Annotated in this window: 317 protein-coding genes, 2 pseudogenes and 1 riboswitch (1 of these 320 running past the window's edge); of the genes and pseudogenes, 166 read left to right on the top strand and 153 right to left on the bottom strand. The window is 39.2% G+C overall.

The features are described 5' to 3' along the window. Positions 1-123: 123 nt before the first annotated feature. From RCC89_02690 to RCC89_02680, 3 genes are all read right to left on the bottom strand, one after another. Entirely contained in the window at positions 124-330 is a 207-nt protein-coding gene (locus RCC89_02690; GenBank protein ID WMJ72084.1) for a hypothetical protein, read from the bottom strand. Positions 331-779: 449 nt separating this feature from the next. Beyond that, on the bottom strand, positions 780-1970 hold the full coding sequence (locus RCC89_02685; GenBank protein ID WMJ72083.1) for a class I SAM-dependent rRNA methyltransferase: 1191 nt from the start codon (positions 1968-1970) through the stop codon (positions 780-782). Between the two features lie 26 nt (positions 1971-1996). Beyond that, entirely contained in the window at positions 1997-2299 is a 303-nt protein-coding gene (locus tag RCC89_02680) for a DUF4286 family protein (GenBank protein ID WMJ72082.1), read from the bottom strand. 92 nt (positions 2300-2391) lie between these two features. Between RCC89_02680 and RCC89_02675 the strand changes: the two genes are divergently transcribed. The 7 genes from RCC89_02675 (at position 2392) to RCC89_02645 (ending at position 10276) form a co-directional block, all read left to right on the top strand. Next, on the top strand, positions 2392-3489 hold the full coding sequence (locus RCC89_02675; GenBank protein WMJ72081.1) for a glycosyltransferase family 2 protein: 1098 nt from the start codon (positions 2392-2394) through the stop codon (positions 3487-3489). Continuing rightward, positions 3456-4088 (top strand): carotenoid biosynthesis protein, encoded by a 633-nt coding sequence (locus RCC89_02670; protein ID WMJ72080.1) that lies wholly within the window; start codon positions 3456-3458, stop codon positions 4086-4088. The genes RCC89_02675 and RCC89_02670 overlap by 34 nt, the downstream gene beginning before the upstream one ends. Positions 4089-4140: 52 nt before the next feature. Further along, positions 4141-5013, top strand: coding sequence for a MerR family transcriptional regulator (locus RCC89_02665; GenBank protein WMJ72079.1), 873 nt, complete (start codon positions 4141-4143; stop codon positions 5011-5013). Between the two features lie 203 nt (positions 5014-5216). Continuing rightward, entirely contained in the window at positions 5217-6809 is a 1593-nt protein-coding gene (locus RCC89_02660) for a sensor histidine kinase (protein ID WMJ72078.1), read from the top strand. Positions 6810-7146: 337 nt separating this feature from the next. After that, complete coding sequence (locus tag RCC89_02655; protein ID WMJ72077.1) at positions 7147-7674, top strand: 3-hydroxyanthranilate 3,4-dioxygenase; 528 nt, start codon at positions 7147-7149, stop codon at positions 7672-7674. 3 nt (positions 7675-7677) lie between these two features. Continuing rightward, entirely contained in the window at positions 7678-8946 is a 1269-nt protein-coding gene (gene kynU / locus RCC89_02650; protein ID WMJ72076.1) for a kynureninase, read from the top strand. Beyond that, entirely contained in the window at positions 8936-10276 is a 1341-nt protein-coding gene (locus RCC89_02645; protein WMJ72075.1) for an FAD-dependent monooxygenase, read from the top strand. Before kynU ends, RCC89_02645 begins: the two co-directional genes overlap by 11 nt. A 427-nt stretch (positions 10277-10703) precedes the next feature. Here the strand turns inward: RCC89_02645 and RCC89_02640 are convergent, their stop codons facing one another. Continuing rightward, positions 10704-11291 (bottom strand): hypothetical protein, encoded by a 588-nt coding sequence (locus RCC89_02640; GenBank protein ID WMJ72074.1) that lies wholly within the window; start codon positions 11289-11291, stop codon positions 10704-10706. A gap of 106 nt (positions 11292-11397) precedes the next feature. Here RCC89_02640 and RCC89_02635 point away from each other — a divergent pair, with 106 nt between their 5' ends. Next, positions 11398-11622, top strand: coding sequence for an HVA1 family protein (locus RCC89_02635; protein ID WMJ72073.1), 225 nt, complete (start codon positions 11398-11400; stop codon positions 11620-11622). Between the two features lie 102 nt (positions 11623-11724). On the opposite strand, the gene RCC89_02630 is transcribed toward RCC89_02635, so the two are convergent. The 3 genes from RCC89_02630 to RCC89_02620 form a co-directional block, all read right to left on the bottom strand. Further along, a complete protein-coding gene (locus RCC89_02630) occupies positions 11725-12432 on the bottom strand; it encodes a hypothetical protein (GenBank protein ID WMJ72072.1) in 708 nt (235 codons plus the stop codon). Positions 12433-12537: 105 nt separating this feature from the next. After that, positions 12538-13809 carry an arginine deiminase family protein gene (locus RCC89_02625; protein ID WMJ72071.1) on the bottom strand — a complete coding sequence of 424 codons (1272 nt, stop codon included), beginning with the start codon at positions 13807-13809 and terminating at the stop codon, positions 12538-12540. A 7-nt stretch (positions 13810-13816) separates the two neighbouring features. Next, a complete protein-coding gene (locus RCC89_02620) occupies positions 13817-14728 on the bottom strand; it encodes an arginine deiminase family protein (GenBank protein WMJ72070.1) in 912 nt (303 codons plus the stop codon). Positions 14729-15001: 273 nt separating this feature from the next. On the opposite strand from RCC89_02620, the gene RCC89_02615 reads away from it, so the two are divergent. From RCC89_02615 to mutS, 3 genes are all read left to right on the top strand, one after another. Continuing rightward, a complete protein-coding gene (locus RCC89_02615) occupies positions 15002-15823 on the top strand; it encodes an ion transporter (GenBank protein ID WMJ72069.1) in 822 nt (273 codons plus the stop codon). Positions 15824-15946: 123 nt separating this feature from the next. Next, positions 15947-16783 (top strand): formyltetrahydrofolate deformylase, encoded by an 837-nt coding sequence (gene purU / locus RCC89_02610; protein WMJ72068.1) that lies wholly within the window; start codon positions 15947-15949, stop codon positions 16781-16783. A gap of 195 nt (positions 16784-16978) precedes the next feature. After that, positions 16979-19570, top strand: coding sequence for a DNA mismatch repair protein MutS (mutS, locus tag RCC89_02605; GenBank protein WMJ72067.1), 2592 nt, complete (start codon positions 16979-16981; stop codon positions 19568-19570). A 6-nt stretch (positions 19571-19576) separates the two neighbouring features. On the opposite strand, the gene RCC89_02600 is transcribed toward mutS, so the two are convergent. Then, entirely contained in the window at positions 19577-20185 is a 609-nt protein-coding gene (locus RCC89_02600; protein WMJ72066.1) for a lysophospholipid acyltransferase family protein, read from the bottom strand. Next, positions 20178-21644, bottom strand: a complete 1467-nt coding sequence (gene crtD, locus RCC89_02595; GenBank protein WMJ72065.1) for a 1-hydroxycarotenoid 3,4-desaturase CrtD — start codon at positions 21642-21644, stop codon at positions 20178-20180. The genes RCC89_02600 and crtD overlap by 8 nt, the downstream gene beginning before the upstream one ends. A gap of 104 nt (positions 21645-21748) precedes the next feature. Between crtD and RCC89_02590 the strand changes: the two genes are divergently transcribed. Together RCC89_02590 and RCC89_02585 are read left to right on the top strand one after the other, a co-directional pair. After that, complete coding sequence (locus tag RCC89_02590) at positions 21749-22135, top strand: lipocalin family protein (protein WMJ72064.1); 387 nt, start codon at positions 21749-21751, stop codon at positions 22133-22135. Between the two features lie 90 nt (positions 22136-22225). Next, positions 22226-23626: an MBL fold metallo-hydrolase gene (locus RCC89_02585; protein WMJ72063.1), complete on the top strand. Its 1401-nt coding sequence runs from the start codon at positions 22226-22228 to the stop codon at positions 23624-23626. Between the two features lie 24 nt (positions 23627-23650). On the opposite strand, the gene RCC89_02580 is transcribed toward RCC89_02585, so the two are convergent. Both RCC89_02580 and RCC89_02575 read right to left on the bottom strand, forming a co-directional pair. After that, entirely contained in the window at positions 23651-24721 is a 1071-nt protein-coding gene (locus RCC89_02580; protein ID WMJ72062.1) for a hypothetical protein, read from the bottom strand. Positions 24722-25102: 381 nt separating this feature from the next. Beyond that, positions 25103-25315: a hypothetical protein gene (locus RCC89_02575; GenBank protein ID WMJ72061.1), complete on the bottom strand. Its 213-nt coding sequence runs from the start codon at positions 25313-25315 to the stop codon at positions 25103-25105. A gap of 142 nt (positions 25316-25457) precedes the next feature. Here RCC89_02575 and RCC89_02570 point away from each other — a divergent pair, with 142 nt between their 5' ends. Continuing rightward, a complete protein-coding gene (locus tag RCC89_02570) occupies positions 25458-25844 on the top strand; it encodes a hypothetical protein (protein ID WMJ72060.1) in 387 nt (128 codons plus the stop codon). Between the two features lie 31 nt (positions 25845-25875). Further along, entirely contained in the window at positions 25876-26796 is a 921-nt protein-coding gene (locus tag RCC89_02565; GenBank protein WMJ72059.1) for a transposase, read from the top strand. Between the two features lie 44 nt (positions 26797-26840). On the opposite strand, the gene RCC89_02560 is transcribed toward RCC89_02565, so the two are convergent. Genes RCC89_02560 through RCC89_02550 form a run of 3 tightly spaced genes read right to left on the bottom strand, consistent with a single transcriptional unit; the run spans position 26841 to position 32417 of the window. Then, positions 26841-28166, bottom strand: coding sequence for a TolC family protein (locus tag RCC89_02560; protein WMJ72058.1), 1326 nt, complete (start codon positions 28164-28166; stop codon positions 26841-26843). Further along, complete coding sequence (locus RCC89_02555) at positions 28153-31302, bottom strand: efflux RND transporter permease subunit (protein ID WMJ72057.1); 3150 nt, start codon at positions 31300-31302, stop codon at positions 28153-28155. The genes RCC89_02560 and RCC89_02555 overlap by 14 nt, the downstream gene beginning before the upstream one ends. Beyond that, entirely contained in the window at positions 31299-32417 is a 1119-nt protein-coding gene (locus tag RCC89_02550) for an efflux RND transporter periplasmic adaptor subunit (protein ID WMJ72056.1), read from the bottom strand. Before RCC89_02550 ends, RCC89_02555 begins: the two co-directional genes overlap by 4 nt. A 368-nt stretch (positions 32418-32785) precedes the next feature. Here RCC89_02550 and RCC89_02545 point away from each other — a divergent pair, with 368 nt between their 5' ends. Then, positions 32786-34171, top strand: coding sequence for an MBL fold metallo-hydrolase (locus tag RCC89_02545; GenBank protein WMJ72055.1), 1386 nt, complete (start codon positions 32786-32788; stop codon positions 34169-34171). A 51-nt stretch (positions 34172-34222) separates the two neighbouring features. On the opposite strand, the gene RCC89_02540 is transcribed toward RCC89_02545, so the two are convergent. Continuing rightward, positions 34223-34990: a DUF3050 domain-containing protein gene (locus RCC89_02540; GenBank protein WMJ72054.1), complete on the bottom strand. Its 768-nt coding sequence runs from the start codon at positions 34988-34990 to the stop codon at positions 34223-34225. A 293-nt stretch (positions 34991-35283) separates the two neighbouring features. On the opposite strand from RCC89_02540, the gene RCC89_02535 reads away from it, so the two are divergent. Beyond that, entirely contained in the window at positions 35284-35688 is a 405-nt protein-coding gene (locus RCC89_02535) for a hypothetical protein (GenBank protein WMJ72053.1), read from the top strand. A gap of 366 nt (positions 35689-36054) precedes the next feature. On the opposite strand, the gene RCC89_02530 is transcribed toward RCC89_02535, so the two are convergent. From RCC89_02530 to RCC89_02515, 4 genes are all read right to left on the bottom strand, one after another. Continuing rightward, positions 36055-38106 carry an OmpA family protein gene (locus RCC89_02530; protein WMJ72052.1) on the bottom strand — a complete coding sequence of 684 codons (2052 nt, stop codon included), beginning with the start codon at positions 38104-38106 and terminating at the stop codon, positions 36055-36057. 415 nt (positions 38107-38521) lie between these two features. Next, positions 38522-38914, bottom strand: a complete 393-nt coding sequence (locus tag RCC89_02525) for a hypothetical protein (protein ID WMJ72051.1) — start codon at positions 38912-38914, stop codon at positions 38522-38524. Between the two features lie 20 nt (positions 38915-38934). Then, complete coding sequence (locus RCC89_02520; protein ID WMJ72050.1) at positions 38935-39858, bottom strand: hypothetical protein; 924 nt, start codon at positions 39856-39858, stop codon at positions 38935-38937. A 47-nt stretch (positions 39859-39905) separates the two neighbouring features. Next, on the bottom strand, positions 39906-40277 hold the full coding sequence (locus RCC89_02515; protein WMJ72049.1) for a hypothetical protein: 372 nt from the start codon (positions 40275-40277) through the stop codon (positions 39906-39908). 127 nt (positions 40278-40404) lie between these two features. Here RCC89_02515 and RCC89_02510 point away from each other — a divergent pair, with 127 nt between their 5' ends. Both RCC89_02510 and RCC89_02505 read left to right on the top strand, forming a co-directional pair. Then, positions 40405-40938 (top strand): archaeosortase/exosortase family protein, encoded by a 534-nt coding sequence (locus RCC89_02510; GenBank protein WMJ72048.1) that lies wholly within the window; start codon positions 40405-40407, stop codon positions 40936-40938. Then, complete coding sequence (locus RCC89_02505) at positions 40928-41410, top strand: hypothetical protein (GenBank protein WMJ72047.1); 483 nt, start codon at positions 40928-40930, stop codon at positions 41408-41410. Before RCC89_02510 ends, RCC89_02505 begins: the two co-directional genes overlap by 11 nt. Before the next feature lie 64 nt (positions 41411-41474). Here RCC89_02505 and RCC89_02500 read toward each other — a convergent pair whose 3' ends face one another. Next, the gene (locus RCC89_02500) at positions 41475-41978 is read right to left on the bottom strand and encodes a DUF1802 family protein (GenBank protein ID WMJ72046.1); all 504 of its coding nucleotides are present in this window, start codon (positions 41976-41978) and stop codon (positions 41475-41477) included. Between the two features lie 422 nt (positions 41979-42400). Continuing rightward, positions 42401-42598: riboswitch (cobalamin riboswitch) on the top strand. A gap of 176 nt (positions 42599-42774) precedes the next feature. On the opposite strand from RCC89_02500, the gene metE reads away from it, so the two are divergent. Further along, complete coding sequence (gene metE, locus RCC89_02495) at positions 42775-45111, top strand: 5-methyltetrahydropteroyltriglutamate--homocysteine S-methyltransferase (GenBank protein ID WMJ72045.1); 2337 nt, start codon at positions 42775-42777, stop codon at positions 45109-45111. A gap of 360 nt (positions 45112-45471) precedes the next feature. After that, a complete protein-coding gene (locus RCC89_02490; GenBank protein WMJ72044.1) occupies positions 45472-45909 on the top strand; it encodes a hypothetical protein in 438 nt (145 codons plus the stop codon). A gap of 313 nt (positions 45910-46222) precedes the next feature. Here the strand turns inward: RCC89_02490 and RCC89_02485 are convergent, their stop codons facing one another. Further along, positions 46223-47002, bottom strand: a complete 780-nt coding sequence (locus tag RCC89_02485; GenBank protein ID WMJ72043.1) for a cytochrome c oxidase assembly factor Coa1 family protein — start codon at positions 47000-47002, stop codon at positions 46223-46225. A gap of 277 nt (positions 47003-47279) precedes the next feature. Here RCC89_02485 and RCC89_02480 point away from each other — a divergent pair, with 277 nt between their 5' ends. The 3 genes from RCC89_02480 (at position 47280) to radA (ending at position 51274) form a co-directional block, all read left to right on the top strand. Further along, complete coding sequence (locus tag RCC89_02480; GenBank protein WMJ72042.1) at positions 47280-48089, top strand: hypothetical protein; 810 nt, start codon at positions 47280-47282, stop codon at positions 48087-48089. A gap of 262 nt (positions 48090-48351) precedes the next feature. Continuing rightward, the gene (locus tag RCC89_02475; protein ID WMJ72041.1) at positions 48352-49842 is read left to right on the top strand and encodes a hypothetical protein; all 1491 of its coding nucleotides are present in this window, start codon (positions 48352-48354) and stop codon (positions 49840-49842) included. Between the two features lie 61 nt (positions 49843-49903). Then, positions 49904-51274: a DNA repair protein RadA gene (radA, locus tag RCC89_02470; protein WMJ72040.1), complete on the top strand. Its 1371-nt coding sequence runs from the start codon at positions 49904-49906 to the stop codon at positions 51272-51274. A 167-nt stretch (positions 51275-51441) separates the two neighbouring features. Here the strand turns inward: radA and RCC89_02465 are convergent, their stop codons facing one another. Beyond that, positions 51442-51774, bottom strand: a complete 333-nt coding sequence (locus RCC89_02465) for a hypothetical protein (GenBank protein ID WMJ72039.1) — start codon at positions 51772-51774, stop codon at positions 51442-51444. A 93-nt stretch (positions 51775-51867) separates the two neighbouring features. Between RCC89_02465 and RCC89_02460 the strand changes: the two genes are divergently transcribed. After that, the gene (locus RCC89_02460) at positions 51868-53406 is read left to right on the top strand and encodes an IS5 family transposase (GenBank protein ID WMJ72038.1); all 1539 of its coding nucleotides are present in this window, start codon (positions 51868-51870) and stop codon (positions 53404-53406) included. Here RCC89_02460 and RCC89_02455 read toward each other — a convergent pair. After that, complete coding sequence (locus tag RCC89_02455; protein ID WMJ72037.1) at positions 53312-54130, bottom strand: family 16 glycosylhydrolase; 819 nt, start codon at positions 54128-54130, stop codon at positions 53312-53314. The two genes, RCC89_02460 and RCC89_02455, sit on opposite strands and share 95 nt — an antisense overlap. 168 nt (positions 54131-54298) lie before the next feature. Between RCC89_02455 and RCC89_02450 the strand changes: the two genes are divergently transcribed. Further along, positions 54299-54904, top strand: a complete 606-nt coding sequence (locus tag RCC89_02450) for an ACP phosphodiesterase (GenBank protein WMJ72036.1) — start codon at positions 54299-54301, stop codon at positions 54902-54904. A 139-nt stretch (positions 54905-55043) separates the two neighbouring features. Here the strand turns inward: RCC89_02450 and RCC89_02445 are convergent, their stop codons facing one another. Beyond that, a complete protein-coding gene (locus tag RCC89_02445) occupies positions 55044-55880 on the bottom strand; it encodes a type IX secretion system membrane protein PorP/SprF (protein ID WMJ72035.1) in 837 nt (278 codons plus the stop codon). Positions 55881-55997: 117 nt separating this feature from the next. Between RCC89_02445 and RCC89_02440 the strand changes: the two genes are divergently transcribed. Genes RCC89_02440 through RCC89_02430 form a run of 3 tightly spaced genes read left to right on the top strand, consistent with a single transcriptional unit; the run spans position 55998 to position 59355 of the window. Then, complete coding sequence (locus RCC89_02440; GenBank protein ID WMJ72034.1) at positions 55998-56576, top strand: sigma-70 family RNA polymerase sigma factor; 579 nt, start codon at positions 55998-56000, stop codon at positions 56574-56576. After that, the gene (locus tag RCC89_02435) at positions 56573-57748 is read left to right on the top strand and encodes a gliding motility-associated C-terminal domain-containing protein (protein ID WMJ72033.1); all 1176 of its coding nucleotides are present in this window, start codon (positions 56573-56575) and stop codon (positions 57746-57748) included. The genes RCC89_02440 and RCC89_02435 overlap by 4 nt, the downstream gene beginning before the upstream one ends. Beyond that, positions 57745-59355: a hypothetical protein gene (locus RCC89_02430; GenBank protein WMJ72032.1), complete on the top strand. Its 1611-nt coding sequence runs from the start codon at positions 57745-57747 to the stop codon at positions 59353-59355. The genes RCC89_02435 and RCC89_02430 overlap by 4 nt, the downstream gene beginning before the upstream one ends. Positions 59356-60365: 1010 nt before the next feature. Here RCC89_02430 and RCC89_02425 read toward each other — a convergent pair. Next, positions 60366-61025 carry a porin family protein gene (locus RCC89_02425; GenBank protein ID WMJ72031.1) on the bottom strand — a complete coding sequence of 220 codons (660 nt, stop codon included), beginning with the start codon at positions 61023-61025 and terminating at the stop codon, positions 60366-60368. Between the two features lie 273 nt (positions 61026-61298). Here RCC89_02425 and RCC89_02420 point away from each other — a divergent pair, with 273 nt between their 5' ends. Further along, a complete protein-coding gene (locus RCC89_02420) occupies positions 61299-62843 on the top strand; it encodes a bifunctional GNAT family N-acetyltransferase/carbon-nitrogen hydrolase family protein (protein ID WMJ72030.1) in 1545 nt (514 codons plus the stop codon). Positions 62844-62985: 142 nt separating this feature from the next. On the opposite strand, the gene RCC89_02415 is transcribed toward RCC89_02420, so the two are convergent. Next, the gene (locus RCC89_02415) at positions 62986-63420 is read right to left on the bottom strand and encodes a hypothetical protein (protein WMJ72029.1); all 435 of its coding nucleotides are present in this window, start codon (positions 63418-63420) and stop codon (positions 62986-62988) included. 408 nt (positions 63421-63828) lie between these two features. Between RCC89_02415 and RCC89_02410 the strand changes: the two genes are divergently transcribed. Beyond that, complete coding sequence (locus RCC89_02410; GenBank protein WMJ72028.1) at positions 63829-64527, top strand: VC0807 family protein; 699 nt, start codon at positions 63829-63831, stop codon at positions 64525-64527. A gap of 27 nt (positions 64528-64554) precedes the next feature. Here the strand turns inward: RCC89_02410 and RCC89_02405 are convergent, their stop codons facing one another. Then, on the bottom strand, positions 64555-64683 hold the full coding sequence (locus RCC89_02405; GenBank protein ID WMJ72027.1) for a hypothetical protein: 129 nt from the start codon (positions 64681-64683) through the stop codon (positions 64555-64557). A 206-nt stretch (positions 64684-64889) separates the two neighbouring features. Between RCC89_02405 and RCC89_02400 the strand changes: the two genes are divergently transcribed. The 3 genes from RCC89_02400 to RCC89_02390 all read left to right on the top strand — a co-directional run bounded on the left by RCC89_02400 (position 64890) and on the right by RCC89_02390 (position 67680). Then, positions 64890-65351 carry a PepSY-like domain-containing protein gene (locus RCC89_02400; protein ID WMJ72026.1) on the top strand — a complete coding sequence of 154 codons (462 nt, stop codon included), beginning with the start codon at positions 64890-64892 and terminating at the stop codon, positions 65349-65351. 284 nt (positions 65352-65635) lie between these two features. Continuing rightward, positions 65636-66007, top strand: a complete 372-nt coding sequence (locus RCC89_02395) for an Hsp20/alpha crystallin family protein (GenBank protein WMJ72025.1) — start codon at positions 65636-65638, stop codon at positions 66005-66007. 173 nt (positions 66008-66180) lie between these two features. Next, positions 66181-67680, top strand: a complete 1500-nt coding sequence (locus RCC89_02390) for a Do family serine endopeptidase (protein ID WMJ72024.1) — start codon at positions 66181-66183, stop codon at positions 67678-67680. A 67-nt stretch (positions 67681-67747) separates the two neighbouring features. Here RCC89_02390 and RCC89_02385 read toward each other — a convergent pair whose 3' ends face one another. The 3 genes from RCC89_02385 to RCC89_02375 are packed head-to-tail and all read right to left on the bottom strand — an operon-like array spanning position 67748 to position 70991. Continuing rightward, the gene (locus RCC89_02385) at positions 67748-68719 is read right to left on the bottom strand and encodes a hypothetical protein (GenBank protein WMJ72023.1); all 972 of its coding nucleotides are present in this window, start codon (positions 68717-68719) and stop codon (positions 67748-67750) included. After that, positions 68720-69844 carry a DUF3696 domain-containing protein gene (locus tag RCC89_02380; protein WMJ72022.1) on the bottom strand — a complete coding sequence of 375 codons (1125 nt, stop codon included), beginning with the start codon at positions 69842-69844 and terminating at the stop codon, positions 68720-68722. Beyond that, positions 69834-70991, bottom strand: a complete 1158-nt coding sequence (locus tag RCC89_02375) for a DUF262 domain-containing protein (protein WMJ72021.1) — start codon at positions 70989-70991, stop codon at positions 69834-69836. Before RCC89_02375 ends, RCC89_02380 begins: the two co-directional genes overlap by 11 nt. A 289-nt stretch (positions 70992-71280) precedes the next feature. Here RCC89_02375 and RCC89_02370 point away from each other — a divergent pair, with 289 nt between their 5' ends. After that, complete coding sequence (locus RCC89_02370) at positions 71281-71451, top strand: hypothetical protein (GenBank protein ID WMJ72020.1); 171 nt, start codon at positions 71281-71283, stop codon at positions 71449-71451. Positions 71452-71601: 150 nt separating this feature from the next. Here RCC89_02370 and RCC89_02365 read toward each other — a convergent pair whose 3' ends face one another. Further along, positions 71602-72408, bottom strand: coding sequence for an IS3 family transposase (locus RCC89_02365; protein WMJ72019.1), 807 nt, complete (start codon positions 72406-72408; stop codon positions 71602-71604). 14 nt (positions 72409-72422) lie between these two features. Next, the gene (locus tag RCC89_02360) at positions 72423-72716 is read right to left on the bottom strand and encodes a transposase (GenBank protein WMJ72018.1); all 294 of its coding nucleotides are present in this window, start codon (positions 72714-72716) and stop codon (positions 72423-72425) included. Between the two features lie 42 nt (positions 72717-72758). Here RCC89_02360 and RCC89_02355 point away from each other — a divergent pair, with 42 nt between their 5' ends. The 3 genes from RCC89_02355 to RCC89_02345 all read left to right on the top strand — a co-directional run bounded on the left by RCC89_02355 (position 72759) and on the right by RCC89_02345 (position 76508). Further along, entirely contained in the window at positions 72759-73082 is a 324-nt protein-coding gene (locus tag RCC89_02355; GenBank protein WMJ75627.1) for an Hsp20/alpha crystallin family protein, read from the top strand. Positions 73083-73201: 119 nt separating this feature from the next. After that, on the top strand, positions 73202-74296 hold the full coding sequence (locus RCC89_02350) for a glycosyltransferase family 4 protein (GenBank protein ID WMJ72017.1): 1095 nt from the start codon (positions 73202-73204) through the stop codon (positions 74294-74296). A gap of 19 nt (positions 74297-74315) precedes the next feature. Then, positions 74316-76508 (top strand): amylo-alpha-1,6-glucosidase, encoded by a 2193-nt coding sequence (locus RCC89_02345; GenBank protein WMJ72016.1) that lies wholly within the window; start codon positions 74316-74318, stop codon positions 76506-76508. Between the two features lie 404 nt (positions 76509-76912). Here the strand turns inward: RCC89_02345 and RCC89_02340 are convergent, their stop codons facing one another. From RCC89_02340 to RCC89_02330, 3 genes are read right to left on the bottom strand one after another with little or no spacing between them, the layout of a single operon-like run. Continuing rightward, entirely contained in the window at positions 76913-77941 is a 1029-nt protein-coding gene (locus tag RCC89_02340; GenBank protein WMJ72015.1) for a type IX secretion system membrane protein PorP/SprF, read from the bottom strand. Beyond that, positions 77938-81264 carry a gliding motility-associated C-terminal domain-containing protein gene (locus tag RCC89_02335; GenBank protein ID WMJ72014.1) on the bottom strand — a complete coding sequence of 1109 codons (3327 nt, stop codon included), beginning with the start codon at positions 81262-81264 and terminating at the stop codon, positions 77938-77940. The genes RCC89_02340 and RCC89_02335 overlap by 4 nt, the downstream gene beginning before the upstream one ends. Before the next feature lie 12 nt (positions 81265-81276). After that, positions 81277-84702: a right-handed parallel beta-helix repeat-containing protein gene (locus RCC89_02330; protein WMJ72013.1), complete on the bottom strand. Its 3426-nt coding sequence runs from the start codon at positions 84700-84702 to the stop codon at positions 81277-81279. Positions 84703-84997: 295 nt separating this feature from the next. Here RCC89_02330 and RCC89_02325 point away from each other — a divergent pair, with 295 nt between their 5' ends. Further along, a complete protein-coding gene (locus RCC89_02325; protein ID WMJ72012.1) occupies positions 84998-85612 on the top strand; it encodes a TlpA disulfide reductase family protein in 615 nt (204 codons plus the stop codon). Positions 85613-85692: 80 nt separating this feature from the next. Here the strand turns inward: RCC89_02325 and RCC89_02320 are convergent, their stop codons facing one another. Then, the gene (locus RCC89_02320) at positions 85693-90063 is read right to left on the bottom strand and encodes an immunoglobulin domain-containing protein (protein WMJ72011.1); all 4371 of its coding nucleotides are present in this window, start codon (positions 90061-90063) and stop codon (positions 85693-85695) included. Positions 90064-90327: 264 nt separating this feature from the next. Here RCC89_02320 and RCC89_02315 point away from each other — a divergent pair, with 264 nt between their 5' ends. After that, positions 90328-91587: a hypothetical protein gene (locus RCC89_02315; GenBank protein ID WMJ72010.1), complete on the top strand. Its 1260-nt coding sequence runs from the start codon at positions 90328-90330 to the stop codon at positions 91585-91587. A 619-nt stretch (positions 91588-92206) separates the two neighbouring features. On the opposite strand, the gene RCC89_02310 is transcribed toward RCC89_02315, so the two are convergent. Next, positions 92207-93001 (bottom strand): hypothetical protein, encoded by a 795-nt coding sequence (locus RCC89_02310; GenBank protein ID WMJ72009.1) that lies wholly within the window; start codon positions 92999-93001, stop codon positions 92207-92209. A gap of 274 nt (positions 93002-93275) precedes the next feature. Beyond that, on the bottom strand, positions 93276-93707 hold the full coding sequence (locus RCC89_02305; protein ID WMJ72008.1) for a hypothetical protein: 432 nt from the start codon (positions 93705-93707) through the stop codon (positions 93276-93278). Positions 93708-94238: 531 nt separating this feature from the next. Here RCC89_02305 and RCC89_02300 point away from each other — a divergent pair. Then, positions 94239-94937 carry a cupin domain-containing protein gene (locus tag RCC89_02300; GenBank protein WMJ72007.1) on the top strand — a complete coding sequence of 233 codons (699 nt, stop codon included), beginning with the start codon at positions 94239-94241 and terminating at the stop codon, positions 94935-94937. A gap of 402 nt (positions 94938-95339) precedes the next feature. Here the strand turns inward: RCC89_02300 and RCC89_02295 are convergent. Both RCC89_02295 and RCC89_02290 read right to left on the bottom strand, forming a co-directional pair. After that, positions 95340-95612 (bottom strand): annotated as a pseudogene (locus RCC89_02295) (type II toxin-antitoxin system RelE/ParE family toxin). A gap of 117 nt (positions 95613-95729) precedes the next feature. Beyond that, positions 95730-95867: a hypothetical protein gene (locus RCC89_02290; protein WMJ72006.1), complete on the bottom strand. Its 138-nt coding sequence runs from the start codon at positions 95865-95867 to the stop codon at positions 95730-95732. A 699-nt stretch (positions 95868-96566) separates the two neighbouring features. Here RCC89_02290 and RCC89_02285 point away from each other — a divergent pair. Further along, the gene (locus RCC89_02285) at positions 96567-97550 is read left to right on the top strand and encodes a WG repeat-containing protein (GenBank protein ID WMJ72005.1); all 984 of its coding nucleotides are present in this window, start codon (positions 96567-96569) and stop codon (positions 97548-97550) included. A gap of 297 nt (positions 97551-97847) precedes the next feature. On the opposite strand, the gene RCC89_02280 is transcribed toward RCC89_02285, so the two are convergent. Genes RCC89_02280 through RCC89_02270 form a run of 3 tightly spaced genes read right to left on the bottom strand, consistent with a single transcriptional unit; the run spans position 97848 to position 101472 of the window. Continuing rightward, a complete protein-coding gene (locus RCC89_02280) occupies positions 97848-99719 on the bottom strand; it encodes a gliding motility-associated C-terminal domain-containing protein (GenBank protein WMJ72004.1) in 1872 nt (623 codons plus the stop codon). A 2-nt stretch (positions 99720-99721) separates the two neighbouring features. After that, positions 99722-100903: a gliding motility-associated C-terminal domain-containing protein gene (locus RCC89_02275; GenBank protein ID WMJ72003.1), complete on the bottom strand. Its 1182-nt coding sequence runs from the start codon at positions 100901-100903 to the stop codon at positions 99722-99724. Further along, positions 100900-101472 carry a sigma-70 family RNA polymerase sigma factor gene (locus RCC89_02270; GenBank protein ID WMJ72002.1) on the bottom strand — a complete coding sequence of 191 codons (573 nt, stop codon included), beginning with the start codon at positions 101470-101472 and terminating at the stop codon, positions 100900-100902. The genes RCC89_02275 and RCC89_02270 overlap by 4 nt, the downstream gene beginning before the upstream one ends. Before the next feature lie 127 nt (positions 101473-101599). On the opposite strand from RCC89_02270, the gene RCC89_02265 reads away from it, so the two are divergent. Then, a complete protein-coding gene (locus tag RCC89_02265; GenBank protein ID WMJ72001.1) occupies positions 101600-102487 on the top strand; it encodes a PorP/SprF family type IX secretion system membrane protein in 888 nt (295 codons plus the stop codon). 27 nt (positions 102488-102514) lie between these two features. Here RCC89_02265 and RCC89_02260 read toward each other — a convergent pair whose 3' ends face one another. Next, the gene (locus RCC89_02260) at positions 102515-103375 is read right to left on the bottom strand and encodes an SDR family NAD(P)-dependent oxidoreductase (GenBank protein ID WMJ72000.1); all 861 of its coding nucleotides are present in this window, start codon (positions 103373-103375) and stop codon (positions 102515-102517) included. A gap of 230 nt (positions 103376-103605) precedes the next feature. Between RCC89_02260 and RCC89_02255 the strand changes: the two genes are divergently transcribed. Further along, complete coding sequence (locus tag RCC89_02255; GenBank protein WMJ71999.1) at positions 103606-104211, top strand: hypothetical protein; 606 nt, start codon at positions 103606-103608, stop codon at positions 104209-104211. A 357-nt stretch (positions 104212-104568) separates the two neighbouring features. Here the strand turns inward: RCC89_02255 and rho are convergent, their stop codons facing one another. Further along, on the bottom strand, positions 104569-106158 hold the full coding sequence (rho, locus tag RCC89_02250) for a transcription termination factor Rho (GenBank protein WMJ71998.1): 1590 nt from the start codon (positions 106156-106158) through the stop codon (positions 104569-104571). A gap of 383 nt (positions 106159-106541) precedes the next feature. On the opposite strand from rho, the gene serS reads away from it, so the two are divergent. Further along, positions 106542-107810 carry a serine--tRNA ligase gene (gene serS, locus RCC89_02245; GenBank protein ID WMJ71997.1) on the top strand — a complete coding sequence of 423 codons (1269 nt, stop codon included), beginning with the start codon at positions 106542-106544 and terminating at the stop codon, positions 107808-107810. A 100-nt stretch (positions 107811-107910) separates the two neighbouring features. On the opposite strand, the gene polA is transcribed toward serS, so the two are convergent. Further along, complete coding sequence (gene polA / locus RCC89_02240; protein WMJ71996.1) at positions 107911-110718, bottom strand: DNA polymerase I; 2808 nt, start codon at positions 110716-110718, stop codon at positions 107911-107913. A 215-nt stretch (positions 110719-110933) separates the two neighbouring features. Beyond that, positions 110934-111467 (bottom strand): gamma carbonic anhydrase family protein, encoded by a 534-nt coding sequence (locus tag RCC89_02235; protein WMJ71995.1) that lies wholly within the window; start codon positions 111465-111467, stop codon positions 110934-110936. Positions 111468-111520: 53 nt separating this feature from the next. Between RCC89_02235 and RCC89_02230 the strand changes: the two genes are divergently transcribed. Then, positions 111521-112099, top strand: a complete 579-nt coding sequence (locus RCC89_02230; GenBank protein WMJ71994.1) for a hypothetical protein — start codon at positions 111521-111523, stop codon at positions 112097-112099. A gap of 222 nt (positions 112100-112321) precedes the next feature. Here the strand turns inward: RCC89_02230 and RCC89_02225 are convergent, their stop codons facing one another. The 11 genes from RCC89_02225 to RCC89_02175 all read right to left on the bottom strand — a co-directional run bounded on the left by RCC89_02225 (position 112322) and on the right by RCC89_02175 (position 127943). Beyond that, positions 112322-113254, bottom strand: a complete 933-nt coding sequence (locus tag RCC89_02225; GenBank protein WMJ71993.1) for a DUF4380 domain-containing protein — start codon at positions 113252-113254, stop codon at positions 112322-112324. Between the two features lie 136 nt (positions 113255-113390). Further along, positions 113391-115226 carry a tetratricopeptide repeat protein gene (locus RCC89_02220; protein WMJ71992.1) on the bottom strand — a complete coding sequence of 612 codons (1836 nt, stop codon included), beginning with the start codon at positions 115224-115226 and terminating at the stop codon, positions 113391-113393. Between the two features lie 376 nt (positions 115227-115602). Next, complete coding sequence (locus RCC89_02215; GenBank protein ID WMJ71991.1) at positions 115603-117219, bottom strand: Ig-like domain-containing protein; 1617 nt, start codon at positions 117217-117219, stop codon at positions 115603-115605. Beyond that, positions 117212-118096: a class I SAM-dependent methyltransferase gene (locus tag RCC89_02210; protein ID WMJ71990.1), complete on the bottom strand. Its 885-nt coding sequence runs from the start codon at positions 118094-118096 to the stop codon at positions 117212-117214. The genes RCC89_02215 and RCC89_02210 overlap by 8 nt, the downstream gene beginning before the upstream one ends. A 1-nt stretch (position 118097) precedes the next feature. After that, positions 118098-119960 carry a tRNA uridine-5-carboxymethylaminomethyl(34) synthesis enzyme MnmG gene (gene mnmG, locus RCC89_02205; protein ID WMJ71989.1) on the bottom strand — a complete coding sequence of 621 codons (1863 nt, stop codon included), beginning with the start codon at positions 119958-119960 and terminating at the stop codon, positions 118098-118100. Positions 119961-120703: 743 nt separating this feature from the next. Then, positions 120704-121138, bottom strand: a complete 435-nt coding sequence (ybeY, locus tag RCC89_02200; protein WMJ71988.1) for an rRNA maturation RNase YbeY — start codon at positions 121136-121138, stop codon at positions 120704-120706. Then, positions 121138-121539, bottom strand: coding sequence for an ATP-binding protein (locus RCC89_02195; GenBank protein WMJ71987.1), 402 nt, complete (start codon positions 121537-121539; stop codon positions 121138-121140). The genes ybeY and RCC89_02195 overlap by 1 nt, the downstream gene beginning before the upstream one ends. A 33-nt stretch (positions 121540-121572) precedes the next feature. After that, entirely contained in the window at positions 121573-124881 is a 3309-nt protein-coding gene (locus tag RCC89_02190; GenBank protein WMJ71986.1) for a DUF4175 family protein, read from the bottom strand. Positions 124882-124975: 94 nt separating this feature from the next. Beyond that, entirely contained in the window at positions 124976-126730 is a 1755-nt protein-coding gene (locus tag RCC89_02185; protein ID WMJ71985.1) for an ABC transporter substrate-binding protein, read from the bottom strand. A gap of 88 nt (positions 126731-126818) precedes the next feature. Beyond that, positions 126819-127580, bottom strand: a complete 762-nt coding sequence (locus RCC89_02180; protein ID WMJ71984.1) for an exodeoxyribonuclease III — start codon at positions 127578-127580, stop codon at positions 126819-126821. A gap of 27 nt (positions 127581-127607) precedes the next feature. Beyond that, positions 127608-127943 (bottom strand): hypothetical protein, encoded by a 336-nt coding sequence (locus tag RCC89_02175; protein ID WMJ71983.1) that lies wholly within the window; start codon positions 127941-127943, stop codon positions 127608-127610. 211 nt (positions 127944-128154) lie between these two features. Here RCC89_02175 and RCC89_02170 point away from each other — a divergent pair, with 211 nt between their 5' ends. Together RCC89_02170 and RCC89_02165 are read left to right on the top strand one after the other, a co-directional pair. Further along, positions 128155-129807: a T9SS type A sorting domain-containing protein gene (locus tag RCC89_02170; GenBank protein WMJ71982.1), complete on the top strand. Its 1653-nt coding sequence runs from the start codon at positions 128155-128157 to the stop codon at positions 129805-129807. Positions 129808-129837: 30 nt separating this feature from the next. Further along, positions 129838-130527 (top strand): phosphoribosyltransferase family protein, encoded by a 690-nt coding sequence (locus RCC89_02165; GenBank protein WMJ71981.1) that lies wholly within the window; start codon positions 129838-129840, stop codon positions 130525-130527. A 176-nt stretch (positions 130528-130703) separates the two neighbouring features. On the opposite strand, the gene gldJ is transcribed toward RCC89_02165, so the two are convergent. Together gldJ and mfd are read right to left on the bottom strand one after the other, a co-directional pair. Beyond that, on the bottom strand, positions 130704-131894 hold the full coding sequence (gene gldJ / locus RCC89_02160; protein WMJ71980.1) for a gliding motility lipoprotein GldJ: 1191 nt from the start codon (positions 131892-131894) through the stop codon (positions 130704-130706). Between the two features lie 229 nt (positions 131895-132123). Next, positions 132124-135489 (bottom strand): transcription-repair coupling factor, encoded by a 3366-nt coding sequence (gene mfd, locus RCC89_02155; GenBank protein WMJ71979.1) that lies wholly within the window; start codon positions 135487-135489, stop codon positions 132124-132126. Positions 135490-135911: 422 nt separating this feature from the next. Here mfd and RCC89_02150 point away from each other — a divergent pair, with 422 nt between their 5' ends. From RCC89_02150 to RCC89_02140, 3 genes are all read left to right on the top strand, one after another. Continuing rightward, positions 135912-137381, top strand: a complete 1470-nt coding sequence (locus RCC89_02150; protein ID WMJ71978.1) for an OmpA family protein — start codon at positions 135912-135914, stop codon at positions 137379-137381. A 257-nt stretch (positions 137382-137638) separates the two neighbouring features. Continuing rightward, the gene (locus RCC89_02145; protein ID WMJ71977.1) at positions 137639-138166 is read left to right on the top strand and encodes a hypothetical protein; all 528 of its coding nucleotides are present in this window, start codon (positions 137639-137641) and stop codon (positions 138164-138166) included. Between the two features lie 17 nt (positions 138167-138183). Further along, entirely contained in the window at positions 138184-139062 is an 879-nt protein-coding gene (locus RCC89_02140; protein ID WMJ71976.1) for an aldose 1-epimerase family protein, read from the top strand. Positions 139063-139064: 2 nt separating this feature from the next. On the opposite strand, the gene RCC89_02135 is transcribed toward RCC89_02140, so the two are convergent. The 3 genes from RCC89_02135 to RCC89_02125 are packed head-to-tail and all read right to left on the bottom strand — an operon-like array spanning position 139065 to position 142675. Beyond that, positions 139065-140570: a sigma 54-interacting transcriptional regulator gene (locus RCC89_02135; protein WMJ71975.1), complete on the bottom strand. Its 1506-nt coding sequence runs from the start codon at positions 140568-140570 to the stop codon at positions 139065-139067. Between the two features lie 39 nt (positions 140571-140609). Further along, positions 140610-141719 carry a VWA domain-containing protein gene (locus RCC89_02130; protein ID WMJ71974.1) on the bottom strand — a complete coding sequence of 370 codons (1110 nt, stop codon included), beginning with the start codon at positions 141717-141719 and terminating at the stop codon, positions 140610-140612. 41 nt (positions 141720-141760) lie between these two features. Then, positions 141761-142675, bottom strand: coding sequence for a YihY/virulence factor BrkB family protein (locus tag RCC89_02125; GenBank protein ID WMJ71973.1), 915 nt, complete (start codon positions 142673-142675; stop codon positions 141761-141763). A 469-nt stretch (positions 142676-143144) separates the two neighbouring features. Between RCC89_02125 and RCC89_02120 the strand changes: the two genes are divergently transcribed. Genes RCC89_02120 through ilvB form a run of 6 tightly spaced genes read left to right on the top strand, consistent with a single transcriptional unit; the run spans position 143145 to position 150985 of the window. Next, complete coding sequence (locus RCC89_02120; GenBank protein WMJ71972.1) at positions 143145-144305, top strand: 2-isopropylmalate synthase; 1161 nt, start codon at positions 143145-143147, stop codon at positions 144303-144305. Positions 144306-144343: 38 nt separating this feature from the next. Continuing rightward, entirely contained in the window at positions 144344-145750 is a 1407-nt protein-coding gene (gene leuC, locus RCC89_02115) for a 3-isopropylmalate dehydratase large subunit (GenBank protein WMJ71971.1), read from the top strand. A 9-nt stretch (positions 145751-145759) separates the two neighbouring features. Continuing rightward, positions 145760-146365: a 3-isopropylmalate dehydratase small subunit gene (gene leuD, locus RCC89_02110; GenBank protein ID WMJ71970.1), complete on the top strand. Its 606-nt coding sequence runs from the start codon at positions 145760-145762 to the stop codon at positions 146363-146365. Between the two features lie 29 nt (positions 146366-146394). Beyond that, positions 146395-147477, top strand: a complete 1083-nt coding sequence (leuB, locus tag RCC89_02105; GenBank protein WMJ71969.1) for a 3-isopropylmalate dehydrogenase — start codon at positions 146395-146397, stop codon at positions 147475-147477. 58 nt (positions 147478-147535) lie between these two features. Next, a complete protein-coding gene (gene ilvD / locus RCC89_02100) occupies positions 147536-149215 on the top strand; it encodes a dihydroxy-acid dehydratase (GenBank protein ID WMJ71968.1) in 1680 nt (559 codons plus the stop codon). A gap of 45 nt (positions 149216-149260) precedes the next feature. Next, entirely contained in the window at positions 149261-150985 is a 1725-nt protein-coding gene (gene ilvB / locus RCC89_02095) for a biosynthetic-type acetolactate synthase large subunit (GenBank protein WMJ71967.1), read from the top strand. 60 nt (positions 150986-151045) lie between these two features. On the opposite strand, the gene RCC89_02090 is transcribed toward ilvB, so the two are convergent. The 4 genes from RCC89_02090 to RCC89_02075 all read right to left on the bottom strand — a co-directional run bounded on the left by RCC89_02090 (position 151046) and on the right by RCC89_02075 (position 156610). Beyond that, the gene (locus RCC89_02090) at positions 151046-152977 is read right to left on the bottom strand and encodes a hypothetical protein (protein ID WMJ71966.1); all 1932 of its coding nucleotides are present in this window, start codon (positions 152975-152977) and stop codon (positions 151046-151048) included. 1943 nt (positions 152978-154920) lie between these two features. Continuing rightward, on the bottom strand, positions 154921-155454 hold the full coding sequence (locus tag RCC89_02085) for an integrase core domain-containing protein (GenBank protein WMJ71965.1): 534 nt from the start codon (positions 155452-155454) through the stop codon (positions 154921-154923). Further along, positions 155451-156293, bottom strand: a complete 843-nt coding sequence (locus RCC89_02080; GenBank protein ID WMJ71964.1) for an IS3 family transposase — start codon at positions 156291-156293, stop codon at positions 155451-155453. Before RCC89_02080 ends, RCC89_02085 begins: the two co-directional genes overlap by 4 nt. Further along, positions 156293-156610 (bottom strand): transposase, encoded by a 318-nt coding sequence (locus tag RCC89_02075; GenBank protein ID WMJ71963.1) that lies wholly within the window; start codon positions 156608-156610, stop codon positions 156293-156295. The genes RCC89_02080 and RCC89_02075 overlap by 1 nt, the downstream gene beginning before the upstream one ends. Before the next feature lie 1630 nt (positions 156611-158240). Between RCC89_02075 and RCC89_02070 the strand changes: the two genes are divergently transcribed. The 7 genes from RCC89_02070 to RCC89_02040 all read left to right on the top strand — a co-directional run bounded on the left by RCC89_02070 (position 158241) and on the right by RCC89_02040 (position 193107). Further along, positions 158241-162692, top strand: coding sequence for a hypothetical protein (locus RCC89_02070; GenBank protein ID WMJ71962.1), 4452 nt, complete (start codon positions 158241-158243; stop codon positions 162690-162692). Continuing rightward, a complete protein-coding gene (locus tag RCC89_02065) occupies positions 162689-164752 on the top strand; it encodes a hypothetical protein (GenBank protein ID WMJ71961.1) in 2064 nt (687 codons plus the stop codon). Before RCC89_02070 ends, RCC89_02065 begins: the two co-directional genes overlap by 4 nt. A gap of 88 nt (positions 164753-164840) precedes the next feature. Continuing rightward, complete coding sequence (locus RCC89_02060; GenBank protein WMJ71960.1) at positions 164841-182591, top strand: right-handed parallel beta-helix repeat-containing protein; 17751 nt, start codon at positions 164841-164843, stop codon at positions 182589-182591. A 145-nt stretch (positions 182592-182736) separates the two neighbouring features. Next, a complete protein-coding gene (locus RCC89_02055; GenBank protein ID WMJ71959.1) occupies positions 182737-184371 on the top strand; it encodes a hypothetical protein in 1635 nt (544 codons plus the stop codon). Positions 184372-184382: 11 nt separating this feature from the next. Continuing rightward, positions 184383-190529 carry a hypothetical protein gene (locus RCC89_02050; protein WMJ71958.1) on the top strand — a complete coding sequence of 2049 codons (6147 nt, stop codon included), beginning with the start codon at positions 184383-184385 and terminating at the stop codon, positions 190527-190529. 20 nt (positions 190530-190549) lie between these two features. Beyond that, positions 190550-191650, top strand: coding sequence for a hypothetical protein (locus RCC89_02045; GenBank protein WMJ71957.1), 1101 nt, complete (start codon positions 190550-190552; stop codon positions 191648-191650). A gap of 1145 nt (positions 191651-192795) precedes the next feature. After that, the gene (locus RCC89_02040) at positions 192796-193107 is read left to right on the top strand and encodes a hypothetical protein (protein ID WMJ71956.1); all 312 of its coding nucleotides are present in this window, start codon (positions 192796-192798) and stop codon (positions 193105-193107) included. On the opposite strand, the gene RCC89_02035 is transcribed toward RCC89_02040, so the two are convergent. The 4 genes and pseudogenes from RCC89_02035 to RCC89_02020 form a co-directional block, all read right to left on the bottom strand. Next, entirely contained in the window at positions 193088-193648 is a 561-nt protein-coding gene (locus RCC89_02035) for a DUF4291 domain-containing protein (GenBank protein ID WMJ71955.1), read from the bottom strand. The two genes, RCC89_02040 and RCC89_02035, sit on opposite strands and share 20 nt — an antisense overlap. Further along, positions 193648-194025: a helix-turn-helix transcriptional regulator gene (locus tag RCC89_02030; GenBank protein WMJ75626.1), complete on the bottom strand. Its 378-nt coding sequence runs from the start codon at positions 194023-194025 to the stop codon at positions 193648-193650. Before RCC89_02030 ends, RCC89_02035 begins: the two co-directional genes overlap by 1 nt. Beyond that, positions 194011-194211 (bottom strand): annotated as a pseudogene (locus RCC89_02025) (IS3 family transposase). The gene RCC89_02030 and the pseudogene RCC89_02025 overlap by 15 nt, the downstream one beginning before the upstream one ends. 119 nt (positions 194212-194330) lie before the next feature. Then, positions 194331-194648, bottom strand: a complete 318-nt coding sequence (locus RCC89_02020) for a transposase (protein WMJ71954.1) — start codon at positions 194646-194648, stop codon at positions 194331-194333. A gap of 26 nt (positions 194649-194674) precedes the next feature. Here RCC89_02020 and RCC89_02015 point away from each other — a divergent pair, with 26 nt between their 5' ends. The 4 genes from RCC89_02015 to RCC89_02000 all read left to right on the top strand — a co-directional run bounded on the left by RCC89_02015 (position 194675) and on the right by RCC89_02000 (position 196679). Then, on the top strand, positions 194675-195055 hold the full coding sequence (locus RCC89_02015; protein ID WMJ71953.1) for a hypothetical protein: 381 nt from the start codon (positions 194675-194677) through the stop codon (positions 195053-195055). A 134-nt stretch (positions 195056-195189) separates the two neighbouring features. After that, positions 195190-195834, top strand: coding sequence for a hypothetical protein (locus RCC89_02010; protein WMJ71952.1), 645 nt, complete (start codon positions 195190-195192; stop codon positions 195832-195834). An 80-nt stretch (positions 195835-195914) separates the two neighbouring features. Further along, positions 195915-196070 (top strand): hypothetical protein, encoded by a 156-nt coding sequence (locus tag RCC89_02005; protein ID WMJ71951.1) that lies wholly within the window; start codon positions 195915-195917, stop codon positions 196068-196070. A gap of 147 nt (positions 196071-196217) precedes the next feature. Beyond that, positions 196218-196679, top strand: coding sequence for a T9SS type A sorting domain-containing protein (locus RCC89_02000; protein WMJ71950.1), 462 nt, complete (start codon positions 196218-196220; stop codon positions 196677-196679). A 339-nt stretch (positions 196680-197018) separates the two neighbouring features. Here RCC89_02000 and RCC89_01995 read toward each other — a convergent pair whose 3' ends face one another. The 3 genes from RCC89_01995 to RCC89_01985 form a co-directional block, all read right to left on the bottom strand. After that, the gene (locus RCC89_01995; GenBank protein ID WMJ71949.1) at positions 197019-197267 is read right to left on the bottom strand and encodes a hypothetical protein; all 249 of its coding nucleotides are present in this window, start codon (positions 197265-197267) and stop codon (positions 197019-197021) included. Between the two features lie 415 nt (positions 197268-197682). Further along, complete coding sequence (locus tag RCC89_01990; protein ID WMJ71948.1) at positions 197683-199020, bottom strand: transposase; 1338 nt, start codon at positions 199018-199020, stop codon at positions 197683-197685. A gap of 220 nt (positions 199021-199240) precedes the next feature. After that, positions 199241-200170 carry a DKNYY domain-containing protein gene (locus RCC89_01985; protein ID WMJ71947.1) on the bottom strand — a complete coding sequence of 310 codons (930 nt, stop codon included), beginning with the start codon at positions 200168-200170 and terminating at the stop codon, positions 199241-199243. A gap of 7 nt (positions 200171-200177) precedes the next feature. Here RCC89_01985 and RCC89_01980 point away from each other — a divergent pair, with 7 nt between their 5' ends. Both RCC89_01980 and RCC89_01975 read left to right on the top strand, forming a co-directional pair. Continuing rightward, complete coding sequence (locus RCC89_01980; protein WMJ71946.1) at positions 200178-200402, top strand: hypothetical protein; 225 nt, start codon at positions 200178-200180, stop codon at positions 200400-200402. Positions 200403-201060: 658 nt separating this feature from the next. Further along, positions 201061-201855: an SDR family oxidoreductase gene (locus tag RCC89_01975; GenBank protein ID WMJ71945.1), complete on the top strand. Its 795-nt coding sequence runs from the start codon at positions 201061-201063 to the stop codon at positions 201853-201855. A 213-nt stretch (positions 201856-202068) separates the two neighbouring features. Here RCC89_01975 and RCC89_01970 read toward each other — a convergent pair whose 3' ends face one another. After that, positions 202069-204459, bottom strand: a complete 2391-nt coding sequence (locus RCC89_01970) for a T9SS type A sorting domain-containing protein (GenBank protein ID WMJ71944.1) — start codon at positions 204457-204459, stop codon at positions 202069-202071. Between the two features lie 308 nt (positions 204460-204767). Between RCC89_01970 and RCC89_01965 the strand changes: the two genes are divergently transcribed. The 3 genes from RCC89_01965 (at position 204768) to RCC89_01955 (ending at position 208922) form a co-directional block, all read left to right on the top strand. Further along, entirely contained in the window at positions 204768-206864 is a 2097-nt protein-coding gene (locus RCC89_01965) for a M48 family metallopeptidase (GenBank protein ID WMJ71943.1), read from the top strand. A 10-nt stretch (positions 206865-206874) separates the two neighbouring features. Further along, positions 206875-208527 carry a hypothetical protein gene (locus RCC89_01960; protein WMJ71942.1) on the top strand — a complete coding sequence of 551 codons (1653 nt, stop codon included), beginning with the start codon at positions 206875-206877 and terminating at the stop codon, positions 208525-208527. 179 nt (positions 208528-208706) lie between these two features. Further along, complete coding sequence (locus tag RCC89_01955) at positions 208707-208922, top strand: T9SS type A sorting domain-containing protein (GenBank protein ID WMJ71941.1); 216 nt, start codon at positions 208707-208709, stop codon at positions 208920-208922. Positions 208923-208995: 73 nt separating this feature from the next. Here RCC89_01955 and RCC89_01950 read toward each other — a convergent pair whose 3' ends face one another. Continuing rightward, the gene (locus RCC89_01950) at positions 208996-212265 is read right to left on the bottom strand and encodes a glycoside hydrolase family 9 protein (protein ID WMJ71940.1); all 3270 of its coding nucleotides are present in this window, start codon (positions 212263-212265) and stop codon (positions 208996-208998) included. A gap of 642 nt (positions 212266-212907) precedes the next feature. Here RCC89_01950 and RCC89_01945 point away from each other — a divergent pair. Continuing rightward, positions 212908-213207 carry a hypothetical protein gene (locus tag RCC89_01945; GenBank protein ID WMJ71939.1) on the top strand — a complete coding sequence of 100 codons (300 nt, stop codon included), beginning with the start codon at positions 212908-212910 and terminating at the stop codon, positions 213205-213207. A 331-nt stretch (positions 213208-213538) separates the two neighbouring features. On the opposite strand, the gene RCC89_01940 is transcribed toward RCC89_01945, so the two are convergent. From RCC89_01940 to nrfH, 3 genes are all read right to left on the bottom strand, one after another. After that, positions 213539-215002, bottom strand: coding sequence for a M20 family peptidase (locus RCC89_01940; protein WMJ71938.1), 1464 nt, complete (start codon positions 215000-215002; stop codon positions 213539-213541). Between the two features lie 224 nt (positions 215003-215226). After that, a complete protein-coding gene (nrfA, locus tag RCC89_01935) occupies positions 215227-216777 on the bottom strand; it encodes an ammonia-forming cytochrome c nitrite reductase (protein WMJ71937.1) in 1551 nt (516 codons plus the stop codon). Positions 216778-216784: 7 nt separating this feature from the next. Beyond that, complete coding sequence (gene nrfH, locus RCC89_01930) at positions 216785-217393, bottom strand: cytochrome c nitrite reductase small subunit (protein WMJ71936.1); 609 nt, start codon at positions 217391-217393, stop codon at positions 216785-216787. Positions 217394-217549: 156 nt separating this feature from the next. Here nrfH and RCC89_01925 point away from each other — a divergent pair, with 156 nt between their 5' ends. The 3 genes from RCC89_01925 to RCC89_01915 all read left to right on the top strand — a co-directional run bounded on the left by RCC89_01925 (position 217550) and on the right by RCC89_01915 (position 221930). Continuing rightward, entirely contained in the window at positions 217550-217969 is a 420-nt protein-coding gene (locus tag RCC89_01925) for a cytochrome c maturation protein CcmE (GenBank protein WMJ71935.1), read from the top strand. 161 nt (positions 217970-218130) lie between these two features. After that, complete coding sequence (gene ccsA / locus RCC89_01920) at positions 218131-220782, top strand: cytochrome c biogenesis protein CcsA (GenBank protein ID WMJ71934.1); 2652 nt, start codon at positions 218131-218133, stop codon at positions 220780-220782. 173 nt (positions 220783-220955) lie between these two features. Beyond that, on the top strand, positions 220956-221930 hold the full coding sequence (locus RCC89_01915; protein WMJ71933.1) for a hypothetical protein: 975 nt from the start codon (positions 220956-220958) through the stop codon (positions 221928-221930). A gap of 31 nt (positions 221931-221961) precedes the next feature. Here the strand turns inward: RCC89_01915 and RCC89_01910 are convergent, their stop codons facing one another. Genes RCC89_01910 through RCC89_01900 form a run of 3 tightly spaced genes read right to left on the bottom strand, consistent with a single transcriptional unit; the run spans position 221962 to position 224850 of the window. After that, positions 221962-223200, bottom strand: coding sequence for an STN domain-containing protein (locus tag RCC89_01910; protein WMJ71932.1), 1239 nt, complete (start codon positions 223198-223200; stop codon positions 221962-221964). Positions 223201-223216: 16 nt separating this feature from the next. Next, positions 223217-224275 carry a FecR family protein gene (locus tag RCC89_01905; protein ID WMJ71931.1) on the bottom strand — a complete coding sequence of 353 codons (1059 nt, stop codon included), beginning with the start codon at positions 224273-224275 and terminating at the stop codon, positions 223217-223219. Beyond that, positions 224272-224850, bottom strand: a complete 579-nt coding sequence (locus RCC89_01900) for an RNA polymerase sigma factor (GenBank protein ID WMJ71930.1) — start codon at positions 224848-224850, stop codon at positions 224272-224274. The genes RCC89_01905 and RCC89_01900 overlap by 4 nt, the downstream gene beginning before the upstream one ends. A 301-nt stretch (positions 224851-225151) precedes the next feature. Between RCC89_01900 and RCC89_01895 the strand changes: the two genes are divergently transcribed. Together RCC89_01895 and RCC89_01890 are read left to right on the top strand one after the other, a co-directional pair. Further along, positions 225152-229894, top strand: a complete 4743-nt coding sequence (locus RCC89_01895) for a PKD domain-containing protein (protein ID WMJ71929.1) — start codon at positions 225152-225154, stop codon at positions 229892-229894. 9 nt (positions 229895-229903) lie between these two features. Beyond that, entirely contained in the window at positions 229904-230944 is a 1041-nt protein-coding gene (locus RCC89_01890; protein ID WMJ71928.1) for a type IX secretion system membrane protein PorP/SprF, read from the top strand. Positions 230945-230970: 26 nt separating this feature from the next. Here the strand turns inward: RCC89_01890 and RCC89_01885 are convergent, their stop codons facing one another. Both RCC89_01885 and RCC89_01880 read right to left on the bottom strand, forming a co-directional pair. Further along, a complete protein-coding gene (locus tag RCC89_01885) occupies positions 230971-231261 on the bottom strand; it encodes a hypothetical protein (GenBank protein WMJ71927.1) in 291 nt (96 codons plus the stop codon). 335 nt (positions 231262-231596) lie between these two features. Then, positions 231597-232061, bottom strand: coding sequence for a response regulator (locus RCC89_01880; protein ID WMJ71926.1), 465 nt, complete (start codon positions 232059-232061; stop codon positions 231597-231599). 146 nt (positions 232062-232207) lie between these two features. Between RCC89_01880 and RCC89_01875 the strand changes: the two genes are divergently transcribed. From RCC89_01875 to RCC89_01835, 9 genes are all read left to right on the top strand, one after another. Next, the gene (locus RCC89_01875; protein ID WMJ71925.1) at positions 232208-233296 is read left to right on the top strand and encodes a ThiF family adenylyltransferase; all 1089 of its coding nucleotides are present in this window, start codon (positions 232208-232210) and stop codon (positions 233294-233296) included. A 45-nt stretch (positions 233297-233341) separates the two neighbouring features. Further along, positions 233342-234079: a hypothetical protein gene (locus RCC89_01870; protein WMJ71924.1), complete on the top strand. Its 738-nt coding sequence runs from the start codon at positions 233342-233344 to the stop codon at positions 234077-234079. After that, entirely contained in the window at positions 234009-236246 is a 2238-nt protein-coding gene (locus RCC89_01865; protein ID WMJ71923.1) for a 7TM diverse intracellular signaling domain-containing protein, read from the top strand. The genes RCC89_01870 and RCC89_01865 overlap by 71 nt, the downstream gene beginning before the upstream one ends. A 7-nt stretch (positions 236247-236253) precedes the next feature. After that, on the top strand, positions 236254-237357 hold the full coding sequence (locus RCC89_01860; GenBank protein ID WMJ71922.1) for a hybrid sensor histidine kinase/response regulator: 1104 nt from the start codon (positions 236254-236256) through the stop codon (positions 237355-237357). A 497-nt stretch (positions 237358-237854) separates the two neighbouring features. Continuing rightward, a complete protein-coding gene (locus RCC89_01855) occupies positions 237855-238244 on the top strand; it encodes a response regulator (GenBank protein WMJ71921.1) in 390 nt (129 codons plus the stop codon). Positions 238245-238255: 11 nt separating this feature from the next. Continuing rightward, positions 238256-238690, top strand: a complete 435-nt coding sequence (locus RCC89_01850; protein WMJ71920.1) for an oligosaccharide flippase family protein — start codon at positions 238256-238258, stop codon at positions 238688-238690. 22 nt (positions 238691-238712) lie between these two features. After that, on the top strand, positions 238713-239105 hold the full coding sequence (locus RCC89_01845; protein ID WMJ71919.1) for an HAD-IB family hydrolase: 393 nt from the start codon (positions 238713-238715) through the stop codon (positions 239103-239105). A 268-nt stretch (positions 239106-239373) separates the two neighbouring features. After that, complete coding sequence (locus RCC89_01840; protein ID WMJ71918.1) at positions 239374-239691, top strand: transposase; 318 nt, start codon at positions 239374-239376, stop codon at positions 239689-239691. Continuing rightward, positions 239691-240545: an IS3 family transposase gene (locus tag RCC89_01835; protein WMJ71917.1), complete on the top strand. Its 855-nt coding sequence runs from the start codon at positions 239691-239693 to the stop codon at positions 240543-240545. The genes RCC89_01840 and RCC89_01835 overlap by 1 nt, the downstream gene beginning before the upstream one ends. A gap of 221 nt (positions 240546-240766) precedes the next feature. On the opposite strand, the gene RCC89_01830 is transcribed toward RCC89_01835, so the two are convergent. The 3 genes from RCC89_01830 to RCC89_01820 form a co-directional block, all read right to left on the bottom strand. Next, complete coding sequence (locus tag RCC89_01830; protein WMJ71916.1) at positions 240767-241162, bottom strand: acyl-CoA thioesterase; 396 nt, start codon at positions 241160-241162, stop codon at positions 240767-240769. A gap of 10 nt (positions 241163-241172) precedes the next feature. Next, positions 241173-241700 carry a methyltransferase domain-containing protein gene (locus RCC89_01825; protein WMJ71915.1) on the bottom strand — a complete coding sequence of 176 codons (528 nt, stop codon included), beginning with the start codon at positions 241698-241700 and terminating at the stop codon, positions 241173-241175. 353 nt (positions 241701-242053) lie between these two features. After that, positions 242054-242425, bottom strand: coding sequence for a hypothetical protein (locus RCC89_01820; protein WMJ71914.1), 372 nt, complete (start codon positions 242423-242425; stop codon positions 242054-242056). Positions 242426-242504: 79 nt separating this feature from the next. Here RCC89_01820 and RCC89_01815 point away from each other — a divergent pair, with 79 nt between their 5' ends. Both RCC89_01815 and RCC89_01810 read left to right on the top strand, forming a co-directional pair. After that, positions 242505-243677, top strand: a complete 1173-nt coding sequence (locus RCC89_01815; protein WMJ71913.1) for a class I SAM-dependent RNA methyltransferase — start codon at positions 242505-242507, stop codon at positions 243675-243677. 30 nt (positions 243678-243707) lie between these two features. Further along, positions 243708-244598 (top strand): diacylglycerol kinase family lipid kinase, encoded by an 891-nt coding sequence (locus tag RCC89_01810; protein ID WMJ71912.1) that lies wholly within the window; start codon positions 243708-243710, stop codon positions 244596-244598. On the opposite strand, the gene RCC89_01805 is transcribed toward RCC89_01810, so the two are convergent. Further along, positions 244579-245787, bottom strand: coding sequence for a metallophosphoesterase (locus tag RCC89_01805; GenBank protein WMJ71911.1), 1209 nt, complete (start codon positions 245785-245787; stop codon positions 244579-244581). The genes RCC89_01810 and RCC89_01805 overlap by 20 nt on opposite strands. Before the next feature lie 296 nt (positions 245788-246083). Here RCC89_01805 and RCC89_01800 point away from each other — a divergent pair, with 296 nt between their 5' ends. The 3 genes from RCC89_01800 (at position 246084) to RCC89_01790 (ending at position 247930) form a co-directional block, all read left to right on the top strand. Next, positions 246084-246872: a J domain-containing protein gene (locus RCC89_01800; protein ID WMJ71910.1), complete on the top strand. Its 789-nt coding sequence runs from the start codon at positions 246084-246086 to the stop codon at positions 246870-246872. A gap of 132 nt (positions 246873-247004) precedes the next feature. After that, the gene (locus tag RCC89_01795) at positions 247005-247193 is read left to right on the top strand and encodes a hypothetical protein (GenBank protein WMJ71909.1); all 189 of its coding nucleotides are present in this window, start codon (positions 247005-247007) and stop codon (positions 247191-247193) included. 128 nt (positions 247194-247321) lie between these two features. Further along, a complete protein-coding gene (locus tag RCC89_01790; protein ID WMJ71908.1) occupies positions 247322-247930 on the top strand; it encodes a transcription elongation protein SprT in 609 nt (202 codons plus the stop codon). A gap of 238 nt (positions 247931-248168) precedes the next feature. On the opposite strand, the gene RCC89_01785 is transcribed toward RCC89_01790, so the two are convergent. The 5 genes from RCC89_01785 to RCC89_01765 form a co-directional block, all read right to left on the bottom strand. Beyond that, the gene (locus tag RCC89_01785) at positions 248169-248735 is read right to left on the bottom strand and encodes a hypothetical protein (protein ID WMJ71907.1); all 567 of its coding nucleotides are present in this window, start codon (positions 248733-248735) and stop codon (positions 248169-248171) included. After that, on the bottom strand, positions 248722-249537 hold the full coding sequence (murQ, locus tag RCC89_01780) for an N-acetylmuramic acid 6-phosphate etherase (protein WMJ71906.1): 816 nt from the start codon (positions 249535-249537) through the stop codon (positions 248722-248724). Before murQ ends, RCC89_01785 begins: the two co-directional genes overlap by 14 nt. Then, entirely contained in the window at positions 249534-250379 is an 846-nt protein-coding gene (locus RCC89_01775) for a hypothetical protein (GenBank protein WMJ71905.1), read from the bottom strand. Before RCC89_01775 ends, murQ begins: the two co-directional genes overlap by 4 nt. Before the next feature lie 495 nt (positions 250380-250874). After that, complete coding sequence (locus tag RCC89_01770; GenBank protein ID WMJ71904.1) at positions 250875-251111, bottom strand: cytochrome b5 domain-containing protein; 237 nt, start codon at positions 251109-251111, stop codon at positions 250875-250877. A 19-nt stretch (positions 251112-251130) separates the two neighbouring features. Next, complete coding sequence (locus RCC89_01765; protein WMJ71903.1) at positions 251131-251844, bottom strand: RDD family protein; 714 nt, start codon at positions 251842-251844, stop codon at positions 251131-251133. Between the two features lie 46 nt (positions 251845-251890). Here RCC89_01765 and RCC89_01760 point away from each other — a divergent pair, with 46 nt between their 5' ends. From RCC89_01760 to RCC89_01730, 7 genes are all read left to right on the top strand, one after another. After that, on the top strand, positions 251891-252856 hold the full coding sequence (locus RCC89_01760; GenBank protein ID WMJ71902.1) for a stage II sporulation protein M: 966 nt from the start codon (positions 251891-251893) through the stop codon (positions 252854-252856). After that, positions 252846-253784 (top strand): hypothetical protein, encoded by a 939-nt coding sequence (locus tag RCC89_01755; protein WMJ71901.1) that lies wholly within the window; start codon positions 252846-252848, stop codon positions 253782-253784. The genes RCC89_01760 and RCC89_01755 overlap by 11 nt, the downstream gene beginning before the upstream one ends. After that, entirely contained in the window at positions 253781-254473 is a 693-nt protein-coding gene (locus RCC89_01750; protein ID WMJ71900.1) for a DUF4129 domain-containing protein, read from the top strand. Before RCC89_01755 ends, RCC89_01750 begins: the two co-directional genes overlap by 4 nt. Continuing rightward, positions 254470-255663 carry a DUF4350 domain-containing protein gene (locus tag RCC89_01745; protein ID WMJ71899.1) on the top strand — a complete coding sequence of 398 codons (1194 nt, stop codon included), beginning with the start codon at positions 254470-254472 and terminating at the stop codon, positions 255661-255663. The genes RCC89_01750 and RCC89_01745 overlap by 4 nt, the downstream gene beginning before the upstream one ends. Before the next feature lie 6 nt (positions 255664-255669). Further along, positions 255670-256647 (top strand): MoxR family ATPase, encoded by a 978-nt coding sequence (locus tag RCC89_01740; protein ID WMJ71898.1) that lies wholly within the window; start codon positions 255670-255672, stop codon positions 256645-256647. Continuing rightward, positions 256647-257978 (top strand): DUF58 domain-containing protein, encoded by a 1332-nt coding sequence (locus tag RCC89_01735; protein ID WMJ71897.1) that lies wholly within the window; start codon positions 256647-256649, stop codon positions 257976-257978. Before RCC89_01740 ends, RCC89_01735 begins: the two co-directional genes overlap by 1 nt. A 222-nt stretch (positions 257979-258200) precedes the next feature. After that, the gene (locus RCC89_01730; protein ID WMJ71896.1) at positions 258201-261074 is read left to right on the top strand and encodes an FAD-dependent oxidoreductase; all 2874 of its coding nucleotides are present in this window, start codon (positions 258201-258203) and stop codon (positions 261072-261074) included. Between the two features lie 147 nt (positions 261075-261221). On the opposite strand, the gene RCC89_01725 is transcribed toward RCC89_01730, so the two are convergent. Further along, entirely contained in the window at positions 261222-262538 is a 1317-nt protein-coding gene (locus RCC89_01725) for an erythromycin esterase family protein (protein WMJ71895.1), read from the bottom strand. A 268-nt stretch (positions 262539-262806) separates the two neighbouring features. Here RCC89_01725 and RCC89_01720 point away from each other — a divergent pair, with 268 nt between their 5' ends. Beyond that, positions 262807-263244, top strand: a complete 438-nt coding sequence (locus RCC89_01720) for a GPW/gp25 family protein (GenBank protein WMJ71894.1) — start codon at positions 262807-262809, stop codon at positions 263242-263244. Positions 263245-263249: 5 nt separating this feature from the next. Next, positions 263250-265091, top strand: a complete 1842-nt coding sequence (locus RCC89_01715) for a type VI secretion system baseplate subunit TssF (protein WMJ71893.1) — start codon at positions 263250-263252, stop codon at positions 265089-265091. Between the two features lie 242 nt (positions 265092-265333). Here RCC89_01715 and RCC89_01710 read toward each other — a convergent pair whose 3' ends face one another. The 7 genes from RCC89_01710 to RCC89_01680 are packed head-to-tail and all read right to left on the bottom strand — an operon-like array spanning position 265334 to position 272674. Then, positions 265334-266290 (bottom strand): hypothetical protein, encoded by a 957-nt coding sequence (locus RCC89_01710; protein WMJ71892.1) that lies wholly within the window; start codon positions 266288-266290, stop codon positions 265334-265336. A 4-nt stretch (positions 266291-266294) separates the two neighbouring features. Continuing rightward, entirely contained in the window at positions 266295-268679 is a 2385-nt protein-coding gene (gene tssR / locus RCC89_01705) for a type VI secretion system protein TssR (protein ID WMJ71891.1), read from the bottom strand. Positions 268680-268714: 35 nt separating this feature from the next. Further along, positions 268715-269617 carry a PKD domain-containing protein gene (locus RCC89_01700; protein ID WMJ71890.1) on the bottom strand — a complete coding sequence of 301 codons (903 nt, stop codon included), beginning with the start codon at positions 269615-269617 and terminating at the stop codon, positions 268715-268717. A gap of 2 nt (positions 269618-269619) precedes the next feature. Further along, positions 269620-270135, bottom strand: a complete 516-nt coding sequence (gene tssO, locus RCC89_01695) for a type VI secretion system TssO (GenBank protein ID WMJ71889.1) — start codon at positions 270133-270135, stop codon at positions 269620-269622. 24 nt (positions 270136-270159) lie between these two features. Continuing rightward, entirely contained in the window at positions 270160-270639 is a 480-nt protein-coding gene (gene tssO, locus RCC89_01690; GenBank protein ID WMJ71888.1) for a type VI secretion system TssO, read from the bottom strand. A 10-nt stretch (positions 270640-270649) separates the two neighbouring features. Then, positions 270650-271807, bottom strand: a complete 1158-nt coding sequence (locus RCC89_01685; GenBank protein WMJ71887.1) for a hypothetical protein — start codon at positions 271805-271807, stop codon at positions 270650-270652. A gap of 3 nt (positions 271808-271810) precedes the next feature. After that, entirely contained in the window at positions 271811-272674 is an 864-nt protein-coding gene (locus RCC89_01680; protein ID WMJ71886.1) for a TssN family type VI secretion system protein, read from the bottom strand. Positions 272675-273033: 359 nt separating this feature from the next. On the opposite strand from RCC89_01680, the gene RCC89_01675 reads away from it, so the two are divergent. The 8 genes from RCC89_01675 to RCC89_01640 all read left to right on the top strand — a co-directional run bounded on the left by RCC89_01675 (position 273034) and on the right by RCC89_01640 (position 287116). Continuing rightward, complete coding sequence (locus tag RCC89_01675) at positions 273034-275577, top strand: ATP-dependent Clp protease ATP-binding subunit (protein ID WMJ71885.1); 2544 nt, start codon at positions 273034-273036, stop codon at positions 275575-275577. A gap of 11 nt (positions 275578-275588) precedes the next feature. Further along, positions 275589-276035 (top strand): hypothetical protein, encoded by a 447-nt coding sequence (locus RCC89_01670; GenBank protein ID WMJ71884.1) that lies wholly within the window; start codon positions 275589-275591, stop codon positions 276033-276035. Between the two features lie 15 nt (positions 276036-276050). Continuing rightward, positions 276051-277418, top strand: coding sequence for a DUF5458 family protein (locus tag RCC89_01665; GenBank protein WMJ71883.1), 1368 nt, complete (start codon positions 276051-276053; stop codon positions 277416-277418). Positions 277419-277457: 39 nt separating this feature from the next. Beyond that, on the top strand, positions 277458-277853 hold the full coding sequence (tssD, locus tag RCC89_01660; protein WMJ71882.1) for a type VI secretion system tube protein TssD: 396 nt from the start codon (positions 277458-277460) through the stop codon (positions 277851-277853). Between the two features lie 1324 nt (positions 277854-279177). Beyond that, positions 279178-280947 carry a phage baseplate assembly protein V gene (locus RCC89_01655; protein ID WMJ71881.1) on the top strand — a complete coding sequence of 590 codons (1770 nt, stop codon included), beginning with the start codon at positions 279178-279180 and terminating at the stop codon, positions 280945-280947. Positions 280948-280957: 10 nt separating this feature from the next. After that, a complete protein-coding gene (locus RCC89_01650) occupies positions 280958-282316 on the top strand; it encodes a hypothetical protein (GenBank protein WMJ71880.1) in 1359 nt (452 codons plus the stop codon). 32 nt (positions 282317-282348) lie between these two features. Next, positions 282349-286440 (top strand): DUF6531 domain-containing protein, encoded by a 4092-nt coding sequence (locus RCC89_01645; GenBank protein ID WMJ71879.1) that lies wholly within the window; start codon positions 282349-282351, stop codon positions 286438-286440. 13 nt (positions 286441-286453) lie between these two features. Next, positions 286454-287116 carry a hypothetical protein gene (locus RCC89_01640; protein ID WMJ71878.1) on the top strand — a complete coding sequence of 221 codons (663 nt, stop codon included), beginning with the start codon at positions 286454-286456 and terminating at the stop codon, positions 287114-287116. Between the two features lie 142 nt (positions 287117-287258). Here RCC89_01640 and RCC89_01635 read toward each other — a convergent pair whose 3' ends face one another. Continuing rightward, on the bottom strand, positions 287259-287519 hold the full coding sequence (locus RCC89_01635) for a hypothetical protein (protein WMJ71877.1): 261 nt from the start codon (positions 287517-287519) through the stop codon (positions 287259-287261). A gap of 134 nt (positions 287520-287653) precedes the next feature. After that, positions 287654-288139, bottom strand: coding sequence for an integrase core domain-containing protein (locus RCC89_01630; GenBank protein ID WMJ71876.1), 486 nt, complete (start codon positions 288137-288139; stop codon positions 287654-287656). 56 nt (positions 288140-288195) lie between these two features. Between RCC89_01630 and RCC89_01625 the strand changes: the two genes are divergently transcribed. Genes RCC89_01625 through RCC89_01610 form a run of 4 tightly spaced genes read left to right on the top strand, consistent with a single transcriptional unit; the run spans position 288196 to position 290060 of the window. Continuing rightward, entirely contained in the window at positions 288196-288780 is a 585-nt protein-coding gene (locus RCC89_01625; GenBank protein WMJ75625.1) for an RHS repeat-associated core domain-containing protein, read from the top strand. A 4-nt stretch (positions 288781-288784) separates the two neighbouring features. Next, positions 288785-289021: a hypothetical protein gene (locus RCC89_01620; GenBank protein ID WMJ71875.1), complete on the top strand. Its 237-nt coding sequence runs from the start codon at positions 288785-288787 to the stop codon at positions 289019-289021. Between the two features lie 7 nt (positions 289022-289028). Then, positions 289029-289619 carry an RHS repeat-associated core domain-containing protein gene (locus tag RCC89_01615; GenBank protein ID WMJ71874.1) on the top strand — a complete coding sequence of 197 codons (591 nt, stop codon included), beginning with the start codon at positions 289029-289031 and terminating at the stop codon, positions 289617-289619. Then, complete coding sequence (locus RCC89_01610) at positions 289620-290060, top strand: hypothetical protein (GenBank protein ID WMJ71873.1); 441 nt, start codon at positions 289620-289622, stop codon at positions 290058-290060. A 164-nt stretch (positions 290061-290224) separates the two neighbouring features. Here the strand turns inward: RCC89_01610 and RCC89_01605 are convergent, their stop codons facing one another. Beyond that, the gene (locus RCC89_01605; protein WMJ71872.1) at positions 290225-290605 is read right to left on the bottom strand and encodes a hypothetical protein; all 381 of its coding nucleotides are present in this window, start codon (positions 290603-290605) and stop codon (positions 290225-290227) included. On the opposite strand from RCC89_01605, the gene RCC89_01600 reads away from it, so the two are divergent. From RCC89_01600 to RCC89_01585, 4 genes are all read left to right on the top strand, one after another. Next, the gene (locus tag RCC89_01600) at positions 290580-291305 is read left to right on the top strand and encodes an RHS repeat-associated core domain-containing protein (GenBank protein WMJ71871.1); all 726 of its coding nucleotides are present in this window, start codon (positions 290580-290582) and stop codon (positions 291303-291305) included. The genes RCC89_01605 and RCC89_01600 overlap by 26 nt on opposite strands. 2 nt (positions 291306-291307) lie before the next feature. Further along, positions 291308-291703, top strand: coding sequence for a hypothetical protein (locus RCC89_01595; GenBank protein WMJ71870.1), 396 nt, complete (start codon positions 291308-291310; stop codon positions 291701-291703). A 277-nt stretch (positions 291704-291980) separates the two neighbouring features. After that, on the top strand, positions 291981-292592 hold the full coding sequence (locus RCC89_01590; GenBank protein ID WMJ75683.1) for a hypothetical protein: 612 nt from the start codon (positions 291981-291983) through the stop codon (positions 292590-292592). After that, entirely contained in the window at positions 292475-292834 is a 360-nt protein-coding gene (locus RCC89_01585; GenBank protein WMJ71869.1) for an RHS repeat domain-containing protein, read from the top strand. The genes RCC89_01590 and RCC89_01585 overlap by 118 nt, the downstream gene beginning before the upstream one ends. Before the next feature lie 590 nt (positions 292835-293424). Here RCC89_01585 and RCC89_01580 read toward each other — a convergent pair. Further along, a complete protein-coding gene (locus RCC89_01580; protein ID WMJ71868.1) occupies positions 293425-293751 on the bottom strand; it encodes a thiol-activated cytolysin C-terminal domain-containing protein in 327 nt (108 codons plus the stop codon). A 499-nt stretch (positions 293752-294250) separates the two neighbouring features. On the opposite strand from RCC89_01580, the gene RCC89_01575 reads away from it, so the two are divergent. From RCC89_01575 to RCC89_01560, 4 genes are all read left to right on the top strand, one after another. Continuing rightward, complete coding sequence (locus tag RCC89_01575) at positions 294251-294655, top strand: hypothetical protein (protein ID WMJ71867.1); 405 nt, start codon at positions 294251-294253, stop codon at positions 294653-294655. Between the two features lie 215 nt (positions 294656-294870). Further along, a complete protein-coding gene (locus RCC89_01570; GenBank protein WMJ71866.1) occupies positions 294871-296778 on the top strand; it encodes a PAS domain S-box protein in 1908 nt (635 codons plus the stop codon). A 67-nt stretch (positions 296779-296845) separates the two neighbouring features. After that, positions 296846-297625 carry a hypothetical protein gene (locus RCC89_01565; protein WMJ71865.1) on the top strand — a complete coding sequence of 260 codons (780 nt, stop codon included), beginning with the start codon at positions 296846-296848 and terminating at the stop codon, positions 297623-297625. 231 nt (positions 297626-297856) lie between these two features. Beyond that, positions 297857-300511 (top strand): DUF5916 domain-containing protein, encoded by a 2655-nt coding sequence (locus RCC89_01560; protein ID WMJ71864.1) that lies wholly within the window; start codon positions 297857-297859, stop codon positions 300509-300511. Between the two features lie 30 nt (positions 300512-300541). Here RCC89_01560 and RCC89_01555 read toward each other — a convergent pair whose 3' ends face one another. The 3 genes from RCC89_01555 to RCC89_01545 all read right to left on the bottom strand — a co-directional run bounded on the left by RCC89_01555 (position 300542) and on the right by RCC89_01545 (position 303168). Then, positions 300542-300991, bottom strand: coding sequence for an RDD family protein (locus RCC89_01555; protein ID WMJ71863.1), 450 nt, complete (start codon positions 300989-300991; stop codon positions 300542-300544). A 3-nt stretch (positions 300992-300994) separates the two neighbouring features. Next, the gene (locus RCC89_01550; protein ID WMJ71862.1) at positions 300995-302122 is read right to left on the bottom strand and encodes a formimidoylglutamase; all 1128 of its coding nucleotides are present in this window, start codon (positions 302120-302122) and stop codon (positions 300995-300997) included. A gap of 62 nt (positions 302123-302184) precedes the next feature. Beyond that, positions 302185-303168, bottom strand: coding sequence for a radical SAM protein (locus RCC89_01545; GenBank protein ID WMJ71861.1), 984 nt, complete (start codon positions 303166-303168; stop codon positions 302185-302187). A gap of 376 nt (positions 303169-303544) precedes the next feature. Here RCC89_01545 and fbaA point away from each other — a divergent pair, with 376 nt between their 5' ends. Next, the gene (gene fbaA / locus RCC89_01540) at positions 303545-304630 is read left to right on the top strand and encodes a class II fructose-bisphosphate aldolase (GenBank protein WMJ71860.1); all 1086 of its coding nucleotides are present in this window, start codon (positions 303545-303547) and stop codon (positions 304628-304630) included. Positions 304631-304834: 204 nt separating this feature from the next. Here the strand turns inward: fbaA and accD are convergent, their stop codons facing one another. From accD to RCC89_01520, 4 genes are all read right to left on the bottom strand, one after another. Continuing rightward, a complete protein-coding gene (gene accD, locus RCC89_01535; protein ID WMJ71859.1) occupies positions 304835-305731 on the bottom strand; it encodes an acetyl-CoA carboxylase, carboxyltransferase subunit beta in 897 nt (298 codons plus the stop codon). Between the two features lie 144 nt (positions 305732-305875). After that, positions 305876-306163 carry a DUF4834 family protein gene (locus tag RCC89_01530; GenBank protein WMJ71858.1) on the bottom strand — a complete coding sequence of 96 codons (288 nt, stop codon included), beginning with the start codon at positions 306161-306163 and terminating at the stop codon, positions 305876-305878. Between the two features lie 11 nt (positions 306164-306174). Beyond that, positions 306175-308988, bottom strand: a complete 2814-nt coding sequence (gene carB / locus RCC89_01525) for a carbamoyl-phosphate synthase large subunit (protein ID WMJ71857.1) — start codon at positions 308986-308988, stop codon at positions 306175-306177. Between the two features lie 136 nt (positions 308989-309124). Beyond that, a complete protein-coding gene (locus tag RCC89_01520; GenBank protein WMJ71856.1) occupies positions 309125-310549 on the bottom strand; it encodes a DASS family sodium-coupled anion symporter in 1425 nt (474 codons plus the stop codon). 377 nt (positions 310550-310926) lie between these two features. Here RCC89_01520 and RCC89_01515 point away from each other — a divergent pair, with 377 nt between their 5' ends. Further along, positions 310927-311670: a class I SAM-dependent methyltransferase gene (locus tag RCC89_01515; GenBank protein ID WMJ71855.1), complete on the top strand. Its 744-nt coding sequence runs from the start codon at positions 310927-310929 to the stop codon at positions 311668-311670. 1 nt (position 311671) lies between these two features. Here RCC89_01515 and der read toward each other — a convergent pair whose 3' ends face one another. After that, complete coding sequence (der, locus tag RCC89_01510; GenBank protein WMJ71854.1) at positions 311672-312979, bottom strand: ribosome biogenesis GTPase Der; 1308 nt, start codon at positions 312977-312979, stop codon at positions 311672-311674. Between the two features lie 272 nt (positions 312980-313251). On the opposite strand from der, the gene RCC89_01505 reads away from it, so the two are divergent. Continuing rightward, positions 313252-313947: an OmpH family outer membrane protein gene (locus RCC89_01505; GenBank protein ID WMJ71853.1), complete on the top strand. Its 696-nt coding sequence runs from the start codon at positions 313252-313254 to the stop codon at positions 313945-313947. 106 nt (positions 313948-314053) lie between these two features. Continuing rightward, positions 314054-314419 (top strand): hypothetical protein, encoded by a 366-nt coding sequence (locus RCC89_01500; GenBank protein WMJ71852.1) that lies wholly within the window; start codon positions 314054-314056, stop codon positions 314417-314419. Between the two features lie 31 nt (positions 314420-314450). On the opposite strand, the gene rsmI is transcribed toward RCC89_01500, so the two are convergent. Then, positions 314451-315140, bottom strand: coding sequence for a 16S rRNA (cytidine(1402)-2'-O)-methyltransferase (gene rsmI / locus RCC89_01495; protein ID WMJ71851.1), 690 nt, complete (start codon positions 315138-315140; stop codon positions 314451-314453). A 119-nt stretch (positions 315141-315259) separates the two neighbouring features. Here rsmI and egtB point away from each other — a divergent pair, with 119 nt between their 5' ends. From egtB to RCC89_01475, 4 genes are all read left to right on the top strand, one after another. Further along, positions 315260-316522, top strand: a complete 1263-nt coding sequence (gene egtB, locus RCC89_01490; GenBank protein WMJ71850.1) for an ergothioneine biosynthesis protein EgtB — start codon at positions 315260-315262, stop codon at positions 316520-316522. A gap of 10 nt (positions 316523-316532) precedes the next feature. After that, entirely contained in the window at positions 316533-317510 is a 978-nt protein-coding gene (gene egtD, locus RCC89_01485; GenBank protein ID WMJ71849.1) for an L-histidine N(alpha)-methyltransferase, read from the top strand. A 177-nt stretch (positions 317511-317687) separates the two neighbouring features. Further along, entirely contained in the window at positions 317688-320615 is a 2928-nt protein-coding gene (locus RCC89_01480; GenBank protein WMJ71848.1) for an FAD-linked oxidase C-terminal domain-containing protein, read from the top strand. Between the two features lie 3 nt (positions 320616-320618). Then, on the top strand, positions 320619-320975 hold the full coding sequence (locus RCC89_01475; GenBank protein WMJ71847.1) for a DUF4907 domain-containing protein: 357 nt from the start codon (positions 320619-320621) through the stop codon (positions 320973-320975). Between the two features lie 53 nt (positions 320976-321028). Here RCC89_01475 and RCC89_01470 read toward each other — a convergent pair whose 3' ends face one another. Further along, a complete protein-coding gene (locus RCC89_01470) occupies positions 321029-322519 on the bottom strand; it encodes an NAD(P)/FAD-dependent oxidoreductase (protein WMJ71846.1) in 1491 nt (496 codons plus the stop codon). Between the two features lie 405 nt (positions 322520-322924). Between RCC89_01470 and RCC89_01465 the strand changes: the two genes are divergently transcribed. From RCC89_01465 to RCC89_01435, 7 genes are all read left to right on the top strand, one after another. Next, positions 322925-327001 (top strand): response regulator, encoded by a 4077-nt coding sequence (locus RCC89_01465; protein WMJ71845.1) that lies wholly within the window; start codon positions 322925-322927, stop codon positions 326999-327001. Continuing rightward, complete coding sequence (locus RCC89_01460) at positions 326998-327816, top strand: protein-glutamate O-methyltransferase CheR (protein ID WMJ71844.1); 819 nt, start codon at positions 326998-327000, stop codon at positions 327814-327816. Before RCC89_01465 ends, RCC89_01460 begins: the two co-directional genes overlap by 4 nt. 3 nt (positions 327817-327819) lie before the next feature. Next, on the top strand, positions 327820-328410 hold the full coding sequence (locus RCC89_01455; protein ID WMJ71843.1) for a chemotaxis protein CheB: 591 nt from the start codon (positions 327820-327822) through the stop codon (positions 328408-328410). Then, entirely contained in the window at positions 328388-329986 is a 1599-nt protein-coding gene (locus RCC89_01450) for a response regulator (GenBank protein ID WMJ71842.1), read from the top strand. The genes RCC89_01455 and RCC89_01450 overlap by 23 nt, the downstream gene beginning before the upstream one ends. Before the next feature lie 136 nt (positions 329987-330122). Continuing rightward, positions 330123-330638: a hypothetical protein gene (locus RCC89_01445; GenBank protein ID WMJ71841.1), complete on the top strand. Its 516-nt coding sequence runs from the start codon at positions 330123-330125 to the stop codon at positions 330636-330638. Positions 330639-330875: 237 nt separating this feature from the next. Continuing rightward, positions 330876-331799, top strand: coding sequence for an ABC transporter ATP-binding protein (locus RCC89_01440; GenBank protein ID WMJ71840.1), 924 nt, complete (start codon positions 330876-330878; stop codon positions 331797-331799). Beyond that, positions 331792-332859: an ABC transporter permease gene (locus RCC89_01435; GenBank protein ID WMJ71839.1), complete on the top strand. Its 1068-nt coding sequence runs from the start codon at positions 331792-331794 to the stop codon at positions 332857-332859. Before RCC89_01440 ends, RCC89_01435 begins: the two co-directional genes overlap by 8 nt. 64 nt (positions 332860-332923) lie before the next feature. On the opposite strand, the gene RCC89_01430 is transcribed toward RCC89_01435, so the two are convergent. Further along, positions 332924-334009, bottom strand: coding sequence for a BamA/TamA family outer membrane protein (locus tag RCC89_01430; GenBank protein ID WMJ71838.1), 1086 nt, complete (start codon positions 334007-334009; stop codon positions 332924-332926). A 340-nt stretch (positions 334010-334349) separates the two neighbouring features. Here RCC89_01430 and RCC89_01425 point away from each other — a divergent pair, with 340 nt between their 5' ends. Beyond that, positions 334350-334889, top strand: coding sequence for an RNA methyltransferase (locus RCC89_01425; GenBank protein ID WMJ71837.1), 540 nt, complete (start codon positions 334350-334352; stop codon positions 334887-334889). An 85-nt stretch (positions 334890-334974) separates the two neighbouring features. On the opposite strand, the gene RCC89_01420 is transcribed toward RCC89_01425, so the two are convergent. From RCC89_01420 to RCC89_01410, 3 genes are all read right to left on the bottom strand, one after another. Further along, positions 334975-335451, bottom strand: coding sequence for a YcxB family protein (locus RCC89_01420; GenBank protein WMJ71836.1), 477 nt, complete (start codon positions 335449-335451; stop codon positions 334975-334977). Positions 335452-335464: 13 nt separating this feature from the next. Then, entirely contained in the window at positions 335465-336325 is an 861-nt protein-coding gene (nadC, locus tag RCC89_01415; GenBank protein ID WMJ71835.1) for a carboxylating nicotinate-nucleotide diphosphorylase, read from the bottom strand. Positions 336326-336389: 64 nt separating this feature from the next. Then, positions 336390-336797, bottom strand: a complete 408-nt coding sequence (locus tag RCC89_01410; GenBank protein WMJ71834.1) for a DUF4783 domain-containing protein — start codon at positions 336795-336797, stop codon at positions 336390-336392. A gap of 108 nt (positions 336798-336905) precedes the next feature. Between RCC89_01410 and gpmI the strand changes: the two genes are divergently transcribed. The 7 genes from gpmI to RCC89_01375 all read left to right on the top strand — a co-directional run bounded on the left by gpmI (position 336906) and on the right by RCC89_01375 (position 345201). Further along, the gene (gpmI, locus tag RCC89_01405; protein ID WMJ71833.1) at positions 336906-338426 is read left to right on the top strand and encodes a 2,3-bisphosphoglycerate-independent phosphoglycerate mutase; all 1521 of its coding nucleotides are present in this window, start codon (positions 336906-336908) and stop codon (positions 338424-338426) included. Between the two features lie 1107 nt (positions 338427-339533). Then, positions 339534-340295, top strand: a complete 762-nt coding sequence (locus tag RCC89_01400) for a hypothetical protein (protein ID WMJ71832.1) — start codon at positions 339534-339536, stop codon at positions 340293-340295. A 165-nt stretch (positions 340296-340460) separates the two neighbouring features. Further along, positions 340461-342260, top strand: coding sequence for a hypothetical protein (locus tag RCC89_01395; protein ID WMJ71831.1), 1800 nt, complete (start codon positions 340461-340463; stop codon positions 342258-342260). 38 nt (positions 342261-342298) lie between these two features. Then, on the top strand, positions 342299-343432 hold the full coding sequence (locus tag RCC89_01390; protein WMJ71830.1) for a 5-(carboxyamino)imidazole ribonucleotide synthase: 1134 nt from the start codon (positions 342299-342301) through the stop codon (positions 343430-343432). Next, on the top strand, positions 343429-343941 hold the full coding sequence (purE, locus tag RCC89_01385) for a 5-(carboxyamino)imidazole ribonucleotide mutase (protein ID WMJ71829.1): 513 nt from the start codon (positions 343429-343431) through the stop codon (positions 343939-343941). Before RCC89_01390 ends, purE begins: the two co-directional genes overlap by 4 nt. Positions 343942-344003: 62 nt before the next feature. After that, positions 344004-344642 (top strand): carbonic anhydrase, encoded by a 639-nt coding sequence (locus RCC89_01380; protein ID WMJ71828.1) that lies wholly within the window; start codon positions 344004-344006, stop codon positions 344640-344642. A 133-nt stretch (positions 344643-344775) separates the two neighbouring features. Further along, a complete protein-coding gene (locus RCC89_01375; GenBank protein ID WMJ71827.1) occupies positions 344776-345201 on the top strand; it encodes a DUF2383 domain-containing protein in 426 nt (141 codons plus the stop codon). Here RCC89_01375 and RCC89_01370 read toward each other — a convergent pair. Then, the gene (locus tag RCC89_01370) at positions 345195-346325 is read right to left on the bottom strand and encodes a cysteine desulfurase family protein (GenBank protein ID WMJ71826.1); all 1131 of its coding nucleotides are present in this window, start codon (positions 346323-346325) and stop codon (positions 345195-345197) included. The genes RCC89_01375 and RCC89_01370 overlap by 7 nt on opposite strands. Before the next feature lie 2 nt (positions 346326-346327). Then, complete coding sequence (glmM, locus tag RCC89_01365; GenBank protein ID WMJ71825.1) at positions 346328-347719, bottom strand: phosphoglucosamine mutase; 1392 nt, start codon at positions 347717-347719, stop codon at positions 346328-346330. Positions 347720-347909: 190 nt separating this feature from the next. Here glmM and mazG point away from each other — a divergent pair, with 190 nt between their 5' ends. Continuing rightward, positions 347910-348725, top strand: coding sequence for a nucleoside triphosphate pyrophosphohydrolase (mazG, locus tag RCC89_01360; protein WMJ71824.1), 816 nt, complete (start codon positions 347910-347912; stop codon positions 348723-348725). Between the two features lie 90 nt (positions 348726-348815). Then, on the top strand, positions 348816-349007 hold the full coding sequence (locus tag RCC89_01355; GenBank protein WMJ71823.1) for a hypothetical protein: 192 nt from the start codon (positions 348816-348818) through the stop codon (positions 349005-349007). Here RCC89_01355 and RCC89_01350 read toward each other — a convergent pair whose 3' ends face one another. Further along, positions 349008-349502, bottom strand: a complete 495-nt coding sequence (locus tag RCC89_01350) for a hypothetical protein (GenBank protein WMJ71822.1) — start codon at positions 349500-349502, stop codon at positions 349008-349010. Positions 349503-349550: 48 nt separating this feature from the next. Then, positions 349551-350582, bottom strand: coding sequence for an RluA family pseudouridine synthase (locus RCC89_01345; protein ID WMJ71821.1), 1032 nt, complete (start codon positions 350580-350582; stop codon positions 349551-349553). A gap of 60 nt (positions 350583-350642) precedes the next feature. Here RCC89_01345 and RCC89_01340 point away from each other — a divergent pair, with 60 nt between their 5' ends. The 4 genes from RCC89_01340 to RCC89_01325 all read left to right on the top strand — a co-directional run bounded on the left by RCC89_01340 (position 350643) and on the right by RCC89_01325 (position 355363). Then, a complete protein-coding gene (locus RCC89_01340) occupies positions 350643-351584 on the top strand; it encodes a pyridoxal-phosphate dependent enzyme (protein WMJ71820.1) in 942 nt (313 codons plus the stop codon). A gap of 245 nt (positions 351585-351829) precedes the next feature. Next, positions 351830-352240, top strand: a complete 411-nt coding sequence (locus RCC89_01335; GenBank protein WMJ71819.1) for a DUF2061 domain-containing protein — start codon at positions 351830-351832, stop codon at positions 352238-352240. 109 nt (positions 352241-352349) lie between these two features. Next, on the top strand, positions 352350-354170 hold the full coding sequence (gene asnB, locus RCC89_01330; protein ID WMJ71818.1) for an asparagine synthase (glutamine-hydrolyzing): 1821 nt from the start codon (positions 352350-352352) through the stop codon (positions 354168-354170). Continuing rightward, positions 354167-355363: a glycosyltransferase family 4 protein gene (locus RCC89_01325; GenBank protein ID WMJ71817.1), complete on the top strand. Its 1197-nt coding sequence runs from the start codon at positions 354167-354169 to the stop codon at positions 355361-355363. The genes asnB and RCC89_01325 overlap by 4 nt, the downstream gene beginning before the upstream one ends. A gap of 4 nt (positions 355364-355367) precedes the next feature. Here RCC89_01325 and gldB read toward each other — a convergent pair whose 3' ends face one another. After that, positions 355368-356372: a gliding motility lipoprotein GldB gene (gene gldB, locus RCC89_01320; GenBank protein WMJ71816.1), complete on the bottom strand. Its 1005-nt coding sequence runs from the start codon at positions 356370-356372 to the stop codon at positions 355368-355370. A 51-nt stretch (positions 356373-356423) separates the two neighbouring features. Between gldB and RCC89_01315 the strand changes: the two genes are divergently transcribed. Beyond that, a complete protein-coding gene (locus RCC89_01315; protein WMJ71815.1) occupies positions 356424-357101 on the top strand; it encodes a porin family protein in 678 nt (225 codons plus the stop codon). A 267-nt stretch (positions 357102-357368) separates the two neighbouring features. Here the strand turns inward: RCC89_01315 and RCC89_01310 are convergent, their stop codons facing one another. From RCC89_01310 to RCC89_01300, 3 genes are all read right to left on the bottom strand, one after another. Then, complete coding sequence (locus RCC89_01310) at positions 357369-358922, bottom strand: Rne/Rng family ribonuclease (GenBank protein ID WMJ71814.1); 1554 nt, start codon at positions 358920-358922, stop codon at positions 357369-357371. A 231-nt stretch (positions 358923-359153) separates the two neighbouring features. After that, entirely contained in the window at positions 359154-359978 is an 825-nt protein-coding gene (locus RCC89_01305) for a tetratricopeptide repeat protein (protein ID WMJ71813.1), read from the bottom strand. A 30-nt stretch (positions 359979-360008) separates the two neighbouring features. Further along, positions 360009-360302, bottom strand: coding sequence for an HU family DNA-binding protein (locus RCC89_01300; GenBank protein WMJ71812.1), 294 nt, complete (start codon positions 360300-360302; stop codon positions 360009-360011). Between the two features lie 187 nt (positions 360303-360489). On the opposite strand from RCC89_01300, the gene mutY reads away from it, so the two are divergent. The 5 genes from mutY (at position 360490) to recG (ending at position 366166) form a co-directional block, all read left to right on the top strand. Beyond that, positions 360490-361539, top strand: coding sequence for an A/G-specific adenine glycosylase (gene mutY, locus RCC89_01295; protein ID WMJ71811.1), 1050 nt, complete (start codon positions 360490-360492; stop codon positions 361537-361539). 48 nt (positions 361540-361587) lie between these two features. Continuing rightward, the gene (locus RCC89_01290) at positions 361588-362031 is read left to right on the top strand and encodes a single-stranded DNA-binding protein (GenBank protein WMJ71810.1); all 444 of its coding nucleotides are present in this window, start codon (positions 361588-361590) and stop codon (positions 362029-362031) included. Between the two features lie 23 nt (positions 362032-362054). Next, complete coding sequence (gene gldE / locus RCC89_01285; GenBank protein ID WMJ71809.1) at positions 362055-363410, top strand: gliding motility-associated protein GldE; 1356 nt, start codon at positions 362055-362057, stop codon at positions 363408-363410. Beyond that, a complete protein-coding gene (gene gldD / locus RCC89_01280; GenBank protein ID WMJ71808.1) occupies positions 363397-363987 on the top strand; it encodes a gliding motility lipoprotein GldD in 591 nt (196 codons plus the stop codon). Before gldE ends, gldD begins: the two co-directional genes overlap by 14 nt. A gap of 88 nt (positions 363988-364075) precedes the next feature. Further along, positions 364076-366166 (top strand): ATP-dependent DNA helicase RecG, encoded by a 2091-nt coding sequence (gene recG, locus RCC89_01275; GenBank protein ID WMJ71807.1) that lies wholly within the window; start codon positions 364076-364078, stop codon positions 366164-366166. 178 nt (positions 366167-366344) lie between these two features. Here recG and trpA read toward each other — a convergent pair whose 3' ends face one another. The 7 genes from trpA to RCC89_01240 form a co-directional block, all read right to left on the bottom strand. Next, entirely contained in the window at positions 366345-367133 is a 789-nt protein-coding gene (gene trpA / locus RCC89_01270) for a tryptophan synthase subunit alpha (protein ID WMJ71806.1), read from the bottom strand. A gap of 17 nt (positions 367134-367150) precedes the next feature. After that, the gene (gene trpB, locus RCC89_01265; protein ID WMJ71805.1) at positions 367151-368353 is read right to left on the bottom strand and encodes a tryptophan synthase subunit beta; all 1203 of its coding nucleotides are present in this window, start codon (positions 368351-368353) and stop codon (positions 367151-367153) included. Next, entirely contained in the window at positions 368337-368972 is a 636-nt protein-coding gene (locus RCC89_01260; protein ID WMJ71804.1) for a phosphoribosylanthranilate isomerase, read from the bottom strand. Before RCC89_01260 ends, trpB begins: the two co-directional genes overlap by 17 nt. Before the next feature lie 76 nt (positions 368973-369048). Next, positions 369049-369831, bottom strand: coding sequence for an indole-3-glycerol phosphate synthase TrpC (trpC, locus tag RCC89_01255; protein WMJ71803.1), 783 nt, complete (start codon positions 369829-369831; stop codon positions 369049-369051). 6 nt (positions 369832-369837) lie between these two features. Further along, the gene (gene trpD / locus RCC89_01250; GenBank protein WMJ71802.1) at positions 369838-370833 is read right to left on the bottom strand and encodes an anthranilate phosphoribosyltransferase; all 996 of its coding nucleotides are present in this window, start codon (positions 370831-370833) and stop codon (positions 369838-369840) included. 163 nt (positions 370834-370996) lie between these two features. Continuing rightward, a complete protein-coding gene (locus RCC89_01245) occupies positions 370997-371566 on the bottom strand; it encodes an aminodeoxychorismate/anthranilate synthase component II (GenBank protein ID WMJ71801.1) in 570 nt (189 codons plus the stop codon). Between the two features lie 20 nt (positions 371567-371586). After that, positions 371587-372996: an anthranilate synthase component I family protein gene (locus RCC89_01240; GenBank protein WMJ71800.1), complete on the bottom strand. Its 1410-nt coding sequence runs from the start codon at positions 372994-372996 to the stop codon at positions 371587-371589. A 345-nt stretch (positions 372997-373341) separates the two neighbouring features. On the opposite strand from RCC89_01240, the gene RCC89_01235 reads away from it, so the two are divergent. Together RCC89_01235 and lysA are read left to right on the top strand one after the other, a co-directional pair. Continuing rightward, the gene (locus RCC89_01235; GenBank protein WMJ71799.1) at positions 373342-374148 is read left to right on the top strand and encodes an MBL fold metallo-hydrolase; all 807 of its coding nucleotides are present in this window, start codon (positions 373342-373344) and stop codon (positions 374146-374148) included. Positions 374149-374235: 87 nt separating this feature from the next. After that, entirely contained in the window at positions 374236-375471 is a 1236-nt protein-coding gene (gene lysA, locus RCC89_01230; protein ID WMJ71798.1) for a diaminopimelate decarboxylase, read from the top strand. A gap of 331 nt (positions 375472-375802) precedes the next feature. Here the strand turns inward: lysA and RCC89_01225 are convergent, their stop codons facing one another. The 8 genes from RCC89_01225 to RCC89_01190 form a co-directional block, all read right to left on the bottom strand. Beyond that, entirely contained in the window at positions 375803-377026 is a 1224-nt protein-coding gene (locus RCC89_01225) for a sugar MFS transporter (protein WMJ71797.1), read from the bottom strand. A gap of 149 nt (positions 377027-377175) precedes the next feature. Continuing rightward, the gene (locus RCC89_01220) at positions 377176-377913 is read right to left on the bottom strand and encodes a fatty acid desaturase (protein ID WMJ71796.1); all 738 of its coding nucleotides are present in this window, start codon (positions 377911-377913) and stop codon (positions 377176-377178) included. Further along, positions 377847-378689, bottom strand: a complete 843-nt coding sequence (locus RCC89_01215; protein ID WMJ71795.1) for a 4-hydroxy-3-methylbut-2-enyl diphosphate reductase — start codon at positions 378687-378689, stop codon at positions 377847-377849. The genes RCC89_01220 and RCC89_01215 overlap by 67 nt, the downstream gene beginning before the upstream one ends. After that, a complete protein-coding gene (locus tag RCC89_01210) occupies positions 378686-379390 on the bottom strand; it encodes a lycopene cyclase domain-containing protein (protein WMJ71794.1) in 705 nt (234 codons plus the stop codon). Before RCC89_01210 ends, RCC89_01215 begins: the two co-directional genes overlap by 4 nt. Further along, positions 379390-379872: a hypothetical protein gene (locus RCC89_01205; protein WMJ71793.1), complete on the bottom strand. Its 483-nt coding sequence runs from the start codon at positions 379870-379872 to the stop codon at positions 379390-379392. The genes RCC89_01210 and RCC89_01205 overlap by 1 nt, the downstream gene beginning before the upstream one ends. Positions 379873-379901: 29 nt before the next feature. Next, complete coding sequence (locus RCC89_01200; protein WMJ71792.1) at positions 379902-380726, bottom strand: phytoene/squalene synthase family protein; 825 nt, start codon at positions 380724-380726, stop codon at positions 379902-379904. After that, positions 380713-382191, bottom strand: a complete 1479-nt coding sequence (gene crtI, locus RCC89_01195; GenBank protein WMJ71791.1) for a phytoene desaturase family protein — start codon at positions 382189-382191, stop codon at positions 380713-380715. Before crtI ends, RCC89_01200 begins: the two co-directional genes overlap by 14 nt. A gap of 8 nt (positions 382192-382199) precedes the next feature. After that, positions 382200-382715 carry an RNA polymerase sigma factor gene (locus tag RCC89_01190; GenBank protein ID WMJ71790.1) on the bottom strand — a complete coding sequence of 172 codons (516 nt, stop codon included), beginning with the start codon at positions 382713-382715 and terminating at the stop codon, positions 382200-382202. A 437-nt stretch (positions 382716-383152) separates the two neighbouring features. Between RCC89_01190 and RCC89_01185 the strand changes: the two genes are divergently transcribed. Next, a complete protein-coding gene (locus RCC89_01185) occupies positions 383153-383701 on the top strand; it encodes a hypothetical protein (protein WMJ71789.1) in 549 nt (182 codons plus the stop codon). Positions 383702-383920: 219 nt separating this feature from the next. Here the strand turns inward: RCC89_01185 and RCC89_01180 are convergent, their stop codons facing one another. Next, on the bottom strand, positions 383921-386287 hold the full coding sequence (locus tag RCC89_01180; GenBank protein ID WMJ71788.1) for a ribonucleoside-diphosphate reductase subunit alpha: 2367 nt from the start codon (positions 386285-386287) through the stop codon (positions 383921-383923). Positions 386288-386372: 85 nt separating this feature from the next. Beyond that, positions 386373-387344: a ribonucleoside-diphosphate reductase small subunit gene (locus RCC89_01175; protein WMJ71787.1), complete on the bottom strand. Its 972-nt coding sequence runs from the start codon at positions 387342-387344 to the stop codon at positions 386373-386375. A 385-nt stretch (positions 387345-387729) separates the two neighbouring features. Here RCC89_01175 and rplU point away from each other — a divergent pair, with 385 nt between their 5' ends. Together rplU and rpmA are read left to right on the top strand one after the other, a co-directional pair. Beyond that, entirely contained in the window at positions 387730-388038 is a 309-nt protein-coding gene (rplU, locus tag RCC89_01170) for a 50S ribosomal protein L21 (protein ID WMJ71786.1), read from the top strand. 21 nt (positions 388039-388059) lie between these two features. Further along, complete coding sequence (gene rpmA, locus RCC89_01165; GenBank protein WMJ71785.1) at positions 388060-388323, top strand: 50S ribosomal protein L27; 264 nt, start codon at positions 388060-388062, stop codon at positions 388321-388323. Between the two features lie 395 nt (positions 388324-388718). Here the strand turns inward: rpmA and RCC89_01160 are convergent, their stop codons facing one another. After that, on the bottom strand, positions 388719-389363 hold the full coding sequence (locus RCC89_01160) for a rhomboid family intramembrane serine protease (protein ID WMJ71784.1): 645 nt from the start codon (positions 389361-389363) through the stop codon (positions 388719-388721). Positions 389364-389547: 184 nt separating this feature from the next. On the opposite strand from RCC89_01160, the gene RCC89_01155 reads away from it, so the two are divergent. Then, positions 389548-390654 carry a DegT/DnrJ/EryC1/StrS family aminotransferase gene (locus RCC89_01155; protein ID WMJ71783.1) on the top strand — a complete coding sequence of 369 codons (1107 nt, stop codon included), beginning with the start codon at positions 389548-389550 and terminating at the stop codon, positions 390652-390654. Here the strand turns inward: RCC89_01155 and RCC89_01150 are convergent. The 7 genes from RCC89_01150 to lipB are packed head-to-tail and all read right to left on the bottom strand — an operon-like array spanning position 390626 to position 398735. Next, positions 390626-391903, bottom strand: coding sequence for a hypothetical protein (locus RCC89_01150; GenBank protein WMJ71782.1), 1278 nt, complete (start codon positions 391901-391903; stop codon positions 390626-390628). The genes RCC89_01155 and RCC89_01150 overlap by 29 nt on opposite strands. Before the next feature lie 17 nt (positions 391904-391920). Continuing rightward, entirely contained in the window at positions 391921-392892 is a 972-nt protein-coding gene (locus RCC89_01145) for a polyprenyl synthetase family protein (protein ID WMJ71781.1), read from the bottom strand. A gap of 1 nt (position 392893) precedes the next feature. Next, positions 392894-395038: a ribonuclease R gene (gene rnr, locus RCC89_01140; GenBank protein WMJ71780.1), complete on the bottom strand. Its 2145-nt coding sequence runs from the start codon at positions 395036-395038 to the stop codon at positions 392894-392896. Between the two features lie 11 nt (positions 395039-395049). Further along, on the bottom strand, positions 395050-396864 hold the full coding sequence (locus RCC89_01135) for an ABC transporter ATP-binding protein (protein ID WMJ71779.1): 1815 nt from the start codon (positions 396862-396864) through the stop codon (positions 395050-395052). A 10-nt stretch (positions 396865-396874) separates the two neighbouring features. Beyond that, positions 396875-397597 (bottom strand): 3'-5' exonuclease, encoded by a 723-nt coding sequence (locus RCC89_01130; protein ID WMJ71778.1) that lies wholly within the window; start codon positions 397595-397597, stop codon positions 396875-396877. Positions 397598-397608: 11 nt separating this feature from the next. Next, positions 397609-398013: a hypothetical protein gene (locus tag RCC89_01125; protein ID WMJ71777.1), complete on the bottom strand. Its 405-nt coding sequence runs from the start codon at positions 398011-398013 to the stop codon at positions 397609-397611. Then, positions 398010-398735 carry a lipoyl(octanoyl) transferase LipB gene (gene lipB, locus RCC89_01120; GenBank protein WMJ71776.1) on the bottom strand — a complete coding sequence of 242 codons (726 nt, stop codon included), beginning with the start codon at positions 398733-398735 and terminating at the stop codon, positions 398010-398012. The genes RCC89_01125 and lipB overlap by 4 nt, the downstream gene beginning before the upstream one ends. Positions 398736-398789: 54 nt before the next feature. Between lipB and RCC89_01115 the strand changes: the two genes are divergently transcribed. Together RCC89_01115 and RCC89_01110 are read left to right on the top strand one after the other, a co-directional pair. Further along, positions 398790-399137 carry a YraN family protein gene (locus tag RCC89_01115; protein WMJ71775.1) on the top strand — a complete coding sequence of 116 codons (348 nt, stop codon included), beginning with the start codon at positions 398790-398792 and terminating at the stop codon, positions 399135-399137. A 12-nt stretch (positions 399138-399149) separates the two neighbouring features. After that, complete coding sequence (locus RCC89_01110) at positions 399150-400130, top strand: mannose-6-phosphate isomerase (GenBank protein ID WMJ71774.1); 981 nt, start codon at positions 399150-399152, stop codon at positions 400128-400130. On the opposite strand, the gene RCC89_01105 is transcribed toward RCC89_01110, so the two are convergent. Continuing rightward, positions 400127-400825, bottom strand: a complete 699-nt coding sequence (locus tag RCC89_01105) for a metallophosphoesterase (protein WMJ71773.1) — start codon at positions 400823-400825, stop codon at positions 400127-400129. The two genes, RCC89_01110 and RCC89_01105, sit on opposite strands and share 4 nt — an antisense overlap. 175 nt (positions 400826-401000) lie before the next feature. Here RCC89_01105 and RCC89_01100 point away from each other — a divergent pair, with 175 nt between their 5' ends. Continuing rightward, on the top strand, positions 401001-401814 hold the 5' portion of the coding sequence (locus RCC89_01100; GenBank protein ID WMJ71772.1) for a hypothetical protein. The gene runs 1112 nt beyond the window's last position; the window shows 814 of its 1926 coding nt (coding positions 1-814); its start codon is at positions 401001-401003; the stop codon falls past the right edge of the window.

The following is a 401814-nucleotide window of genomic DNA, read 5'->3' as shown; positions in this document are numbered from 1 at the left end:
CCTACCAGAATAAACAGATAGCCGTATAACATATATAGTATATGGGAACCCCGCATAGACTTTATTATAAAAGCAAAAGAACAGTCACCGGACTGTTCTTTTAGCTATATTTATCTGCCAATTTTACTTCTTTCTGCTTTTATCTTTATTGGCATTAATTCCGTGCGCTTTATCGTAATCTGCATTTTTACTAATATCGTTATTCTCTTTCTGGTGCAGGTCTAAGTGTTCCGCCCCTTCATTCTTGAAATGTTCTGGGTGCTGAGAACTCTGATAAAGCCCTTCTCTTTTCTTTTTATCTTTTTCTACTTTTTCATCAGGGTTAATCATAAACATCCTCCTCTTTTACATTATTATCCGGCATACACCCTTAAAACAAAAAATAGATACATAAAATTCAAACAAATAAGCACGGCTATAAAACAGATATTAATTAAGATTAATGAATATGCTTTATGAGCTCTTTCCTTATTTAGTATTTATCAACATCAAAAACTTCAATAAATACATGTTTAAACATACATTTTACTTTTAAATATTTTTTTCATAAAAAACAGGCATTTTCTTTAAAAGAAGGCGATTTTAGGTAGTAGTAAAATCTAAACGTCGATAAAAATACAGAGCAAGCCATTGTTTTTTTATTTTTTCTTTGTTTCTTACATACAATTTCGATCATTGTCTTTCTGAAGACTATTATGGTCGGGAGGTCACTCTGCTTTGTCTGCCTGTTCTCCTGTCATTTTTTGACAGGAGCAGCAGCAGACATTTTTCAACGTACTTTATTCCACATACAAAACTAGCCCTTTAAGGTATTCCCCTTCTGGGTGAAAGATACTCACAGGGTGGTCTGCTGGTTGATGAAGCTGCTCTATTATTCTAACATTTCTATGAGCTTCGGCGGCTGCCCCAAACACGATCTTTCGAAACAAGTTGGGATCTATATTTTGAGAACATGAGAAAGTAAACACAACCCCACCTGGTTTGATTTTTTTAAAAGCCTTCATATTGATCTGCTTGTACCCCCTAGATGCATTAGCAACAGCTCTGGCGCTTTTGGCAAACGCAGGCGGATCCAGCACAATGAGGTCGTAATAATCGGAAGGCATATTTGATAAATATTGAAAACAATCTTCTGTGATGGCCTTATGGTTATTAAGTGTAAGCTGGTTAATCTCAACATTATCATTGGCCAATCCAGTTGCCGCGGCGGATATATCAAGTGAATAAACCCGCTTGGCCCCTCCCGCTAACGCATACACACTAAAACCGCCACTATAGCTAAAAGCATTTAACACAGTTTTGTCTTTAGAATAGCGTCTCAACATTTCTCGGTTATCCCGCTGATCTATAAAAAATCCTGTCTTTTGACCTGTTTCAAAATCTACATTAAAAAGCAAACCATTTTCTTTAACTTGCACTGTAGTTTCAGAGGCTCCACAAAGCCAGCCGGCACTGCTTTCAATTCCTTCTATTGCTCTGGAGCTGGATTTCGTTTTTAAATAAATATTCTCAAAACCACATTTGATAAATGCTTCTTGAATTAAATGCATACGACTCTCTACCGCCTTAATCAGAACCTGAAGCACAACTACATTTCCATATACATCTGCAATTATTCCTGGGAAAAAGTCGCCTTCGGCATGCAAAAGCCTATATGTTGTAGTTAAGTCAGGGTCTAATAATGCTTTTCGTAAGGCCAGCGCCTTGCTTATTTTGTTAAACCAATATTCAGGCGTTTCAAAATCAACACTTTCGCTTTCCCTATACAGTTCAAACACTCGGCAGCTAATTTGGCTTTTAGCTGAATAAAATCCATACGCTAAATTTTTGCCTTGCCAATCAGTTACCCTTACAATATCTCCCTCTTCGGCAGTGCTCTTGCCATCCAATGCTCCGGAAAAAATCCAAGGATGCCGATTAAGTACCGACTTCTCTCTCCCTTTTTTTAATCTGATGCTTTTGTATTCCATAATAAATCAATCTGGGGGCCTATTACTTAAAGAACTTCCATAACCGTTCTAAACTCGAAAAATTTATTTCGGAACTTTTCAGGAAATGTTTTATAAACATCGCTCTCGTAGTAGTCAAGTTTTTCATAGTCGGACATATTCTTTACAAAATATTGCACTGAATAGGTAACCCCTTGATCCGCATTGGGAGCAGAAAGAAGCCGTAAGACTTTGTTCTCTATCACAAGTCCTGATGCCATAACCTGAGGCACATGTTTTTTTTGCACATATTCAATTAGTTCAGCATGCACTTCATGATCTACACTTATAGTTACATTGTAAAGAATCATTTTTATATATTATTTATAGGTTTGTAAAAACAATATTAGGTTAAAAATTGTCTAACATACAACGGCATCCTTAAAAAGCAGGGTGTTTTTTTATGCTGATTCTTTTCTTAACAACAATTTCCTTTTTATTCATTCGGCTACTAGTAGTTTTTGTAAACTATTTAGATGACCCTACTATACCTCATAACGAGAACAGTCAGTCTGTACTGGTATCAGTACTAGTTCCTGCCAGAAATGAAGCTGAACGATTACCGTCACTTTTGAAAAGCCTTTCACGTCAAAATTATAAAAATATTGAAATAATAGTTTTAGACGATAACTCTGATGATGCAACAGCAGCAGTAGTAAAAGATTTTCAGCGATCTGACCATAGAATAAAATTAATTAATGGCCAACCCCTTCCCAGTGACTGGCTTGGGAAAAACTATGCCTGCCACCAATTGGCAAAAGAGGCAAAAGGCACCTATTTAATGTTCCTAGATGCAGATGTTATTGTACAGCCAGACTTTATACTATCTTCTTTAAATTATTTAATAGAGCACAAACTGTCGTTACTTTCTGTTTTTAACGATCAAAAAATGAAAACTTTGGGCGAGAATTTACTGGTACCAAATATGCATTACGTCCTGATCACTCTACTTCCAATGCGGTTTGTCAAGAAGTTTGAAAACCCGGCACTAGCAGCAGCCAGCGGCCAATGCATGTTTTTCAATGCTTCAGATTACAACCAGCACCAATGGCATAGCAAAGTAAAGGACTGTGTGGCCGAAGACATTATGATAATGCGCAAAGTAAAAGAAGCAGGATTACTGGCAGATACCAAATTAGCTGGGGAAAAAATTATTTGCAGAATGTACAGCTCCTATGCTGAAGCATTAGAGGGCTTTAGCAAAAACATTATAGCAGGTTTCGGAAATCAGTTTTCGCTGATTCTGTATATTTTCGTCACTATTTTATTCTGGGTTCCTATAATGATATTTTTGCCTCCTCTGTACACAATAGTAGGCTTTTTACTAATTGCCATAATGAAAACAATGATTAGTGCCTTATCAAACCAGCCAATATTTAAAAGCCTTATACTGCACCCATTCCAAATGCTAGCCTTTACACATCTGTCAATAAAGGCACTTATTGATGCATATAGACAAACCAATATATGGAAAGGAAGAAAAATCAACCCTGGCTGCTAGTTCTCCTGGCATCCATGTATTTCACTGGCGTTATTGGCTTGTATTTTCCCGCTAGCCGACCTTTATTTGCCATCTTAACCCCGTTTAATTTACTCTTTTCTTGGGGTGCTATTTTTTATTTCTACCCAAAAAACAGGCTTTTTGCCAGTATTTCACTATTTGTAGCACTTGCTGGGTACATTATAGAAGTTGCCGGGGTACACACTGGAGTGATATTTGGAAATTATGCATACGGAGAAACTTTGGGATGGAAATTATTTGATGTCCCTGTCATACTAAGCGTTAATTGGCTCATGCTAATTTGGGCGACAGGGTCTGTGGCAGAAAGCTTTGCAAAAAACAAAACCTTAGTTGTTATTATAGGGTCGCTATTTATGATATTACTAGATGTATTTATTGAGCCTGTGGCTATGAATTATGACTTTTGGGAGTGGGCCGGCGACACAGTTCCAAAAAGAAATTATTTAGCATGGTTTGTAATATCCCTTATATTTTTAGCTGCGTTTAAAATTTCTGGACTACAATTAAAAAATAAAATAGCTACTGCTATTTATATATATCAATTGATATTTTTCATATTTCTCTACATATTATCATAAAGAAAAACTTTCCGTAATAAGGATTTGTTTAAAGTACAAAATATAGTTAACCGTGGGAAGATATTCCATTAAGGATCTTGAGCAGCTATCTGGGATTAAAGCACACACAATTAGAATTTGGGAACAAAGGTATAACCTTCTAAGCCCGCAGCGCACTGACACTAATATCAGATACTATAATGATGCAGATTTACGGCTTGTATTGAATGTAGCCCTCCTTAAAGAAAAGGGATACAAAATTTCCCGGATCATAAAAATGGGAACTAAACGAATTGGTGAAGAGGTTTACCTGCTTTCACAAAAAAACTCCCATTACCCTAACCAGATCCACGCATTGACCATGGCTATGTTGGAAATAAATGAGGAGCAGTTTGAAAAAACCTTGTCAACAAGCATCATCCACTTCGGTTTTGAACAAACCATGTTAAACATAATCTATCCCTTTTTGGAGAAAATCGGATTTTTGTGGCAGGCCGGAACCATAAATACTTCTCATGAACACTTTATTTCAAATTTAATCAGGCAAAAAATCATTGTTGCCATTGACGGTTTGCTATTAGACTCCCAAGGGGAAAAATATATGCTATTCTTACCCGAAGGAGAACTACATGAAATAAGTTTGCTATTTTCTTATTACATATTAAAAAGCAGAAAGAAAAAAGTCATCTACCTAGGCCAAAGTTTACCGCTTCAAGATTTGGAAACAGCCTGGGCCATGCACCAGCCATCTTACCTTTTCACAGTCATTACAAGCCACCCAACAATGGAAGAACTCCAAAGCTATATTAATAACTTATCTGCTAAGTTTTCTAGCAGCACCATTATTCTGGCAGGACAACAACTTCTACAACAACAAATACAACTACCGCCCAATACCCTATCCATGACCACTCCTAATGATTTAATTAACCACCTAAAAAAATAATTTATTCACGTAGTTCACCATTTAAGCCAGCTGCGCACTAAAGTGCAAGAAAATATTTGTTTTATAATATATTTATTTGATATTTTGTTAATTGAATATACCGCCAGACTAGTTTAGTTTTTTTTGGGATTTACCGTTTTACTTACAAAAGGTGCATACTTTATTGTTATGTCTTTGTAATGTAAGAGAAGTATAGAGCAATTTTGAAGATTTTTTTAATTTATATTATTAGTCTTCTGGCGGGCAGTTTTTCACTACAATCCTTTGCATCAACCAGTGCTATTGGACAAAATGCTAACGTTTTCAATTCCACCAACAGCAACAATGGTGAAATTGAAAATATAGGGTGTAAAACTCAGCCTACCAGTCAATCTGCCTCCGCCCAAGCAGGAAGCAGAGGTGTTTTCTATGCCCTATTTTATGGAGTCATCATAGCCTTTTCCGTTTACAACATACTAATCTTCCTATCAATAAGAAACAGCGTATACCTGCTCTATATTTGTCACATTATGTTCATAGGATCGTTTGCGCTGACCCAAGACAGGTTAGGTTCTCAGCTTCTATGGCCAGAACCCTACAATAAAACTATTGTAGCCTCAAGCCTGTTTCTGATGACTGTTTCAGGGTTTTTGCTTGCCAGAAAATTCCTTGGGACTGTTCGATTTCCTGTAATAGAAAAATTACTACTAGGCCTAATTGCCGCAAGAACAATCGCTTTTCTTCTAGGACTAACCCTGTTTCCCTCGTTAAACCAACAAACCACAGACCTGGCATTCTACTTGGCTTTGTATGGCATCGGGTTTCTCGCATGGGTCAAAGGGTACATTCCTGCAAGATTTTATGTGTTAGCCTTTAGCATTTTTTTCCTCGGGTTTACAGTTAATACCCTTTATGCATTGGAACTGCCCCCTATTAAACTTCTTCCAGAATACAGTTTCCATATAGCTGTACTTCTAAATCTAATACTCGTTTCCTATGCATTTGCTGATAAAATAAAATACATAATAGCAGAAAGAGAGGCCGCCAGAAAAGAAACAATAAAACAGCTAAAAGAAAACGAAACCCTCAAAGATCAAACGAATACGCAGCTAGAAAAAATGGTGCAAGAGCGCACCAAAGAGCTGGAAGACAAAAATAAGCAATTGGATGTTTTTGTCTATAAAGCATCTCACGACATGAAAGGTCCTTTACGCTCAATAATAGGCCTTACCGATATAGGGTTAAAAGATATTCAAGACCCACAAGCCCGCCTTTACCTAGAGCATATAAAGAAAAGCACCCGGCGCTTAGATAATACCCTAAAGGACCTAATTCAACTAGCAAGAGTTAAAGAAACCTCTATTGAAAGAAAGAAAGTAAAGGTATATGATATATTTACTGAAATACTGGAAAGCCTTGAACACTTGCCTGAGTATACAAACATTACCATTACCCTAAATTTTAATAGGTCTGTTGAAGTTAATACCGATAAAAAACTTTTATACTCAATACTTCAGAACCTGACGGAAAATGCTATAAAATATCAAGATCCTAAAAAGGAAGATGCATTCTTGTCTGTGACCATAAATGAATCTCAAAATGAAACAGAAATTGTTTTTGAAGACAACGGAAGGGGCATTGAGCAAGAAATGCAACAACAGGTTTTTGAGATGTTTTTTAAGGCCAATGAACAGTCTTCAGGTACAGGTCTTGGACTTTATATAGTCAAAACTTCAGTAGAAAAACTTAAAGGGTCAGTCTACTTGCAAAGTGTGCCGTCCCAAGGCTCAACGTTCACAGTAAAGCTCCCAAATTAAACCAGATCTAAATAGGAGGTATTTAAAACAAGCGAGCGTTGTTATATTAATCCAATCATGAATTTTTCCAAGATATAAACGATAGGTAATTTTCTCTTGTAAAGCAAGTCATGAAATTTTGACCCAATAGTTGCTTTTTCAGAAGGCCATACTTATCGCTTACCTGAAATTAAAACAAGTTGTTCACGCCATTGGTTATTCAAAGCAAATATTTTCTTTAATTTGCCACTAAAGAAAATATTCTTTTCATGCGAGTGCTTAGGATAGCTTTACTAAATTTTTAAAAAGCTGCTCGACTGTAACAAAAGTTAACTTCTACAAATAAGATAATACTACTATGGGCATTCAAAGACCTTTTAATTTTAAAAAATGGATAGACGATAACCGCCATCTCCTCAAGCCACCGGTCGGGAATCAACAGGTTTATAAAGGAAATGATGATTTCATTGTCATGGTGGTCGGTGGCCCCAACACGAGAAAAGATTTTCATTATAATGAAGGGGAGGAATTTTTTTACCAATTAGAAGGTGATATAAACTTAAGAATTATAGAAGATGACAAACCAGTAGACATTCCAATTAAAAAAGGGGAAATATTTTTACTTCCTGGAAAGGTTCCACACTGTCCACAAAGGCCTGCCAACACAGTAGGACTTGTAATAGAAAAATACAGAAACCCAGGAGAAAAAGATGGTTTCTTATGGTTTTGTGAAAACTGTGGAAATAAGCTTTATGAAGAATACTTTGAAATGACCGATATTGTCAAGCAGCTTCCGGTCGTAATGGAGAAGTTTTACACTTCTGAAGACTTAAGAACCTGTAAAAATTGTGGAACAGTAATGGAGCCTCCTGCAAAAGCAAAATAAACTATGCAAGACAACCTGGAATATGCAAGGTCACTTGATGATGCCGATGAGCTGAAGCATTTCAGAGAAAAATTTCACATCCCTTATCTTGATGACCGACCATGCATCTATTTCTGTGGAAACTCCCTTGGCCTGCAACCTATAATGGCTGAAGAGTTCTTGCAAACAGAAATGGACGATTGGAAAAACCTAGGAGTTGAAGGGCACTTACACGCATCTAACCCTTGGCTTACGTATCACAAGCTGCTTTCTCCGGCCCTTGCCAATTTATGTGGAGCAGACACCCAAGAAGTAGTGGCAATGAATGGACTGACAGTTAACCTGCATCTTCTTCTAAGTTCATTTTACAGGCCCAACAAGCAACGGTTCAAAATTATTACCGAAGCCAACGCTTTTTCATCGGACTTGTATGCCCTACAGTCGCAGTTAGAATTTCATGAAGTAGATATTGAGAATGGACTCGTAACAATACAACCGCAAGACGGCTTTCTCATTTCAGAAAAAGACATTCTCGATGCTATAGATCATCATAAAAACGAGCTGGCCCTGGTATTTTTTGGGGGAGTCAATTATCAAAGCGGTCAGGTGCTTGACATGCAAAAGATTACGAAAGCAGCCCATGAAGCGGGAGCTTTAGCTGGCTTCGATTTAGCACACGCTATAGGAAATATAAAGCTTGACCTACATACATGGCAGGTAGACTTTGCGGCATGGTGCAGTTATAAATACCTAAACTCCGGCCCTGGAGGAACAGCAGGTGTATTCATTCACAACCGCCACTTAAACGGTAAGCTTAAACCTGCTTTCCGTGGATGGTGGGGACATAGGGAGGAAGACCGTTTTCAAATGCATGACCAGTTCATACAAGCCCCTGGTGCCGATGCATGGCAATTATCTAATGCACCTATATTATCTATGGCTGTACAAAGAGCGTCCTTACAGCTTTTTCAAGAGGCAGGGATGGACAGAATTATTGAAAAAAGCCATTCTCTAACTGCTTATCTGGAGTTCCTTATCAAAAATTTACATAACCCTGATGCCCAGTTTGGCATAGAAATACTCACACCGCCAAAATCGAGAGGCTGTCAGCTTTCGCTAAAAATATCAGGGGGGGCAGAAGCTCTGTTTGAACACATGAACAGGGCTGGCATTATGTGTGATTTGCGCAGGCCAGATATCATTAGGTTAGCTCCTGTGCCGCTCTACAATAGTTATACAGAAGTCTATGCTGTTGCTCAGTTTTTAAAGAAACATTGTACCTATGAAAAATAAAGAAAAGGTGCTGATCGCTGGGGCAGGACTCACAGGCCCCTTGCTGGCAGTACTCCTTGCCCAAAAAGGGTATCCGGTCGAAGTAATAGATAAGCGTCCAGACCCGAGAAAAGGTGCTGCTTATGAGGGGCGGTCTATTAACTTAGCTTTAAGCAACAGGGGACTGAGGGCGCTCTCACTGATAGGTATTAAAGATACTGTTCTTCAAGAAGCAGTGCCCATGAATGGCCGCATGATTCACGACGAGAAAGGGTGCGCTTCTTTTGCACCTTATGGCAAGGAAGGTCAACAAATATATTCAGTTTCCAGAGGTGGACTAAATCGCACACTTACAGATATTGCGGAAAAAGAAGGGGTAAAATTCCGATTTGAGCAAGCCGTAGAAGGCATTGATGTTACAAAAAGGCAACTGGATTTAGTAAAAGGAATAAATACAGAGGTTATTGCCTATGACTTTTTATTTGCCGCAGATGGAGCGTTTTCAAAAATCAGACATGAGTTAGTAGCAGAGAATCGTTGCGAGCAAAAACTAAACACACTAAGCCATAGATATAAAGAACTTAGAATGCCCCCCTTGGACGGTAATTTTGCCATGGAACCAAATGCGCTCCATATCTGGCCCAGGGAGCAGTTTATGCTCATTGCCCTGCCAAACGCAGACAAAACATTTACATGCACACTTTTTTTACCATTTGAAGGCAAAAACTCTTTCTCAGGGCTTCAGTTCCCTGACTCTGTAGCAAATTTTTTCCGCACGCACTTCCCTGATGCGCAAAAACTAATTCCTGATCTCCCCCATGCCTTTTTTGAATACCCTGTTTCAGCGCTCACAGAAGTCCGAAGCTACCCATGGGCACATGAAAACATCTGTCTGATCGGAGACGCCGCACATGCTGTAGTCCCGTTTTACGGCCAGGGCATGAACGCATGTTTCGAAGACTGTTTTATTTTAAACGCTATGCTTGGTGATGGAGAAAATTTACAAAAGACTGTAGAAGCCTTTCAGGAAACTCGTAAAAAAGATGCAGACGCTATTGCCGACCTAGCTTTACACAATTTTATAGAAATGCGTGATTTAGTAAAAGATGAAGCCTTTATCTTAAGAAAAAAGATTGAAGCGTGGCTGCACGAAGCACTTGGAGAAAAATACCTGCCGCTATATACTATGGTTACATTTAGTGATATGCCTTATTCGGAAGCATTAAAAAATGGAAAGAAGCAGGACTGCATCATGGAAAAAGTCCTTGCTCTTGAAGGTATAAAAACCAACTGGCAGCAAGCAGATATGAAAGCAAAGATTCTGGAAATAGTCAAGAATGAGATAGGTTAATTTTTTTATAGGGTTACCCATTTAGATATCTTATGTGTTATTAGCTTACATAGGCTCGCTTAGTTACTTTTTGCCTCGCCGGCAGGGCCTTACTTTTTTTCTTAGACAAAAAAAGTAAGCAAAAAAGTCAAGGCCTGTGATGAAATTTGCTAAACTTTATAACCATTACGCTATCCCGATAGCTATCGGGATGAAACTCACCCTCCTTGCGTCGGGCTCAAACAGCAAATTTTTTGGCCGCTCCATGCTTATAAAGTTCTTAACGCAATTTCATCAATGGCCGCTTTATTTTCTAACAATCGCACATATCGCTATTTAATAAAAGCAGTTTAAAGCATTTTATCGTACAAAAAAAACCTATTACTTCCTAGAGACTTAAATGGGTAATCCTATCTTTTTATTCGTAACCTAACGTCTAAAACCTTTGTCAGCAGTCCCCGCAAATAACGCCGATTTCAATAATTTTGGAAGTAGAGTCAGGTTGGGCTATATTTTTATCAAGGCGGACTATAATACCTTCATCCAGTACAGAAAGCCATTGACTTCCATTGTATTTGATAATTTCAGTAGGTTTACCAACAAGCACACTGGCTTTAGCGCCAGCATAAATACCAGAGCGTGTTGCATAGGAAGGACTATTGGTGAAAATCCTAGTAAGGTGCCCGGTAGATTGAAAGCTCTCTGCCCGCAACCATTGTCCATTTCCTTTGTTAACAACAAGGCCGTCCCATTTTAGCCCGCTCCTTTGAATGGTTATTGGTTTAATGTTCATGCCAACAAACACAGTGCTGTCAGGATAATCATACAGCAAAAAATCTCCCATGCCTACAGAAGTAATCTCAAACTTATGTGAGGGAAGATCAGTAGGCCATGAACGTGTGGCAGGCACATATTCCGGTTCTACCATGACAGAATCTATATCATGATGCATTGCCTTGCCTTCACCGTTTCCAGAGCAAGATGTTAGAAATGAGGTAGATGCTAAACACAGTACCGTATATAAGAGAATTTTCATTTGTAATTATACATTAGCAGATAGACTAAAGTTTCTTTTTTGACAAAAATTGACAGTTATGTAACCAATTTTAACAAAAACTGTTAGGATAAAAAAATGTAACTGGATGGCCATCAGAAAAGGAACTACAGTCAGATGGAAAAAGGGATCGACCTACCAGAACGGGAAAGTCGAGAAATCTTTTACGGGAACAGTTACCCTACCTATAAAGGGGGTTATGGTTACCCGGCATGGTAGTAAGGAAAACCGAGTCTTGCTGGTCAAAGCAGAGAGTGGAGAAGAGGAGCTAAAGTTACTTTGTGAAGTAGAAAGAGTAAAGGCGGAATTTTAACATTCCGCCTCTTTTTACTTTGACCTAAAATGTGCAATAGAACTTTTATACTTAATTCAGGATTAACCGAACTTTTGCCTGCACCACCTTAAAATTAACTAGTCAATAGCCCCAAACATAATCATCATCAGCAAATTCGCCTCGTGGGTCTTTATGCTTTGCAGATAAATCTATTAAAAAGTCCGGCTTAATATCGCCACCAAGTTTTCGGCTTTTATAAACAGCTTTCCACGCTTCTCCATGTTTATTTCTCAAAAAGGCGTTAACCGCCAGACGGTAGTACCCTTCTGCATTCTTCGGGTCTTTTTTAACCACCTCCTTTAACAACCTTTCAGAAATGTGCAGCATCCTCTCTTTATGATTTTCGGAAACATGCTGCTGCATGGCATAGTCCATATAAGCGGTAGCCAGATACATTTGCAAAGGAATATGGCTGGTATCTTTCTTTAAGCCTTTACTAAACAGCTCTTTTGCCGTTTCAGGATCAGACCTTTTTCCCATCAAAGAACCAAAGCCCCAATATATATCTGGGTTATCAGGATCAAGTAACCAGGCTTGATTAAAACGAAACATGGCTGTATCTAAAATATCTCTATGGTAATAAAACCACCCTTTTTCAACAAAATACTTTGCTGCTTGCTTTCTGCCTCCTTCAAGACTGTCCATCTTCTGAATAAAAGCTTCGTCTGCTTTCCTCTGAGAAAGAGGTTTAGGTTTGCCTCCAAACATCGGTTCGTGGTTGATGCTTTGCGCTACCAAACCACTACTTGTCAATACCATTACAACTATAAATCCTATCCTCGTCGTCATATCCCACATTCCATTCTATATAGTTATAACGAACAGCTACTGAAAATGATTAGTGATTTTATCAGTTTCTTAAAAAATCACAATAAGGATTTAAACAACTAATATTTAAATCCTTAACAGCGGCATAGTAAGACAATGTGTCCCCCCTCTTGCACGGGAAAGTTCACTAGCAGGAATGGTTATAATGGTATTGGTGACATCTTCAGGCTTCAATTTATTTTTTTTGAAGTCCTTGATCAGCTTTTCGACAGGGACAATATCAAAACCATGCTTTTTCAAGCCTTCATTGGTCATATGGTTTCTTTCATAAGTAAAAGCCACTCCTTCTTTTACAGCAAAAAGGTTACAACCATCCGTCCACTGTTCCCGCTCGTCATAAGGTTTGATACCTTGTCCGCATGGCACTATGGTAGTATTAGGATACAAATCCTCTACAATATTTTTTAAAGAAGGATAGCTTTTCACTTGACTGCTACCTCTTTGATAATGGGAGATCTCCATTTTACCAACTTGCTCCACCAAAGGCATATAACCAACACACACTTCTTGGCTAATTCTGGAAAATATCGTATCAAGGTGCATACAAGCCCGTTGCTTGGGCATATCAATAATAGATATATAATCGACTACGCCTTGTTTAAATAAAGCATCTGCCATCTTCTCAAGTGCATCTCTGTTAGTTCTTTCGCTACAACCAGCCAAAAGATGGTTTTTACCAAACATCATTAAATCTCCACCCTCTATACAAAAGTTATTTTGTGTCCCTTTATCTGGATTAAGGAAACTGATAATACGGTTGTTATCTGACAGCTCCGTAAACTCAGGATGGTAGGAAAATACGAAATGAGAAAGCAAAGACTCTCTTAGCCGAGCATTTCTTGCAGCTTTAGTCAATACAAGATGGTTATTAACCACTGTTCCTATGTCCCTACAAAAAATAAGGTTAGGCAATGGATTTATAAGTTGAATCCTAGAACCAGGAATCGTTCCAGATATTAGAAAATGGCTAAGTTCGCTAGCGGAAAGGTCAAGAAGTTGTTTCAAGTTTTCTTTCTTAAGCGATTCAAAACTGACTACTGCTTCTAACAATTCCTGCCTAACAGAAGGAACGGCAACTACATCTGTCAAAAGATCTGAAAAATACAACAGATTCTCTTTGCCAATGAACCAAGAAATAGCTTCCGCAAAGAGATCATGCTCTTCCTTCATCCTTGCCAGGTATACAATATCGTCATACAATAACTCCTGCGCCCTAGAGGGAGTCACTTTTTCGATACCTGCGTCTGGCCGATGAATCAAAAGCTTTTTTAATGTACCTGTTTCAGAAGGTACGTTTATACTGCTATTAATAATATTTAATTGCCTGTCTGTTTCCATAAAAGTTTTAATAAACCATCATTTTCATACAAAATACACTTCCACCAGATTTGATAAACTCCGAAGTGTCTACTTCTTTGATTTCAAACCCTTTCTTTTGCAATGCATTTTTTGTAACCGTGCTTCCTTTGTGAAGAATGGCTGTTTTTGCTCCGTCCAAATTGATAATATGCGCATTGAGTGAAAAGAATTTCTCAGCCTCTTCTACAGGCACCTCAACAACTTCACTAAACAGTTTATTAATTACAGCTAGCCCTTCTTCGGTAAAGGCTTCTTTACACAATATTACGGTATTTTCATCCAAAGGGATAAAGCAAGTGTCCAGGTGATAAAACTTATCATTGACTAATTCAAGCAAAACTATAGGCACATCCAAAAGCTCAGAGATTTCTTCATAAGCAACAGGGTCTGTACGGTGGCCATAGCCGCCATAGATTAAGTTTTTTCCATAGTGCGGGATAGCGTCTCCCATCCCTTCAAACATGTTGGTTTTCTTCAGGTGTATAACCTTATAGTCGTGTCCCTGAAAGTATTTCTCAAAGTATTGAACCTCTTTTTGCCGTGAAGGGTGGCGCATTTTACTCATAATAACCACCTTCTCGCCAGTTTTGGTAATCCATGGAAAAGTTTGGTTAGCAGCAAATACCATGTCTTCGCAACCTTCTACCCCCTGAATTTCTAGGTATGCGTCTAAAACTTGCCTATGCACCAATTCTTTATACGCCATTTTAATTTGATGCCATTGCTTAATGGCCAGCTCTTTATCAAGTTTCCCACTTTGCCCCTCCATGTGCGGGTTTTTGACATCTACGATGTCAAAAAACTCAGGCGTGGTCATCAAAACCCTTGCCGGCTCAGGACGGTTTGAAACTTGATCTATACTAAAATCAAGATTATGAATGTTGTATACCTTGCTCATCTAATAAAACCTTTTTTACATCTTGTGGATCAACATGCTATTGATTCAACGTAAAAAAATTGAAATGAGTTTACCTGCTTACAAACAAGACAGCTTGCTCTAGGTTAATAATAAGGGTTTAACCTCATTAACCCGAAGTATGCACTGCGTCTTATTTTATATGCCAAAGATTGGCACTAATTCTGAACGCACCAAGTTCCATACTTCAGGTTTACAATAAGCCACTAGAACAGGTTTATACTCTTAGTTATACAACCATTTTAACCTAACGGAATGACACCTGAAGCAGGAGCACAAAAGCTTAAGGAAAAACTCTACATCATCATTTTTGAGTCTGACACCAAAGCGGGCAAGGCTTTTGACATAGCCCTCCTTTGGGTAATAATATTCAGTGTGCTTGCAGTAATGATGGAAAGTATTCAAGAATTCCGCAAAGATTATGGAGACGAATTTCTTCTTGTGGAGTACTCCCTTACAGGAATTTTCACCATCGAATACTTAATGCGGATCTTCTGCGTCAAAAATCGCTTACGCTATATATTTAGCTTTTACGGGATCATAGACTTATTAGCCATTATTCCTACTTATCTGAGTGTATTTATACCTGCCGCACAGCCATTGATCGTAATCAGAATATTAAGGCTTTTACGGGTTTTTAGGGTGCTTAAACTTATACAGTTTTTGGCAGAAGCAGAAGTGATTAGGCTTGCGTTGATTGCCAGTGTCAACAAAATTGCCGTATTCCTTTTTGCTGTTGTAACCGTCCTCGTTATAGTAGCGTCCACTATTTATGTTATAGAAGGCCCTGAAAATGGCTTTACAAGCATACCTGTTAGCCTATACTGGGCCATAGTAACTTTGACTACTGTCGGCTATGGAGACTTAGTACCGTTGACTTTCGCAGGAAGGTTCTTGGCGAACTTAATCATGATTCTAGGTTATGGTCTTATTGCAGTACCTACCGGAATTGTTTCGGTTGAACTCACCCAAGCATCTAGACCTAAATGGAAACAACCTAAGGCCTGTATCAAATGTACACATGTAGAGCATGACCCTGACGCCAATTTTTGCAAAAAATGTGGCGAGAAGCTTTAAAAGCACCCATAAGCGACCTATAGCTGCTAAATTCTCTCAGAAAAGAATATCTCTATTGCTATACGCTTATATAATGCAGTAATTACTATCTTGCATATAATTTATTAGTGCATTAAAACAGCAATGAATACACACGTACTTCTTATAGATTGCCCAGATGAAAAAGGGATCATATTTAAAGTAACCGGAGTTCTTTTTAACAACGGCTTGAATATTTTATCAAATGGTGAATTTGTAGAAAAGAAAGTAAACCACTTCTTCATGAGAAGTGAGGTGTCGGGAAGTATTGACTATGACAAAGTTACAAATGAACTTCATAAAGTATTGCCTGCAAATGCCAACATAAAGCTTACGCCAAAATCGAAAAAGAAAGTCCTACTATTGGCAACAAAAGAACATCATTGTTTGGGCGATCTGCTTATCAGGCATTATTATAATGAATTAAATGCAGAAGTGTTGGCTGTTATTAGCAACTATGAAAACCTGCGTGACCTAGCAGGCAAGTTCAACGTACCTTATCACCATGTTTCTCATGTTGGTTTAAGCAGAGAGGAGCATGAAGAAGAAGCCATGAAAGTCATAGATAGCTACAATCCAGATTTTCTGGTTCTGGCAAAATACATGCGTATATTGACACCCGCTTTTATGGGAAGCTATAAAAACAGGATTGTTAATATCCACCACTCTTTCCTTCCAGCTTTTGTAGGCGCCAGCCCCTATGCCCAAGCCTATGAGCGTGGTGTAAAAATCATTGGTGCTACTGCGCACTTTGTAACAGAAGACCTTGACGAGGGGCCAATTATCGCACAGAATGTTATGCCAGTTGCCCACTCCCAAAGCGCCGCCGAAATGGCACAAGCAGGCCGTGATATAGAAAAAATTGTACTTGCAAAATCCCTGAAACTGGTACTGGAAGAAAAAGTAATTGTGTATGGAAACAGAACCATTATTTTTGACTAGAAATGACCACGATAGCCTATTAACAGCCAAAGCCATCATATAATATTTATTACCTTTTACGAGCATTTGAAGGCTTCTTTCTTATCCACAGCTTACCGTGTGTACTTTCCTTTATTTCAAAAAAATTTTATCTTTATATTGATAATTCCTAACATTTAACTTCATACTACCTTGGCGCATTCAGAAACCCCTTTGATGAAGCAGTACAATGCAATTAAGAAAAAATACCCTGGTGCACTGTTGCTGTTTCGTGTTGGAGACTTTTATGAAACATTTGGGGAAGACGCTATCAATGCCAGCCGGATCCTCAATATTACCCTGACCAAAAGAGGCAACGGAACAGCTTCTGAAATTGCCTTGGCTGGATTTCCTCACCACTCCCTTGATTCATATCTTCCAAAACTGGTACGAGCAGGGCAGAGGGTTGCCATTTGCGACCAGCTAGAAGACCCGAAGTCTGTAAAAGGAATTGTTAAAAGGGGCGTAACAGAACTGGTAACACCGGGAGTATCATATAACGACAACGTACTGGAGGTAAAACAAAACAATTATTTAGCAGCAGTACATTTTTCAAAAGACAGTTTAGGGGTGTCATTTCTGGATATCTCTACAGGAGAGTTCCTGACTTCTCAAGGCGATAAGGATTATGTAGAAAAGCTTATCCAGAGTTTTAACCCTTCTGAAATCCTTTACTGCAAAACAAAGAAACAAGCTTATTTAGACACGTTTGATGATAAATATAATACCTACGCCTTAGATGACTGGGTGTTCAGTTATGATTTTGCGTTTGAGACATTGACATCCCATTTTGGCACTACAGGCTTAAAAGGCTTTGGCATAGAAAACCTTCCTGAAGGCATTGTGTCTGCAGGAGTAATATTTCACTACCTCAATGAAACGGAGCATAAAGAAATAAAGCACATACAAAGCATCTCAAGAATAGCAGAAGAAAAGTATGTGTGGCTGGACAAGTTTACGATAAGAAACCTGGAGCTTGTTTTTCCTCAACACCAAGGCGGAGTACCTCTATTAGATGTGGTTGACGCCACCCTTACCCCTATGGGCGGCAGAATGCTGCGCAAGTGGCTCCTTTTGCCGCTAAAGGAAGAAGCCCCAATCAAAGAACGGCACGATGTCGTTCAGGCATTAGTAGACGACAAAGGTTTACTCACAGACCTTGTACAAAACTTAAAGCAAATAGGAGACTTGGAAAGGCTAATTTCCAAAGTAGCGGTAAGACGCGTTAACCCTCGTGAACTAAACCAGCTCCGCAAAGCACTCGAATTTACAGTTCCTATTAAACAAAAACTTCAAGAAAGTGGACTAGCCCCCTTAAAAAAGCTGGCTGATCAAATCAACAACTGCGAGTTTTTAGTTGAAAAAATCACCAAAGAACTTAAGACTGAGGTTCCCCTGCTCACCAATCAGGGAAACCTCATCAATGAAGGTGTTGATAGTGAACTTGACGAATTGCGAAAAATAGCCTACTCTGGAAAGGATTTCTTATTGCAAATCCAGCAACGTGAAGTAGAGCGTACAGGTATCACATCACTAAAGATAGCTTACAATAAGGTTTTTGGCTATTATCTGGAAGTAACCAATGCGCATAAGGACAAAGTACCAGAAGAGTGGATCCGGAAACAGACTTTAGTAAATGCCGAACGCTATATTACGGAAGAACTCAAAACCTATGAGGAGAAAATCCTTAACGCTGAGGACAAGATCAACATAATTGAGCAGCGCCTTTTTCAGGAACTCGTTATGTGTGCAGAAGAGTATGTTGTTCCGGTACAGCAAAACGCACGGGTTCTTGCCACACTTGACTGCCTCATGTCATTTGCACAGTCTGCCATCAACAATAATTATATAAGGCCGGTAATAAATAATGGGAAGGCATTAGACATATCAGCAGGCCGCCATCCGGTTATAGAAAAACAACTACCACCAGGAGAGCCATATATACCCAATGATATTTACCTTGACGATGAATCTCAACAAATAATTATCATTACAGGTCCGAACATGGCTGGTAAATCAGCCTTGCTCCGCCAAACAGCCCTAATTGTGCTAATGGCACAGACAGGATCTTTTGTACCTGCAAAATCAGTAGAAATTGGCTTGGTAGACAAAATATTTACCCGTGTAGGTGCATCAGACAACCTTTCTAGAGGCGAATCTACTTTTATGGTAGAGATGAACGAAACAGCCAGCATCTTAAACAACCTTAGTGAGCGCAGCTTAGTCTTGATGGATGAAATCGGAAGAGGAACAAGCACTTATGACGGCATTTCTATAGCTTGGTCTATTGTCGAATACCTACACAACCACAAAAAGGCAAAAGCAAAAACACTTTTTGCTACACATTACCATGAGCTGAACCAATTGGCAGATGACTTCCCAAGGATAAAAAACTTTAATGTTTCTGTTAAAGAAGCTGGAAACAAAATCATTTTCATGCGTAAGCTCAAAGAGGGAGGCAGTGAGCATAGCTTTGGTATTCATGTAGCACAATTGGCAGGAATGCCAAACCCAGTTGTTTTCAGGGCTAGCGAAATCCTGCACCACCTTGAAAAAGACAAAGTTAAAGATAAAGAAAAACAGAAAATCAAAGAGTTGCCCAAAAACAATTTCCAGTTGAGCATTTTTGGGGCTGCTGACCCGAACTACGAAAAAATATGTAAACTCTTGGAGGGGATTGACATTAACACTATTTCACCTGTTGAGGCTCTGCTTAAGCTGAACCAAATAAAAATACTTTCAGCAGAAAAGGAAAAGGAGAACTTATAAAAGCTTTTAAAAAGGAGGCCGTTCAGCATTTTTACTTGCTAAATGGTGCTCCTGAAACGCTTTCTCCAAATCTTCAGGAGTGTATTCGCCCTGATGTTTCTTTAAGTAAATGTACGCCTGAGGCTTCTTGCGAGAATAATACTCTGTCAGTACAGTTGCAAAAATAATCTCTGTGTCAGCATTGACTACTTTAGTAAAACCCGTATGAAATTTTAAATTATCTTTATACTGACTTTCGAACTCCCCTTGTGGGTAAAGACAAAGTAAGTTTTTAGAATTTTTAAGTAAGCCTGCGGCATATTGCAATGACTCTACCACACCCCGGCTTTGACGCTTTATAGAAAAAGCACCGGCCTGTGAGAGTATTTTGTTCTTTGAAAGTGTTTCTTCAAGCATCATTACATAAAACCTCTTCTTAAACACCTTATTATTGAGGTAAAACATCAGAGGACCATCCCACCAAGAGTAATGATTGCCTAGAAGCAAAATAGGCTTATTGCTGTCTATATTGATGTTCCCTAAAATTTTAACACATGAAAAATGCTTTTTAATTTGCCAAGCAAAGTATTTCTTAAAAAAGGCAACAGCCAAAGGGTTTTGTTTTGCTTTAATCATAGGTTATCAATTCAGAAACTATTTTTGCAGACAATAAACAAAGAGGGATCCCTCCCCCAGGATGGACACTCCCACCACAAAAGTATAGGTTTTTAATATCGGAGGAATAGTTAGCATGACGTAAAAATGCGGCAAACTTATTATTAGAGCTATTGCCATACAAAGCACCACCATAAGAAGCAGTGCGTTCTTCAATCAAAACAGGGTCTAAGTAAGCTTCTCCATCTATATAGTCTTCAATATTATTTTCTAGCAAACGATTTAATTTTTGGATTATATTCGCTCTTGCTTGTTTTCTTAACTTTGCCCAATCTTGCCCTTGATTGTAAGGGACATTAATCATAACAAACCAGTTCTCACAGTTTTCAGGGGCATCCTCAGCACAATGCTTAGAGGATATGTTTACATAAATGGTAGGGTCAGAGGATATGGTGTTGTTGCTAAAGATCTCCTCAAATTCAGCTTTATAGTCTTTACTAAAAAAAATATTGTGCAACTTAAGCTCTGGGAAACAACCTTTCATATTCCAGTAAAATACCATAGCTGAGCTCGATTTAGGTTGTTTAAGAATACGGTGTGGCCATTTTTGGCCTTTCAACAGTACTTGATAGGTATGGTGGATATCCGCATTACTGATAACCTTGTCATATAAATAAACCTTCCCGCCCACTTGCAGACCCGTTGCTACTTTATTATGGACTACAATTTTCTGTACTGGCCTCCCATATTCAAACCTAACACCTAGCTCTTCTGCTAGCTTCACCAGACTTTTAACAATTGCATACATGCCACCGTCTGGTATATATGCACCCATATTATACTCAAGGTGTGGAATGATGCTCATGATACCAGGTGTAGCATAAGGGTTAGATCCATTATATGTGGCATAGCGGTCAAAGAGCTGCACCAACCTTGGGTCGTTAAACCGAGCTTGATTTAATTGGTGCAAGGTGCTAAAAATATCCAGTTTATGAATAGACTTTAATCCCTCAAAGGCTTTTGATGTGGCAAAACTTTTCAGCGACAGACTATTGAACAAAAAAAGATCTGCTGTAAGGCGGTATTTTTCATGACAGCTTTTTAAGTATTTTATAATAGATTCAGCGTTTTCATTAAATAATGCGTTCACTTCCTTAGCAAAAGCGGCTGGATCTGCATAAGCATTTAAAACAGTACCATCTTCATAAAAATACTTGCATAAAGTCTCAAGCCTTTCATACTTAAAATAGTCAGAAGCCTTCTTTGAGTGCAGCAAAAACAACTCTTCTACCAGCTCAGGCATGGTAAACAAAGAAGGCCCTGCATCAAAACGATAGTCTCCGTTCTTAATTTCAGCTAGCTTTCCGCCAGGTGCATGAGATGCTTCATACACAGTAACCTCATAATTTGACGCCAATCGTATAGCACAAGCAATTCCTCCTATACCAGCACCAACTACAGCAACTTTATTTCGTAACATATAAAAGCAAATGAAATTGACAGGAATATAATATATAAGTACCCCTGTTAGTTTTAGTTAATAATTATATTTATTTTTAAAATGAAAATAATCCTAATTTTGCCATGAAAAATACGCTGTTGATTTTAGCCGTTCTAGTTTTTTCGCTCAGTTTATCGTCATGCACCAAAAATAAAAGTGAAACGATTACAGGCAAATGGAAAGTTACCGAGTCTGAATTTGCTGGCAATAAGCTTATAGGAGATTTTAACTCTGCCTGGTATAGGTTCAATGAAGATGGAACATTTGAAAAGTCCGCTGAGGGCAAAACCCAAGCAGGGACTTGGTCTATTGATGAAGAAAAGTCTTTGCTTACCCTGGAGTTTGACGAAGAAGACGAAGAAAGCAAAGTACTAAAAGTAACGCTAAGTGAGTTTTCAGACAATAAAATTAAGATGGACTGGGAGGAGTTTACTATGGAGTATTCAGAAACCTTAGTTCCGGCAGAATAAAAAAACATTCTACATAGGTTTTTTATTTAAAGAACAGGAATATTTTTATCTAACTTCCTGTTCTTTTTTTATAGAGAAATTTTTACGCTTATGAAACTGACGTTCTATGGAGGGGCTATGCAAGTAACAGGGAGTATGTTCTTGCTAGAACTTTCCGATGGGTATAAAGTACTGATTGATTGTGGTACAGACATGGCAAAAAGCAGGTTTGGAGAAGAGCAGGAGTTGTTTCCGTTTGACCCATCTTCCATAGACCTTGTCGTATTGACCCATGCCCATATAGACCATTCAGGAAAAATTCCGCTTTTATACAAAGAAGGTTATAATGGCCAGGTGCTTTGCACAACCCCAACGGCAGCTCTTTCAGAGATTTTATTGCATGATGCCTCTGGGTTGAGAAAGCAACAGGTTCGAAAAAAATGGAACCCCAAAAAGAAAAAATTAAAAGAATTTGTCCCGCAAGACACCTATTTTGAAAGGGATGTCGAAACGGCTATGGACCGATTTGTCAGTATTGAGTTTAACAGAGAGTTCCCAATTAAAGAAGGCGCCAGTATAACTTTAATTCCGGCTGGGCATCTTCTAGGGGCAGCATTTGTGGTAGTAAAATCTATAGAAGATGGCAAAGAAACATCCATTGGCTTTTCTGGAGATATAGGGCGAAAAAACTATCCGCTGTTGCCAAATCCCGCCACATTGCCTCCCGTAGATTACCTAGTAAGCGAATCTACTTATGGAGGTCGCGTACATATTAATGAAGGTGTGCCAGAGGAAGTCTTAGAAAAAATTATAGTTGAAACATGTGTTGACAAAGCAGGTCGTTTAATTATTCCTGCTTTTAGTGTCGGTCGGACACAGTCTTTGTTGTATACGCTCCACCGTTTGGCTACTGAATGCAAATTTCCCTCTATAAAAGTATTTGCAGACAGCCCTATGGCAGAACAAAGCACAATGGTGTACCAACAACATGTTTCCTGGCTAAATGAAAGTGCCAGAGATTTTAATGCCAAAAACAGCACCTTGTTTGACTTTGACAATTTGGTATACACCTCTACCAACAAAGAAAGCCGAGCTATTTCTGACTACCGCCAACCCTGTATTATCATAGCATCTTCCGGCATGCTCACAGGGGGAAGAATGAACACACATGTTCAGAAAAACATAAACAACCCATACTGCAGCATCATGTTTGTTGGATACTGTGCAGAAGGAACTCCAGGACATCAATTGAGAAACAACAATAGCCTAAAAGTTAATGGGAGGGAAATACCTGTTGCAGCAAATGTCTTTCACACCGATATCTTTAGTGGACATGGCGACCGCAATGACTTAATGGATTTTGTCAAACAACAAGACGCATCAAAACTTAAGAAGGTTTTTCTTGTTCACGGAGAAGCTGAAGGCCTTTTTGCTTTTAAAAATGCACTTGTGAAAGAAGGGTATGAGCAAGTGGTAATTCCTGAAAAAGGCCAGTCTTTTACATTGGACTAAAAGTGGCTTCTATAACAGCCACTTTTAATCTCCTCCATATATTTCACGAAGTAAGTCTTTTATCTGCTGGAGTGTCTGATCCATAGAAGAGTCTGCTTTTTGCCCATTGTGGTAAGGTGTAAGGGTAAAAGTTCCTGAATTTTTGGAAGGTTTTATTAATGTACCCTCAAACGGCTCACCATCTTTAAAATGCAAAAAACCAGCCGCAATATTCTTAAAAGTAAAGAAATGCGTATGATCCATTTTCTCAATTCGTGAAATTGGCTGAATAATATCAGTTAATAAATTATCTATAACGGAAAACAGGAAGCTCTGATCGTTAAGACTGTTCTCATCAGGAACAACTTGAGTCTCAATATTTTGGTAAAAAATGCAATTGTCCTTAATAAAGTAGCACACTAACCCATCTTTTGCATGGATATTTCTGGTCAATGGGCCAGACACAAAATTCAAAAGAACTATGGGCGTTCCATTGCTTACTAAGGATAAGGTACCGCAGTTTGAATCTATAAATTTAACATGCAGGCTTGCTGAAGTTACATTATTTTCTTGAAAAGTAATAGGGGTTAATGAATAGCCGTCGTTTTCAAAAGAAACCTGAAGAACTTCTGCATAATCAACCCCACCATAAAGGAGTGTCACGCTATCCACCTTTCCTTCAGAATAATGCTCTGCAACCACTAAAATATTTCCATCTTTGAGTCGAAGCTCCTTATATGCAGGGCCTTCATAAATTCTCTCATTCTTAAAAATGGTTTTTTCCGTCAATAAGTTATTGTTTAAACCCAGCTCGGTAATAGGTATAGAGTATTGAGATACAAGTTTACCCTTTTCATAATAGTCTGTTATACCAAGCTCAACTTCACCGCCCTCTCTCACAAAATAACCTTCATAAGGCTGCCCATTTTTAAAGATACCCTTCAAGGGAGATTCATCCTCCAGCACCAGTTGATAATTAACAACTTCTGTCAATTTCCCATTCTCATAATGATGGACATACTCCAGCTTATTATACCGGCTTTTTGTATGGGCTCCATGAAGTTTTCCTTCTTGATCAAAAAAATTATTGTCATAGTCTTGTGATAATAAATGCATAGAGGTCAAAATTTAAAAAAATGGAAAAAATATTATTAGCCAATGCTTAGGGGATTAATGCTCTTTATTTGTGCTAAAAAATCATTTTTTTACCACGTAAAAGTCAACTTTTACAGATAAATCGTTTGGTCTTTACCACGATTCATCTTAGCGAACCATTGATAACCAGCAAATTGGCCCAAACATTTTGTAAGCTAATAAAATGGGCGGATTAAAGCAATTAAAACTTTAAAATATTTTAAGACTATTGAGTTGTTTTTGGAGTTCAAACGAGTCCATGGGGCGATAATATGAAAATGGCGATGCTCATAAAAGTATGGGGAAAATAGAAAAAGCCTATGCTTCCATTAGTATAAGGAAGGCCTAGGCCTTTTAAAAAAATTATTTTTTCTTAGTTAAAAGAACTGTTCCTGCGATCGCACCTGCAACAACAGTCCCTGCAAGTGCTAACGTTTGAGGTTTCTTTTTAATGTTTCTGAAAGCTGCACGAGACAATACGCCTGTGTTTGCCTTAAACAACTCCCATTTTGTCCTTGGGGATAGGCTTTTCCAAAAAGTTGCTCCTTTTTTCTTTTTTAATGCTTTGGTTTTCATACAACTACCTGTTTTTTTTGTTAAAAATAATTTGTGTAGGCTATTTTAATATAAAACAGGCCCACCCAGCTTTTGTTTATATAAAATGGCTCACACGTAAAAGTTGGGGAGTTTTGGTTTGATTTGTTAATTTTAAGGCAAGATGAAAGAAAATATTATTGCCCCTTTTTTGCCGGAAGGCATACTAGATTTTTTTGAAATAGAAGCTGTAATAGAGCTATGTGACCTGAACAGCAAAAGATCCTTTTATAAAATCAACCTCATTGAGCAGAACCGGCTATTAGGAAAACATAATCCTGAAGAGTACGAGTCTAAAGGTTTTTATGAACCTAAAATTGTGCAAGATTTCCCTATAAGGGGAAAAGCCGTTTATCTTGAATTTAAGCGACGAAGGTGGAGGCATAAAACATGCAAGAACAAAATAGTTTACAATGACTATTCATTTGTAGCTGAAGGCTCTAAAATCACTCAAGAGCTTTCAGATTTTTTAAAAGGTACAGGTCGAGACCCGCGAAGATACCATTGGTAACATTGGCAGCTATTATGAGGTCAAAGGGGATTTGTTGAGGAGGCACTATAAGAAGAAAAGCAGTGGGTTTAAGCAGTGGGAACAAAAAGAGCATGCAGAAGACTATTTGGTCTTTCCGGACAATATCGGAGAGCATCTCAGTATAGACGAAGTTGCACTGTCAAAAGGAGAGTTGTACACTTTTATTACCAATAAAAACGGGAGAGGCAAAAGAGGCTCTTTGGTAGCTTCTGTAAAAGGCACATTGTCGGCAAATATCATACAAGTTCTGGAGAAAATCCCTCTGGAACAAAGGAATAAAGTAAAGGAAGTAACCCTTGACATGGCAAAAAACATGGAGTCATCCGCAAGAACATGTTTCCCCATGGCAAATTTGGTTACAGACCGCTTTCATGTAGTAAGGCTGGCCCTGGAGGCTCTACAACATATAAGGGTCAATCAAAGATGGGTTGAACTGGATATGGAAAACAAGGCTATCGAAGCTGCCAAAAAGAATGGCGTTAGGTATAAAGCACCCTTATTGCCCAATGGGGACACCCCAAAGCAACTTTTGGCCCGCTGCAGGTATGTCTTTGCCAAAAAGAAAGCTGATTGGACTCAAAGCCAAGAGCAGAGAGCCAACATAGCTTTTGAAAATTATCCAGACCTCAAAAAAGCTTATGACCATGTTCTTGAGTTTAGGCTAATATATGAAAGCAACACAAAAATTTCCGCTGAAAAAAAGTTTAATGAATGGATCAATAAAACTCATGAGATGGAAATTAAAGAATTTTTAACGGTAGCAAATACAGTAAGCAACCATATGAGCAATATTCTAAACTTCTTTGACAATAGATCTACCAATGCAAATGCGGAATCTTTTAATTCAAAAATAAAGCTCTTCAGGGCAAACTTAAGAGGCGTTGTAGATACCAGGTTTTTCTTGTTCAGGCTCTCTAAGCTTTTTGCTTAAATCCCCAGAAAAATACGGTGACCCTATAAAATTTTAAAAAGCAGTTATTCCGTCTCTAGCAATCCTGCCAGCCGGAGCAACTCCGTTTCTGCCTGTTTTGCCTGGAACCTAGTTTCGGAGATTCTAGTTTCTGCACGTATTAAATTAAGCTGTGCTTCTCGAAACTGGGTACCCGTAACCTGACCCAGCCGAAACTGTTCCTCCGTTACTTCAAAGTTTATTCTTGCAATTTCCAAGTTACGTTCCTCCAAATCGAGCAACTGCAATCCATTTATATATTGATCCCATGCATTCGATAATTCTGCCGCTGTTTGCAAACGCACCAGTTCTCTATTTTTTCGTGCATTTTCCAAATTCACTTGAGCGTTCTGTTGCTGAATTGCCTGTTGTCTACCGTTAAACAAATTAAATGAGGCATTGATACCTCCATTAAAGCCTATGGTTTGCTGGAACAACAAGAAACCCGCTTCTGCCTCAGTTCTATTAATGCCATAAGAGGTGTTCAGTTCAATTCTTGGCCATCTTCCCGCTTGAGCGATTCTTGCATCTGCTTCAGTTACCATAAGGTTTTGGTCAGCCATACGCAAAGCACTGTTTCTCCGCATCGTGTGGTCCATAAGCTCTTCTTCATCCAAATTCTTTGCTATTGACACCTGTCCTCGGATATCTGTGTTACGGTTGGCTGGATAACCTAGAAGTACATTAAAGTTTCGTATAGCGGTTCTATAATTTATTCTTGAAACAGCAGTATTAACACTGTCTGTACTTAAATCGACCTCTGCGTTTAAAACATCCAGTCTATTGGCTCCTCCAAATTCATAAGAAGTACGGACCCGCTCATATCTTTCAGAGGAAATATCAAGCGCCATTTGATCGGCACGATAAACTGCCTGCAGTCGAGCAGCTTCAAGAAACTGAGAAACGACCTGTAAAATCGTGTTTTCTATTTCCATAACAGATTGAACCTTACCAGACTCGCCAAGAAGCCTAAGGCGTTGAAAATTCCTAAAGTTTCCCAGTCCGTCAAAAAGCAGATAGTTCAAGCCTATAGAGCCATTGTAAGTATCCGTTCTTACACCGCGTTGATCTACCGGTGGTATGTCGCCAAGAAACTCAATTTCCGTATCCTCCACCGCAAGGTTATATCCCCCACTTAATGAAATAGCAGGAAGCAAGCCAGCATTACCGGGATGTGCATTATTTCGGGAGATTTCTGCTTCATTTCTGGCAATCAAAATATTATAGTTATTATGCAGCGCAATGGCAACAGCTTGCTCTAGACTTAAAGAATCGTTTTCTTCGGCATGCGACACATATTGCGAAACGATACTTAGAAATAATATCACTAAAAAAATCTTATTTCTCATCATCAAATCTATTTTTGATTTCTTTAATAGCAGGCTCCAAGTTTTCTGGTTTTTCTTTTTGCCCAGTGACAATCCAGTGCCAGCCACTTCTAAGCTTGCAGATCAAGATAATCAGAACAGGGAGCATGGTAAGTGTGAGAAAAGAACCAACTAACAGTCCATAGGCTACAGAAACAGCCATGGGGTTAAGGAACTGCGCTTGTAAACTTGGGTTCATAATTAAAGGAGTCAATCCAGCTACAGTGGTAATGGTAGTGAGAAAAATGGGCCTGAACCTATCTTTGCCTGTTTGAATAAGGGCTTTAAGCAAATTACCTCCTTCTTTAAGTCTTGCATTATAATTATTTATAAATACCAGCCCATCATTAAGCATTATACCTATTAAGGCAATTACGCCCAAACCAGAGAATAAGCTAAAGGGGATTCCATGCACCCAGTGCCCCCATGCAGCACCTATAAAAGAGAAAGGGGTAATAAACACAAGAGCAAAAGTTTGTCCAAATGACCTAAAGGTAAACACCAAAATCGCTGCCATAAGAATAACCACCGCTGGCAGAACAACAACAATAGAGTCTAAGGTCCTCCCAAACTCTCTAGACTGTCCCTCCATACTATAGTCAATTCCGGGATACCTTGCTTTTATCTCAGGCAAAATTTGATTGGATACCCTATCATTAACTTCAGGTACAGATACTCCCCTATGCACAACATCTGCTTCCACTGTTATAGCCCTTCTCCCGTCGCGGTGATTTATGGATGTAAGCCCTTCACGCTCTTCAAGCATAGCAACCTCCCTGAGTGGGAATTCACCCCCATCTGCCGTTCTAATACGCATCCTTTCCAGTTCACCTATAGAGGTGCGGCCTGTTTCATCATATCTAACCCAAACAATAACCTCATCCTGCCCCCTTTGCAATCGCTGAACTTCCCTTCCAAAAAAACCGCTCCTAACTTGACTGGTAACATCTTGGAGCGCAAGACCTAACAAGTGCGCCTCATTTCGCAGGCGTATATGAATCTCTGGCTGCCCTCTCATCTCATCATCGACAACATCAGACAGTTGGGGCATTCCTTCTAAAGTCTCCCTCAGTGCGTCCCTTGCCAGACGAAGCTCATCAATATCTCTCGAAGACAAGGAAATGCCAACAGGTTTGCCAAATGGGATTCCTGTTTCAAAGCTCAATTGTTCGACGCCATGTATTTCACCCGCACGCTCTCGAACAGCACTAGAAATGGCCGTTACACTAATGTCCCTCTTCTCTGGATCCAATAGTGTGAGCGTCAATGTACCTTCGGCGGCTGAAGGCCCAATCTGCCTTTCGAAAGACTGAATTATGTCTTCACCATCTGGTCTTCCGGCAGACATTTCCTGGTTGGCTTCACGTGCAGCTTGTTCTATGTGTACCAGCACAGAGTCTGTAATTGTTTCCCGTGTACCTGCTGGCATTTCCAAGGTGGCCGTTATACGATCCATTTCAATATCTGGGAAAAAAGAAGTCCTAATTATACCCCCACTAACGGCACCAAAAGTTATGACAAAAGCTGAAAAAACGATAAGTGTGCCGAAAAATTGATGGGCCATAAAAAACTTCAAAATCGGCATATAAATTTTCTCCCTTAGCTTTACCATTAAGTTAGAGGTATAGGCAATAAACCGGTTAGGTTTACGCTGATTGGCGTGTAGTGCCTTACTGTGCGCCAAACGTGAAGGGAGCAGTAAAAAAACCTCTGCAAGCGACATAAACAAAGACGCTATAACCACAAAAGAAAGGTCAGAAATATACTCTCCAGTGATGCCTTCTACGAAGAAAAAAAAGCCAAAACCGACAGCGGTAGTGGCAATGCCTGAGGTAATAGAAGGCATAACCTCCATTGCCCCATCCAAGGCCGCTCTATAAGCAGGCTTACCATCTTCAAAATGTTGATAAATGTTTTCCCCAACTACTACGCCATCATCTACGAGAATACCTATTACCATAATCATTCCGAAGAGCGAAAGCAGGTTTATAGACATACCAAAAACGGCACCGAGTGCGAACATCCCCAGAAACGAAACAGGAATGCTCAATGCCACCCAAAAGGCCACCCTTAGGTTTAGGAAAAGCCCCAAAAAAATAAGCACCAAAATGGCACCTATAATACCATCTTGTTGTAGCATTTCTAAGCGGTCAAGCAAAGTGCTGGAGCCATCATCTATTAAAGTTGCTGTTATAATATCATTGTCTTCATTAAAAGATTCGATATAACTATTAACAAAATCAGCGGCTTCTAGTATGTTTTCGTCATTGGTAGTTTCTACCTCGATAATAACAGAAGGGGTTCCGTTCATAAAAGCCCTTTCAGGGTCATCGGCCCAAATGTCCCTAATCTGCGCAACATCTTTTAGGCGAACAATTCCTTGAGGGGTAGACCTGACAGGTATTTCTTCAAAACCAGCAGCATAGTAGCTCTTGTTATCTGCCCTTATCAGTATTTCACGGTCTCGGGTTTTAATCGTTCCACCGGTAATTTCGACATTAGCCGCAGCAACAGCATTCGCTACCTCTTCAAACGACAGCCCGTAGGCTTGCAAACCCTGCTCGCTGACACTTATTTCTATCTCTTCTTCAGGAAAGCCACTTAGGCTTACATGAGAAATTTCCGGAAAAATAAGCAGGTCGTCTTCTATTTCTCTGGCTGTTTCTTTCAGGGTAGTTAAACTGACCGGGCCACTCAAGGCAAAACGGGAAGTGAAGCTAAGCACCTCTTGCTTATAAACCACCAGCCTTTCCAGCTCAGGGGGCAATGTGGCAATTCTGTCTATTTCATTATTGATTTCTTGGAGCAAGACATTGGCATCTTCTCCGAACTCTAGTTCAACAGTAATTACTGCTGAATTTTCTGTAGAAACCGATGTGACCCTGTCTATACCCGTTACACCTCGCAAATTGTCCTCAATCTTGATAACGACACCTTCTTCCATTTCTTCCGGTGATGCGCCCAACCAAGAGGCTTCAATAAGAATAATGTTAGGAGAAACTTCTGGAAAAAGGCTATAGGTAAGGCTGCTAAACCCCAAAACACCGAAAATTGTTATGATCAGGATGAGCAGTTTTACCAGCACAACATGTTTTATGAAATAGGCAATAACACTTCTCATCCGGCAGATCGGTTTAAAGGTTCAACATCCGTACCTTCAAAAGCTTCTGTCCGCCGCTCACGAATGATCAGCTCACCATCTTCCAGTCCTTTTACAACAGCCGCAGTATCTGTTTGATGCACCACGTCCAAGGGTCTTAGCCTAGCACGTCCATCTTCTACAACAAAGACTTGGTTACCGTCTATCAAAATATTTCTGGGCAAAGATTCAACATTTTCAAATGTCTGCGCCCGCACCCTACCAGTCATGAACATCCCTTCCCTCAAAGATTCATCTACTACTCGTATGTAAATATTTACTGACTGAGTAGCAGGGTCTATTTGCTCACCTACCCTTACCACTTGACCAAAAACAGGCCCTTCAAGCGAGTTGTTTCGAAGCTCAACCGAATCTCCTTCACTCACATAACGTAAATCCATGGTAGATACAGTAGCTTCTAATTCATACACCCCAGACTTTATAAACTGCCCCAAGCGCTGACCTTGAATAACGAGCGTACCAGTTGTAATTTCTGCCTCTGTCACTATACCTGTAAATGGAGCACGTATCCGAAACTTTGTGAGGTGAACCTCCATTTGCCGAATTTCATGGTATTGGGTCATTACATTTCTACCCGTCAAAAAATATCTTTCTTGAGAAGAGGCTGGCTCTGGAAGAGGGGGCACGGGACGGTTAACATCAAAATTTTCTAAATAAGCAAGCCATGCTTCATAGTTTTCACTAAAATCGAGCCGCAAATCAGGCATAACCTGGGTAATACTTTGCAAAAGGGCACTTCTACTAGCTATTAGGCTTTGCCTAAACTCATCGTCATTGATTCGGATAAGCGTTTGCCCTTCTTTAAAACGATTGCCGGGTCGAAATGGAGGATCCGTGGGCAGTAATACACCGCCAACTTCTGAAAAGACATCTATTTTTTCTTCTGCAACCAGCCTTCCACTCAAATCAACAAATGCAGGAATGTTCCTGTTGTTTACCTCTTGTACCCTAACAGCCTCAGAAATATCTTCTGTTGTTACATCTGGTGTTGTTTCCCTTCTTGCCAACATGATACTAAACAATAAGGCAACTATAAAAAGAGCTAAACCTGCTATGATTAAAATTTTGCGTTTCATAAAAATGAGGGGCATTAACAAATTTGTTAACCAATGAAACCAAAATTTGTTGAAGAAAATGGAGAATTTGAGGTATTTTAAACCTATAGATATCCGTCAACCCAACATTAGCATCTTCAAAAAAATAAAAATATGCTCAATTAATTTTGCTAGCGAATCCATTTTAAACCAACACGGGATTTTTTGGTTATTATTTACACCAAACATTTTTGCATAAACCTGAACCATGCGAAACATTTAATCATGAGGAGCAAAAAGACGCATTTTAGAATCGCAGAGCATAGCAGCGTTATGATTAAGACACAAATGTGAGCGAAGCGACTGATTTGGAAGTTCTATTGCATATTTCAGGTTAAACCATAGAAAATATGAAGGTCGAACAGATATACACCAAATGCTTATCGCAAATGGCCTATTACCTAATTTCCGGGAAAGAGGCTGCTGTCATAGATCCCCTTCGGGATATAAAGCCGTATCTTGACCGAGCCGAGAAAGACGGTGTAAAAATCAAATATGTTTTTGAAACACATTTCCATGCTGATTTTGTATCTGGACACCTAGACTTGGCACGGGAAACAGGAGCCACAATAGTCTATGGCACTGATGCCAACCCAAAGTTCAATGCACACATAGCCGAAGACTGTGAAGAGTTCCAGGTGGGAGAAACAACTTTAAGGGTTCTCCATACACCAGGCCATACCTTAGAATCGGTTTGTTATTTACTCAAAGACAAGTTTGGAAAGGAACAGGCCGTTTTTACAGGAGATACCTTATTTGTAGGAGATGTTGGTAGGCCAGATCTAGCACAAGATGTGGCCAATATGACGAAAGAGCAACTTGCAAGCTTATTATATAATTCGCTACACGAAAAACTGATGCCCTTACCAGAACATGTTTTAGTTTATCCCGGGCATGGAGCTGGCTCTGCATGTGGTAAAAACATCAGCAAAGAAACAGTTTCTACCATCGGCGAACAACAAGTTGGAAACTATGCATTTCGGGCGGATTTAAACAAAGCTGACTTTGTAAAAGAAGTAACCAAAGGGCTTCTCCCTCCCCCATCGTATTTTCCTGAAAATGCAAAACTCAACAGAGAAGAGATTGAAAGCTTTGAAAAAGTAAAGTCCCGCTCGCTACAGCCTTTAAATCCTGATGAGTTTGAAAAAGAAATCGCCAAAGGAGCCACGGTTTTAGATACCAGAAGCCCTGAAACCTTTGCAAATGGATATATCCCTAGTGCTCTAAACATTGGCCTAGAGGGAGACTTTGCCCCTTGGGCAGGGACCTTGATTACAGATATTAGACAAACCATCCTTTTAGTTTGCGAAAATGGCCAAGAAGAAGACGCTATAACTAGGCTAGCACGTATTGGATATGACCAAGTGGCAGGGTTCTTAAAAGGAGGTATAGATGCTTGGAAACTGGCGGGGGAAAACATGGAAAATATAACCTCTGTTTCCCCCGAGGAGTTTGCAGGCAGGTATAAGCAACAGGATGTTGACGTTGCAGATGTCCGGAGGCCAGGAGAGTATGACTCAGGGCATGTAAAAGGTGCAGTAAATGTCCCGTTAGATTATATAAAAGAGGAGGCTAAGCAGAAAATTCCTCAAGAAAAGCCAGTATATATTCATTGTGCCGGAGGTTACAGATCCATGATAGCAGCTTCCGTTTTAAAAAGGAGCGGGTGGGAACATGTACTCAATATAAAAAAAGGCTTTAAGGCAATTTCAGAGGCGGGGGTGACTACTGAGTAAAAAAGCACAGCCACAAATAACTCTTAATATTGGTGGCTGTAGCCAATAAACTTATTTTCTTATTTCGTTAAGAATACCGTCCCATAGCTCCACCCTTTTCTGTAAAGCCATTTTACTGGTAGCAATGCAGTCCTTCCATTTTTGTTCGTCATTGCCACATAGCTCCTCAATCATTTTATTGGCCATTGGTCCATGCGTATCTTGATCAAGTTCAATATGCCTATCCAAATAAAACACAAGCTTATCCAACTGGTCAGGAAAGCTTTTGCTAAGGTCATTGACCAATGAGGTAAACATATCTGGAATAAGGTCTTCGCGACCATAGGTAAATGCGGCAGCTATTTTGTGAAGCTCCCCCGTTTCAATAACTTCAAAAGTATACAAAACAAAACGCTTCACCGAATCAGGTATATCTAAATTGTCAACAGCTACTTGTACCCTTCGCCCAGCTTTGATCTGCGTGATTAAACTTTCAACCTGAGCTGTGTCAGCTCCACATTTTGACATGGCTGCCAGATATAACTCATAGTGGCTCATAGGAACACCATGCTCATCTTCATCAGCCTCTTCTCCCATTACAATTTCATTGATCAACCTCCGGGCAACAGGATTTCCCTGTGGTACCCATGGAACAGAAACACATGTTAAATCCTTCTGCAAAGCTTTCAATAGCGACATAAAATCCCATACAGCAAAAATATGGTGTTGAAGAAAAACTTTTAAGTCATCAGGTGTTTTAATTGCCTTGTAAACTGGATGACTTAGTAGCTTATCTCTCAAGGGAGAAATTTCTAACCTAACATGTTCGATATTGTTCATGAGTTAATCAATAAGGTTCAGAATAGGACTATTTTAACAAATCTAATCAATTATAGTTTCAATCTTTAAAATTATCAGAAAACGCTGCAAAAAAAATCAAACCAATACAGGATGATCATAAGGTACTAGTTTTGTCGAGTCGCACCGGTAATGTGCCTTAGTTTTCCAAAATTTGTATACCAAAGTGCAATAATTCCGTAAAACATTTAAAGTGTTCTGTTATATGAAACATTTTTTGCCAAGGTCAATAGACCTGAAAAGGTAACCTATTAACAAACATTAAATTAAACAATATGAAGAAATATATACTACTGGCAACCTTACTTTTAATGGGCGCAGAGCAAGCTTCGGCACAATGCGAAGCAGAAGATTGTATTGCGGAATTATCAGACGGATATACCTTCCTCAAAACACATAAAATTGAAAGTACAGAAAGTGTTCTGGAGTATTCCTATGTGTTAAGCAAAAACACCAATTATATGATAAAGGTCTGTAATAATGAAGGTGCACAGCAAAGAATAACCATTACACTCCTTGATTCTAATAGAAAAGAAGTAGCCACAAACTATGATAAAAAGAACGATACATTCAACCCTGCAATATTTTACGATTGTAAAGCAACAGGTGTATATTATATTAAATATGCCTATGAAAATTTAGAAAATTGTTCCTTAAGCGTATTAGCCTTTAAAAAGTAAGAATAAACAGTTGTTCGACAACAAGCACCATTGGCCTGACCATGTAGGTCAGGCTTTTTTTCTTCACTTTGGTCAAAATCAACCTACTCCAAGCCCGAAGCCACCCTCAAAAGCAAACCCTTAAAGTTCTTGCTAATCTTTTAATTTTTACTCCCTAGAAAAGCTAAGTTAGTGGAGGTGTTCTTATGTAGCGCAAGGCATGGCAAACTATTACAGATATTACAGCTTAATCATTCTAATGCGGCAACTTACACATTCTCGCATTAGTCGTATTATAAAAAAGGCTCAAATAACAGGAGCAGCAATAGACTATATCGCTGCTCCTGTTTTATTAAAAAAACATATTGAAACATGCAGTTTCTAATGCTACTGTTCACTTACGGAAGAAAAGTCATCATCAAGAATTAAAAACTCGGTTCTCCTGTTAAGCTCACGACCTTCTTCCTCATCATCATTAGACACAAGAGGCCTAGACAAACCATAACCTTTGGCTATAAGCCTATCACTAGGCACACCTTTGTCAACCAGCCACTTTACAACACCTTCTGCCCTTCTTTGGGAAAGGTCGAGGTTATATTCTGCAGTTCCTTTGCTATCTGTATGTCCTTGTATCTCGATCTTAATTCTTGGGTTATTTTTTACAATCCTTAAAAGCTTATTGAGCTCACTTTCTGACTCTTTTTGTAAAGATGCCCTGTTAAAATCAAAGTAAATATTGTTCAAAACCATCCTCGCTCCTTTTTCAACTTTATCCAAGCTTATATTAGTACTAATCTTAAAGTCGTCAGGGGCGTTCTCAGGAACCTTCACTTTAAAAGATTTAAAAATGTAACCTTCTCGTTCTGCTGTGATATTAAGAGTAGTAGCGTTAACAGCTATGGTTTCCTGCAATTGCCCTTCCTTTGCAGTTCCATTATAAACGATTTCTCCTGTTTCAATATCCTCAATTTCTATATTTGCATCAAGGCTATCACCCCCACCATTCACGTAAAGTTCTAGCTTAACGCTTTTTTTATTTATATCTAAAGCCGTTTCAGCGGTATCAGGCGCATCCTTCTTAACCAAAACAGGTTCTTCCTCCGTACCTGATTCTGGTTCGACATATCCAGGAAGCTTTATTTTATAAATATCCATATCCCCATAGCCTTCTTTTTTTACTGAAGAGTAATAGCCATAAGTGCCATCTCCAGACAAAGTAAAGTGCAAATCATCATCAGGAGAATTTATAGGATAGCCAATATTTTCAGGCTTGGACCATTGCTCCGTAGTGCTGTCGTAAACAGTTTTAAATATGTCAAATCCTCCCATTCCTTCATGTCCCTTAGAACTAAAGTATAATGTTTTTCCATCGGAGTGCAAAAACGGGCTTTCTTCGTCAAAAGGTGTATTGACAACATGTCCTAGGTTTTCAGGCTCGCCCCATTGACCGTCCCTCATTTTTTTTGTCAAATATAAATCAAAACCTCCAACTCCACCACTTTTGTTACTGGAAAAGAAAAGTACTTTACCGTCTTGAGAAATAGTGACAGAATTTTCTATAGACTTTTGTGTATTAATTAAGTCCGACAAAGGTCTCGGGTGGCTCCATTTCCCTTTCCTGTTTTTTGTACTTACAAATAAATCACCCTTATACGTGTCATTGTCTACATAAAGAAAAATGGTCTTTCCATCTGCAGAAATACCTGCAGCAGACTCATGCAAGTCCGTATTAATAGGGAAACCCATATTTTGTGGCTCTGACCAACCTCCCTCTTCTCGTTTACTATAATAAATATCTTCAAAATACTCATTGTCCACATCTTTATTCTCACCGGTACTACCACGTCTTTTCGAGGTGAAAAAAAGGTGCTGCTCATCTGGTGTTATTACTGGCCCATACTCAGGGTATTCTGTGTTAATTACACTACCTAAGTTTTCAATATCAATTTCTACAGGACTCTTTACTAAATTTTTGGCATTTATACATTCTTTAATGCGCAATTCAACCTGCTCCAGCTCTTCTTGTTTTTGTTCCGGCCTATATACTTCTGTTAAACGCCCTTGGGTTATTTCTTCCTGATAAGCTGTATAAGCCTCAATGGCTTTATCAAATTTATAGCCCAAATGATAAGCCCTACCAATGAGGTACATAATATTATCCGCTATTTCAGCATCAAGCTCTTGGGCTTTTAAAAAGTAAGTAAGAGATTTTTCTTTATTAATAGACTCAAGATAACAAACACCGACCATAAAGTTTGCCCTAGGGTGGTGAGGCTCCGCATTAAGCGCTTCTTTATAGACCTCCAAAGCGTCTTTTACGTTACCAAACCTATACATTTCGTCGGCTACTTCGACGAGATCGTTTGCTTGTCCATAGCCAGCACTGGCTAAGAAGCAAAAAGGTAATACCAATAGGATGGTTCTCAAAAATTTAGGCATAGCTTTTTCAGAAGATTCTATAGTTGGGGCAATATTAACATTTACGCTAAACTGTTTTACGAAATTTGGAATGTATAGTTTCTATAATTTCTCTAATACCGGTTGAATTTTACAGATTTAGTATATTTAGAAAGGTGTGATGTATAAACCGTATAACGACGCAATGCCAAAGATAATTTTAACCTGAATATGCAATAGGTTTAAACATGAGGGCAAAACAAAAGTAACTGTGAACAAAGAGGCTGATTTGAAGAAGTTTTGCTATGTAATAAAAAGCTCTATTGGATATTTCAAACTTAAGGAAGCACCCTAATCCTCATAAGCTAAAAAAGGCATACATAGCAGATGCCATTATGCCTCTTTGGGAAAGTAGCAAAAGGTTAGCAAACAGAAAACCTAACCTTTATAGCGTCAATTACTCTATATGGGAAGAAAAATTAACAGTTTTAGTAGTGATATTATGTGAGTGGTCAGAACCAGAAACGGTCAATTTTAGATCCGTGTGGCCTTGGTTGGTATTGACCCAGAAAGTATCAATAATAACAGGCTGTGCATGGATATGCTTATTAATTTTAAGCACCACCTCGTCACTATCGACTTTTTTTAGTTCCACCGCATACTCATGAATATCATCAGATTTATGGGTAAGCTTTGCCTTAATATGCACTTTTTCACCATGGTACATTTTACCTTCTTCAGGTGAAGTAATACTGATTTCTGGCTTGTGTTCATTCTTGTCTTCCTTGTTACAAGATGCGAAAACGGATAACACAGAAACTAAAACTAAGGATTTAACTAAATTTTTCATTGTATTGAAAGTTAATAGGACTAAAACATAAATATTAAGTGTGTATTAATACTTGCATCGGCAGTAATTTTACCACCAGCAAGGTTCTGAGCCAGAGGTTTCGTATAAGAAATGCCCCCAGACCACCTTTGGAAATATAAATCTAGGCCAAGTGTAGCAGAAAGCAATTGACCGCCACTAATCGGATTAGTGTATACACCTGTATGGTCCATTGCTGCATAATCATAGGTCATACCAGCATGAGGCAACAAAGAAATGTCGCAGGTCTCAAACCACTTAAAAAACCTGGCACTTGTTGTAAGCCTATTGCCAAACTTATACCGGTCAGGGTTGGATGTGTTATACCTATAGACCATATCCATATTAACACCTGCTTGTTTGTACCTGATGGTATAGATCATGTTGGCCAAAAAATCTGTGCTTCCGCTTCCTGGACGAAGGTTAGGTGTTAACATAGCATCGTTAGACTGCGCTTCACGGTGCCAAGATCCTGTTGGAAGTTTAACCCCTCCACCAACAAGAACCGTTTGCTTCCAATCAGTCTTGGAACTATCTCCTGTGTCAAACAATACATAGTTAGCCAAGACCATTGCATCGCCAAGCCCCTGACGATGGGCTTGTCCAGCAGGTAGCCGTTGCGACATTACATGGTATGGCAGAAAGGCAAACACCTGAACCCTTGGGTGTGGGTAAAACCGCCCCCAAAGTTCTATAGAGTTAAATGTCTCCTGACTAAATGTAGGAGGTTCATTGCTCAGCAAGGGCGGTAAATGCTGGGTAGAAAATGAACTGTTTTGATACCTAAGGCCAACAAAATTCTTTCTGAACTGAGGTAATATTCCAAAATAGCTTCCCCCGCCTGCACCGCCGCACATATCGCATTGTGCTATCAATGATTCTGAGAATAGCAGAACCATTAATAACCCTAAGATTATTTTGCGCATACTAAAATGCTTTAGATTTCCTTAAATAGTTTAAAAGAGCAACTATTTTAGACTTGTGGCGGGTGAAAACACGAAGAGGCAAACAAGTACTTATAGTGGGAAAACCATGAGGAGTAGTTTTCTAGTGCATCTTTATTGCTCCTGGAGTCAAAAGGATAGGAAGTTTCGTCATAAGAAATTACTTCTTTAATTTCTTTAAGTACCTCAGGCAAGCTTTCACTAGAATGGCTTTCGGTTTTCTTCAATGACTTTGACAAATAGCAGCGACCGTTGCAATCAAAAACCTCTACAGAAATATTTTCACAGAAGTTTGATGCGATTGCTTCCTGCTTAATCTGATAGTTGACCAAGATGGTTAGCTTGCTGACCAAGTTCAGCAAAAGCGTTAATAGGAGCAATATGGAGACTGTTCTTCTCAAAGTATTACAAAGATAAACCACGGAAAAAATAAAAAAAATGACTTGCGTACATTTATTTTATGCTTTAGATCATTTTTCTAAAAAATAATATATAACTTTATAAACACTCCCTGAACCTTAATATGTTATGCTATCTGTTATAAGAAACCAATATCTAAGCTTTAAAGAGAACAGAGCTCTAGTTTTTCTTGGATCCGTTGTTGCTCTTTACCTAGTATGGGAGTTTTTGTATAGAACCTGGTTTATAAGTAGTGCAATATCAGCAGGTCTATGTGAAATCCTTGGCCTTACCAGCGGTTTTCTGTTTTCACTTTCTGGCCATGAGGTTGAATATGCCAATCGGTTCTTATCGTTAAACAGCCATAAGGTATTATATATTGGAAGCAGTTGTAATGGCATGGAGTTTTTCGGGCTATTTGCCTGCTTTGTTATTGCATTTCCCGGAGCTATCAAATCGAAGCTTTGGTTCTTACCTGCAGGAATATTATTTATTCATTTAATCAATGTCATAAGGGTACAGTTTTTAGTAATAAACTATTATTTCTTTGAGTCTTCCTTTGACTTTAACCATAAGTATACATTTAATTTTGTGGTATATGGATGTACACTTTTGATTTGGCTCTGGTGGGCAAGAAAACAAATCCAAAGCCATGCTGCGTAAAATATTCAATCAACGCATTTTAGCATGTGTTTTACTTTACATATGGCAGTCCATTTTAGACCTGAACAAAGATAGCCTCATAAGCCAATACGAACACCTAAGGGTACAATACCTATCAATTATAGATGAGCCGCTTATAGCCAAAATGCCTGCAATGTTCATATGTTTATATATACTGCACAGGGCTTTTGTTCATGGTCTGATTGTAAGGGTGTTCACGAGTAAAAAAGCGTTGCTAAGGCAATATATGGCCTTGGATCTCATTATTTTTGTTGCCGCCATTCCTTTTTATATCTCCAGAAAGCTAATCCCAGCTACAGCAGATTTCATTGAACCTTTATCATTTGCATTTATGAAGCTACTAGACTCACCGGTATTGCTTCTGTTTTTCCTGCCTTCTTATTACTTGTTCAAGAACATGGAAAACTACAAGACCGCAAGTGCCCCAGACAAGAATTCTCAAACTCCATAATGCCCAATAGAGGAAGCAACTAGGCAGCATAAAAGCGAAACAATTAATACAACATATCTATAAACTACCGAATATTAGGGTTAATAACAGGCTCGCTTTCTGGTTCACTTGCAACAGGTATATCAATCCAGCTTTTACAGCCACCATACTCAGCTAACATATCCACAGTAATCGGCTCTTTAAGCTTATGCACCTGTACAATTAATAGATGCACCATTTTCTCCCCTCTTTCATACCTTTCCTGTATTACCTCATCCTTCCAGGCATGGTAAGGGCTTAGCTTATTTAAAACCTCAATGTCCTCTACCACTTTACTGTCAGCGATTTCGGCCATATAGCAGATCTTAACTGTATTATCAGATTTGTTATAGGCGTACCCATCTAAAGCTGGAAGCCAATCTGGCTTGATCATTTCCGGAGCTTGATGAAATATCGTTGGGAACAAAAGAAACTTTTTTCCTTGAACAACAAATTCATCCTCGTGAATACCTCCTTTCCTAATAATAAGATTTTGTTTACCACTGCCTAAAGCATTTACGATAAAAGACCATTCTTTAAATGCTAACATGTTGATTGATTTATATTATTGAAAATTTGTTTATCCAAAACATGAATCCATTTCGAACCTTCGCAAGCCATTAAAAGGTGAACCTCACCCTCCGTTGGAAACACAAAAAAACGCAGTAGGACTTCAATAAGCAAAATATTGTCTCATATTGCTACACGAATAGTCTTTCTAAATAAAGAAAGTTCTAATGCATATTTCAGGTTAAATATTACAAAATTTCATCTAATTGAAAAAATGGAGCATATACACTACAAAGGTTTTTAATAAAATAAAGTTTAATAAACCAAGGATTCAATACATTTTAAGGCCTAAAAATCAATATTTTACAAAAAACAAAAAATTAAAAACACAAGTAGCACTTTGGTGTTTATTGTTTTTGAACAAGGCATTCTGTTACTTTGCAAATACGTTCTTTAAATTTTACTGTCAGTCTGAATAATGGTTCGCTCTCCAATGGAGGGTGATTAAAAAGGAACCATGTGAAAATCATGGGCAGACGTGCTACTGTAAGTAACCGATAGAAAGGCTTTGCTGGTTATATCCATTGTTCCATAAAGGAATGAGAAGGATAGCAAATGCTGTTACAAGCCAGGAGACTTGCCATTTATTCAAAATGACTTTGGCTTTCACGACACAAAGCCTGGTCACGCATTGGCACATATACACACTTTTAAGGCTCCTCCCTTGCCTTTAAAAGAACAGCTGTATTGTGTCTGGCATGATCTGGTTTTGGGGTTCTGAAGCTGTTCAATGTAAAGAGCAGAGTTCAAAATTTAAACCTTTAAACCCAAAACCGATGATTACACAAAATCTCGGCTATCCACGAATCGGTAGCCAACGCGAACTCAAAAAAGCCTGCGAACAATATTGGGCAGGCCGTGACTCTCAAAAAAACTTGCTTAGCACAGCAAGAAACATCCGTAAACAGAATTGGCAAACGCATAAGGATGCAGGCATCGACCTAATCCCATGCAATGACTTTTCATTTTACGACCAGGTGCTGGATACTTGCCTTATGACAGGCGCCATTCCATCTAGGTATTCACCAGTGCTTGCAGAAGAGAAAAATACCAATGAGCTGGACCTCTACTTTGCTATGGCACGGGGTTACCAGAAAAACAACCTGGATATCACGGCCATGGAAATGACCAAGTGGTTTGATACAAACTACCACTACATCGTCCCTGAGTTTGTGAAAGACCAAGAGTTCAGCTTCTTTTCAGAAAAAGTGGTCCATGACTTTTATGAAGCTAAAGAATTCTTAGGCTTTACGCCAAAGCCTGTCATCATTGGACCTGTTTCATTCCTACTGCTAGGGAAAGAGAAAGAAGATGGTTTCCATAGACTCGACCTTTTAGACAGGCTGCTTCCTGTATATGAACAAGCTCTAGAAAAATTAGCAGCTATGGGAGCTGAGTATGTTCAGTTTGACGAGCCGATATTGGTAATGAACCTATCTGACCGTGAAAGAGCGGCGATTAAAAAGGTGTATGAGAACTTTAGGAAAAAGTTTCCACAACTAAAAACCATACTTACTACTTACTTTGAGTGCACCGGAGACAATTTGAAGACCGCTGCAGAACTACCAGTTTGTGTCTTGCACCTAGACCTTGTTCGCTGCCCTTCACAACTTGATGATATTCTGAAAACAGGTTTTGCCAATAAAAATACCATACTTTCTGTAGGTGTAGTTGATGGAAGAAATATCTGGAAGAATGATTATGAAAAATCACTCACCTTTATAAAAAAGGCTGTTGATGCATTAGGAAAAGACAGGGTAATTATTGCGCCATCTTGCTCCTTATTGCATGTTCCTTATGACCTTGATCTTGAAAAAAATGAGGCCGTTCTTTCTGCCGAGGTAAAGAACTGGATGGCTTTTGCCAAACAAAAACTCCATGAAGTATCCGATCTTAGGAAACTGGCAGACCCAGAGTTTTCCGGCGATAAGGAAGCTTTACTAAATAAAAACAAAAAAGCCATAGAGAGCAGAAAGAACTCTGAACTTGTACATAATAAGATAGTCAAGCAAAGGGTCGAAAAGTTATCTGCTGCAGACGCACAAAGAAAAAGCCGGTTTGGCCAAAGGCAGCTTGTGCAACAGGAGCAGTTTAACCTGCCACTTATGCCTACTACAACTATTGGCTCTTTTCCTCAAACAACAGATATAAGAAAACTGCGCGCTTCTTATAAGAAAAAAGAGATTTCTTTAGAAGATTATGAAGCTCAGCTGAAGGAAGAGACTAAAAAAGCCATCAAATGGCAAGAAGATGTAGGCCTTGATGTGCTAGTTCATGGGGAGTTTGAGCGGAATGATATGGTAGAGTATTTTGGAGAACTGCTCAATGGCTATGTATTTACTGAAAACGGATGGGTTCAAAGCTATGGATCTAGGTGCGTGAAGCCTCCTATTATTTATGGAGATGTGGAAAGAAAAGCTCCAATGACCGTAAAATGGGCAACATATGCACAGTCACTGACCGACAAGCCCGTAAAAGGAATGTTAACTGGGCCTGTCACTATGCTACAATGGTCTTTTGTAAGAGATGACCAACCGCGCAAAGACACCGCCCTACAGCTAGCATTAGCCATACGCGACGAGGTGGTTGACCTAGAAAATGCAGGTATCAATATTATTCAAATTGACGAGCCGGCGTTCCGTGAAGGATTACCTCTAAGAAGAGAAAATTGGGAAAACTACTTAAATTGGGCAGTAAATGCCTTTAAAGTCGCTTCTTGTGGCGTGAAAGATGAAACTCAGATTCATACACACATGTGCTACTCTGAATTTAATGATATTATAACCAGCATTGCAGACATGGATGCGGATGTGATTACCATTGAAACATCTAGATCACAAATGGAGTTACTAGAAGCATTTACAAGCTTTAAGTACCCTAATGAAATTGGCCCAGGGGTTTATGATATCCATAGTCCAAGGGTGCCTGCTGTGGAAGAAATGACCTTTTTGTTAGAGAAGGCACTTGATGTTCTTCCGTCAAAAAACCTCTGGGTTAACCCAGATTGTGGACTAAAGACTAGAAAATGGCCGGAAACCGAAGCGGCATTAAAGAATATGGTTAAAGCGGCAGGAAAGCTTCGTGAAGAAATTAAAGCCCCTGCCAATATATAGTCTGGTGCAATTTAGAGTTTTAAGAGGCTGCCCTTGATAGGCAGCCTCTTTATTATAACACTTCATTTCTTATCACACACCAAACCCTACTAAGCCACCCCTCCACCCCTAGCCTCTTAAGCGGAAACATAGGCCTTCGAAACAATTATACCTAGAGGCCCTAATGCGCAACTTGTCTACAGTTTGCCTGTATTTATGGCACGCATTTTGAATGTTGTAGACATTTTATTGATACAACGATAATGAATGGCGATGGGGAAAATTATTTTAATAATTCTGTCAAGCATTTTTTTAAGCTTACCGCTTTACAGCCAACTGTTATTAGAAGGGGGCTATATCTATGGGACTGGCATTGGTTCAATGGCAAATAAAATACCAAATTCACATGGTTTAGGTGTTGGTGTGTTCAATGATTTTAATTACAGGCAAAACGGAAATAGCATACTGGGCGGAATTACCTTAGACTATAGCAACTATGGCAAAACAACACAAGAAAAGCTACCTTTCAATAACTATTACCATGGTACAGCTGATATAAACAATACCCATAACCTTTTTAATATAGGGCTTACCTTCCGATATCAATTTAACAGAGTTTCAAGATATTTTTCACCATTTTTCGAAGTAGGGCCCACCATTACTCAAACTGGAAAGCTAGAGACCCTTATAGAAGTAGATATGTTGATGAAACTGAAGCAGTGGCATTTTCAGGGAGAACAACTAGCAGTTCCACTTTTTATACAATGGGAGGTTTGGGGCTTATTGCTAAAGTTTCCCCAGCATTTTGGCTATCACTAAATGCAAATATTCAAACTGGCGATGTGGTTAGATACCGAAACTCTAAAGTAGACCCTGGCCATTTTTCCTACAGGTCAGGGATATACAGACAAAATCCAACTAATAGTGACCCAGGTGCCATAAAAGAACTGGGCAGGTCCACAGCTAGAGACTTTATTACAAGACATGTTATGGTTACGTTTAGTGTAAAGCTTATATTCTGCTTTGACCTCATTTCTGGCTTTGAACATGATTGACACAGCGCAAAGTCAATATGTCTTTAAGTACTTATGAAAAAATACACCCGTACTAGTATTTCATTTAAAGGCTGGTCTCATTCATCTATTATCTGAATATCCAAGAGCTTCCAATCTTCATTAGGTTCCTTTTCAAGTACTACTTGTATATTTAGCACTTTCTTGCTGCCGATCACTTTTATTTGAAGCTCGGCTTCCCCTAAACCATTCGTAATGCTTATATTTCCAGCTGGCAACATACCATAGCCTTCTATACTACCAACCACTTGAATTATATCTTCATTAGATTCTATCTCTTGAACAGCTAACTTATATGCATCAGACCCCTTCATTGTATGAGCTGTAAAAAATAAAGTAAATATAAAAAAGACACTGCCAACTCCCGCAACAGCGATAATTCGGGGAAGCTTCTGAGATTTATCAGGGTTATTCAATACAATTGTTCCTGCTAATTTGTCACCAATCCTTTTTTTCTCTTTACTAAAAGCAAGTACCAGCAGTTCCACAGGCCAAAGAACAATCATTAAATTCCTAACAAAAAGCTTTATTGTAGATGGAGCTAAGAGCGGGTCGTTTTCCCTCCTAACCATAATGCCTAAGACCCACTTACCAAAGCTTATGCCCTTTAGCGAATCTTTAGCAAAGTAAAACAGCAAGCCTATGCTGAATATAAAGGTCAATGTGCCATACGTTTTATTTATATTATCATTATCAAACTGACCTTGTTCAGTAAACATGAAACTAGCCGCCACTATAAAAAATGTAATGGTAAAATGATCTATAAGCAAAGCAAGGAAACGTCTTTTTCTGCTTGCCACTGTATAAACTATTTTATTATTACCGCTAGCTTTTGCCATTTTTCAAAATTTTAATTTTTTGATTACCCTAATATAGTACTTCAGAAACATTTCCCGGTTTATGCCCAGTAATTTTTGACAAAAAAACATTAAACCCACTGGGCAAAAATTAGTGTAGAGCCGTAAGGTTAGATCACAAAAAACGAAAAAACAAAGACCTCATTTTCTAAAACACCAAAGGAAATTATCAAGGAACCCATGTATATGTACTTTTAAATGGCATTTCATATTTGGCACAGAAATTGAAGTTTTAACGACGAACAAATTAATAGGTAGCATGAGGAGAATTTTTTATACTATCACTTTTGTTTTATTTTCATTGGCAGCAAAATCTCAGCATGTAGTAGGGGCAGGATATTCGTATGGGAGAGGCCTTAGAGAAATGGCTAGTGGAATTCAAAACTCACATGGTTTGTTTTTCAATTATTCACTCAATGTTTTATCACCATACAGTTACCGAGAGCTGCATATAGGTATAACCACAAGCTTTAACTCCTATGCCAGCGTTAGCAAGTCAAAATTGCCATTTGAGCGCGACAACTATGAGCATAATGTAGCAAATATCTCAAACACCTCATCCTTCGGAAACTTTGGGTTAAATGTTAAATACATCTTTAATAATGCAGAAAGACGCTTAAGCCCCTATATAGAAGGCGGCGGGGGTGTACTCACTCACTGGTCCAGTTGGTCAGCTTCCGATCCTTTTCACGAACCAATTGACGAATATGAAGATACTAGAACCAGATTTACAGGCACTTTAGGTAACAGTACAACTCTATATTATGCTTTGGGAGCGGGATTGAGTATAAAATTAACCCCCGAAGCGACACTATCGTTAGGCGTGTCATGGCAAAATGGAGGAACTGTAAATTACAGAAACCCAAATATAAGGCCTGAACAATTCTATTATATTCCATCAGAGGATTATTATGAAACAAATGTATTACCTCCAGACCATTGGTTCCTCAGAAACCCAAGGCGGCAAAACCAAGGTTCGCCATCAAGCCGTGAGGACTTGAGCAGTGATTTTAATTCAAGACACAACATGATCATGTTTAATGTGGGCATTACATATAATTTCTATTAAAAAGATACCCATTTAGAACTATACCTAAAACTAGCCAATAAGGGCATCCGCAAAATTGGGCATAATAGTTTGCAAGCTGTTAAAGCCCTTATTGCCTTTATCATGAAACTACTACACCGTTTTGTGGTATCAAGCGTACAGTAAGATCCACCAGAATAAACTCGTACTTGAATTCAACGAAAAGAATTAAGATATTACTGAATAAATATTATTACCAATGCAGCGTTTATAATTATAAGTCATTTAAGGTTCAAACAGCTTTATGAGCAGATTACTATATATCATCACAATATTTTTCATTCCATTAATTTCTTTTGGACAACAAGAGGCGGGGAAAGTACAAGTGCAAATAAAACGGCTTAAAGATGCCAGCATAGCTACTGACGGTGAGGACAATATTGCCTATGTCTTCAGAAACAAAAAACAATATCAGTTAACATTGATGGATAAAAACTTCAATACGCAAAAAAACTATGTGATCAATAGCCCAAAATTTAAGCGGAGCGAAGTTATTATATCCACCATTTTACAAGACAATTCTGTTATAGTCCATCTCTTTGATGAGAAATCGCATCAATTTTCAAGGCTGCACCTAAACTTTAGTACAGGTAGCCACACATTTAAGCCTACAGGAGAGCTTCACAGAAGCGAGCTTTTTTTAAGTTCTTTTGAGATGGGAGAAAAGTTTTATGTGCTTACATTACCTTATGGAGAAAACACTATCCGGCTATATAGCTCAGAAGGCGGCAAGCCTTTTAGCATAGAAGATTATCATGTCGAGTATGAACACTTGAACCAAGTATTGGTGAAAGCATACAAACAGTCCGACAGCAAACTCCCTTTACAGAAGGTGGGCTTTACCCTAGAAAACAACATTAGGTCGGTCCATTCCAAAAATAAAGTGTATGCTAAAGATAGTATTATTACCCTTACTATGGACCAGCCAGACATGACACACTTAATTACGATCAACACGCAAGCCAAAAGCCATAGTTATAAGAAACTTAAGTTTTCTATTGAAAAAGGGAGCCTAGCGCCTTCTAAACAAGGCAACTCTTTTATTCACAATGGCACATTCTTCCGCTTGACCGCAAGCCCTGAACAATTAAATATTTCCGTTATCAACTTAGACTCAATGGAGTTGATCAATAACTATAATGTGTTTCCAGACGAGGAGCTTGATATAAACAATGGCCCAATACTCGTTGAAAGCGTAGGTGGAGGATTCTCTGGGGATGAAAAGGTAATCAATAAAACACCAAGGTTTTTTAAACACTTGATGTCAGGAGAAGTGGCAATAGCGGTAAATCAGATCGATAGCATTCACCATGAAATTCAAGTAGGTGCTTATCAGGAAACAATCATTAGGACAAACCCTTACCATGGTGGTGGCATGGGCATGTCTTTTGGTTTTGGAGGTTTTGCCGGCCCAATGATGATGGGAGGAGGCCCTGCTTTTTACAGTCCCATGGGCGCCGGCTTTGGGTGGCCGGGTTATTATCCGGCCTATGGACATGCACAAAAACGTGTAAGGGTTGTATATTTTAGATCGCTCATGGGCAATACATATTTTGACCATCAGGAAGGGCTTGTGCCCAAAACCTTAGCTCAAAAAATTAAAGATTATGAATTAGGAGCATTTAGGAACAGAACTCCTAGTCATATGAATATATTCTCGTTAGAGGACAGAACCGTTTTAGGCTATTATGTCAAAGGAAAATCCATGTATAGACTAGTTGAGTTCATAAAATAATTATGCCATCAATTTTTTGTGTCAGAATTCAACAGCCAAAAAATATATGTATCTTTGACCTATGTCAAAGTCAAAAGTAAAGACTTCTTTTTTCTGTCAAAGCTGTGGTGCTCAATCTGCCAAATGGTTGGGCAAATGCCCATCTTGCAACCAGTGGAACACCTATGTAGAAGAGCTCATTACCAAAGATGAGCCTAAGGCTTGGCAAAGCACATCACAACAAACCGCAGCCAAGCCAAAAAAAATATCAGAAATAGCATACTCTCCCCAGTCCCGTCTAAAAACTCCGGATGAAGAGCTAAACCGTGTATTGGGGGGAGGAATTGTGCCAGGGTCTTTAGTTCTTTTAGGAGGAGAACCAGGTATTGGAAAATCCACCATTATGCTGCAAATAGCCTTACAGTTAAAAGGCAAGAAGATCCTTTACATTTCAGGAGAAGAAAGCGACCAACAAATCAGGATGCGGGCAGAAAGGTTAGGCGAAACATTGTCTGAATGCTACATTTTAGCAGAAACTTCTACCCAAAATGTGTTTAAACAAGCAGAAATCCTTGAGCCCGACTTGGTAGTAGTTGACTCTATTCAGACACTAAACTCTGCCTTCATAGAATCTGCACCCGGAAGCATTTCTCAGATCAGAGAATGTACGGCTGAAATAATGAAATTCGCCAAAGAGACATCCACGCCTGTATTTCTCATTGGGCATATTACCAAAGAAGGTATGTTGGCAGGCCCAAAAGTACTAGAACACATGGTAGATACGGTACTTCAGTTTGAAGGAGACCGCCACATGTCCTACCGGATACTTAGAACAACTAAAAATAGGTTTGGATCAACTTCAGAACTAGGGATTTATGAAATGTCAGGGGCTGGCTTAAGGCAGGTTTCCAATCCGTCAGAGATATTGATCTCACAGCGCAGCGAACAATTAAGCGGGGTAGCTATAGGGGCAACATTAGAAGGAAACCGCCCTCTTTTGATTGAAATACAGTCTCTGGTAAGCCCCGCGTCTTATGGGACTCCGCAAAGAAGCTCTACAGGGTTTGACGCAAGAAGGCTAAATATGCTTCTGGCCGTGCTTGAAAAGCGATGTGGGATAAGGGTTGGCACCCAAGATGTCTTTTTAAATATTACGGGAGGCATTAAAACAGAAGACCCCGCCATAGACCTGGCAGTATGCGCTTCTATTATGTCATCCTATTTTGACATAGTAATTCCTGGCCATGTATGCTTTGCAGCAGAAGTTGGCCTTGGAGGAGAAATCCGAGCGGTAAACAGAATTGAGAACCGGATATCAGAGGCCTCTAAACTTGGCTTCAAAGAAATATATCTTTCAAAATTTAATGTAAAGGAACTAGACAAAAGCAGACTTTCTATTAAAGTACACGAAGTCGGCAAGCTGGACGAAGTACTGAGAAAACTACAACGCTAAAGCTAGAGTCGGCGATTTAGGGCGTACTTAAAAACGCCCAAAATACTGATCTGTTGATATTTTTATAAAAATTAGAAAGTATAGGAGCAAGGGTTTTTCGGTTACTTCTTATTTTTCCGTGCACAGTAAATTGAGAAACTTTGAACCCAACACTTTTTCAGCAGGCCCTATTTAAATTTAAATCGCCGTTTTTGCTTTCCCTTAGCGTTCATCATGTGGTCATATTCGACGCTGTAACGTTTTTTAGGAACCAAAGGCTCTTGCAGCTTAAGCACAATTTTGTCATTTTTAAACTCCGCATGCTCCACTGTGTTACGAGAAACTTTGAAATAATCTGCATGAATATACTCCGGCTTATCAAAGTTACTAACCATAATCTCCAAATAGTGAGGGTTATCTAATCGGTAAGAGACTTTTTTTAAAGTCATTGAGGACTTGCTTCCATCGACAACAGGGCCACCGCTATATCCAGTTTCATCTTTTTTAGTCAGGCAAAGCATTAAGTAGGGTCTGCTTAGAAATAAAAAATAGCGGCATTAAGAGGATTTTAGAACTATTTTTATGAATTTGAGGGAGTCCAAGTGCAAAGAAATATGCAGAAGACCCCTAAAAGGCGTGCACCACGCTGCGAATATTCAAGTCCCAGCCAGTTGTCAATTATTGGTTTCGAGACACCGTTTCATAATCAGCTTGACCCCAACAACCGGTGGGTTTTGCTCAGCAACAAAATTCCATGGGATGAACTTGTCAATCTCTACAACAAACGCAATCCTCCAAAAAAGACAGGGAGACCGGCGCTTAACCCTCGTGTGCTGATTGGAGTGGTGATCATCAAGCATATCCTCAACCTGGATGATCGTGAGACAGTTGCCCAGATTACCGAAAACATGTATCTGCAATACTTTCTGGGGTACAGTTCTTATATCAAGGAGCCTCCATTTGATCCATCTTTGTTTGTAGATATCAGAAAACGGTTGGGGCAGGAACTTATCAATGCGATGAATGAAAGGATCCATGAGTTTTACATGGAAAAAGCCCCAAAAAAAGTTGACAAAACTACGAAAGGAAAAAATGACCCTCCTTCCTTTGCCAGTGGGCAAGAGTCTAACAAAGGAGAGGCAATCTTTGACGCAACTGCCTGTCCTCAAGATATCATTTACCCAACCGATTTGGGGCTGCTGAACAAAGCAAGGGAAATCACCCAACAGATCATAGATGAGCTTCATTGTAAAAATACCCAGGGGAAGAAACCAAGGACTTACAGAAAAATAGCTCGTAAAACCTATCTGAAGGTGGCCCAGAACAAGAATCCATCAAGAAAAGTAATTCGCAAAGGGATAAAAGCCCAGCTCCAATACCTTAGAAGAAACTTCAAGACCATTGAAAAGCAGCTGGACAGCTTTGAGGTTTTTCCTTTGTGTCATCGTACACAGCGGTCATACTGGGTCATTCAGACACTTTATGAACAACAGCTTGGCATGTTTAAGAACCGGGGCCACCATGTAGCAGATCGGATTGTTAGTATCCATCAGCCTCATGTGCGACCTATTGTACGGGGAAAGTCACGAGCCAAAACTGAATTTGGAGCCAAGATCCACCTTAGCATGGTGGATGGTTTTTCCTTTCTGGACACTGTGTCCTGGGAGGCTTTTAACGAGGGCAGTCATCTTGTTGATTACGTTGAAAAATATCGGAAACGGTTTGGTTTTTATCCTGCCAAAGTACTGGCAGACAAAATTTACTGCACCCGTGAAAACCGGAAGTGGTTGAAGGGAAAAGGAATAAAACTGGCAGCCAAACCTTTGGGCAGGCCATCCGCAAAGGCAGTGGAAAACCACGTAAGTCCAGGAGAGAGGAATCCGGTTGAAGGAAAGTTTGGACAAGCAAAAAACAGCTATGGGATGAACCGTATCCGTGCCAGACTTAAGAATACCAGCCAAACGTGGATCGCCTCAATAATCCTGGTGCTCAACCTGGTCAAATTGACCAGGCAGGCACTCTATTTTCTGAGTTTTTCAGCATGGCATAAGTCAATTTTTAACATAATTCGGGGTCTGAAAGACGTATTTGAAAGGATGACAATAAAAAACCGGCCTGGCGAGCGCTCAGGGCCGGTTTTTTACATATGTTAAATTTGAGTTTTTCAGCAGACCCTAAGTAACCATCCTGAATGACAGCATTGTCAGGAATAAACTCAGCATTGTTTTCCTTAAAAGTATGTGTCGCTTTTTGCCACTTCCCATAGTCAAGATCCTTAAATTGCTCCGTCCACCTATGCGTAAATATTTCATCTTTTTCAGGAGTATAAGCAGAATATTTAACATAGTCATAAGCAGCGCAAACAGGAAGTATTGATTCGTCCCAAACACCGCTCCAGGCCCAAATATTGGGAGGCCATACATTCATCATAATTTTCTGTGGCTGATTCATCTTTTTGATGCGGTCGCCACTTTGGGCATACACACGAACACCATCCACAAACCACACAATAGAGTCTGGATACCACTCAAAACCATATACATGAAAATCTTCATGGGGATTAAAGTCGAGGGTTTGCCTGTGCTCTTTCATATTGTGGCGGCCGATGATAGTATTAAACTGCACTTCATGATCATACCGGCCAAGCATCTCTACATCAATCTCATTCCAATTTTGGGGAAAGTCGGGTTCATCATAAAAGGTAAAAAAGGATGACACTACGCCGCTGCCTTTACATGACCTCATACGAACTTCAAACTTTCCATACTTAAAGGTTTCAAAAGTTCGGACCTCTGCTCCCAGGTATTTTTTTTCTCTTTGCGCAGAAGAAATATGACAAGATAAAATGGCTAAGAAAAAAACAAAGGCTGTTTTCATACGTGGTTTTTCTTGAACTGAAATTAAAAAACCTAAACGATCAAAATATAAAAATAACCATACAAAATCGACAAATATCATTTTATAGGGGTTAAAACAGAACCTTTTTGTTCTTTTTTTCGAATAAGAAAGAAGATCGTCAGTTTTTAAACAAAACCCATGTTTTTTATGAATTTTTTAATAAACCTCTATCTCTCTGAAAACAAAAAGGAAAAGATAATCGGCAACTTTTTATTGCAAGCCATTCGCAAACATGACACCACACGCTATACGCCGGAAATCATAGAAAGCATTTCCTTCTATAAAAAAATTAACGACTACACCGAATCGCACCCAGCTTTTGCAAAGAGCCTACAAAGGTTACACCCAAAAATGCAAAGAAAGGGAAATATGCTCATAAAAATATTCTACGACCATTTTTTAGCCTCGGCGTGGGACGAGTACTCTAGCTTACCTTTAGCCACATACATTTCAGATGCCTACAAAGCAATAGTAGAAAACCAAAAAGTACTGCCATACAAAATTAACCATACACTACCTGAGCTTTTAGCCTCTCCATATTTAAGGCAAATACACACATTCGGAGGCTTACACCCATACTTAAAAGACTTAACGCGTCTAGTAAAAGTAAATACGATCAACGAAAGTGCCCTAAATGACCTGATGCAGCATTACCCTGAGTTCAAAAATGACTTTAACGAATACTTTGCGGACCTTCTAAGCATTACCAAAACTGAAGAAAACAGTAGGGTTTACCAGAGAATAGTTGCTTGATGTAATAGACATTAGGGCTTATATGACAGTTAACTTGAGTCTTAGTCAATTTTTGCAGGATGTAGCAATTATAAAACATTGACTTTGCTATGATAGCCCTCCAAAATGTACCAACGGAAGCATAAAAAACAGGTTTTTATTATCTAAACAGGTACCCAAGAGTAATCTCCAATGAATTTTGCCAAAGTGGTCGAGAAGAAAACAAGGGACTGTTATAGGCAAAAGATAGTAAGATGTTGTTCTCTGCCTGTGGAATATTTACAGAAAAGAAAATGGCCGAGCCTCTTAAATATCTATAAGAAGAACCAAAAGAAATCAAATCTTTATAATTGAGAAAAAAACCAACATCTGAGGCCGGGTCCAGTTCTCGATAGTGACTGTATGTCAAAAACCCCTTCACAGCCCAATCTGGTGTAAACTCGTGCTGAGCAGAGAAAAACAGATTAAAATACCTTCTATAAGTTAATACTCCCGCCAAAGGAGAGGCTTCAGTATTAAAAATCTGCATAGCAGATACACCGCCACTAAACTTTGAACTGCTAAGCATTATACCCACATGCCCATCAGGGACAAAAGAAGAGCCAACACCAGAAACCGTTGGTGCCGAATAGGTATTTCCGGCAAAACCTAAAGCCAGTCCTGCCGAAAGAAACAAGTCTTCCGCCAAAGGCATACGGTTGGCATAGTTAAGATATGCCCGAGGCCTAGAAATATAAGGCCCCTCTGCCTCATTGAACATAAACACCCTTCCGGTATGCACCACCCCGTTATCTTGTCGACGGTAGCCCGTAGCCGTAAAAGCATAAGTAGCAATAGCGCTAAAGGGGCCAGTCCGCTGTTTATAATTACCAATTAAATCCAACACACCTTCATCAGATACGTATCCAGGATTAATTAACGAAGGGTTAAAAATAAACGAGGAAAAAAGATCAGGGTACAAATCGGAATCCTGCGCCTGAAGACTCAGTGAAAACACTATCAAACAATATGTGATTATCAGACGCATTCGAAATTTTATAGCCAATATTAAGAAATTTCCATTTTTTACCCAACTTCGTTACCTCATGTTTCCTATAATTGTATTTAAAACACTTTGCGCATAATAGAAGAAAATATTCCTGAATTGATAATAAAAGGAGCTGACGAAAAAGTCATTCCTTTGTTATACAAAAAGGTTCTTCCTGCTGTGGAAAAGCATATAGTTTCCAAGTCAGGCAGAAAAGAAGACGCCTTTGATGTCTTTCAGGATGCATTGCTTTTATTTTATAAGCAAGTGGTCAAAAAAACATATAATCCCAAATATAAAGTATACGGATATGTTTATCGAATAAGTATAAATCTTTGGCTAAACAAAATAAAAAGGGATAAAAAAATTCAATTAACAGACCAGTTGCCTGACTCTAAAGGAGAAGAACAAATAGAGATTAAAGAAGAACTATTTGCCCTTGAAGAAGATAATATTATAAAGGCTATTTTTGCGGAAATAGGTGAAAAATGTATTGAACTGCTTACGCATACTATTTATTATGGAATGCCTTACAAAGAAGTGATGGAAAAAATGGGGTTTCCTTCAATAGCAGCAGTAAAAATGCAGCAGAAAAGATGCAAGGAAAAGTTGGTGAAAGAAATTGAAAAAAAACCCCATCTTGAGGATTTATTAAAAGGCCTATGAAAAGCCGTAACCATACATATCAACGCATTGAAGATTACCTGAACGGCAACATGTCCGCAGCAGAAAAAGATGCCTTTGAAAAGCAGCTAGCAGAAAATGAAGCCCTCCAAAAACAGGTAAAGCTTCAAAAGCTAGCTTCTGAGCTCGTTATTGAAAACCGGCTTTTAAAGGTAAAGGAACTCGTAGCCAAAGAAAAAGCGAAAAACAGCCAATCTCAGTGGAAAAATATTTTTACTGGCGTATTATTAACAGCGGCTGTAACAGGCTCCGCTTATGTTTACTTTGGCCCTACAGAAAAACCTTCTGTTGAAAATAATAAAACAAAAAAAGAAACACAGATAAAAGAAAGCAAGAAAGAAAAGACGTTGGGATATTCCGACAGCCAAAATGCGGGGCCGGTAAAAGAAACTGAAAATACTGATATCCAAACAGCTGCTCCCAAGAAAGAAAAAACAACAGCACCTAAAAAGGTAAAAAAACAACGTCCTGCTCCTTCTGTTTTAGATACCCAAGAGCCTAAAAAAGAAACACAAAAAGAAAAAAAGGAAGCAAAACAAAAAATAGCAGCAGTAGACACATTGCATCTCAAAGAAGTGCAAGACGAAGAAAAAAATGACACCATTGAGCAAAACGCTTCCAAGCTGGATAATATAATTGTTGAGAAACTTGTAGAACCATGTGACACGGCAAACATACAAGCAAGCTTAAACACAAAAAATGCATGTGAAAACGAAGAAAATGGTCAAATTAGGGTTTCCGAAATAAAAGGAGGCCATGACCCTTATGAAATTAAAGTGTTTGATGACTCTGGCGAGGAAGTTGCTAGCTATTCTTCTTTGCCAAACGGGAACTATAAAGTAGTAATAAGCGACGGTGAAAATTGCAGTAAAACTTTTAATACAAAAGTAAAAGCTACGTTATGCTCTAAAGATTACGCATTTAACCCTTATTTTGGGGAAGAGTGGGAAATACCTACACGTGATCAATACGGCGTATTACAAATTTTTAATAATCAAGGCTTAACTGTTTACCAGAAAAATATCCCAGCCAATAATCAACTTAGCTGGGATGGAACTTCTGAAAGAGGCAATCTAAAAGAAGGCTATTACATATTTACAATCAAATACGACGATGGAAAAACTCTGAAAGGCTCAGTAACAATTTTGAGATGATAAAAAGAAAATTATACATATTAGCCTCCCTCCTAATTCTATCTGCAGCGAAAGTTATAGCTCAACCTATAGCTATCCCTGACACAGCTTTTCTTAATTTTTTAAAAATTTCGTATCCCTCCACTGTAGATGAAAACGGGTATCTAATACCAGAAAACGCAGCAAACACCTTTGGATACTTTAACTGTTCAGAAAAGGGTATAGAAAACCTTGAAGGAATTCAATATTTTACACGTATTACCAGAATATTTGCAACCGAAAACAAGCTCAAACACCTTCCTAACATATCCGGTTTAACGGAACTAAAAGAAATCAATGTTAGGGACAATCAGCTAGAGCAGCTACCAGACTTAAGCCACTTCCCCGAGTTGGAGAAGTTAATTATTTATAACAATGAGCTAACAGAAATTCCTGACGTATCGAACAACAAAGAGCTTCTGGAAATAGTAGCATATGGGAATAAGTTGGAAAGGGTTCCAGACTTTAGCAACCTCGAAAAATTGACTTTTTTAGAAATTGGCAACAATAAGCTGACCCATATTCCTGATATGAGCAACTTACCTGCCTTGGAACACTTTTACTGCTACTTAAATGACCTAGAGGCGCTACCAAAGTTTAGCAACCTCTCTAGTCTAAGGGTTCTCAATGCTGGAAGCAACGAAATAAAAGCTAGCCCTGACCTCAGCGGCATGCCAATAGTCAGAAAAGTAATTTTAGACAATAACCAGTTAACTGAGATGCCTGATATTTCTATGCTTCCAGAGCTGGACAGTATGGATGTCTATTTAAACCGTCTTAGTTTTACAGAGCTAATAAAAGTAAAAAACCACCCTTATTTTCATAAGTTCAATATTGATCCACAAAGGGTTTTCAATGTAGGCCGTAGAGTGTCGGCCGTTGAGGGCCAACCTACTGTGTTAAGAACCAACATAGACAGAGGCTTGGAGGGTACTACCTATGAATGGTATTCAGAAGAAGGGTTGTTTGAGACCACGGATAACCATTTATTAAGAATAGATAGTACAGAGGCAAATCACGATGGTGTATATTATTGCAAAATTTACCACGAATCTTTTGAAGAAGTAGAACTTCGTACAGATTCATTTAGGGTTTATGTAGCGCCTTGTTTACAAGCAGAAAATATGGAGTTTTCTATTAAAGGCCCTAAATGCAACAAAACTGGAGAAATAATAACAGACCTTTCCTCCGTAGAAGGCTATGACCTGAGATTTACCCTTACCAGTTTAACATCGGGCAAAGAATATACATCAGAGTCAGGCGCCTTTTATGGTTTAACAGAACCTTCATACAATTTACGGGTTTACTCCGAAAGCTGTCACAAAGAACACAAGGAACGGCTTGAGGTTCCAGTAGAAAAGTGTCGAGAAGTAATCCTTACCCCTTACGGTGGCGGAGAAAATGAAAGCTATTGGTTCGAGCAGACAGGAAGTGTCAAAATTTATAATAAAAATGGGGTGGTAGTCAAAGACTTGACAGTGCCTGGCACATGGGATGGCATGGGAGTCTCTGGCTTAGTAAGCCCCGGTTATTATGTAGCAGACATCAACAACGGGGAAGAGTTTGTAAACATTTCCGTTATTTATTAATACGACACCACTGCCCACTGGCCTTTTAAAGAACAAGTTGATAGAGATTTGGCAACTCATAAAAAAACCGGACTTGCTTAAGCCCGGTTTCTCATTCCTCCGTTTTTCTTATTGAAGTACCAGTTTTTGTCGGTGCAAAATACTGCCATTATCCATGATAGGGCCTGCTGAAAAAGCCACAAGCGTGTGTAGCCACAAGACATTGCGAGGAGGAATGACGAAGCAATCTCATCGTCTGGTCTAGTATTTAACACCCTATAAGCCAGCCATTACAGCTTACCGAAGACAGATTGCCGCAGCTTTTTTTCATAGGAACGAAAGGTTTATATTTTAAACCAAGAAACTTAACCTACTGCTATCTTGCGCCTCGCAATGACGGTTAAGTCCTTGTTTTTCTGTTAATTATAAAAAAATAGTATCCCCACTAACCAGATGATGTGATTCTTGTAGTGCCGATTTTTTATCGGCAAGATTTGTTATCACTTACGCTGTCAGGTCCAAGAGACGCTGACAGGTAACCAACATATTATCCCAACCACCGTCACATGCCTTGTGGCTACATTGTGTATGGCCCTACATGAAGACGTATTGGAATACATCGAATGTAAGGCCATAAAATAGAAGTGTGCTAGAAGCTAGCCCAAAAAAAGTATTGGATTAAAAGGTTCTCAAATTACTGTCCACGAAAATAAGAAATAACCGAAAAACTGCATCTATAGCTCATAACCTTTATACAAGCATTAACAGATCAATATTTTGGGCGTTTTTCAGTGCGCCCTACTTTAACGGCTTAAATACTTTTCAATTGTGTGAGGCCATAAAGTATATTTACGCTCGTGGATAGCCTAAAAAATTTAAGGTGATAATTCTCAAAAACCATCCTCGGAAAACCCCTTCACCAATAACTAAACCTATTGAACAATTTCTAATAAAAATGTGGCCTACAATAAAAAAAGGGACATGGAAACCCATACCCCTTGTAAAAAAATATTATAAATATTATAAATATCTTAGTGAACCCCAAAAGGAATCAAATATCCAACTGATAAATGGATAACCCTAGTTTGTCTAGGATCTACCCCTTCAGGAGTTTCGTTTGGACGCACACCATCACGTACCATAACATCAAATATACCATGGGTATACCTTGCTTCAAAAAGAATATTGCCTGGCCCCATTGGGTACATTACACCCGCTCCTACAGCAAAACCATAGTCTCTTCTGTACACAGGGGCATCATACGTGCTTACCACTTCACTGTAATCATCACCTAACAATCTACCCCTAGCGGCAAAACCAGCATAAGGGCCTGCATTAACAAAATACCTGAAATTTTCATCGCCAAAAGTGAACTTGGCAAGAAGAGGCACATTAATATATCCTAACGCCATCCTTTCATCTTCAATAGTTGGATAGCGCATCGTCTGGCCACCTTGCATAGAATAGTTAATCTCTCCCTGAATCGAGAAAACGTCGGTAAAGCCATAGTTAACAATGGCTCCGAACTTAGGGCCAACCACCCATCTCCGATCTATATCATCAGGCAATTCTCCTGAAAAGGTAGAAAAGTTCAAACCAGCTCTGGCTCCTAAAGAAAATTGAGCATCTGCTTTGTAGCCTGAGAAAAATGACAATACAGCTAGTGCCGTGGTAAAAATGATCTTTTTCATAAATTTAAATTTACTTGTTTTAGTTGTGCAAATTCCTTAATACCCTAATTACTTCAAATGACAAAAATCCGTTTTTATCAACCTTAATACTGACCTAACCCTTTAAATGGCTAAGTGTTAAAAAAAATTTAAAAAATTTAATAATATATTATTGCTCCCCTTACCAAACCTATTGTTATCTTCAAGAAATAAAGAAAAAGTGCCATTAGGAACCAAGTGAACAGCCCTACTTGTTATAAACCCATTGCCTTACAGTAAAAACAGAAACAAAATATGACAGAAATTATAAACCTGCGCAACCTTAACTTAGAAGATTATGAGGGCTTGAGAACTGCAATGGAAAAAGCTTACCCGAATACAGGGCACTACTGGGGCAAACAGCAAATTTCCCGTTTATTAGAACTGTTTCCCCAAGGGCAGTTTGTAATTACGGTAAATGAAAAAGTAGTAGGCTGCGCATTGGCCATTATCGTAAAATATGAAAAGTTTGGAGATAACCACACCTATAAGGAAATAACAGGGAACTATACCTTTGACACACATAGCCCTAAAGGAGACACCTTGTACGGTATAGAGGTTTTTATTTCACCCGAACATAGAGGGAAGCGCTTAGGGCAACGGCTTTATGAAGCTAGAAAAGAACTATGCGAGGGTCTCAACTTAAAAGCCATTGTTTTCGGTGGGCGTATACCCAACTATCACATCTACAAAGACAGCCTTTCCCCTAAGGAATATATACAAAAGGTGCGCAACAAAGAAATAAGCGACCCGATCTTAAACTTCCAACTATCTAACGACTTTCAGCCTAAGCGGGTTCTAAAAGGATATCTGCCCTATGACCTTGAGTCTTGCGAAGATGCGGTACTGCTCCATTGGCTAAATATCTATTACCAAGATAAGCCAAAGGCATTTGGTTCAGAAAAAACTACCGTAAGGTTAGGGCTTGTACAGTGGCAAATGCGGTTATATACCGGAATTGAAGACCTATTTCAACAAGTTGAGTACTTTGTGGATGCGCTTGCTGCCTATAAGACAGATTTCGCTCTATTCCCTGAGTACTTCAATGCGCCGCTCATGGCTGAACATAATGAGCTACCAGAATCCGATGCTATTAAAAAGTTGGCAAGTTTTTCCAGTGAAATGAAAGAAAGGTTTACCGAACTTGCTATTAAATACAACATCAACATTATTACTGGAAGTATGCCAGAATATAAAGATGATAAACTTACCAATGTTGGATATTTATGCAGAAGAAACGGAACAAGGGAAAAGTATGAAAAAATCCACGTTACTCCGGCTGAAGCCAAGTATTGGGCGCTCAAAGGTGGTGACAGCATAAAAGCGTTTGACACAGATTGTGGCAGGATCGGTGTTTTGATCTGCTATGACGTAGAGTTTCCCGAACTATCAAGAGTGCTCGCAGATGAAGGAATGAGAATTTTGTTTGTTCCATTCTTGGCAGATACACAAACAGCCTATTCACGTGTTCGACATTGTGCACAGGCAAGAGCCATTGAAAACGAATGTTTTGTTGCGATTGCGGGAAGTGTCGGCAACCTGCCAAGAGTGAAAAACATGGATATCCAATATGCGCAGTCTGCAGTACTTACACCTTGTGACTTTGCTTTTCCCAATACAGGTCTCAAAGGAGAAACCACTGCCAATAACGAAATGATTCTCATAGCAGATGTTGATTTAAACCTACTTGATGAACTCCATAATCATGGAAGTGTAACCAACCTAAAAGATCGCAGGCATGACATATATGAGGTCATTAGAAAAAACCATGACAACATGCCTGACGTAAAAGTTGTGTAAACACGACAATGAAGAGCCTATAAGCTAAAATTTTATTTTCGGCCAAGTTTAATTAGCCAGGCACATGGGTCTGCTGAAAAAGTCACTGATACGTAGTGTAGCCACAACACTAGGTATCAGTGCGCCCTACATAAATATCTGGCTAATCAAACTCTATCACATCAGCGACTATATAAACTTCCGGCCTCGTATAAAAAAACAAGTTTACCGCCTGTGTATCGTACCTGATATTGGCCAAAGCCAGTCTTCTTCCTTCTACGGCTCCATGTGTTTCTTCAAACTGCCGCCAAAGGTCTTCCATCGCTTGAACATAAAGTGCCCGATCGCTATCTAGGGGTATGGCAGCTAAAGTCTGAGAGTAAAGGCCCAGGTTGTAGCTAAACCCTAATAAATAGCGTGCAGATGCCTGTCCACGAACATTTTTGGCTACTATATTATAGTTTCCAGTATTGAGCTGCACTGAAGTATTGTTAACTGATGCATGAAAACCTGTACTAGCACAACCAGAGGACAAAAAAATTACAAAGGTTAAAAAAGATATGACCCCATTGAATTTAAAAAAACATGGTCTATACATAAATATAAATCTTTTAGTTCTAACGAATACTTACCAGAAAGTCAAAAAAATGTTATTGGCAATCTGTTTTAAAATGGACAGTGAAAAATATTATACCATTATGACCTTAAATGGTATAAGAGTTGTTAGATATTGAAGTATAAATACGGTAATTTTATAAAAAACTAAACTTTAGATACTTATTTTAGCGCTTTAAGCTCTATTTTGCAATAGATTTGTCATGAGGAAAAAATACAATAGGTCAGCACTTTTCGTTCGCAAAGCATAGCAGCATATGGTTAGGACACAAATGTGAGCGAGGCAAGTGTTGTTTTATTTTATTCGTAATAGAAAGTTCTATTGCAAAAGTTAAAGTTAAACGTTGAACTAAAGTGAATATTTGTCTTTTAGATAGTCATATTATAACAAATGGAAAAACCAATAGCAGCAAAGAAAAAAGAAAACCAGTTTGCCAACCTCCTAATAAACATTGTCATACCAGTAGTTTTATTAACGAAGTTTAGCAGCGAAGAACACCTAGGCCCTTTATATGGTTTAATCTTAGCGGTTTTGTTTCCGTTGGTTTACGGCCTTTACGATTTGGCAATTAATAAAAGGAAAAACTTCGTTTCCATTTTGGGACTTATTAGCATTGCCTTAACAGGAGGCATTAGTCTAATGAAGTTGCCGGTAGAGTATCTGGCCATCAAAGAGTCGCTGATCCCATTTGTCATTGGCGTGGCAATATTGATATCAGTAAAAACAAAATACCCTTTGTTCAATAAGCTGATATTTAGAAATGAACTGGTAAATCTTGATGAAATTAACCAAAGGGTCAGCAACAGCGGCAACGAAAAAGCATTTAGCAAGGTGTTGACAAATGCCAATATCTTTCTTTCCATTTCCTTTTTTATATCAGCAGCGTTAAACTATATATTGGCAAAAGTCATTGTAAAAGGAGAGCCTGGCACTGTAGAGTATAATAATGAACTTGGGGAAATGACCATGATGAGTTACCCGGTTATTGTACTGCCTTCATTAATCTTCTTGTTTTTAATACTTTATTATGTAGTAAAGTCTATAAAAAACCTGACTGGTCTAGAAACAAACCAGATCTTCAGAAGCTGATCTCTTTAAACTATTCAAGGTTAAACCTTAAGGCAGATAATTTTCTTTATGCACCTTAAGGTTTTTTTTATCTTCCTCACCTGAAGCGTCGGTATTGGCGAAACGGATACCGGCACATACCAAAATGATCATAATAAATACTTTTACATTGCTCATGCCTTTATTAGTTAAATAGTGAAAAAAGCCCATAACCAAAATTTCTCTCCCCTTCCGTAATATTGATACAAAAGTGCCAAAAGCAGCATTTCAAGCATATGACCTTTTGCACCATCACTAATGACATTGCTCCATTTCACCAAAAAAACATTATGCTTGCCCACCAGTTACATTTAAGTAAAGGAAATGAAAACGTAGGGAAGAATATGAAAAAGTTAATTTTAGTATTAACAGCAGGAGCGTTAGCTTTTACAGGGTGTAACCGTGGAGGTTTACAGCAAGCAGAAGTGCCAGCAGAGGTTGTAACTTCATTTAACCAACGTTATCCAGAAGCAACTGATGTTGAGTGGAGAGAGGATAACGGCAACTATGAGGTTGAGTTTGAATATAACGATACCGAAATGGAGGCTGTTTATCACCCAGATGGTACATTAAGAAGCGTTGAAGAAGAAGAGGGTATCTTTGGAGGCCTTGAACCTGAAGAAGAAGAAGAGGCAGAAATTCCGGAAGAAGTAATCCAAAACTTCAACCAGCGTTACCCAGAAGCTGAAAACGTTGAATGGGAAGAGGATAACGGCGACTACGTTGTGGAGTTTGAAGAAGACGGAATGGATCTGGAAGCTACCTACAGAGAAGACGGAACTCTCAAGAGAATAGACAGAAGATAATCAATAATTGAACATTTCATAGAAAGGCTTCAGTATTACCTGAAGCCTTTTTTCATATATAACCATGAAAATTTTTCACCTTTTATGACATTTTGTCCGACCTAAAAAACATAGTTGCATGACTTGCACCCTTTTATCATAAAAAACCACCTTAACTCTATCTGAGGTTCAGAATATTTTAAACAAATACTACCTTTTGACAGCTCAGAGTTGAAATTGGAATATTATTTGCAATTGATACAATGAAATCCTATTGATGATTATTTTTCAGAAAGGAGGTAATCATGAAACTAACAAGGTGGTTTGAAATGTTAAAAGCTAAGTTATGGGGCAGCAAAAAGCCAAATGATTTAGTTGACAAACAGCAAAGTGCCAGTGTTCTGGAACTAAATGTACCGCTTCCGGATTTTAATAAAAATGATATCAGAATAGAGGCGGGGAATGGAAAGATATCTGTTTCCACGCAAAAGAGGGTTCACAACATCAAACAAAGCCAAGGGCTCACGTTTTCGCAATATGCTTTTGCCTCTTTTAGCAAAACATGGCCGCTTCCGGCAAATGTAGACTCAGACAATATTGAGGCAACTTGGAACGATGGCATATTAAAAATCGTTTGTCCACAGCTTGACCCTGTAAAGCGAATTATGGTAAAATGAGAAAGGAGGTGCTATATGGACAGCTTGTTTTCCTTTTTGCTAGTTTCCGGCATTTTATCTGTACTAGTTTACCAGATTTTTAAACATTTATTTAAACCTTACATATGAAAACCCTTCGGCTGGCATTCCAGCCGAAAGCAAACTAAATAACCAGTTAAACTAAAATAATTTTTATGAAGAGCTATATCACATCCGGCCTGGTAGCACTAGGTGTGTCAATGGGTACGGTATGGTTTGTACCAGACCTATTGCCAAAAGACAAAACTGTAAAAGTAGAACATGTAAATACTACTCCTGTTCAAGGTGCGGTATATACGGTAAACGAAGACAATGAAGTGGTGCCTTTAGACTTTACCGCAGTAGCCCCACAGGTTATGGACGCTGTAGTACATATAAAATCTAGTCAAACGATAGCACAAAATCAGCGTAAGCATCGTCAATTACCAGACCCGTTCAGAGAGTTCTTTGGGGAGGATTTCTTTGGACCTCATTTCCGGTTTGAAGGCCCTGGTCAACGTGGCCCACAAGTAAAGACTGGCACTGGGTCAGGAGTAATTATTAACCAAGAAGGTTATATAGTGACCAATAACCACGTTATTGACAATGCTGACGAGATAGAGGTAACACTTCACGACAACCGTACCTACAAGGCATCTATTGTAGGAACAGACCCAAGTACCGATTTGGCCTTGATCAGAATTAAAGAAAGCGATCTGCCATATCTTTCTTTTGTAGACTCTGACGACGTCAAAGTTGGCGAATGGGTATTGGCCGTGGGCAATCCGTTTAACTTAAACTCTACCGTAACTGCGGGTATCGTAAGTGCTAAAGGTAGGAACATCAACATATTGCAAGACCAGTATGCTATTGAGTCTTTCATCCAAACTGATGCAGCCATTAACCCAGGCAACAGTGGGGGTGCACTTGTAAACCTACAGGGCGCTTTGATAGGTATAAACACTGCCATTGCAAGTCCAACAGGCGCTTATGCAGGTTATGGCTTTGCCGTACCGTCTAACATGGTCAACAAGGTAGTAGAGGACTTGCTTAAATACGGCATTGTCCAAAGAGGGTATTTAGGGATAATTATCCGTGGAGTAGATGGGGGCTTAGCAAAAGAAAAAGATCTTAAAGTCAGCAGAGGGGTATATGTAGACAGTTTAGCAGCCAATAGCGCAGCAGCAGATGCTGGTGTCAAAGCCGGCGACGTGATCTTAGAAATCAACGGAACCTCTGTAAACTCTGTCCCTAAACTTCAAGAAATGATCGCCAGACATAGGCCAGGCGATGAAGTTAACGTAACATTGAACCGTAATGGCAAAGAAAAAGATGTGAAGGTAAAGCTCAAAAACCACGAAGGCGAGACCACATTTATCAGTAAAGAAAGAAATGAAGTGGCCAGTATCCTTGGTGCAGAATTTAAAGACATAAAGCGTAACCTTGCTAAGAAACTTGATATTGATGGCGGGGTACAAGTAACAAAAATATTTGCTGGCAAATTGAAAAAGCACACTCAAATGAAAGAAGGTTTTATCATTACCAAAGTAGACGGGCAAGTGATCACTTCGGTAGACCAGTTAATGTCAAAACTGGAAAATAAAAGTGGAGGCGTTCTTTTAGAAGGTGTTTATGAAGATTTACCAGGCGTTCACTACTATGCGTTTGGAATGTAACATAGAAAAAGGGTGGCTCAGGAAGCTGCCCTTTTTTTCAAACCCTTATTATCCATACTTTTCATCATTAATAATTTGCTGTAGGCAAATGTTTGCCAAAATACCCTATATAGATTTTTTGCTCAGAACGATCTGGCAAAAAATAAAGTCTCAATGCTCCACTAAAGCTTTTTATATGAAAGCCAAAAAAAGTTTTTCTTCCATTAATCATAAACATTCTATGTCTACGTAGCTTAGGATTCTGTTTTACACTATTTGATTCATCTGAAATTCTAAGTTGCGTATATTCTACAGTCTCTTGTAATGAATAACTATCTGCATCTTCACAATAATTATTTAACTTTTCTAATGCAGATAGAAGCTGATTAAATACTGTATCAGCAACCTGCAAGTTTTGGAGTTGTCCTTCTGACGCCCCACAAAAAATAAGATTTGGGAAGATCTCTCTCCTATTATTCCATAAATCATTAGACTTTTTAAGGTTGACTTTACGTTGTTGGTTAATTACTTTTAAATAAGCTTCCCAACTATCTATTGTGGCACAATTATTAACAATTACCTCATTTCTTGTTTCTCCATGAGTTGTTAATTCATTATGCAATAATGGTATATGCCGGGGAAGCCAAAGTTGAGCAGAAGCAAAACTAACCGCAAGCTGCTTAAGCAGATAAGCTGCACCCAATGAAGGTACAGAGATTTCTTTTGAACTTTTTAGGAAAAAATTTGACAGCTGGTGCCTTTCATTTACCAAAATCTCGCTGGAAGGAATTTGTGGTGCTGAGGTTTTTGTTATTATAAACTTAACCTTTCTAACAAAATCTCTATTTTCCCTTTTTAAAGCCAACCACTCTCTTAAACTGTGCAAAGGGGTAATAGGGAGTTCAAACCATCCCCTATCTATTTCATTTGATAATAAGATTGCTTTTACTCTATTATCAAAAGCACCTGAAACAATGTTTAGAAAATTCGGCAATTGCTCATCAGCAACCTCTATGCTATCATAAGGAATTGATGCTTCATTTAGTATTAAAAACTCCATTTAACTTAAAAGTATGTCCAATTGATTATCCCACTCATCAAAAAAACCTTTAGGCCATTCGTCAGCCCTGCCATACCTATCTATGTTAATTTCAGTAATCCTAGTTTCATGTTCTTCTGAATTTGCTTCTCGATGAAAATAATAAACATGAACATTATCATGTTCCAGAGTATTCTGTTTAACAGCTACACGTAATCCATTTAATATATGGTCGCTATGACTTTCCAATATAACCTGCACTCCCGAGTTTGCTGCAATAGCACACAATTGAGCAATTTTGGACTGACCCCCTGGATGTAAATGTGATTCAGGGTTCTCAATTAAAATAAGTCCCTTAGGAGGTAATATTAAAATTCCTACAATGATTGGCAGAATGTAAGTTAGCCCAAAACCTACATTCGTAGGTTTAAAATTTTGAGTATACCCTGATGCAATTTCAAAGCTATATCCTAAACTGGCTGTTTCTAACTCCTCATGATAAGTTGCGTTGACTTTAACACCTGGAGAAATATCAGATATCCATGCGTTAACATTGTCTAATAATGTATCAGATTTAGCCTTTGAGTGAACCAGCTCTTTATTGCTAATAGGCCTATCTTTATTTTTTGCTAAGAAATGAACAGTATATTCTCCTTCTTTTCCAAGGCTTTTTAAATCGTCAACATGATAAGGGGATGTTACATATTGTATTTGAGGCTTAATTCTATTAGCGCTCAAGTACTGAAAATCCTTTGTAAATAATGCAACCTCATCAATATTGAAGTTAGAAGAAACACAAGATCCAAAGTTAAGTAGAGGAAGAATATCTCTATTTGGAGCTTGATTAAACTCAACATTTACTGTATTCTCGTAATTAAACTCAAGCTCAAAAAAAATTCTTTCTTCAGCACTTGCTCCTATTGAACAAACATCTTTTCCTAATCCTAAATTAACATAATCCTCATTTTTAAGAATCAATCCCTTAGGAAACCCACCTCCCTCAAAAGACTGCCTTAAAAGTAGTAAGGATTGAATAACTGATGACTTTCCTACAGCATTTAAACCTGAAAAAAGATTAATACTACCTAATTTTAAATCAGCTATTCTTAATGCTTTAAAATTATTAATTTTTAAATTAGTAAGCATGATCAGTATGTTTTTTAATAATTTCTTGAATTTCCTTATGCCTTATATTTACATTATGTTTCAAGCTAGTGTTTGCTGTTATTGAAGTATCAAAAGCCACATCCTTTAATAATTCCGTATAGTCATTTTTAAACCCGTTCTTGTTCATGACTAACATCTCAGATTCTTCTTGACTTAGCTGAGCAAGATTAACAGTAGTAGCTTCGAATAAAGACCTATTAATCACCACTTTTTTTTCCGATGAAATTAAAGCTTTACTAAACATTTTTTCCCCTAAAAGTTCAAATGAAAGCTCCAAACTTTTTTTAAAGGACTCTTGTAAGCGATTTCTTTCTTCATCATTAGATTTTTCATTTAGATACTCCATTTCATCATCAAGAAAAATCTGTAGAGATGGTTGATAGTTACCATAGCCTTGCCTGAAAAAAGCACAGAATCTAAGAATTAACTCTTGCCCTAACATTCTTTTGTCAGAAACTTTAATATATCGCTTGAACCAGTCCTGTTCAGATGTGGCAACTAGAAACTGTGAGCCAGGACCTTGGTTTAAAGCATGTCTAATTTCTTGAGAGGTTAGCTTCAACCCCCCAGTGTTAATTCTATGAAATAAGCTTGTTAAAACTTTTTTTGGTGTACCCTTCCTAATTTTAAACAAAGTAACTTGGGTTTCATCTATCCTCCTTTGCAAAACCCTCCCTATCTCATCAAACCCTTTATTATCAAGGCTTTTAAGAAACTCTAAATTTTTAAGTTTCAATTGTTTTTCAATTATAAACTTTTTCAAAGTTGAAAGTCTTTGAAGACCGTCTACAACAATCCATTTGTCATCATCAGCAACATCTACATAAAAAGCGGGAAGAGGCAATTGAATAAGTATTGATTCAATTAATTGGCTCATTCTAGTTCTATCCCATAAATTGCCCTTACGTTGAAATTCTGGAAATAAATTAATTTCATCATGTCTCATCCTATCTACTAATTTAGAAACTGTAGAGGGCTCAACTGTTATGTCTACCTGCTTAGGATCAAAAGGGGTAGTTATAACATAGTCATCATCTTCTCTTTCTTCTTCAAAACCGTCGCATAGATTTGAATCTATTCCTTGTTCCATTTCCTGAATGTTATTTAAATGAGCATTTTCAAGCACAGACTAAGAGTTTAATTGAAAAATATCTCTAATTTATTACTTAAAAGTAACTATAATAAGGAAAAAGTGATAGTTGTTTATTATTTTTTATTTAGCAGGTAAAAATATTCCAATTTATACCCTGACAAAATTACAGTACGATTTATGACAAAATTACAATTTTTAAATAGTTCAAAATATGGTATATAAATTGCAATAGGTAAGTTAAACAAAGCTTAGTCAGCTTTGGTGAAAAATGAAATAATTAAAATATTAACATTATTTGTAAAACCATAAAACAAGATTAGCTATGAGTATAATGAAAGTAAACCACTTTATACCATCTTTCCTTTTTGATGACTACAATACTAGGGAGCAGTTTCATAATGATGACAAACATGCGCCTAATTATATACCTGGTGCAAACATCATTGAAACTATAATACTACCCATCCATAGGACCACTACACTTCATTTCTAAGTTAATATTTTTTTTCTTTTTTTCCTTTCAATTGCATATTAGCAATGGAGGTTTAATCTGTCAAGGCTTCCGACCGGAGGGAGGAATTCACTTGGCCTTGACAGGTTAAATAACCATGCTACCTTTGCTATTGTAAGGAAAAACAGTATCTCATGCTGCTAAATAAACATCTGATGGCACCTGTCGCTCTATTCCCTGATGGTGTTTTTCATAATTGTAAAACTCAAAGAATATAGCAAGCCCTTGGTAAAGTTCCAAACCGTCTTTAGCAGGATGTAGGTATACATAGTCTTGCTTTACAGTTCGCCAGAGCCTTTCTATATAAATATTGTCAATGGCTCTTCCCTTGCCGTCCATGCTGATTTTAATTCTCATTTCTTGTAACAGGTTTACCCATTCTCCACAGGTAAACTGGCTGCCTTGGTCAGAGTTTATTATCTCTGGCTTCCCATACCTGCTTACTGCCTCTTTCAGCACCGATAGGCTCGACTGAGCGCTGAGTGTGTTTGATATTCCCCAGCCAACAACATATCTGCTATGGACATCGATAATGGCTGTCAAGTACATAAAACCTTTTTTCATCGGGATATATGTTATATCAATTTCCCAAACCTGATTTGTACGTTCAACATCCAGGTTTCTTAGTAAATAGGGATAAATATACTTAGCTTTGCCTAACTTGCTGAGGTTTTTTTTAGGGTAAATGGCCATAAGTCCCATAAGCCTCAATAGGCGGCGAACTCGCTTATGGTTTACTGTAAAACCAAGATCTCTCAGGTGGTCCTGCATTTGCAAAACACCATGTGTAGGCTTATGAAGGTACCGTTCATCTAAAACCCTCATTATTTTAAGGTTTTCTTCAGTTTCTCCAACAGGAGAGTAGTAAAACCTGCTACGGTTTATATTTAAAATCTCACATTGGGAGCGAATACTTAGCTTGTGATCAGTATCTACCATAGAACAAAGAGATTTTACTTCCCCAACTTTCCTAAGCTTTTTTTTAAAAAGTCATTCTCCAGTTCAAGCTTGCCAATTTTTGCATAAAGCTTTTCAGGATCAATAGAAGGCTCCTGATTTTGCTCTGAACTGTCTTTCTCAAAGACTGCTGAGGACCTTTCAAGAAACTCTTGCTTCCACTTACTGATCATATTAGGGTGAACCTCAAAACGACTTGCCAAATCTGCCAAGCTATCTCTTTCTTTTAAAGCTTCAACAGCAACTTGTGCTTTGAATGCGGCAGTAAACTTTCTTCTTTTTCCTTTCATATTTCACTAATTTAACGATTATAAATCAATTAAAGTAGTGGTCTGAAAATTGGGGAGTATTATAAAACCAATGAACATTTTATGATCGAAATTGCTGCTCCAGGATATCATAAGGAGGATTTTATAATTGAACTGGAAAATGAAACCTTGAATGTACAGGCAGATCAAAATGAGGTCGAAAACAGCGATCAAAGGTATACGCTGAGGGAGTATAATTTAACTTACTTTAAAAGGTCATTCCAACTACCTAAAACAGTAGATACTGATAAAATTGAAGCCCAATATACCGATGGCATTCTTCGCCTTACGATACCTAAGAAAGAGGACGCAAAGAAAAAACCGGTAAGGACAATACACATATCATAACCACAAATAGCAGCTAATTGGCTGCTATTTGTGGTTATAAATTAAACCCGTAACAATAAAATAAAGTTATAGCAAATAAAAGTGATTTTATATGAAATTGTTAACACTAATGATAGATTATGAAAATCGCACAAATTTCTCCTTTATATGAGTCCGTGCCACCAAAATTATACGGAGGTACAGAAAGAGTCGTGTCATATCTGACCGAAGAGCTTGTTAAACTGGGGCACAGTGTTACCCTTTTTGCATCCGGAGACTCTAAAACTTCGGCAAATTTAATCAGTCACAACAAAGAGGCCCTAAGGCTAGACAGTAAAGTGCAGGATCCCTTAGCACATCATATAATTCAAATGCAAGATGTGGCAGAAAGGGCGCATGAGTTTGATGTACTACACTTCCATACTGATTACCTACATTTTCCATTCACTAACTTCATAAATATACCCAATATAACCACTCTCCATGGTAGACTGGACATACCAGACTTAAAGCCGGTCTACAAAAAGTTTAATAAAAAAGCAGTGGTATCCATATCAAACGCCCAAAGAAACCCTTTGCCTAGAGCAAACTGGGTCGGGACCGTATACCACGGTCTACCACTCGACCTTTACAAAAAGGGCAAAGGCGATGGTGATTATGTTGCTTTTATTGGTAGAATCTCGCCTGAAAAAAGACCTGATAGAGCTATAGAAATAGCCAAAATGGCTGGCATTAAGCTAAAAATTGCTGCTAAAATAGACAAGGCCGACAATGAGTATTTTAAAAATCACATCCAGAAGCTCCTAGACCAATCTCATGTGGAGTTCATTGGTGAAATAGGTGAAAAAGAAAAGGGTGATTTCCTTGGAAAAGCCAAAGCATTGCTTTTTCCTATAGACTGGCCAGAGCCTTTCGGAATGGTAATGATCGAATCTATTGCATGTGGCACACCTGTCATTGCCTATAACAATGGTTCTGTTCCTGAAGTCATAGACAATGGTCAGTCAGGATATGTTGTAGAAAATATATCTCAAGCGGTTACAGCACTTGAAAATATCAACATGCTAAACCGAACAACTGTCCGTCAAATATTCGAGGAAAGGTTTAGTGCTACTATAATGGCAAAAAACTATTTAAACATTTATGAACTACTGCCAAGGACTAAGAGACCTAGGACTTTTATCCCAATGCACCAATCAATTATAAAAGAAAATGGCAAAAAATTAGTAGCATAATATTTAAAAAGGAGGTATTATGACCGCTAAAGAAAAGTTCATTCAGCTGGAAGATGACAAATATTATATTTCTGCAGACTCTACTTATGCAGATGATCGTGTCCAGGTACTGAACCACTGCGACACTTTTGGAATAATGGACAGGTGGGGTGATATTACCCCGCTTGGCAAAGAGGTACAAGGGTTGTACCATAAAGATACCAGGTTTATTAGCAAAATCGAACTAAGGGTCAATGACCATAGACCAACCTTGTTAAGCTCAAATATTAAAGAAGAGAATGAAATTCTTTCTATAGATTTAACTAACCCTGAACTGGAGGTAAGGCCAGGTGAAATAATACACCATGGAACTATGCACATAAGAAGAAGCCAGTTCATTAGAGAGCACCAGTTTTATGACGAAATTGTCTTAGAAAACTTTACCGATAAAACACACTTGTTAAACCTGTCCTTAAAGTTTGAAGGAGATTTTAAACACATATTTGAAGTAAGAGGAATTGAAAGAAAACATAGAGGTAAAGTATTAGGATATGAACATCCAGAAAACAATACTTTATATATTTCCTACAAAGGACTAGATAATATAATAAGAAAGTCAGAGATAAGATTCTCAATGCCTTATGACGATATCTGCGACAGTTCCGGAAAACTAACTTTCAGATTACAACTCCAGCCAAAGCAGCCAATAAAATTACAATATTCGATTCTTTTCAGAGAAGGCAGCCAAGAAGATAAAGCCACAAGTTACTCAACTGCCAAAAAACTAATAAACCCAGAGCTGGAAAGTATAAAAAATTTATTTCCAACAATTGAAACTTTTAATGAGCACTTCACTCATTGGATCAATCGCTCGAAGGCAGACCTAGTTTCTTTGCTTGCAGACACCCCACAAGGAAAATACCCTTATGCAGGGGTGCCTTGGTACAATACCGCATTCGGAAGGGATGGCATTATTACCGCACTCGAGACTTTGTGGGTAGCACCAGAAATCTCTAGAGATGTGCTAAAATTCCTTGCTACCAACCAGGCTACTGAAAATGACCCTGCCTCTGATGCAGAACCCGGAAAGATATTACACGAAACCAGGGGCGGAGAAATGGTAAACCTCAATGAGGTTCCTTTCAGGAAGTACTATGGCACTATAGATGCCACCCCTCTGTTCGTTTTACTGGCAGGTACCTACTACCAGCGGACACAGGATAAAGAGCTAATCAAAGAATTATGGCCCAACATTAAAGCTGCCGTAGAATGGATAAACAATTATGGAGATTTTGACAAAGACGGATTTGTAGAATACCAGCACAAAGCCGCCAACGGACTTACAAACCAAGGCTGGAAAGACAGTCATGATTCCGTTTCCTATAAAACAGGCAAACTTGCAGAGCCACCCATTGCACTGTGCGAAGTTCAGGGGTATGTATATGCGGCAAAAAAATATGCTGCAAACTTAGCAGAGCTGATGAATGAGCCACAATTGGCTGAAAAATGGGGGCGGGAAGCCACAAACCTAAAAACCTTGTTTAACGAAAAGTTCTGGGATGAGGAAAATGGTATATATTACCTGGCTCTGGATGGAAATAAAAAACCGTGTCGGGTAAAGTCCTCCAATGCAGGCCATTTGCTGTTTACAGGTATAACAGACTCAGAAAAAGCAGAAAAACTGGTAAAAAGTCTGATGGGGTCTGACATGTTCAGCGGGTGGGGCATAAGAACCCTCTCTTCCCAAGAGAAGCAGTATAACCCCATGTCATACCACAATGGGTCAGTATGGCCACATGATGTTGCCTTAATTGCCTGGGGTATGGCAAACAATGGGTTTCGCGAGGAAGCAGCAATGTTAATGACCGGTCTATTCGATGCTTCTTTATTTATACCACTACAGAGGCTGCCAGAGTTATTCTGCGGGTTTGAAAAAAGAAAAGGAGAGGCACCTACAGCTTACCCTGTCGCATGCTCGCCACAAGCATGGTCCGTAGCCGCTGTTTACTTGCTTTTGCAAGCTATATTACAAATAGACATATCTCCTGAGAAGAAGGAGGTTTCGTTTAATAAACCATTTTTACCTCCTTACTTAAAATTCATCAAAATCAAGAGGCTTCCTTTGGGCAACCAATATACTGACCTGGAAATTATAAGGCATGACAGCAATGATATGGTGGGGGTAAACTGGAAAAATGCGCCTGAAGGTTGGAGGTTGCTGGTTATTAAGTAAAGTTCAGATGTAAGGGGGTGAAGCATTACTTTTTTCACCCCCTGTACATCCCCAAATAAAACCATAATGAATAGCTGACCGTCAGATCATCCCAATGTGAGCTTGTATTTGGTGTATTGACAGCTTCATAAAGTAAATCCCGGGAACCACCAGGCTTATCATAGGGCGAGCTGAAAAACGCCCAAAATGTTGGCTTATTTATATTTGTGTAAAAATTATGAGGGATAGGAGCAAGGGTTTTTCGGTTATTTCTTAATTTACCGTGCACAGTAAATTGAGAGACTTTTAATTCAATACTTTTTTTGGGCTAGCCACAAGCGCACAATCTACTTTATGGCCTTACTAAAGCGCTTCCTGTACTAACCCCCTGACGCCATGAATGTGGCCCACTACATTTTTTACCCTCACCTCCCCCGCTGAAAATCTGGGCAAGGAAGTCTTTTCACCCTCCTGCTTGTCTTTTTGCGTGGAGGCCAGTCAAGACAGAATAAATATATAATGGAAACCTCATGGCTACCATGGGTATTGCGATGCTGTAGCTTTGAAATGGTAAAGTCATAACTATAGGTAAACGCAAAGTCTTTGTACCGGAAACCTGCTTGGGCAATAATCGCGTCGCTTTGGTAAATTTCCTCATGTTGTTCAACAAAAACTCCTCTGTACCAAAGCCCGAGCATGATAGGTGCCTTTATGGTATAAACCCCGAAGTCCACTTGCTGAAAACCAGCCTGTCTTTTGTACAAGAAAGTTGGTACCACCCGCAAGGCTTCTTCAGCCGGCTGGTGGTGATATTGTTTCACGTAAAAATTGTAACCGCCATGTACAGATAACCTTACAGGCAGGCGACTGTCTCTAAGAAAGAACTCTTGCTGTGGTCGACTTAGGTGATGAACTGCCATACCAAACCACCAAGTATCTTCGCCATACATAAAAATTCCCGAAGAAATGTCCATGTAATTTACCCGGTTATGCATGGCCACCTCATCGATGGTAAAACCCTGCACTGGAACCGTTCCATAAAACTGGTCTTCAAATAATAATGAACCGTAATTTATGTTTCTCGAAACATAAGAAGCCTGTAAGCCAAAACGTAAATTAAACTGATCGGTAACAGGAACAAGATAGCTGTAATAACCACTAATATCACTAGAAGAAAGGCCAGCAACGCCTATGTCATCATAAAGCACAGACAAACCAAATCCACTGCGCATATCAGGAACATTCAAATCTGCAAAAGCAGCATGCGTTCTAAAGCTTCCGACAAGTCCCGCCCATTGAACCCTGCTGTTTAGTCCTGCGCGGTAACAGTCAGTTGCTCCTGCCATAGCAGGGTTTAACAGCAAAGGGGCGTTGTAATACTGTGAAAACTGTGGATCCTGTGCCTTTGCTATTAAACATGTAAAGCACAATATTATCAGTAAAGTTTTCCTCATCTTACCAAAGTTATTTCTCCAATGATCCGCTTTTTGTCAGGTGCTCCATCGGTAGGGCACTCGTAATCGAGAATAAAAGGATACACGCCAATAGGGGATTGCTTTCCCTGATATGTCCCATCCCACCTATTACCTATGTCACGTGAGCGAAAAATGACTTCTCCCCACCGGTTAAAGATTTTAAGATCTATCGACTCTGCATTCCCCAAAACTCCTATATCGTCATTTACATAATCACCATTAGGGGAAAAAGCTGTCGGAATATTGACTTCACAAGGCACATGTAAGGGAATATCAAAAGTTTTGCGGGTTATCCCCTGGCATCCACGCCCATCGGTCACCAACAGAGAAACTTCAAACACCCCTTCATCTGTAAAAACCACTATAGGCGCTTGTTCTTCTGAAAAATCCCCATTGTCAAAATCCCATTCATATTTTTCGGCAACAGGGTAGCTTTGAGCTGTAAATTGAAGCTCCGCATCAGTTTCTATGATTCCTGAAAGAGGCTCTATTTCAAATTCGACATCAAGGGTATAGGTGCTGTCACTAAGAAAAACACTAGTATCTGTCCGGCAACTATTATCAAGTATAGATACGACCGAGATTTCATAGTTTCCTGCAGAAAGGTTTTCATTTACACGATCTCCGCGTGCACCATCAAGATAAACTTCAAAATCACCATTGGGGACCTCAAGAGAAATAGCCCCTGACCCATCACTGCAAACTTCACTTTCCAAAGAAACCCCTATTAAGAAGGGCTTTTCAGAAATAGTAAAGCTACTGTCCGTGTCACAACCAGTTTCTATGTCTGTTATATGCACGGCATGGTTTCCAGGAGCAAGATTGCTAACCTGATTCGTTCCTACATTGCCATTCCACTGATAACCATAATCCCGTGAAGGCTCTGCCATAGTCACCGCCGCGGACCCGTTATGCTCATAACATGGCGTATGCTCCAAATCCAGGTGTTCTATGGAAACCGTATAAATGCTGTCATTGATCAAAGCAAAAGTATCCACCCGGCAATCCTGGTCAATATCTGCTACGACTGATATATCATAATTTCCTGATGATAAATTGTCATAAAAGACATTTCCAGCTTCTCCATTGTAGCTTATACTAAAATCTCCATCAGGAAGCGTAAGCGAAACTGTCCCTTGGCTGCCAGCACAAATTTCATCTTGTGTAGCTATTTCTACAGTAAAGGGTAAACCTGTAACACTAAAGCTACTGTCCGTATCGCAACCAGTTTCTACGTCTGTTATATGCACGGTATGGTTTCCAGGAGCAAGTGTATCTATTACGTACTCCCCTACACTCCCACTCCATAAAAATGCATAGCTCCTGCTGGTATCTTCCATCGTTATCGCCGCTTTACCATCATGTGAATAACAAGGCGTGTGAGAAATATCTAACTGGTCGATAGCTATAATTATAGCCGGAACAATAGTAAAGCTTGTGTCCAGCATACACCCCTCCGAGTACAAAGTATCCCTTATTTGCAAATGATAATTTCCCGCATCTAGCCCGCTAATAGACCCTGATTCTACTTGCGGAAACTCCTGCCAAAAGAACTGAGGGTTGGGAGGGCCGTCTATAAGGTTAACCTCTATAGCACCGGTTCCAGGGTCACAGAGCTCATCCTCCACTTCGGCATCAATCTGAACAGGATTAACTATTTCTACATGCAAGGTGTCAAAAGTAATACACCCTTCGTTTTCATTATCAATAGCTTTAATAACAATCTCAGAATTTTCTTCAATAGTAAAAAGTTGCGAGGCTGCCTCCCCTTGTAGAAGATTTGAATCAAAATACCATTCATAGGTATACCTGTCATTGTCATAATGCCCTGTACCATAATCAACGATATGCACCCAAAGATCATCGCCTTTGCAGACAGTTGTATCACCAGCAATTAAAGTGTCAGCATTATAGCTTAATTGAACAGGAGCGAATTCTCTCATGTCCAGCGAAAGCGTATCGTATAACATTTTAGCATACCACCAAGTGTTAATTGTTTCTTGTGTCGCACGACCACCTTCAAGACCACCTCTATTTTGCCATCTGTGGCAGCCATCTGTTTCAGACAAACAGCCTTCCAGATTAACTAGTCCATCACCTCCGACCGTCTGTCCATATTCAATCTCTGAATCATCCCAGAAAAGCAAAGGGGAGTCAAGTCCTTCTGGTTTAAGTATGTTTACCCTATACCCTTCCATGTTATGCTCTACGTCATACAAAGGCATGTGCGTCAATCCGAAGCCAAACGTAGAATAAATAGCATACTCCTCCATATCCACCAAGTTGCCATCATTATCCCGCCCGTCCCAATCTACACAAATTGAATCGCCAGGCTCTATTTCTTTGGCAAAGTGTATATCAATGTTTTCATCATACACTCCATTTTGGTTTAAATCAATAAACCCTTCAAGGTGACCATAGGCGTCTGCCATATATAGAAAGCAGAAGTCATACCCAGAACAAGATATTGCAGTAACATGGCTTTGCAGTGAAACCACAATATCACTGGTTGGAAAAGTTTCTTCATCTGGCGGGTTTAGAAAAACTGGAAATTCAGGAACACTATAGTTGCCCACTCTGGACACCCTATCATCTAAAAACTCCCCTGTATCTTGAAGACCCGTGGAATTTAATTGAATGATAAAGGTATAAGGCTGCATACCGTTCATGTCCACTTCATATACCACTCCGTTTTCGACATAGGGATACACAACTCCCCTAAATGGGTTTACCTGAGCCTCTGTAGAGATCTGCCACCCTTGACTATGCAGCCTACCATTAATGGGTTGATTGTTTGCATCTGCAACGGTAACATCAAACAAATACAGATAGACTTCCTCCCCAGGAAAAGGGTCTAAATTAAACTCCAGAACATAATCCCCTGTTTCATCTACAGGAAGCTCAATGGCATTATAGCCACCCGCTACTCCAGTTTGGGCAGGTCCACTAACAGCTTCATCATAATTATTTATATGTCCAGCACCACCTTGCTGAGTTTCCCCTTCGTAAACTATATTACCTGAAGGGGAAACTACTCTATAAGGCATTCCGGAGAGAAAACCTCCGTTTTTGGTACGGTTATTAAAGCCAAAATATATGGTCTCGTCCAGATCATTGACCCTAATTTTAATTTGCTGTTCATCAGGAGCTCCATATTGCCCAAAGTCGGAATAGTCAGGGTGGTCCATAATGGTAGGAGCACCCCAATCATTTTCTGTCGGACGAAACTCTCTGGTTCCTTCAGCCATCAAATGAAAGATACAGGCATTGAGCATATATACCAATGCAATATATTTCTTCATACGTCTTTAAGTTTATTGCTTAATAAGCTTATAAATCCGTACATCTGTATCAGAACTAAGCCTTACGAAGTAAGGCCCTACTGGCCAGGACGCAGCACTGATCTTATTATTACCAGACACTTCGGCTGTGTAAACAACCTTTCCAGACATATCGCAGATTTCCACCCTTACAGATGTTATAAGACCATCTGTTTTTAAATGGATTTCACTATTGAAAGGATTTGGGTACATCTGAACAGAAGCGAAATCGGCCTCATTAACAGAAGTAGGAGTACAGTTCTCTTCACCAGTATTTCCTCCAACACATTCACCACACTCGTCAATATAGGCCTCACCCGCCCAGTCACCATTACAATCTTGCGCACAGCTGTAGTTAATTTCTTTACCCGTATCGCCTCCGGTACACTCTCCACAATTATCTATACTGGCAGTGCCGCCTAAGTCGCCGTTACAATCTTGTTCACAGCTACTGTTAGGTTCTTTTCCTGTATCGCCTCCCGTACACTCTCCACAATCATCTATACTGGCAGTGCCACCAAAATCTCCGTTACAATCTTGTTCACAACTGCTGTTCGGATCTTTACCTGTATCGCCTCCCGTACACTCTCCACAATCATCTATACTGGCAGTGCCACCAAAACCTCCGTTACAATCTTGCTCGCAACTGCTGTTCGGCTCTTTGCCTGTATCGCCTCCCGTACACTCTCCACAATCATCTATACTGGCGGTGCCGCCAAAATCTCCGTTACAATCTTGCTCACAACTGCTGTTCGGCTCTTTGCCTGTATCGCCTCCCGTACACTCTCCACAATCATCTATACTGGCAGTGCCACCAAAATCTCCGTTACAATCTTGCTCGCAACTGCTGTTCGGATCTTTACCTGTATCGCCTCCCGTACACTCTCCACAATCATCTATACTGGCAGCGCCACCAAAGTCGCCGTTACAATCTTGTTCACAACTGCTGTTTGGCTCTTTGCCTGTATCGCCACCCGTACATTCTCCACAATCATCTATACTGGCAGTACCGCCAAAGTCTCCATTACAATCTTGTTCACAACTGCTGTTCGGCTCTTTGCCTGTTTCACCTCCGGTACATTCTCCGCAGTCGTCTATGCTGGCCGTACCGCCAATATCTCCGTTACAATCTTGCTCCCAAGGCTCTCCAGGTACAGTAAGAGTACCATCACCAAATATAAAATCAGGAAAATCTTCCGCTGTATAAGTTCCAGGGCCTACTTCTGTACCATTAATGTAGATTTCTTCAATTGAAACACTATTCGAAAGATGCAAAGACCCTTCAAGTGAAAGTGAGGAAATTTCTACCCCATCATTTTCAATATACAGGCTCGAACCAGGTCTGACAGATACTTCACCGGAACCTAAAGCAGACACATCAACAACCCTGACAGTTCCTTCAGTAATATCCCAATCACCCGAAAACTGAGAGCCGTCATTAGACAATATAATTTCACCAGAGCCAAGCGTTGTAAGGCTGGCTTCTCCTGAGATACTCCCATAAAGTGTTAAAAAAGCCTGCTCTGTCCTTGATTGAATCCTGCTGCTGGATACAACTTCTATACTTGAAGTCAAAAAAGTTTCATTTCCACCAGTTATGAGCCGGAGTTCACCACCATCTAGAAGGATATTTTCAATTACCCTTTCATCCATTATACGAACACTTCCTTCTCCCACTATACTAACCACTGCTTCTATTGTAGCTTCAGACGTCAAAAGTTCCCCTTGCGGAACGATTGCAGTATCACCAGCTGCCGGCACCCGCCCTTGATCCCAGTTAGCAGGATTGTCCCACTCTCGGTCACCACTGTTATTTGTAAAGACAAAAATCCTGGAGCAGTTATTAGGCTCTATACCTGTATTCCCTCCCGCACACACCTGACAATCATCTATAAATGCTTCTCCACCTGGCTCACCGGCACAATCCGCTGGTCTTATAAAGGAAACAGTATAGGTATTTTCTATACCATCATTATCAGTAGCTAAAACACTTGCCTCACCAGGAACAGAAGAAGCTTGAGTTATGGTAAAACTAACCCCATCCTGTGCTACAGCATCCACTAAAGGAATCTCCTCCCCTTCTTCTATTTCAATTGTATAACTATTCAGGTTAGGGCTAAAGCCATCAATCAATGCTCCATATACCAACAGCTCTGACAACACCACCTCCGTTGTCTCCTCGCCAAGCTCAAAGGCTCCGATATCAGGCCCAGATCCGTTATAAGGTTCTCCTAAATCCACACCAGCATTTATCAAAAAACTACTAGGCTTAGGCCTTAAAAGATCTATTTCAGGAAGAGAACCATCAGGCTGTCTTGGCGATTTTGCCAGTGCAGTATTGACACTTAAAAATTCGTCTTCAGTTACTTCGCTGCTTACCTGCCAACTATTTCCTTCCTCTATAGCATTTGGGGACAGAGACGCAATAACATTAGAAACCGCACTAAGATTATTTCGGTAAATATGACGTTTACTGCCGTCCGACGGATCGTTAGGGAAATAATAGTTACGCCCGTTGTTATAAGCAGTGTTGTGCAAAAGGGTCAGCGCACCTGAATTATTATTATGATCAAACCCTTTATCCTTGTTATCAAAAGCCAAATTGCGAATTACGATATGATCGCCCGGGACACCGTCACCACCGAGTTTTATACCATTGCCATTGCCCCGAAAACCTTCAGGATTTCCAAATACAGAAGCATCACCATTACCAAAAACCCAACAATTTTCAATAGTTACTGTACTTTGTGCCCTCCAGAGGTCGAAACCATCATCAGAGTTCTCCCAAGAGCGGCAGCCATAAAATTTATTGCCTGGACCTACATCAAATTTTGCTGAAAAGCCATCAGCGTTGTTACCTATATTACCGGTAACATTGAAGTTTTGATAGCTGTCGCAGTTTTTAACTAGATTGTGAGAGGCTCCACCTGCCATATGTATCCCAGTATCATTACATCCGTGGGCCGTCATCCTATCAAGAATGTTATGGCTTCCATCCATACGTATACCATTGTGACCAGCATTTTTAATAGTAATACCCACAATCTGCCAGTAACTCGCATTAAGCCTAATGCCATTGTTATTGCTTCCAATGGATTGAGAACTGAAATCCAACACGGGAGTCTCCCCAGAATAAGCATATACAATTATCGGTTGCTCCGATGTACCGCTCCGGCTTGAAGGTATCTGTATGGTTCCGGAATGCTGATAAGTGCCACCCCGCATGATAAATACATCTCCGGGACGAGATATACTAATTGCATGGTTTAAAGTAGCAAAAGGTGCTTCTACGGAACCAGAGTTGTTATTATTACCATCCGGTGCAACGTAAAAAGTCCGCAACCCTGTGGGTTGTGCAGAAATACTTAAGGTCATAAATAGACCATAAAGAAATAAGAGTGGTAGTAGTATTTTCTTCATAAAAATATTTGTTATTGTATCTCCTTTACAACTTGACGATAAAAAAGTAAACAATGCAGATAAGTATTTTTAGAGTTTACCCCTCAAAAAGCCATTATCGCTGAACAATTAGAACTAAAGTTTACTTCATGGTTTACGCAAAAAGAGGCTTAAAAAAGCACTAGCACTTGAAGAATTCACATAAATGAAAAAAGAAAATGTTTATAAACAGAATCTTGGTCCTAAAAAAGAATGTTAACCTTTCGAGATATTTCAACTTTTCGGTAATATTATCAACCACCTACAGGTATAGCGCATGAACAAAAGAAAGTTTTCCCTAAAAGATATCCCCGGTTGGGTGATAACCTTGGCCATCATTGGGATTTTATATATTACTGGCTACCATACAGAGGTAATAGGTCAAGCTCAAAGGGTCGTGCTGGCCACTGGGCTTATAAAACCAAGCCTACCCCACCAAGCTGAAGGTGAAAAAGCGAGTTTAACAGAGAAAAACATGGCAGGTGCAGGATTTCAAATGACAGACCTTAACGGTACACCTGTAAATTTTGAAAACCTACACGGAAAAGTCATCTTTCTAAATATTTGGGCAACGTGGTGCCCGCCATGCATTGCAGAAATGCCCAACATACAGAGCCTATATAAAAAAGTAGATCCTGAAAAAATAGTTTTTGTCATGCTTTCCATAGATGAAAAAGGAAGCGAGAAGGTAAATAGGTTTATCGAGAGAAAAGGCTACACCTTTCCAGTTTATCTACCAGCCAATCCCCTGCCGGCAGCGTTTGCTTCGAATGTGGTACCTGCTACCTTTATCATATCTCCTAAAGGGCAAGTGGTTGCTAAACATGAAGGAATGGCCAATTATGATTCCAAAGAGATGAAAGATTTTTTGAATGGCCTTACAGAGAACTGATAATCATTTTTGAACCCTGCACTTCTTAAAAAACAAAAGGGGCTGTACATGCTTTGTAACAGCCCCGTAAAACACAGCTTTTATTCAACAATAAAAGGATGTTGTTTTGTCTCCTCTCCTACTTCCAGCCTTAAGAAATATATTCCAGCAGGAAGAGAAGAAATATCAAGCAATTTTGTTTGCTCAAATGTAGACTCAAAATAAACTTGGGTACCTAGTCCATTAAAAATTCTTATATCCCGGTTACCAGCCACTTTATATGCAACATGTATCCTGTCATGGGCAGGGTTAGGGTATACCTTTAGTTCAGTTTGGCTGTTTAAGCGGGACAGTCCCGTAATATCAGCTACTGACACATGTATATCATCACTCCTGGTTTCTCCATTATCATTATTAACCACCACGTAGTAAACACCCGCATCATCGGATGATGCATCAGAAATAGCAAATGAACTTTCAGTAGCCCCCTCAATTGGTTCTCCATTAAAATACCACTGATAGGTATTGTTTCCCGGTCCGGAAACATCAACCTCCAATACCAATTCATCTCCTACGTTTACTTCATATGCATCGGCCATATCTGAAATTTCAGGAAGTGCACAAGAAAAGCCAAAGGCCACTCCGGTGTTCCCACCGGCACAGACACCACATGAATCTATAGAAGCTGTGCCACCATATGCCCCGTTACAGTCTTCCTCACAAGGAACTTCACCTGTATTGCCACCCACGCACTCTCCACAAGCATCTTCATAAGCTGTACCATCTGGATCACCGTTACAATCAGTTACTGCATTAACAACAATTTCTATTACATCACTTGCCGTTTCTCCAAACTCGTTGCTCACCACTACATGGTAAGATCCGCTGTGCTGCCCGGAATATAAACTATCTACTTCGTAGGTACGCGAGGTTGCCCCAGATATAGGCGATCCATTATGGTACCATTGGTAAGATATGGTTCCAGGACCTTCATAGTTTACTGTCATTGCCAATGCATCTCCTGTATAGAGGCCTTCTTCTGGATACTCTACAGATATAATCACTGGGGGTTCGCAATTGGATCCAGGTTCTATGCCGGTATTCCCGCCTGCGCAAATTCCACATGCGTCTTCAAAGGCGCTACCATCAGGATCACCATTGCAGTCAGGTTTCGGTTGGACATTTACATCTATTATGTCACTTGACGTTTCGCCATATTCGTTGCTTACCACTACATGGTATGCTCCGCTGTGGACCGAAGATATTGAACTGTCAACTGTATAGCTGCTACCGGTGGCATCCGCTATGGGATCCCCATTGAAATACCACTGGAAAGTAAGTTCACCAGGGCCACTGGAATTTACACTTAAAATAAAAGGATCGCCGGTAAAAATTTCCCCTTCAGGAACAACCAGCTCACTAATGCTTGGTTCTTCGCACGATGAGCCTGGTTCTATGCCGGTATTCCCGCCTGCGCAAATGCCACATTCATCTTCGAAAGCGGCGCCGTCAGGATCTCCGTTACAATCTAGTATAGGTTGGACATCTATTTCAATTACCTCACTTGACGTTTCGCCATATTCGTTGCTTACCACTACATGGTATGCTCCGCTGTGGACCGAAGATATTGAACTGTCAACTGTATAGCTGCTACCGGTGGCATCCGCTATGGGATCCCCATTGAAATACCACTGGAAAGTAAGTTCTCCAGGGCCTGTGGAATTTACACTTAAACCAAACGGATCGCCAGTAAAAATACCCCCTTCAGGCAAAACCAGCTCACTGATGGTCGGTTCTTCGCACGATGAGCCTGGTTCTATACCGGTATTGCCGCCTGCGCATACGCCACACTCATCCTCAAAAGCGGTACCGTCAGGGTCACCGTTACAATCTAGTATAGGTTGGACATCTATTTCAATTACCTCACTTGACGTTTCGCCATATTCGTTGCTTACCACTACATGGTATGCTCCGCTGTGGACCGAAGATATTGAACTGTCAACTGTATAGCTGCTACCGGTGGCATCCGCTATGGGATCCCCATTGAAATACCACTGGAAAGTGAGTTCACCAGGGCCACTGGAATTTACACTTAAAATAAAAGGATCGCCCGTAAAAATTTCCCCTTCAGGTACAACAAAATCACTAATGCTTGGATCTTCGCACGACGCCCCAGGTTCTATGCCGGTATTCCCGCCTGCGCAAATTCCACACTCATCTTCGAAGGCCGTACCAGCAATATCTCCATGGCAATCTTCCTCACAACTGCCTAAAATAATATTTGGACTATCAAAGCCTATAAGATCAAAATTAGGCCCTCCCTCTTCGGTCAAGGATACAAGTTCAATTCTATTGTTACCCTGAGAAAGGTCAAGGGAAACAGATGCTATTTCCCAGTCACTCCAGGCTCCGGTAAAATTGAAGCCCAGCGCTTCCACTTGAGTTTCGCCATTAACTTTTACTTCCATAGCCCGGTTTAGACTACTACCATTGGCATAACGAAAAGATAATGTTGCCGATTGGGCATTTTCACTATTTATAACATACAAAATGGTATTTCCAAGTGCATTATCACCATTAAGATAACCATTGCCCATAAACCCATCATGTTCGGCTTCAACCGCCCCTTCATATACACAAGCATCGGGGCCATCAACAAAGCCAGCGCATGCGGTTTTACCGGTATTCCCTCCGACACAATCTCCACAATCATCTTCTGTGGCAGCTCCTTCTAAATCTCCATTGCAATCAAATGAAGGTTCCATTTCAGCAAAAGTAAACCTCTGATTATCCTGTCCATTTCTAACCCATAGCAAACCCTGACGACCGGGTTCTACAGAATTGCCATGCATATCAATGACTAAATCTGTATTATTTTCTACCGCCAAATGATAAGTTCCATCACCTAATGTTTCTATCCTAAAAGTTGAAGGGGTTTCCGAAAGCGTAAGTGTATTCTCTTGACTACCGTCGCCATAACTGAGGAAAAGGTCTTCTGTAACAGAAGAAATGTGATAGCCAGACCCACTTTGGGTGATTTGCCAAACCTCATTACTGGTTTCAGAACAGGCTTCTTGAGTTACTATGTCACCAGGGTGAAGGCACAGGTCAGAGTGATAAGGCCTTATCTGATAATATCCTTCTTCGAAAGCCATTGTACATGGTTGCTTGCCGGTATTTCCTCCAACACACTCTTCACAGTCGTCTAATACGGCAGTACCACCTGGTATATCATTACAATCGGGCTCTCCGCCTTCACCACCTTCACAACCACAGTCTTCATAAACAGGGCCACCTGTTACACAATTGCCTTCCGCAATACTTTGGGAGCCTTGGATGGAAATTTCATTAGCAGGATTAGAGGCACTACCTCTAAGATCATTATCAATAAACCGGTTGTTGTTAGTATTTCCAAAGCCACTCCCTGAAGAAGTTTCACGGATTCCATAAGAATGATCTCCTGAAATGCACAAATTTCGAATGGTTACATTCTGAGCGGGTTGATGTTCGTTGGTTCTTGAGGCAATTCTTACCCCTTCTCCCCTAGAACCGCTAATAATGCCACCGTTGATGGTATAATCCCAACTATCTTCAATAAAAATACCAGCAGAATTAGAGTTCTCAATATCCACCCAGTCTATAGTAACCCCACGACTTTGAGAAACACCAAATATACCACGGCCACATTCTCTGGCTATTACTTTTTTCACATGGATATCCGGCCCTGCATTATTGGCCGTTCTAAAAGCGGCATAACCGCCACCGTGATTGGCCCGATAGGCGTCTATCAGTTCAACAGTTGCATTTGTCGACCTATTAAGCAAAAGTCCACAACCGCCAGTATTCCGTGTTTCTATGGTTCCAATCGTAACATTATCGGTATCCCATATTTCCACTGCATGATGGGCACAGTGTTCGGCAAATACATAATCAATTTCCACATTTTGCGACCTGGTATCATTTCTACCTTCAATTCGTATACCTAAACCTATGTTGCGTGCCTCAGGTATAGATATATGAATTTGAGATAAAACAACATTAGCACACCCGTGCAACCAAATCCCATATCTCGGATTACCGGTAATAGTCATATTACGTATCTCAATATTGTCTGAGCGAATGCCTCGCACAGGAACTATCAAGTCATCTCCCGTATCATTGACATCCATAGTATTACCATGAAAATCTAGAATGGTAAAAGAAGGGATGTCAAATGTTTTTAAAGAATTAGTACTACCGGTAGAACCGGAGTTCCGAACATTAATTGTTTCTTTGCTAGTCCGCCCTGAGGTAAGATTATTCGCTGCAGATTGAATGGCTGCAATCATATCCGAACCTGTATAGACACTAGACCCATTAACAGTTGCTGTCCACGTACTGCCTGCACGGGTTACTTCCGCTTGGGCAAAAAGAAAAGCCTTGCTGGAAATTATTAACAAGAAAGCAAAAAATAAGGCGTAGATTTTTTTCATAAAAAAAATTTGTTAAAGTAGTTGATTCACAGAGTATGTTATAAGGTACATACAATTCAAAAACAGATAAGTAAACACTTATGCGCAAAAAATTTTCAGCACATGTGAATTGTATGAAACCGTTTTTATAGATCTTTTAGATAATTAAAAAATGTGTTATCTGAACCAGTACCTTATATGCTACTACATATTAATTAAATTGCATAGGTTAATTTACAGATAACCCTTAAAAATCCGTTCTATATATTCTATCCTTCAGGAACTATGAAAAATACTTACCTGATAACTGCTTTTCACTTATTCTTAGTGATACTTTTCATGGTAGTTTTCAATTACCAACAAACTTCAGACGCTATTAGATATATAGCCATTTCAAATGAGTTTCTTGCTCTAGAACTAACACCAGAGTTCAATTGCAACACAGCACCTGGATATCCCTTGTTTTTGGCCATTATTAAGGTTATTACTGGCCACAACAAGTATGTAGTAGCTATAATACAATCCATTATATTCGTTTTTTCTACCCTTTACTTTATAAATTCAGTAAAAAACAAGTATAATCTGTCTGATAATGCGGCCTTCTTTTTATTAGCTTTCTTCATGGTATTTCCAGAGTTTATCCACGCAAACGGAAGCACCTTTACAGAGTCTATATGTGCATCTCTTCTTCTGCTTATAGGCGGAGCCATTGTTAATTTTAAAAAGAAAACAGATCACCTGATACTTATCATCGCCCCTATTAGTTTGGCTCTAGTAAAATTTGAATATTTATATGTTGTAATCATTTTATTGTGCATCTTTTTATATGAAAAGAAGTTTAAAACTCTTTCACTAAGCGTCATCCTTTTAGGAATATGCCTTACAATGAATGGGTTAAAAAACAAACACGTTTTTGGAGTTTTTCAACCTACTTCTTTTGGTTCAGGAACAGTCATTTATGGAGGAAACAATACAAACTTAGATGGTTCTTGGCATATTTACGGAATAACTAAAAACTATATACCCAAAAAACATGAGGCTTCTATGGATTCAATCATCCAACTGAGCGCTCAACATAGCTGCATTGAGAAAGATAAGTTTTATAAAAAAATGGCTCTAGATGCTTGGAAAAACAGCTATATAGACCAAATTAAAACCATCCCTTTAAAAGCAGGAAAACTTTGGCTATTACCAGGAAGTATGGATTTCTACACCGGACAGGTTGAAATTAAAACCGGATTACAGATAAAAAGCTTGTTCAGCGATGAGCTGTGGCCTTGGTATGGCAAATATAAGCATGGTATTTACCTAATTATTTACTGGGTCTATTTAGCCATAAGCTTAACAGGGGTAATTATAAAACTAAGAACAATAGGGCTGGACAAAATTGATGTATTTTTTCTAAGCATCCTAATCATTAACACAGCTATATATTCTATCCCTTTTTATGGTCTTGGGAGGTTCCACCTACCAGTGTTACCTTTGCTGGTTTATTATTCTGTTTTTGTGTATTCCAAATTATTCAGTTCACAGAGACAGTTATAGGGTATACAAAACAGATAAGCAAACACTTATAAGTAAAAAATAGGATACAAAACGGTATACTGATACAACGCTCAAATAGACCCAAAATAATATCTGAGCCAGCACCTTATCCCAAGACCTGCCCCACCTGGTCTTAAGTTAAGCGCTAGCGATTCTATGACCAACAATTAATAGAGCATCCGCTCGCACACAAAATAGCTGTCTCTGACAAAACCCTCCGGCATTATTTGTCTGAATCAGAATTTTCAGGATTATAGAATTAACAGAATGGAGGCATGGCTTCTCACAGTCTATCCTAGAAGGCCATATTTTATAGAATTAACAGAATGAAGGCAGAGCTTTTCACAGTCTGTGGTAATTCGCTACCCTGTTCACTTGCCGTATCCGGAAATCCGATCCTCACCCCAACCTTGTTAATAAAGCCATATGCTAAAGGTAGCTTGCAGCTACCCAGATGATAACTTATTTATAGTGAATACAACTTTTAAATATTTAGTGAAATAACCGCCACTTGATTTCAGGTAAGCGCTACTACACCTTTAACTAATTAATTATAAAATTCTTAAAATCATCCCTGTAACCTAAACATTCAGAATAAAAGATTTCAGAGAGCAAGCCGCTAATTATCCTCATCATCCTTTGCTACCGAAATGTTATTAAAATTGACCTGAACCCTAAGGTTAAAAGTCATTAAAAAATGTCTGGCCCGGAAATCAGGAGCATGGGACTCCCCTACCTGTTCATGCCCTCTCCCGTTATCTTTATCTATATAAACCCCTGAACTATACGAAAACTGATCAGGCTCGATCTGGGAATTTCGATAACTGATATTTCCGCCACGCTGTACATTAGTACTCAAAGACAATAGCACTCCACGCTTTACCTTAAAAGCTACGCCTATGCCCGCCATTGCATAAAGAGTGGCGCTTGTGTTAATTGATTCTTGATGAGAATATCCTTCGCAATCATCACTAAATCCCCTATAAGGATCCCTAGCCCTCCATAACGAGTAATGTATACCCAAACCTGCGCCTGCTTCTAAAAAAGGTTTAACAATAGCGCATAACCTGTCTGCCTGATATCTGATTACAGGGCCCACAAAAAAGTAGTTGTGCATATTTTCAATATTAGCTAAATCATGCACATAATTATCCCGAACATAAGGCACCATACTTCTCTTTGTCCTTCCATACCGGTTAAACGATGCAATTCCTCCAATAAAAAAAACATGGTTATAGGCATCCTTATTTATATAGGTATAATAACCTCCCGAAAATCCATGACTTCCAGTTATACCATTAGCCATATCCGATAAACCAAAACTATGAGCATACCCTAACTCGAGAAAATTTTGAGCACTAACCGGACGAAGGAACAAAAAAAGCAAGAACAAAAAAATATAAGGTTTACCCATTGAAATCCTTCCTACCATCGCCAAAACATGAAAAAACAGACATAGTCTCTAAAATACCCGTTAAACATGACATAAACAAGAAAGGAACGCTGCTACTGGCATTAATTTATAATGAATTCTATGGAATTGTGTGTGATTTTAATAACCAGTTTCTGAATTCACAGCAGAAAGAGTCATGCAATGAAGGAGAGATGATCTTCTGTTGGATAAAAGGGAAAAAAGAATCAATTATGAAGTTATACAGAAATATGAAAGGTTGAGGGGGAAGGAGGAATTATTTTACGGATCTTAGCAATTTTATTATTCCGCCACTAACTAAACCAGCCATAAAGTAGTACCCAAAACTCATGGCGGCGGTTTTAAAAGTCCGGGTTGAGTATTTTTCATTAAGTCCGGTCAGTGCAGGGATAAGTATAACACCAGCGCCGGCACCTGCACCAAGCATCAGACCAGTCAGCACCGGACGCTTAGATGTGCCGGTCAGAGAATAGTACAATGTATTGGAAATGATATCTGAGGCCAGTGCTAACCTGTAAAGGTTTTCTTTTTTTTCCGGAGCTTTTTTTCCTGCAATTTTCTTTATCGCCTGCATTCCCAATTTATCCACTTCTGGAGCGTTTTTAATGTTTTTTCTCAGTATTTCATGAACAGCCGTTAATGCTGTTGCTCCCGTCAGACCACCTGCTATTGATTTTATTGCTTCCATAAAACATCCTGTTTATCTAATCAACAGTTTGATTTTTATGAATGTTTATTCAAAAGGAAACACTCCGCTTTTAATGACTTTCAGGTAATTATTTTTTAGGATTACCTGAAAGTCTCTAGAAAGTAATAAGTTTTTTTTGTACGATAAAATGCTTTAAACTGCTTTTCTTATTAAATAGCGATATGTGCCATTGTTAGAAAATAAAGCGGCCATTGATGAAATTGCGTTAAGAACTTTATAAACATGGAGCGGCCAAAAAATTTGCTGTTTGAGCCCGACGCAAGGAGGGTGAGTTTCAAATTTTTTAGCGTAATGGTTATAAAGTTTAGCAAATTTCATCACAGGCCTTGACTTTTTTGCTTACTTTTTTTGTCTAAGAAAAAAAGTAAGGCCCTGCCGGCGAGGCAAAAAGTAACTTAGCGAGCCTAAGTAAGCTAATAATACATAAGATATCTAAGTGGGTAACCTATTATTTTTTTGAACCTTCAGGTCGCTTCTCTGTTACAGCTTCAATATCAGAAACAAAAACCAATGAAACATATGCAACAAAAAGTAAAAGGTTTTGAGTATGTTAAAGAGGCGTTTTTACAATATTCTGAATTGAAGAAATGTTTGTTGGTGCCTGTTCAGGGAAACCGTCTGGTAAAAGGGTGTTCATTTATAAAGAAAATTAGAATACCATCCCCTGATCATTATATTTTATTGTTTGCAGGACTGTTGTCAATGCTTTTTGCCACCTCCTGCGACCCTGTGGTGCATGGCGAGGAGCCTGCGCAAATGCGTGATACTCCGCCAGAGCAGGCAATCATTGTCCGTCCGGATGATGTGGTATGGCAAGAAGGGCCGGAATCTTTCGAGCCTGGTTCGGAGTTTGCGGTTTTGGAAGGTGACCCGGGAGATACGGGTGTTTTTAACATGCGCATAAAAATGCCTGATGGGTTCGTTATTGCCCCGCATACCCACCCAAATGTGGAAAGGGTAACCGTGTTAGCAGGCACTTTTAACCTCGGCCACGGTGAGACGTTGGACGAAGATGCCGCAGAAGCACTTGAGGCGGGAAGCTATTTTTCACTTCCGCCGGAGATGCCTCATTTTGCCATTGCAGAAAGAGAGACCATAATCCAATTAAAAACCATTGGGCCTTGGGTCATTAATTATATTAACCCTGAAGACGATCCAAGACTAAGGGAAGCACCAGCATCTTTGGCAGAACCTGCCGGTAAAAAATAAGCCTCCTAAGGAACGGGATAAACATTTATGGCCGGCTCACCGATGTGCAAAAGCAGAGGGGCTGGCTTTTTTATGCTGGTGGATTTTACTATCAGAATAATTGCCTTTTAGATTTCTAAGGGAATAACCTGGTATGGATTAGGTGGCTTTAGGCTCAGCTGCTGGAATGCACTTGCTTGCTATTCGTACTTCAATATGTCTGAATCAGAATTTTCAGGATTACAGAATTAACAGGATGGGGGCGGAGCTACGCACAATCTGTGGCAATTGGCTATTAGCTTTTCCCTGTTTTTCAATAGCAGGGGCAAAAGATGGATATCTTTATATTTTTTTTGTTCAGCTGCTGGTATGAGCTTGTAACTCGTACCTTTAATATATAACAAATCCGGGAGGTATGGAGGTTTATTTGGGTATGCCTTTAAGCAGTTCTTTTAATTCTTTATCAGAGAGGTTATCTTTTTCTGATTTATCGTAAATAGAAAGTAGATATACGTTTTTCTCACTGATGACGAAATTAGTGATAACCCGTGCACCCCCAGACTTTCCTTTTCCTTTAGAGGCAATGGGAATACGTATTTTGTAACAATTATTTCCAAGAGCTGTACCCTTTACCGGATTTTCTTTAAGCTCCTGAACAAGAGCCAACAGGTCATTTTTAAGGGTGATGTGTTTTTTTGCAAGCCTTTTAGCCTACCTTTCAAAAACACCAATCGTCTTAATATTATAGCTCATTTAAAAAATCGTCTGCATTCCTAGCTTTCTTTTTACCTTCCCTGATTAGCTTCATTTCTTTTACCGCTTCGCTAACTCCTCCATCATCTGGGCCTTAGGCTCTGTAAGAGGTTTTGCCTTTACATAGTCGGAAAGGTTGTTAAACAGCTCCATTACAAACTCTGCTTTACTATCTTTTATATCAAGCAATACTTTCATATCAATTAGCCATTTATAATGTTACGACCTAATGCCTGCTTTGTTTTTATGAAAATCCCATTATGGTGCCACTAAAGACATAAATTGTTTTATGGCATATTTTTACCGCCTTTCTAAAAATTCATTAAAGCATCACATGTATGAGTTAAATATGAATATTGAACAAAAATAGATGATAAAAAGGTCAAAAGCAATTTATTAAAACACGTCCATTAAGTAGTAAATGTTTGAAGACAAGTCATTTAGAAAACGTACCAACTTAGCCGTAGGTTAAGCACTACCGATCCTACGACCAACAATTAATAGAACATCCGCTCGCACACAACATAGCTGTATCCGACAAAACCCACCGGCATTATTTGTCTGAATCAGAATTTTCAGGGATTAAAGAATTAACAGGATGGGGACAGAGCTTTTTTGCTGGTGGCGTCGTGCCTTTTCTTACGTACTGCAACTCAATGGGGGCAATGCTTTTTCGGTTTGTGAGGACACAAGCCGGTGTGGCAGATTTTTTCAAATAGACTCCGCAAACCTTAATGGATTTAAGGGTTTATTCTGGTTCATAGATTTATCTAGGACGAATTAAAAATCGCAGAATTGAGGATAAACATGAAGTAGTTTTCTACAATAAGGATTGATTTGTACATATTATTAATCTATGTTTGATAAAACTAAGCAATTATTGATATATATTTAAGTATGGCTTTGTTTGAAATAAAAGTAAAAGGGAAATCTGGTTTTATAAATAAACATGGGGATCTAGTTATACAACCACAGTTTGAAAAAGCATTGAAATTCAGTGATGGGCTTGCTTTTGCATCTGTTAAAGTTGACAATAAGGAGTTAGCCGGCTTTATCAATGAGTCGGGTGAGTGGGTAATAGAACCTGTTTACTCAGGTTTACCTCTATACAATATGTTTCCTTCTGTTTATTTTTCTCAAGGCTATGCTCCTGTAAAGTTGCCTGATAATAAAAAGAAGTTTTTTATTGATAAGAATGGGGATCCTATCACAGACCCAATCTATGAAAATGCTTTTCCATTTTCTGAAAGCAGAGCTTTAGTAAAACGCAATGGCTTATATGGATATATAGATTTATTAGGAAAGGAAATTACACCTTGTCAATTTGGTGAGCCTCCATTAGACCCTATGGATTGTCGGTTTTCAGAAGGTTTGGCACTTGCAAGGTTTGGTAATGAAGATGAAGGAAATTTGCATTACATCGATTCACAAGGAAAAGCGGTAATTGAGGGGCCATTTATTAAGGCTAATCCATTTTCGGAAGGGTTCGCAATGGTAACTGGGGAAGGGGATTTTGGTGAATATTACTTTATAAATAAAGAAGGAGAGATTCCGTTTGAACAGGTTTCTTTACAGTCAACTTCATTTTCAGAAGGCTTGGCAGGTGTATATGATCCGGAAATGGAATGTATTGGTTTTATAAGTTCTTCAGGTGATTGGGTCATCAAACCTCAATTTGAATATGCGCTCTGGTTTTCCGAGGGTCTTTCCCTTGTCCAACATTTTGGATCCAAAAAGAAAGGGTTTATTAATCCACAAGGTGAGCTTATCATTAAACATATTGATATTGCTTTACCATTTTGCAATGGCCTTGCTTATGTCCATAAAAATAAACAAAAAGGGTATATCAATACTAAAGGGGAATTTGTGTGGACAGAGTAACAGCGATCATTGAAATCTTATGGTGGTAAGTTATGCGTTAGCGATCCTACGACCAACAATTAATAGAGCGGCCACTCGCACACAAAATAGCTGTCTCCGGAAAAACCCTCCGGGAATTATTTGTCTGAATCAGAATTTTCAGGATTATAGAATTAACAGGAGGGGGGCGGAACTTCTGACAATCTGTGGCAATTTACAACCCGTACTACCAAACAAAGACGCAGCCTGTGGCTACCAAATTTGAATTTAACCCTTATACGCTACAGCCTCCAGCTACAGCACTACAAACCAAGCCCATTATTTAATTACCGAAACATGTGAAACGGTATTCCCATTGATGATAATGGCATACAAACCCGAACGCACAATACTGCCCATATTATCAGTACCATCCCATTCCGTAGGGGTTTGTAGCTCCTTTACCAAAACACCTTGTTTATTGTAAATTTTGGCTATTCCGGGAGTGCTGATGTAATAAGTATCACTAATACCATCACCATTAGGCGAAAAGGCTTGATCGCAATTTGATGGACGGGGCACTGATATGTAGTTTCTCAGGTTAACTTCACAACTTGCGTTATCTGTAATAATCAAGTCATACACACCTTCACTCACATCTACGATATTATCTGAGGAGGTAAATAAATCATTTGAATTTCTTCTTTTTAGTGTAAACTGAAAGGATCTTACCTCTTCATTGTCCGGTTGAATGATAACTGAAGATGCTTCATTGCAGCCATGTTCTTCAATATGATACGAAGGTGCTACATTTTTTTCCCAGCTTTGGTCAATTACTGCATATGCTTCACTAAAATCCAATGTCACAGTATCATAAAAAGTACCTGCATACCACCAAGTGTTAATGGTTTCTTGGTTTACCCTAGGCCCTTCTAAACCACCACGATTCTCCCATCTATGACAACCTAGTTCATTCGACTTACACCCGTCTGTATTGACCAAAGGGTCTCCGTCTACTGTTTGCCCATCTTCTATCAAAGAATCATCCCAGTACAAAAGAGGCTTTTTTACTCCTTCTGGACGTATCATTTGAACTTTTATGCCATGTTTATTATGCTCCACGTCATACAATAGGAAGTTAGTCAGGCCATGACGAAAATCAGAGAACACTTGAAACTCTTGATCTGCCAGAGGTCTTCCTGACAAATCCAGCCCATCCCATTCTATACAGCCCGCACCTCCGCCTTTTACTTCTTTGAAAAAATAAAAATCTGTATCACTGTCAAATACGCCATTCTGGTTTAAATCAATAAACCCTTCTACATGGCCACTAATGTCTGATTCATACTCAATACAAAAATCGCTCCCAGGACAAGACTGCTTATTGATTTTACTTTGATACTTAAAGTTAAATTGTTGCGTTGGAAAAAGTTTTTCATCAGGAGGATTTAAAAATACATCATATTCCGGCAAAAGATGCTTACCCATTCGGGACTTTCGGTCTTCAAAGAAATCGCCAGAATCTGTAGTACCTTTAGAGTTTACAAAAAAAGCAAAAGTAAATGGCTGAATCCGGTTAAGGTCAACTTCATAAACCACTCCATTTTCAGTATAAGGATAAACTTTACCAAAATATTCATTTTCTTGCGATTCTGTCGTCAACTGCCACTCTTTGCAATGTAACCTGCCTGGAACGATTTGTCCATCTGCATTGGCTACAGATATATCAAATAAATAAAGGTATGCTTCTTCTTCAGGTTTATCAGAAAGGTCAAACTCCAACACATAATTTCCGGTTTCTTCTGGCTCAAAATACAGGGCATCATATCCTTGCTCCGAAAATCGCTTTGGTCCGGCCACAGCTTCTTCCCAAGTGTTTATACAACCCTGACCTTCGTCTTGCATAATACCTTCCACTACCACAATGCCAGAAGGCGAAACCCACCTGTACGGAATTTCCAAAAAGCCACCTTCTTTCCGCCTGTTATTAAACCCAAAGTATACCACTTCATCAGTAGCGCCAACCTTAACCTTAATTTGCTGTTCATCTGGTGCTCCATACTGACCGAACGTTGTGTACTGATGGTGATTAATTAAAATAGGCGCACCATAGTGTTCCTTTTCAGGACGCATTTCTTTGGTACCCTCAGCAAAAACATTCATGCCAAAGAACAGCAAAAAGCTTGTCATTATGAGTTTATAATTTACCATTTCTATCTCATTATGGTAATAGAACCTTGCTCTGTTTTACCGTCCATATATTCTAAAATAAAAATATAATATCCTGAAGAAACAGCTCTTCCGCTCAGGTCATTGCCATCCCATTCATCAACTCCTCCATTGCCTACCCTAGATTGATAAACCAAAGCGCCAGTTTTAGAAAACACTTTAAAGGTGGCAGAAGCATTGTCTTTTACTGGCACCTTAATAGAGTATTCCCTTGATGGAGCAAATGTTAAATCTAAATTATTCCGGCAGTCTTTCTCTGATACCTCTATGTCTTCTGCCAAAAGACTAACGCATCCATTTGCGTCTTTTACATAAATGCTATAGTTACCAGCATGTAAATAAGCAAAATTCCCATAATCTTTGAAAGCAGACGTATCATTTAAACTAAAGTGGTAAGGCGATTTGCCACCGGTCAAACTTGTTGATACAATTTCAATTTCTCCAGAATTTTCTCCACTACAAGTTTCCTTAACCTCCACCCTGCCAGAAATGTCTATAGACGCACAAAGATCTACCTCTTCTTGGCTTACTGATTCTTTTGGCGAGCCTTCAGTACTTAAAGTATCCTCCATTTTTTGATGTCCCGTGGTATCGATATCAGAATTGTTTGAGGGTTCAGCTATATTCGTCACTTCTTCAATGGTGGCTTTTGCTATAGTATCAACAGGTTGATTTTTAGATTTACTGATAGATGTTATACTATCCACCGTATGCTTTTTAACCTCTACTAAAAGATGCGGACTTTCTTCTACAGGTCCATTTACTGAATTTATACTCCCTCTAGTCTCAAGATCTTCCAATATAGTTTTCAGATCGTGGTATTGCATTGTTTTTATAGGGGCACCCCCACTACTATCTGTGATTGTTTCACCGCTACCTAAATATACATAAGCCCCCAAACCCAATAAGGTAATGAGAAGAGGAAGAAAAAATCTGGTATACTTGAAGCCAGAAGGCTTATTACGTAAATCTTTACGCATTTGCTCTTTAAGTTCCATTAATTCACTGCCAATAATCATTTGATTGGCAATACGCTGCGCCTCAACTTCTAAGGAGAAATCCGGGTCGGAATCAAGCCTTTGTTCAAAAGTTTTCTTTTCCTCTTCGGACATTCTTCCATTTAAGTAATTGTCTATATCTTCAGTATGTTGATACCTAGGGTTCATGATCTAAATAATTCCATTACACTTTGGTTATTCTTTACCAGCTTTACCAGCTTCTGCTTGCACCTATAATTATAGGTTTTGGCAACATTTTCACTTGAAAAACCCATCTTTGCACAAATCTCTTTCATGCTCAATTTTTCATAAGTGGAATACCTCAGAAGTTTTCTACAATCTTTATCAATTTTTCCCAGCATTTCAGAAATGGCCGAAGATTTTTCTTTGGTTATCAGATCTTTTAAAACATTATTGTCATCAAACACATCTGTATCAGCTAACATCCTCGACATCCGACTCTTTCTTTTTGCCCGATTAATCCAAAGATTCTTGGCAACAGTAAAGATAAATCCACCTATTTCATATTTCTCATTGAACTTTCCCATTTTTACTTGATTATAAAACACCAAAACAGCGTCCTGAAAAATATCCTTAGCCTCCTCCTCGTCCCCACTGTTTTTGATTATATAATTAAGTACATTGGGAAGAACAGTTTTATATAACCTAGCCAATACAAACTGATTATTGCCCGACTTAATAGCGTCAATTATTTCTTTTCCATCAGTGTTTTGCATTTCCTCTAGCACTTTCCTTCAATACATTCAGAAAGCTTTGTTGTAAACAATAATTTATTATTTCTTTTCAAAATGAATTGCATTATTTATGTAAAATTTTAAATTTTACAGATACTGAGGTCGATAAATGCTAAAAAACACCCTATTCTTACTGTTTTTAAAGTTATGGCTCATAAACCATTATGGACATGCGCAGCATTTTTCAGATTATGCAGACAAGTTCAATTTATTTTATAAAAATTATCCTTTAATAAACCCAGCTAGTATTGGAGCAAACACCAATCTAGGCATTCATTCTGGTTACAGAACGCTAACGGGGGTCTTTTCTCAAGTCAATACTTATTACACCAGCGCGAATGCCAACGTAAATGTATCTGAGAACGGCCAAAAGCATGTTTTAGGTCTTACCCTTTTTGGAGATAAAGAAGGAGAATACTTTAGAAGGTCTCGCAGCTATTTGAATTACGCTTTTCATTTAGAACTATCAGAAAATACGTTTATATCCGCAGGCACATCTTTAGGTTTTGTAAGTTATAATTATAGAAGCTCTACCGCAGGCGTTAGTGGCAGTGATATTTCTTTTACCGGAAATACTGGTTTATGGCTTTACGGTGACAATTTTCACTTTGGCGCTTCTATTAATGACTTTCCCAATGCTACCCTAAGACCCATTGATGAGGAAACTACACTCTTCCGCCACTATCTCTTCACTGGTGATTACACCTTTACGCTCAACCATCAATTAAAAATTATGCCAATGGCAGCTATTACTTTAGCGAGTCAAAACTACTATTCCATAAATTCCGGCCTTGTATTTATAATGCAGGACAAGTTATCTGCTGGCACTATGTACAGACTTCATCAAGGTTATGTATTCTTAGTAGGTTTAGAAGATATAGATTTATTTTCAGGAAACTTTAACCTTACCTTTTCATATATGGTTTCTCAAGCCCAATCAGTAAATATTCCAGCAAACACCATTGAACTGGCATTAAATTTTTTAATAGCAAAATAAATAGGGGCCGAAGGCCCCGAAAATTTTTTAAACTGTGTACGTCTGCTCTGGCTCTACTTCATGCTTTAGCATGAGTTTACCTTTTGGGTTCTCTTTAACTTCGTCGGAAGCTTTTTCGCCTACCAAGCCAGTAGTTAGAGTCATGGCACCATCGACTTTGTACAAACTACCTGTAACAAAAGTAGCTTCTTCAGAAGCTAGAAAAGCATACACATTAGCCGCTTCTTCTGCCGTTCCCTTGCGTCCGAAAACAGTGCCGTTCTTCATTTGTTTATTTAACTCTTCATTCATAGCACCTTTTTCTGGGCTAGTCATTTCTGTAGTTATTGGTCCTGGGCAAACCACATTGGCACGTATGCCATTAGGGCCTTCTTCCACCGCTACAGATTTAACAAATGCATGTATAAAAGCTTTTGTTCCTGCATAAGAAGCTGACTGTGGCAAGCCATCTATACCAGCCACAGAGCCAGATGCTACTATGCTTCCTTTAGACTTTCTCAATTCCGGCAGAGCTGCCTTAATGGTATAATAAGTACTTCTGATATTAGCGTGGATCAAGTTTTCAAAATTCTCGTCCTCATACGCTGCCAACGGACTGTATTCTGGCAATATACTCGCATTAGAAATTAACACATCTAACTTGCCAAACCTGTCTATGGCTGCTTCTACAACTTCTTTAGCCTCTTTTTTATTTCCAAGGTCTTTGATCAACCCAATAGCTTCTGCCTTATAATCCTCTCTAATTTCATCAACAACTTCCTTAACAGGGTCATCAGACAGACCTACTATAATAATTTTACCACCTTCAGAAGCGATCTTTTTAGCAACCGCCTCACCAATACCTGTAGCACCTCCTGTAACAATAGCCACTTTTCCTTCAAATCTCATACTTTCCTATATTTTCTATCCTTTATAAAAATTACCCTGTGAGATAGATATATGTTTATATATGCAGTAAGGGCATTCCTTTTGATGGTTATAAAGGAAAAGCGAACATGAACTGCAGAACAGAAAAGTATAAGAGCAAAACATAAAGTGCTGCTTGATAAAGCTATATTATACTAAATGGATTAATATTAAAAATATGGTATATTGATTTTATAAAACCTAAACACTTTATGAAACCTTCCATTATTTTCATCGCATTACTCCTTATAAACACGAGCTGTATAAGTTTCTTATCAGAAGAAGAGATAAAAGAATTGGAAGAAAAACAGGAAAAAGCTGAAAATTCTGTTAAACAATGGATTCAAAAATATGCCTTATATCCTAAAAGTTATGAGGAAATAGCATTTGATCATTTTCAAGAAGGTTATACTTCACGAAAAGGTAAAAAAGTCCCTGACTCAGAAACTTATGTAATCTGGCATAAACATAAACTGCTCACTAGAGATAGCATACCTTCTACTTTTTCAGGGTACTTTTTAATGGAAAATGACTTTTACATTACTCTAATTGAAGAAAAAAGGAGCAATGCTATTGCAGGAGGTTTTCCTCCAAAAGTAAATGATTGGATGGAAAAATTGGGAAGAGAGCTAAATTACAATGATACTTTAGAACTTAACCAAAGACAACAAATAGTAACTGAAAAAAGCCGTATGGAAATAAAGCGAATTATTGAAAACATTGATACATATGAAATTATAAATAATAATGAAAATAAACCAGAAAAAGGTAGCGAATCAGAAGCTAAAGAAAGACTTAAAGAAGTTATACAAGATTAATGAAAGTTTCCAGATGTCTCATTTTAGAATATAAAACCGATACAATTCATTAATAATAAAAAAGGGCCGGAGGGCCCGAAAAAATTTTTTTGAACAGTGTACGTCTGCTCTGGCTTTACTTCATTCTTAAGTATGAGTTTATCTTTAGGGTATTCCTTAACTTCGTCGCAAGCTTTTTCACCTACCAAGCCTGTATGTCATTTCACCCTCAACTTTGTACAAACTCCCTGTAACAAAGGTTGCTTCTTCAGAAGCTATTATTAAACATATCACCTTTCTAGAACAAGAAAATTTGATACCAAAAAAAGGAGCAAATCTCTCTGCTCCTTTTGTATACTATTATAAGTTTATGCTCATTTAATTGTTCATGGAAACCAAAAACTCTGAATTGTCTTTGGTGTTTTTCATTCTGTCTATCAAAAATTCCATAGCTTCCATAGATGTCATATCTGACATAAACTTTCTGAGGATCCAAACTCTTGAAAGCTCGTCTTTGTCCATCAACAGGTCTTCTCTTCTAGTACCAGAAGCAGGAACGTCGATAGCAGGGTAAACCCTCTTGTTAGAAAGTTTTCTATCTAGTTGAAGCTCCATGTTACCAGTACCCTTAAATTCTTCAAAGATAACCTCGTCCATTTTAGAACCGGTTTCAATAAGGGCAGTGGCTATAATAGTCAATGAACCTCCATGCTCGACATTTCTAGCCGCTCCGAAAAACCTTTTAGGTTTATGCAAGGCATTGGCATCAACACCACCAGAAAGTATTTTTCCTGAAGAAGGTACAACTGTGTTATAAGCCCTGGCAAGCCTGGTAATAGAGTCTAGCAGGACAACAACATCATGTCCACACTCTACCATTCTTTTTGCTTTTTCCAAAACAATGCTGGCAATCTTCACATGTCTGTCTGCTGTTTCATCAAAAGTAGATGAGATAACTTCAGCCTTAACATTTCTGGCCATATCAGTTACTTCTTCCGGTCTCTCATCGATCAAAAGGATCATTAAATGAACTTCTGGATGATTTTCTGCAATTGCGTTGGCAATTTCTTTCAGAAGAACTGTTTTACCAGTCTTTGGCTGGGCTACAATCATACCTCTTTGACCTTTACCTATAGGGGCAAAAAGATCCAGTATACGGGTAGAAAGTTGATTGTTGCGTGTGCTTAAGTTTAATCTTTCATTAGGGAAAAGTGGGGTAAGGTATTCAAAAGGTATGCGGTCACGAATTTCTTCTGTAGTCTTTCCGTTAACACTTTCAACCCTTAACAAGGCGAAATATTTTTCTCCTTCTTTTGGAGGTCTTATCTGCCCTTTTACTGTATCTCCGGTTTTTAAGTTAAATAACTTGATTTGAGAAGGAGAAACATAAATATCATCAGGGCTGGCGAGGAAATTATAATCTGCAGAGCGAAGGAAACCGTATCCATCCTGCATAATTTCCAGAACACCTGAGTTAACTATAATACCATCAAATTCACGAATGCTTGCATTTTGCTGTGCGGATGAAGAATTGCGACGCCCCCTACTTGACCCCGATGATGCTTCCCTGATTTCTTTCTGCTCCTTCTCGCCAGTAGGTTCTTTACTGGTTGGGTTTTCCTTTTCTTTCTCTTTTGCCTTAGGTTTGATGTCTTCGTCTCCATTACCATTTTCAGCAGCCAAGATATCTGCATCAGAAGGATCCATTTGTTTTACATTCACCCTTTTCACCCGCGGTCTCCTAACTCTTTCTTCGCCTGCTTCTTGGGTAACCTCTTGGCGTGCTTTTGTAGCTGTTCTGGTTTTTTTCTCTGGGATTTGGCTCTCTGGCATCACAGCCTGCTGATCGAGTATCTTATAAATAAGATCTTTCTTCTGTAACTTTTTATAATTATCAATCCCCATTTCCTCAGCTATCTCCTTCAGCTCGGATAATAGCCGCACTTCTAATTCTTCAATGTTATACATAAATGAATATATAATAGTATTACTATAAATCTTCCGGATTTAAAAATAAAATACACGACGCAATGATCTTACGCCCCGATAAGATTAAAATTTGATTTCAGTAAGGTTATGTTTAAAACTAAAAAGAAATGAACTTGTTTAGATTAAGCTCAAAAATTGTTATTGGTAATGCAATATTAAATCAAGTATTTATAAGAAACAAATTTTAAATTTAATTTGTCAACATCTGTTTCTATTACGGATTAAAACCTTTGATGTTTTATATGTAGGCATAATCTTTTTTTAACTAAAAAAATTCATTTGTTTTAGTCCTATTTTTAAAAAATAACGGTATTTGTTTCGAAAAAATATAATTTTGCACCATTATCTGAAGATCATATATTATGTTATTAGTCTCTGAAATAAAAGAAAATACCGCAGCAGTTTTAGCAGGCCTACGGAAAAAAAATTTCCAGCAAGCCGAAGAAATCACTCAAAAAGTCATAGAAGTTGATAAACAGCGCAGAGAAACCCAACATGAGTTGGATGCTGTTCTTGCTAACTCTAAGTCAATTTCCAAAAAAATAGGCCTTCTGATGAAGGAAGGAAAAAAAGATGAAGCTGAAAAGATTAAGCAAGAAACAACAGAATTAAAAAATAAGGCCAAAACGCTAGGCGATAAGCTGAACACTTACGAAACAGAACTTCATGAACTATTGGTACTTTTGCCAAACCTACCCCATGAATCAGTTCCAGCAGGCAAAAGTGCAGAAGATAATGTCACTGAATTTCAAGTAGAAAATCTCCCAGAACTTTCTGAAGGTGCATTGCCTCATTGGGATCTTATCAAAAAATACGATATCATAGATTTTGAGCTAGGAAATAAAGTGAGTGGCGCCGGTTTCCCTTTTTATAAAGGTAAAGGTGCAAGATTACAAAGGGCCATTATCAGCTATTGCTTGGATAAGGCAGAAGAAGCTGGTTATGTAGAAATACAAGCGCCTGTTGTCATAAACCCAGATTCTGGTTTTGGAACTGGTCAACTACCTGACAAGGATGGCCAAATGTACCACATGGAGGCTGATAATCAATATTTAATACCTACGGCTGAAGTTCCTATTACCAACATGTACCGCGATGTGATTTTGAAAGAAAATGATCTTCCCGTTAAACATGCAGGGCATACACCATGCTTTCGCCGTGAAGCTGGTTCATGGGGCGCAGATGTTAGAGGGTTAAACCGTTTGCATCAATTTGACAAAGTGGAAATTGTACAGATCACCCTTCCGGAAAAGTCGTACGAAGTTCTTGAAGAAATGAAAAACCATGTACAAGGTTTACTGAAAAGCCTAAACCTGCCTTATAGGATATTAAGACTTTGTGGAGGAGATTTAAGTTTTACTTCTGCCCTTACATTTGATTTTGAAGTTTACTCCGCCGCACAAAAAAGGTGGCTGGAAGTAAGCTCTGTAAGTAATTTTGAGACTTATCAGTCAAATCGTTTGAAACTTAGATATAAATCTGAAGGTAAAACTAAGCTATTGCATACCTTAAATGGAAGTGCGCTCGCACTGCCAAGAATTGTAGCTGCTCTACTAGAAAACAACCAAACTCCGGACGGAATTAAAATTCCTGAGGTATTGGTTCCTTATACAGGATTTGATAAAATATAAAAAAAGGCGGTTATACCGCCTTTTTTTCTTAAATCTGTTGAGCCGATAAATTAAGAAAAAAGTTACTCTCAACTCATTTATTGTTCTCTTTTCCCTCTTCTTAATGTGCTTTTAACCAATTATCTCCTACACCCATACCCACTTCTAAGGGTACTTCCATGCTAATGGCATTTTGCATAAAATATTCCACCTTCTGCTTTACATAATCCACTTCATCTTTATATACGTCAAAGACAAGTTCATCATGCACTTGCATGACCATTTTAGATTGTAGCTTTTCTTTCTTCAGCCATTCATGGATATTGACCATGGCTACTTTGATCATATCTGCCGCACTTCCCTGAATAGGTGCATTGATCGCGTTCCTTTCTGCATAGCCCCTCATAGTCATGTTACGAGAGTTAATATCACGCAAATACCGTCTTCTGCCCAAGATCGTTTCAACATATTGATGTTCACGGGCAAAATTTACCACCTCATCCATATACGATTTTATGGCAGGAAATTCCGTAAAGTAAGCATCGATAATATCAGCAGCCTCTTTCCTTGGTATGTTCAAACGCTGTGAAAGACCAAAAGGAGAAATGCCGTATATAATACCAAAGTTGACCATTTTAGCTTTCCGACGCATTTCAGAAGTAACCTCTTCCTGAGAGACTTTGTACACTTTACTTGCTGTCGTCGTATGAATATCCCTTCCTTGCCTAAAAGCTTCCACCATATTGGCTTCTTTACTAAAGGAAGCCATAATTCGCAGTTCTATCTGAGAGTAGTCAGCCGCAAGTATCAAAAAATCATCATTTCTTGGCACAAAAGCTTTTCTTATTTCCCTACCCCTGTCTGTCCTAATAGGAATGTTCTGCAAGTTAGGGTTGGTAGAGCTCAAACGTCCGGTAGCGGCCACTGCCTGGTTGTAAGATGTATGAATCCTTCCATCGCGCGGACTGATCAACAGCGGAAGCGCATCTACATAAGTGCTCTTCAACTTTTGAAGCTCACGGTATTCTAAAATTTGACGTGCAATGGTATGCTCTTCTGCCAGTTTAGAAAGTACCTCCTCGCCTGTGGCATACTGACCTGACTTCTTGGTCTTTTTTGCTTTAGGATCAATTTTTAACTTGTCGAAAAGTATCTCTCCAAGTTGCTTTGGAGAAGCTATGTTAAACTCTGCCCCAGCCTCTTCATAGATCAACTTTTCAATGGCAGAAACTTCTTTTTCCAAGACTTCAGAAAATTCTTTTAATGCGTCTTTGTCAATTTTTACACCGGCACATTCCATTTCTGCCAATACAGAAAGCAAAGGAATTTCAACCTCATCAAAAAGCTTCCTAGTACCTTGCTCTTTCAACAAGGGTTCCAACTGTTGTTTGAGACAAAAGGTAATATCAGCATCCTCAGCAGCATAGGCAGCAACTTTGTCTACCGGTATATCCTTCATGTTCTTCTGCCTCACGCCTTTCTTTCCTATCAAAGATTCTATTGAAACAGGGACATAGTTAAGATAAGCTTCAGCCAACAAATCCATACTGTGCCTCATGTCAGGTTCGATCAGGTAATGGGCCAACATAGTATCAAACAAAGTCCCAGCCACGTGAACTCCATATTTTTCCAAGACAATAAGGTCATACTTTAGGTTCTGGCCAATTTTCACAATTTCTTTGTTTTCAAAAAATGGCTTAAACCTATCAATAACCTGCTTGGCCTGATCTCTCTCCAAAGGCACTGGTACATAGTAAGCTTCTTGTGCGCGGTATGAAAAGGCGATTCCGATCATCTCCGCCTCATAAGCCTCAAGTCCAGTAGTCTCTGTATCAAAACTGACTTCTTTCTGCAATAGCAAATACTCCAAAAGCTGCTCTTGAAGTTCAGGGGTATCCATTAAATGGTAATCATGGACAACCGTATCAATGGTATCTTTAGCTGTTACTACTTCCTCTTCCGTTTTAGTTTCTTCGGCAGTATCAGCAAACAAAGACATCTGATTACCTTCGGACTTAGTAGACCTAACCGGTTTTTTTTCCGTTTCTCCTCCATCACCTAGTATCCTTTTTCGAAGGGTACGAAATTCCAACTCATCGCAAAAAGCACCCACTTTTTCTTCGTCTGGCCCTTTATACCGAAAAACCTCTTCATCAAATGTAACAGGTACTTCTGTATAGATGGTGGCAAGTTCTTTGGACAAAACACCTTGAGCGCCATGCTCTATAATCCTTTCTTTCAACTTACCTTTTAAGGATTCTGCATTGTCAATCAAATTTTCCACATTTCCAAACTCCTTTATAAGCTTCTGTGCGGTTTTCTCCCCTACACCCGGTATTCCAGGTATGTTGTCACTAGCGTCGCCCTGAAGGCCTAAAATATCCCTTACCTGATCAACTTTTTCTACATTAAACCTTTCTAAAACCCGGTTTACATCATATACCTCTACCCCATTGCCCATATAAGATGGTTTATATAGAAATACGCAGTCATTCACAAGCTGACAATAATCTTTGTCCATGGTCATCATATATACCTGAAAACCCTCCTTACAAGCCATTTTAGATAAAGTCCCTATGACATCATCGGCTTCATATCCATCTATACCAAGCAAAGGAATGTTAAAGCAATCCAAGAGTTTTTTCACGTATGGAATGGCTATAGAGATATCTTCGGGTTGCTCCTGACGATTGGCTTTATACTCTTTAAAGTTTTCATGCCTGAAAGTGGGAGCCGCCGTATCTATTGCCACTCCAATATGACTAGGCTTTTCTTTAAATAAAACCTCAAGCAATGAATTGGTAAATCCAAAAATAGCACTTGTGTTGATGCCAGTAGAAGTTATACGGGGGTTCTTACTGAATGCAAAATGCGCACGGTATATCAACGCCATTGCATCAATTAAAAACAATTTTTTTTCCTGTTCCATCTAGTAAATTATATATTCTTGAAAAGGGGGAGAAAATTAACAAATAAAAATGGCAAAGCCATTCATTATGTAAGAAACAAGATGAATGGCCTTATGGTGCATTAAATCTGAAATATGCAATAGAACTTTCTATTACGTAGCAAAATAACTTCAAATCAGCCGCTTCGCTCACATATCGCATAATTCAGGTTAAAAAAGTCAATAATTACAAGCGGCTACTTTCCTTTGTTGTCTTCTTCTTTAAACCATCCGGAGTACATGACATAATTTCCAGCTATCCTTCCTATCAGTCCTTCCATATGCTCCTGCCCTACTTCCTTCACTTTTTTGGCAGGAACACCCGCATAAATGCTTCCTGGCTCCACTATGGTATTTTCTAAAACAACCGCACCGGCCGCAATCAGAGAGTTTTTTCCAATAACTGCATGATCCATGACAATAGCACCCATTCCGATCAAGACATTGTCTTCTATAGTGCATCCGTGAACAATAGCATTATGGCCTATAGAAACATTGTTTCCAATATTTGTAGGTGCTGTTTCATAAGTACAATGGATTACCGCCCCATCCTGGACATTTACCCGGTCACCCATTTTTATATAATGAACGTCACCACGCACAACTGAATTGAACCAAAAAGAACACTCATCTCCTGTTTCTACTTCTCCTACAATGGTGGCATTGTCAGCTATATAAACATTTTTACCTACTAAAGGCTTTTTACCACGTACTTCTCTAATAATGGCCATAAGTTTTGGATTTTATTATCCAATAAACTTAATAAAGATAAGTTATACAATCAATGAAGAAATTCTTTATCTTATTTATATTATCCACTATAAATGTAATCTCTTACGGGCAAAATTTTGAGATAGGTACTGGCATACAATTTATCAGCTTTAGAGGAGCAGATGTGACAAGCCCGGTTTATGAGCCTGTAGTTGAAGACCGTTTTATTTTTAACGCGATGGTCTCAGCCCATATACCCATACATTCACCCAACAATGAAATAGTCTTTGGCTTTAATCCCGGACTGTCTATGGGTTCTTTGTCCGCAACGGTCGCTACAGATATTCCCCTATTATTAACAGCCAGATATGGCGCAGGATCGTCGGACAAATCAAGTAGAACTTTTGGGTTCGGAATGGGAGCTGGTGCTTTTCTTAGCTTCATAAATAGTTGGATCAATAACATGCGACCTGTGCCTTATTCTTTTGCCTATGTTACACCTATTATTACTGGTGAACTCGCATATTTACCAAAGTCGGGTAGGTTATTTAGGCTAAGAGGCGAGTACACCCCATTGAGCCTCTTCAGGTCAGATGAAACTTTTCAAGGTCTTATCACTCAACTAAACATTAGGTTGATACGGGACTTTTAACCTGAAATATATAATGATGGCTATATAAAAATTAGGTTAATAAGCTTCTATATAAAAGCACAAAGATTTTACTTGAGTCAAAAGAAGTTTTCAGCGGAACTTATTAGGTGAGGTATATGCTGTCGTTAGAAAAAAAGAGCCATTAATGAAGCAATGCTCTCGCATTCTGCTTATGAATTTTCAGCAGGTACATAAAAAAACCGGTAAAAACCGGCTTTTTATTTATTCAACTATGTTTCTGACAAAATCTAACAATGCCTGATTACTTGATTCTCCTGAAATATGATCGGGCAGCTCTCTCAAGTACCATCGCACAGTCCATGTGGTTGAGGCATCTGGCGCCAAGGTTTCATAAGCTCCTTGTTGCTCAATTTCTATATATGTCCTGTCTGGATTGGCATAAATTTCAATTTCACCTTCTTCTGGTGCGGTTTCCTCTGGAGAGATATCTTTAAATTTTTTAACCAAAATGTAGTTTCCGTTTACTTGTGCCATCCACCCTTCTGAGCCATCAGCAAGCAATTTAGGAACGCCGGTAGGTATTTTCTCCACATCATACTCAAACCAGGTAACCCCTAGCGTATCTTTCATCAAAGGTACCAGATCCCCCCTTTTTTCCCCTTCTCCTGTAGGATAGAAAGTGAGGCCACCAGGTGCTACCCTACTGATTTCCCAAGGGGCAACAGAAAGATCCTCCCCTGATTCGTTGGTCATGGTGTAATTGATTATAAAACTTGTATCAGCCTCTGAAGCTTCAAACTCTTTGGTTAGGAGAATTCCTTGTTGCTCATCTTTTTTACTGGTAAGCCTAAGCACGTCTCCATCTTTTTCAAAAGTGTAAGGATCTTTATCAATTTGTTCAGATGGTGGCCATCCCCATGCGCTTTGAGGTGCAGGCCAAAAAGTAGACCCCCAGTTGTCTTCATTGATCTCAGGCCCTGTTAAAAAGTTCTTGCCATTTATGGTCAATGAAGCAATTCTACCTCCCACCTCTGGATCTAAGTCAAGAGATTGGTTGTGCATCCTTAATGAATAATTGATTTCCTCTGGTAAATCTTCTTCAACTGCTTTATTAGAGGCTTCTTCTTGTTGGCCATTGCAAGCAACAAAAAAACCTCCGATCAGCAACATTGAACACAAATTGTTAATTTTCATATTTATTTGTTTTGTACATGAACGTAAAGCTAACTTGCTTTAAATATTAAAAATAGAGAGTAAATTTTATAAATCATAAATAAAAAAACCGGCGAAGCCGGAAATTTTATTTTTTTCAATACACACTATCAGCACACTAAATTTTATCACCACGCATTTTCCTAATACGCTTTCTTGCTTCCACTGTATAAATACTTCCTGGGTATTTAATCAACAAATCCTGGTACAGTTCTGTCGCTTTGTCTTTATCAGAAAATTTCTCCTCCATCATTTCTGCCATCATAAATAAAGCATCATCTCCCAAAATATCAAATCCATGGTTTGTGTATATATATTCCAGCGCTTCATAAGCCTTTTCATGCTGACCGGTCTTTTTGTATATGCGGGCTTTCTGCATATAAATCTCATCCGTAAGAGAATGGTCAGGGAAATCCTTTAGCATCTGGTTTAACCTATCAATGGCTTTATCATTTTTATCTTGGAACAATAGCAAATCTACTGCTGCATACTCCCTCATCGCTTCATCTGTAGTATCGAGGGCCACATTGTCCTGTATCAAAATACTTAATTCCATGGCATCGTTGGCAATTTCCCTACTCGTTGCATTTTTCAAAATATCCAAATGGGCCTGCGCTAACTCAAATTCCCCTTTATAATAAGCTAGTTTAGCATTCTTAAATTTTGCCAAATGACCTAACTGATCATCTTTCTGCGCTTTTTCCACCTGTGAATACATTAAACTTGCTTCCCAAGGCTCTCCATCCAACAAGTAAATATCTGCTAAATCCATTTTTGCCTGGGCCAGGAACTTCCTGTCGTTTTTTCCTCTAGCTATAACATCTTCTAATAAAACTATAGCCGTATCCCTCCTGTCCATATAGAACGCATATAACAAGGCCATTCTACGTATAGCGTCAAAAGTATGCAGGTTCTTGCCCATTTCTTCCACCAGCGCATCATACTCCGTCAAAAGTATTTTGATTTGATCATGGTCTACAGGATAAGAGTTTTTGATCAACTCCTCTCTGGCATTTAATAAATACCTTCTGGCAAGCGAATACTGAACACCACTTTTATATTCATTGGTAACATATTCAAAATACTTAATAGCGCTTTTGTAATCTTTATTCTCAAATGCAATTTTACCAACATCTATCAGTTTACTTCCCCCTCCTTTCTGACGTTTATCAATAGCTTTGGCCTGCATAAAAGCTTTGTTGAAATTCTTATTCTGCATATGCAACCACAACAATAGCTCGTTGTATGCTATTTCGCCTGCTTCTTTTTGCACCCACTCATAAAGCTTTGTTTCGAGTACCTGCATTTTCTCCTCCTCATCCAGCAAATTTTGAAAGGTGTTCTTTACATCATTGACAGCAGAAGGCTTATACTTAACGAGCGACAATAACTCTTCTACAAGTTCACTGGTTTTATTTTGTAGATCATAAACAGAAGCCAATTCCATGGCATACCCCACATGATCAGAAAGAGCTTTTCTAGAGGCAAGATAAAGTTCAACAGTTTGGTTTAGCATGTCCTTCCGTGAAAGGTAATCGCCAACAAGTTTTACAGCCGATTCATCATCTTTAATATCATCCACTATACGCCCCCATTCTTTCTCTGATTTATCCACACCATCTTGTTCAACTTTAACAAGATAGTAGTCAATGCGATAAATATGATTGTCAGGATATGCTTTAACAGACTTCTTTAGAAACTTTTCTGCATCCGACAATTCCCCCAACTGGTGCAAACTTTGAAGGTACTTGCTGTAAATAAAAGGGATATTGTCTTTTTTTCTAGCTAATTTTTCATAAATGTCTTTAGCTTTTTCAAATTCCCCATCATGGAAATATGCGTCAGCCAGGTCCGCGTCCCCGGGCTGCGCAACCCCTTTAAATATTATTATAAAAAAAAATAAACAAAAAAGAAGATTCCGGGTTAGTAAAGTTTTAAACAGATATCTCCTCATTTAAATAATAGTTAAATTTTTAAAATTTTATTTTATTCTTCTTTATTATGGTGTGCATAAGTTGAAAAGTCAGTTTATATACATCTTGTTTTTTTAAGAAGTTTATAAAACAGAGGTTATTCAGCTATTATGCACATGCTAGGTTTTTGTACGTTGCTTGAATATTAGCAATTTAAAATAATTGTTAACATTCAAGCTCATTTTTAAACAATTTGTAAAGTTTTTGGTTAATGTGGGAATCTGCTTGATAAACTATTAATTATTCTTTTTTCTTCACATTAACCAGGCCCTGAAAATGTGTATAACCTGACCTGTATTTATATCCAGAACTAAAACTTATTTTGTTACCAGTCTAATTAACATTAATTGTGGATAATTATTGCCCTTTTTTGGCGCTTACATCGAACACTATATCCCTTATTTCCCAATTAGCACGCACATTGATGGTCTCTCGATAGAATATAACCGGTTCAGGCTGTCTTTGTTCTAATAAATTACCACTATCCCACCTTTGGTTGGCATTTAAGTCTTGAATGTATCTTAACTGATATTGACCAGGCTCTAGGAAAGGGAAATTAAAAGTAGTAGCGTTAATGACTCTAGTTATTACCTGATGTCTGGTATTGAGCAATTCTAAAATAAAATTCTCATCTTCCGTTTCGACCCTGCCACTGATAAGCCCAAGCTCATCTCCATTGTAGGGAGTGAACTTTGCTTGACGGCTTGCACTCGTGTCACCAGTCACGTTTATGAAGGATTGTGCGTGAAGTTCTAGAATAATGGAATCTCGGAAGCTTTCAATATTGTCGAATATTAAAATATTTCTATATTGGTTAAATGAATATTGTTGATTATCAATAGGTATATCTAATGTATCTATTGATAAATTTATACTATCATGCAATACAGAAACAACGGGCTTAGAAAACAAAATTTCTATAAAAGGTTCGTTTGGGTTCAATTTATTATTTGTTGGCTTAATATTTCGTATTACCTCTTCTTTAAGCTTTTTTGTTCTTGTGTCAAAGGCCACTCTTACCGTGTCCCTTAAAACATTCAAGCTAGAGTCAGTTGCTACCACACCTAAATCAAGACTGTCGTCATGTTGCACTGTATTGTACAAGGTAAATGTTTTTCCTTCTTCCCCTGGGTTATAATATAAGGTATGTGCAGTATCCTCCAGTAAGGTCAGCTCCAACGATTCTAAACCTCTATCAAAAACGATTCTTATATTATTATCGATAGATGTCGTGCTACTGATATTCGGAGGAGTAGTTATGAACTTTGCGACAGATAAATTTACCCCACTTTGGTTTACATTTAAATCTAAATTTTTTTTGAACGCAATTCTTTCGCTTTCTTTTTCATACAACATGTTGTTGGATTCATCTTCCAGCGCATATATATCGTAATGGCCATTTTTAATATTTGTGATCCTATACCTTCCATTGTTATCTGTTTTTGATAAATATACAGGTCTAGAGTTAGTGATATCGTTTGTATCCCCTGCATGGTATAGTGAAACATTGATATCAGGAAGTGGTTGGTTAGTCAAGAGATCTTTTACGGTACCTTCTACGATAATGGAATCCAAATATGGTCCCGTGCTAAAGGCAAACTGAAGATTTTCTGCTACATTGTTTTCTGTAACGTCCCTTATCGCTTCTCTAAAGTTGAAAGTGTATGTGGTGTTTTCCTCAAACGGTTCTTCAAAGTCCAGGGTAAGTACATTCCTTCTGACATGGGCTTCATATTCTATTTCTGTCAGGGGAGTAATCATTAAATTGTTTTGGATGTTTTGTAAATTAATGGCTTCATCAAAAACAATTTCCATATGTTGCTCTCTAAAGTTTATTTCATTTTGCTGGGGAGTCTGTTGCACAATCTTAGGAGGAGTTTCATCAACGGGTCCACCTGTTGGAGGTTGTACGTTAGCACATCCGTAAAGGATTAAGTAAACGATTGTACAAATGGCTACTTTTATATTACGCATTTTGACTCTTTTTAATGATATAAATCAGACTTGAATATTTACTTTTGCCTGCTTTTAGGTTAGACAGCATTCCATTGATAACGGCTTTGATTAGCCCTACTGATCCTGTTCGTTTATATTTTTCACTAATCATGGATACATAAAATGAATCGAAGTACATGGGTTTAATATCCGTTATTTCCAATCCTTCCGATTTCATTAGGTATTCCATGCTTTCAGGAACGAAATGGTATAGGTGTCTTGGTACATCATATGCTGCCCATTTTTCCTTATAAACTTTGGCATCGTACGATTGGCAGTTTGGTACTGCTACTATAAGCGTTCCTTGGTCTGCCAACAAACTTTTTACTTTGGCCATACTTTTCTTCAGCTCATGTATATGTTCAAGTACATGCCATAGGGTTATTATTTCATAGCTTCTATTAGGAACACTGAACAGGTTTGGATAAATGGAGCTATTGGTATTTTTTGCTGCAATTTCCGCTGCCTTGGCATCGGGTTCTGTTCCTGTTATCTCCCACCCTTCCTTTTTACAAGCTGCCAAGAAGTATCCAGTTCCGCAGCCTATGTCCAGTACGGCCCCTTTATCAGAAAGCCTATTGATCAAATTGGTTTTACCTTTTAGGGTAAACTTCCTTACTTGGTGATATAAAAAGTTGATCAGTCCTTTATTAGAATCAGAGTGAGATACATATTCCTCCGATTTGTAATATCTCCCTATTTCGCTTTCTGGGGGTCTAGGGTTTGTAAAGATCAGTCCACATTTCGTGCATTTTACTAATTGAAACCTTTCCTTGGTAATGCTATAATCCCGCAGTTTTAAGTAATCTGTAAACGTTGTGCCCGTACACGACGGGCATTGGTTCAGTGTTTCCATATTATTTTCCCATGTAGATCATTAAAACAGAAATATCGGCCGGCTTAACACCGCTTATCCTAGATGCCTGTCCTATGGTTGTAGGCTTTATCTTTTTGAACTTTTCTTTAGCTTCAGCTGACAACGCAGGGATATTGTCATAGTTCATGTTTTCACTAATGGTCATATTCTCCACCCCTGCCATCCGTTTTACATTGCTTTCTTCTTTTTCTATATAGTCTTTGTACTTTATTTCTATCGTAGCCTGTTCTACCACTTCGTTTCCATACGATTCAAAAAGCTGTTTCAGCTTATCGGATGCTTCTATAAAATGTTCAGGTTCTATTCCTGGCCTTTTGATAAGGTTATAAATACTGGCTTTTTCTCTTATAGGGGCGCTACCTTTTTGTTCCAGGAATGGGTTAGCTTTGTCAGGTGTTAATTTAATCTCGCTGAATAGTTTTATGGTAAGATCCCTGTTGGTTTCTTTTTGTTTAGCGTTTTTAAACCTTTCTTCTGAAGCCAGTCCTTTGTTGTAGCTCAGTTCCGTCAATCTTAAGTCTGCATTGTCTTGCCTCAACAAGATTCGATATTCTGCCCTAGAGGTAAACATACGGTAAGGTTCGTCTGTGCCTTTGCTAATCAAGTCATCTATCAATACACCGATATAAGCTTCAGACCTTTTCAGTATAATAGGATCTTGTTCATTGATTTTTAAATGTGCATTCATTCCAGCCATTAACCCCTGCGAAGCTGCTTCTTCATATCCCGTTGTACCATTTATCTGTCCTGCGAAATAAAGGTTATCTATGATTTTTGTTTCCAGCGTATGCTTCAATTGCGTTGGAGGGAAAAAATCATATTCTATGGCATAACCAGGCCTGAACATTTTAGCATTTTCAAATCCTTTTATGAGCCTTAAAGCCTTTAGTTGGATATCTTCGGGCAAGGATGTAGAAAACCCATTTACATAAACCTCCACCGTATTCCATCCTTCCGGTTCTACAAAAATCTGGTGTCTATCTTTGTCTGCAAAGCGGTTAATCTTGTCCTCCACCGAAGGGCAGTACCTAGGCCCCAACCCCTTTATCCTACCAGTGAACATTGGCGATTTCTCGAAACCGGTTTTCAGTACTTCGTGTACTTTTGTATTTGTATATGTTATATGGCAACTTCTTTGGTTGCTCAAAGGCAAGGTATCTGTATAGGAAAACTTAGTAGGAGCCTCATCTCCCTTTTGCTCCTCCATGATATCATAGTTTAACGACCTGCCATCGATTCTAGGTGGCGTACCTGTTTTCATTCTTCCAGACTCAAAACCGAGTTCCACCAATTGCTCCGTGATACCTTTTGCTGCCCTTTCTCCAGACCTTCCCCCTCCAAAACGCTTTTCACCTATATGGATAATCCCATTAAGAAAAGTACCATTAGTCAATATAACAGCCTTTCCAGGTATCTCCAACCCCATACCGGTACGTACGCCAATGGCTTTTCCTTTTTTGACAATAATCCCAGCAACCATTTCTTGCCAGAAGTCAATGTTTTCTATATTCTCTAATGCGATCCTCCATTCTTCCGCAAAGCGCATCCTGTCATTTTGAGTCCTAGGACTCCACATAGCAGGGCCTTTGGATTTATTGAGCATTCTGAATTGTATGGCAGATTTATCTGTAATAATACCTGAGATACCCCCCATGGCATCAATCTCGCGAACAATCTGCCCTTTGGCCACACCGCCCATAGCCGGGTTGCATGACATTTGAGCAATTGTTTGCATGTTCATGGTAGCAAGTAAAACCTTTGAACCCATATTTGCAGCAGCAGCGGCAGCCTCACATCCTGCATGTCCCGCACCTACTACTATTACATCATATTCTTTGAACATTATTTTAAAGTATTTTAAAGTATTTTAAAGGTATATTGTATTAACGTTCCACGTGGAACAGTATATGTTTTATTATAGTGTTTGTTTATAGTTTTTTATAATTTCATATAGAACGATGAATTGTGATTAATAAAACAAAGTGTTCCACGTGGAACATGTGTAGGGTTGTTTGATTTAGGTGTTCCACGTGGAACGTTGGTGTTTTTTAATTTGATTGTGTGTTGTTTATTTTTTAGTGTCTTGTTAATATAGTTTTTGTATAGTGTTCTTTTGTTTGATTGAAGGTCGTATGTGTTTTGTTGTTTATGTGTGTATTGTTTCTTTGTAAGTGTAGTTGTACTGTTTTGTTTTTTCTTAGGTATCGGATAGTGTTTTTGAGTTTTTTGTATGGTAATTCCCTTTAAGAAAGTGGTTGTGTAGTGTGAAGTACTGGGGTTGTTTTTATGGCGGTGTTTGGTGTTACCTGAAACAATACTTGTTGTTTTTGTATTTTGATTGAAGTTTGGTTTGTTTTGGAGTGTCCCCATTTCTGTAACTTCTAGTGTTTGTTTTGTAGCGCTTGGTTTAATGGTTTGCTCTTGTATAAAAATTAGTATAACCTTTCTTTTATATACCTTTTATTTGATCCCGGTAATTGGAATTGTAAAAAAGCAATGCATTTGAAAAATACAGGTTTGTTCAATCTAATCTTTACTTATTTAACTCACCCCTGTTCTTTATAGAGGGGGGATTGTGGTAAGCGCTTAGATTGTATTGAATATTTGTAAGGAAATGTCTTCCTTGGTTCTCATTTCCTGTTGTTCTTTCTCTGTTTTGTCCGCATAGCCGCACAGGTGCAATACTCCGTGAATGATTACCCTTTTAAGTTCTGTTTCAAAAGTGTTGTCTAAATTTTTGGCGTTTTCTGATATGCGGTCTATACTGATATAGATATCTCCTTCTATATAGGTATCGTCTTCTGAATATTCAAAGGTTATTATATCAGTGTATGTGTCGTGCTGTAAATATTCCTGATTGATAGAAAGAAGAAAGGAGTCTGAACAAAATATGATATTCAGACTCCGGAGTTTTTTGTTTTCCTGAGAAACAATGGTATTGATCCATTTTCTTGTCTTTTGTTTTTCCTTGTACCGGAAGTCGATGTCCTCCGAGAAAAACAGTATTTTTTCAGAAGGCATCAGTCAAAATAAAAAATTAATTCAACAGTTTTTCCTTCCTCTTTGAAGTTTACTTCGTCCGCCAAGTGTTTCATGAGGAATATGCCCCTACCGCCTGGTTTGTCCAAGTTTTCTGGTGCTGTTGGGTCTGGAAGGTTTGCATAGTCAAAACCTTCCCCTTGATCTATGACATGGAATATTAAACTGTCATCTTCGCAATCTACAGAAAGGGTCACATTTTTTGACTTGTCTTCTTTGTTCCCATGCTTGATGGCGTTGTTTACCGATTCGGTAACAGCTACCATAATGTTGCCATAAATATCATCTGTGATATTGAACTTTTCTTTTACATTGTCTATAAAGCTTTCTACAATGCGAATGTTTTCTGGCAGTGACGGTATTTGAATTTTTAAGGAGTCCATTTTCGGTGCTAAAAAATTTTTCTGCAATTTATTTTATTTTTCAATCTTTTGAAAATATTGGTCTGCTTCGTTCTTGTAATACGGGTTAAGTGTCGGAGAGACCGTTTTTAAAAAGTCTATTTGTTGTTCTTTAGTTTTTAAATATTTCTCAAACGAAGGAGGAAGTTCTCTCTGGAGTTCTTTTCCAGTGTTTGACTCTCTTTCGTCGTCAAGTTCTCTTTCTTTTTCTGCTTTCTCTGCTTCTAATAACCTGGTCATTATTTCTTCTTGACGCTTGAGCGTTTCTTGTGTAATACGTTTATGGATGAGGTCTGTTTCTGTTTCCTCCATTTTTTCCATCAGATCGTTCAATTCTTTTCCTGCCTCTTTCCCTCCTGACTTCTGCATTTCTTTCATTGCATTTCGTATCATTTCTTGTTGGGCAGCCATTTTTGCCAGCTCTTTGGACATTCCCTCCCCTCCTTTTCCTTCTTTTTGGAGTTGCTGAATCCTTTCGTTCAGCTGTTTTTGCAAGTCTCCAAGGTTAGGTTTTTTTCCTTCGCCATCTTTGCTTCCTTTGTTCTTCTGGCACATTTTGCCTGGCCCTGACATTTGGTTGGCCATTTGTTCTTGCATTTGTTGCATGACGTCAGAAAGCATCAATGCTAGGTTGTTTATAGACGTCATGGCAAACTGTTGCTTGCCTGAAGCGGCTCTTGGTTGCCTTTCGCGGAGTATTTCCATAGAGGCGTCCATATGGTCTTTCATCTGTGTTACCTCACGCGTCACAAATGACCTGATTTGGAATACTCGTTTGGCCAGCGACATCAAGCTGTCTTCAATGATCCTACTGTCGTCCCTCAGTTTAAGTTGACGTTGTGACAAGGTAATATAGCGAGGATCCGACTGGCTTATAGCTTTGAATTCCTTCATTAACTCTTCTTGTTCAAAAGAGAGTGTCAGTAGGTTTTCCAATATAGCCCTAAGGTCATCCAAGTTTTCTTGTGCCTGCTCTTCCTGCATGTCTTCTTGCATGGCTTGCATATCTTCGCTCATCTTCTTCATTTTTTCAGATGCATCTTTCTGCGAAGAACCGGCTTTTTTGTTCTGGTTTTTTTGCAGTTGTTCTAAACTGTTCTTTAGATCATTGCTTATATCCTCTTCTTTTTCTTTAGTATCGAACAGGTCTTTTTTGTTTTCTAATGTTTTATTGAGGTCCTGAAGGTCTTTAAGGTCTTCTTTGATTTGCTCAAAATCTTCATTTAATTGCTCTTGTTCTTTTTGAAGCGCTTCGTTGTCTGCCTTTTTGTCTTTGCTTTTTTCAGACAGTTCTTTTTGCTTCTCAGAAATATCTTTCAGGTCTTTGGTCAACTCGTCCAACTTCTTTTCGAACTGGAGTTCCTTGAACATCTCTAATGTTCTTTCCAGCTCTTTCTCCATGTTGTTGTCCTTCTTTTTTATTTCATCCAGTGTCTTCTGGATATGGTCTTTATTGGCATTTTCTTCCAGTAGCTTTTGAAGCTCTTCGTACAATTTTTTTGTGTCTTCATCCAGCAAATCGTCCATGAGCTTTTGTAACTGTTCCATTTTGTTGTTCAGCTCAGGGTTTACTTCAGAAAACTTGTCTTCTCTTTCCTTAAGTTTTTTATTTTCTTCTTTTATTTGATCTAGCTCCTTGTTCAGCTCATTGTGTTTTTTAAGCAGGTCTTCCAGCATTTTTTTGTCTTGCCAATCTAGATTTTTTTTGGAACGGAGTTTCTCTTGTGTCTGGTTTACTTCTTTTTGTAATTGGTTGGCTTTTGAAACTGCCTTTTCGATATCTTTCTCTGCTTTTTTGCTACCTTCCTTTAGCTCTTTTCTAAGCTCTTTCTTTTCTGGCACCTTAAAGCTGAAATGAGACGTTTTGGTGCTTTTGTTGCCGTTGTAAGCATCGTTGTCCCATACTTCCAGGTAAAAATCTATGTTTTGTCCTGGTTGCAGCTTCAGTGTGTCTACTTGCCAGTCAAAGAAGAAGTTTGAAGCCTTGCTTTTTGTGTCTATAGGTATTGAAATAGACTTGTATTTACTGTTTGCAGTAGGCTGGTCTGTTTCGGAAATTTTATAATGTAACTGTAGCTTAGTAAGCCCGTGGTCATCAGAAATATTTCCTCCTAGGCTAATAAACTTATATAAAACTGTATCCGTAAACTTTTCTGCATTGATGGACGGATATTGGTCTGGGATAACTTCTATTTGTATCCCTGCCAGTTCTTTTCCATCAGCGTATTTGTTTTCTAGTTCAAGCCCAAGCTCTCTTGATTTCTTGGCGGTTTCTACATGCCTAAAGCCATTAGAGGTTTTGGAGGCATTTAAAGTAGAGTCTCCTGACTTTATTAGTAATTGGTCAGTATCTGTTGTAAAAAAGTCAAAAGTGATTTGTGTGCCCTCTGGTACGGTAATGTTGCCTGAATTTTTTATTACTTCTGGTTTTTTGTTCAGGTACGAAGGGTATTTGAGCGAGGCCTGTGAATTCCTTAAACCAGGCTTGCTATAAACGCTGAGCTCATGGTTTTCTGAAAAGTATCCTGCTCCTTCGAAGGTAAAGTTTTCTGTTCTTTGGAGGTTCCTAAAGGTATATGACCAGGTAGTAGGAGAATCTTTTTTCATTTTCCACCTTCTGCCATTATTGATGAGGTATACATCTTCTGGAATTTGGTCTCCTTCTGTTTCCAGTTTTATTTCAAAGTTCTCATTTCTGAAAGCCTTTAGTTTTTCATTTTGAAGCACAAATTCAAAAGGTGCCGGATAGGTAAATTCTTTGTTGTACCTGATTATTCTGGCGGTACTTTCAGTAAATATTTGTGGTGTAAATAATAATATGGCCAGTAACAGTATGAGTGGTATACTGATGTATTTGACATATTTTTTGTTTTTGCCAAAGTTGATAGCTTCGTTAAAGTCAACAATGGTAAGTTCTTTGGTTTTTTGTTCTATACTGGCAGCAATAAAAGTATTGTCAGCATCAGAGAGCCTGCCTAATTGTATAGTGTTTAAAAGCTTGTCCTTGACATTTGGAAAGTATGTTCCAATTTGCTTTGCGGCTTCCTCGTCCGAAAGCTGTTTTCTTAGAGAGAATAATTTGCTGAGCGGTATAAATACCCAGTTAAAAATAGCCCCAACCGCAAGTATTATAAATCCTGAAAAGAGGACAAAGCGTACAAGTGTGTTGAAGCGCCCATAATATTCAAGGGTTGTTACAAGTATGTAGGTGGTTGTTAATAGCGCAAGAAGAAAAAGGGATCCCTTAAGAAGTAAATTTAGGTAATACTTCTTTTTGTAAGATTTAATTTTTGCTATCAGTTCTGTGAATGCATCCTGTCTCATCAGGGAAATTAACGTTGGGGATAAAAAAATATTACAGATCTGCTTATACAAACAGATCTGTAATAATCATTGTTTAGTTTGAGAACTGAAATTTTTACAATGGCTCTTGTGCCGGGGTTATATAAACTTCACTGAAGTCTCTATATTGCATAGCATTTGTGTGGAAGTTTTTAATCTCCCTCTGCAATAAATTATAACCCTCGTCATACCAAAGCATAATGGCCGGTGCATCTTCCATCAGTGCATTTTCTGCTTTCATGAAATATGCAAAAGCTTCTTCGTCGCTTTTGGCATTTAAGCCTTTTTCATATAATTCATCAAATTTATCATTTTTATATCTCAGCATGTTTGGATATGACTGAGCATTTTTGTCTTCTGGCACTGTTTTTCCATAAAACAACCATAAGAAGTTTTCTGGATTCGGGTAGTCAGCGATCCAACCTACCCTGAAGAACTGAGACTGTCCTGTAACCATTTTCTCAACAAGTTGAGCATGTGGTATAAGGTTTAGCTCCATGTTGATGTTAAGGTTCTCTTTCAGTTGCTTCTTGATCTCTTCTGCTACAGGTATGTTTCTTTCACCGTCTGCGTTCAGGTCAAGCACAATTTTAGGGAAGCCTTTTCCATCTGGGTAACCGGCTTTTTTAAGATAATATCTGGCAGAATCTAGGTTTTTGTTATAACCTCTAATTTTTTCGATATCGTATCCTCTGTTTAAGAATGTCGGTGGCGTAATACCATGATATCCGGCAGCAAATCCATCACCGTTAAGAACGGCTTCTTTGATCATGTTTCTATCTATGGCAAAAGACATAGCTTTTCTCACATTTATATTGTCAAATACACCTTCGTGAAGGAAAGCATAAATGTGCGTAGCCATTTCAGGAGAGCTTTGTAATTCATACTTGCCATATTCTCCCTTTTTACCTTTAGCCTCTTCTAAAATTTCAATGATATAGTCTGTTGGTAGACGGTACATCATGTGAAGGTTTCCTTTTTTGAACTCAAGAAGCTCAGTTTTCCTGTCACGAATGAACCTAACTTTTATGCCATCCAAGTATGGAAGTTTGTTTCCATCGATGTCTGTACCATGATAAGCTTCATTCTTTTTGAGGATTACAGCAGTTCCTTCATCTATATGGTGAATAGTAAAAGGTCCTGTACCTACTGCTTTTGATCTCATGTCGAGACCATACTTGTTAACCGCTTCTTTAGGAAAAATAAAGGTAAACGGTCTGGCAAGGTTATATACAAAAATACTGTTCGGTTCTGTGAGTGTAAACTGGATGGTATACTTGTCGATAACTTTAATTCCTTCTACACCTTCTTTAGGAGTTTCATTGGCTTTAGTGGCAGCGTAATATTCGTTTGCTCCTTTTAAGATATCTTTAAATACTGTAAAACCTTGATTGTTAGCATCGTAGGTGCATAACAAAGTAAAACAATATTTAATGTCTTCAGCTGTTAGTTCACGCCCTTTTCCACCTTCGAAGCATTCGTCGTCATGGAATTTGACACCTTTTTTAAGCTTGAAGGTGTAAACTGTATTGCTCGCGTCTACAGTGTAGTCTTCTGCAAGGCCCTTCATTAAGGTAAGGTCTTCCGGATTGAATTTAAGCAGACCCTCATATACCTGAGTGGCAATTCTGTAGGATATTGCATCAATAATGTGGTGAGGGAAGAGGTTTTTGAAATAATCGGATTCGTTTATATTTAAAACTTCACCATAATATTTTCCACCTTTTGCTTCCCGCAGGCCCTGATCTCTTGAACTTGTTTCCTGTGAAGGGTTACAAGAACTAAAGAATAGCGCCGTACATAGAAAGGACGATAGTACTAACTTCTTCATTTATGCTGAAAAATTAAGTTTTACAACAGTTTATATAGGTTTTTTTAATTGAGCAAGATAAATAAAAACTCCTTATTAATCTAATAAGTCAATCGATTTCAAGTAAAACGGGACAATGGTCAGAATATTTTGCTTCTGGCAAAATCACCGCTCTTTTTAGTCTTTCTTTCATGTTATTGCTAACTACCTGATAATCAATTCTCCAACCTAAATTTTTATTTCTGGCGTTAGCCCTATAGCTCCACCATGTATAATGGTGCGGTTGCTGATTGAAATATCTAAAGGTATCTATAAAGCCATTGTCAAAGAAACTGCTCAACCAGTTCCTTTCTTCGGGCAAAAAGCCTGAAGATTTAGCATTGGACTTTGGATTATGAATATCAATAGGCTTATGGCAAATGTTAAAGTCTCCACAAATGACTAAAGAAGGACAACTTTTCTTTACCTCATTTACATGGCAAATAAAATCGTCCAGATACTGCATTTTGAAACAATGCCTTTCTTCACTTGCAGATCCTGAAGGAATATAGACGTTTAGTACTGAAAATGTTTTAAAGTCCAGCCTGATAACTCTTCCTTCATTGTCATATTTCTCTATGCCACAACCTATGCAACAGTTTTCCGGTGTTAGCTTAGAAAGTATGGCTACACCACTGTAACCCTTCTTTACGGCAGAATGCCAAAAAAGTTTATATCCTAGGTCAATAAAAATTTTTTTATCGAAATCTTCAGTCGTGGCTTTTACTTCTTGAAGGCAAACTATATCTGCATTTGTTGCTTTCAGCCAATCTGCAAAACCTTTCTTCAGTGCAGCCCGGATGCCGTTTATATTAAAGGTGACGATTTTCATGTTATTTTATAAGGCTTCCGAAAGCTACTACAATTCTGAAAAATATTCTAGTATATACATTTTAAGCAGTTTTTCCTGCTCGTCTATTTTAAATTGGGGTAAGCTTTTTTGTAATTTATAATGTGGCCACCCATCATCGTCATTTCCTTCAAAAACATAGTACCCAGCTAGGCTCAATACTTTACATATGCCTAAGTGCATTAAATCTTGTTTTTGCTCTTTAGAAAAGCGTCTGATACCCTTACCCAATTCTTGTATACCTATCAGATATAAAATTGCATCAAGATTGGGCTTTTTACCTAAAGTCTTGGTCAGTTTTGCTACTAAACTTTCCCATTCCAAATCTATTTCTACCTGTCCCATTTTCTGTTTTTTGTTTAAAGTTAAGATAAGATCACTGCTTGTAACAAATCAACTTCGTATATAATTTCAAAATTATATCCCAATTAGTGTTGCACGATGTCGTTTGTGTTAATAAGTATTGTATTTTTGTAGATTATTATTAAAATTACATCTAACTTTATTTATCCTGCATTGTATAATAAGGATATAGATAGTAGAAAAATTTTTAATCATGGCACGTATCTTACTTTTTGTTACTACGCTTCTATTTAGCGGAAACCTATTTGCTCAGGAATCTTGGTTTAAAATAATCAATCCAGAATCGCTATCTCAACCTGTTTCTGTGGCCCAAACGGATGATGGATATTTTGCGGTTGGTGCATATGTGAAATCGTGTGCTTCATCGAATATATTTATTGTCAATAAGGAAGGAAAGACACTTTCTACGCATGAATCTAGGGGTGTTGATGTTATTTCTATTTTTGATGACAAAATTTATGCTGTCGGTAGAAATAGAGTCTATCGTGGTACCTGTGCCATGGTAGAATCTTTTCCGTTTACTATTATTAGTTTGCAAGGAGAAGTTTTATTTAATGGAGATGTTTTTTTAGACAATGAATACTTGTATGATATTTTCTATAGTCTCCAGAGTTTGGATGTTAATGCTTCAGGAGAAATATTATTAGGATCAAGCGTTAATGTTGTAAAGTTAAATGAGGATTTATCATATAAATGGAGAAATGAACTTTCATATGAAAATATTCTTGGCGCCCATTTTTTTGTAGACAACCGCCTTCTTATAACTACCAAAGATTCTCTTTATGTTACCGATCATACAAGTGAAAATGTTTTGAAAAAGTATGGATCCAGTGATGATAAGGAAATTTTTAAGGCCATTATTGATCAAGGGTCTATTTATGTAATAGAGGGTTCTTATGTTAAGCTTTTAAATGAGCATCTCGAGGAGGTTGAAAGTATAGACTTTTCTATGGAACCTAATGACAATTTTACTGGCATGTCCTTCTCAGATGGTCACTTATGGGTTAGTAGGACGGTTACGGTAGACGATGAGCATACTATATATGTTAGTAAGTTGACAAGTGACTTAACGCTTGTAGAAGAAAAAGAGATAAGTTTGGCAGATAAGGAAGATCTGTTTACGGTGTATGATAGTAATCCTTTTTTTATAGGTTCTAGAATGGATCAAGCTTCTATACTCTCTCAAGGGTTGGGTGAGGAATCACCTTATGATGATTTATATGATGTTGCTTTGGTTGATGTAGAATTTTTGGGAGAAACGAGAAGTTCAGAAGAAGGATTTGATGAATTGACATTTGAAGTGACAATAGAAAATAAGGGTGAAGACAGTCTACATTCTGTGTATGCACATGTTCCTCAGGTCAATGTCTGTTCTAACCCTGAAAGAAGTCATGTGCTACTAGAGGAACTTGATATGGAAGCTGGGGAAACTAGTACCGTAAGTGTGACTTTTACAGTTCCTAGAAGAAGGGTTACACCTGTCAATGGCGATGAGCGAAGGCAAGAATATGATTTTTATCTTATAGCGCCAAACAACCAAATCGATATACATCCGGATGATAATGTATTTAGAAAAAAATTTACTACGGTAAATGTTCAAAAAGCATTAGCGAGTGACGCTTTTGATGTTTATCCAAACCCTGCTTCTAACATTCTTTATGTGGACAATGGTGATGGGAACAGTCTGGTCAATGTAGAAATCATTTCTTTAGATGGTAGAAGTTTACATAAAGAAGCATCTGTTGGAAAAAGTAGCCTGAATATTGAAAGTCTGACCCCTGGGGTGTATATCTTACAGGTGAGTGATGAACGGACATCTGGATCTTTCAGGTTTATAAAGCAGTGACAGAATTTTGGCAAAGCAATTTAGACGTTTATGGACGTAAAGGGTTTTGTTAGTGATTTTCTTTCTGTGGTTTTCCCCCGAAATTGTGTATGCTGTACAAGGGTACTTTTGAAGGGGGAAGAATTTTTATGTTTGTTTTGTTCTGATAGTTTAACGCTTTCCAATTTTGAACAATCTGATTTCCTTAAGCAGAGGTTTATGGGTGTTCCTTCTGTTTCATACACCTATGCATTTTTGAAATACATTAAAGGTAATGCTACCCAAAAGATCTTATACAGGATAAAGTATGGAGATGGAAAAGATTTGGCATACCTTTTAGGGCAGCGTTATGGTCAGAAATTGCGTGATACTCCTATTTACCAGCATGCTGATTTTTTCATTCCTGTTCCCCTGCATAAATCGAAAAAAAGAAAAAGAGGGTTTAATCAAAGTGAGTATTTTGCGTCTGGTTTGGCAGCGTCCTTGAATAAGCCTGTTTTTCCTGAGTTAATGCAAAGGGTATTGAATAATAGTACCCAAACAAAGAAATCGAGATTAGAGCGCTGGCTGAATGTAGATCGGATATTTGTAGTAACTGACGCACATGCAGTATCAGGAAAACATGTTGTAGTGGTGGATGACGTTATCACCACTGGCGCTACTTTAGAATCATGTGTAGAGGCTTTGATAAAGGCGGGAGCAGCTAAAATTAGTATCGTATCCTTGGCTTATGCTTCTTAATTCTGGTTAAAAATCCAAATTTTATTTATCAATTACTTGCACATACTTTTACGAGTTAATGGGGTTTTAGCAGGTATTACCATAAGCGGATATACTTTTAGATGTTTCCACTAAGCCTAAAATGAAAAAAGCCGGTTACAATAGCAACCGGCTTTTTTGAAAAGATATAATTGGAATTAGTAGTTTGTACCAGCTTGGATCATTGCGCATCTGAAGCCAATGGTAGCAGTACATGAATCTTCAGCAAGATATCTTCTTGTACCAGGAGACAACCAGTAAGCAACATCTTTCCATGAACCACCTTTGTATACCCTTACGTGGTCATCGATAAGAGACTGGAATCCAGATTTGTCATAACCTTTCTCTTCATCAAGGAAACCATTTCTTCTAAGAGGGTTAAGGTCATCCATGTCCTGGAAAGAAAGCGGACGGTAAACGTCATATACCCATTCGCTCACGTTACCCGCCATATTATAAAGACCGAAATCGTTTGGAGGATATTCATAGATATAGGTAGTGATCATAGCGCCATCGTTAAGTTTACCAGCAATACCGGCATAGTCACCACGACCTCTTTTAAAGTTGGCAAGGAAAGCACCCATTTGTTTTCCGTATGGATTTCTAAGCGCGTGTCCGTCCCAAGGATAAAGTCTTTTGTGAGTTTGGTTTTCATCAAGCCACTGGCTTCCAATAAGTGCCTGAGCTGCATATTCCCATTCTGCCTCAGACGGAAGTCTATAGTTTGGAAGTACCACACCAGATTCAAGAGGGATTCTTCCACCACCTTCAGGAATCTCGATACCTGCATCAAGTGCAAGTTGGTTGTTTACCACTTTTGTTCTCCAGATACAGTAGTCATTTGCCTGAATCCAGTTAACACCTACTACAGGGAAATACCTGAAACCAGGATACCTGAAATAGTGTTCTACATAAGGGTCATTATAGGCAAGTTCACTCGCCCATACGTTTGTGTCAGGAAGTGCTGACTCATAAAACTCTTGAGAAGAGTCCCTTTGTATGTAGTGAAGATATTCGAGCCAGTGGATATTGGCAACTTCAGTTTCATCCATGTAGAATGAACTTACCGTTACTGTTCTTTCTACGTTGTCTCCGCTTTTCAGCAAATCTTCTTCAAAAGAACCAAGTACGGTACGGCCACCCTCGATGTATACAAGGTTTGGACCTTCTGGTTGGCCTCTGAAGGGTTTGACTTCAAAGCCTCCCTCTTCATTATAAGCAAGACCGGTAGTCGTACTGGACTTTCCCGGACCGGTGCTTGTGGGGTGTCCTTTCTGACATGCGGAGAATATAGCTGCTCCTGCTATGAGAAAGGATATCCCTTTAAATACTCTAACAATTTTCTTCATAACCTGCTTATTGTAAGTTTATTTTCAAAATGGATTTGCCAATTTAAATAAAATATTAGAATTACACAAATACTTGAAGCATTTATATTATATGTTATTATAGTACAATATAAATATTTCTGTTAACGAGTGTATTCACATAAATATTACTTCCCAATGAGTGCTTATCTAACTAATTTTTTGTCTGCACGTTATCGAAAAATAAGTAAAAATATCGATTTATCAAAAATTATTTGATAGAAACTTCTTTACTGGCAGAAATGTTTTCGAGTATTTCAATGGCATCTTCAATACTGGTCACATCGTTAATGATCACCATCGGTTTTTTATTGGCTTCTTTTAGCCTGCATTTTTTAGGATTCGACTGTACGAAGGATAAGATGTTTCCGAAAGTCTCTGATTGGAAATATTCTTCATTGTCTGAATTTCCAAAATAGGCTTTGAGTGCATCATTTTTTAACATTAATTTCTCAAAACCTAGTTTTTGAGCCATCCAACGAAGCTCTACTGTTTTGGTCAGGTCTTCTACTTCCGGCGGCATCGGGCCAAACCGGTCTATCAACGACTCTTTGAATTTTTGCAGTTCTGTATCGCTCTTTATATTGTCTAGCGTATTATATAAACTTAGCCTTTCAGAAATATTGGTCACATACTGATCTGGGATAACTACTGCCAAATCTGTTTCTATGACACAGTCAGATACCATATCTTTGAGCTTATCGGTCTCTGGTTGATTGCTGAATAGCTCTTTAAATTCTGTTTCTTTCAGTTCTGAAATCGCTTCATCTAAGATTTTGTGGTACATTTCAAAACCAAGGTCGTTAATAAATCCTGTTTGTTCGGCGCCTAGCAGATTTCCTGCGCCCCGAATGTCAAGGTCTCTCATGGCTACCTTAAAGCCATCTCCCAAATCAGAAAACTCTTCTAATGCACCTAACCTTTTTCTAGAATCAGCAGGAAGCGTGACTGCTGGTGGTGTGAGTAGATAGCAAAAGGCTTTTTTATTGGAGCGCCCTACCCTACCCCGCATTTGGTGCAGGTCAGACAAGCCAAACATGTGGGCACGGTTGATGATAATAGTATTGGCATTGGGAATGTCTAAACCAGACTCTATAATATTGGTAGAAACCAGAATGTCATATTCTCCGTCTACAAATTTCATCATTATTTTTTCCAGCTTCTCCCCTTCCATTTGTCCGTGTGCTACCGCTACTTTAGCATCTGGAACCAGTTTGGTTATTTTATAGGCGACTTCTTCAAGGTCTTTGATTCTATTGTGCACGAAAAATACCTGCCCGCCTCTTTTTATTTCATTGCTTACAGCGTCCCTGATAACTTCATCATTGAAAACATGGATTTCTGTGGTTACTGGTTGCCTGTTTGGAGGAGGGGTAGCTATCACCGAAAGGTCGCGCGCACCCATAAGTGAAAAGTGCAAGGTTCGAGGTATAGGTGTGGCAGTAAGTGTCAACGTGTCTACGTTAACTCTTAATTCTTTAAGCTTTTCTTTTACTTTTACCCCAAACTTTTGTTCTTCGTCAATGACCAGCAGGCCTAAGTCTTTGAATTTAATATCTTTGCTAATTAACCTGTGGGTTCCTATTAGAATGTTGGTTTTCCCCTCTGCCACTCTTTTGAGGGTTTCCTTTATCTGTTGAGTTGTTTTAAAGCGGTTTACATACTCAATCGTACAGGGCAAATTTTCTAGTCTACTCTTGAATGTTTTATAATGTTGCATGGCAAGTATGGTCGTAGGGACAAGTACGGCTACTTGTTTGCTGTCACATACAGCTTTAAAAGCGGCCCTGATGGCAACTTCTGTTTTCCCGAATCCTACATCGCCACAGACCAGACGGTCCATAGGGTGTGGCTGTTCCATATCTTGTTTTACGTCGGCAGTTGCCTTGGCTTGGTCGGGCGTGTCTTCATAGATAAAGGAAGACTCCAGCTCTGCCTGTAAATAACCATCTTTTGAATAAGCGTATCCAGGTGCGGCCTTACGTCTGGCGTATAGGCTGATCAGTTCTTTGGCAATATCTTTTACCCTGCTTTTTGCCTTTTTCTTTTTAGCCTCCCAGTCTCCAGAACCCAGTTTACTCATAGATGGCGCCGGCCCCTCTCCTGCACTGTATTTCGAAATTTTGTGGAGGGAGTGGATGCTAATCAAAAGCACATCGTCGTCTCTGTAAATAAGGCGTATAGCTTCTTGCTGCTTTCCACCTATATCTACTTTTTCAAGTCCTGCAAACCTTCCTATTCCATAATCTTGGTGTGTTATGTAGTCGCCGGGAGATAGGCTTTTGAGTTCTTTAAGGGTAATTGACTTTGACTTTGTTTGGCGTTCTTTGGTTTTGTACCTGTGGTACCGCTCAAAAATTTGGTGGTCAGTAAAACAGGTAATTTTGTTTTCCTCATCTGTAAACCCTTCACGTAAAGATAAATTTAGCGGGTTGAATTTTAGAAAAGGATCAATTTCCTCAAAAATTGCCGTTAGTCTGTCTAATTGCTGATGTGAGTCAGAGACAATTATGTTTGTATAGTTTTTTTCCTGATAGTCACGTAAAGTTTCGCTCAGGAGGTTAAAGTCTTTGTTGAAAGAAGGCTGTGGTCCTGCATTAAATTCGTAAGTTTCCGCATTTTTATGTTTGAATTGGCGACCAAACTCAATAATTTGAAGCTTTAATATAGCTTTTTCAAAAGAGTCTTTGGTTTCGAATAATATTTCAGGCTTGGTTATTAATGCTGAATTACCAGTGGTTTTCTGCATCTCTTCATAGGTAGACGCTATTCCTTCATATTGTTTTTCAATAGTATCCAATGCATGTTGGATATCTTTGAACCATAAAATGCTGTCAGAAGGAATAAAGTCCAGAAAAGACTCACGTACTTCCAAAGATAGCTTTTCCTGAACATTAGGAATTAGGCTGAAGGATTTTTTATTCTCTACTGATAATTGGGTTTCAGGGTCAATTATCCTTATACTTTCTACTTCGTCATCAAAAAGCTCTAAACGGTATGGTAGGTCATTTGCGAAAGAAAATATATCAATAATCCCCCCACGTATGGCAAACTGGCCTGCTTCATATACAAAATCAGCTATTTCAAAATTATAGGAAGTCAGCAATTCGGATAAAAAGTTTATATCCAACTTATCTCCTAAATTGACCTTGAAAGTATTTTCTATTAAAGACTTTTTGTTAATTACCTTTTCGGTGAGCGCTTCTGGGTAAGTAACTATTATAGCATGAGGGTTATCGTTCAACCTGTTGAGCACTTCAGCACGCATAACCACATTCGCATTGTCTGTTTCTTCATATTTCCATGCTTTTTTGTATGAAGCCGGAAAAAGTAACACCTCTTGGTCAGGCAGCAATCCCTGTAAGTCATTTTGAAAATAAAAAGCTTCTTCTTTTTCGTGGAGAACAAAGACAAAGCTTTTTTTCAAGCTTGTATATAAGGTAGCAGAAATTACACTGTCCAAGCTTCCGATAAGACCTTTTAACCGTAGTCGTGAAATGCCGTTTTCTACTTTGTTAGCAAGTGTCTTTACTTGCAGGTCTTCCTTATAAATATTTATCAGATCCTTAGCTTTCAAAATCAGGGTATTGTGTTTAATTATGCAAATATATAGTGTATAGGCTTAAAAATTGACTCAAATGGCAAATTTACATATAAATAAGCTTTCATTTGTCCATTTTGTTCCTTTCTGATTTGTGATTTTATTCATAAAGCTCAAAAGAGCTGTGGAAGGCTCCTACCTGATATATAGGAAAGAAAATTAGGTTTTATAGGGATCTGCTGAAAAAATCACAATACGCATGGGCTTATATAAAGATGTACTGGAATATGACTATGAGCCAGTTTTGCTGTTTTGTCAATTCCTAAAATCTATTTATTTATGTGTTTAATGATCAATATCAATAGAAATAAGTTCTTTTAATTTAGCTCCAAAACCTTTGCTTTTTTAATAACATTATAAATTTTTCGCCGGTTGTACTAATATAATGGTTACAGCTTATGGAAAGATTAGAGGCGTTAGGATGGTTAATATTAGGAATGGTTTCATGGCTGTCAATTGGGTGCAGCAACAGCAATTTGTCCAATTATCAGGAATATCATAAGCCAAGTTCAGATTCAGCTTTATCAGTTATAGACTCCTTTCATATAACTAGCAATTTGACTTCTGGGCCACACCTTTCAAAGAAAGATTCTGTAGCAAAAGAAGTTTCTGAAATTCGGAGCACGCTTAAGGAGGGGCAAGTCGAACAGGTTGGGGAATCTATAAAGGTCAGCTTTGATTCAGGAATATTTTTTGATGTAGACTCAGACAATCTGACTGCGGAAGCCAAGGAAAATATTTCTGCATTATGTAGGATAATGAGTAACTATGACAATTCCAACCTTTTGATAGAAGGACACACAGATTTTACCGGCCCAGTTGATTATAACCAGAACCTTTCAGAGAGAAGGGCCAAGTCAGTGGCTTCTTCCATTGCAGCGTGCGGCATAGATCGGGATCATATAAAGATAAAAGGTCATGGCGAATTGAAACCAGTGGCCGACAACCATACACCAGATGGGAGACAACGTAACCGAAGGGTTGAAATCATAATTATGGGCGATACTGCTGAGAATTCGCTATATAGAACAGATGAAATTGTTGTTAGCAGTAACGATTCACTTTGTTTTTATCCGCCATCATCTTCTTCAGATTTGGCTAGACAGTTATGTGATTCTTGGCAAGGAAAGCTGACGGATGAAATTTATCCAAATGCTACAGGAGTGTTTGACAATCCTGTGGTGACCAATCTAGAATCGGATGAATACTCATATAAGGTATATGAAGGTTCTGGAAATGAACCAAATGTATCGGAGATTAAGCTCAAAGGTACCATATACGATTCTAAAACGAAAGAACCTATTTCGGCTACGCTTGTCTTAAAGGTACTTCCTGGAGGCGCACTTTTTAATAATATAGACTCTGATTCGGGTTCTTATTCGGTCATGTTGCCATCTGGAGGGCACTATGGATTTATGGCAAAGGCTGAAGGCTATATCCCTAAACATGATAATCTATATGTACCAGAGGGACATAAATACACTGAGGTTGTTCAAGACATGTATTTAACACCTGTTGAGGTGGGTCAGGCCATTAATCTTAACAATGTCTTTTTTAAGCAAAGCCGTGCAGAATTGCTGCCTTCTTCTTATCCGGAGTTGGATGAAGTGGTTGAAATGCTGCAGGCAAACCCTAAAATGGCTATTCAGCTTAATGGTCATACGGACAATCAAGGAAATCCTTATTTAAACCAGCAATTGTCTGAAGATCGGGTTGAAGCTATTAAAGACTATTTTGTAGCAAAAGGCATTAGCCCTCATCGTATACAGCTAGAAGCCTACGGGGGTAGCAGACCAATAGCCAGTAACGAACATGAGGAAACCAGAAAGTTGAATAGAAGGGTGGAAATAGTCATCTTGCGCCACTGAGAGTGGGTGTGTGCAATAGGATTTGACATGATTGGCAAAAAATCATTATAGTTGGTGTAGTACCTGTTATATTGGTGATCAAGGTAGTATGCCATTAAATAAGTAATCCTATTGCACATTATAATTTTGTATTAGCATGCATGATTCATTTTATAATGTAGCTTACTTTTTCCGCAGATTTAAATTTTTACCTTAGGTTTAATTTTAATGTCAGAACATCTTTTTTTATATTTACTTATTCACAATGAAGCTAGCATATGCATAAAGTATTTCTTGTTCTTTTCTTAACAACAATTTTATTCTCTTGTAGAAATTTAAGAGAGGATATAACTACATTTTCTATACAGGAATCATCTACGTTTGAGATAGAGCCAGTCACAGGGGTCGATGTTCCAATAGTTATTACTTCTATACCTGTAGAAACATCTGCCAGCGAAAGTTTTGAACAAGAGGGTGTGACCCGGGATAATATTGAAGAAATACGACTGATGAGCATGAGTCTCATAATGCTCGATCCGCCTGAACATACATTTAATTTTGTAAAATCATTAGAGTTAACTATTGTTGCAGATGGTTTGCCAGAGCGGAAATTGGCATATCACCATGATGTGCCTCGTGATGTTACTGATTTTGACTTAGAGATAACGGGTGAAAACCTTGATGAGTATCTAAAAAAAGATAAGTTTTACCTGAATGTGTCGACAACTTCCAGAGTGATGTTCGATGAAAAGTTGCAGATAAAAGCAGATATGATTTTTAATGTAAGGGCAAAAATCTTTAATTAGGGGTAATTTTACATTTTATGGTTGAAAGTATAGAAAATAAAATTCTTCAGATAACTGTACGTCCGAGTGGCGCAGAGCTGGTAAGTGTTAGAAATAAGAAAAACGACCGGGAATACCTCTGGCAGGGAGATCCTCAATTTTGGGCTCGCCGCGCTCCGGTGCTTTTCCCTATTGTAGGCAAAGCAAACAATAACCAAATCAAAGCTGAAGGACAGGTTTTCGATATGCCTCAACATGGTTTGGCAAGAAATAGCTTGTTCAGCCTTACTTCTAAAACTGAAAATTCCCTTACATACACGCTTTTCTCTAATGAAGAGTCGCTGAAAAATTACCCTTATCAGTTTAAGTTTGATATAACTTATACATTAGAAGAAAATAAGGTTAATGTATCTTATCGTATTGAAAATACGGACGATAAAAAAATATGGTTTTCTGTAGGTGGACACCCAGCTTTTAACTGCCCTCTTTTGCCAGGAGAAAAATTTGCAGATTATTATATAGAATTTGAACAAGAAGAAAATGCGGAAAGGCATTTATTGTCAGAGGGGTTGTTTAATGGAAAAACTGAAACCATACTTGATAATTCTAAAGAGCTAAAACTTTCGGAAGAGCTTTTTGAGAAAGATGCTATAGTTCTAAAAAATTTAAAGTCTTCAAAAGTATACTTAAAGAGTAAAAGGTCTGATTATTTCCTTGAGTTTTCTTTTGAAGGTTTTCCTTACTTTGGTATTTGGACAAAAGGAGGAGGTTCTCCTTTTATTTGTTTAGAACCGTGGTATGGTCTGGCAGATACAAAAGATTTCAAAGGAGAGTTGAACCAAAAAGAAGGTATACTCTCCCTTGAAAAAGGTGAAGTTTTTGAGTCAACCTTTAGTTTTAGGTTGGGGGACTACTGAAATCACAGAAAGTCCTCTTCGTCTTCTTCATCATCTGGGTGGCCTGTATTCATTGTAAACATGCCACTCATAAGATCTTTAAATTGAGTCCCTTGCTCAATTCTATGTTTGCTCAACTGTGAAAACTCTGCTAATCCATGAAGGGTGAACTCCATATATAGCAGCAAATCTTTTTCATCCAGCTTAGGGAACAGTTGTTTTACCAAATCCACTAATCCCGGTACGGACATTAATAGCTTTTTGTATTCTTTCTGAGAAATATCTTGGTTTACGTCAATGTGGTTTCCTGCCATAAACCAATCAGTAATTTCCTTATATGGATTGTCTCTTTTGGATTTCTTTATTTTTTCAGGATTTGGGAACAGGTGGTCAAACTCTTTTCTGATTGCTTTTCCGATCAGGTAATAAGCCACATTTGTAATGCCTTCCATTTCTCCTTCATAGACTAATTCCACTTTTCCTGTTATGGAAGGTATAACTCCCAGAATATCGCTTATACGGATAGCTGCTTCATCTTCATTGTTAATGATCATTCTCCTTTCTGCCATGCTATGAAGGTTTTCATAGGCAGAAATGGTCAAACGGGCAGATACACCACTTTTTTGGTCAATGTACTCGCTTTCACGGGCTTCAAAAGCTATTCTCTCAATTAGGTGAATAACTAAGTCGTTTATATGTATGTGTTTTTTTTGAAACTCAGACAAGGCAGACTCCTGCATGGTTATTTCCTTGGAAATATCAATGGTCTGCGGGTAATGTGTGAGTATTTGGCTGTCAATACGGTCTTTAAGAGGAGTAATAATGGATCCTCTGTTGGTATAATCCTCTGGGTTCGCTGTAAATACAAACTGTATATCCAAGGGTAGCCTTAACTTAAAACCTCTTATTTGAATGTCTCCTTCTTGCAGGATATTGAACAGTGCTACCTGAATTCTTGGTTGCAGGTCAGGAAGTTCATTGATAACAAAAATGCCTCTGTGCGAACGGGGTATTAACCCGTAATGGATTACTCTTTCGTCGGCATAGGTTAATTTTAAAGAAGCTGCTTTAATCGGGTCCAGGTCACCTATCAAGTCTGAAACAGAAACATCCGGAGTAGCTAATTTTTCTGTATACCTTTCTTCTCTGTGAATCCATGAAATAGGTGTTTCGTCACCATATTGGTCTATAAGGTCCTTGGCCATTCTGGAAAGTGGCCTTAAAGGATCATCGTTAAGTTCAGTACCAGTGATAATTGGTATATACTCATCTAACAGGTTGACCATTAGCCTGGCCAAACGAGTTTTTGCCTGTCCCCGCAATCCTAAAAGGATAATATTATGTTTTGACAGAATTGCTGTTTGCAAGTTGGGAATGACAGTATCCTCATACCCCCTTATCCCGTCAAACGGATTTTTTTTATTTCTTAATGCCTGTATCAGGTTGTGCCTCATTTCTTCCTTCACGGAACGTGATGTATAACCTGAACTTTTCAATTGTCCAAGGGTTCGGATCTGTTCAATTTTCATGGTGATACAGTTTTTTTATTAAAAAATGGATTAGTTAGTTTAACCTCTACCCTGCCGGAATGTTTTTCTTCTGTTACGGATAAAGTCTTCAAAAATATATTCTCCCAGTCCATTGAGCGAGCTATAAAAAGCCCGTCCGTTATTGATTTTGGTAAAGTCCCTTACAAATTGTTGCAGATATGGGTCTTTGGCAATCATAAAAGTAGTGACCGGTATAGAAAGCCTTCGGCATTGGGCTGCCATGTTCAGTGTTTTATTGACCACCTTTTTATCAAGCCCAAAGCTGTTTTTATAATATTTTGCCCCTTCTTTCAGGCATGTCGGCTTCCCGTCTGTTATCATAAATATTTGCTTATTGGCTGTTTTTTTTCTCCTAAGAATATCCAAGGCCAATTCTAGCCCTGCATACGTGTTGGTATGGTAAGGGCCAACTTGTAAGTAGGGCAAATCTTTGATTTTTACCGGCCAGGCATCATTTCCAAAAACAATTATATCTAGCGTATCTTTTGGGTACCTGGTTTTGATCAGCTCAGACAGGGCCATAGCTACCTTTTTTGCAGGAGTTATCCTGTCTTCTCCATACAAGATCATCGAATGGGAAATATCAATCATCAGTACCGTAGAGCTTTGGGTCTTATGCTCACGTTCCTGTATTTCCAGATCATCATGGGTGAGTTTAAATTCGTCTATTCCATGATTGACCTGTGCATTGTGAATGGAGCTGGTCATATCTATGGCATCGAGCGTATCGCCAAACTGGTACGGTCTTGTGTCAGGTGTAGATTCATCGCCACTGCCTGTATGGAATGTTTTGTGACTGCCCTTGTTGCCTTTTTTCAGTTTACCAAAAATTTCTTCCAGTGCGTTTTTCCTAATTGTTTGCTCTGTTTTGGCTGTTACCTCAAATTGGCCTTCTTCATTTTTATCAGTCAGATAACCTTTTTTCTTGAGATCTTCTATAAAATCTCCCATGCCGTAATTCTCGTCGGTAAGGTTATGCTGGCGGTCAAGCTCGTTCATCCAGTCCATTGTTTCTTGAACATTGCCGGATGTATGGTTCAGTAATTCAAAGAAAAGTTTTGAAAGCTTTTCAAATTCAGACTTTCCATCGTTGTTGTTCAGATATTTTGAAAATCTTATTCCTGCCATCAGTAAAGTTTCAGTATAAGTTAATAACAGACTCAGCTATGTTAGGGTTTGTTTTCTTTTGATACTTCTTTTATTTCAACTTCCATTGCTTCTTTAGTAGGCTTTACCCCGTTGCCTAGTTCAGTTGCATAGGCCCAGGTAAATTGTGCGCCCAAAAGCATAATAGTTGAAGAATAATATACCCATACCAAAAGCAGCACAAGTGCTCCTGCTGCCCCATAAGTTGTGTCAAGTTCAGATTCAGATAAATAAAGCCCTATTAAAAACTTTCCTAATACAAAAAGAAATGTGGTAATCAAGGCTCCGACCCAAATATCTTTCCACCTAACTTTTGCATCGGGCAAAACCTTATATATAAGGCCAAATATTAAAGCAGTAACACCTAAAGATATGATAATGTTAATAGTATTTACCAGATAAACGGTAAACTCTTCTAATAGGTCACGGATAAAGTTTTGTAAAGCTACTACAGCCACATTTACGGTAAGAGAAACCAGTAAGAGAAAGCCCAGGCTTATGACCATGGCAAAAGACAGTACCCTGTCCTTAATAAGCTTTACCAATCCTGTTGATGGTTTTGGCCTGATATGCCATAGACTGTTCAAAGAATCTTGCATGGCAATAAACACCGTTGTGGCGCTAAAGAGTAAAGTGGCTAATCCGACAAATGTTGCGAACTCCGTAGCCTCCGACTGGACGGCATTTTCCAGTACATTTTGTACCTGTATAGCAGTTTGCCGCCCTAAAGTCTCATCTATTTGATTGGCCAGTTCTCCTTGTACAGCTTCTTCCCCCCAAGCATAGCCAGCAATATTTATTATAATTAATAGTATTCCTGGCAAGGAAAAAATAGTATAAAACCCTATAATTGCAGCATAATTGAGCGGATTGGCTTTAAAAAATTCTGTAAAGGTTAATTTTACAACTCTTATGATGTTTTTCAAATATGATTTCATATCATACGTTTTGATTTAACCTGAAATATGCATTAGATTTTCTATTGCGTGGCAAAATAACTTCAAATCAGACGCTTCGCTCGCATTTGGTTTTTAACCATAGAACCACTATGCTTTGCAAACCAAATACGCTGATTTTTTGTTCTTTTGCCACTCATAACGAAATCTAATACATAATCCAGGTTTAAAGCATGTAAGTACATAGTAAAAAGACCAACCAGGTGCACTTGGAAAAAAAATTTTTGTAAATAACCCTTATTAAATATAAATCCTTAAATTTGTATTTAAGGTGAGATTGTGCATAGACCCTCTGGCGGGTTATCAGAATTTTTTCTCATTGATAACAGAACATGCTGTGCATGACTGTTGTCATTTATACATAATATATATTCAGCCATTCTCAACTCGCGGGAATGGTTTTTTGTTAAAAACTAGGAATAAAAAGGAAACCCCATAATTTTAAATTTTTATGGCAGATAAAGTTTATGTCTTTGATACAACCCTAAGAGATGGAGAGCAGGTGCCGGGGTGTCAGTTGAATACAGAAGAAAAAATTATAGTAGCCAAAGCTTTAGAAGAGCTTGGGGTTGATATAATTGAAGCAGGATTCCCGATTTCTAGTCCTGGAGACTTTAATTCGGTGGTTGAAATTTCCAAAGCTGTTTCTGAACCTGTAATATGTGCCCTAACACGTGCTAAAGAAATGGATATTGATAGTGCTGTAGAGGCACTGAAGTATGCCAAAAGGAAGAGGATTCATACAGGTATCGGAAGCTCTGATATGCACATCCAATACAAGCTCCGCTCAACCAGGGAAAAAATTCTGGAACAGGGAGTCGCTGCTGTAAAATACGCTAAGAAACATATAGAAGATATTGAATTTTACTGTGAAGATGCAGGACGTGCCGATATCAAGTTCTTGGCTCAAATGGTTGAAGCTGTGATTGCTGCGGGTGCTACTGTGGTCAATATTCCTGATACTACCGGGTATACGCTTCCTTGGCAATTCGGTGAAAGAATAAAGTATTTGATGGACAACGTCAAAAACATTGACAAAGCCATTATATCTGTACATTGCCACAATGACTTGGGCGTAGCTACTGCCAATGCCGTGGCCGGATTGGTAAACGGTGCCCGTCAGGTAGAAACTACCATCAACGGAATTGGAGAAAGAGCAGGCAATACCTCACTGGAAGAGGTAGCCATGATCATCAAATGCCACCAGTCATCATTGAATCTTGAAACCAAGATCAATACTAAGAAACTATATCCTACCAGCCAATTGGTATCACGCCTTATGCGTATGCCGGTGCAAGCTAACAAAGCCATAGTGGGTAAAAATGCTTTTGCGCATTCTTCAGGTATACATCAGGATGGCTTCTTGAAGCACAGGGAAAACTATGAAATCATAGATCCAGCTGATGTGGGTGCAGACGCCTCTTCTATTGTACTTACCGCTAGGAGCGGAAGGGCTGCCTTGCTTCATAAAGTAGAAAACTTGGGCTATAAAGTCACTAAAGATGAGCTTGATGTGCTGTATAAGCATTTCCTCGATTTGGCAGATAAGCTAAAGCAGGTAGAAGATGATGATTTGCAAAAGCTTCTCGATGAAGCTGAATTCATAAAATAATTTCTCCCTTATTCTTATTTCTCTAAAGACTATTAAAAGTGGGTAAAACATTATTTGAAAAAATCTGGGACGAGCACGTTGTAACAAAAATCAAAGGTGGCCCGGACGTCCTTTATATTGATAAACAGTTTATTCATGAGGTAACCAGCCCTCAGGCATTTGCCGGTCTTGAAAAAAGGGGTATCCCCGTATTCAGGAAGAACGGGATATTGGCAACAGCGGATCATAATGTTCCGACTAAAGATCAACATTTACCTATAAAAGAGCCTCTATCCAGATTTCAGGTTGAAAAATTGACCGAAAACTGTGAGAAATTTGGTGTTACACTATATGGCCTTGGTCACCCTTATCAGGGTATTGTACATGTCATAGGTCCAGAACTCGGTGTGACACTTCCAGGTATGACCATCGTTTGTGGTGACAGTCATACATCTACACATGGTGCTTTTGGCTCTATTGCTTTCGGTATTGGAACAAGTGAAGTTGAGCAAGTAATGGCGACACAATGCCTGATGCAATCCAGACCTAAGACCATGAAAATTGAGGTCACAGGTTCTCTTGCTAAAGGTGTTACTTCAAAAGATATCATCTTATATATCATCTCTAAAATTTCTGCCAGTGGCGGTAATGGTTATTTTGTAGAATATACAGGTTCTGCTATTAAGGAACTTTCTATGGAAGCCAGAATGACCATTTGCAATATGAGCATTGAAATGGGTGCACGTGGTGGATTCATTGCTCCTGATGAGACTACTTTTGAGTACATCAAGGGAAGGGAGTTTGCTCCTAAGGGAGAGGATTTTGACCAAGCTGTTGAATACTGGAAAACACTATATTCGGATGAAGACGCTGAATTTGACAAGGTGTATACCTTCGATGGCAATGATATAGAACCAATGATTACTTACGGTACCAATCCTGGAATGGGTATTAAAATCACTGGGAAAGTTCCTAATGTGCAAGATATTAAAGAAGAAAGCAATAAAGCGTCTTTTTGCAAATCTTTGGATTACATGGGACTGGAGCCAGGATCTCAGTTGCTGGATAAGGAGGTTAATTATGTATTTATCGGAAGTTGTACCAACTCCAGGATTGAAGACTTGAGACAGGTAGCAGATTTTGTAAGGGGTAAAAAGAAAGCCGATAATATTCATGCGCTTATTATTCCTGGATCAAAGCAAGTGGAAGCACAGGCCAAGAAGGAAGGGCTGGACAAAATTTTTACAGAAGCCGGTTTTGAGCTTCGTGAACCTGGATGTTCTGCCTGCTTGGGTATGAATGAGGACAAAGTTCCAAAAGGCGAATATTGTGTTTCTACTTCCAACAGGAACTTTGAAGGACGTCAAGGGCCAGGCGCTAGAACTTTTCTTGCCAGTCCACTGACTGCGGCAGCTACCGCTATTAAAGGAAAGATATCAGATATCAGAGCTTTTGACATTAACTAAGATTGCCAAATGGATAAATTCATAAAAATAAAATCTACTGTTGTTCCTGTAGCAATAGACGATATAGATACAGATCAAATTATTCCCGCAAGGTTTCTTAAAGCGACTACTAGAGAAGGCTTCGGCGATAACTTATTTAGGGACTGGAGATATGACGACAATGGTCAGCCTAAAAAGGATTTCGTACTAAATGATCCTAAATACAAAGGTGAAATACTTGTAGGCGGTAAAAACTTTGGTTGTGGTTCCAGTAGGGAACATGCTGCTTGGGCCATACATGACTATGGTTTTAAGGTAGTTGTTTCTAGTTTTTTTGCAGATATTTTCAAAAATAATGCATTGAATAATGGTCTGCTTCCTGTGCAGGTTTCTCAAGCTTTTTTAGATGAGATATTTAAAACTGTAGAGAAAGACCCATCGGCGGAACTTGTAGTTGACCTTGAAAACCAAAAAATTGAAAATACGGTAACGGGCAACTCAGAATCTTTCGAGATCAATGAATATAAAAAAACCTGCCTGATGAAAGGCTATGATGATATTGATTATCTTCTAAGCATCAAGGATAAAATTGAGGAGTATGAAAAAGGAAGCAAATATTTAAAAATCGTTTCCTGATTCTTTTTAATATTAAATATTTACAAACCATGGAGAAGAATATTGCGGTACTTAAAGGTGATGGTATAGGTCCTGAAGTTACCAACCAGGCGATTAAAGTATTAAAGGCAGTTGAGGAAGTATACGGACATAAGTTTAACTATACTGAAGCTTTAATAGGTGCAACTGCTATAGATGCTACAGGAAACCCTTTTCCTGAAGAAACTTTTAAAGTTTGCCAAGATTCGGATGCTATTCTGTTTGGGGCTATTGGCCATCCAAAGTATGACAATGACCCTAATGCTCCAGTTAGACCAGAGCAAGGGCTTTTGGCAATGAGAAAAAGCCTTAACTTATTTGCTAACTTAAGACCTATCAATACCTATAAGATTCTAGCTGATGCTTCTCCCCTACGTGCTGATTTGGTAGATGGTGTTGACTTTTTGGTATTTCGTGAATTGACAGGTGGGATATATTTCGGGCAGCCTAGAGGTCGTTCGGAAGACAAAAATGTTGCTTTTGACTCTTGTGTGTATTCTAAAGAAGAAATTCTTAGGGTAACCAAATTAGCTTTTGACGCTGCTTATAAAAGAAGGAAAAAAGTTACTTTGGTTGACAAAGCAAATGTTCTTGCTACTTCTCGCTTATGGAGGGAAACGGTAAAAGAATATGCCAAAGATCATCCTGAGATCGAGCTGGACTTTATGTTTGTAGATAACGCAGCTATGAAGATTATCCAAAACCCTGGATATTTTGATGTAGTGCTTACAGAAAACATGTTTGGCGATATCATTACCGATGAAGCATCTGTAATTACAGGCTCTTTGGGAATGCTGCCTTCTGCCTCAGTAGGTGATAAGACCGCGCTATATGAGCCAATTCACGGTTCTTATCCAGAAGCTGCAGGACTAAATATAGCGAACCCGTTAGGAGCGATTCTTTCTGCTGCTATGCTTCTTGATACTTCTTTTGGCTTTATCGACGAAGCGGCTTCTATCCGTACGGCAGTTGAAGAGGCGCTAAACGGTGGATTTGTTACTAAAGACATTAATCCAAATAAATACTACACCACTGATGAGGTTGGAGATAAAATCGCTACCCTTATCAAAGAAAAGAAGACCCTTTCAGTATAATCTCAATTAATTCATTATAGGCAGGAATTTACTCCTGCCATTCTTTTTTTATTGGATCATGGAAAATAAGATTAATAAAGTAAGCTGCAGACTTACAGAGGATATCACACAGCCTGCATCTCAAGCTATGATGTATGGTGCTGGGTTTACTGAAGAGGATATGCACAAAGCGCAAGTGGGTATTGCTAGCTCTGGGTATGAAGGAAATACCTGTAATATGCATCTTAACCAATTGGCTGTTTATGTCAAAGAAGGCGTTAAAGATGCAGGGCTTAAGCCGCTTCAATTCAATACTATAGGTGTAAGTGACGGGATGAGTATGGGTACAGACGGAATGAGATATTCTCTTGTATCGCGTGAAGTTATTGCTGACTCTATCGAAACCATCTCAGGTGCACATTTCTATGATTCTTTGGTAACCATAATGGGCTGTGACAAAAATATGCCTGGTGCCATTATAGCCATGTGCAGGTTGAACAGGCCAGGTTTGATGGTTTATGGTGGTTCTATACGTTCTGGTAATTATAAAGGTGAAAAGCTTAATATCGTTTCTGCATTTGAAGCTTTGGGTAAAAAGTATGCGGGACAAATAAGCGAGGAAGACTATAAAGGCGTTATTATGAACGCCTGCCCTGGTGCAGGGGCATGTGGTGGTATGTATACTGCCAATACTATGGCATCTGCTATAGAAGCGATGGGTATGAGTTTGCCGTTTAGTTCTTCGGCCGTAGCTACCAGTGATAAGAAACGTGAAGAATGTCATGCAGCAGGTGCGGCTGTAAGGCACCTTTTGCTAAATGATATCAAACCTAAAGATATCATTAATTATAAATCTATTTCAAATGCTGTAAGAGTAGCTATGCTTCTGGGTGGGTCTACAAACTTGATTTTGCATTTCTTGGCTATTGCCAAAGCGGCTGATGTTAAGTTTACCCTCAAAGACTTCCAAGAACTTTCTGACAAGACTCCTTTATTGGCGGACCTTAAGCCAAGTGGTAAATATATGATGGAGGACTTGGACAATATTGGAGGCCTTCCTTCTATTATGAAAATGATGCTAAAAGAAGGCTTGTTGCATGGTGACTGTATGACTGTTACAGGTAAGACATTGGCGGAAAACCTTGCAGAAGCCTCAGACCTTCCATCGGAGCAGGAAATAATCATGGATTTAAGGAACCCTATCAAAAAGAGAGGGCACTTGCAAATGCTTTACGGGAACATTGCTCAAGAAGGTTCTGTTGCAAAAATTACCGGTAAAGAAGGAGAGGTATTTGAAGGCCCTGCCAAAGTGTATGATTCAGAAGAGTCTTTGAATATTGGTATAGGAAAAGGGGAAGTTAAAGCAGGCAATGTCGTTGTGATCCGTTATGTAGGGCCAAAGGGAGCTCCTGGTATGCCAGAAATGTTGAAGCCTACTTCTATGTTAATGGGTGCAGGACTTGGAGATAAAGTAGCCTTGATCACCGATGGACGTTTCTCTGGCGGTACCCACGGTTTTGTTGTGGGTCATATTACTCCAGAGGCAATGGAGGGAGGAAATATTGGTCTTGTAAAAGATGGTGACATCATTAAAATCGATGCAATAAATAATACGCTTGATGTGTTGATAGAAGATGCTGAGCTTGAAAAACGCAGAAAGGAATGGAAGCAGCCTGAATGCAGGGTTAAAAGTGGCGTTCTTTATAAATATTTCCGCACAGTATCATCTGCTTCGGAAGGTTGTGTAACTGACGGTTAAGAAACATTAAATAATAAGGGTGTAGATAAACCTACGGAATCCTATATGAAAGCAAAAATAAAATTAAGAGGTGCTGAATATATTGTAAAGCTCATTGAGCTTCTTGATGCGCAAGATCTGTTTGCCTATCCGGGAGGTGCTATTTTGCCAATCTATGATGCATTGGCATTCAGTAAGCTTAACAGTGTATTGGTACGTCATGAACAAGGTGCAGCTTTTGCTGCCAACGGGTATGCCCGTGTAACCGGAAGACCTGGTTTTTGTCTGGCAACTTCAGGCCCGGGTGCTACAAACCTTGTTACAGGTATTGCAGATGCTTATGCAGACTCTGTTCCAATGGTGGCCATTACCGGTCAGGTTCAGTACCATTTGATTGGTTCAGATGCTTTTCAGGAAACGGATATAACGGGTATATGTATTCCTATTACAAAAAAAACCTACCTTATAACGAAGCTTGAGGATGCTGCTGATATCTTCAAAGAGGCCTATAGGGTATGTATGGAAGGTAGACCAGGGCCAGTATTGATAGATATTCCAAGAAGTGTTCAAGGGAATTTTGTGGAGTTGGATGAGGACTGGGAAAAGGATTTTGTGAAACCTCAGAAGAAGGTTGTCAATAATGTTTCTGCTGAGGATTTAGAAAAAGCCTCAAAGCTTATTTCTGAGGCTAAAAAACCACTTATCATAGCGGGGCATGGTGTGCTTCTTTCTGAAGCATGGAATGAGTTGAGGGATTTTGTCCACAGGGAAAACATTCCTGTAATCAGTACCATTTTGGGAATAGGTGCTATGGAACATGACGATCCTTTGTACTATCAATGGCTCGGCATGCATGGTATGAAATACACCAATGAAGCTGTTCAGGACGCAGACCTTTTAATAGCCTGGGGTATTCGTTTTGATGATAGGATAACCGGTAAACTTGATGAGTTCGCTCCAAATGCCAAAATCATCCATTGTGATATTGATGCCAGCGAGTGCTGTAAAAATGTAAAGACCGAAGTTTTCCTTCATGCAGACCTAAAAGCTGTAATTCCAGCTATTGGTGATACACGTACCGAGGAGAACTGTGGTATCAGGGCTCAATGGATCAGTCATTTGAACAATATGAAGGAGCAGTTCCCTATTTTAAATGCAGACCTATCTGTTTTTAATGAAGTGGCTGCTATAAAAGTACTTGAGCAAAACCTATCTGATGATGCCGTAATTACTACCGATGTAGGACAACATCAGATGTGGGCCGCACAATATATCACACGTTTACAGCCTAATCATTTCTTGACCTCTGGTGGACTAGGATCTATGGGCTTTGGTCTTCCAGCAGCTATGGGTGCGCAAGCTGGGGTACCCGACAAAGAAGTGTGGTGCGTAACCGGTGACGGTTCTTTCCAGATGAACATACAGGAGCTTGTCACTTGTGTGCAGGAGCAGTGGCCAGTTAAGATTCTATTGCTAGACAATGCTTATTTAGGTATGGTACGTCAGTGGCAGGAGCAGTTTTATGCTAAAAACTACTCTGGTGTAGAGCTGCTGAATCCTGATTTTGTCATGTTGGCGAAGGCTTGTGGTGTGGATGCAGTTTGCGCTAATACCACCGAAGAGTTGCAAGAAGCCATAAAACTTGCTAAATCTGTGAAAAAGCCTTTCCTAATTCACGCAAGGGTGTTGAAAGAAGAAAGTGTACTGCCGATGGTAGCACCAAATACTAGTCTGTCACAGACGATATACTATCCTTCAAATCCGGCTGCTAAGAAAGCAAAAGCGGGTTAAGGTATAAAATTTTTTAATAGACTAAAAAAAGGCTGTCTACTCGACAGCCTTTTCTTTTGATTATAGCTTCAGAAGTTTAGCAATTTCGTCAGGGTCTGTTGTCTTTTTTAAGCTCTTTTCTAGTGATTTAGTATTTTGTTCCCTTAGTTCCAGCATGCGGTATTGCAGTTTTTCAAAATTGCCCACATGTGTTTTTAATAGGTAGAAATCACTTTCTTCCTGTAGCTTGTTGACATAATGCTTGAATAAAACCTCAGCAGCTTCATAAAGCTTCTTCTTTTCCCTTTTCCCTTTTTCATTTGTATAAAGCTTATCGGTTTTGTCCATTTCATCATATATGAGAGATAAAGGCTCATATATGTTTTTCATTTCCCTGAGGTAAAGCAGTATTTCTCCACCCTTTAAGATAGACGATTGATAAGTGCCGTCACTATCCATCGCCTTTAGTTTTTCCTCTAGGCCTTTGTATAAAAACTTAACCTGAACCTCCCTGACAAGGTTATGTTCATTTTCCATAGCATGAGTATAACCTTTGTAAAGCGTGTCCACCTTAGCTTTTTTGGCCTCTATGTTTGCTTTTATATTTCTGAACTCTTCCTGCGTTTTTACCTTGTGGACTAATGGTTCTATTTGTTTTATAAATTTATTGACCAAGTTTAACTGGTATGTTAAAATGCTATGAACATTTTCGAAAACAGATAAGCTGTCATTTAATGCTTTAGAATAGTTGATAATGAGCGGATTCTCATTGCTTTCGGAGAGGCTTATAGAATCATGTTTGGCAAAAAGCCCTTTGTTGCTTACATACAGATGATAAGGGTCTGCGTAATAAATAGCTTCGTCAGACGAGATAAATGCTATAAGATCATTCAGTTTTGGCAGGGACGAGCCTAATGAAGAAAAATACTGATAGATAACTTCTAAAGAATCTGACTTATCTCTGTTATCATTAAGGGCTTCGTTTTCTAGTTGTTGTGCGGTTATTTTGTTGAGTTTTTTAAATAATGCGCTTATTTCATTTTTTTTGTTTTCCTGAATATCTGATAAGGAATACTTAAATCTCCTGGTTTTTATAGGAGTCCTGACAAATGAACCATTTTCCATATAGTAAGAAGCATCATATTTGATCACCTCTTTAATAATAGAGTCAAGCAATATATTTCCTTGCGCTTGAGCTATTAACTCTTTTGAATCTGCACCATATCCATCGTTGAACTCTAGTTCAAAAGTTATTCCACTTATACCAAAAGAAGTATCAGGATTATCTTTAAGTGCTTGGAGCTTCTCAATAGCATCATTATATAAAAGGAAGTCTAAGGTATCTTTTTCTATGGCATGTTGTTTCAATACCTCAAGGAGGATTCCGTTATGGTATTTTCTAGTTTCTTTTACCGGCACATCACGGTCATAGTAGTTGAATGTCCAAACAGAATCCATGACACCAGCCTTGTTGGTAAAGCCTACCACTTTAGGATTTTCCTTGCCGTTTACCAAGAAGTTGCCTGTAATATTTCCTTGACGGAAAAGGATGTTTTCAGATAGCAGGTCAGTCTGGGTTTTTCCATCCTTGTAGCTCTCTACTTTCAGACCCCATTCCCCATGAGGGATATTTTCTAAATAAGCTGCCTGTAGTTTAGAGACCCTACTTTTTAAAGAAGTGCTTACTTTCATGTCTTTGACATCATTGATAGTTACCCAGTGATTTTCTTCTTTATAGTCCCATTTCCCACTTTTTTTATTATAATTATAGGTTCCTCTTTGGCTTTTTTTTAAGATGTGGTTTTTATTCTGTTCACCGGTCGACTTTAAAGTCCATTGGAAATCCCCGTCTTTTATTTTTTCTCCTTCATCATTGAGGAAGTATTCAAAAGAAGCATTTCCATTTTCCTGATTATGTTTAAACGCACCCTCGTAAACATTTTTCTCCTGAGCCTGAGTTTGGTAAAACATAAAACCCGAGAGTAAAATCAATAAGCCTTCTTTAACATTCATGCCCAAATAGTAATTGATAAGTTCTGATTATATACCAAACGAAAAGCAAGATAAGATTTTTGTAAATATAAAAGGCTTTTGTTCATTTTTTTAAAGAGCGGCCTCTCTATACACTGCCCCTTTACGCTCACTGTAGCTTGGCTATTTCATTCATCAAGTAAACCCCCGTAATGCTTACTGTAGCTTGTAGCTACAGCACCGTACTATCAAACAAAGGCGTACTACCAGAGGTAGCCTGTGGCTACCAAACGTATTATCTACAAATTAATTGACAATTTTAATGATAATATTCGTGTGTAGCTTCAAGCTACATATTGAAATGTTTAATTAACGTGGATGTTCCGTAGCTAAAAGCTACGGTTAGCAGTGGAGAAAAGCATTTTTTAAGACTATTTCATTCATCAAAATAATTTCAAATCGCCCCACAAGGTCAGCACTTATGCTCACTGTAGCTTGCAGCTACAGAAGCATACCACCAAACAAAGCCATACTACCAGAGGTAGCCTGTGGCTACCAAAACGAATGTACATTTTGTAATGTGTAAATAATACGGAAGTCCGTAGCTAGGAGCTACGGTTAGCAGTGGGGGGGTGAGTGTTATGTTGTTTAGATAAAGTAGAAATTGCTTCCCATTTTCCTTTCCTCCCCTTTACGATGAGGAGGTTGGCGTTAATTGCATTTTTTTTAAAGTTCCTTATTATGTTCTTGGTGATACAATGATCAAAGGAGGTCATAGAGATCCTGAGTTTTGGGATACTATTTTACCTGGATTGTATTGAGGGAGCCAAGATGGACGGTCAATTGGGGAGATTACCTGCTGTATTAACTACCCCCTCTGGTCTAAGATTAGCGATAGCGTATCTTGGACCTAAAACATTGCAAGCTTGTAGCTTGCGTAACGGGAGTTGAGAAAAAAGAAAATGAGAAACCGGGAGGTCTTTTTGAGAGGCTTTCCGGATTTTTTTGTCTGAATCAGGATTTTCAGGATTAGAGAATTAACATCGCTAATCCCACAATAATTTCACAAACCAACCTTCGTTACAGCGAAGTTTCGGGTCAAAATTAAAGAGAAACAGGTATTTACGTACACTGTTTCTCCTTTTAACCTTTAATGCTCACTGTAGCTTGCAGCTACAGCACCGTACTATCAAATAAGCCGTATTGCCAAAGGTAGCTTGCAGCTACCCCAACGTACTATATACCTATTAATACCCATACTATAAACCTTAATGTTATCCTATCCTTAGTATACTAGCTTAAATCCATATAACTACCTCGCTAATCCCACAATAATTTCACAAACCAACCTTCGTTACAGCGAAGTTTCGGGTCAAAATTAAAGAGAAACAGGTATTTACGTACACTGTTTCTCCTTTTAACCTTTAATGCTCACTGTAGCTTGCAGCTACAGCACCGTACTATCAAATAAGCCGTACTGCCAAAGGTAGCTTGCAGCTACCCCAACGTACTATATACCTATTAATACCCATACTATAAACCTTAATGTTATCCTATCTTGAGTATACTAGCTTAAATCCATATAACTACCATTTACTCGCCCCGCTAATCCCACAATAATTTCACAAACCAACCTTCGTTACAGCGAAGTTTGGGGTCAAAATTAAAGAGAAACAGGTATTTACGTACACTGTTTCTCCTTTTAACCTTTAACGCTCACTGTAGCTTGCAGCTACAGCACCGTACTATCATAAAGCCGTATTGCCAAAGGTAGCTTGCAGCTACCCCAACGTACTATATACCTATTAATACCCATACTATAAACCTTAATGTTATCCAAACTTGAGTATACTACCTTAAATCCATATAACTACCATTTACTCGCCCCTTAAACGCTCACTGTAGCTTGCAGCTACAGCAACGTAGTATCAAACAAAGCCGTACTGCCAGAGGTAGCCTGCGGCTACCAAACGTACTACCAGACATCAACACCTCCCACACCCATTACTTTTGTTAAAATTAACCCTTACCTCCCTAGCCTGTCTTGTTTTCTCAGTAAAATCCAGATCTGGAAAAACATCAGTATAAGCTTCCAAAGGCGTACGTCCACCAAGAGAAACATGCGGCCTGACAGAACAATAATCCTCTACCGCAAGAGAAAGACATTCATAAAGCCTTTCACCCGAATCAGGCTCATAATATCTCAGATATCGCTTCATGACCTTGTTCACCGCCTCCACAGGAGAATTAGAAAAAGCAATATCCTTCAGGGCAACCACTTTGGTGATTTCAGGATTCGGAGTAGTTTCAAGCAATTGCGAAATTGTTACCGCATGGTTTTCGCTTCCTCCGTCCGCAACAAGCGTGGCACAGACAAAATCAGAGTAATGGAACTTTATAGACTGTATTGCCATGGCAAGTGCATTTTTAACATTTTCAGCACAGCACCTTTCACCAACACTCCACCCCAGGATATTTCTTGAAAAATTATCAGAAACAAAAACTATAGCACGCTTCAAGCCATCTCGGAGCGTATAAAAAGTAGTACGACATGCAGGAACTGGTTAGGCCTGCTCGAAACAACTCCCTTCAACTTTTCAGGAGACCTTTTGAATACCCTTTTCAGCCCTAAAAGGTTAGCGTATTTGTACCATGTGCTCAAAGAAGCAAACAGCATAGAGTTTCTCCTTGCATAATGCGCAACAGAAGACACCGGCCAGCAGGGAAAGCTAGACAAAAGACCTTTCATTACATTGACCTTGAACTCTTTGCATGCATACTGCACGCCTCTGTCTGAATGAAAAACCAGCTCTTGAAAAACAGGTCTGTTTATCAGTGCCATCCTCCATGCAGGCACTACTGTTTCATATGCATGCATCGAAGTGGACATAGACCATCCTATTATTTTCCTATCATATAAGTCCATAATCATGGTCAGGTATAACCATGCCTCATTTGTCCGGATATAAGTTATGTCTGATACCCATGATTTTGAAGGGCTTTCAGGTTTAAAAGATCTATCAAGAACGTTAGGACTGATGCTAAATCCATGGTTTGAATCAGTTGTGCAGACTTTAAATTTTTTACTTACAACACTCCTGATTCCGTGGTCTTTCATGATCCTGGCAACCCTTGGCCTGGATACTGCAAAACCCTTTTTTCTAAGATCTAATGTAATTCTAGGACTTCCATAGGTACCATTGCTTAACTCATGCACTGTTTTGATTTCCTTTAGCAATATCGCTCTTTGTTGAGCCAGTTTGAGTTGTTTCTCCTTCTTCCACTCATAAAAGCTGTTCCTGGCAACATTAAATGTCCTACACATCTTTTCAACAGCATACTCTTTTCTATGATCCATTATGAATTGGTATATTTGCTGTCTCCCCTGGAAAAGATGCTTACCGCCTTTTTTAGGATTTCCCTTTCAAGCTCAGATTCCTTTAAGGCTTTCCTCAAGGCATGAATTTCTTTTTGTTCTTCTGAAAGGTTCTGTTTCCCATTTCCTGGAAAACTGGCAGCGCCATTCGTCTTCATTTCACGTGACCATCTCCTTACTAAATCAGGACCAATGCCTAATTCTTTCCCAACAGCGGTACTGGTCTTCCCGCTTAAATGCAGCTCTACAGCCATTGTTTTAAATTCGTGGTCATATGACCTTCTTTCTCTTTTACTCATCGTTCCAAATTTAAGAAAAAGAGCTTAACTTACTGTCCTATCAAATATATACATTCCATACCACCAAACAAAGCTGCACTCCCAGAGGTAGCCTGTGGCTACCAAAACGTACTATCTACATATTGTAAAGGGTAAATAATATGGAAGTCCGTAGCCTCCTCTTGTTGGTGTTTTCACCAACAAACCATCCCGCCTGGGCAGCACCCAACATTTTAGCTAATTAAGATGGGCAACATATTAAGCCTTGCAGCAAAAAAAGGGCATCATTTTCTGTCATTTAAAATAAATTATAGCACCAACGGTGCGCAATAAAATAGCTATGGGCAACAGCCCATAGCAACCGACAACCCTTCCTAAAGCCCCAACGGGGCGCAATCGATAATAAGGTCTATAGGTGAAAATGGAAAATTATGTTCTTTAAGGGTTTTCCCGTACTACCTGATTATATACCAAACGAAAAGCAAGATAAGATTTTTGTAAATATAAAAGGCTTTTATAAATTTTTTTAAAGGAGCGGCCTCTCCAACACACTGCCCCTTTACGCTCACTGTAGCTTGGCTATTTCATTCATCAAGTAAACCCCCGTAATGCTTACTGTAGCTTGTAGCTACAGCACCGTACTATCAAACAAAGGCGTACTACCAGAGGTAGCCTGTGGCTACCAAACGTATTATCTACAAATTAATTGACAATTTTAATGATAATATTCGTGTGTAGCTTCAAGCTACATATTGAAATGTTTAATTAACGTGAATGTTCCGTAGCTAAAAGCTACGGTTAACAGTGGGGAAAAACATTTTTTAAGACTACTTCATTCATCAGAATAATTTCAAATCGCCCCACAAGGTCAGCACCGCAATATATAAAGCAAACCATACAATAGGGCCAAGAATCAACGCCAGTATCAAAGCATATAAGAATATTTTGTGCTTAGGGACTTTGGGCAGCCATTTATGCAGTAGCATTTTGCATAGAAAAAATGATAGCATTACCACCAGTAATATGGTAATAATTCCCCTGCTCTCATATACGACAGATATTGTGCCCATATGTTAAGAAGCATTTTGGGTTTATAATGTTGGGTAAAATATGTATAGTCAATATTTTTCTTGGAATTATTAAATTTTGTTTTCTTTGGAATAGTTAATATGTTAGATATTTAAGCAGTAAAATAATTATATTAAATTCTAAAAAGATTGTTAAGACAGTAGCAATTAATTTTTGTGCTATTTGTTTTATATAACCGCTTTTTTTTGATTATAACTACATTTTTTTCTGTGAAAAATTTTTTGTGATAGATAGGGGTTGTTTTTTTGTCTTTCTAGTTTGGATTTGTAAGGATAAGTGGTTAAATTTGTTATACAAGTGTTTAAAGTTTGCTTTAGGGCTTTGTTTTCCTTATTTTTTGTCTCTTTTTAAGCATTTGACGTTTTCTAAACTTAAATATTCCAAGAAATCAATTACATCGGTCTTTTATGACAATATGTTTTCCCTAGATTTTATATATTTATTCTGTACAATTTCAGTTTTGCTGTTTTTTATACTTGTCACGGAGCTTTTTTTGCGCCGATATAAAGCGATAGGTTTAAAATTAACACAACTTTGCTCTATCAGTATTTGCTTGCTTATTTTGATTTCTTCTAGCGATAAACTGCATGCACAGCAAGGTGCCGCATCTGCTGGTCTTGAATTAATCGAAAATGCACAAGAAATTGCAGCTAATTCACAAGAGTGGATTCAGAAAATTAATGAAGCCGCAGACAACGTTCAATCCAATAATTTATACCAAACACTTGTAGATGGTCATTCGCAGGAATTTCCTTTTGGTATTTTGCCTGTGGGAGATGGTGATGAAAATCATGCATTGATAGTTAATAGTGTAAGCTTGGATGCCGCACAGGGAATGACGGCAGAGATTTTTATGAGGATACCATTTAGGTCAGGGGAAGAACTTTTTTTTGTGGCTGATAAAGTCCCTCTTTCCAGGAGGGGAAAGTTGTCTGGCGACTTTACTTTAATGTTATTGAATTCCATTACAATTTCTGTGGGAAGCGGCTACAAGCTTAAATTTCGCGGCCTAGATTCATTAAATACGGGTTTTGATTCTACTTACGTCACCTTTGACTGTAAAGGTTTTAAAGAAGTTACTTTAAACGGTTCTTTGAGTTTGGACCCTGATGCTGTGACTAAGTATGATGAAAACAACACCAATGAACCTTTAGACCTTAAATTTTATGTTACTGCCAATAGGATGTCTGATTTTATTGTCAATCTGAGAGATATTCCTGATGTTCAGTTTAAAAGTCTTCCCGGTTTTCGGTGTTCAATCCCTTCTATAACTTTAGATCAAAGTGAAGTTAAAAATGCACCTAAGTTTTCATTGCCCTCTTGGTATTTGGACTCCTTGGAAACTGTAAATGGTGCAAGTTTTGATCGAGAAGATTTTGGTTCTGTAAGATGGACAGGTTTATATATTGACTCTATTGAAATTGAAATCCCTCGTAGCTTAACCGAAGGAAGCGATAAAAAAAATATTGGAATTGTATGTAGAGACCTTATTGTGGACCAACATGGAATATCAGGTCTGACACATGCAGAAAATGTACTCCAAGCCAATTCTAAAGGCTTTAAATACTCTATGGATACCATAAGGGTAAATATTATAGCTAATGGTTTAAGTCATGGGTCTTTTAAAGGTAAAATGTCTTTTCCTATATGTGATGAAGAGTCCACTGTTGATTATGGGTTGATGATGACGAGGGACTTAAGCTCTAATGAGTTATCTTATCATGGATCCGCAGAGTTTTCTGGAAACCTTAATGCCCAAGCTTTTGGTGTAGCTCGCATGAACCTGACAGGTGTAGAGTTAGACTTTAAGTATAGGAATAAACAGTTTTTTCCAGAAGCTTCTTTAGATGGCACATTAACTGTATCTCCCACAAGCAATACAGATGGAGATGGAGATGCGGTTGGTACTTTTGGTTTAGAGTTCAATAAATTAAAAGTATCAAGTTCCGCACCATATTTAGGTTTGGATGATGAAGATAGCTCTAGTTATGTACGTGCTATCAGTAATCAAAGCTCTTCACAATTGGCTAATCTGCCGATTTCTATTAACGATTTTAATTTTAAAACCAGTAATGGAGGGCAAAGAAAAGGATTGGGTCTTGAGTTAGATATCAAGCTTCAAAACTCTGCTGGTAATGATAATTCAAGTGGTAATGGTTTTGGAGGTAGTACCAGCTTTACCATCTGGACTAAAAGGAATGCCTCTACACAAAGGTGGCAATACGACAATTTTGATCTAAATGCTGTGAATCTCAGTGTTCAAAACGGTTCCTATAGCTTGACAGGTAGTTTGGAAATGTTTGATGGAGATGAGCAGTATGGTAAAGGTTTTTGTGGTAGTGTTGAATTGAGCCTGGTAGAGATGTTTGAGTTAAATGCTTCAATGATATTTGGTAGAGTAACTTCTGAAACAGGAACTGAGTCCGTTGAGGTTCATACTGTAGATACCGATAATAATTTTGAAACATCTAGTTCAGAAGAAGAGCGGGCAGTGTCAACTGGTGAAACGCTATACAGGTATTGGTTTGCTGATGGATCGATTTCTTTTTCGCCAGCATTGACAGTAAGTCCTGGTCTTGATATTAATGCCTTTACAGGAGGTTTTTATTATAATATGGAAATGGCTCGTCCAGGTAATGAGCCTGAAACGTCTTTAGAGTGTAAATCAAGTTCTGGTCGGGTGTTTACTCCTAATAATAGTTACTTTGGTGTTTTAGCGGGTATTGGTATTCAATCTACTGGAGGAGGTACTGCTTTTAATGGTGAAATCAATTTTAGTATTGAGTTTAATCGTGGTGGCGGAATTAATCGCATAGCAACTTATGGAGGGGTAGGTATGCTCGCAAAGGACTTTACTCCACCAGGTGTTAGTGAAATTGCTTCAACAATGGGTATGGACCCTGTTAGTGACACTACAAAAAATCAGACATCAAGCTTTTTGAACAGTATAAGTGGCAATGTTAAAGCTGGCTGGTATGTTGAGTATGATTTTCCTAACCGCACGCTTAACGGTGACTTTGATATATATGTGAATGTAGGCAATGCATTAAAGGGTTTACATAATGGGATTGCCGGTAGAATAGCTATACACTCTTCCCCTGGGACATGGTATGTGTATATAGGAAAGCCTATTGAGCCAATTGGTCTTGAGGTTTTAGGTCTTGCCACCGCCCAGAGTTATTTTTGTATAGGTACACAGCTACCAGACCCTCCCATTGCTCCACTGCCTGCTGAATTAGGTCAAGGTGAAGATTTTTCGACTAACCCGTTACTGGCTGTCGGAGGTGGATTATCTTTTGGTTCCAGAATGTCTTTGGGGGGTAATCCAGGTCTTGACCTTGGTATATGTGGGTTAAGACTTGAAGTAAGTTATAGTGTTGGTGCTGGTTTTGACTTAATGCTTACGAAGACCGCTGAGCCTGTTTATTGTGGTAACTTTACTACAGGTGACGGACGAGGGGTGAACAATTGGTATGCTACGGGTCAGGTGTTTTTGTATGGGGCTGCCGGCTTGAACGTAGCATGGAGTAAATGCGGTGGGGGAAGTAGGGAAATTATGTCTATGTGGCTAAATGCTTTTGTTTTTGCTCAGTTGCCACGCCCTACTTATGTGAAGGGAAAGGTCGATTATGGTTTTAGGATTTTAGGTCGTGGTTTTGATGGAAGTGTAAGCTTAGAAATCGGTGATCGCTGTGATGTCCCGATTCTGGATAGTGAAGTTGACTTTATTGAAACTATTACCCCTGTCAATAGCCAACAAGATGTTCCAGTTGGAGAAAACATTATTGTTACTTTTTCAAGCCCTCTAAGAAATACTGTTTATGGTATCCGCAATTCTAGGGGCGATTATGAGTTTTTTAGACCGGTACTTGATAATGTAGAGATTTCCTCGTCTTCGGGAGAAATCCTCTATGAAACAGAAATGAACTCTGGAATGGACCAGCTTAACATCACTCCATTACGGGTATATCCAGGAAACTCAGAAATTACAGTAACTGTACAGTTACGAATTCAAAAGGAGGCAAGTGAGAATGAGTGGATCAATACGGAAAATACACAAAGCAAGTCCGTAACTTTTAAAACAGAAGAGGATGCAGGCCGAATAGATGTTTCCGATATTTTTTATGCCTATCCACTTCCAGGGATGAAGAACTTTTATAAGGATGAATCTTCTCAAGGATATATTAGGCTTAGTGTGTTGCCTGGCAAAGCTGTTGAATTGGCAGAAGGATACACTTTTAATGTAGCTGTTTTTGATGGGAATGACGAAAAGGATCGTCAAAGAAACGTTACTTATAATGATAATTATGGTCAACACAACTTTACTTTTAACATTCCTAATGTCGCACTGGAGAATGGAAAAGAGTATACTTTGAAGGTGATGAAATCCCCTATACCAACACATACTTCTCAAGGGGTTTCACAGGACGGAAATGTTACATCTGGTGTTGTGGCAGAAGAAACTCCTGACTCTGTAGTCTTAGAATACAAGTTTACAACGAGCAAGTATTCTACTTTTAGCGGCAAAATGTCTTTGTATAGTACTTCTTTTTCTGAAGTTTTTGATGGCGTAATGGCTGCCAACCTTTCTATAAACAGTATTAGTGGATTAGACAGCCATGAGCCTTTGTCAAGTGAAGAAACTAACGGGTACATTAGCAATGGTGTACTTAGAAGTTCAGCATTGATACGTTTTGGATCACTAGAGTACGACAATCCTTCCTTAAATAGCATAATTGAAAACATTAGGGAACCGGTAAATAATATTGAAGCTACTCAAGATGGCATTTCCGCTGTCACAGATTTGATTGGAGCTGTAAATGAAGGTCTCGAAACGATGAACTTAGATTGCCTGCTGTCGGGTGGTTGTTCTTCTACAGATATGCAGTCTGTAGAAATTCCGGCAGGTAATTTTACTTTGCCTATAGGGTACTATCTACCAGGAAAAAGTACGCCAGCTTCTACATATAACCTTGTTGTAAACTTGAACGAAGCATTATCGCTGCCAAGATGAGAAAACTACTATTAGCGCTTATACTTCTTATGAATACGTTGGTTGCTGAAGCCAAAAATGATACTATATTTTTAGTACATAACTATAACCCTTCTTTAGGATTACAGTTGAAGTGGCTACCTGCAGATTTTGGTGTGTTTAAAGAAGGTCTTGAAAATGGGTATGATATTTATCGGGCAGAGGTTTTAGTGAACTATGACGGTGAGAAGGCTGGAGATTTTATAAAATTAAATAATGCACCTATCAGGTTGTGGCCAGAAGATAAGCTGATAAAAGAAGAACAAAATGATAGCTCCCTCGCTATTGCGGGAATTTTCATAAATGGGCTCGGTGAAATTGTAAACCGTGATTTTCCTACTAATACAAGGGAAGCGTTAGAAAAAGCTCAATCTGATGAAATTGTACATTTAATTGGCTTGTTTTCTGCCATTTCCAATAATAAAGTCGCAGAAGCCATTGGACTTTACTTTAATGATAAAAGCTATGAACCTGCCAAAAAATACTTGTATAAAATCAATATTCATGGCCAAGATGAAAATGCTTCAATAATTCTTGTTTTTCCGTTCAGGGATCGGCCGAAAGCTAAAGTTATGGATTTTAAAGCCAAGCTTCAGCCTGGTTCTGTTCATTTGAGCTGGTTCAATGCAGGAAACCGTGATTATCCGTATTATAATATTTACCGGTCACACAAGAAAAAAGGAAAATATGTAAAGCTAAACCAGCTTCCATTCACAGGAAACCATGGGAATGCTAACATTAAGCAACAGGTAACCTCATATACCGACTCTTTCCCAGATTATAATAAAACGTACTATTACAAAGTAGTAGGGGTAAATGCATTTGAAGAAGAAGGTACACCTTCAGATATACAAGAGGTTACTACACATTATCTATTAAAAACCGCGCCTGCTATTAACGATGCGGAGTCGCCTGACAATGAAAATATAAAATTGTCATGGGCTATTGATAAAGAGGATCACCCCTATATAAAAGGCTTTTCAGTAATCCGCGCACCTAATGGAGACGGCCCTTTTAAAAAGGTGCATAATGGATTGTTGCCTGCTCACATATCATCTTTTGTTGATGGTACCTCTAAAAGCTCATCCAATTATTATAAGGTAGTAGCTCATGGACATTCTGGGGACTCTATAGCTTCTTTTGTTAAAATGCACTTATTGGTAGACTCTATTCCGCCCGCTCAGCCTGAAATATTGTCAGGTATATGCGACACCAATGGAGTAGTTACTTTGAAGTGGAAGCAAAACACAGAAGCAGACCTTGAGGGTTATCGGGTGTTTAGATCCTATGATCTCAACTACGAGCCTGTTCGTGTTTTGGAAGGTCATACTGCAGATAGTGTTTTAATAGACTCTATAGGTCTTGAACGTCCTTATAGTAAAGTTTACTACCGGATTGTAGCATTAGACCATCACTTTAACCCATCCACGCCTTCTGATTTCTATGAAATTGTACTCCCGGATAATTTACCCCCTTCTAGTGGGTATTTGAAAAATTACTCTGTTGGTACCAAGGGGATCAGTTTAGAATGGCAACCTAGTAATTCTTATGATCTTAAGAAGGTTTACCTGATGCGTAAAGGAGAGCTTGACTTCGATTATAAACCAGTGCTTGAATTGGAGGGTGAGAACCTTCATAAGACCAAATATACAGATACCACAGTACAAGCAGGAGTAAAGTACTCTTATGCGCTCATGTCTGAAGATGAGTCTGGTTTAAAGAGCGATCTGTCAAAAAAATTGCAGGCCCAGGCTAGCAACATTAAGAAGATAGCGACTGTAACAAACCTTCAGGTGTTTTCTAGTCGCTCAAACAAGATGGTCAAACTGACATGGGACTTTCCGCAAAATGCCAAAGGTTTTAGGATTTACCGGGCAAGGAACGGTGGTGATTTGGTGACTTATAAGTTTGTAAAAGGTACCAAACGGGAATTTTATGACAAAATGGTCAAGCCTCGCTCAAAATATACCTACATGATTGTGGCAGAGCTAAATGGAGGTTATAGTTCAGCAGGTAGCGAAAAAATTGAAGTAAAGTATTAATATATAATTTATATATAAATTATAAGTTGGGATAACCCGATTAAAACAAGGCTAAAGCTTAAGAAAATTAGGATAAATGCTAACGCATATGAAAATTTTTACGAAAATTATTTTTTCAGTTCTGCTGCTACTGCTGTTTAGTCCAGCCTTTGCAGACATTGTTTTTGTAAACGGATCATATGAAGGGGGTGTACAAACCGGCTCTTCCTGGGATACCCCTTTTACCAACATCCAAGATGCCATTGAAGCAGCCCAAGACGGAGATGAAATCTGGATTGCGGAGGGGGAGTATGTTATTGAAAATAGTATTCGCATTGATAAGCACATAAGCTTTTTTGGTAACTTTCAAGGCTTTGAAGAAGATAAGGAGCTTAGAGACTTATCACTTCATAATACGATAATTTCAAGTGAAGAAAGGTCGGGAATAGCATTTTTCTCAAGTCAATCGGATTACGATTACCACTTTAATGGGTTTAAATTTTTAAATGTTTCTTTTTCATACCACAATGCCGCTTCTGCCAATCCATCTGAGCGAATTAATATTTATGTTGCATATTGTCATTTAACAGAAGAGCTTGCTGTTACAATGCCCGGACGCCATTTTGATGTAAATACATTTATAGATGAATGTACATTGGTTGAAGTTTATACGGATTGCAATCTTCAAATCTCTAACTCGTCAATCTATAATTCTATTAGGACTGGGGGGGGGAGTGGCTATAGCAAGTTTATTAACAACTTGATAGTTTTTGAAAGATCCAATAATTCCTGGTATATTGATTCATTTGACTTAACAACTTTTCAAGATTGTACTTTTCAGGGAGAATCAGAACACCCTTCAGGAATATTTTCGAGACGAGTTGATTTTATCAATTGTCTTTTTCAAAACCTAATTTCTGAGTCACATATTTTTTATATGGGCAATGTTGTAGATTTGTCTTTTAAGCATAATGAGTTTAAGGATTGCAGCCTAGAAGGATTTATAGTTACCCCACACCAAAGTGGGTATCCTCTCAAAAAGGCTAATATTTCAAACAATATTTTTCTGAACAACCATTTTGATGGTCGTATTTTTTTAATGGCATCAGAGAATATAAGTATAGAAAATAATTTGTTCAGAAGTAATAATTCTACTGATAACTCTACTGTGTTTGACTTTCCAATGGGAGAAAGGCTTTTCATAGATCATTTAGAAGCTCAGGATAATTCAGGGTTACAATATTTAAGGATAGTTTCATTTGATGATATAGCAGTTAATAATAGTATTTTTAATAAAAATAATACCTCTCGAAACTCTATTCCTCTTATGCGTTTTACAGCCTCAAAAGGAGTAATAGAGAATTGTAGCTTTGAAGAAAATGAAGGTGCTAACATTATAGCATTTGAGCCATCCAATACATTTAAGCTCGTAAATTGTGTTTTTAAAGATAATCGGACAAGGGCTTTAATATCAACTAACACTACTGGTACTTATGCAATTGAAAGGTGTAAGTTTGTTGGTAACATAGGAACTAGCGATTCTCATGCTATGCTTAATATGGTTGGTACCTATGGTATTGGAGTGACTATTTCTGATTCTGAGTTGGCAAACAATCAATATAAAGGAGAAAGCTCTGCTTTGCTTCGAACGACTAATCTGAGCATTAATAATTCTGTTATTACTGATAATGAAATTGGTAATAATAGTCTAGTTAGTGGTGGCCAAATTAATGTGTCTAATACTTTATATGCAAATAATTTTTGGAATGGGGGCGATGGAAGTTTGTTTAGTAGTGGCTCTCGACTGGAGTTAATTAACTCTACTCTTTATAATAATAAAGAGCGTAATAATTTATCAACTTCATTACTGGATGTAAGTAATGCTGTCATTTATAATTCTTGCCTATGGTCAAATGGTAGTGGCATTTTGAAGCTAGAGGATAATGACGATTTTGATATTCAGTTTTCTAATGTTCAAAATGGATATCCTGGTGAAGGAAATTTAGACGTAAACCCTAGATTTATTGATCCAGAAAACGGCAACTTTCGGCTTCATTGTAGTTCTCAGCTTATAAATGCTGGGTCTAATGAATATGCCCCCAGTGGTACTGACTTGGATGGTAATCAAAGAATTCTTCAAGATACTGTAGATATAGGAGCGTATGAGTTTAGTGGTAATACTTTAGTTGCTAATTCTACGCCTGACCCTCAATTCAACATTACAGACCCTGAATTGTGCATAGGCCAGGAGATTTATTTCACAAACACTACTGAAAATAAAGAGTACTTTTCTTATCAGTGGAATTTTGGCGAAGGGGTTTCTCCTGTAGAAGATGTGCATGCGTCCTTCTTATTTAGTGAACCTGGCGATTATCCTGTTAGTTTAACTGCTACCAATGCTTGTGGCCATGCAGTTTCTTACTTTGATACTATTAGTGTTAACCCTGGTGTTAGAAATAGGATTTTACATGCTACGAGTGTTTTGCCTGGGCAAACAATTAGTTATTTGGCGGAAAGTCAATGTGATGATTTTCTTTGGGAAGTTTCAGGAGGGCATATTGTTAACGGGCAAGGTTCTTCTGAGATTGAAGTATTATGGGGAGATGGTAAAAATGGTAACGGAAGAGTTTATTTGCAAGCAACCGACTGTAATCAACCCGGGTATTGTGAATTACCTGTAGATGTTGAAATACCAATTTTTTCAACATCTTTTAATCTTTCAGGAGATAGTGTAGTGTGCCGTTCATCAAAAGGGACTTACTATAGTAATTTGCCTGATTTTGTTCCAGGTGCTTATTATACATGGTCAGTTGAAGGGGGGAATATTTCAGGCTCTTCTGAAGGATATGCTTTGGATTCTATTTTGGTTGATTGGGGAAGTGGAAGTGAAGGTCAGGTTAACTTAAGCATGTATCATGAGGTTCTTGATACTACAGTTACCGCATCTTTCCCTGTTCAAATTAGACAAGACTTTGGTATATTAGAGTCTAAGGTCGATTTTTGTGTAAATAGCAGCAGCCAAATTTTAACTAACCGAAGTTCTCATGATTTTTTGTGGGCTGTTTCTGGAGAGGGTAATCAAGTTGAAGAGGAGTCAGGGCTTTTCCATTTTGGACTAGATTCAGGCATGTTTTATGTCTATGCTTTTCCTGCAGACTCTAGTGCTTTTTGCAACTATGAAGACTCTTTGCTTATACATGTACATAATCGCCCTATTATAGATTCTGTAATTGGCGAAAATGAAGTTTCTTCTAATTTAACTTATAAATATGAACTTTTTTATTCAGGAAAAGAAAGTGAGCTACATTGGATTCCTTATAATGACGAATATTCTTTCAATGAAAATGGAGAAAAAATTAATATAGATTGGGATCAGGGCGAGCCATATGGATTTGACGTAGTTGCAGTTTCAAAAGTCGGATCATGTCCCTCAGACACTTTTAGTTTTGATGTTATTCCTGATTTTGACTATATGATATTGGGCCCTGACACGGTTTGTGTGTCTGCCATTTATAATTTCTTTGTTAATGAAGATGACCGGTATAGTGTTGAACACTCTTGGTCTCTTAATGAAGAAAGTATTGGTGGAGATAATTCTGAGGTTGAGCTTGAATTTTTGAAACCAGGAAGAAATAGTTTATCTGTCGAAATAAAGAGAGGAGAGAGGGAATACAACGTTTCAAAAAATGTTTTTGTTGAACACTCTGCTAGTCAGATAGCTATTCAAGGCCCTACACTTATAGGCAATAGAGGAGGTGAGGTGTATTCTTATGCTATTGACAATGAGGCAGGCCTAGAGCTTGATATTATAGTTAGTGACGCTCTTTCTTATGAAATAGCAGGGGATTCTTTGTTCATAACTTCAATGGACAATAAAGCGTTTTCGATACGTATAAACTCGTCTGTAGAGGGTCAATGTAATATTGTTCCTATTTTCTTAAATACCACGCTTGCTTCTTCTTTATCTGAAAACATTGAATTTAGAAATGGTTTTCTGTGTCCTTATTCACGGGCAACATTTGCATTGCAATTAGATGAACATGTTACGAATTTAGAGTGGAATATTCCGGAAGGAGTTCAGGTCGTAGATCAGCAAGGTGATTCTATTGTTGTTGAATGGGGAAGTAATCCTGGTACTTATGTTTTGGAGGTTAACTACCAACGTTTTGGTGATATTTCATTATCCAAAACTATAGAATTAGCTCCTAGCCCCACTCCTGCGTTTAGTGAAAACAGGATATGTGAGGGTGAAAATGCTGGCTTGACTACATTGGAGGAATTTCAAAGTTATTATTGGACCGAAGAGCCTGATGGAAAAGCTTTGTCAGACTCGTCGTCTTTAAATATTACGTCAAGTGGACATTATAGAGTACAGGTTGTTGATAGTAATGGCTGTATAGGGGCATCTACGGATTATGTTAGATATATCCCGTCGCCTGTGGCTAATATTTCTTCAAGTGTCTCTTGGGAATCATGTATTAATAATGCGACGGTTGAGGTATCTTTAAGTGCTACTGAGAAGTCAGGGTATGAGTATTCTTGGTATCATAACAATGTCTTAATTGAAGATCAAAACGGTTCTGTTATTACCTTTCTTCAAGATAGGAGGTCTAGGCGTAGGGATAATTTCAGGGTTGAAATTAAGGACGAAATATGCTCAGAGTCATATGAAAGAGACTTAACAGTTGGGGATTGTGGAGGAGGAGGAACTCCATGTGAAACTAGCGTTTCTTTCTTGACAACAGAGTGCAATCCCTTTGGCGTTGTAAATGAATCTGATCAGGAAGATGGGTTTCGATGGGATTTCGGAGATAAGGAAATTTCTCATGACAAGCATCCATGGGAACATGAGTATAATGCCCCTGGGGAGTATACTATTGTTTTAAGAAATGGTTGTGCAAGATCAAGTAGAAGTGTAGATGTTCCTTTTTTAGCAAAGTTTACAACTCCTGGCGTTGTTTGCCAAAATATGGACACTGAGTTTCTTGACTATTCTGTTAACTTTCCCGAAAGAACTATTGATTCATGGGAGTGGGATTTCGGCGATGGTAATTCGGTGGAAGGAGAAGGGGAAGATCGAAGTGTAGTGCACGCTTTTGAAGAGCCTGGAGAGTATGTTGTTTCTTTAACATTAACAGGTAAGAATAAAACAGACGATGAATGCCAACATACCTTTTCAGATACTGTTTTTGTTCGTGCTGCACCGGATACAGAATTTTCTATTGACTATCCTGCTTGCTACGCAAACAACTACAGATTTAATAATTTGTCAGTTCGAGAGTCTGATATAATTTGGATAATAGGTGAAGATACTGTTAGAAATTGGAGTCCTGAAAGGACTTTTTCCAACCACGGTGAAGATGTCATAGTCAACTTGCAGGTGACTGATTTTATAGGATGTGTAAATGAGGTTAGTGACACATTTAATGTTCAAACACCTGTTCCCGTTGAAGATATTATACATGAGGAGCCTTTGCAGATATGTTATGGAGACAGTGTTTTATTAGAGGCTCCTTTAAGTGAGGAAGATTATGTTTGGCGGAGGAATGGTGAAATTATTGATTTTGACGAAAGGGAGTTTTATGCTTCTTTAGATGGTTCTTACACCGTTACCTTTACGCAATCAGAATGTAGGATGACTACAGCACCAGTTGAGGTTAGCCGGTTTAAATTTCCTGGTGGTGAAATTGAGTTTGATGCACCCACTTGTATTGGTTCAGAAGTTGTTGCTAGTGTTAAAGGGGTACAAGGAAATGTTACAGGTTATGAATGGTATTTAGGGGACTCTTTAATACAGGCTTCATCTAGCCACGAATTTAATATAGCGGAATTGGGCATTGAAAATGCTGGTTTATATTCTGTTATTGTTCACCAAAGTACAACCGGGTGTTCGTTTGAATTGCCGGCAACAGAGCTTGTTGTTCATGACTATCCAGAAAAGCCTGTTATAGAAAGTGAGTTTTCAGAGGTGTGCTATGGAGGGGATATTGAAGTAGAATACGCAAACCCATTGGATAATGCTTCATGGGAGTGGTCTGTCAATGATACTAAAGAAGCAGAGAACCATTATGCACTGGAACTATCTTCTGTAGAAGCCAATAAAACGATTTCCCTTAAAGTGACAGACGATGAAACTGGATGTTCCATTGGTTCAGACAACTTTGAATTAAGGGTCGGGGCTAATGTTACTTTTAGCTTGTCAGGAGATATCGAAGCATGTGAACGTGATTACGTTAATATATCATCGCAGCTTTCAAGTACCGATTACGATTTTGAATGGTACCAAGATGATTTTCTGAGGGTAGGAAATTCTTCCCGTTTAGACTTTGCGAGTTTGTCTGTTGCAGATAGTGGTCTATATCATGCAGTAGCAATAAGCAATGGAAATAGCAATGTTTCTGGTTGTCGTTTTTATTCTGATAGTGTCCGAGTTTCTGTACTTCAGGCACCGGAACAACCAGATATCATTGGCCCTTTAGAGTTCTGTGCAGGCGGAAACGTTACCTTGCAAAGCTCTATAGTTGATAATATTGAATGGAGTACCGGGTCAACAGGTGAGTTTATAACTGTATACTCGCCTGGTGGATATCATGTAACTGTTACTGATCCTACTACTGGTTGCGAGGCCCGTAACTCTGTTAATGTTGCAAGAAACCCGCTTCCGGATCTTAGGTTTGTTAGTCCTGGAGTTTACGAGCGTTGCGCGTCTGATGCAATTAACTTTCAAGGTTTGAATAGTTACTCATACCAATGGAAGCTAAATGGGGATGACTACGGACGTATGAGCTCTGCCCTTTATCCTTACCATAGTGGCAACTATACCGTTAGGGCTTGGAATAGTTTTGGCTGTGAAGCCGAGTCTGATACGCTACGTATTACCTCTTTGCCTTGTGCATGTGTTGTTACCACCACAGAAGATGGTGAAGGGATTGGCTCCTTAAGGGACGCCATTAAGTGCGCCAATGAGAACGAAGGTTTGGACTTTGTCCATTTTGCAATAGAGGAAGACCGTGAGCCTGGGCAACCTTATGTTATCTCCATTGACTCACCACTACCTGTTATTACTGAAGGTGTAATAATTGATGGTTTTTCTCAAACTGGTGACGGGATTTATGATGTTGTTATTCAAGCAGGTCAGCATAGTCAAAATGCGCTTGTGCAAAATGCTAGTGTTTCAGAGTCCCAATTTAGAGGTTTGCAGTTTGAAGGGTTTAGAAATGCTATACAATTGAGTTTTATCAACAATGGTACACTCATTGAAAAGAACCGATTTTTAGACGTTTCAGGGGAGGCTGTTGTAATTAGAGGTTCTAGAAACATTGTTAGGAACAATACCTTTGAAGGGTCTGGCCTGGCCATAAGATTGACAAATGCTACTTCTGGGCAGGTTGTTAATAATACCATCACTGGCTTTGACAATGGTATGTTTTTTAACCGTTCTTCTAATAATAATGTAAGGGGGAATACTTTTGCCGGAATTGGAAGTAATGCTGTAACAATTCAAAATGTCTCTTCGGGCAATTCGATAAATAATAATATAGTTACAGAAGCCGGACAGCAAGCCTTTGAGGTTATTAACTCCGATAATACCAACTTTGTGTCCAACATCATTGGCTCAGACGGAGATAATTATGTAGGTTCTATTGGCAATATAGGCTTGCATATTGTGTCTAGTAACAATACTCTTATTTCTGAAAACATTGTTCTTGGCACTGGTTCAGATGGTATTCATACTGTAAGATCTTCCAATGTTGTGGTCTCAGATAATAGTATAGGTGTCAACGGAGATGATACTAGAGGAGTAGGAGGTCATGGAATTGTGGGCGATAGTAGTATATCTGTTAGTGGAAACATCGTTCACTCTTCTGCTTTAGCAGGGATTTCTTTGGGAAATCATTCAGAAGCACTTGACAATATATTGGTTGATAACGGTAGTGCTGGGGTTTATGTTGACAATGATTTTGTCAATATCAGCAGAAATACTATTACTAATATTGGTGATGAAGCAAGGGCTATAGATTTACATGGGTCAGCAAACCAGAACAAGCCTTATGCAGAGTTTACTGGTGAAGATATAAACGAACGTGGCATAACACTTACCGGAGTGTCCGCTCCAGGAGACTCTGTTGAGATTTTTGTTAGTGTCAACAGACCTCAACAGGCCCTTGAATATGTTGCCAGCGCATATGCAGAAAGTGATAGTTCTTGGTCTTTATATATTCCTTCAGGCCCTTATTTTGACCCTGAATCAAGGAATTATTATGTAAATACGGCATCGGCAGAAAATAGGACATCTGAACTTTCTGATGTTTATGTTACCAGCTGTTACAGTTGTGTATGTGAAGTCGTAAATGCCAATGACTCAGGGGAAGGTTCCTATCGTGCGGCTGTAGACAGTGCACATGCAGGGGTTTGTAGAATTATTTCATTTGAAATGTCTCCAGAGGTAATTAACCTTGAATCTCCTGTCCGGGAGATCCATGTTCCACTTGTTGTGTTGGGTAAAGAGGGAATTGTTTTAAATGGAACTGGTGCTGGGGTAGGTTTTGACGCTTGGTCTCAAAGCACAGAAGTTTATGATCTAGGCTTCTCTGGCTGGGAAGCGGGAATTGCCTTGCGGAGCGATTCATCACTTGTATCTGGTGTAGAAGTTAACAATTCTACGTTGCCTGTTTTTGTTTCTGGTAACTTCAATACCGTTTTGGGTAGTTGTATAAACTGTGATGCTTCTGGGCCTATTGATAATGGAATTGTTATAGGCGGACACGGAAATGTTTTCGGTTCTGCTGATAACCCTAATACTGTTGAGAATACCAGTATATCGGGTGTTATGGTAGATGGCGGTTTGGATAACCGAATTCTTTATAATACGCTGATTAGTACAGGCTCAGGTATTGTTCATGAAAATGGAGGGAATCATGAATATCCTGCTCCACGTGAACTGCTTGCTACTTTAGGGGAAGATGGCACGGCCACTGTTTCTGGTTTGGCTTCGGCTGGCGATGAAGTACAGCTTTTCTTGTCCGACCCAGAAGGCTTGTCTGCATATACTTTTATAGCTGAGACCCATACAACCACTGGTTCATGGGTGATTTCTATACCTAGTGAACACTTAATTGAAAAACAAAACCTTTACCTGGTAGCCACTGCAACGAGTGCGGATGGTAGCACTTCTGAGTTTTCAGATATGGTAAGGCTTGGGGACTTTCCAGAGGTTTGTGTAGTTTCGAATACAAATAATGAAGGAGAGGGTTCTCTACGGGCTGCGGTAGATTGTGCCAATGACGCAGGTGCAATCGCAGGTGTTTCTGCGTCTATTATATTTGAGCTTCCTAACGAAGAAAATGAAATTGCTGTTGAAGGCTCTGGTTTTGTTGTAACCAATGCGTATGGAGTGGAAATCGATCCTGGACAAACGCCTGTTAAAATTCTTGCACAGGATAGACAGTTAATAGCTTTTTCTTGGTCAACGGATAATCTGAGCATTAGAAATCTTACTTTTGAAAATTTTGGTTACGCACTGGCACAAACCGGTGGGGACGTTGCTGATATCTCTAGGAATGTTTTTGCTGATAACGATACAGCTTACGCTAATGTAGGGGGAACGGGTGTTTCATTTGTGAATAACGAAATTGTTTCTGGCAATGAAGGACTTTATTTTTATAACGGAACTGCTGAGGTTCGCAATAACCAGATTGTAGGCTTATCAGGCAATGGTATCTCCGGATCCGGTCATATTGATATCCAAGGCAATCACATCTCTGGTGTCGGCGCTTTTGCTGTGGCTGTTTCTGATAATATGTATTTGTTTAATAACACATTACATAATAATGGGCAGGGTGGAGTTTCTGTTTCAGGAGACTTGGTTAAAATTAGCCAAAATGTTATTTCTAACGAAGATGCTTCTGTTAAAGCCATAGACTTACATGGTGCGGGTAACAGTAACAAACCTGCAGCCACTTTTAAAAATTATAACTCAAGGCAATCAGGAGTTACTGTAAGAGGTAAGTCTTCGCCTGGTGATACCGTAGAAGTGTTTTTGTCTTCGGACATGCCACAGCAAGCTTTAGCGTACATTGATTATGCTGTTGCAGATGCAGATAGTTTATGGGAACTGGATATTCCACAAGGAGATTATTATGACCCTGATGCAAGAAATTATTATGTTAATACAGCTACTTATAACCTGCGTACTTCTGAGCTTTCGGATGTTTATGCGCTTAGCTGTTTAAACTGTGTTTGTAAGGTCGTGAATGCAGATGATGATGGTGCAGGCTCTTTGCGGGCTGCTGTGGATAGTGCACATGCAGGGGAATGCCGTACCATTGCTTTTGATATGGATCCGGCAGTTATTCAATTGGAGACGCCACTTCGTGATATTGAGGTTCCGGTAAATATTTTGGGAGAAGAGGGTATTGATATCAGTGGATCAGAAGGAACAGGCTTTAATGTTTTGGCAGACCATGTGGTAATTAGTAACCTATCTCTTTCTGGATGGGATACCGGTATTAATATAAACAGTGATGAGTCCATTATCCAGCAAATCAGGATTGACGATGTTTCAGAGCCTGTAATAATTGCAGGGAATGACAATCAGATTTTAGGTAATTGTTTTGGCTGCGAAAGTGACGAGGGTGAAACCTTTGACAATGCCATAACTGTAATTGGTAGTGGAAATGTGGTAGGCTCTGAGGAGTATCCTAACACGATAAGAAATGCCTCAAATGCTGGTGTGCTAGTTGATGGCGGTATTCATAATAGTATATTGTATAATGTTATTACTGGTTCTGAGTCTGCAATACGCCATGTAAACGAAGGTAATGAGGAGTATCCTGCTCCTTATGAAATGTATGCTACTGTAAGAGAGGATGAAGTGGCAGAACTCACAGGGCATGCTTCGGCAGGGGATAAAATTCAGGTATTTTTGTCTGACCACACAGGCAAACCTGTTTCTGAATTTGTAATAGAAACTACTGCTGAGAATAATGAGTGGTCACTTATCATTCCAGAGCAGTATCATCCTGTAACCGAAAATGTTTTTTTTGTTGTTACTTCTACCAGTCCGGATGGTAGTACTTCAGAACTTTCTGGACCTGTTAGGTTAGGAAATCACCCAATGGTCTGCTATGTGACCAATACAGAAAATGAAGGTGACGGTTCATTAAGGGCTGCCGTAGATTGTGCTAATTTGGCAGGTAGTGGTGAAGGTGCTTCTGCAAGAATTGTTTTTGATCTTTCTGTCGGGGATAATACTATAGAGGTTATTGGTGAGGGCTTTGTTGTAAACAATAATTATGGAGTGGTCATTGACCCAGAGCAAATACCGGTTACCATTAAGGGGCAAGATAGGCTTCCTTATGCATTTCAATGGGGATCATCAAATCTAACCCTTAGAAATTTACAGTTCGAAAACTTCAGGACTTCTCTTGTTTCTACAGGAAATCATTCAATTATACAAAACAGTACCTTTGCCAATATTGACACGGCTGTATCTTTTGCTGGTGTTGGAAATGTTAGGTTCCATCGTAATGAAGTATATGATGTAGAAGCTGGTGTTTATGCTACTACAGGAAGGGCCATAGTCACGGAAAATATTTTTGGAGCTGATGGACAGCTACCGATCAAAGGCTTTGGAGTCCATTTGGATCGCACCTACAGTGCGCTTGTTTCAGGAAATACATTTAGCTATATAGGTGATGGCAGTTCTTTGGTTGATGCGGATCAGATTGACAGAAGTTTAGTGATCAGTAGAGGAAGCCATCATACGATAAGGTTAAACACTTTTGTTCCTCGTGATGAGGCGGTGGTTTCTCCGGTATTAATTGCGGATGTAGAAAATATTAGCATAGAAAGAAACACGGTTTCTGGGGGTTCATCTGGCTTTGAGGTTTTGAGTAGTGGTAAAGGGGTTTTTAGAAATAACCAGTTTCAGCAAATCAGTGGTAACGGAATTGAACTGTCAGGATCGGAGGACTTCCAGTTTACAGGTAACACCATGACTGATATGCTCGAAGGCTCTAAACCTATTCACCTACATTATGGTTCAACGGTAGAGTCTAACAATGGACACCGTGTACCAGAGTTTGAGTATGCTACTTACCATCATGGACAACTGGTAGTTAAAGGTGTTGCCAATCCTCATGACATTGTTGAAGTTTTCGAAACCAACACCGGAGGGTTAGATATGGTACAGCTGCTTGCAACAGTTGAAGCAGACCATTTAGGAAGGTTCATGTACCGTTTTGATGTTTCGCCGCATGATATTAATGATAGAAGCTTCCGTGCTACGGGTACTTTAAATCCGCTTTATCAGTATGGTAATGCTGATAAGTATACTTCTGAGGCTTCTGCAGCTTTCAACCCGAATCTGAAAATTTGTTTTGTTACCAAAAATTCTGATGACGATGTGGAGGGTACGCTTCGCTATAACATCAATAAAGCTAACCGTGATGAATGCCACTTAATGTTATTTGATATACCTGGCGACAATCCTACTATAGCGCCGCAATCATTGCTGCCGGAAGTTGAGGCAATGAAGCTTACTATAGATGCTACGTCTCAACCAGGTTACTCAATGAACGAGCCTGCTGTATATGTAAAAGGAAGTGAAAGTCTATCATATGGCCTTAAGGTTAATACAGAAGGAAATATAGCAGTTCATGGGTTAGGTTTTAGGGAGTTTAATGAGGCGGTTCACTTAGATGTGGTTAGGAACTTCGAAAACTCCAGCTCTTCATATCAATCATTTGGATCAGAGGCTGTAAAGTTCAACGCTGACAATTGTTTGTCCATCAGTCTGGATTCTAACATTTTTGTTTCGGAAACAGCCCCGATTGGCTTAAAAGTTTTAACTCCTAATGTTGTTCTTAATAGCAACATAATCCGTGCGGGTTATGATAATGCAGTATTTGTAAATGCTGATACAGTAGCTATTTTAGGAAATGATATTTATTATGAAAACCCTTCCAGCAATGCATGGGCTATTCATTTTCAAAATGTTGACTCTACTTTTGCTGAAGAAAATATCATTAAAGGCTATCCAAATGGAGTAAAAATCACCGACTCAAAAGACTCTTATATTTTAGGAAACCGGTTTCCTGCAGATACCAGTATAGTTATGGAGGTTGGGGTCTTGCTAGAGAACACGCAAAGGGTTAGGGCAATATCATCTATTATTGATACAGTAGAATATGGTGTACAAATCAAGAATAGTTATAAATCGGAAGCTAGCGGAAACAGAATTGCAAGGGCGGTCTACAGGGGAATAACCGTATCGGATGGGGATAGCAATATTGTTTCTTCTAACATAGTAAGGATGTCAGACATTGGAATTTTATTGAATAACTCTTCAAATGTCGACTTACTCTCTAACCATTCTTATAGCCATGATTCTGCGGGTGTAATTATCGATGCCACCTCAAGTGGTATAAGGGCTAACCGGAACCGGATTGGTTCTTCAAACTTGAGTAACGCAATGCATAGCGACGGAGTGGGTATGATTATTTACTCCTCAAATAACTACATTGGAGAAACTGATACCTCTGGAAATATTTTCTCTAATAACTGGAAAGGCGGCTTAGTGGTTTCCGGCGGAACTGGTAATAAAATTACCTATAATACATTTTTTAGAAATGACAGTCTTATAGACCCGCCTACATGTTATGCTATACAGCATGCTGAGAATGGCAACTACCTCAAATCAAAGCCAACGTTTGACACTTTTGAACGTGGATCTGCAACTGGTATCTTTAATGTGTATGGGGAGTCCGAGCCTGGCGACACGGTTCACTTCTATAGGTCTGAGGGGCACTACCAAGATGCCCTGCATTATGTAGGCAAAGCGCATACTGGTTCGGATGGAAAATGGCACTTTGTATTGGACACAACAAATGCAGACTATTTCCCTCGGCCATTTAAGAACCAAACGATTACTTTGGTTGCTACTGCCACCGATGATGGGAATAATACCTCTAAGTTATCTGATATATTTTATGTTGGACATTGCTATGTCACAAGCAATCGAGACAATGCGGACAATGAAGTCCCTTATCCAAACTCTTTCCGTCAAGCTGTAGTTTGCGCTAATGCACAGCCGGAAAAAGCAGCTATTTCTTTTGCTATCGACGGGTCTAGCGGGTATAACATAGACTTGTCAAAAGAGATGCTTTCATTTATCAACACCCATGGTATTGAGTTTAATGGTGGCAACATTTTAAATAATGATGAACCTATTAGGGTGTTTAAAGGCGTAACAGAGTCTTCGTCTAGAGCTACACGCTTTTGGCATATTGATAGCACAGCAGGAAGCTCTGAGTTTAAGAATTTTATTGTTCAGGCGTTTGATACTGCGGTTCATGTCAGTACATCAGCCGGCGTTGAAATGTCTAAGTTTACCTTTAGACAAATTAGCGATATAGCACTTTCATTGGAACAAGATGCCGGAAACATGGTATTTGATAATCTGATTTTTGAAGATTCAGTGAAAACAGTTCTAATGCTTCCGGGTAGAAACCATCATGTAACGCTGAAAAAATCTGAAGTAAGGGTAGCCAATCAAGGTCTTGTTGCCTATGATTCTGATACCATATCTGTTTTCGACAATACTTTTGAAGATTGCCTTGTTCCGGCAATTATAAACAAGGCTAAGGGACTAGATTTTGCCCATAATTCTGTAGACTTTGATTACGCTCATACAGGACTTCAGCTTCAGGAAACTGATGGCCGGATCCGTCGTAATGCGTTTGTGGGCGACTCCGCACAGTTGGTCATAGAGGTCAAGGATTCGAAAAATTTGCAGGTAATGTCTAATACATTTCCTGGTGTAGTTATGTCAGGGGTGTCTTTTGAAAACGTAGACTCTTCTGCTGTTTCTAACAATGTGTTCAGGCATGTTGCCCAGAACATCGCTGTATTTGAAAATTGTAATCAAGTTAATGTGCGAGAAAACAGGGTCGGGAAGATTGATTCTGTAGGTTATGACTTGCGTGGTTCTGAAGGCGTATTTATCAGTAAAAATATAATTTCTGCTGTTGAAGCTGAAGAGAGCTTGCTAATTGACCTTCATAGAGAAACGGGCGATGTCTCTAACAATGATAAAGAAGAACCTATAATTCTCGGTTATGAAGTAAAAAGGGAAAATGATTGCGATGAAGAACGGTTAAGTATTTATATCTATGGTACTTCAGACCCTGAAGACTATATAGAACTTTTCTTTTCTGATACCCTACGTCCTACTTTTGCTACCTTTATAGATACTGCGTATGCAGATGGTTCTGGCAATTGGCAGGTGCGTGTCCCTCAAGACCTTTATGAAAGGGATCCTGAACATGTATATAGCTTTACAGCTACAGCTTCTGATAGTATCAGTAATACTTCGGAGGCAGGTGTGCCATATTTCTTTGATAATGTTGAACACCGGGTAGTGGTAAAAAGTACAGCAGATACGGGTAGCTTCACACTTCGAGAAGCGGTGCATGATATTAATTGCTCAAATGTATTCACAAGGGTGTATTTTGAGATAGACGATGATGGGCCTCATGAAATTGCGCTAGCGGACTCTCTCCCTAAAATTGATGCATTCTTAGGGTTTTCTATGAATGGTAGTGTAACACAAGGAGCCTATAACCAAGAACAGGAAAAAGCAGATGCAGATTCCTTGATCTATATCACTACACTTCCTGAGTTTGGGCAAAAACCTGTTTTTGTTATCATAAATGACACCGATAGCTCTGAAGTTGCTAATATTATATTTAAAAATGTTTCTACGGGCCTTATGGTGCATAATGCAGCAAACCGCCTGCACAATTTGACTTTTACCAGTACAGAGTCATTTACTGGAGACACTGCTATTGTGGTCGAAAAAGGATCTGGAAACAATATTTACCGCTCTACTTTTGAAGGCTTTAATTACGGAGTCGCTGTTAAAGAAGGAGAAGGAAACCAGATAAGACGTAACCTTTTCCGGGAAGTGGAAACGGGTGTTTTAGTTACTAAAAGCAGTAGGGACAACCGAGTTGTTAGAAATAACTTCTTGGCTTATGATCATTCAGGTGTTGACCTGAAGGGTATTAACAGCATGAATGTGATAAAGGAAAATACCTTTGGTTCTGTTGGTGAGCCTTGTTATGCCCCTGCTGTAAAATTTCATAATGCTTCCGCGCAATATGTTGGCAATAACTATATGCCTAAGGGTCGTCTAGAAGAAGGGAACGAGGAGATGGCATTTATAATGATAGGAGACTCTTCACATCATAACCAGATCAGTAACAACAAAATTGGTGTAGATCCAGACGGTCTTTCACCAAATTCTTCAGATTTGACGGGTATTCTTGTTAAACCTCAGACCTCTGGATTAACAGCTAATAATAATGTAATATCTGGAAACCAGATTGCTGGCTTATCCGTCCCAGGCATTAAACTATACATGGCTGCCGGAGGGTCAGTTCATGGCAATTTCCTTGGTATCGATTCTGCCTTTGTCCAACGTCAGGAAAGACAAGACTACAATACGGTTAGAGGAATGGAGGGTACAGCTATTTTAATTGATAGCTCAGAGTTTGTTATGGTGGAAGGAAATACCGTTGTTAATTTTGGGGAATATGCCTTAGACATAAGGAATTCTGATAATATCAGGATGAACACGAACAGGATGTTTTCCCAAAATAGTCTGCTTAAGGCCATTAACTTGAACCTTGACAATGAAATGGGTTCCAATGATGGCATTATAGCACCAGTCATTGATTCTAGTAATGTATTAGATATTGACCGTATTGTAATTTATGGTCAATCTGCATATCCGAATGCTCAGGTACAGATTTATCAAGGATACTCATATGCCGATTATGACCAAGATCACACTTTACGGTATATAAGAAATGTGACTTCGGATGGTGATGGAAACTGGCGTATAGAACTGCCTTCTGCTGACTTTGGGTTTACCCAACATAATAAATATGTAGCACAGGTTTCGGTCAATTCCAGATCTTCCGAGCTTAGCTCAATTCATACTATTCAGCCTCTTTTATGTCAGCTTACGGACAATGGGATCAACCTTTTGGCCGACCGGTTTGACCCTTGCCCAGGTTCTGAGTTTAGTGTGGATGCTGTTTTGGATGGTCTTAGTTATGAGTGGACGTCTACGACTTTAGAAGACACGATTAGAACCAGGATCGCTCAATTTGACACGTCTGGCTTTGTAACGCTAAAAATCAGTGACACACTTGGCTGTGAGCATATAGAGGAGTTTGATGTAGTGTATAAGCCTCGCCCTATACAGCCTAATTTCATTGTTGCCTCGCGCAATTTTGTAGGCGATACCATAGTCTTGGTAGATGTGGCCCATCCTGCGCCTGATGAATATGAATGGACGCTTGACGAAGCCTTGTTTGAAGTGTATCAAGGAGAAACCGAAGGCAATTTAACTGGCCTTGATAATATGGAATATTCGGCTGGTAGAGAAATACGGTTCATTGCTCCAGATGAAGGAACCTATGAAATAACGCAGACTTCGTTGAGAGATGGGTGTCAAGTTTCTCTTAGTAAGGAAATTGAGGTTGAGTTTAAAGACCTTACAGACGATGATCCATATAGTGTAACTCCAGGTGTCAATAAACTTCTGGTCTATCCTTCACCTATCAGTGCTGGCCAAACTACCAATGCCTTCATTAGCACGGTTTCTAAAGGAGAGGTTCAGGTAGACCTATTGAGTTCTGATGGTATGCACGTTCAACCAACGATTACGCTTTCGGGAGAAACTAGCTATAGGGTTCCATTAGATATAGATGGACAAAGCGGAGGTATGTATATGGTCAAGGTTACTACTGTTTCTACAGTGCTGACATATAAGATTGTGATATTGTAATACTGCCCTCGGGCCTGCGCCGGGTTAATATCCGGTAAGGCTGGAACAGTGGAATTAATTGATAATGAATTTGGTAAAATTTTACGGTTTTAAAAGCGTTCTCGTACTGATATTACTATCTTCTGTACATGCTTTCGGACAACAATTGGACAAGATAAAGGATGAGAAGATCCGGTTTAGCGGGGGCATTGGCTATAATCACAACTTATACCTGGCCACTGGAACAGATGATCGATTTAACCCATTTAGCAATGTGGTTACTGGTAATGTTACCGCTTCTGGGTATGGGTTTACTGTTCCGGTGTCTTTTGCCTATACCAACCAGCAGTTCTCCCATCAATTACAACCATTTAATATTATAGGATTGAGTCCATCTTATAAAAACTTGACTGTTCATGCAGGATATCGCAATCTGACATTCTCTCCTTACACGTTATCTGGTCATAACTTCTTGGGAGGTGGTGTTGAGTGGAACCGTAATAAGTTTTTTATATCGGCTATGGGTGGTAGGTTAATGCGTGCATCTGAAGGTATTGAAGAAAGGGGCATTTTGCCTGTTTATGATAGGTATGGGGGAGGTATTAAGGCTGGTTTACGTGATGGTGGGGATGAAATTTCCTTTATTACATTTTATGCCCGCGATATGCCGGAGTCTATTTTTTCCCCTTCTGTTTTCTCTGGGGTAAGGCCTATGGAAAATCAGGTTTATAGCATTATTCTTAAAAAATCCATTGCTGAAGATGTTGCTGTTCATTTTGAAGGGGCTGCATCTGCTATTACTCACGATACCAGAGAGGTTTCTCCTATGGCTGCTAGCGGGATAGGCAGTTTGTATTTTATGCCTGTTACTGATAATACGGAGTTTTACCGCGCCTTTAATACCGGAATTACTTTTGGTATCAACAACGGATCTTTTGGTGTTAATTTTGAACGTGTAGAGCCCGACTTTAGGACCTTGGGCGCATATTTTTTCAATTCCGATTTTCAGAACATAACTGGAAACTTCTCAAAAACACTCTTTAAAAATAAAATGTCTCTTTCTCTTACGGGTGGTTTTCAGAGAGACGATTTGTATAATGAAAACATGAGTAGGATGAACAGGTTTGTGGGAAGCGCTAATGTGTCCATGAACTTTAGCGAACGGTTCAGTGCATCCGGCTCCTTTTCCAATTTTAACAGCTTTACGAATGTAAGGCCGGTAGATGAGGTGTTTTTGCAAACAACTGAATTTGACCGGTTGGACACTATGAATTTTGTGCAGCTTTCTCAGAACATGAACCTGAACATGAACTATAAGGTCATTGAGAACAGTAGGCTTATACATAATATGCATGGTGGCGTTAACCATAATCAAATCTCTAATACCATGGGTCTTACACGTATTGCCAATGGTATGACCGCGGCATTTGGAGGGTATAATATTAGTTGGAAAGAATCGGGTCTTAGTGTTGGCGCTAACTTAAATGCTAACCGCAATACCTATGAAGCTGGGAATGCTTATTTTGCTGGCGGTGGACTCAATCTGGGTGCTGCTTTTTTCAAGAAAAAACTTAGGGCTAACTGGGTAACCAACCTGTCCAATAATTATGAAGGACGCAACCTTACTGCTAACCTCGTTTCGATTATAAACTCCTATTCTTTAAAAGTAGGAAAATTTCAGTCCCTGGCTTTGAATATGAGATATACCGGAAGACGTGCTGTTGCCGATGCCCAGCATACCTTCTACAATACATCGTTTCATGAATTTATGGGTACCGTAGGTTATAATTTATCTTTTTAGAATTGCAAACAATGACACCACGCCTAATAAGGATCGCTACATATCTAATTCTTCTGCTTCAGTTTTCAGATGCTTGGGCTCAACAATTGTATCCCGTTCAGGTAAGACCCACTGTTAGAAGTGCCTCCGTATTGCTCGCTGATTATGAAGAGCCATCCAATTTTTCTGTACAAATTAGGATGAATGACCTCTCTGTTTCTACTCATAGGATTAGGTTAAAAGTAAAGTTTTCAAAAGATAACAAAGTTATAGAGTCCAGATATGGAATAGACTTGGAGCTTTCTGGTGGTCAGACCTACATGCTGAACAGGAGGGATCTTCGGGAGTTGTTGGACTATGGTAACTTAGAATATAATGGAGGTATTCACACGAATGAAGATAATATCCGTATACTGTCAGAGGGTTTTTGGAGAATTTCCTTCAGGGCTTATGATGCCAATACGGGTATACCCATCTCCAATGACGAAACTGACTTTGTTACAGTGTCTGTAAACCTCAACGACCCACCTTTTCTCAATACGCCACATAATGTATCTATGCTAGACCCTAACATGGCCGGTAGTAGCATTATGTTTACTTGGACACCTAGGAGCATTATTTCTTCGCCATCTATTAGTGTAAAATATAGAATGCGTATGGTAAGGGTAGAACCTGTGGATAGAAACCCTTATGATGCTATATTGACAGGTTCATTTGAACTGGACAATAGGCCTTTCAGTAATTTGACCACTCCGGTTTTTCTTTGGGACCAGAATATGTTTCCTTTGGAGCCAGGAGCTATTTATGCTTGGCAGGTGCAGGCCTATGAAGAAATAATGGTTGATGGGCAGATAATAAACTCTTCTGCTAGATTTAGAAACCAAGGGGAGTCGGAAGTCTTTACTTTTAGTATTAAGGAAAGCTGCAATCAGGTATCTCCATATAGACCGGAGGTGTCTGAAAACAAAGATCAAGTAGTTTTAAGGTGGCCGGAAGATGAAAATCATACGCAGTATGAGATAAAATACCGCCCTATGAGTACAGAGCAGCCTTGGAAGCTGGACTATACTGAGGGGAATGAACTGGTGCTGACAAAAGTACAACTTGAACCAGGGGTTACTTATGAATATATGATCAGGGCCAAATGTAACAATTGGCTTGATCCGGTATACGGAGGATTATTTACACTACCAGTTATAGAATGCCCACCTCCTGCACCATTATACATTTCTGCCAATAACGAGGAGGGTATTCACCTCAACTGGGAAGATGTTTCTTCGGCCAATGCATATAACATCAGGTACCAGCACAATGCAGGGAACTGGGAGGAAATCATCAACCATAATGGTACAACATTCACTTTGCCTAATATTGAAGAAGGGCAGTATAATGTACGGGTCGATGCAGTTTGCGGGACGGAGACCGGTATAGGTGAAGAGCAAACCATAGCACATGACGACGAGGACTATGTAGGAGACTGCCCTGTGCCAGAACCCCTTACTTTAGTGGTTTCTTCTATTGGCGCACCAGATGGCGGTTTGGCAAATGCTTCGTGGAGCTCCCTTCCTGTTCATGAGAGCTATGAGTTTGTATATCGTCATAGAGATTCTTTAAGGGAAGATGTTCATAATGCCGTTGTAGCTGAAGCGCCAGGTATTGTGGCCCATCCGGGACAGTTGTATAAGTATAGTATTAAATACAACTGTGCCAATGGCAAAAGCTCTATGTCTCCTTTAGGGTGGTTTAGGGTAGATGACGTGAGTGAAGAAGATGTGGTGACAGACCCTCCTACAGCCAATTGCTTTCCTCCATCTGGCACAAGCGCTGAGCCTCGCAGTGAAACTAAGGCGCGTTTTGAATGGCTTGGTGTGAGTGGGGCTAATGAGTACCAGCTATTTTATGCCCCACATGGTACAGAAGAATGGGAGTTGTTTACTACTACACAGAAGTTTGCTAAAATAACCGATCTCGAGCCTGGTGGACAATATGACTATAAAGTACGGTGCCGATGTGGGTCTGACTTTAGCATTTTTAGCGATATCGGATTTCTGGACATGGACATGGAAAGTGAGAGAAGGTGTGATACCATTCCCTTTTTCATAGTCCGCAATGTGACAGAAACAGAAGTTCAGCTTGCTTGGGCTTTTGAAGAAGACAAGAATGGGTATTGGCTGGCCTACAAGGAAGAAAGCCAGTCGTGGGATGACCCGTATATTGAGAACCTAAACAATATTGAAACCCTACTTACCAGCAACTTTTCTAATGATACCCTAAGGTTTACGGTCGGAAACCTAGAGCCAGGCGCTACTTATCACTTTAGGCTTCAAGGAAAATGCGGTACTGACAATGCCAAGTTTAATGGCCCTTTGAGCGCGACCACTGTCGGTGGTGCCGAAGAAGAAGATAGTGAATGTGGTGTGCCAGGTGCTTGCGATAGGTCCGTTACTGACCATATAGAAAGTATTGCTGTAGACGATACCATATATGTCGCCGATTCCTATATGGTTATTAAGTCAGTTGATGGCCCCAGCAATAACCTTTGGTCTGGAACATCCATTTCCGCTGCCCCTTTCTTTGGTTTAAATGAGCATATCCAGCTAGCTTCTTCTTTTGAAAACCTTCATATCAATTCAAAAAAATGTGTAGTTGATGGTACTGTAAGTATTGATTCTGTCAATATGTACCTGTTAGACGAATCTACCAGGCAATATATAAAGGATAGAGCCGATCAGCTTACCGACCTTATTGACTCTGCTACAGACTTGCTCAATCAAGTAGATGATGGTTTAGGTACTGCTGGACAATATGGACAGCAAGCACAAGATTACTTTCAGGGAGGAAGCAATACCGGAAGGGTAGTAACAGGAGAACTGCGTCCGCAAGTTACGGTAGATAGAAATATTGGGGTGGGTGATATATCAGTAGAAGGTGGCCAGTTGAGAGTGGCTGGTGAAACACAGTCTGCCAGCTTGCCAGCCTTGGTTAGAGATAGTGAAGACGAGGTGTTCAGTGTATCGCCTGAAGGCGAGGTTGTAAGGGTTGGACAATATGAGCCAGGTTTTGAACAGCCTTCTGACACCCTTTCAGACCTGGACTTTCGTGTTTCGTTTAAGGAAAATACCAGCCTTGGCATCTATGGGTTTGACGAATTTCAACCTATTTATGGCGAGAAGGTGGCTATGAGGGATTACTATTTAAAACTGGGCGATGACTATTTCTCTGCTAAAGCTATTGTTCCTTCTGCCGTTGATTATGTGGACTTTGAACTATCAGGAAATGCTGATCCAAGCAAGCTAAGGTTTGTAAACCGTGAAGGTTTTGTCTTTGAGCATTCAGGCAATACCATAACCTTGGCCGGTGGGCCGGAAAATGATGCACAAGAGGTCTTTGCCATGTATAATGACGGAGAAGAAGACAAGCTCATTGGCGCCCTTTTGTTGGCTTCATATCCTGTGGTGACCAAAAAGGTAGTTTTGGTGCCAGTAAAGTCAGATTATGACTTTGACAAAAACCTCCAAGATATTGAAGCCAAGGTAAATGAGGTGTTTGGCAAGGTAGGCATGCGGTACACAGTAGAACTGGACAACAGTTTTGCGGACAATACTGATTGGTGTGACATGGGGGTTTGCGAGTTTTCCCCTTCACGGTCTCAGCGGTTGAGCAACGACTATACCGGAAAAGAAAAAGCCATTCGTGACGCTTATGTCAATTTCAAAGACCCTGATAATCTAGACCCAGAAGCAGCATATTTATTTGCTATTGCCGAGCCTATTGCCCCTTATGAAGATGAGGATTTGCAGGGTAAAATGGCATTTGGGAAGCAGTTCGGGTTCCTGTTCAATGTGGAGCGTTCCTCAGAGCAATCCTTAGGGCGGATACTTGCCCATGAACTAGGCCATGGTAATTTCATGTTGCGCCACATTTTTGCCAATCAATACCTGGGCGATGCAGCTAAATACTCAGACAATGTTATGAGTATAAAGGCCGGTCCATCTGCCATAGACCTTATAAAGCTACAATGGGACATCATCCATGATCCAGGGGTGACGTGGGGTATTTTTTCTAGGGATGAGGATCAGCAATATAGTGGAGAAGAGTATTTTCAAAAGTTGTTACAATTAATAAGATGCGCTTATGCAAGTGGAGATGAGGAAATAAGCATGCCTCACAAATATCGTTTGGGGTTAAATGGTAAACTTGTTAACTTTGAATACAGTCTAAACTCTTTATCTTTAGGTGAGTTAGAAGATTTAAAGTTTAATAGTGCTAGATTGTATTGTCCTCCAGCGGATGTTATTATATTAAAAGACTTGGAGGTGAACGAGCATGCTGGTTATATCAAATTTGGCAACTTTAAAATGGTGTTGAAGGCAGAATCCTTTTCCGCAGATCATCCTGTAACGCCATTTGAACACTTTAAGAGATATCTGCTTCCAGAAAGACAGGAAATATATGAAGAATATCAAGAATTAATTAGGGAGCTGGAGGGAAAGGAGTCTTTAAGTAAAGCGGATATTGAAAAGGTTAAAGCAGTTGCTAATTGTGACGCTCAATATTTTTCTGTTTATGATAGGTATCTGCTAATTAGTCATATACTGGATTACCCTAATTTTATTACTGCCTATTATGAAGATCTAGTTCTAGACCTTTTAGTTAATTACACTGGGTCTGTAAGCGATTATGCTAATGAAATGCTGGAATATTTAAATATTGACTATCCTCTCCTTGGCAAAATGTTTAATTTTTATAATTATATTCCAGGAGGGGTATGGAACGAAGATAATTACGAAAGATTCTTGTCTGATATTCTAATGCTATGGCAAGAAAGTGAGTTCTCTAACCCAGACAAATATTCATATCACCAATATGTCCCTATTAGTGCTAACAAACCCGTTTACTCACCAAGAGTGGTTTCTCCTACAGGAAGGTCTTGGTTTCCTAAGGTAGAATATACTTTTATTGATGAGTTTAAAAGAAAGCGGCTAAGAATTAAGGCAATGACATTTGATAGGAGAAGGACAAGTTATTTAGAGTATGATTATTTTCAACCTGTGACTATTGTTTTTGAAAAAAATAATACATCCAAAATAGTTCCTTATGATGTACCTGCGATTTTTTATGCAGGAATTGTGGATTCCGATAATTTGGCCGTAAAAATCGAGAAAGTTTCTTTTGCTGTTGATATTGCTTTGCTTTTTACTGGAGTTGGGAACCTTCCAAAGCTACGCCATCTCACTGGATTGCATAAGTGGGGGAGAATTGTCTTAGGGGGGTTAGATATAACTAGTGATTGTGCTGATATTATATTGTCATATACTAGCTTTTGTGAAGGGAGGACTGAGTTTTGTGAATCTTTTAAGGAGTATAATGACTACTTGAAATTGGCTTTATTGGGTTCAGGATATATAGATTCCAAATTTTTTCAGAGTAGAAGAAATGCCTATGAACAGTACCGTATTAATAGAAGCAATATTAGTAATCCAAGTGTTAAGGAAAAGCTAGATTATCACTTTAGGGATTTGAGTGCCAATCTTCCAGAAGGAAGGTTTAGATCTGTTAGATCTACTGTAGATTACCCTACTAAAATTCAACAAAAGCTGATAGATGAAAGTATCCAGCCCACTAAATTTACAGAAATGGTAAGTAAAGCTGTTGAAAAACTTTCTCAAAATGATTTTAATACTATTAAGAGAATAAGGACTGCATATGATGTATATGATAATACTAAAACTTTTCAAAGAGTAATTTCAAGGACTGATTTGTACAAATACATTTCCGGTGAGCTTTCTAACTGTGACGGGTATATCACCAGCTTGGAAGCTTGTGGCCACTACAGTACTTTTGATGATTATTTTTATGGCTTAAGGTTAGATAAACTTAAAGAAGTAGAAGGCGGCAATTATTCATTTAATGATGGTTCCATTGGTGTTATTAGGTTTAAAGCTAACAATTCAGACAAATTAAATACTCCGTCCTGTAATGTTCCAGATAATGCAAGCTATAGTTGTCATGGATTTACGCAGCCTTTAAATGGAAGGCTTACAGCCCCTGTTTGGAGGGTTGATGAGTGCGTCGATATGCAAGACGGAGCAGAAATTTGGGAAATTTCTTCAGATGGTTCCGAAATCTTAAGAGCAGTTTATTCGAAAGGAGAAAATAAATTTAACCCAGTTCCATGATTTATACCTATATTATTCGTATGAAAAAATTGTTTATCATCAGTCTATTGCCCTTTATTCTATTTTCTTTTTCGAGTAAAGCTCAGAAGGTTGCCATAAATTTGACTTGTAAGAGCTTTGATAGGCTGAATGATAAATCCGGATTAGAGGAAACATCTTTTCGTCAAATTATATATCAATACGATTCCGTATCAAATAGCTTTTTCCATGACAGTGTATATATTTATGATGTCAAAGCCTTGTGGAATCCTGACACTATTGAAACCCTTAATAGGGTAGAGCATAAAAAAGCAGTTGCCAGAAAACAGATCTCTTATAAAAGTTATGAGGGGCTTCTGGAGATGTTGAACAATAATGTGCAATCGCCAGGAGGAAAAGTTAAACTTATTGAATCTCCTTATGAGATCAAACTATATATTGATGATGGCAAAAAAATAGAAAGATTTGAAAGAGATTTGTCAAGTTGTGAATTTTATAGTGTTTGGAAAAGAGGGTATAGTGAATTTTTTAATCCGGATTTGGAATCTTTTGTTTTTGACATAATTCCTAAGGAGTTAAGAGATAGTATAAAACTAGTTAAGTACCATTCTGTAAAGAGGAGTCATACATTTCACAAAGAAGAACTTGAAGAAGAGCTAGAGACTTTTTTACAAGCTTTAAGAATAAATGATACAGAAAGCATCAAAAATCTGTATAGCAAATTATTACCAAACAAAACACATTATGAGTTTATGTTTAGAAATAATATGATGGACATGGATGATGAGGAACGGTACATGGAATCAATGCATGACTCAATTAAATTAGATGGCTTCGTAAGAAAAAATAATCAAATTTCCTATAACACTTTAGAGTCTATTTTGGAAGGTGTTGACTGTTCAAAGGCAGAACTTGAAGTAGAGGTTTTTCAAAATGATGTTATGAATGTAAACAGCTCGGCCAGGTATGTGCCAAAAATTGCGAACTGTACCGAAATTGCTTTAGTGGCACTACATGTTAAATACCAAGGTGTATATCGGCAACTAGGTTTCTATGACCTGAAAAGAATAGACGGCAGATGGATTCTGCTTTCTCCTCCGGTATTAAGGAAAAAATTTAAAATTAAAGAGGAGGATGAGTAGGTTAAATGCTTGTGATGTTGCTTTAAGATTCTTACATGGCCTTTTCCATGCTGGCTTGAGGTGTGCGAGAATGAAAAGCAGCACAATAAATAAGAATATTTCAATACTGTAATGGAGGTGGTGGCAGGCCCATCGTTGGCACTGTGCAGGCAGGGCCAACGAATCGCCTTACGGTGCTGAACTGGTAACGGTTCGGTGTTGAACGGATGAGGAAAAGATACTTTTGGGTATCAGATAGGAATAAGAGTGATGAACGAGAGTGGACCATTGAAGATGTGTCGAGAAAAGCGTACCTGTTGTCAGAACCGAGGTTTAGCTCGCGAAAGGCCGTTATAGATCAAAAATTAGGCTACAAGCCTGTGTGTAGCTTCAGGCTTTGTTAATGAAGCTGAACATTGGCGTTACAGTAGCGCTATAGATTATTGCGGAGGAAAAGGAATAATAGAAACTGACTTTGTGTAAATAGTGGTACGAGCTGCAAGCTCGCACCAGCAGGGGGCTTCAAAAAAGAAGGCACACAAGTTAACATCCAGTTAGGAAGTGATTATGGAATTGATTTATTCAACGAAAACCTAATTACAGTTGAAAAAATATCTACGATATGATGATTTTAGAATCGGATAAAAAACTATTAGAAGATCTATACTTAAAGAGGATAGATTATAATGAGTTTTGTAGGGAAAAGAGGTACGCATGCCATGCCATGTGTAATAGGAGGCCTTTTTGTAGAAAAAATCCACACTTATTTCGTTCAACCTAACAAATGCCCATGGATTTAGCTTGGATCTGGACTGAGAAAGGGCGCTTTTAGTAACCTCGCGAATATTAAAATCGCTATTGGACATTGCTTTGTAAAATCTGTCAAGATCACGTTGCAATGCTGACTTAAAAGACATGATAAAAACAATTAACTTCCTGATATCCAGCTTTCTTTGTCTAGAGAATACCCTTTCACAGCCGTCTTTAACACGGCTAATGAACTCTTTACAGTTAATCTCATGGCTGATATGTTTGGTTAGTTCTTCTCTATAGTCAGAGTTTTTATTAGTCCCTATATACCCTCACAATTTACAAAAAAATATCTTACCAATACAACAAGAAAAGCTTAACTAAACGACATTGATTACAGAGGCTTTAACTCCACTATGTGTGGACAATTACAAGAACTAATAACTAATGACTGGCATCAACAACACGCAGAAATAGCTAGAATCTTTCAATTCAAAATCACATGTGTTAATTCTATAGAACCCATCTTAGAATCAATTAAAAAACAATATAGTTATCTTTTCGATCAAGATGACTTTTATCCTTATGTTGAAAAATGTGTTAATGCAATAAGAGTAATAGGTAATGATAAGGCAAAAGAAGCGCTTGACGCATTGATGAGAACATCGCCTGATTTAGAAGTTAGAAGATTAGCTAAAAATCAGTTAACTAAATTTGAGGATAAATAGTTTCGTTTGGCAAAAGACTCTCTGCCTCTTCAATTTTACCTTGGTCAATTAGGCTTTTTATGCTTTTGGAGAATTCTGTGATATCAGAAATCTCAGTAATCCATTCGTTAACGTAAAGTGGAACGGCTTCTCCAGAAAGTCCAACTTGAATAGCTCTGTAATCAAGCTTCTCTAAATGAATATCACGTTCTGGATCCCATTGGATGCGAACAGGAGAATTTTTAACGCTTTCTTTCCATGATTCATGAGACTCATGAACGGAAGAATCAAAATGAGATAAACAGGCATTATCCATTGCCCACTGCCATCCATTGCGTTTTATTTTAATTGCCAAAACGTGTTCTTGTCCTTCTTTTTGGGTCCAACCACAACGGTACATCATCCAAAGAAAAGAAGGTTTGATCCAGGTCATTCTGTCTAACTTAAAAGGAGGAACGAATTTTTGATGTTTAACAGCAGGAATTGCTATTTCTTTTCTATATGCTTGATAAACTGTTATGGTTTTTTCATCATAAACAGCTCTGACAACTCTTTCTTCCATCACAATGAAAACGCCTTACGTCCTTTAGACTCTCTTATGAATGTGTCAATCACATCAAAGAGGGTCTTTTTTTTATCCTCGTCCAGCTCTTGAATTTCCTCAATACGTTTTAGGGTAAGTTTGTCAAACTTGCTGTTCACACCTTCACTAACCAGATAATCCAAAGAAACTTCCAGAGCATCGGCAATCTTTTTTGCTACTTCTATGGAAGGCATTGCATCGCCTCTTTCATATTTACCAACCATCACCTGAGAGATATCGGTTTTTTTAGCCAAATCAGACTGTGACCACCCTTTGGCCTTCCTTAAATCAGCTAGTGTAACAATACGATATTTGATATATGTTTTTCCAGTTGCTTTCTGTCTGGCTTTAAGCAATAAAGCTTTTTTCATCAACCTGTACACCTTCTTATGGTTGATCACGAAGCCAAGCAGCATCAGCTGTATTGTCATTTTCCGATAGCCATAATCTGTGTCCGGATCTAATTGTATTCTGGAAATTTCTGCCACCACATCCTCATTTGTACACTCGGTGTGTTCATCATCAACACGCCTGAAGACCACAGAGCTTTTCTTACGGCCTCTGCGTCCTGCCTTAGGTATATAGTAAAACTGGTGCCTTGTAAGTTGTAGAATCTCAAGAACTCTATCCCTTGTTAATCCCTGGCCGATGTACTTTACAGCTAATTCTTTTTTTTCGGACAGGGATACTTCTTTTTTAGCAGATCATCTTTTAAACGGGCTTCCAGCTCCTTTTCAGCTATTATTTTCTTCAGATAGTCATTCTCTTTTTCAAGTCTTCTGATTTCCTTCAGATGTTCCGGGGTCATGCCGTGCCGGAAACCTGCATCGCCCATGCTTTCAAATTTTTTCTTCCAGTTGTAATATGTGGCAGGATATACTCCATACTTGTCAAGGGTCACCTGAACGCCATTGCTTTCAGCTTCTTTGAGGATCTTGACTTTTTCTTCTTTGGTAAATGTTCTCTTTTTCACGGACATAAAATTACTAATTTTAAACTATAATTGTGTCCGATCTTTTAAGGGGCTTAATCATTACTACTATAGTAGATAATAAAAATCGGCTAAATGGCATTAATTGTATTAAGTCTATGTTGGATGGATATGAGAATTCAATTAGTAATGGTGGAGAAGTTAATATTGCAGACTTAATTGTAAAAGATTGTTTATTTGCTATTTTAAAAGATGAACTCTTAAGTTCTTTATTGGAAGGTCCTAAAAGTCCATATGGTAAATTCCTAAAAGGTGCGTTTAAAAATAAAACTTTAAATGATATTAGAGGTAATATTACCAGAGTGTTTAATTGCTCTGAAGGTGATGTAGATAGAATATTAAGTTCAATTCCTTCTGAAATTTTAAGTCAGTTAATAGATAGAAATTTAGAATGATAAATTATATAAATTATTTTCTATACGGTTTGGTTTTTCTTATTCTGTGTTTTATTTCATCCTGTTCCGACCGAAAAAGTTTTATAGAGGTTCCATATCAAACTTCTTATTTTTTAGATGAGAAAATACCTGATATGCATTTTCGATCTTTTATAAAAGAACATAATGTTAAAGCACTACACCTTCATTATAATGGTGAAATAATAGAAAACTATTTGGCTTTTGATGAAAATGGTTTCCTATTGTCAAAGAAAAATTTCAACTCTCCACCCTCTAGATATATTTATAAAAATAATAAACTTAATAAAATTGTACACCCAGTAAGAATTTATGGAATAAATGCAGATTCTATTAAATTTTCTTATAAAAACGATAAAGTTAGAGAAGGGTCATTTTATTCCGGAGGAAGTGTTTTTAATAAAGTTAACTTCTCTTATTACAGTGACTCTACCTTAATAACATCTCCATCTAGAAAAATAGTTTTACATTATGAAAATGGGATTATAGTTAAAGAGGACGTTTATTGGTTCGGTAAGCCTGAATATTCCATTATTTTTGATTACACTAAAGAAAATAAGCTAAAGAAGAAAGAGTTTCGCTATTATAATGGTGATTTTATGCACGAATATCATTTTGGAGATGATATTAAACTTTATAATGTTGTGTACAGAAATTCCAAGGATACCTCATCTATAGTTGTAAAGGATGATATTATTTGTATAAAAAACTATCAGGGAGAAGAAGGTGCTAGTGTTTATTTACATATGGAAAGGTTTTAGGGGCTTCTTCGGATGTTTGTCTTTTAAAGTAAGCGGTATATGTTTATATTTGCCTGCTTAATCAACAAAAGTCATTTTTTATGAAAAAATTTTACACGCTGTTCACCTTGTCCTTATTAGCGCTAAAAGCTTTTGCTGGCCCTGCAAGCACAGAAAGAGAGTCTGCACACACTTTAGAAGAAGGCGCGTTATGTTACTCTGATGCTAGCGCTTTTCAGACTGGACCCGTTTATTAAGATCTCACCTGTACGTCCAGTAGTTTTGGTTATAGCAAATCCGTTTGGTTTAAATTTGTAGCACAAAGTACAGAATATAATTTCAACGCCAACAGAGACATCAGTAACTCCTTTGTATTTCAAGTAGAAGATTCAGACGGCGATATATTGGAATGCCGAAGGGGAGCTATATCGCCAGGAACATCCAATGCTACTGTAAACTTTACTCTTTCTGATTTAACTGTAGGAGAAACATACTATATAGTAGCAGCTATCGATTTCTTGGGCACTGAATATTTTAATATCTGTATTGACCCGGGAGATATTGACCCCGATAATATTGATCCCGATGGTGACCCCGAAGAAAATCCAACAAGCATCTTTAATGATACAAGTAATGAGTTCGTTGAGTTTTACTTTAACAATGTTGATAATGAGCTTGTAATTAACATAAAAGATAACAAAAACTATGATGTTAAAATTTACTCTCTTTCCGGGGATATTTTAATAGATAGAAAAAACCTGAAACAGGAAAACAGTATAAACCTGCGTTCATTTGTACCAGGGGTGTATATGGCAGTACTTTATAATAATGGCAGATCATATACACGAAAGTTATTGGTTCAATAAACAGGGTAGAGGCAGGAAAAATTAAGTTACTTTTCTGCCTCTTAATTTATTAAATTTAAACTATCTTATCTCTGCTTGTTTTTTCTCTTTTTTAGTTTTAGTGGGTAGTTTGAGGGTGTTAAGTATAACATGGGATGGCATCAGCTAATCAACCCTCCAAGGGTTCCAAAACCCTTGGAGGGTTATTGGACGCTATAGACAGGCAGAAGCTACGCCTATCAGGTAATGAACTTGATAGACTATCTTTGGAAAAGGAATAGTAGAAATTGACTTTGTATAAAGCATGCAGAAGTGGTACGAGCTGTAAATTCGCACCAGCGTGGGTCAGGCAAGGGCAATCTATCTTCTTGACCTTTCTTTCTTTTTTTCCTTTTTTGTCACTCCCAATAATCTATTAAATGCTTCTTGCTCAACTTCTTCTTTAGTAAGACCACTTTTCTTGACCTTACGGATCTGAAAGTAAACAATAACTGCTATAGTGAGTATGGTGGTAATAAGCATTATATTTGCCCAACCCGGCAAGAAAACGTGGTATGGTGTTCCTACAGTCCAAACCTCTGGGTTATGATAAGTTTGTAATAAAATCATATTTATAGTAGTTGAATATTTTATTTTTAATTATAGCTATAAATTGAAAGGGTGCAAACTAGCATTTTATGATAGGCAGTTTTATGGTCATGAATATATGGTATGGCTTTACTTTCGTTTTGTTTCAAAAGCTCTATAGTTAGGCCATGTGTAACTTGGTTAATGGCAGATGGGTGAGGGGGTGCTCGTCCGAATCATTAGGCGTCTTTGTAGGGCTTCTTGGAAAATTAATCATTAAAAAATAAAAATTGTACTTTTCTAATAACATATAACTTCGTTTCTTTTTGTTATCGCTCTTTAACTCGTCTGAAATTTCCAATTTTGATGTTTATAGAGGGCAGGGACTAGGATAAATTTATATTTTTTGAGGATTGGACGCACCTATCCCTTGTAACTTTAATACTTTGTTATCAGTCTAAGCCACTTGTTGTAGATGTGGTGAGTCTTGGACGGATTTTCTTTTGGCTATTCTGGCAGCATTGGCGGTCATAATTCCAAAGAAAATCCAGACTCTTTCCGTTTTTTCCTGCCTTGCCTTTATCTTTCTTAATCCATAGTGTTCTTTCTCAACACCAAAACTCCCCTCCATAACCGTGGCCCGTTTTGCCCCTATTGCTGATTGAAGTACAGATTCAGCCTTGCCGTGTTTTTTAGGGCCTTTTTTGGGGAAGCAGGTAAATATTTTATTTTCTGTAAGAAAGTTGCGGTTGGCATTGGTAGCGTATATTTTGTCCGCACCTAATTGATGGCACTCTTTAAATATTCCTTTGTGCTTTGTTACACAGGTTTTTAACCTTGTCCCTTCATTAAATGCATCAAAACTGATGTGGTCTATTATATTGATTCCGTCAACCTGCATCATGTGTACCTTGGCTCCAAATTCAACAGGCTTGGTTTCCTTTCCCCTTATTATCGGCCTAAGGTAAGGCTTTGACAAACTTACTATTCTGTTTTTTAGTTCTTTGGCAGGGTTGCTTAGTAAAAAAGTTTGTTGCTCAAGTATCTTTTTTGAAGTTGACAAGTAATTTGCTTGCAGAGGGTTTAATGTGATTGATGGGTATGTTTCCAGTAATTCATCTAACTGCTTAAGCCCTTTTTCTAATAAATAAACCAATGACTTTCTTCGCTTTAGCCCTTTGTTATAAGTCTTTCGCCTTATACGGTCATAACCCAACTGAAGCTTCTTCTGGACAAAGTATTTGCTCCTGGGCCGGGCTATCTTTAATACCTTGCAATACTTATATAGCTGCTTTTCAAAAACAAACTTACAGCACTCCCAAAGAAGTTTTACGTCAGTTGGAAAGCGAACGTAGCTTTCATAACATGTAGCATCCATCAAAAGTACATGGGTATTGCCCATATCCTTTTTCCAGGCATTGACCAGGGCTCCTTGTACTTTATCCATATCGGCATGATCTGCTATATAGGTTCTAATCCGACTTACAATAGTCTTGTCTTTAACAATCTCATTGTTAAGATTTTTACCGCAAAAGAATTGGAGGCTAAAGTCGGTATTGAACCTCTCAATCAGCTTTTCATCGCTTAGGTTTAAATAGGCCTTTAAAAACATCAGGGCAAACATTCCCTTGTTGCTAAACCATCGTGGCGCCCCTACAGGACTATTTTGAGTAGGCAAACATTCTTCCAGGTCATCCCAAGGAATCGTATCATATATCTTCCCTAAGTCAGTTCCCTTAAAAATATGCCACTTGTAAGAATATTGGTACGGGTCTTGAAAAATAGATATCTGCATTGTACTTTTAAGAGTTGTTTTTTTTCTGATAAATCAAAAATAACAAAAGAAAAACCCCGAAAAAAGCCTTTTTGGCCTATTTTCGGGGTTTCTTTTTATTTTTTGACCGGTTCAGAATACTAATAGACAATCAGTTAACAATTTTCCAGTATCCCCTTTGTAAAATGCTGACAAAATAGCTCTTTGAAAGATAAAAATGTGCACCCGGAAAAATATTACTTTACTTCTTATAAAATGCCCCATCCTTATAGTAGTTTTCCCCGTCGTTTGCGTCTGTATAGTGCACTGTTTCTCGTTCTACCACAAAGGTTTTGGGGTTCGCTTCTTTAAGTATAATTGGTTCTTTTGTCGCGTGGCCATAATAGTACACTTGATTGTCATCTTTAGCATATTTGCTCTCAAGCACTTCAAAACTTTTTAAGTCTGCATTGGGAAAAGGTAACAAAGGGTTTTCTCGATTATAAGAAATAGCATAAATATGGCTGCTGTCCTTTCCAAAAAGCTCCTCACTTTCGTTAAATTTAACAAGTTGGAAGTTTTGGAGATCTATGATGTTATTGGCAGGGTAAGACATTACATACACCCGTTTGTGGTCACGGCCTATAAAATCTCCTATGGTTTGAAAAATTTTCGGGTCTGCTCCTTCAAGCACCCTTTTTTGATAATATACATGTTTTGCGTCTCTGGCATAGCCTTCTCCTATATACTCAAATGTAGCTCCATCGGCGCCTGGAATCACATGCCATCGGGTATAAGCCTGGTTTTTATCCCGCCAGTAGTTGCTTCCTTTGCTCTCTATACGTTCAAAGGTCGAAGGGTCTGCGCCGGGAATTTTTATGGTGCCGCCATATACGTTTTTGCCATCCTTGCTGTAATAGGCCGTGTCCCCATAATGTACAAACGTTTTAGGGTCAGCCCCTTTGATAAGGATGCCATTGAGGTATACATGTTGGTCTCCTATAAAATATCCATCATTAGAAATGCCTTTTGTTAGGTTGTGCAACAGCCAGGGCAGCCGGTAAGCTAAAATGGCTAAAACGCCTATGAAAAACACGCTCACCGCCCACCATAAAGGGACTGTTCCAAAATAACGGAGGTTAAAAGCTTGCAAGGTTGAAAAAAGCAACACCGGATAAGTAAATGTTGCCATTGCGATAATGATAGAGGATTTGCTTGAAGAAAATCCTTTTGCCGCTACCATCATAGGAGACATCATAACAAATGCTGGCCAAGGTATGCAAAGAAGCGTAACTGTAATACTGGCTAATAAATTCATGAATGCAACTTACTGTGTATGTTTATTATATATGTCTTTTAAGGCAAAGCTTCATACGCAACACATATTTGAACACGGCGATGCCACAGATGAAGCGAATAAGTAAGTTATGCCCTTCCCAGCTCAAAAACAAACCTTTATATACTAATTGTTTTTTGCTCGTAAAAGTGACTTAAACCTCTTTTACCTGATATTACTTTTAGTTGTCAAGTGTTTATGTTAACTTAAAATGTAGAAATATAATGTATGGAACCTATCGAAGATAAAAAGATTAAAACCTATACAACTACAAGAGAGAAGAAAGATGAGCCTCAAAAAGGTGGTTAAGGTCATTAACTATACCGCTAATGTTTTGGGGGCGGTGCTTTGCTTCTATTTGCATTTGGTATAAGTTATGGGATAGCCAATGATAATTATGTTTCTCTTTCACTCTTTGTTGCAGTTTCAGTATGCTATTTTGAGTGTCACAATTAATAAAAGGCCGTTAGCTTCTGTTGCTATAGGGTTAACTATTTTGCTTTTTTATTTCAAATATCAGTTTATGATTGACCCTTCTTTTTCCTTTTCAGGGTTTGCCTGGAAAACTTTCATGATAAGTTTATTTGTTTACCCGATTCTAAAAGCAGAAAAACTCGAAAAGCTTCGCAAAGAACTTAGGATCGAGCATAAGTAATTAATATTTAGCTTCTAAAGGGTGATTAGAACTCTTATTATGTTATGTTTTGTAATACCTTTTTTGCTTTTAGTACAGTTAAATTTTAGGCATGAAGTATAAAGCCCTTGCAAGGCAATACCCTGGCAAATGTGCCATTGTTACTGGGGCAGGTAATGGATTGGGATTTGGCATAACCGAGCATCTTTTAAAAGACGGCTGGAAGATTATTGGTATAGACATTAATGTAAAGTTGCTTTGCTCCATCACGGTGCCGGGTTTATATGTTTATGAATGTGATGTGGCTGATACAGAAGCCTATGTTAAATTGCTTCAAGCAATTATTGAAAAACATGAAGTAGACATAATTTTCAATAATGCAGGAGTTGGCGAGGGTACTTTATTTAAAAACTATAGCATAGAGAATTGGTCATGGATTATCAACATTAACCTAAAGGCAGTACTGGCCGGGTGTCATGTTTTGATCAATCATTTTGACAGTAAGCAGCGGGGGATGATTGTTAATATTGCCAGTGCAGCAGGATATTCTAATCTGCCTAAAATGAGCCCATATAATGTAACAAAAGCTGCCGTAATATCTCTTTCAGAAACATTGGCACATGAAGTTTCAGGTAGTAATATTCGGGTCAAATGCGTAACCCCAACTTTTTTCCGGTCTGATATCATGAAGCATAGTAAAGGGGAACCGGATATTTTGGAAAGTGCCAATAAAGTTGTGGCCGGGTCAGGTTTGTGCAGCCACAGAGCCGCTGAAAGATTGCTTTCTCGGTTGCATAGAAGCCAAGATCATATCCGCTTTCCTATAAGCGCCCATATCCTTTTTTATACCAAGCAGTTCTTGCCTTCCCTTTTCCGGTTTTGCGTGCGCATGTTTTTAATGAAATAATTTGCTGAACGTAAGTTTATCTTGGTTGCTGGGGCAGCAAAGAAGTTCATTTCTTTCTTTGCTTTAAGGGTTAAACCTAAAGTGTGCGATAGATTTCGTCATGAGGAGCAAAAAAAACAACGGCTATGGTTAAGACACAAATATGAGCGAAGGCAACTGACTTGAGGTTAAAGAAAAAGGCACACGCAAGATACTTACCTGTGCCTTTTACATTTATTGCTTTATTAGCTTTTTCACTACTGAGCCCTTATCTGTTGTTATTTTAATGGTATAAACACCTGAAGTAAGGCCGTTCAGTGAGATTTCTTTCTCAGTACTTGATAGAACATGTGCCCCATGCATATTCATTACATGAACATGCTTTACTTCCCCCTTGTAATCAATAGTTACTTTATCATTGGTGGGGTTAGGGAATAGAGTAAGATCAACGGTTGTTTCAGGTGTTAGTGCTGATACTACATCTACTTCATGTGGATGTGACATATATTCGGATCCATCTATGTCAGTAATTTTAACTTTATATGTACCAGAGCCTTCTACAGTGAAGTTTCTGCCTGTAGCCGAAGAGATTTCCTTATCGTCTTTAAACCATTGATAGGCCTTGGCTGAAATGGTTCTCAGCTCAAAGTCTTCTTGACTGATAAAATTGCCTAGTTGAAAATCTCTCATAATTATGGTGCCTGTAAACGGAGGCAGGTCAGATACATGTTCTGCATTTATCTGAAAAATAGCGCCTGTTACTTTTTTCCACAGGAAGTCACTCGTTAGTTTGGGACATTCATATGGGTTTTGTTCACATTTCCATTCCGTAGTATACCCGCCGGTTAAGTCTATAAATAGCTCATTGGTTCCGTTGGCAGGGACTTTTACCTGTGCCAGTTCTTTTTCTGCGCTTGTGTCTGCTGTTACTTGCGCTTGGTTGTCTTCAATGTCTGTAATCAATGCAGTAAGCAAAAGCTCTTGGTCTGTTGGGTTTTCAATCGTAAATTTTAATACCGCATTTTGTGATAAATCTACAGTGTAAGGTTGGTTGTCTTCATCACTTCCCCATGAAACGCCAAACGATTTCCAGTTTGGGTCTGCATTTTTGGCAGAAATTTCCATAACACCTTCACCTTTACGGTTTATCTGATAGACATTTTCATTCCTTGACCACCAGAAAACGCCACCACCATCTGTATTGACATGTGGCTCTGGATAAGCAAAGTCATCACGTACATAAGTTGCAGTCCTTCCATTGATGTGCGAGATAGTTATAAACGTTGGATCAGAAGCAGTCCAGCACCCTGTTATACTGTCACCAACTTCAACTACATAAGAGCCTGGCCCTTTGGCTTCCAATACCTTTGATGTTTGATCCTCTAAAAGAATGTTGTTTCTATACCATCTGTAATTAGGTGCAGAAGTTGCGGAAAGGGTAAGGGAGTCTTTTGTTATTTCAGGCTTCTCCGGTGCACTTTGTGGATAGATTGTTTTGCTTAACGATTTTTCTGTTATACAAGAGTTGGTTACAGAAAGATGTATGGTTGTCTCTTCCATACCTATTGTGAAAGAAGCTCTTGTACTATCTTCATTAGTAAAAATTTCTGCACTATTAGATAGGCTCCAAGTGAAGATGTTTGTTAAGTTGGAGGCATCGAATGTGGCTTCAACCTCAGTAAAAGCACAGGGTTCTGTGTCCACTATAATTTCATCAATTGCTTCAACAGGGGCTTCTACGGTTATCGGTAAAGTAACTTTCCTCCCAGAACCGCATTCGGCCACGGGGGTTACGGTAATGTCTCCTGATGATGTTCCAAAGTTTACAATTACTTGGTTTGTGCCTTCTCCATACATTATAGAAGCTCCTTCAGGAACTGTCCACTCATAAGAGGTGGCACCTTCCACTGGCTCAATGCTATATGCATACCCTAGGCTGTCTTGACAAACGGTTGCCCCTCCAAATATATCACCAGGGATACCTGTACATGGGAGATCGCCTATTTGCAGGCTCTTTATATAAAGTAGGCCGGTATAAGGTTCTAAATCGTTGTCTTTTCCTGCGCCTCCATTAACGGTAAATAAAATACTATGTATTTTAGTCAAGTCATAATCCTGATGGATATCAGGACAGGTGGTGCAGTTTGTCCAATTCACTACATAGCCATCAGTAAGGTCTAGCTCAAATTCATGTTCACCGGGAGGTAAAGTCAGCTCGAAAACCTCTTGGTCGGCGTTCGCTCTTATTTCCTTATCGTTAATATCCTTGATCATAGGAGAAATGATAAGCTCATCGTCTGATGGATTTTCAAAGGTTACTTTTATGATTGGGTTATCATAAATATCAATGTGAGAGCGGTTCTCATTGTCAAATAATGCAGCTCCAAAAACATCATGTTGGGGAGATGCCGCTTTACAGTCTATAGTCAATCGGTTGTCTCCAGCACGTGATATGGTGTAGTGGTCGTCATTAGTATCCCCAAACCAGTATAGCCCTGGATATGGTTCTGTGGAACCAAAGTCATCAAGTATATAGGTGCTGTGTACGCCTGGAGTTAAAGTTTGAGAAACACCGGGTAGGCTAAAGGTAAAAATAAAAGCGGTTGCTATAAAAATGTTTTTCATTTTATGAATGGGTGTTTTGAATAGATAAAGGTATTAAAAAAATACATAAATAAAAATAGCAGCGTATGTGTCTTGGTTAATTCTGTTATAGTTTAAAGGGGTTTAGTATCAGCTCTTAATACATTTTATAGCGCCAGTTATTTCATTGTTATGTGTAAAAAATAAATTTTTTTTAGTAGTATGTTAACTAGTTTTCGTAGATTTGTCCTTGCTTAACACGTATATGTCGAGCGTTAGTTGTTGTTAATTTTCGCTGTTTTCGTAGGAAGCCACCATGTTTTTGATTTAAAATCTATTACAAGAATTTTGTGAAATCAATATTTTCAGTACTACTGCTGGCTTTTCTTTTTAGCTCTTCTTCCAGTAACAAAGGAGATTACAGCCCTCTTCAATGCTCAGGAAATATTCCATCTTTGTTTTTAAACACTATTGATAATTATGTCGAGGTTCACGAAGAAGCCTATAAAGGTTACTTTGGTAATGATAGAGATCTTGAAGATCTAAAAGAGCAGTTGATCTTGGGAAGTGCTTTTACGCATAACTTTTATTTTAGCAACGGCCTTCTTTTATTTGGTGACCCTGTGACAAATTACCTTAATAAGATTAAAAACAGGGTTCTTGAAAACGAGCCTGAGCTAAGAGATGAGGTAGAAGTTTTTACATTGAAATCAGGTGTTGTTAATGCTTTCTGTACTTTTGACGGTAAAATATATGTTTCGCTGGCCCTAATTGCCAGGGCTCAGTCTGAAGGAGAGCTGGCATATATGTTAAGCCATGAAATCGCCCACTATGCATTAAAGCATTCTTTAGAGGGCCTTAAGGTTCATAAGGAGGTTAAGGAGCTGAGCAAAGCCAGGAGTAAGCTGTCTCTTGATGATATCCTAAAGTTTAAGTTTCGCCGTAGTAGGGCTCATGAGTTTGAAGCCGATTCTTTAGGTTACATTATTTTCTCAAAATCACCCTATAGTTCAGCATCTGCTCTGGACTTATTTACATGTTTGGCCAATAGCCATATTCCTGTTGGAGATAAGCCTTTTGATCAAGATTTTTTTAATGACGAATTTTTAAAAGTCCCTAGCTGCTTTTTTTTAGATGATATTAACGAAGTAGTGGAGCGAGGTGGTTATAATGATGAGTATCTTACTCACCCAGATTTGGCCAAAAGAAAAGAAAAGGTTGGTCAATTTATAGCAGGTAGTGAATCTGGAGAGAAGTTTCTAAGCCCTGTCGACGAGTTTAATGACATAAGGCAAAAAGCCAGTTTTGAACTTGTGCAGAGGTTATTGATTGGAAGAAACTATGGCGACGCTATTTTCACGGCCTATAACCTCCTAAAAGAGTTTCCCGACAGTGAGTACCTCCATGTTTGTTTGGCAAAAGCTCTTTATGGTGCTTGTGTATATAAGAACATGCAGAAATTTCATTATGCGAATTCTTCATATTTCAAGTCTCAAGGAGAAAGCCAACAGGTCAGGTATATGTTGAAGCATTTGACGGCAAGTCAACTTAACACTCTTTCTTTAAAAACTGTCATTCGCATGCGCAACCAGTTTCCAGATAACAGGTACTTGGATATTTTGGAAACTGCCCTTATTGAAGAGCTGGTTTTGACACATGACTTATCCTTACAAGATTTTTTGGATGTGGATGAATCAGAAGAATTTTATGATGAGCTTTTTGTGCAATCAAAGCCAGATGCATCTTTTTCAAAGATCAGGTTAAGGAACCACTACAAAAACTTTTACCTATTGGGGCTGGCTTCTGAAAAAGAGGACATTATCATCAAAGATAAGTTTCGCAATGCCTTTAAAAAGAGAAATGAAATTTTGGAAAGAGGGGCTTTGACTTATAAAGAAAGGAAAAAAGCTGACAAGTTAGAGCAGAAGAATATAAAGAAGAATGGGTACGGGATCAGGGCTAAAAATATCTTATTTTTTGAACCCGACTATTTCAAGGTGGAAAAACAGATTAAAAAATCTGTGGAGTCTTCACAAAATGATAAAGCGGAAATTCTTAATATGATATTGCCAGAGCTGAAGAAGTTTAATAAAAACATTAAATATGTTAGCTCTGTTCAATTAAAGCATGATGATGCCTCTTACTACAATGACTATTCTACTTTAGCAAGCTGGATACAAGAACGCGAAAGCCATTTGAAGTTTACCAAAATGGTGCCTGTCAATGGAGAGCCAATGTTGAATAACGAGCGCTTTTCTTCATACAAATATATCTGTACAATCGACATTGTTAAGCTCAAAAAGAAAGCTGTGGGGTATGTCTTTTTCTTGTATGATAAAGAAACTGGAGAGCGTGTCTACTACCATGTCAAGAGAGCAAACAAAAACTTAAGTACCAAAAAGCTGGCAAAGCTTATCCTTGAGGACTTTGAAAACATAATCAACTAACTCTTAATTTATGAAAAACACTTTTACCTTGTTTTCCAGGTTTTGCCTGGGTGTTCTTTTTTTTGCCTGCATAGGAAATGTGCATGCTCAGAACTTGAAGGTTGGAGCTCTTAATAAAGCTTCCAGCTATTATGATCCTATTATTTTAGGTGAAGATGATGATGCTATTTATGTGCTGGCCTCTTTTGCATTGGGGAGCTATAAACTCGAAGCATATGATAAGAACAACAGTAACTTGAGAATGTATTCTGTTCCTGTCCAACACGACAAGATTGGCAAGAATAAAGTGGAGGTAGAAAAGGTGTCATTGTTGAAAGATGAATTGCTGGTTTTTTACAGTTACTTCGATAAAGAAACAAAGCTTTATAACCTGTTTGCCAAACCTGTTAATAAGAAAACGGGGGAGTTTAAAGATGTTAGAGCAGATATTGCCAGTATAGAAGTTGAGAAAAAACGTAGAAAGGGTGATTTTACTATGGCACTATCTGATGATAGGTCTAAACTTTTTATTTATCACGTCGCATACAGCAAGGCGTATAAAATGGATATGAGGAAGTATATGCTACTGGATAATGACCTTAATATCTTGTTTGAAAAAGAACTTGACGAGGGGGAGTTTATGCCAAGAAATTACATAGTGGATAATGACGGATCTATATATTATCTAAAGTATTCTGATATGGACTTATATGTAGGTTCTTATGATGCCAACAGAGACTATGAAAACTGGGAGGAGAAGATTGTTTTTGAGAACTCATTTGGCGAGTCACACTTCCTGCACAATCTTCAAGTTAATATTACAAAGGATAATAACATGACAGTAACGGGTCTTGTTACTGTTGGGGAGCCGGGGAGGAAAACGAAGGTAAAAACCAATGGAATTAGGTTTGCCTTAGAATCCGCTACCAATAAAGGAGATTTAAAAGGCTCTGTCTTTATTTCCATGGATAGAGAGTCTAAAGAGTTGCATACGGCCAAATTTAATCCATTTTCTGAAGAGCTTTTTGAGCAATTTAGGACGAACAAGGACGTCAAAAAAGGCAAGAAAGGTGATATGGGCAAGTCTTATGCCGGAGAGCGTGTTATTAACAAAGATGACGGAAGTGTTTTGATGATTGTTGAACAATATTCTGCCATGAATTATACAGATAGACATGGTAATGTGAATGGGCGATATGTAGAGTTTGGGGACTTGGTAATCATGAACTTTGATAATGAGGGAGATATGGTTTGGGCAAACAGGCTGCCTAAAAGGCAGTACTTCTTTTGGCAAGACATGTCTGGGGCATTTATAGCTTCTTCCAGAGGGCTACGGTTTATTTTCCGTCCGTTAGAGTGGAAAACAACCCGTCACTTTTCAGCAGCAACTGGTCTTTTTGATGACAAACTTGTCGTTCTTTATAATGACATGTTAAAGAATGTTAACGAGAGAACTATGCACGATAAGCAGAAAAGGTTTAAAAAGCCTAGAAAAGCTGTAACCGTTAAATATGAATTTGATTTAGAAACAGGTGAAAGGAAAAAATCTTTATATCCAGATTATTTGGTAAGCCAAACCTACTTGTGCCCTCTAGATCATTACCAACAAGGGAAAAACTCAAACCTTATTCTTTACGGTATTAAGGGAAAAAAATATAGTTATAGTATTTTGTCCAATGATTAAATTAAAAGGGGAGGCTTTGTGCTTCCCCTTTTGTTTAAATTTATGATGTTTGTTGGCTCTCGCTGACCCCGCTTTGGGTTTTGATTTTTTTTAATCACCGAATTCTTTTTGCTCTCTTGCAAAATGGGTTTTGATAAATGTTGTGGTGGTTTTAATTTCATTAGTTTTCCATTTCCATCATGCTCAGTAACCGTTGTTTCCTCAACATCAAAATCTATATGAAGAGCGTTACCCGGCTGAGCATAGTAAATGTTAAAGGAAGTGTTGTAAAAAGTGAAGTTCTTCTTATAGAAAGTTCTTTCGATATTAATATTTCAAGCTTTAGTAGAGGTTTGTACATTCTAAAAATTACCTCTCCTGTAGCTTCTGGCTCTTATAAATTTATTAAGGAATAGGTGTTCTAGGTCTAAACAAAAAAAGGCGGAGCAAATATATTTGCCCCGCCTTTTTTTGCTGCTTTATTGAGATTTATTGCTTTACAACTTTAACAACTTCTTGTAAGCCACCATAACTCACCTTCATTAAGTAAACCCCAGCAGGAATGTCCTGTACATCAACAGTAAAGGAAGCCTCGTTAGGGTGTACTGTATACATAACCTTTCCTGAAAGGTCTGACACTGTTATGGTAGAAATCTTGTTCCCTTTTGCCATTACAGTATATAAGCCAGCCGAAGGGTTTGGGTGTACTTTTACTGCTTTTAGTTCCTTGTTTACGGTAACTATTTTACTGTATTGCACAGAACCATCCACATCTATGTTTGCAATTCTATAGTAGGAGCGACCCCAATGCGGGTCTTCATCTCTAAATGAATAGCTCTTTTGGGAGTCTGTGTTGCCAGCTCCATATACAGTACCTATGGTTTGATAGTCCTCATTGTCGCTAGACCTTTGAACTTCATAATAGTGGTGGTTTCTTTCAAAGGAGGTTCCCCATTGAACGTTTACTGCATTTCCAAGTGCTTCAGCGTTTACATAAATAAAACCAACTGGAAGGTCGTCAGGACAGTCTCCTATACTGGCAGTAACAGGAAGTCGATCACAGCTTGTGCCTGTAGAAATCTCCCAATTGTGAAAGAACATATAATCGTTATCGTTGGGAGTTCCGTTATTTATAGCCTCAGTGATTGTTACAATATTACCCTCGGATGTATATGGAAAGTTGGCTCCTCCTGTAGTAAATAATGGTTGAACCTCGCTACAGTTGCTTAACCTTATGCTTAATGTATTTCCCCAATCCTCTACATCTATTAACACGCCATCACCATCATTAAAGACAAACTCTCTCAGGCCTGAACCTGTATACGCAGGGGTGTTGTCTGTTGTAAATTCAGCCATAACAGCTCCAGCACTGTTTAAAATCTCCACACTTACATTCGCCGGAGAATTGTTGTACTCGCCCCTTAACATAAAGGAGTGTAGGGTGAAATTGGTGGTAGCGTTAAATACTAAGCTGTGTTGACTGGTACACCCCCAGTTTCCTGACGTGCCGAAAGTTTCATCAGGGCCTACCGTGCCACTTACAGAACTCATGTCTTGAACATATAAAGTGGTTTCTTCTTCTGCCTCAAAGGTGCAACTGGTAGTGTTTTCACATACGGCAGTACCTCCTTCGGGTGAAGTGTACCAGTTGTAGTTTTCACCGTTTAGGCCAGGTTCTGCAATGGAGAGTGTAACTTCTCCCGGTTCTGGAATACAAGCATCAACAGGTGTTGGCAAATCGGATGTTACTTCAACAGTACCATAAGAGGAGCACTCTCCTAATGTTGCCGTTAATCGATATATACCTTTGGAGGACACCCCTTCTAAGGTTTGGTCTGTCTCATTTTCTAAGTCGTCAAATTCCAAATCATCTTCCGGTGTTTTTGCCCACTGCCAAGTTGTTTCTTCTGGGAAATCATCTGGGTTTAATGGTGCTAGATCATGTGACGCGGGGGTGCATATTACTCTTTCGTCGCCTAAGTCAGGGTTTGGAATGTCATCCCTTATAATTAAAGTATCGCTTTTGCTACACACTTCCGCAGAGTCTCTTACAACTACATATGTTGCTGGCTCCGTGCCACAATCTTCGCAAACCGGCCCATCTTGACCCGCAATTGCTTCTCCGTCTTTGTACCAGACAAATGTTACGTCGGAAGGTTGAGTTGTATTTGCATCGAGGGTAACAGGCAGCTCAATGCCTTCACATATTGAAATATCTTTACCAAGGTCAGGAGACTCGCAAGTATAATTGCCACAGAACTTGGTGGTATCAACAGGGGCAATTAGGGAGTTGATATACCCAAGAGCGCCTACCAAACCAGCGTTATAATCAATACAGATTTCTGTGTTTACATAGTCATTCCAGACATCTTGGTACTGGTTTGGGTCTCTATTGCCTCCAACCAAAGCACCAAATTGCCTGTTTTTTTCTGGGATTTCCAAAGTATTATCAGTTCCAGGACGGTTCTCGTCATTTAGAAAAGCATTTCTATGATGGGGCTGTTGAACAAAAGAGTACCCGCCACCTGCAGGGGCGAATCCTGAGATGAAGGATAAATTTAAGGAATTGTTCCCCATTATATAATCTATATCATTAAAGATGTAGTTAATGTTTGAGTCATCATCGTTTAAGACGGAGTATAAGCCTATCATAAAAGCGGCATTGCCATTGTACCTTAACATGCCCCAATCGCCACCGCCATTATACAACCCATCTGCATTTCTTTGACCAATAAAGTGGCTCGTGACCCTATTGTTGAACCGGGTTCTGGCATCTTCGCTTCCTAGCAAGGCAAGGTTATAAATGGCAATTTCCCCATTATTAGAGTAGTCAAAGCTCCAGCCTTCATTAAAGGTAACTTCCCCTTCCATTGCAATAGCCTCATCTCTAAACGCCTCATCTCCAGTAGCCCAATAAAGTTCAGCACACATTGTTACATAGTCGTCTCTCCAGTCTTCGTTGGCAGGGTAATGACCTCCACCTTCAGAACCTACTGTGCCGGGGTTTTCGCTTGCATATTCATAGGCATAAAGTGCATGTTGAAGGCACTGGTCAGCATAGTCTTCGTCAAACTGTCTATACATGCGAGACATAAGTGCCAATGTGGCTCCGCAAAATGAAGCCATAGATGCGTCATTAGGATTTTTGAATGCTGGACGAGGTTGGCCTCCATTGTCAGGGTCATTGGTTTGCATCAAGGTTGCGGTTTCTCTTCGGCAGTGGTCTCCCGGGCAACCGCCTACACCAACTTGGAAATAAAAGTTATTGGGGTCAGGAATGGTTTTCAAAAAATAATCCGTGGCATGCTTTACCTCATCCAGCACATCTGGTATACAGTTTGGATCATGTCCACTGCCTTCAAAGTGCCATTCATCTGACACTTTGTAGCCATCATAGGAGTAGGAGTAATAATCATCATACCCCGCTTTAAATTCTGAATACCCTTTTAATAGCATATATGCAGAGAAAAACTGGGTCTGCCCGAATTTAACATGGTCGCCACAGTCATGCCATCCCCCTACCAGGTCTGTACCATCGGAATGGGCGTCTTCTATAAATGCTGTACCTCTGTACATCTCAGGAACGCCGTCAGGAAGGTGATTGTAAAGTGTCCAATTATCGTACCCAGACCTTTGTGCACCATAAAATCTCGTCGTCATCCATAGTGATTTCTGGTAGTCTCCGGCATCGAAGGCTTGGGCCAGTAAATCATCTGGCATACCGAGCGCTATCAAAAGAACTATCAACAGTTTTCTCATTTCTTACTTCTTAAAGGACTTTACCATGATAAAGTTATCTATTTTATAGCATAGATACAATATTTTGTTTTTTCAATCCTATAGGAGTGGGCAATAAATATTAGTATCTATATATTTATATAGGGCTTGTGACTTGTCTTGTCTTTGCGAATACTTCAGGTTTTTTGTTGAAACAGTCAAAACTCCTTAAGGATAAAATAGTTAAAACTAGAATAGTATGTTTCAGATTCTCAAGGTTTCATGGACTTAAGCTAATTCTATTAGGTCTGGAGAATCTGTAAATTTCCAAAACTTAAGGCTTGGGAGTTTACTGTCAATCAATATCGTACTATCATTTTGCTTTAAAATAGTTTCTTTTCTTTTGACTGCGCTTAGCTTTGAAGGTGTTTTTTAGCTCCCTTTTAGACCCAAGGAAGAATCAATGGTTTTAGACGGAATGCGCCTATGTTATAATAAAAGGCGATAATTTTTAGCTTTTTTGGTAATTAAATTGCTCTCATGCTTGTGAATGGCGAGAGAATCTTATAAATTAAATTTTTATAATGGGTAAATAATATTTATGAAGTAATGTATAGCTGTTGTGCTATTTGTGTTTTTTTGAAACATTTCTAAGTGAATCTTTTTTAGTTTTTTTAAATAAGAATGAAGAATAAAGGTCAGTCTGCCAACAATGCAGATGTCGTTCTAGTGCTAGTTGGTGCTGGACTTGTTGCTGCAGGTTTTTTAGTAAAAATCCTTTATACTGGTGCTACGGTTGATGCTCAGGCGGTTTCTTTGGCCTTAGGTTCTCCAAAACCTGCCAATATTTTAGCTATTGCGGCTATTTTGATCATGAAGCTTGCTGCCTCGTCATTTGGCTATTTACTATTTATTATTTCAGGGTTACTGCTTATTTTTCTTAATGCCCCTTTTGAAGGAACTGGTAAAAAGAAAAAGCAGTAAACTCGGTTGGCTGGTGAGCTAGAGGGGTGTCAAAATAGTGTAGTCCATATATTGATAAGTAAGTGGCCAGCGAAAACATTTTCTTCTTCCCTTTATGGAGCTTTTGAGAGCCGTTTGGTGCATGTTGCAGAACGACAGGGAAACTTATAAGCTCCTCTTCATTGCAAATCTTGTTAGTTTACAGCAGGATTTGTTATGTTTTCCTTTAGCACAATTTCATAATTCAGCGTTTTATCACTCATTTAATGCCTTGAGTTACTAATAAGCAAAACAAGAACGAATACCCTTTTCTACATTTATAGCAAGGGCCTGAATCATACATTTTACTATATTAATGCATATGTTGGCTATTTTTGATTAGGGTGTAATAAAATTTTATCACTTGGCTGTAGTTCTTTACAGATATTTTTTCGTCTCTCCCATGTAGCATCGACAAGTCTTCAGGTTCTTCATATACCGCAGGGTGAAACCTATATATATTATTTGTTAATGCTTCAAAATGTCTTGAGTCTGTAAGCGCAATTAAGAGAAATGGTGCGGTTATAGCTTCTGGAAAAACTGAGGATACTGTTTTGCGAATGTGTCTAAATTCAGGTGCGGCAGTATCGGAAATGTCCAAGGGGCTAGAACTAGTGCCCCATATTTTTACTTCTGTTAGTGTATCATCTATTACATTAGAAAGGTATTCAAGCGCATCTGTTGGGCTTGTGCCAGGCAATAGTCTTAGGTTGGCTATGGCTCTTGCTTCAGAAGGAAGGACATTTTCTTTGCTGCTACTTTCTAGCATGGTAACAGCTACTGTTGTTCGTATACTTGCATTTGTTGTGTGTTTTTTGGACATCATATTTTTGATGAGTGGTCCGGTTAGCCATTTGTTGGTGAAAATGATATTATAAGGAAAGTCCATTTCGGGGGCAGTATAGTCAAACATTGCGCCAGTGGCACCCGACAATGCCGGAGGGAAAGGGTTGTTTTTTATTTTCTGAATGGCGTCAGACAACCGTGTAACGGAGCTTTCCGCCGGAGGCATTGAGGCATGCCCACCTATGCCTTTTGATACAATTTCTACATTCATGGCTCCTTTTTCTGCGACGCCTATCAAGGCTACCGGTTTGTTCAAGCCAGGAAGAGCGTTTTTCAAAACTACCCCACCTTCATCTAGTACATGAGCGAGTTTTATGTTTCTTTTTTCTAATGTTTGGGCTATAGCTTTTGCCCCAGAACCTATCCCGCTTTCTTCATCATGGCCAAAAGCCAAATAAATGGTTTGCTTAGGCTTTTCCCCTTCTTTTAGCAACAGCTCTACAGCTTCAAGAATACCTAAAATACCACTTTTGATGTCTAATGTTCCTCTTCCGTAGATATAGCCTTCGGAAATTTTACCTTCAAATGGGTGGTGTTTCCATTGGAGGCTGTCATCTGCAGGCACTATATCCATATGTGCCATAAGGAGAATGGGTGCTGAAAGGGTATCTGTTCCCTGCCATGTATAAAGTAAAGAAAGGTCGTTTATCTGTTCGCGGTATAGGTGTTTATGCACTAAAGGGAAATTCCTTTCCAGAAAAGATCTTAGTTCAACAAATGATGCAGTATCTGCTTCTGTTTGTTTGACGCGGGTAACTGTTCTTATCTTAATTGCATCAGAAAGCCTTTTCTCAAAGCCTTTGGTTAAGCCGATGTTGCTTACTGCATATCCTGAAACTTGCCTGCTCGGAGATGTGTAGGTGATGACCAGCAATATTGCTAATAAGGATACAAGGGTAGTTAAGCTAGTATATACAAAGTACTTCGTCAACTTTCTGATTGCTTTTATTGTACTATATACTCATATGTTCTAACAATGGTTTTAGTAAATATTGTTTTTCATTTCACCGTAATTAATAAATGATTACTGCTTGGCAAAAGAGCTATTTGCAATCAAATGGATGGGGCTTGCTGGTGAAGTTACGCAACTTAACTATATGCAGACCCTATCCATTTTTTATAATAGTTTTGTTTTTTCAGTCAAAGTTGTTTGCCTTAATCATCTACAAAACTTGGCCTCCTGTCTGTAGCTTTATACTGTGGCCATTGGGCTTGTCTTTCTTGTGCTTTCCTGATCCATTGAGGAACTACGGTTTCTAGCCACTCCTCTTTTTCGTTTTCTAGTTTTTCTATAGGGATGCCAATATACTGTTGGGCTTTTTCTTTAGTAGATATGTCAGGTACCGGTATCGGCCCCCGGTGTCCTAACTCAGCGACCAACCTTGCTAGTTTATTTCTGGCGGTATGTGATAAATCTATAGATGTGCCAAGGAGCCTTAGTGTTTCCGTAGGTGCGTGAGCGGACGCGCCATGGCTGGCTGCTGAAAAGTCCCATCGCCATTGTGCATGACGTATATCTTGAAGAATATCCTCCATTTGTTCTTTGCTTGCGCCGAGGTCCCATGCAAATTTTGCTTCAATATGTAATTTTGCTAATAGGTCTTCTGCAATGAGCCTTACCTCCATGACTTTGTCTTGGTTGCTGTACACATTGCTTATAAGTTCTTTTTCGCTTTGCCTATGGCAAACCTGGCAAGACGCAGAGACATTGTTTAGCGGGCTCTGGATTTTATGATCGGTAAACTTGACACCGCCTTCACTACGGTATGGCATATGGCAATCCGCACATGTAACGCCCCTTTTGGCATGAATGCCAGCCGTGTATAGCTCATAGTCTGGGTGCTGCGCTTTAATCATCGGTGCACGGCTTAGCTCATGTGTCCAATCCGTAAAGCCAATACTGTCAAAGTAAGCTTCTATATCTTCAATATTAAGGCCATTGTCCCATGGGAAGGTTAAATAAGGAACCCCTTCTTCAAATCTTTCTTTGTCAAAATAATACTCTACATGACACTGTGCACATACCAATGACCTCATTTCCTGGTGAGAGGCTTGTGTAATATCCTCCCCTCTTCTTTCAAAGGCTTCAATAAGCGCAGGCCGAGTAATTTTTAGGCTCATAGTTTCTTCATCATGGCAATCTACACAGCCAATTGCGTTAGCGACCATGTGTGGCCCTTTTTCTCCCCAAGTTCCGTCATAAAATTCTTCTACGCCTAATTTGTTCATCATACGAGGGACATCCGCACTTTTGCAGGTCCAGCATGTTGCAGGTTGCGGGCCGTCATCATCCTCTACCGGAGTGCCTGTCCTGAGGGTTTCGGTTACATCATCGTTAGCATAATAGTGACCCCTTGGTTGTGTATAATCCGTAGCAAAGGCGTATCCAGCCCATAGTACTACCAAGTTTGGGTAGCGCTCGAGCATATCAAAATTTCTGGCACCATTGTATCGGCTTACAAAAGAAGTGTCTTTTGTTTGCTGGTAGGACTGATATTGGCGTGGGTAGGCAATACCCCAGATTTCATTGCGGGGTTCGAGTTGCTCAATGTTGATGCGCCGCTGTTCAAGATACAGTGTTTCTGTCCTTCTTTCCATGATATTTGCGGCTAGTAAGCCTAAAGCAAAAACCAATACAGCGGTTACTATAAAAAGTACGGCTCCAACCCAGGGTTTTCTCCTGATTATGCTTCTAAGTTGTTCCATAAAAAAATTAACGATTTTGTGGGTTTTGTCTTCTTGTTCTTAATTTTCTTAACCATTCTGGCACAGGGCTTCCCAGCAGTGGTACTTGGGCATCAGGTGTAGAGGAAGAGCCTTTTACCCTTCCGTGAGGCACTTCTCTGTGACAGTCCCAACATAACTTGCCCTCGCCGTGTAAATTTTTTTCGCGGGTCACTTCTGTCAAGTTTACATGTTCATTAAGGTCAGAATGGCATCTTATACAATTCTCTTGTACCACCCTTATGCCTGCTTCTTTTATTTGGATTACTTGTGGTTCATTCCTTAAAGTAAAAACGGTTGCATGGCCAAGTCCGTCTTGGGCTTTAAAATAGTAGTGGCTAAATATATTGTCATGGGGTACATGGCAGTCGTTGCAATTTGTCCATTCTCGGTGAGAGCTATGTTGCCACGTTGCATAATGCGGTGCCATTAGGTGACAGTTTATACAGGTCTCAGGAGCGTCTGACATGTAGGAGGCAGCATTAGATATGTAGAATAGTAGTGCTACCACACCAACAAATACCGCAAGAAGTGAATTGACATATATTCTCCAGAACCTTGGAGGTTTAAAAAAATCGAAAAATCTTTTTATGCCCATAGACACATGCCCTATTCCTTTTTCTATCTGACTATATACTTATACATGTTGATTAAACAGTTTGGGATTTTATTTGTTTAAAAAAAATCCGCTCGCATGCTGTTCAGTTAGACATACGAGTGAGCTAATGTAAATCTGCAAGTTGTTTTGTTATTCATGAAAAAGGCCAATGTATTAGCTATTGTTATTATAGCTATTTCTGCAGGAATTATTATAAGTACAGCGTCAACAAACAGTACCTATGCAGACTTTGCAAAGGCTTCAGAGTCGGAGGGGGGTGACTTTACTGTAGTTGGGTCGCTTCAGAAAGGCAAGTCAATTGAATATAACCCTAGTATTGATCCTAATTTGGTTACCTTCTTTATGGTTGATAAAATGGGCAATGAGTCTAAGGTTGTTTTGAATCAGAGTAAGCCACAGGACATGGAACGGTCTGAAGATGTTGTTGTAAAGGGTAGAATGAAAGACGGAGTGTTTTATGCTACTACTATTTTATTTAAATGTCCATCAAAGTATGCTGAAGAAAATGAATTTAAAGCAGACTTATCCGAGGGCAGCATGGTAAGACCCAATTGACTAGGGATATAGTTGTCTAGAGGAGGCTGCTCTTTGAGGGTTTTGAATAGTTAATGCATGGGGCTCGTCAAGGGTCTAATATGTGATGATATAAACAGATTTTTATTTTTTAGAACTTTTTCAATAGATTTTGCTGGATTGTAAACCAGCCTGTAATTAATATGGATTATATAGGAGAACACACATTTTTGGGTACTTATGGCCATTTTTTTGTAGTACTATGTTTCGTTTCCACACTTGTTGCTGCGCTTGGCTACTATTTGGCAATTGACAAACCGTTAAAGGAGTCTATTGGCTGGAAGCAGTTTGCTGATAAGTTTTTTCTCTTACACGGGATTTCTCTTTTGGTAGTTATCGGCATCCTCTTTTATATGATCTTCAGCCACTATTTTGAGTATCATTATGTCTGGAAATACTCCAACTTATCTATGCCTTGGCATTATTTGCTTTCAAGTTTTTGGAGCGGGCAAGAAGGTAGTTTTCTATTATGGTCTTTTTGGATATTGATCCTTTCATTTCTTTTAAAACCAAAGTTTGGGCAATTGGAAAGCCCTGTATTAATGGTTGTTTCGACGGTTCAGGCTTTTATATTCACGATGCTGCTAGGTGTTTACATCGGTGATGTCAAAATTGGAGGTAGCCCATTCTTATTGATTCGTGAGTTGCCTGAAAATGCAGGCATGCCTTGGACGGAGATGTCTGATTATATGCTCAAGGTGGAAGCCCTGCAAGACGGGACTGGACTCAACCCCTTGTTGCAGAATTATTGGATGGTAATTCACCCTCCGGTTTTGTTTCTCGGTTTTGCCGCCACACTTTTTCCTTTTGCACTTGCTGTTGCTGGGGCTATAGTAGATAACACCCGAATATGGATCCAGCCTGCTATCACTTGTGGCTTGTTTGCAATGCTTACCTTGGGGGCAGGGATCTTACTGGGCGGTGCTTGGGCCTATGAGTCTCTTAGCTTTGGAGGTTTTTGGGCTTGGGATCCAGTAGAAAACGCCTCCCTTGTCCCGTGGGTTTTGCTCACAGCGGGAGTTCATATGTTGTTTGTTGCTAAAAAGAGGAATAAGTTTTTCTTCTTGTCTCGTTTATTGGTAATATCAGCTTTTATCTTTGTTTTATATTCTAGCTTCTTGACACGAAGCGGAGTGCTTGGAGATAGCTCTGTTCATTCTTTTACAGAAAATGGCTTGCTGGTTCACCTTTTTCTTTTTCTATTCTCTTTTGCTTTGCTAGGGTTAGGCTCGCTTATTGGTTCAACAGTATTAAGGTGGATTTTCGTGTGTTTCTCTTTTTGTCTGTTGTTTTTAAGCTTCTATGTTGAATCTCATGGGTTTTTAGTTGTGTCATGGATCGCAGGCGTAATATTTTTGCTTGTGTATGCTTTTGAAAAGCAAAAAGTAGATTCTGGTGTTGAAGATAAAGTACTCTCACGGGAATTTTGGATCTTAACAGGTACACTCGTAATGGTGACGGCATCCTTGCAGATAACCCTTTCAACTTCTGTTCCACTTATCAATAAGCTTTTTGGAACCGACTTAGATGCTTATACAGATCTTCAACAGCGAAACATGTATTATGCCATGTGGCAGGTTCCTTTTGGTACGATCCTTTGCTTGCTTATAGGTGTTTCTCAATTTCTAAAATACAAGAACACCAATTTTAAACTATTTATAAAAAATATCACTACAAGTTTACTGCTTGCCTTGCTGTTTTCTGTTATCATTGCTTATTTGATTTCATATGATTTTTTAACTGATATATGGTATTTACTATTAATGTTTGCTTCTTTTTTTGCTGTGTTTTCCAATTTTGCCTTTTTGAAATCTATCTATAGAGGAAGTAGGGATTACTGGGGAGGGTCGGTGGCTCATATTGGTTTCGGAATGTTAGTTGCTGGGGCTTTAATTTCAGCTTCTGGGAAAACAGCTATATCTAACAATCAAAATGAAGTCAACCTTCAGGTGTTAGATGAGAACTTCCTTAATACTGAAAATGTCATGCTTTATAAGGGAGACACTGTTCCGATGGGAGAGTATTTTGTTTCCTATCAGGGCAAGCACCAAGAAGGGGTTAACCTTTACTACGAGATTGACTACTTTGATAAGGAAGTAGATGACTCTTTGCCAGGCGAGCACCTTTTTAGTCTCTCTCCTTTTATTCAACTCAATGAAAAGTTTGGGAATGTGTCAGAGCCAGGAACTAAGCATTTTGTTTCTCATGATGTATTTACACATATTAAATGGGCTGATGTGCCCATGAACACGGATGGTCAGGGGGAAGATGACGACTTTATGGATCCTGTTTTTTTAAATATGGAAATGGGTAAAAAGTACCAACACGAAAACCATTTGATCACATTTGAAGATATTTATTTATTAGGTGTGGAGGAAAAACAAGCAGATGGTTATGACAGTGCTAGTTTGGTGGTGCAGGCTGAATTATTAATAAGAAGCATGTCTGACCCGCATAAAGATCCTGTTCAGGTAAATCCTTTGTATGTTGTCAAAGACTCAGCGCAAGTAGATCCTGTAAAGGTCTATTCTGAAGAATTGCGTGCAAGCTTTTCAATTGTTGAACTTCCCAGTAAGCCAAATACTATCAACCTTGCTATTGAAGATGACGAATATCTTGTATTGCAAGCCCTTAAATTTCCTGGAATGAATTTGCTTTGGGCAGGGTGCATTATAATGGTTGTGGGGTGTTTTATGGCCTTTAGGAAAAATATGAAGGAAAAGGGGGCTGAGAAAGTTGTAAATGATAACCAAGACTCCCCTAAGGATGTGGTTGTTTTAGATTCAAGTGTTTGATTTATAGGCTTGTATGTGTTGTGGGTCTCCTTGAAATCGTTTTAATTATTTTCATAAGGTATTAAAAGTGAAGGCTTTTTTTAAAAAAATCTTGTAAAGATAGTTGAATAGTAAGAACTTAGCGTATCCATTTTTTTAAGACTATTAACCTACATACAAGGAAACCTGATCAAATGAGCCTTCTGAAAAAAATTACAGACATTGGGACCAATGAGTGTCTTTCAATATGTGAGAATAAATATATCAGACTGACAAATGCGGTAAATATAGGGCAAATATTTTTTATTGCTTTACCGGCTATTATTGGCAATACCTTCTTCTTGGATTGTGGCAACTCCTTTACTTTCCGGTTTTTTACTTTGGTGACATTGGCTGTATTTAATATTTACTTAAACAGTAGAGGAAAATACCTTGTGTCTAAGTTTGGTACATTGCTTTCTCCTTTCTTCTTGATTTTCATTTTTCCAGTTTTGGCTAACACGGTTCATGGAGCTATGTTTCTCTCATTTTCTTATGGGATTATGGTTATAGGTGGACTGGCTTTTATGATATTTTCTTATGGGCCTGAGAAAAAGTATCTGCATACCAGTGTAATCTTTTTTGCTTTTTTTGCTCTGTTTTATGAATTGTTTCTAACGTTTTTTGTAGAAGACCTTTCTATTGTCCCTTTTATCTTTGAAAGCAGCTATAACTTTTTTTACTTCCAGATTACTAAGACTTTAATTTTAGTATTTTTATATGTTTACTTATTTAAGCTAAAGGTGGACTATCATAACTCTCAAGTTGAGATCTTTAGAATGAATGACACCCTCGCAATGGTGAACAAAGACCTGAAGGTACTAAATACTAAGTTAGAGGACCTGGTGAGTGAAAGGACTATAAAGCTGGAAACACAAAATAAGCGCATCAAGGAGCTTGCCTATACTAACTCACATATTATCAGGGCATACGTTGCTAGGATTAATGGTTTGATAAATATGGCAGAACTTAAAGGAGCTAGTGAAAAGGAGAAACAGTTTTGCTTTACACAAATTAAGGAAAACTCTGTAGGGTTAGAGAATGTTACCAAAACCTTGTCTCAAAGCTTGGTTACAGAAGAATGTTCTGAAAGTTTGGACGCTAGACCACAAACACAAGAGGTGAGCTAGTATTCATTTTAAAAAATGATCAAATAAAATATCACCTGACAGGAAATAAATATTTCAAACCTAAGGATAATGAAAAATAGTCTAGGTGTAGATGGTATAAAGCGTTGTGGTAGTAAGGGGATAGTACCCTGTTATACGATACGCCTGATGTAATTAATATATGCTCTGATAAAAAATAGCCTGCCTCTGCCCTTAGGTGGGCGGCAATGGCTAAGCTGTTGGTTTGTTCAATAAAATCTTCATCTGTTTCGGAGCGATAATATTGCCGTAGTTCGTTAGTTGAAAAACTTGACCTGGTTAGTATATTAATGCCTAATCCACCCCCTACGCCTACCATAGTTTTATCCCAAAACGTTACATACATGGCTTCAAGCGGTATAGAGAATACTTGAAATTTCGCAGCGTTTAAATGCCGTACGGTTTCAGTTCGCCTTTCTGCCTGAGCGGGATTTCCAGGAGGAGGACCTTTGGTTTTTGTTTCTTGCCATGTCTTGTCTGTACTGAAAGTCTTATAAGATATACCTGCGCGGAACCGCCAATTTTTTGTTAATATTCCAACACTAACTTCTGGTATGAATAGTGCAGAAGTGCTTCCATCCGGTTTTGTTTCTTGCAGTATTTCATCTGGGCCTACTTCTTTAATCCGCGTATGTGGTATTCCCACACCTAAATTACCAGCAACAAAAAGCCTATTTGCATGGGGAGTTTTAGTACTTCTCTTGGGTTGGGAAGGTTTTAAAGTATCTGATTTTTGAGCATCAAGTCGCTTTGCTCTTTTTGAAGCCCATTTTAGCTCTTTCTTATACCTTCTGTGAACCTCACGCTTTTGTTTGGGTGTCAGTGCTATATAGTTATTGTTTGGCGTGTAGATATGTTTTTGACGTTGAACACTTTCTTTTGTTTTTACTGTATCGCTTTCTGACTCATTTACAGGTGCTGGTTTTTTATTTTTGTCTTCTACAATAAAAATGCTTCTTCCTGCCAATACGTAATTGAACTTTGTACCGCGCAACAATAGCTCTAGCATAGCGGATAGAGGGATGTTATCTTTGTTAACTGCTTTAATTTTGATAGGCCCTAGTTTGCTGTCTGAGTAGGAGAGTTTAATACCGTGCTCTATTGATAGCTTTTGTAAAGCAGTGATTAGTTTGTCACCACTATAATTTAAGCAAACTTTTTTGTCCAGGATATTTCCAGAAATAGCATAAAGGGAATCTTGGTCATGCGTTTGGCTATGCGACAAGTGCATGGTGCTTAACCATATTGCCATAAAAAGCAAAACGATTTTATTCACAAGTCTCCCCTTTAATAAAGATATGGTTTTCTAAGGTATCGGCTTTAAGACCACTTGTTAGGCAGACTCCATTAAGTGCTTCTTGTGCGGAAAGATCACTTAAGTCGCCTGTAAATTTACACGATGTAATGTTGTCGTCTGGCACCAGTTTAATGTTATAGTGTCTTGAAAGTACTAAGAAAACTTCCTCAAGACGGGCCTGATTAAAGTTTAAGTTATTAGTTTTCCATGTAATATAATTATCAGAAACGACTTTCACAAGTTCATATTTTCCTTGCTCATTAATTTTTAGCTGTTCGTTCTTGCTTACTTCAATACCTTCGTCATTGTTATTTGTGTTACGAACGACTACTGTACCTTCTGTTACCGTTACTTCTTTTGACCTTTCGCCGTCAATACTCCTGATGTTAAATTTAGTCCCAGTTACAGTAAGCTGGAATTTGTCAAAATGTACAGTAAAAGGGTTGCCTGTATTGGTTTCAACTTCAAAATAGGCTTCACCTTTAAGAAGGAGTTTACGATTTTGCGAGAAGCCGTCGGCCACTTTAAGCGAGGTGCCTGTATTGAGCGATACCATTGAGCCATCTGGTAGTTTATGCCCTATGGTTTTATTGTCAGAATAAATTCTGCTGGCATTTGCAAATACATTGGTTTTCTCTTTTGGAGGATTAGGTGTTTCTTCAGTAGCAGAGGGCGCTTTTTCTTTAGGTTCGGAAGTTTGAGAAGTTTCTTTTTGTTCTTTTTGCGCAACAACCTTTTCTTCTTCTTGACCAGAGGTTTTTTGTTTGTTTTCTATTTTTTCATTGGTAGTAACCGCAGTTTGCGAGGTTTTGTCTTGGTATAAAAAAACAATGCTACATATTAACAAGAAGGCTAAGCTTGCAGCCACAGCAAGTAATACTTTCTTGTTGGATGTGGTTGGTTTAGCCTCTGAAATTTCTTGAAGAACATTTTCCCATATTTGTTCATCTCTTTCAGAATGCAAAGGCTTATCCTCGCCGATCTTTTTCTTAAATGCATCCTTAAAGCGGCCTTTATTTATATTGCTCATGGCTTAATCTTTTTTAGAAGATCACTTTTGTCTTCATTTCGTTGCCTGGAAAGCAAATTAATTAACATTTTTTTTGCTTTGGCGTACTGAGACCTCGAACTTCCTTCTGTAATACCTAGCATGTGAGCTATTTCTTTATGGGCATAGTCTTCAAGGGTATATAAAGTAAGAACCATTTTATAGCCTGGAGGTAATTTGTTTAGTGCTAGAAAAATGGCCGAAGTGCTAGACTCCTCTAATAATGTAATTTCTGCCTGTCCGATTTCTGCTTCATTAATTTCATCTATATTATGTAAGACATAAGAAGGGTTGCTTTTTTTGTAGTGGTTCAGGGCGGTATTTATTACAATTCTTTTTATCCACCCTTCAAATGATCCTTTAAACTTAAATTGGTAAAGGTTTTTATGTATTTTTATAAATGCTTCCTGTAAAATATCGTCAGCGTCAAATGCACATTGGGCATATCTTAGGCAAACGGGACGCATTCTGGGCATATAGAAATCAAATATTTTCTTAAATGCGCCTATGTTTCCTTGCTTAGCTGCCGATATGATTGACTCTTCTTCTGAAAGCATTTTTATGATATTGTGCTAATCATATATAAATACCAATTAAGGTGTATTTACTGTCCGTTCAAATAATGGAGCCACTTAATGGATATCTTTTAAAGATTCTTTTTGTAGATGTAATTTTACAAATAAAAAATGTAAATATTTAACAATTATTGCCTTTGCGAAAAATTATATGGCTCAAAAAAAATTTTTTTAAACCCAGGCTGCGTTTCGTTCCTTTTGCTTGTCCTTATTTTAAAGCGGCTATTTTTTAGTGGTTTTAACTTTTGGAAATAGGAAAAATCTACTTTTGTAAACTATAGGTATGGAAATAAAGGTTTTAGGTAAGAAAAGAAAAGCTGTGATAGTGTGGCTGTTGTCTATGCTGTTTATTTCAGTTGATGCGCTTGCCCAGAGAGACCTGCCAAATCCTGGGTCTAATGTTCAGGAAATCCCTGCTGGTTCATTTGTTGTACCCATGTGTACCACTTACCAATCTATTGTTCCTGCTGACGCACCACCTTTTAATTTAAAATCATACGGGTTAATCTATAATTTGTTGCAAAGCGGGGTACGTGTAAAATGGGCTATCCGTACGCCAAAAGAAAGGGACGATGTAGATTTTAGTGCCGTGGCAGAAAGGTTTTTCCCAGATTATGTGGCGGCAAATATGATGGACTTTCGTGGCGGGCCTTTTATCGTTCCTGATACTATTTTGCCATGCGGTACAAGTTCATTAGATATTATTAATAATTTTGGGAATGACGTTGCGGTATACAAACTAGTTGAAAATACCAATGTTGATGTTGGGTACACACTTACGCATCGACCTAAAATAGCCGTCTTTAATAACGGTAACAATGAGCAGATACACACAAAAATACTTAATGGAGCTGGTATTCATGATTATGACATTATGGATGCTGCTGATATCCGCGAGCTTATGAATTGCTATACATTTGCTTCTGAGCCACATGCTGATCTTAACCAAGTAAGTCAAGAGGTTGTTGACGGGGTTCGGGAGTTTTTGATGAACGGCGGAAATTTTTTGGCTCAGTGTGCAGCTGTAGGAACTTATGAAAATCAAGGACTTTTCCATACTACTAACGGGATTGAGACGGTAAATACAGAAGTCTCGCATTTGTACCCCAATGCGGATCTTGCATATTCTCAAATGCATGGGCCAATGGAAGAAAACGAAGGTGGGTCTATTGACAACTGGACATTGGCTGAAGGTTCAGCGTGGCAGCCTCATGCTTACCGGTCTGTGTCACATATTATTGATGATACAGTGGTGGCAATGGGCGCTAAACTTACTGATCCTGGTGTGCCAGGGGGGAATGTATATTACTTGGGTGGGCATGACTATGGCAGAACTGGTAGCCCACGAAACCCTGATTTGGAGCTAACAACTTTGCTAAGGTTAAACGCCTTACGCTTATATTTGAATGCTGCAGTTGTTGCTAGTGGGAACCCTAATATGGCATGGGCTGATGCCGGAGGCCCTGTAGCGGAAATTGGTTGCAGTGATAGTGTTATGCTCGGTTGTGAGCCTGTCGGTCCTCCGCAAGCCACTTATTTATGGACGCCGGCTGAAGGGTTAAGTTGTACGACTTGCCCTAATCCAATGGCAAGCCCTTCAGAAACTACTACTTATACAGTTCATGTTACGCATGGGTGTACTGTTACTGATACCATACAGGTTAAGGTAGAGTCTACCCCTGTGGCTGAGTTTACAAATGATACAGTTTGTGAAGGTCTGCCTACAACATTTGTAGACGAGACTACAGGTGGAGAGGGGTACTGGTTGTGGGATTTTGGGGATACAGCATCGGGTGACGATAACACCTCAAACCTACAAAACCCGGAGCACATCTTTAGTTCGGCAGGAACTTTCGAAGTTACCTTGATTGCTGGGTCCAGTGAATCTTGTGCTGACACTATTGTGCAAGAGGTCATTGTAAACCCTTCCCCTGTGGTTTCGGTGAATTCACCATTGGTTTGTGAGGGCGATTCTACAGAACTTGTGGCCGAGGGGGCTACTTCTTATAGTTGGTCAACGGGTGATACTACAGAAACCATATACATTAATCCTCTTGAAAATGATTTTATTACTGTAACAGGGTCTGCTGAGGGATGTACTTCTGTTGATACCGCTTGGGTAACAGTAAGCCCTGTATTAAGTTTGACTACGGAGGTTGTAGATGTTAGCTGCTATGGCGACAGTAGCGGTGCAGCAAGTGTTGAGGTTAGTGGTGGAATAGAGCCTTTCACCTATAGTTGGAGCACGGATCCGGAGCAAGATACAGAACTTGTTGAAAACCTTTTCGCTGGTACATACTCAGTGATTGTTACTGATTCTATTGGATGTGTGGATAGCGCAAGTGTTGACATCCTCGAACCGGAGGTGCTTGAGGTAGAAGGGGAAACGGAGGATGTTAGCTGTTATGGCGGAGCAGATGGTAGCGCATCAGTTCTGGTTAGCGGTGGCACGCAACCTTACTCCTACTCTTGGGATACCAGTCCAGTGCAAAGAACTTCTGAAGCCATTGACCTAATGGCAGGTGAATATACGGTAGTTGTTACTGACTCTTTAGGGTGTTCTGACTCTTTGACAGTGATTATTGATCAACCTGATGGTTTAGAGTTAGAGGTTGAGGCCTCAGATGTATATTGTTATGGGGACAGTACCGGTACGGCTGCTGTTACTGTAGCGGGCGGAACGGCTCCTTATGGCTTTAGGTGGAGTACTATCCCTGAACAAACTTCAGAGGAGGCCACTGGACTTTCTGCAGGTGATTATTCCGTTTTTGTAACAGACTCTACTGGTTGTGAAGATACAATTATGGTTACTATTTCTCAACCTGATTCCCTTGAGCTGGTAGTAGATAAAATAGATGTAAGTTGTTATGGAGGTACTGATGGGTCGGCTGCTGTAGAAGTAGCGGGAGGGACAGCGCCGTATAGTTATAGTTGGGACACCAGCCCCGAGCAAACCTCTGCTGATATTACTGATCTTGCTGAAGGTATTTACAATGTTCTTGTAACCGACTCCTTAGGTTGCCAAGATACAATAGGCGTACAAATATATCAGCCAGATTCCATTGCGCTGAGCATTGAAACCTTAAATGTAAACTGCTACGATGGTAATGACGGGTCTGCCACTGTACATGCATCAGGCGGAACAGCACCTTATAGCTATCTGTGGGATTCAAGCCCTGAACAAAATACAGCCCATGCAGAGGATCTTGTGGCCGGTGTTTATTTGGTAACGGTAACGGATTCTCTTGGATGTACCGATACGGCAAGTGCCATTATCAGTCAGCCAGAGGCTCTTGTTTCTGAAGCGGTTTTTACTGACGTAACATGTTATGGTGGCGATGATGGCCAAGCTTCCGCAAGCACTACTGGTGGCATAGAACCATATACTTATAGTTGGGACACTGATCCTGTGCAAGATGATTCAGATGCAACTGGACTTACGGCTGGTGACTATGTGCTTACTGTTACTGATTCTGTGGGATGTACAGATAGTTTAGTGGTAACCATTACCCAACCTGAAAGGCTAGTTCTTTCGGCCGAAGCTACTGATGCCTTGTGTTATGGTGATAGTTCAGGTACTGCTTCTGTATCGGTTACAGGTGGAGTGGCTCCTTATGAGTATAGCTGGAATACAAGTCCCGCGCAAATTTCTGAGGACGCAATGGATCTGCCAGCTGGTGTTTATACGGTTACCGTCACAGACTCTTCTGGTTGTCAGGATACGGTCTCTGCCAATGTTGGCCAGCCGGATCTTATAGTACTTAATACAGAGAGTACTGGTGTAAGCTGTTTAGATGGGGATGACGGCTCTGCCAGTGTATCTGTGACTGGAGGTACTGCGCCTTTTACTTATAACTGGAATACCTCTCCTGTCCAAACAACGTCCACGGCAAGTGAATTAGGTGTAGGAGAATATATCGTTACGGTTTTGGACGCTAACCAGTGCGAAATGTCGGATACGGTTATGCTTGGTTCACCTGATATGCCTGTGGCTGACTTCTCTTCCGGTACGGCATGTCTGGGCGATGGCCCTGTCTCATTTACTGACCTATCTGTAGAGCCTCCTGGGTCGGAAATTACAGAATGGGAATGGAGCTTTGGAGATCCTTCATCTGGAAACTTAAACCACTCTGATGTACAAAATCCTGATCATGAGTATGGCTCTGAAGGGATATTTGAAGTTACGCTGACCGTAATTACTGATAAGGGGTGTAGTGATTACATTGCTAAACCCGTAGAGGTGTTCCCTTTGCCTCGGGCTCACTTTGGTTCACCGTCAGAAGGTTGTGCGCCTTTGTGTGTTGATTTTATAGATTCTTCTACTGTACTTTCAGGCACGATTGAATCATGGGAATGGGATTTGGGCGATGCCTCTGCCCCAGAAGAAGCTCTTTCGACGGAGCAAAACCCTAGTCATTGTTTCACGGAGGTTGGCAGCTATGATGTTTCTTTGCGTGTTGTTACTGATAACGGATGCTTGGCAGAATTAAAGGTAAATGAATTTGTTAAAGTGCACCCAGATCCAGCAGCGCCTGTTTTAGATAATGAACGGATTTGTACGGATACTGAAGACTACCAAGATATAGGGGTAGATGAAGTGGAAGGGTACTCATACTTTTGGGAACAAACTTTTGACTCTAGTGCGGTAATAACGGTAAGCGAGCCGGGTGATTATTTATTAAGGATCACCAATCAATGGGGCTGCTCGTCAGAGGGAACTGCCAATGTAAGGGATGTTTGTCCGCCACGGCTTTTCGTGGGTAATGCTTTTAGTCCAGATGGAGACGGAATCAATGACTTGTTTACGGTACACTCTGCTTTTATTGGTGACTATCAAATGTTGATTTTTAACCGTTGGGGTGAAATAATTTTCGAATCTCGTGATGTAAACGAGTTTTGGGATGGTAATTATAGAGGAGAGCCTATGCCTGTGGGTGTATATCCATGGATCATTATATATGAGGGTATAGCTGAAGAGTATCGTGGCCCTTATAAGAAAGAAGGAAGCGTAACCATCATTAGATAAGAACTTTGTATGACTATATATATACATCTAAGAAAGATCTTTTGCGGTATTGTTGTTTTTGCGCTAGTTATATTTATGGCTCCTTCACGCTTAAAGGCTCAAGACATTCAGTATTCGCAGTTTTATGCCAATGTATTGTATCTAAATCCCGCATTTGCGGGGAGTGCCCACAGTTCGCGAGGCATGTTTCATCAGCGTGTACAGTGGCCTGCCTTGGATGCCAAGTATCTTACATCCCATTTTTCAGCAGACCACTATTTCAAAAACACGAATAGCGGTTTAGGTTTAATGGCGTTTAAAGATTGGCAGGGGGCTAATAATATTACTACTACTGAAATTGCGCTGCAGTATTCTTATGAGTTGCATCTTAGCAGTAAGCACTCATTCCGTGCAGGACTTCAGGCGTCGTATGTTTCAAGAAATGTTGACTACTCTATGTTAAGGTTTCCTGACCAGTATGATAGTTATGGCTATTTAGGTCCCCGTACACACCAGCCTACAGACACAGATATGATCCATTACCTGGACTTTACCTCTGGCGGGCTTTTCTATTCTGACAAGTATTGGGTTAGCTTTGCTTATGCCCATATGAACCAACCAAATCAGTCTTTTTATGGGGGAGACAGTCGATTGCCTGCTAAAGTGAGCATTACAGGGGGGTACCGGTTTAATCTTAAACCAGCTACCGGGGCTGCGGCAGGTTCTAATATGTATTTGACCCCAACACTGCACTACAAGACCCAAGGAGAGTCTGATCAAGTAGATATAGGCCTTTACTTTTTGTATGACTACATTATAGCTGGTTTGTGGTACAGAGGTATCCCGTTAGTTAAAAGATATAGACCTGGATTGCACAACAATGAATCTGCTGTGGCAGTAATTGGTTTTAAAGTCAGTAACTCATTGAGCATTAGTTATAGTTATGATTTTGTGGTTTCTAAGCTTACTCGGGCGCAAACTGGTGGCAGCCATGAACTTAATATTACTTATCTTCACAACCTTGAAAATCTGAAGAGACGGACCCGGAAGCTTCCTTGCCCTAAGTTTTAAATGTGTTGATGTTTGGGGAGAAAGTCTTAGCGTGTCGGAGTTTTCTTTTCCTCTACCACCTCCCCTTCTATTTCAATGGTTTGTATGGTTTGGTTATTATTATAGTACCTGGTTTGCTTAATAAAAGAGTTTTTCTTTTTAGGCAATAAAGATCTTACTAGTATATAGCCAAGTGCTACAGTAGCAAACACAAACAAAATTCCTAAAATTAACGGTATCATAAAAAAGGCAATAACGGAAATACCTATTACTGCTACTGTTGGCATTGCGCGAAACTTGCCATAGGAAGAAGATATAGTATAACGGAAGTTTTTCATTGGTGAATCTTTTTAGATATTTCTACTTACAATTCTAACAAAAACTAAACCAGTTTGGTGCAAGATTAGACGGTTTTGGGTCTGCCATAACTTATCTTGCTATTAATAATTTGTTAAACCTCACTTCCATATAGTAAAAAAACTGGTCGAATCCGTGGAGGTCGTCTTGCTCGCCATTTGGTCAAGTGCTTCCCTTCTGATACTTTAGCACATACCATCTTTAACTTTAGCTACTTGATTTTAATTTTTGAGGTTAAAAACACAAAAAGTTACCTTCTTTTGTGAAGATTGTTTTAAGAGAACAAAGAATCCGTGCTGATGGCCATATATGTATATCAGGACAATAAATTTTGTCTTAAAAGGAACTCCAGTTGCTCATTAGCCTTGCTTAGTTTTTCTATTAATTCTTTGTTTTCCTTTCTTAGAGAATAAACCTCAAAAGCTTTGTCGATCACTATTTTAATTTGGGCTTCGTCCCAAGGCTTGCCCACATAATGATAGATCTTCCCTTTGTTTATAGCGTCAATTACTGCATTAATGTCACTATATCCTGTAAGGAGTATTCGTATTGGGTCAGGGTGCACGTCTAAAATAGATGATAAAAATTCGACTCCGGTCATTTCGGGCATCCGCTGGTCGGTGATAATGATATGAATGTCATTTTCGTCAAGAATCTTACGGCCCTCTGTCGGCGACTCGGCCAAAAAGATGTTGTAAGAAAAGCGAAAAGTTGCCTTAAAAACGTTAAGATTATTTACTTCATCATCAATATAAAGTATGTTAATCTGAGCTTCTTCCATAAGAGTTTTAGATATTTTACTTTGTAACGTTTAATTATTAGTACAAATTAATGAAAATCCTGATTATATTATCACTTTATTATATGACCAGGGTGGCGCACATTCTTTATTAACAGTTAAATCTACTTTTTCTAAATGTACAGATTATGAATCCTTCTAGACCTCTGAACTCCAATAATCATACGAAACCTGTTATGTTTCGGATGAACAAATCTGAAGATTTTGCGAAGTTTTATACTTTTTTAGAAACAAATAAGCAGATTTACGTATACGACACCATAGAAGAACAGATTCAGGAACTGATCAAAATTCAAAACCCGTCAGAGCAATTTTCTGAAGAAGATCTTAAATCTGGTGTTGCATCTTACCTAGATGGTATGCCTGCGAAAGATTTTGGCGTGTGGGTTTATTACCCTTGGTCAAATCGCCTAGTGCATCTTCTGCCAGAGAAAGAGTTTTCAGAGGTGAGGACTTCAAGAAACATTTTTAAAATAACTCCCGAAGAACGTAATATACTTTCTTCAAAAGCTATTGGGGTGATTGGGATGTCTGTTGGATCTTCAATTGCACTTACCATGGCGGTGGAGCGTATTTTTGGTGAAATTAGGATTGCTGATTTTGACTCGTTGGAACTTTCAAACCTTAATAGGGTTAGAACCGGTGTTCATAATCTGGGTCTGAAAAAGACAATAGTGACAGCACGGGAAATTTCGGAAATAGATCCTTTTTTGAAAGTGACTTGCATGCATGATGCTGTAAATGAAAATAATCTTAAAAGCTTTCTTTTGAGCCCATCAAAATTGGATGTTCTTGTTGAGGAATGTGATAGCATGGATGTGAAGCTATTGGCTAGGCAGGTGGCCAGATCTTTTAAGATTCCTGTTGTAATGGAAACCAACGACAGGGGGCTTTTAGATATTGAACGTTTCGATCTAGAGCCTAATAGGCCTGTACTGCATGGTCTGATAGAAGAATCAGAGATCTATAAATTAAAAGATATGTCTATGGCTGAAAAAGCTGTCTTTGTAAAAAAGATCCTGGGTTATGATAACCTTTCTGAGAGAGGTAAATATTCTATGAGCAGGGTTGGAAAGGAAATAACTTCCTGGCCACAGCTCGCATCGGCAGTGGCTTTGGGAAGTGGCATAGCTACGGATGTTTGTCGGAGAATATTATTAGATCAGCTCAAGGTGTCCGGGAGGTTCTATATCGATCTTGAAAGCATAGTTTGCTGATTTACAGTTCTTTTTTGAGTTTAGTAAATAGATAAAGTTTTCACTATGGTAAGGTTAAAAGTTTTTAGGGCTATAGATGACCAGCAATCCTGTGAAAAATTTCTGGAGGGGCACCGGAGGGTTTTAAAGAGTGTGGGTGTTACGGAAGTGACTACGGCAAAAGATGACTGGTTTAATAATCCAGCAGTTTTTGTGCTTATGGTAGAGTCTGAAGATGGCTCTAAGGTTTTTGGTGGTGCCCGTGTTCAAGCTGCTGATGGGAATATACCCTTGCCTATAGAAGACGCAGTAGGTGATATGGATCCAAAGATTTATGACTTTGTCAAGTCCCAAAGGTTAAATGGGACAGGGGAGCTATGTGGACTGTGGAATTCGTTAGAAGTGGCAGGTTTAGGTTTTGGAAGTGTGTTCCTTATAAGGGCAGGAGTTGCTATAACCACCCAGTTAGGATTGGATAGCCTGTTTGCATTATGTTCGCCATTTACGGCTAGGATATGTAAAAACTACAGTTTTGAGATCGTTAAAAGTTTAGGAAACGAAGGAACTTTTTACTATCCAAAATCCGATCTTATTGCAACGGTTGCCCTTATTCATGATACAGCAACCCTTACAGGAGGAGATCATAACGAATGTGATAGAATATTTGACTTGAGAAGAGACCCTCTCCAAAGAACAGTAGAAAAAGGCAAAAGAAAAGATATAGAAATTCAGTATGAACTTGATTTGCCACAAATTGATATTCAAGAGTTTAAGTCAGAAAAAGACAAGCCTTCAAAAGTTTAACCTAGTAAGGGTCTTATTTTTACCTTTCCTTTGTTTTTTCTTTCTGGACGTTAAAGAAGTTGCTGCGCACGTTCAGCAAAGTCAAAGCAGTATCTTGTATACGGGTTCTTCTGGAAACCTTACCATTGGTGACCATTTATATATTTTAGAGGACAAGGCTGGCAGCTTGGGTATAGAGGATGTAGTAAGCTCTGGTGATTTTATCAGAAGCAAAAAAAATGTGCCCAACCTCGGCGTCAGTAACTCTGTTTTTTGGATAAAGTTTAAAGTTCACAACCAATCGGAAATAGAAAACCTTGTTTTGGAGATCGGCTACCCGCTATTAGATCAAATACACTTCTATAGTATAACAGAAGAAGGAAAATATGATATAATAAAAGCTGGGGAATATTTACCTTTTGGTTCAAGGAAGTACAATTATCAAACATTTTTGTTTGATTTAAAAATCCCTCATGGTGAGACCCGGGAATACTATATGCAGGTCAGCAGTGGCAAACAGATTTTGTTACCGGCTGTTATAGGGTCTTATCAGGCTATAGCCGAATCGCACATCTTAAGAGATATCCTTTCGGGAATTTATTTTGGAATCATCCTCGTGATGATGCTGTACAACCTCTTTATTTACTTTACGGTCAAAGATAAAAGCTACTTATGGTATGTCATCTACATTTTTTTTGTGGGGTTGACTCAAAGTATTCTTCAGGGATATGCGTATAAGTACTTTTGGCCTTCAAACCCATGGGTTGCCATGCACAGTACCTATCTAGTAGGAGCGGCAGTCGGATTGGCTACACTAATGTTTTTTAGGTCCTTTCTTCGAACCAAAGAAAATGCCCCTGGATATCATAAAGCATTACATATTTATGCCGTACTGTATTGCTTATGTATAGTTCTTGCTTTATTTGGTTTTTATAATGAAAGCTATAGGTTAGTAGACCTTACTGCAGGAACCGGATCTCTGTTTTTACTTTTTATTGCCTATAAAATTTATCAAAAAGGCTATCGCCCTGCTAAATTCTTTTTGATTGCATGGACACTTTTCTTGATCAGTGTAAGCGTGTTTGTGCTGAAAGATATGGAGCTGATCCCTTACAATTTGTTTTCTGTTTATGGGCTACAATTCGGCTCCGCACTTGAGGTGATTTTGCTTTCGCTGGCACTTGCTGATAGAATAAATGTGTTGAAAAAAGAGAAGGAAGATTCTCAGGCGGCTGCATTAAATGCGCTCAAGGAGAATGAGAAATTGATCTTAGAACACAACCTTTACCTAGAAAAGAAGGTAAAAGAGCGTACCGCTGAGTTACAGGATGCTAATGAGGAGCTAAGGGTTGCTTTAAACCATCTTAAAGATACGCAATCCAAGCTTGTTGCATCTGAGAAAATGGCATCTTTGGGTCAATTGACAGCAGGTATTGCCCATGAAATCAATAATCCTATTAACTTTGTTAGCTCTAGCGTTACTCCTCTTCGCAGAGATATAATGTTCTTAATGTCACTTTTAGAAAAATATAGCGTATCCTCATCTCAAGAATCTGTGAAAGATCATTTTTCTGAAGCACACGCTTTTGAAAAACGGCTTGATATGCCCTATCTTAAAGAAGAAATTGAAACAATATTAAAAGGAATTGATGAAGGAGCTTCCAGAACTACAGAAATTGTAAAAGGCCTTAGAAACTTTTCCCGCTTAGATGAAAGTGAACTAAAATCGGTAAATTTCAATGAAGGGATCGACTCTACAATGATTTTGCTTAATAGCAAAGTTAAGAATATCAATGTTGTAAGGAATTTTGGCAATATTCCTGACGTGGAATGCTATGCGGGAAAAATTAACCAAGTCTTCATGAATATTCTCAGTAATGCTATTGAAGCTGTGAATGAAAAAGGTGATGAAGGTGAAATTGTCATTACCACATGCTTAAATCCTAAAGGGGAAGTTCAGGTGAGTATAAAGGATAACGGAACAGGCATGCCTGAAGATGTGAAAAGTAAAATTTTTGATCCTTTCTTTACAACCAAAGATGTAGGCGAAGGGACTGGGTTGGGGCTTTCTATAGTATATCGTATCATTCAAAGTCACAATGGAGAGATTGCTGTCAACTCTGAGGAAGGTGTGGGGACAGAGTTCGTAATTACTTTACCAAAAGAATATGTAGAACCTGTAAACTAGAACACCTTTGGAAGAAGAACGCATTAAAATATTGTATGTAGACGATGAGCGAGGAAACCTTAATATGTTTAAGGCCGCCTTTCGTTTTGACTTTGATATTTTACTTGCTGAATCTGCTTTTGCAGCGTTGGATATACTCAAAGATGAGGAGGTGCATGTGATTGTTGCTGATCAAAAGATGCCTGGAATGACAGGAGTCGAACTGTTTGATCATATTAAAGAGCTTTATAAAGAGCCAATTCGGATATTGCTTACTGCTTATGCGGATGTAAATGATGCTATTAACGCAATTAATAAGGGCAATGTGTTTCGCTACATCAAAAAACCTTGGGATGAGCAAGAAATTCGGATGTCCATAAATAATGCATACGAAGTTTTTGCCGCAAAGAGGGATTTGAAAATTAAGAACCAAGAACTTCAGAAAGCAAATGAAGAACTTAATAGGTTTGTATACAGCGCTTCTCATGACTTAAAAGCGCCCCTCTTATCTATCAAAGGCTTGTTGAACGTTGCCCGGCTTGAAGGAAAAAATAAAAACGCGGACCAGCTTTTTGGACTTATTTCTAACAGTGTTAACCAACTTGAAACGTTTATTGGGAGCATAATCAGCTACTATAAAAATATTAGGATTGAAAGTAAGCCTAGTCTAATAGACTTTGAAAAGATTATTGATGAGACATTGTTAAGCTATCAATGCTATTATTATTCATCTGATATTCAGTATGAAGTTGATGTAGAAAAAAACGAATGTTTCTTAAGCGACGAGTTTCGGATTCGGGTTATTATAAACAACTTGCTTTCCAATGCTATAAAATATCAGAGAGCAGCTGAAGCTGTTAAAAAAGTTCGGGTTTCTGTTTCTTTTGACCAACAAAATCATGCATGTTTGGTAATAGAGGATAACGGCATGGGCATCAACAATGAGTATATTAAAGATATTTTTAATATGTTTTACCGTGCAACCAGAGAAAACTCGGGATCTGGTATAGGGTTGTATATAGTTAAAGAAGCAGTTCTGAGGGTTAACGGTAAAATAGATGTTTCCTCAGTTGAAAATACGGGTACCCGGTTTACTGTGCATGTCCCGTCTGCAGATGCTTTTCTTTACTAAAGGTTAGGATATTTTTTTTCAACTTTTTTGTTAGTCGGTTCTTAAGACTGTAGCTCTGGCTAACGACTCCCATCGGTCTTGCATTCCTCAATACTGTCCCTGTATACTTGCTTATAAATGGTACTATAATAATAAATGCTAAGAGTGTAAATCCTTTCAAACTTGATATTTTTTTTAACTTTTGCATTAAAATAGTATTCTAGCTATGATTAATAGGATTTAGCAATGTAATTATAAAAAGTAATTTACATCTTGTTTGTTTGATTTGATAATATTTGTAGATTGCTAATAATTAACTAGCTGTAAATATATTTTTCACTGCCTGATTTCTTTTAAGATAAGTGTTTGTTTGTACTTTTCGTAGATGAACTTGTGCTGCTATGTATAGTTGGCATTGAAAATCGAACAGCCCTTTTATGGGATTATTACCTAAATATGACATTGGCTTATTGCATTATTTTAACCAGGTTTTTCTTTTTATATAAATTTTAATCAATATGAAGGGCTTCTTATTAGCGGTTGATGATTTCAAATCGATTCAGATTGTCATTTCTTCCATATTTTCGCAGGATTTTGATGTCGTTAGGAAACCTAACGGAAAGGAAGCTTTAGCGTGGCTATTTGAAGGGAATATTCCCGACCTTATTATTACGGATTTGCAAATGCCTGAAATGTGCGGGTTTGAATTTATCTCGAACCTTAAATCTAACCAGGTTTTTAAAGGGGTTCCAATTGTTGTTTTGAGTGGCAAAGATGATTCTTCAGAGCGAATAAAGTGTTATAAGTTAGGGGTAAATGAGTTTATAACAAAGCCTTTTAGTCCAGAGGAATTGCGTATACGTTGCCTAAACCTGTTAGAAAGAAACCCAAGTGCTCTTCCACACTAACTCTTGTTTAAATGGAGACTAAAGGTAAAAATAGCATAGCTTTAATAGGGCAGTCAGTAGAGCCAATGGGCTGCTTAATTTATGGCAGCCAATACTACCATTTCCAAAAAACTCCACCAAAAACTATTGTTAAAGCCATGCTAAATTTTGGCAAATACACTTTTGGTACAAATATTAGCTCTATGTTAAACAGGTACATCGATCAAGCAATGGTTGGGGCCATGATCTCTACCGCTGGTGTAGCTGGGTACAATGCCGCCATTAGAATTTCAACTCTAATTGAAGCTCCGACTTTAGCAATTGCATCTGTCATATTCCCAGAAACTGCAAAAAAAATGCGGACTGAAGGGAAAAAATCAATTAAAAATATTTACGAACAGACATTCGGCAGTTCGTCTATTTGTAATCGCATATCACTTTTCGCTGTAACTGGACCAACAAAATAAAACATTTTGTCTGTATGGGTGAGTGCCATCTGGCGAATCTTCTAAAATTTGTGAAGGTTTCAATAAAGAAGTATTGCCTAAAATGGTAAACGCAAAGGCTATGGAAAAAGTTAGGTGGCATTTGGAAAATGGTCATGAAGTTGTGTTGGTAAGTGCAAACTTTGAGTTGCTTTTAAGTGCTTGGTGTAATGAGCATTCCATTTCTTTAATCTCAACTTGTCTTGAGGTAAAGAACGGCAAACTTACAGGTAAATTCTCTAGTAACAATTGCTACGGAGAAGAAAAAGTTACTAGGGTCAAGCAGCATTATAAGATAGAAGATTATTCTAATATTTATGCTTATGGTGACAGCAAAGGTGATCTGCCTATGCTGGATTTGGCACATCACCGTTTTTTTAAGCCATTCAGGGATTAGCTGTTTTGGGACAGCTACTAGTTTAGGTCTGCTCCCAAATACGTTTCCTGCCAATTATTTAGGGCTATGTCAATTCGCTATGACCTATTCTAAGCTTTGAGAATAACTTCAAAGGCTTAATAAAAGGCATGGACTAGAACTGCTCTAGAAATTCATTTACAGTCATTCCTAATATTTCCTCAAGTGTATTGATACTGTTCTTTAGATTAGTGGAATGTATATATTTGATAGGACAGTAAGTTAAGCTCTTTTTCTTAAATTTGGAACGATGAGTAAAAGAGAAAGAAGGTCATATGACCACGAATTTAAAACAATGGCTGTAGAGCTGCATTTAAGCGGGAAGACCAGTACCGCTGTTGGGAAAGAATTAGGCATTGGTCCTGATTTAGTAAGGAGATGGTCACGTGAAATGAAGACGAATGGCGCTGCCAGTTTTCCAGGAAATGGGAAACAGAACCTTTCAGAAGAACAAAAAGAAATTCATGCCTTGAGGAAAGCCTTAAAGGAATCTGAGCTTGAAAGGGAAATCCTAAAAAAGGCGGTAAGCATCTTTTCCAGGGGAGACAGCAAATATACCAATTCATAATGGATCATAGAAAAGAGTATGCTGTTGAAAAGATGTGTAGGACATTTAATGTTGCCAGGAACAGCTTTTATGAGTGGAAGAAGGAGAAACAACTCAAACTGGCTCAACAAAGAGCGATATTGCTAAAGGAAATCAAAACAGTGCATGAGTTAAGCAATGGTACCTATGGAAGTCCTAGAATTACATTAGATCTTAGAAAAAAGGGTTTTGCAGTATCCAGGCCAAGGGTTGCCAGGATCATGAAAGACCACGGAATCAGGAGTGTTGTAAGTAAAAAATTTAAAGTCTGCACAACTGATTCAAACCATGGATTTAGCATCAGTCCTAACGTTCTTGATAGATCTTTTAAACCTGAAAGCCCTTCAAAATCATGGGTATCAGACATAACTTATATCCGGACAAATGAGGCATGGTTATACCTGACCATGATTATGGACTTATATGATAGGAAAATAATAGGATGGTCTATGTCCACTTCGATGCATGCATATGAAACAGTAGTGCCTGCATGGAGGATGGCACTGATAAACAGACCTGTTTTTCAAGAGCTGGTTTTTCATTCAGACAGAGGCGTGCAGTATGCATGCAAAGAGTTCAGGGATGAGCTTGGTAAGCTAAATGTTACTCAGAGCATGAGCAGAAAAGGGAATTGCTGGGACAATGCAGTGGCTGAAAGCTTCTTCAAAACCCTGAAATCTGAAACTGGTTACCGGAAATATGAATCAATAAAGCAGGCAAAAAAGGGATTGTTTGAATACATTGAGATATGGTACAACAGGACCAGAAGACATTCCTCTCTTGGATATCTTTCTCCTGAAGAATTTTATAATATTCATAGAAAAAGTGCTGCGTAAAAGAAGCATAAACCTCGAAATCCTCCTATGATTTTTCTTCTAAATCATAGGAGGATTTGAGGAGCCCTGCGGCAGGCATTAATTAATCAAAAAAAGGGCTTAATTATTTGTACGGTTTTTTGTTGCAATTCCATAGCCTCAGAAGTTACTTTTTGCTCTTTTACCTGCGCAAAATAGCGAAGGCTGGCTAGGAGCGACCAGCCTAGTGGAGAGAAAGAAACTTATTCTATAATCCTTACCGCTTTCTTGTTCTCCCCAATAGCTACAAAAGTGAAAGAGCCATTGATGGCACAGTCTCGGCCATCGTTAAACATTTCTTCTACAAAAACTTCTACCGAAACAGTCATGCTGGTTTTTCCGACTCTCGATACTCTTCCTCTTAGTTCTATAATGGTTCCTGCCGGTATGGGTTTGGTAAAGTTGATTTTATCGGATGAGATGGTAACTATTTTCTTTCTGCAAAATCTGGTAGCGGTAATAAAAGCTACTTCATCCATCATTTGCATGGCGGTACCTCCGAATAAGGTGTCATAATGGTTGGTGGTATTAGGGAATACTGCTTTAAAAATGCTGGTGGTTGATTCCTCTATCCTTTTTTTTACTGTTGCCTCGTCCATTATTTCGTTGTTAAAGTATTTTTTCTGCCAATAATACAGTTTCTTTTTCCTTAAACCCAAAGTAATTATTGCTTCCTTCTGCAAAGTTAAGCGGTGTTACCTTAAAACCTGCTTTTTGAAGGCGGTTTTTAAGGCCTTCTACAGAGTAAATGCGCACATGGTCCTCTTGTCCAAAGTGTTTTTTCCTTTCTTCGGGCGTGGTTATGCTAGGGTCTTCATAAGTGTCCCCTTCTTTAAATGGGGTCTGTATATAACACTTGCCTCCAATTTTCAGCACACGGTGAAGTTCGTTAATGGCTTTCTGGTCTTCTGGAATATGCTCTAAAATATGGTAACAAATAACTAAGTCAAATTTGTTGTTTGGTTCAAATATGCCTGTTATGTCATAAGCATAGTCTGCAAAAAACTCTCCCTCATAGTCAGTACTTATATAGTCATCTTTGAGTGTTTTTTTGAAGTTTTTGTGCAGGCACCTGTTTGGCGAAAAATCCAGTACTTTGCCTTTTAGCAGTTCATTGTCGTTCAAGATCTGCCACAACCGTCTGTTTCTAGGCAGACTGCCGCAAGAAGGGCAAATAGCTTCGCTTGTTTGGATTTGAATAAATCTCGAAAATTTTTTGCCACAAATATTGCAGCCGTAGGTCGACCCTTTATAAAGCTGATATATGAAAAAGCGCAGCAGCCCCTCATTTTTTATGAGGAAACTCCTTGGCACCAATTTGCTTATAAATTTTTTAGCTAGTTCGTACATGCCCAGATAGTGGTAATTGTTGGGCAATATTAGGAAAAGACTTTAACAAATAAAGGAGCCTAAGCTAAAAAAAGGGTTAAGGGCTGCCTTTTTTTCAGTACAGCCCATATCCCGTAAATATGCCGTACTACTTCATTTGCCTAAAACATAAAATCATTGTCCCTGTCTTCAAGGACTGTTACTAAGTCCACCACCTGGTCATGTATGTTGGTTAACTCCTCAGTGATAATGTGCCATACACCGTTTGTGTCCATTTCAACCTGTTGATTGTACCCACCGAAGTTAAGGTTGTAAAGTGTATCCCAATCTATATCGCGATACTTATCCTTAAACTCATCAGACAATAGCTTCGATGCGCCTCCAATAGTTTGTAGTTGGTAATATACGCTTTCTCTTAAGTCTTCACGCTTGTTGAAGTCTTCAAAAGAAGCGCCCCCTACATAACTTTGTATCTCTTCTATAGACCTCATGATGTCTATGAGGTGTCCTTTGTCTTCTGCAAACTTGTCCATATTTATCCATCTCCTTTAAAAAAGTAACATATCTTTGGAATGGTTTGTTACATTTGCGCCTTCCTCTTAGTTTTACATTATGTTACATGCAAAAGATAAAAGGCTTATCCATATCACTACAGCGCGCAAATCTGCTGGATATGTGAAGCAAGAGGTTGAAGCTTTGGGTTATAAGGTGCAGACCGTTACAGAAAACGGATTGTTCCTGAAAGGTGATTATAGAGACTGTATTAACCTAAACTTTAACCTGCGAACTGCATATCGGGTTATGTGGCATTTAAAAGATATGCATACACCAGGACCTGACCAGTTATATAAGGAAGCGAAAAAGTTTCCTTGGGAAGAATTGATAGATGCCGATGGCTATATCAGTATTCAGTCTTTTGTGAAAAATGACCAAATTCTTGATACTCGCTTTGCCAATGTCAGACTGAAAGATGCAATTGTAGATAGGATCAACGATAAACTGGGCCGTAGGCCTGACTCTGGTCCAGATACCAGCCGGACAGTAATATATCTTTATTGGGTAGAAAATAAAGCCTCTGTTTATCTGGACACTTCTGGTGGGGCTTTGTCTAAACACGGATATAGGAAAATGCCTTACAAGGCTCCTATGGTCGAGAGTTTAGCGGCCAGTACTATTGCTGCCAGTGGCTGGGATATGAATTCTAATTTTATCAATCCTATGTGTGGCAGTGGTACGCTGGCTATTGAAGCTGCTTTGTTGGCTATAAACAAAGTACCTGGTCTTTTGAAGGACAATTTTGGATTTATGCATACCAAGCTCTATGACCCTGTTGATTTTAGGGAAGTGAAACGGAAGGCCATGTCTCAATTGAGGGAAATGGGAGACTTCAAGATCGTAGCTTCTGATCTTAACCCTGTAGCTGTTCATGCGGCCAAAACAAATGCAGAAATCGCTGGTGTGGCTGATTTAATCGAATTTAAAGTGTGTGACTTTAGGGATACTCCTGTGTATGAAGGTGGGGGCGTGGTGATGGTAAACCCTGAATATGGAGAACGGTTAGGAGATGAGGAGGCGCTTGTCCCTGTTTACAAAGCTTTAGGGGACTTTTTCAAGTCTAAATGTCAAGGGTATAAAGGCTATATTTTTACAGGAAACTTGAATTTGGCAAAAAACATTGGTTTGAGGACGAGCAAAAGGGTCGAATTTTACAACGGACGGATTGAGTGCCGCTTGTTGGAATATGAGCTATATAGAGGATCAAAGAAGAAAACGGGCAAGGGTTAACAAAATAAATGCCGAAGGGTTTTTCTAGATATGCCCCGAAATAGAGAAAAAAAACGGCTGCTGTTTGTGCTTAACCCTATTGCAGGAGGTAAAAAAAAACAGGATATCCCCAGTATCTTAAAAGGGTTCTGTGCTGATAACGGTTTTTTATATGATATTTTTGAAACTACAGGCAAGAATGATCACCAGCTAATAGAGGATCAGCTCATATTGTTCCCATACCATGGCGTAGTTGCCATTGGGGGCGATGGAACGGTAAATTTGGTCGGAAACGTACTGGTAGGAAAAAATATCCCTTTGGGCATTCTGCCTATGGGTTCTGCTAATGGGCTTGCAAAAGACCTGGATATACCAGAAGAGGTTGATGAAGCATTAAAGATAATAGCAAAATTTAGGCCTCGGTTTATCGATACATTAAAGGTAAATGGTTTTAATGCTTTTCATATCAGTGACCTTGGTTTTAATGCACGGGTCATCCATCGTTTTGCGAAAAGTCTATTAAGGGGAAAGTTTCTCTATGTGTGGTATGGAGTCCTTGAGTTTTTGACTTTTAAGCCTTTTAAATACACTATTGAAACCCCGATTAGTCGCTATGATGGAGAGGCCTTTATGATGGTGATTACAAATGCCAGTAAGTTTGGCACTAATGTGTCCATAAACCCGCTTGGAAATATACGTGATGGGTATTTTGAAATAGACATTGTTCGCCCTTTTCCAAAGCTGCACAGTTTTCATATCATGTATTATCTCTTAAGCGGGAAAATACATAAATCTAAATATTATAAAATAATAAGGACTAAAAGGGCCGTAATTTATAACTTGGACAATGAAACTTTCCACATTGATGGAGAGCCTTTTCCGGCAGTGGAAAAACTATTAATCGAAGAGTTCCCCAAGGGGCTTAAGGTCTTGCTGCCCTAGATTGTTCAATGTGTCCCCGATAGGCAAGCCGCGGGCTTCCATCTATGTTGGGTTCCCAAGCTTCTATGTTTACTTCCCCTGTGCTCAAGTAGTTGATTCTGAAAAAGCCTTTATGGGCATGGGTAAAAGCGGCGCCTTTGCCTTTTGTTACATAGGTAACTTTAGAACCAGCTCCACTTACAATATAATGCTGTTTCCCTTTCCTGATGTATTGCAAATTGTGGTCATGTCCAGCAGCGTATACCAGATTAGGGTATTGGCGGAATATTTGTAACATTTTTTTTCGCATCCGTCTGTAAAGCGGGTGTGAAATGTCTTCTCTGGCACCTATAAATTTTCGGTACATTGGATATAGAGACCCTGCCACCGGTAAGGGGACATAAGCTTTTTTATGGATAGCTGTAAGTGGGAAAATATGTTGCTTAGGGTCAAACTTGCCTCCGTGTGATGCCTTGCTGTACATGGGGTGATGGCCTGCTACCAGTACTTTGCGAGACTTATTTCTGTCTAATATTTTTTTGAGTGTTTCAAAAAACTCTTCCTCACTGTTAATATTGCAGCCGTCTTTTTTTCCTATAGGCCTTTTCCCATTATGCACCCACCATTGGGTGTTGATAATGATGGCAGTTAGGTCTTCTGTTAGTTTAATTTCTGTTGGGCCGGGGCAACCATTTCTTGGTAAAAAAACACTTTCGTTTCCAAAATAGTCGTCTACGAAATCTTGTTGCCTTAATACAGCCCTTAAGCCACCTTTACGACCTTTGTTCCAGTCATGGTTTCCAGAGATAATACAAACCCTGCCCAAATAGTCGTCTACGATATGAAGCTGGCTCATCAGGCTTTCTACAGCTTCATTGTACAGTTTGTGTTCTGGCTCGACCATACCTTTAGGGTAGATATTGTCACCCAAAAAAAACACAGCACTTTGCTTGCCCGACTCCAATAGCTGATTTCTCAATATATCCAGCGTAGGCTCCGGATTTTCTCTGGTATTTGCGCCAGCATCTCCAATCAAAAAAACTGAATAATCGATATGGCTCTCTGCGGCAGCTTTTCGTTTGTGCCAGTCCCTTTCTGCTTTTACATAATAGGGACGTTTTGTTTTATGCCTGGTAAGGACATACCATGAGACTACTGCCGAAATAAGGGCAAAAACCAGTAAAAAATATTCCCATACCTGTGTTTCCATATAAACTAATGTAGAAAAATATCTGCATCTGCGCAGTGAGTTAGGTCATTTTTTTGAACTGTTCCTTGAGGTAAGTAAATGCATGTTTGAATACTTACGCTACTTTGTTCCTATTTCTTTTAATAACTCATCTTGCTACGCATAGTTAGGGCCTGCTGAAAAAATCACTTCGCAGCCACAAGACATCGCTTGTGGCTACGAAAAAATCGGTCTGCTTCTGCACTGCTTTTTCCATAGTCTTTATTGTGTGACTTTCAGCAGCTCAGTTATGTTTGCTAAACAATTCTAAATTTTAATTGCTTAAGTTAATAGGAAAGCGTGTTTTTGTGATGTTTGATCAGTACTATAATATTTTGGGATTAAAACCTGGTGCCTCAGAAAATCAAATAAGGAAAGCATTTAAGAAAAAAGCGAAGAAGTTTCACCCAGACCTTAATGATTCTCCTGATGCGCAGCAGATGTTTGTGAAAATTCAGGAGGCGTATGATGTGCTTCTGAAGAAGAAGCCTATTTTTACAAGTTCCTATCAGCAGCCAGACCCCGCAGCAGTACGACGTAAGGAGGAAAAACGCAAATTTCAAGAAAGGGTGCGGGAAATTAAAAAAAATGCTCGAGAGCGTGCATATAAAGATTACCTCCGTTTTCGGCGGTCAGTATATTTTACCTTAGCCAGGTTTTCATATTTGTTTTTGTTATTTACGGGTATTATTTTTTTGATAGCGCCTATCATTGTCTTTTTTTTGATCAAAGATAGGGCGATCATGATTTCTTTGTTTAGCGTCCCAATCGGAATACATATTATCAATGTCACTTATCAGCACTACAGAAGTTTGTACCCGCCACAGGAAAGGAGTAGGTTCTTTCTGGAGAGAATTCTGGACCGTTACATAAAAGTGCATGACCCTGTATTGCTTAGGGGGTTTATTGGAGTATCTGTTATTGCTACCATGATGGTTTTTTGCTTACTTACACGGGCAGGAGCAAACACTGCATTGGCTGCTTTGTTAGCGCCGTTTCCTGTAATTTTTAGTTTTGCGGTTCATGCTGGGAGCAAGAGTCTGATTAGTAAAAAAAAGGAGCAGTAACTTAAAGTTCTACAGAGCAGTATTTTTTTGGCTGCTGACTATTAATCTCTTGAGTTTAAAGTCGAGTTTAACCAGCTTTTACAGGGTTTTACCTCCGCTTAATTTTTATTATCTTAGTAAAAAATGATTAATATGAAGAAACTTGCCCTGATGTTATTTCCGCTTGCTAGTATGATGTTTTCTTGTGAAGAAAAAAGTGAATCAGAAAAATTCGCCGATGAGGTAAACAAGTCTGCCAAGGAAGTGAAAGAGTCGATGGAAAAAGCGGCAGACGAATCTGAAAAAGAGAGCAAAAAGTTGTTGGATAAGGTCAAAAAGTAAATCTAGTAAAAGCTAGATTTACTGAAATATGCAATAGGCCTTTCTATTAGCATAGTGCTGATGTATTGTTGTTTTGCTCTTCATGACGATATCTATCGCATAATTCAGGTTTAACAAATGTCCAGTTAATGCTTTCAGTAAAGTTTAGAAATGTAATTCAGAAATACCTTCCAGAAGAGGCGGTAGATTATTGCTGTGATTTGTGGGAGAGCCACAGGTTTGATTTTAAAGTTACCCGCCGAAGGGCTACTAAGCTTGGTGATTATCGCTATTATTTCCAAACGGGTAGGCATTGCATAACGGTCAATGGCGACTTGAACCCATATTCGTTTCTGATAACGTATTTACATGAAGTAGCCCACTTGAAAACCAACTTGGCCCATGGCAGACATGTAAAACCCCACGGGGAAGAGTGGAAGGAGAACTTCTCTTCTTTGTTGTTGGCGGTAAGGGATGTTTTTCCGGAAGAAATATTGAAGCCCTTGGACAATTACATCAAGAATCCCAAAGCGTCTTCTTGTAGCGATGCGGCGCTGTTGAAAGCGCTCAATGGCTGCGAGAAAGGAGAGCCTACAGTATACTTGTCGGAGGTCTCTTTGGGAGAAAGCTTTATTTTCAATAAAAAAATTTACGTAAAAGAGCAGCGAAAGAGAACACGATCTGTTTGCTGTGAGGTCAGTACGGGGCGGAAGTTTCTTATACCCGATGCAGCACCTATTTATAAGGTGGAAGAATAGCTAGGGCGCACTGAAAAACGCCCAAATACTTGCTGTTAAATATTATGAAATTGGTTTATGATGATCTGGTGCAAAGTTTTTCTTATGTGTACCTGAATTTGTCACAGACCAAAATATTAGTGGTTTTTTGGACTAGCCACAAACGCACAATCTACTTTATGGCCTTACATTCGAAGTATTCCAATACGTCTTCATAAAAGGCCATCCGTACTTGCACACTTGTGACTTCAGGCCCTAGTTATTGAAGCCTTTTCATAATTTGACTACTGACCTGTTTGTAAAAAGCTTTTGGGTTCATAGTCCGCCAGTTGTCAATATTTAAACTGCCCCCGTAGTTGATATAGCAGTCTATATTGTACCTTCTCCATTCTTGTTCAACAAAGTCTCGGAAATTTATGGCGGCAATCCATCCATCTTCCACATCCTCAAACCATTCTTCATAGTAGCAATCGTCTGAGCCGTGGAAGTTCATGACGTTTTCTCCTATAAGGATAAATTGATTTATGCCCTGGTCTACTAAATAGTCGATGACATTTCGTTTTAGGTGCATTATGTCGTTGTGGAGCGTGTCATTCCACTCACCTATCATCTCTATAATTACGAAACGTTGTTCGTAGTTTGTATATAAAATTTTGAGGTACAGTGTTTCAGAGCCAATATAGTCCCACAAAGGGTGTATATAATACCCGTAAATGGCATTGGTGTATTGTTGGGTATTGTATTGTGCCCCGAAAAATGGCGAACGTTCGTCATTTACGGCATTGTAATATTTTTCCCAGTTAAAAAAAGGTTCAAGTTCGTGCATTTGCTTTATACCATTCGGCGGCTTTTCTGACACTGCCGTGCTTTTTGAGCAGCGCTTCCGCATCTTCTTTTTCTATCTTTAACTCTTCAGCCAACATTTTGATTCCTCTGTGGAAAAGTTTGTTGTTGTTTAGCTGCATATCAACCATTTTGTTGTCCTTTACCCGGCCTAACCTGATCATAACGGAGGTTGAAATCATGTTCAAAGTCAACTTCTGTGCTGTTCCGGCTTTAAGGCGGGTACTGCCTGTGACAAATTCAGGGCCGGTAATAACCTCTACAGGGTAATTGGCTATTTCAGCCAGTGGGGTGTCGGGATTGCAGGTGATACATCCTGTCAGTATCTTTTTGTTGTTGCAATAGGCTACCGCCCCTGTTACATAAGGTGTTTTACCTGAGGCCGAAATGCCTATCAATACATCTTTGCTACTGATGTTCTGCTCTTCTAAGTCTTTGTGTGCCTGCGTCGGGTCGTCTTCGGCAAATTCTACTGCTTGCCTGATGGCTTTTTCGCCACCGGCTATCAGCCCGGTTACCAGCTCCGGCGGTACTCCATAGGTAGGGGGGCATTCTGAGGCATCTGCAATAGCAAGCCTGCCACTAGTCCCGGCACCAACGTAAAAAAGCCGTCCTCCTGCCTGCATTTTCTGTACAATGGCATTGACCAACTTCTCTATCTGGGGAATAGCTTTCTCTACTGCATTGGGGACTGTTTTGTCCTCTTTGTTCATGTTGTGCAGCAGCTCTGAGACAGACATTTTTTCCAGATGATGGTAAGGCGATGGTGATTCGGTCAGTTTCATGAGAATGCTTTTTTTAAATGGTAGTTTACAAGCGCCTCTGAAGGGCTAGGATCGATCACCGAAACAGATAGCCCTTTCTTCTTGGCTATTTGCTGGAGTATTTCTTCAAAATGATAGGCTATAGAACCTACAAAGCCTAATGGCAGTTTTCGGCAGTTTTCATACTTCAAAATGCAGTTTTCGAAAAGGTTCTCAAAGCTTTCTTTTACAAGACTCTCAATAAAAGGGTCGTTTATATTCTCATGTAGAAAAGGTGCATAAGAAGCCAAATATTTTGAAGGCATTTTGCCACCGTATACTTTTTGCATTATGTCTTCTGTGCGGTCGGTATATTTCTCTTCAAATTTCTCTCTTAGCGGTTTGGGCAGTCCCTCTCTAATATATTCCCTAATGAGCAATTTACCCAAATACCCGCCGCTACCTTCATCGCCCATAAACAAGCCTAGGGAGTTTACGTTTCTGACAATGTTTGTCCCATCGTACTCGCAGGTATTAGAGCCTGTGCCGGCAATGCATACCAACCCTGGGTCATCCCCAAACAAAGCCCTTGCGGCAGCATAAAGGTCATGGTTTATATGTATTTTTGCTTCAGGAAGGAAATGTGAAAATGCAGCAGTCATTTTTTTCCTGTTGATCTGTGGCTCACACCCTGCTCCGTAGAACCAAAGGGTGTCCACTTTAAAAGTCAACTGGGGTAGCAGCTCTTCTTTTAATATTTGTTGAATTTCTTCCTCCTTTTGGTAGTATGGATTAAAACCTGAGGTGCGTATCTTAAAGGTTTGGGTTCCATCTGTAAAAAACCAGTCAGATTTTGTTGCTCCGCTTTCAGTTATGCCGATCATTTATTAATAAGGGATAGTTATTTTTGCTAATTTAAATAGATAAAGCCTGTTGTTAAAACTTGAAACAAAGCATCTGGTATAGTTAACGCTATATTGTTTATATTTTAATAGGGTTACCCACTTAGGTATCTTATGTGTTATTAGCTTACTTAGGCTCGCTAAGTTACTTTTTGCCTCGCCGGCAGGGCCTTACTTTTTTTCTTGACAAAAAAAGTAAGCAAAAAAGTCAAGGCCTGTGATGAAATTTGCTAAACTTTATAAGCATTACGCTATCCCGATAGCTATCGGGATGAAACTCACCCTCCTTGCGTCGGGCTCAAACAGCAAATTTTTTGGCCGCTTCATGCTTATAAAGTTCTTAACGCAATTTCATCAATGGCCGCTTTATTTTCTAACAATCGCACATATCGCTATTTAATAAAAGCAGTTTAAAGCATTTTATCGTACAAAAAAAACCTATTACTTCCTAGAGATTTAAATGGGTAATCCTATATTTTAATTTAACTTGCCGACGGCTTTAAATTTATCAAAAACATTTTCATTGTGCGGGGCTTCAGCCAATTCTTCAGTCAGGTCCTGCCCGGCCCAATGTTCGTAGTGCTTTCCGTTGCGCCACATTCTGGATTTTGTAACATCATAAATAATGCCTTTGTAAGCGCACCAAATTTCTTCTTTGTCCGAACCATTTCTAAGCGCTAACTGTGAGCGGGTATATGTAGGAAGATCTTCCATGGTTTAAGCCTTTTAAAGATTATGCTTTCCCGTGAATATAATTATAATCTTTTACTACCCTCTTGAGAAAAGGTACGGATGATTTATTTCCTTCAATATTTAAGTAAGTCCTAATTTTCTTGGCTGTGGCAATTACCGGTTGTATGTTGTTGCTTTTCTCATAAATGGATAAGCTTTCTTTTATTATCTCAACATCTTTTGTGCTTAGCTTTTCCACTTGTGGATACTTTACTTTGTAATCCTCGTTTACTTCTTCAAAAATGGTATTGCTCAGTAAGTTGTCTTCTTGTAGCTTTACCACAGTAGTGCCTGCTGCCATATCGCCTAGCCTTTGACCATTTTTCGATACTGCTATAGATATGATGCTTACTAAACCAGTAGTCAACAATATGTCTACCGGTCTCAGGAGCCAGCGCAATAAATAGTTGCCGATACTGGGTTGTTTACCATCTAATCTTATTACTTTTATTTTACGTATACGCATTCCGGGACTTTGGCCATGCATAACCAGTTCAAAAAAGAGTTGGTAGAAAAAAGGAGGCAAGGTAAACAGCATCCATAAACCAATGGAATCTCCCGAAAAGCCGGAGAGGCTGAACAAGTAGGAGATAAGTAGCATGTATATGCCAAGAAAAATGTAATCTATCAGGTTTGCAATGATTCTTTCGCCTACATTTGCAAGCTGGTAGGAGATTGAAACGTTTTGAGTAGTATCTATATTAATGGTTTGCATAAGCTCATTAATTTGGCAATATTAATGTAAATATAAATATAATAATATGAAGGAGATTTCCTTTATAAAGTCTAACGCTGGCAAGTGGAAAAAACTGGAAGATGGGCTTAAAAATAACACCATCAATGACCCGGACCAATTGGCAGCCATGTACATTGAGCTTACCGACGACTTGGCTTATGCCAAAACCAAATATAAAGAGGGTAAAACCGTGGCTTATCTCAACGGTCTTGCCTCTTCTGTGCACCAACGTGTGTACAGAAACCGGAAAGAGAAAAAAGATAGGTTTGCACATTTCTGGCTGGTCGAACTCCCTCTGTTAATGGCTCAAAATAGACAATACCTACTATACTCTTTTGTGGTGTTTTTAGTTTCGGCTGGCATAGGCGTTATCTCTGCTGCTTATGACGACTCTTTTGTAAGGTTAATTTTAGGAGACAGGTATGTAGACATGACTTTAGAAAATATAGATAGCGGTGATCCTATGGCTGTTTATAAATCAATGCATCAGGCCGAAATGTTTTTGGGCATCACATTTAATAATATCCGCGTGTCTTTTTTGGTGTTTGCTTTTGGGGTCATGTTTTCTGCGGGTACTTTCTACTTGCTAATGACCAATGGCATAATGCTTGGGTCTTTTCAGTATTTCTTTTATGACCAAGATCTGTTGTTAACTTCATTTTTAACAATTTGGATTCATGGAACCTTAGAGATTTCTGCTATTATTATAGCAGGTTGTGGTGGCGTGGTTATGGGCAATAGTATACTGTTTCCTGGAACCTATTCCCGTATGCAATCCTTTCAAAAAGGTGCGTTAAAAGGTATGAAAATCGTTATTGGCGTGCTTCCTTTGTTTATTGTTGCGGGTTTTCTGGAAAGTTTTGTTACCAGACTTACTGGCATGCATGATGCTTTGAAACTATTGATTATTATATTGTCTGCACTGTTTGTAGTGTTTTATTTTATTGTATACCCCTCAAGACTAAAGGATAAAATAGATTATGGAAAATAGAATGATTTTTCGGCGCACAAGAAACTCAGGAGAGATTATCAGCGACGCCTTCTCGTTTATTGTCAAGAATTTTGCCTCTATGTATAAAGTGCTACTTTTTGTGGCAGGCCCTTTTTACTTGGCTTCAATGGTTGCTACTGGAATATTGAAAGCCGAATTTGGCCAAATTTCTCCCGGTTTTGATTCTGGGGTCACCATGGCACACAACAGTGGTTTGTTTTCCATTACATTGTTGCTCGGAGCGGTCGGTGGCTTTTTTTATTTCTCAGGTGTTTATCAATACATCGCTTCCTTTATGGAAAACGATGGCGAAGTAACAGTGCGCGATACTTGGTCTCGGGTAAAAAAGAACGCTTGGTTGTTTGTAAAAACTTTTATAGGATTGATTTTTGTCCTTTTTGCCATGTTTTTTGTGTTTGCAATTGCTGGGGGGATAGTGGTGGCAATGACGGCAGCATTGGCATCAATAGCTGGTTTTTGGAGTGTTTTCATAGGTATGTTGGCTATTTATTTTCTGCTGTTTTGTTTAGTGATGCCGTTATCCTTGGTATTCAATGTGAGAATGTATGAAAAAAGCAGGTTTTTTGCTTCTGTACAGAAGGCTTATCAGTTAGCGTCCACCAATTGGAAGAAAAGCTTTATCGTTGTTTTAATTTTTATAGGATTGCAGTTTGTGTTTGGGGTAATTAGTTCTGCACCAGATTTATTGGCAATGTTTGGACAAATGGGTGGTTTGTTGAATGAATATGGCCGTGCAGTTCGAATAATAGCTTCTTTTGTTTCTGGGATATTAGGTTTTATACAAGGTGCCATTACTTTGGTGGCTATCAATTTTCTGTATTTTTCTTTATCAGAAGAGAGGGATGCTACGGGGCTAATGGATAGAATTTCTGACATCGGTAAAACTGAGGAAGAAACTTCTTTATGAGGTTCAATATTAACATATTGAAAAATATTATTTTAGGCTTTGTTCTTCTACTTGCCTTGCCTATGTCTGTTTGTGCAGAGAATGATAATAGGTTTTTTGATAAGGAGAAAATAGAAGAGTACAGGGCTAACAAGCAGTTTGCATATACCCTGGACGACGCTCCTCGTTCGCCTAGTTGGCTGGAAAGATTATTGAATTATATATTTGGTGATGGTGACTTTTCAGGAATGGCCAATGTTGGAGAAGTGTTGCTGTGGGTGGCGATTTTAGCATTGATTGTTTTTGTTGTTTTCAAGCTGCTTAAGGTAGATTTCGCCTCGCTTTGGCGTAGTGACGCTAATGTGCCTGCCATTAACTCAGAGGAAGGTGAACTTCCTTCTACTCCTGACCTGCAAATGCTTTTGGAGAAGGCTGTTGAAACGCAGGATTTCAGAAATGCCGTTCGTTATTATTATTTAATCATATTGCAAGAGCTTGGCCAGCGGAACTTTATTCGTTGGGCAGCCGAAAAAACTAACAGAGATTACCTAAGCGAAATTAAAAATCCTAGCCTTAAACCGGGTTTTCGGAATGTGTCTTCTGTATTTGACCATATATGGTATGGAGGTTTTGAGTTGAGCGAGGAACGTTATAAGCAAATAGACCATAGTTTTGCAGACTTTCTTCATAAATTAAAAAGAAGCCATTGAAAAAGTCGTTTATATATGTAGTTGCTGCCATTGTTATTGGATCGCTGTTGTTTGTGCTGGAGTGGCAGAAACCTGATGAAACCAACTGGAATGAGAGCTATTCGCAGAACGACAAAATTCCTTTTGGAAATTATGTGCTTTATGATCTGCTAGAAGATATTTTCCCCGAAGCATCTGTGGTTAAGGTAAAAAAAGATTTGCCAGGGCTTTATAGGGAAATTTTAGAACCTTCTAACTTTATCTTTATATCTGACCAGTTCAATGTATTCCCTTCACATTTTGAAAACTTGCTGACGTTGGTCGGTGAAGGCTCTGATGTTTTTGTAGCCAGTCATTACTTCCCCGATGAAATTGCTGAGAGGTTTGGCTTGGAAACTCAGGCAAATGTAGTGAGCGTCGACAAGCATGGTACGCCAGGCAATAACTTTCTAAGGGTATTATATGGCGAAAAGATGTCTAAGGTGTACAATTATAAACCAGGCATGTTGCCCTTTTACTTTTCTAAATATGGTGAAGGCGGAGAAGTAATTGCCGTAAACCATGATAACCATCCTGTGGTGGTGAGGTTTCCTGAAGGAGACGGGCACGTCATACTTTGCTGTGTCCCTAAAGCTTTTACCAATTTTAATATTCTTTATAAAGATAATCACGAATTTATTTCCAGAATATTTAGCTTTATGCCCATTAGACAGGTGGTGTGGGACGAGTATTATAAGCCTGGAAACCTTGCGGCCTCTTCTCCTATTAGGGTTATTTTAAATAACCGGTCTTTAAAGATGGCCTACTTTACTTTACTGGCTGCTATGGTACTATACCTTTTTTCTGAATTAAAGCGTCGTCAGAGGGTGATACCTGTTGTGCCGCCCCCTACAAACTCTAGCATTGAGTTTGCGGAAACTTTAGGACATCTTTATTTTTATTACAAAAACCATAAGAACCTAGCAGAGAAAAGAATCTTGTATTTTATGGACAAGGTAAAGAATATGTTTCATATCCCACTTAAAGAAAAAGAAGATGGTGTGCGGGATAAACTAATACGGAAACAAGTGGCACCTAAAACGTTAATCGATAAACTTTTTGCCCATATTAGTAAGGTGAAGGGCAGTGATAAAGTAGTAGAAAATGACCTTGTGATATTAAATTCTTTAATAGAAGAATTTGAAGAGGAGGTTAAGGAAAACATTAAATAATTTTTTATGGAAGAGCAGCTTTTTGAAAATAGAACAGATCTGGATAAACTGGCAACCTCTGCTGAAGCTATTAGGGCAGAAGTTTCTAAGCTTGTGGTAGGGCAAGACCGGATGGTAAACTTGTTGATTACAGCCATTCTTTGCGATGGGCATGTATTAATCGAGGGAGTGCCTGGGGTAGCAAAAACGTTAACAGCCAAAGCCTTGTCAAAAACCATTTCAGCAGGGTTCTCCCGTATTCAGTTCACCCCCGATCTAATGCCTTCTGATGTGTTGGGAACATCTGTTTTTAACATGAAGACTACCGACTTTGATTTTAAGAAAGGGCCTATATTTTCAAATATTATCCTGATAGATGAAATTAACCGAGCTCCTGCCAAAACACAGTCCTCCCTGTTTGAAGTCATGGAAGAGCGGCAGGTTACTATTGATGGCCAGACCTATCTTATGGGCAAGCCTTTTATGGTCCTGGCTACACAAAATCCAGTTGAACAAGAAGGTACTTATAGGTTGCCAGAAGCTCAGCTAGACAGGTTTCTGTTTAAAATAGATGTTACCTATCCATCCAGGAAGGAAGAGGTGCAGATGTTATACAACCATCATAAGAGAAAAGGTGCCCCTGACCTTTCTGTTATCAACGCTGTGTTGGATCCGGAAAAAATTGAAAACTTTAGGGCTATAGTCCAGAACATCCATGTTGAAGATAAAATCATTGACTATATAGCGGCTATTGTAGAGCAGACCAGAAATGACCGTTCGGTATTTTTGGGCGCTTCTCCTAGGGCGGCTGTTGCATTACTGTCTGCTTCTAAAGCTTATGCGGCTCTGAGTGCTCGGGATTTTGTAACTCCAGAGGATATTAAAGAGCTTGCGCCAGCAATCTTCCGTCATAGGATCATTTTGACTCCCGAAAAGGAGATGGAGGGTGTACCGACAGATGAAGTTATAACAAATCTTATCAACGCTATAGAGGTGCCAAGGTAGTGAAGCTCATTAAAACATTATATTTTACAAAGCGACTTTTTATCCTGCTTGGGGCAAGTGCGGTGGTGTTTGTATTGTCATTTTTCTTTCCAATTTTAAATGCGCCTGCTGCTTTTCTGTTTTTGGCCGTAGCTGCTTTTCTGTTATTGGATGTGGCCATGCTATTTAGTGGCCGTAGGCGTATAATTGCTTCCAGAAGTATTCCCCCAAGGCTTTCAAATGGCGATGAAAACCCGACATGCGTACGCTTAAGGAACAATTACCCCTATGCTGTAAATATTACTTTGACAGATGAGCTTCCCATTCAACTGCAGGAAAGGGATTTTTCCCGCTCCTCAAGATTGCGTTCGGGTAAAGGCAAAGAGGTCATATACCATATACGCCCTTTTGAAAGAGGGTTATATCAGTTTGGCCGTATTAATGTTTTTGTAAAAGGTTTGCTGGGTTTGGCAGAACGGAGGTTTATATTTTCGCAAGAACAAGAGGTTCCTGTTTACCCTTCTTTTCTTCAAATGCGGAGGTATGAAATGCTTGCCTTTAGCAGTCGGGTTTTTGACACCGGTATCCGTCGCTTGCGTAGGTCTGGCAACACGATGGAATTTGAGCAAATAAAGGAATATGTTGCTGGCGATGATATTCGTACTATTAACAGAAATGCTACGGCTAGGGCTGCCAAGTTGATGGTCAATCAATACCAGGATGAAAGGTCCAGGTCAGTCTATTGTATTATAGACAAAGGTCGGGCTATGAAAATGCCTTTTGAAAAAATGACACTTTTGGACTATGCTATCAATGCCACGCTGGCCATTTCTAATATTGTTCTAAAAAAAGACGATAAGGCAGGTTTAATAACTTTTGATCATCAAATAGAAAGCATGGTAACGGCCGAAAGGAAAGGGGCTACTTTGCAGAAGGTTATGCACAACCTGTATAACCTTCAAACAAGTTTTACAGAGCCTGATTTTCCTTTGCTTTATACCCACATTAGCCGTAAAATCAACCAACGCAGTCTTATGCTGTTGTTTACCAATTTTGAGTCTCTTTCATCCCTCCGACGGCAGTTGCCTTATTTAAGAAAATTGGCCCTCAACCATTTGTTGGTTGTTATATTCTTTGAAAATACTGAACTAAAAGCGCTAGCGGAACAAAAAGCTTCTGATACAGGAGCTATTTATGTAAAAACGATTGCCGAAAAGTTAAATTTTGAGAAAAAGCTTATACGCAAAGAGTTGGAGATTTTCGGCATTGCCTCGGTATTGACCACACCTCAGGAACTTACCTTGTCCACCATCAATAAATACATGGAGGTTAAGGCTAGGAATATGCTTTAAAAAACTACTTGCTAACTTTTGAATATTGCTACACTAATATTACTTTCGATTTTAGGTTGTTGACTTTTTGATTTTTCAGAATTGTTAGAAGGCCGTTAACGGTTTCTTGGCTAGCTGATAATAACCTCTAGACTAATTAACAACTAAAAGTCAACCTATGGATGCTATTGCATTTTTTGGAACTAGGAATACACTTTTATTCATTTTGTATAAATTTTTAATATGGTTTCTAACAAATACGATGTAACAATTGTTGGAGGCGGAGCTATGGGCCTTTCTACTGCTTACCATTTAGCCAGCACAGGTAAAAAAGTTTTGGTGCTGGAAAAGTATGGTTTTAATAATCAAAACGGAAGCTCTGCCGGTGACTCCCGACAATTTCGTCTACAATATGCGCAAAAGTACATGTCTCAGCTTGCACTGGACTCTGTAAAATATTGGGATGACTTACAAAAGCATTCAAATGAACAGCTTATAGATAAAACAGGTTCTTTATGGTTCGGCTCTCCTGATATTAGCTCACAGGAAGGTGGGATCAATGCCGCCATGCAGGTTATGGATGAGCTGAATATTTCTTATGAAAAATTGGAGGCAAAGCAAATTGAGGAGAAATATCATTTTAAAAACTTGCCTTCTGATTATAGTGGGTTTTTCCAAAAAGATGGTGGAATTATTAATCTAAATGCGACACTATCAGCCTTGTTCAGGTTTGTAGACAATGCAGAAAATATTGATCTAAAGGAGTTTTCTCCTGTAACAGATATCCAATCTAATGCTGATGGCATTATACAGGTTTTTGCAAATGGCACATGCTACACAACTGAAAAGCTAATAATTACAGCTGGCGCTTATGTTAATGATGCACTTCAGCACCTGGGACTTTCAGTGGATATCAATATCTGGGAAATGTCTTCTGCATATTATAAAGTAGAAGACCCTACTGTAAAATATCCCACCTGGTTTGTTTTTCAAGAACCTCAGGATACCAATTTGTTTTATGGATTCCCTGAGGTTGACTGGTCTAATCCTGGTTATATCAGAGTAGCACCAGATATTCCTGACAGGGTTATAATAGATCCAGTAGACAGAACTGGTATACCAAGCCAGAAGAGTTTGAGGTATAACTCGGATTGGGTACTAAAGCATATGAAAGGTGTTTCTGATAAACCTGCTTATGAGTCTACTTGCTTGATTGCACTGAGCAATAATTCTAAAGAGCTTTTGCTTGACTTTGCGCCAGACTGGTTGCACAACAATAAGAACATTGTGGTTTATACTGGAGGATGGGCTGCAAAGTTTATTCCGCTACTTGGAAAAATGATTGCGGATATGGCCATTGAGGGAGCCACTTCTTATGACATCAGCCCTTTTAAAATTTCTTGGCCAAAAGTCAGAGGAGAGTATAGTAAGTATTTCAGAACAGATAAGGAAGATGATCTCAAACTTGATGTAGCGATTATTGGAGGAGGTGCTTCTGGTTTATATTCTGGATACAGGCTACTATCGGGAAAAGATGCGAATGGGAAACCTTTAGGCAAAAAGGTGAATATATTTGAGATGGGGGAGCGTGTTGGAGGTAGACTGGAATCTGTTAAGTTGCCAGGCATGAATGTAGTTGGAGAGCTTGGGGGGATGCGTTATATGACAGAACAGAAAATTGTGACCGGTCTCATAGAAAAAGTATTTGCTACAAAATATGGGTTGAAGTCTTTGCCTTTTCCTATGGGTGATCCTTCACACCACCTTTATTATTTAAGAGGGCAGAGGTTTTTTGCTAGTAGGTTCCGCCAGTCAAAAATTACAGGCGATGGTTTTAAGACTCGATATTTTCTGGATGAGAAATTTGAAGGGTTAAGCTCGGATGAAATTTTTATCAGTATCATAGATGAGGTGCTTAAGGCAGATGGGTATTCTCTTGAAGATATACAGAATAGTGAAGACCCTGTGCGTAAATGGGACGAGGTCAAGCAAAAGTTGACCTACAGGTTTGACGGGCCTTATAAAGACATGCCTGTTTATAAAATGGGATTCTGGAACCTGATCAAAGACCGCTCTTCAGAAGAGTGTTATACTTTTCTTTCCCAGGCAGGAGGTTATTACTCTAATACTTTAAACTGGAATGCAGCCGAAGCGTTTCCATATATGGCGGGAGACTTTGCTGATGCAGAAACAGTATATAAGACTATTCAAGGTGGTTTTGACCAAGTGCTTACCTGTTTGGCTTCTTCATTCCTAGAGCTTGGAGGAACTATATGGACAAAAAATAAACTGGTTCGGTTTGACAAAAATGCGGATAGTGAGTACAGGTATGTGCTTAAAATGTATAATATTGAAAGCGACTCCTATTATAATGTCTATGCAAAAGACATCATTTTAGGCATGCCACGAAGATCACTGCAACTGCTCGACCAGTACAATTTCTTTTTTGATCCTGATAAGCAGAAGGAGCTACAACATAACCTTGCCTCTGTTATAATTGAGCCTTCTTTTAAAATATTGTTAGGCTTTGAAGAACCCTGGTGGAAGAAAACATTAGGAGCAGAAGCTGGAGAGTCTATAACCGACCTTCCGATGCGGCAGTGTTACTATTTTGGAACAGATCCTGAAAATTCTCACTCATTGTTCCTTTCTAGCTATAATGATATGAGAACAGTGGCCTTCTGGAAAACCCTTGAATTTGGCAAACCTTTTGGAACACGTGAAACTCGGCTCGTAAAAGGGGGAAATGCGGAATATCCTGATACTTATGACCATGCCACAGAGGCAATGGTGGAAGAGGTAATGAAACAGGTTAGGGAGCTGCACGGTGACAAGATTCAGGTTCCGGTTCCTTACACTTCTGCATACAAAGACTGGACGGAAGATCCGTTTGGCGGAGGCTACCATGCATGGAAGGCCGTTTATAAAGTCTGGGAAGTAATGCCATATGTCCGGCAGCCTATGCCGGAAGAGCGGATATTTATCGCAGGTGAGGCATATTCTGATCAGCAGGGATGGGTAGAAGGAGCATTATGTGTTACAGAGCATATTATGAGGGAGAAGTATGGCCTGTCCTGTCCTGAATGGCTTGATAAAGATTATTACCTAGGATGGTAAAATTAAGTAGGGTTTGCTGAATTCTTTTGACAGAAGTTCTAAAAAAGAGATTGTTTTACTTGTTAGAAATTTAAAAACAGCCAAGTATATGCTTGGCTGTTTTTTTCTTTTTGCCCACGCAATAGGACTGCTGCATACTTTTTCACCCTATACCCCAAAAGGAAAAGTTTCTGGCGTAAGCAATCCATCGGGTTTTATGTGCAGCGGGTGTACCGCTTTTGACTTGTCTATATAAAGAAAAGCATCATACCTTTTTGCGAGTTTAGTTGGTACGTAATTGTGCTTTTCTCTCTTGGGGTCATAGACAACCCCGATAGCTCGATGTTGCAACCAGCTTTCGAATACATTTTTTAGGTTTTCATTGTCCTTAAATATTAACAGCTTATTGTCTGAAGATACAGCGTGCAGTATATCTTCTACGCTGTTTTTTGCGGCTGGCGGTACTTCCATTTCCTCCATTTCAGCTCCCCACATTCGTCCAGCGATGACAGAGCCTTCATAAGATCCAAATCCCACCAGCACCACATCTTTTTCGTCATGCTGCTGCCTAACTAGCTGCCCGACATTCAGCAAACCGTCGTCTGCCATGTCTGTATATCTGGCGTCACCAATATGGGTGTTGTGCTCCCATACGATAACTTTAGCGTCAGGACCATGGAAATCCATAAGGGCGTTCAGCGTTTCGGTCATATGTCTGTCTCGCACATTCCATGAAATGTCTCCAAACTGAGACATAGCCCGGTAGTATTTTTCGGCGTTGTTAATAACCAGCGCATTGATTTCTGTATTTAACCCAGCTTCACTATCTCCATTATACTGGTCTGCGTTTTTTCTTACCTCCATCAGCAGTTTTACCACCTCTTCTTTACAGGTCGGGTCAAGGGTGTTCATTACAGAAGCATAAGCGTCCTCTTGCATATCGTATGGTTCAAAACAGTCTATGGCTCGTTTCGCATATTTGGCAGTTTCTGGGTCTTCTTTTTCCAAATAAGAAACAATAGTTTCCATAGATTCCCATAGGCTATAAACATCTAGTCCATAAAATCCTATTTTTTTGTCATTGGCTAAACCTTGGTTGTGCACCTGCATCCATTGCGTCAGCGCTACTGTTTCCCAGTTTGCCCACATCCAAGTTGGCCATCGTTTAATCTCTTTTAAAACATCGGTGATTTTTTCTCCGGCATCTTTATACCCTTTTACCCATCGATTGATTTTGTAGCAATCGGGCCAGTCCCCTTCTACAGCAATAAAAGAAAACCCTTTTTCTTGTATCAGTCGTTTAGATATTTCGGCCCTCCATGTATAATATTCATGCGTGCCATGGGTAGCTTCTCCCAGTAATACATACTTGGCCTCGCCTATTCTTTCCATTAAAGGGTCAAGGTCTCCTGGCGTTTGGAGTGGATGATATCCTTTTGCTGTTTCCGGACTTATGTGGAGTAAATCGTTTCTACCTATCATCATATTAGGGCTTTATTATAGCTAACTATGAGCTTGCCTTAATGTTAGGTAAATGGGTGCTGGAAGTTGTGATGTAGGGCTTTGGGTGCGGTAGGGGATAAATCGAGAAGTGGATATCTTCAAGTGCAACTGCTAACAATAGGTATAAGCTGACTTGAAGTGCTGGTCTTGATTTTTGTTTCTTTTGTTTGAATTCTAAATGTATTCATGTAATTTATGGGTTCGAATTCAATGGTTCCTGGGAGCAGGCAAATATCCGCAATATACAAGAATGAATACAGAATATTATAAGATTCCGCTTGATTTTAATCGGATTTTTGAAAATAAAGAGCTGAAAAAGTGTGATATCGGTGAGGCTATTTCTCAAAACCTTCAGCTTATCATTGTAAGCCACAATGGGGAGCATAGGCATAATCCTTCGTTTGGATGTGAAATCTGGGAAATGGACTTCGACTTGATCATGAACCTGAGAACATGGGAAGAGAAGTTAAGAAAGTCTCTCTTGAACGCTATCTCTGAAAATGAGAAGAAGCTGGAGCATGTAGAGGTAGAGGTTAAAGTATCGGAAGTGGAAAAGAAATTTATCAAAGACAAATATGCAGCCATAAAGCGCCAGGTTGATATTTTTGTGTATGCTGTTCTGGTAGAGACTGGTGAAAAGTACCACTTTCATACACAGTTGTATTTGAGTCCTATATCTTATAATTAATAAACATGAGCGAGGCTATATATAAAGAGGATATTAAAGGTAGGATGTTGCGTCATGTGGCGGCTTTATGGGGAGTAAAAAATACCGAAGCGCTTGATCCTATTGTTCGTTTACTTGTAGAAGGGTTGGCCGGTGAACTGCATAAAACCCATCAAGAAATTCATACTTTTGAAAAAAGGATTCTTGAAAAAATAGCCCTTCTGTTGACGCCTGGCATTTTGTCCTGCCCTTACCCTGCTCATGCAGTTGCAAAGGCTGTAAGTGTGGAGCCTTCAGATATGCTTTCGGATACCACTTATGTCTCTTATTCTAAGAAGTCTGGCGCTGGAATGCCTGAGTCCAGCTTTAACTTTACTCCAGTTGGTCAATTGAAAATTTTCAATGCTGAAGTTAGTAACCTTTTGATCGGCAATAAGCTATATGCAGTGGATGACTTTGGTCAGAAAACTTTGTTAGCTAATGGGCAATCTTATGAAACGCAAAATAGAAATATCTGGGTAGGGGTTAAGCTTCATGCTGAGATTAAAGATATCGATAGGTTAAACTTGTTTTTTGACCTAAAAAATACCGATTCAAAAAGACCGCTTTTTCAGGTTTTACACGCTGCAGAATTTTATATCAATGGTCATAAAATTAACACGACCAAAGGAGTTGTATATGACGAAAAAATACAAGAAGGCAACCTTTTTTCTGAATATGACCCAACGGTATTGATAGAAAGGGAAGTTAAGCATTTGTATGATGATCATTTTGTCTCTATAAGAACAGAAAAGCAAAAAGCTGATGTAGCAAACCTTATGAGATATTTCCCTGAGGAGTTAGAAGACCTGTTCCTTCCTTCGGAGTTAGAAGATTTTCGTAAAGACCGAATGCTATGGATACAAGTTCTTGCTCCATCCAATATCGAAGACCGTATTTTGCATGACTTTCAGATTTCATGTAATGCCTTTCCAGTTGTTAATCGGCTTGTTAAAAGGCAACAGCAAAGGCTTAAAGGCATTAATAACGTGATGCCTTTTAAAACCGAAGGGTATGAGTTTTTCCTCTCCGTAAAAAGTTTGACTGATAGTACTAATAAGCAGTATAAACAAATACCTTATACCGAAGCGGACCAGAGAAACATTGGTTCTTACTCTGTGAGGATGAATGGTACAGAGCGGATTGATGCGCGAGGCGCAAGGGAGTTTTTATTATATCTTGCAGATTTGATCAGGGATGAAGCGGCTGCTTTTTCTACCTTTGGTCAGGATACAGTAAATAGTGCCGTAAAGGACATAGAGCGATTGCTTGCACAAATAGGGCAACGAATCAATAAAAATAGTACCGCCCACCAAGATAGCTGTCAATATGTTACTGTAGAATATCAGAAAAAGAGCGAGAATTTTCACTTAGAATACTGGGTTACAAATAGTGTATATGCCAACGGCATACATGCAGGTAGTATCCTTAAGCAGGATTTCGGTAGTGCTGTTAAAAACAATAGCTGCATTTTGCTTACCAATACACGTGGAGGAAAACGGGCTTTAGAGCCTTCTAGGCATATAGAGGCTTATAAATATGCTATGCTCAGTCACAACAAGATTGTTACCGCCGAGGATATTAAAGCTTTTTGTATGTATGAATTGGGCGATAAAATATCTTCTGTTAGTGTAAAAAAAGGGCTCATGGTTAGTGAAAACCCTGCCGAAGGCTTAGTTAGATGTGTAGAGGTACACCTGAAGAAAAAAAGGAGGTCACTAGAAGCAATGGAAGAAAATGAGTGGCAGGGGATTATCAATAATTTTAAATCAAAAATGGAACTGCGGTCATCGCTTAACCTTAGCTTTAAGATTGTCCTTGTAGATTAAGAAATCATGATTGACTGCCTAGTAGGGCATCGAACAATGCCCTGCCTGAGAAACAATTTTAAAAGATTTGGATTAAAAGTCTCTCAATTTACTGTACACGGTAAATTAAGAAATGACCGAAAAACCCTTGTACCTATCCCTCATAATTTTTATACAAAAAAAAATAAGTCAACATTTTGGGCGTTTTTCAGCGTGCCATAGTTATTTTCTATGCCATGAAAAACTAAACCATTTCCTACTTGCTAAGAAGGTTGCAGAACAGAGTTTACACCTAATAGTACTTGATCTTTGTTGAGATTAAAGCCGGAAAAATTCTGCTCCTTGCATGTTACCTCAACTTTAATAAAATAATTGGCACCAATAAAAAAATCTGCTATTTCTTCCACAAGCCCTTCTTTTTTACCCCCTTTTAGGAACTGTTTCATATTATTACCGTGCAAGGTGTTTACTTTTATGATTAGGTCAGTTTCGCCATCGCTTATTGGCCCACTGGTTATCATGTTTTTTCCTAATTCACCTACGCCTAGAGGGACAGTTGCAGTCTCCTCTGCTGGTAATGGTTTTATATAAGGGATAATATCAATTTCTGCATCGAGAATCATTCCCATACTTCTTGCCACCAACTCAAAATCATTTCTAATAATATTGATCATGGGTATGATTCTTAGAAAAATATAGCCATGATGATCGTCTAGCCTGTTTAAAACTGGCCATAAATTGGAAAATATTTTGATCAGTTTTGGGTTATTGACATCTTTTTCAAAATCTTCTTCTATTGTATACAGCAAATTTTTTATATGCTGGTACTCACATTCAAATGGCAAAAAGAATTTCCTGGCATCTTCCTCTTCCTGTTTGTGGGTTTTTATTTGGTCGATTACCTCATATTTGTTCTTTTCTGTTCGCCCGCCTTTTTCTTGATGGAATATATTCTCGGGTAAAGAGTCGTAGACACCGTCTCTGTTAGCATGCAGGAAGAGGTATTCTTTATCGTCATATTCTATAAAATCTGTATGAAAACAAGAAACGTCCTTTCTGCACGGCCTTTTAGAGGTGTTCTTGTTTTGAACAACTATTTGTTCTGGCGGAATGCCTAGCCGCTCTAAACCTGAAACTATAGATTCGGCAGTCAGGTCCAAGTCCATATCAATAATGGTGTGCTGAAGCCTCTCTAATATGTTTTTATCTAAAATTTCCATTACATCAAGGCAAATAGTCTTCAGTTATTTTATAATAAGTAACACCGTTTGACCGATGGATAAATTGCTCGTTATTGTGTATGGCATAAAACTTGTCAAGCCTTGCGTTTAGCTCTTCAAAAACCTTCTTAAACTGATGTTTAGGAATTGAAGCTGATGCTAGATGGCTAGGCTTTAATGATTTCAAGCTTGTATTGGTGGATGAATACCCAAAAGCTTTATATATAAAAGTTGAAAGTTTTAGGTTGTTATAAAAGTCATCTTTATTACCAGGAAGTGTTTTTTTCATTGTTTTAACCATGGAATTATAGCAGGTTTTTTGATTGGCCGCACTTAAATTATTGCTTAGGAGATCTAACCTCATGCTTTTGAATGTTATTAGCATGTCCAGGTATTCTTCTTCCGAAAGAAGCAGGCTTTGTTTAAAGTATTTAATGGTGTCTGATGGATATATGGCAACTCCTTTGGCGAAGAAGTTGTGATTTATGTTTCTAAATTTATTTTCCATATTGGCAGGCAGTGAGTTGTTTCCGCCAAAATAACTAGTAAATATTGCATTGGGCTTGCTGTTGAAAACGCCCGGGCTGTTAAAAACTTTACTGACGGACTCTATTACTTGGTTATTTTCGGATTTTATTTGAGATATCAAATTATCAAAAGCACGCAATAAGTAATCCGCATCGGTTTTGTTTCCTACTGTAGGAAACACCAGAAAGCCTTGATGGTTTGAGTTTTCAGGGTAGTCCAAGCAGTATAGGTTACTGGCTCCTGTTTCTATACTTCTGAAAGAATTAGGGTAATTCCTTTGGCGGATATTTCCGACCATGAGCTCCTCTTTGGCAGGGTCTGCTTTTTCAGCGGTTTTTACTAAAAGGCTTTTAGATTGGCTGATAAAAGCTTCGTATTTATCTTCTGAAGAGGAGTATGGTTGGTAAAACATCAGCCTAACGTTTTTAGAGGCTAATGTTTCTGCTAGCTTTCTTGTTTTATAGCTGTTCTCTATGTAGCCATCGTCACCTTTAGTGCTGATCATTACTACAATATTGGTTTCTTCTTCGTGGCCTGTAAAATAGTCAGCTATGCCGTTAAGTCCATCCATAATACCTGAAGCAGAAGCTTGTCTTTTAAACTCTACACTATTCTTTGATACGCTCGTAAGCTCGGGTAGGATCTTAGAAAAGCTTGTATGAAATTGTTTCTGGTTATTGCCAGGTTTTGAACAATCATAAAAGCCATATCTAAAATTTTCGCCATCCATGTTAGATTTAAGATAAGTATCCAGTTCCTGTAGTGTGTTTAGGAAAATAGGCAAATAAGCTCTTGTATCTTCGCCGCTGTTCAAAGCAAAAACTATATTTGTTTTTGCTCTATTGTTGATCATATTACAGAGGTCTGAATAATGTATTTTATTGCCTTTTATATTGAAGATATAAGCATTGCTGTTTTCAAAGGCGTTTAGGACGGTTCCTGTATGCAAAACATTATATGGGCGGTTCTGAATGGTCATTCTTGAAGTTCCAAACACTGGTAAGCCCGGCCATGGAGGGTTATAACCACAGGCTCCTTTTTGTAACGGTACGGCGGAGGACTGCTGTGTGGAGAAATTATAGGCATGCTTGGTAGAAGGAAATAAAAACTGATGAATGGTGTCTTCTTCTACTGAGTGAGGCTCTACACACAATCCTATTCCCCAAGATGCAATAAAGTCGGAAGGTATCCAGCCTAGCATAACAGCCCCTGCGCTACCAGTCTGAAAAGAGGCTTGTTTCCCTATTAGTGACCTGCCTTCGTGGTTTTTGTAAACATATACGATTTCATTAAACAAGCATGTTTTTTTAGGCAGTTCCCTTACAAGTTCCGGGTCTGAGTACAGCTTGATTTTGTCGCCATTGCTATAGCTTTTTAAACTACTAAATATTTCGGAACCGTTTAAGACGGTAACATATTTCGTTGGGCGGAGTGAACTGGCATCTAAAAAGCTTTTGTCGTTAAGCAACAAATTTGCACGACTTACCCATCCAATGTACTCAACATTATCTTCACTGTTTATTTTATTGATTGAAGTTAAGTTGCTTGGGTTATATTTAATGAGCTCTAAAGCGACATCGGTTTCTTTAGCGACATAAAAGCTGTCCAAAAACTGTACTTTTGCAAGCGGGGAAGAAAGTGACTTGTCCGTATAAGTAATATTGTTGCTTCTTGCCGAGTATACTACCCAAGGCTTTTCTATTTCTTTATTGTTTTTACTTGCAGGTTTTTCGGTCGGATACTCATAGCTTTGCGGCTTTTTTTCCACAGACTTTATTTTTCGTGGAGCCACTGTTGGACTTTGGCCTGTTACATAAAATGCAGTAAGTAGCAGGAAATAAGTTAAGAGAACTCTGCTCATTGTCGTTTGTTAATGCTTATTGGTTTTTTTAAAGACTATTGGTGTTTAATGATCAACCTAGAAACACAGTTGGTATTTGGGTTTATTTCGGTTTGAACATCGGCAACAGTTTGCCCAGTTTTAATTTTAAGATTTTGACAGTAGCTGTAAAAGTCAGAAGACATGGCATCGTTTACTACTACTGGTGTATTAGGATTAGCGCATAAAAACTTGTTAACCGCTAATTTGTAATTAGCGTTAAAATTCTCGCCTCGTGCGATTGCCTGAAGTACATCCAGCAGGTCTCCACTAGATGGTGCGCCCCCGCCGCCCCCGCCACTTTTTTTAGGTTTTTTTTCTGTCAATACAGGTTCAGTAACCTCATATTGTGGCAAAATGGTAATCTTGTGTTTGGCAGGTTTGTTCTTGTTGAGATTAGTTTCCAGTGTTACGTTATATACCCCCGGTTTTCTGAATGTATAGAAAGCTTCAGGGTTTCTCGCGTCTATTTTCCCGCTAACTCCGAATTTCCATTCACACCATTCAATGCCTTTGCCTAAAGCCTTAAAGTGAATTTTTTGCCCAGCAATGCCGGATGTGCCGGCAATTATCATAATCATAGAGTCGCCACTTGCAACTGGTGGCGGTGGCATCACTTGAACCAAAAATGTCTTTTCCTTTTTTTTGTCCACAGTTAGTTTCACCAAATAGTTGCCAGCTTCAGCAAAAGCGTATTTGCCTTTTTCTTCCTCGGTGCTTTCACCATTGCCAAACTCCCACTTCACATGTTCGGCATTTCGTGTACTGTCAGCAAAGTAAATATTATCTCCTGCCACAATCCTGTTAGGTTTTACAGAGGCCCTAATAGGTTGTTCTTTAAAAACTGCTGAAACAGAAAATACCAGACCGGCTATTGCCAAGTATATGCCAGCGGTGGTTAACATCAACTTCCTGTTCATAATTATTTGTTCATATTGTTTAGCACCTCTTGTAAACTTAAGTTATTGCGGTTTTGCTGAAAACCCACTTCGCACTCTTCTAAATTCTTTTTAAGAAATGCTTTATTGTTCACGGTATTGACAACTGCTTTTTTATCATAGTAGAGCATACTATAGAAGGTAGCTGCCTGCATATAGGTATTGTGACTGCCGAGCTCTTGGTCTGACTGCCAAAGCTTTTCAAGGGCTTTAAGCTCATAGTTTATACTGCTTTCAAGATGTACTTGCTTGACTTCCGGGTTGAAGCCTGCCAGCATTACCTTTAATGAGTCTAGGTGTTTTAGGTTACCTTTTAATTCTGCCACCAATTTGTTTTTGGCAGCTACCTTTTCTGCTATAGCGTCTTTGTCTTCTAAAGGTTCGCTTTCGTAGTTGCTTAAAAACACCAGCATAAAAACTATAGTAAGCCCAAGCCAGAGGCTTGCCAGATATGCTAGCTGGAGCTTCTTTTCTTCGGAACTTATCTTCAAAAATTTCATATAAGTATTTTGTTAAGGATCTTATTATTTTCGAAATTGTAAGTTTGCCTTATTGCACTCGAGCAGCTTTCTTTTGTAGTTGTCCTCTTCTTCCTTTTCTTCTTGCAGCGATTTTTTAGAATCCAATATAAGGTCAACATCCTTAAGCATGGTTTTGTAAAATTCATATTGGTTATCGCCAGCATTTTCCAAAGCCTCAATTTCTTTGACCGCTTGTTCTTTGACTTTTAAAATTGTTCTTTCCAGCGCTTCTTCATTAGATACCAAGTTTGTATTGAGCAAGCCCAGGTAATTATTTATAGTGTCCATCTTTGCAGATAGAGACGCCATGTTTTCGTTAAAAACCTCCACTTCTTTTTTTCTTTCTTTTATAGCGCTGGCATAGCTTTTAGACGCTTTTAGGAAAAAAAAGCCACAACTAATTGTGATGAAAAGCAAAGCAGTGAAGTAACCGAGGAAAACGAGATACTTCTGCAAAATCTCTTTTCTATTTAGTGCATTCATGTCCTAATTATTAGTCAAAGATGTTTAACTTTTTCACCGTTTGTTTTGCCTGTTGCTGTATAGTTTGGGAAGAAAGCACCACATTTTCTTTTTTCTGCCCGATAAACTCCAAGGTGTCCATTTTGCCCCATATGCTAATCAATGTTTCCATACATGCATTTACTGTTGTCAATGACGCCTTGATATTATAATGGTCATAGTCAATGTTGATGGTATTAAGAAGCGTTCTGTCCAAGTCTCCTGGGCTTAATGATGACCACTCGTAAATGTATTTTAGAAGTTCTTCTTTTTCTTCCGGGTGCATGCATTCTAATGAGGTGTGCACAAGACCCGCCAATGATGACATTAGTGAGATCAGCTTTATCGGCGGCTGCTCTGGGATTTCGTTTTTTAAGGCAAAGTTGTTTTGTGCAATAAAAGCTAACACTTTGGTGCAAACTTCAGAAAAGTTAGTGGCCAAAGGAGAGGGGTTGCTCTTGAGGTGTATTTTTTTTACAACGCTTAGCGCATTTTGGTGAACGTTTTTAAAAGTTTTGATACACTCAGCGTAGAAGTTTTGTAGCTGTGGGTGGCTGTTTATGCTTGTGGATGGCGGAATATAAGATTCATCCAGGGAAAGCATGCCGCCTTTGTTAACTATTCTGCCGACTACAAAGAAATAAGGCCCTAATTCGCCTGCTTTTACTTGTTCGGAGTTCATTATTTCCAGATGGTACTTAACTCCAGTATACGGGTGCCTTGGAGGGTTTTCTTCTAGTGAAGGTTCTCCTTTAGGTGTTCTTTGGTAAGGGTTAGCTACAAGAACTATATTGAATAAATTGGTCTCGCTTGAATTTGCATTGTCCAACAGGTTTTTGGCTTCGCAAGTCAAGTAAGAGTTTTCATTTCTTGTATCTATTTGGATCCTGAATCCGCCTGGAGTTATAGCGTTGCAGTAGTTCATTTCAACTTTTGCACCATTGCCGCCATTCTCCGAAAATTTCAAATTTATGTAATCGGTTTCTCCTTGTATGGGTGGGAGGAGCCCAAAGTTATGTGCTGTTATACGTGTTGATATAGCATCTCTTACTAAGTCAGTAAAGTGTTTATCTGAATCAATGAAGTGGTCTTTGGAAATCTTCATGCCATCGACCCAGTTGACCGGGAAGTTCTTTAAAGGATAGATCATATCTTAGTGTTGTTTACTGTTCACCCTTTTGCACACAATTGTGCAAGGAGCTTTGGCTAGACCGTTCTCTTCTATAGTTTTGTCGTAATCTATAAATCTTTTGTTTTTAAGCAGGGAGGGTTTAAGGTAGAACATCCAATTGTAAAGCTCTCCGTCCTCATCACAATACTGTATTATATTGTCGCAGTATTTGACATTATAGTCATGGATGAACATTTGAAACCATTCATCAAAAGTAAAGTCTAGTGGAGCTTTGGCTTTTACATTGATAAAGTCACTGTCTTCCGGATTTTTTCTCAACTCTATTTCTAAAATTGTTATTCTTTCTAGTGTTTCGGATGTAAAAGTGGGCTCTTGGTAGTTGGGGTTGTATTTCCAAAGCTTATAAATTTCGGTTGGTATGTCCAGTAGTGCATGGTATGTCCAACGAAATAGCATGGGTAGTGCTAAAGTAAAAGTGCAGGTGCTGGCCATGAACCCATATTGTAAGCTCCCAAGCTTGTTGAAGATCAATGAAAAGAGGTAGCTGCCTAGGCACAATATGAGTACGGTGCAAAGCAGGCTCATGGATTTGTCGTTTATATCGTTGCCTGTTGAGAAAAAACTTTCTGTTTTTTTAGAATAGAGGTAGCCTAAACAGAGAAAAATAAGCTGAGTGGCTATATAAAAGCCAGGCATAAAGAAGGTGCCGGCAAAGGTAAACAAACCCGGAACTGCTAAGATAAGTCCACAGAGCAATATAAATACTATCAAAGCCTTATTGCTTAAGGCTTCATTTTTCTTGTTCAGCACTACAAGTACTGCTGCAAAAATGATTGTTACCAGTGGCAACAAAATATAGTTGGTGAAAACGCCCTCCGGTTTCATATGTTTTGGTAAATGCCAGAAAATTTCTTACAAAGCTTTGCAGTTTGGAGGAAGAGGAAAAGCTGCAAAACTGAATGTAAAAGTAATAAAAAATATTACAGTTTCATACCTTTTAAGAAAAGCGTAACTTTTTTATCTATTTAATTGTTTAGAGATTTTTTTTTTATAATATTTCGGAAACATTAAGCTTATTCGTCCTTTGTACATTAAGTGTTGTAACATATAATTACTGTTTAGTCTAATATATTTTTGTAAAAAAATCATAAAATTGTTTTGCCTGAATTGTATGTTTATGCCTACATGAAAATGTATTTCGGGTAGCTATGGGTTTTATAGGCTGTCTTTTTTAGTATTCTTACATGGGTCATTTGTTAAATATAAGTGAAAACTCAAGAGCTGTCTTGAGGATTGCTCAGGCTTTTGCCAGAGAAAATAAGAACGGGTGCTTAGGAGTGTCCCACCTTCTTCGTGCACTTATGCACAGGGAGAGCGGGCTGCATGGCTTTCTGCAATCTCTGGATAAGGACATCTCCTATCTGTCTGAATGGGCTGAGGTGAGAATAGACGAGTGCCCTAAAGTGTCGAAGCTGCCCGATGTACTTTCGCCTGACGATGCTGTGGCTCAGGTTATGGAAGAGGCAGAAAATATTAGGTTTAAAGTCGGGCTGGATCTTATAGAACCGGTATGTCTGCTTGCTGCACTTGTGAAGCCTGGCTATGGCTATTCTGCTGATCAGCTTAAGTCGCTTCCGCTTAGGGAAAAAGAAATTCTTGATGCCCTAATAGGCACTACAGGAATGAAACCTGCTGCGCAAAGTGCAGAACCATTATTGCAAGTTCCCGCAAATGCCGGTACCGGTGCTTTGTATATATACTGTACAGATAAAAATGCCCGTGTTAAAGAAGGGAAGACCGACCCTGTGGTGGGAAGGGATAAGGAGTTGCTGATGATGACGGAGGTTCTTGGGAGAAGGAGTAAGCCTAATGTGTTGATCCTTGGAGAGCCAGGGGTGGGTAAGTCTGCTTTGGTTGATGGTTTTGTCTCCAAGGTTATAGAAGGTAAAGTGCCTGAAAACCTCAAGTCTTCAATTGTTTTTGAGTTGGAAGCAGGAGCGTTGCTTGCCGGAGCTTCTTATAAAGGAGAAGTGGAGGACAGGCTGAAGAAAATCATTAAAGACCTGAAAAGCTTTGAAAAGGCCATCTTGTTTATAGATGAGATTCATACGCTTACAGACCCTAAAGGCCCAGCAGGATCAGGTGTGGCCAATTTGCTGAAACCCGAACTGGCACGGGGCGAGCTTACCATTATAGGAGCCACTACCCAGGAAGAGTTCAGAAAGATCATTGAACCGGACAAAGCGTTTAACCGCAGGTTTGAAACACTTACAGTGCATGAGCCGGATGCTGTTACGGCGGCTAAAATGGTGCAGGGGCTGATCCCTAAATACGAGGAGCATCATAAATTGGATGTGTCCCCGCACGTGATTAAGGAATCTGTGAGATTGGCCAAAAGGTATATTAAGGACAAAAGACTTCCTGATGCAGCCGCTGACCTGCTGGACAGGACAATGGCCGCCGTTAAGATGATGAAAGAAACTTCTGAGGAGGAAATCCTGCTGTTGGAAAAAGAAGTAACGGCTATGGGACAGTCAGAACTTCCTGAAGATGAAAAACTGACAGAGCTTCGCTGGCTTTATGCCACACTTTTTAACAGGATCAGTCCTATCCTTTCAGCACGGCTCGATGAGCAGCAGGATGTGGCTGATGCAGAGTCGTCTGAGGAATTGCAGCCGGTACTTGAATCCATTATTCAAGGTCTTAGGGAGGCATTGGGTGAAACCAAGTCAGAGGTGACCACACATGACCTGGCTTCTGTGATAGCGCATAAAACAGGCATCCCTATTGGTAAAGTGCAGGCTAGGGAAAAAGATAAGTTGCTGTCTATTGAAGACCACCTGCAGAAGCGGGTAATCGGGCAGGACCATGCCATTAAAATACTTTCGGACACGGTTGTGGAGTCGCGTAGTGGGATACTTAAGGCAGGGCAGCCTATTGGTTCCTTCTTTTTTCTCGGCCCTACCGGTACGGGAAAAACTGAACTTACGAAAGCCATAGCTGAATTCCTTTTCAATGACGAAAAGGCCATGATCCGCTTTGATATGTCAGAGTTTAAGGAGGAACATTCTGCTGCGCTGCTTTACGGGGCTCCTCCGGGATATGTAGGATATGAAGAGGGCGGTATGCTTGTCAATAAGATCCGGCAGAAACCTTATTCTGTGGTACTCTTTGATGAAATTGAAAAAGCTCACCATTCGGTATTTGATATTTTCTTGCAGATTATGGATGAAGGGGTGTTGCATGACAAACTGGGCAAAGAAGGGGACTTCAGCAATGCCATTATAATATTTACCTCTAATATTGGTAGCGAGTGGGTTGTGGAGCAGTTCCAGAAAGGGCTGATTCCCTCTTCGCAGCAGCTTATGGATGTTATGGGGAGAAATTTCAGGCCTGAATTTTTGGCAAGGCTCAGTGAGATCGTTCCTTTTGCGCCTATTGCTGAAGACAATGTGGTACGGATACTGGATATACAATTGGCCTCTCTGTTCAGCAGCCTTAACAAGTTGGGCGTACAGTTGTGCCTTTCAGAGCAGGCCAGAAAAAGCCTTGCACTATCAGGCTTTACCCCTAAATACGGTGCCCGTCAATTGAGTGCTGTCATCAGGAACCGCTTGCGCCGGCCAATTGCCAGAATGCTGGTGTCCGGAAAGCTTGGTAAAGGTGATGTGCTATACGCAGACATGCCCGATGGTAAAGAGGAACTGTCATTTGAAATAAATAAAAGTCATACTGAAGCAGGTTTATCAGAACTGCCTTCAGTTCAAAAAGAACATGTTAAATTATAAAAGACAATTCTATGTACAATTATGGAATAGGTGGAAATGAAGTAAAAGCAGATGCTTCAGAAGCAATTTCCGAGATTGCCAATAACAAAACTTTACTTGTACAGAAACTTACCGCCAATGAGCCTCCTAAGCCGGAAGCTGTATATGGGCTGAAGACTGTGGAAGAGGTGTTTGAGCATTTTAAACCAGTGTGTAAGGTAGAATTTGAAACTTCGGAAGGGGGGACAAAAGAGGAAGAGTTCAGGTTTGCCAACCTAGGAGACTTTGGGGCAAAGAATGTGGTGAAAAACAGTCCCTATTTATCTGAACTAGATACTGAAGTTAATCAATATGGTAAAATTGCCAAGCAGTTCAAGAGCAATAAAATTTTGCAGAACCTGTTGGCAGACCCTGAAAGCAACAAGGCTTTGATCGATGCGCTTACCGCTTTGCTTGCAGAACTAAAATCACAGGACTAAAAAGAACTTTCATTAATGGCATTAGAAGAAGACAAAACTGTACAAGGCGCACCGGCTTTAGAGACTAAAGAACAGGTGGCGTCGCAATTGGAGAGCAGTCTCAACAAACTGGACAAAGTAGGAGGCTTTTCCTTTTTAGAGTCTGTTATAGACGGACTGGCCAATGTTAATCCGGGAAGGAAAGCTCGGAAAAACATATTCATGACAGATCCAAGCAAAAAAAACGAGCGGGAGGCACTTAAGAAAAACCTAGAGACTTGGGTAGATCTTTTGAGCGAAGGTGGAAGCGCTGCGGACATTGTTGAAAAAAGTGAGCAAAAGGCAGAGGAGTCTCAATCGCTCCTGAACAAGAACTTGGGCAATGCGCTAAAGTCTTTCCGTGACCTTGAGCAGAGCTACCGTTCTGTGGCCCTATTTTATAAAAATACTGAAGCCGACAAAATCAATAATATTACGGTCTTGAATGCTTCCATGGATCAAGTTACTGATCTGGACAATTCAAGGTTTATCGATTATGTGGCGGCTGAGCTAAAGCAGAACTATGACAGGCTAGACTTGAGGGACAATTATTCCTTGCTGGTGATTCCTGGATATATGGGGCCGAACAAAGTGGTGGAAAAATGGGCCAAAATCGCACATGAAAACAAGGTGATGCTTGTAACGGATTTCGCCAACCTCGATTCACCCGATGATGTTGTAGACCTGTTTACCGATGGCAACTATACAGGCGGTGACCTGTTCCGCTCCAATATTATTATGACCTGCAACTGGATAGTGGGCAGGGGCAAAATAGAACAAGTGGGAGAGGAAGAAGACCTTTTGGTGCCACCTTCTGCGGCACTTGCCGGAAAAATGTATTATACCATGATGTCGCAGGTTACAGCGGGTAAAAAGCATGGTAGCATTAATGAGGTTGATGCCGTGAGTTTTGGTCTTAAGAAAAGTGAGATTTCCCATCTTGAAAAAATAGGTTTGGTGCCTATGGTAAACGAGTATGGAAAAGTAATGGCATTTTCAGCCAAAACACTTTTCAATGGCGACAACCTTGGACTGCAGACCTACTCTGTAGTAAGGGTGTTTGACTATATAACAAAAGTCCTTTTTGACTTTTTGAACAGACGGGCATTCGAAAACTGGACTTCCAGGCTCGAAGCCGATCTTAGAAGCCAGATTGTAAAGTTTCTTGATAGCATTCAGGGGCCTGATAAGCTTATCGAGAAATTTAAAATCCACAGGCTAGAGCAGGATCCCAACCAGAAAGATAGGGTTCTGATCGACATTCACATCACACCTTTCTTCCCTGCAAAAAGCTTTGTTGTAAGGCTTGACGGGCAAAAGGGCGATGATGGTACATCATGGAACAGCGAGTACAACCAATCATAAATTTCTTCTTTTTTTTTCAAACAACTTAACTTTTTTATTATGGCTTTTAGAGCAGAACTTGATATCGCAGGAACTAAATTCGACGTATTGAATTGTTCCTTTAACATGAGCAGAGACACAGATCCTAAAGGGAGACCGTCTTCCAACGTATATGGTGGGCGCATCACTTTTGAAATTGAGTCTACTGCCGACACAAGTATCATCGAAAAGATGGTAAACAGTCAATTCAAACCATTTAGTGGAACCATCACGTTCAAAAAACATGACGAAGATGCTAAAATGAAAGAGCTGACTTTTGACAATAGCTATGTTGTATATTACCAGGAAGGTATAGATGTAAAAGGTGAAACGCCTATGACCATCAAATTTACCATTTCTGCTGAAACAATTAAGATGGGCAACGCGGAACATGACAACCGCTGGCCTAAGGCTTAATTGTTGAATTAATGATGTTGCGCCCGGACTTGTCCGCTGTTTATAATTTATGATTGTCCGGGTGCGGCATTGTTTACATTAGATAAGTTTGTACTTGGGAAAAGATTGTTAGAGACTGGGCTTTATAGAGGAATATATGCCGGAATACCAGATGCTTATGTTGGATACTCGGGGCTTTACTTATAATTATATTTTAAATTGGTTCAACGGCATGATTACCTTTTTAGGCGATGTTTAACTTTATTCTATTCATAAACTATTGTGGGGTAAAGAATGGCCCGCGGGCCTATGATGCAGAAGACACAACGGCATCTTTTACGCAGACGCAGTTTTTTTTCTTAAGTACTGCTTTGTGGGCAACTATTTTAGGGCTTCTTCCTATTACTTTTTCAAATACAACAGTAGCTGTAGTTTTTGCAGTTACCGCATTGCTGAGTTTCTGGTACAAAAAAAAAATTTAAATCTGTGATATATAAAAACAAGTTTTCACAACGGTACAAGAGAGCCCCGGTTTCGATCAAAAGGAAGTACAACATAATCAGTTATTTTCTGTTTTTTGGTCCCTTTGCTGTTCTTGTAGCATGTTGTTTTACTTTTTTTGCTAACTACAGTCTCAGGTAGATTGTAAATTGTATAGTATGGAAAAGCAGATTGTACTATCTTATACTTTAAGGGAGCTTGGGCTTTACCTATGTGTTTGCTCTATGGTTATAGCATTATTGGGAAGCGCTACTTTTTTAATAACCGGGGGTGGTCTTGTCCTTTTTCTTGTTGTGTCTATATTATGCAGTTTAGCACTCCTATTTACAAACAAGATAATACGAAGAAGGAGACGGGCTGAGATTTTGAAGGGAATGCTGTATCTAGGTGATAAGATCTGCCCTCTAAAAGCTTTGGTTAGTTATAACCTGACAAAAAACATTTATAAGGAAGAGCTGGTCTTACGGTTTAGGAAAGACAACCTCTACCTGGTTGACACGTCTGAGAGTTTCCGGGTGCTGAAGCAAATAAAGAAAATTTTTTTTGAAGCAATTGGCCGTGCAAACGTACAGAGGAGCAGTGCTGAAAGGGTCCGTAAATCAGGTTTTTTTGATTTTCGTTCTGGCAGGGTTTATTCCTGGTTCATGTTAAGCTTTTTTTTATTTGGGCAGGCTATATGGTGGCTATGCCAGAGAAGATAGCAGCTAACAAACTAATATTTTTTACTGTATGCCTTACTGCCAGCTTGCCTGCTTTATTGGTGTTGTTTTTTCGCAGGAGAAAGCAGGTATAAAATATTTAAATAATACTATAAGATTTTTAACCCTTTAAAACATCTCCGAGCATGTCAAGAGAAATAAAATACGAAATTGTCATAGATGGCAAGGCCATTGTGCACTTTAACAGCCTTACTATTCGCCAAGCATTTAATTCTCATCATGTATTTGAGCTTGTAGTCGATCAGGATACCCTTCAGGAACCGGGAGCGCATACCATCCTTGATGCCCGCGATTACATTGGCAATTTTCTGACCGTTTGCTTCGGCGACAAGGATGCAGACGACAATGTCTTTAAGGGATTAATCACAGAAGTTTCCATGTTACAGGAGGAAGGGTTATGGGGCAATATTATGCTAAAAGGGTACAGCCCTACCTGGCTTATGGAGTCCGGCGCCCATCACACTTCGTTTGAGGACATTACACTTAAAAAGGCTTTGGAGGAGGCCATGAAGGATGTGGCCGGAAATGACATGGAAGTTATTGCAAAACCTGCTTTTGCAGGTGCCATACCTTATGTATGCCAATACGGGGAGAGCCGCTTCAGCTTTATCAACCGGCTTGCCTGTGAATACGGGGAATGGTTTTTCTACGATGGCTATAAGCTATATCTCGGGAAACCTGCAAGTCCTGAAAATACCGATCTTATTTATGGGGAGCATATCTCGCGGATGAGCTTTTCCATGAAGATGGTGCCATCGACCATCAGCCATTACAGCTATCATTCCAAAGACGATAATGTAATGACCGGTAACCTGCCCGGTCAGGTAGACTCCGGAAGTTATACCCGCAAAGCCTTGGAAACCTCAGACAGTTTTTACAGAAACCCTGTTTCCCAACCAGTAAAAACACGGGTCAGTACCCAAAGCGACCTAGACCGCTATGCTAAAATACACAAAAAGAAATTTGCCGCATCGGCTGTGATATTGGAGGGTGAAGGGGATTGTCCAAAAATAAAGGTCGGTCATATGGTTACGGTCAAAGTTTCAAAAAAAGGCTTGGGCATAGGTTATGAAGACCACGGAGAGTATACTGTAACGAGCCTCGTACACCATTTGTCCGGAACGGGTGCCTATTCCAACAGCTTTGAGGCCATACCGTCGGATAACGAGGTAATGCCTTTTAATGCGGAGAAGCCCCTTGCGGAAAGCCAGATAGCTTTTGTTAAGGACAACAATGACCCTGACGGCTTGGGCAGGGTGAGGGTACAGATGCTGTGGCAGCAGGCGGAAAACAAAACAACGGACTGGATACGGGTAATGAGCCCGGATGCCGGCGCCAGTGATAAAGTGGGCACCAACCGGGGCTTTGTGTTCATACCGGAAGTGGGCGACCAGGTGGTGGTAAGCTTTAGGTATAATGACCCGGACAGGCCTTTTGTGCTCGGGAGCATGTTTCACGGAAAAAATGCTTCTGGCGGGGGCGATGGGAACAATGTTAAAAGCCTTACAACAAAAAGTGGCTGTACCGTTACCCTTGACGACGCCAAGGAGAGCGTGACAATAAGTGACCCCGGCGGAAGTACCATTGTACTGAACGGTGACGGTTCCATGACCATCTCTGCCCCTGACAAGATTGATATACAATCGAAAGAAATAAATATTGTTGCAGAAAAGCAGGTTTCGATAGAAGGTAAAAACAAAGTGGAGGTAGGTTCTCAGGAAGTGGCCATAGACGGAACCACCAAAACTACTGTCAACAGCAGTTCAAAAGTGGAAATCGGGGCAGCTTCTGTGGAAGTTGAGGGGAAAGCCCAGTTAAAATTACAGAGTGCCATGGTCGATATGGACGGTACTGCTATGACCAATGTAAAAGGCGGATTGTTGAACCTCAACTAAAAGGGATGTTATGAACAACGAACACAACCCGATAGCCTTGAAGATAAACAAAATCCAGAATAAGTGGATTGCAGAGGCTTCTCCGCTTAAGGAGTGCAAGCTTGTAAGGTGGCTCTTGAAAGATGACCAGCCCAGACTATTTGAAGGGTTCCTACGCCTGGAAGCTTCTGCCTCAGGGGCGCTCCCCGAAGTGGTGGTGACCATGCTCATGCCTTTTGAGGGAGCCTGTGGCCATAGCAAAAAAGTGATGAAGGACTGGCTCAAGGAGTTGGGAAAAGATGAAAACCTTGTGCAGTCACTGGAAAACAGTGGGTATAGCTATTTCGGCAGCCTTTCGAAGTTTGAGGTGCTTCTTGAAGACAAGGATGTGGACGGGGACAGGCTTTTTGTTGATTTTCTTAGTGATTTTCAGGGGGCTGCCTGTAACGGCCTGAAGCTTGCTCTTGCCCTTTACCCGCAGCTTGTTTCTGATGTTAAAGATTATACCCAGTGGCTGGACAATCTGCTGAAGGTTGGGCTGCCGGAAGATGTGCTGTTCATGGTATTTGATTTTGCCGATGAACGCTATTTTGATAAGCTGGTGCATAAGTACCCTGAACAGACTAAGACACTTTATGTCAGCACAGGGGGAGATGAGGACAACGGGGGTGCCGGAATGGACACACCTTCAGGGCCTGCAGATCCTGAGGTTCGCTTCCGGGAATGTGTGTTGAAGATGTCCGACGCTGTAAATGACAATAACCTTTCAGTGGTGAAGCAATGGGGGCAGAAGGGTCTTGAAGTTGCCCAGTCCACCGGATCTGCATATTTTCTCTCCGTGGCTAGCCTTACCTATGGTGCCATGCTTTTTAATTTCAAAGAAACCGGAGAGATAAAAACATTAATAGAGCGGGGTTTGGTGCTTGCCCGTAAAGGGCTGGATGCCGGTGACAATGCATGTCAGCAGCTCCTTGTTACGGGACAGGGCTATATGGCAGCCTGTTGTCAGATAGAAGGTAAAAAAAGTATGGCGGCTGCTATTTTCGAAGAGCAGGGTGACCTTGCGGTGCAGTATGGCATGCCGGTTCAGGCACTTACCGCATGGTGGCAGGCCGCTGACCTGTATAAGGAAAAGGATAAAGAGAAGCATGCCTTATTGCTGGAAAAAGCTTACAGGACAGGTGCGGCATTGAAACCGGAAGAGCTGGAGGCCTCCTGTATGGCATATATAGCTTTTGATTACCATGAGGTTTGCAGGAAGAAAAAGGACAGGGCAACCTGTGCAGAGATTGATACTTTTATGGCCGGGCTGAACGGACCTGAATGGATGGGTTCGGCAGAGCGGCATAAAAAAGAGTCTAAGCGCAAAAAGCGCTTTATTGTTATTTAAGATTTTTATGGACTTATATATTTTTTAATAGTATGCTTTTAGCCAACAAGCACTATACCATGGTCATGGGTATGGACATCCACATGGTTACCATACCGCCCGGAGTACCGACACCCATACCGCACCCTTTCATAGGCTTTGTCATGGACCCTATGGACTATGTGCCCTTTATCGGATCCACGGTATTTATCAACGGCGTGCCCCGTGGCACCAGCGACACCAACGGGATGCTCGGTATAACAAAACATATCCCTATGGGCGGCCCCTTCACCATGATGCCCATGATCGGGCACGAGTCCGTCAACTTTTTCGGCAGCCTTACCGTCAAGGCGCAGGGCATGGCCCTCAGCCCCGCAGGATATATGGTCATGAGCTGCAACGACATCGGCATGCCGCTCACCGCCACCCCCGGCAAAAAGATGAAGCCCAGGCCGAGTCTCTTCCTGCCAAGTTCGCAGACCGTCCCATTGCCGGGCGGAAAGCCTGTCATGGTAGGCGGCCCTTATGCGCCCGACCTGGCCGGTGCCGCCAAAAGGCTGGCCATGTCCTATGGTTTCGGCGGGCTGCTCAAAGTAGGGGGAAAAGCCGGAAAAGCTGGCCTTTCGGCATGCAAGAAAAAGGTAAAGGCCGCAGGAAAACATACCAAAGGGCAGAAAGACAGCCTTACAAAATGTATCGGTGACCCAGTGGATATGGTCACAGGGCGCGTTATTTACGGGGGCACGGACTTCGAGCTCCCCGGGCCACTGCCCGTCACCTGGGAAAGGAGCTGGTACTCGGACTCCTCCTATGAAGGGCCGCTGGGGCACGGCATGCACCACTGTTACGACCTTTCCCTGCACTTTTTCAAAGAAGAAGAGGCCATCATGCTGGTGCTGCCCGACGGCAGGACAGCCTCCTTCCCTTTTTTGGTGGCAGAGGGCGAATCCTTCTACAACCGCATGGAAAAGCTCACCCTTACCTGTGTCAACTTTAGGGAATACCGCCTGAAAGACCATGAAAAAAACCTGACCTATACCTTCCGGAAAGAAGGCAGGGAGTTTTTCAGCCCCGTAAAACTTGAAAACACGGCCGGACAGGCCTTGCACTTTACCTATAACCAGCGCAGCTGCCTGACCTGGATCACCGACACGGCAGGCCGCGAGATCAGGCTGCACCTGGACCATGGGGACAGGATCAAGAAAATTACCGCCAGGCACAAAAAGAAAGAAAAGACCCTGGTGGAATACCGGTATAACGAGGCCGGCGACATGGAGGTGGTTGCCGATGCCCTCGGACAGGAAACAAGGATGCAGTACCGCAACCACCTGATGGTGTCCAAGACCGACCGCAACGGCCAGACATTTTACTGGGAGTACGACGGCCACTCTACCGGTGCCAAGTGTATCCACACCTGGGGCGACGGGGGCTTGTTGGAAGTCAGGCTGGATTACGGACAGGGCAAAAACGTGATGACGGACTCCCTGGGCCGCAAGACCGTCTGTTACTACAATGCAGACAACCTCTGTACACAGGTAACAGACCCGGAGGGCAACCATATCTTCCACGAGTACACCGACTATTTTGAGCCCTACCGGGACATTGACGAAGAAGGCAACCTGACGGGCTATACCTACGATGACCGGGGCAACCTCAAGTCGGTGGTGTACCCCGACATGACCTCTTCCGTGTTTGTCTATGACGACCAGGACCGCCAGATACTGTCGGTCAGCCCCGAAGGGAGGAGCACGGTAAAGGTCTACAACGAACAGGGCCTGCTGTGGTCGGTGGAAGACCCCGACGGCAGCGTCAGCAGCTTCCAGTACAACGGACAGGGGCTGGTGGAAAGCATACGCGACAACAAAGGGCGGCACACAACATTCAAGTACGACGGAGACCACAACCTGGCACAGGTCACCTTCCCCGACGGTGCAGAACAGGAATGGGGCTATGACGCCTTCGGGCGGTGCTTCTACTCCAAAGACCCCGAAAAGCGCGAGCAGAACTTCTACTATGACGACCTTGGGCGGCCCGTGCGCGTGTGCCTAGCCGATGGCAACATCATAAAGCTGTCCTACAATGCCTATGACGAGGTGGTCCATGCCGAGGACATGCAGCACAAGGTGCGCTTTGAGTACACGCCCCTCGGCAGCATCAAGCTGCGGGAGGAGGACGGCGCCAAGGTACACTTCAGGTACGATACCGAAGAGCAGCTAAACGCCATAATCAACGAGCACGGGGAGGTATACCGCTTCAAAAGGAACGGCAGGGGCGATATCGTGGAAGAGGCGGGCTTTGACGGCCTTACCAGAAAATACGTCCGCGACAAAGCGGGCAAGGTAATAAAAGTGGAAAGGCCGGGCGGCAGGCACACCACCTATGAATATAACCGCAAGGGTCAGATCTGGCGCGCCGAGCACAGCGACGGCACCTGGGAGACCTATGCCTACGACAAGGACGGCCAGCTGATAGAGGCGGTAAACCAGCACAGCAAGGTGATCCTCACCCGCGACAAGAACGGCAGGGTAATCAAAGAAGACCAGGACGGCTACACGGTAGAGAGCAGCTACGACAAACTGGGGCTGAGACAGCACATTGGCAGCAGCCTCGGTGCGGACATACAGCTGGGGCGCAACGAATCAGGCTTTGTCACCAGTATGCAGGCCAGCCAGCAGGGCATGAAACTCCCGTGGCAGGCAGAGATCACCTACAACAGCCTTGGACAGGAACTGGACAGGGAACTCGGCATCGGCAACGTAAAGAACCAGTTCGCCTACGACCTGTCGGGGCGCCCGAGGGAACAGAAGACCTGGAACGGTACCGGTGCCCGTCGCCTGCACCGCCACAAGCAATATTACTGGCACCCCAACGACCGCCTCCAGCGCATCCACGACGTGCTGACAGACACTGCCACCAGGTTCCGGCACGACAGCTTCGGCAACCTGATCGAAAGCCTGACCGTTCAGGAATATCGTATACAGGGAAAGGAAAACTACTTCCGTGACGAAGTCGGGAACATATTCCGTGAAGAGGAAAAGAAAGACCGGAAATACGGCGCGGGCGGAAAGCTACTGGAAAACAAAGGGGATAAATATAGCTACGATGAAGAAGGCAATTTAATCCAGAAGGCGACCCAAGAGGGCAACTGGATTTACGAGTGGAACGGCAACGGCAGCCTGAAACAAGTGACCCGCCCCGATAACAAAACCGTCAGCTTCGAGTATGATGCACTGGGGCGTAGAACAGCCAAAATATATGACGGAAAGATCACCCGCTGGCTGTGGGACGGAAACACGCCCATACATGAATGGAAATACGACCTTGAGAACCGCCCCAAAGATGTGGTGGACGAATGGGGCTTTTTGTCCAAAGACCGCGAAGAGCCTGTAGAAAACCTAATAACCTGGGTGTTCGATGATGGCAGTTTTAAGCCAGCGGCAAAAATAGTCGGGGAAGAATACTATTCCATCATAAATGATTATCTTGGCACCCCAAAAGAAGCCTATGACAAATACGGCGACAGCGTCTGGAAGTGCGAACATGAGACCTACGGGAAGGTAAAAAGCTGTGAGGGTGAGGAAGATTTCATTCCTTTTAGATTCCAGGGTCAGTACCATGATACCGAGACCGGTCTTTACTACAACCGGTTTAGATATTATGCCCCGGACGAGGCAATGTACGTGAGCCAGGATCCGATTGGGCTTGAGGGGGGAGATAGGTTGTATGGGTATGTGAGGGATAGTAATGCATGGATAGATCTTTTAGGTTTAAATGTGAGTTCAGGAGCTGGAAGGACTCATGTAACCTACCAAGGAGTAAAAGGTGGAAAACCCTATACTGGATATGCAAGCGCTCCTAGTGATTTAGGATTAACAGCTGATGAAATCGTAAGCAGAAGATACGGAGGGATTTTTGATGAGTTAGATGATATTCCTAGTGTGGTTTATGAAGGTGAAGGAATGAAAGGTAAACAAACAGCAAGAGGATTAGAACAACGATTATACGAAGCAGATGTGGATAAGTATGGAAAGGATCAAGTTGCTAATGCTCAAAACCCAGTAGGTCCAAAAAATAAAAAGAGGAAAAAGTATTTAAAAGCTGCAGATGAACATTTAAGTAAAAAAAATAAAGTAAAATGTTCTTAAAGTATAATCAATAATGGAAAAGAAAAAAGTAATTCCTTGGAAAGAAAACAAGATAATAAGTATTGAAACAAGAAAAGGAACATATGTAATAGCCCAAATGCTTAAGTCCCCTTATTTAAGGTTTTACAACACTTTTATGGATAGTGAAAATTGGGGCAAGATAGATTTAAGTTTTTTTGAAACTTTGTTTGTGAATTCAGTAACAAAACAATTCTTACAGAGCAGCAATATTAGTGTAGTCAAGGATGCTATTCCTGATTTAAACAGAGAATTGCCTAAAGAATGGATACAAGGATATATGGGAAATAGAAAAGTGAAAGTTTGGGCAGAAACTGAAAATGAAAGAGAATTTATCATTTTAGGAGATAAACCAGGTGGAAGCCTCATTTCGAGAGACATTTCCAAAGGAGGAAACCAAGATAAGAAGATCATTCTTCATGATATTCCTTTGGATGCTAATAATATAATTGATGAACATGAGTTAACAGGATTATGTGTGTTTCCTTTATCTAATGAAAGACTCTTTTTATGCCATATTTTAGGAAAAAATGTCGATCCTAATAAGGATTTAATTTTTGATAGATCTATTCCTTTAGAGTATAAAATTTATATAGACATAAAGACAGCTACGGGACATAATGAAAAGGATCAGATATTGAATGAGTATTATTATTAATAGCACTCTGCACTGCACAACGCCAGACAAAACCATTTAAAACCTTTGGATATTCAAATTAACAGACCATCAGCATGTTGTTAATGATGGTCTGTTTTAACTTTTTGTTCTGGCATTAGCAAGAAACTCAGGTCAGGTATTCTTAGCATATCCCGCAACCCATCCGGTTAATTCTTATCCTTTCTTTACCAGCTTCAGAAATTTGCAGAGAATATTGATGTTTGTCGGGTATTTTTCCGTTCATTACTTCCAGGGGAGTAAGTCCCAAAAGGGCACCGTGTGGCTTTGAGTTATAATCATCTATTGAATTTTGAAGTACTGTAGTAAGCTTTTCAAGGGACTCGATTTCTCCTTTAGGAAAGATGTACTGGTATTTGAGGTGTTTGTTAACGGCTTCCACCATGCTCTGCACAACGCCAGACAAAACCATTTAAACCTTTACGAATATTCGAATTGTCAGACCATCAGACTGTTGTGAGTGATGGTCTGTTTTGATTTTATTTTTTGGGTATAAGGGATGAACTTCGTTCCGATCTCTTAACAGATTCCGCAACCCATCCGGTTAATTTTTATCCTTTCTTTACCAGCTTCGGCAATCTGAACCGAAAACTGGTGTTGATCGGGTATTTTTCCGCTCATTACTTCCATAGGAGTAAGTCCGAAAAGCGCACCGTGTGGCTTTGAGTTATAATCATCTATTGAATTTTGAAGTACTGTAGTAAGCTTTTCTAAAGACTCGATTTCACCTTTGGGAAAGATGTACTGGTACTTGAGGTGTTTGTTAACGGCTTCCACCATGCTGTTTGAAAAAGACACATCCTTCTGAGCGATGATGTGCGCTGCTTCTGTTTTAAGATGGGTGTTTTCTGTACCATCGTCGGTCATAACGGTGGTGGAGGATATGTTAAAACTAGTCACTGCCTGCCGGAGGTTTTTCGGTTCCTTTCCATCATAAATGATTATCTTGGCACGCCTAAAGAGGCCTATGACAAATACGGTGACAGCGTCTGGAAGTGCGAGCATGAGGCCTATGGAAAGGTAAAATCTTGCGAAGGAGCAGAGGATTTTATACCTTTTAGATTCCGAGCCTGTCCCGAAGCGCAGCATTCGGGAGGCAATATCACGATGTGGAGACGGGTCTTTACTACAACCGCTTCCGTTACTACGCCCCTGACGAGGCAATGTATGTGAGCCAGGATCCTATTGGGTTAATGGGGGGTGATAGGTTTTATGGGTATGTGAAGGATAGTAATGCGTGGGTGGATGTTTTGGGGTTGAGTGAGTGTAAGGTCAATTCTAATCAACTAAGAAAAAGTGTTCAAAAAACATTTTTGGATGAGAAGGTTGAAAGAGTTCTTCTTGAAGCTCCTATTGTTGTGTATCGTGTCCATGGAGGGAAAGCTGGTAAAATTGGCCGTTTCCTATCTTCAGAAAAGTTTACAAGTAGATTGTCTGCAAGGGAGAGACTAGCCTTGAAACAAGAATGGGGGAATTCAATTTCAAAAATAACCAGAGTTGAAATTCCTGCACAAACAACGATTTGGAAAGGGAAAGCGGCACCGCAAATACAAAATAATGGTAAACTTCTAAAAGGAGGAGGAGATCAAATATGGTTAGATGAATTAGATCCAAATTGGTTTAAAACAACATATCATTTTAAATAAAAGCATGATACATAATGAAATAGAAAATGAATTAAATAAACTTATTTCTTCTGATAAATATAGACAAGAGGAAGGTATTTTTGTTTCAGAGAAAGAAATAAGGTTTTTGAAAAGTTTGTTTAAAAATTTAAGTAAGAGCAAAAACAATGCTATTGATTTTACACGAAATGTTTACGATATATGTCCTTCTAGGGCAAAATTGGCGCAATTGTCAGATAGGTTAAATCAAGAAGAACCTTAATAGTTTTTTGTTTTTTGCAGTCCGGCTCTATTCCATCATAAATGATTATCTTGGCACCCCAAAAGAAGCCTATGACAAATACGGCGACAGCGTCTGGAAGTGCGAACATGAGACCTACGGGAAGGTAAAAAGCTGTGAGGGGGAAGTCGGGTTTATTCCGTTCCGTTTCCAAGGCCAGTATCATGACGTGGAGACGGGTCTTTACTACAACCGCTTCCGCTACTACGCCCCGGACGAGGCAATGTATGTGAGCCAGGATCCGATTGGGTTAAGTGGAGGCGATAGGTTTTATGGGTATGTGCATGATTGTAACTCTATCATTGATCCTTATGGCTTAATGGCTAAGAAGGGAGATGATGCAATAAGAAAAATAGCTCCTTTAGATTTAGGTGATGGATATAGAGGTCGTAAGGATATTTTTAATTATAAGGGTTTGGCAGATTATGAAATACATGTTTACAAAGTTAAAGGAAAAGGTCTGAAGGAAGTAGGTGTTATGAACTCTAATGGAGGCTGGATTAATAAACATGGCCATAAAGAAGCCCCTTCTCTTCCAAATAGTGTATCAAACAAATTGAAAAAAATCTGTAAAAATTAAATGAGTAAAATTTATAAAAAGAAAGGTGTTTGGTATTTTGATGAATACTTTAATTATTTAGAAAAGAATGTAAACTTAATACCACCGGACATACAAGATTTTATTGTTGACCCTGATCGTTATTTGTTTCAAGATGAAAAAACTCTTCATGATTCATACTTGATTCATTTTCTGTATAAGATTAACAATAGAAATAGCAAGGATGAGTTACTGATAAAGCTTAAAGGCTCCTATGATAATAGAATATTTGAATTTTCTTTTAAGAATGTTATTAAATTAGAATTTAGTAGTTCCATCAAAAACTTTAAAAAAGTAGATATGGTTGTGCATCAGTTTCATATTTTGAAAAATGGGTCTTTTCAATATGAATTTTTCTTTGTAAATGGACAAACGATTAAAATAGTTTTCAAGGATATAGAAATTAGAGAATACTTTGCTTAATTTTTTAGTTTATTGCTGCATCACACCACACCTTGCACAACGCCAGACAAAACCATATTAGGGCTTTCGGATATTCGAATTTGCAGACCATCATCATGTTGTGAATGGTGGTCTGGTATAAGTTTTTATTTCTGGTATAAGCAAGAAACTTTGGTCTGGTATTCTTAACAGATGCCGCAACCCATCCGGTTTATTCTTACCCTTTCTTTACCAGCTTCGGCAATCTGAACACTAAATTGATGTTTGTCGGGTATTTTTCCATTCATCACTTCAAGAGGAGTAAGACCGAAAAGGGCACCGTGGGGTTTGGAATTGTAATCGTCTATTGAATTTTGAAGTAAAAATATAAGCTTTTCAAGGGACTCAATTTCACCTTTAGGAAAGATGTACTGGTACTTGAGGTGTTTGTTAACGGCTTCCACCATGCTGTTTGAAAAAAATACATCCTTCTGCGCAATGATGTGCGCTGCTTCTGTATTAAGATGGGTGTTTTCTGTACCATCGTCGGTCATAACGGTGGTGGTGGATATATTAAAACTACTCACTGCCTGCCGGAGATTTTTTCGGTTCCATTCCATCATAAATGATTATCTTGGCACCCCTAAAGAGGCCTATGACAAATACGGCGACAGCGTCTGGAAGTGCGAGCATGAGGCGTACGGGAAGGTAAAATCCTGTGAAGGGGAGGTAGGGGTTATTCCGTTTAGATTTCAAGGACAGTACCATGATGTGGAGACGGGCTTGTACTACAACCGCTTCCGTTACTACGCCCCTGACGAGGCGATGTACGTGAGCCAGGATCCGATTAGAATTTGGGGGGGGATGAATGTTTTTTCATATGTTAGTGATCCTAATTGTCTAATAGATCAATTTGCTCATAAAGATTGCTTTGCGAATGATCAAGCTACTAAATGGGCGGAAGAGATTATAGGTAAACATGGGGGATTTAAATTAAAAGATGGGCATTATCAAATGCCAAATAGACGAGCAGCGCGACAGGCAGCATCTGAAATTGCCGGAAATTTAGGTAATAATCCTATTAGAGTTACAAAAGGTGATTTTAGGGGAGGTCCAAGAACTTGGAAAGACAACCCCACGAAGATTGGGCAATATTCTCAGGACAAAAGTTCAGGATGGAGAGATGATGTTTTAGGCCATGACTTCGGAAGTGATAAAATTGGATCACATGTTAATGCATGGAATAATGAAAAAGGCGTTTTTGATAACCTACATCTATTATATTAAGTATGAAACTATTTTTTGAATATTCTACAGATAACCCTAATTACGATACTGAACATTGGGTAATTATTAGAGAGGAAGAGTCTAAAGAGTCTAAAGAAGATTATTTAAGCCCGAGGAATAAAATTGAAGCTTCTATTTGCATTAAAATGTATCCTAGTGACTTATGTCAGTTTGAAGTCATATCTGCAAGCAGAGGAAGAGATATTGATTCAAAAAACCACCAACCCAAAGACAAGTTTTTTTTAATAATCAAGAACAGAGAACAAGACAGGGTGCTAATATCATATAGGTCATACTCTTGGGACGAATTAATTTTATTGATGAGTAAGTATAAAAACATGCCTTTTGGTACCGCTTTAAAAATTTCGGGAAAAGATTTTTACTTTAGAGCCCGATAGCTGCACAACGCCCAGGTAAAACCTTATTAGGTCTTTCGTATATTCTAAATAGCATGTAATCAGATGATTACACTTTGATGGTTTGTTATTTTTACATTTGTTTTAGTGACAGTTTCTTAAAGAGCACTTTGTGGTTACGGATTTTTAATTATTCCGTAACCTATTTTGTCAACTTGCACCCTTTCCCTGCCAGCTTCCGCAATTTGTAAGGAAAAATAGGTGTTTATTTGGTACTTCTCCGCTCTTACTTTCAGAGGGAAAGACAGAATAGGGCACCATGTGGTACGACAAACTGGGGCTGAGACAGCACATTGGCAGCAGCCTCGGTGCGGACATACAGCTGGGGCGCAACGAGTCAGGCTTTGTCACCAGTATGCAGGCCAGCCAGCAGGGCATGAAGATCCCGTGGCAGGCAGAGATCACCTACAACAGCCTTGGACAGGAACTGGACAGGGTACTCGGCATCGGCAACGTAAAGAACCAGTTCGCCTACGACCTGTCGGGACGCCCGAGGGAACAGAAGACCTGGAACGGCACCGGTGCCCGTCGCCTGCACCGCCACATGCAATATTACTGGCACCCCAACGACCGCCTGCAGCGCATCCACGACGTGCTGACAGACACTGCCACTAGGTTCCGGCACGACAGCTTCGGCAACCTGATCGAAAGCCTGACCGTTCAGGAATATCGTATACGGGGAAAGGAAAACTATTTTAGTGAGGGCGGAGCGTTAAAAAATGATTTGGTAAATCATTTTAGCGACGAGCCAGCTTGCAGGGCTGCAACATATTCCGTGAAGAGGAAAAGAAAGACCGGAAATACGGCGCGGGCGGAAAGCTGCTGGAAAACAAAGGGGACAAGTACAGTTACGACGAGGAAGGCAATTTAATCCAGAAGGCGACCCAAGAGGGCAACTGGCATTACGAGTGGAACGGCAACGGCAGCCTGAAACAAGTGACCCGCCCCGATAACAAAACCGTCAGTTTCGAGTATGATGCACTGGGGCGAAGGACAGCAAAGATATTTGATGAGGACGGAGCGTTAAAAAATGATTTGGTAAATCATTTTAGCGACGGGCCAGCTTGTAGGGGGGCACAAGATGGGTATGGGACGGGTCAGGTTTCCTTTTAAAATCCTGTTAATTCTATAATCCTGAAAATCCCGGTTCAGACAGAAAAAATCGGAAAGCCTTTCCAAAAGACCTTCCGGTTTCTCATTTTCTTTTTTTCTCAACTCACGTTATGCAAGCTACAAGCTTGCAATGTTTTAGGTTTAAGATACGCTATCGCTAATCTTAGACTAGAGGGGAAGTTAGTGTCCTCGTGATCGGCATTAAATTTTTAGTGTTGATAATTTTTGTCTAAGATTTTGTTGGAGAGTGGACAACTTTATGAAACCCAAAATGAAACGCTTGTCTTCTTCAGTCATAATTTTCTTTTTTTGATGAACTTATAAGAAAAACTTGTTCGACTTCGAGATTATTGCTACATCAAATAATAAAAAAAATACCAGAAATCTGGTATTTTACCTTACTATTATTGGCGAGTGTATATGTAGCCTGCAGAACATATTTGTTCTATTTGATGAGCGGAGTTAGGAGTTGAATGATAACTTTCAGAAAATCAATGTAAAAGTAAATATTTAATTTTAAGCAGGGCAAGCTGTCCCTATCCTTAGTTGTTTACAAGTGACAACTTACCCTGCACATATGTGCTAAAAGCTTATATTTCGGAGTACTTAGGGTTTAATGTCGTTCCGTACACCTTATATTTTTTAGTCACTGGGCTGCCAAAGTCTTTTGTAAAAATGGTAGACCAGCCAAAGCCCCACATTTCTTCTACCTTCAGGTGTATGTTTGTTGCTCCTGCTGGGATTGATTCAGATTTGTTGACCCCTAATGAGATGTTTCCGGAATGCTTGCTGAACTCCTTTCCTTGAAAAGTATAGGAAACTGTAAAACGGGCTACATAACCTCCTTCGCACCTAATAAGGATTGAACCGCCTTGTTCTGCATCATAATGAGCATTAATAACATCTTTAAATTCCATTGTAAAAGTAATTAAAATTGCTGCCTACTCTTTACGATTTTCAGCATCCTCGCCTTATTCATTTATTTTTGATGGCTTCATAAGGTGTCCCCATCATTTTTCATAACTGATGGTGCAAATATCATTAGTCGCTGCTAAACAGATGGTTAATAATAGGTCATTTATACTTAAAAATCGGACAAGTGGGGTTCATTTTAGGTTTTGTGTTTATACAAGTCAGATATTTTTAAGCTAAAAAACAAAAAGGTGATGCCAACTTTAGTGACAGAGGATTCAGATACTGAAAGGTCGGCGTGGTTTAAAGATTCAGAAGGAAATGTACTGTGTGTGCACGAGTCTTTAAGTTAAGCTTATTGCAGGGTGTATAACCAGCACCCTGCATAGGTAATTTAGGTATGGAAAGTGTTTGGTTTGCGATATTAGGTCTTTTATCTACGATGTTCTCCTTTTTATTGGCACATCTTTTGCGGTAATGATAGAAACTAAACTTTTTATGCTTATGAAAAAGTTTTTTTATATCCTAGCTGTCGTTTTATTTTTCCCTTTCCTAGGACATGGCAATGATTCTTGTGAGCCAGTAGATCATGTAGTGGCTTATGGCAATGGTACTAAAAGGGAGGTTATTTATTTTAACAGGCAGTGCAATATCTCTTATCACAAGAAGATGTTCTTTGACGCTCGAGGAGAGAAGTACAAAAAAATGGAACTATATTTTAGAAGGGACGGTACTAGGCAATGGTCTAGCGTAAAGAACCAGGGTCGTCTAGTTTCAAGCACACGCTATGACCGGCAAGGTAATGTTCGGTCTCACCGCACGTATTACTACAACCGTGAGGGCAACTATATAGGTGGAAGCCCAGAAGAGCTGGAGCAGTATTATATGAATGGTAGAGATTCTTTCTAATAAATTGGTTATGATTAAAACTGCCGGGTATATCGGCAGTTTATTTTTAAACAGCATTTCCTTAACTTTTGTGTTTTATTTAATAATTAGCAATATTTCTCTTTAAATTAGCTGACTCATTAACTACTGTAATAATATGGTGGTTTACTTATTTATTCTATTATTATAAACTGAATCATATTTGTATTTAAGGTTTCTTTCATCTTTTATTTACTGTGGCAGCTGCTGTTCAACCTCAAGATTTTGACATATTTAATAAAGCGCCGGACCTATACCTCTTTCTAGATCCGAAGTTTTATATCCTTAACGCAACAGATGCTTACCTGGAGGCGACCCTGACGGAAAGGGAGAAAATAATTGGAAGGTACATTTTTGATGTTTTTCCTGACAACCCTGCTGCCGAAGAGGTTCAAGGTGTTAATAACCTGAAGACTTCATTAGAGTATACTATTGCTAATAAAAGACCTCATGAGATGGCTGTGCAGCGCTATGATGTACGTAAGCCAGGAGGTGGTTTTGCCATGAAGTATTGGAAACCTGTAAACACCCCCGTGCTGGACAATAATGGCAATGTTCTTTATATTCTTCATAAAGTAGAAGATATCACGCATTCTCATGAAATATCTGCCGAAGCAGAAAGGAGGGTTTTTCAGAAACTATCGCAGAAGTCTCCTTTTGCAATGGGTAAGCTCACAGGGGCAGATTATATTATTGAAATAGCCAACCCCCCTTTTTATGACATTTGGGACAAGGAAGCCTCAGAAGTTATAGGCAAACCCTTATTTATAGCTTTCCCTCAATTAATAAAACAGGGCTATAAAGAAATTATGGATGATGTTATTCAATCGGGGGTGCCCTTTATAGGTAAAGAAATGCCTATTGAGGTGAGTGATATTGGAAAGAATAAAAAGGTAATATACTTTGATATGGTGTACCATCCTATTGTAGACCCTGATGGGACTGTGGGCGGTATTACTGTTATCGCCAATAATGTTACTCAGGCAGTTGAGGCGAACAGGGAGGTAAAGCATAACGAAAATAGAATACAGCAGCTGTTGGAAAACCTGCCCGAAATCACTTGGACAGCGTTGCCTTCTGGAGAGATTGTATATTATAGTCAAAAGTGGTATGACTATACAGGAATGACGTATGAAGAAACTAAATTGTGGGGTTGGGAAAAGGTGTTGCACCCTGATGACCTTTCTTCAACAAGCAAAATTTATAAAGATGCAATTAATGCAGGAAAACTTTATGAGAAGGAGGTAAGGCTTAAAAGGGGGAGCGATGGTTCGTACCGGTGGCACTTGGCTAGGGCTACACCTTTGAAAAATAATCAAGGAGAAATAACCCAGTGGTTAGGAACGTCAACAGATATACATTATCTGAAAACTATAGAAGCTGAATTGAAAAATGCTGAAATGCGACTTGAAAGCAAAAACCAAGAGTTAATGCATATCAATACAGACCTTGACAATTTTATTTATGCAGCCTCACATGACTTAAAAGCTCCTGTTAGCAACATGGAGGGTCTGCTTAATGCATATATTGAAGACTTTGACCTTAATGCTGAACAGTCCTCCATTATAGACTATTTGCTGTCATCTGTTCATCGCTTCAAAAGCACCATTAAAGATTTAACTGAAATTACCAAAGTTCAGCGTGCACCGGAACAGGATTATGAGCGTCTTGTTTTTCAAGATATTTGGAGCAATGTTTTGCCTGATATTAATGATTTGGTAGAAAAGTACCAGCCAAACATTTATGTTGATTTTAAGGCCAAAGATATTGTTTACTCAAGAAAGAACCTTAGAAGTATAATATATAATTTAGTTTCAAATGCTATTAAATATTCTTCGCCTAAAAGAAAGCCATATATTCAAATCTTAACTGAGCAGCAGGAAAATTGCATTTACCTGAAGGTTTCAGATAATGGTTTGGGGCTTAGCAAAGAATACCAGAAAAAAGTTTTTGATATGTTTAAACGAGCCCATCAACATGTAGAAGGGACAGGGCTTGGGCTTTATGTGGTAAAGCGGATGGTTGAAAATGCAGGAGGTAAAATTGAGGTAGAGAGTGAACTTGATAAAGGAACAACTTTTGCGATCCAGTTAAAGTGCTTTTAAGGGTACCGCTAACAAAAATGTACTTTATGTGTTATGGTAAAAGCCAGCATACATAAACATTTTTATAGTGAAATATTTTTTCTTCCTAATGTTGTGTTTGGTAACCGGAATGGTTCAAGCACAAAGCACTTATCATATAGATAGTATTCGCTCAGTAAAGATCTCAGAAAGCTATTGGGTCAGCAATATGTTATCATACCCTACTGTTGTAGAGTATGAGATAGTGCCTAAGGGCGAGGTGTTTAGTCTGTACAGAACCTCAGTGTCAGGATTTAAAGGGTTTAAAGAACTGTTTGGAGAAAAGAACTCTCCGGGTGAGCGCTTCCCCTTATATATTAAGAAGATTAACCAAGAATCCATTCAGGCTTTTATGCCTTTAAATAATAACCCTGATTATGAAGCAGTGCCTACCTATGCGCTCTCTAATGCTTATCTTAAGAAAAATGCTAAAAGAATCGCTAAAAGCCATTCCAGTTTCAAGAAGATGTCTAAACCTGACAGAAGGGAACTGATTAGTTTGTTGAAAGACGCAGATAAGGTAAACTCAGTCTTAGCTCATTGTTTTACTGAAACTATGGATTTTTCAAAAAAGATTGAAGTTATTTTTTCTTCCGATACTTTAACTTATACATCAAATGGTCAAAACCCTTTTTTGTTGCCTTGGGAAACTAACATGTCTGGTGTAAGGCATAACAAAAACCTTAGTGCAGCATATTATGAAATCGTTCCTCTGCATAAACTGATCCATTTCTGGGAGGATAACAAAAGTGTCGTAGAAAAGAACCTGTCCGAACAGCTATATCAAAAGTATATTTTCAATAAAGCCGAATCCGCTGAAGGCCATTAACTTATTAGCCTAGTTTACTATAGAGTCAAATTTTTTACAAGGTAATAAAGATACCTTTTTTATTTTATTGCATGTTTTTTACGGTTATTGTAAAATATACATTATCTTTATAGGCCAAAAATGAGTCATGTGCCTTTTAGGCTATGATGGATATATAGTTTAATATACCTTTCAGGTTCTTCTATTCCTTGACCTTGTTAGAGTTTGCTTCCTGAAATAAATTTGAAGGGTTTGATCATCCTTATACGGATATATGTTTTTCTTTTTGTAGGGGTATTTCTGCATCTTTTCAGTTTGCCAGATGTCTTAGCTGGTGATGGCAAAAAAAGGGTGTACCGTACCGCATATACTGAAACACCACCTACCATTGATGGGCAATTGGATGATGAGGTTTGGGACCTTGTGTCCTGGCAGGGAGATTTCACCCAGCGTTATCCACATGATGGCCAGCCTCCCTCTCAGAAAACAAAGTTCAAAATACTTTATGATAAAAAAAACCTGTATGTAGCCGTAAAAGCTTACGATGATGATCCCTCGAAGATCGTTAAAAGGATGTCTCGTCGGGATGGTTTTGAAGGGGATTTAATACAAATTCAGATAGATAGTTACTTTGACCACCGTACTGCATTTTCGTTTGGTGTAAGTGCTATCGGGGTGAAGAATGATGAAATTGCTACCAACGATGGGGATCATTGGGATACCGATTGGGATCCGGTTTGGTATGTTAAGACATCTTTTGACTCTGAAGGTTGGAATGCTGAAATGCGGATTCCTTTAAGTCAGCTAAGGTTCACTAATAAGGATGACTTGGTGTGGGGGCTACAGGTGGCCAGAAAATATTTCCGTGAAGATGAATGGTCTATGTGGCAAGCTATACCTCAGGGAGCCGCAGGTTATGTGCACAGGTTTGGTGAGCTGCGTGACCTAAAAGGGATTAAGCCTCAAAGACAAGTAGAAGTCCAGCCTTATCTCTTAGGGCAAGCAGAACGTTTTGAAAAAGAGCCAGGCAATCCTTATGCTACAGGGCGATCTTATAATGTTTCGGCAGGCGTCGATGGAAAAATTGGTATTACCAGCGACATCACTTTAGACTTTACGCTTAATCCTGACTTTGGGCAAGTCGAGGCAGACCCTTCTATGGTAAACCTTACTGCTTACCGTTTATTCTTTGAGGAACGGAGGGAGTTTTTTAAGGAGGGGCGAAATATTCTTGATTTTCAAATCGCCAACTCTGCCGCTGGCGGTGAGTTTAACAATGATAACCTCTTTTATTCCAGGCGTATTGGTGGCACTTCTCGTTATTTTCCACAAACAGGGGCTAATGAATACATGAACCACCCACAAAACAGCTCTATATTATCGGCTGTTAAACTTACGGGAAAAGATAAAAATGGACTTTCGTGGGGGATTTTACAATCTGCTACAGCCACTGGTGTTGCTGAAATTGATAGCGATGGACAGGTAAAAGATGTGGTGGTAGACCCATTTACCAATTTTTTGGTGGGTAGGGTACAGAAAGATATTAATGACGGCAATACCGTTGTTGGTGCTATGTTGACATCTGTTAACCGTAAGCTGGACGAGCCTCATTTGAATTTCCTGCATAGAGAAGCTTATACTGGGGGATTTGACTTTTTGCACCACTGGAAAGACCGTAATTACTATGTATCACTAAAGTCTTTGTTTAGCCATGTTGCCGGCGATGAGGAATCCATTATAGCTACCCAAACCTCGGGAGAGCGTTTTTTTCAAAGACCTGATGCCCGCCATCTTTCCGTAGATTCCTCTTTAACATCTTTGACAGGGTCGGGTGGTACTTTTAAACTTGGCAAAAACAGTGGAAACTTACTGTTCCAAACTGGACTTACCTGGAGGTCGCCGGGGTTAGAACTCAATGATATTGGCTTTTTAAGAAACTCTGATCAAATCAGCCAATGGTCTTGGCTTCAGTACAGGATTACAAAAGCTTGGAAGTTTTTGCGAAACTTTAATGTTGTTGGGCTTCAGCAAATGCACTGGGATTTTCAAGGGGTAAATATCCACCAGAGGTACCAAACCCACTTTCATACCCAGTTTACCAATTTTTGGTATTTTGGAAGTGGCGTTGCTTTGATCGGTGAAAATATTTCTAATGCAGACTTACGGGGCGGCCCGGGGATTAAATATCCCGGTGGAACGGCTTTTTGGTATTATGGTGGAACAGATAACCGAAAGAAAGTCAGTGGTGGTTTTAACAACGGATGGTTTTTCGGTAAATATGATTACCAGACCTTTTTTGAAGGGGGCTTTTATGTCAACTATAGACCTTTTGACGCATTGAACATTTCTCTCCACCCCAATTTTGAATACAATAGAGATGATCAGCAGTATGTAGCTACAGCTTCGGTGAATGGTGAAAACAGGTATATCACAGGTACAATTAACCAAAGGACTTACTCCATGGCTGTGAGACTTATGTATAATATTACCCCAGATTTGACCATTGAGTTTTGGGGACAGCCATTTTTATCCACGGGGAGGTTTGAGCAGTTCAAAAGTATTACTTCTGCAAGCGCTGAACAGTATACAGACCGGTTTGATGATATCTCTCCTGATCGTATTGTTTATGAGGAGACAAATAATGTTTATAAAGTTGATGAAACGGGTAACTATAGCCCGGATTATAATTTTGACAATCCTGACTTTGACTTCATAGAGTTCCGGTCCAACCTAGTTATGCGTTGGGAATATACACCCGGATCTACTTTATTTTTGGTTTGGGCACAGGGAAAAACAGATACACCACTTATGGCAAACCCCGGATTTCGCCATCTTTCAGAAGGTTTGTTTAGGGGGACGGCACACAATACATTCCTGATTAAATATACCTACCGTTTTAGGTTATAACCCATTTGGGTTCTTTTTTGAGAATAAGTTCTATTGCTCATACTTTACGACATGGGTGTTTGCAAACTGGTCTCCCAGCCTTTGATGGTCAGAATGGGTAAACATGAGGAAGCTCTCTATGGCAAAAGCTAATAAGTTGAGTGACAATACCAGATAAGCAAACTCTTCACCAACAACAGGTATTGCTGTTATTATATTATGGATAAAAATGAAATTCCTTTTCAGCGACGTCTTTAAGCCAGGGCTTCGGCTGTGGTTGTGGATTACTTGTTGGTTGAGTATTATTTTTCCTACAGATCTATGTTTTAAAAATGGAAGCCCGTCTCTGGTTAGTAGGTATAGGGTGCTAAGGGCAACTCCTACGTAAGGTATGAACCATAGCCCTCCTCCTATGGCATAGTCAATGAGAAATGCCACGACCCTTTCTCCTGGCGAGGCAGGGGTGTCACTGTCCACTACATAGATATTTTCAGGGCGCATACGCTAAACAAGTTTTGCATGGGTCTGTAACCACCTTTCAGGAACTTCGCCTTTGTTAGCCGCAAGCTGGTAGTCCTCATAACTGCATGGTACAACAGAACACCCTTTCTTGTTTTTGTTTGGATAAGGAACTTCCATCCACCAGAACTCAGAGATGTTATGCTTATAAAATACCAGTTTATGCGGTTCCTCTTGTAAAGAAACAATATACTTGGTCAGTTGTTGATCGTCGTAGTTAAATTGGGCGCTTTTTTTTCCTAAACCTTCTACAAAATACCACATCATTACCGCCGCTACACCTGCTGTTTGGTCCATGGGGTCGTTAAAGGGCATATAGCCATAAACACCTATAGAGCTCATAGATGGGCTAATTCCTGCATACCACGCTATTTGACAAGCTTCTTCACCTGTAAGCCCAAAAGGTTGAGGGTTTATTGTGCCAGGCGCATCATTTTGTCTAACCGCTGACAAGTCAAAGCTCATCATATCGGCAGATCTGACAACGGGCTCGGTTTCTTTTATATTTTCCCTGATGCGACCAATCCGGTAGGCCTCATAATTGAGTTTTTCCAGCACATTTACCGTCTCGGGGTCACAGAGAAAAGACTGGTATGCCAAGTGGCTGTAGTTGAATAGCATGGCCGGTTCGTGCATCAATATCTTGTGAATGTGATGCTTGTCTGTGCCAAACTCTTCGGTACTGTATAAGTCAATGCAAGCATCAACGTTCAGGAAGTTGATGAGTTTTCCTGAATTTTCATAAGCGAGAAACTGCCCGTAGTCATAACTGTGCCTATCTCCAATAATAATTGGTATAATGCCTTTTTCCAATAATATAGAGCATACCTCTTTGAGTCGTTGGCAGGTTTCTAGCTCATCCATGCCTGGACGGAGGTTGCCCAAGTCTGCTATAATGACATTTGACGATGTTCCTTTTTTCAGCGCATAAAATTTCTTTCTGATTTTATCCGCACCACCAGTTTCGCATATCCCGATTATGGCTGCTTGAATATGCTCGATGGAGGGGAACTCCTCTTTGTGCAGGAGCACTTGCCTGAGCATGGTGTTGGGTTCTTTGATATGATCTAATAGACCTTCGGTAATGGAATCAAAAAATATTCTGAGGTTCATGTTACGGTTGCTTTCTTTTCAAATTTAATAAAAAAGTGGAAGCGGATATAAGTTTTTTTAGGTTAGCTTGGCAAAAGGCTTTTCCAGGTTCCTTTTATATAGTTGTATTTTAGTGTAGAAGGCAAAGCTTTCCACCAGTATTTGTTCAGTTCCACGGCAAAAGATGGCTGCATGTAGCAATTGATCGTACAGCCTTCACATTCAGCAAGTCGCCCTTCTTTTTTTATCAGTTCTTTTACTTCTTGGGAATGATAAAGCTGGTAAAGCCGGTTGTTGATGTCAAACTTTTTCTTTCCGAGGTGATAGCAGGGTAAAATCAATTCATTTTCCGGAGAAATGACAATGGTGCTACTGGCGGCCTTGCATACGGGGTTTGAAATGTGGTTTCCGCCATCTTGCCGTAGGGTTATAAAAGCTTCGTTCAGGTATACATTTTTCTTTTTTGCCCAAACTTTTAAGAGTTTTAATTCATCTGCAGTCAGTTCTTCGCCCGTTTTTACATCATTGTAGTCAAAAGCTGGGTTTAATATAAGGACAAGGTTGTTTGGCAGGCAGATGTTTCTATAAATACCCTCAATTTTATTTAAATTGTTTTTAAAAACAGTAAATATGATATCCGGCCTCTCACCCAATTTTTTGGCAACTTCTATCGATTGCATGACATGATCAAAGCACTTGACGCCCCGCATTTTATTGTGTTCATGCTCATCTGGTGAGTCTAGCGAAAAGTGAAGCATGTCTATTTTCCCTTGGAGCTTTTTTGCCAGTTTAGGGTACAGCAAAGCGTTGGATGTTAATGTGGTTATAAACCCCATGCTTTTTGCCGCCTGCAATATTTCTGGGATTTCCCTGTGCAGCAAGGGTTCCCCGCCAGTAAAATCTACTACTTTTACACCTAGTTTTTTTAAGTCTTTAAGGTTTGCCAGGGTGTTTTCGGTGGTGACATAGGGCGAAGGTTTTTCCCATATATCACAAAAGCTACAGGATGCATTGCACCTATAGGTTACATAGTAGTTGCACAATATTGGGTGGGAAATTAGCCGCATGTATGTAAAAAATTCTGTAAGGAATTAATGTTAAAAGTAGTAAATTTATCTGATCCGCTAAAACATGCAATTGTATTTTTCCAATAATAAATTTAGAATTTGGAATGTTTTGCCTCGTCTTGGGTTCTAAAAGCTTAACTTTTTAGCCATATTTACTACATAATTCAACATGTCGATATTATTTTTGCTATATTTAAAACCGGAAAATACAATAATACTTTTTAGTACGTGGTAAAACTTGAGCCGCACTTACCCGCTTTTTAAGATATTCTTAAATAAGGGGTGTCTAATGTGGAGGCTTGAGTATTTGTCATTCATGAGTAATTTTTTGTATGACCCGGAATAAAAGCTTACAACATCTTAAATTAAATTTATTATGCTTGAAAAAACCAAAAGTTTAACCGGTGTATTGTCAGGTGACAGTGTACAGGAACTTTTTGAAGCCGCGAAGAGAAGCCAATTTGCATTACCTGCTGTCAATGTTATTGGAACAAGTACCATTAATGCTGTTCTGGAAACTGCCAAGGAAGTCAATTCACCTGTTATTATTCAGTTTTCCAACGGAGGAGCCCAATTTTACGCAGGAAAAGGCGTAAGCAATGCAAATCAGGAGGCATCTATCGCTGGTGCTATTTCCGGTGCATATCACGTACATCAAATGGCTGAACTTTATGGTGTAGGTGTCGTGCTTCATACAGACCATGCTGCCAAGAAGCTTCTTCCTTGGATCGATGGACTGCTTGATGCGGGTGAGAAATATTTCAAAGAACATGGAAAGCCTTTGTTCTCTTCTCATATGATAGACCTTTCTGAAGAGCCTATCGAGGAGAATATCGAGATATGCAAGAAGTATCTTGAGAGAATGGACAAAATGGGCATGACGCTTGAAATCGAACTGGGTGTTACTGGTGGTGAAGAAGATGGTGTTGACAATACTCATGTAGACAACTCGAAACTTTATACGCAACCAGAAGAAGTCGCTTATGCTTATGAAGAGCTAAGCAAAATAAGCCATAGGTTTACCGTGGCCGCTGCTTTTGGTAATGTTCATGGTGTATATAAGCCAGGAAGCGTTAAGCTTGAGCCAAAAATTCTTAAGAATTCTCAAGAGTACATTAAGGAGAAATATAAACTTGATGCTGCACTGCCTGTTAATTTCGTGTTCCACGGAGGATCTGGTTCAAGCCAGGAGCATATCCGTGAAGCGATTTCTTACGGTGCTATCAAGATGAATATTGATACTGACCTTCAGTGGTCTTTCTGGGAAGGTGTTCATGAGTATTACAAAAAGAACAGTGATTATCTTCAAGGACAAATCGGTAACCCTAAAGGTAGCGATGCGCCTAATAAGAAATTCTACGATCCAAGGGTATGGCTTAGAGAAGGTGAGAAGAATACTATTGAACGTCTTAAGCAGGCTTATGATGATCTTAACTCGCTTAACGCTAACGATAAGCTTTAATAATAAAATTGCCTCAATTGGTAAGAAAGCCCCAGTTATGCTGGGGCTTTCTTTATGCGCCGTTCGCCCGCTTGTTTCTGTGTTATTGCTTATAGTTTTTAATATGCAATAGAAATTCTCAAGTTTGTATTGGCAGCTAGATATCCGCTAAAAATAAAAAAGCCAGTCCTGGTAGGAACTGGCTTTTTTAGAAGAAGTAGTTCATTAATTTTTCTGTGCGTCTTGTTTTTCTACTTTTGCCTTGCTTTGATTTTTTTCTAAAGCAACCATTTGCAGTAAGTCACCAAGCTTTTGCTTAAGCTCTTTTCTGTCTACAATGAAGTCTAGGAAACCATGGTCAAGGACAAATTCTGCACTTTGAAAACCTTTTGGTAGGTCTTTCCCAATAGTTTCTCTGATTACCCTCGGGCCGGCAAAGCCGATAAGCGCACCAGGTTCGGCTATGTTAAAGTCTCCAAGCATCGCAAAAGATGCAGTTACACCACCTGTCGTCGGATCGGTGAGTAGAGAAATGTATGGTATTTTTTCTTTGTCTAGAAGCGCAAGTTTGGCGGACGTTTTGGCCATTTGCATAAGAGAGAAGCCAGCTTCCATCATTCTTGCTCCACCTGTTTTGGATATCATCAGGAACGGTGCTTTTTTCTCCCTTGCTTTGTCTATGGCCCTGGCTATTTTTTCGCCAACGACTGATCCCATAGATCCGCCAATGAATTTAAAATCCATGCTGGCTATGACAATTTCTCGTCCGTTCATTTTTCCATAGCCTGACCGTACCGCATCCTTTAAGCCAGATTTTCTCTGTGATGCTTTGACCCGGTCAGGGTAAGGTTGACTGTCGACAAATTCTAGCGGGTCAGAAGAGCTCATGTTTTCATCTAGCTCTTCAAACTCATTGTTGTCAAAAAGAAGTTCAAAGTATTCTTTTGAACCTATTCTTGCATGATAGTTACACTCTATACAGGTATATGCATTAGCAATATGCTCATTGGTGAGCATTACTTTTTTACATTCCGTGCATTGGTACCAGAGCCCATCAGGTACCTCTTTTTTAAGCTCTGTAGGAGTGATTATTCCTTTCTCTTTTCTGGTAAACCAAGTCATCCCACTTAACTTTTAGTTTTATAAATAATAAGCTTTTTCACTTATTTTGAGAGTCAGTTTTTCAAAGTTAAATAAAAATTCCTTTCGGACAATGAGAAAACGTAAGTTGTGATGGCAATAAAAAATACCTTATTTGTGTAGGTATTATTTAATCTCTTCATAATCAACGTATTCTCCGCCTTCTTTATCTCTATTGTTTCCTTTGTTATTTTCCTTTTTATCAGGAATTATATCAATATTAATAGATCCTTCCCTTCTTTGTTGGCCTGTGTTCGGCCTTTGCTGACTTTGATATTTGTGAAATTGATTCATGTTTTTTTGAAGCACTTTTCGGATGTACCGCTGAAGTAGCATGCGTAAAAATGGTCGTATAATATACTTTACGACCATGTAAATGAGTAGTGCTGTTATTATTATTTTGATCAACCACATAGTATCTAAATCTATCTGCTCAGGTATAAGTTCCTTTCGGAGTATACCTTGGTGAAGAAGTCGTCTTTAAGGTCATCAATAAAATAGATGGCCTCACCTGTTGACTTCATTTCTGGCCCAAGCTCTTTATTGACATTTGGAAACTTGTTAAATGAGAATACTGGAATTTTAATAGCGTATCCCTTTTTGTCCGGCTTAAATTCAAAGTCAGTAACTTTTTTCTCGCCAAGCATTACCTTGGTGGCATAGTTTACATAAGGTTCGTTGTATGCTTTACAGATGAAAGGCACTGTTCGGGAAGCCCTAGGGTTAGCTTCTATGATATACACGTTGTCATCTTTGATGGCAAACTGAATATTTAGCAGCCCTACTGTTTTTAAAGCTACAGCGATTTTCTTTGTATATGCTTCAATTTGCTTGATTACATTGTCGCTAAGGTCGAAAGTAGGTAGCACGGCGTAAGAGTCGCCGGAGTGGATACCAGCAGGCTCTATGTGTTCCATTATGCCAATTATGTGCACATTTTCCCCATCGCAAATTGCATCAGCCTCTGCTTCTATGGCACTGTCCAAGAAGTGGTCAAGGAGGACTTTGTTGCCTGGATGGTCCTGCAGGAGTGTGACTACATGCTGTTCAAGCTCTTCTTCATTGATTACTATTTTCATGCTTTGACCTCCCAATACATACGAAGGTCTCACCAGAAGTGGAAATTTAAGCTCTTTGGCCAGCTCTAATGCTGCTTCAGCATCTTTAATTACCCCAAACTTTGGATATGGGATGTCGTTTTCTTTTAATAATGTTGAAAAACTGCCTCGATCTTCTGCAAGATCTAGTGCTTCGTAGCTGGTTCCTAAAATCTTTACACCATAACGCTCTAGCTTTTCTGCCAGCTTTAGAGCTGTTTGGCCGCCAAGCTGCACGATTACGCCTACAGGGTTTTCATGAAGGATGATTTCATAAATATGCTCCCAAAATACAGGCTCAAAATATAGCTTGTCAGAAATGTCAAAGTCAGTAGATACAGTTTCAGGGTTGCAGTTGATCATAATGGTCTCGTACCCACATTCTTTTGCTGCCAGTACCCCATGCACACAAGAGTAGTCAAACTCTATACCTTGCCCTATCCGGTTTGGTCCAGAACCCAGTACAACCACCTTCTTCTTATCAGATGATATGGATTCATTTTCTCCCTCAAAAGTAGAGTAATAGTATGGCGTTTGTGCTTCAAACTCAGCGGCACAGGTGTCTACTACTTTATATAGACGCTTTATACCCATTTCCCGGCGTTTTTTAAAAACTTCACTTTCCAGACAACGGGTTAGGTGAGCAATCTGCCGGTCGGCATATCCTTTTTGCTTGGCCTCAAGCAAAAGCTCTCTCGGCAAAGTATCAAGCGTATAAGTGCTGAGCTTCTTGTCTAGTTCATATAGCTCTTCGATTTGATAAAGGAACCAAGGGTCAATTTGTGTAAGCTTCTGGATTGTTTTAAAAGCGATTCCCATATGGAAGGCATCTTTTATATGGAAGAGCCTGTTCCAGCTAGGATGCGCAAGGCTGTCCAGTAATGCCTGTTGGTCGGTAAGCTCTTTTTCATCTGCGCCAAGCCCATTTCTTTTGATTTCTAATGACTGACAGGCTTTTTGCAGGGCTTCTTGGAAGTTTCGGCCAATACCCATGACCTCTCCTACAGATTTCATTTGTAGGCCTAGGTACTTATTTGCACCTCGGAACTTGTCAAAGTTCCAGCGAGGAATTTTAACAATTACATAATCTAGTGCTGGTTCGAAAAATGCACTCGTACTGCCAGTAATGGCATTTTTCAGTTCGTCCAGGTTATATCCTATGGCTAACTTTGCTGCTATTTTTGCGATTGGGTATCCTGTCGCTTTAGATGCAAGTGCTGAAGATCTGGAAACCCTTGGGTTGATTTCAATGCCTACAATCGTGTCATCGTCAGGATTTACGGCAAACTGGACATTGCAGCCACCGGCAAACTTGCCTATTCCGTTCATCATTTTGATAGCAAGGTCCCTCATCTGCTGATAAACAGTATCAGACAGCGTCATGGCTGGTGCTACCGTAATAGAGTCGCCCGTGTGGACACCCATTGGGTCAAAGTTCTCTATAGAACAAATTATAATAATGTTGCCAGCACCATCTCTCAATAACTCAAGCTCGTATTCTTTCCAGCCCAGGATGCTTTGCTCAATAAGTACTTCATGGATTGGAGAGGCGTGAAGTCCTGAGTTAAGGGCTTCATCAAACTCGGAAGGTTCGAAAACAAAACCACCACCTGAGCCGCCTAATGTATAAGAAGGGCGTATTACTAATGGGAAACCTATTTTCTGAGCAATTTCTTTGCCTTGAAGAAAAGAAGTTGCCGTTTCGCCCTGGCATACATTTACACCCAATTCTATCATTTTTAGCCTGAACTCTTCTCTATCCTCTGTAGTTTCAATGGCTTTGATATCTACACCGATTATCCTAACGCCATATTCTTCCCATATACCTGCTTTTTCGCACTCAATGGCGAGGTTTAGGGCAGTCTGTCCCCCCATGGTAGGAAGCACGGCATCTATATTATGTTTTTCGAGAATCTCGACAATATATTTCTTTTCCAGAGGCCTGAGATAAACATTGTCTGCCGTAAGCGGATCTGTCATTATGGTGGCTGGGTTGGAATTGATCAAAGTGACTTCAATTCCCTCTTCCCTAAGTGATCTGGAGGCTTGTGAACCGGAGTAATCAAATTCGCAAGCTTGACCTATTACTATAGGGCCGCTACCAATAATTAAAACAGATTTGATGCTATGATCTCTTGGCATTCTCTTTTTTTGCTTTTTGCTTTAAAATCTCGCAAAGTTAGGGGGTAATTTACTTAGATAAAAAAAAACCAGCCAAAATATGCTTTTCGGCCTATTCTAACCCAATTATAAGATGTGTAACTTATCGATTTTTCCCTTATGGGACTATTTGTTCGGCAAAAAGATAGCAGATACCTACTATGATTACTATGGCTAGTAGGTTCAGAATAATTCCAGCTCTGGCCATTTGAGCCATTTTAATATGGCCGCCAGCATAAACAATGGCATTAGGCGGTGTGCCCATGGGGAGCATAAAGGCGCAGCTTGAGGCTAAGGTAACGGGTATGGCTAGTGCCAATGGGCTCATGTCCAAGCCCTGGCCTATGCCAATAACTACGGGCAGAAATACCGTGCACAGTGCAACATTGCTCATTACCTCAGTTAAAAACAACATTACCGCAGTAATGGCAATCATCAGTAGCAGTGGGTTTTGAGGAACAGAAGCGGCCACTTTTTCACCTACAAGTATTACTAAACCACTTTTCTCCATAGCTCCAGCCAAAGCTAAGCCTCCTCCAAAGAGTAATAAGATACCCCAGGGAAGCTTAGTCATATCTCGCCACTCCATTAAGCGCCCGTTGTTTTCTGATGGAATAAAAAACAGCAAGATGGCGCCTGCCATGGCAATCGAAGTGTCGGTGATAACTTCTGTTTGGAAAATGTTGTTAAGGGGAACTCTGAAAACCCAACCTAGTGCGGTTAATATAAATACGATAGCTACTAATTTTTCATTAAGCTTCATGGGTTCTATTTTGCCGGCACGTTCGTTTATATGATTGGTCGCCTCTGTTAAATTGCCTACTTTACAAGGAAAAAACCAATAAACAATGGCAACATAGGTTATCGCCAATACCAGAATCGAAATAGGCAATGCCAATAAAATCCATTCGGCAAAACCTATTTGGGTTTGCAATAGAGATTCTGCATACCCTTTTAGTACAATATTGGGAGGTGTGCCTATCAATGTAGCCATCCCGCCTATGTTGGCAGAATAGGCAATTAAAAGGCTAAGGGAAGTTGCAAAATTTTTTCCGCCATTTTTGTCAGGTGCGAATTTTAAGAAAGCATCTGCTACCGGTAAAGCCATGGGAAGTATAATGACTGCTGTAGCCGTATTGCTAATCCACATGCTTAAAAAGGCGGTGGCAATAGAAAATCCTGCCAGTAATCCTTGGGTGCTGGTACCTGTCACTTTTATTATAGAAAGAGCGAGCCGTTTATGCAAGCCATGTTTTTCTAACGCAAGCGCAAGGGTAAAGCCTCCCATAAACAAGAATATGATGGGGTGTCCGTAAGCAGAAGCGGTTGTTTCTAAGTCTGTAATGTCTAGTAACGGAAATAAGAGAATTGGTAGCATAGCTGTTACCGGAATAGGTACTGACTCTGTCAACCACAGTACAACCATCAGTACTGCACACGCGACCACATAGGCTGTTTCTTTTGATAATGTTGCTGGCAACAGGTTTATCAAAAGTATAAAAAGTATGAAAGCAAAAATAGAGGCTGTTAGTCTGAACCTCATAACCTTATGTTCTATGTTTTGGCAAAAGTCGCATTACAAATTATAACGTGTATGTAACTTTTTGTTTGTGGCAAAATAGCTTCTAATTACATGCTTTCAAAGCATGATTTCATGATGTTTGTAAAAAAAGTTGCTAAAGAAATAGCATAAACCACTTTTCTTATGTTAAGAACTAACAAGGAGTTTTTTACATATATGATAATATGGCTTTAATTGGTCTTCCTATTATGTACTATTGTTGGAAAATAAGGCGTCCATTGATGAAATTGCGCCTGTTGGGGAGGCAGAAACATAAGCGAGCCTTGGTAAGCTAATAAGGTATAAAGTATCTAAATGGGTTTAACTAATAAAATTAAATGAAGTATTAATTTTGGGCAATGGATGAACAGTATGAAGAAAAATACCATGCGCTGGAGAACGATATGTGGTGGTTTGTGGCTCGTCGTGATATTTTAACTTACTTATTGGACGGGCTTGGAAGTAAAAGTCTCAAAATACTGGATATTGGATGCTCTGGAGGTGTTTTTTTGTCTCATTTGGTTTCTAAAGGTTATGATAAGGAGCATCTATATGGCATTGATAAAAGTGCAAAGGCCATAGAGCAGTGCCACAAACGCGGTTTGGATCAGTGTTATGTAATGGATGGAGCGGAGATATCTTTTGAGGAGGGTTCTTTTGATGTAATTATTGCTTCAGACTGCCTTGAACATATTAACGATGACGCCAAAGCTTTGAGAAATTGGAAATTATTGCTTAAAAAAGGTGGCAACGCTTTTATTTTTGTGCCGGCTTTTCAGTTTTTATGGAGCCCTCATGATGAAATTAACCATCATTTTAGAAGGTACTCAAAAAGAGGCTTCATTAACAAAGTGCTTCAGCAGGGATGGGAAGTTGAGCGGGCAGGTTATTGGAACTGTAGCTTGTTTTTTCCGGCTTTGTTGATCAGAATAGTCAAAAAAATAATGAAAAAAAGCAGCGGGCAAGTTAAGGATGACCTTCAAATGCCTTCTGCTTTTTCTAATTGGTTTCTTTCGAAAATATTGGTTTTGGAAAACAGGCTGCTGCGAATTATCAATCTTCCGATAGGGTTGAGTATCTGGTGTATTTGTCGCCGACGATAGCCTACTTTTGTCTAAATACCAAGTTGATAGGCACGCCTTCAAAGTTGAAGTGGCTCCGAAGCTTATTTTCCAGATATCTTGCATAAGGGTCTTTGATATACTGTGGCAAGTTGCAGAAAAAGGCAAAAGTTGGGGTGCGTGCCGGCAATTGGGTAATATATTTTATTTTAATATACTTCCCTTTTGTAGCTGGAGGAGGGTATCGCTCTATCTCCGGCAGCATGACAGCGTTCAGTTCTGAAGTTGCGATTTTCTTGGTCTTGTTTTCGTAAACCTCTATTGCTTTTTCAATTGCTTGATAGATTCTTTGTTTGTTCAGAACCGAAATAAACATAATCGGTATATAGGACATTTGCCCTAATTTTTGCTTAATGGCATTGGCATACTCATGGTGGGTATTGCTGTCTTTTTCAACCAAGTCCCATTTGTTGACCAAAATCAAAGTCCCTTTTTTATTTTTATCAGCCAAGCCTATAATGTTCATGTCTTGCGATTCCAAGCCTTGGGTAGCATCAATCATGACTATGCAGACATCGGAGTTCTCTAAAGCCCGGACAGACCGCATGACGGAATAAAACTCTATGTTGTCAGAGACTTTGGCTTTTCTCCTCAGCCCTGCGGTGTCTGTCAATATAAATTCTTTGCCATAGGCCTTGTAGCGGGAGTTTATTGAGTCGCGGGTAGTGCCTGCAATATCTGTTACAATAGAGCGCTCTTGATTAAGTATGGTATTGATAAAAGAAGATTTGCCAACATTGGGCCTTCCCATAACAGATATCTTGGGAACTCCTTCGTCAGGATCTTCCTCCCCAGAGCTTACGAAATGCTCAATTACTTTATCTAATAACTCTCCTGTTCCACTGCCAGTTTGAGCAGAAACAGTGTATATCTCCTCAAAGCCCAGTTTGTAAAACTCGCCCGACATGTGCGCACGTTTGGCACTTTCGGCTTTGTTGGCCACTAAGAAAATAGGTTTAGTGGTTCTTCTGAGAACCTTGGCAAATTCTTCGTCGAGCGGGTGAAGTCCTTCAAAAACATCGACCACAAACAGTATTACTGTGGCTTCCTCCACCGCTAGTTCTACCTGGTTGCGAATGGCTCCCTCAAAAATATCATCAGAACCGGTTACATAACCACCGGTATCTATCACAGTAAAATACTTTCCGGTCCATTCCCCATGGCCATAATGTCTGTCTCTGGTTACTCCACTGACATTGTCCATGATGGCATCCCTTCTTCCTATCAAACGGTTAAACAAAGTAGACTTTCCTACATTCGGCCTTCCGACTATTGCTATTATATTGGCCATAATTTAATTCTTCTTTACTTTTTTATTAAGGTAAAATGCCATACTGCACATTCCTGTTACAAATATAGTTTATCTATGTTATTTAATACTGAATTATGCAATAGATTTCGTTGTACGGAAAGATATCACCTAATGGCAAGCCTATTTGGAGAAAAAAATACAAGAAAAAACAACTTTTTCTTTTAATTTTATGTTCCGCCTTTGGGTATTCTGAGCGAATCTCATTTATTTTGGGTACTCTCTTAATCTATTAACATTAATTTTGTTTCAAAGTGAAAAATCTTTCTTTAGCATTAAATGGTGTACTTGCTTTGGCAGTAGCTGTATTGTACTACCTTCATTTTTCTTCCAGTCCTAAACCTTCTGCTCAACAAACAGCAGTTAAAGAAGAAGCTCCTGCAATAGCAGTTGCCGATACTTTATCAGCTGATAGAGAAGATCAAGCAGAGGGTGGAGATGAAGAACAGCCTACGAAAAAGCCAGCCATGCCTGCTATTCCTGGCCTAAATGTGGCTTATATAAACCTGGATGAGCTTACTAAGAAATATGAGTTCTATCAGAAAAGCATTAAAAGTCTCGAAGCTCAGCTAAAGAGCAAAGAGAAAGAATATAAAGACCGGGAGAAGAAGTTTTATGAAGATGTTCAGAAGTACCAGCAAATGGCAGCTTCTTTGACAGACAATCACAAACAATCTAAAGAAGCCGACTTGATGCAAGAAGAGCAGGAGCTTATGAAGCTGCGCGAAAAGCTACAGGGAGACTTGGCTAATCAGGAAATGCAGTTTCAGCAAGATTTCCTTAAAAATCTGGATGATTATCTGGGAAATCTGGGAAGGTCTAAAAAGTATTCATACATTTTTACTTATACAAAAGGTGGCCCTGCCTCATTGGTTTATGCAACAGATAGTTTAGATATAACTACAGAAGTTGTTAATGGGTTAAATGCAAAGTATAGAGGTGGGAAATAACCCACCTTTTTCTTTATGCCACAAAAATGCAATGGTTGTGAGTATATTTGATGGAATCTCTTTAGGGAAATCACCGTATGTTATATCGGATTAAACCTATTTTTTTATGAAAAGAAAGCTTACAAAATATGCAGTAGTAGTATTGGCTATTTGGTTGGCCAAGTTGATTTATGCTTATGCTCATGGGGTTATTCATCACTATACCGAGGTTTCAGGAAGTCCATATGCTTCTACAGCCCTTTCCATGCTGGCTATTATCTTGATCTTTTACCCAGTATTCCATTATTTGGACAAGTACTTCAAAAAGACTTCTCAAAAATATATTCAGACCTCCAAAAAAGTTACTAAAAGTAGTTTTTGGGGCCTGGTACTAGGTTTTGGTATTGCCGTGTTTTTGTTATTTATGGCCTTTGCCAATGTTTGGTACGACAGGAACCTGATTCAAGACTTGGGCGCTTTAATTGGCCTTTAATGGCATTGGTGGCTTGAGAAGTGTTTTGTTGCTATGGTTTTCCTGCGGCAACTATTACTATTTCCCCTTTAGGGGACTTTTGCGAAAAATGTTGGAGCACTTCTTCTACACTTCCATTTATAGTTTCTTCATAAAGCTTTGTGAGCTCTCTTGATACGGATACCTGCCTTTCGCTGCCAAAATATTCTTTGAAGTTTTCAAGGGTTTTGATAAGCCTGTGAGGAGACTCGTAAAATACCATAGTTCTTTTTTCCTCTGCAAGTTGCTTGAATTTTGTTTGCCGCCCTTTTTTTTGTGGCAGAAAGCCCTCAAATATAAAGCTGTCGGAAGGTATACCTGATTTAACTAAGGCGGGTACAAAAGCTGTAGCGCCTGGAAGACATTCTGTTTTTAAATTGTTATGCATGCATGCCCTTGACAATAAAAAACCTGGGTCTGAAATGCCGGGTGTTCCAGCGTCGGTGATTACGGCCATTACTTCTCCTTCCAGCAACCGGGAAATAACGGACTCTATTGCTTTGTGTTCATTAAAAGCATGAAAACTTTGTAAGCGGTTGCTGATATTATGATGCTTCAGCAAAATGCCGGAAGTGCGGGTATCTTCTGCCAGTATACAGTCAACTTCACTTAGTACCCTGAGTGCCCGTAATGTAATGTCTTCTAAATTCCCTATTGGTGTGGGCACTAGGTATAAAGCGGTTTTGTCCTTTGGTTCCTGCATGATCTTAATTTGTCGTAAAATTATTTATTCTCTGTAAACCCTCAAACTTTAGAATACATTATTTCAGGCAAACATTTCGACGATTCATCTAGTTGAATAAATATTAGAAATACCTGCTGATGGAATTATTACGTACCGTGGAGAGCGATGTGCTCTTAAATAGATATAAAAATATTAGACAATGGACTGAGAAGTTTTGCCTGCCTTTGCACCCTGAAGATATGGTGGCACAGCCCATTATGGACGTGAGCCCTGCAAAGTGGCATTTGGGTCATACTACTTGGTTCTTTGAAACTTTTGTCCTGAAAAAGTTTGTGCCTAACTACCGGCTGTTTGACAGAAATTTTGGTTATGTTTTTAACTCATATTATGACAGTGTCGGCAATAGAATTGACAGGGGCAGTCGAGGGCTTTTGGTAAGGCCGACCACACAACGTATTTATGAATATAGAGACTATGTAGACCGGTATATGTTTGACTTCCTTCAGAAGGGAGATGTGGCTGAAGAGGCTTATAGCTTTATAGAACTGGGGCTTAACCATGAGCAGCAGCATCAAGAGCTTTTGGTCACAGATATTAAATATGTTCTTGGGAATAATCCACTGTACCCTTCTTATCATGCTGCCGAGGTGGTGGATCAGAAACCAGTACCTGAAGGTCAGCCGGAGTATAGTGCTATTGCTGACGGTATTTATGAAATTGGTTTTGTAGGAGACGCCTTTTGCTATGATAATGAAAAGCCACTGCATAAAGTCTATTTAAATGACTTTCAGGTGAGGAATAAGCTTGTCACGAATGGGGAGTATCTAGCGTTTATAGAGGATGGCGGATATGCTGATCATAGGCACTGGCTTACAGAGGGCTGGGCTATGGTCCAACAAGAAAAGACGGTTGCACCTCTTTATTGGCTTGAGCAAGACGGACAGTGGATGGAGTATTCTTTAAGTGGGCTGAAACCTGTTCAGTTGGATGAGCCGGTAAGCCATGTGAGTTTTTATGAGGCAGACGCTTTTGCCCGCTGGGCCGGTAAAAGGCTGCCCAGCGAGTCAGAGTGGGAGGTGGCGGCCTGTAAGCTCAAACCTGATATGGACAACGCTAATTTTTTTGATAGTCAGTTGCTTCACCCTATGCCTGCTACAAGAGGAAATACGCAGCTTTTCGGAGATGTATGGGAATGGACTTATAGTGCCTACCATCCATATCCTGGATATAAAAAAGCAGAAGGGGCCTTGGGTGAGTATAATGGAAAGTTTATGGTCAACCAGATGGTTCTACGAGGCGGGTCTTGTGCTACACCTTCGGAACATTTTCGCCTTACTTATCGTAATTTTTTTCATGCGGACAAGCGCTGGCAGTTTACCGGAATAAGGCTGGCTCAATAAAATTACTACTATGAAAATTGTTGAGAAGGAATTACGGGAAAGAAATAATGAAGCTTTTGCACTGGATGTTTTAAAAGGTTTAAGCCAAGTGAAAAAGTCCTTGCCATCTAAGTATCTTTATAACCACAAAGGAGATGCACTCTTTCGTAGGATTATGAACCTAGAAGAGTATTACCCTACTAGATGTGAAGCTGAAATATTAGAAAACCATGTGGGAGAACTGGCCAGATTCTTAGAAGGAACACCTTTGCTTCAGCTAGTTGATTTGGGGGCCGGCGATGGATATAAAACAAAAATTGTCATAAGACATTTCTTAGAAGCTGAGTTGAACCTAAAATATACGCCCATTGATATTTCTCGTAATTGTATTGATGGCCTTTTAAAGAATGTAAAGGATGAGTTCCCTAGTCTTAAAGGGGAAGGTATTGTGGGGGATTACTTTCAGGGCTTAAAGTCGCTGCGTGACGATCATTCTTCTAGAAAACTGGTGTTTTTCTTGGGTTCTAACATAGGAAATTTTTCACTTAGGGATGCTTATAAGTTTTTGCGGGAGCTGCATAACAGTCTAAACCCAGGTGATTTATTGCTTATAGGCTTTGATCTCAAGAAAGATCCAAGGACGATCATACGGGCCTATGATGATTCAGAAGGTGTGACCGCTGAATTTAATAAAAACCTGTTGAAGCGAATTAACGAAGAGCTGGGTAGTACTTTTGATTTAGAGGCTTTTGATTTTTACCCTTTTTATAACCCTGATACCGGAGAATTGAGCAGCTATTTGGTTAGTAATAAAGATCAGAATGTTTTTATAGAAGACCTAGGCCGTACATTTTTCTTTTCTAAATGGGAAACTGTGCATACTGAGTGTAGCAATAAATATGGATTGAACGATATAGAACGTATAGCTGACGGAACTGGGTTTGGTTTGGTTACTCACTACTTTGACTCTAAACAGTATTTCGTAGATTCTCTTTGGCAAGTGGAGTAAGGCTGCTGTTTCTTATGCAACAGCTCGGTGGTATAATTTGGCTTGGGCAGTAAAGGCATCTTGTAATTTAGGGACGGGAACAACAAATAACCTCAGAGCATTATCAGTTAATATTGATTATTGTTAACTTTACGCACAGCAAAAACACATTTTACCATTGTTTGCGTTAATTATCATATGCTTGCCAAACTAGAAGAACTCAAAGCATCACTTGAAGGTGATTTATTTACTGATAATACAATCAGAACGCTCTATGCGACAGATGCATCTGTGTACAGGGAGCTGCCACTTGCTGTGGCCAGACCTAGGAACAGTGAAGATATAAGAAAGCTTATTGCTTTTGCAGCAAAATATAAAACCTCCCTAATTCCACGAACTGCGGGTACTTCTTTGGCAGGACAGGTAGTGGGGCCTGGTATTGTGGTGGATGTGTCTAAATATATGACTGCCATACTTGAGGTCAATCAAGAAGAGAAATGGGTTCGTGTGCAGCCTGGGGTGGTTCTTGATGAACTAAACAAATATTTGAAGGAGTTTGGCCTGTTCTTTGGCCCTGAAACCTCTACCGCAAATAGATGTATGATCGGGGGAATGGTGGGCAACAACTCTTGCGGTTCTCATTCTATTATCTATGGTACTACCCGCGACCACCTTTTAGAGGTCAAAGGGTTTTTGAGCGATGGTTCGGCAGCGCATTTTGGAGAAGTTTCTGCAGAAGAATTTGAAGAAAAATGCCAACAGGACAACTTGGAAGGTAACATTTATAAGCATTTCAAAACTATACTTTCCGATAAACAGGTTGCTGAAGAAATACAGAAGGAGTTCCCTAAACCATCTATTCGCAGGCGTAACACAGGGTACGCCATTGACGAGTTGCTGGAATGTCAGCCTTTTACCAGCGATGGCGACAAGTTTAATATGTGCCGCCTTCTTGCCGGTTCTGAAGGCACCTTGGCCTTTATGACCGAAATTAAACTTAACCTGGTCGATGTGCCACCTCCTCATAAAGCTGTAGTGGCTGTTCACTTAAATACCATTGATGAAAGTACCCGTGCAAATCTTATAGCACTTAAGTATAATCCTGGCGCTGTAGAACTTATTGACAATATTATACTTGAGTGCACTAAGCAAAATATAGAGCAAACCAAAAACCGCTTTTTTGTGCTCGATGACCCAGGCGCACTGCTAGTTGTGGAATTTGCCAGGGAAACGCGTGAAGAGATAGAAAAAATTGCCGAGGAAATGGAAGCTGAAATGCGTGATGCGGGTTTAGGCTATCATTTTCCAGTGCTTTATGGGGGAGACATTGGTAAGGTTTGGGCTTTACGAAAAGCGGGACTTGGCTTACTGGCCAATGTGCCTGGTGATCCTAAGGCGGTAGCTTGTATTGAGGATACTGCGGTAGATGTTGAAGATCAACCGGATTTTATCAGGGAGTTTCAAGAAATCCTCAAAAAGCACAATATGGAATGTGTGTTTTATGCACACATTGGCGATGGAGAAATTCACCTTCGGCCAATTCTTGATTTGAAAAAAGAAGAAGATAGGCAAAGGTTCTTTACTATTACGGATGAAGTAGCTTCTTTAGTAAAAAAATATAAAGGTTCGCTAAGCGGAGAGCATGGCGATGGTCGGGTGCGGGGAGAGTTTCTTCGGAAAATGATCGGGGAAAAAAACTATGAGCTTGTTGTAGGGGTGAAATCTATATGGGATCCTTATAATATATTTAACCCAGGAAAGATTGTTCATACCCCTAAAATGAACGAATTTCTGCGGTATGAGTCGGGGCAAAAAACCAATGAGTTTAATACTGTTTTTGACTTTTCTGATACGGAAGGCATTTTGAGGATGGCAGAGAAGTGCAATGGCTCAGGCGATTGTCGTAAGTCTCATGTCATAGGGGGTACTATGTGTCCTAGTTTCATGGCAACACGTAATGAAAAGGATACCACAAGGGCTAGGGCCAATATACTTCGTGAGTTTCTTACCCGTTCTCCTAAAGAAAACAAGTTTGACCATGATGAAATCTATGAGGTCATGGACTTGTGCATTAGCTGTAAAGGGTGTAAGTCTGAATGTCCTTCAAATGTGGATATGGCAACATTAAAAGCTGAGTTCCTACAAAATTATTATGAAGCGCGTGGGGTGCCTTTTAGGGCAAAAATGATTGCTAATTTTGGAAAGGCAAATAAAATAAACTCTAATTGGCCGGGGCTTGCCAATTTTGTACAGAAAAATCCGGTAACGGGCAAGTTGCTGAAGAAAGTTTTAGGCATTGCACAACAAAGGCCATTGCCTGAACTCTCTAAAATTACTCTTCGTAAGTGGTTGTCCGCTAACAAGAGTGCGTTGAAACCGAGAGCGGAAATTAGCAGAGGGAAGGTAAACCTTTTCTGTGATGAATATACCAATTACAATGAGTCAGAAATCGGGATTACTGCTATAAAACTTCTTACCAGACTTGGGTATGAAGTAGTGGTGCCTAAGCATCTTGAAAGTGGTAGGACTTACTTATCCAAAGGTTTGGTAAAGGATGCTCAGAAGATAGTTCAAAAGAACTTACAGTATCTTCAAGACAAAGTTTCGCCAGAAGTGCCACTTTTGGGCATAGAGCCTTCTGCCATTTTAAGCTTTAGGGATGAGTATTTAAGACTTGCAGGGGACAAGCTTTTGCCAGTGGCCAAAAAGTTGGCCAGCAGCGCATTTACTATTGATGAGTTTATTGCCTCGGAAATTGATAAAGGACATATAACCTTAGACCAGTTTACGGCAGAAGAGAAAAAAATTAAGCTTCACGGTCACTGCCATCAGAAAGCGCTTTCTTCGGTTTCGCATACAGTGAAAATGCTTTCTCTGCCAGATAACTATTTTGTGGAGGTAATCCCTTCAGGATGCTGTGGGATGGCTGGTTCTTTTGGTTATGAAAAGGAGCATTACGACATTTCTATGCAGATAGGGGAGTTAGTTCTTTTTCCTGCGGTAAGAAAATCTTCAGAAGAGACTATAATTGCTGCTCCAGGGACTAGTTGTAGGCACCAAATAAAAGATGGTACTGAACGCAAAGCTTGGCATCCTGTTGAAATTATGTACAATGCACTTAAATAATATATGAAGTATTACTTTATACTATTGATATTTGGTTTGTTGGCCTGTGGGGAGCAACAAGAAAAAGAAGTTGCTGCTGTGGGCCAGCAAAGAACGGCTGTAGAGCAAAACACTGTATGTGCAGATTCTATTAGAACGGAGGTTTTTGAAACAGAAACAGGCTGGGGGTATAGCATATTTATAAATGAAAATAAATATGTTCACCAGCCCCATATCCCAGCGGTAGCTGGTGTAAAAGGCTTTAACAGTGCTGAGGCTGCAGGCAAGACAGCAGATTTGGTGAAAAGTAAAATTTGTCAAAATATTCTTCCGCCTTCTGTTTCCATTGAGGAACTAGATAGCCTTGGGGTATTGCATTAGTCAGTCGCTACAGACAAGGTAGCAAACCTGTATAGCGCACATAAATAATTAACCTAGTAGTATTGGCAGCTGTTGTAATAGCTGCCATCTTTCCAGCACCTTATTCTCAATGTATCTTTAAACACTTCAGGCTTTAAAATAGACTTACCTTTCAATACCCTTACACATTCCTGTATACCTTCTATGATAGAAGGGTGTGGGTGGATGAGTTCTGAAATTTCTTCTATACTTTTGTCCATGGCTATAAGGAGTGCTACAGCTTGTATGGCACTCGATGCATGTTCTCCAACTGCACGCATTCCTAAGACCCGCATATGGTCATCGTCGGTTACTAAAATTTTAAAAAAGCCTTTGGTGCGCCTCATGGCTATAGCGCGTGGTATTAAGCTATAGTCAATGCTTACCATGCGGTAGCTTATATTTCTTTGTTGGGCTTCCTGCTCATTAATGCCTACGCCTGCCGTTTCGGGGTCTAGAAACATAATGGTGGAGATGTTTTTGTAAGATAATGGCGGTGGGTTTACGCCTGCTATTTTTTCTATTGCGTGCCTGCCCTCTAGCTCGCCCACATTTACCAACGCATATTCCGAAGTTAAATCACCAACAGCGTAAATATTGGGAACATTGGTTTGAGTGTCTATATCTTCAACATGATTTCTTGCGGTCAGCTTTATTCCTGCATTTTCTAGCCCTAAACCTTCCACATTGGTTACCCTTCCTACTGCAACCAGTGCTTTTTCTACTGTAAAAACTTCTGTGTGTCCATCTTTGTATTCCAGCTCGTACTCTACCATGTCGTTTACTTTGTTCATTCTAATGAGTCTGGAATTCTTATGAATAGTTACACCTTTTTCCTCAAGTTGGGTTTGGATTGTATAGGATATATCCTCGTCTTCGAATGGAAGAATCCTGTCAGCTTTGTCTATAATATTTACTTTCGTAGTTCCGAAATTTGCAAAAATGGTGGCCCACTCGCAACCAATTACCCCAGCGCCAAGAATAACCATGCTTTTGGGAAATTCTTGAAAGTGCTCTATCCCGTCGCTGGTAACGATGCTTTGCTCATCTATGGGAATATTGGGCAGTTTTCGAGGTCTTGTCCCGGTTGCTAGTATGATATTTTCTGCATAAACCACCTTTTCGGCACCCTCGCCTGTCTGTATCTTTATCTCATTTTTGCTGAGGAGCTCAGCGCTTCCTTTTATGTAACTGATACAATCAGCGTGTTTTCTTAGCAGGAGCAATAAATGGGTTTCTAGCTGAATTTTTCGAAGTAAAATTGTGTCGTTTACATCTTTCAGCACTTCTCTATAATCTATGGTCAGGTCCTTGTCGGTATATTTGTTTAGCCTTAGGTTGGCTTCCATTACCCCTCTGGAAATTTCCCAGAAAGTTTTAGAAGACAAAGCGCCATTGTATAAGCCTGCTCCCCCAATTTTACTTTTTTCTATTAGGAGTACTTTTTGTTTGAAATCTATAGCACGCATGGCCGCCGCATATCCTGAAGGCCCACCTCCAATCACACATACATCATATCGCTCCATAGTGTATTGTTTTTAAAAAATGCTTTCCGATAGAAGTCTCGGTGAAACTTTGATTGTTTGTTATTTAACTAGTAAAGCTTGTTTTAGTTTTAAAAACTATAGCTTCCTTTTGGCTTCTTTCTGTTTTACAATTTTGCTAATGGTTTAAAAAGTTTGTTATTTAGCACCTCCAACAAAGGAATATGCAAGGTTTTCTTGCAATATTTCAATATCAGTTATGCCTGTGAAACCATAAAACTTGTATGTGTAATGGTAGGCTTGGGGGTGAGCACAAAAGGAAAAGAAATATATGATTATAGGTGGCTTTAAATCATCGAAATAAAGTCTTTTTGCCTGTGCATGTTTAAATTTATTTAAACAATTGTTGACTTTCCTTAGTTAGAAACAGACTTTCCTGTTTTTTTTATGAAATTTCTTAGAAATATTAACATTAAAGCCAAACTGCTCACACTGCTTGTGCTGCTTTTGACTCCACTTATTTATTTTGTTCAGGACAATGTCAGGTCAGAGGTGGCGTCCTTGAACAGACTTAGATCACTTAAAGAAAATGTAGATAACGCCGGTAAACTTGGCATTTTTATTCATGCTTTACAGCGGGAGCGTGCCATTTCTCATGCTTATGTAGCAAGTGGAGGCGAGCTGTTTATTGATGAACTGCACAATCAACGTGCGGAAGTTGATAACTTGATGCGCCGATATTCTGTTGATGAAATCAACAATTTTAATAGCCTCATTGAATTGAGAAGGTTGCCAGAACATAGGGAAAATGTCACTGAACTTAGAGAAGGTGCTCTAGACTTTGACACCTTTTATACCAACCTTATTAGCGGTATGATAGGAGACCTAGAGATGCTGGCAGGATTTATTGAAGGAAATGTCCGGAATGAAATTAACTCTTTTCTAAGCATTGTAAACACTAAAGAGCAGCTGGGGCAGATGCGTACTTTGTTGAGTAGGGCTTTGGTTTTAAATGAGTTTTCTCCATCGTCTTTTAGTGTTTTTGCCTCTAGCAAGGGTGCCTATGATATATATACAGGCGCCTTTCTTGCCGAAGCGCCCCCTAACGTATTCGATTTTTATAATCAAACTTTTAGGGACGATGAAGTTTCTACTACGCTTAGTATCATAGATCATATAATGGAAACGGGTACTTTGGAAGGTGCTGAAATTGACTTAGGCAGATGGTATTCCATTGCTACTGTGGCAATGGATAAGCTGATGGATGTCCAAGACTTTAGCATTAATTACTTGTCTGGACGGTTGAGCGATGAAATAGATGCTGGGCAAAGAGCTATTTATTTTAACATTGGTATTCTACTTGTCCTTATTCTGCTTGTTATTTTAATGTCTTTATACACTATCCGAATTATTAGCGGCCCATTATATAAACTACAGATGGCGGCTGATAGTATAGCTTCTGGAAAAACGGATGTCTCTGTTGACATAGACTCTAAAGATGAAATAGGTGCATTAGCAAATTCATTCAGAGTACTTATAGCTAATACTTTGCAGCTTTCTGAAGTGGCCAATGCCATAGGTTCAGGAAACTATGGAGTGGATGTTAATATACGAAGCGAGGATGATGTATTGGGTATATCCTTACAAAAAATGAAGGAAAACCTGAAGGCACTATCTGTTAATGAAAAAGAGAAGAATTGGCTGCTTTCAGGTTCTGGGGAGCTAGACGATTTGGTGAGAGGAGAAAAAGATTTGGGTACTTTGTCCAAAAAGCTACTGAGTCACTTTTGCTCTTATTTGGACCTGCAGATAGGGGCTATGTATGTAAAAGACGACTATGATAAGCTGAGGCTTTCTGCATCTTATGGATTTAATTTAGAAGAAGCTAATAGTAATGTGTTTGACCTTGGAGAAGGAATTGTGGGGCAAGCGGCTTACGACAAAGAGGTGAAATATTTAGAGCAGGTGCCTGATGGATATTGGAAAGTGAAGTCTGGTGTGCTCAACGGTTACCCTCAGGTAGTAGTAGTTTACCCTTTGATCTTCGAAGGTCAGGTAATGGGGGTTATCGAATTGGCTTCCATGAATGAAATTCAAGAGCTTCAGCTTAAGTATATCGATCAAAATTTAGATCGTATAGCTATTATCATTGCCAATGTAAAAGCTGATATTAAAACAGCAGAACTGCTTTACCAGACTCAAAACCAAGCAGAGGAAATGGAGGCACAGCAGGAAGAATTGAGGCAAATTAATGATGAGCTGAAAGAGCAAAGTCAGCGCTTACAAGCATCGGAAGAAGAGCTTAAGGCTAACCAAGAAGAATTGCAGGAAAAAAATGCAGAGCTGGAAGAGAAAGCAAATCAGCTAGAGGAACAGTATAAGTCAATAAATGGTAAAAACAAGGAGCTGGAAGAGCTAAAAGAGGCCCTTCAGCTAAAAGTAGATCAACTGGAGGTTACTGGTAAATACAAAACGGAGTTTTTGGCCAACATGTCTCATGAACTTCGTACCCCGCTCAACAGTATTCTTATTTTGGCCAAAATTTTATCGGAAAACAAAGCCCATAACTTGACGGAAAAGCAGGTGGAGTTTTGTGAGATTATTCAAAAGTCGGGGAAAGAGCTCCTTTCCTTAATCAATGAGATCCTTGACCTTGCTAAAATTGAATCAGGAAAGGTTTCCCTTGAACTGTCCGATATAAAAATATCTTCGTTGATCAGCGAGGCCCAATATCAAGAACTTGCTAAGGAAAAGGGTATAAAATTTAGCTTAAACGTTGATAATGCCTTGCCGACAGGTAAAGTGCATACGGACGCCTTCCGGTTAGAGCAGATTTTGAAGAACCTGTTGTCCAACGCTTTCAAATTTACTCCCGAAGGTGGTGAGGTTAGTTTGAATATTAAGCCTGCCCCTGATATTACTTTTTATAACCCATCGCTTAAACAAAGTGCGGATGTTATAGCATTTGAGGTAAAAGATTCTGGAATAGGTATACCAGAAGAAAAGCAGCGTTTGATATTTGAAGCATTTCAACAAGCTGACTCTTCTACTAGCAGAAAGTATGGTGGGACTGGTTTAGGGCTTTCTATCAGCAAAGAACTAGCAATGCTTTTAGGAGGTGAAATTCAATTGTACAGCAAACCTGGAGAAGGTAGCTCTTTTACTTTGTATATCCCGGCAAGACTTACTGTGGAAATGGAGAGAGAAGAGGGCGGAGACGGGAGCAAGCCTAAGAAACAAGTACAGCAACAGGCTTATAGTGAAGCCCCAGTAGCGGCCGCCCCTGTTTATGAAAATCCAGAACCTGAGGCTCCACAAGTGGATGTTAGGCCTGGGGACCGATTAATTTTAATTATTGAAGACGATAAAGATTTTGCCGAAGCAGTAAAAGAGGTTGCCGTCAATAAAGGTTTCAAGACCATGGTTGCTCATAAAGGAAGGCAAGGACTTGAAATGGTACAGAAGTATAGACCTGATGCTGTGCTTCTGGATGTGAACCTGCCGGAAATGGACGGTATTGAAATTTTAAAGCAAATAAGGGCCAATAAGCACTTAGAAAATACACCTGTTCATGTTATGTCTGCCGACGATAAGGAAAAAGTGAGCAGGCAGTTGGGCGCAATTAACTTCTTGCAAAAGCCAGTAAGTCTGGACAGTTTACAGGATATATTTAAACAGATTTCTGAAATTAACAATAAGCCTTTAAAGAAAATCCTGATCGTTGAGGACAATACTGTTCAAAACTTATCCATCAAGGAGCTGCTTTCGTCTCGAGGGATTCCTGCTGGTTCTGTTTTCTCTGGCAAAGAAGCCCTGGACGTGCTCAAAAAAGAAAATTATGATTGTGTTATCCTGGACATCAACCTTCCTGATATCAATGGCTTTGACCTTTTGGAACAGTGTAAAGAAATAGATAAGTTAAAAGATACACCCTTTATCATTTATTCAGGGAGGGAACTGTCAAGAGAGGAGGAAAAGCGACTCAGAAAGTATTCCAGCGCTATAATAGTAAAAACAGCAAACTCTTATAACAGGCTGTTGGATGAGGTTGGCTTGTTCCTTCATACGGTAGAAGAAAAGTTACCTAAAGGCAAAGAAAAGCAGTATAAGCTACATAAGCCTCAGGAGGTATTGGCAGGCAAAAAGGTATTGATTGTAGATGACGATATACGGAACATATATGCTTTGTATAATGTGCTGGAGGATCAGTCTATGGAAATATTGACCGCTGGTGATGGAAAAGAAGCACTCGAAGTGTTAGAAAAGAACCCGGATGTCAATATTGTTCTGATGGATATTATGATGCCTGAAATGGATGGCTATGAAGCAACAAGGCAGATAAGAAAAAATGATAAGTTCAAAGACCTGCCAGTTATAGCCATTACAGCCAAAGCAATGAAAGGGGATAAAGAGAAATGCATTGAAGCGGGGGCTTCAGATTATATATCAAAACCTGTAGATACAGACAAATTGTTGTCTCTTATGAAAGTGTGGCTTTACGAAAGTGTTAGAAAGATAATATGACGGAGATTAGTGAAAACAAACTTGAGGAATTGCTGTCGGCCATTTCGAAAAAGTATGGCTATGATTTTATAAATTATTCTAGGGCCTCGATTATTAGACGGGTCTCTAGGTTTATGGAAATTAAGAATATTGACACTGTCATAGACTTAAAAGATCGGATAGTTTCAGACGAGCAGTTTTTTGCGTCTTTTATAGAAGAGTTGACAGTCAATGTAACGGAAATGTTCCGCGACCCCGCTTTTTATAAAAGCTTGAGGGAAAACGTGGTGCCTCAGTTGCACACTTACCCATTCCTGAAAATATGGAATGCAGGATGCTCTAGCGGCGAAGAAGTGTATTCTTTGGCAATCATTTTAGAAGAGGAGGAGCTGTACCATAAAAGCAAAATCTATGCGACTGACATTAATCAGAAGGTGCTCGCCCAAGCAAGAGAGGGAATTTACCATATATCTTTGCTAAAAGACTATACCGCCAATTATATTAGGTCAGGGGGTAGAAAGTCTTTTTCAGAATACTATACCGTGAAGTACAATCATGCTATGTTTGATAGCCGGTTGCGGAAAAACGTTACATTTTCGGTGCATAACTTGGTTAATGATAGCTCTTTTAATGAATTTAACCTGATTATGTGCCGCAATGTACTCATATATTTTAATAAAGAGCTTCAGGAGCAAGTTATTGAGCTTTTCCTGAACAGCTTGTGTATGTTTGGCTATCTCGTGCTTGGCAATAAAGAAACACTTACGTTGTCTAAATTCAGAGACCGCTTTGAAGTGATAGACAAAGAAGAAAGGATCTATAGGAGAATTAGATAATATATGCAGGAAAACAGTCGTGAAGTAGTTGTAATTGGAGGTTCCCTTGGGGGAATGGATGCTGTTGGTAAAATCCTTCATGACTTACCTTATGATTTTGCTATGCCTATAGTTATAGTATTGCATAGGTTGAAAAATGTAAAGAGCGCTCTTGTGCCGTTGTTAGATCAACGTTCAGGATTGCCCGTTACGGAAATAGAAGATAAAATGGAGATGCACAATGGTATGGTTTATGTGGCTCCTGCTAATTATCATGTGCTGATAGAAAAAGAAAGAACTTTTGCCTTAGATTGCTCTCCGCCGGTAAATTATTGTAGGCCTTCTATTGATGTTATGTTTGAAAGTGCAGCTGCTGTTTTGGGTTCTAAATTAATTGGTGTTATTTTAACAGGTGCAAATCATGATGGAAGCAAAGGGCTAAGCCTTATTTCTAAACAGGGTGGCACAGCTTTGGTTCAAGATCCTGCTACTGCCGAGAGTGATATAATGCCTGTTGCTGCAATACAACTTACTGAAAAGTGTGAGGTTATGGATATCAGTGGTATTAAATCTTTTTTAATAGCTGTAAGTAATGAAACTAGAAAAAATAAGTAGTCTTCCGGTAAATGTCCTGCTTGTTGATGATAAGCCTGAAAACCTTTATGCTTTGGAGGAGATGCTTCAGGACAAACATATTCATTTTATAAAGACTACTTCTGGTTATGAGGCATTAAAACAGGCTTTAAAATATGATATTGCACTGGTGCTGCTAGACGTTCAGATGCCGGAAATGAATGGTTATGAGGTGGCCAAGCTGTTAAAGCAAAATAACAAAACAAAAAATGTCCCAATTATTTTTGTTACAGCCTTAAACCAAGAACCAGATTATGTTGCAGAAGGTTACGAAACGGGTGCAGTGGACTTTCTGTTCAAGCCTTTGAACAATACCATTACCAGGGCTAAAGTAAAGGCTTTTATTCAACTGTATTTTCAACAAAAGGATCTCGAAGAAAAAAATGCTTGGCTTGAAAATTTGGGAATGCTGGTTAATACCTCCATTGACCTTATGTGCATCTTGGATAGTGAAAGTCTTAATATTGACATTGCCAATAGCGCCTGGGAAAAAGTATTGGGATACAAACAAGAAGATGTATCTGGTAAAACCTTTCCCAAGTTTATAAAATCATCTTTAGATATCAGCCGGATCTTAAAGGAAGCGGAAGAAAAAAACAATAGGATCGTAAACCTCGAGCTTGAGGTAATATGTGAAGATGGGTCATTGCTATGGTTCAGTTGGGTGTTGGTGTATAAAAAGGGTAAGTGGTATGCCAACGGACGTGATATCGGTAAACGTAAGGAGTATGAAGATGCCTTGAACAAGGTCAATGAAGAGCTGGAGCAAAGGGTGCAGGAGCGAACCTCTGAGCTTACTAGGATTAATAAGGATTTGAAAGAGGAGGTTGTTTTGCGTATGACAGCTGAAGAAGAGCTAAAATCTATTAATCAGCAGCTGCTAAAAACAAATGCCGACCTTGACAACTTTGTATATACAGCGTCTCATGACCTTAAATTGCCAATCGCTAACATGGAGGCGCTGGTCTCTTCTCTTCAAGAAGAGGTTACGGATGACGAGGGAGATGTTATTCAAATGCTCAATATGCTCAAGAAGTCTTCAAGGCAGCTTAAAGAAACAATCGATGACCTTTTAGCTATTATAAAACAACAAAAGAATGGCAGCTCTAAAAAAGAACAGGTTGATTGCGATAAGGTGCTTGATGAAATTATATCTAGCATTAAAGATTTAATAGAAGATACGGGGGCTATTATATATAAGGATTTTAAAGAGTGTAACATCCTTAACTTCCCAAGGGCTAACTTAAAAAGCATTATATACAACTTGCTTACCAATGCCATTAAATACCGGTCGCCTGATCGTACGCCAGAAATTCATATTCGTATGCGAAAGCAAGGTGAATATTACTTGTTAAGTGTTAGGGATAATGGACTTGGTATTAGCAAAAAAGATCAGGGAAAACTCTTTGCCCGGTTTAAAAGGCTTCATGACCATGTAGAAGGTAGTGGTATAGGTTTGTATATAGTCAAGGAAACTGTGGAAAAGCATGGCGGCAAAGTTGAGCTAGAAAGCGAAGAAGGAAAAGGGTCTGAGTTTAAAATTTTCTTTAAACCATAAGTCTCTTTTTTCTGTTTTTTAGTACATCTATAGCTGTCTCTAAAGCCAAATATTTTTCAGAAAAAGTATGCGTAATTCAACGTAGCTATGTATTTTTCGTATAAATTCTGCAAGTAAATATCTTTTTAGAATTTATATGTTAATACATAGAAACATAGGAAATATTCTTACAGACGATGATTATGGCATCCAAGGGGAGTATCTTGTTTCTATAGGTTTTGAGAGCGAAAGCACTTTTTTAGATTCCGGAAAAAGGTCTATAGATATCCCTCTGGTCAAAGAAAACCTAGTAGTCCTCTGGCAAAAGATTCCCCAAATATTTGAACATGTTCAGGTAAAAGAGTGCTTTATTTCTGATAATAAGTTCTACGGTATTATATGTATTGATATTTATGGCAGGAAGGGTGCGCAACCAATTTATAGCAGTATTTCTCAACTTGATATTACTGTTGGGCTGGTTATTGCACAAAAGAATCCTTATTTGGTAGAAGGCTCTTTGTTCCATATAATTAATTGGTTTAAGGCAGCTTCATTGGCAGAAATCAAAAAGAGCCAAGCTTGTTTTTTATGGCAATCAGGATATGATGAGTTTAAATTTAATTTATCAGAAACAGTTCCCCCAATAAGAGAGTTAGTTTTTCAGTTAAATTGATTTATTTTTTTAACCTTATTTATAGGTAGCTGCTTTGGCTTTAGGCGAAGGAGTGGTTAGGAATCTTTTAGAAAATTAGACTTTTGTAGTTTTTAAAACTGAATTATACGATAGGCTTAGTCATGGTTAAGACACAAATGTGAGCGAAGCTACTGATTTGATTTATTTTGCTACGTAATAGAAAGTTTTATTCTCTAGTTCAGCTTTAAGTGGAACTGCACTTATATTTTTCTTTATATGAAAACTGTCATTGAAATTCAAGGGGTAACCAAGAAGTTTAAAAGTTTGACTGCTGTCAATAACTTAACCTGTAGCATTCAGGAAGGAGAGTTTATAGGGCTACTTGGCCCAAATGGTGCGGGGAAAACTACATTGATAGAGATGATAGAAGGGCTTCGAAAACCTGACGCAGGAGAAATTAAAATCTTCGGTAAGGAATGGGCAAAGGATAGCCACTTGTTACATACCCTAATAGGTTTAAGTCTGCAAGAAACAAAATTTGTAGATAAGTTGACAACGGAGGAGACTTTGACCCTTTTTGCGAGCTTTTATTCACTTCCCAATACCCGGGTGAATGAAGTACTGGATTTGGTGAATCTTGACTTTAAGCGGAAAGCCTATGTTGACTCCCTGTCAGGAGGCCAACGTCAGCGGTTGGCCTTAGGGATTGCCCTGCTTAACCAGCCTCGGTTAATTCTGCTAGATGAGCCTACTACAGGGCTAGACCCTACAGCTAGAAGAGAAATATGGAACATATTGGAGGATTTAAAAAAGGTTGGTACCACAATGATTTTGACCACCCATTATCTGGAAGAGGCCGAATTTCTCTGCGACCGGATCCTTATTATGAACCAAGGAGAAATATTGGCCGAAGGCTCATTAACACAACTTATTCAAGGCTACGGGGAAGGTGACGTAGTAGAGTTTGAGCTTAGCGATTACATTCAAGAAGATGTCTCGATAGTGCCTGGGTTTAAAAACATTTATTGGGATGATAAAGGGCGAAAAGGAAGGATTATATTGTCTTCTCTTGCCTCAGACCTACAAGGTTTTTTAAATTTTATATCCTCATTACAGGTGGAGGTCAAAGATTTGGACTGTAGGAAAACCACACTTGATGATCTTTTTATTTCAATGACAGGAAGGAGCTTGCATGAATAGTCCTTTGGTTCAACTGATAATATTTCAATTCAAAAATTTTTACCGTACACCTGGTATTGTTTTTTGGGCTATACTGTTCCCAATTTTGATGGCTTGGGTGTTAGGTTTGGCCTTCACTACTACTGGTGTACAGCATAAAACTGTCTATCGGGTATCAAATGTAGAGGGGCCATTTAGTGAAAAAACAGGTATACCTCCTCAGCAGAAAGGGGAGCTGTCGTTGGGGGAGGACCTTGATGCAGTAGTTTTACTTACTGTTATGCCGGCTAGTGAGGAAGAGGCTATCCGGGCTTTGCGCAGAGGTGTAATACCCTTGTATTTTACAGAAACCGAAGATAGCCTTTTTTATCACTTTGATAAACAAAACGCAGAAGCACAAAATACCTACTTACTTATAGAGCGGGAGTTAAGCCCTAAGTTGAGGGAAAGTGCGCAGACCATAGAGCCAGTTACGGCAACCGGTAGCCGATATATTGATTTCCTGATCCCGGGGCTTATCGCTTTAGGTATTATGAACTCCTGCATGTGGGGCATAAGCTGGAACCTTATTGAATATCGGATGAAAAAGTTATTGAGGAGAATGGTGGCAACTCCAATGCGCAAGACTGACTTCCTGATTTCTATGTTCATCTCTAGGTTTGTCCTTGCGTTAATTGAGGCCATTATATTATATGTTTTTGCAAGTATTTTCTTTAATGTAGAAATCTCAGGCAGCCTGCTAGCGTTTTTGCTGGTTTTTACAGGCGGGATCGCGGCTTTTGCTGGTATCGCAGTAATAGCTTCGGCCAGAAGCGCCAGCTCTCAGGTGGGCAATGGTATTATAAATGCCGTGGTATTGCCAATGACCATTCTTTCAGGGGTGTTTTTTAGTTACCACAATTTTCCAGAATGGGCTGTTTCTGTTATACAGTTTTTGCCATTGACGCTTTTGGCTGACTCTTTAAGAAGTGTTTTTATAGAACACGCAGGGATTGGCGATGTGCTGCTGCCTTTTATTATTTTATCCACGACAGGAGGAGTTACTTTTGCTATTGGCTTGAAGTTGTTTAAATGGCATTAGCTTTAACCTAAAAGATTAGAACTTTTTTTGCCCCTCATAACTAAATCTAATGCATAATCTAGGTTTAAAAAGCTTCTGCTATGTTGAGGTAAAACATACTTTCTCCTCCTCTGCCAAAAGCATAGTCAAAGCGGATATTTAAGTTGTCAGGTTTGCTTACCAGAAACCGTAAACCAGCACCGTAGGAAGGTTTTATTGAGCTAAAAGCATAATCAGACACTTGTCCGGCCACATCACCTAGGCCACCAAAAAATGTCATCCCAAAACGGCCGTATACAGGCAGCCTGTATTCTGCTTGTACTACCATTATGTTTTGGTCTCTAAACCTGCCTTGGTAATACCCTCTCATAATCCGGTCTCCTCCTAGTGCAGCGAGGCTGGTAAAAGGCGTTTGGCTACTGCTGGACATGCCATAAAACTGAAGCGCTACCACATCATCTCTATGGGGAAATGGTGAAATATACTTCCGTGCATCTAGCAAAAAAGATATAAAATTATAATTTCCTCCTAAATAGTTGCCATGTGCGCCCGCAATAAACTCTATGAGTTCGCCCTCTGTACTGTTGAGGATATTGTCTCGGCTGTCATATGTGATAGCTGCGGTTAAGCCAGAGACGATGGATCCATTATACCCTGGAGGCTCCTCCTTTTGCAAAAGTCCATTTTTTTCAGATTGCAAATCATAAGTATTAATGAATCTGTAACCTAGCCCTACGAATAAGTCTTTCTTTACTTTTTTGTAAAAGATGTTATCAAATGTTATTTGACGAAAGGATATTTCTTCTTTGTTTGACCTCGGGGTATTATTCCCTATGCCAAAATATTGATTAGGAAACTTTGTGAAACCCGCTTCTCCTTTTATTAAAAACTTTTCCCCATTTGTGAAAATAATATAGTTAGGATTAAAAATTATTTGGTGTAGAAGCGTATACCTTGCAGTAAAAGCCAGAAATGAAGTCCTAGTGGGTATGGTATCGTTTTTAAAGTTAAATAGGAATTTTGCACCTGCCCCAAACTGCCAGCTTGTCTCTGGTAGATAGGCTATTACCGGGGCGCCCACGATCTTTGGTTTATGCTCTTTCTTTTCCTGAGCATAAAGGGATTTTGAAAATAGTAGTAACAAAAGGCATGTTAGCCGGAGAATGTTCATGTTTTGTTATATAGAAGTACAAAAATAAGCATATTTATGTGACTCCAAAATAAAGTTTAATCGATTCCGCAGTAGTGTTTGGCAATTGTATTAACTATCTTCCATTGCTATAACCCTGTATGTGCCTATCAAGGTGTAAGATAGGGGGTGAAAGCATTAGTAATGCCGTTTCATTTTGACCATTATAATCTCCAGTCTTTTGCACCCATACATCTGATTTTCTAAACTCATGTTTTACAATAAGGTTTGCTACATAATGATATCTTCTTTTATGGTTGGCATAAGAACAGGGCGCATTTTTTGTAGAAATTTTTTAATTTGCAGCCTTTCTTTTTTGGTCATGAGAAAATTAAAAAATGAGGAGTTGAACCGGCTTTCTGCGGATCAATTTAAAAGTATACAGAAGAACCCTATTGTTGTGGTGTTAGATAACATAAGGAGTCTCAACAATGTGGGCGCAGCATTTCGCACCGGTGATGCTTTTTGTGTAGAAAAAATTTATTTATGTGGTATCACTGGACAACCTCCCCATAGAGAAATTCATAAAACAGCTCTTGGTGCCACTGAAACTGTAGAGTGGGAGTACAGGAAAGCTACGGTAGACTTAATAAAAGACCTTAAAAGCCAAGGATATATTATCGCTTGCGTTGAACAAGCCGATGCGAGTGTTTCGCTGCTTGACTTTCAATGTTCCCTAACTGAAAAATATGCCTTAGTTTTTGGTAATGAAGTTTTTGGTGTGAGTGATGAAGTGGTAGGTTTGTCTGACTTGTGCATAGAGATTCCGCAAGGTGGTACAAAGCATTCTCTTAATATATCTGTTTCTATAGGTATTACACTTTGGGACATAACTTGTAAAAACGGTTTTTTTAAACCTTGATCAATTCGTCGTCTTTTGTTATTTGAACAATCACAAGGCATGTACTAAAAAAGCCAGAGATGTTTTCTCCGGCTTTTTTAGTTTTTTATTTGATGTAGTTCTTCCTTTTAAGTATGGACTCCATAAACCGTATATCGTTTTCGCTATTAAAAACTTTATAAGGAAGGTAGATTAATTGGCCTTTGGAGATAATAAGAAGAAAGTAATCTTTGCCTTTTTCAGCCCGCTTTATCATGTTCCATTGTATTGGGCTTCCTTGTCTAGGGTTTAACTTGATCATCACTTGGCGGCTGTCTATTTCGTAGCTTAGCCTGTCAAATATGATTTTGCTTTGCTCTAGTTGTGTTACTCCTGTAAACTGGATTAGCCAAAAAAGCAGGTACAAAACAGTCAGTAAAATGGCTCCACTTATATACCAGCCTGTCCCTGGGAGAAATAAACCCGCAATGATAAGCGCCAAAGGAATTAAAAATGCCCACCACTGTTGTTTAAGCACATTTACTAATGCCAGTTTGATATAGGTTTTTTTGTCAAGCTGGTATTTTTTGGTTTTAATAATCATTTTATTTGTTTTATTATTTATTGATTTTCGCTTTTAAACTTATGTCCAAGCTTCTGTAAGAATGAGTTAAGGCGCCGGCGGAAATGAAGTCTACGCCAGTTTCTGCTATTTGGCGTATATTTTTTTCTGTTATTCCCCCCGAAGCTTCCGTCTGGTATTTGCCGTCAATTAATTGCACCGCTTCGCTTAATGTAGCTGGCCCCATGTTGTCTAGCATAATCCTGTGTATGCCTCCAACATCCAGAACATCTTGTACCTCTTTCAAGGTTCTCGTTTCTACTTCAATTTTTAAGTCTAAATTATGCTCTTTCAAATAAGTTAAAGTAGACGCTACAGCCTGTGGGATTCCACCTGCATAATCGATATGGTTGTCTTTTAAAAGAATCATATCATATAAGCCAAACCTGTGGTTTACTCCACCTCCAATGGCTACTGCCCATTTTTCCATCATTCGGAAGTTTGGTGTTGTTTTTCGAGTGTCTAGCAATTTGGCTTTTGTGTCTTTAATGAGGGAGTTGAGGTAATCCGTATAGGTGGCTATGCCGCTCATTCTTTGCATGCAGTTCAATACCAGCCGCTCGGCAGTAAGTATCGACCGTGCTGACCCTGTAACGGTTAAGCCCTTGTCTCCATTAGATACAGTCTGACCATCTTTTAGCAGTATATGGCATACCAAGTTAGGGTCTACTCTTGAGAAAATTTTTCCTGCAAGTTCTATTCCCGCCAATATGCCATTGTCTTTTATTAGCAATTCTGCCGTGCCAATTGCTTCATGGGGTATAGAGGCCAAGGTAGTGTGGTCCCCTGCTCCTACATCTTCAGCTAAGGCCGCATCTATAAATGCATTTATTCGTTCTTCGGAAAGGTAATTCATCCTGTAAAAATAAAAAAAGCTCTGAATATATTTCAGAGCCGCAAAAATAAAGATTTTATTTGTTTTACCACTTACTAAACTCTATAGTATCTATCACTTCCATGCCTTTGATTTTTTTGATGTAGATCACCACCCTAAATGCGCCTTTGGCATGGGTGTATTTCCCAATGGCATAGGTGAGCCCTCCTTTGGTTGAGCCATGGTGCACATCCTCAAAACTAAGAGCTGGGTGTTTCTTGAAAAAATCTTTAAACATTATTTCGGCATGCGCTTTACTATAGCTAGCTTTTTCTCCGTCAAAGCTGACTTCTACTATATCGTAGAAATACTTGGCAAGTTCTTTGGAGCTTCCTGACTTTATGGCAACTTTGCTTACTTTATAGGTATCATTTTGGGCAAAAGCATTGTTGCCGCTTTTTACCAGAAGAAAAAAAACAAAGATTATTGATATTTTTGACAAAAGAAGTTTCATCTTTTTTCTTTTTTTTGTATTAGGCAACTAAAACTATGCCAGTTCTTCTTTATAGGTTGCGAAAATTTAATAATTTTACATTTACTATTAACTTTATATATTTTAGGTATGAACAAAAAAGTTATACTAATGATTCTGGATGGCTGGGGATTGGGAAATAACCCTGCTGTCTCGGCTATTGAGAAAGCAAATACAGCCTTTATTGACTCACTTTATACGAACTATCCAAACAGTAAGCTTGAAGCATCTGGATTGGCAGTTGGGCTTCCTGAGGGGCAGATGGGTAACTCCGAAGTGGGGCATATGAATATCGGTGCCGGAAGGGTAGTATATCAAGACCTTGTTAAGATAAACAAAGCGGTTGACGAAGGCACATTAAAAGAAGAAAAAACATTAAAAGAGGCTTTTGATTACGCTAAAAATAATAATAAAAAGGTCCATTTTATAGGTTTAGTATCTGATGGGGGGGTGCATTCTCATATACATCACCTTAAAGGTTTGACCTCTATAGCGGCAGATTACGGGCTTAAGGATGTTTTTGTGCATGCATTTACTGATGGAAGGGACACAGACCCTAAAGGGGGGATAGAATATATTAAAGATTTGGAAAAGCATCTTGACAGTACTACTGGAAGGATTGCCAGTGTGGTTGGCAGGTATTATGCCATGGATAGGGATAACCGCTGGGAAAGGGTTAAGCTTGCCTATGATGTAATGGTAAATGGTGATGGAAAAAAGGTGACAGATATTGAAAAGGCTATCTTGGAGTCTTATTTAGAAGATGTGACCGATGAGTTCATCATGCCTATGGTTCAAGTTGATGATAAGCAGCAGCCTATTGGTAAAATTGAAGAAGGAGATGTCGTTATATGCTTTAACTTTAGGACAGACCGTGGTAGGGAAATTACTATAGCGTTAACACAAAAGGATTTTCATGAGCAGAACATGCACAAAATGAATTTGCATTATGTGACCATGACTAATTATGATGAAACCTTTAAAAATGTTAAAGTTGTCTTTAACAAAGAAAACCTGAACAATACTTTGGGAGAGGTTTTGGCAAAAGCAGGCAAGAAACAAATCAGAATAGCTGAAACTGAAAAATACCCACATGTTACCTTTTTCTTTTCGGGCGGTCGTGAAGAGCCTTTTGAAGGAGAAAAAAGGCTCATGTGCCCTTCTCCGAAAGTGGCTACCTATGACCTTAAACCAGAAATGAGCGCTTATGATATAAGGGACAAAATAGTTCCTGAGATTCAGTCTAAAGAGCCAGATTTTATATGCCTGAACTTTGCCAATCCTGATATGGTGGGTCACACAGGGGTAATGGAAGCTGCAATTAAAGCGTGTGAGACTGTTAATGAGTGTGCCGAAGATGTCATAAATGCTGCATTAGAGAATGGGTACAGCGCTATTGTAATTGCCGATCATGGGAATGCAGATGTAATGGTCAATGAAGACGGATCGCCTAACACTGCACACACTACTAACTTGGTACCTTGTGTATTGGTTGATAAAGACCTTAAGGTTGGACTGAAAGATGGTAAATTAGGAGATCTTGCTCCGACTATACTTAAACTTATAGGGGTGGACGTTCCGGAAGATATGACTGGTGATCCGCTTATTTAGTTTTTGATAATTTTTTATAAAAAAGCCCGGGAATGCTCTTGGGCTTTTTTTATGCCTTTCTCAGTCAGTTCTTTCTAACCTGGGTTATGCAATAGAAAGACCTAATGCATAACCTAGGTTAAATCTATTTTATGCGGTAGACTTTTTCAATATACTGTATAGGATTACCCATTTAAGTCTCTAGGAAGTAATAAGATTTTATTTCTACGATAAAAAATGCTTTAAACAGCCATTTCTTAAATGGCGGTATGTGCTATTGTTAGAAAATAAGGCGGCCATTGATGAAATTGCGTTAAGAACTTTATAACCATGGAGCGGCCAAAAAATTTGCTGTTTGAGCCCGACGCAAGGAGGGTGAGTTTCAAATTTTTTAGCGTAATGGTTATAAAGTTTAGCAAATTTCATCACAGGCCTTGACTTTTTTGCTTACTTTTTTTGTCTAAGAAAAAAAGTAAGGCCCTGCCGGCGAGGCAAAAAGTAACTAAACGAGCCTATGTAAGCTAATAACACATAAGATATCTAAATGGGTAACCCTAATACTGTATACAGAAAAAATAATAATTGAAGAATCCTTTCTTCACATTTTTCTTTGCAGAAGACTTATGTCTATTTTTCAATTTAATTTCTTGTTTGCGGTTAAAAAATTAACCCAATTTTTAAAAAAATATATTGTTTTGGTGCTTTTAGGTTAAAAACAAAGCCTATTTTTTCAAAAAAGTTACTTTATTAGTAAAAACCGGTTTTAAAATACACCTTATGGTAAAATTTTAATATGATGGTAATGCGCGATTTCATATTAAAAGCGGTTTTTTGGTGTTGAGACAACGGTTTTTATGTAAAATACAACTTTTTATAATTTTTTAAAATTTGTATTTTTTGTATATATGGTTTGTTTGTGCTGTTATTTGGTTTGTTGTATTTTTTTAATTTGATATTATATATTTCCATAAATAGGTGGTTTATTTTTGTATTTTACTTATCTGTGTTTGCTTAATTAAAAATAAACATATATGTTTGTGTCGATGCCGGATATAACTATAGTAAGTTTTTGAAGGTGTTAAAAAGTAACCATTTATTAATTATTTACCACCAAACCAATCTAAAACTATGAGAAAGTTAACCTTACTCTTTTTGAGCGCAATCTTTGCCTTGACGTTCACTGCGAACGCTCAGGAAACAACTCCAGGAGCTGCCGCCCCTGAAGAAGAAAGTCCATTTAGCATGGACATAACCCTAAACTCGGATGCTTTCTTTGGATTTTATCCGTTCTTTGCAGGATCTTATGCTTTAAGTGAAAGCTCGGCCTTTACTTTTTATGGAATTTTATGGTCTGGAGGTACCGCTGGAGGCTGGGGTAACTGGACTGAAGTAGGTGTAGGTTATAACTTTTCACCTTTTGATGGTCTTGACATTAATCCGCAAATAGGTCTCTTGAGCGGTAGCTTGCTTTCAGGTCTTGGAACTCCTCACCTTGGAGAAGGTATTGTTCCAAACTTAACAGTTGGTCTTGATTTAGATCATATTGAGGGTGAGTTATATGCTGGATACTACCATGGATTTGACAGAAACGATATTGGTACAAACAACTACCTTCACTGGTGGTTAAGCTCTGGCTATAAATTTGGTAATGGATTTTTCTCTGCCGGTCTTCATTTAGAACACCTTAGATATATGGGTGGTGTTGGTGAAGAAGGTACTGCCTCAGACCTTTATTTAGCATTGGGGCCATATATCCAGTTTGCAGACCCTACCGGAGGTGCTTTTGCTAGATTTTCAACTGGTTTAGATTTAAGAAGCGATGAAGAAGTGGCTGCCTCTGGTGTTGACCAGCCTTCATTCTGGAAACTAACTGTCGGATATTCTTTCTAAATCTTTTTAATGATATTTTTTAGGCTGAAAAGGGTCGGGGTTCTCCCGGCCTTTTTCCTAAACATTTTCATTGTTGAGTATGTTTTGAATTAAGGGAGTAAACTGTAAAGGAAAACCCGGTATGTATTTGCCGGGTTTTTTTATGTTTTTTCTTTAGTTTTAACAATGAATTCAGAGTTGACAAATATTTTTTCAGGGAGGGCTGAGGTTTATCATAAAAAAAGTTCTCGCTTACGGGCAAAGAGTAGAAAAGTAGCTATTGTTAGATTAGTTTTTTTTCTGGTTTCTATTGTAGCCATTTTTGTTTTTATTAATGACCGTTTATTAGAATATGCAATAGCTGGTTTTTCACTTTTTTTGCTTGTTTTTGTATTGCTTGTTAGATACCATAAGAAGCTTAATGACAAGCAACGCTTCTTTGCTTCTCTGGAGCAGATTAATAACAATGAGCTTCAGTTGATAAACCATAACCCGTCTGTTAACCCTGATGGCGAAAGGTTTATAGATGATGCCCATCCTTACACCTCTGACCTTGATATATTCGGTTCAGGGTCGCTTTTTCAGTTCCTTTGCCGTACGCATGGCCATGGCGGCCAAGATACTCTGGCTAACTATTTAAAATCCCCAGCCTCTCAAGAAGAGGTTTCGCTCAGACAAGCGGCTGTTAAAGAACTTAAGGACAAAGTTGACTGGAGGCAAAAGTTTCAAGCTGTTACTTTTTCTACTCCTAAAGACCATAACCCGCAAAAGTTATGGCAATGGATTGCCGAGGATCCTTTTGTGTCTAAAAGTAAATTTTTGTCAACGGCTATAAGGGTTATGCCTGTCTTGTCAATTATTGCTGTAATAGGTTGGTTGTTCTATTGGCCCATTTATGTTCCTTTGTTAGTTATTGTTGTTAATATTTCCATACTAAACCGCTACAAGGTTCAAACCCGTGAAATTCGTGAATATGCATCTGAAAATTGCCATACAGCTAAGGTATATGTTTCTCAAATAGAAATGCTGGAAAATGAACAATTTGCTTCCTCCAAATTGCAGTCATTAAAATCGTATGTAAATACGGGAGACGGCAGTAAAGCTTCTGGTGCTTTGGCAGAGTTTGGAAAGTATTGCGATTTTTTGGAGGCGAGCAATAATCCTTATTTCTATTTGGTTATGAATTGGTTTTTCCTTTCGGATTTAATTCAGATCAAGAGAATTGAAAGCTGGAAGTCTAAGCATCAGGGTGAAGTAGAGAATTGGATAAGGACGGTGTATGAGCTGGAAGCCCTGGCATCTATTGCAGGATACTATCATATTAACCCTACCTTTCATTTTCCTGAAATTACTGACAGGCCTTTTGTCTATCACGCCAAGGCCCTCGGTCATCCGCTGATTAAGACCAAAGATAGGGTTTTGAACGACTTTGAATCAGAGGGGGCAGGCGTTGTAAAAATTATTACAGGCTCTAATATGTCAGGAAAAAGTACTTTTTTAAGGACATTAGGCATTAATGGTGTGTTGGCTTTTTCTGGTGCGCCTGTATGTGCTGAAAATTGCTGTATTTCTGTTATGGACATTTTTACTTCTATGCGTACCAAGGATTCGCTTCAAGAGAATACGTCTTCTTTTTATGCAGAGCTTAAACGCTTAAGGCAATTACTTGAACTGGTGGGTAAAGGCACTAAAGTATTTTTCATGTTAGATGAAATACTCAAAGGAACCAATTCTGCTGATCGGCATAATGGGGCAATGGCCCTGGTTCGTCAGCTGAAGAAAGAGGGGGTTTCTGGTTTGGTTTCTACACATGATCTTGAGTTAGCTTCTTTAGAAGAGGAAGATCCTCAGCATATTAGTAATCTTAATTTTAGTAGTGATATTAAAGATGGGGAGCTGTTCTTTGATTATAAATTGAAAGAAGGAGTATGCACTAGTTTCAACGCCTCGCTATTGATGAAGAAGATGGGAATAAATATGGAATAATTTTAGCTATATTTGAGGGGGATTTATAATTACTATCAATGGAATTTTACAAGCAAACTAAATTAGGTATTCTTGGTGGTGGACAGCTTGGGCGTATGCTTATTCAGTCATGTATCGACTTCAATGTTCATACCTCTGTTCTAGATCCTGATAAGGATGCACCATGTGCAGGCCTTGCCAATGAGTTTATGCAAGGTAGTTTAACAGATTATGAAACAGTCCTTAATTTTGGGCGGGGGAAAGATGTGTTAACTATTGAAATTGAAAATGTTAATGCCGATGCACTGAAAACGCTTCGAGATGAAGGGGTGCAGGTTTTTCCTGAACCAGAAGCAATAAAAGTTATTCAAGATAAAAGGGTTCAGAAACAATTTTATAGGGATAATGGTATTCCTACTTCAGATTTTGTTTTGGTAGATACCAAAGAAGCGCTTTCTGAACACGCTTCTTTTTTTCCAGCTTTTCAAAAGTTAGGAAAAGCTGGTTACGACGGAAGAGGGGTTTATAGGATAAAAGATGAAGGCGACTTGCAGAATGCACTTGATGGGCCTTCTGTACTGGAAAAGCTGGTGGATTTTGACAAGGAAATTTCGGTTTTAGTAGCAAGGAATACGAAAGGCGATGTTGTTACTTATCCGGTTGTTGAAATGGTTTTTCACCCTGTGCATAATTTGGTGGAGTACCTTTTTTCACCAGCTGATGTAAGTGCTGAAATCGAGTCTAAAGCGAGAGAGACGGCGGTTAAAGTTATTGAATCTCTTAATATGACTGGCTTACTGGCGGTGGAAATGTTTATTAAAGATGGACAAGTGCTTGTGAATGAAGTAGCGCCAAGGCCCCACAACAGTGGTCACCAAACTATTAAAGCTAATTATACTTCTCAATACGAGCAACACCTGAGGGCTATTTTAGGTCTGTCACTGGGTAGCACTAAAGTTACAAAACCTTCGGCACTTGTGAATTTATTGGGTGCAGATGGTTATAAAGGAGATGCAAAATACCAAGGGGTTGATGAGATTTTAAGCAAAGAAGGGGTATTCCTGCATCTATATGGAAAGAAAAAGACAAAGCCTTTTAGAAAAATGGGGCACATAACCATTCTTGATGATACCCTTGACAACCTAAAGGAAAAAGCCGAATTTGTTAAAAAAACAATAAAAGTAGTAGCATGAGTAAGCCATTAGTTGGTATAATAATGGGTAGCCAGTCGGATTTGAAAGTAATGAAGGACGCGGCCACTGTTTTAGAGCAATTGGAAGTGCCGTTTGAACTGACGGTTGTTTCTGCTCACCGTACACCTGTCAGAATGGTTGAATATGCCCAAAGCGCTGTAGACAGAGGACTAAAGGTAGTTATTGCGGGCGCTGGTGGGGCGGCCCACTTGCCTGGTATGGTAGCTTCTCTTACGCCTCTTCCGGTTATTGGCGTGCCGGTAAAATCTTCTAATTCGATAGATGGGTGGGACTCTGTACTTTCCATTTTGCAAATGCCTTCTGGGGTGCCAGTGGCTACTGTAGCGCTTAACGGGGCTGCAAATGCCGGAATATTGGCTGCTCAGATCATTGGATCCTCTGATCCTGAGCTTCTTAAAAGGATAGTGGCTTTTAAAGAAAAGCTAAAGGAAAAGGTGGAAACCTCAGTCAATCAAATAGAAGAAAAAGGATATAAAGAATTTTTGTGATTATGGTTCGGTTTTTGTAACCTGTACCTTTAAGTATTTTGAACCCTTAAAAAGTCATTTTTATGTCAGACTCACATCTTAAATTGTTAAAAGGAAATGAAGAATTTGTTGCTGAAAAGCTAAATCAAGATCCTGACTTTTTTAAAAAGCTATCTGAAGGACAGTCTCCGGACTACCTATGGATAGGATGCTCGGACAGTCGTGTTCCCGCAACTGAAATTACAAACACGAAGCCTGGCGATATTTTTGTTCATAGAAATATTGCGAATGTGGTAGTTAATACCGACATGAACTTGTTGAGTGTGCTTAACTACTCTGTTAACTATCTTAAAGTTAAGCACGTTATAGTGTGTGGCCATTATGGTTGCGGTGGTGTTTTGGCTGCGATGAGCAACAAGAAGCTGGGCCTTATTGATAACTGGCTAAGCAATATTAAAGACGTTTATCTTGCCAACGAAGCTGAATTAAGCAGTATTCAAGATGAGAATGAAAGAGGAAGAAGACTTGTTGAATTAAATGTGAAACAGCAGGTTATCAATTTATCTAAAACTTCCATTATCCAGGGTGCCTGGGCAGAGGGGAATTTGCCAATACTTCATGGTTGGGTTTATGGCCTTGAGGATGGAAAATTGAAGGATCTTGATATTAAGATCAATAAACCGTCTAGCATACCAAACATTTATCAGTTTGAGAATGCTTAAATATAGAAACTCTACTCTTTAACTAATAGAAATAAAAAAGCCACTTTAAAGTGGCTTTTTTATTTTAAGGCCTATAAACAATACCCTGACCCGTAGGGTTCTTTTAGAAAAGAGGGGAAGAAATATGGGGAAGATGAAAGAAGACGTACATAATCTGATGAAGGCATGTTATAACCGAGAGCAGTTTTATAAAATGGCTGCGGAGGACGTTTTAAATGCCGATTACATTCCTGTTTTTAACCAGCTTGAGTTTCAAAGTAGACAGTTTATTTCAGAACTTGAGGCTGTAACAGGCGTGGATTTTACGCTTCGTGAAGAAGAGTCTTTTTTAAAAGAATTTGTCCAGATGGTCAATGAGGTCAAAGAAACATTTTACCGGGCAGATGCAAAAAAGATTTTGGAAAAGGCGTTGAGCGCTGAAAAAAGCTTTCTTAGTACCTTTAATTCTGTTAAGCTAGATGCCATTCCCGAAGCTTTGCGGCAAAGGCAGATTAGGTATGCAGAGGAAAATTATAAAAAGCTGAAAAAGCTTTATGAGTCGCAGACGGTAAACTACTGATTGGCAAGCTCTGAAAGCTTACTGACCACATAATCAATTTCTTCTTCTGTATTGTATTTGCTGAAGGAGAAGCGGATATGCCCTCTGGCAGGGTTTACCTGAAGGTGGTTTAGCACATGCGAACCTATGCTGGTTCCACTGGAACATGCACTGCCACCTGATGCAAATATATTATTAATATCTAAGTTGAAAAGTAGCATTTCATTGTCTGGCGATTCGCGGAGGCTGAGGTTTAACACTGTATATAGGCTATTTTCATTTAGGCAGTCTCCGTTGAATTCCAGATCTTTTACTTTTTCTTTCAACTGTGAAACCATTTTGTTTTTGAGGTTTCTGATATGGGACTCATGGATTTCTAGATCTTTATACGCTATTTCCATCGCTTTTGCCATGCCTATAATTCCATATACATTTTCTGTTCCCCCTCTCTGGTTTCTTTCTTGGGCACCACCGGTTATAAAAGGGGCAATTTTTGTTTCGCTTTTCGTGTAAAGAAAGCCCACTCCTTTAGGCCCATGAAATTTATGTGCAGAACCTACTATAAAATTTGCATTAAGTTCGGAAAGGTCATGTTTAAAATGCCCTATGGTCTGGACAGTGTCAGTATGAAATACCGCATCATAACTTTTGCATAAGTTGCCGATAGTGTATATGTCATTTACATTTCCCACCTCATTATTGGCATGCATCAAGGAGACAAAAGATCCAGGATACTTTTCCAGTAACTTTTCCAGAGAATCCATCTCTAGATTGCCCTTGGGGTCCAGTTCTACGAAATGGAGTTGAACCTCTCCAGCCTTTTCAAGATCTTCCAGTGTATGAAGTACAGCGTGATGCTCTATAGGAGAAGTAATAGCATGTTTTATTCCCATGCCTTTAATGCTACACCTAATAGCAGTGTTGTCAGCTTCGGTTCCTCCTGATGTAAATAATATTTCAGAAGGGGAAGCATTTAGCAAGGATGCAATGGTACGCCTGGCTTTCTCTACTGCAGCTTTAGTTTGTCTACCATAGGCATGTATTGATGAAGGATTCCCAAAATGATCTGTCATCCATGGTTTCATCTCTTCAAAAACCTCAGGGGCTAAGGGCGTAGTTGCTGCGTTGTCCAGGTAAACCTTCATATTCAGGATTTCTCAGATATTATTTCTTTAATGTCAGAAATTATTTTGTTTGCTAAATGCTCTGCGGTAGCACGGCTTTCAGATTCAGAATAAATTCGGATAATGGGTTCGGTGTTAGATTTTCTTAAGTGCACCCACTCTTTGTCAAACTCTATTTTAACACCGTCTATAGTATTAACAGGTTGTTTGCTGTATTTATTTTTAATGCCCTCTAAAATCTGATCTACGTTTATGTGCGGCGTGAGTTCAATTTTATTTTTAGAGATGTTATAGTTTGGATATTTTGAGCGTAGCATTGAGGCTGATTTTCCAAACTCTGCCAAATGCGACAAAAACAAGGCAATTCCTACCAAAGCGTCTCTTCCATAGTGAAGCTCAGGGTAAATTATCCCACCATTGCCTTCTCCCCCTATAATGGCATTGTGCTTCTTCATGGCTTCTACTACATTAACTTCACCAACCGCAGAAGCAAAATAACTACAACCGGCTTTTTCGGTGACATCTCTTAATGCTCTGGTACTGGAAAGGTTAGATACTGTATTGCCAGGTGTTTTCTTGAGAACATAGTCTGCGACAGCTACCAATGTATACTCTTCTCCAAACATGCTCCCGTCTTCGTTTACAAAACAAAGCCTGTCAACATCAGGGTCTACTACTATGCCTAGGTCAAAGTTTCCTTTGTCCAGTTCGCTAGAAATAAACGTAAGGTTTTCTGGAAGGGGTTCTGGGTTGTGCGGGAACTGTCCGTTGGGTTCACAATAAAATTTCGTTATTGAGCTTACCCCTAATGCTTCGAGCAACATGGGTACAGCAATACCGCCAGTCGAATTGACACAATCCAAAGCAATTTTGAAGTTCCTTTTTTCTATAGCCTCTTTGTTGACCAAAGGAAGTTCAAGTATTTTGTCAATATGTTTTTTGATATAAGAGTTATCTCGTGATATAACACCTAGCTTTTTTACTTCTGCGAAAGAGAAATCCTCATTTTCCGCTATCTCGAGAATTTTTTTGCCGTCAGCATCTGAAATGAATTCGCCTTTGCTGTTTAGTAGCTTAAGTGCATTCCACTGCGACGGGTTGTGGCTGGCAGTAATGATAATGCCCCCTGCCGCACTTTCCATTTCCACGGCTATTTCTACCGTAGGGGTCGTAGAAAGGCCTAAATCAACCACGTCTAGACCCATGCCCTGAAGCGTAGATGCTACCAATGATGAAACCATTTCCCCGGACATTCTGGCATCTCTTCCTATAACAATTTTAGTCTTGTCAGATACGCTTTTGACCCAGCTTGCGTATGCTGATGTAAACTTTACCACATCCAATGGAGTGAGCGCTTCTCCGCTCCTGCCGCCTATGGTTCCTCTTATACCGGATATTGATTTGATCAGTGACACGTTCTTCTGATTGAAATTAAATGTTAATTATGAAATACTCTGGAGTCTGATTTTAGTTCATATTTATTCCAGAGCGAGTTATATTTACATTTTTTGGAGTGCTTTTAAGGCACGTTTGCAAATTTCCAATTATTTGTAAACTTTTACAAGTAAAGCATTCCGATAAGTTTTAACTTCAATACCTAAAAACATGGATTTCAATTACAATAAAACAGATAGCAGAAGGAAAGAAAAGTTGATGGCTTTTGACAGGCTTTTGACTATTATGGATGAGTTAAGGGAGGGTTGCCCATGGGACAAGAAACAGACATTGCAGTCCCTGAGGTATTTAACCATCGAGGAGGTGTATGAAATGTCTGATGCGATCTTAGAAGAAGATTATACGGAGTTAAAAAAAGAGCTAGGTGACTTGCTTTTGCATATTGTTTTTTACGCTAGGATAGCTTCTGAGACAAATAAATTTGACGTTGCCGATGTGCTAGATGCTGTTTGCGAAAAACTGATTGTTAGACACCCTCATATTTATGGGGATGTTAAAGCGGATGATGAAGAAGCTGTGAAAAAAAATTGGGAGCAAATAAAAGCCCAAGAACACAAAGGCACAAAATCTGCATTGGCTGGCGTGCCAGCATCTTTACCTGCCTTGGTAAAGTCTATGAGAATTCAAGAAAAAGCACGGGGCTGCGGGTTTGATTGGGAGGAAAAGGAACAGGTTTGGGAGAAAGTAGAGGAAGAAATGCAAGAGTTTAGGGAGGAATATAATGTAGAAAAAGAAGTGGACAAGGAAAAGGCGGAAAGCGAGTTTGGCGACCTGTTGTTTTCTCTTGTCAACTATGCCAGATTTATAAATATTAACCCTGAAGATGCATTGGAAAGGACTAATAAAAAATTTACCAGAAGGTTTAAATATATGGAAGATGTATGTAGAAAGGAAGGGAAAAGCTTGGCTGGTATGGGTCTTGCAGAAATGGACGCCCTATGGAAAGAGGCTAAAGAAATGGAATAAAATACAGGCTTTTGCTGAACACTAATTAATGGCACCGGTTAGATTAAAAAGACATTACGTAGAATACTGTTTAATCTAATTTATTCGAACATGCGAATCGGAAAAGGAACACTTGTAAGATGGAAGAAGGGAAACGAGTATTCCCAGGGAAGAGTAGAATTGGCTTATAAGAAAGCGGGAAAAGCACCTCGGGAGGACAATAAAAAAGCTTTTCTGATAAGACAAGACGATGGTGGAACTGTCATGAAAATGGATAGTGAAATTGAAGTTTCTGACTCTTGATTAATCAGGGAATTTTTTGATTTCCCTGATACTTCCATAAGAATCTGTATAAACAGCATAATAGCCATAGTTGCCTTCTAATGAAGTGCCTTTAAGTAAGAAGCGGTATTTATAGTGCTGGTGAATGGTGATCTCTGAAGTACCTTTAATTTCAAAAGCCTCAAAATTTCTAGGAAGTTCTACAAATAGATTTGTCAGCACAATGTCTGGTAGCTTGTCCCGTCCTATGGTCATCTCTGCCATCAGAGGAACTCCGTCTGTGGAGTATGTAATTAGAAAATCATTCTTGTCGCATTTTATTTTAGCTACATAAAAAGAGCTGTCTGTTTCAGAAGAGGAATAAAACTTGCTGTTTTTGGGGGCTTCACAAAACCTCTTTATGTGGTCTTGTATTGAAACCGGCAAGGTTTTTTCTGACACCTCCGACATTTTCCCCCCTTCGTTTTTCAAGCTGGTACAGGAGCTTATGAATAGTACAAGTAGTAGTTTCTTCATCTTTTTTATGTATAGACAAAGAAATAACCTTTTAAAGAGAAGCTTGTTTTAGCCCTGCGATGTATATTTTTCCCACTTCTCAAGTGCGCTCTTAAAGTCTTCTGGTATTGCTGCTTCGAAATGCATATACTCTTTCGTTACAGGATGGATAAACCCTAGAGACTTTGCGTGTAGGGCTTGTCTGGGTATTAGTTTGAAGCAATTGTCAACAAACTGCTTATATTTTGTAAAAGTTGTTCCTTTTAGAACTGAGTCCCCGCCATAAGTGCTGTCGTTAAATAGTGGATGGCCTATATATTTCATGTGTGCCCTGATTTGGTGTGTACGACCAGTTTCTAGGTTGCATTTTACCAATGATACATAGTTCATCGCCTTTAATACTTCATAATGCGTTACAGCATGTTTACCGTAATCTCCCTCTGGGTATACACTCATGACTCGACGGTCTTTAATGCTCCTCCCCAAATTTCCTGTAATGGTTCCTTTGGCAGGGTCAGGAACTCCCCATACCAAAGCGAGGTATGTTCTTTCGATTGTATGATGGTAGAACTGTTTGGCCAGTGAGGCCATGGCAAGCTCTGTTTTCGCAATTACCAATAGGCCTGAGGTGTCTTTGTCTATCCTGTGCACAAGTCCGGGTCTACCCGTTCCGTTTTGGGTGGTAGGCAGGTTTTCAAAATGCCAAGCGAGGGCATTGACTAAAGTGCCGCTCCAGTTCTGATAAGCTGGATGTACCACCATTCCGGCAGGTTTGTTGACTATTAGTAGCTCATTGTCTTCATAAACAATATCCAAAGGGATGTTTTCAGGCACAACAACATCGTCTTTTGGAGGCTCAGGCATTGAAACAGTAATAATATCGCCTGGCTTAACCTTATAGTTGGCTTTGACTGGATTTTGGTTTACAAGTATGGCTTCTGCTTTTATTCCATTCTGCAATTTGTTTCTGGTGGCATTGGGCAGCCTGTCCATTAAAAACTTATCTATTCTCAGTAAGGTTTGTTTTTTGTCTACTTCTATACGGAAATGCTCGTACAATTCAGCATCTTCAGGTAATTCGTTGTCCAGGTTGTCCTGCATGAGGTAAAAGTCTTTGCTTTGCCAATTTTAATATTGCAATTTAAGGATTTAAAATAGATTATGATGTTTATTGAGCCTGCTAATTCTCCCTTACAAGAAATTAAATCTACTTTACTGGACAAACATAAGCTGCGCTTGCTAGTAAAAAGGGATGATCTTTTGCACCCTTTGGTGTCTGGTAATAAATGGAGAAAACTTAAATACAATCTTCAAGAAGTAAGCAAGCAGGGACTTGGTTCTATCCTTAGCTTTGGGGGCGCATACTCAAACCATATTTATTCCTTGGCAGCAGCGGGGAAAATTGTTGGAATAAAAACCATTGGAGTTATACGGGGGGAGGAACTTGACCCACAATCTAATCCAACATTGAAATTTGCCTCTTCATGCGGGATGAAGCTGAAGTTTGTTAGCCGGGAAAAATTTAGAGAAAAGTATAGCAAGTCTTTTACTAGAGAGCTTGAAGAGGAGTTTGGATCGTTTTTCCTATTGCCAGAAGGTGGTAGTAATGCCTTGGCCTTGCCTGGGTGTGCTGAAATTGTTGCTGAACTAAATAAACCATTTGACTATATATGCAGTCCGTGTGGTACCGGCGGAACAATAGCAGGTATTTCATCTGCACTTAACGCCCATCAGACGGCTTTAGGCTTCTCTGTGCTAAAAGCTCCTGGTTATATAAAAGAACAAGTTTTTCAATTGTTGGAAAGTACCCAATTGCCTAAAGCTCGCAATTTGGAGGTTATAGAAGATTATCACTTTGGAGGCTATGGCAAAATTACACGGGAACTTATCGCCTTTATGGAAAGCTTTGAAAACGCTCATGGTTTTGCTATTGAGCCTGTGTATTCGGCAAAGATGTTTTATGGGATTTTTGATCTTGCCAACAAAGGTTACTTTCCGACTGGCAGTGAAATAGTTGCCGTACATACAGGTGGTCTGCAGGGACTGTATGGTATGGAGTCACGTATACGAAAAATAATGGGGAGTAATGGTAACAAAACCTAGTGTTGCAAAGTATGTTTTATACGGACCTCTTTCTCATAATTTCGGGATATGCTGTAATAGTAGGAGGTGTAAAAGGGTTAGTGTGAAATTATGTACTGAAGGTATCTGTTAATGCAGAACTTTATTTTGCTTTGGTCATTTAACAATGGCGGTTGGCGAATAAAATTCTTTAATATACTTTTCTGGTAGACTATTGTTAATTCACTTTTCTTCCGGTATATTTGTTCATATTAAACCCATGGCCTATGAAAGAGTCCCACAGAAGAAGTGTCATAAAAGGTATAAGTTGGAGAGCGCTTGGTACCATAGACACTATAGTAATTTCCTTTCTTATTAGTGGAAAGCTTTCATATGCTGTAAGTATTGGCGCCGTTGAGGTTGTAACAAAGATTTTTCTGTTTTATTTTCATGAAAGGATTTGGATATGGAGTCTCAATAAATTCAACCTTTTCGATTCGCATTGGCTCAGCTTTACAAAAGGTATTAGCTGGAGGTTTTTAGGCACACTCGATACCATGATGATTTCCTTTATCATTACCGGCAAGTTGACTACAGCCATAAGTATCGGTATGGTAGAGGTGTTTACAAAAATAATTCTATTCTATGTACATGAGCGGGCCTGGAACATGGTTCCATGGGGGCGTTCAATTGCTTGAGTGGTAGTTTCGGGTTGATTACTACAGGACGTTGGGTAAGGTGTTTCTTTATTGGCAATAGAAGTTATATTGCATTTTTTTATTTTTTCCTATCAGGATATGGTTTTCTATGTGCGGAATCAGCGTTTTTTTTGATAAAAGAAACAGTTATACCTCTGACATTATAGTTAAAATGCTTCGGGCAATTGATCATAGAGGGCCTGATAATGTTGCATTTAAAAGCCATAGCTTCCTTTCCGGCAAAATTTATTTAGGAGCTAGCCGTCTTAGGATTAGCGAGCTGTCTTCCCGTTCAGACCAGCCTTTTGTTTCTGATGACGATAATTTCTGCTTGGTGTATAATGGAGAAATATATCAGGTAGAAGGAGCGGGCGTCAACGGTTCAGATACGGAGCTTTTGTTTCGCCTTCTAATTAAATCCGGGGTTAGTAAAAGTATTTCTGCATTAAAAGGTATGTTTGCTTTTGCTTTTCTTGATAATAATGCACAAAAGCTTTCTATCTGCCGCGATTTTGCTGGAATTAAGCCGATGTATTATTATGAAGATGATCGGGTGTTTTTAGCTGCCTCAGAAATCCGAAGTATACTTGCGTCGGGGTTATTAGAAAAGCAACTCAATAGAGAAGCTGTAGAAAACTATCTTTTATATAAGTATGCCAATGCCCCCCAGACTTTTTATAAAGATATTTATGAGCTCCCGCCTGGAGGTGTTTTAGAAACCGGACGCAGAGGAACCTTCCGTTCCTTATACCCACAGGAGGATATGGGTACTTCTAAATCTTTGGATAAAGATAAGAAGGGTCTTGTTAAATCATGTGGACAGGTTTTGGAAAATAGCTTTCTGGAAATGGTTCCCTCTGAAGTCCCTGCTGGAATTTTTTATAGTGGTGGGGTCGACTCTAGCTTGTTGCTTGCTTACACTGCGAAACACAAATTGAGTCTTCCAGCCTTTACTATTTCCTGTATTTCCCAAGAGGGCTCGTTTAATACTTCAGGAGAAAAGCATGCTTCGGAACTAGTAAAAAAACTAGGTCTTCAGCACCACTTTTACTCTATGGGTAGTGAAGTATTAGGCCAACTGCCAGACTATATTACCCATACCGATCAACCAGTGGCGGATAGCGCAGGTTTTGTGACATGGAAACTTTCCGAGTTTGCCAAACAGCATGTAGATGTAGCATTTTCAGGTGCCGGGGCGGACGAATACTTTGGAGGGTATCACAGACATCAGGCTTTTCAGTTTTACCTAGACCATCTTTATGGGACTAAACTCCGCATAATGCTTCTCAAGCATTTTTCAAAGTTATTGCCTGATGGCCTGGACATGCCTTTTAGGGAGCGGATCAGGCTTTTTAAGAAGTTTTTGGCCAATTTGCACCCCAGCTACCATAAAACCTGGGATAATTTTATTAGCGTTAAGGGATTTGAGTTTTTGCAGAAGGCGCAGCCAAATGAGGATTTCGATGAACTTTATTCTTACGGTATGCGCTCCGACCGTAATGCTTTTTTGCCGTATGATGTTTTAAAGGTGACCGATTATTTTGCTATGCAGCATAGTTTAGAGGTGAGAGTGCCTTTTTTGCACCAAGATGTGGTAAATTTTGGTAACCAACTTTCTCCTGACGTTTTGTTAAAGTATGGGAAAAAGTGGATTTTGAAGGACTTGCTTCAACAGGAGACTTTGGGGAAGTATAAGCTTAGGAGAAAAGAGGGTTTTGGTATGCCTATTGGTGCCTGGATACGGGAAAAGAAAAACTATTTTCTTGTTGAGCAAATTCTAACTAAAGACCATCTATTATATGACCAGATTGATTTTGAGCGGGTGCAGCGTTTGGTAAACAACCACCTGGCGCATAAGGGCGATTATTCTACTGCCTTATGGTCATTGATAACTCTGACAGGGTGGTTAAGTAAAGAGTTTTCTTCATGAAAATAATATATGTTCATCAATACTTTAAAACACCTGAGGAGGGAGGCGCCATTCGCTCTTGGCATCTGACCCATGCACTTATTGAAGCTGGCCATCAAGTAGAGCTGATTACCGCCCATAATAAACCGCAACCTGCGACTAAATACTTTGGTAAACTTAAGGTGCATTACCTGCCAGTTTTTTATGACAACCGATTGGGGGTGTTTGCTAGACTTATGGCTTTTTTTAAGTTTAGCTTTAAAGCGTTTAAATGCGCTTTGTCTATTGCGGACGCAGACCTCTGTTATATTACCTCTACCCCTCTTTCTACAGGTATAGTTGGGCTGTTGTTAAAGCGTTTTCGTAGTATCCCATATTACTTTGAGGTACGCGATTTATGGCCTGAAGCACCTATCCAGATGAAGGTTATCAATAATTGGGTTGTTGTAAAAATGCTTTTGTGCCTTGAAAGGCGGATATATAATTCAGCTGCCACCTTAATTGCGTTATCGCCAGCTATTAGGGATAGCATTATGGAAAAGCTTTCTTCAGAAAAGCAGGTGCTTTTAGTCCCTAATTTTTCTGATTGTGAATTTTTCCAGCAATCGTCCCGCCGGAGTAAATATTTGGAGAAACATAAAATAGCTGCTGATTTTGTTGTTGCTTACACCGGAGCTTTTGGACGGGCAAATAATATAGACTTTATATTTGAAATTGTGAAGGCTTCTGCCTCTGCTTTTGGGGCGCAGGTTCATTTTGTTTTTGCCGGCGATGGGGCAGAAAAAGTGCGTCTCATGAACATGGTTCAAGAAATTGCAATAGGCAATACCACATTTTTGGGCCATTTAAATAAAACAGAGGTTAGGGAAGTACTCCATGCCGCAGATGCTGTGCTCGTTTCTTTTCTGCCTTTACCGGTACTTAGAACCACCAGTCCCAATAAATTTTTTGATGGGCTTGCTGCTGGAAAGGTTTGTATAACAAATACCAAAGGGTGGCTTAAAGAAATTATTGAATCTAATGAGATAGGCTTTTACGCACCACCTGATGCGCCCGAAGTTTTTGTTGAAAAATTAAAGGGATACTTGGTAAATCCTCACAAAAAAGTGGAAGCTAGTAAAAATGCCCGAATGCTAGCAGAAAATCGCTTTTCCTTAGATATTATGAAAAAACGCTTTCTACAATCATTCGGGCACAATGAAAGAGGTTTCTAGTATTTTAGGTACGAGGCTTATATTTAGATAACTTGAATATCTTTTGTGCGTCCTGTTCTTCCATCAGCTGTTGCAATGTTACATCTGGGTTTTTCTCCATGTATTTCTTGACAATTTGCCATCCAATCCAACGGCCAATTCTACCAGGGCATTTTTCTCCTATTTCATTGATCCTTGGCGACTCCCCTAAATATTTTTCCCTCAATTTTGGTGACTGGTCAAACAAGAGCTTGTTGTTTACGAAATGCGCCCAGATAATATCCTCGTTTTCTGTGATATCTTTCAGTTCCTGGGAGCTATACATAATATTAAGGGAGTCAGGAATGCCCGGTATTACATGCTCCATAAAGTAGTGGGCTTTGCCATAATAGATCATGTGGGCAAGGAGCGACTCGTCTTTAAGGTTAGATTTGTTGAATTTTGAAGAAATGCCCATGCCTATCATTGGAACAAGGTATGGTTTTTGGTACCTTTCCAGAATATATTCGTAAAATGCTGGACGGAACGGTGCATTTTTATCTAAAAAGTAGTCCAAGCTGATGACAATGAGACTGTCAGAAAAATGCATATCTTTGTCAAACCTAAAGCCGGTTACTACCGTATTTATGGTTGGTATTTCATAGTCTGGATAATAGTATGAAATATACTTAAAGAGCCTTTCAAGTTGCTCTTCTACTTTTGAAAAATCTTCATACTCGTTTAAGGTATACTGATAAAACTCGTTGAGGTGTTTATTGGAAAAGTGGTTAAAAGTTTGTTTGAAATATTCCTTGTCAGCATCTTGTGGTGTTTTAATCTGGAAATATCCAGCCGCAAGCCCTGGTCTTTCGCTAAATATATTGGCAATGTCTTCAGGTGACTGTGCTTCAAAAAACTGCTTTTCTAATCTTTCTATTTGCACATTCACAGAAAGATTTTCAGCCTCATCGATAACCTTGTTGCTTTTGTCCGGTTTGCAAGATATTAGAAGTAAGATGATTAATGTGAAAAAGTTCCCTGTGTATTTCATTTTTTATCTATATTTATGCGCAAATTTATTCATATTCAAATTAATAAAACCATGAAAAAGTTTCTTTTAGTATGTGCCTGCTGCATTTTTTTTGTGTCAGAAGGTTTTTCGCAAACGAGGATTGGGTTGAGGTTCTCGCCCGGGCTGGCATTTAGCAGGGGGGTAGATCAGGACTTAAATGACCATTATGATGTATCTGGAAGCGGAGCTGGGATCAGGTTTTTTGCTGGCCCAGAAATCAGTCATTTCTTTGGAGATAACTATGCATTTGTTACTGGCGTATGGTTTGCTTCTAAAAGGGGGGCATTAAATGTTGAATATGAGAATATCTCTTTGGAAAGGGAGGTTTATAACTTGCAGTATTTACAAATACCTCTTACCATGAGGCTGTATACTAATGAGATTGCTACCAATACACAGCTCTATTTTCAGTTAGGGGCAACAGGTGATATTAAAATAGGTGAAAATCCTGTAACAGTTCAGTCCCCTCAATATATCACTAACTTCAGGTTCTTTGATGCATCTCTTGTTATAGGAACCGGTATCCAGCTTCAAATGGGTTCTAATACATATCTTCTCGGAGGAATTACTTATATGCGAGGTCTTATAAATGCGGTTACAGATGTTAGGAATGTATCTGTTCCAGAAGGGGTCACCGCATTTGATACACAGCCAAGCTTTAGAATGAATAACGATATGATCACTATTGATTTAGGTATCATGTTCTAAAATTGAAGATTTGATTTTAAACCTGAATTATGCGATAGTTTCGTCATGAGGATCAAAATATCAATAAATCAGCATTTTTGTGTCGCAAAGCATAACAGCGCTATAGCTATAAGACACCAATGTGAGCGAAGCGACCTGATTTGAATTTATTTTGCTACGTGATAGAAAGTTCTATTGGATATTTCAGGTTAAACAAAAAAAGTAGTCATCAAATGATGGCTACTTTTTTTGCTTTAATTGTTACTGGGCTTTAAACTTGGGGAGGGTTTATATTACTTCTATTTCTTCGCCCTGGTTGTTGATAAAGCGGAAGTCGGTAATCCCTAAGGAGGTGTCCATCTCCAACTTTACCCAAATCTTATACTTGAAAAACCATTTTACTCTTTTTGAGATAAACCCTTTGGTAAACCATGCATAAAGGAAAGGGTGCAGAATAATGGATATTTTAGTTTCATTTTGTTTGGTTATCAGGTAGTCAAGGTTGGATTCTACCTGATCTGAAACCAGAATGCTTGCAGAGATTTTTCCAGTTCCTTGGCACGTCGGGCAAGTTTCCATGGTAATGATGTTCATCTCCGGGCGTACACGCTGCCTAGTGATCTGCATCAATCCAAATTTTGTTACAGGCAGAATCACGAACTTAGACCGTTCGTCTTTCATCTCCTGTTGCATTTTTTCATAGACAAGCTTTTTGTTCTCTGCTTTTTTCATGTCTATGAAGTCAATGACAATAATACCGCCCATATCTCTCAACCTTAGTTGCCGGGCTATTTCCCTTGCAGCTTCAATGTTAACAGAAACGGCTGTTTGTTCCTGGTCAGATTCCTGACTGGACTTATTGCCACTGTTTACGTCAATTACGTGGAGAGCTTCTGTATGCTCTATAATGAGGTAGCCGCCTCCAGGCAAGCTGACAGATTTTCCAAACAGGGACTTTAGCTGCTTTTCAATGCCAGCAGCTTCAAAAAGCTTAGTTTTTCCACCATGGTATTTAACAATCTTTTCCTTGTCGGGAGCAATTGTCTTTACCAGGCTCTTTAGCTCTTCATAACTCTCTTTGCTATCTACTGTTATACAATCGAAGGATTCATTAAGCATGTCCCTCAACATAGATGAAGCCCTGTTCATTTCACCTATTACCTTGTCTCGTGGTTTGGCCGTTTTGAGTGATTCAGTACCTTTTTCCCATATCTGGAGTAGATTTCTTAAGTCTCTATCCAGTTCTGCAACATCTTTTCCTTCAGCAACCGTACGGATTATGATACCAAAATTTTCTGGTTTAATAGATGCGAGCAGGCGTGCCAGTCTTTGGCGTTCCTCTTTGCTAACAATCTTTTTTGATACAGAAATTGCATTGGAAAAAGGCACCAGAACAATATAGCGTCCTGCTATTGACAGCTCGCAAGACAGTCTGGGGCCTTTGCTGGAAATAGGCTCCTTGGCTACCTGAACCAAGATCTGTTGGTTCCGGCTAAGTACTTGGCTGATTTTCCCGTTTTTGTCTATATCGCCTTCTAATTTAAACTTAGAAATTTTCTGAGTAGACTTTTGGTTATTGAGTGTCAGCTTGACGTACTTATTCAACGATCTGATCTGTGGACCGAGATCAAGATAGTGTAAAAAGGCATCTTTTTCATAACCAATATCAATAAAGGCCGCATTTAGCCCAGGAACCAGTTTTTTGACTGTTCCGAGATAAATGTCACCCACAGTAAATTTTTCGCCATAATCTTCATAATGGCATTCAATTAACCGTTTGTCTTTGATTAAGGCTATACGATTACCTTTTTGAGTAGAATTTATGAATAATTCGTTACTCAATCGTGTTTTCCGTTCTAAGAATTAATTAAAAATTTACAATGCAGAAACAATACAATAAGCCTGTAAATACAGGCTTATAAAAATATATAAAGGCTTTTTGGGAGAAGCCTTATATTATTTTTTCTTATGTCTGTTCTTTCTTAGACGTTTCTTTCTTTTGTGGGTCGCGATCTTATGTCTCTTTCTTTTCTTTCCGCAAGGCATAACTCTTGTTTTTTAGTTAGTTAAATTCTATTTTATATCATTTATATAATGATCTACAGTTGCTATGAAAGCAGGATCATCATTAATTTCTTTTGCCATTTCCAAATGCTCAAGCGCTTGGTTCTGATTTCCTAAGCTATTATAGCACATCCCTATGTAAAAGTGTGCATTTGGATGATTTGGGTTTAATTTTATAATAGCCTTAAACCTTTCTAAGGCTTTGTCATACTGGCCAGACTGCATTGATAATAAACCCATATTATGCAATGCCGTTTCATTAGTTGGCTCTTCTTTCAAAATTTCTTTCAAAATACTGATCCCTTTCATAGGGTTTTCAGTAGTTACGAAGGTCATTGCGTAGGTAGCTTTTACTTCGTTGTCTTCTGGTTCGGCCTCTAAAACCTTTTCAAACAAGGTTCTCGCTTTATCGTTCAGCTCTTTTCCTTTGGCTGCCTCCATAGATACTGTAAAGGCATCGTAGTAGGCTTTCCCCGCTCTGGCCATTAGATCCTTTGAGGACGAAAGCACTGCCACAGACTCCAGTATTTGGGCTGCATCTTCAAACATGAGATGGTTCATGTACATTGCCGCCAAAGAATCTGCAAATATAATCTTTTTTTCGTTATCTGAAACAGTTTTTATCTGTTCTCTTAAATAACTAATTTTTTCTTTCTCTGTTTCGGAAAGAGACGTCTTATGTGATTCTGTCATTTCTGAGGGATCCACATAAGACGCTTCTTCTGTTTCAGCTACCAAAGATTCATCCGAGGTAACAATAAGCTTTGGCAACCGGAAAACTGAAACCAAAACAATTAAAGCTATTACAACAATTATGATTTGAGATTTGCGCATGGATTGGATTCAGTTTTGGTTTGCTAAAGATTATTTGCCTACTTTTTTGCTGTTCTTGATTTTCTCAACAAAAGTTTTTGATGGCTTGAAGCTTGGAATATAATGCTCATCTATGATGATAGCAGTATTTTTTGAAATATTTCTTGCAACTTTACGTGCTCTTTTCTTATTTACGAAGCTGCCAAAACCCCTTACATAGATGTTGTCACCTTCTGCCATTGAGTCTTTAACTACAGAGAAAAAAGCTTCTACAGTTGCTGTTACGTCAGACTTGTCAATACCAGTCTTTTCTGAAATTTGAGAGATTACTTCTGCTTTAGTCACTTTTCTTAAGGTTTTAGTTTAATTATATTATTAATTACCGCTCAATGAAAAAAGTTATTTCACTAAGGGACACAAATTTAGTTTTCTAAATCTAATTTTAAAAACAATTATATTGTTAAATGATTCCATTTGAGAATTTAATTACCTATAAATATTACAATGGTTTAAATAATTTACTATAATGTTCATGTTTTCCGAAAATATTATAAACTGGTATAAATCAAATAAAAGGGACCTTCCATGGAGAGGTACTCGAGACCCTTACTTTATTTGGTTATCCGAAATATTACTTCAACAGACCAGAGTAAATCAGGGACTTCCTTATTATTATAAATTTACTGAAAGGTTCCCTGATGTATTAGCGCTTGCTAACGCCGAAGAGCAAGAAGTGCTCAGGCTTTGGCAAGGGCTTGGTTACTATAACCGTGCACGCAATATGCATGCCACTTCTCGATATATAGCCAATAAGTTGGATGGAAAGTTCCCTGATACATATAAAGGCCTTTTAAAACTCCGTGGAGTTGGAAATTATACCGCTGCCGCCATTGCCTCGTTTGCTTTTAAGGAGCCTGTAGCCGTTCTTGACGGTAATGTGATAAGGGTTATTAGCAGAGTTTTTGGTATTGATGGCGATATTCGGAAAGGAAGTGTAGTCAAAGAGCTGCAGTCTATTGCCAATGATTTGTTGCCTAAACTTGAACATGATGTTTATAATCAGGGGATCATGGAGTTTGGGGCGCTGCATTGTATGCCTAGTGCCCCAAAGTGCGCAAATTGTCCGCTCAGGCAAATGTGTTATGCGTATAAACACAAAATTCAGGATAAATTGCCCTATAAAAGTAAGGCTGCTAGAAAGAAGGAAAGGTACTTTGATTATTATGTGCTGGAAAGCCCCAAAGGTATTTTCATGCAGAAAAGAAATAATAAAGATATTTGGGCTGGGCTTTACGATTTCCCATGTTCCGAAGGGGCGGTAGTGACAGATAGAGCAAAATCTGAAATTTTTTCGTATTTAGGGATTGATAAGAATGCGGTTTTGTTATGTCAAAAGTCAGAGGTGTTTAAGCATGTATTGACGCACCAAAACCTTTATGCCAGTTTCTGGCATATAAAACTTGGTAAATGTGATGTTTTAATGGACAACAGCATTGACGGGCAGTTCTTTAGCTTTGATAACATTCGTGAGCTTCCCAAACCGGTGTTGATAAATAATTATTTGAATACATATATTTTTTAGTTAATTTTAATATTGTTTTAGAGGTGTTTAACATTAATTATAATTTTTATGGCAGGAGTAAATAAAGTAATACTCGTTGGAAACCTAGGAAGAGACCCTGAGATCAGGGCAGTTGAAAGTGGCAGAAAAGTTGCAAACTTTCCTATTGCCACTACAGAATCTTATAAGGACAGGAATGGCGAAAGGGTAGAGCAGACCGAATGGCATAATATTGTTTTTTGGGGCCCTGTTGTCGATGTGATAGAAAAATATGTAAAAAAAGGTAATCAAATATATGTTGAAGGTAAGCTTCGTACACGTTCTTATGATGATAAAGAAGGCATAAAAAGATATGTGACTGAAGTAATGGGGCAGAACCTGACACTTCTTGGTGGAGGGGGTATGAGAAGTAACGATAGTGATGCCGGAGGTAGCAGTAACTATGAAAAACCTCAACAGTCATCTTCTGCACCTGTTGAATCTGAGTCAGTAGAAGACGATCTTCCTTTTTAATTGTTTCTACCTAACTGAAAAAATTGGACGATATTAGTTTGGAATCTGATGACCCTGGCGCTTATATAGATATTATAAGCGCCTCTCTTTTCTTTTACTCTTCAAACCTGGTCATTTTATTATTATTGCTAATGCTCTCAGCACTGGTCTCAGGCTCAGAGGTTGCTTACTTTTCCATAAGCTCTGATAAGAAAAATGAATTAATGTCCAGTAACCGAAGTGTGGACAAAAAAATCTGGCGCTTGCTGGAAAAGCCTAAAAAGCTACTGGCCACGATCCTTATTTTTAACAATCTGGTAAATGTTTCTATAGTAATTATTTCGTCCTATCTGGCATGGGAACTTGCTGGCACTAGTCAATCTGATGGAAGTATTATAGCTGTTTTGACTGCTATTATTACTATTGCGATCGTTTTCTTTGGTGAGATACTGCCTAAAGTGTACGCCAATCAACGAAATGTAGGCTTTGCTCGCTTTACTGCCCCCATAATGGTGGTTGCCGAATGGATTTTTTCTCCTTTTAGTCATTTGTTGATCGCTTTTAGCAATATCGTCGAAAAACGGGTACAGCGCAAAGGCTATAGCATTTCTGTTGATACGCTCAATCACGCTCTTGAAGTAACAGCGGGAAAGGAAACTTCTGATGAAGAAAAAGTAATGCTCAAGGGAATTGTCAACTTTGGTACAATTTCGGTAAAGCAGATTATGCATTCCAGAATGGATATCATCGCTTTTAGTTATGAAATGGACTTTCATGAGCTAATGGACAGGATAAACAAGTCTGGTTTTTCTAGGGTGCCTGTTTATAAAGATACCATTGATAAAATTGAAGGTATTCTTTACATTAAAGATTTGCTGCCGTTTCTGGATGAAGATGAAAAATTTGAATGGCAAAGGTTGTTGCGCCCGAGTTATTTTGTCCCAGAAAGTAAGAAAATAGATGATTTGCTGAAAGACTTTCAGGAAAGAAGGGTGCATATGGCCATTGTGGTTGATGAATATGGAGGAACTTCCGGACTGGTGACTATGGAAGATATCCTTGAAGAAATCGTAGGAGAAATAAATGACGAGTTTGATGAAGAAGAAATGAACTTTACCAAGCTGGATAACGATACTTTTATATTCGAAGGTAAAGTTTCTTTAAACGACTTTTGTAAAATTATTGATATAGAACCTGATGTTTTTGATGAGGTAAAAGGTGAAAGCGAATCTTTAGGAGGCCTGCTTTTAGAAATAAATTCTGACCTTCCTAAAAAAGGGGATAAAATACAGTTCAGTAATTTTTCGTTTATAATAGAGTCGGTTGATAAAAAGCGAATTAAGAAAATTAAGGTTATAATTGAGCAGAAAAATGAAATTGGTCAGGATGCAGAGGGTTAAATTATTAGTATTTTGTATTGGCATGTCAGTGCTTATGTTTCAAACTGGGTGCGAAGGGGAGTATTACCCTCGTCCTAAAGGATATAACAGAATTGAGCTTCCTGCTCATGAATACACACTTTTGAAAGAAGAACATCCTTATGTTTTTGAACACTCTTCTCATGCCGATATAGTGCCTCATAAGTCTGCAAACACGGAGCCTCATTGGATCGATATTAAGTATCCTGATTTACATGCCAGTGTAGAGCTTACTTATAAACCTCTTGGCGATGGGGAAAAGAAAATTGAGGAACTCATAGTGGATAGCCATAAGCTTAAATCTAAGCACAATATCAAAGCCTATGCTATTGATGAAAGTGTTATCCAAACGCCTAAAGGACACACTGCCGTAATTTTTGAACTGGAAGGTGAGGTGCCAAGTCAGTTTCAGTTTTTTGTGACAGACTCTACCAAGCACTTTTTAAGAGGGGCTTTATATTTTCCTGTAGCAACTAAAAATGATTCTTTAGCGCCAGTCATAGAATACGTTAAAAAGGATATGGTACATATCTTGAATACCCTTGAGTGGAGGGATTAAGGATTAAACTCTTCTCCCAGTTTTAATTTGTCTCAGGGTATTTGTCCTGTTCAATGGATAACTGGGAAAACTTTTCTATTTTTACTTTATGCCTGGATTTTTTGACACCAGTATAGAGTTCCTCAAAGGAATTGGCCCGCAACGTGCAGAAGCTTTAAAAAAAGAGCTTTCCATTCATACTTATGGACAGTTGCTCCAATTTTACCCCTTTCGGTACGAAGACAGAAGCAAAATTTGGCAAATATCTGAGCTTCGGGAGGATCTTCCTTTTATTCAATTGGTCGGTAAAATTAGAAACCTTTCTGCTGTCAGTACAGGAAGGGCTAAACGTCTGGTGGCTACATTTTCTGATGGTACAGGCTCTATAGAACTTGTATGGTTTCAGGGTTTGAAATTCATTACCCAAAAAATCAAGCCGCAGTATGACTATATCATTTATGGCAAACCCAATGTATTTAAAGGACAATACAGTTTGGTGCACCCGGAAATGGAGGTTTTTACTGGGGAAATTGAAGAAAAAGGTCTTCAACCTGTTTACCATAGTACTGAAAAACTTAAGAAGAGGTATATAGACAGTCGTTTTTTTGCCAAGGTTATGCGCAATGTTGTAGAACCTGGGTTGCCACATATACAAGAAAACTTGCCAGAAGAGGTACTCTGGAAGCATGATCTGGAGAGTAAACCATTTGCAGTCAAGAATATTCACTTTCCCAAAGATGTAGAACATCTTGATAAAGCCAAAAAGCGGCTAAAATTTGAGGAGCTTTTTTATGTACAACTTAGGCTGTTAAGCCAGAAGCTTGTCAATAAGGCGACCTATAAAGGTTTGGTATTTAAAAGCACCGGCCTTCTTACCGAATTTTACAAGGATCACCTACCTTTTGACCTTACCGATGCTCAGAAACGGGTCGTGAAGGAAATCTACAAAGACATGTGCACGGGCAAGCAAATGAACCGCTTGCTTCAAGGTGATGTAGGCAGCGGAAAGACTATTGTAGGCTTTATTTGTATGTTATTGGCTATAGAAAATGGTGCTCAAGCCTGCTTAATGGCTCCTACGGAAATTTTGGCTGACCAGCATTTTAGGGGTTTGAAAGAATTTGCTGATAAACTGGAGCTTCCTATAGCCAAACTTACTGGATCTACCAAAGCTTCTGAGCGTAAACAAATACATGCCGGGCTTCTTTCCGGTGAACTGAAAATTGTGGTAGGTACACATGCATTGCTTGAAGAAGTTGTGCAGTTCCATAACCTTGGTCTTGTTGTCATTGACGAGCAGCACCGCTTTGGGGTTGCCCAACGTGCAAAGCTGTGGAAGAAAAACCGCAAGGTCCACCCTCATGTACTGGTAATGACTGCTACCCCTATTCCTCGTACTTTAGCAATGACGTTATATGGGGACTTAGATGTTTCTGTTATTGACGAATTGCCCGCCGGACGTAAACCTATACAAACTGTCCACCGCTATGACAAAGACAGGCTTAAGGTTTTTGAGTTTTTGCGGAGCGAGATATCTAAAGGACGACAGGCATATATTGTCTATCCGCTTATAGAGGAATCTGCAACCCTTGATTTAAAGAATCTGTCTGAAGGATATGATATTGTAAGGAAATTTTTTAAGGAGTTTAAAACCTGTATGGTGCACGGTAAGATGAAGCCTGCAGAAAAGGATGCCCAGATGCAGAAATTCCTTAACAAAGAAGCTCATATTATGGTGGCAACTACAGTGATAGAGGTAGGGGTAAATGTGCCGAACGCATCTGTTATGGTAATAGAAAATGCAGAGCGTTTTGGCCTGTCACAATTACATCAGCTGAGAGGTAGGGTAGGGCGCGGCGCCGAGCAATCGTTCTGTATCTTGATGACTGGCTACAAACTTTCTAGTGACAGTAGAACACGGTTGAGCACTATGGTGAGGACAAACAATGGCTTTGAAATAGCCGACACAGACCTAAAGCTGCGTGGGCCTGGAGATATGGCGGGAACAAAGCAAAGTGGTGATGTGGAGTTTTTAATAGCAGATCTTTCTCAGGATGCAAGGCTGCTTCAGGAAGCCCGTGAGGCTGCTGAAGAAATCTTGGATAATGACCCTCACTTTCAAAATTCAGAAAACATCAATATCCGTCGCTATCTGGCTTCTTTGCCAAAAAGCCAGGTAGCATGGAGCCGGATTAGCTGATTCGTTTTTTAGCATGAAATATGCATTAGAACTTTCTATTGCGTGGCAAAATAACTTCAAATCAGACGCTTCGCTCGCATTTGGTTTTTAACCATAGCACCCCTATGATTTGCAAACCAAATACGCTGATTTTTTGTTCTTTTGCCCCTCATAACGAAATCTAATGCATAATCTGGGTTTAACCTTTTACCATCTTTACAAAGTCAAACACATCTTTTTCGAGGTTCGTACTCTTTTCTAATGCCTTGATAAAAGCACTTCCTATAATTCCGCCTGAAGCATATTGGCAGGCAAAAGAGAATGTTGAATGGTCTTTTATGTTAAAACCGATCATTAACGGATTTTTCAGGTTTGTTGCCTTTAGTCTTTCAAAATAAGGTTTGGCATCCATAATGGACTTGGATCCTCCTGTGGTGCTATCGGTAGAAACGGCATAGATGAAACCGTCTGAAATGCAATCAATCTTTCTAAGCCTTTCTTCTGATGTTTGTGGAGTAACTAAAAAGATATTAGAAAGGTTGTGCTGTTCAAAAATGGTCCTGTAAGAGTCCTCATATTCATTAATGGGCAAGTCTGGCAAAATCAAGCCATCTATACCGACTTCCGCTGCTTTTTTGCAGAAGGCTTCGACGCCGTATTGCATGACAGGGTTTAAATATCCCATTAGTATTACAGGAACAGACACTTCGTTTCTAAAGCCTTCAAGCTGCTCAAAAAGCTTTTTAATGCTCATACCGTTCGAAAGGGCTTTGCTGCTGGATGCTTGGATAGTAGGGCCGTCTGCCAAAGGGTCTGAGTAGGGCATACCAATCTCTATCATGTCCGCCCCGGCTTTCTCAAGCGCTTTAAGGACTTTTACGGTATCGTCTAGTTCAGGGAAGCCGGCCGTGAAATATATGTTTAGCAGGTTTTTATTTCCAGCCTTAAAAGTTTTTGTCAAACGGTTATTAATGGCTTTTGTGTTCATGTCAGAGAGCATAAGGCTTAAACTGCTGGGTTTTTTAAAAATTCTTCCTTTTTGTTAATGTATGTTTGCAAATCTTTGTCTCCCCTTCCAGAGAGGTTGATTACAATAATATCATCTTTTTTGATGTCGAGGACGTCAAGGGCTGCAATGGCATGAGCTGACTCCAGAGCAGGAATGATGCCTTCTAGTTTACATAAAAGCAAACCCGCTTTATATGCTTCTTCATCAGTAATGCTAAAAAACTTGGCTCTTCCTGTTTCGAACAGGTGTGCATGTATGGGGCCTATACCTGGGTAGTCCAGACCTGCTGAAATAGAGTGCGGTTCTGTAATCTGCCCGTCTTCTGTTTGCATTAACAGCGTTTTACTTCCGTGAATGATGCCTGGCTTGCCTAAAAAAGTTGTTGCCGCTGAATATCCTGAATTTACACCTAGACCGGCTGCTTCTACAGCTATAAGGTCTACTTTTTCATTTTGTAAGAAATGGTAAAAAGCGCCTGCGGCATTGCTTCCTCCGCCTACGCAGGCAACTACATAATCCGGTTCGTCTGTACCTGTTTTTTCCTTGAGCTGCTTTTTCATCTCCTCGCTGATAATGGCTTGGAAACGTGTTACCATATCAGGGTATGGATGAGGGCCAACCACTGAACCAATTATATAATGAGTATCTACAGGGTTGTTTATCCAGTCGCGGATGGCTTCATTCGTGGCATCTTTTAAGGTGCGGCTGCCAGAAAGAGCTGGTATTACTGTTGCTCCCAGCATTTTCATGCGCTCTACATTGGGTTTTTGCCTTTGCATATCAACTTCACCCATATAAACGATACATTCCATACCCATGAGAGCACATACGGTTGCTGTAGCTACCCCATGCTGACCTGCACCTGTTTCGGCAATAATCCGTGTTTTTCCGAGCCTTTTGGCCAAGAGTATTTGGCCTAATGTATTATTGACTTTATGGGCTCCGGTGTGACAGAGATCCTCTCTTTTTAAATAAACTTTTGCTTGATATTTTTCTGAGAGCCGTGAAGCAAAGTATAAAGGTGTAGGTCTTCCAACATAATCGCGAAGCAGTGCATGGTATTCGTCCTGAAAAGACGGATCGTAGATAATTTCCAAATACCTACTTTTTAGTTCCTCTACATTTGGATGGAGCATTTCAGGAATATACGCACCTCCAAAATTTCCATAAAATCCTTTATCGTTAACCGTATAGTTCATGGCTCTTCATTTGTGTTATAAAATCCAGGACCAGCATCGGGTCTTTTCGCCCTGGTTCCAGTTCAAATTTACTGTTTATATCTACTGCATGTATATTAAGCCAATCTAGTTTGGCTATTGTTTCTATGGCAGAAGCATCAATGCCGCCACTAAGAAAGATAGGCAGTTCATTGTCATATTTTCTGAGTACCTCCCAGTCAAAGGTAATGCCATTGCCTCCATAATTTGCTCCTTTGGCATCAAAAAGGAAGTAATCGCAATAAGGCTTATATTCTTCAAGCTTTTCAAAATCAAAATCAGGACTTACAGAAAAGGCTTTGACTACCTTGTAGCCTTCTTGTTGGATAAGCCTGCAAACGGACGCTGGCTCGTCGCCGTGAAGTTGAATATGAGAAAAGCCATAAACAGGAGCGATTTCGGTAATGAAAGATGCTTCCCTGTTTACGAATACACCTGTTTTTTCTACATTTTGCAAGGGCCTTACCACTTCTGGACAAAGGGTATGCTCCATGCTTCTTGGAGATCTATCGTAAAAGATAAACCCCATGTAGTCCGGCGACAAATCGTAAATCTCATTTAGATTGTCGCGAAATTTCATACCACAGACCTTTATTTTCATATGCTTTAGCTTTTAGGCCTAAATTTTTTAGCCATGCTTAAATTCACAGGCGATAAACCAGATGTTATTGCTCTAATTAAATCTTAGAGACAAAGTCTTTAAATGATTTGCCTGGATTTTCGGTTTTCATAAAATTTTCTCCAATGAGAAATCCGTTGAAGCCATATTTTTTTAGCTCTCTTATGGTTTCAGGATTGTCAATGCCACTTTCGGAAACTTTAAGAAACTGTTCAGGAATTAACTCAGACAGCCTTTTAGAAGTTTCAATGCTCACTTCAAATGTTTTTAAGTTCCTGTTGTTGACACCCACTACATCTACTGAATCATTAATATGGCTTTTAAGTTCTTCTTCATCATGAACTTCTAGAAGCACCTCCATACCAAGATATTTTGTAAAGGCAGCCAGCTCTTGTAGCTTTTGTGGCGTTAGGGCAGCTGCAATTAATAATATTATGTCGGCGCCAAGTGATTTCGCTTCAACAATTTGGTATTGATCCACAATAAAATCTTTTCTCAATAGGGGACAGTTTACTGTAACCCTTGCTTGGGTAAGGTCTTTGTCGGATCCGCCGAAATAATCTATATCTGTAAGTACAGAAATGGCAGAAGCTCCTCCTTCATCGTACATGTTTACAACATCCTGAACCAGTACCTTGTCATTAATTACTCCTTTAGATGGAGATTTTTTCTTAAACTCAGCAATAATACCCGTTCTTTCTGGATCTTTCAGAAACTGCTTTAGCGATAGCGGTGTACGGTTGAAATACATGGTTTTCTCCAGCTCTGCAACTGGGCATAGCTGCCTTCGTGATTCAACTTCTGCCTTCTTATGGTTTATTATTTTATCGAGTATATTCATTTATTCTCAAGCATTATATTCCAAAAGCTTTTTAAACGCCGTCAATGCTTTTCCAGATTCAAGTGACTCTTTTGCTGTGGCAAAGGCATCTTCTAGGGACATTTCAGGACATGCGCAGTAAATGGCCATTCCTGCATTTGCCAGAACTACTTCCTTTTGTGCGGGCGTACACTTGTTGCTAAGCACTGCATTGAAAATGGTCGCAGCTTCCTCTACCGTGTTTCCGCCACTAAGTTGACTTTGCTCTAGCCGTGAAAAGCCTAGCTCCTCTGGTTGGTATATGGCCTCATTCCTCCCGGAGATTACTTTGAATGCACCGGTCAATGATACTTCGTCATAGCCATCAAGCGAATGCAGGATGACAAAATGCTTTCCTGTATTTTGATAAAGGTAACCATATAACCGGGCAAGCTCAAGGCTAAACACACCGATCATTTGATGCTTAGGGAATGCAGGGTTTACCATAGGACCTAGCATATTGAAAAATGTTTTTACGCCTAACTCTCTTCTGATTGGGGCAACATTTTTCATGGCCGGGTGAAACAAAGGGGCGTGCATAATGCAAATGCCAGCCTTGTCTATTTGTCTTTCTAGCGTATCTTTTTGGTTGGTAAACTTATAGCCTAGGTACTCCATTAAATTAGAGGAGCCACAGGCTGAAGAAATGCCATAATTGCCGTGTTTCGCAACTTTTACACCGGCACCGGCTACCACAAAAGATGCTGCGGTAGATACATTAAAGGTGTCTTTTCCGTCACCACCTGTTCCACATAGGTCTATAGGACTGTAATCTGAAAGGTCTGTTGCAATGCATAAGTCCAGCATGGCGTCTCTAAACCCTTCCAGTTCATCTACGGTAATGCTGCGCATCATATAGATTGTAAGGAAGCAAGCCATTTGGCTCTGGTTAACCTTTCCTTGTGCCAGGTCCATAAGTACTTGTCTTGCAGTTGCCCTGTCAAGGCTTTTTTGTTCTAACAGATGGTTTAGGATATCTTTCACTGTAAATTCTTTATATGTCTGATTACCCTGAAAGTAATTTCCGATTGCTTTCTAAGGTGCTTTATTGCTTGTAATTTAATAAAACATTGTTTTAGCCTAACAATGATCTGTGTATTTTATTTGCCTAAAATTAAACAATGGTTACGGTATTATGCCTTTTGCGTTAGTTTTCTAGCCAATTTTTTAAGATGAGCTTTCCATTTTCGGTCAAGATCGACTCTGGGTGGAATTGCACCCCTCTTACATCATAGCTTTTATGTTTTAGGGCCATAATGTTGTTTAGGTCATCTTGGGCTGTTATGGTCAGGTTTTCGAGGTTAGACTTTGGGTCTACTGCCCAAGAATGATACCTTCCGGATTTGAAAGTTTGAGGTAAACCTTTGAATATAGTGTCATTGGCGGTGATTTTGGTATTAATACCAATGCCATGGTAGACTTCGTCCAAGTTTATTAAGGATGCCCCAAATACTTCACCGATTGCCTGATGGCCTAAACAGACTCCAAATATACTTTTCTTAGGAGCATATTCCTTGATTAGGTCAAGCATAATGCCTGCCTCTGAAGGTATGCCCGGCCCTGGGGAAAGTAAGATTTTGTCATAGGCTTTCACTTCTTCCAAGCTAATCTTGTTATTTCTGATCACATCCATGTGTTCGCCGTAGCCAAGCTCCCGGATGATATGTACTATATTGTAAACGAACGAATCGTAATTGTCAAGAACCAGTATTTTCATTTTTTCCAACGCTGCAATGGTTATTTAATTTCTGAGGCTATTTCAAAGGATTTTCTTAGTGCCAAAAGCTTGTTGTGCACTTCATTTAACTCGCTTTGGGTATTAGACTTAGCTACAACTCCTGCGCCTGCCTGATAAAACAGTTTGTTGTTTCTGCTTAGGAGTGATCTAATGATAATGGCGTGGTTAAAGTCGCCATTGAACCCTAAGAAGCCTATCGCACCACCATAAAATCCCCTGTTCCCTTTTTCGTATTTGTTTATTAATGTCATAGCCGAATGCTTTGGTGCGCCAGACAAAGTGCCTGCCGGAAAAGTATCAGCCACTAAGTTTAACGACGAGGTGCTATCCTCAAGTTCACCCGTAACTTTAGAAACCAAATGGATGACATGTGAGTAATATTGTATCTCTTTGAAAGTTTCAACGGTAACGTCTTTGCCACTGCGGCTTAGGTCATTCCGGGCTAAGTCAACAAGCATTACGTGTTCTGAGTTTTCCTTTGGGTCATCAAAAAGTTTTTTAGCCAACTCTGCGTCTTGTTGATCATTGCCAGTACGCTTAAATGTTCCTGCTATAGGGTAAATAGTGGCTTTTCTGTCTTTTATTACTATTTGTGCTTCAGGTGAAGATCCGAAAATTTTGAAATTGCCATAATCAAAATAAAACAGATAAGGGCTAGGGTTTATTGATCTTAATGCCCTGTAAACGTTAAACTCATCGCCTTTAAAGCTCTGAGAGAATCTTCTTGACAGCACCATTTGGAAAACGTCTCCACGGTGGCAATGGTCTATTCCTTTTTGGATGATTTGCAGGAATTCTTCGTCATTGAAATTAGACACCTCGTCATTGCCAGGATAAAACCGGTAGCTGGCAAAGTTTTTATTGTTTATAAGGGTTTCTATGAGGTGGATGCTTTCTTCTTCGTCGCCATAACTGTGCTCAAATATGTAAAGCTCTTCTTTGAAGTGGTTTATGACTATGACATATTGGTAGACCTGATAAAGAATATCGGGTATATTGCGTTCTTCTGAGCTATAGGTTTTGATTTCTACATCTTCAAAATACCTTACTGCATCAAAAGCGATATATCCGAAAAGCCCATTGTTGCTAAAGTTAAACTCCCCTTCCTCGGTCTCAAAGCGGTTTCTGAATTGGTTTAGCTCATGTATAACCTGGCCCTTTTGCTCAATAGCTGTTTTGGTTTTTGTACCATCTGGAAATTGGGTGTTGATGCTGTCGTTAGCAACTTCAAATCTGGCTATGGGTTTTATGCATATATAAGAAATGCTGTTTTCAGTTCCGTGATAGTCAGAGCTTTCTAGTAGAATGCTGTTAGCAAACTTGTCTCTGATCTTTAAATAGATACTTACCGGCGTTACGGTATCGGCTAATAGTTTCTTATATCGCGTCTTTAATTTGTATGTTTTCATAGGGCTATTAAAAGAAAAAAGCTTGCTGTGAACAGCAAGCCTCTTTGTTAGTGGTATTGTATATACATAAAGGTAGTGTTCACATTTCGATTAAGAAATTTGCCACCACCAAATATTATGTAATTGATTCTTCATTTTTTTTCTCCAACTTTAGGTCAAAAGTAAGAATATTTTTTAAAAAGTGAAATAGTTTCGCCTGAAATGTGATACGATATTATCGTTTTTCCTGCTAACTGTAATACTCTATCTTTTTAGGCCCAATGCTGGCCTCCTTTGTTTAAGCGGTGTAAGGTCTGTTTCATAAAAAATGCCAATATGCAGAAGTAAATGCCGTTATTTAGGTCTATGAAATTATTTGTAACCGCACTCAATTCTGGAAGCAATGGAAATTGCTATTATATAGGAAATAATGATGATGCTGTATTAGTCGATGCAGGAATTAGTTGTCGGGAAATTGAACGAAGGATGGCGCGTCTTGGACTGGATATGCAAAAAGTCCGTGCTTTGTTTATTTCTCACGAACATGCTGACCATGTAAGAGGTGTGAAGGTTTTGTCAAAGAAGTATAAGCTACCGGTTTACATAACCCCTGGCACTTTGAACAATGCACGGTACTTGGATCCTACTAACCCATTTTTTGTAAAAATGCATTCTTACTCCAGTATCAAGTACGGCGATTTGGAAGTAATTGCTTTCCCCAAACTACATGATGCCAGAGATCCTCAAAGCTTTATTATTAGACAACATGGGTTGTGTGTTGGCGTTTTCACGGATATAGGCGCTCCTTGTGAACATGTGATAGAAAATTTTAAGCATTGCCATGCGATTTTCCTTGAAGCAAATTACGATACAAAAATGCTTGAAACAGGGCGCTATCCATATTATTTGAAGCGAAGAATCAGCAGTGAAAAAGGGCATTTGTCAAATGAGCAGGCACTGGAGCTTTTTCTCGAACATCGGCCTCCTTTTATGAGCCATGTTTTCCTCTCGCATATTTCTGCTGATAACAACGACCGGGAGATGGCCTATAATCTGTTTAATTCGCAGTCTGATGGCGTGAAAATAGTTTTGACGTCGAGGTCTTCTGAAATTCCTGTCTACGAGATCTTGGGAGAACAAACAGAAATTGGTGTGAGTGAAGCTGTCGGTTAAGTTTATTAAGTTATAAAGTAGATTTTTCTTGTTTTGTAAAATATTCTTCTGAGTAATATTCTATCTTTGTGACTTATTTTGATATTTATGGAATTTCGTGACGGTAACTATTTAATACAAGGGCTCAATGTACAGGATATTTGTGCAGAGTTTGACACCCCTTTGTATGTGTATGACGCTGAAAAAATCTTACTTCAGTATAGTAGATTAAAAAATGCTTTTGATGGTGTAGACCTGAAAATCAAATATGCTGTTAAAGCGCTAACGAATCAGGCTATCTTAAAACTGCTTCGGAAAGCTGGATCTGGTGTAGATGTAGTTTCCATTCAAGAAGTGCATTTGGCATTAAAAGCAGGTTATAAAGGTTCCGACATTATGTTTACGCCGAGCTGTACTGATTTCGAAGAAATTCGTGAAGCTATAAAAATTGGTACAACTGTAAATATTGATAGCATTCCTTATTTGGAAAAGTTTGGTAAAGAATATGGCAATTCTTACCCATGTTGTATTCGGATCAATCCACATATAGATGCCGGTGGTAATATTAAAATCATGACCGGCCATAAGGAATCTAAGTTTGGTATTTCTATTGACCAAGTAGAGGAGGTTTATGAGGTTGTCAAGAAGTATGGTATTTCAGTGGCAGGATTGCATATTCATAGCGGATCGGACTTTAAAAGCCCGGATGCTTTCGTAAAGGCCGCCGAAGTGCTGTTTGACCTGTCTGAACGCTTTCCTGATTTACAGTTTTTGGATTTAGGTAGTGGCTTTAAAGTAGCCTATAAAGAAGGTGACCATACTACAGATATCGAAGCTCTTGGTAAAAAAATGTCTGAAGCATTCAATGCCTTTTGTGACAAATATGGGAGAAAGCTTCAATTATGGTTTGAGCCGGGAAAGTTTTTGGTGAGCGAGTGTGGATACTTCTTTGTAAAAACCAATGTTGTTAAACCTACGCCTGCCTGTACATTTGTAGGTGTTGGCTCTGGGTTAAACCACCTTATCAGGCCAATGATGTACAATGCCCACCATGATATTATCAATGTCTCTAATCCTTCTGGTGCGAAACAAAAATATAAAGTTGTTGGCTATATCTGTGAAACAGATACTTTTGGTTCAGATGTAGAACTTTCGGAAGTAAGGGAAAATGATATTTTGGCATTGAAGAATGCAGGTGCTTATGGGTTTAGTATGAGCTCTAACTACAATTCGAGGTTCAGACCTGCGGAAGTTTTGGTTTATAATAAGAAAGCTCATTTGATTAGGAAACGTGAAACAATGGAAGACCTTTTAAGAAACCAGGTTGAGGTAGATATAGACTAGTAGTAGTGGTTTTTATATTAGGGCGCGCTGAAAAACGGCCAAAATATTGATCTTGTTATTTTTGTATAAAAATTATGAGGTATAGGTGCAAGGGCTTTTCGGTTATTTCTTATTTTTCCGTGTACAGTAAATTGAGAATCTTTTAACCCAGTACTTTTTTTGGGCTATCCACAAGCGCACAATCTACTTTATGGCCTTACATTCGAAGTATTCCAATACGTCTTCATGTAAGGCCATGCGTATCTTGCACACTTGTGACTTTTTCAGCAGACCCTATATTAACCAAGGAATAAAAAAAGCAGCTTTTTGAGGCTGCTTTTTTGTTATAATTTTACTTATTCTTATAAATAGAGCCTTTAAAGCCGTAATAACTAATATATAGGTAGCAAAGGATAGGAAGGAAGAATGCGGCGGTTGTTGATTCTATGTTGAAGAATATAAAAGGGATTACCGCGCCTCCAACTATAGACATAATTAAAATTGAAGAACCTTCTTCGGAAAACTTTCCAAGGCCGTGAATACCCATAGCAAATATGCATGGGAATAAGATTGAATTAAAAAGTCCTACTGCAATGATTGGCCATAGTGATGGATCTGTTGCAGGGCCGCTAAGAATGTAGGTCAGCACTAACAAAGCTGCAATGGTCGAAAATACCCCTATAAGTTTTCTAGGGCTAAAGCTCATTAGTAAAAATGCCCCTAAAAACCTGCCGGCCATGGCACCTCCCCAGTAATATTTGGCTAAGTCTTCTGCTGCACGTGTTATATAAGTCCCTAATGTTACTTCAGCACCTACATAAGCGAATATGGCTACTGCGCCTAATACTAAATGTGGGAATTGGAGTACAAATCTTCGTGGCCCATCCTCCGGTTCTTTTACCAGTGGTTCCATCTCATGGGTAATTACCTTTGGAAGTTTACTAAAGCCAATGAGTAACGCTAATAAAAACATTACGGCCCCCATTATCAAATAGGGCAGTTGAACGTAATTCGCAGCGGATCGTTTAATTTCTTCAGGACTCATAGCCTCGTGTGCCTGAGGGCTATAATCGGCAAGGTTGTAAAACAGACCTATGGCTAATAGTGAAGCTAGTACAGTTCCTAAAGCATTAAAGGCCTGGACAAGTGTTAAGCGACTTGCTTCAGTACCCCTTCTGCTTATGAGCACTACATAAGGGTTGGCGCCGACTTGCAATATTGTTATACCAGATGCCAAGACAAAAGTTGAGAGCAAAACCAAAGGATAGGACCTTTCTTCTGCCGCTGGATAATAAAGCATACAACCGATACCTGCTAGAATAACCCCTGATATGATACCATTTTTATAACCTATGTTGTTTATTAACTTACCGGCTGGCACTGAGATAATGAAATAAGTGCCAAAAAAGGCTAGGTTTATTATGAGCATTTCGGTGAGATCAAGCTCAAAGGCTAGCATGAGCTCGTCGATTAGCATTAGGTTAATTACAGTTATGAACCCCCACATAAAAAATAATGTGGAAAGGACTATGAGGGAAGATGTTCTGTTACTACTTTCTGTATTAATACCAGGCATACTGTCTTGGGCTTCTTTAATTTACAATGGTTAGCTACAAAAATTACCTATAAAAGTACACTATTTACGAAAAAAACGTAATTCATGTTTAATGTTTATTTAAAAAAATTGTTTGAAACTGGCTATAATGCTTAGCCTGCCTGTGACGCTTATCTGGTTTTATACAGTTGCCACCAAGGTACGTATGGCTTATCGTGGTGTTCGTAGTGGTATCCAAAAAAATAGCAAGTTAATAAAGCTAATGTGTGATTTTTGTTCTGACTTCTGGCTTTGTGTGCATTTTTTATGTCATGAGCACCCTTGTGAGGCAAATAGGTCCCGAAGTAAAACAATTGGAAGGTGCTCAAAACAGAAGGAAGTGCCCAAAAGAGCAGTACATTGATTTCGGTGAAGAAGTATTTTAAAACATTATATGTTATGGCCATAAATATGATTTGCCATATGGAAATGTATTGCTTTAAGAAACTAAAATACCATGCCAAAAACTTTCCGTTGTGATAATCAGGATCTTCTTCTGTAGCTGGATGCTTATGGTGTAAGTGGTGTTTATGGTATAGCTTGTTGTAGTTGTTGAAGGCAAATAGTAAGGTACAAAGCTTGCCTATTGCAGTATTGATCGTGCTGTTCCTTGAAACAGTTCCATGCATTGCATCATGCGCTGTAATAAAAATGCCTGTATATAGATACGTTTGAAGGAGTATTCCTGCAATAATTAATGGTGTTTCTATATCGATATTAAGAAAAAATGTAAGCGAAGCTAGCCATAGGAAAATGATGATAGTTCCTATGATTACCCCTTTGTGTGGGTATACATTGTTGTTTAGAAGCTCAGAATTTTTTTCTTTATTTGCTCCATTAACCACCTTGGTGTCGAAGTTGCCCCGCATATTCCTATGTTGTCGTTTTCTCTAAATACACTTTTGTCTATTTCGTCTGGTGATGTTACAAAGTAAGTATTTGGGTTATTGGTCTTACATACATTGTACAGTACTTTGCCATTTGAGGACTTGGTTCCAGATACAAAAACTATTTTGTCATGTTTTAAGGCAAAGTCTCTCAGGTCTTTGTCTCTATTTGAAACCTGCCGGCAAATTGTGTCATTAAAATTTATGTTCGGATTAATGGATTTTAGCTCGTCCTTTATTGCGTAAAATTTATCTGTACTTTTTGTCGTTTGGCTGAACACGGACATATTATTGGGTAGCGAGTCTAAATCAAGCTCGCTTAAATTTTCAAAGACGATGGCTGTATTGTTTGTTTGAGACTGTAGCCCAATAACTTCAGCATGTCCTTTTTTCCCGTATATATATATTGTTTCTCCTGAATCATAGCTACTCTTTATCCTGTTTTGTAATTTCAATACTACTGGGCATGAGGCATCAATGAGTTCAAGATTATTTTTTAACGCCAACTGGTAAGTGCTAGCAGGTTCGCCATGCGCACGGATTAGCACTTTTTGATTGTGTAAGTCCTGTAAGTCTTTATGGTCAATGATCCGTAAGCCTTTTTCTTTCAGCCGTTCAATCTCCTGTTCATTATGTACAATATCACCAAGGCAATACAGCTTGCCTTCTTCGTCTAATATAGACTCTGCCATTTCTATAGCGTATATGACGCCAAAGCAAAAGCCTGAATTTTGATCTATGGTAACATTTACATTCATATGGCGTTAACAGGTTCGTTTACCTTATGGTTTTGAAATTTCTCTTTTAATATTTCATAAACTGTAATGTTCATTAACAACAAAGCCATGGAATAAATACTGTCTTCTAAAGGAATGGTCCACAACCTAAATGAAATTTTTTCTGACTCGTTATAAATTACTACTGGAAGGGCGGTAAGGATGCCATTTACCAGAAAAAATGGTATAAGATGGAATAGGTAAGCAATGTAGAAAAGCCGCAAATGTTTTTCTCCAAACCTATAGTAATGTACTAACAATACTGCTGCGGTAAAGAGTGAAACTACTAGTGTATATAATTTGTCGAAATTATAAATGCCACAAATTAAAAGGCTTACCACTAGGATCACAGTGATTTTGCCTGAATGGTAATTAAGTCTTTTGTTCCCAAAGTAATACCTGATTACTTCATATATAAATATACATGCATAAGGTATGGTAAAAAAGAACATCCATTCCTCCAGTGGGAGGTTTACTATGTCTATACCTAATGTATAGTCATGGTTAAATTGCCATACTCCTTTGTGGGTAAAAATGATGTCCCATATGATAAAGACTGCGGCCGTAGAAAGAATGGCTGGAAAAATATGTCTCCACTGTTTATCTACTCTGACCCTTTTGTCAAAAGAAGCGTGTAGGGGGTATGCAATGGAGCCGATATTTAAAAGTAGATAAGTAAGCATTAATTTAAGTATTCTTTAAATGCCATGACTTCTTCTTCGGTACACCTTTCTGATTGTATCATAAATTCTGCCACATTTTTTACAAGGTCCCTGTCTCTCGCATAGTGTTTTCCCAGGTTCTCAAGAATCGCTTTTTTGTCTTCTTCCAGATTATTGCTATATCCAAGAAAGGATGGCAAAAAATGTTCGATTGAAAACCTTAAAAACCTTATTTCGGCATCTTGTGGGCTTATGTCCACGGCGGTTTCCAACGTTTTTTTTGACCTTGACAAGTATTTCAATTTCGAATATGGGTTAAACACATGTTTAGCCATCAAAGCCTCTGCTGCGCCTTTGTAAGCTAATAAAGCCGGCTCTTTCTCGGTTACATTATCTAAGCTGGCAAGTAAGTCTTTTGTTACCTGTTCATCTTCTATGGCTTTATAGAAATTGCTCCGTACTACTTCCAGGTTTGTACCCTGTGCTCCTAGTATGAAAAACATTAATATGGGTGTGAGGAACTGCATATGGTTCAAAAACTGTGTTTAATGTAAGACTTTAATAATAGAATAAACTTCATGTTATCTGGTATTCTAACGCGTTCGTTTAAAATTTTTGCCGGAGGCATGTTCCTTATTTTTCTGAAAAGTGTCCAATAGTAAACATATGCCAGATATACACCTTTTCTTGCTCCTTGTGGTAGTTGTTTTATTCCTATAAGTGCTTCTTCAAAGTCTTTTCTTATATCGTTTTCAATTTTTTGCTTTTCGTGAACGGTGAACTGGTTAAAGCTTATGTTAGGAAAGTAGACCCGCCCTCTTTCTTGAAAGTCGCTTTTCATGTCCCGTAAGAAGTTTACCTTTTGAAATGCAGCACCTAGTTTTTGTGCATAAGGTTTGAGGCTATCATAGGTTTGTTGATCGCCTTCGGCAAATACTTTTAAACACATTAATCCAACGACCTCTGCAGAGCCGTAAATATATTCATTATAGAGGTTATGCTGATATGACTGGTTGTATAGATCCATGGACATGCTTCTTAAAAACGCATTTATTAGCTCATCGCTAATATCATACTTATTTACTACTAGTTGGAAAGATTGTAAAACAGGGTTTAGGCTAATGCCTGTTTTTATAGCTTCGAATGTATCATTTGAAAACTTATCTAGTAGTTCTTTTTTGTCAAAATCATGAAAAGTATCTACTATTTCGTCTGCGTACCTTACAAAACCATAAATCCCGTAAATGGGTTCATGAAACCGTTTGTCCAATGTTTTTATTCCTAAAGAAAAGGAGGTGCTGTAGCTAACCGTTATTAGCTTGCTGCATTTGAAAGATGTGTTGCTATATAGTTCCATGGTCTTTTAGGATTCTTTCTGTGGCAAGTCTTGAACTGATTACAACTATGGGTAAACCTGTCCCGGGAACTGTAGAGGCTCCTGTATAATACAGGTTTTTTAATTCTTCATCTTTGTTTGCAGGTCTAAAGCCTCCTACCTGGCTCATGTCATGTGCAAGTCCTAACCCGCTTCCTTTATAAAGGTTAAATTTTTCTTCCCAGTCACATGGGTCTAATATGGTTTGGGTGATGGTGTTTTCTTTCAGATCATAAGATATTCTTTTTGAAAGATCGGCAATGATATTATTTGCTAATGCTTCACGATCTGTCCAGTTGCTCTTAAATCTTTTGTCTGGGACTGGGCATAAAATAAATAAGTTTTCACAGTCAGGTGGTGCGCAAGACGGTTCTGACTTGGAGCTTACATTTACATAATAGTAAGGCTTTTCAGGTGCAACAGAAGTCTTGAATATCGTGTCCGAATATGCTTTAAAGTTATTCCCTAGAAAGTAGTTGTGGTGATGCAGGTTGGGGATTTTGCCTTTAACCCCTAAGTATATGGTGAAGGGGGCAAGTGTCCAATGCATCTTGTCCAGTTTTTTCTCCTCATATTTTTTGCGGCCAAGTATTTTGCCCCGGAAAGCTGCCGCATCTGAATTTGTTACATATACGTCCGCTTTCCACCTTTTACCGTTTTGATCTATAAAGTTTGATATCGCATTGTTTTTGATATCTATTCCTTTTATCTCAGTATTATAGTGTATTTCCACCTTTCTTTCCTCTAGTACCTTTACCAGCTCTTCTGTTATTTTGTACATACCGCCTTTTACTTTCCAGTAGCCGTCATGTTGTAACTCTGTATAGTTTAGAAGGCTGTATACAGCAGGAGTGTCAAAGGGGGTTGAGCCAAGGAAAAAAGCTACCAAAGAAAATATTATTTTCACTTCTTCAGAACTAAAGTGGCTTTCCAGTTCCTTCCACATGGTCCTGAATAGTTTTGGGCCATGTTTTAATGGGACACCAGTTAAAGACTTTAGGTAATCTAGTTTGTTGGAAAAGTTTCTTTTAATAACCCGGTGTTCTGTGTCATGAAATATTTCTTTTGCAGCTTGTAAATACCTTTGGGCATTTTTTTTGAAGTTAGGCTCAATTTCTGCAAACTCTTCTGCCAGCTTGTCCAAGTTTTTATGAATGAGATATGCCTTGGGATTGCCCTCAAAGTTTACAGCATATAGTGGATCCAGCTCTTGAAAGGACAAAGGGTTTTTTATATTACAAGATTTGAAAAGTTCTTCAAACTCATAGCTCATGCTAAAGAATGAAGGCCCCATATCAAATTTAAAGCCTTTGCTCTCTAACTGATTAAGTCTTCCGCCTGGTTTATGGTATTTTTCCACCATCGTTACTTTGTAACCATGCGTTGTAAGTCTTAGGGCTGTGGATAATCCCCCGAGACCTGTGCCTATAATCAGTGCTGTTTTCATTGGTATGATTAATTGTATTGATATTCCTTTAAATATACCTGGAGGTTTTTCCGGGCATTACGAATCCTTGTTTTCACTGTGCCTAACGGGATTTGTAAGCTCTCCGCTATTTCATAATACTTGTAGCCGGTGAAATGCATGATGAATGGAACTCTTTGGTCTTTATTTAATTTCTTGAGAGCCTTTCGTAACTCACTACCTGTTAGACTTTCATAATATGTGTCACGCTTTTTCTCTTCCCTACCAGGGTTATTGACAAAGAACTGTAACTCAGTTGTGTCCAAGAATGTTTTTCTTCTTACCATTCTTTGGTAATTGTTAATAAAGATATTTTTCATAATGGTGTAGATCCAAGCATTTAGGTTTGAGCCTTTTAAAAACTTGTTTTTCTGATCATATGCCCTCAAGTATGTTTCCTGTAATAGGTCATTGGCCTCTTCGGTGTTTTTAGTCAGCTTATAAGCTGCAGGTTTTAAGTTTCCTATAGCCTCTTGTAAACTATATGTGAATTCAGCCGTGTTCATTGTTTTAATATTTAATGTATATACAAATATATTCTATGTAACGAATATTGCAAATTATTGTTTAATATTTTTGTGAAGATGTTAAACAATATGTTTAGGTATTGTATTTGATTATACATCTGTTTTTATTATAACTTATTTGTTAATAGTATCTTTCTATTTGTGTATTGTTTGTTTTGTGTATTTAAGTATGTTTAATATTAATTGACATTTAATATACTATAGTGCTAAAGGGTGCTAAAGCCTCTTTCTTTGGTATCTTCAGTTAGTAGGTTCATTCCCCTTATTTTATTAAAACCTATAGATAGTATTAGGGCTGTCTGGTCTATCTTTTTTTAAACTACGCTCATTGGATAGATGGGGAAATACTTAAGATTAGACAAGGAAATGCAAGGATTGATTGCTAGATTTGTTGTGTTAAACTTTATACTAAAAAAATGAAAAATCTAGTAAACCTTTCTTTGTCGCTAATCTTATTTTTAGTGGCAATCTTTAGTTGCACCAGTTGTAAAAAAGGAGAAGACGACCCTTTAGTTTCGCTTCGTTCAAGAGATGCAAGAATTACTGGTGACTGGGTATTAACAGGAATGGAGTCTGTAGATGAATCTGAAAGCGCAGGCGGTTCTAGGCGCTATATATCCTCCTTTAACGGGACTATGGTCACAGAAACAAGTATTGTAAATGGAAATAGTGACATTTACCATTATCCGTTGGTAATGACTTTAAGTATAAGCCAAGATGGCAAGTTTACTTATAAAATAGTTGATGATATGGGAACTGAGGAATCCCAAGAGTATTGGTCGTGGACGAATAATACAAGAAACAAGACCGGAATCAACCTTGGCGCATTTGGCACTTATAATATTTTAGAACTTCGAAATTCTAGGATGGTTTTAACCAATGAAAGTTTTTTTAGAAGAATAGGTGCATCAGGCAGCAGTAGTAGAAACGCAGCAAAAACCACATTAACTTTTGAGAAGAGGTAAAATGTACTTATAGTGGTGAATTAAGTCAATGTAGTTGCATACACATATCGTTATTTTGATGTCATTTGCCGCCTAGAAAGTTTTGTATGAAAGAGAGAATTGGGAAGGGTATTACTGATCAAAAGTCAGCAGTAACTTTGAATGATAGATTGTCTTTTACAAGTGTTTCGAAACGGGATTTAGGCCCGTTTCGAATTCCCTTGTAAAGTATGTTTGTTTTTAGCCGCTACATGACTCACAGCCCTCTGGATTGTCCAGTGAGCAGCTCATGTCGCTCATGTTTTTGTCCTTTGCTTGCATTGCCTTAAGCGAAGCCTTGGATTGCTTTTCAACAGTAAACTTAATAGCGTCTGCTGCTGCTTTTGTCCTCAGATAGTACATACCTGTTTTAAGGCCTCTCTTCCATGCGTAGAAGTGCATAGAGGTAAGCTTTCCAAAGTTCGGATCTTGTATATGTACGTTAAGGCTTTGGCTTTGACAAATATAAGCACCTCTGTCAGCCGCCATGTCTATAAGTGTTTTCTGCTTGATTTCCCAGACTGTCTTATAAAGGTCTTTTATATGCTGTGGGATCTCAGGAATGTTTTGTACAGATCCGTTCGCTTCAATAAGCTTATTTTTCATCTTATCATTCCACAAGCCTACCTTGATCAGGTCTTTCATTAGGTGTTTGTTAACTACAACAAATTCACCTGAAAGCACACGGCGTGTATAGATGTTTGACGTATAAGGTTCAAAACATTCGTTGTTTCCAAGAATTTGTGAAGTAGAAGCTGTTGGCATAGGCGCTAGAAGCAATGAGTTCCTTACACCGTGCTGTTTAACTTCTTTTTTCAACGAATCCCAATCCCAACGACCTGAAGAAGGAGTTACGCCCCACATATCAAACTGGAAGATTCCTTTGGATACCGGAGAGCCTTTAAAGGTTTCATACGGACCGTCTTTTTTGGAAAGATCCTTAGAAGCTGTCATTGCCGCAAAATAAATGGTCTCGAAGATGTCTGTGTTCAACGCCTTGGCCTCGTCTGACTCGAATGGCATGCGCAGCATAATCAAAGTGTCTGCCAAACCTTGTACACCAAGTCCTATAGGTCTGTGGCGAACATTAGAGTTTTGTGCTTCTGGAACAGGGTAGTAGTTTACATCAATTATCCTGTTGAGGTTTTTAGTTACTACATAAGTTACCTCATATAGTTTTTGATGGTCGAACTTCCCGTCTTGAACAAATTTAGGTAAGGCCAACGATGCTAGGTTACAAACAGCTACCTCGTCTTCGGAGGTGTACTCCATGATCTCTGTGCATAGGTTGCTAGACTTGATCGTACCCAGGTTTTTCTGGTTAGATTTTTTGTTGGCATGGTCCTTATAAAGCATATAAGGAGTTCCTGTTTCTGTTTGAGATTCCAAGATGGCGAACCACAGCTCCTGCGCTTTGACCTTCTTCCTTGCGCGACCTTCCCTTTCGTATTTCTCATAAAGGGCTTCAAACTCTTTGCCATAAGTATCGGCAAGACCTGGCGCTTCATGAGGGCAGAATAGCGACCATTCTTTGTTCTCTTCTACACGCTTCATGAACAAGTCTGGCGTCCACAATGCATAGAATAAGTCTCTTGCCCTTAGTTCTTCTTTTCCATGGTTCTTCCTTAGGTCAAGGAACTCAAAGATGTCAGAGTGCCAAGGTTCAAGATAAACAGCAAAAGCACCTTTCCTTTTACCTCCACCTTGGTCAACATACCTTGCCGTATCATTAAACACCCGAAGCATTGGTATGATACCGTTGGAGGTTCCGTTGGTTCCTTTGATATAAGAGCCAGTTGCCCGGACATTGTGAATGCTTAAGCCTATACCACCGGCCGATTGAGATATTTTGGCACACTGCTTTAAGGTGTCATAAATACCCTCAATGCTGTCATCCTTCATGGTCAAAAGGAAGCATGAAGACAACTGCGGTTTTGGAGTGCCAGCATTAAATAAGGTAGGTGTAGCATGGGTAAACCACTTCTCGGACATTAAGTTATAAGTCTCGATAGCGGCTTCTATATTATTGGTATGAATACCTATGGCCACCCTCATGATCATGTGCTGAGGCCTTTCTACTACTTTGCCGTCTAGTCTTAGTAGGTACGAGCGCTCTAAAGTCTTAAAGCCAAAGTAGTCATAGTTAAAGTCCCTGTCATAAATGATAGTAGAGTCTAATAGAGCCGCATGCTTTCTTACTGCTTCATATACATCTTTGGAAATAAGAGAAGCATTCTCGCCTGTTTTAGGGTCTACATAGGTATATAGTCTTTTCATTGTATTTGAAAAAGACTTGCTTGTAACCTTGTGCAGGTTAGATATAGCAACCCTTGCAGCCAGAATGGCATAATCAGGGTGCTTTGTGGTCATGGAAGCTGCAGTTTCAGCTGCCAAGTTATCCAGCTCCACGGTAGAGACACCATCATACAGGCCATCGATAACTTTTTTGGAGATATCAATAGGGTTGATGTAGTTCAGATCCAGCCCGTAGCAAAGTTTTTCTATACGTGCTGTTATTTTATCAAATTTTACAGACTCGCGTCTGCCATCTCTTTTAATTACAAACATACTGCAAAAAATAAAGTAAGATTTATCGGCTGATTAACTTTATATATATATATAACCTTCAAGTGGCACTAATTGATTTCGTATTTTAGAAATCTTCGTCCATTTTAAAGGTATGGTCTTTTCCGTCTCCCATTACACCTGCCTTTTGGTATTCAGCGACCCGCTTTTCAAAGAAGTTTGTTTTTCCTTGAAGAGAAATCATTTCCATAAAGTCAAATGGGTTAGTAGCATTGTATACTTTAGGGCAACCTAATGCAACCAGCAATCTGTCTGCCACAAATTCAATGTATTGAGACATAAGCTTGGCGTTCATTCCAATAAGGTTTACCGGAAGGGCGTCAACAACAAACTCTTGTTCGATCTCAACGGCATCTGTAATGATCTTGGTTAACTTATCTACAGGTAGCTTATTTTTGATGTGCTCTGTATAAAGCAAGCAAGCAAAGTCGCAATGTAGTCCTTCGTCCCTTGATATTAGTTCGTTTGAGAAACTTAGTCCAGGCATCAGGCCTCTTTTCTTAAGCCAGAATATAGAGCAAAAGCTTCCAGAGAAGAAGATTCCTTCTACTGCGGCGAAAGCTACAAGCCTTTCTGCAAATGACCCGTTTTCTATCCAACGCAAAGCCCATTCGCCTTTCTTAGTTACGCAAGGAATAGTTTCAAGCGCGTTGAAAAGCTTGGACTTTTCTTTAGGGTCTTTAATATAAGTGTCAATTAGCAAAGAATAGGTTTCAGAGTGGATGTTCTCCATCATGATTTGGAAACCGTAGAAGCACTTTGCTTCAGGGTACTGCACTTCTTCTAGAAAGTTTTGAGCAAGGTTCTCATTTACGATTCCGTCGCTTGCTGCGAAAAAAGCGAGGACGTGAGAAATAAAGTGTCTTTCACCATCATTGAGTTTTTCCCAGTCTGATAAGTCTTGTGTCAAATCTATTTCTTCTGCTGTCCAAAAACTTGCCTCTTCCTGTTTATACATTTGCCAGATGTCGTCGTGCTGTATAGGGAAAAGTACAAAACGGTTTTTGTTTTCCTTCAATAATGGTTCTATTTCGCTCATAGTAATCGGGTAAAATTATTTTACTTTAAATATAACAAATTTCAATGATTCCAGTAAATAACTTCGTAAAAAAACAGAAAGTGTCAAAATCGGAACCAAAGAACCCGTCTGGGGAAAAGCATTGTTTACAAATATGAAATAAAGGCGTAAAAAAGTCAAAGGACATCTGCTTGCATGACGCTTTTGGGATTAAATGTTAATAAGTAGTCAATTATCTAATAAACAAATTGGTATATAGTATTGTTTAAACTGATTGTTTAATTAAATTTCTGGAATTGGCAGGTGTTAAAAACTTTTCCACAAAATAATAGGGATAACTATTTTGTTTTGTTATGGAAATTGGCTTATATTTGCAGTCCTTTTTCAGATAATAACACGAAAAAACATGTACGCAATAGTTGACATAGCCGGAAAGCAATATAAGGCAGAAAAAGATAAATTCATCTATACCAACAAGCTGGCGGCTGAGCCCGGTGCAGGTGTTGAATTTGATCAAGTTCTTCTGTTAAACGACGGAAGCAAAACGCAGGTGGGAGCACCTGTAGTTAAAGGCGCTAAAGTTAGTGGCAAAGTTCTTGAGCATGTTAAAGATGACAAAGTAATCGTCTTCAAGAAGAAGAGAAGAAAAGGTTACAAAAAGACACAAGGCCATAGACAAGGCTATACTAAAGTATTAATTGAGACTATTTCTTAATTTTTAAAATAAGAAAATACCATGGCACATAAGAAAGGAGCGGGTAGCTCACGAAACGGAAGAGAATCGCAAAGTAAGCGTCTAGGTGTTAAGATCTTTGGAGGTCAGGCAGCTATCGCTGGTAATATAATTGTTAGACAAAGAGGCACTTTACACCACCCAGGTAAAAACGTTGGTTTGGGTAAAGATCATACTCTTTTTGCCCTTGTTGATGGTACTGTTACTTTCAAAAAAGGTAGAAAAGACAGATCTTTTGTTTCAGTAGAACCTTTTGCTGCTGAATAGAAAACAACTTATTTTATTGCTTCAGATAAAATAGTAAAAGCACCTTACCTAAGGTGCTTTTTTGTTTTCTATCCTTTTGACATGGATTTGCAGTAAAAAGCTCTATTGAAAATCTCAGGTTAAATTTCGCTCCCCATCTGTCCCTGCCTCAATCACTAAAAGGTTTACGCAGTTTTTTATACTAATTGGCAATTATGCAGCTTGTCGAATCTGTAAGGCTGAACGACATCTCCCTTTTAGGAAGGTAAAAGCCAAAACAATGTCTTGACCCTCTTACGGGGATTGGTTTGCAAGTGTTCGGCAGGCTTAAACCTGAATTACGTAATAGATAGCTCTATGGCATATTTCAGGTTTAGTAAATGGACAAGCTAAATTTATATCTGGCTTAGGTGCTTTTACCATAAAAGGATCTGTGAAAATAGCTGCCAGTTATTTATTTGCTCTATAAATATTCTTACAGAGTCCGGGATAAGAATTATAGTGGCTACTATGCCAAAGACTGCTCCGTAAAAGTGGGCGTCGTGATTTATGAAGTCCCCACCTCTTCGGGCCATTTGGTAGGAGTACAATAAATATAGGAGTCCAAAGATAATTGCTGGAATTGGGATTACGGCAAATAGGTATAAATTGTGGGTTGGCTGGAACAGTACGTATGAGAAAAGAACCGCTGAAACACCTCCAGACGCCCCCAAAGAATTGTAATAGCTGTTTTCTTTGTGCTTTAGATAGGTCGGAATATCAGAAACTATAATACCTGCCAAATACAGGCCAATGTATATTAAGGATCCGTATTCGGTAAAAAATACCTGGAATACTTGCTCTAAAAACCTGCCCAGAAAATATAAAGAAAACATATTGAACCCTAAGTGGATATAATCGGCATGGATAAAGCCTGAGGTTATAAAACGCCAGTACTGCTTGTTGTTTTTTACCTGATACGGGTTCAACATCCATTTTTGGTATAGGTGTGGTTTGCTCCAAGCGTATAAGCTGGCAATGACGGTAACTATTATTATGAAAGTGGTTGCACTTAAGACCATGTTATTTTACTTTGTATTAAAATCTGAAATATGCTTAGAACTTTCTATTGCGTCAGACGCTTCGCTCGCATTTGGTTTTTAACCATAGAACTACTATGCTTTGCAAGCCAAATACGCTGATTTTTTGTTATTTTGCCCCTCACAACGAAATCTAATGCATAATCCAGGTTAAACATTTTTTTTTATGCCCGAAATCAAGTTTTCTGACTTAAAAAGAATACTCGCTCCACAAATGCCCGATATCAAAGGTGCCATGGAAGAGGTAGTTGATTCCGGATGGTATATTCTTGGAAATAAAGTTAAGGAATTTGAACGTGTTTTTGCCTCATTTGTCGGAACTTCTTTTTGTGTAGGGACGGGTTCTGGCCTTGGAGCTTTGACTTTATCTTTAGAAGCGTTGTGCTTACCTGCTGGAAGTGAAGTATTGCTGCCTGCAAATACTTCGATAGCTACAGCACTTGCTGTAAGCCGTAGCAATTTAGTGCCTGTTTTTGTAGATGTTGACCCTGCAACCTTTAATATAGACGTGGCTGATGCCCAGCGCAAGGTAAAAAAACATACGAGGGCTGTAATTGCGGTTCATTTGTTTGGCCGGTGTTGCGATATGGATGCTCTTTTAACCATGTGTCAAACCCATGGGCTTTTTCTTATAGAGGATGTGGCTCAGGCAAATGGAGCAACTTATAAGGGTGAAATGGCCGGTAGCTTTGGTCATATTTCTGCCTTTAGTTTTTATCCGACGAAGAATTTGGGGGCTTTGGGTGATGGAGGGGCTGTGCTTACCAATGATGAAGGTTTGTATGATAAGGTGCTTAAGCTAAGAAACTACGGCGCACTGAGTAAAGACGAGCATGAGTTGAAGGGTGCGAACTGTAGGCTGGATGAGATTCAAGCGGCTGTCCTTTTGGTGCGGATGAAATTCTTTGAACAACAGCAACAAGAGCGGTTAGCGATCGCCCGATTCTATTGTGAAAATATTACCAATCCTTATATTATAGTTCCTGAAAACGTGCATAATGGTAAACATGCTTGGCACTTGTTTGTAGTCCGGTGCAAGCATAGGGCTGAATTGGTGCATTTCTTAAAACCAAAAGGTATTGATACGCTTATTCATTACCCTAAGGCAATTCACCAACAGAAGGCGTACAAAGAATTTCATCAATTGACTTTGCCTGTGGTGGAGCAGTTGCAGGAGGAGATTTTGTCGATTCCTCTTTACCCTGGACTTAGGTGGGATGAAGTGGAGTATATTGTAAAAGTGCTCAATGATTTTGCTCCCACAAATAATTAAGCTTCTGTTTTATTTTGAGTAAAAGAGGATTCCTATTTAAAATCATAATCAAGAAAACGGACATATAAGGGCTTTTGTAACGGTAGAGTGTGCCCCAGTTTGGAGAAGCGAGGGTAATCAGCGTTGCAGAAAGGATAACAAACGCTAATGCAGGGAGCACAACGGCAGGCAGTTGGGGTTTGTTTTTGTAATAGGCAAATAGGGCTGTCAAGGTAAAGGTAAGGATGAATATATTTTCTATGGCGGCAGGTATGGCTATCCAGTGATGTATATCTAGGGGAAGTGGACGAAATAGCCCGTTGAACAATGCTTGGGGACTATGTTTGCCCATACTGCTGAGGGTGGGCTGCAAGTTTTCAAATATAAATATGTTGCTTCCCCCAGATGCCTGCAAGGTGGCCGTATAGTTATTATAGATGGATTCTGCCAATGTACTGATGTTTAAATAGGCATTGCTATGGCTTAAAATTAATAGTAGGGTAATAAGAAACCCTAGAAAGGGTAACAGACTTTTCCAAGTAAGATTGTCTCCGGTTATTTTTTTTGATATCACATAGGCTGGCAGGACTGCAAGAAGTACTGCTGTGTAATAAAATTTAATATGAAATGCGATGAATAAAAGCATGCATGCCAAAATAAGCTTAGGTGCTCTAATGGGATAAAGCTTTTCTGTGTATCCTAAAATGATAGCAGTGCTAAAGAACAAGCTGCTGGTAACTAAGCTTTCCTTCAATAAGCCTGAGGTCCACAGGGCGATACCGGGCATAAAAAGCAGCGCTATAGCAATGGCGAGTGGGTCAACTTTGTATATTTTGTATATAATTTCCCCAAAATACCAAAATCCTGCAAAGCTAAAAATGGAAAGGTAGGTTGCTGTTATCCAATAGTTGTTCAGCGAAAAAAGGAAAAGGGGGGATGCAATTCTGTTGAAAAAGTGAATTCTTGGCTGTTCGTAAAAGTTTAAGAGTGCTTGATACCTGTTGTTTGTTTCACCTGAAAGTAACAGGTTTAAGTAGTCAGAAAAGTTTTCTTTACAAATTTGAGAGAATGCATGGAGCTCTTGGTTTATGGCCAATGTGTCTCCGTGCTGATAATAATAAAAGTAGATCAAGCCTAGGGTAATCCCTGCTAATATCTTGTAAATAGCCGCTGGCCAAAAGTAAACTTTAAGTGGTGTATGTCTGCTTCTTTTGGCAAGGTATAAAAGAAGTAATACAATTAAGGGGGTATGTATAATCCAGGCAAGCATTAACAAAAAGGGAATTTTTAGTTTTCCCTTTTCATTAACGAAAGAATAAAATCTTTAAGCATATTTTTTTTGTAAATAGGTGCATCTACAGCTTTTAAGTTTTGCAAACCTTTGCTGAAGTGCTGTTCTGCTTTTTTCTCTGCCAGTTTTTCAATTTGCAGCTCATTATATAAAGCTGTTACCTTTTTGATCTTTTCCTCTTCATTAGAAGACGCTAGCAGGTTTATAAGATTTTGCTTTTGGTCTTTGTTGGCTAATTCCAATGCTTTTATGAGGAGGAAAGTTTTTTTATTGGCAGCTATGTCACCACCTGTTTTTTTCCCAACCTTATTTTGCTCTCCAAAAACATCTAACAAATCATCTTTTAGCTGAAAGCCCAAGCCAATGTTTATGCCGGCCTCTTCTAATAGCTCCGCATCTTTTTTTGACGCTCCGCTCAATAAAGCACCAAGTCTTAGACTGAACCCAAGTAAAACAGCGGTTTTAAGCTTTATCATATGTAGATACTCTTCTTCGCTTACCATTTCACGGCTTTCGAAGTTCATATCATGTTGTTGTCCTTCACAAACTTCTGCTGCACATTTGTTAAACAGTCTGATCGCTTCGGGTAGGTGTTCTTTGTCTGCCTCTAGCAGAAGGTCGTAAGCTTTCACAAACATGACATCACCCGAAAGAATAGCAATATTGCTGTTCCATTTTTCATGTACGGTAGGCTTGTTTCTCCTTATTGGGGCCTTGTCCATAATATCATCGTGCATCAGTGTGAAATTATGGAAGACCTCTACTGCCAGTGCAGGCTTTAAAGCTCTGGTATAGTCGTCTGTAAATAGGTTGGCTGCTGCTAGGGTCAGAAAAGGCCTAAGTCTTTTTCCGCCTAAGCTTAATATGTACTTTATGGGTTCATACAGCTCTTTGGGGTCGTTGCCAAACTTATATTCTTCTAAGCTGGAGTTGATTAACTCCAGCGTTTTTTTTCTCTCAAAAATCATATTATGCTAATAACAGGTCTATGGTTCTCCTGCCAAGGTCTGTTCGTTTTATTGTGACATTGACTTTATCGCCTAGGGTAAACATTCTTTTGTTCTTTTTCCCTATCAACCTGTAATTGTCCAGGTCGGCTTCATAGTAGTCGTCTTCGATCTCGCTGATCCTGACAAACCCTTCACATTTGGTTTCTACCATTTCCACAAAGATACCATGTTCTATGACACCAGATATAATTCCTTCGTAAATTTTGCCCTCTTCCATGCTGTTCATAAACTCAACTTGTTTATACTTTATGGAAGCCCTTTCTGCATCAGCGGCCATTTTCTCCATTTCAGAAGCATGTTCGCATTTCTCCTGATAGAGAATTTTATTTACAGTTTTTCCCCCGTTTAGGTAATGCTCTAACAGTCGGTGGACCATCATATCAGGATACCGCCTGATGGGAGAGGTGAAGTGGGTGTAATGTTTATAAGCCAGGCCAAAGTGAATTTCTGGCTCTGTGCTATAAGTTGCTTTGGCCATAGTCCTGATGGCCAGGCTCTGCAATACATTTTGCTCTGGTTTTCCTTCGAGCTCTGTTACAAGTGTATTTAGCTCGTCAGCTACGTTGGCGTCTTTCAGGTTCAAGACATGTCCAAACTTTCCTGCAAAAACAGCAAAAGCAGTTAATTTGTCTGGGTTTGGATGGTCGTGGATTCTGTAGACAAAAGTATTTTTAACCTTGCCTTTTTTCATAAAGTATACAAATTCAGCAACTTTTCTGTTGGCAAGGAGCATGAAGTCTTCTATGAGCTTATGTGCGTCTTTTCTGATTTTAGGAACTACCTCTAACGGTTTCCCATTTTCATCTAGCCTAAATTTGACTTCTACGGTTTCAAATGCGATCGAGCCTTTTTTGAACCTGTCTGCCCTGAGTTTGTGTGCCAGTTCGTTTAGGACTTTTATTTCTTCACTATAATCGCCTTCTCCAGTTTCAATGATTTCCTGTACTTCCTCGTAAGCAAATCTTCTGTCGGAGTGGGTAACAGTTTTGCCAAACCATTGATTTTTGACATTGGCGTTTTCGTCTAGCTCAAAAACGGCAGAGAAAGTCAATTTGTCTTCATGTGGCCTTAGCGAGCAAAGTTTATTGGACAGCTTTTCTGGTAACATTGGCACTACCCTATCAACCAGGTATACGCTGGTGGCCCTTCTGTAAGCTTCTCTTTCGAGTAGCGTATTGGGCTTGACGTAATGGGTGACATCGGCAATGTGTATTCCCACTTCCCAGTTTCCATTGTCAAGTTTTCGTACAGAGAGTGCGTCATCGAAGTCTTTGGCGTCATGAGGGTCTATGGTAAAAGTGGTAATGCCCCGCATATCTTTCCGTTTGGATATTTCTTCTTCTGAAATTTCCTCAGAGATTTTGTCTGCTGCTTTCAACACTTTTTCTGGAAATTCATAGGGTAGTCCAAACTCTACCATAATGGCGTGCATTTCCACATCGTTGGAACCTGCTTCTCCAAGGACAGTAACAACTTCTCCCACAGGACTTCTGTCTTTTGAAGGCCATTCGGCTAGTTTGACAATTACCTTTTCGCCATCTTTTGCATCTTTGACTTTTTCCAGGGGAATAAAAATGTCCTGGTGCATTTTTCTGCTATCAGGGATTACAAAGGCAAATCTTGGAGAAAATTCAATCGTGCCAACAAAGGTGTCGCGCCCCCTTTCCAGTACTTCTATTACTTCACCTTCTAACTTCCTTCCTTTTCTAGGATCCCCCTCGTATATTCGGGCTCTTACAGTATCTCCATCTAAGGCATTTTTCATTCGGCTGCCACTTACCCATATGTCGCCGGAGTCATTCTCTTCATTTAAAATGTAGCCAAACCTGGCATTGACAAAATCGACCTTGCCCACAATGGTCTTTGTACCGGCAGGTTTTTTCCACGTGCCGTCCTTATGCCTTTCTAGTACCCCTTCCTTTTCTAGCTGGGTCAGTGCATAGTTTAGCAGATCTTTGTCTGCTGGATTTCTGATATTAAGCTTTTTGCTTATTTGCTTTTGTGAAAGAGGCTTAGATTTGCTGCTCTTAAAAAGAGAAGCTGCTTTTTGTTTGAAAAACTCTAATGCCTCTGGATCATTTTGGTGTGTCTTTTTTTTGCTCATTTACCGCTAACTTAAAAAAATTTCTTTTTCTTCATTCGAGCTTGTTTTATGTCTATCAAGTCTCCTTTAGGAATAGCGTTGATAAGATTTTTTGTATATTCTCTTTTCGGGTTAGCATATATTTCTTCTGCTGTTCCTATCTCTTCTATTTTTCCTTTATTCATTACGATGATCCTGTCTGACATAAATTTGACCACAGACAAGTCATGCGAAATAAATATACATGTAAAGTTAAACTTTTCTTTTAGATCATTAAGTAAATTTAATACTTGTGCCTGTACCGATACGTCCAATGCAGATACAGACTCGTCACAAATGATAAACCTAGGGTTGAGCGCCAAGGCCCTTGCTATGCAGATTCTTTGCCTTTGGCCACCAGAAAACTCGTGTGGGTAACGCTCAAACTGGCTGGCGCTCAGGTTTACTGTTTCTAGTAACTCAACCGCCCTTTTTTTGCGCTGAAAATCGGAGGCTAGAATTTTATTGATCCTCATCGGCTCCATAATCGCTTCTCCGATTGTCAGGCGCGGGTTTAGTGAGGAATATGGATCCTGAAAAATAATCTGCATGTTTTTTCTCAATGCTCTTAACTCATCAGATTTAATATTGTTGATTTTTCTGCCCTCAAAAATAATTTCACCGTCCGTTGGTTCTATTAGCCTCAGAATTGTCCTGCCAAGGGTTGTCTTCCCACAGCCTGACTCTCCTACCAATCCTATTGTTTCTCCTGGATAGACTTCAAAGCTTACATCGTCAACGGCTTTTACATATTCTGTAACTTTTCCAAATAGGTTTCTTTTTTGAGGAAACCATGTTTTTAAGTTTTTTATTTGTAGGTGAGGCTCTTTGTCTTGGATGGTTTCAGGGTCATCGTTAAATTCAAGATTCCTGATAAGCGCATCTACTACAGTATTGTATTGTTTTTTTTCGACCAAAATTCCCGAGTCATTTATTTCCATAAAGTCGGAAACTACTGGCAGTACGTTCAGTTTTAGGTTGAGTCGTGGCCTACATGCGAGCAGGCCTTTGGTGTAAGGGTGTTGAGGGTTGCTGAATATTTCCAGGGTATCTCCTTGCTCTACTATTTTGCCTTGGTACATGACAATGACCCTATCGGCAATTTCGGCAATGACGCTCAAGTCATGGGTAATGAAAACAATCCCCATATCGGTTTCATCCTTTAGGTTCTGCATCAGGTCAAGAATTTTGGCTTGTACAGTTACGTCCAGTGCGGTTGTAGGCTCATCTGCAATTAGTATTGATGGATTACAGGAGATGGCCATGGCTATCATTACCCTTTGTTTTTGGCCTCCAGAAATTTCATGGGGATATGATTTGAATATTTTCTCCGGACGAGGCAGGTCTACTTTGTTGAAAAGCTCAATAGTTTTTTCATAAGCTTCTTTTTTAGATACCTTTCGGTGGAGGAGTATGGTCTCCATAACCTGGTCGCCACATGAATAAACCGGGTTTAATGAGGTCATTGGCTCTTGAAAAATCATAGAAATTTCATTACCTCTGATGTGGTGCATTTCCTTTTCCGGTATTCTAGTTAAGTCTATAACTCCCTTATTACTAGATTTAAACCATATTTCGCCACCCGCTACCAATCCTGGCGGGTTTGGTATGAGTCGCATGGCAGACAGGGAGGTTACCGACTTGCCTGATCCTGATTCACCTACTATGCCAATGGTTTCTCCTTTTTGTAGGTTAAAGCTTATGTCGTCAACTGCTTTGACTATAGTTTCTTCAGTACGGAAAATTGTTTGCAGGTTGTTTATCTGCAATATACAGTTTTCTTCTAATTGCTTGTTGACTTGAGACATATAACCTGTTTTATTCTATATATATAATTTGGGTTTCGGGCATTGTAGGCCAACCTTTAAACCGTAAATACAGTTGAGCGGTAACAGCAACATCCTTGCAGCAGTATCTGGTAATGGCGCTCAAATCGTTGGTTCCATAATAATGTTTCCCGACCATGCTCCCGTCCATTTCGTTTTTACTGCCTGGAATATTAAATAACGCTGCAAGTAGCTCTAGTGATGTATAATTTTTTTTGTCTCCAAATTTCCACATCTCCAATGTGTCCAGGTGGCACACTTCCCAAGGTTTTTTGCCCGAAATATCGAGTGGCTCGGGTATTTTGATATTATTTACCACCATTCTTCTGCACAAGTAAGGAAAGTCAAACTCTTTTCCATTGTGTGCACATAAAATTAGATTCTTGCTGTTAAATCTTTTTGTCAGTAAAGAGCTAAACTCTTGGAGCAAGTCTTGTTCGTTGTGGCTGCTTAGACCTTTAACCTTAAGCGACAATTGCTTGTTTTGATCATAAAAAAAGAAGCCTACTCCTATAGATACCACTTTCCCAAACTCTGCATAAATAGCAGCTTTTTCTTGGAATAACTGTTCTGGAGTTTCTTCATTTTTAGCAATAAAACCCGCTTTTTTATCCCATAAAGGACGTAGGCGCTCATTCAGTTGTTTATACGACGGCACACAACTAACTGTTTCAATATCTAGAAATAAGATATTTTTGATGTTTTTACGGTTCATTGGACTAAAAATCAGCTATGCAATATGCCTTTTTGGTTTAGCTGGGGAATAAAAATAAGGTTATCTTCTATAATGGTTTCAGGCATGAAAATAAACTTCTTGTCAAAAATTTGTTGTCCAATGTAGTAGCTTACCCAATATTCGTTTGCGAGGCGAAAAACTGCTGGGTTTACTAACTCTATTTGGACGTGTTGGTTTGGTTCCAGCTCCGGGAAGTGTTGGCGCAATACGCTTGTTTCTTGTTTTTGATTGCCTTCTGTACTATAGCCTTTGGAGGTAACGAATACATTGGTAAGTTTGACATCATTGGTGTTTATAAGCCAAGCATTCCAGATGGTCTCGTCCAGTTCTGTTTTTTCTGGGACAATGGCTACATATACTTTATCTACTGGGGCAAAGGAGATATCTTTCTTCATTGTACTTCTTTAACTATTTCCATTTCAAATAACTGAGTAAACTTATCTAGTAAAATATCTTCTGTTTCTTTAATATCGGGAATCCTGTTTATTTCTTGTGCCAGTGAAGTTACTTTTTTATCTGATATTCCACAGGGGACGATGTAGTTGAAATACTCGAGGTCGGGGTATACATTGAATGCAAACCCGTGCATGGTAACCCAGCGGCTCGATTTTACGCCCATTGCGCATATTTTACGTGCTTTTGCAGGGTTCTCGCCATCTATCCATACACCCGTTAGGCCTTCTACTCTGCCGGAGCTTACTCCATATTCTGCTAAGGTTAAGATAACGGCCTCCTCCATTAGGCGCAGGTATTTATGAATGTCTGTAAAAAAGTTGTCGAGGTCCAGGATCGGGTAGCCTACTATTTGTCCTGGGCCATGGTAGGTGATATCTCCGCCCCGGTTTATATGGTAATAAGTGGCATTTTTGGCTTTTAAAAATTCTGGTGTTATGAGCAAATGCTCTGATTTGCCACTTTTCCCTAAAGTATAAACATGCGGATGTTGGCAAAATAGTAGATAGTTTTCTGTTTCAGCTCTTTCTTCCTCGGAAACTTTCCGGTTTTTTATTTTTTTTTCAATAATATTGTTAAATATTTCGGTCTGATAGTCCCAAGCTTTTTTATAGTCTATTAGCCCAAGGTTTCGGTAGATTGTTTTTTTGTTTTTAAAAGCCATTTAGGTTTATTTTTAAACACTTTTATGCACCTTTAACAAAGTTATTAAAATAAAATGGAATCAGCCAGACATATAATTGTCGGCAAAAACGCCGAAAATATGGCAGCTATGTTCTTTTCTGAAAAAGGATACCAGATAGTCTCCAGAAACTACCGGTATAGACGAGGAGAAATTGATTTGATTGTGCAAAAAGATAACTTGTTGGTGTTTGTTGAGGTTAAATATAGAAAAAGTGTCAGGTTTGGGTTTCCCGAAGAAGCTGTTAACAGTAAGAAAATGGAGCTACTGCAAACTACAGCCGAGGAGTTTATCTTCAATAGGGACTGGAATGGGGATATCCGTTTTGACATTATCGCTATAGATGGCAATAACAATATAGCGCATTTTCAGGATGTTTTTTAAAATTGGAATTTTATGAGCGAACTTTATCCGTTACTTTTTTCTCCTATTTTTAAGGAAAAGATTTGGGGAGGCAACAAGCTTAAATCTTTCTTTGACAAAGATTGTGGAAACTTGCCTAATTGTGGGGAATCTTGGGAGATATCTGGTGTAGAAGGAAATATATCTATAGTCAAGGAGGGGCCATTTAAGGGAAAGTCGCTTGCACAGTTAATTGAGGAGCATCAGGAAAGGCTTGTAGGTAACAAAGTATACAAGCGCTTTGGTACAGAATTTCCTTTATTGATCAAGTTTTTGGATGCCAGTGAAGATTTGTCTATTCAGGTTCATCCTGATGATAACTTAGCCCGTCAAAAGCACGGCTCTTTGGGTAAAACAGAAATGTGGTATATTTTACAAGCAGATGAAGGTGCCCGTTTAAATACCGGCTTTAGTAAGCAAGTCGATAGAAAGACTTTTATGGAGCATGTCAATAATAACACGCTGGAAGAAATCCTGAATTATGAGGAGGTTAAAGAGGGTGATGTGTTTTTTCTTCCTGCTGGTCGCATTCACTATATTGGCAAAGGGATTTGTCTGGCAGAAATTCAACAGACCTCTGATGTTACCTACCGAGTCTATGATTTTGGCAGGAAAGATAGCAATGGAAACACCCGAGAGCTCCATGTTGAAGACGCTGTAGATGCGCTTGATTTTAAGGTTTATGACCAATATAAGTCGCATTATGAAGCTGAGCTAGACAGACCTGTCAACATTGTAGAATGCCCTTATTTTACAACCAACTTGCTGGAGGCAGCACATGAACAGGATAGGGACTATAGCAAGTTAGACTCTTTTGTTATTTATATCATCCTAGATGGCAAGGTAGAGTTAGCTACTTCGAATGGGACGTTTGATTTTCAAAAAGGAGATACGGTTCTCTTGCCAGCCGAATGTGATCGGGCAAAATTAGTGCCTAAGGATAAAGTGAAGATGTTGGAAGTGTATATAAGTTAATGTTTAATAGCTATATTATAAGGAGAATCTATGTTTGGTTGGGCAAAGAGTTGTTTGGTGTCAATGTCAATGGCTATAAGGTGGCCTAGTTCGGGGTTTTTGTAATAGACACATCCTCCGTCAATATTGATGCGGTTACATTGCCCAAACATTTGTTGGTGAATGATCATAATATCCTGAGGGTTGTGCCCATGAATCAGGCATTTGTTATTAATCCGCGCTGGGTCAACATTAAAGTTTTTGATATAAAGCATAGAATGATGATCTGAAAGTGGTTCATCTGCATCGAAATTTAAACCGGCATGTACCAATATGTGTTCATTGGTTTCACAGTAATACCCCAAGTTTTTTAGCCACTCAATGCATTTTTGAGGGGTTTCTGCTGGCGTTTTTACTCCAAAACTTTCTAAGGTAATGGTGTTGTCAGGATCTTGCAGATATTGTTCCGCTTCTTGTCTGGACTCGTATGCGTCGAGCAATTTTTGTTCATGGTTTCCTCTCAATGCACTTATTTTTAAGGAGCTGTTGTTTTGCAAATCAAGGATCATGTCTAAAACACCTTTGCTGTCAGGGCCTTTGCCTACATAGTCTCCCAAGAGAAAAAGCTCATCTCCTTTTTCTAATTTTAAATCACCTAGTACAGCATTAAAGCTTTTGCTGCATCCATGAATGTCACTGATCGCATACCTTGCCATATTCACTAAAGTTTAAATCCTGAGTTATACAATAGGATTTATCGCCAAAAGCGTCTTAAGAAACAGCTGCCTAGATAATTGCTGGTTGACTTAAGATTTACCCTGAATTGTATTCCTTCCTACATAAACAAATTACAAAGTCATCTGGTTTTAAATAAAATAACTTATCGGGAAGATGGTGCGGTTTGGCTTTCTGTTGATTTACACTTTTTTTACGTGCGCTTCTTTGGTTTATGGTCAAGAAAGGAAGGCACACGACCAAGAAATCAATGTTATTGCTTTTAGTGAAAATAGTAAAATATTGGTGTCTGGCGGGGAAGATAAAGTTGCCAGGGTGTGGAATACATTTACTGGTCATATGATCAATAGTTTTAAACACCCTTTTGAAGTTCGTTCCCTTTTTATCAATAAAAATGGCAATTATTTGTTGGCCGGTGATGGTGCAGGACATTTTTTCTTATGGGATGTTGGCTCAGGAGAATTGTTAAAGAAAGTGCGCAATTATAAGGTGTTGGGTTTCACCAGTGGGCAAGACAAGGTATTGTTGGCAGAAGAAACGGTGTCTTCAAATGGGGTAAAAGTGAATTTTGGCCTTATGACCTTAGAGGACAATAACTATGGTATAATTAACCTTTTTGATCGGGCAGAAGATGTCGTGCTCGATACTAACTTGGTAAATGCTCAAGTTTCCTCCGAATGTGATTTTCTTTTAATGAGTGACAGCTCAAATATTATAAAGGTTTTAGGTTTGAAGAATCATCAGAGCCGGACTTTTCACTTTAACAAAAAGGTGGCAAACTGGGCTTTACACCCTAATGATTCTTTGTTAATAGTAGCAGGTACCAATGAGATTTTTGACTTGCATACTGGTAATGTTGTCGCAAGATTAAAGCGCCCTATTGACGATCCTTATTTACATTTTTCTGCAGATGGTAACTTTTTAATTTATAGCAAGCAAGGGAGTTTGTACAAATACCACTTAAAGACAA

The organism is Cytophagaceae bacterium ABcell3 (assembly GCA_030913385.1).
In the GTDB taxonomy this organism is placed as follows: Bacteria; Bacteroidota; Bacteroidia; order Cytophagales; family Cytophagaceae; genus ABcell3.
This window is presented reverse-complemented; position numbering and strand designations above follow the sequence as displayed.

What these genes read in the sequence shown, in the direction of transcription:
- RCC89_02315 (WMJ72010.1), top strand. Translation starts at nt 90,328, where the DNA reads ATGAAAAATACTTACCTGATAACTGCTTTTCACTTATTCTTAGTGATA.
- RCC89_01425 (WMJ71837.1), top strand. Translation starts at nt 334,350, where the DNA reads ATGAGAAAATTAAAAAATGAGGAGTTGAACCGGCTTTCTGCGGATCAA.
- RCC89_01340 (WMJ71820.1), top strand. Translation starts at nt 350,643, where the DNA reads ATGATGTTTATTGAGCCTGCTAATTCTCCCTTACAAGAAATTAAATCT.
- RCC89_01515 (WMJ71855.1), top strand. Translation starts at nt 310,927, where the DNA reads ATGGATGAACAGTATGAAGAAAAATACCATGCGCTGGAGAACGATATG.
- RCC89_02655 (WMJ72077.1), top strand. Translation starts at nt 7,147, where the DNA reads ATGGGCATTCAAAGACCTTTTAATTTTAAAAAATGGATAGACGATAAC.
- RCC89_01210 (WMJ71794.1), bottom strand. Translation starts at nt 379,390, where the DNA reads ATGCTTACTTATCTACTTTTAAATATCGGCTCCATTGCATACCCCCTA.
- RCC89_02455 (WMJ72037.1), bottom strand. Translation starts at nt 54,130, where the DNA reads ATGAAAACAGCCTTTGTTTTTTTCTTAGCCATTTTATCTTGTCATATT.
- der (WMJ71854.1), bottom strand. Translation starts at nt 312,979, where the DNA reads ATGGCCAATATAATAGCAATAGTCGGAAGGCCGAATGTAGGAAAGTCT.
- RCC89_02430 (WMJ72032.1), top strand. Translation starts at nt 57,745, where the DNA reads ATGATAAAAAGAAAATTATACATATTAGCCTCCCTCCTAATTCTATCT.
- trpC (WMJ71803.1), bottom strand. Translation starts at nt 369,831, where the DNA reads ATGAATATACTCGATAAAATAATAAACCATAAGAAGGCAGAAGTTGAA.
- RCC89_02080 (WMJ71964.1), bottom strand. Translation starts at nt 156,293, where the DNA reads ATGGATCATAGAAAAGAGTATGCTGTTGAAAAGATGTGTAGGACATTT.
- rsmI (WMJ71851.1), bottom strand. Translation starts at nt 315,140, where the DNA reads ATGCAGGAACCAAAGGACAAAACCGCTTTATACCTAGTGCCCACACCA.
- tssO (WMJ71889.1), bottom strand. Translation starts at nt 270,135, where the DNA reads ATGAAATTTTTGAAGATAAGTTCCGAAGAAAAGAAGCTCCAGCTAGCA.
- RCC89_02635 (WMJ72073.1), top strand. Translation starts at nt 11,398, where the DNA reads ATGGCCATCAGAAAAGGAACTACAGTCAGATGGAAAAAGGGATCGACC.
- RCC89_02575 (WMJ72061.1), bottom strand. Translation starts at nt 25,315, where the DNA reads ATGAAAACCAAAGCATTAAAAAAGAAAAAAGGAGCAACTTTTTGGAAA.
- RCC89_01645 (WMJ71879.1), top strand. Translation starts at nt 282,349, where the DNA reads ATGCTTTTAGCCAACAAGCACTATACCATGGTCATGGGTATGGACATC.
- RCC89_02190 (WMJ71986.1), bottom strand. Translation starts at nt 124,881, where the DNA reads ATGAGACAGGATGCATTCACAGAACTGATAGCAAAAATTAAATCTTAC.
- mutY (WMJ71811.1), top strand. Translation starts at nt 360,490, where the DNA reads ATGTTTTCCGAAAATATTATAAACTGGTATAAATCAAATAAAAGGGAC.
- crtI (WMJ71791.1), bottom strand. Translation starts at nt 382,191, where the DNA reads ATGAAAACAGCACTGATTATAGGCACAGGTCTCGGGGGATTATCCACA.
- mutS (WMJ72067.1), top strand. Translation starts at nt 16,979, where the DNA reads ATGAAGCAGTACAATGCAATTAAGAAAAAATACCCTGGTGCACTGTTG.
- RCC89_01740 (WMJ71898.1), top strand. Translation starts at nt 255,670, where the DNA reads ATGGAAGAGCAGCTTTTTGAAAATAGAACAGATCTGGATAAACTGGCA.
- RCC89_02615 (WMJ72069.1), top strand. Translation starts at nt 15,002, where the DNA reads ATGACACCTGAAGCAGGAGCACAAAAGCTTAAGGAAAAACTCTACATC.
- RCC89_01835 (WMJ71917.1), top strand. Translation starts at nt 239,691, where the DNA reads ATGGATCATAGAAAAGAGTATGCTGTTGAAAAGATGTGTAGGACATTT.
- RCC89_02630 (WMJ72072.1), bottom strand. Translation starts at nt 12,432, where the DNA reads ATGACGACGAGGATAGGATTTATAGTTGTAATGGTATTGACAAGTAGT.
- RCC89_01840 (WMJ71918.1), top strand. Translation starts at nt 239,374, where the DNA reads ATGAGTAAAAGAGAAAGAAGGTCATATGACCACGAATTTAAAACAATG.
- RCC89_01520 (WMJ71856.1), bottom strand. Translation starts at nt 310,549, where the DNA reads ATGAGGTTCAGACTAACAGCCTCTATTTTTGCTTTCATACTTTTTATA.
- RCC89_02690 (WMJ72084.1), bottom strand. Translation starts at nt 330, where the DNA reads ATGATTAACCCTGATGAAAAAGTAGAAAAAGATAAAAAGAAAAGAGAA.
- RCC89_01135 (WMJ71779.1), bottom strand. Translation starts at nt 396,864, where the DNA reads ATGTCTCAAGTCAACAAGCAATTAGAAGAAAACTGTATATTGCAGATA.
- RCC89_02130 (WMJ71974.1), bottom strand. Translation starts at nt 141,719, where the DNA reads ATGGCAGGAATAAGATTTTCAAAATATCTGAACAACAACGATGGAAAG.
- RCC89_01770 (WMJ71904.1), bottom strand. Translation starts at nt 251,111, where the DNA reads ATGGAAGATCTTCCTACATATACCCGCTCACAGTTAGCGCTTAGAAAT.
- RCC89_01185 (WMJ71789.1), top strand. Translation starts at nt 383,153, where the DNA reads ATGAAAAATCTAGTAAACCTTTCTTTGTCGCTAATCTTATTTTTAGTG.
- RCC89_02195 (WMJ71987.1), bottom strand. Translation starts at nt 121,539, where the DNA reads ATGGACTCCTTAAAAATTCAAATACCGTCACTGCCAGAAAACATTCGC.
- RCC89_02285 (WMJ72005.1), top strand. Translation starts at nt 96,567, where the DNA reads ATGGCTTTGTTTGAAATAAAAGTAAAAGGGAAATCTGGTTTTATAAAT.
- tssR (WMJ71891.1), bottom strand. Translation starts at nt 268,679, where the DNA reads ATGAGCAGAGTTCTCTTAACTTATTTCCTGCTACTTACTGCATTTTAT.
- RCC89_01945 (WMJ71939.1), top strand. Translation starts at nt 212,908, where the DNA reads ATGAAGAATAAAGGTCAGTCTGCCAACAATGCAGATGTCGTTCTAGTG.
- tssD (WMJ71882.1), top strand. Translation starts at nt 277,458, where the DNA reads ATGGCTTTTAGAGCAGAACTTGATATCGCAGGAACTAAATTCGACGTA.
- RCC89_01790 (WMJ71908.1), top strand. Translation starts at nt 247,322, where the DNA reads ATGCTTTCAGTAAAGTTTAGAAATGTAATTCAGAAATACCTTCCAGAA.
- RCC89_02500 (WMJ72046.1), bottom strand. Translation starts at nt 41,978, where the DNA reads ATGTTAGCATTTAAAGAATGGTCTTTTATCGTAAATGCTTTAGGCAGT.
- RCC89_02590 (WMJ72064.1), top strand. Translation starts at nt 21,749, where the DNA reads ATGAAAAATACGCTGTTGATTTTAGCCGTTCTAGTTTTTTCGCTCAGT.
- RCC89_02400 (WMJ72026.1), top strand. Translation starts at nt 64,890, where the DNA reads ATGAAAAAGTTAATTTTAGTATTAACAGCAGGAGCGTTAGCTTTTACA.
- RCC89_02185 (WMJ71985.1), bottom strand. Translation starts at nt 126,730, where the DNA reads ATGAAGAAGTTAGTACTATCGTCCTTTCTATGTACGGCGCTATTCTTT.
- purU (WMJ72068.1), top strand. Translation starts at nt 15,947, where the DNA reads ATGAATACACACGTACTTCTTATAGATTGCCCAGATGAAAAAGGGATC.
- RCC89_01895 (WMJ71929.1), top strand. Translation starts at nt 225,152, where the DNA reads ATGGAAATAAAGGTTTTAGGTAAGAAAAGAAAAGCTGTGATAGTGTGG.
- RCC89_01700 (WMJ71890.1), bottom strand. Translation starts at nt 269,617, where the DNA reads ATGAACAGGAAGTTGATGTTAACCACCGCTGGCATATACTTGGCAATA.
- RCC89_02260 (WMJ72000.1), bottom strand. Translation starts at nt 103,375, where the DNA reads ATGAGATTTGAAGGAAAAGTGGCTATTGTTACAGGAGGTGCTACAGGT.
- RCC89_02065 (WMJ71961.1), top strand. Translation starts at nt 162,689, where the DNA reads ATGAGAAAACTACTATTAGCGCTTATACTTCTTATGAATACGTTGGTT.
- tssO (WMJ71888.1), bottom strand. Translation starts at nt 270,639, where the DNA reads ATGAATGCACTAAATAGAAAAGAGATTTTGCAGAAGTATCTCGTTTTC.
- RCC89_01225 (WMJ71797.1), bottom strand. Translation starts at nt 377,026, where the DNA reads ATGCCTGGTATTAATACAGAAAGTAGTAACAGAACATCTTCCCTCATA.
- RCC89_01595 (WMJ71870.1), top strand. Translation starts at nt 291,308, where the DNA reads ATGAAACTATTTTTTGAATATTCTACAGATAACCCTAATTACGATACT.
- RCC89_01830 (WMJ71916.1), bottom strand. Translation starts at nt 241,162, where the DNA reads ATGGACGAGGCAACAGTAAAAAAAAGGATAGAGGAATCAACCACCAGC.
- RCC89_02345 (WMJ72016.1), top strand. Translation starts at nt 74,316, where the DNA reads ATGACCGCTAAAGAAAAGTTCATTCAGCTGGAAGATGACAAATATTAT.
- RCC89_01550 (WMJ71862.1), bottom strand. Translation starts at nt 302,122, where the DNA reads ATGAACCTCAGAATATTTTTTGATTCCATTACCGAAGGTCTATTAGAT.
- RCC89_02410 (WMJ72028.1), top strand. Translation starts at nt 63,829, where the DNA reads ATGGAAAAACCAATAGCAGCAAAGAAAAAAGAAAACCAGTTTGCCAAC.
- RCC89_01190 (WMJ71790.1), bottom strand. Translation starts at nt 382,715, where the DNA reads ATGAACACGGCTGAATTCACATATAGTTTACAAGAGGCTATAGGAAAC.
- RCC89_02625 (WMJ72071.1), bottom strand. Translation starts at nt 13,809, where the DNA reads ATGGAAACAGACAGGCAATTAAATATTATTAATAGCAGTATAAACGTA.
- nrfA (WMJ71937.1), bottom strand. Translation starts at nt 216,777, where the DNA reads ATGGAACAACTTAGAAGCATAATCAGGAGAAAACCCTGGGTTGGAGCC.
- nadC (WMJ71835.1), bottom strand. Translation starts at nt 336,325, where the DNA reads ATGAATTACCTTTCCGAAGAACGAATAAATGCATTTATAGATGCGGCC.
- RCC89_01105 (WMJ71773.1), bottom strand. Translation starts at nt 400,825, where the DNA reads ATGGCAAGGTATGCGATCAGTGACATTCATGGATGCAGCAAAAGCTTT.
- RCC89_02010 (WMJ71952.1), top strand. Translation starts at nt 195,190, where the DNA reads ATGCATTTTCGATCTTTTATAAAAGAACATAATGTTAAAGCACTACAC.
- gldD (WMJ71808.1), top strand. Translation starts at nt 363,397, where the DNA reads ATGCAGAGGGTTAAATTATTAGTATTTTGTATTGGCATGTCAGTGCTT.
- RCC89_01350 (WMJ71822.1), bottom strand. Translation starts at nt 349,502, where the DNA reads ATGAAGAAACTACTACTTGTACTATTCATAAGCTCCTGTACCAGCTTG.
- gpmI (WMJ71833.1), top strand. Translation starts at nt 336,906, where the DNA reads ATGAACAAAAAAGTTATACTAATGATTCTGGATGGCTGGGGATTGGGA.
- ybeY (WMJ71988.1), bottom strand. Translation starts at nt 121,138, where the DNA reads ATGCCTTCTGAAAAAATACTGTTTTTCTCGGAGGACATCGACTTCCGG.
- RCC89_02275 (WMJ72003.1), bottom strand. Translation starts at nt 100,903, where the DNA reads ATGAACCCTAGGTATCAACATACTGAAGATATAGACAATTACTTAAAT.
- RCC89_01555 (WMJ71863.1), bottom strand. Translation starts at nt 300,991, where the DNA reads ATGCGCCCTGAAAATATCTATGTAGTGGACAGTGACACCCCTGCCTCG.
- RCC89_01470 (WMJ71846.1), bottom strand. Translation starts at nt 322,519, where the DNA reads ATGGAGCGATATGATGTATGTGTGATTGGAGGTGGGCCTTCAGGATAT.
- RCC89_02685 (WMJ72083.1), bottom strand. Translation starts at nt 1,970, where the DNA reads ATGGAATACAAAAGCATCAGATTAAAAAAAGGGAGAGAGAAGTCGGTA.
- RCC89_01635 (WMJ71877.1), bottom strand. Translation starts at nt 287,519, where the DNA reads ATGGTGGAAGCCGTTAACAAACACCTCAAATACCAGTACATCTTTCCT.
- RCC89_02120 (WMJ71972.1), top strand. Translation starts at nt 143,145, where the DNA reads ATGGCAGATAAAGTTTATGTCTTTGATACAACCCTAAGAGATGGAGAG.
- RCC89_02350 (WMJ72017.1), top strand. Translation starts at nt 73,202, where the DNA reads ATGAAAATCGCACAAATTTCTCCTTTATATGAGTCCGTGCCACCAAAA.
- RCC89_02475 (WMJ72041.1), top strand. Translation starts at nt 48,352, where the DNA reads ATGAGCAGATTACTATATATCATCACAATATTTTTCATTCCATTAATT.
- RCC89_02360 (WMJ72018.1), bottom strand. Translation starts at nt 72,716, where the DNA reads ATGAAAGGAAAAAGAAGAAAGTTTACTGCCGCATTCAAAGCACAAGTT.
- RCC89_01730 (WMJ71896.1), top strand. Translation starts at nt 258,201, where the DNA reads ATGGTTTCTAACAAATACGATGTAACAATTGTTGGAGGCGGAGCTATG.
- RCC89_01910 (WMJ71932.1), bottom strand. Translation starts at nt 223,200, where the DNA reads ATGGCAATATGGTTAAGCACCATGCACTTGTCGCATAGCCAAACGCAT.
- RCC89_02125 (WMJ71973.1), bottom strand. Translation starts at nt 142,675, where the DNA reads ATGAAATCATATTTGAAAAACATCATAAGAGTTGTAAAATTAACCTTT.
- RCC89_02545 (WMJ72055.1), top strand. Translation starts at nt 32,786, where the DNA reads ATGAAGGTCGAACAGATATACACCAAATGCTTATCGCAAATGGCCTAT.
- RCC89_01220 (WMJ71796.1), bottom strand. Translation starts at nt 377,913, where the DNA reads ATGCGGGGCAACTTCGACACCAAGGTGGTTAATGGAGCAAATAAAGAA.
- RCC89_02165 (WMJ71981.1), top strand. Translation starts at nt 129,838, where the DNA reads ATGGACGTAAAGGGTTTTGTTAGTGATTTTCTTTCTGTGGTTTTCCCC.
- RCC89_01760 (WMJ71902.1), top strand. Translation starts at nt 251,891, where the DNA reads ATGAAGGAGATTTCCTTTATAAAGTCTAACGCTGGCAAGTGGAAAAAA.
- RCC89_01200 (WMJ71792.1), bottom strand. Translation starts at nt 380,726, where the DNA reads ATGGAACTATATAGCAACACATCTTTCAAATGCAGCAAGCTAATAACG.
- RCC89_02585 (WMJ72063.1), top strand. Translation starts at nt 22,226, where the DNA reads ATGAAACTGACGTTCTATGGAGGGGCTATGCAAGTAACAGGGAGTATG.
- RCC89_01580 (WMJ71868.1), bottom strand. Translation starts at nt 293,751, where the DNA reads ATGGAATTTAAAGATGTTATTAATGCTCATTATGATGCAGAACAAGGC.
- RCC89_02210 (WMJ71990.1), bottom strand. Translation starts at nt 118,096, where the DNA reads ATGGAAACACTGAACCAATGCCCGTCGTGTACGGGCACAACGTTTACA.
- RCC89_02645 (WMJ72075.1), top strand. Translation starts at nt 8,936, where the DNA reads ATGAAAAATAAAGAAAAGGTGCTGATCGCTGGGGCAGGACTCACAGGC.
- RCC89_02435 (WMJ72033.1), top strand. Translation starts at nt 56,573, where the DNA reads ATGAAAAGCCGTAACCATACATATCAACGCATTGAAGATTACCTGAAC.
- RCC89_01305 (WMJ71813.1), bottom strand. Translation starts at nt 359,978, where the DNA reads ATGCGCAAATCTCAAATCATAATTGTTGTAATAGCTTTAATTGTTTTG.
- RCC89_01155 (WMJ71783.1), top strand. Translation starts at nt 389,548, where the DNA reads ATGCCCGAAATCAAGTTTTCTGACTTAAAAAGAATACTCGCTCCACAA.
- mazG (WMJ71824.1), top strand. Translation starts at nt 347,910, where the DNA reads ATGGATTTCAATTACAATAAAACAGATAGCAGAAGGAAAGAAAAGTTG.
- RCC89_02560 (WMJ72058.1), bottom strand. Translation starts at nt 28,166, where the DNA reads ATGATGAGAAATAAGATTTTTTTAGTGATATTATTTCTAAGTATCGTT.
- RCC89_02175 (WMJ71983.1), bottom strand. Translation starts at nt 127,943, where the DNA reads ATGGGACAGGTAGAAATAGATTTGGAATGGGAAAGTTTAGTAGCAAAA.
- RCC89_01915 (WMJ71933.1), top strand. Translation starts at nt 220,956, where the DNA reads ATGAGCCTTCTGAAAAAAATTACAGACATTGGGACCAATGAGTGTCTT.
- RCC89_01575 (WMJ71867.1), top strand. Translation starts at nt 294,251, where the DNA reads ATGAAAAAGTTTTTTTATATCCTAGCTGTCGTTTTATTTTTCCCTTTC.
- RCC89_02265 (WMJ72001.1), top strand. Translation starts at nt 101,600, where the DNA reads ATGCTAAAAAACACCCTATTCTTACTGTTTTTAAAGTTATGGCTCATA.
- RCC89_01370 (WMJ71826.1), bottom strand. Translation starts at nt 346,325, where the DNA reads ATGAAGGTTTACCTGGACAACGCAGCAACTACGCCCTTAGCCCCTGAG.
- RCC89_01885 (WMJ71927.1), bottom strand. Translation starts at nt 231,261, where the DNA reads ATGAAAAACTTCCGTTATACTATATCTTCTTCCTATGGCAAGTTTCGC.
- RCC89_01390 (WMJ71830.1), top strand. Translation starts at nt 342,299, where the DNA reads ATGGAATTTTACAAGCAAACTAAATTAGGTATTCTTGGTGGTGGACAG.
- RCC89_02280 (WMJ72004.1), bottom strand. Translation starts at nt 99,719, where the DNA reads ATGGTAAATTATAAACTCATAATGACAAGCTTTTTGCTGTTCTTTGGC.
- egtB (WMJ71850.1), top strand. Translation starts at nt 315,260, where the DNA reads ATGGAATTATTACGTACCGTGGAGAGCGATGTGCTCTTAAATAGATAT.
- RCC89_02525 (WMJ72051.1), bottom strand. Translation starts at nt 38,914, where the DNA reads ATGAAAAATTTAGTTAAATCCTTAGTTTTAGTTTCTGTGTTATCCGTT.
- RCC89_02170 (WMJ71982.1), top strand. Translation starts at nt 128,155, where the DNA reads ATGGCACGTATCTTACTTTTTGTTACTACGCTTCTATTTAGCGGAAAC.
- RCC89_02600 (WMJ72066.1), bottom strand. Translation starts at nt 20,185, where the DNA reads ATGATTAAAGCAAAACAAAACCCTTTGGCTGTTGCCTTTTTTAAGAAA.
- RCC89_02530 (WMJ72052.1), bottom strand. Translation starts at nt 38,106, where the DNA reads ATGCCTAAATTTTTGAGAACCATCCTATTGGTATTACCTTTTTGCTTC.
- RCC89_01720 (WMJ71894.1), top strand. Translation starts at nt 262,807, where the DNA reads ATGAATACAGAATATTATAAGATTCCGCTTGATTTTAATCGGATTTTT.
- RCC89_01375 (WMJ71827.1), top strand. Translation starts at nt 344,776, where the DNA reads ATGAAAGAAGACGTACATAATCTGATGAAGGCATGTTATAACCGAGAG.
- RCC89_01795 (WMJ71909.1), top strand. Translation starts at nt 247,005, where the DNA reads ATGAAGAAACTTGCCCTGATGTTATTTCCGCTTGCTAGTATGATGTTT.
- RCC89_02555 (WMJ72057.1), bottom strand. Translation starts at nt 31,302, where the DNA reads ATGAGAAGTGTTATTGCCTATTTCATAAAACATGTTGTGCTGGTAAAA.
- RCC89_01715 (WMJ71893.1), top strand. Translation starts at nt 263,250, where the DNA reads ATGAGCGAGGCTATATATAAAGAGGATATTAAAGGTAGGATGTTGCGT.
- RCC89_02550 (WMJ72056.1), bottom strand. Translation starts at nt 32,417, where the DNA reads ATGAAACGCAAAATTTTAATCATAGCAGGTTTAGCTCTTTTTATAGTT.
- RCC89_02540 (WMJ72054.1), bottom strand. Translation starts at nt 34,990, where the DNA reads ATGAACAATATCGAACATGTTAGGTTAGAAATTTCTCCCTTGAGAGAT.
- crtD (WMJ72065.1), bottom strand. Translation starts at nt 21,644, where the DNA reads ATGTTACGAAATAAAGTTGCTGTAGTTGGTGCTGGTATAGGAGGAATT.
- RCC89_01440 (WMJ71840.1), top strand. Translation starts at nt 330,876, where the DNA reads ATGAAAACTGTCATTGAAATTCAAGGGGTAACCAAGAAGTTTAAAAGT.
- RCC89_01675 (WMJ71885.1), top strand. Translation starts at nt 273,034, where the DNA reads ATGGGTCATTTGTTAAATATAAGTGAAAACTCAAGAGCTGTCTTGAGG.
- RCC89_01110 (WMJ71774.1), top strand. Translation starts at nt 399,150, where the DNA reads ATGAGCGAACTTTATCCGTTACTTTTTTCTCCTATTTTTAAGGAAAAG.
- RCC89_01130 (WMJ71778.1), bottom strand. Translation starts at nt 397,597, where the DNA reads ATGAACCGTAAAAACATCAAAAATATCTTATTTCTAGATATTGAAACA.
- RCC89_01245 (WMJ71801.1), bottom strand. Translation starts at nt 371,566, where the DNA reads ATGAAAATACTGGTTCTTGACAATTACGATTCGTTCGTTTACAATATA.
- RCC89_02465 (WMJ72039.1), bottom strand. Translation starts at nt 51,774, where the DNA reads ATGCTTTGCCTGACTAAAAAAGATGAAACTGGATATAGCGGTGGCCCT.
- RCC89_01670 (WMJ71884.1), top strand. Translation starts at nt 275,589, where the DNA reads ATGTACAATTATGGAATAGGTGGAAATGAAGTAAAAGCAGATGCTTCA.
- RCC89_01175 (WMJ71787.1), bottom strand. Translation starts at nt 387,344, where the DNA reads ATGAGCGAAATAGAACCATTATTGAAGGAAAACAAAAACCGTTTTGTA.
- RCC89_02620 (WMJ72070.1), bottom strand. Translation starts at nt 14,728, where the DNA reads ATGAGCAAGGTATACAACATTCATAATCTTGATTTTAGTATAGATCAA.
- asnB (WMJ71818.1), top strand. Translation starts at nt 352,350, where the DNA reads ATGTGCGGAATCAGCGTTTTTTTTGATAAAAGAAACAGTTATACCTCT.
- RCC89_02060 (WMJ71960.1), top strand. Translation starts at nt 164,841, where the DNA reads ATGAAAATTTTTACGAAAATTATTTTTTCAGTTCTGCTGCTACTGCTG.
- RCC89_01750 (WMJ71900.1), top strand. Translation starts at nt 253,781, where the DNA reads ATGAGGTTCAATATTAACATATTGAAAAATATTATTTTAGGCTTTGTT.
- RCC89_01590 (WMJ75683.1), top strand. Translation starts at nt 291,981, where the DNA reads ATGTGGTACGACAAACTGGGGCTGAGACAGCACATTGGCAGCAGCCTC.
- RCC89_01610 (WMJ71873.1), top strand. Translation starts at nt 289,620, where the DNA reads ATGAGTAAAATTTATAAAAAGAAAGGTGTTTGGTATTTTGATGAATAC.
- RCC89_02365 (WMJ72019.1), bottom strand. Translation starts at nt 72,408, where the DNA reads ATGGTAGATACTGATCACAAGCTAAGTATTCGCTCCCAATGTGAGATT.
- RCC89_02325 (WMJ72012.1), top strand. Translation starts at nt 84,998, where the DNA reads ATGAACAAAAGAAAGTTTTCCCTAAAAGATATCCCCGGTTGGGTGATA.
- RCC89_01890 (WMJ71928.1), top strand. Translation starts at nt 229,904, where the DNA reads ATGACTATATATATACATCTAAGAAAGATCTTTTGCGGTATTGTTGTT.
- RCC89_02140 (WMJ71976.1), top strand. Translation starts at nt 138,184, where the DNA reads ATGGTTGAAAGTATAGAAAATAAAATTCTTCAGATAACTGTACGTCCG.
- RCC89_02135 (WMJ71975.1), bottom strand. Translation starts at nt 140,570, where the DNA reads ATGAAAATTGAACAGATCCGAACCCTTGGACAATTGAAAAGTTCAGGT.
- RCC89_01145 (WMJ71781.1), bottom strand. Translation starts at nt 392,892, where the DNA reads ATGATTTTTGAGAGAAAAAAAACGCTGGAGTTAATCAACTCCAGCTTA.
- rnr (WMJ71780.1), bottom strand. Translation starts at nt 395,038, where the DNA reads ATGAGCAAAAAAAAGACACACCAAAATGATCCAGAGGCATTAGAGTTT.
- RCC89_01420 (WMJ71836.1), bottom strand. Translation starts at nt 335,451, where the DNA reads ATGATTATTAAAACCAAAAAATACCAGCTTGACAAAAAAACCTATATC.
- RCC89_02180 (WMJ71984.1), bottom strand. Translation starts at nt 127,580, where the DNA reads ATGAAAATCGTCACCTTTAATATAAACGGCATCCGGGCTGCACTGAAG.
- RCC89_01410 (WMJ71834.1), bottom strand. Translation starts at nt 336,797, where the DNA reads ATGAAACTTCTTTTGTCAAAAATATCAATAATCTTTGTTTTTTTTCTT.
- RCC89_01215 (WMJ71795.1), bottom strand. Translation starts at nt 378,689, where the DNA reads ATGAATGTAAATGTTACCATAGATCAAAATTCAGGCTTTTGCTTTGGC.
- RCC89_01480 (WMJ71848.1), top strand. Translation starts at nt 317,688, where the DNA reads ATGCTTGCCAAACTAGAAGAACTCAAAGCATCACTTGAAGGTGATTTA.
- RCC89_01685 (WMJ71887.1), bottom strand. Translation starts at nt 271,807, where the DNA reads ATGATCTATCCTTTAAAGAACTTCCCGGTCAACTGGGTCGATGGCATG.
- RCC89_02305 (WMJ72008.1), bottom strand. Translation starts at nt 93,707, where the DNA reads ATGGAAGCAATAAAATCAATAGCAGGTGGTCTGACGGGAGCAACAGCA.
- RCC89_01900 (WMJ71930.1), bottom strand. Translation starts at nt 224,850, where the DNA reads ATGCTTTCAGAAGAAGAGTCAATCATATCGGCAGCTAAGCAAGGAAAC.
- RCC89_01630 (WMJ71876.1), bottom strand. Translation starts at nt 288,139, where the DNA reads ATGCTCGCACTTCCAGACGCTGTCACCGTATTTGTCATAGGCCTCTTT.
- RCC89_02050 (WMJ71958.1), top strand. Translation starts at nt 184,383, where the DNA reads ATGACACCACGCCTAATAAGGATCGCTACATATCTAATTCTTCTGCTT.
- RCC89_02335 (WMJ72014.1), bottom strand. Translation starts at nt 81,264, where the DNA reads ATGAAGAAATATATTGCATTGGTATATATGCTCAATGCCTGTATCTTT.
- leuB (WMJ71969.1), top strand. Translation starts at nt 146,395, where the DNA reads ATGGAGAAGAATATTGCGGTACTTAAAGGTGATGGTATAGGTCCTGAA.
- RCC89_01290 (WMJ71810.1), top strand. Translation starts at nt 361,588, where the DNA reads ATGGCAGGAGTAAATAAAGTAATACTCGTTGGAAACCTAGGAAGAGAC.
- RCC89_02505 (WMJ72047.1), top strand. Translation starts at nt 40,928, where the DNA reads ATGCTGCGTAAAATATTCAATCAACGCATTTTAGCATGTGTTTTACTT.
- RCC89_02510 (WMJ72048.1), top strand. Translation starts at nt 40,405, where the DNA reads ATGCTATCTGTTATAAGAAACCAATATCTAAGCTTTAAAGAGAACAGA.
- carB (WMJ71857.1), bottom strand. Translation starts at nt 308,988, where the DNA reads ATGCCAAGAGATCATAGCATCAAATCTGTTTTAATTATTGGTAGCGGC.
- RCC89_01450 (WMJ71842.1), top strand. Translation starts at nt 328,388, where the DNA reads ATGAAACTAGAAAAAATAAGTAGTCTTCCGGTAAATGTCCTGCTTGTT.
- RCC89_01475 (WMJ71847.1), top strand. Translation starts at nt 320,619, where the DNA reads ATGAAGTATTACTTTATACTATTGATATTTGGTTTGTTGGCCTGTGGG.
- RCC89_02480 (WMJ72042.1), top strand. Translation starts at nt 47,280, where the DNA reads ATGAGGAGAATTTTTTATACTATCACTTTTGTTTTATTTTCATTGGCA.
- purE (WMJ71829.1), top strand. Translation starts at nt 343,429, where the DNA reads ATGAGTAAGCCATTAGTTGGTATAATAATGGGTAGCCAGTCGGATTTG.
- RCC89_01980 (WMJ71946.1), top strand. Translation starts at nt 200,178, where the DNA reads ATGATAGAGGATTTGCTTGAAGAAAATCCTTTTGCCGCTACCATCATA.
- metE (WMJ72045.1), top strand. Translation starts at nt 42,775, where the DNA reads ATGATTACACAAAATCTCGGCTATCCACGAATCGGTAGCCAACGCGAA.
- lipB (WMJ71776.1), bottom strand. Translation starts at nt 398,735, where the DNA reads ATGGCTTTTAAAAACAAAAAAACAATCTACCGAAACCTTGGGCTAATA.
- serS (WMJ71997.1), top strand. Translation starts at nt 106,542, where the DNA reads ATGTTATTAGTCTCTGAAATAAAAGAAAATACCGCAGCAGTTTTAGCA.
- fbaA (WMJ71860.1), top strand. Translation starts at nt 303,545, where the DNA reads ATGCTTGAAAAAACCAAAAGTTTAACCGGTGTATTGTCAGGTGACAGT.
- RCC89_02310 (WMJ72009.1), bottom strand. Translation starts at nt 93,001, where the DNA reads ATGGGTAAACCTTATATTTTTTTGTTCTTGCTTTTTTTGTTCCTTCGT.
- RCC89_01260 (WMJ71804.1), bottom strand. Translation starts at nt 368,972, where the DNA reads ATGAAAATAAAGGTCTGTGGTATGAAATTTCGCGACAATCTAAATGAG.
- RCC89_01380 (WMJ71828.1), top strand. Translation starts at nt 344,004, where the DNA reads ATGTCAGACTCACATCTTAAATTGTTAAAAGGAAATGAAGAATTTGTT.
- RCC89_01855 (WMJ71921.1), top strand. Translation starts at nt 237,855, where the DNA reads ATGAAGGGCTTCTTATTAGCGGTTGATGATTTCAAATCGATTCAGATT.
- RCC89_01400 (WMJ71832.1), top strand. Translation starts at nt 339,534, where the DNA reads ATGAGAAAGTTAACCTTACTCTTTTTGAGCGCAATCTTTGCCTTGACG.
- RCC89_02680 (WMJ72082.1), bottom strand. Translation starts at nt 2,299, where the DNA reads ATGATTCTTTACAATGTAACTATAAGTGTAGATCATGAAGTGCATGCT.
- RCC89_01985 (WMJ71947.1), bottom strand. Translation starts at nt 200,170, where the DNA reads ATGGCAACATTTACTTATCCGGTGTTGCTTTTTTCAACCTTGCAAGCT.
- trpB (WMJ71805.1), bottom strand. Translation starts at nt 368,353, where the DNA reads ATGAACTATACGGTTAACGATAAAGGATTTTATGGAAATTTTGGAGGT.
- RCC89_01905 (WMJ71931.1), bottom strand. Translation starts at nt 224,275, where the DNA reads ATGAGCAATATAAATAAAGGCCGCTTTAAGGATGCATTTAAGAAAAAG.
- RCC89_01755 (WMJ71901.1), top strand. Translation starts at nt 252,846, where the DNA reads ATGGAAAATAGAATGATTTTTCGGCGCACAAGAAACTCAGGAGAGATT.
- RCC89_01725 (WMJ71895.1), bottom strand. Translation starts at nt 262,538, where the DNA reads ATGATGATAGGTAGAAACGATTTACTCCACATAAGTCCGGAAACAGCA.
- RCC89_02640 (WMJ72074.1), bottom strand. Translation starts at nt 11,291, where the DNA reads ATGAAAATTCTCTTATATACGGTACTGTGTTTAGCATCTACCTCATTT.
- mnmG (WMJ71989.1), bottom strand. Translation starts at nt 119,960, where the DNA reads ATGTTCAAAGAATATGATGTAATAGTAGTAGGTGCGGGACATGCAGGA.
- RCC89_01970 (WMJ71944.1), bottom strand. Translation starts at nt 204,459, where the DNA reads ATGAAAAACATTTTTATAGCAACCGCTTTTATTTTTACCTTTAGCCTA.
- radA (WMJ72040.1), top strand. Translation starts at nt 49,904, where the DNA reads ATGTCAAAGTCAAAAGTAAAGACTTCTTTTTTCTGTCAAAGCTGTGGT.
- RCC89_01665 (WMJ71883.1), top strand. Translation starts at nt 276,051, where the DNA reads ATGGCATTAGAAGAAGACAAAACTGTACAAGGCGCACCGGCTTTAGAG.
- RCC89_01680 (WMJ71886.1), bottom strand. Translation starts at nt 272,674, where the DNA reads ATGAAACCGGAGGGCGTTTTCACCAACTATATTTTGTTGCCACTGGTA.
- RCC89_01315 (WMJ71815.1), top strand. Translation starts at nt 356,424, where the DNA reads ATGAAAAAGTTTCTTTTAGTATGTGCCTGCTGCATTTTTTTTGTGTCA.
- polA (WMJ71996.1), bottom strand. Translation starts at nt 110,718, where the DNA reads ATGGAACAGGAAAAAAAATTGTTTTTAATTGATGCAATGGCGTTGATA.
- RCC89_02045 (WMJ71957.1), top strand. Translation starts at nt 190,550, where the DNA reads ATGAAAAAATTGTTTATCATCAGTCTATTGCCCTTTATTCTATTTTCT.
- ilvB (WMJ71967.1), top strand. Translation starts at nt 149,261, where the DNA reads ATGAAAGCAAAAATAAAATTAAGAGGTGCTGAATATATTGTAAAGCTC.
- RCC89_01995 (WMJ71949.1), bottom strand. Translation starts at nt 197,267, where the DNA reads ATGATTTTATTACAAACTTATCATAACCCAGAGGTTTGGACTGTAGGA.
- RCC89_02075 (WMJ71963.1), bottom strand. Translation starts at nt 156,610, where the DNA reads ATGAGTAAAAGAGAAAGAAGGTCATATGACCACGAATTTAAAACAATG.
- accD (WMJ71859.1), bottom strand. Translation starts at nt 305,731, where the DNA reads ATGACTTGGTTTACCAGAAAAGAGAAAGGAATAATCACTCCTACAGAG.
- RCC89_01955 (WMJ71941.1), top strand. Translation starts at nt 208,707, where the DNA reads ATGCTCAGTAACCGTTGTTTCCTCAACATCAAAATCTATATGAAGAGC.
- RCC89_01325 (WMJ71817.1), top strand. Translation starts at nt 354,167, where the DNA reads ATGAAAATAATATATGTTCATCAATACTTTAAAACACCTGAGGAGGGA.
- gldB (WMJ71816.1), bottom strand. Translation starts at nt 356,372, where the DNA reads ATGAAATACACAGGGAACTTTTTCACATTAATCATCTTACTTCTAATA.
- RCC89_02005 (WMJ71951.1), top strand. Translation starts at nt 195,915, where the DNA reads ATGAAAAAATTTTACACGCTGTTCACCTTGTCCTTATTAGCGCTAAAA.
- ccsA (WMJ71934.1), top strand. Translation starts at nt 218,131, where the DNA reads ATGGATTATATAGGAGAACACACATTTTTGGGTACTTATGGCCATTTT.
- RCC89_02485 (WMJ72043.1), bottom strand. Translation starts at nt 47,002, where the DNA reads ATGGCAAAAGCTAGCGGTAATAATAAAATAGTTTATACAGTGGCAAGC.
- RCC89_01500 (WMJ71852.1), top strand. Translation starts at nt 314,054, where the DNA reads ATGAAAAGAAAGCTTACAAAATATGCAGTAGTAGTATTGGCTATTTGG.
- RCC89_02320 (WMJ72011.1), bottom strand. Translation starts at nt 90,063, where the DNA reads ATGAAAAAAATCTACGCCTTATTTTTTGCTTTCTTGTTAATAATTTCC.
- RCC89_01775 (WMJ71905.1), bottom strand. Translation starts at nt 250,379, where the DNA reads ATGATCGGCATAACTGAAAGCGGAGCAACAAAATCTGACTGGTTTTTT.
- RCC89_01545 (WMJ71861.1), bottom strand. Translation starts at nt 303,168, where the DNA reads ATGCGGCTAATTTCCCACCCAATATTGTGCAACTACTATGTAACCTAT.
- RCC89_02225 (WMJ71993.1), bottom strand. Translation starts at nt 113,254, where the DNA reads ATGAAAATTAACAATTTGTGTTCAATGTTGCTGATCGGAGGTTTTTTT.
- RCC89_01640 (WMJ71878.1), top strand. Translation starts at nt 286,454, where the DNA reads ATGGAAAAGAAAAAAGTAATTCCTTGGAAAGAAAACAAGATAATAAGT.
- RCC89_01445 (WMJ71841.1), top strand. Translation starts at nt 330,123, where the DNA reads ATGTTAATACATAGAAACATAGGAAATATTCTTACAGACGATGATTAT.
- RCC89_01960 (WMJ71942.1), top strand. Translation starts at nt 206,875, where the DNA reads ATGAAAAACACTTTTACCTTGTTTTCCAGGTTTTGCCTGGGTGTTCTT.
- RCC89_01460 (WMJ71844.1), top strand. Translation starts at nt 326,998, where the DNA reads ATGACGGAGATTAGTGAAAACAAACTTGAGGAATTGCTGTCGGCCATT.
- RCC89_01345 (WMJ71821.1), bottom strand. Translation starts at nt 350,582, where the DNA reads ATGCAGGACAACCTGGACAACGAATTACCTGAAGATGCTGAATTGTAC.
- RCC89_01815 (WMJ71913.1), top strand. Translation starts at nt 242,505, where the DNA reads ATGTTACATGCAAAAGATAAAAGGCTTATCCATATCACTACAGCGCGC.
- RCC89_02300 (WMJ72007.1), top strand. Translation starts at nt 94,239, where the DNA reads ATGAAACATATGCAACAAAAAGTAAAAGGTTTTGAGTATGTTAAAGAG.
- RCC89_01180 (WMJ71788.1), bottom strand. Translation starts at nt 386,287, where the DNA reads ATGTTTGTAATTAAAAGAGATGGCAGACGCGAGTCTGTAAAATTTGAT.
- RCC89_01875 (WMJ71925.1), top strand. Translation starts at nt 232,208, where the DNA reads ATGAATCCTTCTAGACCTCTGAACTCCAATAATCATACGAAACCTGTT.
- RCC89_02215 (WMJ71991.1), bottom strand. Translation starts at nt 117,219, where the DNA reads ATGCGTAATATAAAAGTAGCCATTTGTACAATCGTTTACTTAATCCTT.
- RCC89_02670 (WMJ72080.1), top strand. Translation starts at nt 3,456, where the DNA reads ATGGAAAGGAAGAAAAATCAACCCTGGCTGCTAGTTCTCCTGGCATCC.
- RCC89_02340 (WMJ72015.1), bottom strand. Translation starts at nt 77,941, where the DNA reads ATGAGGAAAACTTTACTGATAATATTGTGCTTTACATGTTTAATAGCA.
- nrfH (WMJ71936.1), bottom strand. Translation starts at nt 217,393, where the DNA reads ATGGGCATAAAAAGATTTTTCGATTTTTTTAAACCTCCAAGGTTCTGG.
- RCC89_01620 (WMJ71875.1), top strand. Translation starts at nt 288,785, where the DNA reads ATGATACATAATGAAATAGAAAATGAATTAAATAAACTTATTTCTTCT.
- RCC89_01150 (WMJ71782.1), bottom strand. Translation starts at nt 391,903, where the DNA reads ATGCTTGCCTGGATTATACATACCCCCTTAATTGTATTACTTCTTTTA.
- RCC89_01430 (WMJ71838.1), bottom strand. Translation starts at nt 334,009, where the DNA reads ATGAACATTCTCCGGCTAACATGCCTTTTGTTACTACTATTTTCAAAA.
- rho (WMJ71998.1), bottom strand. Translation starts at nt 106,158, where the DNA reads ATGTATAACATTGAAGAATTAGAAGTGCGGCTATTATCCGAGCTGAAG.
- RCC89_01950 (WMJ71940.1), bottom strand. Translation starts at nt 212,265, where the DNA reads ATGAGAAAACTGTTGATAGTTCTTTTGATAGCGCTCGGTATGCCAGAT.
- RCC89_02220 (WMJ71992.1), bottom strand. Translation starts at nt 115,226, where the DNA reads ATGAGGAGATATCTGTTTAAAACTTTACTAACCCGGAATCTTCTTTTT.
- RCC89_02230 (WMJ71994.1), top strand. Translation starts at nt 111,521, where the DNA reads ATGAAGAAATTCTTTATCTTATTTATATTATCCACTATAAATGTAATC.
- RCC89_01810 (WMJ71912.1), top strand. Translation starts at nt 243,708, where the DNA reads ATGCCCCGAAATAGAGAAAAAAAACGGCTGCTGTTTGTGCTTAACCCT.
- RCC89_01395 (WMJ71831.1), top strand. Translation starts at nt 340,461, where the DNA reads ATGAATTCAGAGTTGACAAATATTTTTTCAGGGAGGGCTGAGGTTTAT.
- RCC89_02405 (WMJ72027.1), bottom strand. Translation starts at nt 64,683, where the DNA reads ATGAGCAATGTAAAAGTATTTATTATGATCATTTTGGTATGTGCCGGT.
- RCC89_02460 (WMJ72038.1), top strand. Translation starts at nt 51,868, where the DNA reads ATGCAGAAGACCCCTAAAAGGCGTGCACCACGCTGCGAATATTCAAGT.
- RCC89_02535 (WMJ72053.1), top strand. Translation starts at nt 35,284, where the DNA reads ATGAAGAAATATATACTACTGGCAACCTTACTTTTAATGGGCGCAGAG.
- RCC89_01820 (WMJ71914.1), bottom strand. Translation starts at nt 242,425, where the DNA reads ATGGACAAGTTTGCAGAAGACAAAGGACACCTCATAGACATCATGAGG.
- RCC89_02330 (WMJ72013.1), bottom strand. Translation starts at nt 84,702, where the DNA reads ATGAAGAAAATACTACTACCACTCTTATTTCTTTATGGTCTATTTATG.
- RCC89_02390 (WMJ72024.1), top strand. Translation starts at nt 66,181, where the DNA reads ATGAAGAGCTATATCACATCCGGCCTGGTAGCACTAGGTGTGTCAATG.
- RCC89_02520 (WMJ72050.1), bottom strand. Translation starts at nt 39,858, where the DNA reads ATGCGCAAAATAATCTTAGGGTTATTAATGGTTCTGCTATTCTCAGAA.
- RCC89_01865 (WMJ71923.1), top strand. Translation starts at nt 234,009, where the DNA reads ATGAACTTGATTTGCCACAAATTGATATTCAAGAGTTTAAGTCAGAAA.
- RCC89_02420 (WMJ72030.1), top strand. Translation starts at nt 61,299, where the DNA reads ATGACAGAAATTATAAACCTGCGCAACCTTAACTTAGAAGATTATGAG.
- RCC89_01655 (WMJ71881.1), top strand. Translation starts at nt 279,178, where the DNA reads ATGTCAAGAGAAATAAAATACGAAATTGTCATAGATGGCAAGGCCATT.
- RCC89_02380 (WMJ72022.1), bottom strand. Translation starts at nt 69,844, where the DNA reads ATGCTTACTAATTTAAAAATTAATAATTTTAAAGCATTAAGAATAGCT.
- RCC89_02235 (WMJ71995.1), bottom strand. Translation starts at nt 111,467, where the DNA reads ATGGCCATTATTAGAGAAGTACGTGGTAAAAAGCCTTTAGTAGGTAAA.
- murQ (WMJ71906.1), bottom strand. Translation starts at nt 249,537, where the DNA reads ATGAAACTGACCGAATCACCATCGCCTTACCATCATCTGGAAAAAATG.
- RCC89_01850 (WMJ71920.1), top strand. Translation starts at nt 238,256, where the DNA reads ATGGAGACTAAAGGTAAAAATAGCATAGCTTTAATAGGGCAGTCAGTA.
- RCC89_02675 (WMJ72081.1), top strand. Translation starts at nt 2,392, where the DNA reads ATGCTGATTCTTTTCTTAACAACAATTTCCTTTTTATTCATTCGGCTA.
- RCC89_02145 (WMJ71977.1), top strand. Translation starts at nt 137,639, where the DNA reads ATGCATAAAGTATTTCTTGTTCTTTTCTTAACAACAATTTTATTCTCT.
- RCC89_02255 (WMJ71999.1), top strand. Translation starts at nt 103,606, where the DNA reads ATGAAACCTTCCATTATTTTCATCGCATTACTCCTTATAAACACGAGC.
- RCC89_01435 (WMJ71839.1), top strand. Translation starts at nt 331,792, where the DNA reads ATGAATAGTCCTTTGGTTCAACTGATAATATTTCAATTCAAAAATTTT.
- RCC89_02395 (WMJ72025.1), top strand. Translation starts at nt 65,636, where the DNA reads ATGAAACTAACAAGGTGGTTTGAAATGTTAAAAGCTAAGTTATGGGGC.
- RCC89_01805 (WMJ71911.1), bottom strand. Translation starts at nt 245,787, where the DNA reads ATGGAAACACAGGTATGGGAATATTTTTTACTGGTTTTTGCCCTTATT.
- RCC89_02570 (WMJ72060.1), top strand. Translation starts at nt 25,458, where the DNA reads ATGAAAGAAAATATTATTGCCCCTTTTTTGCCGGAAGGCATACTAGAT.
- lysA (WMJ71798.1), top strand. Translation starts at nt 374,236, where the DNA reads ATGGAATTTCGTGACGGTAACTATTTAATACAAGGGCTCAATGTACAG.
- RCC89_01990 (WMJ71948.1), bottom strand. Translation starts at nt 199,020, where the DNA reads ATGCAGATATCTATTTTTCAAGACCCGTACCAATATTCTTACAAGTGG.
- RCC89_01235 (WMJ71799.1), top strand. Translation starts at nt 373,342, where the DNA reads ATGAAATTATTTGTAACCGCACTCAATTCTGGAAGCAATGGAAATTGC.
- RCC89_02020 (WMJ71954.1), bottom strand. Translation starts at nt 194,648, where the DNA reads ATGTCCGTGAAAAAGAGAACATTTACCAAAGAAGAAAAAGTCAAGATC.
- RCC89_01115 (WMJ71775.1), top strand. Translation starts at nt 398,790, where the DNA reads ATGGAATCAGCCAGACATATAATTGTCGGCAAAAACGCCGAAAATATG.
- RCC89_02090 (WMJ71966.1), bottom strand. Translation starts at nt 152,977, where the DNA reads ATGAATGTTAAAGAAGGCTTATTGATTTTACTCTCGGGTTTTATGTTT.
- RCC89_01650 (WMJ71880.1), top strand. Translation starts at nt 280,958, where the DNA reads ATGAACAACGAACACAACCCGATAGCCTTGAAGATAAACAAAATCCAG.
- RCC89_01880 (WMJ71926.1), bottom strand. Translation starts at nt 232,061, where the DNA reads ATGGAAGAAGCTCAGATTAACATACTTTATATTGATGATGAAGTAAAT.
- RCC89_01125 (WMJ71777.1), bottom strand. Translation starts at nt 398,013, where the DNA reads ATGAAGAAAGATATCTCCTTTGCCCCAGTAGATAAAGTATATGTAGCC.
- RCC89_02270 (WMJ72002.1), bottom strand. Translation starts at nt 101,472, where the DNA reads ATGCAAAACACTGATGGAAAAGAAATAATTGACGCTATTAAGTCGGGC.
- RCC89_01335 (WMJ71819.1), top strand. Translation starts at nt 351,830, where the DNA reads ATGAAAGAGTCCCACAGAAGAAGTGTCATAAAAGGTATAAGTTGGAGA.
- RCC89_01530 (WMJ71858.1), bottom strand. Translation starts at nt 306,163, where the DNA reads ATGTGGTTGATCAAAATAATAATAACAGCACTACTCATTTACATGGTC.
- RCC89_02370 (WMJ72020.1), top strand. Translation starts at nt 71,281, where the DNA reads ATGAGTATAATGAAAGTAAACCACTTTATACCATCTTTCCTTTTTGAT.
- RCC89_01240 (WMJ71800.1), bottom strand. Translation starts at nt 372,996, where the DNA reads ATGAAAACATACAAATTAAAGACGCGATATAAGAAACTATTAGCCGAT.
- RCC89_01925 (WMJ71935.1), top strand. Translation starts at nt 217,550, where the DNA reads ATGAAAAAGGCCAATGTATTAGCTATTGTTATTATAGCTATTTCTGCA.
- RCC89_02040 (WMJ71956.1), top strand. Translation starts at nt 192,796, where the DNA reads ATGTGTGGACAATTACAAGAACTAATAACTAATGACTGGCATCAACAA.
- RCC89_01455 (WMJ71843.1), top strand. Translation starts at nt 327,820, where the DNA reads ATGCAGGAAAACAGTCGTGAAGTAGTTGTAATTGGAGGTTCCCTTGGG.
- RCC89_01465 (WMJ71845.1), top strand. Translation starts at nt 322,925, where the DNA reads ATGAAATTTCTTAGAAATATTAACATTAAAGCCAAACTGCTCACACTG.
- RCC89_02490 (WMJ72044.1), top strand. Translation starts at nt 45,472, where the DNA reads ATGGCAAATAAAATACCAAATTCACATGGTTTAGGTGTTGGTGTGTTC.
- RCC89_01205 (WMJ71793.1), bottom strand. Translation starts at nt 379,872, where the DNA reads ATGTTTTTCATACTAGGAGCACAGGGTACAAACCTGGAAGTAGTACGG.
- leuD (WMJ71970.1), top strand. Translation starts at nt 145,760, where the DNA reads ATGGATAAATTCATAAAAATAAAATCTACTGTTGTTCCTGTAGCAATA.
- RCC89_01975 (WMJ71945.1), top strand. Translation starts at nt 201,061, where the DNA reads ATGAAGTATAAAGCCCTTGCAAGGCAATACCCTGGCAAATGTGCCATT.
- RCC89_02385 (WMJ72023.1), bottom strand. Translation starts at nt 68,719, where the DNA reads ATGGAGTTTTTAATACTAAATGAAGCATCAATTCCTTATGATAGCATA.
- recG (WMJ71807.1), top strand. Translation starts at nt 364,076, where the DNA reads ATGCCTGGATTTTTTGACACCAGTATAGAGTTCCTCAAAGGAATTGGC.
- RCC89_01710 (WMJ71892.1), bottom strand. Translation starts at nt 266,290, where the DNA reads ATGGAAATTTTAGATAAAAACATATTAGAGAGGCTTCAGCACACCATT.
- ilvD (WMJ71968.1), top strand. Translation starts at nt 147,536, where the DNA reads ATGGAAAATAAGATTAATAAAGTAAGCTGCAGACTTACAGAGGATATC.
- RCC89_02415 (WMJ72029.1), bottom strand. Translation starts at nt 63,420, where the DNA reads ATGTATAGACCATGTTTTTTTAAATTCAATGGGGTCATATCTTTTTTA.
- gldJ (WMJ71980.1), bottom strand. Translation starts at nt 131,894, where the DNA reads ATGAAGAAAATTGTTAGAGTATTTAAAGGGATATCCTTTCTCATAGCA.
- egtD (WMJ71849.1), top strand. Translation starts at nt 316,533, where the DNA reads ATGAAAATTGTTGAGAAGGAATTACGGGAAAGAAATAATGAAGCTTTT.
- RCC89_02290 (WMJ72006.1), bottom strand. Translation starts at nt 95,867, where the DNA reads ATGAAAGTATTGCTTGATATAAAAGATAGTAAAGCAGAGTTTGTAATG.
- RCC89_02150 (WMJ71978.1), top strand. Translation starts at nt 135,912, where the DNA reads ATGGAAAGATTAGAGGCGTTAGGATGGTTAATATTAGGAATGGTTTCA.
- kynU (WMJ72076.1), top strand. Translation starts at nt 7,678, where the DNA reads ATGCAAGACAACCTGGAATATGCAAGGTCACTTGATGATGCCGATGAG.
- RCC89_01870 (WMJ71924.1), top strand. Translation starts at nt 233,342, where the DNA reads ATGGTAAGGTTAAAAGTTTTTAGGGCTATAGATGACCAGCAATCCTGT.
- RCC89_02425 (WMJ72031.1), bottom strand. Translation starts at nt 61,025, where the DNA reads ATGAAAAAGATCATTTTTACCACGGCACTAGCTGTATTGTCATTTTTC.
- RCC89_01160 (WMJ71784.1), bottom strand. Translation starts at nt 389,363, where the DNA reads ATGGTCTTAAGTGCAACCACTTTCATAATAATAGTTACCGTCATTGCC.
- rplU (WMJ71786.1), top strand. Translation starts at nt 387,730, where the DNA reads ATGTACGCAATAGTTGACATAGCCGGAAAGCAATATAAGGCAGAAAAA.
- RCC89_01355 (WMJ71823.1), top strand. Translation starts at nt 348,816, where the DNA reads ATGCGAATCGGAAAAGGAACACTTGTAAGATGGAAGAAGGGAAACGAG.
- RCC89_01785 (WMJ71907.1), bottom strand. Translation starts at nt 248,735, where the DNA reads ATGCACGAACTTGAACCTTTTTTTAACTGGGAAAAATATTACAATGCC.
- RCC89_01765 (WMJ71903.1), bottom strand. Translation starts at nt 251,844, where the DNA reads ATGCAAACCATTAATATAGATACTACTCAAAACGTTTCAATCTCCTAC.
- RCC89_02035 (WMJ71955.1), bottom strand. Translation starts at nt 193,648, where the DNA reads ATGGAAGAAAGAGTTGTCAGAGCTGTTTATGATGAAAAAACCATAACA.
- rpmA (WMJ71785.1), top strand. Translation starts at nt 388,060, where the DNA reads ATGGCACATAAGAAAGGAGCGGGTAGCTCACGAAACGGAAGAGAATCG.
- trpA (WMJ71806.1), bottom strand. Translation starts at nt 367,133, where the DNA reads ATGAACACAAAAGCCATTAATAACCGTTTGACAAAAACTTTTAAGGCT.
- RCC89_02580 (WMJ72062.1), bottom strand. Translation starts at nt 24,721, where the DNA reads ATGCATTTATTATCACAAGACTATGACAATAATTTTTTTGATCAAGAA.
- RCC89_02450 (WMJ72036.1), top strand. Translation starts at nt 54,299, where the DNA reads ATGAATTTTTTAATAAACCTCTATCTCTCTGAAAACAAAAAGGAAAAG.